Source organism: Providencia sp. PROV024, assembly GCF_032709665.1.
GTDB classification, from domain to species: Bacteria; Pseudomonadota; Gammaproteobacteria; order Enterobacterales; family Enterobacteriaceae; genus Providencia; species Providencia huashanensis.
The window spans coordinates 1,614,801-2,076,173 of record NZ_CP120545.1; the positions used below are offsets into that span (position 1 = coordinate 1,614,801).

Sequence of the window (461,373 nt, forward strand, 5' to 3'; positions counted from 1 at the left end):
AGCTAAAGGGCTGAAATTAACTGACGGACGCAGTGATATTAACCGTTGGGGTTATGGCGTAATGACGCAACTCACACCTTACCAATTTAATAGTGTAGGGATTGACCCAACAACGCTTCCAGAAGGCGTGGATATTGTTAAGACCAACGAGAGTATTTACCCGACCCAAGGGGCGGTCGTCAAGGTCAAGTTTGCCACCCGCGTTGGTTATCAATTATTGGTTTCACTGCAAAAAGGCGATGGCTATGTGCCATTCGGGGGGGTTGCCTCCTATCAAGGGCAAAATGATTTAGAGTCAATTAGTGGAATAGTTGGTGATGACGGGCAGGTATATTTATCAGGCCTACCTGAAAGTGGCGTCATTGAAGCCAAATGGGGCAGTGCTCCAGACCAGCAATGTTCAGCACCATTTACGGTTTCGTCACAGCCAGAGAACGCACTCACCGATATTCGTCAAATTAGCGTTAAATGTGAATAACCCGTTGGGTTCGATGGGAAAAATAAATTTTACCAATAATTGGGTATGAGCACCTAAATTAAAGGTTAAGTCATTAAGGTAGAAATGTATGATGAGTCAATATGACGATAAAAATAAACAAGTGAAAGCATATCATAAACAGTGGCTAATATGGGCTATGGCCTTGGTTGGGGGGAATGCGTTGGCCGCAGATTATGAAGTAAACGTGGGATCCAATACCCAGCTACCGGCTGTCAGCGTCACAAAAATTTCATCGACTGATCTTACATACCAGATCGTCACCCGGGACTACAAGCCGTATAACACAAATTCCTTCCCGAGTGATTTGAAACTCGTACGACCGGATCCGGCCAACAACTCACTTAGCCACACTCTTCCCGCTGGCTCGGCCAGCGTAATATTAATGAGGGATCCGACTCATTCCAATGCGCAGTTATGTGTTGGGCCAGGGGAAGGAGCTTCCAACTGTGCGGGGATTAGTGTTGGTACTTCTGGGGCTTTTAGGCATGTACAGGCTGGGGAGAACGTGTATAGTGGGGCCCCCGCTGTAGCAGCGCCCTTTCAGGGCACTGTGGTGACCCTGAAGAGTAACGGTGTCCTGGATCCAGCGGGGCCGCGTGTGCTGATACCAGATGGTAATTATCGAGTAATGATAGCGAAGCATTGGAAACCGATAGCATGCGCAGAGTATAGTGTCGCACAATTAGCGTCAAATCTTCGCCAAACGCAACCGGTCGGATGGGGTGTCGGTGCGCAGGGGAATGCAGCATGGTATGTGACCGAATGTTATGGTAATGCGGGCTGCTCACACTTCCCAAGGCAATCGTTCCCCGAAGGGGAGGCGGCAACGCAATACTGGTTTATGCAAGGGATCCCAAATTCCCTCTTAACAGTAGGAAACATACTGTCAGGGCAGTACGCTCATCCGGCCTTCTATCCAAGTACAACCACAAGTTTTCAAATAGACCACACTTGTCCCAGTATCTTAAACGGCCAAAAAACGATGGGTAAACAAAGCAGTAAAGTATCCGCAACGGGAGTGGGTAAGGTTGGGCCAAATAAGGTAGGGGCATTGGCATCGGCGAAGGATTACAAAGCCCCTGAATTGATGGATATCAAAGGACGACCGACCATCATAGTGGGGCCCAACGTTAAGCCGGGGGTATATGAAATGCCAGGATTTCAAATTGTAGATGAAATTACTGGCTGGCGCGTGAACATCGCCCCTGCTGGTCGCGTGATCGTAAAACCCAAACCGCGTACCTGCCAAGTACAGAACCATGTCTCTACGATCACCGGGACTGGGCACTTAGGGGATGACGCCATTCCATTTATAGGACCGAATAATTTAAACATCAGCTGCGATGTCGTACCTGAAGCCGAAAAAGATGAGTACCGTCCGAAAGTTTATGCTAACGCCACTTGGGCCGCGCGCCCTGGGAATGCGTATTTAGGGCCTGACCTGAGGATTACTGCAGCCAATATCGTGATTGGAAATGTCATCGCTATCAACAATAACTCTGGTGCCGTCACGTGCAGTATGACAGGAAAAGCTGGACAGGTACGGTGGGGAACGATGGGGTCCACCGAATACGAAGTGCCAGGTGGGACCCGAGACACTGTGGGCAACAAAGATAATTATAACTATAAGCTCTCGTTCTTCGCGTGCATGAAGCCGAATGCACGAGCTGGTGAGGCGTCTGGGACAGGAGAACTCCGAGTCATCTGGCCTTAACATGTAGGGAGTGAAACAAAGTTAAATGCAATCGCCCCCATATTGGGGGCGATTGCATTTGTAATACCTACCACCTTGCTGTGCTGTTTTCTGCGCAAAAATAGTAACCACTATTCGTTTCCCCAAGCTACAGACAAGCAAATTACGCTGTCTAAACCCTCGTCACCTTTAGCGTATCGCCATTTATGACCAGATAAGATTAATAACAAATATCGGGGGCTTCTAATTCTCTCCTCAAGTCATAAACGAGCTCGTCACTGTATCATCTCAAGGGGAATTTGCTGTGGATAGAAAGTGGCATCGAGACGGGATTAGGAGCTCTGGTACGAGTCTCTAATGTGTAAAAGTATAGGTCATAATCCGACTTACGGCATAACGTAACGCTAAAAAACAGAACCAATATAACGTATGATACCGATAGGCAGATGAATATATTATTGAGATGAGCAAAGCGTTTTTTATTATTTTTGGGGTTCATGGTTATTATTTTATTACATTATTAATGATGTGTGATTATATTTTTAATATTATTTTATGTGTTAACGCAAATGGAAAAATTAGGTGTTAAGGATATTAAGAATAGGGGTGATTTATTTTTATTAAGGGAGAGTGTTTTTTATATTTACTTTTATTAATCTTAATTGCTTTTTTATAACATTTTTTTTGATGTTATTTAATTAAATTGATATGAATAAGTTATTTTTTATTGTATGTGCGGGGGGGTGAAAATCTATTTTTGCAAACGAAATTATCTTATAATTTGGCTTTATGCAGTAGTTTTATTGGTTTTCTTTCTTTTTTGTTATTTGTTTTTTATTTCATAATTAGGTGGTTGGATTTTAATGTTTAATTATATATTCATTTATTGATTGACCGAGTTATATTAAATAAAAATTCAAATAAAACGTAGATGTGTAAATTATCGGATTACGTGTTTTGTTTTTTTTGTTGCATATAACTTATCAAATAGCTTGATACACGTAATACGCGATAACCACTTGTAAGGTAATGGATTTATTGTTTTTCATTTAATATCTTTTTACGTGTTTTAATTGGTTGTAGCGATTGTTGTTTTTTTATCAATAGTTTTTATCTATCGGATTGGCTAATTTAAATGGTATAAACATTTTTACAATTATTTAGGGTGTGTTTATATTAAGTATGAAAGAAAATAGCGATACTTACTAAGTTTTAAAATGGGGTTATCTGGTGACTCATATTGTGATTGCTTTTGTATAAATGTATTGATACATACGAGTTATATCAAATAATGAGTCTGTTTTTAAAATAGAATTAACTCAACGTATTAAGGTTGTGAATTGGGCTGACTGATGGCAATTAATCCATAACAATAAGAAAAAACCGAACATAACTTTATTTTTTAATTTCACTTAATTTCAATTGGAACTCTGTTTTATTCCAGGTAACTCGTGATAACTTTTATTTTGAAATACCTAGGAAAGGATTAAGAGTTAAGAAGGTAGGTGTTTAGTAATGGGGGACTCTTGTAGTTTAGTTGCTAAAAAAACAAACCTGAATTTTTAATTTTTATCGGTAATTAGATTAAAAATAACAGAGGCGTCAAAAATTCATTTTTTTGATAATAAAATAGGAAGGGAAAACCCCGAGAATATCCTTTTCTATTTCTATCTTATTGTACGGTTTTAATTAAAAGTAAAAAAATATCACCACCACTGAGGCGCCATTATGGTGTCTTAGTTGTGTATTCAATCAGGGCGTTAAATACACACAGCAACACTAAATTCACATAGCAACGCATCTCAGCGAATAATGGTTGATAGGCTCGACGGCATAACAGCATAACGCTTAAAGGGAAGGGAACATGTTAACGACTTACCGTTTTTTAATGCTAACAGGGGGATTATTACTGCCCACAGTTGTGTTGGCTGAAACCACGACACGTATCACCGCCACTGTTGTGGCCTCCAGTTGTCAAGGTTCTATCGTGGCAAATGGGCAGCGTGGCATAACGGGGATGATTGATTTTGGGGTGATAAACCCCAGGTTGCGTGAGACGCCTGTTGAAACCTTTTCTTTAATGTTAAGTGAATATGATGGGGGGGACATTGGGTGCAGCGCTTTCGAGGTGTATGCGCGAACGAATGTCTTTGCCACCATCACGTTTGGTGATTTAAGTAACCATCAGCTGGATGAACAGGGGGTGGTTACTCGGTACGATGACGGCAGCGTCTCGCCACTTCGCGTTCGTGTCACACCTACCAATCCTGAGGCGCGTTTTACGGCAGTGGATGGGCCTGGTTTTATTACGCAAAGTCACCGAGAAGTACAGTATCCGGTGGAATTTGCAGCGCGTGGGCAGTTTGATTTTCTAGCCAGTCTCGTTAATGCAGATGAGGCAAAGCCAGGTAAGTTTACTGGCACACTCACATTAACCCTTGTTTATCAATAATGGGGTAATAATGAACATTCAAACGAACGTGCTATTGCCTTTCTCTTGTGGGGAAATTTCTTTAATCCCCACGCGTTTGCCCTGTCAGCGTTTTTCTTCTTTGGGGATGGCGTTGGCTGTGGCATTTTTTTTGCCGCATGCGGGGTGGGCGAATGATGAGCTTAATTGGAGTTTTTTGCAAGGCGGAGACACCGCGCAATCCGCTGATTTCTTAGACCCGAATGCGCAATATTATCCAGGGCGCTATTTCGTCGATGTGAGTATTAATGGGTTCGGGAAGGGGAAGAGGCTGTTAACCGTGACCCCTGAGGAGAAACACCAATTATGCTTTACACCTGCGTGGTTGGCGAGTGTTGAGGTGTATTTGCGGCCGGGTTTTTTTATCCAAACGTTTCGGACGGGTTCCGAGGAAAACTCGGGTTGTTATGCTCTTGGTGAACAAGCTAATACCGAAGTCAGTTTTGATGCAGCATCACAAACTTTGACACTAACAATCCCGCAAGCAGGGTTGACTAAGGAAGATACCTCACTGGATTGGGGCTTTGGCAATAATGCATTACGACTTAATTACAACCTCAATGCGAATAAGTACCGTGATGGGGTGAATTATTACGGCTCAACCTCCTTGCTGGCCAATATCGATGAGTGGGTGGCGCGGGGTAGTGCTTCATTAAGCCAAGATGACTCATCCGTAGCGATGTTTACCGTCTCCAAGGCGTTATTAGAGCTTCAGTCAGATATCGTGATAGGCAAAACATCCGTGAGTAGTGGTGATTTAGGTGGCTTATCGACCTATGGCATGACGCTGAGTAGTAATAATACTATGCGTCGGCAGATGTCAGGGTATACGCCAGTATTTAGTGGGGTTGCCACTAGTACCGCGCGGGTAACCTTGCGACAAGGCAATACCACGTTGTACAGCGAGTTGGTGCCACCAGGGCCGTTTGAAATTAATGATGTAACGGTACTCACCGGAGGCGATGTGGTTATGACCGTTACGGAAAATGATGGTTCACAAACGCAGCAAATTTTCCCCATTACGTTGATTAATGGTCAGCTTTCTCCTGGGGAGCATGAGTACTCTGTATCATTCGGGGTGACTGATAACAATAACGCTAAAGGAACCCCTTCCGGTGGCATTGCCGCATTTAATTATGGGTACGGTTTTGGTGATCTTTCGTTGCGGACAGGGGCGTTGGTTGCCAATAAGTTTACTGGAGTAACGGGCAGCATTACGACTCCGCTATGGGGAATTGGCTCTGTTTCAGCTGGTTTATCGGGTACTCAATCACGCTACAGTGGGGGGAACCGTCAAGGCCAAAAGAGTACGTTAACTTACGCTAAAACCTTTGATATGGGAACGTCGATTCGATTGACGACCAATCAAATGAGCCAGTCGTACGATACGTTGGGTGAATATAACGATTTAGAGTATGACCGTTTGTCTGAGCGTCAACGATTAAAAAGAGATCTTAACATTGGTATTAGCCAGCCTCTTTGGCAAGGCAGTAGTTTTTCAGTGGGGGGATGGGAACGTTGGTATTGGAACCAAGATGGGTCACAAAGAGGGCTAAATAGCAGTTTTTCAACCCGCTTGAGCGCGGTCAACTTATCGGTCTCCGCTTCTTATTACAAAACTGCTCGTGATGATCAATACAGTATTTCAACGTCAGTATCTATTCCATTCTCGGTGTTTGGGAATAACGTCAATACGTTTGCATCGATGTCGACGGGGAAAAATACAGGGAACAGCTATTCTGCGGGGGCTTCAACTAATCTAACTGACCGTTGGTCTGTCTCAGCCAGCGAAAGTTGGGGCAGTGACAGCTCGATGAGTCGCCAAACGAACTTATGGAGCGCCTATAGCGGTTCATTAGCCCAATTGAATGGCCAAATGAGCCGAACTGACTATGGCACGACGGGGTCAGGTTCACTGTCGGGGTCGATGATGTATTTACCCGCCAATAACAGTGTTATTTTCGGTAAAAATATCTCTGACACAGTGGCTGTCGTGAATGTGAAAGACGCTTCTGGCGTCAGTTTAATGGGGCGCCTAGATGAAACTGACCGCAATGGTAATTTGATCGTACCAATGAACAGCTATCGCACCAATACGTTAACGTTGGATGCAAGTACGTTACCTGCAAATACCGAACTGAGCATCACCAGCCAAAAAATCAAACCAACCGGAACATCAGTGACATACGTCCCCTTTGAGTCGGTGACAATTAAACGTTATCTACTGCAAGTGCGGCGTGTCGATGGTGAATTGATGTCACCAGGGCTTTGGGCAACGTCAGAAAGTGGCGTACCACTGGGGTTTGTCGGTGCGCATGGCGTACTGCTGATTAACAGTGTAGATGCGCTAGGGACCATTGTGTTCCCTGATTGTCAGGTACCAGAAGAGGCTTTAAGTGAATCTGCCGTTTTACAGGAAGTGACGTGCGAGGCGTTGTAACGTGAAGGGGCGTTCGATAGCTCTCAATCGGTCAGCCGATCGTATGCGTTGATATTTACACAAAGAACATTCTAAAAGTAAGGGTAACCACATTATGAAATTGACACCTCTCTTTACGGGTTTATTAGCAGTGCTTTCATTGACGATGTCTGCCTCCTCGATGGCCGCTTTGTCTATGGACAAGACGCGTTACATTTTTGAGGGTAATAAAGACGCTATCTCCATCGTGGTGAAAAATGCAGAGAAGAAAACCTATGGCGGGCAGACTTGGATTGAGAATATCAAAGAAACGGATACTCGCCCAACATTCGTGGTGACGCCCCCATTTTTTAAAATCACAGGTGATGGTAAACAAGTGCTGCGTGTGATTAAAGCGCTGGATGAGATGCCAGAAGATAAAGAATCGATTTACTGGGTGAATTTACAAGAAATTCCACCTGTTAATAAAGAAGGCGGATTATCGGTAGCCCTACGGACTAAAGTCAAACTATTGTATCGACCAGCCAATCTGGTAGAGGGACGTAAAAATGCAGAAACAGGTTTGTCGCTCATAAGCAAAGGCGGTAAGCCGGTATTAATGAATACCACTCCGTACATTTTTGCGATTGCAGATGTGTTAGATGCGAAAGAAGTGCCAGTGGCGTTGGATGACATGACCCATAAACAACTAGCAATGTTTGCACCGGGTGAAACCGTGACATTGCCTGTAGGTAGTATGGCGAAAAGTGTGGTGGCACTGGATGACTTAGGGTATGCGGGCACTCATGAGATAAAAGGCACTGGGCCAGTCACCAATTCGACTACCCCGTAACGCTCACAGAAGAACAAAAGGAGCGCTATATGGACTATTTTCGAAAGCTAGACCTATTTTGTCGATGCGGATGGATGGGGGCGTTGTTGTCTCTCATGTTCAGTTCGGTGGTTATGAGTGCAGTGGAGGAAAACATCGAAACGCTGGGGGTGATTAATGGCAGTGTGATGCAGCGTGGTGTGTTGACTGAGCTGAATCCTACTTTATCGGGACGCCCCTTGTTTCGCTATGACGTTGAGGAAACGCAGCCGAGCATTACACAGGTGCTAATTGAGCGCGCCGATTTAGTCTCTGGCTCAAGCCGGGGGGAGAATGACATTGTTTGGGTGCAACACCCCGCTGAGCTGGTGAATGATCCGCGTACCTTGGGGCAATGGCAGTTACCGTTACAGGTGAGCATTGATGGGAAAGTCGTACCCGTAACCGCGCACGCGGATAACCGTGGTGTTACGTTAACTTGGGGGAAACCGGCTCGTGACGTCAAGGTTAACACTGGGGGCCTACCCCGTCTGATGGTACCAACAGTATATCGTGGAGATATTCGGACGGATATCCGAATAGTTGAAGTATTACCGACACCGGGTGAGACGGATCGGCTTCCTGGTAGCGCTAATGAGAAGTAAGTCAACAGGCTGTTTGCTTTCGGGTAGGAGCCAAGCAATAAATTGATTTTTTAACCTATAGGAAGAAAATTATGAAATTATATCGTTTAGGGCTACTTAGTGTAGCACTGACCACGACATTGTTCGGGGGGGCCGCGAATGCGGACGAGATGAGCTCAGGCTCGATTAATCATGACATTAAATTTGGTGGCGTAATTATTGGTGCATTGCCGGAGTGGCACTGGGTTTTACCAACATTAATTACCCGTATTGACTTAGAGCAAGGCGCTGCAACAAATGCGTCTGGCGTGAATACGTGGGACATATTGGAAAATCACAAAAACCCTCTTCATTTACTGGAGGGGTACATGGATGCGACCACACCAGGCATCCCTTTCAATAACCTAAGCCCACTCATTAGTTATGTGCAAGGTGGTGCAACAGTGACCACAACGACGACGGGCGGTTTGGTCACACTTCCTCTGGAAGCAGAGGCAAATGACGGTACTAAAGGCACGTTGAAGCTGACCATCACTCCAGTATTGTTGGCATCCAATGGCGCACCTGCGGGAGGCACTCTGACAGTCCAACCGATGCCGAACCAAATCGCATCACCAGATACAGCAGTGCCGATAATTTATAATGCTGCGTTAACGAAATTAGAAACGAAATTGGGCGATGTTACGGGGGCGACTGGTACGACCTATGTTAACACAGAGCTCAATGGCTCATATTTAGATAATGGACAAGACTCAGCTAACCCTGTTATCGCGGGTTATGCTTCAGGTATCACAGCAGGCGAATTAAGTTTCACAGACGCTATCACGCCGACGATGTGGAAGAGTGTATTCACCGTGCAAGTTGCCTATAACTAAGTCATTTTGGAGAAACAAAAGATGAGAATGTTGATTAAATTATCGACCATAGCGATTGCGATGGGAATGGTAGGCACTGCGGTGGCAGCGACCGCACCGGCAGATGTAGGTGAGGTAACATTATTCGGGGCTTTTACGCAAAATAATCCGAACTGGGTATTTTCCGTGTATGACTACCCCCGTGGGGAAAATCTCAATTTAAACCCAACTGATGCGGATACAACAGCATCTTCGGGTAATGATGTGTATGATTTATCTGCGAATGTATGGGCGCGCGCAGCCATGGCTTATTTACCGATGTCAGTTGAACTTCCAGTAGCGCAATCAGGTGTCCTTCAATCAGGTTTACACGTACCAGTGGAAGTCGCCCTGCTAACTGGCGGCAATGTTATCGTTCCGACGGTAGATCCTACGACGGGGTTTGCAACCATCGAACTGCCAGCAACGGTAGATTCAGGTACAGGAACGTTGACCTTATCAGCTGACCACGCACGTGTAGTTGTGTACAATACGCATAATACGACAACTGGCACGGATACCCTTTCGATTTCTACAGCAGCAGCCCCACTCCCTTTGAGCGAATATATTCCTGGTCAGTCATCCTGCTTCTTGCCTAATGACATTTTGCAGATGGACAGTCCTCTAGGTACCACTGGCATCCCCACCATCAACATAACGGGGAGGCAAAGTGCACCTGTTTTAAGCACGATGATAAATGACGGTTTACAAAGTGCTTTAGCTGATTCACCACAGCCTTGGACGACAATGCAGGCATCGACATGGGCTGGACGATATATTTCATCTAGGTGTACAACAGGACTGGGGATTGGGACTAGTACGAGAGAGACTATTTCCTATGCCCTTATTTACGGAATGGCCCTTAAGCCAGATAGCCTAGTCGTACCCGCGGGGAGCCAGGGTGCATGGAGCGCCAGTATCACCATTTCGATGGCGCAGTTATAAAATTAATTTGGGTGAGCAGGCAATCCTTTAAATTTCATCGTATGAAATAAGGTGCTCACCCACTACTGCTGGGCGGGCTCCTCCCCGTTTTTCATAATTACCTCTTGTCGCGCAGGATTTGGAATGTGAGCTTTGTTTTAATCAATAATTCAGTAAATTTATTGAATTATTGATTAAAACAACAGCAACTTGATTGTACTTTATTTACTGGGTAATCCGTAATCAATTGGCCAAGAGGGCAGAACCCGCTAAGCATGTGTCGGTAGGTTCTTAGCCGAAAGGTGGAATCCCTTTTAAATTGGAACGCTTGAAATGTTAGGATCTGATAATTTGGTCATACAGCTGAACAATTGAATAATTGTCTATTAAAGTGAGCTTGATTTATCTCAGCAGTATATTCTTACAATATGAATGTTTAGCTTAAGGATAACAATGTTTATACTGAGCTAAATTATACACATTGAAGAGATAAGGGATGATATGAAAAGAGTAGGAATTTTGCTCACGGCTTTAGTTGTGTTATCAGGCTGTCAGACTTCTAATTCAACGTTAGTTTACGAATGTAATATTGACCAATCGATTAATCAGATTTCTAGAGATAGAAATGGTTTTTTTGCTTTTCCGACTGCGGCTCCGACAGTTAAAGTGTTTTCTTACAATGGCGCATTCAATATTCGTGATTTTGAAGCCGGTGAATATGCAGGCTATAAACTGGAAAAAAGCCAACAACAACAGCAAATAAAGACCGTTAAAGATTTTAAAGTCATTGTTAATAAAGGTGATTATTACCACGATAGCGGGAAAATTATTGAGATCTTCTCCCCAAAACAAAAAACAATTAGTTTATTTTTAATTGACCAGAAAACAGGGAAAACGGATTCGCTGCAATTTTTAACCGATTGTGAAAAAAAATATATAGAAATAAAAAATCGACCTCAGCATGATGACCATGATTCCTCCCCTGAATATGATAAAAATGACCCTGTTGTTAATGGTTAAGTGTGATTAAGGCATGAACATGATTGTTTAATTTGTATTAACATACAGATTGAATAGAGTATAAAGCAGCCATTTCATAGGGGATATATAATGACTATTTCGGCAAGAAACCAACTTTCAGGTGTTGTTGCATCCATTGGTGTTGGTGCTGTCAATGATGAAATTATTTTGGATTTAGCGAGTGGGGAAAGCATTACTGCGGTTATTACTAAAAATAGTACTGCACAGCTAGGTCTAGAAAAAGGGAAACCTGTAATTGCGGTTATTAAAGCGCCTTGGGTAGTCCTTGTTTCTGATGAGAATGAATATAATTTCTCTGCTCGTAACCAATTTAATGGCATTGTCGAGTCTATTGAAAAGGGCAGTGTGAATTCAGTGGTCAATTTAAGAACAAAAGCAGGTACTTTGTTATCTGCGGTGGTGACAAACAATAGTACCTCTGAGATGGGGTTAATGGTTAATAGCCCTGTGACTGCTATTATTAAAGCATCAAGTATTATTCTTGCAACGAAAAAATAAGTGTTTGATAAACTATTTATCAAAAGATGATTAAGGGGGGTAAATAGAAATGATATTTACCGCCTTTTTTATTTAAGGTAAATGCCATCTAATTCCCAGTGATGTGTCAGTTCCCTTATAATGATTAAAAAAGCAGTAAACGAGGTGTCTGTTGGTAAAGTTGTTGAGTTAATAGGGCTACCATTGATGACATTAACCAACTCGTTAAATGCACTTTCAATCTGCTGGGTAGTTAAAAAATATTCTGTATTACCAGTGTGTTGCCAAATGGCCTTTAGTTTATTATCTCTATTAATCAGAACAGGGTTATTTATAGAGAGTTGCTTTCTAGCAGGAATGACCGTGTTTTCAATTAATTCAATGGCTATTTCTGCTTCATAAGGTGTTATTGGTGAGTGTTGAAATTTAAACCCATTAATACTGTCGCTACCAATAGGTAAGGTAATTTTATTGGATAGAAAAGAGAGATTGGTTTCTTGAGGCGTAATTTCTAATTGAATCGCATTCATTATGAAACCCCCAGTGAATACTGTATGTCTAGTTATGCTACACCGATTATTTTCAACTGTAAAAACATTTAAATATTCTAGATAATATATTTGAGCTTAGTCATTTTAGCCAATTAACAGTAAGTTATAATAAAAAATTAGATATTGATATTTTAATAAAAGGATAGATTTTATGGTGACAATTATATATGCACACCCTTGGAAAGGGAGCTTCTGCCAGTTTTTACTTGATAATATAACCAAAGGGTTAACCGAAAAAAAGAAAGATTATCAGGTAATTGACCTGCATAGAGATAAGTTTAACCCTGTGTTAGCAGAAGAAGAGCTCGCACTTTATTCCACCGGTAACTATATTGATCCTTTAGTTGGAAAATACCAAGAAATGTTGAAAGATAGCTCACAAGTTATTGTCATATTTCCTGTTTGGTGGATGGGAATGCCTGCAATTTTAAAAGGTTTTTTTGATAAAGTAATGCTTAACGGTTTTGCTTGGTATTATAACGAACAGCAGAAAAAATTATTACCTTTGCTAGACATCCCCAAAACTACTGTTGTCACGACATCAGAAGAAGCCACAAAATTTATTATTAAAGAGGGAGACCCTGTTAGTGATGCTATTTTTCATTGTATGACAGCGGTAGGTTTAAAAAATAGTAAATGGATGAATTGTGACTATGTAACCCAGGGAGGAAATGAACACCGCATGGCGTTTATAAATACAGTATTGAACGAAGTTTAATTATTTTAATATTAAATTTATTTATACTTTGATTCTATATAACGTGATTAAGTCTATTATCACGTTATGTTTTAAGGTTACGCCAATTCCGTAATAAAATAAAATATAATTTTGTTTTATTTGTAATTGTTTATCTTTAAGAATAAATAATGAAATTATGTGATAAATTAATTACTTTATCATTCATGATAGGGTGGTTTTATGTCTGAAGTTAGGATCATTGCAACGGTAATAGCAAAAGAAAACGAAGTTGCTTATGTTAGAGCCGCGGCAGAGTCAATTGTTAAGTCGAGCCATCAGGAAGAAGGTTGCCTTCAATATGAATTGCATCAGCTTCATGACAACTCTAATACATTTGTTTTCTTTGAGGTATGGCAGAGTCAAAAAGCCGTTGATAAGCATAATAATACACCGCACTTTAACGAGTTCATTAGTCAGGTAAAAGATAGGGTCGAACTGTTAGATGTGAAATTGATGAGTAAAATTGCCTAGGAGCACTATTATTTGCTATTTATCTTGAAAAGTAACATTTTAATAGTCTCACTGTAACTAAGTTCAGCAGTGTGGATGGCTTCAGGTGTGAATGAGGGAGCTTGATTTTTAGGGGATACTGATAGCGCTTCTCCATGAGTATAATCTATTAGGATATGCCCCCATTTCGTTGCTTCTATTTGAGATAAACCAAGTTTCATTAATTGTTGGGTGAGTATTTCGGTGATCCTTTTGGCTTGTTCTGGAAAAGCATTTGGGGAACTGAAAATAGCTAAGGTGATTTGCGGATAAAGGGTCACTTTTTGCCTGTAATGCAGTAATAGCGACTCGATTTGTTGGTAAAGGTCAGGCAAGTCAGGCAATTGAATATCTTGATAAAGCCTATTGGCAATAGCTTGTATTAAGGCATCTTTATCTGAAAAGTAATGATAGAGCGCCATCGGGTTGACGTTTATCTTTTTGGCCAGCATGCGCATAGATAGGTTATCAACCTTATTATCATCTAACATTTCAATAGCTTTAGTCACTATCAACTCTAAAGAGATAGTTTGCTGGTTAGCTGGCGGGCGGCCAGGCTTTTTATCTTTCACTTTAAAACCTCATATTTAGATTGCACAAAGCCGGAAGGGAAACTGCGTGTATGCAGGTGGTTGAGTAAAATATCGTGATTGAGGTCTCCAAATAATGGGCGCCCGCTCCCAAGTAGAATGGGGAGTTTAGTTATAATTAGGTCGCTAATCATACCCCTTTTTAAAAATGATTGAACCACTTGCCCTCCATCGATATAGACGTGTTGGCATCCTTCTAATTCCAGCATTTTCATCACATTTTCAGGGGATTGATCACTAAAACGAACTTTCCCCACTAAATGTTCAGGCACGGCTTGGTTGGTTAATGTAGAAGAAAGTACGACAACCGGAAGATTGTACACCCAAGGTGTGATATGACTTAGTGTTTCGAAGGTGCCGCTTCCCATCACAATCGCATCTATTTGATTGATAAATTGGTCATAGCCATGATCCTCATTAGAAGTATCAATGCACCCAAGCCAATCTATTTGCCCATCTTTACGTGCGATGTAGCCATCTAAACTAGTGGCAATAAATACATGCCCCGTAATCATATTTGTTCCCCATTGATTAATTATACGGTGTATAATAATTGGTTATATGGTGCAAGTCTAGTGGGTAAAATGCTTTTTAGGGGATGGGCTTAATTGACAAAATTTTTGCTGCTTATAAAATAGCGGAGATTGGTCATTAGACTCGTAAGCGTTTACGTTAACCAACGCATATAACTTTTGGTCACACGAATAGTTATATGCTTATGTGTGCCAGTAACCTTGGAGTTTTTTATGCCAAATCAAAGTCGTAATTATGTATTAGGTATTCCCAAATTACCTGCTCGTGCGATGATCTTTCTAGTTCCTTTCTTTTTATCCCTTGTAATGAGTGGGATCGTTTCCCTTATTAGTACTGTTAGAGCGCTAGGTTTTACTTCGGAAGTTTTCCCATCTTGGGTTAGCTCTTGGGGGATTTCTTGGATGATTGCCTTTCCAACGGTGTTCTTTGTATTACCTATCGCGAGACGAATCTCATTAATGTTAGTTAAATCCTCATAAAAGCATGTGTTTTTTTCATACAGTCAGTTGCTATTATAGAAGGGAAATCAGTAGCGCTAATTTTGAATGGGGTCTTATGTCGATAAAAATTATTGGTTTGTTTTTTATCACTGCACTAGCTGAAATTGCAGGCTGTTATTTCCCTTATCTCTGGATGAAAAAACAGGGAGGGCCTTGGCTATTAATCCCTACAGCCTTAAGTTTGATGCTATTTGTCTGGTTATTGACATTACATCCAGAAGCCAGTGGCCGAATTTATGCATCTTACGGTGGGATATATATTGTCACAGCGTTAGTATGGCTAAAAGTTGTCGATGGGGTCGCACTTTTGGTAACTGACTGGGTTGGGGCTTTCGTTGTGCTTGTTGGCGCCGGTATCATTATTAGTGGCTGGGAGTAAAAAACAGATTATTATTTAGATAAAGTAATATCCCAAAAGAACGTCATTATTATTTCGCAAGTGAGTTCTCAATGAATTCACTTTTTCCATATTTAAACTATAAGCCTGCAAGAACCATAGATAGCCTAGTGCTGTTACCTCAAAAATACAGATAAGGTTGTCGTAAAACTGAGTTTTATTTTTATCTGGTGGCTTATTTATAAGACGGTTATTTTTTTGTTTATTATTATTTAAGTATCTGTGGTGATGTTCGGTATTTTTTATCATTATTGTTTCATATTAGAACAATTAAATATTAGTTTTGTAAAAAGCTAGACTAAGCTTGAGGGTTTTTGTAATTAATTGATTTTAAAGCATGTTAAATGATTCATGCTTATTTTTGTCAATGTTTTTTCCACCAGTTTTATATGGTGATATTTTATTTTTCATGAAATTAAATAAATTTGATTTTTGGTCAGCTGTGATGTAGTTCCTGAATTAATTTTCTTCTATTTTTATTTGTATTTTTTAAAATGCCAATGAAATGTATTTAACTAAAATATTTCAAAAAGTAACATTTGATCTAAGTCAATTTAACAATAATTACTCTATTGGTAGTATTTGTAATTGATGTTTAACTACTCAGTTAATATTAATTAAACTTTTATTTTCACTTTCATTGATTTTAGGCAATATCTAATCATATTAGGCTGCTATTCTCTCACCGATTTATACAAAAAATATAAAGAGGTTAGCAATGAACGTTAGTCGCAGAAAGTTTTTTAAAATCTGCGCTGGCGGGATGGCAGGTACAACTGTAGCTGCGTTAGGTTTTATGCCTGGAATGGCAATAGCTAATGTACGTGAATATAAATTACTACGCTCTAAAGAGACGCGTAACACTTGTACTTACTGTTCTGTCGGTTGTGGATTACTAATATATAGCATGGGCGATGGTGCCATGAATGCTAAGTCCGCGATATTCCATGTGGAAGGTGACTCCGACCACCCTGTAAACCGTGGTGCTTTATGCCCTAAAGGGGCTGGCCTGCTTGACTATATCCAGAGCGAAAATCGTTTACGTTATCCTGAATATAGAGCACCAGGCTCTGATAAATGGCAACGCATTAGCTGGGATGATGCTTTCACACGTATTGCCCGTTTAATGAAAGATGACCGCGATGCAAATTTCATGGAGAAAAACGCTGAGGGAACAACCGTAAACCGTTGGTTATCAACAGGGATGCTTTGTGCATCTGCTGCAAGTAACGAAACAGGAATGTTGACCCAAAAATTCGCGAGATCGCTAGGTATGCTGGCGGTTGATAACCAAGCACGTGTCTGACACGGACCAACGGTAGCAAGTCTTGCTCCAACATTTGGTCGCGGTGCGATGACCAACCACTGGGTTGATATCAAAAATGCCGATGTTGTCGTCGTAATGGGCGGTAACGCTGCGGAAGCACACCCTGTTGGGTTCCGCTGGGCAATTGAAGCGAAAAATAATAACAATGCAACACTGATTGTGATCGACCCGCGTTTTACGCGTACGGCATCAGTGGCAGACCATTATGTTCCGATTCGTTCGGGTACCGATATTACATTCTTATCGGGCGTCTTGTTGTACCTGATTGAAAATAACAAAATAAACGCTGAATACGTTCAAAACTATACTAATGCGTCATTAATTGTTCGAGATGATTTTGACTTTGATGATGGCCTCTTTAGTGGCTATAACGCAGATACACGTAGTTATGATAAAACCAGCTGGAACTACAAATTTGATGAAAATGGTCATGCGTTACGCGATGACACATTACAAGACCCTCGTTGTGTGTGGAATCTGCTTCACAAGCACGTGTCACGCTATACACCTGAAATTGTTGAGCAAATTTGTGGTACATCAAAGGCTGATTTCTTAAAAGTCTGTGAAATCTTAGCAACCACGAGTGCTTCAGATAAAGCAGGGACTTTCTTATACGCCTTAGGTTGGACACAGCATACGGTTGGTGCGCAAAATATTCGTACCATGGCAATGATCCAGTTACTACTTGGTAACATGGGGGTTGCTGGCGGTGGTGTTAATGCCTTACGTGGCCACTCAAATATTCAAGGTTTAACTGATCTAGGGTTATTATCGACCAGTCTGCCCGGCTATTTGACGTTGCCTTCAGAAAAACACCTGAATATTGATAGCTATCTGTCTGCTAATACACCAAAAGCAACCTTACCAAATCAAGTTAACTTTTGGAGTAACTACCCGAAATTCTTCGTCAGTTTAATGAAGTCTTTCTATGGTGATTCTGCACAAGCTGACAACCAATGGGGCTATGATTGGTTACCTAAATGGGACCAAGCTTATGATGTAATGAAGTATTTTGACATGATGAGCCGTAATGAGGTCACGGGTTATATTTGTCAAGGATTTAACCCTGTAGCGTCATTCCCAGATAAAAACAAAGTTGTTAGCTGCCTCAGTAAGTTGAAATATTTGATTGTTGTCGACCCGTTAGTCACTGAAACTGCTAATTTCTGGCAAAACCACGGTGAAATGAATGATGTCGATACAGCTTCGATTCAAACTGAAGTTTTCCGTCTACCATCAACGTGTTTTGCAGAAGAAGATGGCTCTATCGCGAACTCTGGTCGTTGGTTGCAATGGCACTGGCAGGCAGCGGATGCTCCAGGTGAAGCGCGTAATGATGGCCAAATCTTGACAGGAATTTTATACAAAATTCGTGAGTTGTATGAAAAAGAAGGCGGTCAAGGCCAAGATCCTCTGATGCAGATGAAATGGAATTATAAACAGCAATTCCACCCTGAATCAGAAGAAGTGGCAAAAGAAAATAACGGAGTTGCACTGGCTGATCTGTACGATGCCGACGGCAATTTACAAGCGAAAAAAGGTGAACTTCTTAGCTCATTTGCCTTATTACGTGCTGACGGTACAACAGCATCTTCTTGCTGGATATACACGGGCAGTTGGACTGAAAAAGGCAACCAGATGGCGAATCGCGACAATAGTGACCCGTCTGGCATTGGTAACACATTAGGTTGGGCATGGGCGTGGCCGTTGAATCGTCGCGTTATTTATAACCGAGCATCTTGTGATACTAAAGGTAAGCCGTGGAATAAAGACCGTGTGCTAATTGAATGGAATGGCAAAAAATGGGTCGGTAATGATATTCCTGACTTTAATGCATCTGCACCAGAAGTCGGAACAGGTCCATTCATTATGCAACCAGAAGGGTTAGGGCGTTTATTTGCTATCGATAAGATGGCAGAAGGGCCATTCCCTGAGCACTATGAGCCTTTTGAAACGCCTCTTGGTACTAACCCATTACACCCGAATGTGGTTTCTAACCCTGCGGCACGGATCTTTGATGAGGACAAAAAACGTCTTGGCGACCACAAAGACTTCCCTTATGTCGGCACCACTTATCGTTTAACAGAGCACTTCCACACATGGACTAAGCATGCTCGTTTGAATGCGATTGCTCAGCCAGAGCAATTTGTTGAAATCAGCGAAACATTAGCGAAAGCCAAAGGAATTGCGTTAGGCGATAAGGTCAAAGTCAGTAGTAAACGTGGTTTTATCAAAGCCGTTGCGGTGGTAACGCCGAGATTACAAACCCTGATGGTGGACGGTAAACCAATTGAAACCGTTGGGTTACCTATTCACTGGGGTTTTGAAGGGGCTACGCAAAAAGGTTTTATCACCAATACGTTGACGCCATCTGTGGGGGACGCTAACTCTCAAACACCTGAGTATAAAGCGTTTTTAGTTAACATTGAGAAGGCGTAAGGGAGGGAACTATGTCCATGCAATCTCAAGACATTATTAAGCGTTCCGCGACCAATAGTATTACGCCTCCACCACAGGCGCGTGACGATAAATTTGAAGTTTGTAAGCTCATTGATGTGTCATCCTGTATAGGCTGTAAAGCTTGTCAGGTGGCATGTTCTGAATGGAATGATATTCGCGATGAAGTCGGGCATTGCGTTGGGGTTTATGATAACCCAACCGATCTTAGTGCAAAATCGTGGACGGTGATGCGTTTTAGTGAAACAAGCGAAAACGGTAAGCTGGAATGGCTAATCCGTAAAGATGGTTGTATGCACTGTGCAGACCCGGGTTGCCTAAAATCGTGCCCATCTGCGGGAGCGATCATTCAGTATTCAAATGGGATTGTTGATTTCCAATCGGAGCACTGTATTGGTTGTGGCTATTGTATTGCGGGTTGTCCTTTTAATGTACCACGCTTAAATCCTAAAGATAATCGTGTGTATAAATGTACTTTATGTGTTGATAGAGTTTCTGTCGGTCAAGAACCCGCTTGTGTGAAAACTTGCCCAACAGGTGCTATTCGCTTTGGTACGAAGAGGGAAATGCTGGAATACGGCGAAGAGCGTGTCACGAAATTAAAAAATCGAGGATATGCGCAAGCGGGGATTTACGATCCTGAAGGCGTGGGGGGAACTCACGTTGTTTATGTTCTTCATCATGCTGATAAACCGCAACTTTATCATGACTTACCGAAAGACCCACAAATTGATACTCCAATCAATCTGTGGCAGAGCGTCTTGAAACCACTTTCTGTTGCGGGCTTTATAGCCACCTTTGCAGGGTTAATTTTCCACTATGTGGGAATTGGACCGAACAAAGAAGTGAGTGATGATGAGGAGAAAGATGACCATGAGTAAAAAAAGCAAAATGATTGTGCGGACAAAGTTTATTGACCGCGCCTGTCACTGGACTGTTGTCATCAGCTTCTTTTTGGTTGCTTTGTCTGGTATCGCCTTATTTTTCCCAACACTGAAATGGTTGACGGAAACCTTTGGTACTCCACAAATGGGAAGAATTTTACACCCATTCTTTGGTGTACTGATATTCGTCGTATTGATGTTCATGTTTGTTCGTTTTGTGAAATACAATATTCCGGATAAGAAAGACCTTCCATGGATTAAAAATATTGTTGAAGTTCTCAAAGGTAATGAACATGAGGTGGCGGATGTAGGTAAGTATAATGCGGGGCAAAAAATGATGTTCTGGAGTATCATGAGTATGATTTTCGTACTACTGATCACTGGGATTATCATGTGGCGTCCTTATTTTGCTCATCTATTTCCTATGTGGATGGTTCGTTGGAGTATTTTGATCCACGCACTTTCCGCTATTATTCTAATCCACGCGATTCTAATCCATATGTATATGGCATTTTGGGTGAAAGGCTCAATTAATGGCATGATAGAAGGTAAGGTTAGCCGTCGCTGGGCGAGAAAACACCACCCTCGCTGGTATCGTGATGTTGAGGCGAAAGAAGCCAAAGCTGAAGCTGAAGGCAAAAAGTAATTTATTGTTAGATTAAGTCACATCAAGCCATCACTTTGTTTATACATTGTGGTGGCTTTTTTATTGGTTTTACCATGTTATTTATAGTTAAAATTAAATTCATGTAAAACCATTAGGTTGCAAGATGGCGAAATTTTAGTAAGGTAAAAATCGTCATATGACAAAGTGACTTGCCACCAATGATAACGAGAAAATATATGAGTATACAATCTGTTAGGGCATTTTTAGCGCAACATGCCCCCGATATTGACATTATAGAAACTGACACCCCAACAGCAACAGTGCAACAAGCGGCAATAGTACATAATGTTGAAGCAAACCAAATCGCAAAAACACTGTCACTTAAACTTAAAAATGAGGTCGTTTTAGTCGTGTGTGCAGGGGAAGCGCGGCTTGATAACCAAAAAGTAAAACAAGTATTGGGGGCAAAAGCGAGAATGTTACGAGCGGATGAGGTTGTAGACTCCACAAGCCATCCGGTTGGCGGTGTTTGCCCGTTTGGCTTGCCCCGAGACCTAGTTATTTACTGTGATATTTCACTACAACAATATAGCGAAGTGCTACCCGCTGCAGGGTCAGTGAATAGTGCTATACGTATTTCACCAACTCGTCTGTTAGAACTTGTCAAAGCATCATGGGTTGATATTTGCCAGTAATCAATCGTGAGCTGTTATGCGGTAAAGTACATGTTCTTGTAGCCAATGGCCATCAGGTAAGGCTGGGTGATAAAAATTATTTGGTTGTTTTATCATGCCTAGTCTTTTCATTACCAATTCTGATGGTGTATTAGGTACCGCAGTAAATGCAACTAGCTCGGCAATCTGTAATTGTTCGAAAGCTAATTGGATCACCGCTTTTGCCCCTTCAGTTGCCAAGCCTTGATGCCAGAATTCAGGTAATAAACGCCAGCCTATCTCAATGCAGGGAGAAAAAGGCAATGTTTTAGCCGGGGTGTTTAAACCAATAAACCCAATGAATTCATTGGTAGACTTCAATTCAACAGCCCATAACCCCCAGCCGCCTTGTTGGGAAAACTTATCGATGATTGTGGCCAGCATTTCGGTACTTTGCTGCTCGCTTAGCACTGAAGGGAGATAACGCATCACCTCTGGGTGGCTGTTCATCAGTGTAAATGGCAGTTTATCTTTTTCTTGCCACATTCTTAGGAGTAAGCGAGGGGTTTCTAACTCAATAATTTTCATGGTTATTGTGCCACAGGGTTAAGGCGCATATGTAGAATAGGATATGGGTTTCCTTCTCCATCTAATTCAGAACGAGCATATTGTGTAAAACCCATATGCTGATAAAAACCAATGGCTTGAGGGTTTTGTTCGTTAACGTCTAGCTCTGTAATACCCAGAGTGTCAATTGCATATTGCAGTAGCTTTTTCCCCGTACCTTGGCCTCTGTTTTCTGGCGAAATAAACAGCATTTCGAGACGATGCTCATCACAGCCCAGAAAACCAATCATATTGCCTAGGTCATCAAATGTGACAAATACAGCTAAATTAGGTAAGTAAATGTCTTTAATTGCCACTTTTAATTCAGCAATTTTTTCTTCGGGTAAAAAGTGATGTGTGGCTCTAACAGATGACTCCCAAACACGAATAATTTCATTATCGTGTGCACGTGTGGCGGTTTGGACTATCATTATATTTACTCCTTATATTTATGGGGTGATCTTAATTATCCAATATGGTATGTCAATGACCTTTTTAATTTTGGTTAAGGTTGTTTTTGAGATATTTATCGCAGAAAAAAAAGCTAACTAATTCATTATTAGATGAGTCGTAATATTGGGCGTGAAGTCTGGGCGTCTGACTTTTTTATAGGGTACTTTTTCATTTTTTTGATTGGATCTTAGGGGTATATTTAATGAAATATAAATTGCTAACATTCTGTTTATCTGCCGCATTATTCACACCTATCGCGCCAGCGCTAGCCAATACAGACAACCAAACTGATATGGTTTTAGACCAAGTTTTAGTGCTTAGTCGCCATAACTTACGAACACCGATTGTTAACACAGGCGTTCTTACTGAGATTACCGATAAAAAATGGCCTGCTTGGGATGCACATAGCGGTTATCTCACCACCAAAGGTGGGGCTTTAGAAGTGTATATGGGGCATTATTTTCGGGAATGGATAGACCAAAACAAATTATTAGCGGATGAGCTATGCCCAACCAGCAGTGAGGATATTTACCTTTATACTAACAGCCTACAAAGAACCATAGCGACAGCCCAATTTTTCGCTGCGGGTGCTTTCCCCGGTTGTAAAGTGAATATCCACCACCAACCTGAAATTGGTAAAATGGACCCCGTATTTAACCCTATTATTACCAACGGAAGCCCAGAGTTCAAACAAAAAGCACTCTCAGCAATGGATGATTATTTGAATGGTTTATCGCTGAAAGCCGGCTATGAAGAGCTTGATACCGTTTTGAACATTAAAGATTCCCAGAAATGTAAAACGGATAAATTATGTAATTTAAATAGCCAGAAAAATAGTTTTATTATTGAAGAAAATAAAGAGCCAGGGGTTAGCGGTCCATTAAAAATGGCCAATTCAGCTGTAGATGCTATCGACCTGCAATATTATGAAGGTTTCCCTGCTGATGAAGTCGCTTGGGGCATGGTCAATTCGCCAGAAAAATGGCAAAAATTAAACACATTAAAAAATGCTTATCAAGAGACGCTGTTTACACCAAAATTGATTGCTAAGAATGTTGCACACCCAATATTAAATTACATTGATAAAGGTTTTGTGTCAGTTGATAAGGGCGAAACTGCAAAATTTATTTTCTTAGTCGGACACGATTCAAATATTGCGTCGTTGATGTCAGCGATGGATTTTAAACCTTATCAATTACCTCAGCAGTATGAACATACGCCGATTGGTGGGAAATTAGTCTTTCAGCGTTGGACTGATAAACAGGCTAATAAAGATTTTATGAAAGTAGAATATGTTTATCAAACGGCTGACCAACTGAGAGATAATGCTTACTTGTCTCTGCAAACACCACCACAACATGTCACGTTGGAGCTAAAAGGTTGCCCTATTGATAAAAATGGATATTGCTCATGGGAAGACTTCCAAAAAGTCATGGCAATGGCACTAGAGCAATAATGGGTTAATTGCTATGCTAATAGCCCATTCTATTGAGTGGGCTATTGTTTTAATATGATATTTAAATTATGTTCAAAACCGCTAATCAATTTTTCGCTGACTGTATAATATGAGTAATAACTAGGTAACTATGTTGATAGAGTTTCGTAAGTTAAGTCAAATCTGCACCGCAGATATCATTGCATTGAATACCCATCCATTAGTTTTAAAACATATGCCACTGGGTAATAACCAATTTGATGAGGCATTTTGTCGCGATTGGGTTGCTGGCAAAGAGCAACATTGGGGTCAACATGGCTATGGTGTGTGGGCAATCATGATTGATGAGCAATTTGCAGGGTGGGGTGGTTTACAAAATGAAGCCGGTGATGCGGATTTGGCTTTAGTGTTACATCCTGATTTCTGGGGAGCAGGGAAATGCTTGGTGGAGCGCATGATAAATAAAGCATTTACGTCACTTAATGTTGACTCTGTAACGATCCACTTACCTTTAACTCGCTTGAAATTATCAGCAATTTTGCGCTATGGTTTTGTTGAAGAGGCACTCGTAGATTTTGATGGGGTACCCTTCAAGCGTTTTCGCTTAAATAAAAGCTAAGTAAATGACATAAAAAAATCCCTGCTATAAAAGCAGGGAGTGAAAAAAATCACGAAAATGTTTATGAGCCTTTAATGTACCCTAAATAGGTCTTAAATAGTCTGATAAAGTGTATGCCTTTATTGTTTTTTGTAACAATCATTAAAGCTAAACTTTTCATTTGTAAAATGAGCTGACCTAGCTATATATATATTATTAGTCTTTATTATCGGACGACTAATACGCTTGTCTTAGCATAACGCACTACAGATGCGGCATTAGAGCCTAATAAGTAGGTTGACATGCTCGGACGACGTGAACCGAGTAAAATAATATCAGCGTTGATATCTTCAGCAACGGCAATAATTTCATCTTTAACAGAGCCAATAGTCGCTTTTGCATGCACTTTATCTGCAGGAACCGAGAACAATTTAATTTTTTCTTTCAATTCAGCAAGGATAAGCTCAGCTTGTTTTGCATCATCTGGAAAATCACCTGGTAAAATGGTGCCACCATAACGTAAATAGTTAGAGATTGGTGCAGTTACAGCAAGAAAGTGTACCGTCGCATTATTTAATTTCTGTAGCGAATTAACATGGGGTACTAATAGGTTGGTGAGTGCGTCTTCGGTTACATCGATCGGAACTAAAATTGTATTGTACATATATTCTCCTTTTTTCTTTTATATTATAAGTTTAGAACATTATCATATATTTTGATATTGATTATCCATAAATTAATAATAACGAATTTTAAAGTTAAAGGTTGTGAGCAAGTAGTCGCAATACATTTTTTATGGGGAAAAGAAAAAGGAAAAGGCTCGGCACCCTCATTTTGAGTATTGAGTTTGCCAAGCCAGAGGGAGTTCGTGAACAGTATAAATTATTTCTTGTTACAGGCTTCTTTCAACCCTGCTTTACAAGCTTGTGCTAGATAATCCGCGGCGGCTTTTTCATCTATCTCAGTGCCTTCACCATTGTTTAGCATTTTACCAATTTGGTATTGGGCAGGTGGGAACTTTTTATCAGCCGATTTTTTAAACCATTCAAAGGCGGTAATATAGTTTTGCTTTACACCAATACCTTGGTAGTAAAATTGCCCCATATAATTTTGAGCTTCAACGTTACCTTTATTAGCTGATTTTTCAAATAAATCCATCGCTGTTTCAAGGTTTTCCTCAACGCCGTTTCCATTTAAATACATATCGCCCAAAAATAGTTGTGCGTCAGAGTTACCTTTATTTGATGCCATAGTTAGCCATTTTTTGGCTTTTCCATAATCTTGTTTGAGTTCATTACCAAGGTAATAGCCGATGCCAAGCATAACTTGTGCTTTAATATCGCCTTTTTGAGCTTCTTGCTCAATTCTTTTAATTGTCTCTTTAGGGACCGCAGCGACGCTATGGTTTATGGAGAAGGTAAATAAAAGAATAAGTGAGAGAATTCTAAGCATAATTTTATATCTTATATGTGTAATGTTCATTTTTATTATCAAAAAGCGATGGTAATCTGTATCTTTTATTGCTGAAAGTTAACAATGCGAAACATCTTTTTAAAGAAAAACCTAGGCTACTACCAATAATACAATAAAGTTAAACTCAATGGATATACGCATTTTTTAGGTAATGAATATCTCTGGATACTCTACGACTATAACTAAAAAATATCAATATCTAATGGTAATTACAACTTATTGGAGTATAAAAACAAGGTCTTTTAGTAACGTGATGTGTTTATTGTAACAAGATACTAATAGTAATTAAATTGTCTTAATAAGTATGTTTTGACTTAGATGCTAGTAATATATTGTATATATTAGAAGTGGGGAAAGAGGTTAAGTTTATTAAACATATTTAGATTATTATGCCAGAAAGCTGTTATTTTTAACTTAAAAATAGACACTGACAATAATTAAAAGTATTCGAAAGTAATTAACACATAATGAGTGACATATGCGGTATTAAAAAGGCGTAAATAAAAGTAGGTACATCTACGCCTTTTAGCGAAAGAAAAACAAGCCTTTCTTCACGAGGTTAAAAGGTTATTCCCCAAATAGTGGGGTAGGCTTACCGTTGTCATCAATAGCGACGAAATTAAACTGGCCATGGATCACTTCTTCACGACCTTCAGAATACATATCTTCTAAAAAGATAGAGACATTGACTGTTAGACTGGTTCTACCAACTCGAATGACTTTGCCAACGAGTTCTACAATGGTTCCCGAAGGAATTGGATGGGTAAAGTTGATTTTTTCTGTTGAAACGGTGACAAGGCGTTTACGACTAAAACGCGTAGCAGTAATAAAGGAAACTTCATCCATCCAAGCGAGTGCAGTACCGCCAAACAAAGTACTATGGTGGTTAGTGGTGGTTGGGAACACGACTTTAGAGACGCGGGAAATTGATTGTTCAATTTTTTGTGCGATGACATCATCAGCAATGGAACTCATGGTTCAGCCTTACAGTTGTTACTTAGTGTATAAATAATGTTAAAAGGTAAGTGTAATACTCATTACAAATAAATTCATCTGTAAATGTGAGGTGAATCGTTCCAGTGACGGTTTTTTTGTTAATGAGAAAAATAATAAGGAAATCTTAAAGACCTATTATTTTATTAATATGTCTTTAAGATTATTGTGAGGTGGGTAACCTCTAATTATCTGAATATTCGGCACTCATACGAATAGCCTTTGCTTTATCCCCGCTTTTGACACAGGAAACAAGAAAAGCTTTCGATTCAGACCAAATGGTGGCTGAAAATTCGCCATCAATATCTTTTTCGATGGTAACTGGGTATGTTTTTACACCGTCGAGCCACTCTATCAGCCCTGATTTGCAGGTAGGAAAGTCATCTTTTGCGATTGAACCATCTAAAGAAGGTACCAATATAGACGGTTTATTATTTGCAGCAATCAGACTTTCTAGCTGTTCAACCGTATAATTTTTTTCACTAAATGCGACAGTACTGACCAGTGCAATAGCTATCCCTAATATTAACTTATTCATAATCACTCCATTTGAATTAAGTCTAGAATGTTAGTGAATAGAATTAGAATAGGCAACAAGAAAACCCTTAAAAAATATAAGGGTTTTCTTGGGGGATAATTAAATATTAGCTAAATCTGTACAGGCTAAATGGCTTAACATCTAACATAGGTTCTTTGCCGAGTAACAGGTCGGCTGTGATTTCTGACGAAACTGGGCTTTCTGTCATACCCCAGCCTGTTGCCGTATTAATTACCAGACCTGGGTACTCTTTGACTTGAGAAATGATAGGGTGCTCATCCGGCGCGATAGCCATTGCACCACTCCATTGGTCAATAAGTTTAGAATCTTTAAAGGCTGGGAATTCAGTTTTTAGTTTCTCAAATGAAGCATTTAATTCTGGTAAGTCTGGTAATGCAGTCATATTTCTGTGTTTTTCGAATGGTGAAACTTCATCCAATCTCCAGCTTGTTGGCTCTGTGAATGAATTAATCAATTGTTCATTCAAGGAAATATGAACAGGGAAATCAGGCATAGATAACAGAGGGATATATTTATAACCGTACACGAAAGAATCTTTAACAACAGGGGCAACGATCACTCGAGGTGACGTTGCGTAGGTGCCATCGGCTTGTTCACGGAAGAAAATATTACCCGGTAAAGCGACGTTACCACCAGGAGCTGTTGCGGAGCCAGAGATCAACTGCTGTGATTGATATGCAGGTAGGGTTGGGACATCAACACCTAGATTTTGCATAAATAGTCTAGACCAAACTCCGCCAGCAACAACAACACGGGAAGTTTTGATTGCCCCTTTTTCAGTCACAACATCAGAAATGACCCCAGCTTGTGTTTCTAAGCCACGCGCTGCACAGTTGGTGTAAATTTTAACCCCAATCTTTTTCGCATAATCAGCCATAACAAAAGCGGCTATTTCTGCATCTAGGCTACCAGAGTCTTCTTCAAAGCCAGCTATTTTCCAGTCTGATTGTGCGCCTTTCAAACGTTGATTTAACTCAGCGCCTTCAATGATACGTGTTTTGAAAGGAATATCTGAACCAACGTTTTTATTTCTACTGTCGATCCACTCTCTGACGTTAACTAAGTCTTCTTCATCGAGGGGAACTTCAACGCGACCTTGTGTGCGATAGCTGGTATCTGCGCCGACTTTAGCATTCATTTCTCTCCAACGTTGTTTAGCAATGTGATGGAGTAAGAATGTTTCATCAGGCATTTTATAGGTAATCACTTGGCCGTAGAAGCGTGAAGACTGCTCCCCAGCGATATTCCCTTTTTCAACTACCACAACATTTAAACCGCGCTCAACAAGGTTTATGGCGGTCATAATTCCTAGAATTCCAGCACCAATAACAACTACGTCAGCCTGCTGCGGTAACGCGCCTTCTGTTCCTTCTACAAAACCATATCTTGGTTTACCGGGAACAAACCTACCCTCACGAGTTAACATTGGAGTTAAAATTCCAGCACCAGCAGCAACGGTAACAACTGCACCACCGATAAGAAATTTTCTTCTAGTAATAGCCATCTTATTGAGTTCCTTGTATTGAATGAGTTTTAACAATTAATCAATGCTTCAATTAGTAATACTTATAATTGTAATTATATTTTTAATAATAATTATAAGTGTAAACTAATTTAATGAATAATTAAAACTATTAATTAAATGTTAAAAAATATTTAATTGTTTATTGCAAGGAGGTGGGGAGCCGATACTTTGTACATCCATTGAGGATGTTATCGGCGAGTTGACTGGATAAAAGGAAAAATAAAATGATTTTTAATTTGTTGATTTATAGGTTAAATATGGATTTTTCCTGTTAGGAATAAAGTGGCTTTACCTGTTAATCTCACGCGATTAGCCGTGAGTTCACAAAGCATAACACCACCTCGCGCTGAAAGTTGTTTACCAACTAACTGCAATTTATTTAACCGATTAGCCCACAATGGTGCTATTGCACAATGTGAGGTACCCGTTACTGGGTCCTCATTGACCCCTTTTGCAGGAGCAAAATAACGAGAAACGAAGTCATAACCCTGTTCAGCACTTTTAGCTGTAATAACTAATCCAGGTAGTGGAAGCTGCGATAATTTGAACAAATTAGGTTGGCAGGATTGGACTTGTTCCTCGTTTTCAAGGAAACATAAGTAACGGTCTTTTGCTATCCAAAGCTCTTGAAGTTCCACACCAAGGATCTCCTCTAATTGTGGATATTGCGTAGGTTCACTTTGTATAGAACTTAGGGCTGGGAAATCGAGGGTAAATCCTCGAGAGCTTGGTGTGATAGTTAATTCCCCTGAAAGAGACGTCAATGTGAGAGGGTTATTATTTTGTTTTAATACCTCGTTAAGTACAAAAGCGGCGGCCAATGTTGCATGACCACATAATTTAACTTCAACTTTTGGTGTAAACCAGCGGATATGGTGCCCGACTAAAAAAGCGGTTTCTGATAAATTAATTTCGGCTGCAATTGCAATTAACTTTTCATCCGGTAACCAGTCATCAAGTAAAACAATAGCGGCGGGGTTACCGTGAAAAAGCGTATCAGTAAAGGCATCAACATAATAAATTGGCAATGAAAGGCTCATTTTAGGCTTCCCTAATGGGCGAAAAGAGGATGAAAGAAAGGCAGTATAGCGTCTATTTTATTAAAAAATAATAAGCTAATTATGGTGAATGGTATTATAACGTGAGAAACCCGTTAGCTCTGTTAGCTAACGGGATTTGGTGATTAATACTTGTGATTAAGCATTAGCTTCGTTTTTATCGGCATTTTTCAACATTTTTCTGACAGGGATAATCAGTGCAGCTAAAACAATGGCACAGATCACCAGCGCAATAGAAACATGAGAGAATAACTCAGGCATAGAATCTAATTGGTCTTTGCGGATATTACCGCCCATGATACCAGCAGCAAGGTTACCTAATGCACTAGCACAGAACCATAAGCCCATGACTTGCCCACGCATTTTTTGTGGCGCTAATAGTGTCATTGTCGCAAGCCCAATAGGGCTTAAGCATAATTCACCCAATGTAAGCAGTAAAATGCTCGCTACTAACCAAAATGGGGATACACCGCTTTGAGTGGCGAGAACTTGGTTTGCGGCTACCATCATGATAGCAAAGCCAGCAGCAGCAAATAAAATACCAATCACAAATTTAGTCATGCTGCTTGGGTTCATGTTGCGTTTAGCTAACGAAGGCCAAAACCAACTAAATACCGGTGCTAACAGAATGATAAATAACGCGTTAATTGATTGGAACCAAATAGTAGGGATTTCGAAACTGCCCATTTGGCGGTCAGTATAGTCACGAGCAAAAATATTAAAAGAGGTTGGTTTTTGCTCAAATGCTGACCAGAAGAAGGCCGCTGCGACCAGTAAAATTAAACAGGCAATTAGGCGAGAACGTTCGCTGCTGTTTAAGCCCCCAAAGAAAAACATAAATAAGAAATAGAGACCCACACAAGCGGAAATTACATAAGCCGAGCTTTTGGCTATCATTGAAGCATTAAATGGGATCGTTCCGTTGTTGATTAATACGACAAGAATAGCCAACAGCACCATCGATAATGTAACCCACTTACCGACATTTTTGCGTTGAACAGTAGGGCGGTTCCATGTGGAATCGAGGCCGACTTCTTTATCATAACGGCGCATTTGTGGAATAGCGTAGAAGCGGAAGATAAGCAAAGCAATTAACATACCTACGCCACCAAGGCCAAAACCTATGTGCCAGCCATACTTTTCATGTAATGGGCCTATGATTAATGGGGCTATGAATGAACCCATGTTAATCCCCATATAAAATAGAGAGAAACCGCCATCACGGCGTGTATCTTCTTTCTTATATAAGGTACCGACCATAACGGTAATGCAGGTTTTAAATAACCCGGTTCCCAAGACAATCAGTAATAAGCCTACGAAAAAGAAAGTATTGGTTAAAAAGGCGGACATTGCGATGGATAAGTGCCCAAATGCAATAATTAATGAGCCATACCATACCGCACGACGTTGCCCTAGCCAGTTATCAGCTAACCAGCCACCGGGTAATGACGTGATGTATACACCGCCAGCAAAAATCCCGACGATAGCGGAAGCTTGTTCAATGGGTAATTCCATTCCGCCTTGTAATAATGCCGCACTCATAAACAGGATAAGTAACGGACGAACACCATAAAAAGAAAAACGTTCCCACATTTCTGTGAGGAAAAGCGAACTCAATGGGTATGGATGCCCAAAAAAAGTTTTTGTTTTAGTCGCAGAATTATTCATCTGTGAACTCCCATAAATTATCTCTTGAGAGGTTGTGCATGATTTAAAACACCAAGCCGAGCGCTTGAGTGTCAATTATTATTGATATGTTAACTTTCAGTTCGGAAACATATTTTTAACATACATTATTATAGAATCGCCTATATACAGAATGAATTTATAGTAAAAGGCCATATTTTAAGGTGAAAATTCGATATAACTCTCATTTTTCACGATAAGGTAGGGGAAGATACAGGATTTTTGTTGACAATAAAAGAAAGATTTTTGAATCGATTAAGTTGTTTAAAAACAATTGGTTATATTATTTCTGGTTAGATTTTCACTCGGTAAGTCAGTAAAGCTTAGAAATCATCGGGTTTTTGTGCAATAAATAGCTTATTAGTTATGGGTCTGAAGGTGATGCGCGTAAGTCATCGGACTGGCGCCTGATGACTAACCATGAATAGATTAAGTTGACGAGAACCAAAGCGGATGTGAAGAAAAATACCGCCCTAAAACCATAACTTGCTGCAACAAATGACCCCATTAAAGGCCCTGTCACATTGCCGACATCGCGCAGTGCTTGGTTATAGCTGAAAATTCGCCCGGTAACTTGGTGAGAAATGTTATAAATAATCAAGGTTTGCACTGCGGGTAAGAGCGCCGCATTTAAGGCTCCGAGCATAAATCGCAGAAAGCCTAATTCCCAATAACTCCCAACAAGGCCCATAGGAAATAGAATGAAGATAGAGGTACCTAGTGCCGCAAGTAAAACTTTTTCAGGGCCTATTCGGTCACTAAGCTTACCTAGCATCGGAGCGCTAATTAAAGCTGCTACGCCAGGTATAGAGGCAATAACCCCACTGACAAACGCGAGGTTTTCTAAAGAATGGGATAGGTCACGGACATAGAGGGTGATAACAGGGTTTATTGACCCCATAGCGGCTTGGATAATCATGGTGGTGAAAAACAAGCTAATCACTAGGTTTTTATTACGTAATGAAGCAAAAACTTGTTTACCTGACAGTGCGTCTTTACGTGAAACAGGGGTGAAACGTTCCCGTACATAGAAAAGAGTGACAAAAAAGCAAATGAATAAGACGGTGGCGGTGATAAAAAATACTGGGCGTAGGCCATATTGGTCAGCAAGTAAGCCACCAATCAGTGGGCCAATCAGAGCCCCACTGACCGCACCTGTCGCGAGAACCCCCATTGCCCAACCACTTTTTTTCACTGGGACTTGAGTGGCGATCAGTGCGTTGGCATTGGGGACAAACCCACCTAGCAGGCCCAGTAATGCCCTTAAAGCCAGTAGTTGCCAGATATTTTGCGCAAAGCCAATTAATACCATCACGATAGCCATACCTAAGGCAGAACGTAATAACATTAATTTACGCCCTTTACGGTCGGACAAGCGCCCCCAAAATGGTGCCGCAATGGCTGAAAATAAGAAGGTAATACTGAAAACTGCGCCGGTCCATAAGTTCAACGAAGCATGGTCTTTGACACCGAGTTGCTCGATGTAAAGGGGGAGAAAAGGCATAATCAAGCTAAAGGCGGCACCGGTTAAAAAACACCCGAACCACACAACGTAGAGATTTCGTTTCCAATAGCCTGTTTTTCCTGTCATACATTGTCCTTCAGTATTGCTGGCTTCACTTAGTTGCCCCTTATACGACGAAATTTTAAAGGGGCTTCAAAGTGTCACCTAGCTGTAGGTCAAATTATTCAGGAGAAAGAATGAATTAAGGTAATGAACTACAGCTAAAAGTTAATGGTGTATTTTATCTAAATCCCCATACAAAGAAGATTCTCCTTCGGGACGCGTCTTGAAACGGCGGTGTAGCCACATATATTGCTCAGGCGCTCTAAGGATTTCTTTTTCAATGATTTGATTCATTTTTGTTGCCGTCGCAAGGTTATCTTCAATAGGGAAGTTATCTATAGCTGGCTGGATGATTAATTCGTAGCCTTTTGCATTCGGTAAACGCTTTGGCGTAAAAGGCACCACTAAAGGTGATGCAAGACGCAAAATAATTTGTGAACCATTGGTGGTCGCGGCATTTTTTACGGCAAATAATGGTGCAAAAGTACTGTTACGTGGGCCATAATCGTGATCAGGGGCATACCAGAGAATTTCCCCATTTTTTAAGTCACGCACCATTCCTTTCATATCTTTGCGGTCAAGCATGTATTTGTTAGAACGCAAGCGGCCACGAGTTTGCAGCCAATCGAGTAAATCATTGTCATTAGCCCGATACACACCGATCCCTGGGTTTAACATTCCAAAAGCCCGGGCACCAATCTCAAGAGTTAGGAAGTGCACACCAAGGGCGATAATCCCTCGGCCTGTTTCTCGTGCTGCGGCTGCATTTTCAGCCCCAATAACTTTAACCCAACGCTGGACTCGCCAATCAGGCCAAAACCATGCCATACCGGTTTCAAAAAGCCCCATACCGACTGATTCAAAATTTTTGTCGATACAGAGCTGCCTTTCTTTTAAGCTCATATCTGGAAAGCATAGCTCAAGATTGCGATCAGCAACTTGAACCCGTTTCTTTAAAAAGCGCATCGACAGTAGACCTAAACGAGTTCCCAGCCAATAAATAACGGGATAAGGCAATAAAACAAGCAGATATAAGATGCCAATACCCACCCATGTTAACCAGTAACGAGGGTGAAGAAAACGTTTTTGAAATTTTGGGGCTAATATCATGAGTATCCGAATATTTTAGTTAGTCATGGTTAATGAATAAAAAGACTAGGTTAAATTATATCAAATTATTCGTTTAAAGCGTTAACCGCCTGCATGGTACTCATTAACTCAGCTAAGTTACGTACCGCCATTTTTTCCATTACTCGCGAACGATGAACCTCAACGGTTCGTACAGAAACGCAGGCTGCCTCGGCAATTTCACGGTTAATCAAACCTTGCAAAACGTAGTGGCAAATGTCTTTCTCGCGGGGAGTGAGCGTCTCATAACGTTGTTTTAATAAATAACGTTCAGTTGCCTTTGTTGTTTGCGCCCGCGCTTGGTCAAGGGTTTTCGCCAGTAGTTGGCTATCTATCGGTTTTTGCAGGAAATCGACAGCCCCTAATTTAACTTGTTCCACTGCCATTGGAATATCGCCATGACCCGACAGAAATATGACCGCTAGCGTGCTTTGTTGCTCCCTAAGATACCGATGAACTTGCCGACCATCCAGTTTAGGCATACGCATATCCAACAAAACCACTCCTTCTTGATGAAGGGCTGCATTCTGAATAAATGTTTCGCTGTCATTCCACACGGTGACACTATAGCCAAGGGTTTCTAGTAAAAATTGGCAAGCATCGGTCACATCGGTGTCATCATCCACTAGATGAATAACTGGCATCAATTTATACCTCGTAGTTTAGAGGGGGACAAAATAAAGTATTAGCTGATGAGCGTTGATTGTCTTAATAAAGCTATTGTCACATAGACTTAAAGTTAATGTTATCAATTGTGTGGCAAAACATGCTTAATTTATTGAATTATTATAGTAGTTGAAAATTAAGGTCACTCGTAGGCCATTTAACCCTTCATCAGTGATATTATTTTCAATGCGAATATCGCCGCCTTGGCTTTGGATCAAACGCTGGCAGATCACCAACCCTAGCCCCAAACCTTCTTTTTTAGTGGTATGAAATGGGATGATCCCTTGTTCTAGTTGTTCGGTCGGCATTCCTCCTGCGTTATCTTGTAAAACCAGAAGAAAGCGGTCTTGTGCAAAGTGAAAACCAAAGCTCAGGGTTGTGGCTCCGGCTTGTAAACTGTTGCTCACTAAATTAGAAAGGAGTTGTTCAAGCAGTGTATCGGGCAAAGTCAGGGTGACATCAGGTGTCTCTGGTAATAGTAATTTTGCATCTGGATAGTGCTGATCTACACGTAAAAGTTGCCAGATATGATTAATGGCTTGCCTCACTGATTGCTGGTTTAATGTTACCGCTGGGTCTTGACCCGGTTTCCCTGCCCAAAGACGTAAGTTGCGAATAATGTCTGCACCACGTTGCGCTTGGTCATCGATTTTAGTTAACGCACTAATGAGTGGGTGGTTATTTGACTCCTTGCTAAGGCGTAAGATACACCCTTGCGCATAATGACGAATGGCAGATAAAGGTTGGTTCAGTTCATGGGCAAAGCCCGATGCCATTTCGCCTAAAATATTTAATCGCTGAGCTTTTTGTAAATTGGCTTCTTGTTCTCGTAAGCGGTTGTGCGCCACTTCGAGTTGCCGGCTTCGGCGCCTAACTAAGAAGGCAATCCAAATGTGATTTACGCCTAGTAAAACAAAGAACAACGCAACAAGGCTAATAGTAATTTGGTTTTGAATGGTCCAACTGACGATATCTTGCCATATTTGCCGCTGTTGTGGATGTTGATTCACATCGCGGAGCAAAGTTTCGACTTGAGTGACGGAGGCAGGAGCCCCCCAACGCATAGTGGTATTATCCGTTGAAAGTAACGTTTTAGTGACTTTATCGACCAAATTGTCTGGAACATCGCTTAATGCGGCGAAAGACCAGTTTGGGTATAGCTCGGTACTAGTTAAACAAGATAATGAACTTGGATGCTGAATTAACGGACGAAACTGGGTTTTATCTATTAGCCCTTCACTGTGCATATTTTCTAATAAACAGACAGGGACAATGGCAGCAGACAATGAGTCATCCCGTAGTGCATATAATAGGGCATCCGCAGGGAACCCTAAAAACTGCATTTGAAAGTCTTTAGCCGCGTCATACCCCATATCTCTTAATACCTTATAGCCTAATAAGTAACCACCAAAGGCATCAGGTGAAATGGCACCGACTTTTTTACCAATCAAATGCTTTACGTCAGAAATATCACTTTCTTTTCGTACCAGTATCAAACTGCCAATCACATTACGGGTGGTGCTATTTGGTTCGACATCAGAACGTAATGATAATAGCCAGCGCAAGTGATAGCGATTATCTAATTGAATAAACTGCGCGGGGTTGGTCAGTAAAAAATCAATTTTGCGGTTAGAAATAGCTTCTTTCATTTCATCAAGGTTTAACGGCAATAAAGTAAACCGTTCCCCCTGAATAGAATCATTGAGTGTGTCAATTAATGGTTGCCAATGGGATTGTGTGGTACTGGGCCCACGCAAAGCCAGTACCCCGATAGTCCATTGTGCAGAAATGGCCGGTAAGGACCACATAAGCAGCGTAATTAATAGTATGTGATACAACGGTATAGATGTTTTTTTTAACATATTTGGCTTATTCGTTGCGTTAGATCAATTTAGCTACGGGTATGTGGTAAACCACAATAGGGCGGTGGTGCCTCTCTTCTTACAATGGCATTACAAGTTTTATCAAGATAATACAGTAGTTTTAAAGAGAAATAACAATTTCAGTGGTTATCTTAACGAGACTGTATTCATTGTCAATAACACATGCAATACAAATAACATATTGATTAATAACTTTTATTTTCGCATTAGCAATGTCAGTACTGGAGCCTATTATGGATCTGAGTAAACGAAAATTTCTACAACAAATTGGGGCTGTGACTGCGGGAGCATCATTAATTCCCATTGCAGAAGCTGGCCTAAATTTTTCTCCTACGCGTAGAGAAGGCAATCCAGAAAAACGATATGGAATGTTGATTGATTTACGTCGTTGTATTGGTTGCCAATCTTGCACAGTCAGCTGCTCTGTTGAAAACCAAACCCCTCAAGGGCAATTTAGAACCACAGTTAACCAATATCAAGTTGCGGTTAAGGGCGAAGAAGGGTTTACCAATGTACTTCTACCTCGCTTATGTAACCACTGCGATAATCCTCCTTGCGTACCCGTATGCCCTGTTCAAGCAACTTTCCAACGGGAAGACGGCATAGTAGTCGTTGATAATGAACGTTGCGTAGGGTGTGCTTACTGTGTACAAGCCTGCCCATATGATGCGCGTTTTATCAACCATTCAACCCAAACTGCAGATAAATGTACGTTTTGCGCTCATCGTTTAGAAGTTGGTTTATTACCTGCTTGTGTTGAATCTTGTGTAGGTGGGGCTCGCATTATCGGTGATTTAAAAGACCCTAACAGTACTATTCGTAAAATGCTGACTGAGCATGAAGCAGAAATTAAAGTACTCAAGCCAGAAAGTGGCACCTTACCGCAAGTATTCTATCTCGGTTTAGATGATGCGTTTGTTCAGCCGCTGCAAGGTAAAGGGCAGCCCGCGTTATGGCAGGAGGTATTCTGATGAATGGCCAAGTGACTTATATTTCTGAAATGATGGCTCAGCCACAAGAATTTTTTTGGCTTCCTTGGGCGGTACAATACTTTTTCTTTATTGGAATCGCCTCTTGCGCGGTGCTGTATGCCTGTTATTTACATTGGCAAAACAAAAGTGAAAACAGCCGCTTAGAAATGATTTCCGTATTTATTGCTATCACAATGGGGATCACTGCACCGCTTGCACTAACGGCAGATTTACACCAAACCGCAAGAGTGTGGCATTTTTATGCACACCCAACGTTATGGTCTTGGATGTGGTGGGGCTCTGTATTATTACCCTTATTTACCACATTTATCGGCTTATACTTTGTTGCTTTAATCGTCAAAATGATTTGGAAAAAACACTTTAAAGCGACGCGCTGGGTGGCATTGCTTGCCGCATTATCGGCAATTGGCCTGCTACTTTATACCGGTCGTGAGGCATCTGTATTAACGGCTCGCCCAATCTGGAACAGCTGGTGGATGCCAGTACTTATGTTCTTGAGTGCATTACAGGTTCTGCCTGCATTGATTGGACTCGGTGCTCGTCGTGAGCCCCAATATCAAAACCGTTTAGCACGCTTCCAAGTGATTACGTTGTTACTATTTGCTGTCTGTTTTGCGCTATGGCTTTCAGGGGATACCACATCGGGTATTGCTGTACGCCAACAAATAGACATGGCGAGCCCAGGTTGGTGGATGCTAATGGGGGTATGTGCACTGTGGTTAGTGGCTTTCGGAATGTCTGCGAGTAATGTAAAAGCCGTTCGCTCTGTCCCTTACATTACCGTTTTAGCATTAGTATCGATGGCTTTTGCTTGGACATTACGTTGGATTTTCCTAATGGAAGTTCAAGCTGTACCAAAATATAACATTATCGCTAACCCATATCATTTCCCACTGGGAACCGATGGACTATTGGCTATCGTAGGAACATTTGGTTTATGGATTGCGTTAACAATTATTGTTCGTGAAGGTGTTCGCTGGTTTGCGGGGAGAGTGCAACATGGCTAAATTCTCAAGACGTCAATGGCTTAAAGGTGGTTTGGTAGTTGGTGGTATCGCATTATTTGGTGCAAGCTACCGAGATGTGGCCAAACGCGCAGTCGATGGGCTAGTTAACGGCACTTCTGGTAAAGTCACTCTTGACCGCATTAATGGCAACTCTTTGCGACCAGAAGGTCAGGCGACTAAAGGCTGGCAAGAAAACCCGGAACAAGTAGTCGCAATGACCCAATGCTTTGGTTGTTGGACACAATGTGGTATTCGTGCCCGTGTCGATACCGCTAAAAATGAAGTATTACGTATCGCAGGTAACCCTTATCACCCATTATCACACGAAGAGCATTTTCCTTATGGAATGCCGCTGAAAACTGCATTTAATAAAATGAGCGGGGAATCAGGGCTAGAACATCGGTCAACCGCTTGTGCGCGTGGGGCAACCTTAATGGAAGGTTTAACTAGCCCACTGCGTATTTTAGAACCAATGAAACGTGTTGGTAAACGTGGAGAGGGCAAGTGGCAACGCATCAGTTTTGAGCAATTAATTAAAGAAGTTGTTGAAGGCGGTGATTTATTTGGTGAAGGCCATGTTGATGGTTTAAGAGCTATTCGTGACCTTGAAACGCCACTTGACCCAGCACAGCCAAAATTGGGCCCCAAAGCGAACCAGTTGCTGGTAACTAACGCAGGGGATGACGGGCGTGATGGGTTTATTCGTCGCTTTGCTCAAAACGCGTTTGGCAGTAAAAATTTCGGTGCCCACGGTTCCTATTGCGGTCTTGCTTATCGCGCCGGTTCGGGTGCTTTAATGGATGACTTAAACAAAAATGCGCACGTAAAACCAGATTGGGATAACGTTCGTTTTGCATTATTCCTTGGAACCTCACCTGCTCAGTCAGGTAACCCATTTAAACGCCAAGGTCGCCAGTTAGCGACAGCACGTCTGCGTGACTCGTTTAACTATGTGGTGGTTTCTCCTGCGCTACCACTGACAACCACATTGGCTAATGACCATGGTCACTGGGTGCCAGTACAACCCGGAACTGATGCAGCGTTAGTCATGGGAATGATCCGCTGGATCATTGAAAATGAGCGTTATAATGCCAAGTACCTTAGCGTGCCTAGTGAGAAATCAATGGAAGCGATGGGGGAGAAAAGTTGGACAAACTCAACGCATTTAGTCATTACTGATGATGCTCACCCATTAGCAGGCAAATTATTAATTTCATCTTATCTTACTGGCGAAGGCGAAGATGAAAAAGCTTATGTCGTCCAAGATACGTCTGGTGAGTTGAAACTTGCCAGTGAAGTCCCAGCCGCAGAGTTGTTTGTCACTCGCCAAGTGACATTGCATGATGGCAGTGAAGTTACCGTAAAATCGAGCTTCCAATGCTTAAAAGAAGCGGCCAATCGTATGACACTCCAAGAATATAGCGATCGCTGCCATGTTCCAGTGAAAACCATTGAATCATTAGGTAGAGCATTAACGTCATATGATAGAAAAGCTGCCGTTATTTCTCATGGCGGCATGATGGGCGGTAATGGCTTTTACACTGCATGGTCAGTCGTTATGCTTAACGCATTGATTGGTAACTTGAACTTGAAAGGTGGCGTGTCCGTTGGGGGCGGTAAATTCAACGGTGAAATGGATGGTCCACGTTACAAAATTGCCAGCTACAAAGGCAAAGTAAAACCAAAAGGCGTTGTTTTATCGCGTAGTAATGAAGTGTATGAAAAATCAGATGAGTTCAAAGCGCGCCTTGCGGCAGGGGAAAATCCGTATCCTGCAAAAGCACCTTGGTATCCGTTTGCTAAAGGGCAACTCACTGAGCAACTGGCATCAGCATTAATGGGTTATCCTTATGCATTAAAAGCTTGGATCACCAATATGACCAACCCGGTGTATGGAATCGCGGGTATCCGCCAAGTGATGGAAGAAAAACTGAAAGATCCAAAACACCTTCCGTTGATTATCGGTATTGATGCCTTTATGAATGAAACCACTGCGCTGGCAGATTATATCGTACCGGATACCCATAATTTTGAAAGTTGGGGTTTTAGCGCTCCTTGGTCAGGGGTTCAAGTTAAAGCGAGTACAGCGCGTTGGCCGATTGTTGAGTCACGCACCGCCAAAACGGCAGATGGTCAGCCCGTATCGATGGAAAGCTTCTGTATTGCAGTTGCCAAAGAATTGGGGTTACCTGGTTTTGGCGACAACGTGATTGAAGATATGGATGGCAACCTGCATTCACTAAATACAGCGGAAGATTATTATTTACGTGTTGCTGCGAATATGGCGTGGCTAGGTGAAAAACCAGTACCAGAAGCCGCTTCGGAAGATATCCAAATTAGTGGGGTAGAACGTATTTTACCTGCGATCACCAATACGCTAAAACCTGAAGAAGTTCGCCGTGTTGCTTATATCTTTACGCGAGGTGGCCGTTTCGCACCATATGAAAAAGCATGGGATGGCGATGCAACTGGTCCGCAATGGAAAAAAGGCTTACAAATTTGGAACCCAACTGTGGCCGTTAATCGCCACGCGATCACCGGTGAACGTTACAGTGGTTGCCCTACATATTACCCACCGCGTATGGCAAATGGTGACGATGTGAATGTGGTGTTCCCAGAAAAAGAATGGCCATTGAAACTAATGTCATTCAAATCCCATGTGATGAGTAGTTCGACAACAGTAATTGAACGCTTACGTCATGTTAAACCTACGAATCTTGTTGCTATTCACCCTGATGATGCCGCAAAAGTGGGGGTTAAACACGGAGATTGGATTCGTATTACCACACCGGGTGGCCAAGCAGAGGCTCAAGTGAGTGTGCTTGATGGCGTGATGCCGGGAGTACTTGCAATTGAACATGGCTATGGTCATACCGAAATGGGCGCGAAACAGCATTATTTAGATGACCAACCGATGCCAATGAATGCTGCAAATGGTTCAGGGATCAATCTAAACGATTTAGGTTTTGCAGACCCAACAAGGGAAGTCGCCAATACATGGTTAGATTGGGTATCGGGTGCTTCTGTACGTCAAGGTTTACCTGCTCGAATTGAGCTCATTGGTTAAAAGAAGTAGTAAGGGTTGCTAGTGTGTGAGGGGCTGCATAGTCTCATCATTAGCAATCTGTTTTAAGCAGTTGACATTGCGCATAACACAGTGAGATTACCACACTGTAACTTCGGCAAATGCCTGGGAGGGGGAGCCCTCCCTTTTTTATTGGGTTAACGCAGAAGTGGCGAAATAGATTGCTCCAGCCCGACACTTTGTAGCATCAAAGCCCCCATCAGTATAAAGAAAACACCGGCAAAAATTTTTACTGCTATTCCCCAATATGGGGACAGTTGTTTTCCTGTTAACCGCGATAAACGAATAGCCTTATCACGCATAAAATGAACAAAGATAGCAATTAAACAAATGGTTAATGCTGTACCAACCGCCATTGCTAGCGCCGCGATAACTCCCCATGCGTATACTTCAATCACATAAGAAAACAATAATACGAGAATGGCACCAGAGCAAGGGCGTGCCCCCATTGATAGAATAATCAACACTTTACTTTTAAAACTAGATTGAATTTGGTGAGATTGGATGACGTGCTGATGACCACAGTGACAAACGGGGTGTGGTGTCAATGTGTTGGGCTGGATCATTCGCTTGGTTGATTGTGTTAATGGCTTAAGGTTTTTTATCACTAGTGGTGATAATGCCCTAGAAAGGCGTGTTTGCCAGTAACGGCGTAAAGCAGTAATACATAAAAAACAGCCAAGTATTATGACAAATAAATAGCTTAATTGTTCTGCATATAAGCTGACCTGATTCAAATGTTTGGTGGATAGCTGAAATAACACTAACACGACAGAAACTAACGTAATAGCAACGACCCCTTGTAAGAGCGATGCTAATAAACTAATGATAACACTCTGTTTTAAATGAGTTCCTTGGGTCGCTATATAGGTTGTGATAATGAGCTTTCCATGGCCAGGTCCCAGAGCATGTAAAAAACCGTATAAAAAGCTAACGGCAATTAGCAAACTTCCAGCATACAGTGGGTGTGAGCTGGTTTCTTGTAGTAAATCCGATAAACCTTGGTTTAACTGTTTTTGCCAGCCAATACTCAGTTGTAACCATGTTCCCCAATAGCGATACGCTAGCCAAATGGCGAAAGCTAATAAACTAAACGAGACAATGATTAGCAAAGTTTTTGTTGCTTTGTATACAGAGGATAAGGGGGTTAAGGACATCGAATATCAACTCGCTGTGCAAACTGTTTCCCAAGCGCTAAATCTTCTTCTGGGGTATCACTTTTATCTAAAGAAAATGCGTAAGCCCGCATCGAATCAGTGATATTGGCTTCTTGTAAGTCAATATCACAATTGGCTGCTAATTCAATTGGCAGAGTAATTTGTTGTTTATTTTGATACGTCATACTGACATAAAAGCTAGGGTCATAAGTTTGTATTTTGATATGTGAATCTGCAATAGGTAGTGGCTGCATAAATGAAGCTGTAAAGAAAAATACTAATGAAAACCCCTCTTTTTCTAAATGGTAGCTGTCAGGGATACGCTTAAAGTTAACCTTTTTGTCTTGATAATAAAAATCAGTGAAATAATTTTGCATTAAAATATTAGCCATAATAATGGCTTCTTGTTGTTTCCAGCGTGGGTCATCGGGTTTAACCCCTTTCAATTCATAGGCAATATCTGCCGATGTCATCGGGTCCATCTTCCAAACATAGCTTATACCTGAGTATTTGTTTTGTTTGGTTTCAAGGGACATTTGCATCTCAATAAAACTATGAGGATGCGCTGCAACGTGTGGCGCAAAGATAGCCAGTATTAATAGATATAAAGGAAAAAAACGTCTCATAAAGATAATCTAATTAGCCAAATATAAATATGTTATAACATAACGAATAATGGTCGGGCATTAAAAACTTTCTGTTGATGTTTTATTTACAATACCCCTGCAAATAAAGGGTTTTTTATTAACATAATAACAGCGATAATATCCACCAAGATTAAAAAGCCTCAATCAATGAGCTGAAATCTGAATAAATAGAAAATTATCAACGAGTTAAATAGGATTAAGAACACCATGCCAGTGTTACATAACCAAATTTCAAATAAAATATTAAAAGAACGCATGTTGGCGGAAACAGAGCCACGTACCACAATTTCTTTTTATAAATATTTTAATATTCAAGACCCAGTGGCGTTTCGCAATGAATGGTATCAACAGTTTACAGCGCTGAGTGTTTTTGGGCGTGTCTACATTGCGAAAGAAGGGGTGAATGCACAAATCAGTGTGCCTGAATCTAATGTTGATGCTTTGCGCGAACTGATATATTCCACTGATACCGCACTAAATAACCTGCGTTTAAATATTGCGATTGACGATGACGGTAAGTCTTTCTGGGTGTTACGCATGAAAGTACGTGATCGCGTGGTGGCAGATGGCATCGAAGATGAAACCTTTAACCCAGCGAATACAGGGCAATATCTGAAAGCTCACGAAGTGAATGAAATGATTGACGATCCAAACACGGTATTCGTTGATATGCGTAATCATTACGAATATGAAGTGGGTCGTTTTGATAATGCAATTGAAATTCCATCAGATACTTTTAGGGAACAACTGCCGATGGCAGTGGAAATGCTGCAAGAGCAAAAAGATAAAAATGTTGTCATGTATTGCACTGGGGGGATTCGCTGTGAAAAAGCCAGTGCATATATGCTGCATAATGGCTTTAAAAATGTATACCATGTTGAAGGTGGCGTTATTGAGTATGCACGTAAAGCAAAGGAACAAGGTTTACCATTACGTTTTAAAGGGAAAAACTTTGTGTTCGACAACCGTATGGGAGAGCGCATTACGGATGATACTTTAGCCCAATGTCACCAGTGTGGTGCACCATGTGATACTCATACTAATTGCAATAATGATGGCTGCCACTTGTTGTTTATCCAATGCCCTAGCTGTGCAGAAAAATACGAGGGTTGCTGTAGTGTTTCTTGTACTGAGGAAATGAAACTCCCAGAGCAAGAACAACGTGCTCGCCGTGCAGGCCGTGAAGTCAGCAATAAGATTTTTAATAAATCGCGTCATCGTTTATCAGATGGCTTATTAAATAAAGAATAACGATAATAAGAAAGCCCTTTAATTAGGGCTCTCTCTTAATATAAATATTTAAATACATTATAGATAAAAAATAATTCAATTCTGTTTTTTACAAATACTTTCGAAGTGATATGTCTTTTCTGTGAATAAACCGTGCTATTACTAATCCCTAGTTTCCTTGAGATAATATGATTAGGTGTTTCATTCATCCAGTTATTAATAATTTTTTGTTCTTTTGCAGTGAAGATGGATGAATCTATATTATTAGCGAGCTTCGTGATATGTTCTATTTGTTCGTGTTCTCGAATCACTTTATCAAGGGTTTGGGTAATAATATTTTTGGATAGAATGAAATAGTTATCCTTTAATAACAATGGGTTGGCTGTTTGTGGGTAAGGGGCATTTATATAAATATAAAACCTAATATTATTTTTTCTATTTAATAGATCTTGTAATACTGGACAGTAATTAGAGTAATGACAATAATAAGTTAAATTAGCCAATACAATACTTGGCGTGAATTCATTTATAAACCTGATAGCTTCCTCAATACAACCTGTACTAATAAATTCTAATTTTTCATTTTTAGATAAATATTCAGTAATGCCAAGTCTAGTGTAATAACATTCATCAATAACTAATATTCGCATCGGGAACATCCTTGTTCGAAAAGAGTCTTACAATAAATGGGAATTGCTAGTGAAGTCAACCGAGGATTAATAAAAATAGTAAATAGTGTTTTTATTTACAATTGTTATTTAGTTAAAAAGGTACAAGTAGTTATATATAAATATATAACTACTTGTTTGGTGAATATTATATAAAATAAAATGGATATTAAATTCTTAAATATCCATTCATTTCCCTAGTGTGTTTTAAGATTAAGTTCGATATATTCGCCTGACTCTATCTTATCTACGCCAGCTTGAAGTATATTAATCAATTGCTTAGCAACATCAGTCGTTAGCCACATAGTTTTATCCACAATGGCATCTCCTGAGTTTTTATCTTGTTCAGGGAGGTAGTGCAAACGCAACATCATCGCATCGTAGGAATCTACTGTGCTGATGTCCCAGCCAACAACTGGGTGAGTTTGAATAACATCATCTTTTCTATTCATGAAACCTCCTAATCAAACAGCGTGATAAATAGTAAATATCTATAACTGACTAAGAGCAATGTTCTCGAAATGAAGCCACTTTTAGTATAAGGAGATTTCGCTAATAAGGAAGCAATTAAAAATTTTTTTTGTATAAATGGCAGGAAATGCACAAAAATGGTGAGTATGACTATAAAAAGTAATATAGGAAGCCCAAATAGCTTCCTATAAGTGCTAATTATTTAGAAAGTGCGATTGTCCACTGAGAGTCCTCACCTGCTAAGAAAGGGATCAGCTTGTCATTACAACAATCAATTGATTCACAAGTAATATTGGGCTCTTTAGTTAATGTAATAAACCCGTCGTTAACAGGTAAATTATAAAACTTAGGGCCATTGAGTGAACAGAATGCTTCGAAGTGTGCTAGAGCACCAAGCTCTTCAAAAACAGTGGCATAAGCGGCTAATGCAGTTGGCGCATTAAACACGCCAGCACACCCACAAGATGATTCTTTACGTGATTGCACATGTGGAGCCGTATCGGTACCTAGGAAAAAACGGTCACAGCCTGATGCTACCGCTGAGCGTAGTGCTTCTTGGTGAACGTTACGTTTTAAAATAGGTAAGCAGAATAAATGTGGCCTGACACCACCGACTAACATGTGATTACGGTTAAACATTAAATGCTGTGGTGTCAATGTGGCTGCGGTATATTCATTTGCTTCTTGGACGTATTGGGCCGCTTCTTTGGTCGTGATATGCTCAAACACAACCTTTAATTGTGGAAACTGCGCGCGCAAAGGTAGCATAACGTGTTCTATAAACAGCGCTTCACGGTCAAAAATATCAATATGGCTAGCGGTTACTTCCCCATGAATTAGCAAGGGCATACCTGCTTGTTCCATAGCCGCTAGTACGGGATAAATCTTTTTGATATCTGAGACACCATGGCTGGAATTAGTTGTCGCATTGGCAGGATACAATTTACAAGCCGTAAATACCCCTTCATGGAAGCCTTTAATCAGCTCAACAGGGTCAGTGCTATCAGTGAGGTAACATGTCATCAAGGGGGTAAATTGGTGACCTTCTGGAACGGCTTGAATAATACGTTCACGATAAGCTTTTGCCGCTTCAATTGTCGTCACTGGGGGGACAAGATTAGGCATGACAATGGCACGGCCAAAAAATTCACTCGTATAGGGAACGACCGCTTTTAACATATCATCATCGCGAAAATGAACATGCCAATCATCAGGGCGGCGGATTGTTAGGGTAGTTACAGTTGTCATTAAACCGGCTCCATAAGGGTAGAGAGGGGTGATGAGCGGGTGCTCAAGCCGGGATAGAATGATAAAGGGAAAGTCAAAAAATAGCTATGAGAAATCACAATTAAGGTTAATGTCATAGATAGATGAGGGGGAGATTAATGTACCAAAAGCAAAAAGCCTGCTTAATGATTAAGCAGGCTTTTCTAAATGATTGGCTCCTCCAGCTGGACTTGAACCAGCGACATACGGATTAACAGTCCGCCGTTCTACCGACTGAACTATGGAGGAACTCCTTGGTACGCAGAGGATATTAGCTTTCTCTTACTGGATTGTCAAAGGAGAATATCGAAAAAAAAGTTCGTTTGGCTGTTATCTGTGCGAACTGAGGGAAGTTTGATCGAAAATGATTTGGTGACAGTGAATTGAGGTTCATGCTGATAGGTAAATGAGTTAAAAGGTAAACCTCTATCATCTGTTCGTGGCTAAATTTTAGGTTGTTATTTCAGTGACTAACTTGTGGCTGTAAACACGATTTGGTCGTCAAAAGACCTAGAAGCGTTAAAGAGGGATAACTAACACGGGTTGTCGAACGCCATTTAGCAAACCGCGGGTAACAGAAGTATTAAGCCAGCTAATACGCTTTTGGCTTTGAGAGCGCTATTTATTGTCCAAGTTTGGCATCTGCGTTTAGATAGAGACCCTGCACATCAATGGTTACGACAAGCGATAAAACAAATTTTCCTTGAAAAAGAGTGAGTGAAAATATACGGGGGAATTTATAATGGGGGCTTTACGGTATATAACCAGTTTGTGTGTGGTGGGTACTCAGTAGGAATAGATAGCAAAAAGCCCGCACTAGGCGGGCTTCTTAAATTTGGCTCCTCCAGCTGGACTTGAACCAGCGACATACGGATTAACAGTCCGCCGTTCTACCGACTGAACTATGGAGGAATTGCTTTGTTCCTGAGAACGAGGCGCATATTACCCATCCTATACTCAGTTGTAAAGCATAAAAATAAAAAAAATGATTAACTGCGTGTTAAGTAAGCAATTTGATGGTTATCTACCCCAATATGTATCAAAATTCAGGAAGTTAAGATAGTCATAGATAACAGAAAGGAATAAAAAGGCGAACCATTTTTTTGCCGATAGTGCTGATAAGCTATAAGTACAACGAAAGTGAAGTTATTCGTTGAACCAATAATTTGCATCAACAATGATATGAAATAAAAAAGAGAGGATAGGTATGGATAACAAAAAGCCCGCACTAGGCGGGCTTCTTAAATTTGGCTCCTCCAGCTGGACTTGAACCAGCGACATACGGATTAACAGTCCGCCGTTCTACCGACTGAACTATGGAGGAATTGCTTGTTCCTGAGAACGAGGCGAATATTAACGAGATCGACTCAGGCTGTCAACGGTAAAAGCACAAAAAAAATCTAATTGCTCACTCACTGTTCATTATGGCTAACTTTTACGCTAGCTAATTGATAATGCATTAATTTTGTGTTGCTAATTTACCTTGTAATGGCGTAGAAACTTCAGGGAAAACGACATGATAAATATCATAAAATGAAATTTCCCCTTTCAAGGCAATTAAACGTGATATTTCTTGCTTAATAGCTTGGCTAACCTCTTTCGAATCAAGTATTTTACGCACTGCGTTATCTGAAACTGGCTCAGTGACAAACCACTCACCGTTATAGCAAACACGTAAATCTAATACGCCGATATCTTCAAAGTGATAAACGGGTTTAATATCAAAAAGTAAAACACTGGCTAAAACTAAAAATAAGACAGTAATACCGAGTGTCCAATAAGGGCCAAAATATGGCGCGTACCAAAGAATAATAGCAAGAGGGATATAAGCGGCGACCATACCGATACATAAGTAAGGGTGATTACCAAGGAACTGGCTATTAAAGTAAGGCTTACCATCACGTTTTTCGCGTTTATTGATGGCATCTAAATCTTCAATGAGTATTTGTTTGATAATATCCATGTGATAACTCTCTGTCAGATATCTATACTAGGAGAGTATCACGAGCAGATTCGATTGTTATATATCAGTTAAGAAAAATATTTACTGGGATTGTCATTGTGGTGGGCATTTCTTGATTGTCTTTTTATAAAACGGGGCTCTTTTTATTAAATTTTTTTTGTAAACTATCAACCAAATGCAGTGTTTTTATTAACATTATAGCCTGTAAAAGTGACGAACTCGAAAAAAATGCACAATTTTAGCGTTTGAACATATAAAATAGTTGCTATTATCTTTAAGTCATGAGTTAATGAGTATCGGCCTGTTTAGCAGTCCTATTTGATGTATGATTACTAAGTTAGTGTGTTCTAAAGAAGAAAGTTATCACAGATAGCCTTTGACCGTGACGCTTCATCTTGGTGTTTTCCTGATTAAATAGTTGACTCTGGCCCGTATATGCCAAAAAGGCAAGTTTTTTTGATGTTATATAGGAAAAGTCAAATGTCCGACAAAATGAAAGGTCAAGTTAAGTGGTTCAACGAGTCTAAAGGCTTCGGTTTCATCACTCCTGCTGATGGTAGCAAAGACGTTTTCGTCCACTTCTCTGCCATTCAGGGCGCTGGTTTCAAAACTCTGGCTGAAGGCCAGCAAGTTGAATTCACCATTGAAAACGGTGCAAAAGGCCCAGCAGCTGCTAACGTAACTGCAATCTAAGCTTATTGCTTAACTGATTTTCTAAAGCCCGTCATTTCTAATGACGGGCTTTTTCGTTTTTATTACATTTATGATTAACATCATTTCATTGGAAACTAAGTGTTATGAATATTAATGACCGTGTTTATGTAAAAACCGATGGGCAAGAGCGCCGAGAAGGTAAAATTTTACTCATTGAACCTTTCAATGAAGGCGTCATGTATTTAGTTTCATTGCCGGACTACCCAGAAGGTATTTGGTTTTTTAATGAAAAAGATGGTGATGAAGGGATTTTTGTTGTCCCAATTGAAGGGTAGAGTTTTACTTTATTTAAAATAAATTAACACTTTGTTCTTTACATCATAAATTTCCCCACCTATACTCCACCCATCTTTTACTTAGGAGATTATTACTTGGACAGTCAGAGTTGGAATAAAAACTTAATTTAACGGCAAGCCAGTAATCGTCTTTTCTTTTCGCTGCTTGCCACTAAGGCGGGCGGTGTCTGATATTTTTCTTCACACACACCCTTATATTATAAATAAAGTACTCTCTGCTATTTAGTTTAGTCAGTGTATTACTGCTATGTTGAGTGTGTATCATGTTGGTATATATTTACTCTCTATTCCCTCCAGGCAATAGCCAATAATTTTTAGGGTAATTTATTTACTCAAAATATGGCTATGTGCTTTTTATTAAGCATGTAAGTCTCATTATCCAAGCTGTTTTTGGAGGAGCTATTATGCTTTTTTCTCCTGATATTTTAAATCTGCTTTCTGCAATGTGCTTTGGCGCATTAATCGGTGCTGAACGCCAATGGCGTCAACGAATGGCTGGCCTTAGAACCAATGCTTTAGTGGCTACAGGTGCTGCGGTATTTATTTTAAGTTCGGTGACAACATCACCAGATAGCCCGGGCCGTATCGCGGCGCAAGTTGTCTCAGGAATTGGTTTTCTGGGCGCAGGCGTCATTATGCGTGAAGGTATGAATATTCGTGGCTTAAATACCGCGGCAACTCTTTGGTGCTCAGCAGGGATCGGCGTGTTGTGTGGATTAGGCCAGTACTCACTCGCCTTGATGGCCACATTGTTAATTTTATGTGCCAATATTTTACTAAGGGAAGCGGCTTCGCGGATCAATAAGCAACCACAGCAGCAAGCTCTTGATGTAGAGCAGCGCTATAAAATTCGCGTTATGTGTCATCAAACCGATGAAATCCTAGTAAGAACACTTATCTTGCAAGCCATTAATGGCTTACATATTCGTTTACGGTCTTTGAGTAGCGCGGACACTTTAAAGCCTGAACAACTGGAAGTGTGTGCTGAATTTTTAGCAACACCTGCCGAGCAGAAAGAAATCGAAGCATTGGTATGCCGAATAAGCCTTGAGCAAAGTGTCAGTGCTATCAATTGGAAAGTGGCATCAGAGCTACCCGCCTGATGTTAGAAATTAACTCACTATAGGAGCCGAAATGGACGATCACCCTCCGTCATGGAGTAGAAAATGGAGCTATCTAACGGATAATTAAAAGGTTTTTATTTTGGTTAGGTAGCGTAAAAATAGGCAATTGTTGTATTAGAGACAACGCTATGACTGAAATAAGACATCAACGCAAAAGCGTTAAAGCTGCTCCTGTTCGCCAAAAATTTATTGTTGGCGAACAGGCCAGTAAAAATATTGAGCAAGTACTTAATGAATATCAAACGAATTTATTAGGTCTGACAGAAAATGAGGCGATGGACCGCCTTGTTACTGAAGGGGAAAATGAAGTTGCTCATGAAAAAGCGCCTCCTGCTTGGAAGCAATTACTCATTTCTTTTAAAAATCCATTCATATTCGTACTCATTATATTGGCAATAGTGAGTTTTTTTACTGACTATCTTATACCTGAGCGACAAGGTGATGAGACTGATTTAACTGGTGTAATAATCATTATTACAATGGTTTTGCTGAGTGGGTTACTTCGTTTTTGGCAGGAGTATCGAACTAATAAAGCTGCTGAAGCCTTGAAATCATTAGTACGTACCACTGCTACCGTATTTCGACGTGATAATAAAACAGGTCGTTCTACTCGAAAAGAAGTGCCGATCAAATGCTTAGTACCCGGTGATATTGTTTTATTATCTGCCGGTGACATGGTTCCTGCAGATTTAAAATTGGTTGAATCGAGAGACTTATTTATAAGCCAAGCTATCTTAACCGGAGAATCTATACCGGTAGAAAAATATGACACTCTAGGTGATATTTCTGCTAAAAGTTTAGAACCTGTTTCACCAACAGAAAACGAGTTATTAGAAATATCCAATATTTGTTTGATGGGGACCAATGTAACCAGTGGAACAGCGCGTGGAATTGTTGTTGCTACAGGGTCAAACACATATTTAGGGTCATTAGCTAAATCCATTGTTGGTAGTCGGGCGCAAACGTCATTCGACCGTGGTGTTAATAGTGTAAGTTGGTTACTGATCCGTTTTATGTTAGTCATGGTACCTATCGTGCTACTGATTAATGGCTTCACAAAAGGAGATTGGTTTGAAGCTACGCTGTTTTCACTAGCAGTTGCCGTTGGGTTAACGCCAGAAATGTTACCGATGATCGTTAGCTCGAATCTAGCTAAAGGCGCAATAGCAATGTCAAAGCACAAAGTTATTGTCAAAAGGTTAAATGCTATTCAAAACTTTGGTGCCATGGACGTACTTTGTACTGATAAAACAGGGACGTTAACGCAAGATAAAATTATTTTAGAGCACTATTTAGACAATAATGGGCAGAAAAATAGTCAAATTTTGCAATTGGGGTGGCTCAATAGTTTCCATCAAAGCGGCACTAAAAACATGATGGATCAGGCGATAATTCGCCGAGGAAGAGGGAATAGTGAAGTTGAAAAACTAAAAGCATTTCAGAAAATTGATGAATTACCGTTTGATTTTATCAGACGTAAATTATCAGTGACGGTTAGAACCCCTTCAGGAGAGGCCTTGTTAATATGCAAGGGGGCAGCCGAAGAAATGCTGGCAGTATGTCAACATTATCAGCAGGATGGACAGTCTTATTTACTTGATGAGCAGGCGAGGGCGAAAATAACTGAGCTAGTAAGTGACTATAACAGGCAAGGTTTTCGTGTGTTGTTACTTGCGACTCGTCAGTTAAATGATGCGGAAGCTAGTTTGCCCTTATCTGCACAAGCGGAGCAACAGTTGGAGTTACAAGGTATTTTAACATTCCTTGACCCAGCAAAGGAAAGCGCTATTTCTGCAATTGCTGCACTGCGTGAAAATGGGGTTACTGTTAAAGTTCTGACGGGTGATAATGCCATTATTACCGAAAAAATTTGTCATGATGTAGGGCTAAATATTAGTGAAATCATGTCAGGTTTAGAAGTTGAAGCATTATCTGATGAAGAATTAAGTCAAAAAGTAGAGCAAGTTTCTGTTTTTTGTAAATTAACGCCATTACAAAAATCGCGTATTTTAAAAAGGTTACAAGCGAACGGTCATACTGTCGGTTTCTTGGGTGATGGGATCAATGACGCGCCTGCTTTACGAGATGCCGATGTGGGGATTTCTGTTGATACTGGAACAGATATCGCCAAGGAATCAGCAGATATTATTTTGCTAGAAAAAGATTTAATGGTGTTAGAGCAGGGGGTTATTAAAGGAAGAGAGACTTTTGGTAATATTATTAAATATTTAAATATGACTGCAAGTTCAAACTTTGGTAATGTATTTTCGGTATTAATTGCCAGTGCATTTATTCCATTCCTTCCTATGCTAGCCATTCACTTGCTCGTTCAAAATTTACTGTACGATATTTCCCAACTAGCATTACCTTGGGATAAAATGGATAAAGAGTTTTTAAAACGACCTCGTAAATGGGATGCGAAAAATATCGGGCGTTTTATGATTTGGATTGGGCCAACCTCTTCAATTTTTGATATCACAACTTTCGCCTTGATGTGGTATGTGTTCCAAGCAAATAGTGTTGCCCATGAAGCGCTTTTCCAGTCAGGTTGGTTTGTTGAGGGGTTGCTCTCGCAAACATTAGTTGTCCATATGCTAAGAACACAAAAAATTCCGTTTATTCAAAGTACAGCGGCATTACCTGTGTTATTAACAACAGGGCTAATTATGGCATTAGGTTTATATATTCCATTCTCTTCATTTGGTGAAATGATCGGGTTACAACCATTACCAATAGAGTATTTCCCATGGTTAGTATTAACATTGGTGAGCTATTGTGTTGTTGCTCAATTGATGAAGCAGTTTTATATTAAACGTTTTGGGACCTGGCTATAATAGGTTGTTAAATAAGAAAAAGGGAGGGCAAGGACTGCTCTCCCTATCTCCAACTAAATCATCGTTTTTTTTCGATTGAAAAGTATAAAGTAACAATCTCATTATTTGCTTGGTTGAGTTTATTTTCTAGTAATTCCTTAGTTTCAGATTCTGCGCAATCTTTGATTTTCTTAAAATTAATATCCGGGAAAAAAATTTCCTGAACTCTGGCATTGAGTGTACCAATTACATATTTTGTTACAGCCGCGTTATCTCCATTCGGCTGTTCTTTGTTAAGGAATAAATCATGTGTAATTACTTTTTGTATCTGTTTTTGCTGAGAAAGAAGGTGCTTAATAAATTGCTGAGATGCATTTGTATCAATATCAGACTCAGAAATGCCACATTTTTTCGCAACACGATGAAAAATTTCTTTTTTATCGCTAGAGGTAAGAGAGACTTTTGTTTTATTTAGTTTATCCGATAATTCTTCCCTTGTTTCATCAATAGCTCTATTGATAGTGCTGCCGATTTGAATTTTCTTTTCGCTTATTTTAAATTTTTCTAATTTATCAGCCGTTTCAATTTGAGATTTCAGTTTTCTCACTATTTTACTTTCATTTAACGTAATCGTATTACCCTCAAATTTAAGTTCTATTTTTTTACTATTGATATTTAAAGCTTCTTTGATTTTATGGCTAAATTTACTACAACCTTTTGTTATAGTGATAAATGGCTTGGGTGACTTGATAACTTGGTTTAAATGCACGCTCATTATTTTTCCTTAATGTATTAAATCAATTTAATTCTATAAAGTTAAGGGGGGATAAGCTTGCAAAAAACTATGGGAAAAGTGAATGTATAGGAAGGCATGATTTTCTAGGGAGTTAAGGAAATAAAAAAGAGCCGCAATAGGGCTCTTTTTGGAAAACTGACTAATCTAAATAATTCTTTATTATAGACCTAAAGCCGTTTTCATTTGTTTCATCGCATCAATACCTTGTTGGCAAGCTTTGTCTTGCTGGTCTTTAGGTAGTGCTGCAACTTGCTTTTTACCTTCTTCCAGTTGACCTTTCATTGCATCCAACTGTGCTTTTGCTTGAGGGTTTTCTGAAGCTTTAGCAATTAAGCTATCAACTTCAGCGAAGTAAGTATTACAAGTTTCAGTTGCACCAGCAACTTCACCTTTTTTCTCTTCCTCTGAACAAGCAGTGATCGTCAGTGCCAATAAACCCATACCACAAGCTAAAATTAACTTTTTCATAATCAACCTTATTAAATTTATTTATTTATATAGCAAAACGAAGTATATAAGAGATGTTTTTAATATCAAACGTAACAAATCCTAAAATAATACTTCAACAATATAGTGGTATATGCGAAAGGTTGGATAATAATATCGGGATATTTTTTATTTTAGATTGCTATTATTCTTATAGCGATAAAATCATTGTTTATCAGTGTATTGAGTTGTTGTCATGAGACATGCATTCGAAGTAAGTACTGGGTACTAAGATAAAACATTTCAAAATTTAGCGAAGAAAATGACGTTGCTTACATATTATTGGGGTAAACATATTTTGAATTGAAAAATATGCTTACCCCAATGTTACGCATATTTACTTAACTTTATGGGGTCATATAACATTTTTATATTTATTATAATACTTTGTTATATGCGGTATCTATTGATTAAAACAAGGGTCAATTGTAACTAAATGTTTACATGTGAGTGATGAATTGGCTTTATTAAATATTTTTAGAATTAATATCTGTACATTTAAGATGCAACTATAGATACGAAAAGTGAGCTACTTCACAAATTTACGAATAAAACCTTTGTATATGTATAAGTTTGATTTTTAAATCAAATTTTCTTTGTACGAAGATGAAATTATAAGGTAAAGTCTTTGCCTTTAGGCAGTCTGAACAGCTCATGTCGCTATTTGGTAGGTTAACAATAAGTGTACAGAGTTAACGGTATTTAGGTTAATTAGGTTGACGCTAAATCAAATTCATACCAAAATTGACTCACTGTTGAAATTCGCCAAAGAGCGAAATACAAGTTAGAATGCTTCAAATAAAGGGTATTAAATTTTCTTACACTACATTCTCAGGAGGATCATTCTCCTAAAGAGAAAGTAAGAGGGCGAGATGCGGGGTTACTCGTATCACTATGCAACATAGCAGATATTCTATTAATGCTATGGGCATGTAATGTATGTAGCTTGATTTATCTAGTTACAATTTTATATTTAGACTTACACACAGGGCTTTACCATTATGTCTGCTTCTATTGTAAAGAAACGGCCTCTGAGTCGTTACATTAAAGATTTTAAACATAGTCAAACTCATTGTGCACATTGTCACAAAACTTTGGATCGTATCTCTTTGGTTTTCAACGATGACATCTTAAATAAAGAAGCTATCGCTGATATGACTGAATTGGTCGATGAAAGTACTTGGGGGGAACTACAAGGTAAATTTACTGCACTTTGCCGCTTTTGTAGTGAGATTTATTGCAATAGTAATACTGATTATTTTGATATCATGTCATTTAAACAGTATTTATTCTTACAGACTGAGATGAGCCATAGTACTGTTCGCGAATATGTTGTTCGCTTACGCCGCTTAGATGAGCTGTTATCTTCATCTAACTTTTCTATGAAAGAATTTACTGCAAGTAAGGTTCAAGAACAGTTAAGTGAAAAAATGACAGACTCTGCATTTAGTAACTATAATATTGCCTTGCGCAAGTATGAGCAGTATTTATTCTGGGAATCAGAAAAAACTCAATAACATATTGAAAATACATAAATAATAGCTATTTTCATTGTTATAATTTAATGAATTGGTGTCCGTAGGGCATCTTTTGCGTTTTTATAGTATTAACCTATTGTTATAAAATGAATTATTATTCGAAATAATGCCCCAAAATTCATTATTCTCATTTGATAAAAAATATGGAAGGCTGAATATTCAAGGGATAAGTAAATAATGAATAGCACTATAAAGTAAAGACCTAGTCTCATGTACGGTGAAACTAGGTCTTTTGTTTTTTAGCCGATGGTCATTAAGCTTGCGTTACCGCCCGCGGCTGCGGTATTGACACTTAAGGAGCGTTCATGAACAAGGCGTTCGATAAGCAAGTTTGTTTCACCTCGTTCAAATCCTTGTACTGAAATAATTGGCCCTTTACGTTGTGCAATAGCTGCGCAAACGTCTTTTAACTGATCACTATCGCCGTGATAAATCACCCCTTCAATTGGCTCCTTCGTTTCTTGCCAGTTTTTAGTCAATGAGATTGATTTTCTCACTTTTTCAGGAAGTGATTTAAACAGTTTTTGATGGAGTTCGCTTTGTGGCCATAAGGACTGACAACCGGAGGAAAGAACCGCGGCTAACTGAATCAAACAATCTTTTTCGTTGTCACTAATACACAGAATTAAACCACGTGGGCGTAAGGTATATGTATTTCTTTCGCCTGTTGGGCCTGGCAACACTCTGGTGGTTCCAGCTTGTGTATAGCGAGTAAATAATTCAATTACCGAAGGTTCAATAATGTTATTTTGTTTTTCTACCCATTGGGCAAAGGACTCAAAAGATGACAGTAAATCTGCTCGAGCACTTGCATCCATAGGTAAATGATTATCTTGTCTTTCTAATGTATTTGAAACTGCGTTATCCGGTCGTTCACTTAATAAACGATAAAGGTATAATGGACCGCCAGCTTTAGGCCCTGTGCCTGATAAGCCTTCTCCACCAAACGGTTGAACGCCAACAACCGCTCCGACCATATTGCGGTTAACATATAAATTTCCGACTTTAGCCTTAGAGACAACTTGGTTAATTGTTTCGTCAATGCGAGTGTGTACACCTAGAGTTAACCCATAACCGGCTGCATTAATTTGGTCTACTAAGGCATCTAATTCATTACGGTTAAAGCGAACAACATGCAGAACAGGGCCAAAAATTTCTTTTTTCAGCTCGTTGACATTATCTAGTTCAATTAATGTCGGTTTAACATAAGTTCCTTCTGTTTGTTCTTGTTGATCGTCAGGGTTTTCGAAAGCGGCTTGGAATACGGCTTTCCCTTTACTGCGCATTTGCTGAATATGTTGTTCAATATTTTCTTTTGCTTCGCGGTCGATAACTGGGCCAATATCAGTAGAAAGGTGCTCAGGGTTAGCCATCCGGCATTCTTCCATTGCGCCTTTTAACATGCGGATTGTTCTATCGGCAACATCTTCTTGTACGCATAAAATGCGTAATGCGGAGCAGCGTTGACCCGCACTATCAAATGCAGAAGCAACTACATCAGCAATAACTTGCTCTGTTAGTGCAGAAGAATCGACAATCATAGCATTCAAGCCCCCGGTCTCTGCAATGAGCGGAGTAGGGCGACCTTGTGCATCTAAACGCCCAGCAATATTACGTTGTAGTAGCCCTGCAACCTCAGTTGAACCTGTAAACATGACACCACGAACACGCTTATCACCAACCAACTGTGCACCGATAGTTTCCCCTTTACCGGGTAAAAACTGTAATACATCTCTCGGTATTCCCGCTTGATGAAGTATTGATACAGCAATGGCACCAATTAGCGGAGTTTGTTCAGCAGGTTTGGCGAGGACAGTATTACCTGCAGCAAGGGCTGCCGCAATTTGCCCTGAAAATATCGCCAATGGGAAGTTCCAAGGACTGATACAGACAATCGGACCTAACGGTCGATGGGTATTATTATCAAAGTCATTTTTGACTTGGGTCGCATAATAATTGAGGAAATCTACCGCCTCTCTGACTTCAGCGATTGCATTATTGTAGGTTTTACCCGCTTCACGTACTAAGACATCCAATAATGGTTGCAATTGCTGTTCCATCAGATCGGCTGCGCGTAATAAGATAGCTGCACGTTCAGAAGGGGGCGTTGCGAACCAAATGGTTCCTGCTTCATCGGCAATATTTAAGGCATGTTCCGCCTCTTGCTCAGTAGTTTCACGAACTTGCCCGACAATATCTTTATTACATGCAGGGTTAATGATTGGTGTCGATTCAGGTATTGCTTGGGATGGTTGGAAATCCCCACCGAGTAGCGGCTGGGCAATTTTTTGCTGCATTGCTGCACTGAGTAGAGCGCTAGATAAAGACGCCAAGCGATGTTCATTAGAAAGGTCAAGGCCCATAGAGTTTACACGATCTTGACCATATAAATCGCGAGGTAATGGGATTTTGGGGTGCGGTAGCCCAATTTGGCCTTCTGTTTTTGATAATTCAAGGATGTCTTTTACTGGGTCTGCGACTAGCTCATCCAGTGGAATAGTTGCGTCAGCAATACGGTTGACAAATGAAGTGTTCGCGCCATTTTCCAGTAATCGGCGAACTAAATAGGCAAGTAAGGTTTCATGGGTGCCAACAGGCGCATAAATTCGGCAAGGGCGATTAAGTTTACCATCAGCAACTTTGCCTACGACTTGTTCATATAAAGGTTCACCCATACCGTGGAGGCATTGGAATTCATATTGCCCTGGGTAATAGTTTTTACCTGCAATTTGGTAGATAGCCGCAAGAGTATGTGCATTGTGTGTCGCAAATTGAGGGTAAATTAAATTTGGTACAGACAATAATTTACGAGCGCAAGCCAGATAAGAGACGTCAGTATATACCTTACGAGTATAAACAGGGTAACCCTCTAAACCGTCAATTTGAGCACGTTTAATTTCACTATCCCAATAAGCCCCTTTAACCAGACGGATCATCAAACGGCGTTGGCTACGCTCAGCTAAATTGATAATAGAGTCAATGACAAAAGGGCAACGCTTTTGGTAGGCCTGAATAACAAAGCCGATACCATTCCAGCCCGCCAATTGTGGTTCAAAACAGAGTTTTTCTAATAAATCTAAAGAAATTTCTAAACGGTCAGCTTCTTCTGCATCAATATTAATACCAATATCATATTGGTGTGCTTGTAATACTAAAGACAGGAGGCGTGGGTATAATTCATCTATGACGCGTGAGTATTGGGCACGGCTATAACGCGGGTGTAGCGCCGATAATTTAATCGAAATACCTGGACCTTCATAGATACCGCGTCCATTTGATGCTTTACCAATCGCGTGGATCGCTTGCTGGTAAGATACCATATAATCTTGGGCATCTTTTTCTGTTAACGCAGCTTCTCCGAGCATATCGTAAGAGTAACGGAAGCCTTTATCTTCAAGCTTGCGTGCATTCGCTAGCGCTTGAGATATTGTTTCTCCTGTTACGAATTGCTCCCCCATTAGGCGCATTGCCATATCAACACCTTTGCGGACTAAAGGCTCACCACTTTTACTAATGATCCGATTCAAAGAGGTCGATAGTTTTGCTTCGTTGTGGGTAGAAACCAACTTACCTGTAAATAAAAGGCCCCATGTTGCTGCATTAACGAACATTGAACTACTTTGGCCTAGGTGTGATTGCCAGTTACCATTACTAATTTTATCGCGGATCAGGGCGTCACGGGTTGCTTTATCTGGAATACGAAGTAGGGCTTCTGCTAGGCACATTAATGCCACACCTTCTTGAGAGGACAGGGAAAATTCCTGTAGCAAACCTTGAACTAAGCCAGAACGACCGACACCATTTTTTTGGTTACGTAATTTTTCGGCAATCGAATAGGCTAATTTATGAGCAGCTTCGGCTTGTTCTACGGGCAATTGTGCTTGCTGTAATAACATCGGTACTGCTTGTGTTTCAGGAACCCGATAGGCAGAAGTAATTGCGGAGCGTTTTACAGATTGTGGTAAAATGTGCTCTGCAAAATCTAAGAATGGCTGATAGCTAGAGTCAACCGTTGTGTCTTCATCTGTTGATTGGTTTTCTTTTGCGTCGACATCGGCTGATAGCTCAGGAAGAAATTGGCCATTATCGAATTGTTCTAGGTAATTATAAATAGCTTGTTTGATAAGCCAATGTGATGTGCGGTCAAGACGTTGAGCGGCATTTTTAATGCGTTCACGAGTTGCTTCATCAAGTCTCACACCCATAGTTGTTGTGCTACTCATCTTAATTCCTCTAGTTCACGAGTCGGTTAAATCGAAAAGTTACATCAGAGTATCCTAATGTTGCAACTTTGTGCAACATTGTTAATCGTGGTTTCTGAGGGAAATGTGAAACACATCTGGTTTTTATATGGTGAATATTATTTGCTCAATTTATGGTTATTTATTTTGTATATATTTCATATAGTTATAACCTTTGGATTGTTGTGGTATTAGTTAGTCATTCATTTGTAAATCCGACTTTAAATTTTAACATTTGTGATATGGATTCTATTTATGGAATAAAAAATAGTTAATTTCTTGTTAATTTAATAGGAGTCTGTCTAGGATGGAGTCGCTAAGAAATTAAAATTAGTGCAACGCAAACAATCACAGCCTATTTGGTGTTCATAGAGATAAATGAAAAAGTGCAATAAAGTGCAACACCATGAAGTGACAAGTTATCAAAGGCAATTATATAAAGATAACTAACAATTTTTAAAAATACTCAATGGAGAAAACGGATGACTGTAAGCACTCCGATGATCATTATGTTCATCGTATACATTACTGGCATGTTATTAATCGGCTACTTGGCCTATCGCTCGACCAAAAACTTTGATGATTATATTCTTGGTGGCCGAAGCTTAGGGAGTGTTGTCACCGCATTATCTGCAGGTGCTTCCGATATGAGTGGTTGGTTGCTGATGGGGTTACCTGGTGCTATTTTCTTGGCGGGTATCTCTGAAAGCTGGATAGCAATTGGTTTAAGCCTAGGGGCTTACCTTAATTGGCTATTTGTTGCTGGGCGTTTACGCGTACAAACAGAAAAGAATAACAATGCCTTAACTTTACCCGATTATTTCACTAGCCGCTTTGAGGATAATAGTAAAATTTTACGTATTATCTCCGCTGTGGTTATTTTAGTTTTCTTTACTATCTACTGTGCATCAGGCGTTGTTGCTGGCGGTTTACTGTTTGAGAGCACATTCAATATGAGCTACGAAAAAGCCATGTGGTTAGGTGCATTAGCGACAATCGCTTATACCTTTTTAGGGGGTTTTTTGGCGGTTAGTTGGACAGATACCGTTCAAGCGTCATTAATGATTTTTGCTTTGATTCTGACGCCTATCGTGGTGATCCTTTCATTAGGTGGAATTGATACTTCAATTGAAGTTATAAAAGCGAAAAACCCTGAATACCTAGATATGTTTAAAGGAATGAACTTTGTTGCCATCCTATCGTTATTAGGCTGGGGGTTAGGCTATTTTGGCCAGCCTCACATTTTAGCGCGTTTTATGGCTGCAGATTCCCATCGCACTATTCGTTCTGCACGTCGTATTAGTATGACATGGATGGTTTTATGTTTAGTGGGAACTATTGCAGTAGGTTTCTTTGGTATTGCTTATTTTGAAAACAATCCAAGCTTAGCGGGTTCAGTGTCGAATAATAGTGAACGTATTTTCATGGAGTTAACCGGAATACTGTTTAACCCATGGATAGCGGGTATCTTGTTATCTGCAATATTAGCGGCAGTAATGAGCACATTAAGTTGCCAATTGTTGGTATGTGCAAGTGCGTTAACGGAAGATTTATATAAACCATTTTTCCGGAAGAAAGCGAGCCAAAAAGAGTTGGTTTGGGTCGGGCGTGGTATGGTGTTAGTTGTTGCAGCCATCGCTATTTATATTGCTCGTGACCCAAATAATAAAGTTTTAGCGCTAGTAAGTAATGCATGGGCAGGATTTGGTGCAGCATTTGGGCCAGTAGTATTAATCTCTGTGATGTGGAAGCGGATGACTCGTACAGGCGCATTGGCAGGTATGTTGGTGGGTGCTGTAACCGTATTAGTTTGGATGAAATATAAATGGTTCGATTTATATGAAATCATCCCAGGCTTTGTGTTTGCAACAATAGCAATTATTGTTGTCAGTATGGTAACTAAAGGGCCTAGTGCGGCAGCACAAGCACGGTTTGATGAAGCGGAAGCGGAATATAAATCTCATTAATTGAGGTGTACCGATAAGATAAAAAGCCGAGCAATTTCAATTGCTCGGCTTTTTTGTTTATCAAATCAACAGCCTAGTAATTAATGGGCAAAGGTTAATTAACTTTCCTACGTTTAGCTATTTGGTAACCAATAGCCAAAACGATAAACCAGACTGGTGTTGCAATTAAAGCCTGTCTTGTATCGTGTTGGAATGCCAGTAACACCACCATAAAGGCGAAAAAGGCTAAGCTTAACCATGACATAACAATACCCGCAGGCATTTTATAACGTGAAGATTTATGCATCTCTGGTCGTTTCTTACGGAAATTCAAATAGCTATATAAGATCATACTCCAAATAAACATAAATAGGATAGCAGACACAGTGGTAACCAATGTAAATGCATGCATGATATCAGGAATAAAATAGATCAGAATGATGCCGAAGCTCAGACAGATGCAAGTAAATATTAGGCCTGTTGCAGGTACAGCTTTTTTTGATAATTGGCTGAATTGTTTTGGGGCATCCCCTTCTTTAGACAGCCCAAATAACATTCGACTGGTGGAAAATACACCACTGTTGGCTGATGAAGCCGCAGAAGTTAACACCACAAAATTGACAATGCTTGCAGCAGCAGGGAGGCTGATAAGGACAAACATTTCTACAAATGGGCTTTTATCAGCCAAGATAGTTCTCCATGGCGTTACTGCCATAATAACAATCAAGGACAAAACATAAAATGCAATAATTCGGATTGGGATTGCATTAATGGCTTTTGGTAATGATTTTTCGGGATCTCGAGTTTCTGCTGCTGCCGTTCCTACTAATTCAATCCCAACGAAAGCAAAAATAGCAATTTGGAAGCCAGCAAAAAAACCGCTTATTCCCATCGGGAACATACCGCCATCATTCCAAATATTATTTAAGGATGCGATATGTCCAGTTGGTGACTGGAAGTTCATGGCGATCAACGTCCCACCTACGGCAATTAAGGCAACAATGGCAACAATTTTTATCATTGCAAACCAAAACTCTAATTCACCAAATAGCCTGACTGAAACAAGGTTTAAGGTGAGTAGGCTGATCACACAGATAAACGAGGTTACCCATTCTGGAAATTCCGGAGCCCAAAAACTAACATAGGAGGTTATGGCAATAATATCCGCTATTCCTGTGATAACCCAGCAGAACCAGTAGGTCCAACCTACAAAAAAGCCAGCCCATGGGCCAATTAAGTCAGTTGAAAAATCACTAAAAGATTTATAATCAAGGTTGGATAGCAGCAGCTCTCCCATCGCTCGCATAACGAAAAACAGCACAAAACCAATTATCATATATACGAATATGATTGACGGGCCAGCAAGTGAGATAGTTTTACCTGACCCCATAAATAGGCCGGTTCCAATTGCGCCGCCAATTGCAATAAGTTGTATATGGCGGTTACTAAGGCTACGTTTTAATTGATTACGGTCAGCATTATGCTGCTTCGGTGTTGATGTTGGATTTTCTTCCATACTGTAAAGTGTCCGTAGTGGTTTGTTATTGTTAGCCACAGTCTTTTTTTATTTTGTGGTTATGTTTGCATGAAATATTGTGACATAAATCTCAATTAGAGTAAGGAAAAGTTACCTTACTGGAACCGGAGTGATGTTTATTCGAACTATAATTATCCTAAATTTAACATTCGCAACTAAAATTTAACTTAGGAAATAAAAATAGCAGAATAGTATTGACTGTATCAATTGATGGGCGTTAAATATTTCGTATTGGGTTGTTAGCTCAGTTGGTAGAGTAGGTGACTCTTAATCATTAGGTCGGGGGTTCGAGCCCCCCACAACCCACCAATATTTTCAATGAGTTATGAGCGTGCCGCAGAACTTATACTGACTACATGGGACGTATTTGGGACGCAGCCATTGAAAACAGCATCAATTTGTTTGGCGTGTTCAGCTAAATGGTCGGGTGCCAAATGAGCATAGCGAAGAACCATTTCTATACTTTCCCAGCCGCCCATTTCTTGCAATGCTGATAACGGTACACCGGCTTGAATTAGCCAGCTTGCCCAAGTATGACGCAAATCATGAAAATGAAACCCTTCAATACCAGCTTTTTTCATGGCAGAATTAAATGCCTTGTTTGCGTTAACCGTCATTGGCACTAAATCAATAACGCCATTTTGCTTACTTTCTCTGACAAAAACATATTTAGTATGTCTGCCTATCTGATCCCGAATAATCTGACAGGCAGTGTCATTGAGCGAAACACCTATAGCACGATAGTTTTTGGATTGCTCAGGGTTAATCCAAGCTACTTTTCTCACTAAATCAACCTGACTCCATTCAAGGCCAAGTATATTCCCCCTTCGCAGACCAGTAGCTAATGCAAAGGTAATAACTGGCTTTAGGTAATCGACGGCATTATCAATTAACGCTGTAGCCTGTTCTCGAGTCAGCCACTTAACCCTAATTTGCCTTGGTGGTATAGCCTTAATATATGGAGCGCTTTTTAGCCATCCCCACTCATTAGCAGCGATTCTCAGCAGTGAGCGAATAAATGCCAAGTGTGAATACTTTGATGACTGTGATGGAAATCCTTTTTGTGACCCCCTGTTTTTCATCTTAGCTATCAAGTCTTGGCATTCATTATTAGTGATAGAGCTTAGTTTTCTACCTTTAAAGTGAATAAGCCAGAATCGCATTTTGCACTTATCATTTCTGAGTGTTCGCTTATGCTGTTTATCTTTAAGCCAGCGCAAGCAAGCCTCATCAAATGTATATTCAGGGTCTTCCCCAAGCCTATCAACCTTCCAAGCATCTGCTTTAAGTTTGTCGTGCAGTTCTAAAGCTAGCTTCTTGTCTGGTGTGCAGTTCACTTCGGTGTTTTTTTTACTTTCAAAGTCTAACGATTGGATTTTGTTAAATACAAGTAAAACGATTATGGTTTTTTTGAGCGCTAAAAGTGTCTTTTGGAGTAATATTTAATACCGATGATAACTTATAGTGACTATATGAAAGCAATAATAGCATTACCTTACTTATTTTTACTTGGATGCTCCACCCCCTCAATAGAAGTAAAAAATGCCCCCAAAAAAATCAAAGAGTCTTCCAGTAAAGCCATAAGTACCTACTCAATGGGGCACAGCAAAACAAAATTTGAGATTGAATTAGAGCAACAACAAAACAGGTCCGCTGCGAGAAGTGAAAGTGATGGTTTATATGCCTCTTCATTGGGTTATCTTAGATATGAAAGAGATAAGCAAGAGAATGACAGGCGAAAGAAGGAAAAAGAGCAATCTGAAGCATCTAAACGAAAAATCCAATCTTTAGATAGTGAGTATAGCTCGCTTGAGGGTATGTATATTTATAGCGATCTATCTAGCGATGAAAAGAAAAATATCGAGAGTAGAATGAAGCAGATAAATATCGACCGAAATAGGGAAAGATTTCAGGGTTTAGGCTCCATAGGTGTAGATAGTAAGTCTTGGGAATGGCAGTGGGAACGATGAACTTAATCATCATCTGATTTTTATTATTAATTCCTCTATTTGGTTATTCCGAACAACTGATTTCAAGGCTGCGCATTGCGGGGTTTTTTGTTATATAGAAATAGGACTTGTCGTTTCTTGCTGAGAGAGAATTTTAAAAAATTAACTAATTAAGAATAATTTAGGGCTAGAATAAAACCAACGTATATAAGTTTTGCTGCTATAACCAAATATAGCTAACTTCCGTTAGCTATATTTTAGACAATACCAATGAGATAGTTCTATAAAAGGATTAGAATAAATACCTTACACCAAATACAAGCTCTTGGGATTTAAGGTGTGCTTTCATTTGCTCGTCTTGTAAGCCTCGAGCATTAGTAAAACGGTTCATTCCACTTTCAATTTTACCAAGGTCCACATAACGGTAGCCTAAGTCGAAATTAAGTTTGTTGATAGGTTCGTAGCTGACTCCAGCGCCGAGTGAATATGCTATGTTTGTATCTGTATTACTCGCATATTGACGTGTAACATTCCCTTGCCACCCAGATGATTTTACTTTTGCGATACCAACACCAACGGTTCCATAAATGGAAATGCCCTGATAAATTTCATAATCACGATAAGCATTTAACATTAATCGTTGGGACTCTGTTTTATGGTGATTAAAGCTGGTCGAAAATATCGTTGATCCACTTGTATATTCTGCTTTTTTGTTAAAAGTATATTCACCTTCAGTACGCCAGCCATTACCAAATTGATAACCCGCAGCTAAAGAACCATTATAAAAATCATCTTTATCATCACCCGTGACGAATTGACCAATGCCCGGTCTACTACTGGTATCCATATTATCTGCTTTTTGCCATACTTTAGAAAGTCGTGCGGCACCGTAGTAGCCTTCGTCATTCGTAGAGGCTAAAGCATTTCCAGCTGAACTTCCAAGTACAGCAATTACTAACAATGAGAGTAATTTTTCCATGTGATAATTTCAAATGTTTACTATGTGGGGGTGGGATTATTGCAGGTTGTGGATATTAGTAAAGAAGGGTTATTTGAATGATATGTTCAACTTATTTAAACAAGATAGTATGGGTGTTATTTTGATTATTTACTTTAAATAAAGATAGATTATTATTTTCTAATAGTGAACATTCTATACCTAGTCGCTTTAAACCAATTCAAGACCTCGCATTGCGGTTTTTTATTGTAAAAAACAACTGTAGTCACCTTGTAAAGTACAATTTATTAACTACATTTAAATCGTGTACAGTTTTAGCAGTAAAAGTATTAACTTTATCAACCCGTCAGTAATGGCGGGTTTTTTGTTGCTATCTAGGCAATGACAACTCTATTTGCCAGCTCCTCCTATCTTGCACGTAATGGCATTTAAGCGAGTAGGGTTTTCATTGTTATATATGAGCAATCAAGGCAATTCTGGTTTGTGTTACGTTATGGGGACCACCATAGCGACAATGCAACCTGTAAGTAATCCTTACCAGTTTACATTCAAAAGGTCGCCTAGTGCGGCCGTGCGGCCTTTTTTCGTATACGCCGCCACAGAATCAATTACCCTCGTTATCAATTAACACAAGAGCTGTGTACGGCTATCTATTAACTAAAAGTACAGGTGTTTAATTCTCTGCTCTAACTCTATATGTACATCAAATAAATTTGGCTATACAGATGTTGAAGAGGCAGAGTAAGCATGGAACATGAGAGTCAACAGTAAGTGATGATATTCGAAATTATAAAATAAAGTAGCTCAGTAACAACTAGAATTAACGCCGAAACCCTCCAAAATGTCATTCTTACTTTTATCATCAAAAAAATACGAAAGATTACAGACATACAAAAAGCAAACCTAACAATAGAAAGGCATAACGAGAGTATGAAAATGAATGGAACCGTTAGGTATTCTGACGCATGGCTATTGATTAAGGCAAGAATTAGTAAGTCAGGAACAATAATAGCCGGAAGCCATGTGCTAAAAAGCAGCATAGCGAGTGATTCTGTTTTTGGCATGAGTAGATTTATTACTTTCATAGGGAGAGATTATATTGCAAATTGTCAAATAAATTAAGAAATATAGTAGGTTAAAAACCATTAAAGACATACAACCTTTGGAGAGAACACATCATACAAAATGTTATCGAAGCCATACAGAACCTACCAATCTATTATAAACAGATACTCTCCACCTAAAGGATACTATGAGCAGCACGCATGGGTTATGTTGCCAACAGGAGTAGTTAGAACAGACTGCAATGGATATGGTGGAAATAACCGCCAATTACATTACTAACCAGTTAATCTACTCCGTCTTTTGGCTGATTTCATTGCATTACCCTGCGCTCATTGACCCAATTTTCTAAAGCCAATTTCGTTGAGCCTTCTAAAATAACCCCTAAGAAGGTTCTTCATGAAAATTTCGAGTTTCAGCTTCATCCTTGTATGGGAATAACTGATTTAACTTGAACTGTATCTCAAAAAGTTGGGCATATTGTTCAACATACAGGATGGGCTTTGTCGTTTTAATGCTTTTAGATGCAGAAAGTGGTTTGCTTTCAGTTTGTTTATATATGTAATTTATTGTGTATGTGTAATCCAATTATTGAGATAGAAAGTATGGATTGTTGATTACATTCACTCCTGTATTTGAAATGTCAAAAAATACAGTAATATTAAAAAAGTATTATTAATTAATAGGATAAGTTTCGATGTGAAGTGAATGGTCGCATGAATATTTCTGAATTATCATATTTACTCTATTAGGTTGTGATTTGGTAATTAGTAACAAAATAGTGCCTCTGTTTTCTTTGTTTGTATCGTGATTACACTTATATTGAGTTAATTAATTAAAATGTAGCATTTCATATAATGCATTAACTAGAAGAAATAATGATATGACAAAAAGAATACTCTCTATTGCAGTATTATTTGCTGTTGCTATGCAAAGTTATGCCTTAGAGCTTAAGGTCCCGATTGGAGCGAGAGGTTACATAGATGAGGTTATGCCGCCTGTTGCAACTTCAACAGCATACCTGTATACGGGAACAGAGCTTCGTGGGAATGATCACACTATTCGATATCTCTGACCAGATGGGGACAGATGAAATCCTTGGATTATTTTCCTGAAATAGGGACAACAGGAATTGAGTTTGTTAACACAACTAACCCTGATAGTGGCTCGATAGTATTAACAATGAATGGTTCTTTAAACAGTTCATCTTTACGCATTTTTCTTGTATTGAATATCAGTTTTTTATGTTTGTGTTGTAACAACGTAGATAGGAACCTAGTTAGCTTAACTTGAAATGCGAGCAATAAGCTAACCTACGGAGTAAAAATGGCAAAGGTAATCACTATTTTTGTATTACTGTACAGTATGAGTTTACCTACTTATGCGATGAAAACCTATCAACTGGATTGCCCTGATCGTGGAATAATGACAGTGCTACATACGAATTATTTAATTACCACTTTGAAATGGGGAAGCGAGTTTTTTGTATCGCGACCGACTATCCGGTATCGCAAGGAAGATGCAAGATATAATATCTACGATTTTTTAAACGGTGATTCTTTGATTAAAACCCTAGGTGACAATAAGCGTTATTATTTTATATATAAAGATGGGGATAGGGTGGAGTGCCATAAGCAAAGTGAAACCCAACTAGTTATTACCCAACTACCTATAGTGCCTTAATAACAGGCTACACCTACCTTTCAAGCTTGTTGTGATATTCTAATTCTGATAAGTTTTGCTTCTTCTAATACGCGCTTAGGTAAATAGACTTAATGAAACTTATTTCTTCACTTTTTTGTTCTTTTTTGATTGCTGGGTGTACATTTAATCCTAGTTTTGAAGCGAATAAATCAACATGGCCAAAGCCACATAAAGATCAGCGCACATCTGAACAAAAAAGAATAGATAGAGAAGCTGTACATGAACAACAAAGAGCAGTGATGAGAGGTGAAAAACCAGATTATGGTGTTTTTGATAGGTACTAACTTTTTGTTAAGTGTTTTTTAAAACTGTATGTTATAAACCTTTCTTTTATCACTAAAATAAGTGATTTTCTGGTGGTGAAAACCACCAGTTAAACCATAAAATTATATTTCAATACGCCAATATGAATGGTCTCAATACTACCTTGGGGTGACGGTGACTGAGGCTTCATAACCTAATAAATACAAAGCTTGCTCTAAAATATCGAGCTTAGAAGCATAATGGATATCGAGTAAGCGTTCTATCTGCTGCGCATTGATATTTAACCTACGGGCGATATCGAGTCGTTGAATTTTTGAATCTAGCATCGCATTATGTAAGGCAATTTTTAGGCAGCAAGTTATTGGTAGGTAGACAGTGAATGCATTCTCAGTTGGTTGAGTTGGCGTAGGTATTCGTTTTTTCCCTTCAATATACTCTGCAAAAGTGGCTAATAATATTTCTTGGGCTTCTAATTCAACATCTTCTCTACAATAGCTCACACCTTGAAGATCAGGAAAATCAGCAAAACTGATTTCATATGCTCCTTCTTCCTCGACAAACTCGACTGTTGCTTGATAAGTAAACATACCTTTCCTTTTGCTTTTTTAATGAGGGAGGAAGTGTTGCATTTGCTTGAGGGTAAAACAAGCGATAACACATGACTTCCGAGTTTGTATGCTTATCTCTAACCATTATAAGGTAGGCCAAGGAAAAACAGACTAGCTAAAAACCTGATGGGAAGGCCGATAATTTTTTATATGGTCGCCTTAACACAAATGCATCAATAGCGGAATAGTTTTATTCGGAAACTATTAAGAAAGACAAGAAATATATGTGAATTAAGTCACAAACTTAACAATATTTTTAAGCTTAAAATGCAGCAAAATTTGTATCTTTTATAAGCATTATTTTAACTGAATTATTTTAAATAAAATTAATTTATTTTTATTGTTGTTGTTATTGAATTACGGGGTTTACTTAGATTTGGTTTTTAGTCAGCACCATTTGTTAAAATAAAAGTATATAGTAATCTTTGTAAATAATAACATATAGTTATTAGGTGGGCAGTGTACAGTTGGGGGCCATTTAAAAAAATAAGTATTGTTACCAGTAAAAATGTGTTTATCGGCAATTATTTTGATCATATTTTGAGTATATTAAAATGATACAAAAAACATATCCTGAACAGAATGTTCTTAATTGAAACCTCTATTTTTTCTCAAGATGATAAAAGAGATTAGTTATCGTAGGTTGATCATTTTATTAAAAAAAATAAATATTCGACTATTTAAATAGAAAAATAAAATTGAATTAATACAAAAATAGACTTTAATGAAGTAATAACAAGATGATTACTGAAAATATAAAATAAGCAAAAATATATAACAATGAATTTTAAGTTAAATGAATGATTAATTATATGCAATACTCACAAAGTTAATTAATTTTATTAATATTATGATGTGACTATATAATAGACAATGTTTAATGATTCTAATGAAATTTGTGTGAGGTGACGATAATATGTATGACAATATAATTATTTTTTATCTATATACGATTGAATAATTTTGAATGATGGTTCGTTTTTCAATTAAACGTATTGAAAATTAATGACTAAATTTTATTCCTCTTATACCGATATTGACTTAAATGTAATTTCAACAATTCAGTTTCTCAATACCAAACTTTGATTTGGATCAATATGTTGGTTTTGATGTTGTGATTGGTTTTTATTGCTTAGTTATCGCATAAGGAGAGTGAACAGATTGATTAAAATCCTGTCATTTACCTTAGATTAATTCAAAATGTTGTAGATATTTGGGATAAGATGAAAGAAGATAAAGAAATAATAAAGATTATTTAATGAATTAATGGGTAATCGCCCCAATGGTACAAAAAGAAACATAAGTACCTTGAATAGTTAATTTAGTGGTGCATAATAATTGACGACTAATAATGACATCGGCAAATTCTGACTTTTACCGAAAATGCTAACTTTCTAGTCATTCTTTATTGTTGTAGGTATTCAGGAAATGTATTTAATTTAAGTTTGAAACTTTGTGTTTTTATACTCCAAACTGGGTATTCACCAATGGACAACATGGGAAAGTAATGGAATACATATACCCAATTTAATTACTTTTTATATTTAATAATTTGGCTACACACAATACTTTCAAATTCATATTTGTTCTTTTTGCACACAGATGTTGATAAATATTCGTAAAGGAAAAAAAATGAGCTCGACGACAGATTTTCTGAAGCATATATACGATATTAACCTCTCATATTTGCTATTAGCCCAAAAACTCATCTCTCAAGAGAAAGCCTCTGCGATGTTCCGTTTAGGTATCTCTGATGCAATGGCAACTACTTTAGCAGAACTCACGCTTCCTCAATTAGTCAAATTAGCAGAAACAAACCAGCTAATCTGTCAGTTTAGATTTGAGAATAGCGATACGATAGAAAAGCTAACCCGTGATTCAAGGGTGGATGAATTGCAACAAATTCATACAGGTATCTTACTTTCGACCCGATTATTGCAAACGCATAATGAAGGCGACAATGAAATAGCGAGAAAAAGATGAGTACCGCAGCTGAGAAAAGTATTGTTAAAGAAGCGAATGATATTCGCTTAGCAATGGAGTTAATCTCTTTAGGGGCTCGTCTTCAAATGTTAGAAAGCGAAACTCAAATCAGTCGTGGCCGATTAGTTCGTTTGTACAAAGAGCTAAGAGGCTGCCCTCCACCAAAAGGAATGCTACCTTTTTCTACAGATTGGTTTATGACATGGGAGCAAAATATTCATTCATCCATGTTTTATAATGCTTATCAATTTTTACTCAAAAGTGGCCAATGCAAAGGGGTTGATGCCATATTAAAAGCGTATCGGTTATACCTTGAGCAATGTATTCCAGAGCCTGATCAGGAACCTTTGTTAGCTTTAACGCGTGCTTGGACGCTTGTCCGTTTTGTTGAAAGTGGCATGTTGCAAAGTTCACAATGCAGTTGTTGCCATGGGTCATTTATTACTTATGCACATATCCCTGAAAACAGTTTCACTTGCAGTTTATGCCAGCCGCCATCAAGAGCAATAAAAAAACGTAAACTTTCCGAGCATCTAGCCGATATTACGGTATATCGACAGGATGGCATTACTAAAGCGGTAATGTAATTGGATTGATTGGTCAACAGGCAAAGCTTTTTGCCTGTCATTTCCAAAATTCCCTTTGACTGCCATCTGTTAACCAACGGAGTGAAAGGGAATATTGTGTTAATACTCATCGGGTATCTCATTGTTACAGTAGCGGTTATTGGCGGATATATAATGGTCGGTGGCCATTTAGGTGCGTTATATCAACCAGCTGAATTTGTCATTATTTTAGGCGCAGGTTTAGGTGCGTTTGTTGTTGGTAACAGTGGCAAATCTATCATCGCTTTGTGCAAAGTATTACCAAAACTCTTTCGCCGTTCTTCTTATAACAAAACCATGTCGATGGATTTAATGGCGTTGTTATTTCAATTACTCAATAAATCACGTCAACAAGGGTTACTTGCCCTTGAGAAAGATATTGAGAACCCGCAAGAAAGTGAAATTTTTTCCCAATACCCTCGTATTTTAAAAGATGAAACAACCATGATGTTTGTGGTGGATTATTTGCGTCTGATGGTAAGTAGTAACTTACAAAGCCATGAAATTGAGGCGTTAATGGATGAAGAATTAGAAACCTTTCGTCAAGAAAATGAAGTCCCAGCTTCAGGTTTAAACATGGTTGGAGACTCGATGCCTGCATTCGGGATTGTTGCTGCAGTTTTAGGCGTGGTGAATGCGCTTGGCTCGGCCGACCGTCCTGCGGGAGAGTTAGGCGCTTTAATTGCCCATGCAATGGTTGGGACATTTTTAGGTATTTTAGTCGCTTACGGATTTATTCTGCCATTAGCAGCACTGATTAGGCAGCGTAGTAGCGAACAACTGAAAATGATGGAGTGCATTAAGGTGACCTTTCTTTCAGCATTACAAGGTTATGCGCCCCAAATCGCCGTTGAGTTTGGTCGTAAAGTACTCTTTAGCGTAGATAGACCTTCCTTTGTTGAACTTGAGGATAGAGTTCGTGAGGTGAAAGTAGGCGCTCGCACACAAGAAACGACTGAGGAGTAGCATTAGGATGGCAGCCAATACTCCTCATATTATCCGAGTTAAAAAGCGTAATTCACATCGGCAAAGTGGTCATGGCGGTTCATGGAAAATTGCTTATGCCGATTTTATGACTGCAATGATGGCGTTCTTTCTCGTGATGTGGCTGATCTCAATTTCAAGTCCTCAGGAACTGACTCAGATTGCTGAGTATTTTCGCACCCCATTAAGTACCGCAATTAACCCAGGTAAAAAAAGTGGGGATGCTACAAACCCAATTCCCGGTGGTGGTAAAGACCCTATTTTCCGCGAAGGGGATGTGATGCCAGAACCAAACAATATTATTGACGGTGACGCAAATTATCGCTTTGAAAAATTAAAAAAGTCACTTGAACAAGCCATTTTAAAAGACCCTCGTTTGAACGAATTAAAACCACATTTGCTCATTGATATGATTAATGATGGTTTACGTATCCAAATTGTTGATAGTGAAAATCGACCCATGTTTAAAGTGGGGTCTGCCACTGTTGAGCCTTATATGCGCGATATCCTACGTGCGATTGCACCGCTTCTGAATGATGTCCCAAACCGTATCAGCATTTCCGGTCATACGGATGATTTACCTTATGCTAATGGGGCAAATTATAGTAACTGGGAGCTGTCATCTGACCGAGCAAACGCTTCTCGTCGTGAGTTAATTCGTGGAGGGATGGATGAAAACAAGGTACTACGAGTTGTAGGAATGGCATCTGCAATCCATTTAGATACCGAAGATGGACTTGCACCTATTAACCGCCGGATAAGCATTATCGTGTTAAATGATGAAGATGCAAAACAAATATTACGTGAATACAGTGGGGCAAAACCCATCAACGATGTGCTGAATAAACCGCAAAAAATATCGTCTGACCCCATTGTGGATGAAATATCTGCGGTAAAAATACCGTGATAAATCATAGTAATTTGAATTTATTACATGACTTGTTTAGTTGTCTGCCGGTCATTCCGGCAGACAGCGTTAAGTGAAACCTAAGCGAAACTGGATAAAAACCATGGATATTACCGAGTTTTATCAAACATTTTTCGATGAAGCCGATGAGTTGCTCAGGGATATGGAACAACATTTACTTGAGCTTGATCCTTTTGACCCGGACAGCGAACAGCTAAATGCCATTTTCCGCAGTGCCCATTCAATAAAAGGAGGAGCTGCAACCTTTGGTTTCACTCAGTTGCAAAACACCACTCATACATTGGAAAACTTGCTGGATAAAGCGCGTCATGATGAGTTAACGCTCACACCTGACATCATTGACGTATTTCTTGATGCAAAAGATGTAATGGCGTCACAGTTAGATGCGTATAAAAATGATTCTTTACCTGATGAGGAAACATTTAAGCGGATTTGCGAGGTCCTTAGCCGGGTTGAAAACCATGCTGAGGAGGTCACTGAGCCAGCACAACCGCAAACGGAACAATTAGTTGAAACTGAGATTGCTGAAACGGCCACGTCACAAGGCGAGTTTTCACACTATTTTATGATCACATTAAATCAACTAAAAGAAAGTGAAGTTGATTTACTTGCCGATGAATTAAGTTTATTTGGCAATCTGTACCACACTGAAAAAACCGCTGATAGCCTACAGGCTTGGCTTGGAACTAATACAGATATTGATGATATTTGTGGCGTATTATGTTTTGTGGTTGACGAGTCACAAATTACTCATCAAACGGTCTCTTTTAGCGACTGCCAGGCTGTTGCTCCTGAAAAAATCACTGCTAGTGAACCTGACAACCAAGCCAACGCCAACGTTGTTGAGCCGAAGGAAGAAACTAAGCCAGTAGCCACATCACCGGCTACTGCTGTAACAACGAATACATCGAAAAAACCTGCTGTAGCTAAACCCAAAGGGGACTCTAGCAGTATTCGTGTTGCAGTCGAAAAAGTTGACCAACTGATTAACTTAGTTGGCGAGCTAGTCATTATCCAATCTATGTTGACGCAACATAGCCAGCAAGTAGACCAAAACGAATACAGCGATTTATTAAGTTCGATTGTGCAATTAGAGCGGAATTCACGGGCATTACAAGAATCTGTTATGTCTATTCGCATGATGCCAATGGATTATGTCTTTAGCCGTTTTCCTCGCATGGTACGCGATATTGCATCGAAATTAGGCAAAAAAATCGAACTCAAAGTGGAAGGTAGCTCCACGGAGCTAGATAAAAGCTTAATAGAGCGGATTGTTGACCCGCTAAATCATTTGGTACGCAATAGTCTTGATCACGGAATTGAAAAACCAGAAGTTCGGTTAGCCAATGGTAAACCAGAAGCTGGCACATTGACGTTGGCTGCGGCACATCAGAGCGGCAATATTTGCATTGAAGTTCGTGATGATGGTGCGGGGTTAAACCGTGAACGCATTTTGGCAAAAGCCAAGTCTCAAGGCATGAATGTGCATGACGGGATGAGCAATGATGAAGTAGCCATGCTGATTATGGCACCCGGTTTTTCAACTGCTGAGGTCGTGACGGATGTCTCTGGTCGGGGTGTTGGAATGGATGTTGTTAAGCGGAACATTCAAGACATGGGAGGGCGTATTCAGATAGGTTTCACCGAAGGTAAAGGGACAATCATCCGTATTTTACTCCCCTTAACTTTGGCTATTCTCGATGGTATGTCCGTAAAAGTTGCGGAAGACGTATTTATCGTGCCGTTAAGCGCCATCATCAGCACATTACAACCACGTCAGGAAGATATTTACCGTTTAGCGGGTGAAGAAAAAATGTTGCTTGTGCGTGGAGAATACTTACCACTCGTTGAATTACATAATGTTTTTTCAATTGACGGGGCTGAACGCCATTTAGATAACAGCATTGTGTTGATTATCCAAAATGCAGGTCATCGCTTTGCCTTATTAGTTGACAAGCTAGTAGGACAACAACAAGTGGTGGTGAAAAATATTGAAAGTAATTATCGCAAGATCCCAGGTATTTCTGCAGCAACAATTATGGGCGATGGCTCTGTTGCATTGATTTTAGATGTGGCCGAGCTGCAAAGAATGAATAACAGCATTTTGATTAAAAAGAAACAACAGGTTTCTCAACCTGTCGTGCACTAAATAGAGGCCATACACCATGTCTATGTTAGATGATGATTTAAATAAACACGAAGAAGAAAAGAACGGCGAAGGCTATCTTATTTTCACTTTAGGTGAAGAAGAGTACGGCATTGAAATTTTAAAAGTGCAGGAAATTCGTGGCTATGAGCAGGTTACTCGTATCGCGAATACACCAGATTTTATTAAGGGCGTGACCAATTTACGTGGTGTGATTATCCCTATTATTGATTTACGCGTGAAATTCTCCCATGAAAACGTGGTGTATAACGATAATACCGTTGTCATTGTGGTGAATTTAAAAGACCGAGTCGTTGGAATTGTTGTGGATGGTGTTTCTGATGTGCTGGTATTAAATGAAGAACAAATCGCACCGCCACCTGATTTTGCTGTGACCTTATCGACACAATATTTAACAGGTCTTGGGACAGTTAATGACCGTATGTTGATATTAGTCGATATTGAAAAGTTACTAACAAGCGATGAAATGGCACTAATTGACAGCATGGCTGAGTAATTCTCAGCCTAACTATTTGTGCAAATAATAATAAGTCATTGGCTAAAGTTTTTGGCTTGATGACCGATATCCAAAATACAACAAAATTATGTTAGTAAAACGTCATGTACAGTCGAATTAAAATCGTATCAGGACTTTTGTCCGTCATTTTTATCTTTATTTTACTGCAGCTGGTATCCAGTGGTTTGATGTTTACCAAACTGGGCGATAACAGCGACAGTATAAATTACTTGAATTCATTACAACGCCAAAGGCAAGTCTTAACAGAAAGTTGGGTTAATTTATTACAAGCTCGAGCTAATTTAAATCGGTCAATTAACGCTTATTTATTAGAAGGGCGCAAAATTCAAGACGATGCCACCAATGAAGAGCTGATTAAGGCTGCGAAAAATAACTTCAAAGCGGCGGATGGTGCTTATGACCGTTATAAGAAGCTAATGCAAAGTTCGGATTATGATAAAGCCAAATTTGAACAGCTTTTTAGCACTTATGAAACCTATCGAAATGCACTAATTAAGCTAGGTGAATATGCTGAAAAAGGTGATTTAGAAGGCTTTTATGCCCATAGAACCTCAGGGCATCAAGTGAAATTTGAAGAGCAATTTAACGCATATTTTGCTGATATCTCCTCTGACTTTCAAGCCGAAGTCGTAAATGCAGACAATAATTATCGCCAGTCATTATATATGTTGATGACGTTATCGATTGCGTTAGCCTTTATTGGATTCTTCAGTTATCGCTATGTTCGTAAGGGAATTATTGAACCTCTCAGTTTATTAAATCAACGAATTCAAGTCTTTGCTTCAGGGGATTTGACGCCAAATATAACCACAACGGCGAACAATGAAATTGGTGAGTTGGCGAATGGTGTCCAGCACATGCAGCAGGAGTTGATTAATACGGTGCGTGGCGTATTGGATGGTAGCGAAACTATTTACCAAGGTACTACTGAGATTGCTGCGGGTAATAATGATTTATCTGCACGAACAGAGCAACAAGTAGCTTGCTTGGAAGAGACTTCTGCCAGTATGAGTGAGCTGACGGCAACGGTGAAACAAAACACTGAGTATGCACATCAAGCCAGTGAATTTGCTAGCCAAGCATCGGTTATTGCGAAAGAGGGCGGTAAGGTTGTTTCCAATGTGGTGAGTACCATGTTGAACATTGCGGATAGCTCGCAAAAAATTTCTGATATTACCGCCGTCATTGACAGCATTGCCTTCCAAACCAATATCTTAGCATTGAATGCAGCAGTAGAAGCTGCACGAGCGGGTGAGCATGGGCGCGGGTTTGCAGTCGTTGCCGATGAAGTGCGTAACTTAGCTCAGCGTAGTGCGGATGCGGCAAAAGAAATTAAAACGCTTATTGAAGATTCAGTATCAAGAACGGATACCGGGGCACGCCAAGCCGAAGACGCAGGTGAGACAATGACTAAAATTGTCGAATCGGTTACCCGTGTGACAGACATTATGACTCATATTGCAACGGCTTCCGATGAGCAAAGCAAAGGGATTGCCCAAGTCAGCATCGCCGTAGCCGAAATGGATAAAGTCACACAGCAAAACGCGTCTTTAGTTGAGCAATCGGCAGTTGCTGCCAATGTATTGGAAGAACAAGTCGCGAAACTGTCGCAATTGATTTCTATCTTCCGCTTACCACCATTAAAACAAAGTGAAATACGTAATATTAAACCGGCAGAAAGAACGGTTTCGAATATCGTTAAGACGCCGGATTTAACAAAAATATCATCGAAGGAACATAAAGATGATGACAATTGGGAAACTTTCTAACGATTAAGCTCAGTTTTACGCTGCAAAGCTTCGGTTTTGCAGCGTTTCTGTGCATTAGAAAACAAGGCAATGTATTAGGCGATCAGTTCTCTTAGCTGGCACAAGTGGGGATTTCAATGTTTGGTAAAAATATCCGGATTTCAGTGAGTTTATATCTACTTCTCATTTTATTTTGTGGGATGCAGATCGTGTCTAGCGGGGTTTCTGTTGGAATAGTTGTTAGTGAATTAAATTCATTGGAACGCATCGATTTAGGGTCAAATAAGCGTGCACTATTAGAAGAAACGAATAAACACTTAATGCAGGCACGTAACAGCCTGACGCAAATTGCATTACTGAATAAAGTTGGGGGGCATGAGCCTCTGATAGAAGAAACACAGGTGACATTCGATAATTTACTAGCGGAAGCGGCTAAAGATTACACCGAATTTAAAAACCAGCCAATCCTTAGTGAAGAAGAGAACCTCGCGGCGCTGGATGAAAGGTACCAAGCTTTTGTTATCACATTAAAAGCGTTAAAAGCGCATTTAGATAATAAAGATGTTCCAGCTTACATTGCCTTACCCGCTCAAGAAAACCAAGAACAACTTGAAGCAGGGATTCGCGATTACCTCGATTTACTGAAAATCGAGAATGAAGAGTCTTTATCTGCGGCAAGGATGTACAACACCTTCGCTTGGAGCTCATTTATCTCTGTTATCGTGATCATCATAGTAGTCATCGCATTTGCCCACTATTGGATGAAACGCAAGGTAATCACTCCTCTTAAAAGTATGGGAGAACACTTTGCATTAGTCGCAGATGGGAAATTAAACCAAACTATCGAAGTGAAAACGGGTGATGAAATTGGCGAGGTTTTTGGCAAGTTAAAGCAAATGCAAGAGTCTTTAGTCACATCAGTGACAGCGCTGCGTTCAAATACCGACCAAATGTATACGGGTATCCACGAAATTGCTTTAGGCAATAATAACTTATCCTCACGTACTGAGCAGCAAGCCGCATCTTTGGAAGAAACGGCGGCTAGTATGGAAGAGCTGACAGCAACGGTTAAGCAAAACGCAGACAACGCGCGTCAGGCGAGTGAATTGGCGGTGAGTGCTTCTAAGACGGCAACGAAAGGGGGCGAAATTACAGAAGATGTCATCGATACCATGACGTCGATTGCAAACAGCTCTCAAAAAATCAGTGCCATTATTAGTGTGATTGATGGTATTGCCTTCCAAACTAACATCTTAGCGCTAAATGCTGCTGTTGAAGCTGCGCGAGCGGGTGAACAAGGGCGAGGTTTCTCTGTTGTTGCAGGGGAGGTTAGGGCCTTAGCCCAGCGCAGTGCCGAAGCCGCCAAAGAAATTAAAACTCTTATTGATGAGTCCGTGGGCCGTGTAAGCCAAGGCTCTCAATTAGTGAATGAAGCGGGTACCACAATGAGTGAGTTGGTTGCAGCTGTTAACCAAGTTACTGAATTGATGGGAAATATTGCTTCAGCCTCAAATGAACAAAGTCGGGGTATTGAGCAAGTAGCTACCGCTGTAAGCCAAATGGATCTTGTCACCCAGCAAAACGCAGCTTTAGTGGAACAATCTACTAGTGCTACTGCCGCCTTAGAAGATCAGGCTAACAACTTAGTTGATACCGTTGCGTTCTTTGAACTCCCCGAAAATGGGACTCAGCGAATTCGACGTTGAGTAGATGAGTTTTAATTTACAGTTTTAAGTGAATCAATTTATTGGTTTTCGGCTGAGGAAGTGAAACACAATTTTCATTTCCTCCGCCATCAAGAGCAGCCTGAATATCCGGCTGCTTCTGGGTTTTTATTGAATAGGACGACAAGTACGATGCTTTTTGTACCACAGGTGGAACCACTGACTGATGACGAGTTTAGTCGGGTTTGTCGATTTATTCATAAAAAATCAGGCATTGTCCTTACCATGAATAAAAAAAATATGGTCTATAACCGGCTATTAAAGAGGTTAAGGGATTGTAATATCGGCAATTTTTCGGATTATTTGCGGATGTTAGAGCGTGAACCTCAGCATCCAGAGTGGCAAGCTTTTGTAAATGCTTTAACCACCAATTTAACGGCCTTTTTCCGCGAACCGCATCATTTTGTGACGCTGGCGGAGTTTATCCGTACACGGAAAAACAGCCCTATTAATGTTTGGTGTGCAGCTTCTTCGACTGGTGAGGAACCCTACTCTATCGCCATGACACTGAGTGATGTTCTGGGGCCTAATGCTGTTAATGCCAAAGTGATTGCTAGTGATATTGACACTGAAGTCTTGGAAAGAGCTAAGCAGGGTGTATACCGCATTGAAGAGTTGAAGAACCTAAGTGCATTACAGCGACAGCGCTATTTTATGAAAGGTGTTGGTGAGTTTGATGGCTATGCCCGAGTGAAACCCGCATTACGGCAAATGATTGAATTTCGTTACTTAAATCTTAGCGACCATGACTGGCAATTACAGCATCGTTTTGACGCTATTTTTTGCCGTAATGTCATGATTTATTTTGATAAAGAAATGCAAATGAAAATGCTAGAGCGTTTTGTTCCATTGCTTAAGCCAGATGGTTTGTTATTTATTGGACATTCAGAAAATTTATCTCAGTTATCGCAAAGTTTTGTGATTAAAGGGCAAACCGTCTACAGCTTGCAAGCTGCGAGGAGGGGGTAATGAAAAAAATTAAAGTGCTATGTGTGGATGACTCAGCACTGATGCGTCAATTAATGCGCGAAATTATTAATAGTCATGAAGACATGGTAGTGGTGGATACCGCACCAGATCCTTATGTTGCACGTGACTTAATTAAACAACATGAGCCTGATGTCATTACGTTAGACGTTGAAATGCCACGTATGGATGGTATTGATTTCTTAGAAAAATTAATGCGTTTACACCCAATGCCCGTCGTCATGGTTTCGACATTAACCTCTAAAGGTTCCGAAGTGACGTTAAAAGCACTGGAATTAGGCGCGGTAGATTTTGTCACCAAACCGCAAATTGGTATCCGTGAAACGATGATCAGTTATCGCGATGTGATTGGTGAAAAAATTCGTGCAGCGGCGATGTCAAAAATTACACAGCGCAGTCGTTTTACGCGTGCAGAGAAAAAAGTTACAGAGCCGATTTCACAGGCTAAAGCTTTGTCTCCATATGTTTGTAATAGCCGAGTCATTGCGGTTGGTGCATCGACTGGGGGGACAGAGGCGATACGTCAATTTCTTGAAATGCTCCCTAAAGAGTGCCCGCCCGTAGTGATCACCCAGCATATGCCCGCAGGGTTTACTCGCTCGTTTGCTGAAAGACTAAATAAACTTTGCGTGTTGACAGTCAAAGAAGCGGAGCACAACGAATTGCTGCAAAAAGGCCATGCGTACATTGCTCCTGGCGACTCACATATGCTAATTGCAGATAAAGGCAAAGGTTTTCAAGTCATTTTGCAACAGAGTGAGCCGGTTAACCGCCATCGCCCATCTGTTGATGTGTTATTTGATTCTGTTGCCCAGTGTGTTGGCCGAAAATGTATTGGCATTTTGCTGACAGGAATGGGAATGGATGGGGCAAAAGGGCTACTTAATTTACGCCAGCAGGGGGCTATCACTTATGCGCAAAACGAAAGTAGTTGCGTTGTATTTGGTATGCCGCGTGCTGCGATAGAAATGGATGCGGCGGATGAGGTGCAAGATATTCTTAAAATTGCCCCTAGCGTTTTAGCAAGACTTTCTTCTGTGTCGGTTTAACGATGCAGAAATTCACAATTGTTTTTTGAAGGAGTGGTTATGGCCGCTAAAGATCTCAGTTTTTTGGTTGTCGATGATTTTTCTACAATGCGTCGTATCGTCCGTAACTTATTAAAAGAGCTCGGGTTTAATAAAATAGAAGAAGCAGAAGACGGCGTTGATGCATTAGAGAAGATCCGCACAGGCAATATCGATTTTGTTGTTGCAGATTGGAATATGCCAAATATGGATGGTTTAGAACTGCTTAAAACTATCCGTGGTGATGATGCCCTGAAACATATTCCAGTTCTAATGGTCACCGCAGAAGCCAAAAAGGAAAATATTATTGCAGCCGCACAAGCAGGAGCAAGTGGTTATGTGGTTAAGCCGTTTACCGCAGCTATCTTGGAAGAAAAATTAAATAAAGTTTTTGAAAAAATGGGTCTGCAATAAACGCGTATACCAAAGGAGATTGTCATGACAGAACAGTGTGGTATCGGGAGCAATCGCAATGGTAATGATGATTTAAAACAAGTCATTACGCGGATTGGTACCTTAATGAGAACGCTAAGAGAGAGCATGCGAGAGCTTGGTCTTGAAAAAAGTGTTCAACAGGCGGTTGCCAGCATTCCTGATGGTAAAGATAGGTTACGTTATATTGCCCAAATGACTGCGCAAGCAGCAGAAAAAACGTTAAATGGCATTGATGTTATCAAGCCATTACAAGTTGATATGAATAAAAACGCACAAGCGTTACAACAGCAATGGCAAGAAGCGGAAAATGATGCTGTCCCGGCTCAATTGCGACAATCAACAGAGGCATTTTTAAGCCAAGTGATCCAAGACAGCGAAACGACTAAAGCTGAACTACTTGAAATTATGATGGCGCAAGATTTCCAAGATTTAACAGGGCAAGTCATCAAAAAAATGATGGAAGTTGTTGAAGAAGCGGAAAAACAATTACTGGCTTTGTTGATGGAGAATACGCCACCAGAAATGCGCGTCAAAACGCAAAATGAAGGTTTGCTCAATGGGCCTCAAATTAATAAAGAAGGTGTGAACGTAATGGCATCACAGTCACAGGTTGATGATCTTCTTGATGAACTCGGTTTCTAACCGAACATTTTAAGCCTTTGTTTATGGAGCTACCCTAATAGTCATCCTGCTAGAGTAGCTTCAATTTAGTTGAATTATATCTTCATCAGGCTGCAAGCGGCTGCGCTGTTGACTACATTCATTCACCTTAGTCACTTTGTTGATAGAGGCTTTATCGACGAGTTCATTTATTGGCTAGCGCTAACTTGAGTTATTTAGAGTATAGGGGGTATTGTAATGATAAATAACGATTTAATCTCTACTATAGTCAGGGACACTGAAACAGAACAACATAATGAGACTGATATTGAATCACCTTATATAGAATTAGAAATACGCAAAGAGATGATTAACCAGCTTAAATTAGCCCGCATTGCCAATAATTTAACCCAAGTCCAAATCGCTGAAAAAATGAAAACGCAAAAGCAAAATATTTCACGTTTAGAAAAAGGGCAGTTTGACCCTAAGCTTGGCACATTACTAAAGTATGCAGATGCATTAGGCATGCGCCTTTCACTGAGCGTCACGGTCAAATAAGTTGAAAGGTACAGCGAATATTAATCATGCTGATATACCGTGATGATTTTGCTGCCGAGCACCTGTTCTAGTTGGTCGATAAAGCAGTCTTGTATGTCCCAATTATGGAAGCTAAAACCTAAATTTCCAAAAGCCCATTGTGGGTCAAAATTCCAACCGGAAAGTGGGGCATTGAAGTTGCAATTAAAACACCCAAGAATTTCAGGTCTCCCTTCGTACCAATCGGAAACGGTATCGCCCCATGCGTTACTATGTTCACTTTGTTCTTTGGCGCATTGTGGGCAATAAATACCAAGACCATTTCCCCCTGCGTGGAATACGGTGCGTTCGGTGACGATGGTTAAATAGTTTTTTAATGTCTCTTCAGGTAATTGAGTCGGTACTATCTCATCATTGACAACATAGAGAATCGGCTCTTTATAGGCGGGCGTTGGGCGATAAATGACTTCACCATATTCAATATGTTGAAAATGTGGGTCAATAATGCCTTGTTGCTTTAGCCAATTAAGTATGTGCTGCGCATGCTTAGGGGCATCTTCTAAGGGAACATCAGGGGCAACAAGATGACAAATATCCATAATAACCTTTTATTGTTAAAAGCCATCAATAAGTAAGTCAATTGCGTGTTTAATCGTGTTTTGTTGGCAGTTCAAGTCAACGATTTCTTTCCCTAATAATGAATGAGGGACGCAAGCCATTTGGTGTGTCATTAAAACAAACACCTGCCCGTTGCTAAATAACTGGGGGTTAAGGCAAGTAGGTAATGGTTTTTTAACTAGCCTGCTATCGAATAACGGGATGACTAAAAGAGTATTCAATATATCAATAATATTACTTTGAATGTCCAGTAAATATGGGTGTTTGACTGTATCTTCTCGATTTTGATAGAGGCAATATTGCATTAAAAAACCTTGTATTTATCTGAGAGTAATCCGTATTCTTCATTGTTCCTATTTAATTGATTAAAACCTTCGATATTTTCATTTTTCCACTTTTGTGCTTCTAGGCGTTTTAATTCAGCTTGTAAGGCACAAGTTAGTATTGCAGATAAGTTGAGTTTAGCCCGCCTTGCTTGTTCGCAGAGCTCAGGCGCTACAGTGATACTGATGTTTTTTTATTCTTTATTAATACGAAATATAGGATTATCTTCAGTGAGCGCTCATGTTTGCGAAGCTATTCGCAAGATTGCTGGCTTATTGCTCAATGGGCAAATAACCCCCTCGAAGTGTGTCTATTTTCCACCATTGATTTTCTTACACTCTGTCATGCTATGCGATAACTCGTATTTTAAAATGATGGAACAGATGTGTCCGACGAGAGTGATGTAGAAAAAACAGAAGAACCCACTCCCCATAAAAAGCAGAAAGCCAAAGATGATGGGCAAATAGTTCGTTCAAAGGAATTGAGCTCGTTAATGATGATGTTAGCGGGTATTAGCTTACTGTGGCTAAGTGGTGGGCATCTGGCAACTCAACTAAGACAAATAGCTCGTCAAGGGTTTATTTTTGATGGGCATTATTTACAAAATACGGGCTTAATGATCAGCTACTTAGCTAGGGTCGTTAGTGAGGCATTATTTGCTTTACTTCCGGTGATTGGTGGGTTGGCGCTCGTTGGGATTTCGGCTTCGTCACTGGTGGGCGGGCTAGTATTTAATAGCAAATTGATTAAGTTTGATTTGAAAAAACTTAACCCGTTGAAAGGGTTAAAACGTATTTTTTCAATGAATGCATTATCTGAGCTATTTAAAGCAATTTTGAAATCGTTATTTGTTGGGTTAGGGGCTTTTATATTTTTATGGGAAAGTTGGCCATCATTGCTGCATTTAGTGATGGAATCACCGATTACCGCCCTTAGTAATGCACTACAAAAAGTAATTTTTGCTGGCTACTTAATTGTCTTTTTACTGATCCCAATGGTGGCGTTTGATGTATTTTACCAATTTCGCTCTCATTTGAAAAAATTAAGAATGAGCCGCCAAGAAATCAAAGATGAATTTAAACAGCAAGAGGGTGACCCCCAGATAAAAGCCAAAATTCGCCAGCAGCAACGTGCTATCGCGCGTAATAGGATGATGGCGGATGTCCCCAATGCGGATGTGATAGTCACCAACCCAACCCATTATGCGGTGGCGCTAAAATATGATGATAAAAGAATGGGAGCGCCAAAAGTATTAGCAAAAGGTGCCGGGGTTTTTGCTCAACGTATTAAAGAAATCGGTGAAGAACACCGAATATTGCAGTTAGAAGCACCGCCCTTAGCACGTGCATTATATCGCCATGCAGAGATAGGACAAAGTATCCCTGTTGCCTTATATGCTGCGGTAGCAGAAGTTTTAGCATGGGTTTACCAATTACGTCGCTGGCGTCGTGAAGGTGGGCTCAGACCGAAAAAACCGAAAAATTTACCAGTGCCACCAACACTGGACTTTGCTGGAGATAACAATCGAGATGGCTAATTTGGCTTCACTTTTAAAATTGCCGAAAAACTTACAAGGAACGCAGTGGCAAATACTTGCGGGTCCGGTTCTTATCTTATTGATTTTGTCGATGATGGTACTGCCATTGCCGGCATTTTTATTGGATTTATTGTTTACTTTTAATATCGCACTTTCCATCATGGTATTGCTAGTGGCGATGTTCACTAAACGGACCCTCGATTTTGCCGCGTTTCCAACCATCTTGTTATTCGCCACATTGTTACGTCTTTCCCTTAACATTGCTTCCACGCGGATTATTTTACTTGATGGTCATACAGGGCCAGACGCAGCAGGGCGAGTCGTTGAAGCATTTGGCCACTTTTTAGTCGGCGGTAATTTTGCTATCGGTATTGTGGTATTTATCATCCTAGTATTGATTAACTTTATGGTTATCACTAAAGGTGCGGGGCGCATTGCGGAAGTGGGCGCACGCTTCGTACTTGATGGTATGCCGGGTAAGCAAATGGCTATCGACGCAGACCTCAATGCTGGCATCATTAGTGATGACGAAGCGAAAAAACGCCGTGCCGAAGTAACCCAAGAAGCTGATTTTTACGGTTCAATGGACGGGGCGAGTAAGTTCGTCCGTGGCGATGCTATCGCGGGGATCATGATTATGGTGATTAACGTGATTGGAGGCTTAATTGTTGGGGTCGGTCAACATAATATGTCTCTGGGGGATGCGACCAGTGCCTATACCTTGTTAACCATCGGTGATGGTTTAGTCGCCCAAATTCCGGCATTAATTATTTCGACCGCGGCAGGGGTTATCGTCACTCGTGTTGCAACGGATGAAGATGTGGGTGAACAGATGGTCAACCAACTCTTCAATAACCCGCGAGTGATGTGGCTCAGTGCAGGGGTCCTTGGGCTAATAGGTTTAATACCTGGAATGCCTAACTTTGTTTTCCTGTTGTTTACTGCAGCGTTAGCGGCATTGGGTTGGTATCTAGTTCGTAAAGCTCAGCAACCGGAAAATGCCGCGGGGGACAACAACCAAGCACAACATTTTCAAGAAGCGAACAAAGTTGTTGAAGCAACGTGGGATGATGTGCAATTAGAAGACTTGTTAGCGATGGAGGTCGGGTATCGATTGATACCGCTCGTTGACAGTGAGCAGCAAGGTGAATTGCTGGGTCGCCTTCGTGGTTTACGTAAGAAATTCGCTCAAGAAGTAGGCTATTTGCCCCCTGTTGTCCATATTTGTGACAACCTAGCACTTTCCCCATGTGAATACCGTATTTTAATTAAAGGCGCTGAAGTTGGGCGTGGTGAAGCACAACCGGGGCGTAGTCTTGCTATCGACCCTGGTAATGCGGCGGGGTCATTGCAAGGTGATGAGACTAAAGAACCTGCATTTGGTTTACCTGCCGTTTGGATTGATGATGATTTACGTGAGCAAGCGCAAATTCAAGGCTATACGGTAGTGTCTGCGAGTACCGCGGTAGCAACGCATTTCAATCAAATTTTATTGCAAAACTCAAGCACGTTATTTGGTCGCCAAGAAGCACAAATGTTATATGACCGAGTGAAAAAAGAGATGCCAAAACTGGCTGATGACCTGATCCCCGATACCATCTCATTAACAATTTTGCACCGTGTTCTACAGAATTTATTAATGGAAGACGTAGTGATCCGCGATATGCGTACCATTATTGAAACACTAGCAGAAATGGCGGGGGAAAATGGCGAGCAAAAAGACACGGACTATTTAACTTCGCAAGTGAGAATTGCATTAGGCCGCGCTATTACTCAACAGTGGTTTGGTAATGCAGAAGAAATTCAAGTTATTGGTTTAGATGCGGGGCTTGAACAAATTTTATTGCAAGCGGCCAAAAATGGTGGGGGCTTAGAGCCTAACCTTGCGCAGTTTATTCAAACTCAAGCAGAACAAGCAATTTCTCACCAAGAAGCGATGGGGGCTCCTACAGTGTTATTAGTTAACCATGCTTTACGCCTAATTTTATCGCGTTTCTTACGCCGAAGTTTGCCGCAGTTAGTGGTGATGTCTAATTTAGAAATGACTGACCACCGTAAGATTAGAATGACTTCGATGATTAGTGGTAGCTAACCCTGTTGCGCCAACCTATATGGCCAGTAGGATAGGTATGTTATTGTTTTAAGGCATATACCGAAGGCGTGTATTTGAACCCACGTTAAAGCGTAAAGAAAGTATGCAAGGTCACTCTTATTCGAGTGGCCTTTTCGCATTTGATAGCTGATTAAAATGAACCAATTTGTTTATGAGGGGAAACTGAATTAGGCCTTTATCAGAGGCTTCTTAGATGGGCTGCATATCAGGGGATAGCCAGCAGGTCGGTTAAATGGCGGTAGGTTTCCTTTAGTCGACTTAATGTTGAAGCTATATCAGGTCATTGAGTAAGCTGTCTGATAGGCTTTGAGATGATAAAAAAGGATTTTTGAACTAGGAAGAACACAGTTTAAATCGAAATTTTTTTACCTAAAACAGGGCGTTTTGATTCTAAACCATCAGCACCATAAGTGGATTGGTTGTTGTGTTTCTTTACAAAGTTTAGGCGTTGAGCATTGAGTTCTATATGTAATTGCAGCATTTGGTGGTTGCGATAGTTTAATTCTTTTAAGCTGGTTGTTAATACTTTAATCGCTTCCCATACACTGGCTAATTCAGTATTACCTTCATAAGGCGCGGTAATTTCTGCTTGTGATTCGAGTTGTAGCCGCTGGGTCTCCCCATGGCCTATCGCCGCAACAAGGAAACGTTTTTGTTCAGTCGTTTCCTGAAAAGGCGAAGGCGGAACACGCTGGTAACCTAATAGTAGTTCCTCATTTTTCATCACGATTTGCAATGATTGTAAATGAGCATGTTGCTGTTCTAGCAAGATTAATAGTTCATCAGTCATGGTAGTTATTTATTTCATTGATAACATGCACTCATGTGCATCACGTAAAATGCCATCAGCAATCTTTTCTGCATCCATTTTCAGGGTACCATCTTTGATAGCTTGTTTAATTTGTTCAACTTTAGCGCTGTTAATATCGCTAGCTTGGGGCTGTAATAATTTTTTTTGCAGCTCACTCGGGACAAATGTACTTTCTTTAATGATTTCATTTGTCGAAATTTTTTTATCGCGCATCGGGGTAGCCGTATCTTGTGGGTCACGGTTTGTTACCTGAGTTAGCGCAGAAATTGCAGGTGTTTGCTCAATAGCCATAATGTGTTTTCCTGTTCCCGATTTTTATCATATGAGAGTTATCGGCGTATTTTGTGGGATCTTTAGTCTTTATAGTGTTACAAAATATTGCCTTTATTCGTCATATTTCAAGCCGCCTCTGCGTTAACTTACGCTCATTCGCACTAGTCACTTACTTATGTAAGCTCCTAGCGACTCATTCACTTGTCGCCTTGATGCGACTTGAACTATTTAGAATAAAGGTTCATTTTGAGTGAGTTGACATTAAGTACAGACTCGTCATATTCGGTCTTGATGGCATTTATTTTAATGCGATATTAACACTGCCATTCTCTTGTGCTAACCCATTGACTACTTGACCATTGAGTAATCTTACACGAATATTTTGCCCAATGGTGGCATTATTAATGGCTCTTCCTTCGTATTTCACTGAAAAATTTTCCCCATTAGCAAAGACAAATACGGTTTGACCTGCTTTTATTGCCCAAGGGAGTCGGATCATCGATTTGGTAAATGTTTGCCCCGCAGGGATATTACGAAGTGCTATTGCGCCGCGTAGTGCCATTTTATCAGTACTCGCTCCAGCGGGAAGCTTATGTAATAAGCCTTTTTTACTGCCAATATCCACAAACTCAATAGATTCACCACGATTTATATTACGTGTTGCAACGAAATATTGCCCCGTCACATTCACAATTAGCTGAATAAATTGTTTTTTCTTACCACACTGCACTGGAATAGATACATTTCCCATATTTCTGCCCCCAATAGGTGGACTGATTTGGGGGTTCTCACAGCTTGGCCAACGTTCAATCGGCGTTTTGATCTCAATAGAAACTTGGTTTTTTTTACCGTGAATTTGGCGGAAATAGTGATTGATATCTTGAGGTAATGAAGCTTGAGCAAGGCTAATGGTTAACCCTAATACACTAATTACAATGCTAAATGGCAGCTTTTGACGATAACGCATGTAGGGATAGCCTCCTTGGTAAGCAAACTTTTTCACGATTGCAGTTTACGCAGGTCTTTAATAATGAATGAGCCAAATAGGTCAATTATTTTGCCTTTATCTTGCCATTAGATTTTTTAGTAGACGGCTAAGATATGCAGGTCGAATTTTAAATTATATGAGCGAATGTTCAGATTCAGGAGTCGCTTTATTTCCATTGAGGGCCATCATGATTGATAAATTAAATGCCACGTTTGCTTTTCAGCAGCAGGCGTTATCAATACGCGAAGCAAGGCAGACTGTTTTGGCTTCAAACATCGCAAATGCGGATACTCCGGGCTATCAAGCACGTGATATTGACTTTAATCGTCAACTTCAACAAGCAATGGACAAAGGTGTCGTTGGTTCAAAGGGCGTCACCCTTGCCGTGACAGCTAAAGGCCATATCGAAGGACGAGGCATTAAAGCGCCAAATTTAGACTTGAAATACCGTGTTCCTTATCAGACATCGATGGATGGTAATACGGTAGATATGGATATTGAACGTAGTCAATTCGCTGATAATACCCTGAAATATCAGGCTGATCTCACATTTATTAATAGCCGCGTTAAAAGTATGTTGGCTGTTCTACAGCAAGGGTAATAAGCATGGCGTTACTGAGTATTTTTGATATTTCTGCTTCTGCATTAACAGCGCAGTCTCAGCGTTTGAATGTCAGTGCAAGCAACATGGCAAACGCTGAAAGCGTCGCAGGACCGGACGGGCAGCCGTATCGTGCAAAGCAAGTGGTCTTTCAAATGGTACCACAAGGGCGCAATGAAGTGGGTGGTGTGCGTGTGAGTGAACTCATTGAAGACCCTGCACCGCCGCGTATGGAATACAAGCCTGGCCATCCACTGGCTGATGAAAAAGGTTATGTGCAAATGCCAAATGTCGACATGGTCGGGGAGATGATCAACACCATTTCGGCTTCTCGGAGTTATCAAGCCAACCTTGAAGTGATGAATACGGCAAAAACGTTATTGCAAAAGACATTAACAATAGGCCAGTAAGGGAGGTTTGTAATGGGAATTGCCGCCACAATGTACGACTCTTTGGATAATACTACAGCCGGTCCAGAGCCGGCTGCCAGTAATGTGCCAAAGAAAAGTCAAAGTGATGATATGCGTGACACATTTTTAAAGATGATTGTCACACAGATGCAAAACCAAGACCCTACTAACCCTATGGAAAATACCGACTTGACCAGTCAATTGGCACAAATCGCAACGCTTGAGAGTATGAATAAGCTAAGTGATAGCGTTAGTGGTATTTCCCAACAAATCGGTTCAGGGCAATCATTACAAGCCACTCAGCTTGTTGGCAAAGGTGTTCTTATTCCTCGCAACGAAATTATTTTAGCGCCACTTAAAAAAGAGAGCACTGGCGAAGATAGTTCAATCATTAAACCTTCAAATCCATTACCGGATGAGGGGATTAGCCCTGATAGTCCTTCAAACTTTGCACTGAGTGATAAAAGTGTGATGGGTGATGAAGGCGGCAGCGAAGAACCACAGTCCGAATTTATCTCATCTCCGTTTGGTTTCTTTTTGCCGAAATTGGCAGATAACGTTGAAATTACTATTCGCGATAAAAACAGAATGGTGGTACGCACCATTACTTATGATACCGAAGTCAAACCCGATATTTATGATATGGCTTGGGATGGTCGCGACAACAAAGGAAACCTAGTGGCAGATACAAAAGGGAAATATTACTTTGATGTGAAAGCCGTCAGAGCCGGAGCCGAAGTTGAAGTCACAAAACTAGGTTATACCCGCGTCAACGGCGTGACCCCAGGTTCTGACGCACCATTATTAGATGTTGGTATTGGACAAAGTGTCCCCCTGAGCAGCATCTTCAAAGTTTATCCTTCATCTTAATTTATCCCCAATACTCATGGAGAAAATATGTCTTTTTCACAAGCAGTCAGTGGCTTAAATGCAGCATCAGCGGGGCTGGATTCAATTGGTAATAATATTTCCAACTCCGCGACCAATGGTTTTAAAGGGGCGACAACCTCTTTTGCCGATATGTTCGCAGGATCAGGCGTTGGTCTGGGTGTTAATGTTGCAGCAGTAACACAAAATTTTAAAGATGGCCCTATCACACGTACGGATAGACCAACGGATGTCGCTATTTCTGGCAATGGTTTTTTCCGTGTGCAAGACAAAAATGGCGATATTTACTATAGCCGTGATGGCCAGTTTTTACGTGATAAAAGCGGTAACTTAGTGAACAACCAAGGCATGATCGTCACAGGTTATCCGGCAGGTGTTGATGAGGACGGTAATGTCACTATTCAAAGTGGTGGTGTTCCTGCGGGAATTAACATTCCAACCGATATGATGGATGCTAAAAAATCAGACTTAGCCAAACTGACAGTTAACCTTAATTCAGAAGATAAAGTTAAAGATAAAAAGTTTGATATAACAAAACCTGATGATTCAGCAACTTATAATTTCAGTACCACAATGACTGCATTTGATAGTCAAGGTAATACTCACGAAATTTCAGTGTATTTTGTCAAAGAGTCTGACAATAACTGGACGGCTTATGCAAAAGATACTAACGACACAGAAGCTAAAAAATTAGGTGAATTAGAGTTTGACGGCAACGGCAAGCTAAAAGACGCTGATAAAGCCACATTTGCCTTTGCTTATAACGGGTTAAATGGGGCGGATAATGGAACGTTAAATGTCGATCTGAGTAAAACTCGCCAACAGAAAGTCAGTGAATCCTCGGTCAGTGCTATTGATGTAGATGGCTTTCCTGCCGGTGAATACACCACGTTTAAAATTGAAGATAACGGTTTAATTACTGCGAATTATTCTAACCAACAAAAACGTGTGGTAGGGCAAGTTGCGCTGTCTGCTTTTGCTAACCCGAATGGTTTAGTTTCTCAAGGTGGTAACGTTTGGGCTTCTTCAAATGCTTCAGGTAACCCAATGGATGGTGTCCCGGGTGTAGGGCAATACGGCAAATTAACCAGTGGTGCGCTGGAGTCTTCTAACGTGGATATGAGCCAAGAGTTGATCAGTATGATTGTGATGCAGCGAAATTATCAATCCAATGCGCAGACCATCAAAACGCAAGATCAAATGTTACAAACATTGGTTAACTTACGATAAACCGAGAGGGTGGGCATGGATCACGTCATTTATACTGCCATGGGTGGGGCGCGTCATGCGCTTGAAAACCAAGCGGTTGTTTCAAATAACATTGCTAATGTGTCAACGGCGGGCTTTAAAGCACAACTATCGGCAATGCGTGCTGTGCCCATTAACGGGGACAGCGAACCAACAAGGACACTGGTCGTTGCCTCAACACCCGGTGCAGATATGAGCCAAGGGCCACTGAACTATACAGGCAAGTCAACAGATGTGGCGTTAAATGACAAGCACTTTTTGGCTGTTGAACTTGCCGATGGCAGCGAAGCCTACACGCGTAACGGTAATATTCAGGTTTCGAGTGAAGGTGAGTTAATGATTGGCGAGCGTCGTTTACAAGGGGATGGTGGTCCTATTAATGTTCCGCCGAATGCAGAATTAACTATCGGCACAGACGGCACAGTGACAGCGCTATTGGCGACCGACCCCCCAACGATGCTAGGGCAGATTGGCCGTTTAAAAGTGGTTGAAGCACAGCCACAAGACCTACTTCGTGGGGAAGATGGGTTATTTCATTTATCACCTCAAGGCCAAGCGGCTAATGGCAATGTGCTTCCACAAAGTGAGCGCGCTATCGTTACCGCTGGTGTGATTGAGGGAAGTAACGTTAATGCTGCTGAAGCCATGGTTTCCATGATTGCCAATGCAAGGCATTTTGAAATGCAAATGAAAGTAGTCCGTAGTGCTGATGAAAATGCACAGCGGGCAAACCAATTGCTTGCCGTCAGCTAAATTCAGTAAGGAATTATTATGATCCGTTCATTATGGATTGCAAAAACAGGGCTTGATGCTCAACAAACCAACCTTGATGTTATTTCTAATAACTTGGCAAACGTCAGTACTAATGGTTTTAAACGCCAACGTGCCGTATTTGAAGATTTAATGTATCAAAATATTCGCCAACCTGGCGCGATGAGCTCTGAGCAAACATCGTTACCGTCAGGGTTACAAATGGGGACGGGGGCTCGTCCCGTTGCCACAATGCGAGTTCACGCACAAGGTGCGTTAAACAAAACGGGTAATACCAACGATATCGCTATTCGAGGCCAAGGTTTCTTGCATGTACAAATGCCAGATGGTACCGACGCCTATACCCGCGATGGGGCATTGCAGCCCAACCAAGATGGCCAGCTTGTAACCTCAAGCGGTTACCAAATTGTCCCTGCGATTATGATCCCTGATAACGCAAACAGCATGTCAATTGCCCGTGATGGTACGGTTTCTATCACCGTTTATGGTGATAATCAGCCGCAACAGATTGGTCAAATCACCTTAACTACTTTCATCAATGATGCAGGTTTAGAAAGTATGGGTGAAAACCTGTATATGGAAACGGCAAGTTCAGGTGCCCCTAATGAAAGTGCTCCGGGAACGAATGGTGCAGGGTTGATTTATCAAAATATGCTAGAGACATCTAACGTCAATGTTGCCGAAGAGTTAGTGAATATGATCCAAACTCAACGTGCTTATGAAATTAATAGTAAGGCAGTATCCGCATCTGACCAGATGCTACAGCGTTTAACTCAGCTGTAATTGGTTTATTGAGCGGGAAAGACACAGAAAGGTAACTTGCAATCACGATGGTGAGTTACCTATGAGAGGGATCTCTTCGTGATGGTAGAACGTACACTGCAGCAAAAGAGTAGCATGATGATTGAAAGCAGCACGATTTCTCAACAGCAAAAAATAGCGTTGCAAACGCCTTTAATCGCAACCAAACAGGTGGGATTAGTCATTGCTTTGGTTTTGATTACCAGTGGCTGCGCACACATAAAATCACGTCCGTTAGTGGACACACAGACAACGGCAATTCCAAGTGCACCGACGGCACCTGCACCGAATGGCTCAATATTTCAAAGTGCTCAGCCGGCGTATTATGGCTATCAGCCCCTATTTGAAGATAGGCGCCCTCGTAATGTTGGCGATATTTTGACTATCAATCTACAAGAAAATGTCAGTGCTAGCAAAAACTCGTCTGCAAATGCGAATCGCACTGGGAAAACTGGTTTCTTGGCTGCGATACTGCCCGGCTTTATGCAAGGCTGGATTGGCGGTAAGAATACCGAACTCGATATTAAAGGTAATAGTGACTTTAGTGGTAAGGGCGGAGCGAATGCCAATAACACCTTTAAAGGGACGATTACCGTGACGGTAGACCAATTACTGGCGAACGGTAACTTACATGTCGTCGGTGAGAAGCGTATTGCCATTAACCAAGGGACGGAGTCGATCCGCTTCTCTGGCGTGGTTAACCCACGGACCATTGGGTCAGATAACCATGTAAGCTCCACACAGGTGGCGGATGCACGTATTGAATATGTGGGTGATGGTTACATCAATGAATCGCAAAACATGGGCTGGCTGCAACGCTTTTTCTTAAATGTTTCGCCTTATTAATTGAACATAAGAGAGAATAGCCGAGAGAACTCAATGAAAAACAAAGTATTAATTTTGCTATCGCTATTTTGCTGTTTTGTATTTGCAGCGCACAGTGAACGTATTAAAGATTTAACCACGGTTCAAGGGGTACGTGATAACGCATTAATCGGTTATGGACTTGTTGTCGGGCTCGATGGCACGGGTGACCAAACCATGCAAACCCCATTTACAACCCAAAGTTTAAATAACATGTTGTCGCAAATGGGGATTACGGTCCCCCCCGGTACTAACATGCAATTGAAAAATGTGGCAGCGGTGATGGTAACCGCAAAATTACCACCTTTTGCGCGTACTGGTCAGTCTGTGGATATCGTTGTTTCTTCAATGGGGAATGCAAAAAGCTTGCGGGGTGGAACATTATTGATGACGCCACTGAAAGGTGTTGATGGGCAAGTCTATGCCATGGCGCAAGGAAATATTCTGGTTGGTGGAGCTGGCGCAAGCGGTGGTGGTAGCAGCATTAAAGTGAATCAACTTAATGGTGGACGCATTACTGGCGGGGCAACGATTGAGCGTGAACTACCAAGTAACTTTGGGCAAAGTGGCGCAATTAACCTGCAATTAAACGAAGATAGCTTCACATTAGCGCAAGATATTGCAGATGCAATAAACCGTATGGGGGGAGTCGGTTCAGCTTCCGCGTTGGACTCGCGTACGGTTCAATTATTAGTTCCGGCTAACAACCGTGACCAAGTACGCTTTTTGTCTCGGGTACAGGAACTTAACGTGCGGACACCAATGGCAGAAGCAAAAGTGATCCTCAATTCACGGACCGGTTCAGTTGTCATTAACCGCAGTGTGACACTCGAAAGCTGTGCGGTGGCTCATGGTAGTTTAGCGGTTACCGTTGAAAGACAAACACAAGTCAGCCAACCTGATACCCCATTTGCAGGTGGGCAAACGGTCGTAACCCGTAACACCAATGTCGGTATACGCGACCAAGGTGGTTCATTGCAAAAAGTGAATGCGAGTGTGCAATTAAACCAAGTTATTCAGGCTTTAAATACTTTAGGTGCGACGCCAAACGATTTGATGTCAATATTGCAAGCTATGGAAAGTGCAGGTTGCTTGCGTGCAAAATTGGAGATCATCTAATGAGTGATATGCAGCTATTGCAAGGTGCCGCGTTTGATTTACAGTCGCTAGGCCAGCTAAAAGGCGAACTGAATAAAAACCCAGAGCAAGGGCTGCGCCAAGTCACGCAGCAACTTGAGGCAACATTTGTCCAAATGATGCTAAAAAGTATGCGTGACGCATTACCCCAAGATGGTTTATTTTCCAGCGACCAAACACGTATGCTCACCAGCATGTATGACCAGCAAATCGCCCAAGATCTTTCACAAAAAGGCTTAGGTTTTGGTGAGATGATGTACCAACAGTTAACGCGCGAGCAAATAGAGCCTAATGTAGCGCTCAGCAATAGCATGTTACCGCTCGATGAAAAAGCCATCCAAACATTGCCACCATTTAATATGCAGCAGATGATGCGCCATTTTTCACCTATGGGGGATACGCTTTCAGCACCATTCCAAAAAATCAAAGCGTTATCGCTTAACAGCAGTAATTTTATTCGTCGCTTAATTGAACCAGCAAAGGCTGCAAGTCAAAACAGTGGTATTTCACACTTTCTCGTCTTAGCGCAGGCGGCATTAGAAAGTGGTTGGGGACAGCGGGAAATTTTGAAAAGTGACGGTAAAACCAGCCATAACTTATTTGGTATTAAAGCTGGGAAAAACTGGCAGGGACCCGTCACTAATATCATGACAACCGAAGTCATTAATGGCAAAACAATAAAAATGCGCGATGACTTCCGAGTCTATGGTTCATACGAAGAAGCGATTGCTGATTATATCAGTCTATTAACCGAAAACCCGCGCTATAAAGATGTGAAAAAAGCGCCGACGCCTGAAATTGCTGCGCGTCGCTTACATCAAGCCGGTTACGCCACTGACCCAAGTTATTCAGACAAACTGATCACCTTGATTAACCAAATTCGCGGTCATCAACCGACAGCAAATACCTCGGCATCAAGGGCAGTGCAAGCCTATACCATAGACTTAAACGATATTTTTTAAAAACACGGAATTAATGCGAGTTTGGCCTAAACAATTACGCTGAATTTCCGATAACCAAATATGCTGTAAATAATTTGAGTTGCTTATCACTTTGATTGTGTCAGCCAATTAAAGGGGTCAGCATCTAGAACAGGAAAAGCTTATGCTGAACAATGTAATGAATAATGCGCTCAGTGGTGTGAACGCTGCACAAGGCGGGTTAAGTGTGATTTCTAACAACTTAGCGAACGCAGGTGTAGGTTACTATCACCGCCAAAGTGCTGTTTTCGGGGAGAATCCCGGTACGATGACACCTAATGGCTATTTTGGTAACGGCACTTATTTCAGCCATGTTCGCCGTGAGTTTGATGAATTTATCAATGCACAGTACAGCCAATCACGCGCTCGCAGCGGTGATTATGAGGCGTACGTTAAAAACTGTAATAAAGTCGATGATTTGCTTACTAATGATATTGAAGATATCTCCAGTAATATTGGTAGTTTTTTCACTTCATTAGATGCAGCAACCAGTGACGCCAGTGATAAAACATTGATTGACGTTTTCTTGGGCAATTCAAATGCGTTGGTAAGTCAATTTAAAGACGCTGATCGCCGTTTACAAGAAATGGAGCGGGATATTAATCACCAAATCGAAAATAAGGTGAAAGATATCAATACATATGCGGAAAAAATTGCCGGTCTAAACCAGCAGATCTCCCGTGTACGTTCAGTCAGCGGTTCTGAACCTAATGATTTATTGGATGTGCGTGATCGCTTAGTAAATGAAGTTAACTCGTTAGTTGGGGTTAAGGTCATTGAACAAAACGGCAACTATAATGTGACGTTTGCCAATGGTTTACCGCTGGTGACTGGCGAAAAAGCTAACCGTTTAGAAGCAGTCCCTTCATCAAAAGACGATAGCCGTTTTAGTATTGGTTTTGTGGGCGCAAATGGCCAAGCGCGTGAAATCCCAGATGGGTCATTTCGTGGGGGAGAGCTAAGCGGTATTTTGCGTTCTCGTCAGGAAGTGATTGACCCGGCTTATCAAAAACTCAATAAATTAGCATTAGTTTTTGCAACGAAATTCAATGAAGTTCATAGCAAAGGCTATGATGCCAATGGTAATACGGGTAAAGACTTTTTTGAGATTGGTAAAGGCAGCGTTGTTAGCAATACCCATAATAGCGGTAAAGCGGATTTCGATTTGAGCTATAGCGATGTCTCTAAGGTGACAGGCAATAACTATGAAATGCGTTTTGATGGTAGCGAATGGAATGTCACTCGTTTACCTGAAGGCATTAAAGTTTCGGTAGATGATTCAACCGCAGGCACACTGAAATTTGATGGTATAGAAGTCAAAATAAGCAATAGCCAAGGCATGACAAAAGGTGATTCTTTCCTTGTTAAGCCTGTGAGCGGTGTTATCAACGGTATGCAAACATTGATTAGTGATGCATCGGGCTTTGCTGCCGCGGGGAGTAAAGATAGTGGCCCAGGTGATAATGAAAATATTAAAGAGCTGGTTAAATTACAAGACCAAAAACTGATTGATGGCGGCTCGACCTTCTCTGATTTCTACGCAACCTTAGTCAATGATGTCGGTAGTAAAACTAAACAAGCCCAAATTGATTCGGAAACACAAAATAAAATGACTGAGAGCTTTTATGCCCAAGAGCAGGCTATCTCAGGCGTGAATATGAATGAAGAAAGTATTCAAATGCAGAAGATCCAGCAGTTTTTTAATGCGAATGCGCAAGTATTAAAAACGGTGGATGATTTGTTTAATGCGTTGATGCGTGCATTCTAAGTTTTAGCAATATAATAAGGGTTTAGCGATGCGTTTAAGTACAAATATGATTTATCACCAACGCCTGCAAGACATGAATAATGCTCAGGCGCGTTGGATGGATGCAGGTAGCCAATTAGCCTCGGGTAAGCGCGTGAGTAAACCGTCTGATGACCCTCAAGCCTCATCACAAGCGGTGCGAATTAGCCAATCAGAAAACCGTAACCAGCAATATGTGGCAAGCCGTGGGTTTGCAAAAACGGGCATGACATTGCAGATGAGTATTTTGACTCAAATGACGGATGTGACCACACAAATTGATACCACTATCATTCAAGCTTCTAACCAAGGAGCTTTAAGTGATAAAGACCGTCATTCACTGGCAGAACAGTTAACAGGTTTAAAAGAACAACTGGTGGGATTAGGTAATACAACGGATGGTAATGGCCGTTATATTTTTGCTGGTTTTAAATCGGATAAGCCCCCGTTTGAAATTGACGCTGATGGTAATGTGTTGTACCACGGCGGTGATAAACCGATTATGCAAAATGTCGCTAGTGACCGAGAAATGACCACCTATTTTACGGGTGCGCAAGTTTTTGAGACGGGCAGCGATAATGTTGTTAATGTTTTCAAAGCGTTGAATGCAGGTATTGACGCGCTGAAAATTCCACAACAAGATGCGCCTCAAGCTGATTTAGACCGCGCTCAAGCAGGGATGGATGAAGCTAACCGTGGAATTAAAGCAGCGCTTGACCAAATTTCTAATATTGAAGCGAAACAAGGCTTACAACTGCAAGAAATTGATAAATTAGATTTCTTGGCAGATACCCGTTCGATTCAAAATGCAGCTCGTAAAAGTGAGCTGCTTGAGACCAACTGGACGGGGACTACGACGGATTACTATAAAGAAAAGGCGATGTTTGATGCATCCCAAAGTATTTTTAAAGATTTAAACAGTATGTCACTTTTTGGTAACCGTTAATAAATTAAAGGTTTAATTTTACTCACCGCGCTTTGGAGTGATTCGAGCGCGGTTTTTTTTATTTTGAGGTACCTTTATTTACGCACTATTTTCGTTTAGTGCATATTGCATAAATCCCGATTTGTTTTACCCTAGTTTGACCTTTATTTTTTGCTATTTAAAAAATTAATTATTAAACAATAAGTTAGAACACCCTCCCAAAACAAAGGTATTTTGGTGTTTATAAAGCTAGTACATTGTTTTCCTTTGTTTTATCTTATTTAACTAATAGTTCACTGCCATGCAGGCAGCTTAGAAATGATTCTGAGCTAGTGAAACAACCGGCGTTTGAGTTCACTGCCATGCAGGCAGCTTAGAAAATAGCAGCGCAATTTATGTAAAACGTAATATTGTTCACTGCCATGCAGGCAGCTTAGAAAACTTGGTAAAATGTAGACCCAATCTCACCAGTGTTCACTGCCATGCAGGCAGCTTAGAAACCTCAGTGTTTGCCATCGTTTGTTCGATATGAGTTCACTGCCATGCAGGCAGCTTAGAAATAGCATGAACACTGAATATCAGTGGCCTTATGGTTCACTGCCATGCAGGCAGCTTAGAAAATAATCCCTTGCTGCATTCCAGACGGTCTATTGTTCACTGCCATGCAGGCAGCTTAGAAATGAGTAAGCAAATCATCACGATAATCATAGAAGTTCACTGCCATGCAGGCAGCTTAGAAATTGTTCAGATAGCGGAAGCAATCGGCATGAATGTTCACTGCCATGCAGGCAGCTTAGAAAGTAGGCATGTAAGCCGACATACATTTGCTTAAGTTCACTGCCATGCAGGCAGCTTAGAAAAGATGAAATGTCATTCACCTATAATAGTCCTTGTTCACTGCCATGCAGGCAGCTTAGAAAAGTTCCGTCACATATTAAAGAAGGCAAATATAGTTCACTGCCATGCAGGCAGCTTAGAAAACTTGGCTGCTTCTAAATCTTCCAGTGTTCCCCGTTCACTGCCATGCAGGCAGCTTAGAAAATATTGAGCAAATCCACCTCAAACGTTTCTTTGTTCACTGCCATGCAGGCAGCTTAGAAACGCAGAAGTTGAAGTAATAACGCAAGTATATTGTTCACTGCCATGCAGGCAGCTTAGAAAGCAGGAAGGCAAGCCTAGCAATAACGCAATACGTTCACTGCCATGCAGGCAGCTTAGAAAATATACCTCTCGAGCCATCGACAGCCATACTTGTTCACTGCCATGCAGGCAGCTTAGAAAGAGAGGGGCAATCATTACCTGAATCGCTTTGTGTTCACTGCCATGCAGGCAGCTTAGAAAGTTAACGATAATCATAACGTCACTATGTATCTGTTCACTGCCATGCAGGCAGCTTAGAAAATTTATCGACAAAGTGAATGATTATATTAATGGTTCACTGCCATGCAGGCAGCTTAGAAACATCAACGGGGTTCATATCTTCAAAAGCACGCGTTCACTGCCATGCAGGCAGCTTAGAAAACAAGGTGTTTATGAGGCAGTCGCAACAAACTGTTCACTGCCATACAGGCAGCTAAAAAACAGCCAAGGAGTTATTTTTACTGGATATTCTGTGAAACCCCTCGCAAATTTGGCTTTAGTGATAATTTAAGGCTTGTTTCATTGGTTAAAGCTTATTCTAATAAGATTGATTCAAAAAACTTATTATTTAAGGAAGAATTCAACTGCTTATGGATGACTTTTCACCTAGTGACTTAAAAACCATCTTACATTCCAAGCGCGCTAACATGTATTACTTAGAGCATTGTCGAGTGATGCAAAAAGATGGTCGAGTGTTGTATTTCACAGAGGCAAAAAATGAAAACCTCTATTTCAATATCCCTATTGCAAATACAACAGTTTTGTTACTTGGTACAGGAACATCAATTACCCAAGCCGCAATGAGAATGTTATCTCAAGCGGGGGTACTAGTTGGGTTTTGTGGGGGTGGTGGTACACCTCTGTATATGTCTACAGAAGTAGAATGGATGACACCACAAGGCGAATATCGGCCAACGGAATATTTACAAAGCTGGTTATCGTTTTGGTTTAATGATGAAAAAAGGTTAGCCGCGGCTAAGGTATTACAACAGTCGCGTATCACATACCTACAGAAAGTTTGGCAAAGCTCTCGTGAATTACAGAATGAAGGGTTTGTATACCAAGACAGCACGATTCAATCCGCATTAAAGGCCTTCCATAATCGCACTATCGCTGCTCAAGATACACAAGAACTACTGCTTACAGAAGCTCAGTTAACTAAAACCTTGTATAAATACGCAGCTAATAATACAGGGCAAAAAAATTTCACTCGTCAACACCAAGCTGTTGATAAAGCGAATTCTTTTTTAAACCATGGTAATTATCTGGCTTATGGGTTAGCCGCAAGTTGCCTATGGGTACTGGGTATTCCCCATGGTTTTGCAGTAATGCATGGTAAAACTCGTCGTGGCGCTTTAGTCTTTGATATCGCAGATTTAATTAAAGATGCGGTTGTTTTACCGTGGGCATTTATTTGCGGTAAAGAGGGGGCAACAGAGCAAGAGTTTCGCCAGCAAATATTGCAATCATTTGTTGACCATCAATCCCTTGATTTTATGTTCGATGTAGTTAAATCTTTGGCATTACAACAAAACGAGGCACAACAACAGGTTACTCAGCTATGATGGTAACCTTTATTTCTCAGTGTGAAAAGCACGCGTTAAAGCGGACTCGGCGGGTACTAGATGCATTTGCTAACCGAATTGGTGATAACACATGGCAAACCTTGATCACCCAAGAAGGGTTGCATACAGTACAAAAATTACTGCGCCGCAGCGCCAGTCGCAATACAGCTGTAAGCTGCCATTGGATACGTTCTCGCTCTCGCAGCCAATTATTATGGGTAGTGGGAAGAAAAAACAAATTCAATGAACAAGGTTATGTTCCAGTGAACCGAACAGAAAAATCCTTACTGGGTAGTGAGCAAGGAAATGATTGGAAGTATTTGCCGTTAATTAATGGATTTGTTCGTTTAGCCGCTTTGTTACATGACTGGGGAAAAGCCTCACAATTGTTTCAAGATAAATTAAACCCCGTGTCAAACATGCGTTTTAAAGGCGACCCGCTGCGCCACGAATGGGTATCGTCACTGCTATTTAGTGCATTGGTAAAAAGCCAGAAAGAACCGAATAGTGACGAAAATTGGTTGGATGCATTAATCACTTCATCATGGCATGAGCAACAATTACAGTCGTGGATGAAGGAAAAAAATCAACTGGAAAAACCACTAAACCAGCTACCTGATGCAGCTTCATTGCTGGTTTGGTTGATTGTTTCCCATCACAGGTTACCCTTTTTGGCTAATAAAACAGAGCGTCTACAATATGCAGATCAACCCTGTAACTCATTAGCTCAATTATTAGATATTGTTGATAAACAATGGGGATACCAAAATCTCTATGATGCTTCAGAATATGCGCAACGCATTCAGCAATGCTTTGAATTCCCTCATGGCTTATTAAGTGAGTCAAAAGTTTGGCGTCAAGCCCTAAGTCAAGCGGCAGAACACCTTAAACACCAACTTCCGTTATTTGATGAAGCGCTAAGCAATGGTTGCTGGCGATTAGTTGCTGAACAAGCACGCTTGTGCTTGATGCTGGGAGATCACAATTACTCCTCAAAGGAGGCAGACCCAACATGGCAATCAAATATGGCGTTATATGCCAATACCCAGCGCGTGAATGGGCAAACTGCATACAAGCAACGGCTTGATGAACACTTGGTTAATGTGGCTAATATTGCGGCAAATATTACGGAGTACTTGCCATTCTTTGTCATAGAACCCCCTGTAGCGAGTGATATTAACTTACTGAAACAGCATAAAAATGCCTCAGGGCAATTTAGTTGGCAGGAAGATGTGGTTAATACCATTGAGCAATATCGAGAACAGCAACAAGATAAAACGGAAGGGTATTTTGTTGTCAATATGGCAAGTACGGGCTGCGGTAAGACGGTTGCCAACGCTAAAATTATGCAAGCGTTATCGGAGGATAAACAAAGCTTGCGGTTTATTCTTGCGTTGGGCCTCAGAGCTCTCACATTGCAAACAGGGGATGAGTATCGTACTCGCTTAGGCATAAAAGATGACAACCTTGCAGTATTAATTGGCTCTAAAGCCGTTTTAGACCTTCATCAAGAAGATAAACAAAAAACAATTCAACAAGAGCTCCAATTAGCAGAATTTGGTTCTGAGTCCCAAGACCGCCTTTTTGATGATGAAGGGCTTGAATTAAATTGGTCAGAAGAAAAATGGCAAGGTAGTTTACCAGAAGAAGAGTTGGCTACTGTATTGACGCGGCCTAAAGATAGAGCTTTGCTTTATGCCCCTATTTTAGCTTGTACCATTGACCATATTATGGGGGCGACGGAAACCCTGCGAGGTGGTCGCTATATTCTTCCCTATCTTCGATTAATGTCATCTGACTTAGTTATTGATGAAATTGATGATTTTACAGGGAATGACCCCGTAGCTATTGGGCGGCTTGTTTATCTCGCAGGGGCCTTGGGGCGTAAAGTTATGATTTCATCAGCCACTATCCCCCCAACACTTGCTGTTTTTTATTTTAATGCTTACCAACAAGGTTGGCATATTCATGCGCTCAGCCATCAAAAATCCTTAAAAGTCGGTTGTGTTTGGGTGGATGAGGGGCAGTATGATGAGAAAAAAGATAAATGCATACATGCATGCCAAATCGCAACCATTACCACAGCCGATGATGAATTAACGGTCAGTCATTATCGCCAGTACCATAACAATTTTATAGAAAAACGTGTAAAGGCATTGCGGGCGCTGGTTGCTCGCCGAAAAGCCTTTATCTTGCCGATACAAAAAGAACAAGGTAAAGACTTACAAACTCAGTATTTTGCTCACATTCAGCAAGCTATTCTTAGATTGCATCAGGCTCACGCCTATTCTGAGAGGGAAACCCAGTTGCAAGTTTCCTTTGGGGTTGTGCGTGTTGCTAATATTCCAGTTTGTGTTGCATTGACTCACTATTTACTGGCGGCACAATGGCCTGAAGAGGTGGAAATTCGTACTATGGCCTACCATAGCCAACAGGTACTACTTTTACGTCATGAGCAAGAAAAACACCTTGATGGCGTATTGAAACGTAAGGAAAAAGAAGGAGAGCAGCCTGAAGCATTCCAAAACCCTATTGTTAGGCAGCATTTAGACCAAGCCCACCGAAATGGGAAAGCTAAACATCTTATTTTTATTTTAGTGGCAACACCGGTGGAGGAAGTCGGGCGTGATCATGACTTTGATTGGGCCGTTATTGAACCTTCATCTTACCGCTCAATCGTACAGATGGCGGGGCGGGTTCGTCGGCACCGTGCGGGTGAAGTGGCGAGCCCTAACATCGCTTTACTGCAATATAACTGGGTCGCTTTTCAAGGGAATAATCAACGAGATGCATTTTCCAAACCAGGTTATGAAAATCGCAATCTAAACCTTAGCTTATCAACTTATAACCTATCTGAGCTGGTGGATGAATCACAGCTACTTAAATCTGTTGATGCCATTCCTAGAATACAGCCCATTACAGGTTGGAAAACTCAGCAAACAACTAATTTAGCCTGTTTAGAACATGCATCAATCGAACGGCTGATGGGCGATGTATCCACCGCTAAGCCTGCTAAGGCAGCCGTAAGAACACGCTCTACATTTTTATCAAGCGCAGTACTTCCTAAAAACCGCCCGACCACGCTATGGGGGTATACCAGTGGGGGGTGGTGGATGACGGCACTTCCTCAGCAGTTTGCGTCATTTAGGGAAAGTGAACCGACCAAACGGGTATCCTTAATCTTATCAGCAAAAAATAGACTTCACTTTTGTGAGTACGACAAAGACAGTGGTTGGGTTACGAAGGAGGATGAGTATGGAATTGGTTTTCAACCACTTGCCGAACCATTAAAACAGCGCTTATGGCTCATCCGAGACTATCAGCAATCATTGGCGAGCCGAGAAAATGAATATCAGCAAGCAGAGCAGCTTTCAAAACGGTATGGCGAAATTAGTTTCTTACCGCGTAAAAGTAGCGGAGTTTTTTACCACTATAACGACCAAATGGGGCTCAGCACATTTAAGGTTTTTGAATAGAAACTTAAGTCACAAGGACCATTTACTATGTTAGATCCAGCAATAGAGGCTTTCTTTACAGAGCGTAAAGAAAGTTGGCTTAAAAAAAATGTAAAAGCGTCGATGAGTGAAGGGGAAATACAGCAACTGCAGCAGAAATGTGATGCTATTTTATCATTGGCTCAGTGGTTGCCGAGTGCTGCGAAGCGGGCGGGGCAAATTTCATTATCCACGCATCCTTGTACCTTTAGTCATCCAAGCTCTAGAAAAAACAAAAACGGGTATGTCACCCCAATATTAGCGAGGGCAGAGCACACAAATGATGGCTTGCTCCGAACAGGGAATGTCATGGTTGAGACGGATGCATTGGGTAATGCGGCAGCGCTTGATGTATATAAATTTCTCACACTTGAATTGCAAGATAACCGAACGTTGTTGGCCCATATTAAGGATGAAACACCGTTAGCTAAAGACATACTTAATCAAGGGGATGAAGAGTATCATTTACTCAGGGATGGTTTTCTTGCCATGGCGGCGGCAGATAAAACCGTGATCACTAGCTCAAAAATAAAACAAGTTTACTTTCCTGTGTGGTTGGAGGATAACGAATACCATTTATTATCTCCACTGACCCCATCCGGTTTGGTTTTTGAACTACGCAAACGTATTGATACAATTCGATTTTCTGAGCAAACTAAGGCACTGCGTGATTTAAAACGCAAGGGGGAATTTAGCCAGGTTGGCTATAAAGAAATTTATGGGTTAACCACTATTGGCTATGGGGGAACTAAGCCCCAAAATATTTCCGTGCTTAATAATCAAAATGCAGGGAAAGCCCATTTATTGCCGTCATTACCCCCCCAAATAGCTCAGCGTAAGCGGCGTTTACCTACTTATGACTTCTTTACCAATACTGTAAACCCTTGGCAAGTTAAAGAAACGTTAGAAGCATTTCATGGTTTGATCTCCCTACCGAAAGCGCAGCGTGGTAGCCGTTTTATTGAATATCGTGATAGGCGTATCCAAGAATATGTAGACTACATTATGTTGACCATGTGGGAGGTCAGGCGTGGGTTTGAACAGAATAACATTCAATTACCCACTCAATTAGCAAAAGTACAGCAAATTTGGCTGTTTCCAGACCAACAACAGCGTAATAACTCGGATGAATGGCTAGAGGGAATTATTACTCTTATTGCTCAGCAATTTATGCGTCATTACAAAAAAGTGTTAGGGAAAAAAGCCATTGCTTTAGGTAACGATGAGCTAGCGGCTATCGCGCAGGTTATCGCCATTAATAAGGAGCTGTTACGATGAGCTCAACCTACATACTCAAGCTTCCTCATATCAAAATCCAAAATGCCAATGCGTTATCTAGCCCTTATACCATTGGCTTTCCAGCCATGACGGCTTGGCTCGGTTTTATGCATGCCCTAGAGCGTAAATTGCGGGCTGATGGCCACTTGGATATTGTGTTTGATTCTATTGCTGTTATTAGTCACGCGTGTGATTTACAAACCTATCGCGGGCCGAATGATTATGTTAACTCCATTGTAGGTACTGCAAACCCATTGAATAGTGACGGTACGCGTTCCGCATTTATTGAAGAGGCCCGTTGTCATTTAGACGTGTCATTACTTATCAGATATGGCGTGAATGACGGTGGTAAGACTAAAGCACTCCCTACACAATCGCCTATTTTAGAGGTCATTTACGACTTAATACAGACGATGAAGCTCGCTGGTGGCGACATTCTTTCATTAGGTAAACCAACAGCACATATTCTGCAATCAGATGAGGTAGACGGGGAATCAAGGCAGGGGCTGCTAAATAGCGTAATGCCCGGTTATGCGCTAATAGAACGCAGGGATTTAATGATTCGAGCGATGGAAGATGGGCAAGATGCTATGGATGCTTTGTTGGACTATGTGGTGGTAGAGAATAATTGCGTCGAATGGGGCAACGAAAATGAGGGGAAATCGCAATTTGAATGGCGTGCTCAACGTAAAGTGGCAGGTTGGGTTGTACCTATTGCTACCGGATATCAAGGGGTTTCGCCACTTGCCCAGGCAAAAAATCAGCGAGATTTAGACGTACCTCACCGGTTCGCAGAAAGTGTTGTGACGCTCGGTGAGTTTATTTTGGCAAACCGCGCTAACAATATTAATGAAATATTGTGGCAATACGGTTATGACGAACCTAATAACCTTTATTTATGCCAACAAGTGGCATCTAAATTTATTTCGAGTGGAGAATAAGTAATGGCGAAGAATAATGATGTTGCATCTGTTTTAGCATTTGAAAAAAAATTGGTTCCATCTGATGGTTATTTTTATGGTACTTGTTGGGAAAATAAATCGCATTTTACCCCTTTATCATTACAAGAAAAATCGGTACGGGGTACTATTTCCAATCGCTTAAAAGGTGCGGTAAAAAATGATCCTTTAAAGCTAAACTCTGAGGTGGAAAAAGCCAACTTACAAACAGTCGATGCCTGTGCGTTAGGAACTGAGCAAGATACTTTAGTTCATCAATTCACCTTAAAAATACTTGGTGGAGTTGAGACACCTTCTGCGTGTAATAACGTGTTATTTAAAAAAGGTTATGTGAAAGCAGCAAAAGGTTATATTGAAAAAGAAGGCTTTCGTGAATTAGGTTATCGTTATGCGCAGAATGTCGCTAATGGGCGCTTTTTATGGCGTAACCGAGTAGGTGCCGAACATATCGAAGTGGTTGTCAAAGTACTTAATAAAGGGCAATCAATGGAATGGGTTTTTGACGCCACACAATATAGTATTCACCAATTTGATACTCAAGATGAAAAAGTGGCTCAGTTAGGTGAGAAAATTGCTACCGCTTTAGCTCACCCTCAAGGTGCATTATTATTAGAAATTACCACTTACTCTCAACTAGGCAAAGCACAAGAAGTTTACCCAAGTGAAGAGCTGGTGATGGATAAAGGCAAAGGGGATAAAAGCAAAATTTTATATCATGTGAATGGGCATGCTGCGATGCATTCACAAAAAATTGGTAATGCTTTGCGCTCCATTGACACGTGGTACCCCGCGTATGGAACTGAAAGTGGTGCAGGGGCTATCGCAATTGAGCCTTATGGCGCAGTGACGAATTTAGGTACCGCTTTTCGAACGCCAAAAGATAACCAAGACTTCTATACCCTATTCGATAAATGGGCTCGCGGTGAAAAATTATCACGTATTGAAGATGAGCATTATGTGATGGCAGTTTTAGTGCGTGGCGGTGTGTTTGGTGAAAGTGATAAATAAGGTGAAATATGAATTATTATCAGGAGGTCACTTTATTACCTGACTCAACCGTTTCAGTGGATTTTTTGTGGCAGAAAGTTTACCAGCAAATTCATATTGCGCTGGCAGATAACCAAACGGCTGAAGGCCAAAGCGCTATTGCTGTTGCATTTCCTGAATATGGTAGCGTTGGTTTTCGCTTAGGTAGAAAAATCCGTTTGCATGCTAAAACACCAGAGGAACTTGAGCAGCTAAATTTACCGAAGTGGTTAGCAAGGTTAATGGATTACGCTCATATTAAATCTATTCAAACCGTGCCAGAGCAAAGTGTTCCTGTCAGTTATATTCGACGACATGTAAAAGGCCAAAACCGGATAGAGGCCGATATGCAGCAAAAGGCACGTTTATGGTCTGAAAAATCAGGTCAGTCAGTGGCGCAGTGCTTGGAAGTGTTATCTAAAAGTCGGCCGAAAGCCAATAATCGTTTACCGTTTATTTGGGTTACAAGTTTACATGCAAAGAATGAGAAAACAGGAAGCCGGCCTTTTCCACTCTTTATTGAAAAAGTGATAGCAACACAAATGCAAGCTGGGATGTTTAATTGCTATGGTTTAAGCCAGCTTTCAAATGACCAAACGTTGGTTGCAACGGTTCCTCATTTTTAACCATTATTTTTTGTTCTTTAAAAAATAACTTTTAAATCAGTATGTTATAATTATTCATAAATTAAAGGGTATTTTATAATAAATACCCTTAACTAATTGTTATAGCATGATTATTATATTAAATTGCATAGTTCACTGCCGTATAGGCAGCTTAGAAAAATACCGAGGCGTTAGCTGCCGATGTGATTATGTTCACTGCCGTATAGGCAGCTTAGAAAATATACTCAGTAACCGAAGTAGGGTGGTTTCTGTTCACTGCCGTATAGGCAGCTTAGAAAATTTAGCTGCACGAATATTTAACGGCACACCGGTTCACTGCCGTATAGGCAGCTTAGAAAAGCTCGAGAGTTGGCCGTTATATAGATCGTTGTGTTCACTGCCGTATAGGCAGCTTAGAAAATCCGATAAGAGAATAAAGTACACACCCAATAGTTCACTGCCGTATAGGCAGCTTAGAAATGGTAATCGCTGAGGAGGAACAACCCCTTCGGGTTCACTGCCGTATAGGCAGCTTAGAAAGCACACTCTAAAGAGATAAAAACAATAAAGCCGTTCACTGCCGTATAGGCAGCTTAGAAATCCGGCAATACTGTGTGATACCTATCGCAACCGTTCACTGCCGTATAGGCAGCTTAGAAAATACCCTGTAAATATTGCATATTGGATAAACGGTTCACTGCCGTATAGGCAGCTTAGAAAATATCAAAATCCAGTGGTGGGATGATGATATCGTTCACTGCCGTATAGGCAGCTTAGAAAGAAGATTTAATTTCCCTTGGCAATATCAATCAGTTCACTGCCGTATAGGCAGCTTAGAAAACTTTCGGATTAAGCTGTCGTGCTTTTTCCATGTTCACTGCCGTATAGGCAGCTTAGAAAACTAAATGCCAGTAGGCAGGAGTTTTAAAATGGTTCACTGCCGTATAGGCAGCTCAGAAAAGTGGATTAAAGAGCTTAATTTATCAACTTAAGTTTACTGCCATATAGGCAGTTTAGAGAAGAATATTAAAGAATAGATATCTAGATTCTCTAATTGGTGAAAAAAATAAATGTGAGTTAAAGCTAGTTTTTTGTGAAATAAGTAGTTATACCATCTTTATCTTAAGTTAAATTTAATATCAAATATAATACGTATCTATCATTCGATAGCTTAGAAATGAAATATAGAACGGGTATTATATTACTGCCACAAAGGCAGATTTTGATTAGAGATAAATACCTGAAAAATAGACCGGGTAACCAGATAATAATAGGGATAACTAGGAGGGGTTATGAGCTTTGAGTTTGAAATAAATTGTTATTGGTTTTCAATCATCATTCGATTTTATAAATGATTTTATAAACCTGCATTTAATTAAAAAAATACAAACATCACGACTCAAATAAACAAATTAAACATCAATGACAATTGCTCAAAAGCTTGGTGGATAAGGCGTTCAGTATATCGGGGAAGGATGGAGATAATTACCCCTAGCATACTGATACCTATAGTTAAGGTGAGGGGGAAACCCACCACAAATACGGACAGTTGTGGGGTCATACGGTTTAGGATACCGAGCGCAAGGTTGAGAATTAAAAACAATGTAATAAAAGGCAGCGCTAACATTAACCCATTAATAAATAAGGTATTGGCAAATTGAACAAATACCCAAAAACCGTCTCTATTCAGTGGGGCTGTTTGAATGGGGATCAATTCAAATGAATTGACGATAATATAAATTAACCATAAATGGCCATCGAAGGCGAGAAACAATAAAATAGTAATCACATTGAAGATGCGCCCTAAAATAGGCATATTGGGCCCACCAGTTGGGTCAAAAAAGGTCGCGAAAGATAACCCCATTTGCAAACCAATGACTTCTCCTGCATGGCGAACCGCGGCAAAGGCGATTTGCATGGTTAAACCCATCGCCACACCAATCACAATCTGTTGCACAATGACCCATAACCCCATTGCAGAAAATAGGGGAATATTTACCACGGGAAGTTGCGGGGAAACAATCAACACGACAAAAAAAGCAAGGGCAACTCGAACCTTGGTAATGGCTTGTTTTTCATTAAAAAAGGGCGCTGTTCCGAGCAGCGCCAAAAGGCGTATGAAAGGGTAAAAACCTTGGCTCAACCAGAGCGTGAGCGTTTCACTGGTAATGGTTAACATTGTTAGCCAATAATAAAGGGTAAATTACTAAGCAACGTTCGCATATAGTCGGTTAGTAGGTTGAGCATCCAAGGCCCCGCAATGATGATCACTGAAATGACTGACAAAATTTTAGGGATAAAAGATAAGGTCATTTCGTTAACCTGTGTTGCGGCTTGCAGTAAGCTAATAATCAACCCTGCGGCTAGTGCCGCCAGTAATAATGGAGCCGCTAGCATTAAGGCAATTTTCATTGCTTCAGTGCCCATTGCCATGACAGATTCAGGTGTCATCGTTACTCCTAATTAAAAAAGCTTTGCGATAATGAACCAAGTAATAATTGCCAGCCATCGACTAATACAAACAGCATTAATTTAAAGGGAAGTGAAACGGTTGCCGGTGGAACCATCATCATCCCTAAGGCCATTAACACGCTAGCAACAACCAAGTCTATGATTAAAAATGGAATAAAAATGGTAAAGCCGATTTGGAATGCCGTTTTTAATTCACTGGTGATAAATGCGGGAACGAGGATCCGTAAAGGAACATCCTTCGCCTCTTGAATCTCCCCCACTTTGGCAATACGAGCAAAAAGCGCTAAATCGGATTCGCGAGTTTGCCCTAACATAAAGGTCCTTAACGGGGCAGTCCCTTTTTCTAATGCGACTTCAAGGCTGATTTTATCTTCGCTAAAGGGTTGGTATGCTTCACGATAAACTTGGTCGGCAACGGGGGACATAACGAAAAAGGTCAAAAACAACGCTAAACCTAATAATACTTGGTTTGGTGGTGCAGAGGGTGTCCCTAAGGCATTTCGTAATAAACCGAGAACAATAATGATGCGTGTAAAACTGGTCATCATTAAGAGTAAGGCGGGTATAAAGCCTAACAGGGTTAAAAATAGTAAGGTTTGAACGGGTAATGACCAAGTTTGGCCTCCATCGGCTAAACTATGGCTGATAACGGCAGGGAGTGCTGCTGATGCAGAACTTGGCAATGCAAATAGAAGCACAGCAATCATCAGTAGGGATTTACGTGGTAACATGTGTGCTTCCAATTACTTATACAAAGGTGTTACTGATGCCGCATGATCCGCCGCATCTTGTTTTTTCTTTAATACGGATTGGAACGTAAGGGGCTCAATAACTGAAGATACAGTGGTTTTATTTTGTGCAGGGTATTGATGTAACAGGCTAATATTTTGAGCTGTCACACCTAATACTAAACACTCATTATTGACTTCAACCACGACAACCCGTTCTTTATTGCCTAATGAGCAACTGCTTGTCACTTTCACAATTTGCTCTTTCCCCATTTTCTTCGGGGCAAAACCCAATTTTTTAACCAACCAAGCGCCAATCAGAATCAATAAAATAATGACCCCCAATGAGCCTGAAATTTGCGTTAAGCTATTACTATGGTCGATAGCTGGCGCATTCAATTCACTGGAAGGAACGCTAGTTGACAAAAAAGGCACGGATGCTGGTGCCTGTTCAGCTTGGTTGGTTATTGCCATTTTCAGTGACTCATATTGTCTATTAACGGCTTAAGCGGCGCATACGTTCGGATGGCGTAATGATATCTGTAATGCGAATACCATAATTATCTGAAACGACGACGACTTCCCCTTGAGCGATTAAATAACCGTTAATTAAAATGTCTAATGGCTCGCCAGCTAAACCATCGAGAGAAACGACAGAGCCTTGAGACAAACTGAGTAATTTTTTGATGGTCATTTTAGTACGCCCTAGCTCAACGGATAGGCGAACTGGGATATCCATAATCATATCGATGTCGGACAACTGATTTAATGGATTCTGCCCATCAAGGTTATCAAAAGCCTGTGCACCAGCTGAGGCGGATTCCGCTTTTTTTTGCTGTTCCAGCGCTTCAGCCCATAGGTCTTCACTAGCGTGATTGGTTGATGCATCAGGAGAGTTCTTCGCCTCACTCATTGGTACTTTCCTCATCTAGAGTGTTTAAAACAGGGTTAATCAAATGTTCTACACGCAACGCATATTGGCCATTTTGAGTTCCGTATTGACTGGTTAGTACAGGAACGCCATCAACATTGACAATGAGGCGGTCAGGCTTCTCAATAGGGAGCACATCCCCTTTTTGCAGTTGCAGTAAGCGAGAAATTCGCATTGGAATGTCAACAAAATTGGCAACCAATTCAAGTTCAGAACGTTTTACTTGTGTGACGAGATTTGTCACCCAAGTTTCATTTTCTTGGTGCCCTTGTTCCATTGGTGGGTTAATTAAACGCTCACGCAATGGTTCAATCATGGCAATGGGAATACAAATACTAAATTCACCAACCGTATTGCCTATCTCAACTAAAAATGGCGTGGTTACCACAATGTCATTTGGTGATGTGGTGATATTAGTAAATTTAACTTGGATTTCGGAGCGTACATACTCCACTTCTATATCCGCTATTGGTCTCCAAGCATCGCGATAAGCCCCTAATGCTAACTTCAACATTCGGTTAATAATCCGTTGCTCAGTATTGGTAAATTCTTTACCTTCCTGACGAACAGGAAAACGACCGTCTCCCCCAAATAGATTATCAACCGCGATATAAACGAGAGCAGGCTCAAAGGTAAAGAGCGCAGTGCCCCGCAATGGTGGCATGTGAATTAAATTTAGGTTGGTTGGTACTGGTAAGTTACGAGCAAACTCATGATAAGGTTCAATTTTAATTCCGCCCACCGTGATATCCGGACTACGGCGTAACATATTGAATAACCCCATACGGAATTGGCGCGCAAAACGTTCGTTAATGATTTCAAGAGACTGCATTCGCTCCCTGATGACCCGACGTTGCGTATTTGGGTCGTAAGGGCGAATATTATCTTTTCCTTGATTCTCTGGCACCGGCGTATCGTTTGAAGGCGCATCATCATTAAGAAGCGCATCAATTTCAGCCTGAGATAAAATATTATCGCTCATGAATATTACCGCAGAATAAAAGTAGTAAATAACACATCAGAAATATCCTGATCGGTATCCCCCGGGATCAGGGTAGGGGTGAGTGTTTGCTTAATGTCTTTCATTAGCTGCAACTTGCCTTCATGAACTTCAATATTTTTTGATTTTTGTTCTGATAGTAATAGTAGTAAGCGACTACGTACTTCAGGGAGATATTCATGAAGTTGTTTACGAGATTTTTCATTTGCAAGTCGCAAGGTTATATGAATATAGAGCACACGATCAGGGCCATTATCAGCACCGGCTAAATTCACGGTAAATGGCTCTAACTCCATAAAAATGGGTTGTGGCATGTTCGGACGTTTTTCTTCTTCACTAGCCGTTTGAGTGTTTTGCTGTGTCGTCCACCAGGTGTAACCACCAAAACCAGCCCCTGCTAAGGCAATAAGGGCAAGCAGAATGATCAACCCTTTATGAGAACTTTTTGATTCTTTGCGTGACGACATGTTAGCTGAATTCCTGTTTCTTGGATGCTAAACCCAAATGGGTTTTTTACTTTATGATCTCTAGCATTATCGCTTGATTGCTAAGAGTTAAAGGAGTGAAAAACGAAACAAAAAGGCGGTAACTCGGCGCTTTAGTTAGGAAATTACCGCATTTCGTTTACTTATTATGCAAAAGTGTTAATCCCACCTTGCCTAGATACCGACTTTTGAGCGGCAACAGAAGCATTCGCTTCACTGATACCAACGGCACTGGCCGTTGCATGAGTAGCTTGAATATGGCCATCATGTTGATGCGTGTTGTGCTGTTGATTATCTGATGAGTTACCCAAGTTATCTTGCCCCACAGAGCCTTGAGCTAAGTGAATGCCACTTTCTTGTAGCGCATTACGTAATACAGGCATCATGGACTCCATCGCGGCGCGAACATGGCTGTGAGGCGAAACAAAGTGCATGACGGCTTGGTTATCTTCAATGCGTAAATGCACATTGAGTGAGCCTAACTCTTCAGGATGTAAGCGAATTTGCGCCTGAGAAACACCTTGTCGGGAGAAAAATAACATGTGTTGGCTTAACTGTTGTTGCCAAGCTTCGCTGCCTAATTGGCTAGTGAGATGCAAGGTTGGCGCTGCGGTCGGAGCGTTCATTGCAGCGGTTTGTGCGACAGAGGTTGTTGGCATCATGCTAATTGGTTGAGTTGATGTCTGGTGTGTTGTAGCCGTGGTAAAGGCACTCGTTTCGCTTTGTGTGACAAAAGCACCTTTCCCGTTTGAACCAAGCATATCAGCCGAAAAAGTGGGTAGGCCAGACTGCGGCTCTTTATCGCTCACTTTTTTATTTAATGGCATAAAATCCGCTGTCAGGTTTTTACTACGAACGTCACGTTGATTATCTAAAGGTAAAAGGGGCTGATCGCGACGCTCATCCTTTTCGTTTTTAATAAACGCCGTTATTGCCGGTTTATCTTCTTGTTCATCAAGCACTAATTGGCTCTTATCTAGCAGTTTGTCACTAGTTAGTGTGATATCTTCAAGGTCACCATTTAGTTGCTGCATCTTTTGGTTAAACGCGCCTAACTTAGGGAGCGACTCAGCGGCAAGTTGCCCATTAGCTGATGGATGTATTTGACTAGAAAGCGATAACTTTAAATTATTGAGCCAAGGTTGTTCGCTTGAATTCTCCCCGACTAACAGCTCAGATTGTAGAGCGGTTTGTACGCCGTCACCTCTAAGATTGCGGGTGAAATTAAGCTGCTCAAGGGTGTTCTCACCATGAGTGGGTGTTTTGCTTGCCGGGGACGCGCTTGTTTTATCTGAAACCGCTAACTTATCGGCGACAATTTCTTTATTCAGCGCTTGTTCATCAACGGCCGTGTTTACAGCCGTATTTTTGGGCGCGGGTTGTTGGTTATCAAGTAGCGCTTGAAATGGTAATGCGGGAGCTTGGTTTTCGTCATCCTTGGGGCCATTTTGCTGTTCATTAGCACTTTTTATGGTCTTTGCTGGCGGTGCAACAGGTACGATAGTCGCGTTGATGTCCATTTATTGTGGTCTCCGTAAAGTCGCTCGTTGGGCAAATTCATCCATTTGTTTTTGCTCTATACGATTTTGACGTTGATGTTCGGTGTGTTCAGCGCGTTGTATCAAAGTATCAAACGCATTGACTCGTTGTTGTTTTTCTTGCCAATGACGATTAGCCTCATCCACTTTTTGTTCCCACAAATTAAGTTGTTGCTGCTGTTGTTCAATGGTTAGCTCTAACGTGACGAGAAATTGCTGGTAATTTTGCCATTTATCGGAGGCCATTCCGCTGTGCAATGTCTGGTTTAATGTTTGCCGATATTCGGTTTGATAATTCTCCAGCATGGTTAATTGTTGCGCCATTTGTGTATGAGTTTGGCGTACTTGCGCTAACACCTTTGCTGCCTCTTCGGAGGCTTCTACGGCTAAACTGAGTAATGTCGTTAAGGCATTGTTATTGGCCATTTATCCCCTCGTTACTCGCTAGGTACCACTTGCTGTAATTGCTCGCAAGCAGTTTGGTAATCACAACGTTCATCAATATCTTGCTGTAAAAACTTAGACATACGTGGGTAATATTGAATTGCAGTATCCAGCATTGGGTCACTTCCCATTGCATAAGCCCCCACGTTGATTAAATCGCGGTTGCGTTGATAGCTAGAGGTGAGTTGTTTAAAACGCTGAATTTTTCGGTAATGTTCTTTTGGGATCAGTTCAGTCATTGCACGGCTAATGGACGCTTCAATGTCAATAGCTGGGTAGTGCCCTGACTCTGCTAAAGAACGAGAAAGCACAATGTGACCATCAAGGATGGCGCGAGCAGAATCTGCGATCGGGTCTTGCTGGTCATCGCCTTCTGTTAATACGGTATAAAAAGCGGTGATCGAGCCGCCATTCTTGCCATTACCTGCGCGCTCAACGAGTGCGGGTAGCTTGGCAAAAACAGAAGGGGGGTAGCCTTTCGTTGCTGGTGGTTCACCGACGGCTAAGGCGATTTCGCGTTGAGCCATACTGTAGCGAGTAAGGGAATCCATGATCAGCAACACGCTGAGGCCTTGATCGCGGAAATATTCGGCGATACGCGTGGCATAAGATGCACCTTGCATACGTAAGAGGGGGGAAACATCAGCAGGTGCAGCAACCACCACTGCACGTTTTAAACCGTCAGTGCCTAAAATATTTTCAATAAAATCTTTAACTTCACGGCCACGTTCCCCAATCAGCCCAACGACGATGATATCGGCTTGGGTAAAGCGTGCCATCATGCCAAGTAATACACTTTTCCCTACGCCTGAGCCAGCAAACAGGCCCATGCGTTGCCCTCTACCCACAGTCAATAACGCGTTGATTGCTCGTACACCGACATCGAGCACACTACTGATTGGTGTGCGTTCAAGAGGATTAATGGGGGGTGTGATTAATGGGGCTCGCGTTTTAACTTCGAGTGGGCCTTTGCCATCTAATGGGGTGCCTTGTGCATCAAGCACTCGCCCTAATAGTTCATTACCAATAGGGAGTAAGCGGCTGGTTTGCCCGTCATCCCCCGTTGATTGAGCATAGACACGAGCACCTGGGGAGATACCTTCGAGGTCGGCTAATGGCATCAACAACATTCTAGGCCCACTAAAACCGACGACTTCACACACAACTTCGTCTGTACCGCCATTAATGGAGCGTTCAATAAAGCAGGTTGCCCCTAAGGGCATTTTAATCCCCTCGGCTTCCATGACTAAGCCCGTAATTTTTGTTAGGCGGCCATAACGGCGTACCATCGGAATGCCTTTCATCCGCGATTCAAAATCGTCAAGCGAGGCAATCCAGCGTCCCAAACGTGCGGTCATGTAAAGCTCTCCGGTGCATATAAACGGCACAATTCTTGCCAACGTGTTGCGACGGTCATATCGATTTCGCCATCTTCAGCGACCACACGACAACCCCCAATATGCAGCTTAGGGTCTGCGACTAACCGCCAACCATTCAGATTTAAGAGTGAACCAAGGTGCTGTTCAATCAACTCAAAATGATTGGGGTTAACATGTAATTCTGGTTGACCCGCAAAAATAGGTTTTTGCTGTAATAAGTTACTGATTTCCTCAAGTAATGCAGTACCATCACATACAGTAGATTGACCCAACACTTGTTTTGCAGCGGTTAATGCAATTTGTAGCAGCTTTGTGGTAACAACCGTATCAAAGGTATCAAGAGAATAATTGAACTCAGATAACAATTTTTGCCATGTCTCAATGACGGGTTGTTGCAAAGCAAGTGCTTGCTCACGCCCTTGCTCTTCGCCAGCACGTAAACCTTGTTCAAACCCGGCTTGATAACCCTCTTTTTGGCCTTGTTCATAGCCTTGCTGATAACCTGTACGCTGCGCATCTTCTTTTATGTTATCGAGCAAGTTGATTTGCTCTAAGACTTCTTTCGGCTCTAAGCATGGCACTTTTGGTGCGTCTGGCTCAGGAGCTTCATTTAAAGTTGAATTAAGATCCCATTGGTTAAGCTCACGCAGTTGCCAAGGCTGCCATTGGTCGTTAGGCGTTGTTGAATTAGACATACACATCGTCTCCACCACCGATGGCGATTTCGCCTTTTTCTACTAAACGACGAACGATAAGCAGGATCGCTTTTTGCTCGTTTTCCACTTGGGACATGCGAACCGGTGAACGCGATTCCAAGTCGTCGCGAACAATTTCGGCAGCGCGAACCGCCATATTGTTGAGGAAGTGGTCGCGCAGGGCTTGATTGCTGCCTTTGAGAGCAATGACCAGTGAGTCGGTTGACACTTCTTGCAAAATACGTTGGATACTGCGGTTGTCCACTTCGATAAGGTTTTCGAACAGGAACATTTCATCAATAATGCGTTGAGCCAATTCGCCATCGTAATCCCGCATTGCATCGATAACGCTTTCTTCTTGTTGGCTTTTCATTAAGTTGATAATTTCTGCTGCTGTTCTTACGCCACCCATTTTGCTGCGTTTGAGGTTTTGGCCGTCCAATAAGTTGTTTAAGACTTCGGTCAGTTCCGCTAGGGCTGCAGGTTGCACTCCACCAAAAGTAGCGATACGTAGCATAATGTCATTGCGTTGGCGCTCTTCAAATAATTCAAGTACGTCCGCAGCGAGGTTACGTTTCAAGTGAACTAAAATTGTGGCGATAATCTGTGGATGTTCATCACGAATAATATCGGCAACGGTTTGTGGCTCCATGTAGTTGAGGCTTTCGATACCTGAGGTGGTTTCTTGTTTTTCAAAGATATCTTCAAGTAAGCTAGCTGCGCGTTCCTCACCCAACGCTTTGACCAGTACCGAACGCAGGTAATCATTTGTGTTGATATTTAAGGCCGCGAATTGAATTGCTGACTCTTCAAATTCAGTTAGCACTTCCGCAAGTTCGTTATTGGAGATTTGGCGCATGTTAGACACCGCCATACTCAATTGTTGAACTTCTTTAGGGTTTAGATGCTTAAATACTTCCGCAGCCTGATCTTCACCGAGTGTCATTAACATTACGGCACTTTTTTCTGTTCCACTTAAACTCATAGGGATTTTCCTAACCACTGACGGATAACCATTGCCACGACTTGTGGGTCTTTCTCTGCCATTTCACGTATACGTTGGCTTTGGATCTCTGCACTAACACGCTGGCGAGTAAGACGGCGGCGTGTTTGCTCATCCATGTCTTCGTTTATTTCTTCATCTACCACGAACGGTGCTTTTGCCTGAGTTGCGACAAAAATTTCAGCATCAACTTGGGCTTGTTGTGTTTTACGATATTTAACCCATTGAGGTTTGATACCGAAGCGCCACATAAACCAAGCAATGAGGGTGATGAGCAATATTTTTCCGTAATCCAAAAGTTGTGTAATCAACTGTGGATTGGACAGTAATGATGGCTCTACTTCAACAGGCGTATCATCAGTAAATAAGGAGTTAGTGATGTTGATTGAGTCTCCTCGTGCTGAAGAAAAGCCCATCGCTTCTCGTGTTAACGCTTCAATTTGCTGTAGCATCTCTGGCGGCAATGGTTTCATTTCTGGCCCATTTTCGCCTTCTTGTGAATGGTAATTAACAATAACTGCGACCGAGAGCCTATCAACGACGCCAATTTGCCGTTGAGTATGGCTAATTTTGCGATCTACTTCGTAATTTGTGGTTTCATCGCTTTGCGAGTTAGTCGTGTTATTACGGTTATTGGTGGTTTGCTGTGCGTCTTTATTGTCTTTGTTAGTTTCAATTGGCGCATTCGGTGCGCTAACCGGTTGATTCGACAATGCCCCCGGGACACCGCCCGTGCCGCCATTATTGTTTTGCATACTTTGGCTGTTCTGGCGGGAACGAATAGCGGCGCTATCCGGTGTTTGGTTCGGCTTATATTCTTCGGAGGTTTGCTCAACCTTGGAGAAATCCATTTGCGCGGTGACTTGTGCATGAATATTGGCACGCCCAACTAATGGTGACAAAATATCTTCAATGCGTTGTTTGAGATGAGATTCCATCTCTTTGGTCATCTTAATTTGTGCGCTATTAGCTGATTGCTGGCTGTTATCATTATTTGTGAGCAAGCGTCCCGCTTGGTCGACTATAATTACATTACTTGCAGTTAATCCTGTTACGCTACTTGAGACCATATGCACAATGGCGCTAATTTGCCCTTCGTCGAGCATTCTTCCAGGTAATAAACCTACCGTGACAGAAGCTGTAGGCAACTTTTGCTCACGGACAAATAGTGTCGGTTTTGGGATTGCTAAATGTACACGCGCACTTTGCACGGGGCTCAACGATTCGATAGTGCGAGATAATTCACCCTCTAAAGCACGCTGGTAGTTAATTTGTTCACTAAATTGGCTAATACCAAACTGTTCTTTATCTAATAATTCAAAGCCAGTATTCCCCCCTTTAGGTAAACCAGATTGGGCGAGCTTCAAACGTAATTCATGCACTTTATCTGCAGGAACTAAAATGGCGCTACCATTATCAGCGATTTGATATGGCACATTCATCTGAGTTAATTGGCTGACAATATCGCCACCATCTTTAGCACTAAGATTACTAAGAAGTACGCGATAGTCAGGACTGCGTAACCAGAGAAGTAGGGCAACAATAATTGAAACAGCTGCAGCCGCCGCAATCATTAACGGTATTTTAGGATCAGCTTTAATACGATCAACTATTGAGGCAAAACCCTTTTTGGCCTCCCCCGTGTCTTTAGATGCGGCACTCATAAATATTCCCTGCTTGGCAGACTACTAGACGGATGAAAATACTTTTGGTGAAACAATGTTATTTCCCTCTTCGTAACGTCACTTTTTCACTTTGCTATTATTTATTGTTTTGTAGGGTTCTAATGACGGAATCAGCCTATAATTTAGGTGTTATTTATCGGCTTCAAGTTAAAAAGGGTGTGGTAGGGTAAGCTTGCTAAATAAATTTGTGACAAAAATTCACACTATATAAGAAGAGAATAAAATGACAGTTCAAGCGATTGAAGGAGTTGTATCACAATTAAATGTTGTGGCAACTCAGGCAACGAACCCAACAAAACCTATAATAGAACCCGTCGGTTTTGCTGATCATCTGGTCGCCTCTGTGAATCAAATAAATAAAACACGTAATGATTCTGCTAAGCAAGTTGAAAACTTTACGTTGGGAAAACAAGATATTTCTTTGAATGATGTGATGGTTGATATGCAAAAAGCGAGTTTAAGCCTCCAAATGGGCATACAAGTCAGAAATAAGCTGGTGGCTGCATACCAAGAAATTATGTCAATGCCAGTGTGATTTAATTACCTGCTTTAATATTATGAATTTATTGCCTTGTCATTGCTTCCTTGGGGCAGTGATGGGGCATTTCTATTCAAAATATCAATTTAGCTGGCATCATTTTCAGTTATCCACACTATATATATTATTAACCATTCAAGCTCTCCTTTAGGTTGAAGAGTTGATTTTATTGTTATGGCTAGGCAATTAAAATATGGGGTTCATGGTGTACTTACGTTTAGGGTTACACGTAATTTGTATTTATCAATATTCATGCTTACCTCTGGATGTGGGAAACCATTACTTATCGATTGATAACAATTATTTATTCTGTTTAAATGATTGCATTCTGATTTGTATAGGTGTTATTTATGGAAGCTTCATTTGTTGCTATTCAATTTTTCGGGCAATTATTCCCTACGCATCCTTTCACGTTAGCTGAAAGTGTTGGGAAAGCGGTTTCCATTATTATGTTTATACATTAGTGTTGGTGCGGTGGGTTACTTGTGCTTGATAGCGTTTTGATTTTTGGCTGTCATCACAACCATTCTAGTGAGCTTATCGAGGGCATTTTTACGGCTCCCAGCGTTAACAGCCTGAGTGATTTGTCGGTTTATATCTTTATTAATGCCTTTTAATTTTTCCTGAATGGGCCTCTTTCACGTGCTTGTCCGTTAGCCATGTGATTAGTCTCGCTCCATTTCCATAACCTTCATTAAAGTTTCCATTATCACTGACTTTCTTTTCCAAAAGATTTGCGTTCTATTATCCATCTACCAAAACCTCATGAAGAAATAGATAGGGCGTTTAGTGATATGCCACAAGTATGACAAGTGACCATAATAAATATATATTGTCAGGCTAATAAAGAATATAGAGAGATTGATAATGAATACTTTGGATAAATTAAAAACTAAATACCCAAATGCATCGGTATGGTCATTCGGTGATAGCCCCGAACTTGCTGATGAGTTAGTTGCTCTTGTAGTTAATGGGCGTAAAACCGCGTCATGTAGTTCATTGAAATCCTATTTATCTGAAGATTTAATTAAAATTGGTGGCATCAATATTATCCTTAATGGGGCTAAAGAGCCTAAGTGTGTGATACGGACAACAGCATTAAAACTAATTAAGTTTAATGAAGTTACTGAAGAGTTTGCGAGGAAAGAAGGTGAGGGTGATTTAAGCTTAGATTTTTGGAGAGCGGGTCATAAGGGCTTTTTTACTCGAGAAGGCTGTTTTTCTGATGATATGGAGCTAGTTGCTGAAGAGTTTGAGCTAATTGAAGTCATTTAAAAAACTTACAAGGCCCGCTTACAGTGGGTTTTTATTGGATGGAATATAAAATAAACATATTTATCCTATGCGCCGTAAACCCTGGTCATTAAACTTCTCTTATAAAGTTAGTTATTTAATGGTTAGTATAATAAAGTTTGCTATCTCTAAATATTTGTGGTCTAATTCGTTCACTGGTTTGGAAGTACAGGCCTATTTATGCTAGTCAGTTTTAAGATGTTCACCATTAAGCGCTATCTCAGATACCTCTTCATTGCGAATTCCTTCTAATTAATTCCCATAAGTAAAAATACCAAACAAACCGCACATATGCCTTATGGCAAAATTAAAAAATTAAAGGAAATTCTATGTCTAATACAATGACTGGTTCAGTAAAATGGTTTAACGATGATAAAGGTTTTGGTTTTATTACTCCTGCTGATGGCAGTAAAGATGTGTTTGTTCACTTCTCTGCAATCCAGAGCGATAACTTCAAATCTTTAGCTGAAGGCCAACAAGTTTCATTTACCATTGAAAATGGTATGAAAGGTCCAGCTGCTGCAAATGTAGTTGCGCTTTAAGGGCACAATAAAAATTTATTTTTATTTTAAATGTCCTTGCTGTAGCGGCTCACAATATCGGACTTCACAGTTTGATATTTCAATAAGTAATCCACATGGTGCAAAATGTATTTTTTGCAAAAGTGCGATGAAAGCTCAAGCTAATTAGCTGCTAGTTAGGTCAATATTTAAAACCTCGCCAAGTGCGGGGTTTTTTGACATTAACAGGTTAGGTTTTTACGATAACTTATTATATGGCGATTAAATCCCAATAATATATATGCATGATCTTCAGATAATTAATAAAATAATAACCCTATTCATATTATAAAGGCTACATTAAGTAGCCTTTAGTGACGCTAATTCAGCCTGCCTTGGGTCACTATTGAGCCGCTCTTTGTATCGCTTCGCCTCCAGCCTCGACATCTTCACCGACGCCTTTGGTGGTATTACAGGCTGTTAAAGAGAATATAACCGCGATTGAGCATACGAATAAACTGATCTTTTTTAACATATCTTCTTCCTCTCGTTGTAAAAAAACACAAGTCATCAGATAGTGCTTGTTTAATTATAGCAGAATATCAACAGTGTCATTTTTCGCTTATTTTGCCGATGTAAATAAATGAGTATTTCAGGAAATAAAAAGAACCCTGCAATTGGGTTAAGGGATCGCAGGGTATCAAGGTTTAAATACACTAGACTGTCTTATTAGTATGCTATCGAGAGTAATTTATTGCTTGGTTCTATGTACTCAGTGTTTTTAACATTCTTCAGCTGAGAATATTAATGTATAGTTATGGTTAAAAAATGACCAGAATAATTTTGTAAAGGTTTGAGCTAACGTTGCTTGGTCATTTATCCTTTACGCGAGTTTTATCCATGTCACCTAATCACTCAATTAATGTAATTGCCTGATGAATACGCGTTTTTATTGCTCTGGATGGTTATAAAGAGTACATTTTGAGCCTGTATTTCATTCATGGTTATTTGCTGTGCTAACTAAGATTTTGCGTTTCTTATGTGTTCTATTATTGGTATTGCTTGCATTTATATTTGGCGTTTCTCTGAATGTGAGTAAAAACCCGAGCGTTATTGACGGCGCAAAAGCGATGGTTGCTGATTTTATGTATCAACCTCAAGCGGCTAGTTTTAAAAATGTCACGTTTTATTCAAACGGCACTAGCATGAAAAATAAAGTGATTGGTCATGTCTGCGGCGAAGTTTTTACTTTTAAGGATGGGAGCCCTTATAAATATAAACGGTTTATCGTCCAAGTGGCCGCAAGTAAGCAGGGCTCATGCGTGTATTCTTTTCCATTATTTGATTTTGAAGGTGAAATAATGTCAGAGAATGACTTTCAAAAGATATGGGGTGATAGTTGTGAATAAGATTACGGCTAAAAAATTAATTTTGTCCTATGTGAAGTGTTCTATCGGGTTTGCTTAGGTTAACGATTATATCAAGAAAAAAATGGCTCCGAGTAGGAGCCGAAAGGAATGTATTAAATGAGATTAACATTGGTGTTCACTATACCGCTTCTTTAGTTAGCTTATGAATACATAGTTAAAAATATGTTTCTTTTTGTAAGTTTTTAACAGCAAGAGTAACGTTATCAAAGTTAACTAGACTATATTCTTAAAAATAATTAATAAAATTCAATAAGTAATCTAGAAAGTGAGAGCTGTATTTATCTGTAGATTAGGCACTTATCGGCATTCTAGTTGTATAACCCTATTTCCAAAGCATCAAGGTATTTATTGGTTTTAATTTGCATTTTTACTGATCTAACATGGTTGCAGTGAGTTGATGAGGGCAAAACATGAAGAGAGACGAGGTCATTGATTATATACAGAGCTATTATGGTGTAGCTCCTGAGCACCCATGGGCTAAGCTACCTAAATACCTTGTTTTTCGGCATACAAACAACTCAAAGTGGTTTGCTGTTATGATGAGTATTCCAGCAAATAAATTATATGAAGGTGGAGGGGGTAAGATAATTGACATTATAAACCTGAAAGCTGCCCCTGAATTAGTTGGTTCTTTAAGGCTAAATAAAGGTGTTTACCCTGCATACCATATGAACAAGGAGCACTGGGTGACGGTACACCTGAATAGTGATTTTAATAAGCACGAGCTTACCTTGTTGATCGATGAAAGTTATAAATTAACCTATAAATAGCGGGTTGGTTTGTAAACTTGTTACTGTATTTTTTCTTTAGCGTTATGGTATCCAGTTGTTAGTATCATTTACTACCTTCAAACGATAGATCACTAAAAAGGCATGATGATGAAAAAAATTTTAGTCGCAATGGCTTTTACAGCTTTATTAGTTGGCTGTGATAGCAAGCCTGATGCTCCATTTGGCTTAACTTGGGGGCAGTCAATGGAAAGTATCAACTTTGTTAAAGATGGTAACTGTGAAACGAAAGAAAATATCACAACTTGTAAGTTTGAAAATCAGAAGCCTTTTAATCAATGGTCCTATTCAAATGAACTCACCTTTGATAAAGGAGCGCTGGTCAAAGTTATTTCTACATTCGCGGGGATTGATGGGCGTAATCCCAGTTTCCAGAATTTTAATGAAAAGCTGAATATTGAAGCTGATTTTCTGCAAAAAAATGGTTTCAATGCAGACCTCATCACTAAGATAAAGCAAAATTGCCAAAACAGTGAGGCTTGCGATAAAACAAGTGAGAGGTTCACAACACCTATAGGTAACATTAGTATTTGGCTGACAACTAAATCAACACACAACCCCATTGGGGTTGTAACATTCACACCTTAATACTTTGGGTTATATTAAAAATAACTTGATTGGTCGTTATTTATAATAAATTTAATTTAAATATAAGCGGCATATGGTTATTAAATTAGTAAACTAATGTTATTAATTGGCAGTTAAAGCATTAATGGTTATTAATTAAGGCAGATTAATCTTAATTATGAAATATTGAAAAATGAGCCCAATGGATATTGGGTTGTTTTTTCTCAAAGTCATAATCTTTTTTAGTCAAAAAAAGAGTCTTAGTCTGATTTTTAATTGCTTCATTAATAATATTTAGTTTATTTAATATTTTAATTTAAGTAGGGTTACTTAGTGGGAATTGTTGGTAATTCCTAATTAAATCATTATGTTAAGTATTGCTGTTATACCTGTTTAATGTAATATTGAATTTGTTTGAAATTCCCTTGGTTATATTTATGTTTAAACCGCCTGAGTGGCGGTTTTTTTTTACCATTTATCCGATATCCAAAGCCCACTCTTTTTCATCGCAAAACCAAAAAGTATGCCAACAAGTAATGATTGAATGGTAATTAACCATGCGCCTTGTGTTGCAAAAATAGTGCATGTCCCCACAAAGGTACCGGGTATATAAGCTAGCCACTGTTTTTTGGCTTGAATACACATAAAAAAAGCAACTAAGCCTGTAATAAAATAACCCACATAACTGGGTAGATGTTGAATATAATGGCCACTATTGAGGATCACTAACCCCCAAATAACGCCACTACTAACCGTTAAAGCAGTAATACCAAGCCCTTTAACGCCATCTTTTGGATAAGCAAAATAAGCTGTACAGCCAAGAAAACCAGCCCAGCTAATTAACCCTAAAGAGTCTGCGACCCAAGCCCAAATACCAGAGAGAATGGCGGTGGTTAACGAAAGACAAAATAGTAATTTCACAATATGCACTTTAAGTTATGTAGAGTATATCTCTAGGTTGTATGACTTTAAGTTGATTCGATTCAGCTTTGTGTTCTTTTTAATAGCCTGATGCTGTTAATGGGTATAGCACCAAGTTAACTTATTAATAATAAGGTGATTATTGCTTGAATGAGGAGGATGCCCCCTTGTAAAGGCGAGCATTGTATAGAGATAAATAAAGCGTTGCAATTTGTATCCGCGATTATTTACGCTTAGATCAATTGCAATCGATTACATCGCACAATGGTGTAAAATATCAGCTTAGCTTAAAGGGGATAGCGCTGCGATAAGTGAACCAATATTGATAGAGTGTAAACAGGACGATGTATAGAATGACACTTTTTGCCAATTTTTGATGCAGTTTGTTAAATAACATGGTATTTTTCTGTCAAATTTCACTATACTTTGTTTTTTCAGGGAATTTTAACTCAATTTGTTCACTTTCTTTATCATTAATAGGGTGTTGAATAAATTGCGTTCAATCTAGATGTCATTTTTTGCATATTGTTAGTAAATAAAAAAGCCGATAATGTTTTTTATACTTATTCTTTTAAAAATAGCTAAATAACCTAATGTGTCAGCCTATTTAACTCTTAATATCTATTTTTACTATATTTATTAAGTGGTTGTGGCCGCCATTGTGGTGATATAGCAACTTTAGCTGAGCAATAGATTTAATTATTGAGAATAAAGACTGAATTAATAGGATTTAAACCATGGCAGTAAGAGAAATTATTGAAATCCCTGATGAGAGACTGCGTATTAAATGTAGCCCTGTGACGGATTTCGCCGCAGTTCAAACCTTAATTGACGATTTAATCGATACCATGTACAGCACTGATAATGGGATTGGCCTTGCTGCAACCCAAATTGCTGAAACCAAGTCGATTATGGTGATAGATATTTCAGAAAACCGCGATCAACCAATGGTGTTTGTGAACCCTGAAATCGTGGAAAGTGAAGGGGAAACTAGCTACCAAGAAGGGTGTTTGTCAGTCCCTGAAATTTATGCGGATGTAGCGCGTTTTCTGCGTGTTAAAGTTAAAGCATTCGATAGGCATGGCAAAGCGTTTGAAGTCGATACTGATGAGTTCTTGGCGATTGTGATGCAGCATGAAATTGACCACTTACATGGCAAAGTGTTCCTCGACCATCTATCACCACTAAAACGTAATATGCTATTGAAAAAGCTGAAAAAACAACAGCGTTTAAAACAGCAACAATAGTCGTTTTTGGTATTTATATCCGAAATGGCGTGTCAGGTCTAATGGCCTGACACACGGACTGGTTTTTATTCCATGGGGCGAATGACAATCGGGGTATCTGGCTCATCAAATTGGCCGTAGCTATTATTGAGTACCCGTTTTTGGTCTAATTGTTTCATTTCTTTGCTTAAGAAATTTAAATGCTGCTGTAAATATTCTTTAGTAATACGTTCATTTTCAATAATTTTATGCAATAACTGAATAAATTCTTCAGTGATTGGTTGTTGTTGTTCGAACGCTTGGGTCAACTGGGTGAGGTTTTCCACCGCAAGGACATATTCTGTCTCGCGGGAGACTAATGTCTCCCATTCCCCGGATTGCGCTAAGGCAACTAACTCTTCACTCAATACTAAGACATTACGGTATATTTCATGTAAATCGATAGGATTTTTATTGTCCACCTGATTATCTTTCATCCACATTTGCACCGATTTGCTGCCATGCAGAAGCGATATCGGAGAGTAATTGGTAAACTTCTTGGACATAAGCCACGTTGTTTTCGAGGTTGGCGCGAAGTAACTGCATTGTCATATACTCATACAAGCTTGCTAAATTTTCAGCAAGCTCGCCGCCAGCCTCATAATTTAACGACTGCTTTAACCCTGTGTCAATGATGTCGATAGCTTTTGAGATTTCTTTACCTTTTTCCGCCACCTTACCCTGCTGCATAAAAATCTCACCGCGTTTCAGGGCACTAAGCGCCCCTTTAAACAGAATCTGGATCAACTGGTATGGTGTCGCATTGGTAATTTCACTTTCCAAATCAACCTGCTGATAGGCTTGCTGTGCGTGTCTTTGATACATAATGTTTAACCTAAAAGTCGACCTAAAGAGTTAGTGGTACTATTGAGTGAGCTCATCATTTTGTCGAGGTTTTGGAACTGTCGACGGTGCATGTCCATGGTATTTTCGATTTGTTTATTAGTTTGCTCAATACGTTTGTCTAAGCTTTTCTTTTTCTTTTGAATACCATCGGTAGCATTGTGTAACGTGCCTTCTTTGCTGTCTAAAGTGTCTTTTAAGAAGTTAAAGTTTTCGGTAGCAAAACCAGTTTCTTTGCCGTCACCAGCAAAAAATACCTTAACGCTTGACGGGTTTTCTTTAAGCGCTTTATCTAATATTTTATTGTCAATTTCTAGCGTGCCGTCTACCTTTTGTTTAACTCCCATTTTATTCAGTAGATCTATCTCACCACTATTTTGTGATGAACGTACTTGAGTACGCATAGTACTTTGAATAACACGTAAAGTTGAATCGCCAATGAGTGGCCCATTGGTTTTATTTGGTGCTGTACCGCTTTCATTTGGTGTGTATTTAGTGAGTTCTTTCGCTAAAGTTTGAAATTCATTATAAGCATCCACCCACGCTTTAATTTTCGCTTTTGCGGGTTCAATGTCTTCGGATACCATTAAATGATCTGCTTTGTTGTCTTCACTTTCTTTTTTTAGCGTTAAGGTTAAACCAGGAAATAAATCTTTGGCTTCATTAGTTTGAGACTCAAGTTCGAATCCATCAATCGTCAAATGAGCATTCTGCGGGGCAACTTTTTGCTCCATACCAATGCCAGCCGGGTTTTTAAGTATTACATTTTTATCAGCGTCTAATTCTGACTCAACGTTTAAAATTGCAGCAAGCTCATCATCGCCTTCGACATTGATGCTAATACGGTTATCCGTACCTTCTTTTTTCGATGTGACAACGAGGTGATATTGCTCATTTTTATCTTTAATGACGGAGGCGGTAACACCTTTATCAGTTTTATTAATTGCATCGGCAAGCTCAATCAACGACGTACTTTGGTTATCAAGTTTGATAACAATTTTATCTTTTTCTTCTTTTTGTGATGGTTGAGTGATGGTAATGGTACGTTCTTTAGCATTACTGCCTAATAATTGTTTATTGTCAGAATGGCCTTTAGTCGCAATAGTTTGTGCTTTAGCTAGTTGTGTGACCAGTACATCATGGACACCTGCCACGGCTTTACCGTCAGTTTTCACATCAAAAGCTTTATATTCTCCGGTGACTTTAGTGGTGCTGATATCGCCGTATTTTTTTAAGTCTTCCGCCGCTTTTTTCAGTTTTTCTAATGATGACTGCATTTTGCCATAGGCACTAATTTGTGCGTCATAACTGGCTTTTTGGGTGGTTAATGGATCAAGTCGACGGCGTTCCATCGCTTCAATTTGGTCCATTTGCACATTTAAATCTAAGTTTGCTCCGATACCGAGTGTAGATATTCCTGCCATGTTTTCTCCTACGCTATGTCTGTGACATAAACCTTGAACATAAAATCTATTTAGACTGTTATCGGCGAAATGGAGCAAAATTTTAGACTATTCTGAAAAAGAGTGATGGCAAGAACTGAGAAGATAAAAGTAGGTAATTATTACTATTGGAATTAAATAATAAGAAAATTAATAAAAACAAATTTGTTTGCTAAAAAATTAAGGGCTAAAAAGCGGGTTATAAAGCCATTTCTGCCCGTGAAAAGAAAAATTTTCACTAAAAAGCCTAAAGGGGACTTTTTTGTAGCCGATAACCTAGTTGCTGACGAAATTCATCAAGTTAAGCATTTGGGCTTAACGCATTAATTTGAATAATAAGGATCACATCATGGCACAAGTTATCAACACTAACATTTTGTCTCTGACCACTCAGAACAATTTAAACCGTTCACAAGGCGTACTAGGTTCTGCAATTGAGCGTTTATCTTCTGGTTCACGCATCAATAGCGCAAAAGACGATGCAGCAGGCCAAGCAATTGCTAACCGTTTTACTGCTAACGTTAAAGGTTTAACTCAAGCATCTCGTAATGCCAATGATGGTATTTCTATCGCACAAACTACTGAAGGTGCTTTAAACGAAATCAATGATAACTTACAACGTATCCGTGAGTTAACAGTTCAAGCGAAAAACGGTACTAACTCTAATTCTGACTTAACTTCAATCCAAAATGAAGTGACCGAACGTTTGGCTGAAATTGACCGTATTTCCAAAGAAACTCAGTTTAACGGTGTAAAAGTACTGAGCGGCGAAAAAACAGATATGAGTATCCAAGTGGGTACTAATGATGGTGAAGTTATCAACTTTAAATTAGATAAAGTTGATACAACTGAATTAGGTGTAGCAAGCGATAAATTATTTACTGAAACTACAACTAAGAAAGGTGTAACTGCGGCGGGCACAACAGATATCGATGCAAAAGATGTTGGTGTTGCTGGTGGTACTACTTATAAAACTGGCTTGACAGTGAAAGAGTACACTGAAGATGGTAAAGCAGTCCCAGGTAAATATGTTGCAACTGAGGGCGGTAAAAGCTATTTGGTAACTGATGCAGACTTTGAGGCTGATGGTACAACTGCAACTCAAGTAAACTTAAAGACTGGTGTAGCAGTTACTGCTCGTGAATTTACAGCAAGTGCTGGTAAAGATGTAAAATCTTTAGATGTTAAAGATGATGCACTGGCAACTTTAGACAATGCAATCAACCAAGTTGACGAAAGCCGTTCTAGATTAGGTGCGATCCAAAACCGTTTCCAATCTACTATCAACAACCTGAACAACTCAGTTAACAACTTAAGTGCTGCTCGTAGCCGTATTCAAGACGCTGACTTCGCGACAGAAGTTTCTAACATGAGCCGTGGTCAAATCCTGCAACAAGCAGGTACTGCTGTGTTAGCACAAGCTAACCAAGTTCCACAAGGTGTTCTGAGCCTGTTACGTTAATTTAGACTTGTATTTTTGATTAAAGGCCAGCGATGCTGGCCTTTTCTTTGCCCGTCATATTTTGCACTACAGGGGTATTGCTTTCATTCGCTCACCCTCATCACGTACCTATGTACGCTCACCGGGATATCTTCACTACAACTTAAATTATTTAAGGGATTCAATTTGTTTTTTTAAAGCTAAATGGAAAATACAATCAAACCCCAAAGATAACCTCCTTTAAATCAAAAATTGCTTCTCAACAAAACCACCACTCTCACTTGTATTGCCAGTAAAATTCCCTAAAAATTGTGTTAAAACAATAATTAACATTGTAATCATTCAAATTTTACCTATTTAGGATAAGGCAAATAAAGCCCTATTTATTGCCTTACTCTACGGATTGAATTCAAATCCAACACTGATAATGAGTACCTTTTATAAAGCTTGAAGGGTGATTCAGGTTGTGAGTGATTTGTATACTGCCGAAGGTGTGATCAATAAAAATAGCCTATGGGAGCGTTATTACCCTCTAATACGCCATGAAGCCCTGAAACTGCAAGTCAGACTACCTGCCAGTGTTGATATTGACGACTTAATTCAAGCGGGGGGCATTGGTTTATTGCATGCATTGGAACGTTTCGATGTTACCCAAGGGGCGTCGTTTGCCACCTATGCGGTGCAACGTATTCGAGGTTCGATGCTCGATGAGCTGCGTAGCCGTGATTGGGTGCCGCGCAGTGTGCGCCGCCAAGCGCGTGAAATGACCAAAGCTATTGGTGCGTTGGAGCAATCGTTAGGGCGCAGTGCTACCGAGCCGGAAATCGCCAAAGCACTGAATATCGACCTTGCGGAGTATCGTCAAGCATTATTAGATACGAATAATAGCCAGTTGTTTTCTTATGATGAGTGGCATGAGGTTCACGGGGAAAGCTGTGAGCCGCAAATGGATGAAGATGATGGCGGCAACCCATTGAGTTTGTTATTGGATTCCAGTTTACGCGACCAAATTGCAGCGGCTATTGAGCAATTGCCTGAGCGTGAGAAAATGGTGCTAACGCTGTATTACCAAGAAGAACTGAATTTGAAAGAGATTGGTGCGGTGTTGGATGTGGGGGAGTCTAGGGTGAGTCAACTTCATAGTCAGGCCGTGAAACGACTTCGTGGCCGCCTTAAGTGATGCTCCTCGATGCTCGTCATACTTCGCATTGTGGGGGTGTCGACTGCGCTCGGCTACTCGGGTCACATACTTGTGTATGCTCCCCGAGATATCCTCACTGGTCTTCTACCCACAACGCGAATTATTTAGAGCATCCGCATAGGGTGAATTTTTAATAAACCCTAAATTGAAACTGTTTTTTTAGATATTCCCTGAGTTTTCGATACTTGTGTATGCTCCCCGAGATATCCTCACTGGTCTTCTACCCACAACACGAATTATTTAGAGCATCCGCATAGGGTGAATTTTTAATAAAACCTAAATTGAAACTGTTTTTTTAGATATTCCCTGAGTTTTCGATACTTGTGTATGCTCCCCGAGATATCCTCACTGGTCTTCTACCCACAACACGAATTATTTAGAGCATCTGCATAGGGTGAATTTTTAATAAACCCTAAATGAAAACTGACTTTTTTAGTGTTTTCTGTATTAGCTAATGAATTAGCTAATACATTGGAGTTAAATAAATCTATTTTTTAAAACACCTTGGTGACTTGCGGCTTATTTTTGTGTTATCTCGCAGCTAAACGCGAATAATGCCATTCTCTTTTTTGATATATTCGATGCACACTTTTAAAAGTGACTCACAATAAAAAGCCATCGAATCCAGCTCTTCATCTAACCATTGGTTTAATTGTGCTTCGGTCACGGTATACACATCATTATCGTAAATTGCGGGTTTAGTGTAGTCCTCATCAAAATAACAGCCTATTTTTTCATCATATAATATCGTTCCCATTAACGTATGATGTACTTCAAGGGCACTTTCGAGGGTATTGATGGCGTCAATTTCTTCATTGGTCATGACAGAAGCATCAAGCAGGTAATCCCAAATATTTTGGGGGCAATGGGCTCGTGTTTGAGTCAAATAAAAGCGCGCTAAGGCAGTTTCTTCAACGGGTTCAGGGTAGGGGATAATAAAAGAAGAATACGTAAATGTGAATTTTTGAGTCAGTAGTCCTTCAAGGGCGGTGACCATATTCTCTTCATGTTCGTAATCGGAATATAAAGCGTAGGATAAAACGCGCAGGTCAAAATAACATTTCATTTTATCCATGACTGTGTGGCATTTCGATATGGCATAAACAGCATGTTTTACCGCTTTTTCATAATCATCAATGCCTTCATATTCTCTAAAGGTTTTAAAAGGAATAACTTGGCTTTTATTTGCTGCTTTAACGGCGCGTATTCTTAAAAGGATAATACTAAAGATAAGGAGTAAGACAGCTAAAAAATAATACATATTGCATCCTGACTAAAAGGTGTACGCGCTATCGCAAACTCACTACGCCACACAGGCGGCTAGGTGACATAAGTGAAATATTATACGCTATTTACTGATCTCGACGCAAAAGAAAGGCTATGTAGATAGTCTATTTATCATTCCCCTTCTATTAATTTAGCCAAAAAATTCTCTGCCGTGGTGTGCCACGCTCTTGGGGATTGAGTAAACCCCAGTCTTAGGTACTCGGTGAGGTTACTGTCGGTCGAAAAAAATAAAAGGTTGCATTCAGAAGGCAGTTCTTCAGCGGCAAGGCGCATTAAATGACGGTCGATACCGTGCTTTTGATAATTGGTATCTATGGCAAGCTCACAGATATAGCAGCAAGAACTAAAATCGGTGACCGCTCTTACAAAACCCACAACTTGCTCTTCATCCCATGCACTAATTAATAAGTCCGCATTATTTAGCATTGCATCTAATTTGGTTAGGTTATCGGTAGGTACGGTTTCTTTAAATGATGACTGATGGATTAAGCGAATAAAATCCTCAATGTTAATGGCAAAATTCATTTTATAGGTCAATCGGTTGGCGATGGCATCCATAAATTCCCCTTGCAAGACGTGAGCTCTCTTATAGGTTTAGCTCTAAATAGCGAAAATTTCCTGTTTTTGTGGGATGTTATCGATTTGCATCTTCATTATTTGCCAATATATTTAATATTTATCATTGTTCTACTATTCCAATTGCCATATAAATGTCTTAAGTTAAATTCAAGGTAAGTCGTTATGTTTAGCCCATTTAAGCAGTAAAGCTAAACACCATATGAATTCTATTCAACAGATAAGTGAACGAGATATGACTATGGAACTAAAGGATTATTACAGCATCATGGGTGTAAAACGCACCGATGATTTAAAAACCATTAAGACCGCGTATCGCCGTTTAGCGCGAAAATATCACCCCGACGTCAGTAAAGAATCGGATGCCGAAGCCCGCTTTAAGGAGATAGCAGAAGCGTGGGCGGTATTAAGTGACAAAGAAAAACGCGCCGAATACGATGAAATGTGGGAACATCGAAATGACCCTTATTTTAATCAAAGGCACCAAGGTCAACAAAGCCAAGGCTATTCCCAACAAGGGTTTGATGCGGGGGGCTTTGATGATATTTTTTCATCGATGTTTTCCCAACGCGCACGCGGCGGCAGTACAAGGCAAGCACGCAGCCATCGTGGCCATGACTTAGAGGTTGAATTAGCCGTTTTCCTTGAAGAAAGCCAAGAGTCACATAAACGCACTATCAGTTATAACTTACCGGTCTACAACGCTTTTGGTTTTATCGAAAATGAAATCCCTAAAACACTCAATGTGACCATCCCTGCGGGGGTAATTGATGGGCAACGCATTCGCTTAAAAGGGCAAGGGACCGCGGGAGAAAATGGCGGTGAAAACGGTGACTTATGGATAACCATCCGTATTGCGCCACACCCCTTATTCGATATTAAAGGCTATGACCTAGAAGTGGTTGTGCCATTAGCCCCTTGGGAGGCGGCGCTCGGAACTAAAGTTACTATACCAACCTTAAAGGACCCGATTGTTATTACGGTTCCCGCCAATAGCCAAGCGGGGCAAAAATTGCGACTTAAAGGTAAAGGGCTGAAACATAAAGATAGTGCAGGGGATTTATACGCCATTATAAAAATTGTAATGCCCGATAGTAATGATGCGGAATCGAAAGCATTGTGGCAGAAGTTGGCGGAGGCTCAAACGCATTTTGACCCACGTAAAAATTGGGGAGGTAAATAATGGAACAGTTAACTACATTAACCGTTATTGATTTCTGCTTTCATACGGGGATTGCTGAAGATGAATTACAGGAAATCGTCGGGCTTGGGATTGTACAACCTATTGAAATCAGAGATGAATGGTTATTTGACGACCAAGCCGTGGTGGTCGTGAGAAGGGCGGTACGCCTTTATCATGAATTAGAGATTGACTGGCCGGGCATCGCAATGGCAATGAGCCTGATGGACCAAAATGAAAGGCTACGGCGCGAAAATGAGATGTTGCGTTTACAGTTGCAGCGTTTTATTGGTTAGCTTAGTTAGTGTTGTCAATGAGTTAGTCACTAACCACCATAAGCCTTGTTCAGTGAAATTAGGCTTGTGGTGGTTATTTATGTGAGTATTTTAGCTCTTGATTAAACGCTGTTTATTGATTCATCATGATAATGAGCCGCCCCATTTTATGGGGTGCTAATATTTTGTTTATCTAACAAGTCTTGAACTCGGGTATGCCATGCAAGAGTAAAGGGGTTAAACCCTTGTTTGAGATAATAGTCTTGAGTCTCTTCAGTAGAAAGGAAAATAATACTGCATTTCGTTGGAAGCTCAGTTGCTATCATTTGAATTAACTGTGTCCCAATCCCGTTATTTTGGTAGTCATTGTGGATTATCATTTCAGATATATAACAGCAGAAACTAAAATCAGTTATGGCCCGAATATAAGCAATAAATCGTTGGTCTAACCAAACGCTAATTAACAAATTGGCATTTTCTATCATGCTTCTAAGTTGTTTTGTATCATCAGTAGGGACAATTGAATTTAGTGGAGATTGCTTAATCAGCGAACGAAAATCATCAACGGAAATTGCCGCATTAACTTTATAAGTCAGGTTATTAGCGATAGTACTCATCTTTATTCCCTATAATAAAATGTATTCTTATAGGTTTAGCTTTAAATAGCTAAACTTTCCTGTTTTTATGGGAAATAAATGGGTATTAAATAAAGGTAATGACTTGGTTTAATGGCTTTTATATGTAATAGCCAAAAAAATACCCTTACCATTAGGCAAGGGCAACATAACGACAACGAGATTTTATTTTTTAATTAGAGACTTGCTGCTTCAGCAACTAATTTTGCAAGTTCATCCCAGTTTTCACTGTCAATTAATGCATTTGGTACCATCCACGAACCGCCGCACACTAATACAGACGGTAATGCGGTGTATTCTTTAATATTTTTCATGCCGATACCACCTGTTGGCATAAATTTAACAGGGTAAACGGCGCCGAGTGCTTTGAGCATCGCAACCCCACCAGAGGCTTCTGCAGGGAAGAATTTTAAGGTGGTGAGGTTAAACTCAAGGGCTTGCTCTACCAAGCTTGGGTTATTGACGCCCGGAATGATAATCACATTTTTTTGTTGGCAGTAGGCAACAATTTTCGGGTTAAAGCCTGGGCTGACAATAAAGTCCACGCCTGCTTCAATGGCTTGGTCAACTTGCTGTGTGGTTAATACGGTACCTGCTGCGATCAGCAACTCAGGGTAGGCAGCGCGCATGTTTTTGATAGCTTGTACCGCGGCTGGGGTGCGGAAAGTGACTTCTGCGCACGGTAGGCCATTTTCCACCAACACTTTAGCTAGTGGCGCCCCATGTTCTGCGTGGTTAATGGTGATCACAGGGACAACTTTCAGCTGCTTAATTTTTTCAATTAATTGATTCATGATTAAACCTTTTCAATGGGGGCTAAAGTAATGGTTGGCATGGCCTCGGATGGAATAATCGCTCCCCGGTGTTGGATGACGCTTCCAGCCAGTAAATGACCTGTTTTTGCCGAATCGCAAGGGCTGCCACCTAAAATGCGGCAAGCTAGGTAGCCGGCACTAAAGGAATCCCCTGCGGCAGTTGTATCAACAACATGGCTAATTTTATTTGCAGGAATTTCAAAGCGTTGGTTATCAATAACCACAAAACAAGCATCAGCCCCGCGTTTTATCACGATTTCATTAACGCCATATTGTTGAGTGCGAAGAATTGCATCGGTTTCGTGATTATCACCGTATAGCAATTGTTCGTCATCAAAGGTCAAAAAAGCGATATCGGTTAGGCTTAAAATTTGCTGGTAAGCTTGCTGTGCCGCTTGTTTTGAAGGCCAAAGAGCTGGGCGGTAGTTATTATCAAATACAATTTTTGCGCCATGCTGTTTGGCTTGCTGTAAAATTTCTAATAACAATTGGCGTGTGGCGTCAGGTAAAATAGCTAAACTAATGCCACTTAAATAGATGAATTGTTGTGCATTAAGCTGTTGCTGTGTGTGTGCTTTGCTATTTTCATCTAACCAAAATTTTGCTGCTGCGTTATCACGCCAGTAGAAAAAACGGCGTTCACCATTGGGGGCGGTTTCAATTAAATACATACCCGGTAACCGTGTATCAGAAATAAACACATCATCGGTATTGATCCCTTCTTGCTGCCAGCGGGTAAGCATTTGTTGGCTAAATGGGTCTTTCCCTAAACCAGTAATATATCGGGTTGTCACTCCGTGTTTCTGAGTTAAACGTGAGAGGTATAACGCGGTATTTAGCGTGTCCCCACCAAAAGTTTGGCTGTAAAGCTCACCCGATTTTTGTAATTCAACCATGCATTCGCCAATGACGGCAACTTGCGGATGTGTACTCATATTTACCACCTGCGCGATTACGACTTAGTAAACTAATACTGACCTGATAGAGCTATTAAAACTCATTTTATTCATAACTTCAAATAAAAATGAAACGCTGTTTTAAAAATATTGAATCACTGTTCTTGTTTTTCTGTGACCTGCCTATTATGCTATTTAGCCTAGAGTGGTATTGGCTGGTTTCGCTATAATATCGCTATCAATTGAATTGGATGATGGAAAAGAAATGGATAAGACGACTCAAACGGACGCCGTTTCAGCTGTAGTCAAAGTATTTAGCATACTTAGCGCTCTTGGTGAACAAAAGGAAATCGGTGTATCGGAGCTTTCCCAGCGTTTGCTGATGTCAAAAGCGACAACATTTCGTTTCTTACAAACCATGAAACAGCTGGGGTATGTGGAGCAAGAAGGTGAGGCAGATAAATACTCACTGACATTGAAGCTTTTCGAATTAGGGGCGAAATCCCTCGAGTACGTTGACCTGATTGAAATTGCAGATAAAGAAATGCGCCAGATTGGCCGACTCACCAATGAGGCCGTGCATTTAGGCGCATTAGATGAAGACGCTATCATTTATATTCACAAAATAGATTCTAGTTATAATTTACGTATGTATTCACGGGTCGGTCGCCGTAACCCGTTGTATTGTACCGCGATAGGTAAAATTTTATTGGCTTGGCAAAGTGAAGACGCTATTCGCTGTGCATTAAAAGATGAATTATTTACCAAAAAAACCAATACCACGATTTTAACGTTGGATGATTTGCTGGCGGAATTAGCCACTGTTCGCGAATGTCATTATGCGCAGGATAGGGAAGAACAAGAGCTTGGTTTACGTTGTATCGCTGTCCCAGTATATGACCGGTTAGGGCATGTGATTGCAGGGCTATCCATTTCATTTCCAACGATCCGCTTTGATGAACAATGTATTGATGATTATGTTGAATTACTAAAAACGGCGGGGCGCAATATTTCAGAAAAAATGGGTTATCACCAATACCTATAATATTGGTGATAACGGGTTATCTATGAGTTAAGTTTTTGAGTAAATAGTTCTGTATATTGAAAATCATAGGTTTGTTCTGGGTTACCTGAGCTTGTTGCTTCTGGGTAGGGTTTATTACCAGGACGGTCACGGGTTAAGCTCCACATCGACACGAGGTTCAAACCTATTTTTTTTGCGAATTCGCTTAGAATGTCGGCATCATGGAAACTGAACATAGCATGGTCATCATTTAGGCCAATCATCGGGGTAATTTGAACGTAATTATACATTTCCTTATCTTCTACCGATGGGTAGAAAGGTTTTAATTGGTTTTTAATACTGATGGCAGCCTTGATAGCGGCATCGCCCAAGCTAATGATGTTTGGGTCATAATAATCCATTGCCATTCCATTAACTTTCATGACCAAACCTGCTTCTACAGATTTTTTCACTAATGCTAATCCAGTATTTGTTAACCCTGTCGGTAGGGTGGGTAGGGTTAGGCTCAAGGTGATTTTTGGGTTATTGTCGACAATCACTTTTAAAGCAGAAAATGCATTATCAGCATCATAGAGGCCATTTTCGAAGTCTAAATCTATATGCGATGCGTTTAGTTTATCGATAGCTTCTTGATAGGTTTTGATCAGTTCTTCTTGTGTCTGTACCAATGAGACATCTTGATTAGCGGCTCCTCCGAATGACACTGCAACTTTTACCCCGCCAGCAATAAGTTCGTCACACAAGGGTTTAGCCCAGTTTATTGGCATTGTGGGTTGGGCGGACCATGCCGCTTGTCTATTTCGGTCCGCAGTTAAAAAACCAAGGTAAAGTATATCAACCCCATATTGGATTGCAGCTTGGCTGTATTTAGCATTTGGCCTGCCATCAGGGTAGTTTTGCCAATCGTTCCAAGTGGCATCGACACTGACATCGATATAAGGACCAAAATAGGTTTTATTCATTGTATATTCCTAGTCTAATGAGTTAGATAAAGTGAAATTGGTGCCCAATACTAACTAATAGGGCAAAGTCACTTTTATAGAAAATAGGCTTAGGAACAAGACTAAAAATTATTAGTAATCTGATAAGTTACAGTTCTATTATGATCATGATAATGGAGGTAATTCGATACAAATTATTTGGCTAATTTGAATGACGGTAGTTAGCCTTTTTTGCATATTGGCTTATTTAATATCATCACGCCATTGGTCTTTCATGTGAGTGTTAATTATTTAAAAACAAATGGTTATGATTAAGATGAACTGTATTTATATTTCTGATGCATGATTAATGTCATGCTAATAGTTCATTACTAATAGTATCTATATCAATCAATTGATTTGATGTTTTATTATAATTAACATATTGAATAATAAGATTATATTATATTTTATTTTAATCATTTTTGGATGTGATAATTCTGCGTTATATAATACTGACTTACAGGCACAGTAGGATATTCATATGTTTAAAAAGATTATTTTTGTTATTTTTCTTAGTTTCACTACTTACGGCTTTGCCAGCGATTTTACCTTTAAAGAAAAATCACCCGCTGATCGCGAGTTTAATCAAGACTACCAAGGTGCTAAAAAATTACAGGCACAACAAAAGTTTGTCTTTGATCCCAAGAAGAAACTTCCAGCAGAGGAACAAAGTTATCAAGCTTTATTAGACCAACGTAATGCGGATGAAAATTCAATACTACATCAGTTTAATGCTTGTGATGCCAACCCTACGGGAGCAGGGTGCCCAAACTCTAGGCCTTGGGTGAATGACCGACAACAAATGAAGAAAATGTTGGAGCAAGCGGGGCGCTACTGATAAGCAGGTTTACTGAGAAATAAGGGAGCAATAGGCTCCCTTATTGATTTTAAGTTAACTTGATTCAGGGAAAGTCAATGTTGCTCCTGGAGCTTCACGGCTTAAGTGAATGAAATTCATATGTTTTTCATATTGGTCGAGAATATCGCTAATTACCTGCTCTTTGGTATAATCCATTAAATCATTCCCTTGGGAACCCTCCCATAAGAAGGTTTCTAAACGGTAATAATGGGATTTCCCCGAGCGGGCGCGATAAGTAAAGCCAGGAACAGAATAGCGTTGCGGCCAGACTTGATAGATAAAGCTTTGTTCATCATCAAGGTCAACGGTCAGCTCTAAATGTTCTAACCGTTCATCTGCAATTGGTGGCATCGTATTAAACTCCACTTTTGCTCCCCTTAAAGATAACTCTTTCGCCACTTCTTGCATCGCAGGGATACAAACTAAATCAAGCATCCGTTGCGTATAAGTCGTACCGGGGAAGTTCATCACACGGCCTAAACGTTGTTTCCAATTGAGGGTACCATTGCCATACAGTGGTGCGGGTGCATTGGTGTTTAATGAGCTAACGCGCCTAAAATCTTCGACTTTTAATGACTTATATAACCCTGCCATAATGAAGAAAATGACGAAGCTAAAAGGTAGCCCCATGATCACCGTGGTATTTTGTAAGGCAGCAACTCCATCAGTCATTAGCATTCCTAGAGTTAGTAAGCCAATCGCGACGGACCAAAATATACGCAACCAATTAGGTGCATCATTATTGATATCACTGAGTTTCGAGGTGAAATTCCCTAATACTAATGAGCCGGAATCCGCAGAAGTAACATAAAAAAGTAACCCTGTGATGGTGGCGATTGAGGCGGTTAAACCAAAGCCAGGATAGAGCTCAAGTAGGGAATAAAACCCTTTTTCAGGGGCTTCGAGTACAGTTTGTGCTAACTCACTATTGCCATGAATGATTTCATATAAAGCACTATTTCCGAAAATGGATAGCCACAATAAAGTGAAAACAAAAGGAATAATTAAAGTACCAATCACAAATTGACGGATCGTTCGGCCACGAGAGATGCGGGCGAGGAATAACCCAACGAATGGCGACCATGCCACCCACCAAGCCCAGAAGAACAATGTCCAGCTATTCATCCAATCAGTTGGGCGGTCAAATGCGAAGCTATTGAGTGTCATCCCCATAAAGCGGTTGACGTAATCCCCTACATTGAGCACTAACGCATTGAGCAAGAACTCAGTATCACCGACAAATAATATGAATAAAATCAAGCCTAAAGCTAGAAGCACATTGAGCTCGGAGAGTATACGGATACCCTTATTAACCCCAGAGGTCGCTGAAATCACCGCCATGACAACGGATAGAAAGATCAAGCCAGTTTGTACCGTTAAGCCTTGCGGTAAGTCAAACAACACTTTTAGCCCATAATTGAGTTGTACTACCCCAATACCAAGTGTCGTTGCGATACCAAAGATAGTCCCCAGTACTGCAGCAATATCAACGGTATGGCCGATAGGCCCCTCAATGCGTTTACCAAAAATAGGGTAAAGTGCAGACCGAATGGTCAGAGGTAAATTATAACGATAGCTAAAGTACCCTAAAGCTATACCCATTAATGCATACATAGACCAGCCCGTTAGGCCATAGTGGAATAGTGTCCACACCATCGACTGACGGGCTGCTTCTAAGGTTTCTCCATCGCCTGTTGGCGGAAGCATATATTGAGTGACGGGTTCAGCTACAGAGAAAAACATTAAATCAATACCAATCCCCGCAGCGAATAGCATTGCAGACCAGCTAAGAACGCTAAATTCAGGTTTGGATTGCTCAGGACCGAGTTTGATATTCCCAAAGCGTGATGTTGCAATAAAAATAACAAAAACAATGTACAAGGTTGCCGCTAATAGGTAATACCAACCAAAGGTTTTTGATACCCAACCTAAGGTGGCGACGATCCACTGATTTGCTGTTTCGGTCATCAGAATTGTAAAAAAAGAAAACGCTAGAATAAGACCAGCGGAAGTGAAAAAAACCACAGAATTTAATTTGTCTTTCTGCTGATTTTTCGAACTATGTTGAGTTGTCATCGGCAGTTCCACATTTTTATTTATTTAACAGGTTAAAATTACTTTTCACTCTAACTAATTGATTAATTAGTGTGAATTTGGTTTTCCTCCATATCCCTCCTGCATATATTGTGAATTAATTGTAAAATACAATAGAGAATATTGATTGAACATTCAATTAAAAAAACGTTTAATAAAAGGGAACAGTGTATTTTTTAGGTTTAAATACTATGCCGAAGGTAGGAATTAAGTCGATACGTAAACAGCAGTTAATTCAGGCCACTTTGGCTGTGATTAACGAAGTTGGAATGCAAGAAGCCAGCTTTGTGTTAATCGCCCGTAAAGCTGGGGTGTCTACAGGTATTATTAGCCATTATTTTCGAGATAAAAACGGGTTACTTGAAGCGGCTATGCGCCATATTCAATACCAACTTGGGCTTGCAGTTGCGATGCGCTTAAGAATGCTACCGGATGCAGAGCCAAAATTGCGAATACAGGCGATTGTTGAAGGTAACTTTGACCCAACACAGACTAGCGAAGCCGCGATGAAAACGTGGTTAGCATTTTGGGCTAGTAGTATGCACCAGCCTAACTTAAACCGACTACAACAGGTGAATGATAGGCGGCTTTATTCGAATTTAAGTTATGAATTTGGGCGGGTATTAAGCAAATCCGATGCGCGGATGGCTGCAAAAGGGCTTGCGGCGCTAATTGATGGTTTATGGTTACGGAGTGCTTTAAGTAATGAAGTATTCCCAGTCCTAGAGGCACTGAAAATCACTAATGAATATATCGATATGCAACTTCATCGGGCAGAGGTAACAAAAACCTAAATATCAATTCAAAGGAGATAATATGCAACATCCACCAATTCATAAGCTTTATATTCATGGTGGTTACGTCGATAGCTCACAACCAGAATGCAGTCAATTTTCGGCAATCAACCCCGCAAATGGGGAGGTCATTGCCAAGTTACAATCTGCTAGCCTCGAAGATATTCAATGGGCAGTAGAAAGCGCCAAACAAGGCCAAAAGGTGTGGGCGGCAATGACAGCGATGGAGCGTTCACGAATTTTACGCCGCGCTGTTGATATTTTACGCGAACGTAATGATGAGCTGGCTTATCTTGAAACCTTGGATACCGGTAAACCGTTATCTGAAACTCGTTATGTCGATATTGTGACAGGGGCTGATGTCCTTGAATATTATGCTGGGCTAGCACCGATGCTGGAAGGGCAACAAATTCCGTTACGTGATAGCGCATTGGTTTATACCCGTCGTGAGCCATTAGGTGTTGTTGCTGGTATTGGTGCATGGAATTACCCAATTCAAATCGCTTTATGGAAGTCGGCGCCAGCGCTTGCAGCTGGAAACGCGATGGTGTTCAAACCGAGTGAAGTGACTTCGTTAACGGCTTTAAAACTGGCTGAAATATATACCGAAGCAGGTTTACCAGCTGGGGTGTTCAATGTGGTCACTGGAGCAGGCGGGGAAGTCGGCCAATGGCTAACAGAGCATCCAGATATTGCTAAAATCTCATTTACGGGTGGGATAGCTACGGGTAAAAAAGTCATGGCCAATGCATCTGCTTCATCATTGAAAGAAGTCACCATGGAGCTTGGTGGTAAGTCACCATTAATTATTTGTGATGATGCAGATTTAGATAAAGCTGCTGATATCGCTATGATGGCTAATTTTTATAGCTCAGGCCAAGTCTGTACGAACGGTACACGGGTATTTGTGCCTAATTCTCTTAAATCACAATTTGAACATAAAATTGTTGAGCGTGTTGCGCGGATTAAAATCGGTTCTCCTGTTGAAGAGGGCACGAATTTTGGGCCATTAGTCAGTTTTGCGCATATGGAAAATGTACTGCGTTATATCGAATTAGGGAAGCAGCAAGGGGCTCGTTTGTTATGTGGTGGGCAGCGTTTAGTGGATGGTCACTTTGCTGATGGCGCTTATGTTGCTCCTACGGTATTTACAGATTGTGATGATGAAATGCAAATTACTCAGGAAGAAATTTTTGGTCCAGTAATGAGTATTTTAGGTTATCAATCGGAAGAGGAAGTCATTGCTCGTGCCAACAACAGTGTGTATGGGTTGGCTGCGGGGGTTATCACTCAAGATTTAACGCGAGCGCATAGTGTAATTAATCAATTAGAAGCAGGTATTTGCTGGGTTAATACATGGGGCGAATCTCCTGCACAAATGCCCGTTGGTGGCTATAAACATTCAGGTGTTGGTCGTGAAAATGGCGTGATAACGCTGCAAAATTATACACAAATCAAATCTATTCAAGTTGAACTTGGGGAGTTTTCATCGGTTTTTTAATCACATCATTTTAATTTGACTGAAACAGAGGAGATAACAATGGTCTATGACTATATTATTATCGGTGCTGGTTCAGCCGGTAACGTTCTTGCTACCCGCCTGACAGAAGATCCTGAAGTTACTGTGCTGCTCCTTGAAGCAGGAGGACCGGATTATCGGTTCGACTTTCGCACACAAATGCCAGCGGCATTAGCGTATCCATTACAAGGTCGACGTTATAATTGGGCCTATGAGACTGACCCCGAGCCACATATGAATAACCGCCGTATGGAGTGTGGTCGAGGAAAAGGGCTTGGCGGCTCATCACTGATTAATGGGATGTGTTATATCCGTGGAAATGCGATGGACTTTGATGGCTGGGCTGAAGCTCCTGGTCTAGAAGATTGGCGCTATTTAGATTGCTTACCGTATTTTAGAAAAGCGGAGACGCGGGATATTGGTCCAAATGATTACCATGGTGGTGATGGGCCCGTAAGTGTAGCTACGCCTAAAAATGGCAATAATGTGCTATTTCATGCAATGGTTGAGGCTGGGGTTCAAGCAGGCTACCCGCAAACTGATGATTTAAATGGCTATCAACAGGAGGGGTTTGGTCCTATGGATCGCACAGTAACCCCTCAAGGACGTCGAGCAAGTACGGGGCGTGGTTATTTAGACCAAGCGAAAGGGCGAAAAAATTTAACGATTGTGACTCATGCAACCACTGATACTATTGAGTTCGAAGGAAAAAAAGCGGTTGGTGTGAAGTATTACCCAGGTAACAGTACAACTGCAACGGTGATAAAAGCGCGTAAAGAGGTGTTATTATGTGCAGGGGCGATTGCATCGCCACAAATATTACAACGCTCAGGGGTTGGTCCTGAAGATGTATTGGCGGAGTTTAATATCCCTAAAGTACATGTTTTGCCCGGTGTTGGGCAAAACTTACAAGATCATCTTGAGATGTATTTGCAGTATGAATGCAAACAGCCAGTTTCATTATACCCAGCATTAAAGTGGTATAATCAACCGATGATTGGTGCTCAGTGGCTGTTCAAAGGGACGGGAATTGGTGCCAGTAATCAGTTTGAAGCGGGCGGTTTTATTCGTACTAGTGATAAGTTTGCGTGGCCGAATATTCAGTTTCATTTCTTACCAGTTGCAATTAATTATAATGGTAGTAATGCAGTTAATATGCACGGTTTCCAAGCTCATGTCGGCTCAATGCGTTCTCCTAGCCGTGGGCGAGTACGTTTAAAATCATTAGACCCTAGGCAACACCCGAGTATTTTATTCAACTACATGTCATCGGAACAGGACTGGGAAGAGTTTCGTGCAGCTATCCGTATTACCCGTGAAATTATGGCTCAGCCAGCGCTCGACCCATATCGTGGTACTGAGATAAGCCCCGGTAAACAGGTGAATACCGATGAAGAACTGGATGCTTTTGTCCGAGAGCGCGCTGAAACCGCATTTCACCCCTGTGGTACTTGTAAAATGGGTAATGATGAAATGGCAGTTGTTAATGGTGCAGGGCAGGTACACGGTATTGAAGGGTTAAGGGTGATTGATGCATCAATAATGCCATTAATTATTACCGGTAATTTGAATGCAACGACGATTATGATTGCTGAAAAAATAGCAGATAAAATACGTAATCGGGCACCACTACCTGTCAGTCAAGCGGATTATTTTGTGGCGGGGAATACGCCGGTTAGAAAAACGCCTTTAAGGGGGTAATAAGGCACTAGCATATTATTAAACCCGGTTTTTGGTTATTCAACAGCGGTTGATAGTTATATCAGCCGCTTTTTTTATGGGGTGAAATCATAAAGGAATTAATAAACAATAGTTATATTAATAAGAATGCAAATGATATTCATTATGATCTTGATCATTGTTATTATTGGTGTATATTTCAGGATAATTGATTAATACGAGGAAAAAATCGCCCTTAACCATTCAATAAATAAGGTTTTTGGTGTTAGCTGTATTTATCTAATTGCACTTACATCTCACTTTTAATTGACGAATTAAAGTATAGCAGGGGATATTTTCAAGCTGCTCGTACGATATTTCTTCATTTGTATTAAATATTCATTAATTAATGAAGGCATTACTTAAATGATATTTCAAAATAAAAATATAATTAGCTTACTTGTTATATGTTCTTCAGGGACGGTTTTAGCGGATGAAGCCAATACAGCACAGCAGAAAGATAAACTTCTCGTTACTGCGAGTAAAATAAAGTCAAATAGTAAGCGAATAGAGACTAAAGATATTTCGGTAGTAAGAGGCACAACTAATTCGGATATATTTGCTAATGAGACCTCTCTTCAAATAAATAATGCCAGAAATGAAGCAGGTGCTTTAGATATTGGTATTCGAGGTCTACAAGGTAATGGCCGAGTGCCTATTATTATCGATGGTAGTTTGCAATCGACGAATACATGGCGAGGTTATCAAGGTAGCACCGATAGAACCTATATTGATATGGATTTGGTTAATACCATAGAGATCGAAAAAGGAGCATCGATGAGTAAATTCTCCGGCGGTGCTATCGGTGGAACAGTTAAATTAAAAACGTTATCTGCTAATAGTATTATCCCCCAAGGAGAGCAGTTCGGGTTTTTATTTAAAGGAAATATTTATAACAATAACCGACGGCCTTCTATAGCATCAGAGGAAGGGCGGGAGTCAGAGTATCGGTTATCTAATGGGGTTAAAAATAGTCATTTTAATAATGGTTCCATAACCACTGGTATTGCCTATAGAAATGATAAGTTTGACGTGTTAATTGCGCATAGTGACAGAAAACAAGGCAATTTTTTTGCAGGGAAAAATGGTTATCATAAATATTCATCCACAGATGCACCGATAAAACCCGGGCAAGAAGTGGTTAATACGAGTTATGAAAGTCAGTCAACATTATTAAAGACGAATATTTATCTTAACCCATATTCTAGTATTGAATTAAATTATCGTCGCCACGAACAGCAAGCTGGTGAAGTTTTAGCTGCTTATTGGTATCAGTATGATAATAAAATGCCACAGTGGTCGTTAGGAACCGCAAATATAGATACCACGTCATTAAACTACTCGTATAAACCTGATTCTTTATGGGTTGATATGAATTTAGGAGTATGGTGGACGAAAGGTAAGTTTAAGCAACGTAATGGTACATCGGATAATGTAAATGCTCATTATGGTGATCAATATAAACACCGTTATACCGATGAGCGGCTTGGATTTAATTTAGAAAATACTTCCGAGCTTGCCGCGTATCCCATCGGGATTACATATGGTGTGGAATATATGCAGCAGAAATCAAAGCCACTTAGTAAGACTTATCAGCCGATATGGACACCCGATGGAACACTAGAGGGGGACGAACTGACGCCGGTAACACGTAATGCGAAAGGTATTAATACATCCGCATTTACTAACGTTGAGTACCAAGGTGATTGGGTCACGGTGCTGGCGGGTTGGCGCATCCACTCGTTTGATGTTGATGACCATGTTCAAGGAAAAAGCCTTCATTACGGGCCAAAGAATGATTTATTTGGTGAATTGAGTTTTCATGTGACGAATGAATTGGATATTTATACTAAATATTCAGATAGTTATAGAGAACCTAGTTTATTTGAAACAACGGCATCCGGTCAGACTTACTCTTATAGCCCTAACTCCCCACTTAAACCTGAGCATGCCAAGTCGTTTGAGGTTGGCATGAACCTTGAAAAAATAACTTGATTGCCGATGAAGATGTTGCCGAGTTGCGGGTGGCGTATTTTAATAATGATATCAAAGATTATCTTTCACAAGGTGTGAATCCTAAATTGGAGGATTGGTCATCACCTTACGTCATAACCAAAAACTATGACAGGTTTAAGCTTTCAGGTTATGAGGTTGAATTAAAATACAATTCAAATTATGCATTTGGTTCCGTTGATGCCACTTTTTATAACAATGCAGAACTTTGCTCTCGGGATGAAATGGCGCTAGGGAGTTTACCATCTGCTTGTAATTCGGTTGGTTTTGCATGGGGGTTATCACCTTCACGTATTCCACCCAAGAAAGTTGTCACCGGAATTGTTGGGGTAAAAATGTTCGATCAAAAATTACAAACAGGTTTACGTGTACGTTATAACTCAGGGAAAGATTACCCACAAGAATGGCTTGCTGGAACAGCTGCAGCACCTGTTACCAAGCTGTATTCCACGACAACATTTGATTTGTTAGGTAAATACTCTATTCAGAAAAATATCCATGTGAATTTTAATATTGATAACTTGACGAATCGTTATGCATTTGACCCAGGAACCGTTATTTATATGCCGATTCCAGGAAGAACCTTCAGGCTTGGGTTAGAAGCGACTTTTTAAATTGCAATCAATTTAGTTGTCTCTGAGCCAGTAGGTTCAGAGACAACATTAATATATTTATTTACTTGTAAATTGCTTGTATGCACTCATGGTCTCTGCTGCGTACATTGCAGAAGGCCCACCCCCCATAAAAATGGCCACACCGAGTGCTTCTGCTAACTCTTGTTCGGTAACACCTAAATCAACCAGTATTTTGGTGTGAAAACCAATACAGCCATCACAACGATTTGCCACAGCAATACCGATAGCAATCAATTCCTTTGTTTTTTTATCTAATGCACCATCTTGGCTACCTGAACTAACTAGGTTAGAAAAATTTTTCATCACATCAGGAATATGCTTAGCGAGTTCAGGCAAATTTTGGCTGATATGAGTTGTTATTTGTTTGAAGTCTGACATTTTTTCCTCACTATATTTATGTTATTTATATTATATAATTTAATATAATGTAATCATGTAAATGATCAACCGGTATTTGCGTGAAATATAAACAATGAATTAAAATATGTTAAATTTAGCTTATGTTGGGTTTTTGGGTTTAGTGGTGAGTTTAAGGCGTATAGAAAAGTGTTCTGGAATTTTAGGTAAAAAAAACCCTCCAAACATTAAGGAGGGAAAATAAATATAAAGCGAGCCTATTGGTATACCACTAATTATGTATAAACCATACCCGACCAGTAAAATAATTTTGTAAAAAAATAAATAAGCCGCTGAGCTGTAAAATAATGTTTATTAATTCATGTAGATAGCTATTTTTTAACGGAATTAATTAACCATTGTAAATAATTATCTTCGACTTGGCTTGGGTCAAGACGAATAAGTTCTGGTGTTTCGTATGGGTGAATTTCTTTTATTGCATTAAATAAACTGAGCTGATTATCGTGTGTTGTCTTAATCAAAAGCAAAATTTCTTTATCTTGTGTAATGTTACCTTGCCAAAGATATATAGATACCACTTCTGGTAATAGTGAAACACAGGCTGCAAGGCGATTCGCTAAAATATGTTGTGCAATTTTAATTGCACTTTCATGGCTATTCGTTGTACATAGCACAATGCAAGGTTGATGATTACTAGTGGTATAAGTGTTCATGGTAGACATTTAATTTCCTTATCAGTCATATTTAGAAATGAAACTACTATTAATGTTAGATTAAATATTCACACTGTGTATGGAAACAAGGCATAATATTTATAGTTATTTCTAATTGGAACTATTAGGTTAGGTAACAATACTTTTAATAAAGAGAGTCATATTGGTTTAATTCGGTTATCTGGTTTGTTTTTAAGCTGTGTAAGTATTATTACTGTTCATTTTGGTTTTTTTTTAATCAATTGTGCGTGGTGTGGTATTTTTATCCACTCAAAAAAAATAACACTATTTACTATTTTTATTTTATTAATTCGATTCAGCCTGCAAAAATAGAGGAAAAAACATAAATAAAATTGAAATTTTAGTATATTAGGTAATATCGAAATAATTTACTGATTACAATGAATAGTTAACTGTATTGACATCATCAAATGTGAGAATTATTAATTCGCTGTATAGGTTCACTCTTTAAAATAAGAGTGTGGTCCTCTATTTTTTTTAAAAATGAGTCAATATAACCTTATAATTATATATTACTTATTGTTACAAAATAGTCTGGCTATTTTTAATAAAACCAAGCTACTCACTGATAATGATCAAAGTTTTTGAGCTGTATTGTTAACATAATGATAAAAATCAGAATATATAACTGAAATTAATCTGTATTTCCATTTTTATACGTACATGGATAACCTTATGAATAAGTTAACACCTTTAAAGCCTGTACCGACCTTAATCGCAGTTGCCATTACGCTAATAATTTGGTTCTTGATCCCTGTACCTGAAGGGGTTAATCCAAATGCTTGGCACCTTTTAGCATTATTTGTTGGCACAATTGCCGCCATTATAGGTAAAGCATTACCTATTGGTGGTGTTTCTATTGTGGCTATTTCTTTAGTTGCTGTAACCGGAGTCACTAATCCAGAATCAACCAAAGGCGCTATTGCTGACGCATTAAGTGGTTTTTCCAATGACTTAATTTGGTTGATTGGTATTTCTATTATGGTTTCCATGAGCCTAAATAAGACAGGTCTTGGGGCTCGGATAGGTTATTATGTGATTTCCCTATTCGGTAAAAAAACACTCGGTATAGCTTATTCATTAGCAATTGCAGAAACCATTCTTGCACCAGTAACGCCAAGTAATACCGCTCGGGGCGGGGGGATTATTCACCCCATTATGCGTTCTATTTCGGATAGCTTTGGGTCAAAAGCTGAAGATGGGACCTCAAGTAAAATAGGGCGTTATTTATCGCTGGTTAATTACAATATTAACCCCATTACCTCTGCGATGTTTATTACTGCCACTGCACCAAACCCATTGATAGTAAGTTTGATCATTAGTGAAACTAGTCAAAGTAATGAATTGACTTGGGGTATGTGGGCAATAGCTGCATTTGTACCTGCCATTGTGTCATTAATCTTAATGCCTTTGGTGATCTATTTTATGTATAAACCAGAAATTACCTCAACACCTGATGCCCCGAATTTTGCTAAAGAGCGTTTGAAACAGTTGGGTGCGGTTTCATTACCCGAAAAAATAACCCTTGCTGTTTTCGGGCTGCTATTATTGATGTGGGCTGGTGTGCCCGCCATGGTTTTTGGTCCAGCCTATAGTGTTAATGCTACCACTGCTGCTTTTATTGGTTTGAGTATTTTATTAGCAACAGGGGTTATTAATTGGGATGATGTGCTGAAAAATAAAGGGGCTTGGGATACGGTAGTATGGTTCTCTGCTTTGGTTATGATGGCGACCTTCTTAGGCAAACTAGGCTTAATTAAATGGATGTCAGTGACTGTTGGTAGCACGATTGACAGTATGGGAATAAGCTGGGTGTGGGGGATGCTAATCCTTGTTTTAATTTATGTTTATTCACATTACTTCTTTGCAAGTACCACAGCGCACATTACAGCAATGTATGCGGCATTTTTCTCCGCAGGTTTAGCGCTTGGTGCCCCGCCAATGTTATTAGCTTTAACGTTAGCTTTCTCATCTTCACTAATGATGTCATTAACGCATTATGGTACAGGGACAGCGCCGATTATTTTTGGTTCGGGTTATGCGACGTTAGGCGAATGGTGGAAAACGGGTTTTGTCATGAGTGTTGTAAATTTAGCCGTTTGGTTCTTTATCGGTAGCATTTGGTGGAAATTCTTAGGTTACTGGTAATAGTGAAAAATTTATCTAGTTAGAATAAAAAATCGGGCGAACAGCCCGATTTTTTATTGGTGTTTTTAACTTAAAAAAATAATGTGCTAATCACAGTAATGATAGCCGCGACGATTAGCGCAATTAACATCACATGCCCCCAACTGATCATATAGGGGGATTTCATTGCATGTTGCCATAATAAGCTTATTTCATCAGCATGTGCATATTTGCGAGTATTAATGGCATTTTTAACGTTATTAACTATATCGGTGGTAGTGTCGGCATTTTTTTGCATCATCATGATTACTTGCCTTTTATTAAGGTAATGATATGTGGCTTATTTTGTCTGCTGTGATTATTTCAGATATGTAAAGTCAGAAAAATTGATGGGGTTTTATACAAACTTCCTCCTTTTTTACGATAAAACTCGGTTTCAGTTAAATAAATAAGGGAAAAGGAAGTTTAAGCGCTAAATTAGCTTCATTAAGAGGAAATGGTTACTCATCTAAGGTCATATTTATGCTTTTTGGATAAGTATTTTTTTATTTGGAAAATGAATTAACAAAGCGAATAAATATGATTGGTTTGCCTACAAAAGCCAGTATGATGTAAGTGCTTGAGGGTGAATTTATTTAGAGGAACACATGTATTCGCAAAGAAAGGCAGAATTTTTCTTAGTGCTGACCACGATAATTGCAGCTTGGGGGTGGGTTTTTTCTCGCGAAGCTGTACAGGGAATGCCTATATTCGCCTTTCTCGGCAGCCGCTTCTTATTAGCCGCCATAATTTTACTGCCATTTTGTCGCGGAAAGAAAAATAAAGTAACTCTTCAACAACTGCCAAAAATATTAATGACAGGCGGTTGGATGGCATTGAATATGGTGTTATGGATCTACGCAGTGGCAACAACGGATTCGATAGGGGAAGGGGCATTCATTATGAGCCTAGCCATGCTATTTGTTCCTTTAGTTGCGTGGGTCATTTTAAAAAATAAGCCAGTGCGTTATTTTTGGCAAGCCCTTCCTGTTGCTGTAGTGGGTTTGGCGTGCTTAACTTTATTTAAGGCACAACTTGAATTTAAGGCGAGCCAACTATGGTTTCTTTGTGCTGCTATCGTCCAAGCTATTTATTTTTGTTATACCAGCTTATATACCAGAACCGTGCCGCTTTTACCTTTAACGACAATACAATTAGCTTGCACAGGTACTGTAGGATTGGTGCTATCCATCTTTTTGGAAGAGTGGCCTGCCAGTATTACTGCACCGACGATGATGTGGTTTATTGCAAGTGTGGTGATAGCGACGAGTTTACGGTTTATTTTACAGCTTATTGGCCAGAAAAACACAACAGCTGCAAATGCTGCAATTATTATGATCCTAGAGCCTGTTATGACAGTATTTGTTGCGGCTATTTGGTATCACGAACGGATGCCTTTGATTCAAATCGTGGGTTGTATATTGATTTTATGTGCTTTATTTTATTATCGTTGGCGTTGTTCAAATTCGCTACCTAAGTGAAATTAAATTATAAAAATAACTTAATGATTGCAGATCTTTTATAGGAAAACGTCTATGATTAATAGTAACAATCATAGATAGGAATATTTATCTAAATTAGAAGTTCTTATTTTGTATATTAAGATTAATGGTGTTGTAAATATAAATTATCTATCCAAAATAGCGAAGTACTAAGACGATAATTTGTTTATTGTTGTCTTCTTGGGTCAAGCGCTTAATGAGAAAATGGGCATAAGATGAAAAAATTAGCATTAATATTGGGTATGGTTGGGGCAGTAGCTGTGTTATCTGCATGTTCTGATGAAAAGGCAGAAATTGCTGAATATAAAACTAACTTTGTGAATACTTGTGTTGCAGGGTCAGGGAATCCACAGGGCGAAACAGCAAATGCTGTTTCAGCGATATGCGGATGTGCCTATGACAAAACAATTGAGAAATATGGCTTAGCTGAATTTAAACGTATTGATGGTGAATTGGCTAAGTCAGGTGATGCAGAACCTGAATTCCAAAAATCCATGATCGAATTTGTTCAGCAGTGTTCGCAAAACGCACGTTAGTCGCTTTAAACCCGCAGTTTGATGGCTATTCATCGTATAAGTGCTGCGGGTTTTTTATTTCTATTTAAATAAATTTTTAAACTGATGTGGTGCACAACGTAAATATTGTGGCGCAACATTAACTTGCTGATTTAATTCACAAGCAGCTCTCCATGGCCAGCGTGGCTCAAATAAAATCCCCCGCCCAATAGCGACAAAATCCGCTTGATGAGTCGCCAGAATAGCCTCTGCTTGTAATGGCTCTGTAATAAGGCCAACAGCAATAACAGGCATCATAGTATGTTCATTAATTGCTTGAGCCAATGGAACTTGGTAATTAGGGCTTAAAGGAATTTGTTGTTCCGCAGATAGGCCACCTGAGGAGACATGGATATAGTCACAGCCTAAATCTTCTAATATTTCAGTAAGCTCGATAGATTCGGGAACGCTCCATCCGTGTTCAAGCCAGTCAGTTGCGGAAATCCGTACGCCAACTGCAATATTTGGGCTAATTGTTTCTCTAATTTCATGAAAAATATTCACTAATAAGCGACTTCGGTTCTCGAAGCTCCCCCCATATTCATCTTGGCGTTGATTTGAAACTGGGGATAGGAATTCATGCAATAAATACCCATGAGCTGCGTGAATTTCAATGACGTCAAATCCAGCTTGTTCTGCTCGTTTTGCTGCATCAATAAATTGTTTTTTGATTTCAATAATTTGTTCAATAGTTAACTCACGTGGTAGGTAGTTATCACCAAAAGCAAGCGCGGATGGTGCAACGGTTTGCCACCCATGAGGGTCAGTTGCTTGAAGGCTTTTTCCACCAAACCAAGGTAAATCAGTAGAGGCTTTTCTACCTGCATGGGCTATTTGCACTCCTAAACGTGCATTCGAATATTGCCTAATATCTATCAGCATTTGCTGCATGGCGGCCATTTGTTCATCATTCCACAGCCCTAAATCCTTGTGTGTAATACGTCCTTCGGGCGTAACTGCACTAGCTTCCATAATGACTAATGAAGCACCAGACAAAGCGAGGTTCATATAATGCGCCTTGTGCCACGGCGTTGGCATCCCATTGTCTGCTGAATATTGACACATAGGTGGAACGATAATTCTATTTTCTAGTGAAACTTGGCCTATTGATGCGGATGAAAAAAGATGACTCATAGGAACATTCCTTTTTAGATAACTTTAGTTATTCTTATATTATACCTAGTTTATTTTGGTCTTTTTGTGAGATGGTGTGATATTGCAAATCAACCTTACCTTTACATAAAGTTGAAACTAAAAAGCAAGTAGTTTTTTGGATCTTTGAAAAACATAAAAAAAAGTATAAATCCCTGTGTTGGTGGCTAAAAAATAGCTGAAATACTTAAAAAAATAGCATAAAAAATAAAATAGTAGAGTAAATATATTATCTTGGTATTTATAATTCTGTCACTTATAAATTAAATAAATAATCACCAATATATAATGGTTTTAATTTCATCTTATGGTTTTAATGGTTGTAATAGAAAAATACACTGGTTTTTTATTTTAAATAGTGATTTTAATTAGTGTGAACAAGTTGTTATCGCAGCAAAAATATAAAAATAGCCTTGCACTTGTTTCTAATGGTTTATATAAGCAACATACTGATATTGAATCAAATAGACAATTTAATTACGCAATTTGCATAGTCGTAAAATAGCATTAAATAATTAGGCTAGTTAATTAAAGCTTATTTCACCTGAAAAATATAATTCTAAGAAGGAAGTCGATGTGTTAACAATTATTGGTATTTTAATCATTGTATCTATCGTGACATTGCTCATGATGGGAAAAGTGAGCCCTATTATCGCAATGTCCTGTATACCATTTATTGGTGCATTATTTGCAGGATATTCTGTAGCGGAAATTTCAGTTTTCTTCGAGAGTGGGATTAATAAAGTCTCGAAAGTCGCTGCAATGTTTTTATTTGCCATCTTGTTTTTTAGCTTGATGAAAGATCTCCATATTTTTGACCCATTAATTCGGATAATGGTCAAAATGACTCGTGGAAATATTGTTGTTGTTTGTATTATGACTACCCTAATCGCGGGTATTGTCCATTTAGATGGCTCAGGAGCAGCAACATTTTTAATTATTATCCCTGCATTATTACCTTTATATCGACAGCTAGGTATGAGCCCATATTTAATGTTATTACTGATGTGTGCAAGCATGGGGGTGATGAATATGGTGCCTTGGGGAGGGCCTTTAGGGCGCGCCTCTGCAGTCACTGGAATTGACGCATCAACTTTATGGCAGCAACTTATACCTGTTCAATTAATTGGTATGGGTGGCGCTGTGGTATTCGCTATTATTATGGGTTTGCGCGAGAAACGCCGCATAGCTTCCGCACGGTTGAAAGGGACGACGCCGTATGAGATGGATTCATTATTACCTGCGAGTGAAGAAATTGGCGAAATCAATGAAACTATCCAAAAGCCTAAAAAGCCATTAATTAATGGTGGTTTAATTGTTGCATCGGTGGTGTGTCTGGCATTTGGTTTATTATCAGCTCCATATGTATTTATGATAGCACTATCAATCGCACTGATGGTGAACTTCCCTAACCCTAGAGACCAAATGAAGGTCTTATCTGCTCATGCGCCACAAGCACTCGGTATGGTCGCGATTATACTTGCAGCTGGAGCATTTTTGGGGATTTTATCTGAAGGGGGAATGCTTGAGTCGATAGCAAAAGATTTAACTGCTATTTTACCAATGGAATGGGTATCAAAAGTGCATATCTTTGTTGGTATTTTGGGTGTGCCGATGGATATATTCACCAGTACAGATGCTTATTATTTTGCTTTATTACCGATAATTCAACAAATTGCAGCCACTGTAGGGGTAGACCCATCTGCTGTTGTTTACTCTATGGCTATTGGTAATAATGCAGGGACTTTTGTTAGCCCATTTTCACCGGCAGCTTGGTTAGCTATGGGGCTAGCGGGGATTGATATGGGGCGTCACCTGCGTTATTCATTTGGGTGGATTTGGCTATTTAGTCTATTTTTACTTGGCGCTGGTGCGGTACTCGGTCTCTACTAATTGGCTTTCGCGCCGCAGTGTTGTTGGCTTTAAAAGTAACCCCTAGTCATACATTGGTATGTTCTAGGGGTTACTTTTTGTCGCCTAGTTGCAATAGCATCAGATTAGAATACATCCAGTTTATTTTTTGGTTTGTAATCTGTAGTCGGTACAGGTACCAAGGTGATTGAATAGCTATATTGCGAATTATCAGATAGTTACTATGTCGTAAAATTTACGGTTATGACATGATTTATTGGTTAATTATTATCAATAAGGTTTTGTTATGCGTCGGCCACTTTCTTCTTATCATCCTATCCTCTATTGGCTGCGTGTGACTCAAAAACGTCTAGCTCGAAGACTGCATTGGGCATTTTCCTCTCAATATTATGCGAAAGCGAAATCTTCTGAACGTCTTGAATATCGCTACAATAAGCACACATCCAAATTAATCCGCAAATTAGGTGAGTCGGATTTACGTTTGCAGTACAACAAAGTGACTAACTTGCGCATAGCCATTAAAGCCATGAATGGTATTACGATATACCCTGGGGAGTATTTTTCCTTTTGTCGATTAGTGGGAAAGCCCACAGCGCGTAGGGGGTTTCTTGAGGGGATGGAATTATCATTTGGCGAAGCTCGTAGTGGTATTGGTGGTGGAATTTGCCAGCTCAGCAACCTAATACACTGGATGATTTTGCACTCACCATTACAGGTGGTTGAGCGTGCTAATCATAGTTTTGACCCTTTTCCTGATGAGGGCAGAGTATTGCCGTTTGGCTCAGGCGCTGCCATTTTTTATAATTACATCGACCTTGTCTTTTACAACCCAACTCAAAGTGCATTTCAATTGGTTTTTAATATTGCTGAGCACCAACTTGAAGGGGAGTTGTTATGCAGTGATCCGCGAGAGGCGAAATACCATATTTATGAGAAAAACCATAAATTTACCCGTGAAAAAGGGGTGATTTATCGCCACAATGAAATTTGGCAAAAAGTGACGACTAAAGGGCAAGAACCAGTCACTTTGCAAGATAATTGTTTGTACTGCAATAAAGTCGTAGTGAAATACCCTATTGATGAAAGCCGAATTGTTATCGAATAACTGCGTTTTTCATGAGTTTAGGAATAAATTGATAGTTTTTTCCTTGACAGTTAAGTTAGGATCTCACTGAATATAACACAAACAGGCCTAGAGAAAACGCTAGGCAGTATCAATATGAGGCCGACACTCGGACTAGATATGTAATACCAACACTTGATTTCTCAACAATAAAAGAAGCAAATCTTGCAAAAGATTTGTTGTGATTTCTATTTTTTAGAGAAAGCATGATGAATATGCAATCAAGAAAGTATGGTAGAACGTATCATTATCCGTTCTCACCCGGTACGACTAGTGACGATCGCATCAATAGCGATTGGTGGTCGCACATCCAAAATATTGGGCAATTAATTCACACAGAAAAACTCGATGGCGAAAACAATTGTTTAAATCGCTATGGTGTGTTTGCACGCTCTCATGGCGCGCCAACACAATCTGCATGGAGCCAACAGATACGTCAGCGTTGGCAGTTAATTAAAGATGATTTAGGTGATATCGAACTATTCGGTGAAAATCTTTATGCTGTGCATTCCATTGAGTATCAGCATATTGAAGACTATTTTTATCTGTTTGCCGTTAGGCAAGGGGGTTATTGGCTTAGTTGGGAAGAAGTGCAATTTTATGCAGCATTATTTGATTTCCCTACGGTGCCTCAGTTGGATTTATCATTGAATAAGAATATGTCTGAGCAAGAATATACCCGTGGATTAATAGAAGCCGCATCCCAAGATAGCCAATTTATTGCCTATGATACACATACAGGCAAAGCATGTAGCATGGAAGGTATTGTTAGCCGTGATAGCCAAGCCTTCCCAGTAGATGATTTTATGTCGCATGTATTTAAATATGTGCGTAAAAATCATGTCAAAACAGATATCCACTGGAAGCGTAATTGGCAAAGAGCCAAACTGGCTTTTGAATATCAAGGAGGGCAATGATGAGCTGGCAATTGACAAAAAACCGCGATTGGTCGCAGCTTGAAGCTCAATTTGATTTTATCCGCGACATGCAAAATGTACCACAAGATAGCTTGCACCATGCAGAGGGTAATGTGGCTATTCATACCCAAATGGTGTTAGCCGCGCTTGAAAGTTTGCCTGAATATCAGCAACTATCACCGTTTAAGCAGCAGGTGGTTTGGACTGCGGCATTATTGCATGACGTAGAAAAGCGCAGTACCACACGTGAAGATGAAGAGGGGCGAATTCATTCACCGGGGCACGCTAAAAAAGGTGAGTTATCTGTACGGAATATATTATTTCGTCAAATAGAAACACCTTTTGCCATTCGTGAACATATTGCTGCATTAGTGCGTTTTCACGGCTTACCGTTATGGATAATGGAAAAACCAGACCCTGAGCGTACTTTATTTGCCGCCTCTTTACGTGTCGAAATGCCGTTGTTGTGTATGTTGGCGAAAGCGGATGCAATAGGCCGAACTTGTGAAGATAAAGCTGATTTACTCGCTAGAATTGAGCTGTTTGAATTATTTTGTCGTGAGCAAGATTGTTGGGATAAGCCTAAATCATTTGCCTCTTTAGCGGGCCGTTTCCAATATTTTCACTACCAGAAGGGCACGGCAGATTACCTCCCTTTTGAGGAGTTTGGTAGCGAAGTGGTTATGTTATGCGGTTTACCCGGTATGGGGAAGGATCACTTTGTAAAACAGTTTTATCCACAAACTCAAATAATTTGCCTCGATGATATTCGCCGAGAACATAAAATTAACCCTGCAGATAAAAATGCACAAGGGTGGGTGGCTCAACAAGCGAAAGAGCAAGCTAAAGGTTTACTGCGCACTAAAACGGATTTTATTTGGAATGCGACTTCGTTAAGCGCTTCTTTGCGAGCCAGTATGATCAGCCTATTTGAACGTTATCAAGCAAAAGTTCATTTAGTTTACTTGGAAGTGCCATTCAAGCAATGGCGGCAACAAAATCAACAACGGCAATATGCTGTTCCAGATAATATTATGGAAAGAATGGCAGGCAAGTTGGAATTACCCACTCCCGATGAAGCGCACCAAGTTTCTTATTATATTAATAGTGAGTTTGTTGAGTTGTTCGGGGAGATATAGCATGGTTTACCTGCCTCTAGGTAAGAGGCAGGTTCTCATTTTGTATTATGGAATAAACGCATCACCTTCAAATAACTTCCTTGCTGTACGGATAATTGATGCCTGTAGCCCCTCAGGAAAGTCACTTTTTGGAGTTAATGAGACTTCAAACATTCCACTGAGATGCTCAATAGCGATATTTTTCATATCCACAGAATCAATATATTGTTTCACGATACTGTCAGGTAAAAGGGTACTGGTGGCAATAGCAATAGCGCCGGTTACAGCAAGGGCACCATGACATTTATGAGGCATAAAATAGCGTACGTTGATGGTACCACCATGGATAGCAGGAGAGACCAAAATAGGTTTGGGGATCACTTTTTTGCTCACATCACCTAAACCCATTGCTGCCCCCGCTTTAATGCGAATAGCTTCCAATTTCTGCATAAATTCGCTATCTGTTTCTAATTGTTCAGCCGTCTCATAACCGGTTTTATTCATCTGAGGGGCATCAATGAGTACCACAGGCGTTGCCATATCGATGCAACTCACCTCAACACCGTCAAAGGTATCAATTGAGTGCCCAGTTGGCAGAAGTTTCCCAGTTTTAGTACCGCAGGCATTTAAAAATGTTAGCGCAACAGGTGCTGCATACCCAGGTACACCAGCAATTGAGGTTTCACCAAGGTAATTCACTTCGCCATTAGGTGTTTGTACTGTTGAATTAATAAAGGTATTGGTATTCACATTACGAATTCTTACCGTGGTCGTGTCATGATGAATAGGGACTAAGCCTTTTTCAATGGCAAAAGGGCCAACCGCACACAGGATATTACCGCAGTTCGGCGCAGTATCGACAATCGCTTCCATCATAGAAACTTGTGCAAATAAATAGTCTATATCAGCGTCAGGGTGAGAAGAGGGGCCAATAATGGCGACTTTACTGGTTTGTGGGCTACCACCTCCAATGCCATCAATTTGTAAAGCATGACCAGAACCCATCAATGCAAGAATGAGTTTATCGCGCTGTTGAATATCGTTGGGAAGAGAATCTGCGAGTAGGAATACACCTTTCGAGGTGCCGCCACGCATTAATGTGCAAGGGATCTTTTTCATCTGTTTACCCGTTATATTTCCCGCTGTGGCGGTGTTGGCTACACTCAGTTACCCAAGTCACATACCTTTGTATGCTCCTTGGGATGCCTTCATTTGCCGCCTAGCCACAACGAGAACTATTTAGGGTAAACCCGTTGATGTTTCCCGCTGTGGCGGTGTTGGCTACACTCAGTTACCCAAGTCACATACCTTTGTATGCTCCTTGGGATGCCTTCATTTGCCGCCTAGCCACAACGAGAACTATTTAGGGTAAACCCGTTGATGTTTCCCGCTGTGGCGGTGTTGGCTACACTCAGTTACCCAAGTCACATACCTTTGTATGCGCCTTGGGATGCCTGCATTTGCCGCCTAGCCACAACGAGAACTATTTAGGGTAAACCCGTTGATGTTTCCCGCTGTGACGGTGTTGGCTACACTCAGTTACCCAAGTCACATACCTTTGTATGCTCCTTGGGATGCCTTCATTTGCCGCCTAGCCACAACGAGAACTATTTAGGGTAAACCCGTTGATGTTTCCCGCTGTGGCGGTGTTGGCTATACTCAGTTACCCAAGTCACATACCTTTGTATGCGCCTTGGGATGCCTTCATTTGCCGCCTAGCCACAACGAGAACTATTTAGGGTAAACCCGTTGATGTTTCCCGCTGTGGCGGTGTTGGCTACACTCAGTTACCCAAGTCACATACCTTTGTATGCTCCTTGGGATGCCTTCATTTGCCGCCTAGCCACAACGAGAACTATTTAGGGTAAACCCGTTGTGTTTCCCGCTGTGACGGTATTGGCTACACTCAGTTACCCAAGTCACATACCTTTGTATGCTCCTTGGGATGCCTTCATTTGCCGCCTAGCCACAACGAGAACTATTTAGGGGAAGCCGATAAATATTTACGCGATAGCTTAAAGGCTGCAAATAACCATAGAAGCGTGAGAAATAATGTTTAGTTAAATTGGGCACAATAATCATTGTGCCCATACCGTTATATAAAGGAGTGAGGATTAAATTAACCCAGTGTTAATTAAAATTTCCCACCAACCTAAACCGATAGTCATATGAACAAGTAAGCTAATGAATGCGACAAGGCCACCAATAATCCACCAAGAGCGAATATCGTTATAACCCGCACCGAATACGATAGGCGCAGCCGCACCACCATAGTGAGTTACACTACCACCGTAGGCATTAGAGAAAAGTAAGCCTAGAGCCAGTAGCATTGGAGGTGCACCAGCTACCATACCGACTGTCGCGAATACTGGAACCATCGCGGCGACATATGCACCACCAGAGGCAAATAAGTAACGTATTGCGACACTGATAAACATGATGACGAAGAAGGCAAGCATGGCTTGGTCGCCGAAAGAAAGGTATTGGCTCATGGTATCAGCTAACCATTTAAAGAAACCCGCTTTAGTCAGTACGCCAGACATACTGATGATCCCACCGTACCAAATCAGCGTGTTCCAGCCGCCTTTGTTTTTTAAGACATCATCCCAAGTAACAACACCAAGGATCAGGGTTAATGCCATGACGGCAATAGCAACACTGGATGCGCTTACGCCGATTAAGTCGGAAAAAATCCAGCCACAAAGCGCAATAATAAATACAATGCTGAGTAATTTTTCACGCATAGTCATCGGGCCTAATTCTTCAAGGCCTTTTGCCGCGATCTCTTTGTTATTTACTTTTTTTAATTCTGGTGGGTAAAGCTTATAAATCATTAAGGGAGTTAAAATCAGCATGATTAAGCCGGGAACTGAAGCGGCGAGTGCCCATCCACCCCAACTTAAATGGATCCCCATGATGTCGGTCATCATCGCTAATGCTAAAGCATTCGGTGCCATGGCAGTTAAAAACATATAGCTGGTGGTTTTAGTCACCATATATACGTTAACCAGTAAATAGTGACCTGCTTTACGAGGGCTTTTTTCTGGATCTGACCCTAAAGCAACCGCGACACTATTGATGATAGGAAAAACAATTCCCCCAGCTCGTGCAGTATTCGATGGGGTAGCAGGGGCAATAATTAAATCCAGAATAGCAGTGACATATCCTAACCCAAGCGTTGTTCCGCCTAGCTTACCTATTAATATATACGAGAGACGTTTCCCGAGACCGGTAATTACAAATGCGGCACTCAGTGTAAATGCAGCAAATACTAACCATGTGGTCCCAGACGCATAACCGCTGAGCACTTCACTTGCTTTGACATCTTTAGTACCTGTAATACCAATAATGACAGCACTTGCTGCAATAGTGGCTAATAAGATAACGGGTTCTGAATAGGGTTTTAATACTAACCCTACAATGGCGGCAAGATAAAGACCAAATAATAACCAAGCAATATGTGGGAGCCCAGTTGGTGTTGGTATTAAAGCAATGATAATTGGAATCGCTATTAATATAAATAGCTTCCATATTTTTTCTTTTTGCATAAGCCAATTTCCTTGATTAAATCAATATTAAATTTATTTAATATTAAATTGAATGAACTTTAATATTAGGAATTTGTTAAAATAACAATTTTTAATATGGCTGCATCTTGAATGAAAATAATAAATTGGTTTTATTAGTAATTCATTCTAAAGCGGATGTTTTTTATTAATAAATATTTAATTGGTTTTTATTTGCTTAATTAATTTAATTTTTCTTATTTCTTCCTATATTAATAATGTTGAATTTTTGTAATGTTAAACCGTGATGTTGATTTGCTAATCGGGCAAAAAACCAAGTCAATATTAATAAGTCTGCGCTGCCACCGGGGCTGACATTCTGCTGAATACATTCATTATCGAAATTTTTTACAAAAATTAAATCATTGTGGGTATTAATCCCTTGATGTAATAATTGTGTAGCGCGTTGTTTTACCCACTCTAACCCTTGAATACCTCCACGATTAACAATATTAGTGTCATCATTCAGGCTCATTAATAAAATTAAGGTATCAAGTAGGGCAATATCGTCTGCTTTATCTTTTGCGAGTTGTTGTAAATAGTAAGGGAGTGCATGTTGAGTGACTAACGCGTAACCATTTTGCGCTTCACCTCGAGCACCTGTTAGCCCGTATTGCTGATATAGGCGGTGCCCTGCCGTTGGGGTATCAGTTGGTTTTTTTAATTCATCGGTAATTCCAACACACATTCCTGCCACTAACTGACTAATATATTGAGGCAGCACGGGTTGCTGTAAGGCAATTAAACGGCCGATTGCAGTTAACACCAACCCTAGGGAAAAAATACTGCCTTTATGCGTATTAACACCTTGAGTTGCACGGAACATGGCCGTTTCACAATTAATACCAATACTACGGATATTGATTAAAACGTTTTCTATCGGTAAATCTTTATGCTGAGCCCCTGCGAGTAGAAAATAAGGGAAATATTTTGCAATTGCATTGGCACTTAAGTGAAAATCGGTCAGTGCCATATCTTTATGGGCACCTGTGTTATGTTTATCGACTAACCCCGGTTTAGGGGTTAAATTCACTTCAGCGAGCAAAGCTTGCCAAGCTAATTGGCTGTAATGCTGAACTTGTTCTTCAGTGATAGAGTTTAACTGTTTAGCGTGTTGCATTAGCTAACTCCTCAATACGGTTAAGGATCTCACCAAGTGGGTGTGTTCGATGTCGAGTACACACCTTAGCTTCATTCTCACAAACCAAACAACGCCTTGAAGAGAGGTTTAATTGTGAGCGAGAATACTGCTGTCCGTTCGCATCAAAAACGTCAAAATCCCATAGCCGTCCCACTGGCGATAACTCTTCAATTTCAATTAACGCTTTTTTAATTTCAATTGCATCGACATCAACAGCAGCCAAACATTCCGGTCCTGTTTTTAATGCCCATGATTGTTGTGATAAAAACACCCACTGCCTGCGTGAAGCAATTTGTTTAAGCGCATTTAGTCCTTGATTAAAAACATGTCTAACAAGGGAGTTATCTTTAACCGCTCCCGGGAAAACGACAGTAAATGAAATCAAGGTTACCTGATGGAGACCAATCCATTGTTGCTGACGAGCCTGACGGGCATCACGGCTATCTAGCAGTTCAGGTAAGGAAATTTCAAATTGCTCTTGAGTATCAGGCAGTGGGTAAAACATAGTTACTCCTTCACTTGATGAACAATATCAATGACCGAACCATCGCGGTAGCGAACAACGGCCACGACCTTATCGGTAAATTCAATTGGATTAGGAGTACCAGTTAAGAGTTGTGCTCGTTCTCTTAACCAGTCCATTGAAACAGTTTTAATCCCTTGGCTTTCAAGTTGTTGTTTTAATTCAGGACGAGCTGGGTTTACTGTAATACCATGGTCCGTCACGAGAATATCAACGCTTGAGCCTGGAGTAACACAAGTTAATACTTCATTAACTAAGGTTGGGATGCGCCCGCGAACTAATGGTGCCACAATGATGGAGAGTTTTGAGGCCACCGCTGTATCACTATGACCACCTGAAGCTCCACGAATGACACCGTCAGAGCCGGTTAATACATTGACATTAAAGCGAGTATCGATTTCTAGCGCACTGAGTACCACCACATCAAGCATATCAACGGAGGCCCCTTTAGAATCAAAGCAAGCATATTGATTCGCACTGATTTCAATATGATTAGGGTTGCGGCCTAATGATTCTGCGGCGGCTTTATCAAAACTTTGTACATCTAATAATTTGCGAATTAAGCCTTTCTCATGTAAATCAACAATGGTTGACGTGATCCCGCCCAATGCAAAGCCTGCGGTAATATTGTGACGTCTCATTTTATCTTCAAGAAAACGAGTTACTGCCAGAGATGCACCGCCAGTCCCTGTTTGCAATGAAAAACCATCTTTAAAATAACCGGATTTTTCGATCACATCCGCGGCGGTACGGGCAATGAGAAGTTCCCGAGGGTTAGATGTCATACGGGTCGCATCGGCGCCAATTTTATCTGCGTCGCCTACGCGTTTTACTTTCACAATGTAGTCAACTTCATCTTGTTTAATACTGGATGGGTTATGTGGGTAATCCAATAATTCTTCTGTCAGCATGACCACTTTTTTAGCTGTTTCTGCGTCAATTTTGGCATAACCTAAAGAACCACAGCTTGCAGTTCCTGTATAGCCATTGGCATTACCGTACTCATCACAAGAAGGAACACCAATAAAGGCTACATCGATTGATAGCTCACCGCTATGTATTAAGTTTGCTCGTCCGCCATGTGAATGGATTTGTACTGGCTCATCCAATTCTCCACGTGAAATAGCCTCAGCTAATGGCCCCCGAATACCTGAGGTATAAATTTTACGAATAACGCCGTGGCGAATATGTTCAACTAAGGGGGAGTGACATGCACTTAATGAACTAGAAGCAAGGGTAAGGTTACGAAAACCCATTTCGGCAATCACTTGCATCACCATATTAACGGTAAGGTCGCCACCACGAAATGCGTGATGGAATGAAATCGTCATACCGTCTTTGAGGCCAGAACGACGGATAGCAACTTGTAAATCATCGCACAGTTTGCGATTTCTCGGTTTTTGTACCTGCTGTTGTATTTTGCCAATATCTTGGAATTCTTGTTGAGTTTCATCCGTATTTGGTTGTAGGTAGGCTGATACGCGAGCCTGACGCTGAGTACTATTTGTCATTTTATTTGCCTCACTCTTCCCGAATGCCTGATAATGCTGCGCGTGATAATACAAGACGGGCTCTATCAATCACTGGGCCATCGACCATTTTTCCGTTTAAAGACACAACACCTTTACCTTCAAGGGCAGCTGAATCAGCTGCTTCAACAACACGTTGAGCATGGTCGACTTCTTTTTGAGTAGGTGCATACAGGTTATGAAGTAACTCAATTTGTCTTGGATTTATCAATGACTTGCCATCAAAGCCGAGTTGTTTAATGTGAGCGGCTTCGCGTAGAAAGCCTTCTTCATTATTAGCGTCAGAATAAACGGTATCGAAAGCTTGGATACCTGCTGAGCGTGCGGCTTGTAAAATGGCGCACCGAGCATAGAGGAGTTCAACGCCGTCAGGAGACCGCTCGGTGCGCAAATTGCGGACATAGTCCTCGGCACCTAGTGCGATGCCAATAAGTCGTTGTGATGAATGTGCAATATTAACAGCTTGGGTGATCCCCATAGGGGATTCAATGGCGGCCAGTAATCCAGTACTGCCTTCCTCACGACCACAACTTTTTTCAATACGTAGAATTTCATTTTCAATATCAATAACGTCTTGCGCAGTATCGGTTTTTGGCAAGCGAACAATATCGGCGCCACCGCGAACGACGGCCTCAAGATCGGCGACACCAAATGCGGAATCCAATGCATTGACACGAACAATAGTTTCAATATCTTGATAAAGCGGGTGTTGTAATGCGTGGTAAACTAAACGTCGAGCCGTGTCTTTTTCACGCAGTGTAACGGAGTCTTCAAGGTCAAACATCAGCGCATCTGCTTTATAAATAAAGGAGTTGCTTAGCATCGCTGCGTTTGAGCCAGGAACAAAAAGCATGCTTCTGCGTGTCCGTGATTTTTGTTGTGGAGTCATTATTTTTCCTCCCAAGGTAGGTAGTCGATATCACAAGCGCGAGCGAATAATGCTTCAAGACGTGCTCTGAGTACGCATTCCAATGCACCTTTATCATCAACGATGATTTGTGCACCTTGGATTTCATGCCGCTGTATCATTTCTTGTACGATCTGCGTGATGGCATCACCGAATTGTTTTTCGACACTGCTGGTTACTTGCACTGAAACTTCTTGAGTATCTTCTAAAGGTTCTATGCGAACCATGACATCACTTGATTCAAGCGTGCCAGCTATTGCTGCGTGTTTAATCTTCATATTTCACCTATGGCTAATTCAGAACTTTCGGTGCGGTTTATTGTGGTTGTTACTTGGTTAGCGAGCATTTCTTGTAAATATTGATATGTCGCTTCAGGCACAATCGCTTTAATTGCCGCAAGATCTTTTTTAGCGAGCAGTCTTCTAACTTGCGAGGCGGAAACCGCCGTGCCATTGATGACTATTCGCGGAAATTCAATGAGTTCTATAGGTGGATAATTCATAGCGTCCGTTTCCAGCCAGAAGCGCATGTCTTGGTTATATTGATTAGTGACTTGGCAAAAAGGCTCAGAACCTACAAATCGATGGGTGATCCCAAGAGCTGGGGCGATATATTGACGAAAAATCTTAATATCGATCTCGGTATAACAGTTATTGGCAACCGTTTTATCTTTTATAAAGTAGCAAGGGAAAGTCGCTCGAGAAATAATATATTCAGAGCCTTTATGGATAGTGAGATTGTCTATCCCTTTTGTGCCCGCCTCAATCAAATTAAGCCTAACTTTATAAGAAAAGCGCGAGGTATCTTCTTTGACGACAAATAAATGTAGCCAATCGCACGCTTTTGCCGCTTGTTCTATCAAATAACGGTGTCCAAGGGTAAATGGATTGGCATTCATCACAATGGCGCCAATTTTTTTCCCATCTTTACGCTGTGCTTTTAAGCTTTCAATATAGCGTTTTAGATAACAGCAACTGTTTTCCATCAGCACCATGACATCAGGGACAGTTGCAATAGTATGAAAACCACATTGTTGGAATAGGCTTTCGTTCTGAAATTTGGTATAAATAAATAAATGTGTTGTGTTATTTTCATAAGCGAGATTAACAAGTTCTGTTGCTAACTTTAATGCGAGGCCTTCGCCACGAACATCATCGCTAATTGCAACGCATTTAATCACGTTTTTAGCTAATCCCCCGCATGCAATTAATTTTTCATTACGGGTTATAGTAATAAAAACGTCGATACTTGAATCAAGCTCTAAATCGTTTTCCTTTAAAAACTGAGTAATTTCAGCAAGTTTCCTGTTCTCATGACGTTTTACCTGATTAAACGTTATGTTTTCGAACATAATAGTATCCTGCATCTCATTTAGAGATGTTTTTAAAATGTTGCTAATGTTAAAGTTAATTAAATAATTATTTTTAGAATTTTTTAGTGCGCTTAATATAAGTAATTATTTAATTTCCCTTTTCAATATTAATATTAAAGAAGCTGTATTTAATATACTTGACCTATTTCATGTTTCTTAAATGAGTTTGTATTTGTTTAATGGTTTTAAAGTTTTTAATTATTGGATATGTTTTTTATTGCTTGGTTTTTATGTGTTTAATTATTAATATGTGTATTATACCTTTGGCTTTAACCTGAGTTATCCGTTATATTGTTATCTTTGTATTTAACAAATTTTTTACTTTTCATAGTGTAACGAGATTTAACATGAAAAAAGAATATGCATTCTCCTCACTGAAAAAAGTAAGCTCGATTTCGTTTTCAGTACGAGTATTCTTTCTTCTATTACTTGTCTCTGTCTTTTTGACGTTTGGGTTGGGTAAATATTTTACAGATACTGCGGAAAGCCGGTTGATTGCGAATATTAGGTCTCTAGCGATGAGCCAAGCGAAGCTAATCGCTTCAATTGAAGGGGTGGTGCAATCTGTAAAAAATAAAGATATCCCAAGACTGAAAATTATTGCAGATAAACTCAATCAAGATTCGAATTATGATTATGTGGTGATTGGTGATGAAAACTCGATTCGCCTATATCACCCAAACAGCCAGAAAATTGGCTACAAAATGCAATGGAACAAACCAGGTGCATTGGAGCGGGGCGAAAGTTACTTCATCAATGGTGAAGGTTCGATGGGAAATGCGGTACGAGCAAAAACGCCCATTTTTGATGAGCAGGGTAAAGTTATCGGGGTGGTTTCTATTGGTTATTTAACCAATAAAATTGACACCTCCCGCAGTGAACTATTTGTACAAACTGGCGCTACGTTTCTCGGTATATTGATTATTTTATTGTTTTTATCTTGGGCATTCTCACGCCTAATACAGAAACAAATGTTAGGCATGGAGCCAGAGGAAATTACACAATTAGTGTTAGTACAAAAAGGGATATTTGATGCCGTTTTTGAAGGGGTCATCGCTGTTAATACCCAAGGGCAGATTATCAATATCAATTCGAATGCTAGAAAAATGCTCATGTTGAGTGAGCCATTAGGGCAACTAACGGGTATGCGCGTTTCAGAAAGAATATCGCCCGCTGATTTTTTTATGACCGATATTGCGACAACTCGGCATGATGTGATTTGTGAATTTAATGGGCTAAATGTGATTGCAAATCGAGTAGCTATTCGTGATAGTGAGCAACTTGTGGGGGCTGTAATCAGCTTTCGTAGTCAAAATGATATTGAATCCTTAAATTCTCAGTTAACACAAGTGCGTCAGTATGTTGAAAATTTACGCACACTACGCCATGAACACCTTAATTGGATGTCAACATTAAGTGGTTTATTGCAGATGAAAGAGTATGACCAAGCTTTGGCTCTAATTAAAGGTGAATCAGAGTCCCAACAACAATTGATTGATACGTTACGCAGGCAATTTTTTGATAAGCAAGTTGCTGGCTTATTATTTGGTAAGTATCATCGAGCCAAAGAGCTAGGGTTACAATTAAAGTTTACGGCGGGTAGCCAACTGCGCGACTTACCTGATTCATTAAACAGTACTGAATTTTGTGCTGTCTTGGGTAATTTATTGGATAATGCTTTTGAAGCAAGTTTGAAAAGCAACCAAGGGAATAAGCAGGTCGAGTTATACCTTTCTGATGAAGGAAAGGAAATAGTTATTGAAGTTGTGGATCAAGGTTGTGGTTTCCCCGAAGAGCTTCAAAATAAATGGTTTGAACGTGGAGTGACAACCAAGACAGATGCAACAGATGGCCATGGTATTGGGCTCTATTTAGTTGCATCTTATGTTAAGCGCTGTAATGGCGCGGTGATTATTGAAGAAAATCAACCGCATGGTACAGTATTCTCAATTTTTATTCCGAAAGTGAAGATATAAAATGATTAAGATAAAAATCCTCATAGTGGAAGATGAGTTACTTCTGGCAGAAATGCATGGCGAGTATATAAAAACGTACCCTGCATGTGACAAAGTGTGGCTTGCGGGGAACCTAGCTGAAGCTAGGAAAATGATTGAATATATGAAACCCGATCTAATTTTATTAGATAACTATTTACCTGATGGTAAAGGTATTGATTTGGTTCATGAATTAATACAAGAAAGAAACAACGCAGATATTGTTTTCACAACCGCAGCAAGCGACATGGAAACGGTCTCTGAGGCAATTCGCTTAGGGGTTTTTGACTACTTAGTGAAACCTATCGCTTATGAGCGTTTAGGGCAAACATTAGATAGGTATATTCAACGTAAATCTGTTCTGCAAGCGAATAGTAAAACTAACCAAAGTAAAATTGATGATATGTTTAATACTTATGCGCGTGGTGAATCGAAAGAAGAGCTACCGACGGGGATTGACATCATTACATTAGAAAAAATATTAGCGCTATTTGCTGATTCAGAAGCAGAATATACAGCTGAAAGTATCGCTGAAACAATAAAATTGAGCCGCACAACAGCAAGGCGTTATTTGGAATATTGTTTGGCAAAAAATAAAATTGAGGCTGAAATTGAATACGGGAAAGTGGGGCGACCACAGCGAGTCTACCGTAGAAAAATGTGAATGTTTATATTAATCTGCGCATATCGATAAAAGTTCTGCATGGGGTATATATTCAATGCAGAACTTCTTGTATATAGCACCACTTTGGCTCAATGGGTAACGATAACGTCATGATATAAAAGGGAGTTAAATGGGGGGCATGTAGATTAAATTGCATTATGAGAGTAAAGCGAAATGCCTATAAAAACGTTTGTTCGCCCCATCCAATTATCGCTGCACATAAATTGCATCCTCATTAAGTTATTTGCGCTGGTTTTCCAAAATTAATACTTTTTTTGCAGCTCGTTCATCACCTTTAGCGGCGGCAAGCTTATACCAACGTAGCGCTTTTTTATCATCGGCTTCAACCCCCATCCCATACTGGTAGCATGCCCCTGCTGCATATTGGGCATCAGCACTATTTTGCTGCGCCGCTTTGATAAACCAGTGACAGGCTTTAGTCTGGTCAGTTTTAATGCCATCACCGCGAGCATAGATAAGCGCAATATTAAATTGTGCGGAAACCTCACCTTGCTCGGCCGCCAAAGTTAGCCATTTTATTGCCGCTTGGGGATCTTTTTCGGTGCCTTGCCCGGTTAGGTACAGCATACCTAAACTATTTTGAGCAGGGGAAAAGCCTTGCTCCGCTGCGCGAGTAAAATATTGGAAAGCTTGTGGGTAATTGACTTTGTCATACATACCTGTTGCGGATTGATAGCCAAGCAAGTAGAGGGCTTGTGGATGGTTTTTCTCAGCAAGTTCAAGGTATATTTTTTGTGCTTTCTGCGGGTCTTTAGTTACTGCTTTACCTTCTTCATACCAGTAAGCAAGGGTTAACATAGCCGTTGGAAATTGCTGTTCGGCCGCTTTTTTTAACCATTTTTCTGCTTCTGCTGGGTTTTTCTCAAGAGCCTTATCGATACCATATAAGGTGTATTCTGCCATATTCATCTGGCCAATAGGGTCGCCGTTTTCAGCGGCTATCTTCATCCAGTGCAGCATTTGTTTTTCATCTTTTGGGATGCCAGTACCTTGTTGGTACATGAGCGCAAGGTTAATTTGCGCTTTTGTAAACCCCTGTTGGGCTGATAAGAGGTACCAATTTATTGCATTTTCAAATTGCTTATTGGATTGATAAAACATGGCCAAATTGAATTGGGCTTCGGCTTGCCCTTCATTTGCTAACCCTAATAATGTTTTTTCATCTAGAGGGGTTGGCGTAGGCTCAGCAAAAGCTAAGTGTGCAAAGAGGCTGCCGATGATAATTAAAGGAAGAAGTTTTTTTTTCACAAGGCGACCTCAATGTTGGTTTTGTCACAGTTTAGCGGGTAACTTATTTGGTTTTGTTCAGACCTGCAAGGGTTAAAGCAAATTGTACATTATGATTATCAAATCAAATGGTTAAATATTGCTAAAAAGTGAAAAAATAAAAAAAGTGAAAAAATAAAAAAAGTGAAAAAATAAAAAAAGAGAAAAAATATGAACTTTTTCTGAAATTAGCATGTCTTACTAGTATCTATATACTGTTTGCTTGCGTAAACATTCATATATTTACCCTCATCATTCATTTCTTTACACGAAGTAATGTAATAATGCACCTACGTAGTGATAGTTTGATTTAGTAAAAAGATCCTTGAGTAGAATGCATTGTGCCCAGTTTGTTACTGGGCTTTTTTTTGTCAAAATTTTACGTATTTTCCCCACTCATTAAACCCTCGAACCATTTTCTTGCACTCAATATATTCTTGGTTTTTATTTATTTGAATTATGCTTTTCGTTCATATCACTAATGTTAATAATCGGTGGTGTGATAGTTTCATGGTAGAATAATATTCTTAACATTAAGTATACAAGTGATTAAATAGTGGGCGTTGATAGTTTCGCTATTTTGTTAAAAATTGAAGTAAATCACGATAAGATTTTATCCATGCAGTAATTAATACTAGCTAATTCTTTAATTTTGGTGCATAAATAGCGTATATGGCTTAATTGATTATTGCGTTCTTGGCGGGTTATCTACCAGTCAACGTTGAATAAATAATCAAATGTGCTTTAACTCATTGAATTTATGCTTGAGATCCAGAAACAAGTTTGCACACAGTTTTGTTTGTTTTGAGATCAAGGAATGATGCTCCTCCTACCAAAAGTGAATCTTTCCGACGTTGAATTCTTGGGGTAATAACAATGCGAGAGCGCATAGAGCGTTCCGTGGTTTTTTTTGCATATCTACAGGTTGTACTAGAGGTAACTTGTGTCCACAACAAATAACAAAGAGGAAGTCAGTCTTAACGCGTTTAAGCAACCTCGCTCATTCTATCTCATCTTTTCCATCGAACTCTGGGAACGTTTTGGTTACTACGGTTTACAAGGTATTCTACCTATATATCTTAGCCAAGTTCTTGGTATGTCAGAAACTGAATCCATCACTTTATTCTCTGCATTTGCGGCATTAGTTTACGGCTTTGTTGCAATTGGTGGTTGGTTAGGCGATAAAATACTTGGTACAAAACGGGTTATTGTTCTTGGAACATTAACGTTGATTGCGGGGTATGCGTTTGTTGCCTTCTCAGGGCATGATGTCTCAATGGTGTATGTAGGTTTAGCGACTATTGCCGTTGGTAACGGCCTCTTTAAAGCGAACCCTTCATCACTGTTATCAACCTGTTATGATAAAGATGATCCGCGGTTAGATGGTGCATTTACCATGTACTATATGTCCGTGAATATTGGTTCATTCTTTTCTATGCTTGCAACACCGTGGTTAGCAAAACACTATGGTTGGGATGTTGCATTCTCACTCAGTGTTGTTGGCCTTATTATTACGCTGATTAACTTCTATATGTGTAAGAAGTGGGTTTCCCAACATGGGTCAAAACCTGACTTTGCTCCGGTCATTATTTCACGGTTAGTTGCAACAGTCGCGGGTGTTATTGCCTTGATTGCAATTTCGACTTGGTTATTGCATAACCTAGGGGTAGCGCGTACAGCATTAGCGGTTATTTCTTTAGGTATTTTGGTTATCTTTATTAAAGAAACGCTAGCTCTTCAGGGGATTGCACGTCGGCGCATGGTGGTGGCTCTGATCTTGATGCTCGAAGCAATTGTCTTTTTTGTTTTGTATAGCCAAATGCCAACCTCACTCAACTTCTTTGCATTACATAACGTAGAGCATGAAGTGTTTGGTTTTTCTATCGAACCTGCACAGTATCAAGCACTAAACCCATTATGGATTATGATTGGTAGCCCAATATTAGCCGCAATTTATAATAAAATGGGTGATAACTTACCCATGCCGCATAAATTCGCGATTGGTATGGTGTTATGCTCTGCGGCATTCTTAGTACTACCGCTTGGCGCCAAATTTGCAAACGAAGCGGGGATTGTTTCTGTTGAATGGTTGATTATCTGTTATGGTTTTCAAAGCATTGGTGAACTGATGATCTCTGGTCTTGGGCTGGCAATGGTAGCTCAGTTAGTTCCACAGCGTTTAATGGGCTTTATTATGGGCGCGTGGTTCTTAACTAACTCAGCGGCTGCATTTATTGCGGGTTATGTCGCTTCTATGGCAGCAGCGCCAGAAGGGGAGCTGACCAGTAAGCTTGAGTCATTAGCGGTGTACAGTGATGTATTCTTGAAGATTGGTTTAGTGACAGGGGCTATTGCGATAGTCATGGTGTTAACTGCACCATTGTTAAATCGTATGACGCTGGAACGCGCAGAATAATGATTCAAAAAAGGGCCGAAAGGCCCTTTTTTAATATCATGGAAAGGCTAATTAAATAAGCGGTTATTAATGATTTTTAATGAGCGGTCACGGCCGTTAACTAAAAGGGTATTTGAAAAACGGCTATAAGCATCTGTTGAAATTCCGCCCATTAACACTGTTGGCGTAATTGCCGTTGCGGCAAAAATCACATCATCTGTATTTACCATTTGCTCTAATGATAAAATTTCCCCAATCTCAATGCCCATTTGCTGGCATCGAATGGCTTCTTGAGCGGCGAGTAGTTTATTTTCTTCGCTATCCCCCTTTGCTTTGTCACGAGGGACCAATCTTGCTTGCATATCACCGCCTAATGCACGAGCGATGGCCGCACTAATAATGCCTTCAGGTGCGCCACCAGTGCCATACATCATATCAATTGAATGCTCGGGTAGTATTGCCAGCAATGATGCCAATACATCACCATCAGGAATGGCAATCACGTTAGCACCAAAATTACGAATGGTTTTGATGATATGCTGATGGCGTGGTTTATCTAATACTGCGACTGATAAGTTTGAAATGGGTTTATTCAATGCAGCGGAAAGGAATTCTAAATTTTTTTCGAGGGGATTAGCGAGATGAACAGCCCCTTTTGCAGCGGCACCAACGACGAGTTTTTCCATGTACATGTCTGGTGCTTGGAGTAATGAACCTGTTGGAGCAGCAGCCAGTACGGCTATGGCATTGTGTTCATTACACGCAACCATACGAGTGCCATCAATGGGGTCAACCGCAATATCGAGCCCTTGGGTGCCTGATTTTTTACCTACTTGCTCGCCGATATAAAGCATCGGAGCATCATCAATTTCACCTTCACCAATCACAATTTTACCATGAAAATCAATTTCATTAAGACGATTTCTCATGGCTTCTACAGCGGCTTTATCGGCTGCATTTTTATCTTGTTTACCAACCCAATCGAAGGCAGCAACAGCGGCAACTTCGGTGACGGAAGCAATAGCAACAGCTAACTCATCACTAATTTTCATTTTTATAAATATCCCAGGTGCATAAAAGAAAAGTACTTAGGGATATGATACGTTTTTTGTGATCTATCTGGCAAATAATTGGTGATTAAATCAACGGGGAAAAGTTGAGGGGCGGCGGGTGAATATAAACCCGCCGCTCAATTTAAAGCATTTCAACAATAGCGATTCCACCGATAATGGAGATTAAAGCGGCAAGTGTACTTAATAACACGGTGCCTGCGGAGGTTTCAGTATAAGCTTGATTACTGATTGCTAAGGCGGGAACCGCAGTGGCGGTGGGTAATACGCCAATGATAAAGGCGGCTTTTAGGAGGTCATCTTGTAAACCTACTGCAAGACCTGTTGCCAAAATCAACGCGGCTTGAACAAAATTTTTAATAAAAACGTTAAATATAATTTCTTTGCTAATAGTTAACTTAATACCGGATAGCAATAAACCAAGGAAAAATAAAGCAACACCTCCTGCCGTTTTACCAAGCTCATTGACTGAATTCTGTAAGATTTCAGGTAACTTAACACCAAAAATAGCGAGCAAGGCGCCTAAAATAGGAAGGAATACTAAAGGTTGGGCAATAGCTTTACCGATTGATTTAATCACGCTATGCCCTTGTTGCGAGCCACTGATCATCAGCAAAGTAAATGGAATAATAATCACCGTATAAATAAGGTTTCCTAGCACCATAGCAATTAAACCTGATGAACCGACAGTAGCTAGTAAGACTGGTGGTCCACAATAAGCCATATCCGGAAAAGAAACAGATAGCGCTTGCATTGCTGCATCTTTTTTATTGTGTCGGAAGATAAACTTACCGAAAATGAAACCAATAATGTATGTAGCGATTAAACCGACGGCCAATGCTAACAAATAATCAATATTTAAGAGTACAGAGGGTGGTGCTTGTGCGGCGGCTAAAAATAATGCAAATGGTAAGGCTATTTTGACAACAAAGTCAGCGAATGCTTGTGAATATTCTCTTTTAATAAAACCGTATTTACCTGATAACCAACCAACAGCTAACCCTAAAACGATAGGACCAAGGGCGGCTAGAATAATGTGGAGTAGCATTATATTTTCCTTAAACTATTCGTCAGATTTTGATGTGTCAATAATTAGTTATGAGCCTGTTCATACTAAAGCGGTATCGAATATCTCTCATATTACTGTGGTTTAAATAAACTCATTTCACGTTGGAAGTGGTAGATATTTAACCTCCATCAATAGATAAACTTATAATTGATGGAAATCATAATTGATAAAATAATAAATAACTACCATAGTTTAAAGATGGTGTTTTTCTGTATGAATATTTGAAGCATGGAAGCATGATATAAATATCATAATTAGACTAATTTTGTTATTTAGAGCAACTCTAATTATAATTAGAGGAACTAAAAATAAATAGGTAAGTGTTAATTTAATATGTCAAATCATCATTAAATGATGATTAAGGATTTTCTTAGTTACTAAAACTTTCAATGGGGGTATTAGTAACTGAGATTGAAAGGGTAGGAAGCGTATTTTTTCAACTAAATACGTAGTATAAGGGTTATTTTGTAACAGTTTATTACATTGAGTTGGCAAGATAATCAATGCTATCTACACTAGCGGTAATCACAAAACCCTATTCTAGCTGTATTTTAGATTGTGAAATTTATTTTGAGGAAACCTATTTGTGGATACTTGGATACTAGTAGGAGTCGTATTAGTATGTTTGCTTGTGTTAGCACCAATATTGGCTATCATAGCAATCAGCCGAACGGGCCGTATGCAGTACCAAATTTCTGAATTAAACCAGAAAGTTTTCTCTCTAGAAACTCGTTTAGGCCAATATCAGCAATCGAATGTTACGCCTTCGAAAAATGTTGCCAGTTCGTCTGATGACCAACAAGGCATTTTTGGGGTAACAGATGAGCTAGAACAGGCAGTTACAAACGTACCAATCCAATCTAGTCCAGTAAGTGAGCCTGAACCATCATTTAAACCCTTATCCGGCGATACTGCATATCAGCAATCTGAAAAAGCAGCTGATTCTACAAACCAAACCATTCCAGTGCCGGCATATACGCAATCAGCAATTGTAGGCTCTCAAGCACGTAGCGGGGTGGACCCAAATCGGTTTAATAAAGCGACTAAACCAAATCGTTTTAATGATCAGGAAGTAGATACATCTACTCAGGGTCAATTTAATCAAAAAACGACGGGAAATAATGAGTCTATATTTGGGCATTTCTTTAGTTGGTTACTAAAAGGGAACCCAGTTGCCAAAATAGGGATACTATTATTATTCCTAGGGGTCGCGTATTTATTAAATTACAGTGTGCAAAATGAGATTATTTCCCCCCAAATACGCTTAATTTTTAGCGCGGTAGGTTGTTTAGTTTTATTAGGAATTGGCTGGCGATTACGTAATAAGAAACCATTATTTGGGCTTATCCTTCAAGGTGGAGGGGTAGGCTGTTTATATATCACCATTTTTGCTGCCTTTAAGTTATATACCATGTTGCCTTATAGCATGGCATTTGTGTTTATGTTGTTGATTTGTGCAGCGAGTATTGCCTTAGCATTATTACAACGTACGATTAGCTTGGCTATTCTTGCTTCTCTTGGTGGTTATTTGGCTCCTGTTTTACTTTCGACGGGAGGGGGTAGCCATGTAATTTTGTTTTCTTATTACCTAATGTTGTCGATTGGGATTTTAATTATTAGTGTATGGCAAGCTTGGCGCCCTCTGAATTTAGTTGGTATGGTGATGACCTATGGTGTCGCTATTTTATGGGGTTTGAGCAATTACCAATCTGATTATTACATCTCCTGTCAATTATTTATCATTGCTAATTTAGTAGTATTTAATGCGTTAACACAATTATTTTCACTCCGCTTTGAGCACGATAAGCAATTAATTGTTGATAATACATTGTTGTTTGTACCGCCATTAATCAGTATTGCCCTTCAATTCTTTATTGCGGATGATGTAGGTTTATTGCCTGCATTTATTTCTCTGTTAATTGGTTTATTGTACTTGGTTGCTGGGTTGCAGGTACATAAGCGCTATAAAGAGGTCGGTAAGAATATGGTTTTAGCAAATATTCTTATTGGTGCAGGTTTTGTAACACTGGCTATCCCATTGGCATTGACACTTGAATGGACATCAATTGTTTGGTCATTAGAAGGGTTATTACTACTCTGGCTTGGTTTACAACAGGGGCAGAAAAAAATGGCTACGGTTGGTTCATTATTAATTGTAATCAGTGCGATTACGTTACTAATGGACTACCCTTACGTATATTGGAGCCGAAGCAGTACTTATATGGTGCCATTATTATTGGTAGCTTGTTTTGGTGCTGGTGGGTTATTTCATATTCGCCGCAAAGAAAACAGTAACTTTGCCCTATTTAGTTATGGTTTTTTATTTTTAGGTTTGCTTACATGGCTCTGCTGGTTACCACTATTTACTGATATTTTATCGTGGAGTCGGGAGTCTGAAGGCTTTATAATATTAGTGTTAGTGGTGATCTCCGTCTGGTTATGGCGTCTATATGCTATTCGAATTAACTGGATACCTTTGTTATTTTGCCAATCAATTTTATGGGTTGCTGGTTACTATTACCTTGGTTTAGATTTCTTATATGATAAAAACCCAATGGGGCGCGGGGAAAACTCATTAATATGGGCGGTGATACTCGGTAGCTCAATTTTGTTTGTTATTCATGCGTATAAACTTCGTAATCAATGGATGCAATGGACCCTCCATGGCGCTAACTTGTGGTTAATCCTTGTATTTATTTTGACCCAAGTAAATTGGTTTGTCTCTATTTTACCTTGGGGTATGCATGAGATGGGCTATTTTATTTATGTGATGGCGATAACCTTAACTATCTTAGCCCTGTATTGGTTACAGCAAAATAAAATGCCACCAATGAAACGTAATGGGTTAATGTATTGGTATTGGATGCTTCCTGTTGCTATCGGGTTAATTATATTATCTGCTTACGCTAATTTAGAAGATGGCAAATTAACATTCTGGAATTATATTCCATTAATTAATCCATTAGATGAGGCGGGCTTATTCAGTATTGCTGCCCTTATTCTGATGCAAAAAGGTTTTGTGCAAAAAATACGTAAGGCTACAGAGGTAGATTATTGGATAATCCGAGGTTTATTGGTCTCAATTATTCTATTATCAGCATTTTGGTTTAACGGTATTTTAATTCGCGCAGTAGCTGATTTTGCTGGGCTAAGTTGGAATTATGCGGTGCTTTATGATTCTCGTTTGATTCAAACTGTTTTATCCATTAGCTGGGCGCTTGCTGCATTGCTTTGCATTGTTATTGCAGCGATGAAAAAAAGTCGTATCTGGTGGTTTATGGGGGCCAGTATTTTCGCATGTGTTATCGCTAAATTATTCTTAGTGGATATTCATGGACAAGGGGGGATATCTCGCGCTATCTCCTTTATCGGTGTTGCATTATTGATATTAATTGTTGGGTATTTTTCACCATTACCGCCAAAGGATATAAAAGAGAAAGTCGAACAGGAGACGCAATCATGAGACAAATAAAAAGTAAAAGGCTAGGAGGGCTATTTGCTGTCTTCTTGTTGTCATCATTGTTTTCTAGCTACCTTAATGCAGGAACACCGAAAGAAAATACGCCTTATAGTTTTTACCAAGGGATGGAAATTGATATTCCAGATACATCAGAGCCATTTTATTGGTTAGAAGTTCCTACAAGTGCTTATATAAATTCAGCATATCCAAATACATTGCAAGATGTTCGGGTATTTAATGGTACGGGGGATGAAATACCTTCTGTACTTTTTTATGATGCTGAAAAGTCTATTTCTAGCAATAAAGTTTCATTTGTTCCTCAGCGCTTAGTGACTCAACTGGATAATGTAAATTCTCGTGAGGACATCCGTAGAGAAAAGCAGCATCTGCTTGTTGAGACGGTACCAGGTAAAGTCGATCGTATTGAATTACCAAATATACAACTAAAAGATAATGCTGCTTATCATGCTTATTTATTAACACGAGATCAAAGCCAAGCCCAAAATACGCCAGTTCAAAAATTAACATTGGAGTGGGCAAAAACGGAGGAAGAGTGGCAAGGAAAAGTCTTTGTTTTTGCAAGTGATGATAAAGAAAAATGGTTAAATATCGCAACTAATCAACCTATCATGAATTTGAAATTAAATTCAGAAACAATTGCGAGTAATAATATTGAGTTGTTAAATGGCAATTCTAAAGCGCTAAGCGCGCCATATCTAATGGCCGTTATTGTCAGTGCGCCAGATGTAACGCTGCCTGAGTTAGTGAAGGTCAAGGCGCTATCTAACACACTGAACTCAACTCGCCGACAAGAAATATTCAATTTTGAAATGACAAATGATGGGGTTTCAAAAGACCATATTATATATCAATTACCCACGACCCAACCATTAGGTGAATTGCAAATTCATTTACAGCAATCAAATCGAGTTATTCCATTAAAGGTTGAATATTCATCAGATAAAGGGGATGTTTGGAAACCATTAGCTAATCTTGTTGCTTATAACCAAACAATAGATGGGGAACTAGTCAGTAACCCAAGCATCAATCTTTATGGGGAAATGGTTAATAAAGTTAGAGTATCTGCACTTAAAGGTAGTTGGGAAGATCAGCCGCCGCGGCTTATCGGTAAGCGTGATGGGTATAATCTTATCGTTAATTTACAAGGCGCTGCACCTTACTTGCTAGTGTGGGGGAATAAGCAAGCAGAGTTTGATAAATTAACATATAACCAACTAGTTGGGCAGGCTTATAGTGTTGACGAGTTAATGTCGCATTATCCCCAGTTATATCCTAATAATGAAGTGATTGAGCTCGGTGGTGCTGAAAGGTTAACCGTAGCCAAACAAGTCGATGATACCTCTAATTGGATAACAGTTTCGTTATGGGTCTTATTATTTTTAGGGATACTCGCGTTATTGTACTTCTGCTGGTACCTTTTAAAAGAAGTGAATTCGACAAATAAAACCAATAATGATGAACTCTAAATAGTTTTTTGTTCACTAACTTAAAGGGGGAGCTTTTGCTCCCTTTTTGCTAATAAAATTTAAATAAAATAAACCTGACATCCCTTTACCTTATCATGAGAACAATTACTTAAAATCTGTATTCGTTGACAAGCATTTGCGCTAAAACTGTGGTTAAAGGGAGGATGAATTATGAAAAAATCATTACTAACACGTCTATTTGTTGCAATCATTTTTTTTACGGGGACTTCAATATTCGCTCAGGCAGCAGATAACACAGTATTAACGGAGTTAGCATTACATAAGACAACGGCTTATGAATACAGTGTGTTAAATATCACTCCAAACGAAGCTGATATTGAGTCAGAACGTGAAACTAAAGAGTTAGATAGTGCCCAGTTGCGTAGCATCACGAATGATAAACGATTTACTGGACGGCAGTTTGAAATATAAGTTAAATAAGTATCTATGATGTTTTTAAAGATAACTAATCACTAAAATCCGTATTGATAACGAAAAAAAACAATCTCAATCAGTATGAGGATAAAACATGTACAAGGGTTTATGTTTATGTGGTGCTGTAACAATCAGCGTGTCTAAGTCTGTTGATCAAATTAGTGTTTGTCATTGTGGTATGTGTCAAAAATGGAACGGGGGCCCGGGTTTCAGCATTGATGGGGGAAGTAATTTAACTATCGAAGGAAAGGAGGCAATAACGGTATTCGCTTCATCGTCTTGGGGAGAAAGAGCATTTTGTAAACATTGCGGTACCCATCTTTTTTATCACTTAATTTCCCCATCCACTTATTATGTGTCCGCAGCTTTATTCGAAGAAAGTAAAAATGCGCAAATGAGTATGCAGATTTATATTGAAAGTAAGCCAAAGTATTATAATTTCGTTGAAAAAACCCCTATGCTTACAGAGCAAGACATCATAAAACTAATGGGAGGGGTATCGGATTAAGTTGCACAGCTTATGGATTAAACTATATGCTATAAACAACAGGGCAAAAAGCCTCATTTCGTATTTTGTTTTCTATTTCTTTTGTTAAATTTAATTTGTATGTTATGCGTGTGCATTAAATTTGATTTATAATTAAGGGCATGGGCTCGCCTCGGCAAGTTAGTTTAAATATTGCTCATTAGTCGTCGGGCATTGCATTATTGAAATCATCCGCAGGTTGTTTTGAGGGAAAATAAATGAACAGTATGAAAGGAATGCGTCACGCTAGCAATATCGCGTGGGTACTGCAGTGGATATTAAACCTTGGTTTGATAGCATTAGCCGCGGTGCTTGTTTTCTTTTTAGCAAAAGAAACCGTTACGATGGCTTCATTGATGTTTGGAAGTACCAATGGGGCAACAGCGTATGAATTATTAGAAGGCATTGTCATATATTTTCTGTATTTTGAGTTTATTGCCTTAATAATCAAGTATTTTATGTCAGGTTATCACTTCCCACTAAGGTATTTTATCTATATCGGTATAACGGCAATCATTCGCCTTATCATTGTCGATCATAGTGACCCAATGACAACTTTATTGCATGCTGGTGCAATTCTGGTTCTTGTCATTGCCCTTTTTATTGCAAACACTGAAAAACTAAAACGAGAGTAATATTAATTAAGCTAATTTATCCATAGGCAAAAAAGAGTAGATTCGATTTCTTTTTTGTCTATAGATGATTCTGGTGGATACTTAAGCAATATATATTGGATGTCATACTATAAATTAATAAAATTTAAGATACGGTAAATTAGCTAAAAACTAATAAACTTAAATGTTATTAATGAAATTGAATTTATCTGGTTTATCCTATAAAAACTAATAACGAAAGTGTTTTACTTTTGAATATAGGTTATTTACTGTTATAAAGTCCCAATTCTAATAACATAAGTAACTTGTAAATATGACAACTAATACACTCTCTAAGAAAAAAGGGTTTTTAAACCGTGTCGAACGGATCGGTAATGTTATGCCAGATGTTACCATGCTGTTCGTTTATGCCCTTATTATATGTTGGTTTTTATCTTATCTACTTTCATTTGTAGATTTCAATTATTACCACCCAATATCAAAAGATAAAATCTCTATTGTTAATATGTTTCAGTATGAGGAAATAATACTATTTATTACAGCGGCAGTTAAAAACTTCATTAATTTCCCTCCGCTTGGTATAACAATTGTTGCCACACTAGGTATTGGCATTGCAGAAAGTAGTGGGTTTATTAATACGGCATTGAAAAAAATGCTATCGTTTATTTCCCCAAGAATGTTGACTCCAACCGTGGTCTTTGTGGGTATTGTTTCTCACATTGCCTCTGATTCTGCTTATGTCATTCTAATGCCAGTTGCTGCTATGATGTTCTATGCCAGTGGACGTCATCCATTAGCTGGTATTGCAGCAGCCTTTGCGGGGTTAGCTGGTGGATTTACTGCAAGTTATACGCCTTCTATTATTGACCCAATTATGCAGAGTTTTACGCAGGATGCCGCACAAATGTTGGCCCCCGGTTATAGCGTTAATGTGCTATGTAACTATTTTTTTAGTTTGGGTGGAACATTTGGTGTTATTTTCACCTGTTGGTTTATTACTGAAAAAATTGTTGAGCCTTGGTTAAATAAAAATTGCCCGATTACTTCAAGCGATGTTGATACTGACTCTGAGAAAAAATTAGGGATGATTACCGCAGTTGAACATCGTGCTTTTCGTATTTCAGGGTTAGTTCTGATTGCTTTAGGTATTGGCTTATTTGCGTTGTTATGGCCAGATTCTTCTCCATTACGTGGCCCTGATGGCAGTTTAACCAGCCCGAAAGCCCCGATTATGCAAATCGTTGTGCCATTGTTATTCATTTTCTTTGCGTTACCAGGGATTGTTTATGGGTATATGACGAAATCTTTTACATCAACAAGAGATGTCGTTAAGGCAATGGAAAACATTACTAAATCATTGATCCCATTTATTGTTTTTGCTTTTTTTGCCGCTCAATTCCTATATTCATTTCAGCATTCTAATTTAGGTACATTATTAGCACTATCAGGTGCTGAATTATTGCGGACATTAGATATGCCTTCTGGCATGACTGTTTTTGGTGTTATTTTGTTGACCGCGATATTAAATATCATGATCACATCAGCGACATCTAAATGGGCAATTATGGCGCCAGTATTAGTACCAATGCTTATGGCAGTAGGAATTTCGCCAGAATTAACTCAAGCTGCGTTCCGTGTGAGTGATTCAGCGATGAACGTAAGCACACCGATGTTCCCTTTCTATCCTTTGATACTGATGTATTGCCAGAAATACTATAAAAATGCAGGGATAGGGACGTTGTGCTCTATGATGATCCCATTTACCATCGGGTTATTAATTATTCTGACGAGTACGTTATATCTTTTCTGGGCATTCGATATCCCAATCGGTTTTGACAGTGGTTATACATGGCACCCTGCACAATAAGCGGGCTTAATACCCGACATACTTGATATGTCGGGTAGATATAAAAAAGTTAAGGAATATAAAATGAATGAGTTAGGTAAACAATTAGAGCAGCGTTTTTATCGCTACCTCGCAATTGAAAGCCAAAGTGATGCAGCAAGTACTATTGTACCAAGTACAGAAGGGCAGCGTGAATTAGCTAAACTGTTAGCGGAAGAACTTGAAAGTTACGGCTTAAAAGATATTTATATTGATGAGCACGCCATATTATATGCGATGCGACCAGGCAATAAGCCTACTGCGCCAAAAATCGGCTTCGTCACCCATTTAGATACCGTTGATGTTGGCTTATCACCCGTGATTAAACCACAGACATTAAAATATGAGGGGAAAGACTTATGTTTAAATGCCAATGAAAATATCTGGTTCAAAACGGCAGAGCATCCTGAAGCGGCACCTTATGTAGGTGAAAATATTATTTTCAGTGATGGAACCAGTGTACTTGGTGCAGATAACAAAGCAGCGATTACCGTTGTGATGGAATTAATGAATAAACTGCAACATGCTGATTTTGATTGCGGGGATATTTATGTCGCGTTTGTACCTGATGAAGAAATCGGTTTACGTGGTTCGAAAATCATGGATTTATCCCGTTTTCAGGTAGATTTTGCTTACACTATTGATTGTTGTGCATTAGGTGAAGTTGTTTTTGAAACCTTTAATGCGGCCTCTATTGAGGTATCAATTAAAGGTATTACTGCGCATCCTATGTCAGCTAAGAATGTATTATTAAACCCTATTCGTGTTGCGCATGATTTTATTGGCTGTTTTGATCGTTTTGATACACCGGAACATACGGAACAGCGCGAAGGGTATTTCTATGTGACAGATTTAGTAGCAAACCCCGATAACGCAAAAATCAAAATGGCTATTCGTGATTTTGATCGCAATAGCTACGAAGCGCGTAAGCGTTTTATTGAACAAAGTATTGAGTTGATCCGAGCCCGTCACCCTAAAGCTAAAATTGAATTTAGAATTGATGATGTTTATAGCAATATAAGTGATTCTCTAGGGGATGACCGTACTGCTATCGATTTGATTTTTGATGCACTGAAAATTCAAGGTGTTGAAGCAAATGTAATCCCTATGCGTGGAGGGACTGATGGCTCTGCTTTATCGGCTCGAGGCATCTTAACACCAAACTATTTCACAGGGGCACTCAATTTCCACTCCTGTTTTGAATTTTTACCTGTGAGTTCTTTTGAGAAGAGTTATTTGGTATCAGAGACTATTTGCCGTTTAGTTGGGCAAAAATAGTTTAGTATTGATATTATGCGTAAAAGGCCATGTTATAAAGTGGCCTTTTTTATTGAATAGTTAATATTATTTACTTGGTGAATACTTTGTAGTTATAGTTTTTTTAACTTTAAAATAAGATAAATGAAAAAGAATATATGACTTTGTAACTATTTAATTTATTATTCTAACTGTTATCTCTAAATAAACACAGGGGGAGTAATTGATTAATATTATAATCATTGATGATAATAATATTACTATTCGCGGTTTTGAAGCTATATTTTCTCGGCATTCACGTTACAAAACTATCGCTTCATTTCCATCTATTCAGCAAGTGATTACATGGAATCGAAACCAAAAAGCGAATATTATTTTAATCAGTAGTGTTAAATTACAATATGATTCATTGAAAACATTACAAACACTTCGACGAACTCAACCAGATGTTGGGATAATTATTTATAATGTAAGAAATAATTATGCCTTTTTTTTAAAAGCATTAGATATAGGTATTTTTGGTTTGTTGAGTGTTCATGTCACAGAAGAAGACCTGATAGAGGCGATACGGGTGGTTAATGTAAAGCGCCGAATTATTTCTCCAGATATAGCCCAAGACCTTGCTCTGCACCGGTTAGATTATAGTCACCAGAAAGATTTATGTGATTTATTATCGGGACGTGAACTCGAAATCATGTTGATGATCACCAAAGGTATGCCGATTAAGGTCGTGGCGGAGGCTCTATCTCTAAGCCCAAAAACAGTAAATACTTATCGATATAGAATGTTTAGTAAACTTAATATCGGTAGTGATGTAGAATTAACACATATAGCTATTGGTTATGGTTTAATTACAGCAAAACAGGGTTTATCCGAGTGGCAGAACAGTTCGAGTCAAAAGCGTTCTTAAAAACAGTAACGAATCAACCGGGTGTTTATCGAATGTATGACACTGGGGGCACTGTTATCTATGTTGGTAAAGCGAAAGATCTTAAAAAACGCTTATCAAGCTACTTCCGTGAAAATGTGGGCAGCCGTAAAACAGAGCAGCTCGTTAAGCATATTGCTTCTATTGATGTCACTGTGACCCATACTGAAACGGAAGCATTACTCCTTGAACATAACTATATTAAATTATACCAACCTCGTTATAACGTATTGTTACGAGACGATAAATCATATCCTTATCTTTTTTTAAGCAAAGAAGCCCACCCGCGTATTTCAATGCATCGAGGCGCTAAACATGCGAAAGGGGAGTATTTTGGCCCCTTCCCAAGTTCTTACGCGGTTAGGGAAACATTAGCCTTAATGCAGAAACTGTTCCCTATTCGCCAATGTGAGGACAGTGTTTATAAAAACCGCTCAAGGCCGTGTTTGCAATATCAAATTGGTCGCTGCTTAGGCCCTTGTGTAAAAGGGTTAGTGTCTGATGAAGATTATCAGCAACAAGTTGATTATGTACGCCTATTTTTAACGGGTAAAGATAAACAAGTTCTAGCTGGGTTAGTTGAACGAATGGAACAAGCCAGCCAAGCATTGCGTTTTGAAGAGGCTGCTCGTTTTCGAGATCAAATTCAAGCGGTGCGCGCAGTGACGGAAGAGCAATATGTTTCTGGTGATAGTGATGACCTCGATGTCATCGGCGTTTCTTTTGAATCGGGTTTGGCTTGTGTCCATGTTCTTTTTATCCGCCAAGGTAAAGTGCTTGGCAGCCGAAGCTATTTTCCTAAAGTGCCAACAGATACTCAACTTGAAGAGGTCGTCCAAACATTTTTAGGGCAATTTTATCTACAAGGCAGCGAAAATCGAACCTTGCCAGGTGAAATTCTGCTTGATTTCGCATTAACAGAAAAAGACCTATTAGCACAATCATTGTCTGAACTAGCAGGGCGAAAAATTAATATTCAAAGCCAACCACGTGGAGCAAGAGCGCGTTATTTGAAATTAGCACGTACGAATGCATCAATAGCGCTTTCTACACGGTTAGCTCAACACTCAACAATACAGCAACGTCTGGATTCACTTGGGAAAGTTGTTAACTTAACGTCGATCAACCGAATGGAATGTTTTGATATCTCTCATACCATGGGGGAGCAAACGGTCGCTTCTTGCGTTGTGTTTGATAAAACAGGGCCAGTGAAATCAGAATATCGGCGTTATAATATTACTGGGATCACGCCTGGGGATGATTATGCCGCAATGCATCAAGTGTTGACCCGTCGGTATGGTAAACATATTGATGAAAGTAAAGTACCGGATATCATTTTTATTGATGGCGGAAAGGGGCAACTTGGGCAAGCCAAAGATGTTTTTGCTTCACTTGAGGTGGATTGGGATAAAAACCACCCGTTATTAATCGGGGTGGCTAAAGGTACCGACCGTAAAGCAGGGCTGGAAACATTATTTTTAAAACCGGAAGGGGAAGGGTTTGTATTACCTCCGGATTCGCCAGCATTACATGTGATCCAACATATTCGTGATGAGTCACATAATCATGCAATTACAGGGCATCGCCAGCGACGGGCAAAAGTAAAGAATACCAGTGCACTAGAATCGATTGAAGGTGTTGGGCCGAAACGCCGACAGATGTTATTAAAATATATGGGTGGCTTGCAGCCATTACGTAATGCAAGTATAGAAGAAATCGCAAAAGTGCCCTCGATCTCATACGCACTAGCAGAAAAGATCTATAATGCATTGAAACAGTGAGTGTCTTAGGGCAACATATTCATAATATCCAACTTGGTCAAAAAGTTAGTGAGCGTGATGAAATTAAACATACCAACGTGGCTGACATTATTTCGCGTCATCCTAATACCATTCTTTGTATTAGCTTTTTATCTCCCTGTCAGTTGGGGGCCTTTCGCATGCGCGCTTATTTTTGTCATCGCGGCGGTTACTGACTGGTTTGATGGCTTTTTAGCAAGGCTATGGAAGCAAACCACCAAGTTTGGTGCGTTTTTAGACCCTGTCGCTGATAAGGTTATGGTTGCTACGGCATTAGTATTAGTCACGGAAAGCTATGATGTCTGGTATGTGACTTTACCTGCAGCAACGATGATAGCTCGTGAAATTATCATCTCTTCTTTACGCGAATGGATGGCTGAAATTGGTAAACGTAGCAGTGTGGCTGTTTCTTGGATTGGTAAATTTAAGACGACAGCACAAATGATGTCACTAGTGGGGCTATTGTGGCGTCCAACGCCATTAATTGAAAACCTTTCAATTGCATTAATGTACATCGCGGCTATCTTAACATTTTGGTCAATGTTCCAATATTTAAAGGCTGCTTGGGCTGATTTGAGCGAAGCGTGATCGAAATGATTGAAAAAACAGCGAACGATCCAATTATTTCAATAATTGTATTGACTCGAAAGGTGAAATCAGTAGAATGCATCGCATCGAACGGCAACATGGTTTACCAAAATAAATAAGTAAATCAGCCAGTTTGAAAAGCATAAGCTGAAAAGTAAAGCTTTAAGCGGGAATAGCTCAGTTGGTAGAGCACGACCTTGCCAAGGTCGGGGTCGCGAGTTCGAGTCTCGTTTCCCGCTCCAAATTTCGCAAGAAATTAGGATAAGGCGCGTTAGCAAAGCGGTTATGCACCGGATTGCAAATCCGTGTAGCTCGGTTCGACTCCGGGACGCGCCTCCAAATTTAGCCCAGGTGGTGAAATCGGTAGACACAAGGGATTTAAAATCCCTCGGCCTTTAGGCTGTGCGGGTTCAAGTCCCGCCCTGGGCACCATCTTGAAGTAAGCAAGCCTCAATGGTGTGTTTTATTTTAAGTTATAACTGGTCAATATATATTGTCTACCACAGTATATTGATTAATGGGTAAATGAGTAATTTACCTAGATGTTGTAAGAAAGACAATTTGGCCCAGGTGGTGAAATCGGTAGACACAAGGGATTTAAAATCCCTCGGCCTTTAGGCTGTGCGGGTTCAAGTCCCGCCCTGGGCACCATCTAAACTTAATTGAGGTTACTCTTTAAGTTTAACATTTAACCACCTTGAGGTGGTTTTTTTGTATCTAAATTTTGGCTTAACAAAGTTAGTGTTACGTGATGCTTTAACTGCCCAGCCATTTTTCGCTTCCCACTCATATATCACCCACCAAAAGAAAGCACATGGGTATGCCATGTAAATTAACACTAAATTGGTGTAAAAAACCGTAAGTCAGACCGTTCCGCCAGTGTTTTATGTCAGTATTCTAACTTTAAAAGAGGACCTGACTATGTCTAACATGAAAACAGAAGTTGTCGTTGTACGGTTAACTAAACACGAACGAGCGCTATTAGATACGGTGAAAACAAAGCCGCTATTAGCTGACTGGTTGAAAGAAATTGCAATGGCTGAGGCAAAACAACGAAAAAACAAAGAAGCATAAAGTTGTAAATTACCTTTATTATGCGAGGTTATTTTATTTGATAAAAGGAAGGTTACCTTTTGATTAATCGACTACTTTTGTTAGTATCCAATGAGATAATTTAATTAGGATGCTACAAGCAATGATAAAGGGAATTTTGATTTCTATTTTGGTTGTATTAACCTCTGGTTGCATGAAAAATAAACAGAGTGCCCCTTATGGTTTTCAGTGGGGGCTACAACCAAGTGATTTAAAAAAATTGCGGTTAAAAGAAACCCAGTGCACTGGGTTTCAAGAAGGCGGGGCGCTATGCTCTGTTGTAGGTTCTCCTGAATTTCATAATAAACCCTTTCTATTAATATTTTCACGGGAAAATAATACATTGATGTTAATTTCAGCACAGGGAAATGCTAGTCGTGACCAGATGGTGATCCTTAATGAATATGATGAAATTAACCAGAGAATGTTTGAATCATATGGCTTGCCAAAACAAACCATTGAACGTTATAAGCGAGACGTGTTTTTCTTAGATAAAATCTCAGATGATGAAACGACACCATTTAAGCGAGTATATGAACAAGGTGATATGCGAATTATGGTCGGGATTGTGAGTAACTCCCATTTCAGAAAGATACAAGACAAAAAGGACATTATTTATTCAGTTATGGTTATTCATAGTTTAATTCCAAATAAGCCGCAATAGGCGGCTTCTAAGCAAGTACGCAATTTCTTAGATTTATTTGCTTTTGCGTTTTTTAATCAGCTCGCTCATATCTTTCTGCCTTTGAATAAGTGACTCAATCTCCGCGTGGTAGATATCAGTGAAATGACATTCTAAAGAAATTGCTTCCCCATCGAAGACTTCAACATAGCTACCATCTTGTTTAATTCCCCAGTAATGGTTGCCGTCCCCAATGATTTTTAATAATGGTAAGACATCAGTAACCTCATAAATTTCCCTTAGACTGTTATAAGCAGTTTTAATACTTGCCCACTCAGGTAGTTCTTCAGTTTCGATGCCTAAAATGACTAAACCACGATGAAATGTCCACGCAGGGCCAACATCAAACAGCTTTGCTTCTGGCCAAGCGTCTTCTTGAGCTAAGACACATAGCCCATTAGTACGTTGCGAAAAGCGCAAAAAATCTTCGGGTAGCGTAATGCCTGTTACATTCTCTAAATCACGAATTGCTTCCTCAGTCGGTGAATGTGCCGCAACGACGTGAAAATCTTTTTTATTTATTTGCTGCAGAGTTTCCCAAATCAGTTCATGAAATTGTTCTGGGGGCATAGTGAAATACTCCTTAATCTGATGGGTATATAAAGTGCGTTATTTTCCGGATTTTTTACATAAATTGCGATCGTTTTCCAACTAAGAAAAGTCTTGTAGATGAAAATATCATTAGGTGATGGACTAATGATAAATATTTTATTAAGTAGACTGAGAAAATATAATGAAAAAAGCCGTATTACTTACATTATTTGTCATGTTGATACCCTTATCGTCACAAGCGGGTTCTAGTTATTATGGTTGTGAGAAAAAACTGATAAAATTAGAGAAAGAGTTTCGTAGTGCTGTATCTCATGGTAATAAACATAAAATTTATAAAATAAAGAAAAAAATCCATAAGCTGGGTGATAAATGTTATGACAGTTATTCAGGAGCAACAAGGGGATATGATTATTATCCTAGAGGAAAAGCCAGTGAGCTTGAGAGAGAACTGGATTCACTGAGGCGTGTTCTTGAAGCTTTGAACGACTTAAAATAGACACATTATTGGCAAAATGAGAAATAAACTGGTCTGTTCACTATGTTTATGCTCACTCTGTCTTAAGTAAATGGATAATATCAGGTATATTAGAACCTGATTGTTAGCTACCAAGAAAAAATTATTATGATTATCAAACCTAAAATTCGTGGTTTTATCTGTACTACAGCTCATCCAGCAGGCTGTGAAGCCAATGTACGTGAGCAAATAGCCTACGTGAAATCACGCGGCGAGCTGAAAAATGGCCCTAAAAAAGTTCTAGTTATTGGGGCATCCACCGGTTATGGTCTAGCATCTCGTATCAATGCTGCATTTGGCAGCGGTGCGGCTACTATCGGCGTTTTTTTTGAAAAACCAGGCAGTGAAAGTAAGACAGGCTCTGCAGGTTGGTATAACTCAGCCGGTTTTGATAAAGCAGCAAAAGAAGAGGGGCTATATGCAAAAAGCATCAATGGTGATGCCTTCTCGAATGAATGCCGTCAAACCGTCATTGATTTAATCAAACAAGATTTAGGCCAAATTGACCTTGTTGTTTATTCACTTGCATCACCCGTTCGTAAAATGCCAGAGACAGGTGAAGTGGTACGTTCTGCGTTAAAACCTATCGGTGAACCGTATAAATCAGTTGCGTTGGATACCAACAAAGATGTGCTGATTGAAGCCGTTGTTGAACCTGCAAATGAACAAGAAATTGCTGATACCGTTAAGGTGATGGGCGGGCAAGACTGGGAACTGTGGATGAACGCATTAGATGAAGCCGGTGTTCTGGCAGACAATGCACAGTCTGTGGCTTATTCTTATATCGGTACAGATTTGACTTGGCCAATATACTGGCATGGGACGTTAGGTAAAGCTAAAGAAGATTTAGACCGCGCTGCGTATGCAATCAACCAAAAATTGCAAGCGAAGGGTGGGGCTGCGTACGTCGCAGTATTAAAATCTGTCGTTACTCAAGCGTCTTCAGCTATTCCTGTGATGCCTCTTTATATCTCAATTGTATTTAAGATCATGAAAGAGCAGGGGATACATGAAGGCTGCATCGAACAAATCCAACGTTTATTTGCAACTAAATTGTTTACAGGCACGTCACCTGAAACAGATGAAAAGCACCGTTTGCGCTTAGATGATTGGGAGCTGCGTGATGATGTACAAAGTACATGTCGCGAAATTTGGCAGCAGCTTAATGATAATAACATCAATGAATTAACAGATTACCAAGGGTATAAAGCTGAATTTTTACGCTTATTTGGTTTCGGCTTAGATGGTGTTGATTATGATGCTGATTTAAGCGGTGAAGTTAACTTTGAAGTAAAAGAACTCATTTAATTGCTTTAATATCATAAAAGCTGTGATTAAAACCCGCATTTATCAATGCGGGTTTTATATTATCTATTAATCTATTTTACTTTTCACATATTGGATGAATTGTTGGCTGGCTTGTTCTGATGCGAAACTACGAGCGGGGATAATAATTGCGTAGATTCTATCCAAGTACAGATATAATAAATCACCATCGGTTCTAATAAATTGTACAGCGCTCCATTTTATTAAAGAAGTTCCATGGATACTTTTCTCATGTATACCTTCTTCATCAATACAATATTCTCGTTCAGTAAATAAAAAACCATTATCATCAGGAATTGCTTTATTTAGGACCTGAACAAGACGTAATGCAAAAGTGATAAACAGCAGTACTGCTAGTAAAAATGAAGTGAATATAATTGGTAAGGTCGCATTAAAATACCGAAAAGTGAAAACACAGGCAACGACAAAAATCATGACTAAAACTAAAAAAGGTAAATTATTGGTTTTATCTTTAGTGAAATAATGGTTTTTATGGCTGTAACGACTGAATTTCATATAATCTGCACGATTAAGTATTACAGAAATTGGATCTATCATAATCAGGTTTTTAGGTTGTTTTATAGAGTGGTTATAGTGAGGATAGTAACGATAATTGTGGGTGGTGTAAATCTGATCGCTTATATAAAATAAACAATCAGATTAGTTTCTTCAAAAAATAAGCTAAGTGATTATTGTTCTATAAAAACTTCGCCATTTCGAATGACGGCTCTGCCAGTGACTGTACCGTTTTCATCAAATTCTGTTACCGTACCTACGAGTACACCATTATTAAATGTACCTGTAATATTAGGTTTATTGCTTGCGGTATCATGGAAAATTGTAAATGGACCTGATAATTTACCTTTGTTTACCGTCATCTCAAGATCAATACGCCCATTCTTATGATAATTACGTACAGTTCCGTTGACTAAACAATCTTTAAGTTGAATGTCAGATTCTGGATTCCCATTTTCATAATAGGTTTTGATGTATTTGTCGAAACATCCTTTTTTTATCCATGTTTTGAATTCTGGTTTACCATTATCATATTCCATTCCAAATGGCCCATCCGAAATACCTTTTGGTGCTTTTGTGGACGGAAATTCAATATTTTTAAGTTCATCTAAGGATGAAAATTTGGATTCTGATTTTGAGGAAGTAGCGAGTTGGCACCCTGAGATAAATAAAACTAGAGAACATAATACAACTGATTTAAAACGATTTAGCATTAACATATAAACCCTATTATTTGCTGTGAAAAAATAATTGATTCAAATAACTATATGACTATAGCCTTTTTATAACGGCGTGTTGTGAGAATTATCTTAATTTATTCATTTTTAGTTATAAGCCCAGCATTTGTTTTTATCGTTTATTTGAACATTTTTAAATAACTGATTTTAGTCAGGACGATTATAAGGTAATTTAATGAAGTTAAGTGATTTTGTAAAAAAGGGAGTCATGGATGTTAGTTGTTGAAATGTTAAGTACCGGCGATGAAGTTTTACATGGGCAAATAATCGATACAAATGCGGCTTGGTTGGCGGATTATTTCTTTCAGCAAGGGCTTCCTTTATCTAGCAGAACGACAGTTGGGGATGATTTAGAGAGTTTAATCTCTACTTTTCTTGAACGCAGCTTACATGCAGACATTCTGATTGTTAATGGAGGGCTCGGCCCAACAAGCGATGATTTAAGTGCATTAGCAGCGGCTAAAGCTGTGGGAGTTCCTCTGGTAGAACACTCACAGTGGGTTACGGTTATGGAAAACTATTTTATTGCGAGAGGGCGAGTCATGCCTGAAACGAATCGCAAGCAGGCATTATTACCTGAAAATGCAGAATTAATTGATAACCCCGTTGGAACTGCTTGTGGTTTTTCATTAAAACTAAATGATTGTGTGCTTTTTTTCACGCCTGGGGTTCCTTCAGAATTTAAGGTCATGATTACTGAACAAATCTTACCTCAAATACGTGAGAAATTTACATTACCGGAACCGCCAGTTTGTTTGCGTTTAACTAGTTTTGGGCGTAGCGAAAGTAGTTTGGCAAAACAGTTTGATAGTATCTCTTTACCGGATGATTGTGTGCTTGGATATCGTTCTTCAATGCCAATTATTGAATTAAAACTGACAGGGCCTGCATCACGACGCCAACAAATGGAGAAATGCTGGCATACGATTAAACAAGGTGTTGGCGATAATATGATTTTTGAGGGGACGGAAGGTTTTGCTCAGAAAATTGCTAAACAATTACAAGATAGGGGGCTCCAAATAGCGCTGAGTGAACAATTTAGCGCAGGTTTATTAAATTGGACATTAAATGCGGCTAATATCTTAGTGCATCATGGTCAAGTTATTGTTCCGCAGTCGGAACAAAGCTTAATAAGCCTATTGCAACAAGCCAAAGATAATGCAGCTCAACAATCCGTACAGATTGGGCTCGCAATTGGTGATTATCATGACCAATACTTAAATGTAGCGCTATCAACACCAACAGGAAGCTATGCACAGCGGATACACTACTTACCTAATAATCATAGCCAAAAAGAAAAACAAGAAGTGAGCGTCATGTTAATGTTAGATATGCTGTCGCGCTGGTTAAATGCTCGAGAAGTTATTGGTTATTATGAGTGGTTAGTTCAAGTTGAGACTTTGGTTCTGGATAATGAGCTAAATGATGACGTTAAATCTTAATGGTTATATTCCAATGCTAGAAGAGGTTCCAATCCAATCGGAATTTCAGGAAATAATTACTGAAACAGTGGAGCAACTCGCTTGGCTATTCAAAACGAAATTACATAGTGTTTATGTATATGGAAGCGTTGCGAGGGGAAGCGCAACGCCTCAGCAATCGGATCTCGACCTTTGTGTCATTTTATTGCAACCAGCGACTGTACAAGAGAATGCTGGGCTAACTGAAATGCAACTACAATTAGTCACTCAGTACAGCAACGTTAGTAAAATAGATTTTGATATAGGTTTATACTCTGAAGTTATTGATAAAGATAATTTATATAGCTGGGGGTATTGGATAAAGCACCAATGCCGTTGTATTTGCGGGGCGGATTTGTCTACCCAATTTAATCCTTTTATGCCTTCACGGCAGATTGCTGAAGCGGTGAATGGTGATTTTGTTGAGGTGCTAAATGGCTATATACAGAAAATAAAAAATTGCAATAATTTCGATGAATTAAAGTTATTACAAAGAGCGGCTGCAAGGAAATTAATACGTTCAACAGATGTATTAAGGTTAGATACTGATCGGGATTGGCCAAGTAGTTTAAAGGATTATATGCAAAAATTTACGGGTAGATACCCTGAGCAAAAAAGTCGATTAGATTATTTTTTTACTCAGAGTTTACATCCTTCAGCTGATGCTAACCAATTTATAGATAATTTAATAGCCTTTATTAATTGGTTAGATCATGAAAGAAATATAGCGGGTTAAGCTTATTATTTTTCTGATTGTATTGATTCAATTATGTAATTGAAGCTTGAAATGCCTTTTCTACAGGCTTTCTCTTTTAAAACTGATGGTGTTTTATCGATTGCACCTTTTAGGCTTGTTAGCTGGCTTGCATAAGTTTCAGCGCCAATTATGTCAGGGTTGTTGTTTAAATATTCTACTGTACTGTCAACTTTTTGGTAGAAATACCCACATGGGTTGTCAGTGATTTCTATGGTGCTCAGTTCTTTTAGTGAATCAGGTAAGAGTTGTTGTGAGTTTTGCTTAACCAGCTCAATATATTCCCCTGATTTTATCTGTTCAACCATGGTATTAATTTTACTTTTTATGTTGAAAAACATCATAATAGTAGTAATTAAAGCAATAGCTAAAATAACATTTATAGTAATACTGACCCCGAGTAGATACTTTTTCATTAAATCCCTTAAGTAAAAAGATAAAGTTTTATTTGTATTGATTATAAGTTAACTAGGTTTATTTTAAATATATTTAGGATAAATGATTAAACGTAAGCTAACTTGGCTGGAGCCGCATTTTATTATTTTTGATAAGGGTTTTATCGTACTGTGAGAACAGAAACTTTAGAGTTTTGAATAACCATTGAGGCGGTCGACCCCAAGAAATAAGTGGACATACTTGGTCGACGTGAGCCGATAACAATTAAATCTGCATTAATTTCTTCTGCAACTCGTAAGATTTCATCCCTTGGGGTACCCATCAGAACTTGTGCACTATATTTATCAGCGGGAATTTTAAATTCTTTAATAATCTCTGCTAGTTTTTTGGTTACGCTCTCTTGTTCGCTATCGGCTTTTTCTGCAAAACCAAAACCCATTGTTGTATAAAAGGGAATGGTAGGGATAACCGCTAAAAAATGAACTTGCGATTTTTCATACTCAGATAGGTGCTGAATATGAGGCATGACTAAATGAGCTAAGCTTTTTTCTGTAATATCAATGGGGACTAAGATTTTAGTGTACATTTTTTCTCCAGCTATCATCTTGTGAACATGCAACCATTAAGCTTTATTTTTACAAAAATAGGGCGGTAAACCGATAAAATAGACATAGCTAATTATAGAATAAAATATGCCTCTAAAACTAAGGTTAGCATGTTAATTAGGCAAATACTTTGATGAAGTATTCAATCTCAATAACTTACTCAATACGCAATCAAAAATTTTAATGCGGTTTGTGCTATTGACCGTTATCGCTCTTTTATCGGTTAATTCAATGTTATATGATCCGTATATGGTTTGTATCTATTTTGTATTGTGAGGGTATTTTGGGGATTGTTAAAATTTCAGATGAATTACATGATTATTTACGTCATGCAAGCCAAGTAATGTCTCGTTCAATTAACTCACAGGCAGAGTTTTGGATCAAAGTTGGTATGCAAGCTGAATTAAATCCGCATAAAACATTTACTATGCTAATCAGCGAAATGCTAGAAAAAGAGTCTATTGAATCAAAAGGAAAAGTTCATGAATAACATTAAAATTAAAACAGCAGATGAAATTGAACTCATGCGTGAGTCAGGAAGGCTCTTAGCTAGCGTATTTAAGATGCTCGATTCTATTATGGTTCCGGGTATTTCGACGATGGAAATTAACGACAAAGTTGAGAGTTACATTGTTAATGAATTGCAGGCACGTCCTGCAAGTAAAGGGCAATATGGTTACCAGTATGTTTTGAATACTTCATTGAATGAAGTTGTTTGCCACGGCGTTCCTAAAACAGATGAAATAGTAAAAGCAAAAGATATTATTAATGTTGATATCACATTAGAAAAAAATGGCTTTATTGCTGATTCTAGCAAAATGTATGTTATGCCAGAAGCCTCCCCTTTAGCACGTAAGCTAGTTAAAGATACTTATGCTGCGATGTGGGAAGGAATTAAACAAGTTAAACCAGGTGCCACATTGGGTGATATTGGTTCAGCAATCCAACATTATGCGGAGTCTCATGGGTATAGTGTCGTTAGGGAATATTGCGGACATGGGATTGGGCGTGAAATGCATGAAGATCCACAAGTGCTGCATTATGGTGTACGCGGTAAAGGAATTGAATTAAAAGAAGGCATGACATTTACGATAGAACCGATGATTAACCAAGGTGGAATGAAAATTAAAACCAAAAAAGATGGTTGGACGGTAGTGACTCGAGACAAAAAATTATCAGCGCAATCAGAGCATACAGTATTAGTGACTAAAGACGGTTATGAAGTGCTGACATTACGAGATGAAGAAAAATAGTCCCTTATAAATTATTAGATAAAACTAAAATACCAGTTTGTGATCAGTAATCGATGGCAAACTGGCTGATTGTTATTAATTATTGCCTTAGTGCGATTGCTATGCGATTAAATGCACTCATTAACCCAATGGCTATAGTAAGGTCTGAAATTTGTACATCGGTAAAATGGGTTTTTAGTGTTTCAAATAGCTCATCCGATGTACCACTTGTGGCGATATTCACAACCGCTTCAGTCCAAGCTAATGCGGCTCGTTCTTTCGGGTCGAAATGATGGCTAACTTGCCAACCTGCTAGCGTGTCAATTTTTTTATTGCTAACCCCCGAAGAGCGTAAGGAATTGGCATGCATATCTAGGCAAAAAGCGCAGCCATTGATTTGAGAAACCCTTAAGTAAACAAGTTCAACAAGTTCTTTGCCTAATCCACTTTTATTGAGTGCATTTTTACAATCAATAAGCCCTTTATAGGCATCAGGGGATAATGTCGGATAAGCCAGTCTTAGTGCACTCATGGATAATTCCTCGTAAGTTCCGTTATTAGATAAATACAATATTAAAAATATTTTTATGAATCTTTTATTAGTCGGGCTTTTAGTCATATTTTTATACTAATTTTAAGTGAGTATATACTTATTCGCCGACGAAGAGGAGTGATGGTTGTATAGGCTGCTTAACAGATTAATTACTGGGGACCAGTAATAGTTTAGCGCTACAAGAGTGACTAAATTGCTGTTGAACATCGGGAGGAAGGTGATTGTCTGTAATAATATGAGTCAGTTCATCCATTTGGGCAACGCGAAATAATGACCATTTCCCGTACTTGCTGCTATCCGCTAACATAACAGATTGTGTTGCATTTTTAATAAGATCACGTTTTAGACCTGCTTTTTCTTCAGTTGGTGTCGTGATCCCTTTACTCAAGCTCCAAGAGTTGCAACTAATAAATGCAATGTCAGGGTAGATACTACGAAGAAGGCTTCGTCCATGCTCACCGATGCAGGATTGGCTGCTATCATCAATACGCCCACCAATAATGGTTACTTCTATCTGTTTAAACTCGCAAAGGAAAAGGGCAATGTGAAGGTCGGCGGTCACAACGCGCAGCGGCATATGCGTTAGCTCGCGAGCTAGCTCAAGCATAGTAGTCCCAGCATCAAGAAGGACAGTGTTTCCCGGTTCAATTAAACGGGCTGCTGCTTTTGCAATAGCCCGCTTTTCTCTTAGGTTACGTTGGTTTTTTTCGACAGTCGTGGGTTGCACTGGAATAAAACGATTTAGCGTTACCCCACCATGAGTGCGAGATATAACCCCAGTTTCATCTAGTTTAATTAAATCACGCCGGATAGTGGCCGCAGAAACAGATAATGCTTGTACAAGCTCATCAACAGTCACAAGGTTATGCTGTTTAAGGTACTCAAGTATTAAATCCAATCTATCCATTGTGCTCATTGATTACACTACATTCATTGCAAGTTTAAGGGAAATAGCCATGCTTTCAGGGTTTGCTTTGCCTGTCCAAGCAATATCAAATGCGGTTCCATGATCCGCAGATGTGCGTAAGAATGGAAGGCCAGCAGTGATATTAACACCATCATAAAAACCTAATAATTTTAATGGGATATGGCCTTGGTCATGGTACATTGCAACAACCATATCGTACTGCCCTTGATAAGCTTGTAAAAATACAGTGTCTGGGGGACAAGGACCATACGCATCGATGCCTTCAGACCTTACCTGTTCTATAGCAGGTTGTAAATATACGATTTCTTCGTCACCAAATAAACCGTTTTCTCCAGCATGGGGATTAACCCCTGCAATAGCAATACGTGGTTTTTCAATGCCAACTCGTTTTAAAAAATCCGATGCAATGCGAGTCACAGTAACAACACGTTCGCTGTTTAATGTGTCTAAAAATTTTCGTAATGCGATATGGGTTGTGACATGAATGACTTTTAATTTTTCAGTGTAAAGCACCATGGCATAATCTTTAGTATTCGTTAGCTGGGCAAGGAGTTCGGTATGCCCAGGATAATTATGCCCTGCAAGGTGCAAAGCTTCTTTATTTAATGGCGCAGTAGCAATTGCTTTAACGTCACCAGCCAGCGCAAGCTCAGTTGCTCGTTTGATACAGCGAAATGCTAAGTCACCGGCTTGTGCTTGAACTTTGCCCGCGACAAGTTCATCAGGGGCAGCTAAAGGTTCATCAATGATATTGATAGTATCGGCCGAAAACTGGGCTTCATTGATATTGTTTATGATATTAAGTTTTACTTGAGGAACCAAACCCGATGTAATTAAACGTTGCATTGTTGCTGCACAACCAATAACAACAGCGGGAGCTCCTGCTAATTCACCTTCGGCAAGGGATTTAACGATAATCTCAGGGCCAATTCCCGCAGGGTCACCCATAGTAATAGCAACGACATTATTTTTCACAATAAATTTCCTCAATATATTTGATGGCTTCGCATAAAGTGGTTATTTGGCCAAACCCTCCCGCTTTTGTTATGACGGGCAAGTCATCGATTTCACTATCAATAAAGGTGCCACAAGGTATACATGGCATAACCTCAGATTGGATTCGATAACCTTTTGCTCCCAAAGTATTGGCAACCGCAATAGCGATATCACCACCAGTTAAAAAAAGTCCCCCGATGCTGGCAACAGACAGCGTGTTTAATGTCAGCAAACTAATAAAGTCGCTGATTGTTTTTCCCAATTCATTACGCGTCATGCCATAGGTTATGCATAGCTCATCAATATGATGCCTATCTTGCACATCTCGACTACTACGTATGATGGTGTGTTTTTGTTGGTTTAATATATGACTAACTTCTTTAATGAGTGCAGCCATGTAGTCATTTTGTGTATTGGATGCAAGGATCTGTGTTACATCAATATCAATGACGCTGGCATTACAGTGTGTTTGTGCATAATTTACTTGCTCAATGGTCGCGCTACTCATGGAGCCTGCAACGATAAATAGCGGTAATCCTCGCCTTTTACTCATAAAATTATCTTCAGGTAAGGCATTTGCAAACCCAGCGGCTCCGACTAATAGGCAAGGTTCAACTAATGAGGAAACGGCCTCAGCGATTAAGGTTAAATCACGCTCATTTTCGGCATCGGTAACAATAATAGTTGCTTGTGTAGGCGCTTGTGTTTGTAGCCATGTTGCGAACTGCCCTGAACGTATTTGTTCTAAAGAGATCTCGATCACGGGAAGAGCAGTTTGCTGATGAATTATCGTTTGTATACGTGATGAAACTACGGGTGTTTTTGGGTCAGATGCGAACTCAGTTTCTATCAGTGGTTTTCCATTAACTAAGCACTCACCGTTTAAGGTTACTCGTCCAGCAGCAGGAATAGCTGCGGCAACAATAGCGAGTTTAAGATTGGCTTCAGACATAACCGTTTCAATTTCTATGCCGATATTACCGCGGAATGTTGAATCAATTTTCTTATAAATTAAAGGCTTTTCAGTTTGTGATAAAAAGGGTTTTAAGCTACCTCGGAGATTATCCGAGGCAGTTTCTGCATTTAGTGCACGGCTTTCGGTGTTGAGCACCACGACATCAGCAAACCACGAATGTTTTTGTGTGCTATCGAGTAATATCTCAGTTCGAGCCTGTTTTTTTGCAAACTGGACGCCAGTATCATTGGCGCCTGTAAAATCGTCCGCAATAACGAGTAGTTTCATGACTAATTCCTCACTCTTCGGCAGCTTGAGGCTGTTTAGCTTGTTGACGTTTAGCGACCCAAGACGTCAGAACTGGGGTTAAAATGGCCGTTGTGATCACCGAGGCTGCAATCAATGGGGCTGCAGATAGCGCAATTGCTTCAAGGGATGGGTCTGCTTGGGCGATTGCCAGTGGCGTTGCAACGGCATTGCCAGCGGTACTTGATGCGGCTGCGCCAGCAATACCTGAGCCGCCAACTAAACGGTCAGCTCTGATATTGAACCAACCTCCAACAAATGTGGTGAGGGCACCTAATAAAATTCCCACTAAGCCCCCTTGTAATAGCATTTCTAAGTTGATCCCTGCACCTAATGCGAAAGCAAAGAAAGGGATTAATATTGGCCCGCCTTTTGTCAGGAAGTCACGCATATGCGGATCTAAGTTACCTAAAATCATACCAACAATCAGTGGGACGAGAACTGCAACTAAGGCCATTAAAGGAATATTTGCCATCCCTGCGGCACCTAATGCGATCATGGTAAAGAAAGGGCCATCATTGAGAGATAAAATTGAGATAGCACCGACATCCCGTTTGTTACCAAATTCCCCCACTAACGCAGCGTATAAGCCACCATTTGAATTACTCATAGCAGCAATAATTGCAACGCCAGTTAAACCAAAGATGCCGTCCATACCAAACAGGTAATCGACACCGAGCCCGAGAGCGATAGCGACAATTAATTTTGTTAATGTGATTGTACCGCCTTGTAATAGGGCTTGAGGGGCTGCTTTGAAGCTAATGCCTGCCCCCATGCACAGTAAAAACGCCCCTATCAGTGCGGGAGCGCCATTTTTAAATAGTGAAGTGGTAAAGCCTCCTATTTCGAGAGACTGGGGTGCAAAGGTATTGATCAGAGCACCGATGACTAATGGCACAACCATCATGCCGCCAGGTATACGTTCTATCGATTTTTTTATTTGCATGGTTTTCTCCGCCATGATTTATTTTAGTCATAATGATTATATTCAATCAAAATAAAACAGCCGTGACCTAGATCTCATTAATGATTTTTAGTGGAGAAGTATCATTTTCACTCATAAATAGTCTTTTTATCGTTAAATATAGTGAGATAACTTCAGAAATAGGGCGTATGGAGTGCACCGATACTTTGATTGAAATCGATCATGTTGACTATTTAATGACTGCAATCATGCCCATAAGCTTATTGATGGCATATTAGCTAACATTTCTTGGTTCAAATTTAGCGGGATAAAAGTCGTATTTTAAAGGAGGAGTTGAATAGGTGAGATAATAAGCGTTGCTAAATTTAACTGTTCAATGACTATAATAATTAGCATTACCACTTCTATTTTATGGCTAATTTCCAGATGAATAAATGCAGTAGAAGAAAGGACCACAAGAAAGGATCAGAAGTATCAAACATTATATAAGTCATACTTGCTTTAGTTAAGTAGATAGCGGTCTTTAAACTTATTTTTATTCAAACAGTATTTAATCTAATACAGAATTATTTTTATCAACATTGAAAAAAATAAATTTTTTAAATAAAAAGGATAATTTTTAAAATATAATGTTAGGTTTATTGTAAGGTCTATTCTATTTAAAGCCTTATATCTCAGTGTGTTAAATTAAATTGTTGCCTTATGCATTTTTTGCATGGTATTTCGCCCATTTGCATTTCTCTTTAAGTTAAAAAAATGTAACTATCGATTTCAGGCTCAAGAGTCGCATCCAATAAAAGGTTATAGGTGATAACTATGACTTTAAATAAATAAAATAGGGGTACGAATGAACAGACACAAACTCATGAAACAAATTATGATAGCTATTATTCTAGGTATTATATTAGGATGGGGGTTTCATAATTATGCCGCATCAGTAGAAGAAGCAAAAAATATCGCATCTTATATGAATATTATTACTGATGTTTTTTTACGTTTAATAAAAATGATTATTGCACCACTTGTATTTGCAACAATCGTGTCAGGGATTGTATCAATGGGAGGCTCTTCTTCTGTTGGTAGTATTACAATTAAAGCGATGGTATGGTTTATTTCAGCAGCTGTAATTTCATTATTAATTGGAATGGTTTTTGTCAATGTATTCCAATTAGGTGTAGGTTTAAACTTAACAGTTCCAGCGGCTGCGGTAGATAGTGGTTTAAATACATCAGGGTTTACTCTGAAAGCTTTCATCACACATATTTTCCCTAAAAGCTTTGCGGAAGCAATGGCGAACAATGAAATTTTACAGATATTAGTTTTCTCAATCTTTTTTGGCTCTGGTCTTGCATTTATTTGTAAAGACAAAAAAAGCCCCATAGTGACTTTAATTGAAGACTTATCTCGCATCATGTTCCGTATTACCGATTATGTGATGAGCTTTGCACCGATTGCGGTATTTGCTGCAATTGCTTCAGCCGTGACGGTTGAAGGTTTAGGTTTACTTTATGACTATGGGAAATTAATTGGGCTTTTCTATATTGCTTTAGCGGTATTGTGGGCAGTACTTTTCTTTGCTGGCTATGTTTTCTTAGGAAAATCTGTCTTTAGTTTGGGGAAATTAATTCGTGAGCCTGTCGCTCTCGCTTTCGCAACTGCAAGTAGTGAATCAGCTTATCCAAAAACAATGGAAGCTTTAAATCAGTATGGTGTCCCTAAAAAAGTGACAAGTTTTGTATTGCCTCTTGGTTATTCCTTCAACCTTGATGGTTCAATGATGTACCAGTCTTTTGCCGTATTGTTTATTGCGAATGCCTATGGGATTGACTTGAGTATCACAGAGCAAATACTTATTTTGTTAACCTTAATGGTAACAAGTAAAGGTATGGCTGGTGTAGCAAGGGCATCTATTGTGGTTGTTGCCGCGACATTACCTATGTTTAGTTTACCTGAAGCTGGGATTTTACTATTACTTGCCATCGATCAATTTCTTGATATGGGAAGAACGGCAACAAATGTTGTTGGTAACAGTATCTCTACCGCGGTTATATCTCGTTTAGAAGAGAGAAAAGGGCGTGTAAATGAGGAGTCTGAAATAGTGATGAGCGAAAAAACACCCACAACTTTATAGTGATGGTCACTATTATCTAGTTAACGCCCTTCTTATCAGAAGGGCTATTTCTTTAAGCATTGGTAGTTATTGCGCGGTTTGGTTTCTCATAAACTGCCAAAAGCGTTCTGATGAGATATTTAACCTAGCTTCGGTTCGATAGATATAAACCCCCATAGTGACTGATAATTTTGGGTCTAAAATAGCTAATTCATTTTTTTCAAGTTCATTTTTAATTGAGTAATCAGGTAACCAACCAACGCCGCTACCTGTTAGTATCATGCGTTTTAATACATCGCTCATAGATGAAACAAAAGAAAGTTCAAAGGGAAGGTTATCTGATTTATTGATTAATTGATTGACTTGCCTCCCCATATAGCTTTCATCTGTATACTTCATTAAAGGCAATGTTGAGCTATCAATATTGAAAATAGGGCGTTTTTTTTCGTCGCAGGGAGAGACAAGATGTAGCCGGCTTTCTAGTATTTTCGTGTGTAAGAATGGTGATGACATTAACTCTTCGTTATAAAATGATAATATAAAATCACTTTGCCCTTCTTTGAGTTTATGTACTGCTTCATCAACATTTATTGACTCTACAAAAAAAATCTTATCTACATTTTTTGAAAATTGTGAAATAAAGTCAGGAAGTAAAAATACTGAAAGTGAATGCGCAGCCGAAATATTAATTTTTTGCTTGTCATTATCTATACCTTTAATTCGGTTTATTTGAAAATAAATGTCATCAAGTAAATTTCTGGCATAAACAATAAAGCTTTTTCCTTGTGTGGTAAGTTGTAATGGGTTGGTATTTCTATCAAATATTTCAAAGCCAACCGATGATTCAATTGATTGAATTCTTCGGCTGAAAGAAGACTGTGATATATTTCTTTTTTCTGCAGCTAACGTAAAACTTCTACATTCTTCTAGTACAACAATATCGTGCAACCATTTAATTTCAAGATTACTGATCATTGTGTCCTCTAATGGTTTTTAGTTATTAATCTACTATGCAAATTTAGCATGACTTATAGAAACTCTGCAATTACCTAATGCTAACAATATGTCATGATATCATTAATTTGATGGAGGGCTTATGAAAAAAATATTAGGTATGTTAGGGGGAATGGGACCCGGAGCAACCGCGGATGCTTTTATTAAATTAATCAATAATACACATGCAAGTAAGGACCAAGAACATATTCCTATTATTATTGTGTCATTGCCTGATATTCCAGATAGAACAGAAAATATTATTTATAATGGGCCATCACCATTACCAGCAATGATACACTCACTTAAAATACTTGAAAGTGCAGGTGTATCTTGCATTATTATGCCATGTAATACGGCGCATTATTGGTATGAGGACTTAAAGAAAGAAATTAATATTAATTTTATCAGCATTATTGATGCAGCATGTAAAAAAATAATTGAGGATAATGTTAAAAAGGTAGCACTATTGGCGACGACAGCAACCATTCATACTAAATTATATCAAGAAAAACTAAATGTGAACAATATTGAATGTATTGTTCCCGATGAGGTTAATCAATATAAAATAATGCAGAGTATTATTTTATATAAATCGGGTGATTTAGCTAAAGCAAGAGAGTTGCTCTATCCTTATATTAGCCAACTAAAATCACGTGGTATTGATAAGTTTGTAATGGGTTGCACTGAAATTCCTTTAATATTAGAAGAGCTTTCAAAAAATAACCCTGAGGATTTTATTGATGCAACAGAAGCATTAATAAAAGAAGCTATTAATTGGTATACTATCGATGAGAAAAGAGAGGTAGATGAAGAAAAAACAAATAAATTAATTGAATTTCATTGAAAATTATCATTCGCCATCACTGGGGTAATCTGATAAACATAAAAACTATTAAATAATAAATATATAATAATGCATTGTATAACATGTAATTGTGATTTTTTTGCATTCAATTTTTAATTGACTGTAATTTGAGCTGTTTTATCTTGTTGGATAGATGGGTTAGCCTTTAACTTTAGGAATATTAGACTTGTAGTTGTCCGATAAGTAGTGACAATAGTCGGTTTATTATAATGACTAATATTGTTAGATAGGGATTAACTCATGCAATTTAAATCAATGGTTAAATTGGTTGTTGGTGCAGTATTGCTATTTGTAATCGGTATTATTGGTATTAATTCATATACAATTGTGCAAGACGGTTCTGTTAAAGTGGGAACATTTCTAGGTAAAGTAGACCCTGTCGCTTATGATGCAGGTTTGCATTTCCCTATTAACCCATTTACTACTTTCGATACATATTCGACGAAAGACATTCGTGTTTCATTAAAGGAATTAAGAGTGCCTTCACAGGATAAGCTAAAATCGATTGTCGATATTACTGTAATGCTACAGTTTGATGGTGCTAAAGCACCAGTATTGCGTATTAACGGTGGTACTGAAAGTGAGGCATTGGATAAATATGTACGCCAAAAGCTTATCTCAACCATTCTCGAATTTGGTAAAGACGTCGCTAATGCACAAGACCTGTATACGGCTGATACACAAAGGAAGCTTCAAGAGTCTATCCGTGATGCAATTCAAGGGTATGCATCCCCATATGGGTATACAATAAAAGAAATCATGATCCAAGATATTACTCTACCAGAAGTTGTTCAGGAACAAGTGGTCAACACTAAAATGCGCCAAGAGCAGATCAACCAAGCGAAAGCAGAAGCCGAAAAAGAGCGTGAGTTAGCACAGAAAAAAGTGGTGATTGCTGAAGCTGAAAGGGAATCAGCGGAACAGCAAGCGATAGCGAGGGAACGTAATGCGCAAGCAAGTTCTTTTGCGATGCGTCAAGAGGCTGATGCAAAATTATATGCGGCTCAGAAGGAAGCAGAGGCTAATGCGATATTACAACGCACAATCACCCGTGAAATGATTAACTGGAAACAGTTAGAAATTGAACAAATTAAAGCACATAAATATAAAGGTGAAGTGCCTAACATTGTTGTTGGCGCAGATTATGACGGTAAAATGATTATGGATATGCGAAATAGCCAATAATCAGCACTGATTAACAAAAATTATATTATTGAAACCAGCTCTATTCATTTAGGGCTGGTTTTTTATTTTACTGAGCACAATTGACGCGAAATCGACCAACGACTTGTTGTCTAATAAGCTTCCCCGATTATTTAACAACAGAAATTAACCGGTATTTAGCGGTATTAAAAATTAGGTAAAATATCTATGGTTCATATTGAAGAAATAACAAAACTCAATTTTTGGGATGTATGTGAACTTACATCAAATAAAAATGGTATTGCTACCGTATTAGAAGAGCACGTATGTTGCAATGCATACTCAATAGCGGAGTCTCACTATTATCCGGAATATATCCCCAAAGCACTTTATTGGGATGATAAATTAATTGGCTTTTTTATGTACAAAATAGTTGATGAACAGCCAACTCATGCTTTTATTTGTCGTTTTATGTTGGATTATAAATACCTTGGTAAAGGTTTAGGAAAACAGTCTTTTTCTGCAATTTTGGTGTATTTAAATAGCTTAGAAATACGAAAAATCTCTCTTGGGTTAGATGAGGAAAATATGATTGCTAAAAAAATATATTGCAGTCATGGGTTCAGCTTTACTGGTGAGATTATTGATGGTGAGCATATATATGCTTTGAACCTATAGGCATTAAAGTCAGGCTTTATCGCTAAGGTGGTAGCTCTAATTTGTATTTTTGTGATAGTTATTTGATAGTTGTGCTATATCGTAATCAAGTAAACAAGGAGTTGCTGTGATGCTTAATGTTTCTGGATTAATCAATGACTCCCCAATAGTATAACAATATTGGGGAGTTTATGTGTTTTAACGAACGATAATACCTAATAAAATTCCGATTGCACCAAAGTCAGCATCACTGAATGTAGTGTTAGCAATACCAATATCACCCAGAACAGGTAATAGGAATACAGGTAAGAAAGTAATCAACAAGCCTTGAGCAAACGCACCTAAAATAGCCCCGCGACGGCCGCCTGTTGCGTTACCGAATACCCCAGCGGCTGCACCGACGAAGAAATGTGGGACAACACCAGGAATAATGACGGTCATGTTTAATGCATACAATACAAACATGCCTAAAACACCTGCTGCAAAACTACTTAAAAAGCCTACTAATACAGCATTTGGGGCATATGGGAATACTACTGGGCAGTCTAAAGCGGGTTTTGCATTTGGTACTAATTTGTCAGAAATCCCTTTAAATGCAGGAACTATCTCGGCAATAACCATACGCACACCTTGCAGAATAATATAGACGCCCGCAGCGAATGTAATAGATTGCATCAATGAGAACATGAACCAATTTTTACCGCCACTGACTTCACGTACAAAATCACCACCTGCAAATAAGCAAGTAATAATGAAGATAATGAACATGGTAAATGAAATGGCGACTGGAGTATCACGTAGGAATAATAAGCTTTTTGGTACATTCATATCTTCGGTAGAGTGTTCTTTATTACCGAATTTGCTACCAATAAAGCCGGCCAATACATAAGAAATTGTCGAGAAATGGCCGATTGCAACATCATCTGAGCCCGTGACTTTTTTCATGTAGGGGTGAGCGATTGCTGGGAAAAAGACCATACAGAAACCAACAATCAGTGAGCCTACAGTAACCAGTAAGGTTCCTTCCATTCCTGCTGTAGCTAAGATCACTGCAATCATCATTGACATGAATAGGGTATGATGACCGGTTAAGAAAATGAATTTCCAAGGCGTCAAACGAGCAATCAAAATATTGATTAACATCGCAAAGAACATAATCATTGCCATTTCACGGCCGAAGCTTTTTTGTGCAATGGAAACAATTGCTTCGTTATTCGGTACAACACCATTTATACCAAATGCATGTTGGAAAATAGCTGAAAAATCACCTAATGAGCTTACGACTAGACCAGCACCTGCACCTAAAATGACAAAACCCATGATGGTTTTAATGGTGCCTTTAATACATTCAGTCACCGGTTTTTTCTGCGCTATTAAACCGATAAGGGCGATTAAACCGACTAAAATAGCAGGTTCAGATAAAACATCCTGCATCAGAAAACGAAAAAATGACATAGTGCCTCCGCTTACATTGCACCAAGTTTTTGTAAAGCAACAGACAGGCGTTCTTTCATCGCGACTTTGTCAATCATGTTATCGAGCGCTACGATTTCGCCACCGACTTGTTGGGCAACCAATTGCTCTGCAATGTCAGTTGTTCCTACAAAAATATCGCTTACAGTTCCTTTTGCTGAGCCTAAATCGACGTGATCTACATCAGCACTTACTTGTAAGTCTTTCAAAATATTTTTGATGCTCATTTCCATCATCAAACTTGTGCCTAAACCATTTCCACAAACAACAGTGATTTTCATAATATTTACCTTAATATTTAATTATTCATATTTAGCGATGATGCTAAGAATGTCATCTACGTTTTCTGATTGCATGATGCTGTCTATATCTTCTTGATTATCAAAAAGCTCCGCCAACTTTGCGATAGCGCCAATGTGGCTGTTGCTATCTGTTGCTGCGAGAACAATTAATAACTTAACTGGGTCGTTGCCTTCAGAGCCAAATTCAACACCTTGTTTAATAACAGTTAAACCTAGTGATAATTGATTTACGCCATCTTCTGGGCGTGCGTGTGGCATCGCAATGCCAGGTCCTAATACATAATAAGGGCCAATTTTCTCATGTGATTTAATAATGGCATCAATATATCTTGGTTCGATGAATTTATTATTAACCAAAGGGCTACAGGCGATTTTTATCGCATCTTGCCAATCAGTGGCGCTTTCGACGACCTGAATGACGTTAGGGGTCAGTAATGTCGTTAGCATAGAGTTACTCCTGGTATGCTGAATTTTTATCTTTTTTAATGGTTGAATGAATAGTAGTGATCTATGGTAGCGCTATCTAGCTTAAACTTTCATTTTCGTGATAGCGCTATCATTTTGAATAAAAATAGCGAACAAATACTAATTCAGGACACTTGTTGGCTGATTAACAAATTCAACCTATGGTAAGTTACTCGGGTTAATAATAAGTTTAGGCTAATTAAAAGTATTTTATGGAAAAAACACGAAAAAGAAAAAATACAGGGCGAGTCACGCTGCAAGATGTTGCAAAATATGCAGGTGTTGGGTCAATGACAGTATCCCGAGCGCTTCGTACGCCTGAATTGGTTTCAGACAAATTACGTGAAAAAATCAACGAGGCAGTTGAAGAACTGGGTTATATTCCAAATTCAGCTGCGGGTATTTTGGCGTCAGGCCAAAGCCGAACAGTCGCCGTTTTAATTCCGTCGTTACGTGATAATGCTAGTTCGGTATTTCTACAATCATTACAAGAGGTTTTGAATAAAAATAATTATCAAGTTGTCATTGGTAGTCATGACTATCAGCAGAAAAAAGAATCTGAAGTTTTATCTACATTATTACAGAGTAACCCTGCGGCCTTGATCATTTTTGGTGCGATTAATTCAGAGGGGGTATACACCTACCTTAAAAATGTAGATATACCTGTTATCAGTGTTGCTGGGGGAGGGAGTCATCCATTTACATTGAATATTAAAAGTAATATAGGGGAAGCGGTTAATTTTTTAACACATTATATGTTACAAAAAGGGTATAAGAAGATAGGCTATATTGGGGCTCAAATGGATAATAAAATGCAAAGCCAGCAACTAAGTGGCTGGAATAAGGCCATGCTCGAATATAACCAAAGTGCAGATCAAAGCATTACGACTCCTTATGTTGCTACCATGGATTTTGGACGTCAGGCGATTAGCGAAATGCTAACTCGTCAGCCTGAACTTGAGGCTGTGATTTGTAGCCATGAAATGATTGCGTTAGGGGTTATTTTTGAATGTCAAAGGCGCTTGATTAAAGTGCCGAAAATGTTGGCTGTTGCTTGTGTTGAAGGGTCCGCAAATTGCGACCATATTCACCCATCCTTGACTTCGGTACGCATTGATTATAGCAAAATGGCGAGAGAAGCTGCCAAGAAGTTGCAAAGATGGTTAGCGGATACTGACGGTGATCTTTCACAGAGACAAGAAGAAGTCATTTTCCCTTATAAGTTCGAAGCTAGGCAAAGTGCATAGGGGGGTATCGATTTAGTCACACTATTTTGTTATTTAACTGTCTCTTAAACAAGAAATTCTATAAGAAGTCACTTTTTTGTTCTAAAAAAGATTGTTTTTTTGCCTCTCAAAATAAGATTGTCGACTTGGTCACTGCATCATTCTTATTCCTTGCTACAGTATATTAGTAGGTCATATTTCACCTGTACTTAAGTTTAGACTTTTGACGGGTATTGACCTCTTTATAGCTTTAGACAATAGCAGGGGAAATATAATGAAATTATTAAAAACAGTTATTTCTACCGCAATTTTAGTTTCTTGCGGTGCATTAGCAACAACCACGGGGTCTGAAGTACTTAAGGTGCAAGACGGAGGTACGCCGAATAAGGTCTATACCGCGAATAAGCCTACGATTAAAGTTGCAACTTATAATATCGGAAAGAACGAGTTGGCATCAGATGTGAAAAATTTCGATGCTTTAAATAAAGCAATTGCGAGAATTGATGCAGATGTCATTGTTTTAACCGAAATTGATAACAAAACGGCGCGCAGTAAACATGTTAATCAACTGGAGGAAATCGCTAAGGCTAACAAGATGCACTTTGCATTTGGTAAAGCATTAGATTTTGATGGTGGTGAATATGGCGTAGGAATTTTATCAAAATATAAAATTGAAAAATCAAAAGTCATTAACTTGCCTTCAGGCGATGCGGAGCAACGTGTTGTATTATTATCTCAGATAACAAAACCGGGTTTTGATGCGCCAATTATTATAATGGGGACTCATCTTGATTGGCAAAAAGACCCAACAGTGCGTATTGGGCAGGTTCGTCATATTTTAGATGCGAGCATTGGGGATACAGACACTGGTTTTGATAATATAGCTGCATCAATAAAAATATTAGCTGGTGACTTTAACTCAACGGCTAATGAACAACCTATTCAAGAAATCCGTTATATGTGGCAGCCCGTTGAGAAAAAAGGGACGGATTATCGTAGTTGGCCAGCAGTTAATCCAGCGATTGACATAGACCACATTTTTACATTTAAAGGGCAAGTGTGGAATGTAAATGAAATGCAAATACCAACGGATAGCGAAGAGTTTCAATGGTCAAGTGTCAGTGACCATCTGCCAGTGATAGCGGAATTGGAGTTACAAGAGCAGTAGATAGGTAGGTAAACGGAGTTGTATCGGTAAAGGCCTCATTTGCAGGCCTTTTTTACATCTGTACTTTCATTGTTTCTGAAGCAATTTCTGTCTCTGAATATAACGTTTTTCAGCTATTTCCAAATAACGTTCAACGGTTGAATATATTTGTTGACGTTGTTCCGATAACTGTGGGTCATTATCTAAGGCGGAAGAGGTTTGTTTAATAAACTCAGCAATATAGCTTTTAATACAACCAAACTGATTAGCCACATTAGCATAATAGTATTGGTAAACATAAGATTCTTGAGAATGGCTTAGGTCTGTATTGTTTTTTATATTGTTGGTTGCAAGCAAAAGTAATTGAATTTGTGTCATGGCATACCCTTTTTCTTTGGAAGGCAATGCTACCTGAATTTGAAATTTAAATTTGTCATTTTTAGTCGGAAAATTTTATGTATTAGTTTAATAGGGGGTTTTTATAGGAATATTCTGTAATTTGGGTTAGTTTAACTAGACGAATTGGGAGATGTTTGAGGTACATACAAGATTTAAATCATAATGATATCGTTAAATATTCTTATGGTTTATTTGTTAAATAATTGTATTAATCTGTTTTTTATCACTTTCAAAATGCTCATTGTAATCTCATTATCTATAATTTTTAATTATTAATCAATCTATTACGATATTTTTTGTTTTGGTTTTTTGGGCTGTGGGCAATATGGGATGTAAAATAATATTGATAATGGAAAGGTAATGACGCTACTTATGAAACTAGTAGAAGAAGATAACCTAACTTTCCTTTTGATTATAATCTATTGATTTATATTTATTTTTATTTTTTTTGTGTTTTTCTTGGAAGAGATAATCTTATTTATAAAATTACTCAATAATAAAATAAATAAATAATTTACTCATATACTGAGTCTATATACGCATTATATGAGTTTATTAACAATTAGACACACTAATTCTTAATTCGAATTGTTTAATAATATATTTGAAGTGATTATTATTAAATGATAATTAACAATTAAGTCCAATTATTGTTTCTGTCATATAAAAGAGAAACGCTTTTTGTGAAAAAAATACAAATTGAAACAGTTAATCTTTCGGGTACTATTTATATTTTTAGCTTAATGCTGGTATACTTACCCATGTGATGGGTAAAATAAAGTATAAATACGAATAACCTATATGAAACTAGTTGTGTCTATTTACGTAGATTATCACTATTACAAAAAATAGTGATTAGGACAAATGTGGCTATCTAATAAGGTATTCTTAAGTAGGTGGCGCCATTTATTATTAAATTAATTCTTATTTACTTACAATTAGCTAAAAATAACTACTCAGGTATTTTTGAGAGAAGTACTGTTGTGTCATTTTGGTCAATTGGCTGTGTCATTGCGTTTATGAGAGCTTAAAAACATGAATATCATAAAGTTGCTCACAATCTTATTGTTAACTGGGTGCTCTTTTATTTTAGGAGTAACGATGAATTATGCTCCAACACCTGATTTGGTAAAAATGGCAAAAAGTAGTGTGGAAGATTACTTGTCTTATCCTGAATCTGCGTCATTTAAAGGCGTGAAATATAATTTTATTCGGCAAACAGCAGACAAGGGAGACTTAGGCTATGTTTGTGGCGAAGTTTTTCGCGTAAAAAATGCTAAGTTAGAAGGGTACAAAAAATTTATTGTGAAAGCGTATACCTATAATGATGGTAGAGTCACAATGTCTATTCCAATGGTTGAAGGGGACTATGACTTATTACCGATGGAGATGGTAAATGCATTATGGCAAAAATATTGCTTTTGAGATTAGTCGGTAAGGGCTTTTTATCCGTTCAACATACAAATAAACAGGAACAGAGAGAAGAAAGCCATAAAGCGGCTTTCTTCATTATAAGGCTAGCTAATAGTTATTTAACCTTTTAACTCTCTAGCGCATTTCTGTAAGTGTAAAAAAGACGCAAACCGTATATCGTGATGCGCTTTATAGGCCTTATTCGGGTGGTAAGTTAAATCAATCGCACTAAACTTATTCATAGCCTGTGCGACATCATTACAGACTTTTCCTGCAACAGCACCTAGGATAGCGGAACCCAGCAATACAGGTTCACTTGCTCGGGTTGAAATAACTGGCACGCCACATGCGTCTGCAAGTAATTGGCGGATTAGTGGGTGTTGACCCGCTCCACCACTAACAACGATATTTTCGATTGAAGCACCTGATTTAGCTTGTGCTTCAATTATTTGCCTCAAACCATACCCAATACCACAAACACCGGCAACATAGAAAGACAGTAAATTTTCCATGCTGTTATCCATTGTTAAACCTGCAATCACAGCTCTTGCATGTGGATCGGCAAAAGGCGCTCGGTTACCTAGAAATTCTGGGACAACATGTATTTTTTGTGCTAGTTCAACGGATTGAGAAGGAGAATCAGCTTTTTCTAGAACTAAATCTGCTAGCATGACAGGTAATGATTTCCCTTGTCCTTTGGCTGCTATTTGAGCTTGCGCTGAGGCTGGGTGTAATGAAAGCAGTTGGTCTATTGCAGCACCAGCGGCACTTTGCCCCCCTTCGTTTAACCACATACCAGGAACCATAGCGCTATAATAAGGCCCCCAGACCCCAGGTATAAAAACAGGTTCTTTGGTGGTTGTCATGGTACATGAAGAGGTACCAAATACATAGGCCATATTTGCAGTTGCATCACCGTTCACACCTACAGTCCCAATCCCTCCTGCATGAGCATCAATCATACCGGCAGCAACAGGAGTGCCTGCGAGTAAGCCCATTTGCTGTGCGGCCTGTTCTGTTAACCCTGAACCACAAGGCGTGCCCGGCTCAACGATTTGTTGCCCAATGCGGGAGAAATTTTCTTCGACCAGTTCAGATAAACCAGCTTGTTGAAAATAATCAGCATCCCAACGTTTTTCATGGGCAAGGTAGGTCCATTTGCAGGTGACGGTGCAGGTTGAGCGGGCCAGTGAACCCGTTGATTTCCATGTCAAAAAATCAGCTAAATCAAAAAACTGCCATGCGTTATCATAGGTTTGGCGTAAATTTTCTTTTAACCACAATATCTTTGGTGTTTCCATTTCTGGAGAAATTTTGCCGCCCACATAATTTAAAACGGGGTGTTTTAACTGGTTAATACGCTCTGCTTGTTCAGTCGCTCGATGATCCATCCACACAATGATGTTACGTTCAGGGTCATTCGACGGGCTAACAGTGATCGGGTGCTTATCGTGTCCAATGACGACGAGTGAGCAGGTTGCATCAAAACCGACTCCAACCACTTGTTGTGGTTTTACATTAGAAGAGGTGATCGCTTGTTTGACACAGTAACAAACTGCTTTCCATATTTCATTACTCGACTGTTCCGCAAAATTAGCGCTATCGCGAAAAAGTGAAATATCATGTTTGGCTGAGGCTAGCATATTACCAGCCATATCAAAAACACCGGCACGCGCGCTACCGGTGCCAACATCAATACCAATAACGACATTGTCATTATTATTTAATGAGGTCGTTGGATTACTCATTTTTTCCTCCAAGATGTGTGCTGTAATCTATGACAAGTTGGTAGGTTAGAGGTCGACGCTATTTGGAACGATAACTAAATCACGGATAGTGACATTTTTGGGGCGCGTCAACATGAATAAAACGGCTTCAGCCACTTCAATCGGTTGCATTAAACTGCCATTAGCTAATGCCTCATCCATTTTTTCCTGCGGCCAATCGTCGAGTAGTGCGGTGACAACAGGGCCTGGTAATACTGCACCAACACGCACACCATGCTCAGAGACTTGGCGGCGCGTAGAATGGACAAACGCTTGAACGGCAAATTTTGATGCAGTGTAAATTGGTTCCCAGATCACAGGAACGACCCCAGCGATTGAACTGGTGAATAATACATCGCCAGACTTTTGAGCAATAAAATGTGGTAATACGGCACGAACACTACGAAAAGCTGCATTAATATTTAAATTTAATACCTTATCCCATACATCGGGGTCGCCTTCAGCAACGGGCCCACCAATATAGGCACCCGCATTGGCATGGAAGATATCTAAACGACCTGCTTTTTTTAGGATTTCATCTAACATCCCATCAACTTGTTTGGGGTTCATCAAATCGATGACTAATGGAATAGCGTTTTCGCCAAGTTCAGCCACGAGTTGATTCAATCTTTCTTCAGCACGGTCTATCAAAACGACTTTAGCGCCTGCTTTGATCAGTGTACGAGCACACTCAAGACCGATACCAGAAGCGGCACCTGTGATTGCTGCGACTTTGTTTTCAATGGAAATAGCCATAATTTTTACTCCAATTGGGTATTTTAGCGGAAATATAAGAATAAAAAGCATTGTGAAATCAATGAAATGACAATGAGTCACAGGAACGGATAGGTGGCTACATATGAAAGACTGATAATATTTTTTTGTTTTATATCAGCTCAGAATTCATCAATTTCAGTTCTGCTCAATCGATGTAGCAGTATTGCGACTTTTCTACTTTGGTGTCAAGCTAGTAAAAAATGGAGATATGAATCTGTGACAAAGATCAGACAAAATAAGAAAACAACGATCTACGACCTTGCAGAATTAGCGGGGGTTTCAGCCAGTGCGGTGAGTGCTGTACTCAATGGAAATTGGCAAAAAAGGCGGATTAGCGCACAGCTTGCACAGAAAGTAATGCGTATCGCGGAAGAACAAAATTATTCTGTAAATAAGCAGGCCAGCTTATTACGCAGCAATAAGTCTAAAATTATCGGCATGTTAGTACCCAAATATGACAACCGTTATTTCGGTTCAATTGTTGAGCATTTTGAGGAAATGGCACGTGAAAGAGGGCTATTTCCTATTATCACCTGTACGCGACGTGATCCTAAACTCGAAATTGAAGCGGCACGCGCTATGCTTTCATATCAGGTGGATTGGTTGATTTCGACAGGGGCAACCAACCCCGATAAAATTACGGAAATCTGCCAAGTCTCCGGCGTGCCTACTTTGAATTTAGACTTGCCGGGCACATTGGCGCCTTCGGTCATTTCAGACAATTATCTCGGGGCGAAAACGCTAACCCAACGTATTTTGCGCAAACAAAAAACGCCACTTATACAGGGCGCCGCTCTAATTTTTATTGGTGGACGTGAGCATGATCATAATACTCGCGAGCGTATTCGCGGGTTTATTGATGCCCATCGCGAGCTAAGCATAGATGTCCCCAGTGAAAATATTTTGGCTTGTGGCTATGCGCCTGAAAAAGCAGAAAAAGCGCTCTCTGTTTTCTTTAAGCAGCATAATAATGACCCGCAAAAGATAGCGGAATGTGGCTTATTTATTAACTCAACAATTTCATTAGAAGGAGTGATGCGTTGGTTAGGGCATAAAGGGTATACTGGGTTACAGCAACCTAATTTAGGTTGTTTCGACTGGGACCCATTCGTTGCATTGCTAGGTAATGATATTGAAATGGTTAAACAAGATGTGCCTACTATGCTTAATCATATTTTTAATTTAATTGATAACGAAAATAGCCAAGCTCAACTGATTGAAGTCTTGCCAGTAGGAATAAGCTAATCCACGCTAATAATGATGATTGAAACCGCCTGCACAAAATTAACTTACAGGCGGGCTATGGCGAATTACTTATTGAGTGTTGTGACTAAGAGTTGATGTCGTTGATTATAAAACTTCGTATAAGTCATATAACCGGCCAAGATAGTTGAAAGGCTGGCGGTTCCCAGTAGCATAAATGTCACCATAATTTGGTATTTGACCGCTTGCAGTGGGTCAACGCCTGCAAAAATTAACCCCGACATCATGCCGGGAAGGCTAACAATTCCAACTGTTTTAGCTGAATCAACCGTGGGGATTAATGATGCGCGAATACTATCGCGGATTATGGAAGCAGAAGCCACTTTCGGTGTTGCTCCCAAGCTCAGCATTTCTTGGATTTGTTGCTGTTGGCTGGCAAAACGTTGACCAAGGTTATTAAAGCATAATCCTACGGCTATCATCGCATTCCCGGCTATCATGCCCGTTATAGGGATGACTTGCATAGGCGTAAATTCTATTGCGTTGGATAATATTAGGATAAGCAGCGTTAGGAATGTACCAGATGTAATCGCTATTAATGCCGTAACATAAACTTTATCAATATACTTACTTCTTTTTTTGGCATTCCACGCAGCATTAACGCAAATAAACATGACTAAGGCGATGGTGAGCAGTTTATGATCAACATTGAAGATGTATTTTAAGATATAACCCGCTATTAGTAGCTGGATGATAGCTCGACAGGTACTCCAAATTATATCTTTTTCTAGGGAAAGTTTTTCTTTATGGCTAATAAAAATAGCCACTAAAACTAACATGACCGAAAATGTTAGTGATTCATTGGAGATGGCTGGTTGGTGCACAGTAATATCCTATTATTCTTCATGATGAATGGGAAGGGTAATAACCTCATTGGTATGAGATATTTCATCTTGGTCATGGGTTACCCACAACACCCCGATTTTTTTATCAGTGGTAAGGTGGTGAATAAATTCATTTACTTTGATTTTATTTTCTTCATCAAGGGCACTGGTTATTTCATCTAATAGCAAAATTTGCGGTAAAAATTGTAAGTTACGGATAAGAGAAATACGTTGTTTTTCCCCACCAGAAAGCTCATTGATACCTTTTTCTAAAATAGTTTCATGCAGTGAGAAATAGTTTAAGTCACTTATTATCTTATCTTTATTGAAAGGTAACTTTCTTATTTGGTATGGAAATGCCAAATTATCATATACTGTTGTGCCAAATAAAGCAGGCGTTTGCGTACAGTATGAAACTTGTTGGCGATAGGTTTCTGGTAAAATAGTACTGATATCTTTTCCCTTGAAGGTGATCGAACCTTGAGTGGGGGAAATTAAAGATGCCACTATTTTTAATAAGGTGCTTTTTCCACAACCGGAAGGCCCTGTGATTAATTTGAAATCACCTGCTTGTAGGTTAATCTGCACATTATCGAGAATTGTTTTCCCATCAATGGTATAACCAATATCCTTCAATTGTAGCAGTAAATGGTTTTGTTCCATATTATCAATGACCTATTTAACTAAAATACGCAGTTTAACGCGAATGATACCCATTCCATTATTTTATCTGATGACAGTACATTTACGTTGTTCAATATCAATTTAGATATAACTAATATTATGCGCCAGTTATTGCTAAATTTATACTGTATTATGCAGATAGTGGTTAAAGGACTATCAATAGGGGACTATGATTGTTTTATAATCTGTCATTGTGCTATCGAAAAAATGGATTAAATACTCATGTTAATATAAACAAATAATCAGTTTGAATTTAATTATGAACAAATGTTCTTAATCTTATTTTTCATTTCTAATAATATGAGAAGTAGCTCATTTTTATAAATTATAAATATAGATTTAAACCTGTAACACTATTATATTAGTAAAACTAAATATTAATTAACTCTCATCGAATATCATGGTGTTTCAGTTTCACCATCGTATTCATATTATATTTTTATTAAATATCACATCATGATGTTAAGGAATTATAATGAAAAAATTTAGTGGATATAACACCAACTTTTCTCTTGATGGTAAAGTGGCCGTGATCACAGGGGGAGCCGCAGGTATTGGGCTCGCCATTGCTCAGTTATATGCCGAGAAAGGGGCTAAAGTTGCCTTAGTTGATAAATCAGAAAAGGTTACTGAGGTAGCTAAAACGCTAGGAAATAGCTTAGGTATTCAATGTGATATCACAAATTCTGAGTCAGTTTCACAAATGGTTCAACAGGTTTTACAGCATTATGGCTCATTGGATATTGCTGTAAATAGTGCGGGGATTGTGGCATTAGCTCCTGCGGAAGATTTAGCAGAGTCTGATTGGGACTTAACCATGAATGTGAACTTAAAAGGTACCTTTCTTGTTTGTCAGGCAGTTGGTAATATCATGATTAAACAAGGAAAAGGGAAGATAATTAATATGGCTTCCCAAGCAGGGGTCATTGCTTTAGATCAGCATGCCGCATATTGTGCCAGTAAAGCAGCGATCATTGGCTTAACTCAAGTATTAGCGCTGGAGTGGAGCCCTAAAGGGATACAAACTAATGCAATTTCTCCAACTATTGTGATGACGGAATTAGGTAAAAAAGCATGGGAAGGGGAGAAAGGTGATGAAATGAAAGAAAAAATTCCTGCTAGACGTTTTGCTGAACCGTCAGAAATTGCGGCATGTGCGTTATTTTTAGCCAGTGATGCATCTGATATGATCACTGGACATAATTTAGTTATTGATGGTGGATATAGTATTCAATAATTATTTAATTAAAAATAAGCCAAATAATAATGTTATTATTTGGCTTGTAATAATAATTACAAAGTAGGATAACGAATTTTAATAAAACTTAGCTTTAATTATTTATCGGCCTGTAATAATGAAAGTGACATACTAATTAGCTTTTCAACAGTGAAACCAAAATAGTCAAATAACTGCTTAGCAGGTGCAGATTCGCCAAAGCTATTCATTCCCATTATTAACCCATCCAAGCCAACATATTTACGCCAGTAATCATCAATGCTAGCTTCAATGGCAATACGTTGACGAACATGATTAGGTAAAACCTGTTGTTTATATTCATCAGGTTGTTTATCAAAAGTATCAGTGGATGGCATTGATATAACATTGACGTTAAAACCCTGTGCGGTTAAAACCTGCCAGGCTTCAACCGCCAAGGTGACCTCAGAGCCCGTCGCAATTAACAATAACTCAGGTGATTGGCTATTACTTCGTAAAATATACCCCCCACGCTGGATACAGGTAAGTTGCTCAGAGGTACGTGAGTGCTGATGGAGATTTTGCCTTGAAAGGACTAAGGCCGTCGGCTTATTTTGTTGCAGTATGGCTTGTTGCCAAGCAACTGCGGTTTCTACTTGGCAACAGGGCCGCCATACGGAAAGGTTGGGAGTAGCCCGCAATGCGGCTAATTGTTCGACCGGTTGATGAGTCGGTCCATCTTCACCTAAGCCAATCGAATCATGGGTGTAAATCAGAATTTGCGGTAATTTCATTAAGGCGGCCATGCGTACCGCATTTTGAGCATATTCATAGAACATCAAAAAGGTTGCGGTGTAAGGGCGAAACCCTCCGTGTAATGCAATACCATTGGCAATGGCAGTCATGCCAAATTCCCGTACACCATAATGAATATAATTACCCGCAGGATATTCATTGATAGGTTTTGAGCCTGACCAGTAAGTCAGGTTACTCGGCGCTAAATCTGCCGAGCCACCCATTAGCTCAGGTAAAACAGGGCCGATAATATTGAGAACATTTTGTGAAGCCTGACGAGTGGCAATTTCTGCTGGGTTATTATTCAGGTGCTGAATGTACTCATTGATAACTGAACTAAATGATCCGGTGGGTTGGTTTGATAAGCGCTGGTTTAATTGAAGGGCTAATTCGGGATATTGCTTGGCATATTCCCGTAGAGCCTGTTCCCAACGTAATTGCTGTTCAGCACCACGCTCTATTGCATTCCATGGTTGGTAAATCTCTTCAGGGATTTCAAAAGGTGGGTACTCCCAGCCTAATTGTTGACGCGTTAATGCAATTTCATCGTTCCCAAGGGGAGCACCATGTGAACTCGCTGTTCCCGCTTTATTGGGGGAGCCATATCCGATAGTGGTGCGACAAATAATCAATGTTGGTTTAGAGGTTTGTTGATGGGCTTGCTCAATCGCGGCTTTAATTGCAGGACGCGAATGCCCATCAATGGCTCTAATAACATGCCAACCATAGGCTTCAAAGCGTTGTGCGGTATCATCGGTGAACCAGCCTTGTACATCACCATCGATAGAGATCTGGTTATCGTCATAAAAAGCAATCAGCTTATTGAGCTTAAGAGTCCCTGCTAAAGAGCAAACCTCATGGGAAATCCCTTCCATCAAGCAGCCATCACCGAGGAAAGTATAAGTAAAATGATCGACAACAGGGAAACCTGAGCGGTTAAAGGTAGCCGCTAGTGTTTTTTCCGCGATAGCCATTCCTACAGCATTAGCAATACCTTGTCCCAGAGGGCCTGTGGTGGTTTCAACTCCCGGTGTGTAGCCTAATTCAGGATGACCAGGTGTTTTTGAATGTAATTGTCTAAACTGCTTTAAGTCCTCGATAGAAACATCATAGCCCGTTAAATGAAGCAAACTGTATAGCAACATTGAGGCGTGGCCATTTGATAACACAAAACGGTCGCGATTAGGCCAGCAGGGGTCGGCTGGGTTATGTTGTAAGTAGTCTCTCCATAATACTTCAGCAATGTCTGCCATCCCCATAGGGGCACCTGGGTGACCCGAATTTGCCTGTTGTACAGCATCGATTGAAAGAAAGCGGATTGCATTTGCTAATTTATTTTGTGTTTGTGTGCACATAACAAAACTCCCAAATTAAAACTAACGTTCCCCATTTTCATATTCACTAATACGGGCTACTTTGGGTGCTGAACGTCCCCCTTCATAATGGGAAGCTAGCCATGTGTCGACGATTATTTTGGCTAATTCGGGGCCTATTACCCGTGCTCCGAAAGTGATAATTTGCGCGTCATTGCTTTTTTGTGCCCGCTCTGCTGAGTAAGTATCATGGCAAAGCGCTGCACGTATCCCCGCAACTTTATTGGCTACGATAGACATCCCAATACCCGTGCCACAAATTAAAATTCCGCGTTGGTGTTTACCTTGTGTGATGGCGGTGGCGACGGCATGAGCAACGTCGGGGTACATTTCATCTTCAACCCCAGTCTTTAAGCAGTAATCTGTCACTTCAATATTTAGCTCTTTTAAATGAGCTTTAATTAAATCTTTCATTTCAAATGCAGCGTCATCAGCACCAATGGCAATAGATAGCATGATAGAGATCCTTATGGTTGAACAAATGTTCATTAACTATTCAATTGTACTTAATAGAAAATAGGATCTTATGAACAAATAATCAATAGGTGAACATATGTTTTTATTTTTGGTATGCTTGATTCTGTGATCTAGGGCTTTAAATTACATTTTTTTTCGATAAATAGCGAAAAGTAGTCGTTTAAAAGCTATTTTATAAGAATATTTGCTCTAAATCACACTTTGACAATCTGGTTATGGGCAAGGATAAAGAAAAGAAGGTATGGTTAATTTGTATCTTCATTGAACTTATGTTCATTTTATAAACCGCCGAGGATAGAACTATGTGTGAACACTGTGATTCAAAAGCAACGATGAGCGCAGGCATCCCAGAAAAAATGCAAGCCGTGGTTGCTTATGCACCGAAAGATTACCGTTTAGAAACGGTGGATGTGCCAAAAATTAGTGAAGAAGAAATTCTAGTGCGTGTAGAAGCTTGCGGTATTTGTGCAGGTGATGTGAAAGCCTTCGAAGGTGCCCCAAGTTTTTGGGGGGATGATGAACAACCTGCGTATATTAAAGCGCCGATGATCCCAGGGCATGAGTTTATTGGTCATGTTGTTGGTTTTGGTTCAAAGGTAGAAGGTTTTGCATTGGGCGACCGTGTTATTTCCGAACAAATCGTCCCATGTTGGGAGTGCCGTTTTTGTAAACGTGGTGAATATTGGATGTGTGAAAAACATGACCTGTATGGCTTCCAAAAAAATGTGAATGGCGGTATGGCTCAATACATGAAATTCACTAAAGAAGCGATTAACTACCATGTTCCTGTTGATATGCCAATTGAAGATGCCATTTTGATTGAGCCTTATGCTTGCTCCTTACATGCAGTGCAGCGCGCCAATGTCAAATTGGGGGATGTGGTAGTACTTTCAGGCGCAGGAACATTAGGCTTAGGAATGATTGGTGCGATTAAAAAGTCTGGTGCTGGAAAACTGGTTGTTTTAGACCTCTTTGATAAACGCCTTGAACTAGCAAAAGAATTTGGCGCGGATATCGTATTGAATCCGAAACGTGATGATGTGGATAAAATCGTTAAAGACATGACGGAAGGCTACGGTTGCGATATCTACATTGAAGCGACAGGCGCACCAAAATCTGTAGAACAGGGGCTGAAAATGATCCGTAAACTTGGAACATTTGTCGAGTTCTCTGTATTTAAAGACCCAGTGACCGTTGATTGGAGCATTATTAGCGACCGTAAGGAACTGGACTTATTAGGTTCTCACCTAGGCCCATATTGCTACCCGTTAGTCATTGAAGGTATCGGTAATGGTGATTTCCCAACAAAAGGTGTCGTCACTGATATCTTACCATTAGAAAAATTCGCAGAAGGCTTTTCTATGATGGCGAAAGGTGACCCGCATATTAAAGTGGTCTTAGACCCGAACCTATAATGCTGTAGCCGGTTCAAATTAAACGCGAAATAAAAAATAACGATAAAAATTGGACCTGAATAAATGTCACCCTACCAAGGCTTGTTATTCAGGTCCTAACCCAGCGAACAAGCACTGAGGTTAACGATATGATAATCAATAAATTGTCTAAAGTAACGGGTTTTTCACCAAAGTTACTACTTGGCTATTTTGGCGTCCTTATCTTTATGATGGGGGAAGGGCTAGAACAAGGTTGGCTATCGCCTTTTATTATTAGCCGTGGAATGAGTATTGAAGAATCTTCATTACTTTTTAGTGTATATGGTTTTTTTGCAGCGGTTGCCGCATGGTTATCAGGGGTGCTTGCTGAGATTTATACGGCGCGTCGAGTGATGATTTTTGGCTTTGTGATGTTTGTGATTGGCTCGGTTATTTTCTTATCCGTCGGGCTGCCAAGCAATAGTTTATCTATCATGGTCCCAACTTATGCCTTACGCGGGTTTGGTTATCCAATGTTTGCTTATGGTTTTTTAGTTTGGGTAGCGTATGAAGCACCTATTAAAAAATTAGGTTCAGCCGTCGGAATTTTCTGGTTCGTTTATAGTGGCGGGCTAGGTGTATTAGGCGTGATGTATTCAAGTTATGCATTACCTATTCTCGGTGAAATGGCGACGTTATGGAGTGGGCTGATATTTGTCACTATTGGGGCATTTATAGCGATAGCGCTCAATCGCAATAAAGCGGGCGATGTACAAGACAAACCAAAAGAAAAAGTTTCGCTCAGCTATTTATTTAAAGGAATTACCATCGCATTTGAAAACCCTAAAATCGGTTTAGGGGGCATTGTAAGAACCATTAACACATCAGCGGCATATGGTTTTGTGATCTTCATGCCAATGTTTCTCGCTGACTTTGGTTTTTCTCGAACAGAATGGTTACATATCTATGCCGCACTTTGGACTGTCAATATTGCCTTTAACCTTATTTTTGGTGTTGTGAGTGACCGAATTGGTTGGCGCAATATTGTGATTTGGTTCGGTTGTGTCGGTTGTATGATTTGTACCCTAATGTTTTATTACGTACCGTACTATTTCGGTCACAGTTATACCCTGATGATGATTGCCGCCGGTTTGTTTGGCGCATGCTTGGCAGGATATGTGCCACTTTCAGCTATCATGCCAACGCTAGCTCCTGAAAACAAAGGTGCCGCAATGTCAGTACTTAACTTAGGTGCTGGGTTAAGTACCTTTGTTGGTCCAGCATTAGTAGGGATATTCATTAGTAGTGTTGGGGCATTGGGCGTGATTTGGATCTTCTCAGGGCTTTATTTATTTAGTGCGATACTGATGAAATTTATCACTGTACCGCAAGAACTGCTTGAACAGTCAGCAAAGATGCAGCTAACACCAGAAAATAAGTAAATTGAGGGAATTATGAATAGAATCATTAATGAACCTGATCTTGTTGTTGAAGATGCGATTCAAGGCTATTTGAAAGCGCACCCTGAATATTTTGCGCAAACGGAGAACGCTCGGGTTTTAAAATATCCACAAGCGCCAGTACCAGGAAAAGTAGGGATTGTCACCGGCGGGGGTTCTGGTCATGAACCTGCATTTTTAGGTTATGTTGGCGAAAATATGCTAGATGCGGTGGCGATTGGCGAAATTTTTTCCTCACCAACCGCAGGCGCATTCTTAGATGCCTTTAAAGCGGCTGACAGTGGCGCTGGTGTTGCTTGCTTATATGGCAACTATGCAGGCGATAACATGAACGTCAAAATGGCGATGAAAAAAGCTGAAAAAGCGGGCATTAAAATTAAAACGGTGGTGGCAACCGATGATGTTGCCTCAGCACCCGCCAGCGAAAAAGAAAAGCGTCGTGGTGTAGCCGGTGAAATTTTAATGTGGAAAGTTGGTGCCGCCGCCGCCAGTAAAGGTTATGACCTAGATGGCGTGATTGGCGCAGCGCAAAAAGCTATTAATAACTGCCATTCTATTGGTGTCGGTCTAACGTCTTGCACCATTCCAGCGGTAGGGCATCCTAATTTTCATATTGAAGATGGCATGATGGAATTAGGCATTGGGCACCATGGTGAGCCGGGTATTGAAATCATGCCAATTCAATCTGCTGCACAAATGGCTCAAACCATGTTAACGCCAATCTTAGATGATATGCAGGCAAAACAAGGGGATGAAGTCGTGGTGCTAGTTTCTGGATTGGGCGCGACTCCCGTAATGGAACTGTATATTTACTACGCAGAAGTTGAAAAACAATTGAGTGAGAAAGGTGTGCGCATTGTTCGCAATTACGTAGGTAATTACTTTACTTCATTAGAAATGATGGGGGTTACTCTAACCTTAATGAAGGTAGATGATGAATTAAAAACACTGATGGATGTACCTGCGTATTCATTAGGTTTAACTCAGGTTAAGTAAAGGAGCCAGTTATGCAAGTTATATCAACGGATTGTGGCAGTGAAGTAACCCTTGATTTAGTGAATATTATTGTGACAAACCGTGAATACCTGAGCGAAATTGATGGTGCTATTGGTGATGGTGACCATGGGATCAATATGGCAAAAGGTTTCAATTTATGTGCCAAGGCAATTGAAGGTCGTCAACTATCATTGAGTGAAGGGTTTGAAGAAATTTCAGATGCGTTGATGGAAGGTATTGGCGGGTCAATGGGGCCGTTGTATGGTAGCTTCTTTATGGGCATGTCTGACAGCATTTCAGGTAAAACAGAGCTAACGCAACAAGATTTTCTCGCCATGCTGCAAAATGGGTTATCTGAATTACAAGATATCAGCAGTGCCACTGTTGGTGATAAGTGTTTAATGGACACGTTGATCCCCGCGACCCAAGCATTCGAAGAAGCGACAACATCAGGTAAAAGCTTTAAACAAGCGCTTGACGCAATGCAAGAAGCTGCGATTGCAGGGCGTGATTCCACATTGGATTTAGTGGCAAAAATTGGTCGTGCAAGCCGTTTAGGTGAGCGTTCAAGAGGCGTGTTAGATGCGGGAGCAACCTCTTGCTGTCTCTTGTTATGTCAATTGGCTCAAAGTGTCGAAAAACAAGCTGCTCTAGCTAATGCCTGATTACCTAACCTAGTCATTATATGGATATATACGTCACCGTTGTTTAGGCGTATATATCCACTCTATTTTACAACTTACTTATTAATTGCCACTAGAAACGCTATACTAAAACCTTATTATCCTTGTTGCGATTAACACCAATAAAGAGGAAACCACTATCTTATGGATAGATCACAAACATCTTCCGATATCGAGCTACTCACTGAAATTGCGATAGCGTATTATCGTGATGAAATTACTCAGGAAGAGATCGCCAATAAGTTTGGTATATCGCGGATTAAGGTGGGGCGCCTATTAAAGCGTGCCAAAGAGGAAGGCATTGTTGAGATCAACGTACGCTATCATCCTATTTTTAGTACTCAGTTAGAGCAACAATTACTCTCCCGTTTTCCAATATCCCGTGCATTAATCGCATTAGACCATCCAGATGAAGAAGAGCAACGCTATCAAGTTGGAACGTTGGTTGCCAATTATTTATCAACCACATTACGCGACAATATGATTGTTACTGTAGGGCAAGGGCGCAATGTGGCGGTTGTGGCAGACAGCGGAGGAGCTGTACCTGAAAAAGATTGCCGTTTTATCTGTGGGATAGGCGGGACTCATCGCCCTGGTGATTCGATTAATGCAGACCATATCAGCCGCCGATTAGCGAAAAAATTTGGTGGAACCAGTGAAACCTTATATGCACCAGCCTATGTTGAAAATAACGAATTAAAACAGTCATTCATGAAAAACGGCACCATCAAGGAAACCTTAGATCGCGCCCGTAAAGCGGATATAGCGTTGATTGGTATTGGTGACATGAATGAAGACAGCTATATGGTTAAGCTAGGTTGGTTTACGCCTCGTGAAATTGTTGATGCCAGCTTAAATCAAGGGGTTATTGGGGATATTGCGGGTTATGATTTTTTTAATGCACAAGGGCAACATGTAGACACTGTCATGAATGACCGGGTGATTGGTTTAAGTATTGATGAGCTGAGAAAAATCCCCTGTGTAATTGCGATTGCATCTGAGTCATCAAAAGCGATGGCGATCATGGGGGCCTTACGTACTGGGGCGATTGATATTATCGCCACTAGTGCCAGCAATGTGCGGACGATTTTAAAAATGTCTCAATAATGGACGACACCTATCTTAAATAAGCAATAACCCTGTTGGTGAGCCTATGGCACATGACAATCCTCCTAAGGGTGATTGATTTTGTCTTTTTTAAGCGGCATGGTGATGCTGTAAAAGCAAACCACCATGCCGAGAGCTACGTTGATAGCGAAACCGTGCTGCAAGCTATTTTTTATACAGCAAGGTCAACCGCCCAGTGATCATCAATAACAAAACAGCGGCACAGATTGCCATCAATACATTAAACCCTAGCCCCCAACTGATGGCCCATTTTAATTGTTCAAATGGTAATTGTTTTGGCATAGCCGCCAATGCATATTGCATAATGACCGAAACACTTGTCGCCCCCATCGCCGCGCCAATTTGTTGTAGTGTTGCGGTAAAACCTGATGCTTGGCCGACAAGCTCAGGGGTGACTTTTGCTAACACGAGATTTAACATTGGCGTCATAATCATGCCTTGTGTAAAGCCGATGAAGAATAATATTGGAGATAGCCATTCCACTGGGCTGTTTAATGAAAAAGCATACAATGCTATCAGGAGTAGCACATAACTTATTGCGTAGAATATGGCCCCCCAAAATATGACTCGGTCACCATAACGACGGGTCCAATATGGCGTTATAATTGATGAGATAACAAAACCAATACTTGAAGGAACAAATATTAAACCGGATAAAAACGGGGTTAAGCCCATGCCTTTTTGCAGTAGCAACGATAGCATCAAAGGGAAAGCAGATGATGTTGCGTACACGCTCATGACAACCAAAAGCCCAATGACAAAGTCACGATGGGTTAAAATGGATAGGGTAAATAACGGTGCTTTTCCTTGCTTTTCTAATCGTTTTTCTTGATAGACGAATAAGGTAAGAAGCATAATCCCACTAATGAGTAATACTGTGCCTATCGTTGACCATCCCCAGACGGGTAGCATGAGTAATGGAAATAATGCGCAACAAATACCGCTACTGGACAGGAATACACCATACCAATCTAAATTCACTTTCATTCGATGGCCTTCAAGTAGAAAACCCGATAAAAAAACAGCTACCGCACCAATGGGGAGGTTGACTAGAAAAATTGTCCGCCAGCCTAAGCCAAACAGGTCGAGTGTAATTAACCAACCCCCTAAAGCTTGCCCAGCAATAGCGGCCAATCCTAAACTCATTCCCAGATAGCCAAAGGCTTTTTTAGCTGTCTGCTCATTAAAATTAATGCGGATACTGGAATAGACTTGAGGGAACAATAAGGCAGCAGATAACCCTTGTAGAAACCGAGAAGTGACTAATAAAGATGCCGTTGGTGCTAAAGCGCAAAGTAGAGAGGTGATTGTAAACAGCGTCATTCCGACACGATATAAGCTTTTTTTGCCATAAATATCGCCCAATCGTCCCCCCGTGATCAGCAGCAGCCCAAATGCTAATTCATAGCCGACAATGATGAGTGTGATTTGTGTCAGATTGGCATTCAATGATTGCTGGATACTTACAATGGCTACATTGACAACAAACAAATCAAAAATTGTCACAAAACCTGCCAGTAATAAAACAAATAGCGCAATACTTTGGTGTCGGTTCATATTTTTCCCATTTAGACAGACAAATAAATGGGGACTATAATGAATGCATTATCCTGATACAATTTAACTAGTTATACTATTACTAAAAGCAATAGGCTATGAAAAATAGAGAACGTAACCGCCCTGAGTTGGCTGATTTTTTAAAGCAAAAACGTGAAAGTGTCTCTCCTGAATCAGTCGGTTTACCACGCACAACTCGCCGTCGAACGCCAGGATTGCGCCGAGAAGAAGTTGCCGCACTCGCTGGTGTTGGTTTGACATGGTACACATGGCTTGAACAGGGCCGAGAGATAGGGGTTTCAACGCAATTTCTTGATAACCTGTCAAATGCACTTAATTTAAATACGGCTGAACGCCAGCATCTTTATCTACTTACGCATAACAGAGAACCTATAGCGACTGGAAATACAGAACACTGTGTGCCTTCGGCAATTTCAAAAATGATCACTGATTTTCCAGATAACTATTTATGTTATGTGCTTAATTTGCATTGGGATGTACTGGCTTATAATTCACGTGCTGATGATTATTTTCATTTTTCCGAAGCTGAACCGTATTTATGTAATTTTCTTTATTTATTATTCACCGACCTTCGCTATCAAGAACGGTTTGCGGATTGGCAGTTAGTCGCTAAACAGTTACTCGCAAGTTTTCGTCGTGATTATGCTTTGACTAAAAATGACCCTAATATCAAAACATTAGTAAAAACGCTGGTGGGGCAATCTGCGCTATTTAATCAATTATGGAATAAGCATGAGATTTATCAGCCTTGTACTGGTGTCCGTGAATTGGTTTATCAAGGAAATTTAGAACATTATGACTACACATCACTGACGTTTGATATTGAAAAAGGGAATCGACTATTAGTTTATATTCCTAAATAAATCATATGCTTACTTCTTTTTAATCTCTCGCCTTGACGAGTTGCAACTTGAATTATTTAGGAGTATGTTTTTAAAAAGAGTTCACATAATATAATAAATAACATTATGATTTTATGTAGAACTATGGGAGATGGCATTCCTCCTGTTACAAAACCGCCCATGTAGGGCTGATGATGCCTACGTTAACCTTTTCAAAAGATAGGGTACGTAGGTATTATGTGCCCTGAATTTAGGGCATGAATGATCTAATAGGAAACTTTCCTTTCATTTATCCCGCCAGACATTAAAGGAAGTTTCTATGTATGCCTCTTTATTTGCAATAGCGCTGGGTTCTGTTCTCGGTGGGTGGTTAAGGTGGTTTGTTAGCCTGAAACTTAATCACTTTTATCCCAATATTCCCCTTGGTACTGTTGTTGTCAACTTAGTGGGTGGCTTTGTTATTGGTTTTGCTATTTCTTATTTTGCCAACGCCAATATTAGCCCCGCCTATAAGTTATTTATTGTGACGGGCTTTTGTGGTGCATTCACCACTTTCTCCACATTTTCACTTGAAGTGGTCGTTTTAATTCAAGAGGGAAAATTTGGCTTTGCCATCAGCACCATTGCCATCCATGTTATTGGCGCGTTGGTCTTTACTTTGCTCGGTATGCTGTGTCATCACTGGTTAGCACAGGGGTAATATTAACCTTATAAACTGAACAAACCATTTTTTAATGGAATGATTCGTTATAAAAAAGAAGAAACTCAAGCGATGCATTATCGCCTGAGTTTCTGTTTTAATTATTTTCTAATAAATGATGAGCTGTGGCTTCATCGGTTACTAACCCTGTGACCCAACCGCCATTTAATACCGCTTGTATCGCGTGAGTTTTATGGGAACCCCCAGCAAAAGCAATAACAGGTTTATTCGGTGGTGCAAATAGAGGGACGCTGGTGTGTGTGTCATCTAACGCTGTCGATAGCCTTTCCCCATTGGCTTGAATAAAATGGCCTAATAGCTCAGCGGCTACGCCTTTCTCAAGTAACATTTCCAGTTGTTCATCGGTGACAAAGCCTTCCGAATTCAGCGGGCAGCCTTTTCCCACCTCACCAATACCAATAAAAGTTATGTCTGCATTTAAGGCTTTTTCTGTTACTTCCTTATACACACGGTGTTGGCACCACATAGCCTTATCTTCTGGGCTATCTGCATATAGCGGGGCAGGTAAGATATAATGGCGACATTGCAGCTTTTCTGCAAAACGCAGTGGAATATCATAACGTGTTGCCGAACTGTCCCGAGCGATAGCGCCAATCAATGAAACACATTGATGTTGCGGGGTTTCTAGGTAAGGAAGGGCATCAATAATACTTCGTAATGTTCGGCCTGAACCAATACCGATCACTTGGGGGTTGTCTTGTTCGATTAATTGTTCCATTAATTCAGCGCCAGCCACTGAAATCATATCGAGGGTTGAGCCAGTATCAAGCTGGCCTGATGGAACCACACAACAATGTGTTAGTTGGTATTTCTGTTGAATTTCATTGGCGAGCTTAAGGCACTCAGTAATTGGGTGAGTGATCTGAACATGGACCATGCCTTGTTCTTTGGCTAGTGAAATAAGGCGTTGTGCTACTTGTCGTGATAAACCAAGTTCATGAGCAATTTCTTGTTGAGTTTTGCCTGCCACAAAATATAACCATGCTGCACGCGCTGCTTGCTCCATTTTTTTTAATTCTTTCTGCATGGACTGTCTCCTGCTTTTTTACGATATTGTAATTCTGGGCAATTGCTTATTAAAAGGGCAAAAGTCAATATTGTGAGCATTATCGCAGTAATTGTGATCAAGTTGAAACTAAAATATAACAAACGGGCATATGCCCAAACTTGTAGCAAATATTTATTCTAAGTTAAGGGGTCACAATGTTAAAGCAAAAATCAGTGTGGATGCACATCGGTGCTGGGTCATTTCATCGTGCTCATCAAGCTTGGTACTTACACCGCTTAATTCAACAAGGTGATGATAGTTGGTCAATCGCATTAGGGAATATCCGCAATGATGCTAATACATTGCTTGATAACTTAGCTAAACAAAATGGAGAATACACACTCGAAACGGTTTCCCCTGAAGGGGAACGTCAGTACGAAAAAATTACCTCGGTGCGTAAAATACTTCATTGGGACTCTAATTTAAGCCAACTCGTTGAACAAGGTTGTGATAAAGCGACTCGAGTGATCGCATTTACCGTAACAGAAGCAGGTTATTATTTGACTCCACAGCATGAGCTGGATGCTGAGCAACCAGATATCAAGGCTGATTTGGCAGGCGCAATGTGTACTATTTATGGTGCATTGACCCATATTTTACGGGCACGCTTAGCCGCACATGGTGAGCCGGTAACCTTATTAAACTGTGATAATTTACGTCATAACGGTGAGCGTTTCAGGCATGGTTTTTTATCTTTTTTACAATTAAAAGGTGAAACAGAATTATATCAGTGGGTAAAAGAAAGCACTCGCTCACCAAATACCATGGTAGATAGGATCACACCTCGGCCAACACCAGATGTGGCTGAACGTGTAAAACAACATACAGGCTGGGATGACAAAGCTCCGGTAATGGGGGAAGCATTCATTCAGTGGGTAATTGAAGATGACTTTATTAATGGGCGTCCAGCACTAGAAAATGTCGATGTTGAAATGGTGGATTCAGTATTACCGTGGGAAGAAGCCAAAATCCGTATTTTGAATGCAAGCCATAGCTGTATTGCTTGGGCGGGAACACTCATTGGTTTGAATTTTATTGATGATAGCACCCGTGAAGCGGCTATTAAACAGATGGCTTGGAACTATGTAACGCAAGATGTCATCCCTTCGTTATCACCAAGCCCGTTAGATCTTGAGCAATACCGCGATGTCGTTTTAGCTCGTTTTAGTAATCCTTACATAAAAGATACTAATCAGCGAGTTGCCGCTGATGGTTTATCAAAAATTCCAGGCTTTATCACTCCAACACTACAAGAATGCTATCAACGAGGCCAAGTTCCTGCAGCAACAGCAGTACTTCCCGCACTATTTTTTGTCTTTTTACAGCGTTGGGCACAAGGCAAATTACCGTATGAATACCAAGATGGCGTGCTTGATGCTGCATATTATCTACCCTTGATGAATGCCAGTGATGCATTGGAAAAATTCGTTTCCAGTGAAATGCTATTTAGCACATTAGCGCATTCAACGCAGTTTCATGAATTAATGAAAAATACAGTGGCAGATGTTGAACGCTGGTTGAAATCACCACATCAACCTCTGTAAGGAGAAAGTCGATGTACCTTGGAATAGACCTCGGCACTTCAGAATTGAAGGCAGTTTTAATTAATGGGCAGGGAGAAATTGTCTCCTCTAGCCATATGGCATTAACCGTGCAAAGGCCCCACCCTCAGTGGGCGGAACAATCGCCAGATAGCTGGTGGGAAGCGACTAATTCGGTGGTAGCCACACTTCGTCAAAAAGCACCAGAAGCATGGGCAGCAGTAAAAGCGATAGGTTTATCTGGGCAAATGCATGGTGCGGTATTACTTGATAATCATCATCAAGTGCTACGGGATTGTATTTTATGGAATGACACCCGAAGCGCGAATGAATGTGAATGGCTGATGGAAAACCACCCCGAGTTTTTGACAATAGGTGCCAACCTTGTCATGCCCGGTTTCACTGCGCCCAAATTATTATGGGTAGCACGTAATGAACCTGAGGTATTTAATCAAGTTGCTAAGGTATTGCTACCAAAGGACTATTTGCGCTGGAAAATGACTGAACAGTTTATCAGTGATATGTCAGATGCTTCAGGAACCCTATGGCTCGATGTCGCAAAGCGTGATTGGTCTGATGAATTATTGGCTGCAACAAATTTAACTCGCGAACATATGCCTACTTTAGTGGAAGGTGCAGAGAAAAGCAGTGTACTTCGTGCAGATTTAGCTTCCCAATGGGGGCTCAGTGCAGATGTTATTGTGGCGGGAGGCGGTGGGGATAACGCCGCCTCCGCTGTGGGGGTTGGTGCCGTTAATGAAGGGGATGCATTAATCTCTCTTGGTACGTCAGGTGTCATTTTTGTCGTGAACAATCAATTGCAGGCGGCACCACATCAAGGCGTGCATGCATTTGCTCATGCTTTACCAGACCGTTGGCATCAAATGAGTGTGATGCTAAGCGCCGCCAACTGTTTACGTTGGCTTTGCCAGTTGTTGTCTACAACGGAAAACCAATTGATGGATGAAGTAGGCCAATTGACTGAACAGCAAAAAAAACAATCTCCCGTGTTTTTACCTTACCTTTCTGGAGAACGAACTCCGCATAATGATCCTTACGCAATGGGGTCTTTTTTCGCCTTAAGGAATGAAACAACACGTGCTCAACTTGGTTATGCGGTGATAGAAGGAGTGACGTTTGCCCTTGCAGATGGCATGAAAGTTCTAACTGAAACGGGCACACAAATTAGCCGTTGTAGTTTAACTGGCGGGGGAGCTCGTAGCCCTATCTGGGCACAATTAATTGCCGATGTGATTGATATACCGATTGTTACACACCCTGCAAGTTCATCCGGTGCGTTAGGTGCAGCACGCCTAGCGTGGCTGGCGGATGGCGGAGATACCGAAACAGTATGCCAAAAACCTGATGTGTTAGACACTTATTCACCGCAAGAACAATACCAAACTTGGTTACATCAACGGCTTGATGTATTCCGTTTATTGTACCAACAGCAAAAACAAGCAAGGGAATTACTGCCACAGTAAGTCAGTATGGCGGTGTTCCCTACACACCGCCATTACTGTTAACTCTTCGCGATTGATTAAAATAACAAAATGACAATGAGGAAACTGCAATGGAACAGAAGCAGTATTGGCTTGGTTTACCTAAGCATTTGTTCTGGGGGTTCATCGCTATCGCTATTTTTATGAGTGGTGATGGTTTTGAAATGGCTTTTTTATCCAAACATATTACTGACTTAGGTTTTACACCGACGCAATCCGCTATGGTATTTACGGTATATGGCTTAATGGCAGCGGTTGCCGCATGGGCATCGGGTGTGGTGGCTGAAATTATTACTCCACTTAAAGCGATGATGATTGGGTTTATTCTGTGGATAGTGATGCATGCCTTATTTATGGCTTTTGGTTTAGGCCTGAAAAGCTATACTCTGATGTTATTATTTTACGGTATTCGTGGGTTGGCTTACCCGCTATTTATTTACTCATTTATGATGATGTTAGTACAGGTGATCCCCCGAGCTCACCTTGCTGCCGCAACTGGGTGGTTTTGGGCGATGTATTCTGTTGGGATAGGTGTAATTGGTAGCTATTTACCTAGTTTTTCTATTCCAATGATAGGGGAAACTGGCACATTATGGATGGCAATCGGCTGGGTCGCAGTTGGTGGTGCGATTGCTTATTTTAGCTTACGCCATGTTCCAGTAGACCGTTCAAAAGTAAACTTACCCATGAAGGATAAAATGGCGGAATTGTCGCGTGCTGCGACCATTTTATTCACCAATAAAGATATCTTTATGGCCAGTTTGATTCGCATCATTAACACGATTTCTCTGTTTGGTTTTGCGATCATCATGCCATTGCTATTTGTTGACCGCTTAGGGTTTACCATCTCAGAATGGTTACAAATTTGGGCCGTGTTCTTCTTTGTGACTATTTTTACTAATATTTTCTGGGGGATTGTTGGGGAGCATATAGGTTGGATACGCCAAGTCAGGTGGTTTGGCTGTTTAGGCATGGCTATCTCAAGCCTGATGTTTTACTACTTACCGGTCTATTTTGGGCATAACTTTGCGATTGCTTTAATACCTGCCATTTTATTAGGGATTTTTGTCGCTGCCTTTGTACCTATGACTGCGGTTTTCCCAAGTATTGAGCCTAACCATAAAGGCGCAGCGGTTTCTATTTATAATCTTTCGGCTGGGTTAAGTAACTTTGCTGCGCCTGCGATCGCCAGTTTGGTCTTACCTTTCTTTGATATTGTTGGCGTGGTTTGGGCGTATACAGGGTTGTATATTTTTGCAGGTGTTCTGACATTCTTTATTAAAGTCCCACAACCGGGTTTTGAAAATAATCGTAAGGTAAAAACCACTAAGTCTGTAGTAGAGCAGCAAACGAGTAATTAACTTATTTTATTAAACTCAAATCGAGCCCTATGGCCATATTATGGTTATAGGGCTTTTCTCATTTAGAGAGTAAATAAGGTATTAGAAAAGGCAAAAAAAGCGAAAGGTATATCCTCCTTTACAGTGGCAATATAAAGAGAAACAGATTAACGGTTAAATAAAGTATAATATTCCACGCAAATGGAAATATTAGTCATATTTGTAAGGCTGTTTCTGCTGTTATCGCGAGATTTATTGAAAATACATCCTGAAGCAATAGAATATAATTTCATAGATTAAAATTTAGTCTATAGTCGATCTTGTTATAAATAAGCTAATAAGTGAGATTAAATATTAATATCTGAACTATCATTAAGATGATATTAAGGAGACGATGCTTTCTGTTGTTATATCTGACTATTGAACAAGATTATTACCTTTATTCTAACCTACTTAATTCCTGTTTTGTTATCTATACATCTGTATTTTCGGTGTTATTATGATTTTTGTTGCAATTTTGTATTTTTGCAGCGAATTGCTCTTAATACTGATGTTTTATCAAACAAAATAAATTTTTTAATAAAGTTAAATGATAAATTAAAAGCTTATAACACCAAAAAATAATCTAATAAAAAAAGATAAATGCGGGGAAAAAGTTATGTCACAGATGTTAGCTCTGTTTCTGATTGTGGGGATATTATATATCGGGGATGCTATTGCGGTTAGAACGAAAGCGTGGGTTCCTTCTGTTTTCGTGTGTGCGGTATTATTTTTAATCGGTTATTGGACTATTTTCCCAAAAGATATTGTCAGTATTGCGGGTATTCCTCAAGTGGTGGCAATTGCCTTAATGTATTTGCTAATTACCAATATGGGAACACTGTTATCTTTAAAAGAATTATTGCGTCAGTGGAAAACTATTTTAGTTTCATTAGCGGGTATTTTAGGGATTATCATTTTTACCTTAATTATTGGCGTAATGCTATTCGATTTAAATACAGTATTGGTTGCTGTACCTCCATTAGTTGGTGGTATTGTCTCTTCACTAATTATGTCAAAAGGTGCAGCGGAAGCTGGTTTGGTTGATTTATCGGTTTTCGCTATTTTAATTTATGTTATGCAAGGTTTTGCGGGTTATCCGTTAACCGCAATAATGTTAAAAAAAGAAGGGCGCCGAGTTCTGGAAAAATACCGTAATGGTCAATGGAAAGAAACATTAGCTACTGGAGAAACAAAAGAGGTTGAAGTCAAAACACTCGTTTCTGAAGACGAAATGCCTCGTATGTTTAAAAAAATTCCTAGCCACTATAATACAAGCTATTTCAAATTCTTACGTCTAGCTTTCGTAGGGTATTTAGCATATTTAGCGTCCAGTTTTGCCGCACCTTTTGTTAGTATTAGCCCTTTTGTACTGTGCTTATTATTCGGTGTAATTGCATCTTCATTAGGCTTTTTAGAAAGGCAGCCATTGCAAAAGGCTAATGGCTTTGGCTTTGCTATTATGGCGTTAATGTTGTTTATTTTTGATACATTAAACCATGCCACCCCAGATATGTTATTACGCCTAGTTTATCCGATGGTGGTATTAATTTGTGCTGCAGTGATTGGAATGTTTATCGCATCATGGATTGTTGGCAAAATTCTAGGCGTGACTAAAGAAATGGCTTTTGCTGTTGCGCTCACTGCATTGTATGGTTTCCCTGCAGATTACATCATTACCAATGAAGCGATTAATGCATTAACAAAAGATGAAAAAGAGCGCCAAGTATTAACTAGCCATATGTTAGGGCCAATGTTAGTGGGTGGTTTTATTTCTGTCACTATGGTTTCTGTGGTATTAGCGGGCATTATGGTTGCGTATATTGTTCCAGTAGCGGGGTAAATAAAACAATGGAAACAAGTACTTCAAGAATTCAGCGCCATTTAGAACAATTGGCAGAATATACTGCGACACCAGGTCAAGGTACAACGCGGATGAGCTATAGCGAGCAAGATAAACAAGCTCGTGATTATTTAAAGCAGGAAATGACCGCATTAGGTTTACACGTTCGCGAAGATGCGATCGGGAATATTTATGGGCGTTTGGAAGGTCAACAGCCTGATTTACCGGCAGTTATTATTGGTTCTCACTTTGATTCAGTTCCTCACGGTGGTGCATTTGATGGACCAGCGGGGATAGTCACGGGGTTAGATGTTGTTGCTCGGATACGCGAACAAAACTTAACACCAAAGTACCCATTAGAGGTGATTGCGCTGGTGGAAGAAGAAGGAACCAGTTTTGGCCGTGGTTTGATGGCTTCAAGTGTGATCACGGGGCTAATTGGCACCAAAGAATTGCACCAATTAAAAGATAGGCAAGGGGTAAGTGCCGCTGAGCGAATGGCTGCTGCGGGTTTTAATGCCGACAAAGCGTCAGAAGCTGTGCTTGACCCTAAAAAAGTGAAAGCCTTTTTAGAATTACATATTGAGCAAGGCCCCGTATTAGAACAGGCGAATGAAGATGTTGGCATCGTCGAAACAATTGTTGGTATTAGCCAGTTAGAAATAAAACTCACAGGTAAAGCAGGGCATGCTGGCACAACACCGATGAATATGCGCGCAGATGCCCTTGTTTGCGCTAGCCGAATTATCAGCCAAATCCCTAAGCTTGCAGAAGCTGCGGGGGATAATACTGTCGCGACAGTGGGACGGTTGGCGGTTTTACCAAATGGGGCTAACGTGATCCCAAGTGAAGTCACCTTCAGTGTTGATATTCGTTCTAAAAACGATGAAGCCCTTAGAAAAGTCATCGCTCAAATTATGGCTTTAACAGAGCAAGAAAGTACTGAAGCGGGAATAAGCAGTGACATTATTCAGCCATTATATGTTCAACCGACTGAGCTAAATAGCGAGATTCATACTCTAATGCAAGAACATGCCAGCGCTCAAAAGCTACGTTTTCGTAGCATGGTCAGTGGTGCAGGGCATGATACGATGATTTTTGCACAGATCACCCAAACGGGACTGATATTTGTCCCAAGTCGCAATGGGCTTAGTCATCATCCGGATGAATGGACTGATTATGCACAAATTGCACGCGGTGTTGATGTGATGTTTGAAACCGTTAAGTCACTCATAGAATGTTAATTATTAATTATATAAGCCATGCAAAACGTTATTTTGTGATGGGGTAAAAGGTAGAAAAATGATCAGCAAAACTATTACAGCCGCAATCAAAAAACATACTCAAGAAATGATTGCATTTCGACGTGATTTACATGCTCATCCTGAATTGCCATTTGAAGAAGTACGTACAACAAAACGTATTGCCGAAGAATTAGACAAAATAGGCATAGAATATCGCTTAACTGAGCCAACAGGGGTTATCGCTGAAATCAAGGGGGCGAAGCCAGGCAAAACCGTTGCATTACGTGCTGATATTGATGCGTTACCCGTATTGGAATTAAACGATTCGTTAGAATATAAATCCACTACAGCAGGGAAAATGCATGCCTGCGGTCATGATGCACACACAGCCATGTTGTTAACCGCGGCCAAAGCGCTATACGAGGTACGTGAAGAGTTAGCCGGCAATGTGCGTTTGATTTTTCAACCTGCGGAAGAGATTGCTCAGGGTGCATTAGCGATGATCAAACAAGGGGCTATCGAAAATGTGGATAACGTGTTTGGTATGCACATTTGGACAACGACGCCATCAGGCAAAGTTTCTTGTAATGTTGGCGGTTCATTTGCGTCTGCGGATTTATTAAAAGTCACCTTTAAAGGGCGAGGTGGGCACGGTTCTATGCCAGAGGCGACAATAGACGCTGCGGTTGTTGCTTCGGCTTTTGTGATGAATTTACAAGCTATTGTTTCTCGTGAAACCTCATCATTAGATTCAGCAGTGGTAACGATTGGTAAAATGGAAGTGGGAACTCGCTTTAATGTTATCGCTGAAAATGCGGTATTGGACGGAACGGTACGGTGTTTCGATATTGAAACGCGTAATCGTATTGAAGCCGCTATCCGCCGTTATGCAGAACATACTGCAGCGATTTATGGTGCAACAGCACAAGTCGATTATATTTATGGGACTTTACCTGTGATCAATGAAGAGCGCAGCGCACTGCTTGCTCAGTCAGTTATTTCGCAAGCCTTTGGTGAGCAAGCGTTGATCAACGAAAGGCCAACCCCAGGGGGCGAGGACTTCAGCTTCTACATTGAAGATATTCCGGGGTGTTTTGCGTTGCTAGGTACCGGGAATGCTGAGAAGGATACGCAATGGGCACATCACCACGGCTGTTTTAATATCGATGAAGATACGATGGCGACGGGGGCTGAGTTACATGCACAATATGCATGGGCCTATTTACAGCAGCAGGCATTTTAATTGAGTATGTTAATGCTCTTAGGGCTCGTTATTCTACCTATACCGGGCCTCCCTTTGACTTTGTTGCCTATTTATTTTGTTTATTAACACTCAGTATAGCGGCTAAGTATTTGGTCGCTATACATTATGATGGGCAAATATAGCCTCCCTTAGACGCTGTTGTTGTGTAAAACGTTGGTCTTCATTGAGTTGTGGGTCATGGGATAACTGCATTAGCATTTCATTCATATGGTGAACAGAGTTTTCACCAATGAGCCGGTCAACTTTTTCGATAATTTCATCATAGTAGGGCATGTTTTAAGCTCCAATTAATATAGTCTATGGCTATTAGAGTGTTATAGGTATTTATGATGTCAATTTTGTTTCTCTATGACCATAACGGCCATCGTATTGGGTTCTAAGGCTCGCATGATATGCGGCTCATCTCCTGGATAATGAATATAATCCCCAACTTTTAACTCGACAGGGTTATCTAATGGGCCAACCAAAGCCCTACCGGCCATAATAATGATATGTTCACTTACACCATGCATATGTGGTTCTGAAATACGGTCACGACCCGGTTGGGCAATAACAGTATAAATATCACGTCGTGAATCATTAGGTGCAGATGATAATAAAAATGCTAAATAATTAGCATGTTCCGCACTGACGGGAAGGGCTTCCCCGTGGCGTATCACAGTGACAGCATCTTGTTTTTCTTCAATTAAACGAGCAAAAGGGATATCTAACGCAACACAAAGCGCCCATAAGGTTTCGATACTTGGGTTACCACTACCAGATTCCAATTGCGATAAGGTCGACTTCGCAATACCTGCTTTACGAGATAACTCGGACAACGATAACCCATTTTTTTGCCTTTCACGAGCCAGTGCTTTGGAGATCAACTCAATGGGGGGCGAAGGTAAGTTCAATTTTTTATCCTATTTATAATACTCGCTACAGATGATGAGGCTTACGCATTTGTCACCTACCTGCAACTTGAATTTTTCTGAGTATTGATTGCACTTTATAGTAAAGATCGACATAATGAACAAATGTATTTTATATCGAACGATTGGAAAATGCTAACTTCAACACTTAATAATAGCACAGTGAAAAATATCGCTCTCGTTTGTATTGCGGACTTAATTGTCGGTATTTCATATGGTGCACTTGCCCTTTCTCAAGGTTTTGATTGGTGGGTCCCTCTGACGTTATCTATTTTAGTACTTGCTGGAGCCTCTGAATTTTTATTTATTGGGGTTATTTTTTCAGGGGGAAGCCCCATTTCAGCTGCCTTAGCGGGTCTACTGGTTAACTCAAGGCATATTCCTTTTAGTTTTGCGGTTAGTGACCTAACAGGCAAGGGGGCAAAAGCGCTATTGGGTTACCACATCATGAACGATGAAAGCGTTGTATTTGGCTTAGCACAAGAAACAAATACAGAAAAACGCGCCGCATTTTGGCTGTGTGGGGTCGGGATTTTACTTTGTTGGCCTATAGGTGTACTGATTGGGGAAGTATTAGGCAGTTTAATCAGTGACACACATGTCTATGGCATGGATGCTATGTTTCCTGCGATTATTTTAGCGCTTTCATTGCCTGCGCTCACGGATAAACGCTTACGGATTACGGCCATTGTGGGCGCCGTTATTGCTGTTTTGGTAACCCCCGTCTTACCTGCTGGGATACCTGTTTTACTCGCATTATTGAGCCTAGTTATTTATATAAGGAAATAGTCATGACAAACAGCCCATGGTTAATATTTTGCGGGGTTTTACTACTAGCGGTCGGTACTTATTTAATGCGCGCATCTGGTGCATTACTTAGAGGCCGGGTGATTTTATCGGAAAATAGCAAAGCCCTTTTTTCAGCGGCAGCAATTATTATTTTGTTTTCTGTGGCCGTAACCTCTACATTATTTTCAGGAGAACAGTTGTCGGATTGGCAAAAAATAGTAGGGGTGTTAGTTGCAGGCGTACTTACATGGTATAAAAAACCATTTATTGTCATAGTTTTGTCTGCGGCAATTGTCACTGCGCTACTTCGGTTAATTTAGAATACAACTAATTGTAATTAGAGCGATAAAGCCCCTACCTAAAGAAAGTAGGGGCTATCAATTAAGCGGTTAAGTCTTTAATCGTCTCAGAAGGGCCATTGGTTTGTACTGACGCAATACCTTTTAATGCAGATTGTTTAGATGCATACATTTCACTTGTCGCAATGATCTCATGGTTAGCTGCTTTTAAAACGAAATAATAAGGCTGAGCAACATCTTTGGTAGATTTTTTTAATTCATAATACCCCATGGTAGGCTCCTGACTTTTGTGGTTAAAAATATGAAAACCGAGGAATAAATCATAAGCAGCAAATAAATATCTGCTTAAATAAGGTTAGTCGCTATTAGGTATTATTACTAGAAGAGGGGATAAAATTCAGAAAAAGTTCAAAAAAAAGCCCCTGATAAACAGAGGCAATCGTAGGATATATAGAACTCTTTATTATGTGGCTAAGATATCGGCTTCTATCTTATAAGGCTAGTCGATTATAGTTATCGATAAAAAAGGTTTTGCCGATAACGCCATGTAAGTTAACTGATATAGCTTACTACTGGGTTACTGGTGTATTGTTAGCTTTAGGCATCGGCATTGGAGTTATGTTCTTAAATTCAGGGACTTCCATCACGGTTACTTTAACCATGTAGCGTTTGCCATCTTCAATTTTAGGTGTATTATCCGCCAGCTTTTTTATTGTTTCATTTGGGGTAGTTGTCTGTTCCGCCACGCTATAAACCATATTATGGTGATTGCCATTTCCCATATGTTGACGTGGCATGTGGTTATTCCCTCCATTGCCGATGTTTGCTGCTGTCGCAGCAAAGCCGATAGACATTAACGTTAGGGCGAATAAACTGGTAGTTATTTTTTTCATTGCGATTTCCTTTATATTGGTGATGAACCAATAGTTAACCAATTGATTTCCACCCGCAATCGCTTTTACCTCCGCTGACTGAAGCTCCTTAATTACTGCACTTTTTGTTCAATCTTAATTCATATTCATGAGAAAACAGTGGGTTAGTAGACTTTTTTTTACATTTTTAGACCTCTTGTGCTAATGGGAACTTAAGCACTGGAGACATCAAATCGGATAGTCTACGATGGTAAGTTAGGTTCTATATCAATAAAACCCTAACAAAGTGAGCGTATATGTCTGATAAAAAAACACCCCTTTCTTTGCTTGATTTAGCACCAATTATTCAAGGTTCCACAGCCAAGGAGGCTTTCGCTCATTCCCTTGATATCGCAAAATTAGCGGAAAAATTGGGTTATCACCGTTATTGGTTGGCAGAGCACCATAATATGACAGGGATAGCTAGTGCTGCGACTTCAGTGTTAATTGGCTACCTTGCCGCGAATACTCACACTTTGAGACTTGGTTCTGGGGGCGTCATGTTACCGAACCATTCACCATTGGTGATAGCCGAGCAATTTGGCACACTTAATACGTTGTATCCTGAGCGAATTGATTTAGGTATTGGGCGAGCTCCTGGAAGTGACCAAAGGACAATGCAAGCATTACGTCGTCATATGAATACGGATATTGATAATTTCCCGCAAGATGTAGCACAAATCGTGAGTTGGTTTGATGCAACTAACCCAGAGCCTGCGGTACGCCCGGTTCCTGGGTATGGTGAGAAAATCCCCGTATGGCTACTTGGCTCAAGCTTATACAGTGCGAGGTTAGCGGCTCAAATGGGGTTACCATTTGCGTTTGCTTCACATTTTGCACCGGACTTGCTGCTGCAAGCACTTGAGGTTTATCGTGCTAACTTTAAGCCATCATCACGGTTGTCAAAACCTTATGCCATGGTCTGCATTAATATTATTGCGGCAGACACTCAGCGCGAGGCCGAGTTTTTATTTACGTCGATGCAACAAGCTTTCGTTATGTTACGCCGAGGTCAGCCATCGCAGCTTCCCGCCCCTGTTGAAAGTATGGAAAACATTTGGTCGCCAGCAGAGGAATTTGGTGTGCAACAAGCATTGGGGATGTCATTAGTGGGGGATAAAACTAAGGTGGGTTACGGTTTACAAACCATTTTACGCCAAACTCAAGCCGATGAAATCATGGTAAATGGTCAAATTTTCGATCATCAAGCACGTTTATATTCCTTCGAGTTAGCTATGCAAGTCATGAATGAAATTGTTTAAATTAGCTTCATAGCATTTGTTTGCAAGAGCGCGGGCAATCAACTTTTATTCATAACCAGAAAAGATAACCCAGAGAACTCTGGGTCATTGACGGTTAGCAAGCGATTTGCGGGTGGTGAGGCTCTAAAGGCGGTAAACCATGCGCTGCTCGCGCTCTGTCACAGGCTTCATTATATATTCCATCCTGCCAAGATTGCTCAAATTCACGACACGGCGTAGGCCTTTGAGCATAAATGGAACAAGATACACATTTGCCTATTGTACCTTCTAGGGCGGTACAACGGGTGTTTTGTTTTTGGTTAGTACCCTGCATACAGCTCATAAACGGCGTAATCTGCTCAGTTAAATGTTGGGGAACAACACCACCGCCGCTTTCGGCTTCAGCCCAATAAAATGAGACACGAAAATAGGCGCAACAAGCACCGCAGCTTATACAGGGGTTATCTGAAGGATCAGTTTTTAGTATATGGACATTAGTCATATAAAGATAAAACTCCAAATATTTAAAACGATTAGAAATGTTAATGTTAATCGAAATATAGATATTGAATTAAACTTGGTAATTCATTGTATTGAAGTAATATGTATTGATGGTAGACATATGCAATGTTGAAATCACATAAGAAATGGTACTGCATTTGGGGTTGTTTTTAGTGCTTTAAAAAACTTCCCCAAAACCCCACCAAAATTTATCCCCAAAATAGTATGGAAACCGAGTCGATTAAATTACAACAATTTGCCATTCTTTTCCACGATCATCATTATATTTATCTGTCATTATTTGGGTTCGATGACCAAGTAATTTTTGTGTATCTATCCCTTGTTCTCTGTACAATCTTTCAGATAATGATCTAAGTTCATGGAAAGATGGTGCAGCGCCATCTTCCCATTCCAGCCCACATTTGTTTCGTGCATTCTTAAATGATGTAGTTAATGATGCATTTGATACCTGCCCTCCAATTTTTGCATTACCTGATGTGTGTTTGTAATGTAGTAGGTATGGGTTAACAACGAGATCTCGACAGATAGAAATAACATCACCTAGCGTTAGGTTTAATGCATCACACTTCAATGACAGCGGTATTGCTAGCTTGGTCCCTGTTTTTTTTCTTGTTGTACATGTAACATTCCATCCCAAATATCTGAGAATTTCATCTTTGTAATGTCGCCAAGCCGTAGTCCTGTTATAACCGCTAATAGCATCCCGCAACGTAAATAATGTTGGTGGTTTGCGGATTGCTTATAAATTTCTTCCCATTCTTCAAATGATAAACGCTCACGCTTGACCTTGTTTCTTGGTTTTTTGGTGGCCTGAGCAGGATTATAACCAGGAGGAACATGGCCCATGTGCTGTGCTTCTTTAAAACATCGATAAGAACAAAACGCACAACTTGTGCCATTCTGTTGTGCCCTAGTGCTTTTACTTCATCAATGATCCTAGCTATTTCTAAAAAGACATATTGATATCCATAGAGGTAAATAATAATTGAACTAAAAAAATAATATTACTGATTATATGGAAGAGAGGATAAACCTTAACAGTACGCTGATTAAGCATCCTGACAGTACGTATATGCTGCGCGTCGAGGGTAATTTGATGATTGATGCAAACATTAATGATGGTGATGTTATTATTGTCGATAGCGCACTGGTGGCAAGGGATGATGACATAGTGATTGCTAGCGTTCTATGTTAATGCCTATGAATCCTGAGTATTCGCCTATTTTGATTGGTGACATGCAAGACCTTCAAATATTTGGGGTTGTAACTTACATTATTCACAAAGCTATGTGAGTGTTGTTACCTAAGTACAGTGCTAATTTTTATGGGTTTCCCATGGCTAATATGTAGTGAAAAAGTGATAAGTGTCGATTACGTAGAGTATTGCAAGAGTCTAGCTATGTCTCTTTTGATAGTTTGAGCGATAGTATTCGAAGTGTTATGGGTAGTCTATCTTCACAACTGGGGTTGTTAAGTTAGCTTAAACACTTTAATATGGTCATAGTTATTTTAAGCATATTGCTTAATTACCAGTCAAAATGTCATTAATTTAAACTAACAAGGGGGCTATATGAGAACTGAACATACCAGATCTACAAAAACAATTAGCCATGGAACAGAACTTGTTAACACATTTTTTGATGATTCCTCAGAAAAAAGATTCTCTGTTCGCCGTTTAAGTGAAAGGACAGATCCAAATCGTCAGTTATTTATTGTTATCATAGATGATGAATTTAATAGTAGTGACTTCAAAGTAGCACCGTATGCAGAGGTCATGGTTATTAAAGATCAAATGAAATTTATAGTGAATCCTTCAAAACAGTATCCATCATTGAAGGATATGTTTAACAACATAAATAGCGCTATAGAAAAATCAGTCTTTGGTTTCATAAATAAATTTCAGTAATTTAGTATGGAAGCATAGTTAATGGCGCCTGACTTAGTCGACTCTTATTCAAAAAATCTCAAGGTTAAGCCAGTAAGCATATCAGAAACAGAAATTGATAGATTCTATCATTTATCATCAGCAGGTGATTTATTAGAGGTAGTTGAGTATCTACTCAATGGTGGAGATCACGACTTTTACATAGAAATAATAAAAGTTAATTGCACTGACAATGATTTCTTTAGATTGACAGCTATTGATATGTTATCTGATGGCGACACTGAAGACTACATAACTAATTACTTGGTAAGTTTAGAGATGATAGTAGATGGTGAAGCTGAGTTGGTAGGGAGGATAGCCTACGATGAGTTTACATTCAATAAAGGTGTTGGTGTTAAAAGTGGAAAGCAAATAAAGGGTGCTTATATAGTTAAAAACTATAGGTCAGGCGGTCTAGGTCGCTCTATTTATAAGAGACTTGTACATAAGCATTCTCATGTTATTTGCGACAACATTCAAAGCGTAGCGGGTGGAACTCTTTGGGCTAGTGGTATAGTAACCTTAGCTAATGTAGAGGTTTATGATACTAGAAAGGGAGAGATAATAGGTGTTCTTGGTGATAATTTTGTTGCAACTAATGGGGTTAAGCCATGGAGCGCAATAAATATAAAATCACTCAATTCTCTTGATAGGTGGGATGCAAATTCATTATCTGAAGATAGTTGCCACCACATAGTTAATATCATTAGCAAAGAAAGCTTATATGACCACAGTTGAATAAAAACCACCTAAGCTAACCCACTCCAGTGGGTTTTTTATTGTCTGAAATCTGCATCTATCCTAGTATTTACGTACTTAACTAAGATATGGTGATGTATGAAAAAGGGATTGGTGGTTTTGCTCTTAGGCTTAGCTTCGTTTGGCTCGTTTTCCAGCACTGCAAATGTTGGTGCTAGTGAGCGACCTGAAATTACAGAAGATGATGTAGTGCCAGACATGGCGGCAAGTATTAATCGACAGAAAGCACTTCTATGTGGTGAGTTTGAAAAACAGAGTAACAGTCGTACTTGCAAACGTTTAGTTGATAACATGGTATCTATGGCGTATTTCCAAGGGCAGATTAGCGTGAAGTGTGAGCAAAAAGCTAATGACCCTGAATTTAAAAATGTGCCTAAAATGGATGAGTTTTGTGATAATGCTAAGAATTTAATAGGTAACTTGAGTCCCAATGAATAACCTGCTTCGGCAGGTTTTTTGTTTATGAGCATCGATTAAGGATATGCCCAAGACTCTGGTTGCTTATAAATGCCACATTCATCATCCATGATTTTAGCATTTAGTTTTTTGGCAATTTCTAGCATTTTTATATAGAGGGCAGTATCAGGCCATTTGGTATAAATCCTACCTTCGTACCAGTCAAGCCAAGATTCTTCGTAGGTACTATTTCCGAGCCATATTGCATTAAACTCACCATTAATAGCTTTTATTTTTAGCTCTGGGTCTTGTTCAACAAGAGCTAGCCACTCATCGCTACTGATTGGATTACTTTCACTATCAAACCAGCATTCAGCGCGAGTAATATGAAATTCTACGCCTATAAAGTCATCCTTATTAAATTAGTGAAAATAAAATATCACTTAAATGCATAATCTGAAAGTGTACTTTGCTTCAATTTGCACTCCCGCTAAGCTAACATAACCTAAATTAAATAGTGGAGTAGTGAGAAGGAAAATAAAACTGAAAAGGCAATAGAATGCTTTATTGTGCTTGTCTGCATTGGAGCTTTCGTTATGACTATAGTCGCTCTGTCGTTAACACTAGACTATAAATAACACAGTTATGTTCAATGGATAATCTAGCCCGTCCTTGTGCTTGTAATCTAGATCACACATTACGCCTCTTGATTGAGGTTTTTTGCTTTGCTGTAAATAAAATCAGTAACGCCTTCCCTAAAACAAATGGTTAAATATGCTTAACTAATATATTGAGGATTCGGTAATGGATTTAGTATCAATAGGTATTGCAGGTTTTTTATTTATTGTGCTTATTATTCTTTTAGTAATTAAGCAAAAAGAAAAGAAAAATTATGAAGCTCAATTAATACGATACAAACCAATCATTGACGCCGAAAAAGAAGCGAAAAAAATTCTAGAGGCGACCTCAAAGGAGGAAAAAGACAGATTAAAAAATTTAGAAAAAGAAGAACAAAAATTGAGAAGAGCCGTCGATGCTGAAGTTTTAAAAAAAAGAAAAGCAATAGACGAGGAGGTTAAAGAAAAAACTAATGAAATCGAAAGTAAAGAGTACCAATCACAAAGAGCTATTGAAGAGCAAAAAGAGGCGTTAGTTCTTTTAAAAGAGGATTATAACGAAAAACGCAAACAACTGGTTGCTCTGACCGAAAAACTGACATTAGTGAATGATAGCGTTGAAATGTTAGATTATGGGATATATAAGCCTCGTTTTGACTACCATGACTCTAAGGCATATCAAGAAGCAATCGTAAAAAACAAAGAGAAACAAAAAAAATTAATACGGAATGACCAAGCTTGTTATACCCAGTCTGGTTGGACTGTGAATGGCAGTGAAACTGAAGGTCGACGTATGACTAAGCAGTATGTAAAGCTTTTGGTGAGGGCGTTTAATAGTGAGTGTGATGCTGCTTTAGCAAAAGTTAAAGCCAGTAATGTTGAGCAATTAATTAAGCGTGTAGAAAATGCATTTGAGGCTTTAAATAAATTTGGGCAAACAGTCGGAATCAAAATTACAGGTGAATATCTCGCAATTAGACTGGATGAAATTTTATTAGCACATGAAAAAGAACAAAAAATTCAGGATGAAAAAGATATCTTACGTGAAGAAAGAGAATTACAGCGTGAAGAGGAAAAAGCTCAGCGAGAATATGAAAAAGCAATAAAAGAAGAACAGAAAGCAGAAAAAGATTTTCAAAAAGCAATGGATAAGGCAAGAAAAGAACTAGAAAAGGCAAATGCAGAAGAAAAGGAAAAAATCGAGGCTAGAATAGCAGAATTGGAAAATAAATTAGCAGAGGCTCAAGCGCTATCGGAAAGAGCAAAATCACAAGCCCAATTAACTAGAAGTGGACATGTTTATGTCATCTCTAATATTGGTGCATTTGGTGAGGATGTTTATAAAATTGGTTTAACGCGTAGATTAGAGCCAGAAGAGAGGGTGAACGAATTAGGATCAGCATCGGTGCCATTTAAATTCGATATTCACGCCCTAATTTATTCCGATGATGCACCTGCATTAGAGACAAGCTTACATCAAGAATTTGTTAGCCATCGTGTCAATATGATGAATAATAGGAAAGAGTTTTTTAATATCCCACTATCCTCAATAGAGGAAAAAGTTAGAGCTCTAGGGTATGACGCTAGTTTTGATGAATATGCAGTGGCAAAGGAATATAGAGAAACTCAAAAGTTATTATCAATTGCGAAGCATGGACAAAATAAAGAAGAAACTCTAGCGGAGAAGGTAGAAGACGAATATCCGTTAATGGTATAGAATTTTACTCTAAGTCGAAATAAATATTACAAGCCTGCCTATGCAGGTTTTTTTACACCTAATGTTTGCTAGGAATTGTGCCAACCTCAAGCTACTATTGAGGTAAATTAATCTAATATAGGTGCAGAGGGATGAAAATCAGTAAATTTTATCTATATTTACTCTTTCCATTTGTTGGTGTTTTTTCAGCTAATACTTTAGGGAATAATACAAAGGGAAGCACAACCACAGATAAAATCAAAGAATTTAAACAAAAGCAAAGTAATGATTTTAGGGAATTAAAAGAGAAGATTATTGAAAATGAAAATAAAGGATTACCACTTTTAGTTGATAGTCATACGATGGTTACAAAAGTATCTCAAGATGACGATTATATTGTTATGACATATGAGATTAAAGGCATTCCAATTGAGGTGTTTAAGAGTGATATTGCCGTAGATAATGCAAAGAAGATTCTTACAGCAAATTATTGCCAAGATGAATCCAATATGAATTTATGGAGAGTGGTATTTTCATCGGGGATAAGACACCTATATTATATTGATAGCAACGAGGCTATGAAGGTTGAAATTAAACCAAGTGAGTGCAATCAAAGTGTTAAAAAGGTTATAGCCAGTTAATTTTCTCCCAATTTCGGCACTAAGAAACTAGACTGATAAAAAACTGAATGTGAGGGTGAGATGAGAAGAATTCTTCAATTATTTTTATTGTCACTGACTGTTTTGGCTATTGGGATTTGCCCAGTGCTTGCCAGCGAATACGTAGCAAATAGATATAGCTAAATATAAAAAAGTGACCTCTATGAGCTTTGGTATACTAGTAGTAATGAAAAGGATACTTCAGGGGTGATCTTTATTTATGTGAATAAAGATGGAACGGCGATAGATGCTATGATTGGTAAAAATGATAGTGAAGCAATAAAAGTAAAACAAAGCTCATTATGGACATATGATGAAGATAAAAATATTTTTAAGCAGGATATAAAAGAAATTTCAATTCAGGTAGGTAATGAAGAGTCTGAAATATCACACCCTAATGAAATAATGACATCGTCTATATTCGAGTATTTGCTGACCATATCGACCCAAACAAAGACGCAGATGGTGTAATACTCAAAAAACTGCATACAGGTATTTACCAGTTACACGGTGTTCTTGGCCTACACTCTGATACGAGTTGGAGGGGCATTAACGCTGGTATTACGATCCCATGCGGCATTAACCAACTTCCACTTGTGTATGCGCTTTATGATGTGCTTGAGAAAGGCAAACCACATCCATTTGACGGCCGTATTGTCGAGCCCGATGAGGATGGTGATATTGTTCTTTATACATCCTATCGTCAGCATGATTTACCACAAAACATACAGTATGAGTGATTCAAGCTTTATCTTGAGTTTTTGCGTGATGCAACAGAAGATGAAGAATCAATACCAGGCTTTGATGGAAAAGTTGAATTAACACCAGGAGAGCCTTATGACATTCCGAATGGTCACTGGATCGATGTTCGTGTAAACATGCCATCTAACTCTATCTACAATCAAAAGCAAGCTGAAGTAGAGAGACTCGCTAAGCTAGAAGCAGAGCAATTAGAGCAAGAAGAAGCTAAACGTGTTGCTGAAAAAGCAAAATGTAAAAATATTATTGCAATATATTGCCATCTGTTTCGTAAATATGTAAATATTATGTTAAGGCATTTGCAGTAAGATGTTAATTACACCAAGGGGAATAACATGAATAGTACTAACTCAATTTCCAGCCAAGTGGGGCTTAATCTTAAGAAGTTAAGATGTGACGCTGGTTTCACCGCTTTTCAATTTGCTAAATTGGTAGGTATAAAAAGCGAACAGCAACTATATCGTTATGAACGAGGAGTTAACAAAATAGGTATAGATGAGTTAGTAGCCGCTTTGAAGGCTCTGGACATTAGTATTGGTGACTTTTTCGAACAGATAGATAAGGAAAGCTTAGCTACTGATGAGTTTGTGGATATTGATAAAGAAAAGCATTATATCGAGACTCAGATGATAATTGACCCTTCTTCCAATACTTATTAGTAATTAGAGGTTAGGGGGATAATACTAACGGATAGATAACCTACCATAATTAAGATGCGCCAGCTCGAGTAGTTGGCGCACTTAGATCACTTGTCAAAATATTCCATTTCGGCTTCTTGGGTTTCCGGAAGCCAATCACCATAGTTAAATATCTCTTCCAGTGTTTCTTCAATATAAGTTTTCTTTTTGCTGGGTTTATATGCAGTAATATGGGATGTAAATCAAGAAATTTTATTAATCAGACTCAACAAGAGGTTAAAAGCAGTTCCCCAAAACTATTTAAATAATCTTGATCTATCATGTGGTTAAATGAATCACTTGAAAGCGTTAATTTGGACGTATTTTGATTATTTATTTCTTTAATATTAATCGGTTGCATTACTTTTCATGCTGTGAACATTAGTCATATTAAAAACCACAAATAAATGTTGATAGAATTCCCATAGAACATGGGATGACGCAACACAAGCAGGAAGCTCAAGAAAACGTTGCTCAGATTTTATTATCTAATGTTATGTTAGTTGATGGCAATGATTTTCAGTATAAAAGCCCGTGTTTTATTACTAAATGCAGGGTTAATGTGATTAATCATAAATTTACAGCAATAAAAAACCTGCTAATAAGCAGGTTTTTGTATCGATGAGTGTTTAAAAACTAGACATGTTTTAATTCGCCATCATCGTCTTGATTAAATACGGTTTTATCCGTTTCTCCCATAAGTTGGCTCGTCACCGTACCGGCGGTCATTGAACCACTGACGTTTAATGCGGTACGACCCATATCAATTAATGGTTCAACAGAGATTAATAGTGCGACTAAAGTGACGGGTAGCCCCATTGCTGGCAACACAATTAATGCTGCGAATGTTGCGCCACCACCGACACCAGCAACCCCCGCTGAACTGATTGTGACAATACCAACTAACGTTGCGATCCAGAGGGGATCAAATGGGTTAATCCCCATTGTTGGTGCCACCATGACGGCTAACATAGCAGGGTAAATACCGGCACAACCATTTTGACCAATGGTTGCCCCAAAAGAGGCCGAGAAACTGGCAATAGATTCAGGAATACCGAAACGACGAGTTTGTGTTTCAATATTTAATGGAATACTTGCTGCGCTCGAACGGCTCGTAAATGCAAATGTTAATACAGGGCCTGCCTTCTTAAAGAATTTAATTGGGTTTAAGCCGGTAGAGGTAACCAATATACCGTGTACAACAAACATGATGGCTAGTGCCACATAGGATGCGACAACGAAAGTACCCAAGTTAATAATGTCGTGAAGATTCGAACTCGCAACCACTTTAATCATTAGCGCCATAACACCATAAGGGGTTAAACGCATCACTAAGCGAACTAATTTCATCGCCCATGCTTGTAATACATCAATTGCTGCTAATGCTTTTTCACCGCGCTCTTTGTCATCTTTAAACAGTTGTAAAGCGGCTACCCCTAAAAAGGCAGCAAAGATAACGACACTGATTATCGATGTTGGATTAGCACCGGTTAAATCTGCGAATGGGTTTTTAGGAATAAAGGATAAGATTAACTGAGGTACAGTTAAGTCAGAGACTTTACCAATGTAGTTACTTTCAATAGCGGATAGGCGAGCTGTTTCTGACTGACCTTGGACTAGGCCTTCAGCAGTCAAACCAAATACGTTAGCAATTAAAATACCCACTAATGCGGCAATAGCCGTGGTAAACAACAATGTACCAATGGTTAAAAAACTAATTTTACCCAGTGATGACGCTTTATGTAGCCTTGCTACTGCGCTTAAAATTGAAGCAAACACTAATGGCATAATTACCATTTGTAATAGCTGAACATAACCATTACCAACAATATTAAACCATAGAATGGAGTCTTTTACCGTTTGATGACCACTGCCATAAACTAGGTGCAGTATAACGCCATAGGCGACACCAAAAACCAGACCTACTAACACTTTTTTAGATAGGCTCCAGCCTTTAGCTCCCAGTTTTGCCAACAGTATTAGCAGTGCTACAAAGCCGAGCACATTAATAATTAGAGGAATATTCATTCCGAACTCCAAATCATATTTTTATAAGGTATGTTACTTGCCCTTTAATCCTTAATGGTTATAAGGATTTAGTTGCTTCAAACAACTGGTTATATGTTATCAATAGAAAAAGCACTTTTCTTATATCAAATGGTAATAAGATAGTATTATTCATACTTACAGTATATGACAAAACTTTAATTTAGATAGCAAAGTGAGTATCTAACTGATAATGAATGTATTTTATCACATTCTCAATTTGGCTATAAAAATCCAGTTGGTATCCAATAGGCAAAAAACAGGCACAAACCGTCAAAATAACAGCAATAAAACGCTCTGTTCGTTTGCTATTTTTCCCTCGAATAATGGGAAAACAAAAACGTTGAGGTAATGGCCATAAAAACGGTACACCAGAAGGTGTAAGCATATCGGCGATTAGGTGGCTGAGGTAACCTAATAAAAAGGCTTGAATAAGGTCATTTGGCACTTGCCATTCTATTGGTATCCATTGATAACAAGCTGCCATTACTAGTAACCATGCAACTAAGCTATGAGTAAAACCCCGGTGACCGCAGAGTTTAGAAATTGGTAATGAAAAAATGCGTAGCAACCTGCCGGGAAGAGATGAAGGGTGGTCAATATCGGGTAATAACGCGCCTAATAATGCACCCGGAACCATGTGTAGCCAATCACCTTGAGCAAGCTCAGGGGTGAGTTGAAGTTTATGGGCCATAATTAAAGAGGCGACGGAAAAAAGCAGATGCCCTTCAGCAGTCATGGTGGATAAAATACCATCTGTTTATCTATACAGTTAATTGGCAGTATAAAGTGTTTGAAAAGAATATGATAGAGGCAGAAAGGTAAAAAAACTCTTATTTATTAGCAAATAAGGAAAGGATTTTATATTTTTAAGCAAATCCCCTACCTAAGTAGGCAGGGGTGAGTGATAATTAATCAACATACTGATTCTTAACGTAAATGCTCAGCCTTTAACTCATTCAAAGAGGTGAGCTTGATATCGGCTAAGCCAAAGCGAGGGTCATTAAAATGCTGGCTATCAGGCACAACAATAGAGCGCATTCTTGCGGCCTTCGCGGAAATCATACCGTTAAAAGAGTCTTCCAATGAAACACAATTAATTGGTTTAGTTGATAATTCAGAGGCTGCTTTAAGGTAAACTTCTGGGTGTGGTTTACTCATCGGTAAATCCGCTGCGGAAACGACGGCAGAAAAGTAGTCACGAATATCCAGTAAGTTTAACACTTTTTCTAACATGTACAGGGGGGAAGCCGAAGCGAGGGCTATTTTTAGATCCATCGAGCGGCAAAGTTCCATCGCATGTTGTACGCCTGGCAAAATGGGGCGAGTTTCTTCAACTAAGCCAACAACTCGGTCAATAATTCGTTGTTTGGCTTCTTCTTGGCTACATCCTTGCCAAGGGGAAGCGTGGTACCAAAGTTCAACCACATGGTCAATACGTAAACCCAGTGTATCAGGCAGGGTATCTGCAATTGAAACGTCGACACCAAGTTGTGAAAAAACTTCAAGTTCAGCCTGTGCCCAGAAAGGTTCCGAGTCGATCAATAAACCATCCATATCAAAAATAACCGATTGGATGGGAAGGTTATGGTACATATCAAAACTCCATTCAGGTCGTATTAATTAACGAGCCAACTATAGTACCAGCAAAGGGCTAATATTCGTATTAATTGACATCAGTATTATCAGCTTTATGGCAAGATAATTAGGCATTCTGCGCGATAAATCGCCTTGAACCCAGGATGTTAGTATGTTGAACATTCTGAAAGTCGAATTATTACTATCAATAATGAATTGAAATTTGGAGGCATTTCATTATTTCAGCTATTATTAGCCATGAAAGTTTATCAAGAATAATAACTCTGAGGAAAAGCAGTAATGAATTACCACAATGCCAATTATGTCGCGATCGGCAAACGTATTTTTGGGTGGGTTGTTTTTCTGGTAGCATTAATTTCGACGTTAGCGTCTTTAATTAAACTTGCTGGCATGAAAGGGCTTGCAGGTGAAGGCATTAATGCGGTTGCCAATGACTTTATTAAATTAATGGCTGAAATGGTACGTCAAACGACACCGTTTTTAAATTTCTTTTGGAATAACTCACCAGTGCCTCAAGTCGCGAATGGCTTTTCAGGTAGCAATATTGGTTTTATCATTATTTTTATCTTTATTTTTGTTGGGCTAGCGCTTAGTGCTTCAGGTTTACGTATGTACCGGCAAATTAAATTTATCCGCGAAAGCTTAGAAGACCACGTGATTATAGAAAAAGCGAAGGGGTTAGAAATTTCCAAAGAAGAACTCGAAGCAAAAGTGACTATTCCACGGCACACTATTTTTACACAATTTTTTATTCTTTATTTTTGGCCTATTGTTTTAGGAATTGCCTTGTATTTTCTATTACGTTTCTTGAACTGGTGATTTTCAAATTTTACGTTATGAGAGTGTTGGCTGTGTTTAGCGACTCGGGGCACATACTTAGGTATGCTCCCCGAGATATCAGTATTTACCGCTAATTCATAACGCAACTTATTTGGCTGGTTGATACTTTGTGATTAGAGTTGCTAAAAAGTTATTTTTCGTTGAGTAGGTTATCTACAATAGTACGTGCTAATTGATAACTTTGTTCATTACCAAAAATATGGGCTTGATTGATTAAATAATACAACTGGTAAATGGGTTGCCTATCTAAAAAACCATTTGGAAGTGGCCAAACGCTTTGGTAGCCATCAATAATTTGTATTGGTAATTCTTTATATAGTGGGAGCATAGCAATATCACATTCTCTATCTCCCCAGTAACATGCTGGGTCATAAAGTACGCCATCAATTTGATGGGTGATAGAGCAGTTAGCAGGCCATAAATCGCCGTGTAAAAGAGAGGGTTGGGGTTGGTGACCTGCTAGCTTGTGTTTAACAATATCGACAATTTGCTGAATATCGGCAAAAACCATCCCTTTTTCTGAGGCAAGTTGTAATTGTAAGCCAATCCGCTTTTCTGCAAAGAATGAATTCCAGCGCTTTTCCCAACCATTGGGCTGAACCACAGTGCTTAGCATGGTATCAAAATCAAACCCATAGCTGGGCTGCTCTTCCCATTGATGTAACCTTGCTAATTGTTGACCAAAGTGCCAAGCGTTGGTGCTATCAAAGGGTTTAAGAGGAAAATATTCGAGAAGAAGAAAGCTGTGGTGTTTGTTACTACCTACACCATAAACCTTTGGTACAGTTATGGTTTGGCTTTTAGCGAGCATTTCAAGTTGTTCGGCTTCTTGCTTGAACAAAGGTAAAAATTCACGCCGATTTTGCTTAATGAACACGGTATGGTCGCCGTAGTCAATTCGTAGCGTATGGTGAATATCACCACCAGAGAGAATGACTTTGTTACGTAGCTCTGCCTCACCTAAGTGTTCACTTAATAAACGACACATTGCTTGCCACATGACTCACCTCGCCTCTGCTTTGGTATTCATTAATACAATACTATAGTGATAATTTAGGAATTAACAGTGATAATTGTTTAAAAATAAGAGGGTATCACGAAAAAACTGAATAATTATCAGGTATAAAACCTAAATCTAGGTTATTGCAGAGGCGGTTAGGTTTACTTGTTTTTTATTAATTAACCCCGAGGTCTGCTGGAGAAAATAATTAACCATTTTAATGGTGTTGTTAGTTAATAATTTTATCAATAAAAGAGGAGGGATATCAGTATGCCAAAGTGTTTGTATGTTATCTTTATTCAGAAAGGAAAAAGCTGAACTTATCATACAGCGGTTCAGCTTTTATTTTTTCTCTCAATGCATTATGCGGTATGCATACTTTGAGGGTTAGTTTGGTTTCTTTTTCGAGCTAACACTAATTTGCTATATAACAGAGCAATTACAAAATAAACTGCTTGAGTCACTACAATTGTTGGCCCAGTGGTAGCGTTGATATGGAAGCTTAGAATAGTTCCTATCACACTTGATGTTACCGAAGCGATAATCGCGACAACGAGCATTTTCCCGAAGCTCCGACACAGAACAAACGCAATAATTCCCGGTGAGATCAGCATGGCAATAACCAGAATGATCCCAACAGCTTGCAGTGAAGCGACAATGGTTAATGCAAGTAAAGACAGTAAACCATAATGAATCAGCTTGACGGGTAGGCCAATCACACGGGCTTGGTTTGGATCAAAACAATAAAGCATAAAGTCTTTACGCTTCAGTAAAATAATTGCGATGGTGATTCCGGCAAACAGTAAAATCTGTTTAAACTCACTATTGGTTATCCCTAAAATATCACCAAAAAGAATATGTGTGAGGTGCTGCTCAGTATCGATTTTGGCAAACATAACCAAACCAATGGCAAACATACCTGAGAAAACGATCCCCATAACCGTATCTTCTTTTATTCGGCTATTTTCTTTTAAATAACCTGTTGCAACAGCACAGAATAAACCCGAAGCAAATGCCCCAATAGCGAGAGGGATACCTAATACTGAAGCGATAATAATACCCGGCAAAACAGCATGGGAAATAGCATCCCCCATTAGTGACCAGCCCTTTAACACCAAAAAACACGAGAGAATAGCACAGACGGTCCCAGTGACTATTGCGGTAACGAGTGCTTTTTGCATAAATGGAAATGCAAACGGAGCCATCAATACGTCAATAAAATCACTCATGAGATGCTCCTTGTTGGTGTGATTGGTGGAGCTGGGCGACTTCTTTCCTTGCCTTACGGCGTGAAGCAAAAATACCGTGTTTAGGTGCAAAGAAGAATGCCAGCAGGAAAATAATGGTTTGTAATGTGACGATAAGACCACCAGTAGCACCATTAAGGAAATAGCTGATATAAGCACCAACTGCGCTCGTGACTGTGCCAATGGTAACTGAAATTATAAGTAAGCGCTTAAACTGCTCAGTTAATAAATATGCGGTTGCTCCTGGGGTAACTACCATGGCAATAACTAATATAGCGCCAACAGTTTGTAATGCTGCGACCGTACAAGCACTTAATAACGTGAAGAAAATAATTTTCAGACGTAACGGGTTTAACCCAATAGAACGAGCATGGCTTTCATCGAAGAAGACGGCTAATAAATCTTTCCATAGACATAGTAAAACGATGAATGAAACACCGATAATAATTTCTACTTGTAAGACATCAGCATCAGCAATGCCTAAAATATTACCGAAAATAATACTTTGCACATTTACTGAAGTCGGGTTTAAAGAAACAATCAATAAACCTGCAGCGAAAAATGTGGAAAAAATAAAGCCTATGACAGCATCTTCACGTAACCGCGTTAAATGTTTTATTAATGTCATGGCAAGTGCCGCAAGGATACCAGTAAAGAAAGCCCCCGCAGCATAAGGTAAACCTAACGCATAAGCACCAGCCACGCCTGGAACAACGGAGTGGGAAAGTGCGTCTCCCATTAATGACCAGCCCTTTAACATCAAATATGCAGATAAAAAAGCACAGACTGCACCGACAATGGCGCTTACCCAAATGGCTTTTACCATAAAGTCATATTGAAAGGGCTGTAATAACATTTCAATCATTCGGAACCCTTAGTTTGATTTTTTCGAACTGGCGCATCATGGTCATGACCATAGAAGACAGCAGCTCTTTCATCATCGGTAATAACAGTAACAGAACGCGGGTCATCGTCGTCATGAAGTTCTTGACCTGACAAGTTGATATGGCGCAAGACCCCACCAAAGGCTTGTTGTAAATTTCGTTGTGTAAATGTGGTTTCGGTCGGACCACTCGCCAATACAGTGCGATTAATTAAAATCACATGATCACAAAATTCAGGAACACTCCCTAAATTATGGGTTGAAACTAAAATCAGGTGCCCTTCATCCCGCAAACTGCGTAATAGGTCGATAATGGCATTTTCTGTTTTAACATCAACACCGGTAAACGGTTCATCAAGTAATAGAACTTTACCTTCTTGTGCGAGAGCCCGAGCGAGAAAAACCCGTTTCTTTTGACCACCGGAGAGTTCGCCTATCTGACGATGCTCAAGCCCTGTAAGGTCAACTCTATCTAGCGCCATTTTTACGGCATCTTTATCTGCTTGTTTGGGAATACGGAAAAAACCCATTTTTCCGTAACGCCCCATCATCACAACATCTGAAACTAAAACGGGAAAATTCCAGTCAACTTCTTCTGTTTGTGGAACATAAGCAATGACGTTTTCTTTTAAGGCAGCTTTGATGGGTTGTTCGTTTAACATTACACTGCCAGAAGATGGGGTGACTAGCCCCATAATCGTTTTAAACAGCGTCGATTTACCACTCCCATTTACGCCAACGAGAGCACAAATAGAGCCACCTGAGATATTGAAGCTTGCGTCATAGATAGCTGTATGGCCATTGTTATAGGTTACAGTTGCATCATCGACGATAAGATTCGGGTGTTCGAATTGATTAGAGTGATTCATATTACTGTGAAAATCCTTTCGCTATCGTGTCTACAGTCGTATTTAACAGGTCAATATAAGTGGGTACAGGACCATCAGCAGTGGATAATGAGTCTACATATAATACACCGCCATATTTTGCCCCTGTTTCTTTACTGACCTGACGAGCTGGCTTATCAGAAATCGTACTTTCGCTAAATACGACAGGGATCTTATATTTGCGTACAGTATCAATGACTTTTTTAACTTGCTGTGGAGAACCTTGCTCTTCAGCATTAATCGGCCACAAATAAACCTCTTTAAAGCCATAATCTTTAGTTAAATAGCTAAATGCCCCTTCACTTGACACCAACCAACGTTCGTTTTCTGGGATACGGTTTAAACGTTCGCGAAGCGGAGCGTCAAGTGCTGCAATTTGCGCCGCATATTTTTTGGCATTTGCATTATATACTTCAGCATTTTCAGGATCATATTTCACTAAGGCTTCACGGATATTTTCTATATATATTTTAGCGTTAGCGGGTGACATCCATGCATGAGGGTTCGGGTTATCTTTATATTCACCCTCACGGATTGGCATGGGTTCAATCCCTTCGGTTACCACGACAGCAGGGACATTTTTGAAGTTTTCAAAGAAACGTTGGAACCAAACTTCTAAATTCATACCATTCCATAGGATTAAATCCGCATCGTAGGCTTTCATTATGTCTTTAGGGGTTGGCTGATATCCGTGAATTTCAGCACCCGGTTTGGTTATTGACTCGACAATTGCGGCATCACCAGCTACATTTTGTGCTATGTCTTGAATAATTGTAAAAGTAGTAACAACTTTAAACTTTTTCGCAAAGGCGGGTTGGCTAGCAAATATAATTGCTGTTAGCACAAATAAGGTTGTTATTAGAGGTGCAGATAAACGAGATAAATTCTTCTTCATAAAAATTGACCCTGACATTATTGGTTTAGCGTTTTCTAGCATATAGTTGTTAAGGTTTATAACAATTACATTTTATAACTCAACTGATAATGATAATCAATATCGTTTGAGTAAATAAACACAAATATTGTGGAATAACATACATACCCATTATGAAATGCTGGTTTTTATTGTTATTTTGTATGACTAAAACACGTCCTGAAGTAAAAGTTAAGTAAAAATAATTTTATTTTTCCTAGGATTAGTTATTCTTCCATCGGCTTAAGTAGCAGAGGATTATAATAGTGAAGAAAATGATTAGCGGGGCTATTCTGTTACTGCTACTTGCTGGTTGTTCTAGTGAACCAGATAGACCAGTGGCGAAGCAACGAATGTTGGATAACCCTAACACCTTGCCAGCGACGACACAAAATGGTGTATTCCCTCGCACTCCTTTTGATGAATTTATTCGGGACTCAGCAGCCCGCTACAGTATTGATGAAACTTTAATTAGGGCCATCATTGAGGTAGAGTCGAATTTCAGGCCGGAAGTTGTAAGCAAATCAAATGCGATTGGTTTGATGCAAATTAAAGCATCAACTGCGGGGAGAGACGCTTATCGTTATCAAGGAAAGTCCGGTGAACCTAGTTCTAGCGATTTAAAAGACCCTCGAAAAAATATTGATATAGGCACTGCATATATTCGAATTTTGAGGGAGCAGCAGCTTGCAGGTATTAGCCACCCGCAAACGTTATATTACGCAACAGTTGTGGCTTATGTGAATGGCGCAGGGGCACTATTAAGAACGTTTGATAATGATAAAAGTAGGGCAATAGCTATGATTAATAGTTTATCACCTGAAGAGTTTTATCAACACGTTCAAACTAAGCATCCCGCACCACAAGCTCCGCGCTATTTGTGGAAAGTTAAAAATGCATACAATGCATTAGCGATGTCTTACTGATATTCCTTCAATAAGTGTGGGAGTTGCGCGACAATCTCAACAATACCGTTGATAACAAATTGCACTCCCATACAGATTAATAAGAAACCCATTACACGGGCTATTGCATCAATACCGCTATTTCCTAACCATCGCATAATTGATGTCGCACCTCTCAAACCAATCCACACGATTAGACTCGCAATTAAAAAGGTGAGTACTGGCGCTACTTTTAATACCCAAGGAGCAAAGCTGACATTCCCTTGCAATGAGGCCGTTGAGCTGATGATCATCGCAATAGTACCTGGCCCCGCAGTACTTGGCATTGCTAATGGAACAAAGGCAATACTGGGTGACTCTTGGCGTTTTTTAGGGACATTAGGGTCATCAAGAGCTGCTGCTGTTTGGTCTTCTCCTGAATCATTACTGGGAAATAACATACCAAAACCAATAAATGCAACAATTAACCCACCTGCAATACGAAGCCCAGGTATTGATATACCAAATGTATTCATCACTAATTGGCCTGCATAAAAGGCTATAGTCATAATTGCGAATACATAAATAGAAGCGAGTAACGATTGGTGATCACGTTGCTCTTTGGTCATATTTGCGGAAATACTGAGCATGACCGCAATCGCTGTTAAAGGGTTAGCGAGTGGAAGCAATAAAACAAGGCCAATACCAACAGCTTGAAATAGCTCGAGGAAATTTGTCATAGTGATTAAATACAAGCTCCCAGTTTAGATAGATGAGTACCCTTATCTTAGATGATAACAAAATTTGTTATAGATCTGTACCTTAGCATATCTACCTAGATTAATGTTTTAATATTAAAACAAAATACGATTAAGAATTTATGTAAACTACAAATGAGTACTGGGACGAAAAAGTTGTTCACATTAACTGTGGATAACCCTCAGTTTCCTTTGTGAATAACTCAATTAACTTTATCAATAACATGGACATATGTGGATGAGCTAAAAGTATTCAATTATAATAGGCAAAAAAAAACCTTTTTATGGGGGTCATAAAAAGGTTAAGGGCATCTATTAACAGGTTGTCTTAATGTTGATGTGTTATAGATTGTAACGGTTACAATGTTATTTACTGGTAGTTTATGTAAATTCATTAAAAGAAATCGTTTAGCGTTCATATAGGATGAAAAATAGTATGTTAGTTGGAATTAACCATTTAACCATTGCAGTGACTGATGTTGAGAAAAGCATCTTCTTTTATCAATCATTACTTGGTATGAAGCTACATGCAAGTTGGAAAAATGGAGCGTATATCTCCTGTGGGGATTTATGGTTATGTTTATCGTTAGATAAAACACGCTTATCTTTTTCACATACCGAAACAGATTACACTCATTATGCTTTTACAGTTAGTGAGGCAGATTTTCCTATCTGTGTTGCCAAACTAAAACAGGCTAATGTCATTGTTTGGAAAGAAAATAAGAGTGAGGGGAAATCATTTTATTTTCTTGACCCTGATGGGCACAAATTAGAACTGCATGTGGGTGGTTTATTGCAACGTTTAAAAAGCTGCCAAGAAGCCCCTTATGAGGGTATGAAATTTTATTAAATAAGTCTGAGAATTTCTTTACAAATGATTTTTAATTTTAAAAATAGCTTTACGTAGAGTGATATATCCTATTTTTAATGAATTATTAAAGAAATAGGAATAGGTATGAAAAAACTCATAGCGACATTCGCAGGGGCGTCAATGTTGTTGGTTTTGGCTACCGCAATGATTTTGATTGTTTTCCCTCAGCAGTGGAAACAAAATATTTATCCAACTATATCTCAACTATTGCCAACATCGCTTAGTACAATTTTACCTAAAAGTTTAGTGAGCAATAATGTCTGTGATAGCTTAGAGGATAATCTGCAAAACTTTGCAAGCTACCTTAAAGTTAACCAAGACATTGTAGATATTAAGGGTATGAATAGCTTAGATGAGCAACTGACGAATATCCAAGCAAGGATTGATGCAATGCCGTCAGATGTTCGTGACCTTGTATGCCAGCAGGAGTATAGCAAATTAGAAGGGTTAAAAAGTGTATTCTCTTTAGGGCCTAATAATTAATTTTTTGGGTTAGTTATTTTGCTTGGTAATATCCCATACAAAGCCTTTCTATTGTTTTATAATATGCTGATTACCTTATTTTTGAGTTTAAGGCAGCATAATGAAAATTCTAAAATTTCCATTGTTGAATTGGCTAATTGCGAATGGCGTTGCAGTTTATTTTCTTTTTAAACAAGGTGCGTTAGATTGGTATTTTTCTGGCTGGCTGGGGGTTTTAGGGATTTTAGTTGCTCTAGAAAGTGTCAGTTGGGTGGCAACAAGTTTATTTTATTTTTATAAACATAAAACATCGCCTAATCCGAGTGTGCGGGCAACGCACCTCATCACAAATGGCCCATATCGATTATCCCGCAACCCCATGTATCTGGCTTTTACTTCCATGAGTTTGGCACTGGCTCTATTAACACATTCCCCATATTTCTTAGTTTCTGGCTTAGTATTCTGGCTAGTAACCGATTTATATACAATTCCGCAAGAAGAAAACTTTTTAGCTAAATCCTTTAAAGCAGAATGGGATAGTTATCACAAACAAACGAGGCGTTGGTTATAAAATCATATTAATGAGACTTATTCTCATCTATGATTGAGTCTATTTTTCTATAACGCACAGGCTAAGGTAATTAATGAATTATCAAGTGGCTCCATTTTGGATTAATTCAGGTAAGTTAGCGTGTTTGATTGTTATTAGTTTGTTCCTTGCATTTTTTTCTGTAAGTACTTTTATCGCATATTTACTGGTTATTGGTGTGGGATGGGCAGTATTGGTATCGTTCAAAATACATGCAATGAAAGAAAAGGGAGTAATACTAAAAAACAGTGATACATCAGATTGGATGGTTTATATCCAAGGTATTCCTGTTGAAGAGAAAAGGCAGACATTAGCTAACCCCTGTTTTGCAACATTACAGCACGCCCAGTCATTTTTCAGCAATGCATTTATGATTAGGGTTTTAATTCAAGTTATATTTTGTAGCTATATTCTTTGGCAAATATGGGGATTAGATAATATCAATGCACAAATACTTACCTTGATTGGAGTGGTATATCTTGGGTATACGTTATGGGTATCAATTCAGCGATATATTACTCTTAAACAAGGTAACTTAATCATTGAAGAATTAACGGCGCCTAGTGGATCTCTTTGGTATAGGGTGTATTTCAAAGAAAAAGAAAAACTATTTCCTGCTTTGGATGGATTATTCGCCATTTAATCGGGAAGGTATTGATTTTTCTTATGAAGAAGAACAATAAACGGCTTTGCGCTATCGCCATAAATTATGTCTGTGTTATCATTGATAGTTGAGTTACTCGCGATGTATCAATTTATGTTATCTTAATTTAACTAGAATTGTGTACATATCTCGCATAGTGAAGTGAGAAATCGTTAGTAACGTATTGATTTATAATTTTGGAATAATCAAGCAAGTGATCTGGCGTGTGGGTCACCACTGCTGATAAGGATTTTTTAATGCCTGTTATTACTCTTCCTGATGGAAGTCAGCGTCAGTTTGACCATCCTGTTTCTGTGATGGACGTGGCTCGCGATATTGGCGCGGGTCTAGCAAAAGCGTGTATCGCCGGTCGCATTAATGGCGAACGTGTTGATGCGTGTGAAATGATTGAACATGATGCTAATGTGTCAATTATTACGAGTAAAGATGACGACGGACTCGAAATTATTCGTCACTCTTGTGCTCACTTGTTAGGTCATGCCATCAAGCAATTATGGCCAAACACCAAAATGGCAATCGGTCCAACTATCGACAACGGTTTTTATTATGATGTCGATTTAGACCATACGCTGACGCAGGAAGATTTGGAAAAGCTAGAGAAGCGTATGCTTGAGCTTGCCAAAACAGATTATGATGTGGTGAAAAAACGTGTTTCTTGGAGCGAAGCTCGTGAGACATTTGTTGCCCGCGGCGAAGACTATAAAGTTGAAATCTTGGATCAAAATATTAGCCAAGATGATCGCCCTGGTTTATATCACCATGAAGAATATGTTGATATGTGTCGTGGTCCACATGTACCTAATATGCGTTTTTGTCACCACTTCAAATTGCAAAAAGTGGCTGGCGCGTATTGGCGTGGTAACAGCGACAATAAAATGTTGCAGCGCATCTACGGTACCGCATGGGCTGATAAGAAACAATTGGCAGCCTATTTATTGCGTTTAGAAGAAGCTGCTAAGCGTGACCACCGTAAAATCGGTAAACAATTAGATTTATATCATATGCAAGAAGAAGCGCCAGGTATGGCGTTCTGGCATAATGATGGTTGGACAATTTTCCGTGAACTGGAAACTTTTGTACGTACGAAACTGAAAGCTTATAACTATCAAGAAGTTAAAGGTCCATTCATGATGGATCGCGTACTGTGGGAAAAAACAGGTCACTGGGATAACTATAAAGATGCAATGTTCACGACTTCATCAGAAAACCGTGAGTATTGTGTAAAACCAATGAACTGCCCTGGTCACGTACAAATCTTTAACCAAGGTTTGAAATCTTATCGTGACTTACCATTACGTATGGCAGAATTTGGTAGCTGTCATCGTAATGAGCCATCAGGTGCTTTACATGGTTTGATGCGTGTGCGTGGCTTTACTCAAGATGATGCACATATCTTCTGTACAGAAGAACAAATTTTAAGTGAAGTAACCAGCTGTATTGAAATGATTTATGATGTTTACGCAACTTTTGGTTTTGAAAAGATTGTTGTGAAACTATCAACTCGCCCTGAAAAACGTATCGGTACTGACGAGATGTGGGACAGAGCGGAAGAAGACTTAGCTAACGCTCTGAAATCAAAAGGTATTGAATTCGAATACCAACCAGGCGAAGGCGCATTCTATGGTCCTAAAATTGAATTTACACTGTATGACTGCCTTGACCGTGCATGGCAATGCGGTACCGTCCAGTTAGACTTCTTCTTGCCGGGCCGTTTAACCGCTTCCTATGTAGGCGAAAATAACGAACGTATCGTTCCTGTTATGATCCACCGTGCTGTATTGGGTTCACTTGAGCGCTTTATTGGTATTTTAACAGAGGAATATGCAGGCTTTTTCCCAACATGGTTAGCACCACAACAAGTGGTTGTAATGAACATAACGGATAGCCAAGCTGATTATGTTCAAGAATTAGTTAGCAAGCTGCAAAGTGTTGGCATTCGCGCGAAAGCAGATTTACGTAATGAGAAAATTGGCTTTAAAATCCGCGAACACACGCTGCGTCGAGTCCCTTACATGCTAGTATGTGGTGATAAAGAAGTTGAATCAGGCAAAGTTGCTGTACGTACCCGTCGTGGTAAAGATTTAGGTAGCCTTGATGTCAACGAATTCATGACTAAACTGCTTGAAGAGATCCGCAGTCGTCAACTCAATCAGATGGAGGAATAAGGTATTAAAGGCGGAAAAAAACTCCCAACAGCACGTCCTAATCGTATTAACGAAGAGATCCGTGCTACAGAAATCCGTGTCACAGGTCTAGACGGTGAGCAACTCGGTGTTATGAGTGTGCGTGAAGCACTCTTTAAGGCTGAAGAAGCAGGTGTCGACTTAGTCGAAATCAGCCCAAATGCTGAGCCACCCGTTTGTCGTATTATGGACTACGGTAAGTATCTTTATGAGAAGAGTAAGTCTCAGAAAGAACAGAAAAAGAAACAAAAAGTTGTTCAAGTGAAGGAAATTAAATTCCGTCCAGGAACAGACGAAGGCGACTACCAAGTTAAATTACGTAGTTTAATTCGCTTTTTGGAAGAAGGTGACAAGGCTAAAGTCACACTACGTTTTCGTGGTCGTGAAATGGCTCACCAACAGATTGGTCTGGAAGTGCTTAATCGCATCAAAGCTGATCTGGATGAACTGGCGTCAGTGGAATCATTTCCTTCAAGAATTGAAGGGCGCCAGATGATCATGGTATTGGCACCAAAGAAAAAATAATTAAGCCAGTATTGGTATAGCTAAGCAGTGCTCGTTATGGGCACTGCTTATCTTGTATTGTCAGTAATGTGAGCAAATGTCGTGCTTATTCAGTAATAAGCTAAATTAATAACTAATTAAAATAGACTGACTGATAGAAATAAACACGGTAAAACTAAATTTTTAAATAAGTTAACGTGATTTATTTCAAGATTTACTTGAGTAATCGGGCAATAAGCATTAAAATCCGCGGTCGAATCGCTTTGTCAGTTTTTAAATAATAAGCAGACAAGCCAAAGAATCTTGTACGCAGATGTTGTATTAAGCAATAATAGTTCTGCGTATTGCTTTAGAGAGTATGCAAATCTCTTTATCCAGTTGGAGGAATGAAGTATTAAAGGCGGAAAAAGAATCCCAACAACACGTCCAAATCGTATTAACGATGAAATCCGTGTTCCTGAAGTCCGTTTAACAGGTTTAGACGGTGAACAGTTAGGCATTATGAGCGCACGCGAAGCGCTTGAAAAAGCTGAAGAAGCAGGTGTAGATCTTGTGGAAATCAGCCCAAATGCTGAACCGCCAGTTTGTCGTATCATGGATTACGGCAAATTCCTTTATGAGAAGAGCAAATCTCAAAAAGAACAGAAAAAGAAACAAAAAGTTGTTCAGGTGAAGGAAATTAAATTCCGCCCTGGTACAGATGAAGGTGATTATCAGGTCAAACTACGCAACCTGGTTCGCTTTCTAGAAGATGGTGACAAAGCTAAAGTTACGCTGCGTTTTCGTGGTCGTGAAATGGCTCACCAACAGATTGGTCTGGAAGTGCTTAATCGCATCAAAGCTGATCTGGAAGAACTGGCGTCAGTGGAGTCATTCCCTTCAAGAATTGAAGGACGTCAGATGATTATGGTGTTGGCACCGAAGAAGAAATAATTAGGCCTTGCAAGTAATAGCGAAAGTTATTCGCCTAATTAATTCGTAGTTTATCACAATGCGAAGTTGGAAATAAAAGAAATGCCAAAGATTAAAACTGTACGTGGCGCAGCAAAGCGCTTTAAAAAAACTGCAGGCGGTGGCTTTAAGCGCAAGCATGCAAACCTTCGTCATATCCTGACTAAAAAGTCAACTAAGCGTAAACGCCATTTACGTCCGAAAGGAATGGTATCTAAGGGCGATCTGGGTCTGGTAGTAGCCTGCCTGCCTTACGCATAAGTAAACAATTTAGTTAATTAAGATAAAAGACGATAGGAGATAGCTATGGCTCGCGCAAAACGTGGTGTAATCGCCCGTGCACGTCACAAAAAAATTCTGAAGCAGGCGAAAGGTTACTATGGTGCACGTTCACGTGTTTACCGCGTAGCGTTTCAGGCGGTAATCAAAGCTGGTCAATACGCTTACCGTGACCGCCGTCAACGTAAACGTCAGTTCCGTCAACTGTGGATCGCGCGTATTAACGCAGCGGCTCGTCAGAACGGTCTGTCTTATAGCCGTTTCATCAATGGCTTGAAAAAAGCTTCGATTGAAATCGACCGTAAGATCTTAGCAGACATCGCAGTTTTCGATAAAGCAGCATTCACTGCTTTAGTTGAAAAAGCAAAAAGCGCTTTAGCTTAATTGTTTGCTTGAAGAGAGGAAGGTAACTTCCTCTTTTCATTTATAACTATTTGTGTTAATACTTTAATAGCCCATTTTTTGAGAAATCATTGCATGTGTTTTGTTATTTTTCGTTTCTTTTTTTACTTTAGCACCTGATTCTCGGGGGCTTTTGCGCGTAAAGATAGAAAGAATAAACGAAAAGTTACGCTAAAGCCTCCTTAGGGAGGCTTTTTTGTTTCTGGTTTAGGATTAAATACAGTAAAATCAGTTAACTACCCCGCCATCTTAAATGGAATGTGGGTTTAATAATTTAGTGAATAACTAGCAAAAAGACCGAGTGGTCATAAAGGGGAAACAATGCCACATCTCGCTGAGTTGGTTGCACAGGCAAAAGCAGCCATTGAACAGGCCCAAGATGTTGCTACGTTGGAGTCAGTGCGTGTTGAATTTTTAGGCAAAAGCGGCCACTTCACACTACAGATGAAAACGTTGCGTGATCTGCCTGCCGATGAACGTCCAGCAGCAGGGGCCGTAATAAATGAAGCCAAAGTACAGGTTCAAGATGCACTAAACGCCCGTAAAGATGCCATGCAAGCTGAGATCCTCAATGCGCGTCTCGCTTCAGAAAAAGTGGATGTATCATTACCTGGGCGTCGTATGGAAAACGGTGGACTACATCCAGTGACCCGCACGATCCAGCGAATTGAAGAATTTTTTGGTGAATTAGGTTTCTCTGTTGAGACTGGCCCTGAAATTGAAGATGACTATCATAACTTTGATGCGCTAAACATTCCTGCTCACCACCCAGCACGTGCAGATCATGATACTTTTTGGTTTGATGCTAAGCGTTTGTTACGTACCCAAACCTCTGGGGTACAAATTCGTACTATGAATGGTCAACAACCTCCAATTCGTATCATTGCACCAGGTCGTGTATATCGTAACGACTATGACCAAACGCATACTCCAATGTTCCACCAAACAGAAGGTCTGATTGTTGATAAAGACATCAGCTTTACTAATTTAAAAGGCACATTGCATGACTTCCTGAATAACTTTTTTGAAGAAGAAGTACAGGTACGTTTTCGCCCATCATATTTCCCATTCACAGAACCTTCAGCTGAAGTTGATGTCATGGGGAAAAATGGTAAATGGCTAGAAGTGTTAGGTTGTGGCATGGTACACCCGAATGTACTTCGCAATGTTGGGATTGACCCAGAGGTCTACTCAGGTTTTGCATTTGGTATGGGAATGGAACGCTTAACAATGTTGCGTTATGGCGTTTCTGACCTACGTGCATTCTTCGAAAATGATCTTCGTTTCCTCAAACAGTTTAAATAAGGCGGGTTTATCTCATGAAATTCAGTGAACTATGGTTACGTGAATGGGTGAACCCGGCGATCAATAGTGACGCACTATCAGACCAAATCACTATGGCTGGTCTTGAAGTTGATGGGGTTGAAGCTGTTGCTGGTCAATTTCACGGTGTTGTTGTTGGTGAAGTGGTTGAATGTGGTCAACATCCCAATGCAGACAAATTACGTGTTACCAAAGTGAATGTTGGTGGCGATCGCTTATTAGATATTGTCTGTGGTGCTCCAAATTGTCGTCAAGGGTTGAAAGTTGCAGTTGCAACGGTAGGCGCAGAACTGCCGGGTGATTTCAAAATCAAAGCGGCAAAATTACGCGGTGAGCCATCAGAAGGCATGCTGTGTTCTTATTCGGAACTGGGTATTTCTGATGACCATAGCGGGATTATAGAATTACCGTTAGACGCCGTTGTTGGAACCGACATCCGCGAATATTTAAAACTTAATGATAACGCAATTGAAATCAGCATTACGCCAAACCGTGCAGATTGCTTAAGTATTCTTGGTGTGGCTCGTGATGTTGCTGTTATTAATAAATTAGCGCTAACTGAGCCTGCTATCAATGTGGCCCCTGTTACGACTAAAGACACATTTCCTATCCGTGTTGAAGCTCCTAAGGCCTGTCCGCGCTTTTTAGGCCGTGTAATCAAAAATATCGATGTGTCTGCACCGACACCGATGTGGATGAAAGAAAAGCTGCGTCGTGGTGGTGTGCGTTCTATCGATGCTGTTGTTGATATTACCAACTATGTATTACTAGAACTAGGGCAACCTCAGCATGCGTACGACTTAGACCGTTTAGATGGCGCTATTGTTGTACGTATGGCAAAAGAAGAGGAAAAACTGGTTCTTCTTGATGGTAGTGAAGCCACATTGAAACCAGATACACTTGTTATTGCTGATGAATCTAAAGCATTGGGAATTGCGGGTATTTTTGGTGGTGAACATTCAGGTGTTAATGCTGAGACGAAAAATATCCTGCTAGAGTGTGCATTTTTCGACCCTCTATCAATCACAGGTCGCGCACGTAATTACGGCTTGCATACTGATGCCTCTCACCGCTTTGAGCGTGGTGTTGACCCACAACTACAATTTAAAGCTATTGAACGTGCGACAGCGTTAATCGTTGAAATTTGTGGTGGTGAAGTCGGCGAAATTATTGATGCTACGAGTGAGCAACACTTACCAAAAGCAGCCAATATTAAGCTGACGCGCAATAAATTAGACCGTTTGATTGGCCATGTTATTGAAGATGAATTAGTTACCGACATTTTAACGCGTTTAGGTTGCCAAGTCGTGGTTTCAGCAGGGTGTTGGGATGTAGTGGCACCAAGCTGGCGTTTCGATATGCAAATCGAAGAGGACTTAGTAGAAGAGGTCGCACGTGTTTATGGCTACAACAATATTCCTGATGTGCCGTTACGCGCCGATCTGGTTATGACTAATCATAAAGAAGCTAACTTACCATTAAAACGTCTTAAAGCGATGTTAGTTGACCGTGGATATCAAGAAGCGATTACGTATAGCTTTGTGGACCCGAAAGTTCAGGCATTATTGCACCCACAACAAGATGCATTAATGTTGCCGAACCCAATTTCTGCGGATATGTCGGCGATGCGTTTGTCTCTATGGACTGGTTTATTGACAACGGTTGTCTATAATCAAAATCGTCAACAAAATAGAATTCGTTTATTTGAAACAGGTCTACGCTTTATTCCTGATAATCAAGCAGAATATGGAATTCGCCAAGAACCTATGTTGGCGGGGGTCATTACAGGTAACAGATTTGAAGAACATTGGTCATTAGATAAACAAGTTGTTGACTTCTTTGACTTAAAAGGTGATCTTGAAGCTGTTTTTGAATTGACTGGGAAACTAAATCAAATTACATTTAAATCTGAGGCACATCCTGCATTGCATCCAGGTCAAAGTGCTGGGATTTATCTGGAAAATGAACACATTGGCTTTATTGGTGTGGTTCATCCAGAATTAGAACGTAAACTCGATTTAAATGGTCGTACGGTGGTGTTTGAGGTTCGTAGTGATGCGATAGCACAACGTGTCATCCCTGAAGCTAAGGCGATTTCACGCTATCCGTCGAACCGCCGTGACATCGCTGTGGTCGTGCCAGAACATGTAGCTGCTGCAGAAGTTTTAGCAGAGTGTAAAAAAGTTGGCATAAATCATATAGTTGGCATAAACTTATTTGATGTGTATTGTGGTGAGGGAATAGCAGAGGGTTATAAGAGCCTAGCTATCAGTCTTATCTTCCAAGATACTCAACGTACGATGGAAGAAGAAGAGATTACCGCGACCGTTTATCTGTGTGTTGCTGCGTTAAAACAGCGATTCCAAGCCTCCTTGAGGGACTAAACCTATGGCGCTTACTAAAGCTGAAATGTCAGAAAATTTGTTTGAAAAACTGGGTGTTAGCAAACGTGATGCTAAAGACCTTGTCGAAACTTTCTTTGAAGAGGTTCGCCTTTCCTTAGAAAATGGTGAGCAAGTAAAATTATCTGGATTCGGTAACTTTGATTTACGTGATAAAAATCAACGTCCCGGACGTAACCCAAAAACTGGGGAAGATATTCCAATTACTGCACGCCGTGTTGTTACTTTCCGTCCAGGCCAAAAATTAAAAAGCCGCGTGGAAAAAGCAACACCTAAAGAGTAATCATATCAATTGATATAGAAAAGACCGCCTAGGCGGTCTTTTGTTTTTGGAAACTGTGATAGTAGTTGAGAGTTGATTAGACATCATAGGATTGCAATTTTAAATCGTGATTAATTAGAGCTTCTATGTAAATTTGTGCGTCACTATTTAATTTAAACTGAGAATCAGGAGGTAGATCTGATCTAGTGACCAAACTAGGTGCAAAACAAGTTGCTAAGTTATAAGCACCCATTTTATTTATTTCCTTATTTTTTGTGATTTCAGCGAATAGAGGAATGACTAATTGTAGTGTTAACGGTGTTTTTTCAAGAGATAAAAATGCATGTTGAGCATTTTTATCTAGTTCTTTCTGTAGCTCTCTTTTGTCCTGATTGGTTGAGTTTTGAGTGGAAATTTCCTTTAATAACGCAGATTTTTGTTGTATTGCATCGGCTAATTTATGAATGGATTCTGGAGGGGTTTCTAATGAATGAATATTTTTTTCTATTAGATTAGCAGCAATCCTTTTGTAAGCTGAAGTATAAATTTTAATATCAACAATATCTTTGTTTAAAAGATATTCTTTAAGTGGTTTGCCTGCGAGCAGGTGTGAGACTAACTTATCACGTTCAAGCGCATTTGCTGATGTGCGAAAAATACCAATTGTTTCACTGTAGTTTGGGTGAGTTAAAATGGCGCTACCCAGTTTATTAAGCTGAAGATAATTCATTTTTTCATCGCTAGTGAGCTCTTTACAGTAACCGATAGCCTTTATGTTTTCTTGCTCTATCTTTTTCGCAGCTAATTTGTTTTTTTCACAAATTGGTGAGGTTGGGGGCATTTCAGTAGAGAAGGTGGGATAGTGTTTGACCGTATTTGATTGAAACTTGTGTAAGATATAGTTTTTTATACTAGACAGAACATTGATTTTTCTGATTGAATTTATAAACCCTTTCTTCTTCTCACTAGAGGGACGCATATTTTCGTGAGGATTTGTTATCAGTGATGATTTGAGTGCATTGTTTCTAACTTTCATAGGTTTCCATAGAGATTATGTTAAAATTAAAAATTAATTTAAATCTATGGTGATAATATATCTTGCATAAAAAACGGTAATTTTCTAACTCAATAATAAATAAGTAAATATATATATGACTTATTCTTTGCTTGGATTACAAAAACAACAAAATAAATCAGACATACGTTTAATCGTGTTTTTGTTTTTCTCCCTTTTTATCATTGCAATATTATCGCTTAGTGCAGGGGAGATTTGGTATTGGCCTAGCCAATGGATGAATGACACAGCACAACTTTTTGTTTGGCAAATTCGTTTTCCTCGCACACTTACGGTCATTGTGATTGGTGCAGCTCTTGCTGTCACAGGGGCAATAATGCAAGCCTTATTTGAAAACCCATTAGCAGAACCTGGCTTATTAGGTGTGAGTAATGGCGCAGGTGTTGCTGTAGTATTGACTGTATTACTATCGTCAGGCATGACACATTACTGGCTATTAAGTGTTAGCGCGATTATAGGTGCTTTACTGTTTACCTCTATATTGCTTTACTTTGCTCGTCGTAAGGACATGAATAATTCCAGTTTATTGCTTGTTGGGGTTGCACTTGGTGTGATTAGTGGGGCTTGTATGACATGGATGGTGTATATGAGCAGTAATTTGGATTTACGCCAATTACTCTATTGGATGATGGGGAGTTTTAGTGGGGTTGATTGGCGCCAAATGGGCTTAGTGGCTGCATGTTTACCCTTTTTATTTTGGGCTCTTTTTCAAGGGAATGTGTTGAATTATATTTCATTGGGGGCCGTTCAAGCTTATCAGTTAGGTATCTCAATACATAAATGGCGAATTATTTTAATTGTTATTAGTGGAGTCTTGATTGGGCTTAGCGTTGCCATTGCCGGTGCTATTAGTTTCATTGGTTTAGTTGTTCCACATATATTGCGGTTAAGTGGTATCACGGATAATCGTTTATTATTACTGGGTTGTGCGGTTGCCGGCGGGTTGGGCTTATTGGTTGCAGACTTACTTTCTCGCTTATTAATCGCGAATGCAGAAATACCAATTGGTGTGGTCACTGCCACATTGGGTGCACCAATATTTATCGTATTATTAATTCGTCATCAACAATGGCGGTAAATACGATGAATGATCAACCAATAATTGATATTAAAAATATTAACGTTAATAAACGGTTAATTAATATTTCAGCTCAGGCTTTTCCCGGTGAGCAAATTCATTTATTAGGCGCAAATGGCTCAGGGAAAAGTTCGTTATTAGGTGCGATAAGTGGTTATTTGCCTGTAGCGGGGGATATCCACATTAATGGTATTAATCTACAACAGTATCGTGTTTCTCAATTAGCTAACCAACGTGCGTATTTTCCTCAGTTCGTCAATACCATGCCTATCTTGAAAGTTTTTCAATATCTTGAGTTATTTTCACCTAAAAACTCGCGACTAATAGGTATTTTTGAACGTTTATGTACTGATTTTCAATTAATGCCCTTACTTCGAAAACGGATTACACAACTTTCTGGAGGTGAGTGGCAACGAGTTAGACTTACCGCAGCATTTTTACATGTTTGGGATGAACAGTCATTGGCGGGAAAATTCATATTATTTGATGAACCAATGAGCAATTTAGACATTATCCAACAGGCAACGTTAGATAAATGGATTAAATATTTTTGTGATTGCTTAGGAACCGTTATAATGAGTGGACACGACCTCAACCATTCTTATAAAAATGCGTCTGGTATTTGGCTGATGAAACAAGGAAGGCTAATGGCGATAGGAAAACCTGATGAGGTGATGACCGAAAAAAATTTATCTGACATTTTTATGTCTGAAATTAAGCTAAGTCAAAACACATCGAATAGAATGTGGCAAATTATAAAATTAGCGGATTAATCGAAAAGTTGATTTAATCACTTATTTTTATGCGGGATAATACAGCAAGATTCGCAAGTGTTGAGGTTCGGTTAAAGTATAATTAACTAGAATATTCTATTCACAATGAAAACTAGGCTATAAACAATATGAGCAATTTCTTACCATTTTCAAAACCAGCAATTGGTGATGAAGAGGTCAAGGCAGTTGAAAAAGTTCTGCGTTCAGGCTGGATTACAACAGGCCCACAGAATCACCAGTTAGAAGAGGATTTCTGTAAACGCTATGGTTGTAAGCATGCGATAGCACTTTCATCTGCTACTGCGGGTATGCATGTTGTCTTAATGGCATTAGGTATCGGCCCAGGTGATGAGGTGATTACACCATCACAAACATGGGTTTCAACCATTAATATGATTGAATTACTGGGTGCTACACCTGTAATGATTGATGTTGACCGCGATACATTGATGATCCAACCCGAAGCGGTAGAAAAAGCGCTAACAACAAAAACTAAAGCAATTATTCCTGTACATTACGCAGGAGCTCCTTGTGATTTAGACGCGTTGCGTTTAATTGCGCAAAAAGCGGGCGTTGTATTGATTGAAGATGCTGCACATGCTGTTGGTACGCGTTATAAAAATGAGTGGATTGGCGAGAAAGGTACGTCTATTTTCTCATTCCATGCTATTAAAAATGTTACTTGTGCAGAAGGGGGGTTAGTCGCAACAGATGACGACGAACTTGCTCAGCGCGTACGCACACTTAAATTTCATGGTCTAGGGGTTGATGCGTTTGATAGGCAAATGCAAGGCCGCAAGCCACAAGCTGAAGTTGTAGAACCCGGTTTTAAATACAATTTATCGGATATCCATGCCGCAATAGCGGTAGTGCAGTTATCTCGTGTTGAGCAATTAAATCAACGTCGAGCCGAACTGACAGCACAGTATCGTGAATTGCTAAAAGACTCTCCATTACAGATGCTTAGTGTTCCTAATTACCCACATTTGCATGCTAATCATTTATTTATGGTTCGTGTTGATAAAAACGAATGTGGTATTGACCGTGACACTTTCATGGAAAAATTGAAAGAGCACGATATTGGAACGGGGCTACATTTTCGCGCAGCCCATACACAAAAATATTACCGTGAAAAATATCCTGAATTAACGTTACCTGAATCGACATGGAATAGTGCGACATTATGTTCGTTACCGCTGTTTCCAGATATGACGGATGATGATGTTAAACGGGTTGTAAAAGCAGTAGAAGCAGTTCTTTTGGAGTCTAAATAGTGTCATACGCAGATGAATTTGATGAGATAAAAAAAGTCTCAGTGGTAATCCCTGTCTATAATGAAGAACAGAGCTTGCCACAATTATTAGAACGTACTATCAAATCATGTAAACAACTGACTCAATCTTATGAGTTAATTTTGGTCGATGATGGTAGTAGTGACCGCTCAGCACAAATGTTAACGGATGCAGCAGAAAACCCTGATAACCATGTGATTGCTATTATCCTTAATCGTAACTATGGCCAGCACTCTGCTATTATGGCGGGCTTTAATCAAGCAGATGGGGATTTAGTTATTACCTTGGATGCGGATTTACAAAATCCACCTGAGGAAATCCCACGTTTAGTGCAAACAGCGTCGCAAGGTTATGATGTAGTAGGCACGCGTCGTGCTAATCGCCAAGATTCTTGGTTCCGTAAAACGGCATCTAAGATGATTAATGCGATGATCACTCAAGCAACAGGGCGTTCAATGGGGGATTACGGTTGCATGTTACGTGCTTACCGCCGCCATATCATTCAAGCTATGTTGCAATGTCATGAAAGAAGTACATTTATTCCTATTCTTGCGAATACGTTTGCGCGTAGAACGATTGAAATTGATGTTGCGCATGCGGAACGTGAGTTTGGTGATTCTAAATACAGCTTTATGAAGCTGATTAACTTAATGTATGACTTGTTGACTTGCCTAACTACTGCGCCACTGCGTTTATTAAGCGTTGTGGGTAGTGTTATTGCTGTCGGTGGTTTCCTGCTGGCGGTTTTATTGATTGCACTACGTTTAATTTTTGGCGCAGAGTGGGCAGCAGATGGCGTATTTACCCTGTTTGCAGTACTCTTTATGTTTATTGGTGCGCAGTTTGTTGCTATGGGTTTATTAGGTGAATACATCGGTAGAATTTACAATGATGTGCGCGCGAGACCTCGTTATTTTATTCAAAAAGTCGTCGGAGCAGACCTTAAATCCGACAAAAATCAGGAAGAAGACTAATGAAAGCTATTGTTTTTGCCTATCATGATATTGGCTGCGTAGGGCTAAAAGCGCTTGAAAAAGCGGGTTTTGATATTCAAGCAGTGTTTACTCACACTGATGACCCAAATGAAAACCACTTTTACTCTTCAGTTGCACGCTTAAGCGCTGACATGGAGCTTCCTGTTTTCGCACCTGAAAACGTTAATCATCCACTGTGGATTGAACGTATTCGCGAAATGAAACCTGATGTGATTTTCTCTTTTTACTACCGTGATATGCTAAGTGAAGAACTGCTGTCAATTGCACCTAAAGGGGCTTTTAACTTACATGGTTCATTACTGCCTAAATATCGTGGTCGTGCGCCTATCAATTGGGCACTATTAAAAGGTGAAAATGAAACGGGTGTAACCTTGCACAAGATGGTGGCTAAAGCTGATGCTGGCGATATCATTGCGCAAGAAAAAGTGGTAATCACTGAAACTGATACGGGTTTAACCTTACATGCAAAAGTTCGTGAGGCGGCAGAAGTTTTATTAGATAAAACACTACCACTAATCGAAGCGGGTACCTATAAAGCGGTTGCTCAAGACGAAAGTCAAGCAACGTATTTTGGGCGTCGTACAGCGGAAGATGGTCAAATTGACTGGAACCGTAGCGCAAAAGAAATTGATTGTCTTATCCGTGCGGTGACTGAGCCATATCCAGGCGCGTTTACTTATTTAGGCGCACGCAAAATGGTTATTTGGCGTGCACGTGTTCTAGATGACAATCAAGGTAAAGCTGCGGGGACTGTACTTTCTAATGACCCTCTGCGTATTGCTTGTGGTCAAGGTGCGATTGAAGTTGTTAGTGGGCAAAGTGAAGCAGGTTTATATATGCAAGGTAACCGCCTTGCTACCGAAATGGGTATCGTGACTGATGTTCGTGTAGGTGCGAAACCAACTGCACAAGTTAAACGTCGTACTCGTGTTCTTATTTTGGGTGTAAATGGCTTTATTGGTAACCATTTAACGGAACGTTTATTAAAAGATGGAAATTACGATATCTATGGTATGGATATCGGTTCATCAGCAATTGAGCGTTTTATTGGTAACCCTCGTTTCCACTTTATTGAAGGTGATGTAAGCATCCATACTGAGTGGATTGAATATCACATTAAAAAATGTGACGTTATTCTGCCATTGGTTGCGATTGCAACACCAATCGAATACACCCGTAATCCGCTGCGTGTTTTCGAATTAGACTTTGAAGAAAACTTAAAAGTTGTTCGCTATTGCGTGAAATACAACAAGCGCATCATCTTCCCATCAACTTCTGAAGTTTATGGTATGTGTGATGATAAAGAGTTTGATGAAGACGAATCACGCTTGATCGTCGGTCCTATCAATAAGCAGCGTTGGATTTACTCTGTCTCTAAACAGTTACTTGACCGAGTAATTTGGGCATATGGTGCAAAAGAAGGTCTGAAATTTACCTTATTCCGTCCATTTAACTGGATGGGACCTCGTTTAGATAGCCTAAACTCTGCACGTATTGGTAGTTCACGCGCGATTACTCAGCTAATTTTAAACTTAGTTGAAGGTTCGCCAATCAAACTTGTTGATGGTGGTGCGCAGAAACGTTGCTTTACTGATATAAAAGATGGTATCGAAGCGTTATTCCGCATTATTGAAAACAAAGACGGTAAATGTGATGGCCAAATCATCAACATTGGTAACCCTACGAACGAAGCAAGTATTCGTGAACTGGCTGAAATGTTGTTAGAAAGCTTTGAAAATCACCCACAACGCGATAAGTTCCCTCCGTTTGCTGGCTTCCGTGAAATTGAAAGCAGTAGCTACTATGGTCAAGGCTATCAAGATGTCGAGCATCGTAAGCCAAGTGTTGAAAACGCACGCCGCTTATTAGATTGGGTTCCAACTATCGACATGAAAGATACTATTGAAGAAACATTAGATTTCTTCTTGCAAGGTGCAGTTGAAGAACTAGGTAATAAAGACTAATGAAAAAAGTTGGCTTGAGAATTGATGTGGATACCTACCAAGGTACATTAAAAGGGGTTCCACAATTACTCAAAGTGCTTAAACAGCACAACATTCAGGCCAGCTTTTTCTTCAGTGTAGGACCAGATAACATGGGGCGCCATTTATGGCGCCTTTTGCGTCCTAAATTTCTGTGGAAAATGCTCAGGTCGAATGCAGCGTCTCTTTATGGGTTAGATATTTTACTCGCAGGCACCGCTTGGCCGGGTAAAAAGATTGCTAAAGATTTAGGCTACTTGATGAAACAAACGTTGGATGAAGGCCATGAAGTTGGTCTACATGCATGGGATCATCAAGGTTGGCAAGCTAAAGTTGCAAAATGGAGTAAGTCACAACTTACCGAACAAGTGAAGTTAGGTGTTGATGCATTAGAATGTGCCATTGGTCAACGTGTAACATGCTCGGCTGTTGCTGGCTGGCGAGGTGATGAGCGAGTATTAGAAGTTAAACAAACGTTTAATTTTGACTACAATAGTGATTGTCGTGGCAAATATCCATTTCGACCGATTATGGCGGATGGTTCTCTTGGGACAGTTCAAATTCCTGTAACATTACCAACTTACGATGAAGTCGTAGGGACTGTCGTGAGTGATGAAGCATTTAATGATTTTATTCTTCAAGCAATTAAAGAAGATCAAGGCGTTCCAGTTTATACTATCCACACAGAAGTGGAAGGAATGTCAAAATCGGAACAATTTTTACAATTATTGGAACGAATCACACAAGAAGAAATCCAATTCTGTACATTGAGTGAATTACTGCCAGAGGATTTAAATTCATTGCCAAAAGGGCGTGTGGTCAGAGCACCATTCCCTGGGCGTGAAGGCTGGCTAGGCTGCCAAGAAGAGGTATAAGCAATCTATGTTGAATAACCGAGCGAGCAAAGTAGGAGCCTCTCTGCTGGCTCTTTTTTTTATCCTGACGTATTTATTGCCGTTGAACAGCCGTTTACTTTGGCAACCCGATGAAACACGCTATGCAGAAATCAGCCGCGAGATGCTACAGCGGGGGGACTGGATTGTCCCTTATATGTTGGATGTGCGTTATTTTGAAAAACCAGTTGCAGGTTATTGGATAAACAATATCAGCCAAATGATTTTTGGTGATACTAACTTTGCAGTTCGTTTCGGTTCTGTTTTTTGTATTCTTCTTAGTGCATTACTGGTTTATCGCATGGCAAAAATGATGTGGCGTAATAGCCACGTTGCTTATGTTGCAAGCCTGATTTACATCTCGATGTTTTTAGTTTTTTCCATCGGGACATACAGTGTACTTGACCCAATGTTATCTTTATGGATAGCGGCGAGTATGTTTTGTTGTTTATGGGCGATGAAAGCCAGAGAAGTCAAATCTAAACTTGGGGCATGGGTTTGCCTTGGGTTAGCTTGTGGTATGGCATTTATGACTAAGGGTTTTTTAGCCCTTGCTATACCCGTGATCGTCATGCTTCCAGTCACACTGTATCAAAGGCGTTTTCTTGAATTAGTAAAGTATGGGCCACTTGCGATAATTTCAGCGGTCATTATTAGCCTTCCATGGGCATTGGCGATTGCTAAACAAGAACCTGATTATTGGAATTATTTTTTCTGGATAGAGCATATTAAACGTTTTACTGCGGATGATGCTCAGCATATTGCACCTTTTTGGTATTATATCCCCATTATATTGCTCGGTGCCATCCCTTGGGCAGGTTTACTACCCGGCGCAATAATCAAAGGGTGGAAAGAACGTAAATCTAGCCCTGATATGTTCTTTTTACTGTGTTGGTTTATAGTGCCAGTTATCTTTTTTAGTATTTCTCGCGGTAAGTTACCAACCTATATGTTGCCGTTTATGGCGCCTTTAGCTCTCTTAATGGCAAAGTATGGGGTTGATTGCGTGCGTAATGGCACGATGAGAGCGCTAAAAGTTAATGGTATTATTAATATTGTATTGGGCATTGCTGCAGTGATTGCTGTGATTGTGATAAGCACAGTGATAAAGAAACCGTTATATGAACCAGATGAATGGTCAAAAATGGTTTTAGGTGTCGTTGCTTTCTCTATCTGGGCGATCATCGGTTACCTTTGCACCGTGCTTAATGCCAAATATTGGCTTTGGGCTGCGTCATGTTCATTGGCGGTTAGCTTATGTATTGGTAGTGCCTTACCAAACAACACCATTGATTCGAAATTGCCGCAAAACTTTATTCATCAAAACCATGACTTGTTGATGAATAGCCGTTATTTAATGGCGAGTAATGTTGGTGTTGCGGCTGGTCTTGCTTGGGAAACTAAAAACTCAAATATTTATTTATATAATAGTAGTGGTGAGTTGACCTACGGTTTGAAATACCCTGACAGCCAACATCGGTTAGTTAAACCAGACCAATTTGCACAATGGTTAGCAAAAGCACGTCAAGAAGGGCAGGTAACGGTGGTCTTTTTATTAGGTCGTAAAGAAGGGTTACCGGATATACCTAAACCAGATGAAGTCATTAAAAATTCGCGTATGGCGATTGTGGTTTATCATCAACAATGATAGCTCAACTATTACTATTATTACTTGTTAGTGTATTAACTTGCATGGGGCAAGTGGCTCAAAAACAAGCAGTGGTAAATTGGCAGAGTGAAAAAACCAATAAAACAGCATCAGCACTTCGGTGGCTGGTGCTGGCGGTTTTCATGTTGGGTCTTGGCATGTTGTTTTGGCTGAAGTTATTGGAAACCATGCCTCTCAGTATTGCTTACCCAATGCTAAGTATTAACTTTGTATTAATTACTTTGATTGGCCAGTTTATCTATAAAGAACAAACAGGGCTTAGTCATTGGCTAGGGGTCGCAGCGATCATGTTGGGTATTTTGCTAATGAGTATCAGTGTATGAATAAAGGATATTTATGGGTACTTGGCAGTGCACTACTAGTGACTGTGGCCCAACTGAGCTTGAAAGCCGGTGTGGTTGAGTTACCCTCATTTACACTTGGCTGGCACTGGTTACAAGCAGATTGGTTATTGGCAAATTTTGTTAGCCTAAGTATTATTTTTATAGGGTTAGTTTGCTACGCATTATCGATGCTATGTTGGTTATTTGCATTAAAATATATCGCATTAAATAAAGCCTACCCCCTTATCAGCCTTAGTTACGTATTCGTCTATATTCTCGCTGTTTTGTTACCTTGGTTTAATGAACCTGCGACATGGTTAAAAGCAGCGGGAATTGCCTTTATTTTATTAGGCGTTTGGTTGATTAGCCGACCAACAAAACAAATGAAAAATAATAATAAGGGGGGTAAAATCTAAGTTGCTTATTTTTTATTCTTCACGCACTATAATCTCAGTTAAATATTGTAATAAGAACGATGAATAAGGTGCTTTATGCTTATAAAAATACAACACCTACCATTACTTTTGTGTCTAGTTTTAATCGGCTGTTCATCAACGACAGTTAAAAGGACACCGCCGCCGCCGCTAAAAACACAGTTGTCCGACCCAATAATGACAATAGCACAGTTAAAAGACCAATTAGAACAATGGTATGGGACGCCTTATCACTATGGTGGAATGAACCAAAGTGGTGTGGATTGTTCAGGTTTTGTTTATCGCACCTTTAACGATCGTTTTGCTATCCAGCTGCCCCGAACGACGGTGGACCAAACTCAGTTAGGGACGCGAATTGATAAATCGGATTTGATGCCAGGGGATTTGGTTTTCTTTAAGACTGGTTCAGGGGAAAATGGGTTACATGTGGGTATTTATGATACCGATAATACTTTTATTCATGCTTCAACCAGTAAAGGGGTGATCCGTTCCTCAATGGATAACGTTTATTGGCGAAAAGTGTTCTGGCAAGCAAGGCGCATCTAAACTCGCTATTTTTTTCAGTGATTATGCTATCTTAGAAGCAATTTTTGTTTTAAGGGTAGTTTTTAATGTCTAGGTTACGTTTACTTATCTCCGAATCTTTTGATCCTTGGTTTAACCTTGCGGTTGAAGAAACTATTTTTCGACAAATGTCAGCAGATCAACGTGTTATGTTTTTATGGCGTAATGCGGACACGGTGGTTATTGGTCGAGCTCAAAATCCTTGGAAAGAATGTAATACCAGAAGGATGGATGAGGACAATGTTCGCTTAGCACGTCGTAGTAGTGGCGGTGGCGCAGTATTCCATGATCTGGGAAATACATGTTTTACGTTTATGGCGGGGAAACCTGAATACGATAAAACAGTTTCTACACAAATTATCGTTGATGGTTTAGCTCAAGTGGGTATCGTTGCACAAATTTCTGGGCGTAATGATTTGGTTTTAGACACTGAAAATGGCCTAAGAAAAATCTCTGGCTCTGCATATCGTGAAACAAAAGACAGGGGTTTTCATCATGGAACCTTGTTAATAAATGCAGATTTAAGTCGTCTAGCAAACTATTTGAACCCAGACCCTAAAAAGTTGCAAGCAAAGGGGATCACCTCGGTACGCTCTCGGGTCGCAAATTTATCTGAATTAGTCCCTAATATTTCCCACGAAAAAGTATGCGAAGGCATTATTAAAAGCTTTTTCGAGCATTTCGGTGAGACGGTTGACCCCGAATATATTTCCCCTGAGAAGTTACCTGATCTACCCAATTTCAAGGAAACTTTTGCTAAACAAAGTAGCTGGGAATGGAATTTTGGGCAGGCGCCTGCCTTTTCACATTACTCTGATACTCGATTCCCGTGGGGGGGAATTGAATTTCATTTTGATATTGAAAAAGGTGTGATTAACCGCTGTCAATTTTTTACTGATAGCTTAGACCCTTCGCCATTAGAGTGGCTCAGTGAACAGCTAGTTGGTAAGGTCTATCAAACAGAGACTATTCGTTTATTAAGTAAACAAATGATGCAGAAATGGCCTCAATTACAGGAACAATTGGCTGATTTAGAAAACTGGTTGGTTTTAGAGTTAAGTTAAAAAAAGAGCCGACAGTTGTCGGCTCAGACATAGACATTAAAATAACGAATAGGAAAAGGGACTTATTGAATAAAATAATTAACTATGACAGTTACAAGTCATAAAGCTTTTACATTCCGGCATTTCACCAGTTTGGCGGAATTTTGCCGGCGTTGTATCAAAATGTTTTTTAAATATACGAGTAAATGTAGCTTGTGAACTGAAGCCATATTGCAACGCAATATCAAGAATAGGTAAGTTGCCTTCACGTAATGATTTAGCGGCTTCTAACAAGCGGCGTTTACGCACATACTCGCCAAGCGTGCATCCTTTCATTTCTTTGAAAACACGCTGTAAATGCCATTTCGAATAACCACTTTTATCGGCTATTGTGTCGATTTTGATGCCTTCATTGCGTTGCAACTGGCTTTCTAGCCACTTAACAATATCATTGACTACACTTTCTGACATATTTACCTCCTACTCAAGTAGGCTATTGTTCATTAATAACTAATAATAACTCACGAAATTAGGATCTATTCTTCCTGTTTTTCCGATATATCGATAGGCTAAACGTGCGGTTTTTTAATGAGAATACCTATCACTACGATAGATGTTGATAAATTTAACATTTTAAACATACATCATTGTATGTTTAAATATATAAAAAATCAATGGGTTGTGTTTTAACTTTGATTTTTATGATAGGTTGTTCTGGTGGATTTACTATATATTCAAATTAATTGTTCAAGCTGTTCGATTTTATTAACCAAGTAAATAATTGAAAAATTATCGCACTACATTTAAAGACAGTTCTATAACGATAAACAGGAAATTCCGAGTTGATTTTTTTAGAGAAAAACACTAAATGATTGGCAGTTATAGGGAGAATTATGGTGATTGGTTTTATTATCAACATAATACTCCGTTAATGAATTTTACCTCTTTTTTGCCAAAACGCTGTAGATGCTGGGTCTGTGACATAGCTTTTGGCGTATTTAACTAAACCTACTCCCACTGAGTTTTATGTTTTCATGAGGCTGTCACATCAAGGAAAATGGCGATTAGAAGCCAATGTTTCATGTTATTTACCCCTATTAAATATGGGGTAAAGCTAAAACTTGCTTACACCATTCATCTTGCTCAGGTGTGCCTTCAGTACGCTGACCATACATTTGTATAATCTGATTGCCTTGGGTATCAAAAACCTCCAAGCTTGTTACAAAGCCATCTTTAGTCGGTTTTCTTGTCACCCAACATTCAGCGATACCATTTTCAATAATGTGCAGTTTGCAATTAGGACCAATAATGTTTAACCAGTGAGTTTGGGTATTTTCTACGGTTAATGATGTTATTTCACTGATTTTACCAGTGAAAATTTGTACACAGCCACGATTACCAACGAAAAGCATAATTTCATTTTGTGCTTGGTGGGCGAGTGACAGTAAACCTGATAATGCACTGCGAGGGACTTGCCATGCTAGTTTACGGCTAACAACGCGGAAGACTTGCTGTCTGCTTAGATTATTATTTTTTAAGATGGTGAAAAATTGGTGGACATCTGTCATATTGCGCCATTCTTGTTCTAGTTTTTGTGCAAGTTCACGATCAATCGACCGTTCAGAAAACGGTTTGACTTCATGGATGGTGAGAGGGCGGTTTTCTGATGTAATATATTGTTTAATCAATGTTTGCCATGCATCGAGATTCGTCGACTTTGTGGTAAAAACTTTGTGTAAGGCATCACCATGTTTGTCAAAAAACTGAATGCTATGACATAGGCCTTCAGTTGTTTCTTCTACTAATGAGAATGCTGAACGCCATTGAGCAAAGAACATTCTAAGGTCAAGAGCTCGAGGATTGAGAAATAAACCCGCATGTGAGCTGAGCCTTGCATTATCATATTGACCAATTTGAATATTAACGGCGTACTCATTACGGGTAACCCCTTTTGCCACCCCGATGGATGCTAAACTTTGCAAGATATCAGGCATTTTTCCAGATAACCTTTGCACGTTATCTTGACCAACGCGGCAATGAAGAAGCTGTGCTTCTGAAATATTTAGTTGTGCTGCTATTTCGCGCGCATATATACCCTTATGCTCTTTTCGTATTTTTTGGTAATCACTATAGCTATTTGAATTCAAAATAATTTCCTTAAGATTAAGTAGAGTAAAGTGTTATCAACTAATTTCGTATAAGGACATAGTAATTTGCGCTATGAAATTAGCTGATAACATAACTTATTGGTTGTTAACTATTATTTGTTACTAAATTACCAGTTATAATTTACGTTAAAGTAAAAATTCCTACCTTCCTGTGGGACCCCCATGGAAGAGATATACTGTTTATCAAAGGCATTTTTCATAGTAAGCGTGGAACTTAGCCCTTTAATGAATTCATCAGCTTGATAATTCACATAAAAATCATGAACTCCATATCCTGCGTATTGAATGACTTCTTTATGATAGCGATCTAAGCCTTTATCAGATTTGTGATGGGGACGTTGATATTTAGCGTTGCCTTGGAACTTGGTTTTGGCTGAAAACTCACCAATCCAGCCAATTTGAATTCCTGTTGTTGCAACTGGAGCATTAATTCTGGCTGTCAACGTTTGGGGGCGAATAGATGATAAAGAATAATTTGTACCATCTTCTCTTCCCATCGTGTGATTATGGTTAACAGCGATATCAAACCAATGTGTTTTATAGTGAACAAAACTGTCAAATCCATGAATAGTTGCGGATGGAATATTTATAAAAAATATTTTCTTCGGGAAGTGTTCCATTCGACCAACTTTATTACCATCTCGAGCTCTTGGATTGAAGGATAAGGGGTACTCGCCATCGACAGTTATGTAATTTTTTGCTTTAGTGTGAAAATAAGTCGAACCAAATTGAAGGGAGTCATTTTTAAAATAAAGCTCGTCAAAACTGAGTTTCAAACCTGTCTCCCATGTTTTATTGGTTTCAGGCTGTAAATCTGGTGATGGACGGAAATCAGATTTAATAGAGGCGCCAAAAAAAAGTGGAATAGTGAAATGGTTTGAATTGTTATAAAGCTCCGACATTCTTGGAGTACGGTATGCTTCAGCGTATGATGAATGAAGATTTAACCAGCTAGTAGGGGTTGCACTTACAGCAAAGCGAGATGACCAGTTAGTATGCTTGTTTTCAGGGAAATTCTCTCTAGAAGTTTGGTACTGGGTGAAACGTGTCCCTGCGGAGAAAGTGATGGGTAAATGGTGCAAAGTCATATCATTTACCAGCCAGCCAGACATGTTAGACAATTCTGATGGCGGATAGCTGATTGCATATTGATTTGATGTTTGTTTCTGTTGGTAATATTCAAAACCACTTTGAATATAGTGGTTTACCCAGTTATACATCGGTAAAGAGACGCTATTAGAAAATTTAGTCCCATAGGTGTATTGGTTGCGTTCCTCAGGGCCATATTCATCAGGCTTTTTGATAATTTTGATGGTATCAGTTTGGTCTAAATACAAGTCGGTATAATAAACGCTCCATTCAGCTTGCCAATTTAAGCTGTTTTGCGGCTTAAAATACTGATTAATTGCAATATCCCGCTGGTGGCTTTGCCTTTCATGGGGGGCGTTCGGATACTTAGTTTTTTCCGTGGGTTTTGCCGGTTGTTTTAAGCTCAGGCTATCGTTTCGATATTCTTTTAACTGTAATGTTAGGTTGTAAGATGGGTGTGGTAGCCAAGTAGTTTTGAGCATCCAGTTATGGATTTTTTCAACATTATGTGCCAGCTCAAATTCGGGAGAACCCATAATATGCTTTTTACGCTGACTGTAACTGAGCAATGTGTCAAATGACTCAGAACGACCTAATAAAGTTGCGCCTGCATAGTAACTATGGTCATTACGGTTAATGCCGCTAAACGCTCGCCCACCTAATTTTTGCCCCGGTTTTAAAATATCGGCGGCATTTAATGTTTTGAATGCGACCACCCCAGCGAGAGCACCTCCACCATGATGAACTGATGCGGAGCCTTTGTGGATATACACTTTGTTAATCAAAGTCGGGTCGATAAAAGTGGCATCATATAACCCTGAGTTAAAATCTTGAGTGATGTTATCGATTGTGACTTTTACCCCCCGAGAGTCATACCCTCGCATTTGAATGCCTTGGCCATAAGTGCTATTAGACCCAGAGACAAATACGCCGGGTTGGCCTTTTAGTAAATCCAAGGCAGAAGTTGCAGATTGTTGTTCAGGCGCTTGGGCGTCAATCACATCAACTTGCTCAGCCACGGCAATTTCTTCAAAACCGAAGGGGGAGGCTGAAACTTGGATAACATCTTGAGCTAATACGGAATGGCTCAACCCGGCTAAAGTAATAGCGATGGTGAGTGTTGAAATAGGGAATTTTTTTTCTTGGAATATAGATGCAGGCATCGGTTTAAACTGCATAGGAAGTCCTTTCCTTATATTTTAGGTTACGCTGGCTGCCTGGATAGATTATCTGGGTGGCATGCTAAAAGTATTTTATATAACGTTTTTATTTATTAGCGTTTATTATCAACCCCGCCTTTTGGTTGATAAATTTGATAGCGATATAAAACAATCCATTGTTATATTTGCTATTTATTGCCAATAAGCAAAGAGCTCCATTTCAATTTAGTAAGCACCTTAGATGAATACATACCCGAATTTTTATGGGGACTTAACCTATTGTTTATCGTCTTTTATAGTCATTAATAGAAATAATGGCGTTGTTTTACAGTGAGCTAATAGATAAAACGAGCTGTAGTGAGAATTATTATCGTTAAGGTTTGGGTGGTCAAGAGTTTTTTGATTTAATCTGTGCTTTTAATTTAAATAAACAGTTATTAATATAAATAAATTATATTTAATTGAGTATTATTGTTATTTTATATTAAAAAGCCCTTTAATTAGAATATAACTAAAGGGCGTGATGGAAATGTTTGATACTAAGCTAGGCTATTTGAAGCGAGAATCAACCGCTTGAGAAAGGATTTCAATGAGTTGTTCAGTATCTTCCCAGCCAAGGCATGGGTCAGTAATCGATTGACCATAAACTAAAGCTTGGTCAGCGATGACTTTCTGTGTGCCTTCAATTAAAAAGCTTTCAGCCATTACACCGCTTATCGCGGTAGAGCCATCCTTTATTTGCTCTGCAATATCCCGAGCGACTTCTAATTGACGGCGGTGAATTTTTTGGCAATTACCATGACTAAAGTCGACGACTAAATGCTCTGGCAGTTCAAATTTGCGAAGCTTATCGCAGGCTGCGGCTAAGTCCCCAGCAGAATAATTCGGTTGTTTCCCCCCGCGCATAATAATATGGCCATGTGGGTTACCGCTGGTTTGGTAGATGGTCATTTGACCGTTTTTATCTGGGGACAAAAACATATGTTGTGCTTTTGCGGCTCTAATTGCATCAATAGCAATATTAATATTGCCATCTGTACCATTTTTAAAACCAACAGGGCAGGAGAGCGCAGAAGCCATTTCGCGGTGAATTTGGCTTTCTGTCGTTCGCGCACCAATAGCCCCCCAACTAATAAGGTCAGCAATATATTGGCCCGTAACCATGTCGAGAAACTCAGTTGCTGTTGCTAAACCAAGCTGGTTAACTTCTATTAGTAATTTTCGCGCGAGGCGTATTCCTGTATTGACTTGGCAGGAGTTATCTAAATTTGGGTCAGAAATTAGTCCTTTCCAGCCAACAACGGTGCGCGGTTTTTCAAAATAAGTCCGCATAACAATTTCTAAGCGGTTTTGATGACGTTCCCTTAATACATTCAGCTTTGTCGCGTATTCAATTGCCGCGTCAATATCATGAATTGAGCAAGGACCGACGATAACAAGTAAACGCGGGTCTTCCCCCGATAAGATCTGTTCTATGCGCTTACGTGACGCTGTCACGTTATTGGCAACCTTTTGGGAAATAGGAAATTCATCAGCGAGAGTTTGTGGTGTAATTAAACTGTCCACTCTTGCAGTGCGTAATTCATCAGTTTTTTGCATTTTGGTTCTCAAAACTTTAATAGGCAGAAGCCGTATCAGTGATAAAGATCACAATAAACGAAAATGGCTTAATTTCAACCTACAAAGTAATTTGTATCAATTATATTTTATATTTTTTATCAAAATATACGTCTCTGTAAACCCATTGTATCAATCACTTTTGCTGAAATTTCTTCCACTGAGTAGTTAGTTGTATTTAAGTAGTTGATTTTATTCTGCCTAAATAATGCTTCGACTTCAGCAATTTCAATACGGCACTGCCTTATCGATGCATAACGGCTATTTTCACGGCGTTCTTCACGGATAGCAGCTAAACGTTCAGGGCTAATCGTTAAGCCAAATAATTTGTGGGTATAAGGGCGAAGAGCCACGGGGAGCTTTAGATTGTCCATATCATCAGCAGTAAATGGATAATTGGCGGCTTGAATGCCAAATTGCATAGCTAAATATAAGCTGGTAGGGGTTTTGCCACAGCGAGAAACACCGATAAGAATGACTTGAGCTTGGTCTAAATTACGCAGAGAAATACCATCATCATGTGCGAGTGTATATTCAATGGCTGCAATACGAGCATCGTATTGGATCATATTTTGCATTGACAAGCCGTGCGTACGATTGAGCTTAGGTTCTGGTTCAAGGCCAACTTCTTTTTGGATTGGAGCAACTAAACTTTGGACAATATCTTGGCAAAAACCAGAACTTTGCGTGATGATTTGCCTAACTTCAGGGGAAATAATCGAATAGAACACTAATGGGCGAAGTTGTGTTTCTTCAAATATGGTATCAATTTTTTGTTTTATTTCTTGTGCGCGGGCCGGCGTGGTAACGAAAGGCAGGGTATAAGAAATAAAAGCTAGTGGAAATTGTGAAAGGACAGCATGCCCCAGAGTTTCAGCTGTGATAGCTGTACCATCTGAAATAAAGAAAACAGTTCTTTGTATTGGGTTGTTCATCGAATCTAATTTATTCATTGTTATTTATCTTTTATTGTATTTATCACTAGTTTTATAGAGATATTATCTTTGTTTAAAGTTTAAAAATTAGTTTATAAGGGAAAGTATAGCCATTATTTGAGCGATTTTTAGAACAAAACATTTTTCTTATTTGATGGAACGATTCACCAGTCCATCTTCTATTAATGTCTGTGCTAGTCTATTTCACGAGGCGAATTTTCGCCAATGAGATTTTTTACGATTTGTACTCTGTCACTAAATTGCTATAAAAGGATCACTTTCAATGTCCACAAATGGCCTTACTCCGTGTAATGTACTTTGGTATAACCAATTAGGGATGAATGATGTTGACCGGGTTGGCGGTAAAAATGCCTCCTTAGGTGAAATGATCACAAACTTATCTGATCTGGGTGTATCCGTACCTAACGGTTTCGCGACAACCGCACAGGCGTTTAATGATTTTCTGGAGCAGAGCGGTGTAAATCAACGCATTTATAACCTGCTAGATGAAACGGATATTGATGATGTGAACCAACTGGCTGTTGCAGGTGCTCAGATCCGTCAATGGGTGATTGATACGCCATTGACGAAGGAGTTGGAACAAGATATTCGTGACGCGTTCGCTCAACTTTCAGAAGGGGAAGCAGAAGCATCATTTGCTGTTCGCTCATCAGCAACCGCAGAGGATATGCCTGATGCTTCATTTGCGGGGCAACAGGAGACATTCCTTAATGTTCAAGGGATTGATGCTGTATTAGTGGCGATTAAACATGTTTTTGCTTCGTTGTTTAATGACCGCGCTATTTCGTATCGTGTTCACCAAGGTTACGATCACCGTGGAGTAGCTCTGTCGGCGGGTGTGCAAAGAATGGTACGTTCTGATTTAGCATCTTCGGGCGTGATGTTTACTATTGATACCGAATCCGGTTTTGATCAGGTAGTTTTCATTACCTCAGCTTATGGTCTAGGTGAAATGGTGGTACAAGGGGCGGTAAATCCGGATGAGTTTTATGTCCATAAACCAACCTTGAAAAATAACCGCCCTGCGATTGTACGCCGTACTCTAGGCTCTAAAAAACTACAAATGGTGTATGCCGATAGTAAAGAGCACGGTAAACAAGTTCAGATTGAAGATGTGCCAGAAACCCTACGCAATCGTTTCTCTCTGGCTGACCATGAAGTTGAAGAGCTCGCTCGTCAAGCTTTACAGATTGAAAAGCATTATGGTCGTCCAATGGATATTGAGTGGGCTAAAGATGGCCACAATGGGCGTTTATATATTGTCCAAGCAAGACCAGAAACAGTGCGTTCAAATCAACAAGTCATGGAACGCTATCAACTCAAAGAGCAAGGACAGGTTTTAGTTGAAGGGCGTGCTATTGGTCACCGCATTGGTTCCGGTGTAGTAAAAGTGATTCATAATTTAAGTGAGATGGATCGCATTCAGGCTGGTGATGTCTTAGTTACAGACATGACAGACCCTGACTGGGAGCCAATCATGAAAAAAGCTGCTGCGATTGTCACTAATCGTGGTGGGCGTACTTGCCATGCCGCTATCATCGCTCGTGAGCTAGGGATACCTGCTGTCGTTGGTTGTGGTGATGCAACTGACCGTTTACAAGAAGGTCAAGAAGTCACTGTTTCCTGCTCGGAAGGTGATACTGGCTTTGTTTACCAAGGCAAGTTGGAATTTGAAATTCACAGTTCTGAAGTGAGTGAAATGCCAAGCCTTGGTGTCAAAATCATGATGAATGTGGGTAATCCTGACCGTGCATTTGATTTTGCTTGTTTGCCAAATGAAGGTGTTGGTTTAGCGAGACTGGAGTTTATCATCAATCGCATGATTGGTGTTCACCCAAGAGCATTGTTAGAATTTGATGAACAGTCTCCTGAATTACAAACTGAAATCCGCGAAATGATGGCCGGTTATGACGACCCAATCGAGTTCTATGTGGGCAAATTAACCGAGGGTATTTCAACGTTAGCAGCAGCCTTCTGGCCAAAACGCGTTATTGTGCGTTTATCAGACTTCAAATCAAATGAATATGCCAATTTAGTCGGTGGGGATATTTATGAGCCTGAAGAAGAAAACCCTATGCTTGGTTTCCGTGGTGCAGGGCGTTATGTTTCTGATAGCTTCCGTGCATGTTTTGCGTTGGAATGCGAAGCCGTTAAGCGCGTGCGTAATACTATGGGGCTCACGAACGTTGAGGTAATGATCCCGTTTGTGCGTACTGTCGCACAAGCTGAGGCTGTCATTGCGGAGATGGCAAAACATGACCTTAAGCGCGGAGAGAACGGCTTAAAAGTGATTATGATGTGTGAAATACCATCGAATGCTTTGCTGGCTGACCAATTCCTTGAGCACTTTGATGGGTTCTCTATTGGTTCAAACGATATGACTCAATTAACATTAGGCCTTGATAGGGATTCAGGTGTTGTTTCTGAGCTATTCGATGAGCGAAACGACGCGGTTAAGGCAATGCTATCGATGGCAATACAAGCAGCTAAACGCCAAAATAAATATGTTGGTATTTGTGGGCAAGGTCCTTCAGATCACCAAGACTTCGCTCAGTGGTTAGTTGATGAAGGTATTGATAGTTTATCTTTAAACCCAGACACTGTCGTGCAAACTTGGTTAACGATCGCTGAAAATCAGTAATCATTACTGAGCTAATAATGAAAGTCGAGAGGTGAAAACCTTTCGGCTTTTTTTATTAATTTAAATTATCTATTATTACAATAGTTAATAGCTATTATTGAGTTATTTCATACTAAATAACTCGATTGAATGATTATGCAATTCTTTTTGCGTACATAAACATAATTATTCCAAATCAATCACGCGTATAATGAGTAATTAAATGTACTTTAATTATAAAGCTCATGAAAGTAATAATAGTGCGGGTTATATATAACGCTAAAGGAGTATGTTTACTTATGTTTGGTACCAGAAGTTGATTCTTATCAATACTTATAAAACAGATGATTTAATTTTGATGTGAATAATTTTCATATTGAGGAACTAGATAAAAAAAAAGCCTATCATGGGCTGACAGGCAAAGACTACACACAGCAATTTGGTTAATAAAACCGTGCTTTAAGGGGTTAGCATGGCTTTTCATGTTTGTTTGATTCAATGGCTAGATAATAAAGTATTCATATTATACAAGCATTAAGAACACTCTCAATAATAAACTTACTTGTTGTTACTTAAGAGAATTATTCCAATAGAATTATGTTAACATAAATTAGGCTAAATACTAACATTAGAATGTTAAATATTGTTTCTAAATATTAATGAGAAATGAAATCATTAATGAAACAGACATGTATATCGACAACATGCCTGTTTCAATTAATTGCAACTATTTCTTAATCATGAACACATCTTCAAGAAATTTCTCTGTTTCAGCTAAGTTCTCATTAGGCATAGCTACCTCATTCATCCATGCTTTTAATAAACTATATGAAACAGCTAATACAACGGGACCGATAAATAGGCCTATCATCCCGAATGATAAGATACCCCCGATAACCCCAACTAAGATTAGTACCATCGGCAAATCGGCACCCATTTTAATCAACCAAGGACGAAGAACACCGTCCATTGTTGCCACAACCGCAGCCCAAATGGCGAGAATAATTCCCCAAGTGGTATCACCAGTCCAAAATAACCATATAACAGATGGCACCATAATCAACAGCGGCCCTATTTGAGCAACACAGCAGATAAACAGTAAAACAGTGAGGATTGCAGCATAACCAATGCCAGAAAGTGCAAGGCCAATCCCACCGACAATAGCTTGGATTAACGCTGTCACGACGACGCCCAATGCCACCGCTCTTATTGATTGAGCTGCTAATAAAACAGCTGCATCACCACGCATGCCTGCAAGGCGCACAGCAAAGTGACGTATGCCTAACATGACAGATTCACCTTTAAGGTAAAGTAAGCCGCTAAACAGTAACATTAAGATTAGATGAAACACAAAGCGCCCTGCGCTGATCGCTTGTGTGGCGAACCACCCCGCGGCTTGACCAAAGTAAGGTTGGATTTTTGCGAGTAGGGCGTTACCACCACTCGCTACAAGGCTATGCCATGCGTAATAAATTTTTTCGCCTACCATCGGTATGGTATTTAGCCATTCTAGCTCTGGTAATGTCAGGCTTGAAGGGGACTTGGCTAAATCAATCAATGGAGTGCTATTATCAATAATACTTCCAATCAAAACCCCTAATGGGATAACAAACAACAGTAATATAAGAAGAACCATCACTAATGCAGCTAGCCAACGCTTACGCCATAAGCGCGCTTCTAGCCGTAATAATAGTGGCCATGTTGCAATAACCATCATCCCTGCCCATACAAAGCCAAGAATAAAGGGATTAAGTACCCAAAAACAGGCGGCTATCATTAAGATGATGGACAATAGGCCGAAAATAAGTTTGGGGAGATCCAAACGTTTTTGCGATTTTTCCATTAATGATTGATCCTTAATAAATGAAAATTCTGCTTATACGGCAAATTTTTAGGTGAAAATAACGAAATTATTTTTCACGATTAAAAAAAACAATATTGTGATATGGTTCATTATGACAATGTCATCAGCGGCTGTACCGTTTTTACTAGCTGTGAAGGTAATAAGTCATAAACCTGAGACGCTATTGTGCAACTTAAAGTAAAGATAGTACATAACGAGTAATGCGAACACTAAACAACAAGAGTCATCGTTAATAATGATCCCGCGTATATCAGAAGCTCCTCATCTTAGTCAATTAGTCATTGAGTTCTTGCATGAGCTACAAGAACAAGGTTTTACTGGTGATAACGGTACCAGCTACGCTGAACGGTTATCCATGGCGACAGACAACAGTATTTATCAACTATTGCCTCAAGCGGTTGTTTTCCCGCGTTCTAGTGCAGATGTACAAATTATTACACGCGTAGCCGGGCAATCCAAATATCGTGAACTTAGCTTTACGCCAAGAGGTGGTGGTACAGGGACTAACGGGCAATCCTTAACAGAAGGGATTGTCGTGGATATGTCCCGCTATATGAATCGTATTTTAGAAATAAACCCCGAGCAAGGTTGGGTCAAAGTTGAAGCTGGCGTAATCAAAGATCAGTTAAACCAATTTTTAAAACCTTATGGTTATTTCTTCTCTCCTGAGCTATCGACCAGTAACCGTGCAACCTTGGGGGGAATGATCAACACCGATGCATCAGGGCAAGGTTCATTAGTCTACGGTAAAACATCCGACCACGTTTTAGGTGTTAAAGCCATGGTATTAGGGGGGGAGTGCATTGATACTCGTGCTATGCCTATCGAACTCGCCCAATCGATTGCGTCCGAGGATTCTATTGTCGGGCGTATTTATAAAACGGTACTAGAACGCTGCTTAGAACAGCGGCCATTAATTGAAGAAAAATTCCCAAAGTTAAATCGTTTTCTGACAGGCTACGACTTACGTCATGTTTTTAATGATGAATTAACTGAATTTGACCTTACCCGCATTTTGACGGGTTCAGAGGGGTCTTTAGCGTTTATTACTGAAGCCACCCTTGATATCACGCCATTGCCAAAAGTACGCAGGCTGGTTAACGTAAAATATGACTCTTTTGAGTCAGCACTGCGTAATGCCCCTTTTATGGTTGATGCTAAAGCATTATCTGTTGAAACCGTCGATTCTAAAGTGCTGAATCTAGCCCGTGAAGATATCGTTTGGCACTCTGTAAAAGCATTAATTACTGATATTCCTAATAAAGAAATGTTAGGTCTTAATATCGTTGAATTTAGTGGCGATGATGAAAGTGAAATTAACCAGCTGACAGACAGTTTGTGCCAACGACTTGATGAGTTAATGGCAAATAATCAAGCGGGTGTGATTGGCTATCAAACTTGTCATGACCTTGATGATATAACTCGCATTTATAATATGCGTAAAAAGGCAGTTGGCTTGTTAGGTAATAGTAAAGGTGCGGCAAAACCAATTCCATTTGTAGAAGATACTTGTGTACCACCAGAGCATCTAGCTGATTATATTGTTGAGTTCCGAGCGCTACTCGATGGCCATAATCTGAATTATGGCATGTTTGGTCATGTCGATGCGGGGGTATTACATGTTCGGCCAGCTCTAGATATGTGTGATCCACAACAAGAAATATTGATGAAACAAATTTCTGATGAAATTGTTGCATTAACAGCTAAATATGGTGGGTTGCTGTGGGGAGAGCATGGTAAAGGTTTTCGCGCACAATATAGCCCTGAGTTTTTTGGGGACGTACTGTATAGCGAATTACGTAACATCAAAGCGGCATTTGACCCAGACAACCGTTTGAACCCTGGGAAGATTTGCCCTCCAGCAGGGCTTGATGCTCCAATGAAACAGGTCGATGATATCAAACGAGGCACTTATGATAGGCAAATCCCTGTTCAGGTTCGCGAGCAATTTCGGGGAGCCATGGAGTGTAATGGGAATGGGCTATGTTTTAATTTTGATGTTAAAAGCCCTATGTGCCCGTCGATGAAAGTGAGTGGTCAGCGCATTCATTCACCTAAAGGTCGTGCAACACTTGTTCGAGAATGGTTAAGGCTATTAGCAGATCAAGGAGTGACTCCGGACTACCTCGAAAAGGGCATTAAGCAAGACTCACCTTCCTTACGCGGTTTAATTGAGAAAACGCGTAATACTTGGCGGGCAAAGCAAGGAGATTACGATTTTTCTCACGAAGTAAAAGCATCAATGGCCGGGTGCCTTGCTTGCAAAGCCTGCTCAACACAGTGCCCAATCAAAATTGATGTACCTTCATTTAGAGCGAAATTTTTAGCCTTATATCACGGTCGCTACTTACGCCCTGTGCGTGATCATATTGTTGCTAACGTAGAGAGCAGTGCACCATTATTCTCTAAGGTACCAGGTGTATTTAATTTCTTTTTACGTCAGCCAATAGTGCAAAAGCTTAGCCAACACACGATAGGTATGGTTGATTTACCCTTATTTTCTCAGCCTACATTGAAACAAGAGCTTTTGGGGCATACTGCGGTGTCAGTAACACTCGAGCAACTAGAAGGTATGGGGGCTGCTCAGCGCGAAAAATACGTGTTGGTAGTACAAGACCCTTTCACCAGCTATTACGATGCGAAAGTGGTCGCAGATTTTGTGCGATTAATTGAAAAATTGGGCTATAAACCTGTTTTATTACCATTTTCACCGAATGGTAAGGCGCAGCATATTAAGGGTTTTTTGGCAAAGTTTGCGAAAACAGCACGTAGAACCGCAGACTTTTTAAATCGCGTAGCAAAATTAAAGTTACCCATGGTTGGCGTCGACCCTGCATTAGTTTTATGTTATCGCGATGAATACCATGAAATTTTAGGAAAAGAACAGTGCCAGTTTACTGTAATGTTGGCTCATGAATGGTTAGTGAGTTTACCTGCACCACAAAATGCCAAAGTAAATGCAGCTGAGCCTTGGTACTTTTTTGGGCATTGTACGGAATCAACGGCTTTACCAAATAGTGCGAGCCAATGGGCAAGCTTATTTGCACGTTTTGGCCACAAACTGAATAATGTCAGTGTGGGTTGCTGTGGAATGGCGGGAACTTACGGTCATGAAGTGGCAAACCTTGAAAATTCCAAAGGAATTTATAACTTATCTTGGAAAGGAGCGATGGCCTCTTTACCAAAAGAGCGTTGCTTAAGCCCCGGTTATTCTTGCCGTAGCCAAGTGAAGCGTATGGAAAATACAGTTATAAAACACCCGATTCAAGCACTGTTGGAGATAGTTTAATGATTTGGAAACGTCAATTTAATTTGCAACAATTAGCTGAAATGTCAAAAACGTGCATGTTAGGGCATATTGGTATTGAGATCACAGCATTTGGTGATGATTATTTAGAGGGAACAATGCCTGTTGATGAGCGAACTAAACAACCGTTTGGTTTACTTCATGGTGGCGCTTCCGTGGTGCTTGCTGAGTCTTTAGGGTCAATAGCGGGTTATTTATGTACGGAAGGTGAGCAAAGAGTGGTTGGTCTAGAAATTAATGCAAACCATGTCCGTGCAGCGCGTTCGGGGGTTGTTAAAGGCATTTGCAAACCTATTCACTTAGGGCGTCGCCAGCAAGTTTGGAATATTGAAATATTCAATGAACAAGGAAAACTGTGTTGTACTTCCCGTCTAACGACTGCGGTATTATTTGAATAATCACAGCTATGCTTAGGTGGCTTGTAGGCTTTGAGTAGCTAAAAGCCACCAATAACCTTCCTATTAGTAGTGTTTTTATCTGCTGTTTTATCCGTAAATTCGTTTTTTATCGCATTAATAAAGTTGTATAATAAATACATCTTTATTAATTTGTGTCATTTAATTGTATTATTCAGTACAAAATCAAATAAAAAAATAGTTCTATTTTATTTTTCTTATTTCAATAAGTTAAGTGATAAGAAAGACATTATTGGTGATTCGATAAGCTCATAATGAATAAAAAAAGAACTAAAATAGCTATAACCTCTTAAAACAAATGGTTGAAGTAGAATAGCTAATCATTACCATAGGGTAGACAGAGTTAATCTCCTGATAACAGGCTGAAAAGCCATAAGAAATGTGGGGTCAATATGACTGACGGTGTAGAGACATTTTCATTTGATGAAAACAGTTGGCAGGGAGTTAGCCTGACACAAAGCGCTGCAAAACAAATCAAAAAATTGATGGTGCAAAACCCAAATACGAAAGGGCTTTCACTGGGCGTAAAACAGTCTGGCTGCGCAGGTTTCGGTTATGTATTTGAAATGATCGAAAACCCAACAGACCAACACCTGTTATTTGAACTCGATGGCGCACGTCTTTATGTGCCAAAAGAAGCAATGCCATTTATTGATGGTACAGTCGTTGATTTTGTCCAAGAAGGGCTGAATCAAATTTTCAAATTCAATAACCCGAAAGCACAACATGCCTGTGGGTGTGGTGAAAGCTTCGGCGTTTAACATGTGAAGTCAGATTATGTCACAGAGCAATGTAGAAGTTGGCGATGATGTTCAAAGCTGGCTTGATGACCAGCGTTATAAAGAAGGCTTCTTTACTGAAGTCGCAACGGATGAAATGGAAAAAGGGATCAACGAAGATGTGATCCGCGCCATTTCAGCAAAACGTAATGAACCAGAGTGGATGCTACAATTCCGCCTCGATGCTTTTAATCATTGGAAAGGCATGGAGGAGCCACATTGGCTTAAGGCGAATTATCCAAGCTTAGATTATCAAGATTATAGCTATTACTCTGCACCATCATGTGGTGCGTGTGATGATACGTGCGGTTCTCAATCAGGTGCAACTCAAGGTACTGGTGTTGCTGAAACCAATAGTTATTTAACGGCAGAAGTTGAAGAAGCGTTTAATCAACTAGGTGTTCCGGTTCGTGAAGGGAAAGCCGTCGCGGTTGATGCTATTTTTGACTCGGTTTCCGTTTCGACGACATATCGTGATGACCTTGCCAAACATGGCGTTATTTTTTGTTCGTTTAGTGAAGCGATCCAAGAATATCCAGAACTGGTACAAAAATACCTAGGTACTGTTGTATCAAGTCATGACAACTTTTTTGCGGCACTCAATGCTGCGGTTGCATCAGATGGTACGTTTGTTTATGTCCCGAAAGGGGTGCATTGTCCTATGGAGCTTTCAACCTATTTTAGGATTAATGCGGCGAAAACAGGCCAATTTGAACGTACTATCCTCATCGCTGATGAAGGGAGCTACGTGAGTTATATCGAAGGGTGTTCAGCGCCTGTCCGTGATAGCTACCAGCTCCATGCTGCTGTGGTTGAAGTGATTATTCACAAAGATGCAGAAGTGAAGTATTCAACGGTGCAAAATTGGTTTTCTGGTGGTGATAGCGAAACGGGTGGGATTTTAAACTTCGTGACTAAACGTGCATTATGCGAAGGTGAAAATTCTAAAATGTCATGGACACAGTCTGAGACCGGTTCTGCTATTACATGGAAATACCCAAGTGTTATTCTCAAAGGTGATAACTCAGTAGGTGAATTTTTCTCCGTTGCATTAACCAATGGTAATCAACAAGCTGATACTGGAACGAAAATGATCCATATTGGGAAAAATACGCGTTCTACAATTATTTCCAAGGGGATTTCAGCAGGTAAAAGTCAGAACAGTTATCGCGGATTAGTGAAAATTTTACCGAGTGCTCATAACGCGCGTAACTTTACCCAGTGTGACTCTATGTTAATAGGGACACAATGCGGAGCACATACTTTTCCCTATGTGGAAGTAAAAAATAATACGGCACAATTAGAACATGAAGCAACAACCTCACGTATAGGGGAAGACCAGCTGTTTTACTGTTTACAACGTGGCATTAGCGAAGATGATGCCATTTCAATGATTGTAAATGGTTTCTGTAAGGATGTGTTCTCGGAGCTTCCGTTGGAATTTGCCGTAGAAGCACAAAAATTGCTGGCGATCAGCTTAGAACACAGCGTTGGCTGATCCTAATATGAGTTTATTTGCGCTTAAGCGCTAAAGGCATGTGAATATGTTAAGTGTTAAAAACTTACACGTGAGTGTAGAAGGGAATGAGATTTTAAAAGGGTTATCTCTGGAAGTAAAACCAGGGGAAGTCCACGCCATCATGGGGCCGAATGGTTCTGGTAAAAGTACATTGTCAGCCACTCTCGCAGGACGTGAAGAATATGAAGTTGACAGTGGTGAAGTGACATTTAAAGGTAAAGACCTGTTTGAGCTAGACCCTGAAGAGCGTGCAGGTGAGGGCGTCTTTTTAGCCTTTCAATATCCCGTTGAAATTCCTGGTGTAAGTAATCAGTTTTTCCTACAAACGGCGGTGAATGCGGTAAGAGAATATCGTCAGCAAGAAGCTTTAGATCGCTTTGATTTCCAAGACTTTATCGAAGATAAAATCAAACTATTGGAAATGCCCGAAGACTTACTGGCGCGTTCAGTGAATGTAGGCTTCTCTGGTGGTGAGAAAAAACGTAATGATATCTTGCAAATGGCAGCACTTGAGCCGCAACTGTGTATCTTAGATGAAACGGATTCAGGCTTGGATATCGATGCGTTGAAAATTGTGGCAAATGGGGTTAACTCTCTGCGTTCGCCTGATCGCTCATTCATAATTGTGACTCACTATCAGCGTATTTTGGATTATGTGAAGCCAGATTTTGTCCATGTGCTTTATCAAGGGAAAATCATCAAATCGGGTGATTTCAGTTTAGCGAAAAAACTTGAGGAGCAAGGTTATGGCTGGCTTATTGACCAACAGTGAGAAAGCAGAGAAACGTGCTCAAGTTGCTGCGCTCAATGAGCGCGCAATGTCACGTTTTGCGACATTATATGAACAGCGTCATGGGGCGAACTCACAACATGCTAAAACCCATTGGGAAATGGCAAAGCATGTCGGTTTACCTACATTTCGTCATGAAGACTGGCATTACACGCCATTAAATAGTGTATTAGAAACGGAGTATCGTTTTAGTGAAGCAGATGTTGCTGCAGCGGAATGCGAAGCCTTAGCTCTACACATTGATGCATACCGCATTGTGTTAGTTGATGGTCGTTATAGTTCTGCGTTAAGTTCTATCGATATGGGGCCATTCCAAGTCGCTTTACTCGATAACCAAGATTTGCTGCCATCTCCAGTTAATAGTGAAATTTTTTTACATTTAACCGAAAGTTTAGCGGTGCAACCGTTGGTAATTTCTTTATCGGCGAATAAAATTGCTGAAAAACCACTTTATTTATTGAATATCTCTAGTGGTAATCAAGGTACACAAGCAACAAATCTTAGCCAATATCGTTACCACTTAAGTTTAGAAGCCAATAGTAAAGCACAGGTAATTGAACATTTTGTAAGCTTAAATGGTCAAGCTCACATGACGGGAAGTCGTTTAACCGTTGAAGTGGGTGATAATGCTGATTTTAGCCATTTCAAATTGAATGTAGAAAATGAACAAGCCCAGCATTTTGCGCACAATGATATTATTGTTGGGCGCGATAGCAGAGTAAAAAGCAGTAGTTTTTTACTCGGTGCCTCATTAACCCGTAACCATACTAGCGCACGTCTTGATGGGGAAAATAGCGATTTCGAACTTAATAGTTTGCTATTACCGAAGGGCAGTGAAATTGCAGATACTCGAACCTATCTTGAGCATAACAAAGGCTACTGTAACAGCCAGCAGTGGCATAAAGTCATTGCTATGGACAATAGCAAGGCCGTGTTTAATGGTATGATTAAAGTTGCGCCAAATGCGTTGAAAACAGACGGTCAAATGACTAACAATACATTATTGTTAGGGGAAAAAGCAGAAATTGATACTAAGCCACAACTTGAAATTTATGCTGATGATGTAAAATGCGGTCACGGTGCAACAGTTGGTCGAATCGATGATGAGCAATTATTTTATCTGCGTTCAAGGGGAATCGATGGCAAAGCAGCAAAACATATGATTATTATCGCATTTGCTGCTGAATTAACAGAATCTATTGAATCGGAAGAATTAAAACACGCTGTGATGGCAAACATCCGCCAGCGCTTAGCGGAGGTTTAATACCTATGCTGTTCAATGTAGCTTCAGTAAGGCAGGACTTTCCTGCCTTATCTCAACTAATCAATAATCATCCTTTGGTGTATTTAGATACTGCCGCTAGTGCACAGAAACCGCTGCAAGTTATTGAGAAAGAAAGTGAGTTCACGTTGCATCACTATGCTGCGGTACACCGTGGAATTCATACTCTCAGTGCTAATGCAACCACGATGATGGAAGAAGTGCGCCAAAAAGCGGCTAATTTTATCCATGCTGCATCAAATGAAGAAATTGTCTTTGTAAAAGGCACCACGGAAGGCATTAATCTTGTTGCAAATAGCTTTGGCCGCAAGTATTTCCATGAAGGGGATAATATAGTTATCACGGAAATGGAACATCATGCGAATATTGTTCCTTGGTATATGTTGGCTGAAGAAATCGGTTTCGAGATCCGTGTTATTCCGATTTCTGATGATGGAAGGTTGCAGCTAGATTCACTCAATGAATTTATTGATGCTCGCACTCGTTTATTGAGTTTTGCGCATATTTCCAATGTATTAGGAACGGTTAATCCTGTACAAGATATCATCAAACAAGCAAGGGCTATTGCGGCTTCGAAAGGGAGTGAGATTGCCATTCTTGTTGATGGTGCGCAGGGAGCTATGCATCAGCAAGTTGATGTACAAGCCTTAGACTGTGATTTTTACGTTTTTTCCGGCCATAAATTATATGGGCCGACAGGGATTGGGGTACTTTACGGTAAAAAAGCGGTCCTTGATAATATGCCACCCTGGGAAGGCGGTGGGGCGATGATCCGCCAAGTCAGCTTGACCAAAGGTATCACATTTGCTGATGCCCCATGGCGTTTTGAAGCAGGTACCCCGAATGTTAGTGCCATTATAGGTTTAGGGGCGGCATTTGATTATTTGAATGCACTAAACTTGGCGGATGTATTTGCTCATGAAGCTCAAGTGATGGCATACGCATCGGAAAAACTGCAAGAAATACCGTCAGTCACATTATATGGTAATGATAAACGGGAAGGTGTACTGGCATTTAATTTAGGGCAACACCATGCTTATGATGTTGGGTCTTTTCTTGATAGATATGGAATAGCGATACGTACAGGGCACCATTGTGCTTTACCATTAATGGAACACTATCATGTTCCTGCTATGTGCCGAGCTTCTGTGGGGATTTACACGACCAAAGAAGAAATCGATTCTTTATTCAGTGCGTTACAGCGAATTAAAAAATTGTTAGGCTAGCACATAAAACAGATTGTTTTGGTAAAGGAAATCAGTATGCCCGCATTACCCGATGAACATAAGTTATTACGTAACTTTTCCCGTTGTCAGGATTGGGAAGAACGCTATTTATATATGATTGAACTTGGTGGACGTTTACCTGACTTAACTGAAGCACAAAGAAGTGATAATAATTTGATTGCAGGTTGCCAAAGTCAGGTTTGGATTGACATGCAAAAGCAATCGGACGGGGCTATTATGTTTGCTGGTGACAGCGATGCAGCAATAGTTAAAGGGCTAGTGGCAATTGTCATTATTCTTTTTCAAGGCAAAACCGCGCAACAAATATTAGGGCTCGATGTTAAGTCTTTTTTTGAGCAATTAGCATTGGAGCAGCATTTAACCCCTTCACGTACACAAGGCTTAAATGCCATGATCCGCTCAATTTTAGCTCGTGCAGGTCAATTAGCATAATAATATCAGGGGAGTACAGTTTGCTCCCTTTCTCCTCGCCAATCTTTTTTCTTTTCTATGCTACTCTAAACTCATGTATTTAATTAAGTTATTATTATTAGACTAATTATTATGGATTAGCTCAGTGCTAATTATTAACTAAAATATTTATTTAGTATTAAAGATATGCAAGATAGTTGCTATTATGAGCAATAATCATTGCATTATTGTAAGAACACCATTTTCCTTGGAGTAGGTATGAAAAGAGTTTTGACGGCGGCAAGTTTGTTTGTCATGAGTGCCTTGTTGGCTCCGGCTCAGGCAAAAGAGTATCCATTACCTGACAGTAATACACGCCTAATCGGGGAAAACCTGACGTATGTTGTACCAAATGATGGGCGCCCGTTAGAAGCTATCGCCAGTGATTACCAAATAGGCTTATTGGGTATGTTAGAAGCAAACCCTGGGACAGACCCTTACCTTCCTGAAGCGGGCAAGGAACTGATCATCCCCGCACAAATGCTATTACCCGCTACACCAAGAACGGGGATTGTCATTAATCTCGCTGAGCTTCGTTTATATTATTACCCTGCGAATAGTGAAAATGTTATTGTTTACCCAATAGGTATTGGTCAATTGGGGCGTGACACGCCTGAAATGGTGACATCTGTCAGCCAATCAATTAAAGACCCTACATGGACACCAACAGCAAACATTCGTAAAAATTATGCCAAAGAGGGGATAACTTTGCCTGCGGTAGTTCCTGCGGGACCAGAAAATCCGATGGGGCTATATGCGTTACGGTTATCTTATGGTCGAGGTGAATATTTAATTCATGGTACTAATGCAGACTTTGGTATTGGCATGAGAGTTAGTTCGGGATGTATTCGCTTACGGCCTGATGATATTGAAGCATTATTCAAAACGGTACCAAAAGGAACACGGGTCCAAGTTATTGACCAACCGGTGAAATATTCTAAAGAAGCGGATGGAAGCTATTATATTGAAGTACATCAACCGTTATCTCGGACAAGCAGTGATGACCCACAAACGATGCCAATCAAATTGTCTGACGATTTCAAGCGTTTTTTAGAAAATGAAGGGGTTGACAAGGGCTTAGTAGAAAAAGAACTGGCAAGGCGTTCTGGTATGCCTGTGAGGGTCAATAATGATCAAGGTAATAGTATTCCTGATACTGAAAGCCAAACACAGCAAGGTTTAGTTCCTATTGAACCCTTTAGTATCTCACAACCTGAACCTATCTATGATGGTAAAGTTGGTGCATTGCTACCGGCTAAGTACCGCTCTTCTGCAATAACGCAATAATTTCAATAAAATAAGGGCCTATTTTCATAGGCCCTCATAAATGCTACTAGCTTCAAAGAAGCGTCTTTTCGACTAAATAACGACCAAATCGAACTTATTTTTTGTAAGTGCGAACTTGGTTGTCCAAGCGCTGGTTAGCGCGAGCTGCTTCTTCTTGAGCTGTCTGTACGTCAGAACGCAGAGACTGAACGTCGTTGCTCAGTTGATCAACTTTACCATTCAGAGTTTGTACGTCTGAAGAGAGTTTTTGCACTTCAGTGCTGTTAGAACAACCCGCTAGTAATGCTGAAGCTAATACGATAGAGCCCAGTACAATTTTAGTACGAATCATTATTTTACCCTCTAGATTGATTTATCTTGAAAATATAAAAAAGCAAGTCACCAAACAATAGAGCCAAGACTGTTATCTTAAAGCTTGCTATATCCCTTTAAAACAACCTAATGAAAATTAGGGTATGGCACTTACTTAGTCTTATGCTAGTACTAAATATAAAGTTTTGCTAGAAATACTTTAATATTAGTACTAGGAAAAAGAAGAAAAATTTAAATCAAGAACAATGATGGCGGTTATTTGACCAATTTAAGGGCTTTTTTTGATTTTACACTAATAATGATAAGAGAATATTTACTTGGGGGTACAAAATAAGTAAATAGTTACTTCAGGACAGCACAAAATGTTAACTTTAAATAAGAAGGCCGATGGTTAAATTAATTACCATCGGCCTTTTTGCATACAACTTATGAGAGTTTATTTAGAGCACATGAACAGATGAAGTATTGGTCGTACCGCTTTGTACTAATGCGCCGGATACCATAACAACAGCATCACCTGAAACCGCTAAACCACTTTCTAACGCTGCACGTTTACCTTCACGATAGAAGTCGTCAGTAGAAGTAAACCCACCAACAATCATCGGGATCACGCCTTTGACTAATAATAACTGACGAGCAGTTTCTTCGTTAGTTGTTAATGCAAGAATAGGTGCGGTTGGGAAATATTTACGAACCGATTTTGCTGATTTACCGCCGTATGTTGCAACAACAATCAGAGGAACATCTAATTTTTCAGACATTTCTACTGCGCCACGGCATACCGCTTCAGTAACACGTAAACGCTGGCTTGGTTTTTGGTTATCGATGCGAGTTTGCATCACACTATCAGTGCGCTCACAAATCGTTGCCATAATAGTGACAGCTTCTACAGGATATTTACCTTTTGCACTTTCACCTGATAGCATCACTGCATCGGTACCATCTAAAATCGCGTTTGCAACATCCCCTGCTTCTGCACGAGTCGGGCGCGGGTTTTTGATCATTGAGTCTAACATTTGGGTCGCAGTAATAACCACTTTACGTGCTGCAACACATTTCTCAATCATCATTTTTTGCGCGAAAATAACTTCTTCAACAGGGATCTCTACCCCTAAATCACCACGTGCAACCATGATGCCATCAGATGCTTCTAAAATTTCATCAAAATTATTTAGACCTTCTTGATTTTCAATTTTAGAGATAATTTGAATGTTTTCGCCGCCGTGTTTTTTCAGGTGAGCACGAATTTCTTCTACATCAGAACGTTTACGGATAAAAGAGGCAGCTACAAAATCCACACCTTGTTGGCAACCAAAAACTAAGTCTTCTTTATCTTTTTCGGCTAATGCGGGTAAGCCAATTGAAACGCCGGGTAGATTAACCCCTTTTTTCTCACCGAGGTCACCGTTATTTAAGACTTCGCAAATAACTTCAGTAGCAGTGATGCTAGTGACTTTCATGCCAATTAAGCCATCATCGACTAATACAGTATTGCCTACTTCTAAATCAGAAGTTAACCCTGCATAAGTGACAGCAACTTTATCTTTATTGCCGATAACGGAAGTATCTGTCGTAAAAGTAAAGGTTTGACCGGCAACAAGAGAGACGTCGTTACCACCTTCTAATTTCATGGTACGAATTTCAGGACCTTTTGTGTCCAGCAGGATAGCTGCTTGTTTACCAGTTTTTGCGCACACAGAGCGAAGATTGTTGATACGTTGACCATGTTCTTCATAGTCACCGTGAGAGAAGTTGAGGCGCATAACGTTCATGCCAGCATCAAGGAGTTGGGTCAGTTTTTCTTCTGATTCGGTTTTTGGACCGATAGTACAAACAATTTTGGTTTTTTTCATGGCAGTCTATCTAAGGTTATAAAGGAAATCGGTATTGTCGCCGATGCTTAGTGCGCATGATAAAATGTGTTGCGCAACTCATTTATAAGAATAGGCGACAGTCTGGTGGTTAATTCATTTTACGCTAAAATTTATCTCATTTTGATTCTTATTATAGTGTAGATGACAAATTCAATTAAAGCTAACACACTGATTTATTGCTGTTGAAACCTTTCAGCCAGCATGAGTATTATAGACAACAAAAAACTGTGAGACAAATCAAATTTTCTTAAATTGAAAGAAGTCGTCACTCAGATCAAATACTCAGTAAATAGTTTGCGATTTATTTTGTTGCGCAACAAAGTAAGGGAAGATCGACAGACAATCAAGGAAAATATTAGAATCAATAGGAGGAGGTTAGCAAAATGGTGCGTCCGAGTAGACTCGAACTACCGACCCCCACCATGTCAAGGTGGTGCTCTAACCAACTGAGCTACGGACGCACTGAAAGAGTATGCTTTGAGTTAACTTGAAATGGTGCGTCCGAGTAGACTCGAACTACCGACCCCCACCATGTCAAGGTGGTGCTCTAACCAACTGAGCTACGGACGCATTGAAAATTAACAAGCGTTGTTCACTAGAAATGGTGCGTCCGAGTAGACTCGAACTACCGACCCCCACCATGTCAAGGTGGTGCTCTAACCAACTGAGCTACGGACGCATTAAAAAATTATCTAGCTGACAACGGGAACGAATATTAACGTTATGATGCGCATCTGGCAAGGGGAAAATGTATTTTTGCGATAGTTTGCTCGTATTTAAAACTATCTGATGCGAAATACATCTTCCCGTACAGTTAAAAGCTTAAAAAACCGTCAATTAGCGAGTCGAACGAACTAAAATAAACTCTTCAGATTGTTTATGAAGCCACATAATCCGTGTTGCCATACCAATGGCTGCTGCGCTTAAGCCAATTATAAAACCAATCCAAAACCCTTTAGGCCCCATGGCTGGAGCAACAATATCGGTTAAGGCTAAGATATAGCCTGCAGGTAATCCTAGTAGCCAGTAAGCTGTAAAAGTAATAAAGAAAATAGAACGTGTATCTTTATAACCCCGTAGGATACCAGCACCAATAACTTGTACGGAATCTGATAATTGATAAATTGCGGCATATAGCATCAAACTAGACGCTAAAGCCACAACTTCCGGGTTTTTGTTATACATCATCGCAATTGGCTCACGGAATACGATAGTTAAAATAGCAGTAATACAAGCCACCATTAAGCCAACCGCTAAGCTAGTGTAAGATGAAACTTTAGCGGCCTCGGTAGATTTTTGCCCTAAATTATAACCAACCCGGATTGTTGCAGCGATCCCTAATGATAATGGGAACATAAACATCACTGAGCTAAAATTAAGAGCAACTTGGTGACCGGCAACGGCTATGATACCTAACGGTGCAACTAATAGTGCAACAACAGCAAATAATGTGACTTCAAAGAACAGAGCTAAACCAATAGGAGTACCCAATACAATGATGCGCTTTAAAATTAATGGATTTGGCGATGTAAAAACTAGAGTAGGGCGAATATCACGCTGAGAATGCGCTCGTTTCACATACCATCTCATCATTATGCACATAGCCCAATACACTGTAGCTGTCGCAACACCACAACCGACACCACCTAGTGCAGGTGCTCCAAAGTGCCCATAAATAAAGATATAATTGATAGGAATATTCACCATCAAACCAAGAAAACCAATAACCATCCCCGGTTTCGTTTTCGATAAACCTTCACATTGGCTACGATAGACTTGATAAAATAGGTATCCTGGCGCTCCCCACATGATTGCATGTAAGAATCGCACTGATTTATCGGCTAATTCAGCATCAATGTGCGGCATGTTATGAATGATTAACTGGCTATTATAGAGCAAACACATAATGCCCAACGCTAAGAACAATGCAAGCCATAGACCTTGCTGAACCTGATCGCCAATTAAATTTCGGCGACCTGACCCATTCATTTGAGCGACAATAGGCGTCAATGCCATCAATAGCCCTTGCCCAAAAAGAATAGCGGGCAGCCAGATTGAAACCCCAACTGCAACTGCGGACATCTCTATTTCACTAACGCTTCCAGCCATAATAGTATCCACAAACCCCATTGCAGTTTGTGAAAATTGAGCTAAAACAATAGGAATACCGAGTGCCAGCAAGCTACGCGCTTCTGTAAAATATTTCTGCACGCATACACCTTCATAATAAAACGAGTAATAGGAAAAAAACTAGAAAAATAAATGATTTACTTAAAGTATAAGCTTTAATAAAAACCGCTCATTCTATCCCTTTTCTAGAGAGAATCCAATAATGATATAATTGAATGTAATAAAAAAGCATTTTTAAACCTAGGTGCTGGTTATATCGCTAGTTTGCCAGTGAATTGGTCTGTCGCTTATCACTCAAATAAGATAGATCTCTAAGAATTCTTATGTAAACTGAAGTCATTAATTCACTACACTGAGATTTATTATGTTTACAGGCATTGTCCAAGCTACAGCTCCTATTATAGAAATCACTGAAAGAGCTAATTTTCGTACTCATGTAATGAAATTTACCCCTGAATTATTAGTCGGCTTAGAAACAGGGGCATCTGTTGCACATAACGGCTGTTGCCTTACAGTGACAAAAATTGATGGTGAAAAGGTTAGCTTTGATCTCATTAAAGAAACATTACGTTTAACCAACCTTGGCGCACTAAAAGAAGGGGATGTGGTTAATATTGAACGTGCTGCTAAATACGGTGATGAAATTGGGGGGCATGTTGTTTCTGGTCATATTATGACAACTGCAGAAATCAGTAAAATTTTCACCTCAGAAGATAACCATCAAATTTGGTTGGCGATTCACGATAAATCATTGATGAAATATATTTTACATAAAGGGTTTGTTGCCATAGATGGTATCAGCTTAACTGTAGGTGATGTCATCAATAATCGTTTTTGTGTGCATTTGATCCCAGAGACTTTGGAGCGAACTACATTAGGTCAAAAACGTTTAGGGGACAAAGTGAATATTGAAATCGATCCTCAGACTCAGGCAATCGTTGATACGGTTGAACGTGTTTTGAACCAAAAAGAACAAGAAAAGTTTTTACAACAAACTAATGAAATAATAGAAGCTAATGAGCCTTAGTAAATATTACCTTTAAGGGGTCTTAAGCTGTTAGTTAGGTTTGATTACTTTATCTAATTAGGCTATAGCAGCGGTTTATGGTGCTATAGCCAAGGTCAATTACGAAGGGGGAATTAATTTATCGGGCGTGTTTAATAATCTAATTCTACAATTCCGCTAATTACAATAAGTTAAAATTAATAAAAGAGGGTGAAATTTTTATTAATGGCTAACCTTAAACGTCAACTAGTTATTTTTCACTGAAGTTGACTGAAAAACTAGCGTTATCACGTTCAATTGCATCGACTAGACGTTTGAAATGTGGACTATTTTTATGCATCTCTAGCGCTTGAGTATTTTCCCACTCTTCGAAAACAATGTAACCATTTTCTTTAGCCATAAGATCATATTGAATGCATCCTTTCTCTCGGCGACTTAATTTTGCTAAGTCACGAACGATTTCTCGCGTCAAATACCCATCTGATTTTTCCGTCGTAATTTGGGCATACACAACAATACTCATTCCTTTCTCCTTATGTATTAAGAACTATCTTAATGGGTACTTAGTTTTTGTATTGTAAAAAAGCGAATACTCTGATTTTAAAAATGCCGACGGGGTCATAGTAAAGTATCTTTTAAAATCGCGATAAAAGTGGGACTGATCATAATAGCCTGTTTCAAACCATCGGTATGTATCTTGTTCTACTACCATACTCTTCAAAACATGCTCTAAGCGGCAATTGATCTGATAACGTTTTGGGGTAATGCCATACTCTTTTAAAAACTCTTTTTGAATAACCCGTACATGTAATCCTGTTTCTTCAGCAAGTTCTGTTATTTTTTTTGTAGGGTTGCGATACAGCAATTCTAAAATGTCATCGATAAAATGAGGCTTTTTATTGGCTTTAGTTCGATTGAAGCAATCTAAAAGTTCTTTAAATGATGAGTTGGCTAAGGACTCAAACCAGCGATCTTGCCATATTTCACTCAGAGCCATAGGCCTATCAGTGTAATTAAACGTACTAAGGGGAAGTAAAAAGCGCAGTGCATCATGGCGTATACGCAACACCATTACTTTTGAATGGTTAGGATTAGCCGTGAATGTATTGACTCTAGGAATAATTAATTGGAAAGAGTCTGTTGTTGAATGTTTTTCTGTTGACATGCAAAAAGAATCTGATGAAACCCAAATTTCAGCACCAGTTCCTGGAAAAATTTTAATTGTTCCTGAAAATTCTTTAATGATCAAAATTGAACTAACAAAGGATTTTAATTCATCTGGTGGATAATACTGTTTCAACATCATTCTTGAGCACTCATTATTTGATATGGCAATGATAACGCTTTCTAACAAGAAAATTAACTATAGAAAATCTATATCTTAGTAGATAAAAAAATAAAATCCCTCTATTTTAGTGAAATACGCTTTAAATATTAGAAATATATGAAGTAGATACAGTTTTTAGTCTTTGAGTATCTAAATAACAGATAAGATTATTTGTCATGAATAACTGAATATTCGCGGTGAGAAGTTGGGAGTATTTTTATTGGTTAATAAACGAAAACCATGCCGCTAAGCTTGCGGCATGGTTTAAAGTGAATCATATGTTGTTATCAATCGGCTTGGCAATCGGCATGTTTTAGCGCTTTTTCACTATTGCTGGAACAACGTTGCATAAAATAACCAATCGTCATTGGAATGATGGTTGCAGCCATTACCCCCGTTGTTGCCAGAAGTGGGTCGAAAGTAAGAGCAGAAACGAGCAAGCTGGCTAAAAAACATAACCCTAATTGCAAGGCATTTTGTAATGCCGCCGCTTTACCACTTGCACTCGGGAATGCATTTAATGCTTTCGAAACAGCGATTGGATAGGAAGCCCCATTCATCGCCGCCATAAAGCAAAATGGGATCAAAATCATAGTTAGTGACGGAGTACTGTAGATAGCTATAATGAATAAGATTGCCATGCTTACTGCATAACCCGTCAATAATAGAGGGAATAAAGTTTCAGCGCGAACTTTTGCTAATACAATACGACAGCCATAGCCACCAACAATGAAAGCTAAGGTTTGAGGGATATAACTTAAGCCTATATCTGCTGGGTTAAACCCCATATTCCGCAAAATAAATGGCGAGCCCGTTAACCAAGCGAAAAAGCCAGCACTACAAGAGGCATAAACAAGTACATTACCACTAAAAATAGGTGAACTTAACAAGTTAGCAAAAGAGACTTTAGTTTTGGGTTGTTTTTCATCCGTGATGTTTTTGACAGAAACATTCTTCAAAAATAACGTTGGTAATAAAAGTAATATACCTACGGCCATGAGGATCAGAAAAATGGCTTCCCAAGTTTGGTGTTCTAAAACCCAAGCACCTAATAAAGGCGCCAAAGCAGGGGATAAAGCGACTAATGGCATAATAGAAGCAAAAACTTTTTGCGTGCTTGCTTCATCATAGCGGTCAATAACGAGAGCTTGCCATAAAACGGCCGCAGAACAGACACCGACAGCTTGTAGAAAACGCAAAGTTAAGAGTTGTGTCGCAGTTTCAACCCAAAAAATAGCTAGGCTGCTTAAAATGAAAATAGCCAACCCAACGATAAGCACAGGTTTACGACCAAGTTTGTCTGATAATGGTCCCCATAGAAGCTGAGCAAAAGCAAAACCAGCTAAAAATATACTGAGAGAAGCGCTGATAGCCCCTTCTGTGGTATGCAGTGAGTTTTGCATTGCCCCAAAAGCAGGTAGATACATATCAATCGCTAAAAACCCCAGCATGCTTAACCCTGCAAGGTAAATCATAAACCCAGGGGAATTTTTTTTCACAGTATTCGTCATAATTATTACTTATTTGATATTTAAAAAAATGTTAACAGTAGTTCTATTGTATAGGCTATTTTTTTATGTTGTGAAACGGTAATATTTGGATCTTGCTATCAAAATTTTTGAAAGGAGATGTTATGTGGTCAGCTCATGCGCTCGAAGTCATTGATGCAGTGGCTCGTACGGGAAGTTTTAGTGGTGCTGCCGATGAGTTGCACCGTGTTCCATCTGCGATTAGCTATACGGTAAAACAAATTGAGGAATGGCTTGCTGTCCCTTTATTTGAACGTCGCCATCGTGATGTAGTTCTTACCGAGGCTGGGGCAATATTTATTAAACAAAGTCGTTCTGTTATCAAAAAAATGACAGATACCAGACATCAATGCCAACAAGTCGCAAATGGTTGGCGTGGTCAATTTAGTATCGCAGTTGACTGCATTGTCAAACCGCAGCGCACAGAACAACTCATTCTAGATTTCTATCGTCATTTTCCTGATATTGAACTGTATATTCACCCTGAAGTGTTTAATGGTGTTTGGGATGCTTTAGCTGATGGTCGTGTTGATGTGGCGATTGGCGCAACACGTGCTTCCCCCATCGGTGAAAGATACAGTTTTCGTGATATGGGTTTCATGTCTTGGATGTGTGTTGCGAGCCCTGAGCACCCATTAGCCAAAATAGAAGGTAAGTTGGTGGATGAACAAATGCGTGAATACCCCAGTTTATGCTTAGAAGATACCTCCCGTAATTTACCCAAAAGAGACACATGGGCCCTTGATAACCAGCGGCGTCTTGTTGTGCCTTATTGGGAAAATGGTTTGGCATGTTTAGTCAATGGGCTATGTGTGGGCATGGTGCCCGAACACCGCGCAACCCCTTTATGCGAGGAAGGGAAGTTAGTGGAATTGGCATTAGTACAACCATTTCCACCAAGCCCTTGCTGCCTAACTTGGGTTGAAAAAAACACATCTCCAGCGTTAAGTTGGTTATTAGATTACCTCGGTGATACTGAAACACTTAACGCGGAATGGCTTTCAACTTAGGTTGCTAAGTTATCGGCGGTAATCAATAAATGGCCCATCAGCAACAGAGCGGCGTTCAACCAGCCGTGGATGTACCTCGATAGTTTGCGCATCTTCGCGCTTATTCACAATTCTATCGAGTAACATTGTAAAGGCCATTTGCCCTAAACGCTCTTTTGGCTGGTGGATAGTCGTTAGAGCAGGGGTAAAATAGCGCGCATTACGCACATTATCATAGCCAATCACTGAAATATCTTGCGGTACACGCAGGCCCATCTCATCTGCGGCGCAAATCGCTCCCATTGCCATAATATCACCACCACAGAAGACCGCGGTAGGGCGCTGTTTATGGCTAAGGATTTGCATCATTGCTTTGTAGCCTGATTCAGGCTCAAAATCCCCTTGGACGATCCACTCATCTTTTAACGTAATTTTGGCCTCTTCCATCGCTTTTTGGAAACCAGTTAAACGACCAATGCCTGTATTTCTTTCGAGTGAACCAGGAATGACACCGATATCACGGTGGCCACGGTCAATCAAATAACGCCCTGCAAGGTAGCCGCCATGGAATGAGTTGTCGATAATACTGTCAGTAAAATCACCTCGTGACGTACCCCAATCCATAACGACCATTGGAATATTACGATAATCTTCTAACATACTGATTAAAGTATCTGGGTATTCAGAGCACATAACGAGTAAACCATCCACGCGTTTTTGCGCAAGCATTTGTAGATAGGCTTTTTGTTTACCCAAATTATTATGGGAATTACAGAGGATTAGTGTATAGCCTTTTTCATAGCAGCTATTTTCAACTGATTCTATTACCTCAGCAAAATAGGGTGCTTCACTGGAGGTTGCCAGCAAACCAATCGACTTAGTGTGATTAACTTTTAGACTACGGGCAACCGCACTTGGTGAATAATTGAGCTCTTTAATTGCAGCCCAGACCGCAGCCTTAGTATCATCAGCCACAAAGCGCGTTTTATTAATAACATGGGATACGGTTGTGGTAGATACGCCAGCGCGTTTCGCCACATCTTTAATCGTTGCCATGGGGGAAAAAAACTCCTGACCAACAATAGGTCTCTATAAGCATTCTTGTTAAAAAATTACCAGCATATTGATGCATTGATCCTTTGCTGGCAATAATTTAGCGATTTGTTGTCGATTTTGTCTGATCTAGCGCAAAAACGAAAGAAATAATTGATGTTATAACATGTGATATAGGCACGAGTTTTGTTTTTTTGGATATATATACTTAATAACCTTTGTGTTAATATGGTTATTCGCTAATTCAATTACGTTTAGATGAGAGGAACTCATGGATACAGATGTTAAATATGGATTACTGGCTGCGTTGGGTTCATTAGCAATGATTATTTTTATTGCTGCACATATTTTTTGATTTTATTTTTACTCATAGCAATGTGCGTAAAAAATAAGGGCGAGATATCTCGCCCTTAGCTATTTAGAAATCAACAGATATCACTATGCTAAATTTTCTTCAACAAACTTCCAATTGACTAGCGCCCAGAAGTTTTCTAAGTATTTAGGACGCGCGTTACGGTAATCGATATAGTAAGCATGCTCCCAAATATCAACTGTTAATACAGGCTTATCTTCACCAGAAATTGGCGTTGCAGCATTAGATGTATTAACGATAGCTAAGCTACCATCGGTTTTTTTCACTAGCCATGTCCAACCTGCGCCAAAGTTTTTGGTCGCAGCGTCAGTAAATTGCGCTTTAAACTCAGCGAAAGAACCGAATGCTTTATTAATCGCATCAGCAACTTTGCCTGTTGGTTCTCCACCTGCATTTGGCGCTAAACAATGCCAATAGAATGTGTGGTTCCAAACTTGAGCAGCATTGTTAAAAACCCCAGCGTCAGAAGTTTTGATGATCTCTTCTAGAGATTTACCTTCGAAGTTAGTGCCTTTGATGAGGTTGTTTAAGTTAACAACATAAGTGTTGTGGTGCTTGCCATAGTGATATTCTAAGGTTTCAGCAGAGATATATGGTTCTAAAGCATCTTTAGCATACGGTAGAGCGGGTAGTTCAAAAGACATTGCGTACTCCTTGATTGCTTTTGTATAAAATACTTCGGGTGTTTGCTCTTAAAATGAGCTAATTAAAAGATGGCAATTTGTTATCAACATTTCGCTCATTGGCGAGATGGTATTTAATATATTAATGATAACACGATAAACCTTACAAAGGGTAACGGTAATCATGTTACTTATATGTTAGCAAAAAACAAAATCATTAACTATTTATATTGTATGGGTATTTGTGAGGAAGAACGCCAGTTTTTCGAATTTAAACAATAGCGAGTTATTTGTTTGACTTAGGTGAGCAGAAGATAGAAAAGGTGCCTTTTTGGTTTTTTGGATGTTATAGTAATGCCCCTGTAAAACTGGCATATTGTATGAAACAATTAAGTTTCACATTATAATGGTCAATGCATTCTATTAAGTCGCAGTAAATCATGCTTGTCGGCTGACTGCAAAACCAGTATCTTTGTTCTAAGGAAGTAAAAATGACGACAATTGAAAGAATCGAGCGCCAAATCAAAGAAAACCCAATTTTATTATACATGAAAGGCTCTCCAAAACTTCCGAGCTGTGGTTTTTCTGCTCAAGCAGTCCAAGCTCTGTCTTCTTGTGGTGAACGCTTTGCTTATGTTGATATCCTACAAAACCCAGATATTCGTGCAGAACTGCCAAAATATGCAAATTGGCCAACTTTTCCTCAACTGTGGGTTGATGGGGAGCTGGTTGGGGGCTGTGATATTATCATGGAAATGTTCCAGCGCGGTGAACTTCAATCATTGATTAAAGAAACTGCGGATAAATATCGCCCAACAGACGAAACTAGCGCAGAATAATATTGCGATAGATAACAAAAAACCGTATTTAGCTAACGTAGTGGTATTTTAGCAAATACGGTTTTTTTATATGTAATTCAATTACTCTTCGTTCTCAACGATAGGCCAGCCACCAAGCTTTTTCCATTTGTTGACAATCTCACAAAACAATAGGGCAGTACGGTTAGTATCATACAGAGCACCGTGGGCTTGTTTCCCATCAAATGGAATACCTGCAGCGACACATGCTTTTGCTAAAATAGTTTGGCCATACACTAAACCACTTAATGCTGCAGTATCGAAGGTTGCAAATGGGTGGAATGGGTTACGTTTTAAACTCGCGCGTTCTGCGGCATTCATAACAAAGCTGTGATCAAAATTTGCATTATGAGCAACAATAATTGCGCGGTTACAATCCGTGTTCTTCATTCCTTTGCGGATCACTTTAAATATTGCGTGTAATGCTTCGTATTCACTTACGGCCCCACGTAATGGATTAGTAGGGTCAATGCCAGTAAAGGCGAGCGCAGATGGCTCAAGGTTTGCACCCTCAAATGGCTCTATATGAAAATGCAATGTTTCATCCATAGACAGCCAGCCGTCTTTATCCATTTTTAAGGTAATCGCGGCGATTTCTAACAGCCCGTCAGTTTTGGCATTAAACCCACCGGTTTCAACATCAATAACAACAGGGTAATAACCCCTGAAACGGTTAACCAGGGCATTAGGATTATTTTTTTCAGACATTAGGACTTTCGATTATAAGTTTCTGATTGGCTCGTATTATGCCAAAACCAGTAAAAATTTGTAGGTAAACATAGAAGAAAATTAAGGCAGCCAATTGGCAGCCTTAATTTTGTAATTGAAAGGTCAATTAGTGACCTAAGCCTTTACTTGCACTTTTGTTTTCAATTAATTCAATTTTATAGCCATCAGGGTCTTCAACAAATGCGATAACAGTTGTTCCCCCTTTTACAGGGCCGGCTTCACGAGTAACATTACCACCTGCATTGCGGATATCATCACAAGTTTTTGCAACGTCATCGACACCTAGTGCAATATGACCATAAGCATTCCCCATATCGTATTGATCAACACCCCAATTATAGGTTAGCTCAATGACTGCGCCTTCGCTTTCATCACTATAACCAACAAAAGCAAGAGAATATTTATACTCAGTATTTTCACTGGTTCTTAACAGGCGCATGCCCAGTACTTTGGTGTAAAAATCGATTGAACGCTGCATATCTGTAACACGCAACATAGTATGAAGTAAGCGCATATTATAAACCTCTTAAAATTTCCAGAAAAAACCTGAATCGTTGTATTTATTAATATAACGTGTCTATATTGATAAATACAATGGTTGTAGTATATTTTTTAATCGAACGGCAGTGATGCTTATTTTCATAGTATATCATACATTTATTGTGTTTTTTCTTTTAAGGGGATACCTATATGGCTGAGCAACTCGAGTTCTTTGATATTCCAAGCCCTTGCCGTGGTATTTGCCAAGTAAATGAACAAGGTTACTGCCGAGGTTGTTATCGTACACGAGATGAGCGTTTTAACTGGTTAAAATTTTCTGATCCTGAAAAACGAAATATTATTCGATTATGCCGTCAACGGTACTTAAGGTCACTGAGTAAACAGGCGACTGCAAAAGATTTACCCGATCCCCAACAACAGCTTTTTTAAAGTGTTATACAAATGAATCTATTTTTATAATTCAATCAATTGTTTTGTTAATTAAAGTAACTAGTTCTTTTTTAATTATTTTATTTTAATTAATTCCGTTGTTTATCTTTCAATAAAATTTTATTTATTCAAAATAGCTATGGATTCTATAAAAACAACCATAAATAACATATTTTTAAGATTAACTATATACTTTTGTTTTTAAACCATTTATTTGGTATTGCTTTTTTTATTGTTAGTTGTAATTACTATAAGGGTTAAAATAGATAGATCCGAAAGGAGAGTAAGGCTATTCTTATTAATAAGATAATTGATAGGTTGCTTTATTAAGCCTACTAATTTGAAAAGGCATGAGTCGCAAGGTATTAGTTAGAGGTACATCGTCTCATGAAGAGTTTGTCATCACTATAAATAGGTATTTGTTGTCCTATGCATCAATAAAAAGTTGTAAATATAAAAGGAAATTAATATATAATTTAAAAATAATATGAGTCTGGTATATTTTTTAGACATTATAATTATATAAAGGAGGGTAAATTGGAATCACAAATTGGAACAGAATTATCACGTGTAGTCCGTATGTGGAGAGCATTAATCGATCATCGTTTAAAACCCCTTAAACTTACGCAAACACATTGGGTTACATTACATAATATTAGCCAGTTACCACCGGAACAATCGCAAATACAACTGGCTAAGGCAATAGGAATAGAACAACCATCACTAGTGAGAACCCTTGACCAATTAGAGGAAAAAAAACTCATTTCTAGGCATATATGTGCAAATGATAGGAGAGCTAAAAGAATAAAATTGACAGAAGAGTCTGAACCATTTATTAAGACAGTAGACCAAGTAATTAATAATACACGGCTAGAAATATTGAATAATATTAGTGAAGAAGAGCTTGAGCAACTGTCTCAGTTACTTCTTAAACTTGAAAGAAACATTATACAGTTACAGAATGACTCTTGAATTTGGTATAATTTAGCATGTGAATAAATATAACACCAACTATTATTATGGTGATTATTATAAAGACAATAATTATTCAAATTGATTTTAAATAAAATGATCTTTATAGATGGTAAATTATTTCTGTGAAATATATATTGTATTGCAGTTATTTTTGTAGTGTATGGTTTGAGTTAAAATAATTTCTTTAACATTATTCTGCAATCATTAGTTAGTGATGATACACGGCTTGTAGAATACTCAGCAATAAAACCTTCACTAAAAAATGATAACTTAAATAACTATTTCACATTGAATAATGAAATATCTATATGTATAACTAGAGGGATGACTAACTAGAATACTACACATGATATTAAAGATAAAAATATAGGGAAATAATTAATTAATAGAGGTTATTAATAACTAAATATTAGTTAATTAACACTAAGTATGTTCACCGACCAAGAGCCGGTGAACATATTTTAATTTAGAATAGTAAAGTTAGCGAGGAGATACAGTGACTGTATTGCCGCTATTTGCAATCATAACGCGTTGACCGTTACGGAAAGTGCTTGGGTCTTGTTTTTGAACAACCACGATATTTTTGCCGCTATCTAAGCGAATTTCTAACTGAACCCCTTGGCTTTTATTCAATGCGCCTTGTGCTTGCTGACCTGCTAAGCCACCTGCTATTGCGCCTGCTGCAGTTGCTAGTGTATTACCAGTACCACCACCAATAGTGTTACCTAATAAACCACCGAGCACAGCACCACCAATTGCGCCAATAACGTTACCATCTTCACCAGCTTGAATTGTCACAGGGCGGGCATTCAAAACGGTACCATAGGTTACAGTCTGTACCTGTTTCGCATCCTTGGCTGAAATAGTATCACCAGAAAGCGTACTGGTATTGACACAGCCTGATAACGCTGCAACTGCAACAACACCTACAAAAACTTTCTTAAGCATAATAACTCCTATGAGATTTGCTGTCTGTGGCACTAACATAGCATCGTATATTTGTTTTCACCATAAACACAACAATTATCAAAATAATGGTATTAAAAAGCGAAGGTTAGATTACTTATTTTGGTTTAAATAGAGTGTAAACACTAGGTAAAATATCTCAAATTCAGGATTATTTCACTGACAAAGGCACTGTTTGTTAAAGGGATGTCAAGTTATGAGTATGATTTCGCATCTATAGCTAAATAGAACGCCTTATCATCTTAGTCAAGACCCTGTAACTAGTGCTTGGTTTATAATTTTATTATGAACCATTGTAAACAAAAAGAGAAATCGTGATATTAAAAAGTGTCTTTTTTATTTAGTTTGTCTAGTTATTTTTAACTTAAAGGTGATTATTTATTATTCCTGCGAAGCTGCCCGAGAAATTGCATCGAATTGTTGACAAAAATCTTCATCAAAGCACAATCTTTTATAGTGATATTTAGTCAAGTTAATGTGCACACTGAAGGAACAAGCATAATGATTAAGTCCGGTCGTTACATAGGTGTCATGTCGGGAACGAGTTTAGACGGTGTTGATGTGGTGCTTGCAGCAATCAGTGATAAGTTTGTTGCTGAACAATCTAGTTTGAGTGTCACATTCCCAATTGAATTAAAGAAAAAAATTTTAAATATTTGCCAAGGGCAAACAACAACATTGTCAGAGGTTGGCAAAATTGATCGGCAGTTAGGGTCATTGTATGCAGATGCTATTAATCAGCTGTTGGTACAAACCAGTTTAACGTCTGAAGATATCATCGCTATTGGCTGCCATGGTCAAACTGTTTGGCATGAACCTGATGGCGAACAGCCTTTTACCATGCAATTAGGTGATAACAACAGAGTTGCCGCTTTAACGGGGATTACCACTGTTGGGGATTTTCGTCGTAGGGACATGGCATATGGCGGGCAAGGTGCACCATTGGTGCCTGCATTTCACCTTGCTGTATTAGGGCATCCTACTGAGAAACGCATTGTATTAAATATTGGTGGAATTGCGAATGTGACAGCTTTATTACCTGGTGCTTATGTTAAAGGCTACGATACAGGTCCTGGGAATATGTTAATGGATACATGGACTTGGCGTAATAAACAGAAAGCATATGATAAAGATGGTCAATGGGCGAGTAGTGGCAAGGTCGATAACACATTATTAAAATCCATGCTAAGCGACCCATATTTTAGACGCTCATCCCCTAAAAGCACAGGGCGTGAATATTTTAATATGCAATGGTTAGAGAAACACTTAGATAAGTTTCCATTAATTTCTGCTGAGGATGTTCAAGCAACGCTTTGTGAGCTGACGGCAACATCGATTACTGACCAAGTTTTATTATGTGGCGGCTGTGAGCGCTTAATTGTTTGTGGTGGTGGCGCAAAGAATCACTTTCTAATGCAGCGTTTAGCGGCTTTGTTACCGGGGATTGAGGTCGCTCCCAGTGATAAATTTGGGTTAAGTGGTGACGATATGGAAGCGTTAGCTTTTGCGTGGTTAGCGGCTCGAACTGTAGCCGGTTTATCAGGAAATCTTGCTTCTGTAACAGGGGCAAGTGAAGAAACTGTTCTCGGTGCGATATACCCTAAAAATATTGCTAAAAAATAACCGTATTAAGGATATAAAAATGAACGAGCTAGATGAAATAGACCTCGCATCGGTACGTCGTGAATACACAAAAGGTGGTTTAAGACGTAATGATTTAACACCAAACCCATTAACACTGTTTGAATTGTGGATGAAGCAAGCGTGCGAGGCTCGTTTAAGTGACCCAACAGCAATGTCGGTTGCTACAGTTGATGAAACAGGGCAGCCTTATCAACGTATTGTATTGTTAAAGCATTTTGATGATAACGGTTTAATTTTTTATACCAATTTAGGTAGTAGAAAGGCGCAACATTTAGAAAAAAATAACAAAATAAGTTTGCACTTTCCATGGTACCCGCTAGAGCGCCAAGTCAATTTTACGGGTGTCGCTGAGCGATTAAATCCAATTGAAGTTGTTAAGTATTTTCATAGTAGGCCTAAAGACAGCCAAATTGCTGCGTGGGCCTCTGCGCAATCATCTAAAATCTCTGCTCGAGGGATTTTAGAAGGCAAGTTTTTAGAGCTAAAACAAAAATTCAAAAATGGCGAGGTCCCATTACCCAGTTTTTGGGGTGGGTTCCGAGTGGTTTTTAATAGCGTTGAGTTTTGGCAAGGGGGCGCTCACCGCCTTCATGACCGCTTTTTATATCAACGCGAAGGGGATGGCTGGAAAATTGACAGATTAGCCCCTTAATTATAGTTTTTTAACTGGCACTTAATTGATATGCGCTTTATGCTATAGACTCATTTAATAAAATTGACAAATTAAACTGACGAGCTTTTGATATGAGTCTCAAAATCGTTGGTTTTTTAACCCTAAATAGATAGACAAAATTCAACCGATGGAGTCATTGATGTCTAGCAATAACCTGATTAAACAATTGCAAGAGCGGGGCCTCGTTGCCCAGGTAACGGATGAGGATGCGTTAGCAGAGAGACTGGCGCAAGGGCCTATCTCCCTCTATTGCGGCTTCGACCCTACCGCTGACAGCTTGCACTTGGGACATCTGGTTCCTTTGCTGTGTTTAAAACGATTCCAACTAGCCGGGCACAAGCCTGTGGCGTTGGTGGGTGGCGCAACGGGCCTAATTGGCGATCCGAGCTTTAAAGCTACTGAACGTAAATTAAACACCACAGAAACCGTTCAAGAGTGGGTAGAAAAAATACGCAACCAAGTATCACCATTTTTAAGTTTTGATTGTGGTGATAACAGCGCACGCCTTGCTAACAATTATGATTGGTTTGGTAAAATGGATGTGCTGACATTCTTACGTGATATTGGTAAACATTTCTCTGTTAACCAAATGATCAACCGTGAATCTGTTAAGCAACGTTTAAACCGTGATGATGTAGGGATCTCGTTCACCGAGTTTGCTTATAACCTGCTACAGGGTTATGACTTTGCCAATATGAATAAAGAGATGGGTGTTGAACTGCAAATTGGGGGTTCAGACCAATGGGGTAACATTACCTCCGGTATCGACTTAACTCGTCGCTTACATCAAAATCAAGTGTTTGGTATGACAGTTCCTCTAATTACAAAAGCGGACGGTACTAAATTTGGTAAAACCGAGGGTGGTGCAGTATGGTTAGATTCTAAGAAAACTAGCCAATATAAATTCTATCAATTCTGGATTAACACCGCTGATGCTGACGTTTATCGTTTCTTAAAATTCTTCACTTTTATGGAATTAGAAGAAATTCAAGCATTGGAAGAAGAAGATAAAAATAGCGGTAAAGCACCTCGTGCTCAATATGTTTTAGCTGAGTTAGTGACTAAACTGGTGCATGGTGAAAGCGGGTTAGCCGCAGCAAAACGTATTACTGATAGTTTGTTCTCAGGTGCGGTATCTGATTTAACAGAAGCTGATTTTGAGCAATTAGCACAAGACGGCATGCCTTGTATTACACTAGATGCGGGAGCTGACTTACAACAAGCTCTAGTTGATTCAGAATTAACGCCATCTCGTGGACAAGCAAGAACTGCAATCAGTTCTAATGCAGTATCCATTAACGGTCAAAAACAAACAGACCCTATGTATGTATTTAGTGATGCAGACCGTTTATTTGGTCGTTATACTTTAATCCGTCGTGGTAAGAAAAACGACTGTTTAATTAATTGGAAATAGCTCTGACTAACCTTTGTAATATTAGCCTGGGGTTCCCCAGGCTATACTCGTCATATTTCAATTTGCATAGGTGTTGATTGTGTCCAGTTAGCCGAGTATAGAGTCAAGTATACTCATAGGGCTTTCTTCTCTTGTCGCCTCCATGCAACTCGAATTATTTGGAGTATATTCATATTAGCAATGGCGAATCACTGATTTCTCTTCATTCGACATAACAATTCTTTGGGTTCTTAATGAAAAGCGTATTATCAATTCAATCCCATGTTGTTTTCGGCCATGCAGGAAACAGTGCCGCTGCATTTCCTATGTGCCGAATGGGCGTAGATGTGTGGCCACTTAATACCGTACAATTTTCGAATCACACGCAATATCCACAGTGGACAGGGAATGTTTTTTCAGCTCAGCACTTAACCGATATCGTTGAAGGCTTAGCAAAAATCCATAAATTAGAAGTTTGTGATGCGGTTTTAAGTGGTTATATCGGTTCCGCAGAGCAAGGGGATGATATCCTTGCGATTGTACAAAAAGTTAAAGCGGCAAATCCACAAGCACTTTATTTTTGTGACCCTGTCATGGGGCATCCTGAAAAAGGCTGTATCGTTGCACCAGGTGTTGCGGAGTTTCTTTGTCACCGTGCATTAGCAGTAAGCGATGTCATCGCCCCAAATCTACTTGAGTTAGAAACTTTAGTTGGTAGAAGTATTAAAACAGTAGATGAAGCAGCACAAGCCGCTCGTGAATTATGTCACAAAGGGCCGAAAATTGTGCTGGTGAAGCATTTAAGCCGAGCAGGCTATCGGGCTGATCGTTTTGAAATGATCTTAGTGACGGCAGAGCATAGCTGGCATGTGAGTCGTCCACTTGTAGATTTTGGTGAAAAACAACCAGTAGGCGTCGGTGACTTAACGAGTGGTTTAATGTTAGTCAATTTATTGAAAGGGGAGCCTCTTGATAAAGGGCTTGAGCATGTTGCAGCCGCAGTATACGAAGTGATGATAAAAACCAAAGAAATGGGTGAATACGAATTACAACTGGTTGCAGCCCAAGACAAAATGGTCAATCCTGAACATAAATTCTGTGCGACGCAGTTAGATTAAATTTAATGAGTTAATAAAATAGATAGCGCCCGTTGGTTGAGCGCTATCTTACGGATTAAATCAGTCCTTCAGCTTTTAATGCATCTTGGACATTAGGGCGTTTGGCAATTTTAGCCATGTAATCTTGTAGGTGGGTTAGGCTAGCTAAATCCAGCCCGACATGTTTCGCCCAACCACTAACGGTAAATAAATAAGCATCGGCAACACTAAAGCTATCACCAGCAAAGAAAGCCTGTTTTGATAGTACGTTGTCGACATATTTAAACTTATTAAATAATATGCCACGAGCGGTGTCTTTATATTCTTCTGGTGTACCGGGGGTAAATAACGGCGAGAAATTTTTATGTAATTCTGTCGAAATAAAATTAAGGGCTTCGAGTTGGTGATAACGTTTCATCGACCCTGGTAGTGCGATTAGGTTACGATCAGGTTTTTGATCAGCAATATATTGAACAATAACAGCACCTTCTGTTAACTGCTCACCATTATCTAGCACTAAAGTTGGAACTTGTCCTTTAGGGTTTATTGCTAAATAATCCTCGCCTTTCTCTGTTTTTTTCTCTTTGATATTAACTCGTTCAATACTGAAGTCTAATCCAGTCTCACGCAGAATAATATGAGGGGACAGCGAGCAAGCACCGGGAGCGTAATACAATTTCATGATAAAACTCCTAAGTTATTAAATGGGCATTCATATAGCAAATAAACACATATCACTTAAGTATATCATTACTTTCTGTTAACGAATTGCCATCAGGTGCGAGATACATACAAAAATTAAAATTTAAACAAAAATAGGGCCCAAGAGTAAAAATGAGAATGTTAAGGTAAAAGAAAAAAAGCCATAAAATTAAGATAGTTGCCTTAGGTGTATTCGCTATGCTTTGCTAAAATCTACAGCTTACTTTGTATATAAAAATACAGTCGCACAATTGAAATTAGCGAGTAAATAAATGACCAACGGGTGTCAAAAATTAAATATCTTAGGGAAGCTAGATAAAATTTTGATGGCGCACACGCCAAATAATAGCCAAGGGATTAAACGTTTTATTTTAGAGTTCTGGTTCTTTGGTCTCATCAATGCACGTTCTTGTTTATTTGCTGGTTTTTTCTTTTTGGCCTTATTTTTAGTGCCAGCGAAAGGGGTAATGGGGCTTCCTCGCTATGATGCCCTATTAATTTTTGCCGTCACATTTCAAGCTTTATTGGTATGGTCAAAACTAGAAACATGGGATGAATTAAAAGCAATCTGTGTTTTTCATTTAGTCGGTTTTATGATGGAGTTATTTAAAACCTCTGCAACTATTGGTTCATGGCAATACCCCGATGAGGCTTATTCCAAGCTTTGGGGCGTTCCTTTGTTTACTGGTTTTATGTATGCGGCGGTAGGGAGCTATATCATTCAGTCTTGGCGGTTTTTTAACGTTAGAATTGAACATTACCCACCTTATTGGATGGCGACACTTGTTGCTCTTGCCATTTATGTGAATTTTTTTAGCCACCATTATATTGATGATTACCGTTGGTATTTGACAGCTTTTATTTTTGGCTTGTATGCACGTAGTGTCGTTTTTTATACCCCATTAGATAAAGAACGCAGAATGCCTTTATTACTAGCTTTTATGTTGATTGGTTTTTTTATTTGGTTAGCTGAAAACTTTGGGACATTTTTTGGTGTTTGGCAATACCCAAACCAAATTGGTGCTTGGTCAATGGTGCATGCGGGCAAATGGGGAGCATGGTCACTGTTAGTGATTGTTACCTTCACAATTGTTGTACATCTCAAACATATTAAGGCAAATGTGACAATCTCACGCTAATAGCATAAATAGCGGCATTAATTATGATAAATCTTGCCGCCATGCATCGATAGATAAAGGCTCACCAAAATGGCTTTCAATTAGGCGGCGAGTGACATCATGCAGAGGGGCGGCTAAAACTTCAGCAGTATTGCCTCGCTCGACAACTTCTCCTTTATCCATCACTAGCATTTTATCGCTAATATGTTTCATCATGCCTAAATGTTGGGTGACATAAATAAAAGCAATATCTTGCTTTGCTTGTAAATCCAACATTAAATTAATGATTTGCGAACGCATCGACATATCTAAAGAAGCCAATGCTTCATCCGCAACAATAATTTCCGGCTGTAGGATAAGTGCTCTAGCCAATGCGATGCGTTGTTTCTGCCCTGATGCTAACATATGAGGGTAATATTCTGCATGGTCAGCAAGTAAACCCACTTGGCGAAGTGTTTGAATTATACGCCTTTCACGCTCAATTCCTGTTAAATCAGTGTTTAGCTTTAAAGGAAGCTCAAGGGTCTGGCCAATACGCTGCCTTGGGTTTAATGAGGTGCTGGGGTCTTGGAATATCATGCGAACCCGTTGACAACGGTAACTGTAATCACCAAATTTGAGGTGCTGCCCACGGATAAAAATATCGCCACTAGTGGGCTCGACAACACCTGATAACATACGTGCAAGTGTCGACTTCCCTGAACCGTTGGCGCCAATAATGGCTAAGGTTTGGCCCGCTTGTAAGTTAAAACTGACAGGTTTTACGGCTTGTAACTCATGGCGATGAAATAGCCCTTCACGGAAACGGAAAGTCTTAGTGAGGTTACGTACTTCAAGTAAGGTTTCCATTATGGCTGTTCCTCGGTGTTTAACGGATAGTGACAAGCAACGAGATGGCCTTTAATACTACGTAATTGAGGCGCAATGATACAAGTACGCTGCGCATAAGGGCAACGTGGACCAAGGCGGCAACCAATAGGCAAATGTTCCAGTGAAGGAATTGCACCGGGTAAGGTATTCAACCGCCCTTTGTGAGGAATTGGGCTTTCAAAATCAGGAATTGAACGAATTAGGGCTTGTGTATATGGGTGCCGTGGGCGCTGTAACATATCTTCAGGAGTCGCACTTTCAACGGTTTGACCACAATAAAGTACATTAATACGGTCAACTAATTTTGACATCATTTCCAAATCATGGCTAATCAGTAGAATACCCATGTTATTGTTTTGATTTAACTTATCAAGTAAACGAAATATTTGAGCTTGCGTGGTGGACTCCATTGCGTTGGTCGGCTCATCCGCAATCAATAAACGGGGTTGGTTAGCAATGGCGATAGCTATCATCACTTTTTGGCATTCACCGTCAGTGAGTTCATAGGGATAGCTACGCATAATATCTTTATGGTCTTTAATACCAACCCGGTGTAATAACTCTATCGCTCGGCGTTTTCGCCAATTAAAGCGTTGCCACCAACGGCCCTTATAGGTCCAACTGGGAATAGATTGAATTAGCTGTTTACCAATATCTGCCGCAGGGTCGAGACAAGACTGGGGCTCTTGAAATATCATTGAAATATTATGGCCAATTAACCGGCGGCGTTTACGAGGACTGAGTTTTAATAAGTCGATATCTTGAAAACGAAAGCGGTCGGCTGTTACCCTAATATTATCTTTAGTTACCCCACAAATTGCTTTGGCGATTAGGCTCTTACCTGAACCTGATTCGCCGACTAAACCGCGTATTTCACCTTCAGATAGAGTCATGGATACACGGTCAACCGCTTTAACAGGGCCATTCGCCGTCATAAATTCGATGGTTAAATTGCGGATGTCTAATAGTGGCATTATTCAACTCCCGCATTAATCGCTCGGTGTAACCCATCGCCTAAAAGGTTAACAAAGAGCACGCTTATCATGATAGCAATACCAGGAAGGATCACGGTCCAAGGTGCAACATAGATAAGTTCTAAAGTATCACCAAGCATTGCCCCCCATTCAGAGGAAGGGAGTTGTGCACCTAAATCAAGAAAGCCTAAAGCGGCAATGTCTAATATGGCAATTGATAGCGCGCGAGTCAGCTCAGTAACCAAAATTGGTGTGATGTTAGGAAGTACGGTATACCATAAAATAAAAATATTTGACGCCCCATCAAGGCGTGCGGCGACAATATATTCTTTATCTAATTCATCATGCACTGCAACATAAATAGTTCTCACCATTCGAGGAATCAATGCAAGACAAATAGCTAGCATAGCATTTTGCAAACTAGCCCCCATAAATGCCACAACAATAATGGCTAATAATAATGAGGGAATAGACAATAGGGTATCAAGTATATGGTTAAACACTGCGGATTTTAATCCACGAGTCATTCCGGCTAAACAACCTAAAACCAACCCGATAATTGTCGCAATGAAGGTCACTAAAATAGCAGAGCCAAAAGTTGATTTAGTACCGATTAATAGCCGGCTAAGAATATCGCGACCAAGATCGTCAGTCCCGAAGAAGAATGCGACCTCACCGTAGTGCGACCAAGAGGGTGGTGTTAATTGATAACCTAAAAACTGTTGATCTAATGCGTAAGGAGCAAGATAAGAACCTGTAAAGCATAGAGCCAACAAAATTAGGACGCCAATAAACCCCACCATTGAAATAACATCTGATGAAAATAAATTCCATACCACACGTGTTGGGGATGGCATTTTTTGTTCACGATAAAAATTATCTGAGGACATACCAATCCTTATGCTTTAATGGGTCCATCATAGCGCCTAAAATATCAGAAAGTACATTTACTGTAATGACTAATGCACCGATTAGCATTACCCCGGCTGAAATCGCCGAATAGTCTTCTTGACGGATCGCAGTGACTAACCAACGGCCAAGCCCCGGCCAGTTAAAGACTAGCTCGGTTACCATTGTGAGAGTTAGCATTGTTGAGAACTGTAACCCAAGTTTAGGGATGATAGGTGGAATAGCATTGTGAAAAATATGGCGCTGAATAATTTTAATTCTTGAGAGGCCGCGGATAGCTGCGGCTTTTATATAGTTTTCACTAGCAATTTCTTCGGTACTGTTCCTCACCAAACGTATAACTTCTGTCGTGGGAGCGAGTGCTAGGGTTAGCACTGGCAGCATCATATGCTCAAGTACGTTAATTATCATATCCTTACGATAGGGCGAATCTGAAAGCCATGCATCAATTAAAGCAAACCCTGTCACCGGTTTAAGATTATATAAAAGGTCAATACGACCAGAGACGGGGAGCCACCCAAGATGTAATGAGAAGAATAAAGTTAAAACAAGCGCTAGTACAAAGACAGGCACAGAAAAGCCCAATAAAGCAAAAATACTGATAACAATATCGGCAGGTTTGTTACGCCAAAAAGCCGCTATAATTCCAAGCGGGATCCCTGTGGTTAATGCAAAGATAAAGGCTAAAATACACAGCTCCATTGTTGCAGGGAAGGTATCTTTTAGCTGTTCGGTTATGGGCTCACCATTGATACTAGAAACACCAAAATCAAAATGAAGTAAACCATCGAAATAGAAAATATAAGCATCAATGAGTGACGCACCACTTAACGGCGCGTTAGGTGTAAAATAACTTAAGCTAAAGCTCACTAATGATAAAAAGAATACGGTAACTAGTAGCAATAAAAAACGACGCAGAGAATAAATTATCATGGTTGCGAACTCGGCTTTTTAGGTGCAACTTTAATTTTTTGCTCCATTTCACGATACACCCCAGCAAAGGATGTGTTACCAAAGGCACTGATCATTAAGCCCTTAATATCATAACGATATGCTTGTAAACGTAAAGAATAGGCTAGGGGTAAAACGGGAAGTTCTTCCCCTAAAATTTGCTGCGCTTGATGGTAATAATCGATACGAGCAGCGAGTTGTTGTGTCAGCAATGCTTTATGCAAAATCTCATCAAATGAAGGGTTGCACCAGTGGCTCAAGTTGGTCTGTGAACCTATTGCTGCACAGCTAAGCAAAGGACGAAAGAAACTGTCAGGGTCATTACTGTCTGTTGTCCATCCTGCGAGTGTCATATCATGAGACCTATCCATTAATTGGTTTTCTTGAAAGCGGCCTTCAACAGAACGGATATTCATAATAACTCCGACTTGTGCTAAATCAGCTTGGATAAGCTCAGCCATTTTCAATGGGCTGGGGTTGTATGATTGTGAAGCAATTGGCACCCATAAGTCTAACTTGAGGTTTTCTAACCCCATTTCTTGTAGCATTTGCTTTGAGAGTTCTGGATTGTAATCTGTTATTTTGGCTTGGTTATCATATGCCCACGAAGCCCTAGGTAGGATTGATGCCGCTGTTTCAGCGGTACCATAATAAATAGACTGCATTAGCCTTTCATTATTGATCGCATAAGCAATAGCTTGGCGTACTTTTAGCTTATCTAATGGCGGTTTACTGGTATTAAATGATAAATAAGCGATATTCATACCCGAGCGCATGGAAATCCGTAAGCGTGGGTCATCACGTAACACTTTTAGTTGGCTTGCCGCGGGGTAAGCTAAAACGTCGCATTCCCCTGTGAGTAATTTTGAAATACGCCCAGTTCCACCGGCACCCATATCGACGACGACTTCTTCCATACGAGGTTGACCTTTCCAATATTGGTCATTTCTAAGTAAACGAACAAATTGCCCAGCTTGGTAGTCATCTAAATTAAATGGCCCTGTGCCAACAGGACGCCAGTCAATCAACTCTTGGCGGTTAATACTCGAAAGGTAGTCTGCATATTCAGCCGACAGGATAGGGGCATAGTGAGTCGCTAAGTGCCATAAGAAGGAGGCATCCGGTGAGTTCAAACGGAACTCAACCGTATAGTTATTAATTTTTTGTATACTTTGTACGCTACTCGCAAATTGCAAACTATCAAAATAAGGGTAACGGCCACCATTAATATAATGGTAAGGATGATTTACCTCAAACATACGGGCGAAGCTAAACACAACGTCATTTGCATTCATGTTGCGGGTCGGTGAAAACCAAGGCGTATTTTGGAATTTTACGTCTTTACGTAGGTGTAAACGGTAAGTTGCGCCGTTATCAAGAACCTCCCAACGTGATGCCAGTTCGGGAATTAAACGATAGGTAAAAGGGTCGACATCTAATAGGCGGTCATAAATTTGTGCGCCAAGAGGGTCGACAATGAGCCCACTGCTGACCAACTGAGGGTTAAATGTTGTGACGATGCCATTTACACAATAAATAAAACCTTTTTGGCGTATATCAGCTGGGACCTCGTTTGCCACGATGTCTGGGTAATGCCCTTGGTTAGCAAGTGCACGGGCAGATAAAGAAATGATAAGTAAAAACCAAAAAGTTAGTTGGCGCATAACACTGATATCGTTAACCTGAATGAGCCTATTGTAGCGTAAAAATAGGGGCTCTGGGTATAAGCAAAATTTTAATCAAAAAAATAGGAATGAATAGGCGTAATTAATGGAGTAAACCTAATAATCTAACTTTAAATTATTAGGTTTATCATTGAACTATGTCTTAATGAGAAAAAATCTCATTAAAAAGCTTTACAAACGACATTGATAACGATTATCATTCGTTTTGTCGATTAAGCAAACGCTTATGTAGACAAGGCATGACATTGCTCACATTGCTTCCAGTGTTTTATTTGATAGCCAGCATGGGTGCTGGCTTTTTTTTATCCAAACATAAGCAGTCAATTGGCACAGACGGCAGTAATAAAAAGCGAATTTATTCTAAACCAACATATTTTAAATCATCTTTTGTCACTTTGCCTTGAAGGGTACACAAAAAGCGAACGACACCTCTTTGCTCATCCTTTTCAATAATCAGCATTTTTTCAGCGGCATTCTTGTCAAGGTTGTAACGTTGAGCTGCATTTTCGTTAAATACCCAGTGATCTTGTAAATTATGCCTAATCATGGGGGAATATATATAACTATTACCAATCTTGATAATGCTAATCCTTGATGTAGTATGGCGGATCACTTCTTCAAGGCTTTGTGTTGTTTCGAACCCCCAAAAATAATACTGTCCACGCATTCCCATATAAGAAAAGTCATCATATTTGTCAAAATCACTATGACTAGCAATAAAACGGTTAAAAGTGACTTTATTTGTCGGGGAAAAATTGATATTGACAGAAATTTGCTTACCATCACTAAGCTGTGATTTATTTAAAATGTCAGAGACATCTTGTAAGGCAGGGCTTTCTTTAATTTTCTCAAAAAAGGATGAGTCACAATAAGAAAAAGTTCTCATTAATGACTCAGCATTGGTGATAGGAGATAAAGCTAGAATAAAAAATGTTACAGCTAAAATGTTTATATTTTTCATAATAGTCTCCTTTTAGTAAATAAAGTTATGGTCTAGAGATATCACATAAATACATTTCGCACAGTAGATAAATATGACAATTTGTAAAATAAAGAAATAATTTAATTTATTAAAGAGTGTTCTGAGAATAGTAAAAAATTATAATGATAAGAATGCAGGGTATAACATTGGCATAATCATTATGTTAATAATTAACTTATTGTGCGAGAAGATTTACCCAATAAAATTGTATAAAATACTTAGTTAAGATAACCTTAATTTTTTATCTCATTGAAAATAATTGCAGATTAATTAATTTAAGGCAAGTTGATAAATATTGAACCTTATCTAATTGATATGCTTAAATTTAAACTCGGGGTTTGGTTTTTTGCTTTTATTTAGAAAAAATAATATATATGTATTTAAAATTTAAATATTATTAGGTGTTATCGCGTATTAGGTAATAAAGGTTGAGGCCAATTTTTTGAAATATTTGGCAATAAAAATACAGTTAATAAGGAAGATAATAATGTCTAAATTTAAAGCCGTGTTCAAATAACCATAATGTCACTTGAACACTATTTATTATTAGGGCTCTAATTTAATCTGATGTTTTTTAATCAAACCACGTAGTTGGTCATAACTTAATGAAAGTAATTTTGCAGCTTTACGTTGGTTAAAATGGCTTATTTCAAGTGCTTGCTCTAACAACCTTTTCTCAGATGTTTGTTGCCATTGGCGCAAGTCACAAGGTAACGAGGGCAATGTTGAGGAAGAAGGAGACACAGATTGTTGAGCAGGTAATGACTCATGTAATTCTGTGAGTCGCTCTCCAAAGGGGTTAAAAATAATATTGTTGACAGGCTCTGCACGGTCACCATGACGGTATACGGAGCGCTCTATGACATTTTTCAATTCACGTACATTACCAGGCCAAGGGTATTGTTGTAGTGTTTGTTGGGCATCATGAGTAAAACCAGTAAAATGTGAACGTTTTAGTTCTCCACACATTAAAATGGCGAAATGCTCTGCTAGTAGTAAAATATCTGGTTGGCGTTCACGCAAAGGTGGTATGCGGATTACATCAAAAGCAAGTCTGTCTAAGAGGTCTGCTCGAAATCGACCTTGTTTCGCCAGTTCTGGTAAATTCGCATTAGTAGCACAAATTAAACGAACATCAACATGTAATGATTGGCTTCCTCCCACTCGTTCTAATTCACCATATTCAATTACTCGTAATAATTTTTCTTGTACTGACATTGGGGCTGTGGCTAATTCGTCCAGAAAAAGTGACCCTTTATCAGCGCGTTCAAAGCGGCCTTGATGGCGTTTTTGTGCGCCTGTAAAAGACCCTGCCTCATGTCCGAATAATTCAGAATCCAGTAAATTCTCATTGAGTCCACTGCAATTGAGAGAGATAAAAGCTTCTTGCCATCGAGGGGATAAGTAATGAAGCCTATCGGCGATAAGCTCTTTACCTGTACCTCGTTCACCAATAACCAGTATAGGTTTACTCAGTTGAGCGAGGTCGGAGGTTTGTTCTAGTACGTCTAAAAAATTACTTGAAATACCAAGGATCGGGTCATTAGTCTCTTTCATGGTTATTTTTACCAATAGTTGGTTTAAAATGCCTATTTTTTACTATAGGCTAAAATGAAATAAAAGGGAAAGCATATAATTATTTACTTAAAAATCATTTGGATATAAATAAATTTTAAAGTTGGCACGCTAGTTGCAATATTTTCTTCGCAAATAGTTTGGTATAACGAATTAATTGTATGACTTACGGAGCGTCAGGTATTGGTTGGAAGCCAAATCAGGTCGAGGCGCTACAGAATGATAAAATCCATCAAGAGGAAATAAATAATGGGTATTTTTTCACGTTTTGCCGATATCATTAATGCAAACATCGCTTCTTTGTTAGACAAAGCTGAAGATCCGCAAAAAATGATCCGCCTGATGATTCAGGAAATGGAAGATATGTTGGTTGAAATTCGCTCAACATCTGCACGTACTCTAGCAGAAAAAAAAGGGCTAGAACGCCGTATTGAAATGGGTGAAAAGCAAGTTGCTGATTGGCAAGAAAAAGCAGAATTAGCACTCGTTAAAGATAAAGAAGATTTAGCGCGTGCTGCATTGATTGAAAAACAAAAAGTTAGTGACATGGTAGATACATTAAAACATGAGCTAATTATTGTTGGTGAAACATTAGCCCGTTTGAAAGGCGAAATTACTGAATTGGAAAATAAACTGCAGGAAACGCGTGCTAAGCAGCAGTCCATGGTAGTTCGTATGGAAGCTGCGCAATCAAGCCGTAATGTTCGCCGTCAGTTGGATAGCGGCAAGCTTGATGAAGCTATGGCGCGTTTCGAACAGTTTGAACGCCGTATCGACCATATGGAAGGCGAAGCCCAAAGTTATGGTATTGGCAAACAAAAATCACTGGACCAACAGTTTGCTGAATTGAAAGCAGACGATGAAATTAGTGCGCAATTAGCTGCACTTAAAGCTAAAATAAACAAAGAGCAATAACAGTATTTTTGATGCACTGATGCGTTGGTAACATCGTATCAGTGCTGTAGACAAGCAAACCATATGTATAAGGAAATGTGATGGGCTACGTTTTTCTGTCTCTCGGATTAATAATTTTTCTCATTTTTATTTTGCCTATTTGGCTGTGGTTACACTACAGCAAAAAGAATAATGGGCAAGGGAGTCAGCTAACCGAAAATGAAATACAGCGTTTAATGCAATTGGCTGAACAGGCATCACATATGCAGCAACGTATTAAAACGCTTGAAGACATTTTGGATGCAGAGCACCCAAATTGGAGGCAAAAATAATGACTCAATTTCGCGGCCGTAAGCTGTACCGTTTAACGGATAGACGTGTGTTCGGTGGTGTATGTTCGGGTATTGCAGAATACTTGGAACTTCCGGTTGCTTTGGTTAGGGCATTGGCTGTACTGGCTTTATTTGTCAGTTTCGGAATTACATTAATTTTGTATATTGTTATGTGCTTTGTTGTTGAAACCGCGCCAAGTGGTTATCGCTCAGAGCAAGATATTGGGCCTGAAGTGAGTAGCCTAATAAACCAAATAGATACACAGTTAAAATCAGGTGAAATGAAGCTACGCCAGATTGAAAGATATGTAACTTCAGATACTTATACTGTTAATAGTAAATTTCGTGATCTATAACATTTCGCATTGTCATCACACGATAAGGGGTTAGGTATTGATGCCGAATCCCTTTTGTTTTCAACGTGTCAGTGAGCGCAGTATGTCAAATCAAACCAATCCTCGATTAAAAAAATTCGCTAAACAACTAATATTGAAGAGAGGAGTTAAATTTATTTTATTGTTATTGATGACTTATGGCCCTGCGGGTGTCATCGGGAAAATAATTAAGCTGTTGAGCAGTAAGTGGCTAATAAATGCGTTAATTAAGAGGTTAACCTAATTCAATTTGTTGTTTTATGCTAAATTAATAAGGGTATTATCTATCTAACCACCAGTGTTGTTGGTGAAATTGATTTATATTTAAAGGATAAGTCTTCGGAGGAGCATGAAACGGCTGCAAAATGAATTAACTGATTTGATGAACCGGAGTGTTGACCGTCATGTCAGGCTAGCAGTAACCGGGCTTAGCCGTAGTGGTAAGACGGCATTTATCACCTCGTTAGTTAATCAATTATTGAATGTTAATACTGGTGCCCGGTTACCATTATTTTCCGCTGCAAGGGACAAACGATTATTGGGTGTTAAACGCGTTCCTCACCGTGATTTATCGGTACCACGTTTTGCGTACGATGAAGGGATCGCTTCACTCTATGGTCAACCTCCACAATGGCCAACGCCGACTCGAGGCGTGAGTGAAATCCGCTTAAAATTACATTATCGTTCAGAAGATTCTTTCCTTCGCCATTTTGTTGATAATTCTTCGCTATATTTGGAAATAGTTGATTACCCAGGTGAATGGCTATTGGATCTTCCTATGCTGGATTTGCATTATTTGGCTTGGTCAGAGCAAATGCATACTTTAGTCAAAGGGGAACGAGCTCATTTAGCGCAATCATGGCTGACTTTGTGTGAGAAATGTGACCCATTAGCGCCTGTCGATGAGAATTTATTGGCTGAAATTTCAGAAGCGTATACACAATATTTATTAGAATGTAAGGCCCAAGGGCAACATTTTATTCAGCCTGGTCGTTTTGTATTACCTGCGGAATTGGCTGAGGCTCCAGCGTTGCAATTTTTCCCTTGGCCAAATGTTGCAAAATATGGGGAGAAAAAGCTCGCCCAAGCAGGTAAGAATACGAATATTGGCGCGTTACAACAGCGTTATCAATATTATTGTGAGCACGTAGTAAAAGGGTTTTATCGGGAGCATTTTCAACGCTTTGATCGGCAAATTGTTTTAGTTGATTGCTTGCAACCGTTAAACAGTGGGGCTGATGCATTTAATGATATGAGAATGGCGCTGACCCAATTGATGCGCAGCTTTCAATATGGGAAACGGACATTATTAAGACGCTTATTTTCTCCTTGTATTGATAAATTACTGTTTGCTGCCAGTAAGTCCGATCATGTTACCCCTGATCAACATGCAAATTTAGTGGCGCTTTTACAACAATTAGTTCAAGAAGCTTGGCAACACGCCGCATTTGAAGGGATAAGCATGGATTGTGTTGGGTTAGCGTCGATACAGGCCACAGAAAGCGGTCTTGTGGATTATAAAGGCGAGAAACTACCCGCTTTAAAAGGCGAGCGCTTAAGTGATGGTTTGCCGTTGACTTTTTATCCAGGGGAAGTGCCAAAACGGCTGCCAAATGAGCAATTCTGGCAACGGCAAGGTTTCCAGTTTGAAAACTTTAGGCCACGATTTACACCTATTGACCAACCATTGCCCCATATCCGTATGGATAGCGCGCTAGAATTTCTGTTGGGAGATAAACTAAAATGAATGAACCTCTAAAACAACGTCTTGATTTTGCTGATAGCCTTGAAAAAGAAAATGAAGAAAAGCTGAAAAAGGCACATTTTTTTGATGAGCAAGAGCTTGAAAAATTTACGCCTATCTCTTTGGAATTAGAACAAGATAACCAAGAAGGTGAGGTAGAAAGCCTAATTAACGAAGCATTAAAACCTAAAAGAAGTTTTTGGCGTAAGTTAGTCGGAACCGCAGTGGGGGTTTTTGCTGTCAGTGTGGTCGCTCAATTAGGTATTTGGATACACCAGTCATGGGTTACTCAGGATTGGACGGCCCTAGGTACTGCGGCAGCAGGGGGCTTGATTATTATTGCCGGTGTAGGGTCAATTGCGGGAGAATGGCGGCGCTTGTACCGCTTAAGAGAGCGGGCGCAAGAACGGGATTTTGCGCGAGAACTTTTACACAGCCATGGCATGGGGCAAGGGAAGCCTTTTTGTGAAAAACTGGCCAAACAATCGGCATTATCGGCACAACACCCCGCACTGCAACGTTGGCAGGCAACTATCCATGATTCTCATAATGACCGAGAAATCGTAGAATTATACAGCAGAATGGTTCAACCTATTTTGGATGAACAAGCACGCAAAGAAATTAGTCGTTGCTCGGCAGAGTCGGCAATCATGATCGCGGTTAGCCCATTAGCGATTGTCGATATGGCTTTCATTGCATGGCGTAACATTCGTTTAATCAACCGAATCGCTGCAATTTATGGCATAGAATTGGGCTATTATAGCCGTATTAGGTTGTTTCGTATGGTGTTAATCAATATTGCATTCGCTGGAGCATCTGAATTGATCCGTGAGGTCGGTATGGATTGGCTGTCACAGGATATCACCGCGCGTTTATCGACACGTGCCGCACAAGGTATCGGTGCAGGCTTGCTAACCGCTCGCCTTGGTATCAAAGCGATGGAGCTATGCCGGCCATTGCCTTGGATTGAAGACAAACCAAGGTTAGCTGATTTTCGTCATCAACTTATTGGTCAATTAAAGAATGTTATTCCCAGTAAGAAAAATAAATCATAAATAGAGAATAATTGGCAGGGGGAGTTGACAGTTTTGACTCACCCTGCAGCATTATTTGTCAATTAATAGTTTTATTGCTATTCCAACACACAAAAAAAAGCCTAAAATAGTGATATTGTCTGAGTATTCACGTTAACATTACAGGCTGTCAACAATATGTGACACAAACACTGTATTCCCCTAGTATTTAACGCTAAAATACCTTTATTCAATCGACTTTTCTGATAAAGGTTTCTATCCATGCGCCTCGAAGTGACCTGCCAAGACCGAATCGGTTTAACACGTGAATTACTTGATCTTTTAGTCCTGCAAAATATTGACTTGAAAGGGATTGAGATTTCACCACAACGTAAAATTTACCTTAACTTCACACCTGTAGATTTTCAGGTATTTAGTACATTGATGGCAGAGATTCGCCGTATTAATGGTGTCATTGATGTACGTCGAATTTACTTTATGCCTTCAGAACGAGAGCATAAAGCTGTTTGGGCGTTATTAAATTCATTTCCAGAGCCCGTTTTGTCTATTGATAATAAATTAAATATCGAATTGGTTAACCCAATGACATTACAATTATTTGGCTACGATGAAACCAAAATTCGTGAGAAAACATTTTCTCAACTCGTTGGTAGCCAAGGTTTATTGCGTTGGTTTGAACGTGAATCACCAGAGCCTTATACAGAAAAAGTCGTTATTAAAGGCCGAGACTATTTAATGCAAGTCACGCCAATTATCTTGGCTGATGAAAATGGTAAATCCCATTGTACAGGTGCAGTGTTATTGCTGAAATCGGCTGAAATTTTAGACCAACAGCGTAAACAAGTGGTTGAAATTGATAAAAGCGGCTTTGAACAAATTATTGCTGTTAGCCCTGTGATGGTAAATGTGGTTGAACGGGCAAAACGTATAGCGATGCTTGATGAACCCTTGTTACTTGTGGGTGAAACAGGAACAGGGAAAGATATTTTAGCGAAAGCTTGCCATTTACATAGCGCGAGGGGGAAAGAACCTTTCTTAGGGTTAAATTGTGCTTCGATGCCTGATGATGTGGTGGAAAGTGAATTATTTGGTTATGCCGCAGGGGCGTATCCAAATGCAGTTGAAGGTAAAAAAGGTTTTTTTGAACAAGCAAATGGTGGCACTGTTTTACTTGATGAAATTGCAGAAATGTCGCCTCAAATGCAAATTAAATTATTACGTTTTCTAAATGATGGGACATTCAGGCGTGTTGGCGAAGAGCGGGAAGTGAAAGTGAATGTTCGCGTGATTTGCGCTACGCAGAAAAATTTACCTCAGCTAGTCGCAGAGAAGAAATTTAGGGAAGACCTTTACTACCGTTTAAATGTGTTAACACTAGCTATACCGCCATTACGTGAACGCAAAGAAGATATTTTACCGTTGACTAAAGCATTTGTTGCGAGTTTCTCGAAAGAATTACATATGGCTGAACCTAAATTAACGCCTTCATTAATTGAGTATTTGGGAAGTTATGACTGGCCGGGCAATGTAAGGCAGTTAAGAAATGCACTTTATCAAAGTTTAACGCAATTAGATGGCCATATTTTAGATGCAGATAACGTCCAACTGCCAACTGTTGCGAACACACCTGCTCTGGCGTTAGATTCACTTAATGGTTCTCTAGATGAAATAACGAAGCGTTATGAAGCTTCTGTGTTGTCACGTTTATACCGTGATTATCCAAGTACGCGCAAATTAGCAAAACGTTTGGATATTTCTCATACAGCAATTGCCAATAAGCTGAGAGAATATGGCCTCAATACCAAAAAAGAGCAAGATTAAATACAATGAGTAAAAGATTAACATTCATATTAGCTGCAATATTGGTTGGAGTGAGTACACCAATGATGGCGGAAACATCGATACCAAATAATGAGCTAAACCAATATTGCCAAGATACTGTGCAAACTATGGATGAAATCTATGAAAATGGTGCGTTGACTAAATGCTATTTTACGGGTGATTCAATCCTAGAAGCCTATCAACACTACCGAGTAGGGTTGGTTGATGGGCAACAATTCTTAACTAAAAAGCTAATGATAAAAACAGATATGGATATGCCATGTCCATCTGAAGGGTGTGTTGCTATTCGCTACCGTTGGAATGGTGGTCAGAACTTAAAAATTGAACAGGAATTCGAAGGTGGGGAAACTCACCTACAATTTAGGCAAAATAGTGATGGGACATCACTAGAAATTACTAAACACCTTGATTAATTCATTTCTTTATTAACCATTCGGCGGGGAGGCGATAAAACGCGCTTGTCTTGCTGAATGCTTATTTTTCTGTTTAACCACTCATATTTAGATTTCAAACGGGCAAAACCCGACTAATACTATTGCTAATTGGTGATTTTTCCTGCTATATAATAAATATAGCAGCTGTTTATGGGTACCTAATCTCATTCAATAGGTTAAAGCCTACAAGGAGTCGCCATGGATCAATTCACCATTAATTTTGTTGTAAACCTTAAGTTGCGTGAATACATGAGTCAGTCTCATTATAAAAATGATATGTTTGAGTCTGCGGCATCGGCTGCTGAATTGTATTTAATGAATAAAGCGGCTGTGAAATATTTAACCAAAAAAAACCGTTTTACGTGGGAAGCCTTAGTAAAAAATGGTTATAAACCCCGCGATTTAATTATCGATATTTTGACATCGTGTTGCCCTGTGACACAGGAGCAAGCATTAAAAGTATTAAGCACGTTATCGCACACATTGATTTCACTCATGAGCGGTAATAAATTGTTTGCGAATGTCGTTAATGCGAAGAACCATCACCCACTCTATTGGGCACATGTTGATTGACTTGATATTTTGTTGCAGCAAGGTGAAAGCGGGAAATAAACCTTCCCGCTTGGTGGTGACCTAAATAATATTAAATCACTTATTTTAAACTGTTTAAAGCATCGTCATAGTCAGGTTCTTCAGTGATTTCTGGTACTAATTGACTATAAATAACATTGTCATTTTCATCTAAAACGACAACAGAGCGAGCGGTGAGGCCTTTTAAAGGGCCACTTGCGAGAGCAACACCATAATCATCAGCGAAAGAATCACTACGAAAAGCGGATAGCATAACAACATTGTCTATACCTTCTGCACCACAAAAACGAGCTTGTGCAAATGGTAAATCGGCTGAAATGCATAGAACCACTGTGTTATCTAAAGCACTAGCCAGTTGATTGAACTTGCGAACTGATGCCGCACAAACACCGGTATCAACACTTGGAAAAATATTTAAGATTTTACGTTTGCCTGCATACGTTTCTAAAGTTGCTTCACTGAGATCTTTCGTAACAAGGGTAAAAGGCTTTGCTTTTGTTCCTGCTTGTAAAAATACGCCATTAACTGCAACATCATTGCCTTTTAGTTTAACTGTTTGCGACATGAATATTCTCCCGTTTATAAATTGAGTCACTGGTTACTTAATCTGTTTTTTAAAGAAAAGTCTTCGCGATTAAAGGCTTTCATAGATAAAGTGACACAGTGTTGAGTTTTATACTCTATTAATGACCAAAATTTATACTGCTGCCTACATTGACTTACTGTATACCTTAAGTTGTGTGTGGGGCAAGTGACTCATTAACACGGCGACATAACGATAAATTAAGTTTCTTATTAAGGTATCACGTCGGATGATTATATAACTGTTAAGCCTTGTTAATGCCCACATTTTTTATCATACCTTTTTCAAAGTACTCTGTTGAGTGTAACAAAAGCTCGTTAGCCTGTATCCATTTCTTTAGCAACCTATAATTTATAGGATAAAATATCATGATCTTTAATGTTATTTTATTGGACGCAGCGACTCATAAAATTTTGGGATAGCGACGCGCTCCAAGGCTCAGATCTATTTAAGCTTACAATACGCTAAAGAAAACCTAGGATATGGATTTTTTAAAGCTCAAAGCATATGCTGCATAAAGGAAAAATTGTGAATAAAGAGGGGGCTCAACAGATTAATATTGTTCATACTCTGTCTCTATTCAAATCACTTAGCTAAATCTGATTTTTAGTTAAATTTACATATTAACCAGATAGAAAATAAAATGCATAAACGTCCATTCACACCTTTAACTATTTTATTTGCTTCAGTTTTTTTTACTACACCTGCTATTAGTGCAGTTATTCCTGCGGGGACTGTTTTAGCTGAAAATCAGGAAGTGACTCGCCACCTTAAAGATGAACCAGCTTCTTTGGACCCAGTGAAATCCGTAGGGTTAACAGAAGCACAAGTCATGCGAGATCTTTTTGAAGGTCTAGTTAACCAAGATAAGCATGGCAAACCTATTCCTGGAACTGCGCTTAATTGGAGTACATCGGATAACCGAGTTTGGATATTTAATCTTCGTCCTGATGCACGCTGGTCTAATGGTGAACCGGTGACAGCACAAGATTTTGTTTATAGCTGGCAACGGCTTGTTTCGCCTAATACGACGTCCCCTTTTGCTTGGTTTGCTGCATTAGCTGGTATCAACAATGCACAAGATATTATTGATGGGGAATTGCCTGTCGAGCAACTTGGTGTGGAGGCAGTTGATCAACACACGTTAAAAATTGTGTTAAATAAACCAGTCCCGTATTTTCCATCTCTTACTGCTAATTTTAGTTTATTTCCAGTACATCGCGAAACCGTTGAGAAATTTGGTGCTAATTGGATAAAAGTAGGAAATCTCGTTGGTAATGGTGCATTTGTATTATCTGACCGTGTTGTAAATGAAAAAATTGTTTTAACGCCAAATACAAATTATTGGGATCATAAAAATACGGTGGTTACTAAGGTGACTTTTGTACCTATTAATCAAGAATCTCATGCAACAAACCGTTATCTAGCTGGGGATTTAGACATTACAGAATCATTCCCCAAGCAACGCTATCAAAAATTGTTAAGGGATATTCCTAATGAGGTTTTTACACCAGATCAATTAGGGACTTATTATTACGCTTTTAATACACAACGTGCGCCAACGAGTGATGTTAGGGTCAGAAAAGCGTTGTCTATGGCGATTGACCGCCAATTAATTGCGAGCAAGGTATTAGGGACAGGAGAAAAGCCGGCTTATTATTTTACTCCAGATGTTACTGACGGGTTTAAACCAGAGAAAGGCTTATATAACAGCTACTCGCAAAAAGAATTAGACCAGCAAGCGAAAGTTTTGTTGCAAGAAGCTGGGTTTGGTACAAATCGCCCGTTGAAATTAACATTATTGTATAATAGTTCAGAAAACCATCAAAAAATAGCCATTGCTATTGCTTCTATGTGGAAGAAAAAATTAGGTGCTGAAGTTAAGTTAGTTAATCAGGAGTGGAAAACATATATTGATAGCCGTAATACTGGGAACTTTGATGTTATCAGGGCATCATGGATTGGGGATTTTAATGAGCCGTCGACATTTTTGTCTTTATTAACATCACAACATAGTGGCAATATTCCAAAATTTAATAGCCAGCAATATGATGACGTTATGGGGTCCGCCAGTATTGAGACCAATGAGCGATTACGTAACCAATATTATAATAACGCGGAAAAAATTATTGCTAAAGAGGCACCTATTGCTCCTATCTATCAATATACTAATGCACGTTTAATTAAGCCTTGGTTAAAGGGGTATCCGATTGAAAACCCAGAGGATGTGGCCTATAGCCATAGTTTTTATATCATAAAACACTAACGTAACATATTAAATATTTACTTAGCCTGTACTAGGTATAGGCTAATTTTTTAAGTTAGTATCTAAAAAAACTCCTTCCTCTGGAGAAAGGGAAGGAGGACCAAAAAGGAATAAACACTACCTTTTTATAATAAAAAATTTATAAGTTATTTTATTGCTCGTTTGTGTCAACGATGTGTCTTTTTTTAGCAAAAATGGCGATATTTTACTATTTATCATGGTCTATTTGTCTTCTATGGGTTTTTATTGTTCTGCGCTTTTGATTTCAAACATCGCCTTGAAATAATTGCAATACTTCATTTATTCGATTAAAAATAATATATTGTTAATAAAAGGGAGAAATTGCATGGGGCTGATTTATGGTTCATTATTTCAAAACTCAAATCCTGTACATGCGTTTCAGTTAAATGGGGACGGTGGGCTGCTGCCACTTGATGTTAATGCGAGTGCCAGTCAGCAATCGCCATTTTGGCTTCATTACGATTATAAAGACCCACAAAGTTTTAATTGGATCCAACAATCGGGTTTATTTAATGACCAAGTAAAATCAGCGCTATCAGGTCATTCTGGTCGTTGGCGGTTGATCCGGGTTGGTGATGGTATTTTATTAACACTGCAAACCTTAAATACTAATGTCGGTCAGCGTCCTGAGCAGTTAATTGCTTTTCGTGTATTCATTAACAACCGGATGATAATTTCAAGTCGCCACCGAAAAGTTAATTCACTTGACCCTGTTATCGATGATTTAAAACAAAGCGTGGGCGCACAAAGTACGGGAGATTGGTTAGTTGAGGTTGCTGATTCGATTACGGATGAAATAAGTGATTTTACTGACTCTCTGCATGAACGCCTAATTGATATGGAAGATTTTATATTAAATAGCCAAATTCCGGAAAGAGGGGAGCTTGCTTTACTTCGCAAGCAGATCATTGTAGTTCGCCGTTACATGGCTCCTCAGCGGGATATGTTTTCACGTTTAACGACTGAAAAATTACTGTGGTTAGATGATACCGACCGTCGTCGAATTCAAGAAATATCAGATAGATTAGGGCGCTGTATTGAAGATCTCGATGGTTTTATCGCTCGTACCGCGATTATTTCTGATGAGATAACTAATATGATGACAGAGATGATGAATCGTCGTATCTATACAATGTCATTAATGGCGATGATATTTTTACCCACTACTTTTTTGACAGGGTTGTTTGGTGTTAATTTAGGCGGGATACCAGGAAATGAGTTCCGTTTTGCTTTTAGCGCCTTTTGTGTTTTATTGGCGATCTTAATTGGAACGGTCTTATGGTGGTTGAGAAAAAGCCGTTGGCTCTAAAATTGATGACTTATTATTTATAACCCAACCTAGTTTGAGATAAATCAATAAAACCAATGGGGTTTTAGGGCAGTATAAGTCCTGCAGGTGAATGCAACGTTGAGCGATGAACGTTGTGCTCCATAATTGTAGTTTTTCTCATATTGAGTTCTTATACAGAATAATTGACCACTGTAATGCCGATGTTGATTACATCGGCTTTTTTTTTTGCTTAAAATCCGACAAAAAATAACCTCCGTTATGGAGGCTATAGGTTAATTATTTCACTTCTACGATATCAAGACGTTGTGTAATAAAATCTGGGGTATCATCTTCATCAGTAAAAGCTTGCAGTGGGATTTCTTCTCGATCAAATGCTAAATCTCCACCATCGATGATGTCATCGCCGTGAGAAATATTTTTGAAATCAAAAAGCTCGGTATCACATAAATGAGATGGAACAACATTTTGGGTGGCACGGAACATGGTTTCAATTCTACCAGGGTAGCGTTTATCCCAATCACGTAACATTTCTTTGATCACTTGCCGTTGCAGGTTTGGCTGTGAACCGCAAAGGTTACAAGGAATGATGGGAAATTGTTTAGCTTGTGCGAAACGCTCAATGTCTTTTTCACGGCAATAAGCCAGAGGGCGAATAACGATATGTTTTCCGTCATCGCTCATTAGTTTAGGTGGCATACCCTTTAATTTACCACCGTAAAACATATTTAAGAACATGGTTTGCAAAATATCATCACGATGATGACCAAGCGCTATTTTTGTCGCGCCTAATTCTGTGGCTGTGCGGTATAAGATCCCACGACGTAAACGGGAGCATAGGGAGCAGGTTGTTTTGCCTTCCGGAATTTTTTCTTTAACAATGCCATAGGTATTTTCTTCAACAATTTTGTATTCAACGCCAAGGTTGTCAAGATAGGCGGGTAAAATATGTTCAGGAAAACCCGGTTGCTTTTGGTCTAAGTTTACAGCCACCAATGAAAATTGGATTGGTGCACTTTTTTGCAAGCTTTGTAGAATGGAAAGTAAGGTATAACTGTCCTTGCCACCGGATAAACAAACCATTATCCGGTCACCATCCTCAATCATATTGAAATCAGCGATCGCTTGGCCGACATCACGGCGGATCCTTTTTTGCAGCTTGTTTAAGTTGTATTGTTCTTTATTGTTTGTCATTCTAAATTATTCTTCATTGTTGCTGGTTGTTACGCAATTAGCTGTAAATTAATTGTTTTTTAGCTTTGTGATGTTCATGGTTGGGTGTCACTTTTCGGTTATTTTTGCCTGAAAAAATCAAAAAAACCAAGTCCCAAGATTAGAAATAAATAGCTAACAGACACAAAACTAAAAAACATTCCTAGCATAGAAATTTCTTAGCCTGTAATGATAGCAGATGGTTGGGGGCTTTCGATACTAATTAGTAAAAAAGCTTTATTATGTGTCTTGCTTCTTGACTAGTGTGATAGTTTGGCAAGCAACTTGAGGAGGTACATTAACTTGAAAAATAATGGGTAAGCTCTAATTGATGAGTCGAAGTCCAATCTAAAATGGTAGAGCTAAAAATGTAGGGTTAATACTATCGTACAGCTAGTTAACTTTGTTTAATTTTTTGAGTTCATTATATTAAATGAGCGATTTTTTCTAAAAATATTTGAGTTACGTAAACAGAGTCAAAATTAGCTTATATTAGATTTGAGTTATTAAATATACCGCTATTAATATTTCTATTTTTATAGAGGGGTGACAAAAAATGCCCTGTAGTGTTAATTAATAACGCGTGATTAATATTATGATTTTAATTTGGTGATTAATTTTGTTTTTTATAAAGTTACCGTTATATTTGTAAATATAATGAGTAATAGTGTAAGTTGATGATTGTTTTTGATTTTGTTTTTTTGTTAATTATCAATAAGTTATGGTATTTTTCTGGTAAATAAAAAGTTAATAAACCTAATTTTAATATTGATGCTTTAATCTATTTACTTGAAAGTTTCGACTTATATATTATATTTAATATATGTAGGCGTTGTTATTAACTGAATTAGGAGATAGATATGAGAATTAAAAAGTTATTTGCCATTTTTATATTCGCCTCTATATCAGTGATGGGTATCGCAGGGTGTTCATCAAATCAAAAAATAGAGACTGTTGACGGCCGGGCTATTATTTCAGATGGAAAACCTGAAGTGGATAGCGAAACAGGACTGGTTTCCTATAAAAATGCTGAAACGGGTGAGATTGAGCAGATAAACAGAGACCAAATAAAAAATATGAATGAGTTACAAAATTAATTAAGTTCATATATTGTTTTGGTGTTAATTTAATCGCATTCATCGATGTACTTTAGCTAGGTCATTGATGTGATAAAAAACCTCTTTATGTAGAGGTTTTTTATTTGTTCGGATAGGTAATTGAAACCTCCAAAGTACAATACTGTCGCTAGAAGGGATATGATGGTACAACTAAGATAGAAGTTGGTGTGGTTAAGTAAAAATGGAATAGAAAAATTTATAGTTTTTATCTGATTGAATACTAATAAACAAGTGATTAACCTAGATAAAAATGGAGGAAACATGCCTACAATAAACCCGATGGAGTTGATTTCATATACTATAGCAAATACCATAAAAATGGTGGTCACCCCAGTAGAATATATCGTTCAAAGTGGGGCTATAGGTGATGTGGTATTTATCAGTTGGCTATTTATAGGGTAAAAATTCTGCACTATATTAATAGTTATCGCTTGTGTTTATCTGGAAAGAAGGAGGGTTTAACTTCCTTCTGACTGGTTAAATAGAACTAAATAGTGAATTCATCACACAGTTTTTGTAATCTCATGAGAAACCTACCAACATGAAAACCATCACAGACAGCATGATGTACTTGTACTGCTAGTGGAAGTAATAATGTATCGTTCTCACTGTAAAATTTCCCTATAGTAAAAATTGGGGCGAAATTTTTTGTTATATCAGAGATATTCAAATTAAAGCTATCAAATTCTACCCATGGCAAAGATGATATATAAAAGAGATTGTCAGCTTGTATTGGCTGAGGAGATAATTTGGGGTTATCTTTGTACAATATCAACTGTTGATGATAATTCTCCATAAATTGGCAAATATCATCAGAATACTCGCACCATAAAGCAGAAAATGTTTCAGTTTCTTGGTGGAAAATTGTAAAGCTTGGGTTAATTTTATCCCATAAAATAAGCTCACCATTTTTTTTGGCTAATTTAAACTCATCGTAGGTATTTGCCACTTGTGATAGCAAATAAATAATAACTGGGTAAAAACTATAATTTGTTGAATCTATTTGCTTTTTTAAATTGGTGATATTTATCTTCGTTGTTAAACTAAAACCACAGTTTATAAGTTGGTCGTATACATGGAAGTGCTCTTTACGTTGCCATGTATCAACGTTAAATTTTATGTAATTCACTTTTAAACCCTTCTAATAATAAATGGAAATTTTTTATTAGAAGGGGAGTTTTTCTGCTTTTAGTAACATTATGATAGCCCCTTGTATAATGGTTATAATAGATTAATATTTTACTGAATAGTTATATCTTGTCGAGTTAAATGTGACATAATCTAAATAAGAGCGTCCTTAGTGTACAATCATAAAGGTAATACTATAATTTAGAAGATGGTTCTGCATCAATATAAATATCAAACAGCACCTTAAGATCAACCTTGAATACCTTAGAAAGTAATACAAGGTGGTCTATAAATATAGATAGGGAGCCATCCTCATATTTTATATAGACGCGTTCAGAAACAGAAATCAGTTCTGCTACTTGCTTTGTCGTTAATTGACTTTCTAGACGTTTTTCCTTAATAAAATTACCTAATACGATGTTACCAACTTTGTTTTTCTTCATAATAGCCATTTTTTCAGTGAGTTTTTTAGTGATTATCGTAGATGAAAATTAATATTCAATGGGTAATAATCTGTAAAATGAAAGATTAAAGTTATTAATAAGCAATGTTAATTTAAACTAATTTAATTTGAATAGTTTAGCTATCAAAATTTAATGATATTTTATATGTGCTATATGTTTGAAATTAGTAGGATGTATCATGATGAATGATAAATTATGATTATTACACTAATAAGTATGCTGAATAGATTAGATTTAATTAGTAGATACTACCTTCTAATGCTATTGAAGGCAGTATCTATTGTTAGCCTGATAATCAAATAGATAATGCGATTTCCACCGCTTTTTGAGCATGGATAGCTGTCGTATCAAATACTTTGGCTGTGGTATCTTTTTCATTAACTAATAATGTAATTTCAGTACATCCGAAAATAATCCCTTCGGCTCCTTGTTGTACTAATGATGACATAACCCGTTGGTATTCTTTTTTTGATGCTTGGTTTATTTTCCCTAAACAAAGCTCATTATAAATAATCTCATGAATAATTTTTCTATCATTAAGATTAGGTGTTAATACGTCTAAATTAAATTTATTTGTTAGCCTATCTTTATAGAAAGGTTGCTCCATAGTAAACGAAGTTCCCAGTAACCCTATTTTTTTTAAACCATATTGTACTATCCGCTCACCTGTTGCATCAGCAATATGTAGTAGAGGGAGGTTAGTTTCCATTTCAATTGCCGTGGCAACTTTATGCATTGTATTCGTACATAGAACAAGGAAATCAGCGCCTGCAAGCTTTAAACGATTCCCTGCCTCAGCTAAGCATTGAGCTGCCAAATCCCATTGACCATTGGCTTGGTAGTGTTCTATCTCGGCGAAATCTACACTATATAAAATAATTTTTGCAGAATGTAAGCCACCTAAATGTTGTTTAATGCCTTCATTAAGTTGTTGATAATAAAGCAGAGTAGATTCCCAGCTCATACCACCAATAAGTCCAATTGTTTTCATTGTGGGGCTCCGTATAACTGACAGTTTTAGTTTTAACTATACTAATATTTTATCAATAATCACAATGCGATAGCATTATAAAGATGACTGTTTTTTACTTATATAAAAATATGCATGGTCTTAAACCTAAGTTTAATCTGTTTTTATATTTGGCTTATGTATGGTATTAATTTCATTTAAACATTACTTATTGCATGGTCTTTGGCTGTTGATGTAATAAAAATCAAATAAAATGAGCTAAGTTAACAATATTTACGTTTTAAAGATGGATTTTAAATGATATACAGTTATTATCATAAATGAAATCACATGCATAATATTGGTAAGGTAATGGCGACCATCAAATGAATTTTTTTAAAATAATCATTGCGATACTTATTTTTGGTGCTGCTTTTCTATTAGGGGCACTATATATGAAGCCAACCCAATTAAGTTTAGTTGAGCAAGTCAAAAAGAATGTTAATGATGTTTTGGCATACCCGCAAGCCGCTGAGTTTAGAAATATAGAATATCACTTCGCTCGTTATACTGCCGATAAAGGTAAGGTTGGTTATGTATGTGGGGAAGTTTATCGGTATAAAAATGATAAGCCTGACGGATTTAAACGTTTTATCGTTAAAGCGTATACGAATGATGAAGGTCGAATGGATATTTCCATTCCATTTGTTGATGGCGGTCATGAAATACTGTTGCCAGAACAGGTCAACCAAATTTGGCATGACAAATGTTCTAGCCCAGCATCTCCGTTAGAGTCGTTACCGTAGCTATTTGTATTTATTGCTGTCAGTAGCTTGTTATAAGGCAATGCTAGGCGGTGTTTGGGTCGATACATTTTAATGCTGCTGGGCGGTTTATCATTCTATGATAATAATCGATTAAAAATGGAGTGTTCGGTCGATTTAAAGGTGTTAGTAGCCAACGCTGAATAGACAGTGTTACAACAATATCTGCCAGGGTAAAATACTCCCCGCATAGGTAGTCGTAGTGGTTTTTTGTGGTCTTATTTTGTGCTAAAACAGAATCCAGTATTAGCATCTTTTCGTTCCATAAAACAATACTGGATTCTACTAGCTCATAGTGTTGTAAATAGAAGGGGTCTCTTCTAATTAGGGCCATGAAAGCGGCTCGCCAAGCAGGGTTTAGTTCAGCGCTTTGCCAATCCATCCATTTTTCAACTTCGGCTCTAGCAAGAGGGTCTGTTGGTAATATATTCCCATGTTGGGTTGTTGCTGCTAAATAGCGACATATTGTATTGCTTTCCCATAATGCTCCTTGGTCATGAATTAATACTGGAATGAGTGCATTAGGGTTTAGTTTTAAGTAGTTTAGTTGTTTTAGAGATTCTGTATTTCCCCATTGGTCTTCATGAATAAATTCAAGGTTCAGTTCGTGTGCTGTCCATAACACTTTACGAACATTAATTGAGGATGTTCGACCTAATATCTTTAACATTTTATCTAGCCCCTTAAAAATAATAATATTCAACTAACATAGATAGTTATGTTATGCAATTGTATTTTTATAGTTATTGCGGTAACCCCGCCTACGGTGATTGAAATAAAACCCAGCTGTAGTTACGGGAGTGAACTAATAAGAATAACTGGATTATATATATTTATATTAATGGTATACTAATTGAGTTGTAGTTGGTTTTGTTATTGATACAAAACAAAAAAAACCTTTGTGGTCAACGATGACTATATTTGTTGATATTCATTTTTTTAATGAATTTTAATTTAGTAGTTTAAGGAGTCGATAATGGTTAGTAATAATAGCGCACGTCGTTTATTAGGTATGCCTTACAAATTGAGCCGTTCTAAGAAGAATATTCGAGTGTCTATTGGTTCTAAAGATAATATTGCTGTAGCAGTCCAAAAAAACAAAGCAACAGAAAAGAAAACATATCATTCAATTACCGTTTTTTACCCTGAATATGTAGTCGGTTAATTATTATTTTTAACCCTCTAGTACCCTCTAGGGGGTTAAAATAACACTCTTCACTTAGTTTTTAATAAAAAACTCATTTCTTATCCTATTTTTAATACGAAATAAATTAATCATATTTAGCTGAATATAATTTTTTATAACAATAATTGTAGTCAGAAATATAATTAAACATTAAGATTCCATCCATTGTATAAAATGAAAAATAATGATTACGATTAGGCGCTTTTGGATGAAATCTTACTGTTGGTTGTTGTTTTTGTGTTATATGTTTTTAACAGGGTGTTCTACTCAATTTAAATCAGATGAAAAAACAAATCGTTTAAAATTCAGTATCCAACATGCCAATACTATTCCTATTAAAGATTCCGTTGAACCACTTGCTGTTTCCGACATGTTGCCTGGCGATATTCTTTTGTCTTCAGCGACAGGGTTAAACTCGTGGGGAATTAGGCTATTTAGTATTAGTGGTGTAAGTCATGCATCTATTTATTTGGGACTTGGTGAGGTTGCTGAATCTGTTGGCAGTGGTGTGAGAGTTATTTCATTGAACCAAGCCGTAAGGGATTCGAATAATATGGTGGTATTGCGACAGTCGGGTCTTACATCACTACACGCAGATAAATTACGTGAATTTTCGATGCGTAATGATGGGCGTAAATATAATTATAAAGGTATTGTGATGATAGCCCCTTGGATGGTGACAAAAAGAATATGTGAACTACCATTAATTGGTGAAACAATACGCAATTTTTGTCTACAGACGTTAGCTAAAGTCCAGTTAGGTGATGACGTAGACCAAGCAAATGGTTTCTTTTGTTCTCAGTTCGTTATTGATGCATACAAATATGCAGGTATTCCTTTATTTGAAGGAAATTCATCATGGATAACCCCAGCAGATATATTACATATGCGTACAGGGGATGTGCCAACGTTTATGCCAACTCAGCGCTTAGTTTATGTTGGCCATTTGAAATCGTGGAGCTTCAGTAACGCTATCTTTAAAAAATAGCGCATTGTTTTACAAGCAAAAAAAAGGCCAACGTATTAAGTTGGCCTGCTAAACTGGAAGCAATGTGAGCAATGTCGTTTGTGATAAACTTGAGTAATTTACTCAAGTATTCACGAGGTAAAAGATAACCATTCTCATTTAATAAATCAACCCCTTTTTTTGTATTGCTACTCATTCTTTATTTCTACTGATTTATTTTATTTATGCATGAAAAACAACTAGTTAATGTTAATTAAGCTGTTTTTTTTGTGTTTTTACTAATAATTTTATTTAAAAAAAATCGTTTAATGCGATTATTTCAGCCTAGATAATCGACTATAGAGTGTATTCAGTATGAGAAAACTAAAAATTGGTGTCGTAGGTTTAGGCTCAATTGCGCAAAAGGCGTACTTACCCATCTTAACCAAGGAAGATAATTGGGAATTAATAGGCGCATTTTCGCCGAATCAATCGAAAGCCAGATTAGTTTGTGACAGATATCGAATAGAGCTATTTAGTCGTCTTGATTCTCTCGCTCAGCAGTGTGATGCGGTTTTTGTACATAGTGCTACTGCAAGCCACTATGAGGTCATAAAAAGGTTATTAGATTTAAATGTGCATGTTTATGTCGATAAACCATTAACTGAGCAGATTGAACAGTCTGAGCAATTAATTGAATTAGCAGACCTTCGACAGAAAGGGTTAATGGTTGGTTTTAATCGCCGGTTTTCACCTTTCTACATGGCTTTAAAATATGACTTACAAAATATTTCTTCACTTCGTATGGAAAAACATCGTACGAACAGTGTTGGACCAAAAGATGTTAGGTTCACATTATTAGATGATTACTTGCATGTGGTCGACACCGTAATTTGGATGGCGGGGGCTGACTCAGAGGCGAAATTAATCAGTGGAAATATTCAAGCAACATCACAAGGTGAACTTTTTTACGCGGAACACCATATACAAGCAGGGCTATGTTGGCTAACGACATCTATGCATCGAAAAGCTGGGAGCCAACAAGAGAAACTGATTGCTGTGGCAGAAGATAGCATACACCAAATAACCAATATGAATCATTGGCGAAGTGAAGACGGCACTGGTATTCATGAGGCAAATCCCGGAAGTTGGGATTCAACCTTACTACAACGTGGTTTCGATGGGGCAATTCGTCACTTTATTGACTCGGTTTCAAACCAGTCTCAACCATTGATCAGTGGTGAGCAGGCGATTATGGCTCAAAGGCTGGTTGAAAAAATGATTTTAGAATCAAAGCAAATGGCGAATACTTAATTAAATAGTTAGAGTTAAATATAAAGTCGATTATCATTTTTTTATTTCAGCAGCCATGATAGTGAGATCCCCATATGCTAAACTTAACAAATAGTTCAGAGGTGTTATTTATTGCGGGTTTTGGCCCCATTGTTGTTGATCACTCAATGAGTCAGCATTTTTATTTGGATGTACTAAAACTGCCCTTAAAACCAATAGAAGAGGGGAGTCAGTATTTGACTTGTGAGCAAGATGCTCTCAATGGAACTAAACATTTTGCACTTTGGCCGATTGAGCAAGCAGCATTGTCTTGTTTTAAAGAACGACAATGGCCAGTTGAAATTCCTATCCCCCAAAGTTGGATGGAATTTGAAGTTTCAGATATTGATAAAATCACTCAAACTTGCCTCGAACATGGCTATAAATTATTAGTCTCTAATCAAATTGAGCCTTGGGGACAAACGGTAACTCGTTTGTTAAGTCCTGAAGGTATTCTTATTGGATTAACAGTTACACCTTGGTTAAGAGAATAGCTTTAAATTATCGCTAGAGATCTCATTTATCTTTGTGAATGAGAGACATTCTTAGCTAATTGTTTATAATTTTATGGTAAATCTTAATTTTAACTATTTTGTGGAGGGGTTATGTATAAAACGATTCTGGTCCCTATTGATTTAACTGAAGATGAATTAACCAGTAAAGCGGTTCGTCATGCTGTCAATCTTGCAAAACAATCGGGTGCTAACATTCATCTTATTCACGTTTTGCCTATATCATCTGCAATTATTAATGCCTATGCTTTGGGTTACATGGAAATAAAAGACCGTGCAACAGTTAAAGCAGAAGAGGATATGAAAATGCTAATGGATTCTATAGATCTACCTCATGATCATGTTAGCTACACCATTACATTTGGTTCCCCTCGTGATGAAGTGATTAATACTGCAAAGGATATCAATGCTGATATTATTGTCATTGGTTCACGCCGCCCGAATATCACGACTCATCTTTTAGGCTCTACAGCTGCGGGTATTGTTCGTTACGCAGAAACTTCAGTGCTTGTTGTTCGTTAATTTACAGATAAGAACCTACCTATAAATGTAGGTTCTTTCTAAATAGGATTTCTTTAGTTATAAATTTAGTGGGTAAAGTATAGAATCTATTTTATTTATAGTAAGGAATTTTTGAATCCCTATGGAAAAATTTTCAAAAGAATTATTACGTATTGAGTATTTCTTGCTTCGAGTTTTGCGTTTTTATTTGTTATCGCTTTTGGTGTTTTTCCTCGGGTTATTGCCCGGTATTATCGGTTTCTATTGTATAGAAGGTCACTCACTGATTGAGTCAATGCTAAATGCATTATCAATGCTAAGTGGGCAACCAATAGAGCCTGCACCGATTACGCGTGCTGGTCGCTTTTTTATTGCTATTTATGGTTTATTTCTACAAAGTGTTTTTATTATCAGTATTGGCTTGATTGTAACACCCTTTATTCATCGTATTTTGCATAAATGGCATTTAGAAGAATAGGTCTATTTTTTGTCGTAATGTTAGGGAAGTTCACAGCTTTTTTACAATAGAAATACTATACTTTTATCGATGAAATAGTAAATATTCACCCGCACTTCCTAACGATTAAATCGTAAAAATTAACTAAAATACGGTTTAAAAGAGGATAAACACAATTAAAGAGGGCATCATATGTATAAGACAATTTTGGTTCCCGTGGATATATCTGAAGATGTACTAACAGATAACGCATTAAAACATGCTGTTTACTTGGCTAAAATGACTAATGCGACAATTCACTTATTCCACTCAGTACCTGATGTTTCAAGGTTCTCTATGAGCTATAGCTATCATTATGATTTACTGTCTTCTTTCGCTAAAAAAGCAGTAGAACGTTCTGAAGAGCAATTAAAAGAAATTATTGAAAAAATTGATTACCCTTCAGACAAAATCACTTATAAGGTTGAATTTGGTTCACCAAGAGATAAAGTGTTATCAGAAGCTGAAAGTATTAATGCTGATTTAATTGTAATCGGTTCTCGTAATCCGAGTATTTCAACCCATTTATTAGGTTCTAATGCTTCAGGTATTGTTTCTTACGCTAAAATATCAGTACTTGTTGTTCGCTAGAAAGAATTGCAAGTAAGAATAAAAATACAGCCTAATTTTAGGCTGTATTTTTTTAGGTGATATACATGAACGAAACTACTTCGTTTTGACCGCTTCTTTCGCTTGTTCAATAGCTTTAAGGGCTTGGCTACAGGCTTGCTCTTGGGCATCATCGGGGTAGCTTGCTAATGCCTTTTTCGCCTCTTCTAATTGGGATTTCATTAAGGCAATTTGCTCTCCCGCATTAGCTTCGTCTTTGTATTGTTCTTCTGCTTGTTTAACCAGATCATTCATTTCTTTAAAATAGGTATCACATGTTGGCCCTGCACTTGCATTAAAAGCGGTTAGAGCCACAAATAGACCACAGATTAACGGAAGAGTTCTTTTCATCATAATTTCGCTTTTAAAAGTCATAATATAATCAGGATAACATTCCATATAAAAAAACGCACCACTCAAAGGTTGCTAATGTTTTTAAGATATAAAAATTACATACATATTAAGACTATTCCTTTCCATAACTTGGCGTTATAGCATATTTTGCAAAATAGAAATGATAATCATTCTTGACTTAGTGCAGCGAAAAAGTGTACATTCAAGTACACTTTATTGGTATGAGAGAATAACTATGGCAAATAAAATTATAGTCAGCACAGAGAACTGGCCTGTCTGTGTAATGAATACCTTTCCTACATCAATGGATGAAACACGCTTATGGGTAGAGGAAATGGATTTACTATTAGCGAGAAGAGAGCAATTTGTGTTGGTTTATCCGCCAATTGCCGTGCAAGAAAAACCATCGAGGGAAGATATGGAAGGGATGAAATATGTACGCCGTTGGCTAAAATATGCAAAAGAACCTATGGAACAACATTGCCGTGCCATGGTTGTGACGTTGCAACCAGATGGCAGCGATAAAGAAGAAAAAGAACGTATGGCACCTATGTTATCAGAATTGTATGGTCCTGAAGTTTTGTTAGCCGTTGATGTTAAAACAGCCAAAGAGCAAGCTGAGTTAGCTTTAATTTAGTTATATTGCAGTGGAACTTATTTTGCGTATATAGCTGGCAATGATATCAACAGAAAGGGTGATTTGTTGTTCAATAAATTCATCGCTAGGTTTGAAATCAGCGACACAAAAAGTTGTAATGAATACATCCGCTTTTAACATTTCTAGGAAACGGGAAGAAATACTTAGGAGTGTTGTTTCATCCACTTTAACATCAGGTAATTGACTGAGTTTTTGTGTGAGTGAACGGTAGCTTTTTACAGGGCCTTGTTCAAAAAAGGCCTGACTGATTTCGGGGAATCGGTTATATTCGCCAAGAATTAGCCGATATAAACCAATGGATTGTGGCTTAAGGACATTCAAGAGAAAGCGGGAACCGTAAAATGATAAAACCATTTCAATTGTATCGAGTTTTGGAGCTTTTTCATTTGGCTCAATAAAGATGTCATCTATCATAGCGGCAACCACGGCTGCAAATAACCCTTCTTTATCACCAAAGTTTTTGTACAGGGTAGAACGAGAACCACCCGCTCGCTCAATAATCATATCCAAAGTCGCCCCTTCAAAACCATACTGAAGAAAAATATCAGCAGCGGCAGTGATTAATGCTTGATTACGGCGTTTCCCTTTTGGGGTTTTAGCCACTAATGGGTTATTCATAAATGATTAATCTTCCCCTTTTTACTCAACAACAAAATAATGTTATCAATTTTACCAAAATAGTTTGAATCAAGTCACCTTATTCGCGCTTTTACCTGAAAGAGATCATAAATTCAACGTATGTTTAGCTCTATGATATTTTAGAGGTTAACATGTTTAAGTCGATATCTGAATGGATGTCATTAGGGGGGACGAGATGGTAGGGTGTGCAACAGAGCAAAACGTCAGCGAGAATGAATCAATTAATAAGCAGAGAGAAATAACCAGGCTGTGTATCGAGTGTGGTTTACTTCTCTTACAGCATGGTGCCGAAAGTATGTTAGTTGAACAACTTACGACACGTGTTGGTATTGCTCTTGGGGCAAGTCAAGTTGATAGTGCAATTTCATCGAATTCACTGGTATTGACCACAATTATTGATGGGCGTTGTTTAACATCCACTCGTCGTATTATTGATCGTGGGATTAACATGCATGTTGTTACTGAGGTTCAACATGCGGTGATCCTTGTAGAGCATCATTTATTAGACAGTAAACAATTGCAGAAAAAACTGTCGTTAATTAAACCGTTACGTTACCCCCGATGGTTAATGGTATTCATGGTGGCATTATCTTGTGCTTGTTTTAGTACCTTAAATGGCGGGGGCTGGGAAAGTGCATTGATTACATTTATAGCCAGTGGATGTGCGATGTATATTCGCCAAGTCTTAACGTCTCACCAAATGAACCCGTTGATTAATTTCTGTATGACTGCGTTTGTTGCCACCTCCGTTTCAGGCCTATTGTTGAAGATCCCATATTTGGCGGTTACAGAAACCATCTCGATGGCAGCAAGCGTATTGCTGTTAGTGCCTGGTTTTCCGTTGATCAATGCGGTTGCTGATATGTTCAAAGGGCATGTCAATACAGGGGTTGCACGTTGGACCATGGCAAGTTTGCTGACATTAGCGACATGTATTGGTGTGGTAGTTGCTATGACAATATGGGATTTAAGAGAATGGGCATAAGTTTTCTACTTGAATTAGCTGAAAAGATGGCGTTAGCTGCAATCCCTGCGGTAGGTTTTGCTATGGTATTTAATGTTCCTGCTAGAGCATTAAAATATTGTGCATTATTAGGCGCGATTGGTTATGGCTCTAGAATTGTATTAATTGAATTTGGTTTACAAATAGAATGGGCCAGTTTTGTATCCGCTATACTCGTTGGGGTGATTGGTATTCAGTGGTCTCGCTGGTGGTTAGCACACCCTAAGGTTTTTACTGTCGCTGCGGTGATACCGATGTTTCCGGGAATTAGTGCTTATATTGCGATGATTTCGGTCGTGAAAATCTCTCAATTTGGTTATAACCCTGAGTTAATTGAGGTTTTAGTTACTAATTTTCTCAAAGCATCTTTTATCGTTGGGGCATTATCTATTGGTATCTCGTTACCTGGTTTATGGCTTTACCGCAAAAGGCCGAGTGTTTAATGATAAATTAAAAGTAACAGTTTCTACTAACTTTGCATAAATTCTCATCATGGTTTTAATAGATAAAATTGAGTGACTCCTGATACCATTTGTGTTTTTATTTGATTAGAATAGATGTATATTTTCTTATATACTTTAAGGTGTTAGCGTTAATCCTATCACCTTATTCTTATTTTTTGCTGTTATTCTAGTCATCGGTGCTATTTTGAAACAATCCAGTGTATTTAAATACGTTAAACGTTTTATTCCTTTTATAATTATTCTTTTTTCCATTCCTGCATTTTCATCACCAAATTCGTTTACAGAAGCTAAAGTTCTCAGTAAAAATCAGGTGTATAAAGACCAAAATAAACAGGGCGAAGGGACCCTATATTGTGGTTGTCAGTGGGAATGGTCAGGCAAAAGCGGTGGACAAGTTGATTTAGCCTCCTGCGGCTACCAAGTGCGTAAACAGCAAACACGTGCTCAACGAATTGAATGGGAGCATATTGTTCCGGCGTGGGTCTTTGGGCATCAACGACAATGTTGGCAAAAAGGCGGCAGAAAAAATTGTGTTTCAACTGACCCAGTATTTGGGATGATGGAGGCTGATTTGCATAATTTGGCTCCATCCATAGGGGAAGTTAATGGTGACCGAAGCAATTACCGTTTTGGGCAATTGGGCAATGATGTAGCTTATCCGTATGGAATGTGCCAGAGCCGTGTAGACTTTGCACAGAGGGTATTTGAGCCCCGTAATGAAGTCAAAGGCCAAGTTGCTCGTGTCTATTTTTATATGCATGACCGTTATAATTTATCGATGTCACGCCAACAGCAACAATTATTAATGGCTTGGGATGAAAAATATCCGCCTAGTCAGTGGGAAATGCAACGAGATGAGCGAATAGCAAAAGTCATGGGGCATCATAATCCATTTGTGACAGGGGAAAAAAAATGGCGTTTAAATCATAAAAATACAGGGGAAGGGTTGCGTGTTTCACAACCGTCATCATCCACTTATAGTCACAATCAGCAACGAGTGACAAATAGACCTGAATCCTATGAAATCAAAGGCAACATTAACTCAAAAAAATACCATTTTTCACACTGTTCAGGCTTTAAAACCACCGCAGATAAAAATGCTAAAATGTTTGCAACAGAGGCCGAGGCTAAAGCAGCTGGTTTTATATTAGCGGGAAATTGTAAACCACGTTGACGATATGTTTATTTCACCTAACTAGGTAATTATTTGATTAGCTTATTTTATTTTTTAGCTATGACACCAAATGTTTTTTATCACAAAACCATTAAAAAATGTTAGAAAAATGTTGCTTTTCGAAAAAAAATAACGCTATATTTAATGTAAATAAAAAACTGTAGCAAAAACATGAGCTCATCGGGTTTCAAAAAATGTTGCAGTTTGTCATATTAATGTCATACAGATTCATTAGTTTAAAGGTATCGCTGTCACAGGAGAAACTAATGGGAAATAATTGTTTATTTAGGTGTATGAAAAACCGGTTACCACTCCATCATGGAACTGTCATGGTGAGATTGGTAACCGGTTTTTTATTGGTGACTTTTCTGAAATGAAATTATATCGCCAAGCACAAGTTCCACCATTAACTATGAGCTTGAAGGGAGCTCCTCTCTGTTTTGAATAGTCCGTCATTTGAATTGACATCACTGATACCTGGAAGGGTTAATACTATGAGTAGACAGAAAGCTGCAACAAAGGCACGTCGTGAAATGAAACGTTCATCACGTAAAGACCGTTCTGGTCGGTTTGATATGAATAATGTTGCGTCTTTTGCTGAATTTACAGGCATTGAGCCTATTGGTATGGCAAAAGAACGTCGTGATGAATCTCCTATCTTGCCAAGAAATGACGCTCAAAAGCTCTATATTAATTCCATTAAGCATAAGCAATTAATTTTTGCTAATGGTGAAGCGGGGTGTGGGAAAACCTACATAAGTACTGCACTTGCTGCGGATGCGTTAATTCATAAAGATATCAATAAGATTATTGTGACAAGACCTGTTCTTCAAGCGGAGGAAGATCTCGGTTTCTTACCGGGGGATATGTCGGAAAAATTTGCACCTTACTTTCGTCCTGTCTATGACGTTTTGCTGAAAAGGTTAGGAGCCTCTTTTTTACAATATTGTTTACGTCCTGAAATTGCTAAGGTGGAAATAGCGCCATTTGCCTATATGCGTGGTAGAACCTTTGAAAATGCGATTGTAATTTTAGACGAAGCGCAGAATGTCACAGTCACACAAATGAAGATGTTTTTAACCCGATTAGGTGAGAATGTGACGGTAATTGTTAATGGTGACGTCACACAATGTGATTTACCTGAGAATGTGCCATCAGGGTTGGCAGATGCATTACAACGTTTTAGTAGTGATGAAATGGTCTCAATGGTGAATTTCACGATTGAAGATTGTGTTCGGTCACAATTGTGTCATAAGGCATTGTTGGCTTATAACCATTAATATCGTCATTATTGCTGATGCCCCGTGGTTAGTTACGGGGCATCTTGTTTAATCTGAAAGCGGTTGATTAGTGATATAACATTTCGTGCACAATTTGTTCATCGGTTAAAGTATAAGGGTAGTAGGTTGGCCAATTTTCTAGTTGCCCTAATAATTTTTCTTGCGAATCATTACCCATATATAAATGGAAGTGGCCCGAGGTTTGCGGCTCAATGATATGGTCGCTAAATTGAATATATTTTGGTGCTTTCGAGTTTGCGTCTTGGCACTCAAATAAATAGCGAACACCTTTTTTCCCCGAAACGTAATTCAGTATTTTATAACCAGAATATGTGTAGTGGCAGCTATTTACGACACCATTTTGGGTAAATTCGATAATGTCATTTTCAATACCGATGCTATCAACATCCGTTGCATAGCCTTTTTTATAATACTCTCGGTACTCTTCAACGGTTTTATCTTTATTTTTTTTCGCTTTATTTTCGAGCACTTCATCAAGTTTTCCATTTAATAATAATGGGTTGACGGATACCCAAATACCTTGCCAATCACTCAGTGACCTATTTTTGACATCAGCATCATCAAAAACCCCTTTGGAAGCTTGAAGTGCTTTTTCTGATTGGGGATGAGCGTGACTGTGTGAACCATGAGAAGTTGCAGTAAAGCTGGTTACAGCAAGAACAGTGCATAAGCTCGCTTTTAGAATTGCCATTTTGTACACAATAATTTTCCCTATTTTATCGAGTGGATAAGAAAATGATGGGTATGTTATAACATAACATTAATGGCAATGAAAAGTGTTTTAACGTCATTTTTAAGCGATGCAATAAAATGGTGGCGTTTGTGAATGACAGTTTGGTGGGGTAGATAAACTCGCTTATTAGGGCTAATAAGCGAGTAGAGGGGGTTTTAATCGTCTGGGTTATCCATTACGGCGTGGCGTTCATGATGGTAACCTTCTTCATCATAGCCATGACGCCAGTATGGGATAGCATAAATATCGTCACGGCCAAAACCCTTTTCACGACGAATAAAACGGCGTAAATCACGAATTATTTGGTCTTCTCCGGCAATCCAAAAAGCAGTATCACTGGTTGGAATGTCCCATGATTTAAAAGTAGAGATTAACGCATCCGTTTTAGTGATATCACCACAAATCCAAATAATTTCAACATGTTGTGGTTTTTCTAATTCACGAATATCTTCTTGGCTATCTAACCGTAAAACAACTTTACCTTGTGCATCTTTAGGCATTTTTTCTAGTAATGCGGCAATGGCTGGTAATGAGCTAGAATCCCCAGCCATAAAATAGTGTTTTCTAATAGGTAAGAGTGGGTCTGGACCACCAGGATTGGTGATCCCCATCCAATTACCCGGCTTTGCATCCCGAGCGAAAAGATAAGCGGGGCCTGTCACGCCATCATGCATTGCAAATTCAATATCAATTTCTTTTATTTCAGGACGAATAGCACGCACACTATAGGTTCTCACAAATGGGCGGGGCTCATTTTCTGGCCAACTACGACCTTTTTCTGTTAATACAGGTAATGCTGGCTGGCTTTTTAAATCAGGAGCGAGAAAAATTTTCAGATGCCCACCTTCACAACCTGTAGGATAAGCACTGAGTTTTTCTCCGGTGAAGGTAATGCAACGGATAGAAGGGCTGACATCCCTAATCGATTTAACTTGGATAAGCTGTGGTGGAGCCGGGCGGTAGATATTTTTTTCAACGGGTTGTTCGGTAGCCACGGACAATCTCCTATGTTAATGATAATTTTATTATATGGTAATTATTATCATTATCATGAATATGCCGAAAAGTTGCAATACATAGTCTATGATTGTGGGGAGGATTTTTGTGTTTTATTAACCGGTAGTCAATTGAGTGATTGATCTGTACTGATAGCCGCCACTTAAGGAATAGCGATGGGATGAGTATTCAGCAGGGGTTAATCGATAAATCAGTAAAATAAAGCGGTATAGTATGGTCGTAAGAATACATTTGAAGGCATGAAAAATTGACTGAATATGTAAAAAGGTACTTTGTTACGTTGTAACGTTTAGGCAATGAACTCTTTTGACTCACTGAATGCACTCAGCGTATTTATAAAATATGCCGTATATAAACTATACGGCATTCAATAGGTTAACTACTTCACTTTCATTCCGGCGGCGGTCATCATTAACTTAAATAGATAAGAGAATGCGAATAACGCGAATACACTCCCTAGCCAAATGACCGCCATCCAACCAAGTTTTTTCCACCAAGGTGAGGCTATCACGTTATCAGTGGTAGCCTTGGTCTGGGGTAATTTTTCCTCTGAAGACATAGTAACTCCAATAGGTATAAACCAAAATAACGGGAATAATGAATAATGCACCAACGAGCATAAAGCCCAAGCTTTCCGGTGGACCAGCGGCTTCACGGAAGCTAATTACTGGCGGAATGAGCGTTGGCCAAATACTGATCCCTAGGCCAGTAAAACCAAGGAAAATCAGTAAAAGTGCCGCCAAGAATGGCACGCTATCATGTTGCTGGCGTTTAGCACTCTTTAAGATCAACCAAGTGCAGCCTAATACTAGTAATGGAACAGGTAAAAAGAAGAATAGGTTAGGGAGTGAGAACCAACGGTCAAACACAGCTTCATTTAACATTGGCGTCCATAAGCTAATGATTGCAATAACAGCTAACATCAGTAAGGTTAATGGGCGCAGGATACGATACATGGTACGGCGTAGGTGGCCTTCAGTTTTCATGATTAACCAGCCACAAGCGAGCAACGCATATGCCACGACTAAGCCAAAACCACAAAATAGTGGGAACGGCGCAAACCAATCAAAATAGCCCCCCATGTAAACGCGGTTTTCAACATGGAAGCCTTGAATAAATGCCCCGACAACCACACCCTGTACAAATGTGGCGAAAATAGACCCCCAAATAAAGGCATGATCCCAATGTCGACGGTGCGATTCGTCTGCTCTAAAGCGGAACTCAAAAGCAACACCTCGGAAAATCAACGCTAATAACATGAAGGTTAAAGGGATAGAAAGAGCATCTAATACAATTGCATAGGCGAGTGGGAATGCACCAAATAAGGCGGCACCACCTAAAACCAGCCAAGTTTCATTGCCATCCCATACGGGGGCAACGCTATTCATCATCAAATCGCGGTCTTGGCTATCTTTCAGGGCTGGATACAAGATCCCTATACCTAAATCGAAGCCATCCATTACGATATACATCAACATACTAAATACAATGATGACAAACCAAATGAGAGGTAAATCAATGCCCATGAGTTGCGTCCTCCGCGATACCTTTACGAATTAATTTCATCATGTACATGTAACCGATACCGAATACACTGCCATAGACGATAAAGAAAGCGATTAGGCTAATACTCATGTGCATTTCACCGTGTGCACTAACAGCATCAGCGGTTCGCTGTAACCCATAGACAACCCATGGTTGGCGGCCTATTTCTGTGGTAAACCACCCTGCAAGAATAGCGATTAAACCAGAAGGTGCCATGAAGAAAATAAAACGTAAAAATGCTTTTGACTCGTAAAGGTTTTTACGATAACGCAGCCATAGCCCCCACACGCCAGCAACTATCATTAACAAGCCTAGCCCGACCATGACGCGGAATGACCAAAACACCATAAACACATTTGGCCTATCTTCTGGTGCATATTCTTTTAACGCTGGCACTTGTTTATCAATGCTGTGTGTTAAAATTAAACTTGCCAGATAAGGGATTTCGATAGCGTATTCCGTTTTTTCTTTTTCTTGGTTGGGGATACCAAATAAAATAAGCGGCGTCGCTTCACCGGGTTTGTTTTCCCAATGGCCCTCCATTGCAGCAACTTTAACTGGTTGATGTTTCAATGTATTTAAGCCGTGTGCATCACCAATCAAAGCTTGAACGGGGGCTAATACCAAAATTAGCCACAGTGACATGGAAAACATCTTTTTCATGGCACTGGACTTGTTACCTTTTAGTAGGTGCCATGCAGCAGAAGCACCGACAAAGAAAGCTGCCGCAAGGAATGCTGCGGTTGTCATGTGCAGTAGGCGATAAGGGAAGGATGGATTGAAAATAACGGCCAACCAGTCAACGGGTACAATACGACCATCAATGATTTCAAAGCCTTGTGGCGTTTGCATGAAGCTGTTAGATGCTAAGATCCAGAATGTTGAGATAATGGTTCCGAGTGCGACCATGCAAGTCGCAAAAAAGTGAAGTTTTTCACCCACACGGTTCATACCAAACAGCATTACACCAAGGAAACCCGCTTCTAAGAAAAATGCAGTGAGGACTTCATAAGTTAGTAATGGCCCAGTAATACCGCCTGCAAAATCAGAGAAGAAGCTCCAGTTAGTCCCAAATTGATAAGCCATTACCAACCCAGAAACGACACCCATTCCGAAATTAACCGCAAAAACTTTTGACCAAAAATGGAACAGCTTTATATAGTCTTCATCACGAGTTTTAAGCCATAAACCTTGAAGCACAGCGAGGTAACTCGCTAGCCCAATCGTAATGGCGGGAAAAATAATATGGAACGAGACCGTAAACGCAAATTGAATACGGGCGAGTTCCAACGCACTTAGTCCAAACATATTGACCCCTGAATGGAAATGTTAATGGCACGCCCATTTAAAGCTTTGGTGATAACAATCGAAGCGCTTATCCCTAGCAAAAAATCGTTAACGCCGGAATACAGCTAAAAATGTTTTGTGCTTATAGTTAAAAAAAGTCAGGTGAATGTGTGGATAAGTAGAACATGAGACGATAAACTATAATAGTAACAATTATTGAGAAATTAACTATAACAGTTGAGGCGGCTATGACGAGATATGAACAGTTAGCAGCGCAAATTCGTCAACAAATTGAAGACCATATCTGGCAAGTTGGTGACAGATTACCTTCACTTAGGGAAAGCGTTAAGCAATCAGGTCTGAGTTTAATGACCGTGGTACAAGCCTACCAATTACTCGAAAGCCAAGGTTGGGTCGTTGCTCGCCCGCAATCAGGCTACTATGTGGCTAACCGTAATAATTCATTTGCTGCGGCAAAGGGAGGAAAAGGGCTACATTTAAATGAGAATGTAGAGATTAACGCCTCTATTTTTGGTGTGCTACAAGCTTGTAAGGACCCTGATATTATCCCATTTGGCTCCGCATTTCCAGACCCCGCCCTGTTAGATGAACCAAAGCTTGCTAAATCGCTAGCTTCAGTGGCAAGGCGCTTATCAAAATTTAATACACCAGCGAACCTTCCACCGGGGAATGAGCAATTACGGCGTAATATTGCCCAACGTTATGCCACTCAAGGGATCCACGTTGCACCCGATGAAATTGTCATTACAGCTGGGGCGATGGAGTCCTTAGTTCTTAGCTTACAATCAGTTACGCAACCAGGGGACTGGGTTGTTATCGAGTCTCCAGCATTTTATGGTTCTTTACAGGCGATAGAACGTTTAAAACTCAAAGCAATAGCTATCAAAACTGACCCTATCTTTGGTATCGACCTAGATGCACTTGAAGAGATAGCGAATAAATACCCAATTAAAGCCTGTTGGTTAATGACTCACTATCAAAACCCCCTTGGCGGTACGATGCCACAGGCTAACAAAAAGCGCTTAGTTGATATTCTCAATAAACACCAAATTGCGTTAATTGAAGATGATGTTTACGGTGAACTCTATTTTGGCAATAAACAACCCATCCCTGCTAAGGCTTTAGATACCAAAGGTAATTTCTTCCATTGCTCTTCATTTTCCAAATGTTTAGCGCCGGGTTATCGGGTTGGCTGGGTTGCGGCTGGTCACCACGCGACAAAAATTCAACATTTACAAATGATGAGCACAGTTTCTGCCAGTGTACCGACTCAATTGGCGATTGCTGAGTATCTTTCTCTGGGCGGTTATGACAATCATTTGCGTAAACTGCGGCAAACTATGGAGCAACGTCAACATCAGATGCTCGGGGCCATAGCAAAATATATGCCGGCTTCAGTAAAAGTTAATATGCCTAAAGGCGGGTATTTTTTGTGGTTAGAATTTGAAGCACCTTTTAATGCTATTCGTCTTTATCAATTGGCTCTTAAAGAAGGGATCAGTATTGCGCCTGGTAGTATGTTTTCAACGAGCGAGCAGTTCAATCATGCATTTCGTCTGAATGCTTCATTTACATGGAACGAGCAAGTAGAAGAGGCCATGAAAACTTTAGGTCGTTTATGTCACTATTTAATTAATGAGAGGCGCGAATAGTCACATTATTGTTGTTAATTCATTGCCTTGAGAGACTAACTTTGCCAATCTAAGCTAAAACCACAAGTACCAATGGCAGCATAGGGGGTAATGTGAAAATAAAATGTTTTGATATGACGGAGTTACCTATCCTTGATTGGAATGATGGCGGGGGGTTTAGCCAAGAGGTTTTTTGCTGGCCTGTCGCATCGGATTACTCTTTACGTGCAAGTATTGCAACGATTAATAAAGATAGCTACTTAAAACGCTATGCCGAAGGCGAAAGGCTAGCTATCTTGCTTAATAAACAGCCGCTTTCATTAACCGATAACAAGGGTGTTGAATATCCACTAGGGCAAGTGGGTGACAGTATTCAGTTTTCTGCTCAGCAGTATTGTGCAGTTAATATAAAGCAACCCTCAACTCAATTATTGAATTTTATTTTTCGACAAGATAGGTGGAGCGTTAAAAATTATTTAGTGACTGAAAAACGTAGGTTACCGGCAAACCAAGCAGGTCTTGTTTATGTACTTGAGGGCCAGTGGGAGGTTTTTGGTGGAAATTGTAACATAATGGCAAAGGGGCAAGGGGGCTGGTGGCTTCCTGATATCGGTGAAGGGGAGGTTAAGCCACTTAGCACCGATAGCAAATTAATTTGGATTGAGTTGTTGCCTCACTAGCTGGTTGCTAAGCCAATTGCAGCAAAAGTCAGCATTCCCCCTGCAACACCTTCGGTTATGCGGCGTTTTTTATCATTATAAGTTTGCTTGTTATGCATGGACGCAAATAATGCTCCGATCACACCGTAAATAACAATACAAGAAAAAATAAAAGTGGCAGACAAGATCAACGATTGAATAGCAACACTTTCATTTAATTGGATAAAATTAGGTAAGATGGCGAAGTAAACTAAGAGACCTTTAGGGTTGAGAAAGCTGGTCAAAAAGGCTTTGCCGATGATTGATTTTGTCGAGGCTGTTTTAATGCATATTTCACGTGTTCTGATGGCTGATAGCAGCATACAAACCGCGAGATAAGCCACATACGCGACACCTACCCATTTAATTGTATGGAAAATGGCTGGTGAGGCAGCAACAATCGCTGATAACCCTAATGCGGCAAGTATAGCATGGGTCATATAGCCCATAATAATTCCTAAATTAGCTTTCCAAGCAGCAATGGCTCCGCCGGAAAGGCCTTGAGCAGAAATAAACAGCAGATCAGGTCCTGGTGTACATACCAGAGGGATCACAGTTGCGCTAAATAACAGCAAAGTTTGTAACTCCATTTGAATACCTCATGTTGATTATTTTTATTTAACACAACTGGCCAGTCGCAATAAAATTATAACTATGTATCGATAGTGTTGGGTTTTTTTATTGCTTGTAAAGCGTTAATTTTTGATATTAAATATCAAAAATTAACTTAAAAATAGCACTCAGATTCAATAGGTGAAAATATGGTAAAACTTGATGCCATAGATAAACATATTTTACGGGTTTTACAACGAGACGGTAAAATTCAAAATATTGAATTAGCTAAAGAAGTTGGGCTTTCCCCTTCTCCTTGTTTACGCAGAGTTAAATTATTGGAAGAAGCTGGGGTGATAAAACGTTACGTTGCGGTGCTTGATGGCGCTAAGATTGGGGCGGGGTTATCTTTATTTGCGCGTATTTGGTTTAAAACGCAGGATGCTCACACCATCAATCAATTTGTCCAAGAGATAAAGCAAATGCCAGAGGTTGTTGAATGCCACTTAATGGCAGGGGAATGTGATGCGCTTGTCCGTATTGTGACACATGATCTTGCATCATATCGCCGTTTCCATGCCGACCATCTGACACAAATTAATAGTATTCAAAGTATTAAGACTGAAGTGCCAATGGAAACAGTTAAAGTGACTTATGCATTACCATTATGACAGTATCGCTAATCGTTTATTGTTGTTTTATCAATTTTGTTGGGGCACATTCAGTTAGCTCTACAGTGTTATCAGGTAAGTAAAAATAGCCTGATTTCCCCATTTTTTTGATTTAACAATTAAAATAGTGGGCATAATATGCCTTGTATCAGGCATTATGGCGGTTGTGACGAATCAATAATAGTAACCGATATATTATTTAGTATTTTAAGAAAAGACAATAAGTAAAATATAAAATAAAATTTTTATTTATTAAATATTGTTTAACTATGGGTAGGTGATATTTAATTATATTTTGAAAATTAATTTTACAAATTGAAATATAATTATTGATTTTAATATATAGAGAGAAAAGTTATGGTGAAATAGTAGCGTTGTTGTTTAGTGTGAGAATGTGAAATGTACTTATTTATATATCGGTTCGTTTTTTGATTAGGTATTTGGCTCAATAATAGTAACTGTTGGGTTTATAAATCAATACTACTGATAGCGTAATCTAATTGCTTGATATGTCAGTAATGAAATGGTTTTTTTTTGATCCTGCGCAACATCATTTTATATCCCTTCCTTATACTAGTATTAATCAAAAAAATATAATGCGAATATTTCTTATTTAATGAAGTTAGTAATTCTCAGTTTATTTCAATAACACGAATGTAATTATTGGCACGGCTTTGTTCTGTTATCAGTTTGCCAGTGAATTAGATGGTTATTATATTTCTTTATTCGAATTATGAAGCTCAAATTTTAAAGAAACTATTCGTCAGTAAATTGAAGGAAAACTATGATTTATCCGATTACTGATAGGCTGTTGCCTACCATCAATAACGCTGAGTTTAAGCGTTATGCTATGCGTTATTTGGATATTGAGAGACAAACACAGCAAGCTATTACTCAATATGGGCTTAGTTTTGAACCTGCTTTTTCACAGCAAAGTGAGATAAACCAGCTTAAACAGGATATTAAAGCACTAGGTGCATGTTTTGCGAATAATGGAAAGAGTATACATAGTCATTGGCTATCGAGTGCTTGTGTGCAGTGCCGCACAGGGGAAGGGAGTTACACCACATTTTTATCATTAAAATGCCACCGCGACTGCTATTTTTGTTTCAATCCTAACCAAGAGAACTACCAAGGTTTTCAACATGAGATGAGGGACGCTGTTGGCGAAGTTGCTGCAATTGCAGAGCAAGAATACCCGCTAACACATATTGCTTTAACGGGAGGTGAACCATTACTTTTCCGCCAAGAGAGCATTGCGTTTTTCGCAGCAGTTCAACAGAAATTACCTCAGGTTCATAGCCGCTTATATACAGCTGGTGACCCATTAGACCGTAGCACAGCGGTAGCCTTAGCAAACGCAGGCCTTAAAGAAATTCGCTTTAGCATCAAAATTGATGATGCAGAAGAACGGATTGAGAAAGTTTTACACCGCATTGAATTAGCAAGAGAAATTTTCCCGACGGTGATGGTGGAGATGCCGGTTATCCCAGGCACTGAGCCGCAAATGTACAAGTTACTCATGCGGTTAGATGATATTGGTATAGATGGGATTAACTTATTGGAATTTTGTTTTCCTTTAACAAATAGTGACGCTTACCAATCACGGGGCTTTCAACTTAAAAACCCCCCTTATGAAGTGTATTACAATTATTGGTATGCAGGTGGGCTTGCTGTCTCCCAAAGTGAATTAGCTTGTTTGCGTGTGGTTAAATTTGCATTAGAACAACAGCTATCACTTGGTGTGCATTATTGTTCCTTGGAGAATAAACACACAGGTCAAGTATACCAAAGTAACGCATTTTTTCGGCAACATGCTCAGCTTATTGGGCAACATTATCTATTTTCATCTCGCGATTATTTTTATAAAAGCGCCAAAGTATTTGGTGATGACCGCCCACAAGTAGCAAGACTATTAAAACAAGCGGGAATTTCTTATCACGAAGAGTTGTTGCACGGCTTTTTGCAGTTTAATCCCGAATCTATTTTGTATTTAACTTCCCTCGTTGATTTACCCATCGCACTCACCTCACACATCATTGAGCCTGATGAGCAGGGCAACCCTTTAATTAAAGAAGTGAAGGTTGAATTAACGACACCAACTCAATTTTTATTGGCCGATTTGCATGAAGGTTCCTGTAATGAATAACATCCCAACATTTGATTATCTCTATGCGCGTCAATTTGCTTATGACGTATTAAGACGCTTATTAATAGAAGAACCTACCCCTGAGTTATTAAATTATTTGGATAATACGGGGTTGGCATTATTCCCTTGTGATGAAGCATTACCCGCGATGAAAAATGCAATTGAGGAAATGGGAAAAGATTTACAGTCACGGACGTTACAAGCAAACGCGGATAGTTTTGAAGATTTACATTGGGATTTTACCCGCTTATTTATTGGCCCAGAAGCGCCTCCGGCGGCACCATGGGAGTCTACTTATGTCTCCCGTGACAAATTGTTGTTTCAAGAAAACACATTAGCTGTAAAAACCTTTTATCAAAAATATGGGTTCCAATTACCTGAGGGTGACATGGAGGCAGCAGATCATATTGGGTTTGAGTTAGATTTTATGTGGAATTTAAGTCAACGCATTGTTGCGATTGCCGATGTTGGAAATGAGCTAGGCGAAGACGCAAAAAAATTATTGCTAGGGTCATCTGCATTCTTAGATACGCATCTTTTAGCATTTATTACCCCGTTTTGCCGTGCAATGCATAACCATGCAGAAACCTTATTTTATCGCCAATTAAGCTCACTTTTAGAGCTTTTTTTGCGCAACGACCTTAAAAGAATCAATGAATTAGTTAATTAATAATAATAAAGCAAAGTGAAGAGGTAAGAGCAATGTCAGAAAGACAGAAAGTAGCCTTAAGTCGTCGTTCATTTTTAGCATGGACATCGGCGGCATCAGTGATGGCTACGTTGCCGCTAAGTAAACGACTTTATGCTGCAACACCAGAAGAGGAAAAAGCCGTTGCCCAAGCAACCGACGCTGTCACTCAAGGAACATGGAAGCCCGTGGCATGTTGGCATAACTGCGGTGGTCGTTGTGTCAATAAAGCCCTCGTCGTTGAAGGTGTCGTTGTTAGGCAAAAAACAGATGATGTGGTAGCGGACTCACCTGACTTTCCACAACAACGAGGCTGTTTACGTGGGCGTTCTCAACGTAAACAGGTATTCGGCGCCGATCGATTAAAATACCCAATGAAACGTAAAGGTTGGGCTCCCGGAGGGGGAGATAAAAGCTTGCGTGGGCGTGACCAGTGGGTACGTATTAGCTGGGATGAAGCACTTGATATTGTTGCGTCAGAAAGCAAACGCATCAAAGAAAAATATGGTAATGAATCCATTTGGATCACAGGCGGCAATGGTGTTGATATCCAAAATGTTTATGCGAAAGCGGGTGGATTTGTTGGCGACTGGGGAACAACATCATGGGGAGCATGGTTTGAAACACCAGCCCATTTAGGGTTGTTAGAAGGTTTTTATACCTTTGGTACCAATGATCGCTTTGATATGCGTAATTCACAATTGATTGTTATGTGGGGGGCAAACCCTGCGTGGAGTAGCCCTGGTAGCCCAACCTATAACTACTATCAAGCAAAAAAAGCAGGAGCTCGGTTTATTTGTATCGACCCAAGCTATACTGCGACAGCGGAATTAATGGATGCTGATTGGTACCCTATTAACCCGGGTACTGACCACGCTTTAGCGTTGGGCATCATGTATGCTCTATTGGAAATGGACAGCCAAGATAACCCATTAATTGATTGGGATTTCTTGCGCCGTTGTACGGTTGGTTTTGATGAAACTAATATGCCAGCAGGGGCTGATCCAAAAGGTAATTTTAAAGATTATTTATTAGGTACGTATACAGGGGAGCCGAAAACACCTGAATGGGCATCTAACATTTGTGGGCTATCCGCTACAGATATCCGTAAATTGGCCCGTGAAATTGGTGGGACAAACCGAGTGGCACTACTTACTGGCTGGGCTCCAGCTCGTGTTCATAATGGAGAAGGTTGGGTACAAGCATTCTCAACCTTAGGTTTTATGACAGGGCATATGGGTAAACCGGGGCGTATGACAGGAGTAAGCTGCCATTTTGCGGCAGGGAATAACGGTACTCGCTTAGTGATGGCTGGCGACAGTGGTTTACCGGCGGTGCCAAACCCAATTAGCCTGAAAATTAACCATAATGAACTCAACCGTGCATTATTAGAGAAAAAATTCCGTCAACGCGGTGTGGGTGATGTAAACGCTAACATTCAAATGATTATCCACCCATTTAATGCCACACTGCAAACACGCGCCAATATTTCGCAGAGTATTGAAGCCTACCGTAAAGATGTGGAATTAGTGGTAACAGCAGCTTATGTTCCACACACTTGCGCTAAATACTCCGATATTGTACTGCCAGTAACTACCGAATGGGAGCGCGAAGGGACCATATTAAATCCAAGCAACCGCGAAGTTATTATTGCCGCGGTTAATGTGACCCCACCTCTTTATGAAGCGAAAAGTGACCAATGGATTGCCAAAGAAATCGGAAAACGCCTTGGCATTAATGTCGATGAAGTATTCCCTGTTTCTGAGAAACAGCAGTTCTTCAATAAGCTTAATGGTGCAACAATTATTGGTGAAGATGGTAAAACCACTGAGCCATTGCTGACAATTACCCAAGCAGACATTGATGAATGGCAAGTGACAGGCAAACCTCAGCAAGGTCGCATTACATTGAATGAGTTTCTTACCGTTGGGAAATATCAAGTTAAACGAACTAAAGGTGATAACTATGGTTATATCGCCTATGAAGACTTTATTCGAGACCCTGAAGGGAATCCGCGCCCAACGCCAAGTGGTAAATTTGAAATTTATTGCCAAACATTGGTAGAAAAAGCGGATGAATGTGGTTGGACAAAATTACCTCCGATCCCTGAGTACATTCCTTCAGCAAATGGCTATGAAGCTAGCTTTAAGGATTTCTCTAAAAAAGAAAAAGGGGATTATCCATTCCAAATCTATAACCCTCATTATTTACGCCGTTCACACAGTACCCTTGATAATGTGCCTTGGTTACGCGAGCAGTGGCCTAGCCCAATTTACATCAATGCGTCGGATGCAAAGCGCCTAGGAATTAAGCATGGTGAAACGGTGTTAGTTACAAGCCCACAAGGGAAAATTGTACGTCCAGCATTGGTTACCCAAACGATGAAACCAGGAGTGGTTGCATTACCTCATGGTAGTTGGACGAATGTGGATGAAAAAACAGGGATAGATATGGCAGGGGCTGATAATACGCTAACGATCCAAGTACCAACGGGTCTTGGCACATCAGGTTGGAACACCATGCTGTGTAATATCGAGAAATGGCATGGTGATCAATTAGTTCCAGATGCTGCTATTCCACAGCGTATTATTTTTTAGGGGGCAATAAGAAATGGATAAACAAGTCGGATTTTATATAAACGTTGCTGCCTGTATTGGGTGTAAAACCTGTGTAGTAGCTTGTAAAGACAAGAACGACCTTGAGGTTGGGCGTAATTTTCGCCGAGTATATGACGTTGAAGTTGGGGAATACCCGCGGCCTCGTCTCTGGCATTTATCAATAGCTTGTAATCACTGTGATGACCCTCAGTGCGTCAGTCATTGCCCAACAACGGCAATGCATAAACGTGAAGAAGATGGGGTTGTGTTGGTCGATCACAATAAATGTGTTGGATGCCGCTATTGTACTTGGGCTTGCCCATATGAAGCACCACAATTTGATGCGAGTATTGGCATGATGACCAAATGTGATACCTGCATCGACCTGCGTGAGAAAGGGGGAAACCCTATGTGTGTGGATTCTTGCCCAATGCGTGCCATTGAATTTGGCTTAATCAGTGAATTGCGCAAAAAATATGGCACAAATGCGGATATTGATGGGTTACCAAGCTCATCAATCACGAAGCCGAACCTTGTTGTCGGCACGAAAGGATAAGGAAAACTATCATGCATGAATTTCCATTGGTGATTTTCACCTTATTTATGCAGGCCTCAGTGGGCTGCTTGGTTGTTGCATTAATCTGTTATTTCCGGGTACTTGGCGGGGGAAATGATATTCAGAATGTTCAGTTTATCAAACGACCTGTTTTAGCCAGTTTTGTTTTAGGCTGCGTTGGGTTACTCGGTTCGTTATTTCACATGGGGAACCCTCTGCACATGTTTTACACTATGCTGCACGTGTCGACCTCATGGATGAGCCGTGAAGTTTGGGCGACTGCAATTTACATGGGGTTACTATTTTTTAGTGTCGCTTTACTTTTACTGAAACAAAAAGCGAATGCTGCATTACTGGTACTGAGTGCGATTGCTGGCTTGATGTATATGTATGCGATGTCAGCGTTATATGCCAATACATTATTTAACTTATGGAATGGTTTATTCACTTACGCGAGTTTCTTCGGCGCGGTATTACTGGTAGGCGGTGTTGTTGCTGCACTTTTGCTGGTGGGGTCTTTGCGCCGAAGTGCGAAAGAAGAGCAGGTACAACGAGTGGTTAAAATTACCTTAGGGCTAGGTATTATGGGGATACTACTTATGTTATTAGGGGCTTTATCGCTGCTTGGTAATATAGGTGAGCCGATTTACCTCGGTATGACCCAGCGTGAAATGCCAGAAGGGCTACTGAGTTTAAGCCTTGTTCGTGTAGTGCTAATCGCATTAGGCATACTATTTGTTGGCCGCTTGCTGTGCCAAAAGACGGGGCAAAATACCAACGCTACGGTTGTGATGTCTTTGGCCACGCTGTGTATTTTTGCCGGTGAGGGTGTTGGACGAGTGGTATTTTTCTCACTTGGTGGTTAATTTATCATCATATTAATCTAAAATCCGAAGGTGAGCTCCTTCGGATTTTTTTTTATATGCTTATGTGCATTTTAGTACAGCAAAAACTAAATTATGATTGTAAAAGTGGGTTATTGACAAATTAATTACCAAAAGTGAGTAAATTATGTTGATTGTTATTAATGATTATAATTATCATTATCGCTCTTAATTCTCTTTTAGCTCATCGGTTATGAAATTAAAAACTCGCAAATTACTTACCCCCCTCGCAATTTCTACTGCTCTGATATCTCATTACGCTGTTGCGGCTGATAATACAAAGAGTGACCAAATCACAGTTACGGGCAATTGGCTCGAAAATACACAAGACAGTGAAGTGGTATTTAATCATCCCGGCGCTAGAACGGTAAAAACACAATAACAAATAAAAGAAACTGGCAGTGAAACAATCGCAGATGCATTAAAAGGGATCCCAGGTGTACAAGTTCGTGAAAGTAATGGAACCGGTGGCAGTGATGTTTCTTTGAATGTGGGAGTCCGTGGGTTAACTTCGCGTCTTTCACCACGCTCAACTATTTTGCTTGATGGGATGCCATTAGCCGCAGCACCTTATGGCCAGCCGCAGCTTTCTATGTCCCCATTATCTTTGGGAAGTATTGAATCTATTGATGTCATACGCGGAGGGGCTTCGGTACGTTATGGGCCACAAAATGTAGGGGGAGTGATTAATTTTGTGACTAAGCCTATCCCTAAAGATTTTGGTGGCGGTGTATCAGTACAGACGCAGGGTGCCAAAACAGGCGGGTTAAAAACATTAGTGGATGCCTCGCTAGGGGGCTCTAAAGCGGATGATTCTGCTGGGGCAATTTTGCTTTATTCGGGTTTACACGGGCAAGGTTACCGTAAAAGCAATGATAACACGGATATTGATGACCTCATGCTGAAAACGCGTTATGCCTTAACAGATAACGATGAATTATTAGCTAATTTTCATTATTACCGTGCAATGTCGGGTATGCCCGGAGGCTTGACCCAAGCTGAATATAATGCTGACCCATTCCAATCAACACGGCCTTATGACCGTTTTGAAGGTAATCGGCAGGATCTGTCATTGAAATACAAGCACGAAGTAGATGACAAACAATTTGAATTGATGACTTGGTTTAGCAAAAGTTACCGGGGGAGTTATATAGAAAGTGACCATAAAGAAAAAGCGAATGAAAGGCGCTTAGTGTCTTACCCTCGTCATTATACTGCTTATGCGATTGAACCAAGTTACTCGCAATTATTCCGTTTTAATGATATTTCCCATGAGGTTACCATTGGTTATCGTTATTTAAATGAAACGGCAGATGAAAAAGCGTACCGCTCAAATTGGTATCAAGCGGGGAGCCAAAGCACTCGCCCTGATACCAATAATTATTATCAGCACACGTCTGGGGGAACAGAAGCCCATGCGATTTATTTGGATGACACTATCGATGTTGGTAATTGGACGCTTATTCCCGGAATTAGATACGAAAATATTAACATTCATTTAGACGATAGCTTTAAAGAACAACATCGCAGTAAACGTTATAGTGAACCACTTCCTGCACTAGCTGTGATCTACCATATTGATGATGAATGGAAGTTATTTGCCAATGCCAGCACATCATTTGGGAGTTTGCAATATTTCCAATTGAATACTAAAGGGGTCGGTAACTCGCCTGCGAATGGGTTAAGTGCAGAAAAAGCGCATAATTATGAAGTAGGTACTAAATACGACAATACCGCCTTGTCCCTTGAAGCAACATTATTTTATATCGATTTTGATGACCAATTATTATACGTTGAAAATACAACGGGTTGGACGAACCTAGGTGCAACAACACACCAAGGTGTCGAGTTAGCCGCGAGGTACAACTTATCTGACCTTACTGATGTACTTGAAGGCGCGAGTGTTTACAGTACCTATACCTACACTAAGGCGGTGAGTAAGAAAGGGAACTTTGCTCATAAAGATTTACCTTTTTATTCACGCCAAGTATTCACCGCAGGTGGCCGTTACGAAACGGGGAATTGGGTTTGGAACTTGAATACTTATGCGCAATCAACCCAAGAGTCACCAGGCACAACAGACCAATATGTTACTAAACCAAGCGTGGATGGCCGTTATGGGACTATCCCAGGTTATATGGTATGGGACGCTCGCGGTGAATACCATTTTGGGAGAAGTTTGTCTGATTTAACGCTATCCGCTGGTATTAAAAATTTATTTGATCAAACCTATTTCACACGCTCTACGGATAACAATTATGGCATTTATGTTGGGCAGCCGAGAACTTACTACGTTCAAGCGTCTGTGAAATTTTAATGAATATAAGGCAAAACAATGACTGGTAGACAAACTATCAAAAAATTGGGTGTAATTCTTAGCGTCGTTAGCCTATTTTTTGCGGCTACAAGCATGGCTGCACCTACTGTGGTCACGGATATTGCAGGTCGGGAAGTCACGGTGAATGTGCCAGTATCCCGTGTAATGTTAGCGGATAGCCGTGTCTTGGTAGCACTGAATATACTACACCCCAAAACGCCATTAAAAGGGGTTATTGCTTGGGATGACGCGTTAATAAAAAAAGCACCTGACCTAAGTGTTGCATATAGCAAAAAATTCCCAGAACTCAAAAAGATCCCTGTGTTTCCTAACCCATACACTACTGATTTCAGCGTAGAAAAAGCGCTAGTTGCTCAACCCGATTTATTGATTTTTGATATTGGCTTGAAAAGCAAGCTAACAGAAAGCGGGACGTTATCATTATTGGAAAAAAGCGGTTTACCTGTCATTTTTATCGATTTTAGACAATACCCACTTAAAAATACTATGCCGAGTATGACGATACTCGGGCAAGTATTTGGTGAGGAGCAGCAGGCGAAGGAATTTAACCAGTTTTATCAACAAAAATTGGGGTTAATTCGTTCAAGGGTCTCCTCGATTGATAAAGATAAACGTCCAAGTGTATTTATTGAAAGGGCCGCTGGTATTTCAGGGGTTGATTACTGTTGTAAAACCTTTGGTAATGGTAATTTTGGTGAGTTTGTTGAAACAGCAGGGGGAAATAACCTCGGTTCACAATGGTTTAGCATTGGCATGGGTGGGGAAATTAGTGAGGAGCAATTAATCCACAGCAACCCAGATTACTATTTGATGACAGCCGCTGATTGGGATAGTACCCGTAAAGGCAGCGCTTCAGTACCATTGGGTTATACAGGGGATAAACAAAAGTCTCTAGCGCGACTGAACAAGCTGATGGAACGCCCTAAGTTTCGTTCGTTAGCGGCATTTCAAAACAAACAAGTATTAGCACTATATCAACAATATTATGATACTCCATTTAATATTATTGCAGTGGAGGCGATTGCGAAGTTTATCCATCCGGAGCTATTTGCGGATCTTGATCCCCAAGCCGATAGCGACTATTTACACCAAACTTTTACCGTGCTAGATGGTGACGGTGTATTTTGGGTACAAGCACAATAGGCGATGACCATGTTTTACCTGCTTTAGTGTTATCAAATAACTAAAGCAGGTAACGGAATACATTAACTATTATTGAAAACGATTAACGTGGTTTAATAACAGGTAATACAATTTTTGATGGGTGTTCGCTCGAAATATGTATGCTATTGCGGGCTACTTGTAATTTCCTATCACCTGCAATCATTTCCCCCGTATTGGTATTGAAATCATATTTGGGGAAATTACTGCTTGAGATATCTAACCGGATACGGTGGCCCTTGGTAAAGCGGTTAGCACAAGCAAATGGTTTTATCTTCACTTCAACAATTTGCTCCGGTATGAGTAACTGTTTTTGTTCATAGCCATTACGAAAGCGGCAACGTATGATGCCATCGGTGATATTCATTGCATACCCTTGTGGGTAATCATCACTTGGTGGGTAAACATCGATCAGCTTTGCTGTAAAGTCGGTATCCAGGGCATCACTACTGATCCATAATGAGACTTCAATATCCCCAGCTAAGCATACCTCTTCTTGTAATTCTTCCGTTTCAAATACCAGTACATCAGAACGAGATGCAAGGGGGAGGTTATTTCCTTTGCTACCAAAAAACTGCGGTAATTCACGCTGATCAAATGCACCGCCCCAAAATATGGGTTGCCCAGATGTTAAAGCCCCTCCAATTGTCGGGACGGGGTGTTTAGGGTCATAACAATAGGATAAAGACACTGTTTCAGAGTGTTTTTCATGGCGTAATGAATTGTCGGGCCATAAATAAAAAGCTGTAGGCTTAATATTGGGCAGCGGCCATTGGTGATGGGTTAGCCACTGGCCACCATGCTCTAAACGCCCGTTAGTATTACGTTTACCCGAACCTCCCCCCATCATAAAAATAGTTACATCCTCATGGGGGCAGTCAGTTGTATTACCTTGTAAGTGTTCTTGGAACCAAGATAAACGGCAAGATAACCAATCTTCGCTTACATTGCGGTCAAATGTTGCGATATCACCAAACTCGACATCACCACTGTGGGTGATATTACGATCCCCATGTAACCAAGGCCCCATGATTAATTTTTGCGGGGATTGTTTCTTGGTGACAAATGCACGGTAATTATCTAATGTGGAACTGACATAGGCATCATACCAGCTGGACATGAATAGTACTGGGATATCAGGTATTTGGTCATAATATCCTTCCGCATAAATACCTATTTTCTGCCAATAATCTGTAAAACACTCTTCTTCCCACTGCTCAAACAAGTAGGATTCATATTCAGGGACATGTTTTAGTAAGGTATGTCCTTGATGCCATGGCATTGCAGCAAACCAATCATGAATATTTTCTTGCTCAAGTGCTGCTGATATTTTAGCCGATTGTTGCGCTAATGGACTTAATTTTGCTTGCTTAAATGCCCAAGTAGCTTGTTTAAGTTCAAATGCGCCTCCTTGGCGGATCCCACACTGAAAGGCATTGGCAAAACCGCCGGAATCTAACACCATAGTTAGCAAACCTGGAGGGTTCAAACAAGCCATTGCCAATTGCGTGTGTGCGGCATATGAGAGGCCCATTGAACCTATTTTCTTATTGCTCCAAGGTTGTTCCATGATCCATTGTAATGTGTCGAAACCATCCTCGGCTTCATTAATGTATTTAGTGAATACTCCTTCAGAGTCATAGCGCCCACGGCAATCTTGAAATATCACAATAAACCCGTGGTTAACGAAATACTGGGCCATCTCTTGGCGTGTAATTTGATGTCCAGAAGCCGTTTTTTCTGAGCGTGAAGGTGCAGTTTTATCGTAAGGTGTACGCTCAATAATAACAGGGTAAGCTGCTGATAATTTTCCCTGAGGAAAATAAACATCAGTAGAAAGCGTGATCCCATCGCGCATTGTTACGCGGTAATTCTTCATATCCATCCTGCTAATACCCTATGGTTACTGCTATGGTTAATAAGCCAATTCCGACTGCCATAAAAATTAAAAATAGAGGAAAAATGTATTTTGCCCATGTCGTCCAACTTACCCCTGCGGTAGCTAAGAAGATGAGTAGCCCACTGGATGTTGGTGTGATCATATTGGTTAATCCATTGCCCATTAAAAACGCAAAGACGGTTGTTTGTGGCGAAACGCCTGAAATTTCCCCTACTGGACCTAAAATTGGCATAGTAACGGCGGCTTGACCTGATGTGGAAGGGATGGCGACATCCAGTAATAACTGCGAAAGGAACATGCTATATGACGAGATATAAGCACCATGGTCGCCAACTAAACCAACTAGTTGATGAATAATGGTATCGAGAATTTTCCCTTGTGAAAGAATAATTTCAACGGCGGTAGCTAGGCCAATTAAGACACCCGCAATCAGCACTTTTTTCATCCCGCTGACAAAGGCATCCGCCGCTGCACTGGCGGTTAAGCCGCTACAAAAAGTGAGAATGACACTTAAAAATAAATAATAAGCAGATAAATCATTATTTTTCCAATGCCAGCGATTAGACGCATAAACTAAAAATGCCACGCCAATCGCTAAAACAATGAGCATGAGTTTATGGCGGCGGGTTAACTGACTTGATTGGACATGTTCTTCGACAACATAAGAAGTTAATGTTGTCTTACGAATGCTATAGAAAACAAATAAGATCCCTAAAGTAATAAACACAAAGTAGGCTGCAACCCGCATACTGAGGCCGCTAAACACAGGTAAGCCAACGAGCGGTTGTGCAATAGATAAGGCATATGGGTTAGTAATTGATGCCAAATAACCCACTTTGACAGCGATAGCGATAATAGCAAGACCGATGAGCTCATTAAGCCCGACACGCTTCATTAAGGCAATAACCATCGGGATCACTAAAAGATACTCTTTAGCTAACCCCATAAAGGTACTACCCATAGAAAAAACAATCATTAAAAAAGGGATTAAGAGGTAAATATTGCCACGAGTGACATGCAGCAACCTTTCTAAACCTGACTCAATCGCGCCTGTTTTATTGAGAATACCAAACATACCACCAATAAATAGCACCATATAAATAAGTGGGGATTGTTTAATAATTCCTTCAGGAATGGCTTTGAATAGCTGAAGTAGGCTGACAGGAGCCGCTTCATTTTCAGCCGGTTTTTCTATTCCCAATACTTGGTCAACAGTTACTTGTTTTGTGATGGTTTGGTAGGAACCTGGAATGACCTTTTTACCCTCGCGTTCATACTGCCCTGAATTAACAAAGTAAGTCATTAAAAAGCAATAACAACAATGGTTAACATCACTAAAACGGGGTTCATTTGCCAGCCAGGAGATGGTGATGGGCTGTGTATTGTGGTTTGTGTTGGTTGCATGGGTGTTATCTCTTTTATTGTATTAATTATAAGTGGTAACCGAGTTGCCTCGAAATACGTTGAGTCGCTTGGAGTAATTGCTCCGTCATATTGTGTTCTTTTTCATCAGAAAAGCGGCTAAGAGGAAGGCTGATACTGAGTGCTGCAATGCATTCGCCCTGTTGAGAAAAAATAGGGGCGGCAATAGCACCTATTCCCGCCGTTAATTCCCCGCGTGTAATGGCGAAACCCCGTGCCCGTATTTCGTCAAGGGATTTGGTCAGGGAGGCATTTTTTTCAACAAAGGGCGCCTGCACAGTGGTAGGAGCATAGGCGAGTAATACTCTTCCTGAGGCACCTGAACCGAGTGGGCGGCGGTTACCAGCTTCACTGCGAACTTGTAGTGACTGCCCTGAAGCTTTATGAAGAACTTGCAAAATTTCATGGTGATCACGTATACGCAGTTGAATGTTTTCATCAAAAAGTTGGCGTAGATGTTCAGCTTCAATATCAGCTACTTGGATATAGTTGATTTGCTGGCGAGCACAATTTCCTAAGCTTAATAATTGATGACCCAAATGATAGGTAACAGGGTTATCATTTTTTTGTACAAAATCACGATGCTCCAATGTGCATAATAGCCTGTATACTTTAGATTTATTCATTCCAGATAAGCGAGCTAGCTCACTTAATCCAAGGTTATTTTTCTCACCTAATAACATCATCAGTAATAAAGCATCATCAACAGCCGTCACAATATTGTCTTTCATGATTGCCTCACTTGGTTTGTACAGTAAACCACTGGTTTATATAATAAAATTAGCATGGGGAATAACTAAAAATGATTCAAGAGAGTTGTTAATAAATTGTGAGGTGGATTAGGTTTTTGAAAATGAATTTAGCGTGTTAGAAAGCGTATTTAATAATTGATTTTTTATATAAAACAATTGGTTAATTTCTATTTGGCAAATAAAGAAAGCGGATGGCTATTCAAGTAAAAAACAAAATAAACAGAGATAAAAAACCTTAAAAAGTAATTTAATTGGTTCGCCTGATAAAATGAATGGATACACCACCAATAATTAATACAACGCCTATTAATTGTAAGTAGACATTTTGACTATGTGCGCCATTTACAAGGTCAATCACTAAGCTTGAAATCATTTGGCCGCAAATAGCCAGTATTGAGGTGAGCATGACACCAAGCAATGGTAGAACATAGCTATTAATGATAACAAAAAACGCACCAATGATACCGCCAATGAATGCAACTAACGGGATCTCATTGAAATTAAACAGGTATGTTTTAAAAATGAGCACCATGATAGTGAGAAACAAAAAACCAACAAAGTGGTTGATTAGTGAACTGTAGAACGCATTATGTTGTTGAGCTAATTTGCCATTTAATGTGCGGCTAATAACAATACAAATACCATTTAGTAATGCGATAAAAGTATATATACTCATTTTATTATTTTCCTATAATTAACAAGCTACAGCCTGTTATTAATAATGTACACATCAGAAAGTCACTAACTGTAATTTTACGTTTTATCACACCAAACCAGCCCATAGTGTCTACTAACAAACCGAATATAATTTGGCCGGTGATCATTAAAATAATGCTTCCCGCAAGTGATAGTGGGCTATTAACGGTTATTGCTGCCAATAAAACGGTAAAGCCCCCAGGAATACCACCTAAATACCAAATCATTTTCCCTTTTTTTATGACTTGTGACTGAACTTGTTGTTTTCTTACTTGTTGTTTCCTTTTTTGTAAGTAAAAAAAATAAATAACGAGTGAAAATAATGTTCCGATGCCATGAGTAAGCCATGATGCTGTCAATGGTGTTGTAAAGCGGGCTAGGTAACTATTTGCCATGATCATCAATGACAGTAAAACCCCAGAGGCTAAGGCAAGAAAAGATAGAATATATTTATTTTTCATAATGATATGTCTTATCGCGTAAACATTGTATTTCTGTAGCGATAAGGTATGCTGTTTTTTCTTTGGTATCAAGAAAACACACTGTTTCCTTTTGGTTGACAATGGGGTATCTATGGATATGAATGCATTTCCAGTTTTGATTGCAGTGGCTGATAGTTTAAGTCTGACTAAAGCGGCAAATTCATTAAATATGACTAAATCGGCGGTAAGTAAAACAATTCAAATCGTCGAAGACAAACTGGGAATAAAACTTTTCCATCGTACTACTCGAACGGTAAGTTTGACGGAAGCGGGGGCTGTATATATTCGTTATATTCGACAATCTTATCAATTCGCGGTTATGGCAGATGATATTGCCGCTAAATTTAGTGATAAAATAACAGGAACTCTGAGGGTTTCAGCTCCAATGTCTTTTGGCACTTTACACTTAGCTAAAGTTCTCCCCCAGTTTATGCAAAGATACCCTGAGCTTAATGTTGAGTTATCTTTTAATGATAAAGTAGTAGATTTAATTAGTGAGGGATATGACCTAGCTATTCGTATTGGTGCGTTGCCTGATTCGTCCTTAATTGCGCGTAAATTATCCCCTTGCCATAGTCGGCTGTATGCATCGAAATCTTATCTGGCGAAATATGGTTCTCCCCAAAAAGTCGCCGATCTTAAAGGGTATAATTGTTTGTGCTATTCATTTTACCAAGCAGGGCAAGAGTGGGTATTTTACCAAAAAGGGAAAAAATATAGCCATATACCAAAAGGGTCTTTTCGTGCCAATAATAGTCAGGCACTAATCCAAGCCGTATTAGCGGATATAGGTATCGCATTGTTACCTTATTTCATTACGGCTATAGGTGACAATAACCATCAATTAGTTCCTTTATTGGGGAATTATCAATTACCTGAGCACAATATCTATGCGGTATATCCTGCAAAAGAATACTTACCACGAAAAGTCTCAGCATTTACCGAGTTTTTAATTGAACAGTTTGGAAAGGGGAGTCAGTATCAAAAATTAATCGAAGGGATTTCTTAATTGTGATGCTCTGTGGCAGAATAAAATTTACTCTTCTTATATAGGTAACGTAGATGAAAATAGCGCTGATTGGTTCAGGTAAAATAATCATGATGGCTCTTGATGCGCTAACGCAGGTGCAAGGGGTAGAATTGGCCGCATTATGTGTTAGGGCTGAAAGTATTGAAAAGGGGGAGTCAATCTGTCAACAATTTGATATAGCTAGCTTGTATACGGATTACGAAAAACTCTTACAACAGCCGGATATTGATGTTGTATATATTGGGCTTCCAAATCATCTGCATTACAAATATACCTATGATGCGTTGATGGCAAATAAGCATGTTATTTGTGAGAAACCTTTCACGCCAGATTGGGAACAGTTGCAGGAGTTAATTTCTTTATCACGTCAAAAAGGTTTATATCTATTCGAAGCTATTACATCAATACACACACCTGAATTTCATTTTATTAAGCAATATATTGATAAAATAGGCGAAATAAAAATAATTCAAGGTAATTATTCACAATATTCAAGCCGATATAATGATTATTTACAAGGCCATATTCATGCTGCATTTGACCCCAAACAAGCAGGTGGAGCACTGTATGATATCAACCTTTATAATATTTATCTGTTATCCGCATTATTGGGGGCTCCAGAGAAAAGCCAATATATTTGCAACAAAGGGTATAATGGGATTGATACTTCAGGTGTATTAACGGCCTATTTTTCTACTGCGGTAGCTACTTGTGTTGGCGCTAAAGATTCAGCAAGTCCAGGTTATTTTATTATTCAAGGGACGAAAGGCTATATTCGTGTTATTGGCGCACCAAGTCTTTGTGAATCAGTTGAGGTGTGTATTGATGGGGACATCACAACGGTTTCTCGGGATAGGGCAATTAATCATATGGTTTACGAATTTGCGTTCTTTCGTGATCAGATTGCCTCCAATAAATTAACGACTTGCCAAGAACTGCTAGAATTGGCATTAACCGTCTCGAAGATACTGAGTCAATCAAAACATGATGTAGGCTTAGTATTTGAGTAACCTACTTTTAGGTTGCTTTTTATACCTCGGTGTATGAAAACACCGAGGGTACCGAACACTCTGGTTTAAAACGAATATAATGAAGCAATAGAATCACCGAGTTTTTGTGCGAGTTCAGATGCGGCATACCTATCCATAACGATCTCTATATAAGCAGCATTATCTGATAACTCTGCTGCTTTTATTGCGGCATCTAGCTCGTTACAATCAGTGACTCTCTGGCAATACCAATTTGTACACCCTAGTGCTGCGGATAATTGTGCATAATTCCATTGAGCTATATCATTGTAATAAGCTTCAGGGTTTTTACAGAGTAAGCGCTCAATTAGGTAACCATCATTATTGAGTACAAAAATAATGGGTTTTAAACCAAAACGGGCAAACTGACTAATTTCTTGTACTGTCAATTGGTGTGAACCTTCCCCTGTGACTAGAATAACACGTCGCTGTGGTGCAGCGATGGCCGCGCCAAAGGCAGCGGGGGTCGCCCAGCCAATCGAACCCCATAGAGTCTGGTTATAGACCTGAGCATTTTCAGGTAATAAGGCGAAACCTAAGCCCATGGAAGCGGTGCCTGTTTCCGTAATAATAATATCATCCTTTTTAAACATTTTTTCTAGGCGTGGATAGAGGTAGGCGGCGGTAATTTTCCCTTGTTGATTTTGAATTGGTTCTCCGAGCCCTTGTGCTGTGATGCCTCGATGGTTTAATGATGGGGCTAGCCTTTTCAGTTCGCTAAGCACGTCTTTCATATAAACTTGTGGATAAACGGCAGAGCCTATTTTGACATGGTCTGCTAGAATATTAATCCAGTTTTCCACTTTAACAGTTGCGGTAAAACTCCCTGAATTAAAATCAGTTAATACAGCCCCTATACCTAAAATACAGTCACAATTTTCAACAAATTCAGCGACAGCATGGTTCATTAATTGGCCATTATAAATCCCCATATAGCTCGGATTAGACTCACTTAAAATAGCTTTATCCATAAACATGGTTGCATAAGGAAGCCCTGTTTTATTGATAATAGTTTGAACATCGTCAGCTAAGCCGAGTCGAGCCGTTAAAATACCGGGAATAACGCAGGCTTGTGAGCTTGAATTGAGTTTTTCTATGATAGCGGTTACTGCAGCTGATAGTGACTCGTCATTACTTTTATGTATAGTGATTGTTTCAGTGTTTTCATCTGCGATGACAGGCATGACTGCGTAGTCAGAGGGAAAACCTAGGTAAACAGGGCGCCGCTCATGTAAGGCTGTCGTGATTAAACGTTCGGTTTCTGCTATGCAGTTTTCAGGTGTTAAAATGGCATGAGCACAGCTTAAATGTTGGCTCATTTGATAAAAAACATCAAAATCACCATTACCAAGAGAATGGTGAACTAAGCGATGTTTTTTCTGCACGCCGCTTGCTGGCATCCCTACAAGGTGGAAAATAGCAAGGTTTTCAGCATAAGAACCGGCAATACCATTTAATGCGCTCAGTTCGCCCACACCAAAGGTTGTAGACAGTGCGGCGGCACCCTTTGTCCGCGCATAGCCGTCTGCTGCATATGAGGCGTTTAATTCGTTACAATTGCCTATCCAACGCATATTTTTACTTTCACAAACTGCATCTTCAATTGGGAAGGCATAGTCACCAGCAACACCAAAAATGTCACAAATTCCAATTTCGTTTAAGCGGCTCAGAACATGTTCAATGACTGTCTTACTCATTATATTGCTCCTAGTAATTATATTAGACAAATCTTCTGCTTTATATTATTTCTAGTGCATAATTCTCTTATTTGGAAATCACATATAATCATCGTAGCTATAACTAAAAGTAATAGGTGAAGAAATGGACGTACGCGCAATACGATATTTTGTAGAGGTTGTACAACTTAATGGGTTCAGCCGAGCGGCGAAAAGCTTATTTATTACACAACCGGCAATCAGTCGAAGTATTCAAAAGTTGGAGCAGGAGCTTGGTTATATTTTATTAGTGAGGGCACCTGATGGGGTTAAGCTGACCGATGAAGGCGAAATTCTGTACCGTTACGGGGTGCAATTACTTGAACTTTTTAATAATATGAAAAAATCACTAAAAGAGAGGTCAGGACCATTAGCAGGTATCTTACATGTGGGTTTACCCCCAGTTATTGCTTCTACATATTTTGCTGACATAATCATGAAATTTAGCCAGAGTTACCCTGATATTGAGTTGAAAATTCATGAGTTAGGCACACGTAAAATGATGGATGCACTATTAAATGGAGAAGTGGAAACTGCCGCCGTTATGCTGCCATTTGACAATGAGGACTATGATTTACATATTTTTGCAACTGACCGCTTGGTACTCTTAGTGAATGAACAGCATGCATTGTTTGAGAAAGAAACGGTCAAGTTTAGTGAATTAGTGAATGAGCCTTTCATTTTCTTTTCAGATGATTTTTTAATTAATGAATTAGTTATTAGTGCATGTGGTATTTATGGGAAGCAACCAATAATTGCAGGACGTAGTCACCACCTAGATTTGGTTACTGCAATGGTTAAAGCTGGGGTTGGGGTGACATTGCTTCCTGATAGCATGTGGAATAAAAGCAATTCGAAAGGGTTATCAGCCATTTCGGTGATTGAGCCTGTACTGTCTTATGACTTAGCCTTAGCAACATTAAAAAGCAGTCACCAAAACCGCCGTGTAAAACTATGGCATGATTTGGCGGTAGAGATGCTTAAAGACCAAAGTCACTAGATTCCTGGTGTTTATTACTAAAAAATACGATGCAGGACGAAGCAAGTAGGGGCGGGTTTAAATGCATTGAGGCATTTGGTTTTATAGAAATATTGATGTTCAAGTGAAATAAAAAGTGTAAAGCCCATAGGTTTTATGCGCTTTACACTATTAGATAATAAAATGCATTAGTGTGAGAACTTAAGTGGTAGTTTACACATTAAACAGGAAGTTAAGTACATCGCCGTCTTTAACGATATAATCTTTACCTTCAGCGCGCATTTTACCTGCTTCTTTAGCACCTTGTTCGCCGCGATATTGAATAAAATCATCAAAAGCGATAGTTTGTGCGCGGATAAAGCCTTTTTCGAAGTCAGTATGAATTTTACCTGCTGCTTGTGGGGCTGTTGCTCCGACAGGAATAGTCCATGCACGTACTTCTTTGACACCCGCCGTGAAATAAGTTTGCAAGTTTAACAATTCATATCCTGCGCGAATAACGCGGTTAAGACCGGGTTCTTCGATGCCTAAATCTGCCATAAACTCATCACGTTCTTCATCTTCCAGTTCGGCAATATCAGACTCAATCGCCGCACAAACTGGAACAACGACAGAACCTTCCGCTTCAGCAATTTTATAAACGACATCTAAGAAAGGGTTATTCTCAAAGCCATCTTCATTGACGTTAGCAATGTACATGGTTGGTTTTAATGTTAAAAAGCTTAAATAACGGATTGCAGCTTTATCTTCCGCTGATAAGTCTAAAGTGCGTAACATGCCGGCTTGCTCAAGATGTGGCAAGCATTTTTCTAAAGCTTCTAATTCTGCTTTTGCGTCTTTATCGCCACCTTTAGCCCGTTTTTGTACACGGTGAATAGCACGCTCGCAGGTATCGAGATCGGCTAATGCTAGCTCTGTATTAATGACTTCAATATCTTCTGCTGGGTTAACTTGACCTGCAACGTGAATAATATTGTCATTTTCAAAACAACGGACGACATGACCGATAGCTTCAGTTTCACGAATATTAGTTAAAAACTGGTTACCTAGGCCTTCACCTTTGGATGCGCCTTTCACTAAGCCCGCAATATCCACAAATTCCATAGTGGTTGGTAAAATACGTTGTGGCTTTACAATCTCAGCTAATTGCTCAAGACGTGGGTCTGGCATTGGTACAACACCCGTATTGGGTTCAATTGTACAGAAAGGAAAGTTGGCTGCTTCGATGCCGGCTTTGGTCAATGCATTGAATAGGGTGGATTTACCCACGTTAGGTAGACCAACGATACCGCATTTAAAACCCATATGTTTCTCACCTTAATAGCAAGGGGCAGACGTATGCTGCACCTAATGTTTAGAAATTGGCGCTGATTATACACAAAAAGTTGATTTTGATGAAATGAACTCTTATGCGGAGGCTTTAAAGCTATGGAGCCTATTTATTGCTTTATCCATTCCATCTGTAAGTAGAATATCAGTGCATCTTGTTGCTTCATCAATAGCGTCATCAATGAGCTTTTGTTCAGAAAGCGGGGGCTTACCGAGCACAAAGCCAACAACTTTGTTTTTATCACCGGGGTGCCCAATACCAATACGTAAACGGTAAAAGTTAGGGTTATTGGCAAATTTACTTTGAATATCCTTTAAACCGTTATGGCCGCCATTACTGCCGCCTAATTTCATTTTCGCTACGCCGGGTGGCAAGTCGAGTTCATCATGGGCGACTAAAATTTCATCAAGGTTAATACGATAAAAATTAGCGATGGCCGCAACGGATTTACCGCTAAGATTCATAAATGTGGTTGGAACTAATAAGCGAATATCATTGCCAGCCATGTTTATACGTGCGGTATAACCGAAAAACTTAGCTTCTTCTTTTAACGGTTGATTATGGCGCTCGGCCAGTAAATCGACATACCATGCCCCTGCGTTGTGACGTGTTTGTGCATATTCCGCACCTGGATTTGCAAGTCCAACAATTAATTTAATTTTGCTCACGGCGACTATTTCACTGTCAGTTTATGGAAGTAATACGCTAGTTTACCTTGAGAAATGGGAGATGTACAAAATTGTCATGGGTAAAATTACCCTAAGTATAGTTACGCTATAAATTATTCGGATTTTCTATTTTTTTGATAAAGAGCATTTTTTGTGTAGAAATCCTAGCTAACTTCCTTCCTTGTGATGCTCATCGCAAAAAATTTTACTTAATGCACTATAATCATTACATAAATATAAAGTATTACCGAATTTTTTTACACATGCTTACTTATCAGTTTACTGGTACTGGAGGTATATATGAAACGGAAAAGCGCTCATCTTCTTGGTAATGTTCTTATGGGAATAGGGATGGTTTTAATGATAGGGAGCATAGGCATCAACTTATTCTCTCATATTGTTAATCTCAATCTTTCTGAGCTTGTTACTAATGGTTCCCTGTTTGGTATTTTCATCGGTGCTATTGTTTGGCTTACGGGTGCGAGAGTCGGTGGCCGAGAAAAAGTTGCAGACCGTTATTGGTTGTTAAAACGCCATTATCATTCACGTAGGGATAATCACCGTTATCCATAAATAGTGACTAGTTTATAGGGCGTGTTGATGTTATTAACGGCTAGGTGAGAGTGGAAGTCAGGTGAGTTTCACTCTTGCAAGTGTAATGTCACAAAAACTTTTTGTTTTTTGAGTAAGTTGGTTATTTTTATGGCTTAAGGCGTCATAGAAATAGGTATCTATAGTTTATTTTCTTTCTAAAATCATAAAGCCCCTACAGTTATTTCTGTAGGGGCTTGTATTTTTGTGGTGACATTTAATCGTTGTCAGAACGCTAAAAACCAGCTAACGGGAATTAGTGCTCAAACATCGCTGAAATTGATTCTTCGTTGCTAATACGACGAATTGCTTCAGCCAACATACCTGAAAGTGTTAAAGTACGAACATTGCTCAGCGCTTTAATTTCAGGTGAAAGAGGGATAGTGTCACAAACAATGACTTCATCAATGACTGAATTTTTGATGTTGTCTACAGCATTACCTGAGAAAATTGGGTGAGTAGCGTATGCGAACACACGTTTTGCACCACGTTCTTTCAGTGCTTCAGCTGCTTTACACAGAGTTCCACCGGTATCAATCATATCGTCAACTAAGATGCAGTCACGACCTGAAACATCACCAATGATATGCATAACTTGAGAAACGTTTGCACGAGGACGACGTTTGTCAATAATTGCCATATCAGTGTCATTCAGGAGTTTTGCGATAGCCCTAGCACGTACCACGCCGCCGATGTCTGGGGATACAACGATTGGGTTTTCCAAATCTTTCTGTAGCATATCTTCCAGAAGGATAGGACTACCAAATACGTTATCAACAGGAACATCAAAGAAGCCCTGGATCTGCTCTGCGTGTAAATCGACAGTGAGAACACGGTCTACACCTACACTTGACAGAAAATCGGCAACAACTTTAGCGGTGATTGGTACACGGGCAGAACGTACGCGACGATCCTGTCTTGCATAACCGAAGTAAGGGATAACAGCGGTAATACGACCAGCAGAAGCACGGCGTAGGGCATCGACCATAACAACCAGTTCCATCAGGTTATCATTGGTTGGTGCACAAGTTGACTGGATGATAAAAATATCACCACCGCGAACATTTTCATTAATTTGAACACTGACTTCGCCGTCGCTAAAACGACCAACAGCCGCGTCTCCAAGATTAGTGTAAAGGCGGTTAGCAACACGTTGTGCTAGTTCCGGTGTAGCGTTACCAGCAAAAAGCTTCATATCGGGCACGAGAAAAACCTCAGGCTTGCGTCCAGAGAGATATTGTTGACCAATAGCGACAGTGCTTATTGGTGCAATACACGGGTTATCCCAGCGCGGAATTTGTGCAGAGGGGAAACATTAACTCCTTGAGCTACGAACCCTTGCACCCACGATGGGGCTTGATTTAACACCTGTAGGGCATCCGCTTGTGTTTCAAATTCAGAAAAAACACATGCGCCTGTTCCTGTCAGGCGAGACGGAGCATATTCTAACAGCCAAGAAACAAGCTGTTCAACCTCACGAAAACGTTTTCTTGCGATTGGTTCGCAGTCATTAGCGTACGGAGCCAGTAATAATGCGGCTAGGGAGCGTTTTGGAGAATTTCGATTTAATTGCGGATCTGTGAAGATCATCGGGGTTGATATTTCAATTCCGGGGTGGGCGACTAAATACCATTTCTCTTTGGGGGAAGCTTTGGTTAAAATTTCACCTATGCCTTCAGCGAAAGCAGCATGACCACGAACAAATACAGGGACATCTGCACCCAATGTTGCCCCAAGTTCAGCCAGAGTTTCATCAGTAACTTGAGTCCCCCAGTGCTCATTAAGTGCAATTAAGGTGGTAGCAGCGTTAGATGAGCCGCCACCAATACCACCGCCCATTGGTAATATTTTATGGATAGAAAGGTCTGCGCCTAACGGGCCAGAATACTGTAATACTTGTCGACAGTATGTTTGTAGCAGTTTTGCCGCACGTAAAATTAAATTTTTATCGGCAGGGACGCCCGCCATCTCTGTCAATAAATTTAGCTGGTCATCTTGACGAGTTGTGACGGTGATTTCATCGCCGTAATCCACAAATTGAAATAAAGTTTGCAACTCATGGTAGCCATCAGAGCGCTGGCCAGTAATATATAAAAAAAGATTCAATTTTGCAGGAGAGGGCCATGTTAATGTCATTTTTTCAGTGTCCAGCTATCCATTTTCAATTTAATTAATCTATCACCTTGGCGTAGTTCAAGGTAATTTGGCAGCATCGGGGATGTTTTGCTGTCATAAGAGATATAATTAAGTTGCCATTTTTCACCATTATTTTCAAAAGTGACACTTTTTAAGAGGTGGTTTTCATCTAAGGTAAAATCTGTGGCACGGCCTGGAGAGCCGGTCAGCCAAGCTGTTAAGTCATCGATGGGGATTTCCATCCCAGTCAACTGATAAATTAACTCGTTAGGGACATCGCTCATATGTGTTTGCCCGTCTTTGGTCGTTAAACGTGCTAAATCAGGTTCAACAGTTAGCTCAAGTTCACGACTCCCCAATGGGTTAGTGAGTAAAAGACGGTACTTTTCAGGGGTATATTGTTGCCAGAAAAACTTAGCGTAAGTTTTGGTTTCGCCACCATTATAAGCGAATGACCCGCGTGTTTGGTAATCACGTAATTGGCTTAATTCTTGTTGATGGGCTTTCCACTGGCTATCTGTAGCAGAGCTAGTCCCTTTAGTGGTGTTTTGTGACGTTGTCACGCAAGCAGTAAGGAGCAGGCAAGACAGCGGGAGCAAGCGTAGCAAACGGACATTGGGACGAATAAAGGGTAACATTTGGGTTAATTGCATATCAAATCTCAAAGTTGTATTCGGTGCCGATAGCGGCATCCATTGAGTTACTGGCATTGAGCTAGTTTAGCGGTTTTGTGTTGTCGGAGTCACTTAATGGTCTAGATGATAAATAGGATAGCGAGCTAATATCAATAGAACATTCCCCATTACATGCAGATAACATAGTGTAATAATAAGAAAAATAGTGCGCTAAAATTGCTAACCAATCAATCAGATTCCTATTATTTAATTTACTATGCAGGAAAAGTAACGGCAAACAGCCAGCGTTTGCTTTCTGTGCGAAATAATTGCATTCTTTATGCATCTTATTGTAGTTAATAATGATGTGGCTGATAATTGGTAACGATATATTAATAAATTATAAAACCGATATCTGCTTTAACCTGTAAAAACAGCCATTGAAAGCCATTTTTTTGGTTTATTTTTTGGTGTTGGTCATCTTTCTGAGGGTTAGCGCTTTGCAAACCGTAGAAAGAGGGGCGCGGATCATTTACAATAGAAAAATATAAATAACAGTACTGCCAATGGTTAACTTAATTGATAGGCGCTACTGAAAATAATTAGCAATGTAAGCAATGTGAGTAAGTCGTAAAGCACAATGACCTTATTAGCCTTAGGCATCAACCATAAAACAGCACCTGTTGCCCTGCGTGAGCGGGTAACGTTTGGTCCTGAAAAAATAGACTACGCACTTGAGGACCTACTTAAGCAGCCCCAAGTGAGTGGTGGCGTTGTGCTGTCTACCTGTAATAGAACAGAGCTATACCTGAGCCTTGAATCGCAAGATCGGGCTCAAGAACAGCTAGTGAAATGGTTGTGTGATTTTCACGGTATTACCCCAAAAGATTTACAACCCAGTTTGTATTGGCATCAAGATGATAGAGCAGTTAGTCACCTAATGCGTGTAGCAAGTGGTTTGGATTCCTTGGTACTAGGGGAACCACAAATCTTAGGGCAAGTGAAAAAAGCGTTTGCACTTTCACAAGGCAACCATTCGTTATCAAGTGAGCTGGAGCGTCTTTTTCAAAAATCTTTTTCGGTTGCTAAGCGTGTACGTACAGAAACCGAAATTGGGGCGAATGCCGTTTCAGTCGCATTTGCAGCTTGTACACTTGCTCGGCAAATTTTTGAATCACTCAAGCACTTAAATATTTTGTTAGTCGGCGCAGGTGAAACTATCGAGCTTGTTGCTCGCCATTTACGTGAACATGGTGTGCAAAAAATGATGATAGCGAACCGGACTCGTGAACGGGCAGAACTATTAGCCAATGAAGTGAATGCTCAGGTGATTTCGTTATCAGATATTGATAACCGCTTAGCGGAAGCAGATATTGTCATTAGTTCTACAGCAAGCCCACTACCTATTATCGGTAAAGGGATGGTTGAACGCGCAATGAAAGTGCGCCGCAGTAAACCAATGTTGTTGATTGACATTGCAGTTCCCCGTGATATAGAACAAGATGTTGAAAAATTAAGGGATGTGTATCTCTATACTGTGGATGATCTTGAATCTATCATTGCACAGAACCTTGCTCAGAGAAAAGCAGCCGCCGTTGAAGCTGAATTTATTGTTGAGCAAGAAAGTAGTCACTTTATGGATTGGTTACGCTCACAAGCGGCAGTGTCTACAATTCGCGATTATAGAGCACAAGCTGAGGTCATTCGGGCTAATATGGCTGAAAAAGCGTTAATGGCAATTCGCCAAGGCGCAGACCCTGAGCAAGTGATCACGCAATTATCGCAACAATTAACCAATCGTCTTATTCACGCCCCAACCAAATCCTTGCAACAAGCAGCAGGAAATGGTGATATTGAGCGTCTAAATCTACTTAGGGACAGCTTAGGGCTGGACCATCAATAACCACTTTTTAATCATAGGTCTGATATAACGAATGAAGCCTTCTATTGTCGCAAAACTAGAAGCATTACAAGAACGCTACGAAGAAATTGAAGCGCACCTTGCCGATGCGGGTGTGATTGCCGATCAAGACCGTTTTCGTGCTTTATCTAAAGAATATTCTCAATTATCTGATGTGGCTAAATGCTTCACCGCATGGCGTACAGTACAGGATGATATTGAAACAGCAGAATTACTGCTGGATGATCCTGAAATGAAAGAGATGGCTCAAGAAGAGCTAAAAGAAGCGAAAGCGCGCAATGAAGAGCTAGAACAGCAGTTACAATTATTGTTACTTCCAAAAGATCCTGATGATGAATATAACTGTTTTGTTGAAATCCGTGCTGGAGCTGGGGGCGATGAAGCCGCTATTTTCGCAGGTGACTTATTCCGTATGTATAGTCGTTATGCAGAAAATAATCGTTGGCGAGTGGAATTAATGAGCACCAGTGATGGTGAGCATGGTGGTTTTAAAGAAGTCATTGCCAAAATTTCAGGGGACAGCGTATACGGGCGTTTGAAGTTCGAATCAGGAGGTCACCGAGTTCAGCGTGTCCCTGAAACTGAATCACAAGGCCGTATTCACACATCAGCGTGTACCGTCGCTATTTTGCCAGAACTCCCTGAAGCGGAATTGCCTGAAATCAGCCCAGCAGACCTGCGTATCGATACATTCCGTTCATCGGGAGCGGGTGGTCAGCACGTAAACACAACTGACTCAGCGATTCGTATTACGCACATCCCAACAGGGATCGTGGTTGAATGCCAAGATGAGCGTTCTCAGCATAAAAATAAAGCGAAAGCAATGTCTGTGCTAGGTGCTCGTATTCGCCAAGCTGAAATGGATAAACGCCATGCAGCAGAGGCTTCTGAGCGCCGAAATCTATTAGGAACAGGTGACCGTTCTGACCGCATTCGCACATATAATTTCCCTCAAGGGCGTGTGACAGATCACCGCATCAACCTAACTTTGTATCGTTTAGATGAAGTAATGGAAGGGAAATTAGATTCGTTAATCCAACCAATTATTAACGAATACCAAGCAGACCAACTTTCAGCGTTGTCTGAGCAGGAATAATGCAGTACACAGAATGGCTAAAGCAGGCAGCTAACCGGCTGTCTGCAAGTGACAGTGCAAAGCGTGACGCAGAGATTTTGCTGGAACATGTGACAGGCCGTAGTCGTACCTATCTATTTGCTTTTGGTGAAACAACATTAAAAGCAGAAGAGTTTCAACATGCAGAATCACTTTTGCAACGAAGAGAAAAAGGTGAGCCGATTGCCTATATCGTTGGCGAACGTGAGTTCTGGTCACTTCCGCTGTATGTTTCTCCCGCCACATTAATTCCTAGGCCTGATACAGAATGTATCGTCGAGCAGGCTTTATCTCGTTTAACAGAACAATCCAGCCAATTATTGGATTTAGGTACTGGAACTGGGGCAATTGCACTAGCTTTGGCATCTGAGATGCCTAAAAGCAAGGTTATCGGTGTAGATTTTAACCCTGATGCGGTTAAACTTGCTCAACGAAATCAACAGCGATTAAATATTTCAAATGTGCAATTTATACAAAGTGATTGGTTCGCTTCACTATCTCTTCAACAATTTGATATGATTATTAGTAATCCGCCTTACATTGACGAAAATGATAATCACCTAAGTGAAGGGGATGTGCGTTTTGAACCTTTAACGGCTTTAGTCGCTGAAAATGAAGGGTTAGCCGATTTAGCACATATTATTCAAGAGTCTAAAAAATATATTAAGAATCAAGGGTGGTTACTACTTGAACACGGTTGGACACAAGGTCCCGCGGTGCGTGGTTTATTTAAAGAACATGGGTACACCAAAATTGAGACATGTCTTGATTATGGTGGACGAGAAAGAATTTCACTTGGTCAATGGAATGGTTAAGTGGGCACAGCAGTGGAAATGTAATGAAAACCATAGCGAATATAGAATTTAACCAACTCCCCTTAAGTGAAGGGATCATGGCCGTTTCACAATGTATCCGCCATGATTTTCCACTAATGAAAGTGCAAGCTCAGTTAGATAGTTTAGTTTCAGCGGCACAAACAGCTATTGATTTACAAGCTGATAATGAGTCAAAAATTGAACAACTTATTACTTTGTTCTATCGGGATTGGTCATTTGGCCCGGCAGAAGGGATTTATTCACTGTCTGATATGTTGTGGCTTGATAAAGTATTATCTTCCAAGCAAGGGACGCCCGTATCCCTAGGTTCGCTTTTTTTATATATTGCAGAGCGTTTAGGTATAGAGATAGCGCCAGCGATTTTCCCGACACAATTATTGTTCATTGCAGAAAAAAATGATGGTTCACAGTGGGTTATTAACCCTGTAAATGGCGATTCATTATCATTGCATACTCTTAATATGTGGTTAAAGGGCACCGTTGACCCTTTTTCTGAGTTTTTTTATGACCAACTTGAGACCGCAGAAAATAGTGTTGTTATTCGTAAAATCTTTGACACATTAAAAGCAGCGCTAATGGAAGAGAAAAAGATGGAGTTAGCGCTTAAAGTTTGCGAAACGCTACTGACACTCGACCCAGAAGACCCTTATGAAATTCGTGATCGTGGGCTAATACTTGCACATTTAGATTGCAACCATGTGGCATTAAGTGATCTCAATTACTTTATTGAACATTGCCCAGAAGACCCCGTATCTGAAATGATTAAAATACAAATTTACTCATTGGATAACCATCCAGTCATATTACATTAATTAACGTACAGACAGATAGCCTGTCTAAATATTAAAGGTAAGAGTATGCAACAGAAAGTAGTCAATATTGGTGATATCAATGTCGCGAACGACTTGCCGTTTGTGTTATTTGGCGGAATGAATGTGCTTGAATCTCGTGATATGGCGATGAAAGTGTGTGAGCATTATGTCACTGTGACGCAAAAACTGGGGGTCCCTTACGTATTTAAAGCCTCATTTGACAAGGCTAATCGTTCATCAATACATTCATATCGTGGACCAGGTCTTGAAGAAGGGATGAAAATCTTCCAAGAACTGAAACAAACCTTTGGCGTTAAAATCATTACGGATGTCCATGAACCGGCACAGGCTGCACCTGTAGCTGAAGTGGTCGATGTTATCCAATTACCTGCTTTTTTGGCGCGTCAGACCGACCTTGTCGCTGCTATGGCAAAAACGGATGCAGTCATTAATATTAAGAAACCACAATTTATTAGCCCAGGGCAAATGGGTAATATCGTTGAGAAATTTATTGAAGGCGGTAACGATAAAATTATTCTTTGCGATCGTGGTGCAAACTTTGGTTATGATAACTTAGTCGTTGATATGCTAGGTTTTAACGTGATGGTTCAATCTTCTAAAGGTTGCCCTGTCATTTTCGATGTGACGCATGCCTTACAGTGTCGTGACCCATTTGGAGCGGCATCGGGTGGTCGTCGTGGGCAAGTTGCAGAGTTAGCTAGAGCGGGTATGGCGGTGGGGATCGCCGGGTTATTCCTTGAAGCGCATCCAGACCCAGACAATGCACGTTGTGATGGCCCATCAGCACTGCCTTTAGATAAATTAGAACCATTCCTGAAGCAAATGAAAGCAATTGATGAAGTTGTTAAAAGCTTCCCTGAGTTAGATACAAGTCGCTAAATCAGACGTGACATGCAACTAACTGAAGTTGTTTCCATGTTCGGCGCTGATTTACAGCGTCGATATGGTGAAAAAATTTATAAAATCACGTTACATGGTGGTTTTAGTTGCCCAAACCGTGATGGTACTCTCGGTCGAGGCGGTTGTACGTTTTGTAATGTCGCTTCCTTTTCAGATGAAAGCCAATCTTCGCAAACAATTAGCGAGCAAATTAATCATCAAGTCTCCCGCATTTCTCGAGCAAAGCGCTATCTTGCTTATTTTCAAGCTTATACAAGTACTTATGCAGAAGTGAGCCTACTCAAGAAGTTATATGAAGAGGCATTACAGCAAGCGGATATTATTGGCCTGTGTGTTGGTACTCGTCCAGACTGCGTTCCCGACTCTGTATTATCTTTATTGAGCGAATATAAAGAACAAGGCTATGAAATTTGGCTCGAACTAGGACTACAAAGCGGCCATGATAAAACATTGCATCGCATTAACCGTGGTCATGGGTTTGCTGCTTATCAGCAGACTACACAAAAAGCCCGCCGATTAGGGCTAAAAGTCTGCACCCATTTAATTTGTGGTTTACCGGGTGAGAATATGCAAATGAACATGCAGACACTCGAAAAAGTACTCAATTGTGGTACTGATGGAATTAAACTTCATCCATTACATATCGTCGAAGGCAGTGTGATGGCTAAAGGCTGGAGAGCAGGGCGCTTAGCAACACTTTCTCTTGATGAATATACTCAAATTGCAGGGGAAATGATCCGTTATACACCACCTGAAATTGTTTATCACCGCATTAGTGCTAGCGCAAGGAAACCTACCTTATTGGCACCTTTGTGGTGTGAAAATCATTGGGTTGGAATGAATAATTTATATCAGTATTTTTTAAAAAATGGCGGGCAAGGTTCTGCACTTTAATTTATTTTAATGAGAGTATTTTATGTTACGGATAAATCACACAGCTATTATAGTATCCTCTGTTTTTTTTATTTCTTTTCATTCTGTTGCTCAACTAGATATTACACCCGAAGATAAGCAGGTTTTTACCCAGACACAGCAAAAAGCAATTAATAATGATGCATTAGCACAATATCAATTAGCCGAGATGTATTTTTCTGGTTTAGGTGTTTTACAAAACCTCAATAGTGCTCGCTTGTGGGCCAATGAAGCAGCTAAGAATGGTAATGCGGATGGATATGCATTATTGGCTGATATTAGCTTATTAAATGATAGTTATTTTAAAGATGAGTTTATTGAAGCAAGGAAAAATGCAAAAAAAGCGGTTGAGTTGGGCAGTATTAGAGGGAAAATTAGCCTAGCAGAGTCTTTAATTAACCCAACTGCTGGTAAAACAGACTACGCACAGTCAGTGAATTTACTTAATGAAGTGGTTGCTCTTAATAATCCTGATTATTTTACTGCTCCAATTTGGTTAGGGGTTATCTATTTAGATGGTCAAGGTGTCCCTAAAGATGAAAAACAAGCGCAGCAATGGTTTGATAAGGCTGATGATATGACGTATCCCGGCTATGCGGAATGGATGGCTGCATTTAAATTTTCTGAAGATAATACAGGCACGGTAAGAATTGATCCGAAAAAAGCTAAAAAACTTAGGGAACTTGCTTGTGAGAAAGGTAAAAAAGCAGGAAACGAAATGTTTTGTTTAGAATATTAATGTGAAAACCGCCACGTGATTTAACGTGGCGGTTTCGAGAGTAAAGAATTAAATTGTTACAGGGTCACTTTTGGGTAGGCGCCTTACTCTGCTCTATTTCTTTAACTGCTTCCAATGCATTATCCATTGAGTTATGGAAACTCAATACACCTTCAATAGGTATAACTTTAGCGCGAGCTAATGTTTTTAATGGTTGGAACGGGATATCACAGACTAAAATATGTGTATCTTTTTGTACCGCTTCTATGAATTTCTCAAAGGCTTCTAAACCACCCGCATCAAGAACTGGTACAGCATCCCACTGCATGATAATGCTTTCATAGCCTTCACTTTTTACCCGTAGCTCATCGAAAATGCGTTCGGCTGCGGCAAAGAACAATGGGCCATTAATACGAACGACTAAGCGGCTTTTTTCTTCATCGGTTTCAGCAAGTTGTGTTGAGCGAGTCATGTTGGCGATACGACGCATAAACAGCAATGAAGCAAGAACGATACCAACGGTAATAGCAATAACCATATCAAATAGCACGGTTAAAGACATACAAAGAACTAATACAATAATGTCATCTTTTGGAGCGCGCTTAATTAGGTACATCACTTTACCAGCCGCACTCATGTTCCATGCAACGATTAATAGTAAAGCCGACATTGCTGCGAGTGGTAGGTAAGAAAGCATTGGAGCCAATACGAGCAAGGTGAGTATGACTAATATTGAGTGGATCACGGCAGATATTGGCGATGTCGCTCCAGCACGTACGTTAGCCGCAGAGCGTGCAATGGCTGCTGTTGCTGTGATACCGCCAAAAAATGGCGCTGCAATATTCCCGATACCTTGGCCAATGAGTTCACTATTTGAATGGTGCTTTTTACCTGTCATATTGTCTAATACAACAGCACAAAGTAGGGACTCAATTGCACCTAAAATAGCCATAGAAAAGGCGGCTGGCATTAATGCGGTGATCATCCCCCAGCTAATTGGTGAGCTTCCTGGGAGTTCCCACGGTAAAATAAATTGTGGAAGAATAGGCGGAATACCATTACCTTCGGTGCCATCCGGAAGTAAATAGCTAAATTCAGAACCTATAGTCGCCACTTCTTGACCAAATAATGAAAGTACCCACATCACGATAGTACCAACAACCAGAGCGGGTAAATGCCCCGGAAAGGCTAATTTTAATTTTGGCCAAAAAATAAGAACTAATAAGGTTGATAAACCAATGAGTGTGTCACTGTATTGGAGCGTTGGAAATGTGTTCCCAATCGCAATTAGCTTATCAACATAGTTTTCAGGCACATGTTCCATTTGCAAGCCAAAGAAATCTTTTATTTGCATGGTTGCTATGGTAATTGCGATACCTGAGGTAAACCCTAAAGTAACGGAAACAGGGATATACTCAATAAATTTACCAAAACGAGCAAAGCCCATGGCAAGGAGTATGATACCTGACATCAGTGTTGCCACGAGTAGCCCACTTAGCCCAAACTGTTGCGATACTGGGTATAAAATTACAACAAAAGCAGCCGTTGGCCCTGAAACGCTGTAGCGCGACCCACCAGTTATGGCAATAATAACCCCAGCAATTGCTGCAGTATATAACCCATACTGCGGTGGAACGCCACTTGCAATCGCTAGTGCCATAGCTAAAGGGATTGCGATAATCCCAACGGTAATCCCCGCGATTAAGTCTTTAACTAAGCGGGCAACGGTATATTTTTCTTTCCAACAAGAATCTATCAGCGCACTAAAAGGGCGCAAACTATTAATTTTTTTTGTACTCATTATACCCTACCAAATAACAGGGTGAAAAATAAACGAAAATGTATCTATAATGATACGCTTAGCAACCTGAAAAAAACTGTTATGTATCAATGAATCTGCAATTATCATAACGTTTTCAGTGGTGAAAGTAAAAAAAGCCATTATATTATAATGTTAAATAGCCAATTTTATTTTATTCGCCTATTTAATTTTGCCGGTTTAAATTATATTTAATTAGTGTTTTTTAGTGGGGATTAATAGTAAATAATATATTAATCACTACTAATTAATTTACTTATAATGTAACTACAGTAATTAATAACCATAACCAAAGTAATAGTACTGACAGTAATGCCCGGGTAAATAGCTGTTTGGTGCCGTACCAGCGTTGCTCCATACTTCTGTCTTTGGTTTTCCTAGGAAATAGAAAAGTTAAAGTATTATCAAAGGCTTTGGTGTTTTCTTGGTGATAGATAATTTTAAAGAAATGGTTATCTAACCAAAGTCGATAAATATAATAATGACTAATAATAAATATAATTATGGCAATAAATAAATAGTATTTATTATAATTTAAACAGAGGAATAGGCTAAACTGACAAATAAAGGATAAAAAGGAGCCCGTTGCTAAATAGCGCCAGCTATTAGTGAAAGCAATAATTATATCGCCATGATTTTTATCCATCAAAGTATTCATTATGCCACTCTATTTAAATGATATTGTGTATACCAATAGTTTAGTTGTTCTTTCGTTGCCGCATTCAAAATAACTTGTGGCCGTGCTTGTTCAACTAACGCGATTGCTTCTTCTATGTTTGTTGCATCACCATGGTGGACTAACCATGCAACAGCAACCGTAGCACTACGTGAATAGCCTAGCTTACAGTGAATGTAAACAGTACCAAATTTTGCTAGCTGGTCCATGCTATGTACTGATTTTTCGATATCTTCTGCGCTTAGTGGTAACAAATCAATTTGTGGTTGGCTACAGTAAGCTTGCCCTTCGCTATAAGTATTGCGAGGCCATTCGCAAGTCATATCTAAAACGGCTTGTGTTTGCAAAGGATAAAGCGGGCGCCCTCCCAAAACAATATACGCATTGATAATACTCGGTTGTGCACAATGTTTAGCAAAGTAATGATAGGTTCCCCAAGCAATGAGCCGATAAGGCAGTAAGAGGATAGCGGCTGAAAGGGAAATTTTGCCGTCGGGGGTTTTTTGGAAGACACTAGCGCCGGTTCCCAAATAGCCTACAGTGATAAAAAATAATGCTATTGCAGGCCAGAGTAATAACCATGCTGTACCTTGAATAAAAAAAGCTAAAGCAAAACAAAATATTGACCCTAAACCATAATTTTTACTCATTTTGAAGCTACGAGGAGAACCCGTGTAATGCCATTGCCAGCGGGTATGCATAGGTAACAAATAACTAATTATGATGCCAACAGCAAAGCCAGTTATTACATCAATAAAATGGTGCTGCCAAGTAGTGAGAACTGAAATTAAAATTAATGCAGACCAACTATGGAGCAACCAACGCCATTTGTTAGGTGTATGAGCACGAAATCGTAACCATAAGATCCATAATAAAATAATATGCAATGATGGGGCTTGGTTAAAGGGTAGGTCAAATAACTCTAAGCTATCAAACATCCAGCCAAAAAGGCCATCTGTCGTTGGGCGAGAGAAACTAAATTTAAGGGGAAATAATAAAAAACCAATACAAGCGACAACCGAAGCCATGGCGAGTCGTAACCCGTGTATCGTTTGTTCCTTACGAGTTGTGCAAATAAATAGCGATAGCCCATATAGAAGGTCGATGCTCCAATAAGGAATGATCGTCCAAGGGATAAAAGGGATCTCTGGCTCCCAAGAAAAAACAACGGAAGGGACATGGTTTAATGTTGCGGTATAAGCATTAACTTGGCCATAAGTTAGAAAGAAAAAAGGGGCTAAGAACGCGAGCCATAACAAGCCATATAATATAATTTGACGTCGTGATGGTGCTTGTTTAGGAATAGAAATTACAGTCATAGTCCTTTGCTATCTTCCTTAAAGTACGAATAGGTTAATGATAAACAATAGCCATATAAATAGGTATATATGTTGTATAAGGTCGGTTCAAATCAGCTTTCATGACATAACAGCGTTGATGTTAACCAATAATGACGGCCGCTAAAGGTAAGTGATTGATGGCGAAATTAATCATACTATCAATCACTTACTATGAAAGTAAATTAGCGGCGTCTAGCTATAGATACACTGAATATACCCCAGTTATCGATAGATTGGTTTAATTTTTCAAAACCTGCCTCTTCAACTAATGTATCCATTTCGCCTTGGCTTCGGCAACGCATTACCCATGCTTGGCCGCCTTGGTGGCTTGGTAGTACGCGCGCGATCATTTCGACTTGGGGGTGCCAAGGCTGGCAAGTATAAATAAGTAAACCGCCTGAAGGTATGGCACGAGAAAGCCCATTTAATGATTGCTTAATTAACTCATTACTGGGGAAAAGCTCATATAAACCACTGACTACACCTATCGTTGGTGATGGTGTTACCGCAGCTAAGGAGTCAGCATCAAATGCATTACCTTCTATAAACTGGATCTTATCCTCAAGGTAACGTTGCTTAATATGTAAACGGCCTTGTTCAACATTGACTGAGCTATAATCGCGTAACAAAACAGATTCGACTTTGCCATAATCATTAATAGCGTCAAAGATATAACGGCCTTGGCCAGCAGCAATATCCATGATCCGAACAGGTATGCCATTTTCGCTTAGCTCACGAATAGCTTGGCGTAAAATGTTTTCAATGTTTACTTTTCGTTGGCGTATTCCTTGCCAGCCAATGCTATTGAGATATTGTCTATCAATAATACGGCCAAATAAGCCTTTTCCTTGGGCTTTATCACGATATACATAATCCAGTGTTGAACCAGAATCAAAGCCTTTGTCATAACCAATACGTATCCCTTCAGAGGCTTTTCCAAGCGTACTCATGGATTTGCTCATGGTTTTATACATAAGGTTTTTAGGGCACCATTTAGGGAGCGGGGTCATTAGAGTGCGGTATTTTTCTGCGCTAACACTCCAGGTGTCTTCATATTGGTAATTATGTTGATAAAGGGGAAAACTAAACAGTTTTTCGACAAAATCCCGAATTTTTTCAATAGGAATATGGCGCTCTTTTTCGCCTAACGTATCGTGATAAAAACCGGGTAACACATGTTTTTCTTTAATTGGTGTATTCAGTTTTTCAAAGAATTGGTGTTGAGGGCGATGGTGAACCACGTGATCACTACCTGAAATAAATAATTGGGTTGGTAATGTAATCGCACCTGCATCTGCGACGATTCTATCGGCCGTTTTGTACAGTTCGAGTAAAATATTAACAGCGATAGGGCGAGTGATTAAAGGGTCACGATTAAACGAATCAATTCTTTGTTGGTCATGGGTGAGAAATTTTGCCTTTACATACGAATTAACATAAAACAAACCACGAGCTTTTTGCATTAAAGCTAAGCCAGTACGTGCAAATGGGACATATAATTTAACTTTAAATGCGGGGGAAGCTAATACCATTGCGCGGATTTTGGGGGCGTAATCATGTACCCAAGAGGAGACGAGCACTGCGCCAACGCTTTGGCCGATAACAATGATATTTTCTAATGGTATCTGATACTGCCTAGATATATAGCGAATAAATTCATCTACATCACTAATAGATGTACTTAATGAGGGGCTATAACCTCTCGGGCCGTCATTTCGACCATGCCCACGAGCATCCCATGCGAACATTGCAAAGTCAGGTAAATTTAATTCATCAACTAAATGAGCCACTCTCCCTGAATGCTCGTGACCGCGATGGAATAAGACAATAGCTTTCTGAGTGGGGGTTTCAGTTGGCCAATAGCGATAAAAAATAGAGGTATGGTCGCTAGTTGTAAAGTGTGATTCGGTAACGGAGCGTTGCGTCAGATAATCTGTCTGAACGTTCATAATTATTCCTTAATTATTTATTATCCAGTGGTGTATTTAACTGAGCAAGTGCTCGCTGGATACGGTTATAGCAGGTATAAAACAGCAACAATGACATAATAACCAACAGGTAAATAACCCAGTTTGATAAGGCTATTTGTGGGAATATGCTCACCAATAACCCTAGAGCCCCAAAAATAAACGCACGGTCACTTTTACCAATAGGGCCGTCATAGCGTCGTGATGCACCAATGGCTTGGGCAATGACACCGATGAACTCGGTTAATACTGACAGTACTAAAATCAATAATATCAACCAGAAGGACGAGTGAAAAATAACAATAAATGGTAGGTATAAAGCGATATCAGAAATGACATCACAGAGCTCATTTAAAAATGCACCAAGGTTGCTTTTTTGCTGATGTTCTCTGGCTAGCATGCCATCAATCGCATTCAATGCCATCCGAATAAACAAAATAAAAGGTAATAAAGCAAACAAGTGAGGGTTGGGGAAGAAAAATAAAACAGCACCGACCATTACGGATAAAAGTAACGCGGCTATAGTCACTTGGTTTGCTGTCACACCGGCTTTAAATAAGTAACGTACTAGCGGGCGGAGTAGATCTTGAAATTTAGGTTTCAGATCATAAATTGTCATTGGTTTATCCTTTCCTATCACTGCGAATAGTATGCAGGTTTGTGACATATCAATACGCGATCCATCTTAAGCCACAATAAGAGCTATCTTAAGTTAATATTATAGAAAAGGGAGAATAGAGTAGAAATTGAGATTGAGTGTTAACTAACTCATTGAATTAAAATATAAAATAAACATTATCAATGAATGTTAAATAACTTTCATTATCTAATCTTTACTGAGTAGTTCAGTATTAATTAGGCAATTATTTTTTGTCTGTCTATGGCTGCTCGCATCCGTTTAAATTGGCTAGGCGTCATGGTTGTCATTTCTTTGAATTTACGGCAAAACGCACTGTGATCAGCATAGGCACATTTACTGGAAATCTCAGTGATTGAATAATTATCCTCTAATAATTCAATAGCATGTTCAAGACGCTTTTTTTGAATATATTGCTGAGGAGTGATCAAGAAAATAGCTTTAAATTGGCGATTCAATTGGGATAGAGATAAGCCGGAAATTTCCGCAAGCGTTGTCATTTTAATCGCAGTATCAAAGTTATCGCTAATGTAGCGTTCAACTCGACTAAGTTGGTTGTTTAGTTTTGGACTCACTGATTTCGCGTCTTGAAGGTCAACTGAAATACCAGCAACCCCAATGACTTGGTTATTCGTATTAAAAATAGGAACTTTAGTGGTTAAACACCAACCCAGTAAACCTACTTTATAGAGATGAAGTTCAAGTTTATTGATGACACTAATTTTCTTTTCCATAACTAAATAATCTTGTGAACTATAACTTTGGCCTAACTCAGAATGGAAAATATCTTCAGCGCTTTTACCTACTACATGGTTAACATGCTCAATTTTACAGCGAGTGGCTAAATTATCATTCGCAAGTAAATACTTTGCATTATGGTCTTTCACAAAGAAAGTCACATTAGGCAATGTATTTATAAGAGGCATCACTAAACCTAGGTGATTTAGCAAAGTATCAATATTATCAACGGGAAAAAGCATATTTTCCTGACTAATCAATAATAATTTATTTAAATTGATCATGCTGTTCTCCGGTTCTTAAATTAATTTAACTAATTTTCTTAAATATTTTGAGATTGTGCAGAAAAACGCATAAGTTGATTGGAAAGATATCAAGAGTTGTTAACAAAAATCAAGCATTCTATTAACAATTAAAGTGGATAGGGTGCTAACAAATGCAATCTCATTATAAAAAAATTGAAGTTATAGATTCTCATACCGCCGGAGAACCAACGCGTTTAGTGATCGGCGGTTTCCCTGAGTTGGGAAATGAAAGTATAGCTGCACGATTAGAGTTACTGCGTGAGCATCATGATGATTGGCGTCGTACAACCATTTTAGAGCCTCGAGGTAACGATATTCTTGTCGGCGCACTCCTATGTAAGCCGCAAAACCCAGCTGCCGCAGCTGGTGTTATTTTCTTCAACAATGAAGGTTACTTAGGCATGTGCGGTCACGGCACAATTGGCTTAGTCGCGTCATTGCATTTTTTAGGGCAGATTTCATATGGAAAACACTTAATTGAAACCCCCGTAGGCGAAGTCACCGCCGAGTTACATCAGGATGGCAGTGTGAGTATTCAAAATGTTTATTCATATCGTTATCGTAAAGGTGTACAGATTGATGTCCCTGAAGTTGGCACCATCACTGGAGATATCGCTTGGGGAGGGAATTGGTTTTTCTTAGTTGAAAATTCGCCTGTTGCAGTCAATTTTCAACAAGTAAACCTACTGACAGAAATCTGTTTAAAAATAAAACAAGCCTTATTAGACCAAAAAGTTTTTGGTAAAGATAACCAAGAAATTGACCATATTGAGTTATTTAGTTCACACCCAACAGCGAACAGTCAAAGTTTTGTTCTTTGCCCTGGGGGCGCTTATGACCGTTCACCTTGTGGTACGGGAACAAGTGCAAAACTAGCTTGCCTTGCTGCGGATAAAAAATTAGTGGCTGGTGAAGTGTGGCATCAAGCCAGTGTTATCGGAAGCCAATTTCAAGCTAGTTTTCAGCATGCTGATGCGAATGGGATTATCCCTACGATTAGAGGCAACGCTTACATTAGTGGTCAAAATACCTTGCTTATTGATGAGCAAGACCCATTCCGTTTTGGCATTTCGGTTTCGTAGGGGAATGGTATGGCTTATCAATATCCTGTAGTCGTGATCGGTGGTGGTATTATTGGCTTAAGTATTGCACTAAGTGTGCAAGCTAATGGTACGGATGTGTTGCTCATTGATAAACATGAAATTGGCTCTGGAGCTTCGTTTGGTAATGCAGGGCATATTGCAACTGAACAGGTATTTCCTATTGCCGACCCTGCAGTGTTAAAATCCATTCCGAAAATGCTTCTCGACCCGCTTGGGCCCTTACGTTTAGATTGGCGCTACTTATTACCGTTAACACCATGGTTATGTAAGCTGGTGGGTAATATGCGTCACAAGCCTTTTACACACATCCACCGTACATTGACCACGTTGAATCGTGCTGCTTTTGATTCGTGGCAAACTTTTATTCAAAAATGGCAACTTAGTGACCTTGTTAAAATGGAAGGGTCGTTATTGGTTGCAGAAAAAAATGAAACCCTTGATAAGCTGGGTGAACATAGTGAATACCTTACAAAAATTGGTGTTAAAAACCAATTAATTCAACAAGCTGAACTATTGCAGCGTGAGCCAGCTCTATCAACAAGCCAGTTGGGAGGGATTTTCTACCCTGATACTGGGCATGTTATTGATTTAGCAGAATTGCACTCAAGGCTCACTCAGTCGTTTATCAATTTGGGTGGCCGAGTGTTAACCCACTGTGAAGTAACGCAAATTACTTCAACTTCAAATTTGGAAGCGACAGTAACAACAACGCAAGGCGTATTTTCAGGACGAAAAGTCGTGATCGCAGGCGGCGCATTTTCTAAATCATTAGTCAGAATGGTCAGTCGCATTAATGTGCCGCTAGAAACTGAGCGGGGTTATCATTTAATGTTGCCGCAGGAGGGGCGGCGGCTGAATATTCCTGTTTCAAGTATGGATAGGCGTTTTATTATGACCCCAATGGCTGGGGGATTACGCCTTGCGGGTACTGTTGAATATGCAGGGTTAAAACGACCGCCGAATATGCAACGTGCTCATCATTTTCTTCCCTTAGCAGAGCCGATGCTAACCACCCCGCTTAATAGCCAAGAATCAACGCCGTGGATGGGGTTTCGCCCTTCCACATCAGATTCTTTACCCGTAATTGACCACAAAGGCCCGTATATCTTTGCCTTTGGGCACCAACACCTAGGGTTAACCCAAGCGGCTATCACCGCAGATATAGTTAATTGTTTTATTCATGAACAGCCGACAGCCGTCGATTGTAGTCCGTTTTCTATTGAGCGTTTTCTTTAAATTTTGAGGATAATTCAAATGAACTTTCATGGCATTCTTGTACCATTAGTCACTCCATTTCACGATGATTTATCATTAAATATTAGTGGATTAGCAGAACTAACGGAGCAGTTAATTGCAAAGGGCGTCACTGGTTTAGTCGTGTGCGGAACAACGGGTGAATATTACGCATTAAATGAAGATGAACGCCAAACCGTATTATCAACGGTCAGCAAAATCGCCAAAGGGCGTGTGACACTAATTGCTGGCATTAACGATTTGTCAACCGAGGGAGCAATCGCACGTGCTGAACAAGCGAAAAACCTCGGTTATGAAGGTTTAATGTTATCACCGCCTCCGTATAGTCTACCCGATCAACAAGGGGTATATGCCCACTATGAAAAAGTAGCAAAATCAACCCCATTACCCATTATTATGTACAATTTCCCTGCTCGTATTGGTATAGAAATTGAAATTGATACGGTGATGAAGTTGGCAGAAATTGACAACATTGTCGCTATCAAAGAGAGCAGCGGTAGTTTTAGCCGCGCACTTCATTTACTCCAAACGTCATTTAAAAACTTTGAAGTGATCTGCGGTTGTGATGACCAGCCTGTGGACTTTTTCTTCTGGGGCTCTAAAAGTTGGATTGCTGGAGCAGGTAATGTATTCCCATCTGAACAGGTGGCAATTTATGAGGCTGCTCAATTAGGGGATTGGGATAAAGCCAAGCAAATTATGAAGACCATATACCCAGCAATTTATTCTATGGAATCAGGTGATTATAACCAAAAAGCTAAAGCTGGCTGCTTAAATGGCTCATTTAATGCGGGGCCTGTTCGCTTGCCATTATCAAATTTAGCAACTGCAGCACGTAATGAATTTATCAAATTAGTCAAATCGTAGCTGGGGGATCTCAGAATGAAAATCACTCAAGAACAGGTATTCGAACGCGCTAATCAAGGGAAATTATGGGCGGGCAATTTGATTGAAGGGTATGCAAATCATAATAATAAGTTAGAAAACCGTACGCCGATTGATAATAGCCTCATTGGGTATATCGCAGATGGGGATGCCCAAGATATTGAAGCTGCGGTAAGAGTGGCTCGCAACACGTTTGAAAAGGGAATTTGGCGTGACCTATCCCCTCAAGAACGTAAAGCTGTAATGCTTAAATGGGCTGATCTTATTAGCCTGCACAGCGAGGAGTTAGCTGCGTTGGATTGTGTTGATGCAGGTAAACCAATAACTGAATGTTTAAATACGGATTTACCCGCCACCATTGAAACTTTCTATTGGTATGCTGAAACTCTCGACAAGCTGTTTGGTAAAATTGCACCAACTAGTCAGCAAGAGCTAGGGCTGATTGTTAATGAGCCTATTGGCGTGGTTGGGGCAGTACTTCCGTGGAATTTCCCAGCACAAATGTTTGCATGGAAGGTTGCGCCAGCTCTTGCTGTGGGTAATTCTGTGGTGGTCAAACCGGCGGAGCTAACATCGTTAAGTGCTTATCGTTTGGTCGAGCTTGCCTATGAAGCGGGTGTTCCTAAAGGGGCACTAAGCCTTGTATGCGGCTTAGGGGAAAAAGTCGGTGAGGCACTTGGGCGGCACAATGATGTTGATGTTGTTTCCTTTACTGGTTCAACTGAGGTAGGGCGCCTGTTTCTAAAGTATTCGGCTGAAAGTAACTTAAAAGAAATTATTCTTGAGTGTGGTGGTAAAAGCCCGCAACTTGTGTTCGAAGATGCAGATATAGAGGCTGCAATTCCGCATATCTTGGCCGCTGCATTTTGGAATATGAGTGAAAACTGTAGCTGTGGTTCTCGTCTGATAGTACATGAAAGTATTAAGCAGCCACTATTAGCAAAGCTAACGATGGCACTGAAAGAATGGAAATTGGGTGATCCACGACAGGCTGAGGTGTCAATAGGGCCTATGATTGAACAAGCGCATTTTGAGAAGGTTCAATCGTTTTTAGACATAACAATAAAAGAAGGAGGTCAACTCGTTACAGGTGGAAAAGTCCATCATGAGATAGGTTCAGGCTGGTATCTTGAGCCGACAATTTTTGATGAAGTTACTCCCCAAATGTCACTGTTTAAACATGAGGTGTTCGGGCCCATTTTAGCAGTCACTTCATTTAAAAATGATGATGAAGCAATTGCTTTAGCGAATGATACGCACTACGGCTTAGCGGCCTCGTTTTATAGTCAGAATATTCATCGAGTTATGCATGTTGCCCGTCGTATTAATGCAGGAACGGTTTCGGTAAACGGATTCAGTGAGGGTAGTATCGCTACGCCGTTTGGAGGTTTCCGGCAATCAGGCTTTGGCGGTAAAGATAATGGGTTAGAGGCTTTCGAACAATATACACAAAAGAAAGTTATCTGGTTTATTCACCAATAAATAACGTTGACCTGAGCTCTAAGGGCTCAGGTTTTTTTTCCCCTGCAAACACACAATAAACAATTACAATAACGAAGGAGTACAAAATGGAAGCCATCGTTAATACAATCGTTGGTTACATCTGGGGTAATGCATTAGTCATATTATCGCTAGGTGTGGGGCTTTACTTTACTTTAGCGACACGTGGAGTACAGTTTCGCTATATCATCAAAATGGTTTGTTTATTAAAGGAAAATAAAGCATCAAAGGATGGGATTTCTTCATTCCAAGCATTTTGCTTAGCTTTATCTGGTCGCGTTGGTGTTGGTAATATTGCTGGGGTCGCAACCGCCGTTGCCGCGGGTGGTCCCGGTGCTATTTTTTGGATGGTAGTCATGGGGCTATTAGGAGGGGCTAGTGCTTTTATTGAGTCAACATTAGCTCAGATTTATAAGCAACGTTCTGATGGCCAATATCGAGGCGGCTCCCCTTACTACATTGAAAAAGGTTTAAAGTTAAAACCGTTTGCAATCGTGGTGGCTGCTGTCATTTGTTTATCTTATGGGATATTAGTTCCTGGTATTCAAGCCAATACCATCGCAGATGCTTTCCAAACATCTTTCAATCTCCCTCCGATTGTGACAGGTGTAATCGTCACTGTGCTAATGGCGTGGTTAATCTTTGGTGGCGTCAAGCGTATTGCGAGTGCTGCGGATAAAATTGTGCCGATTATGGCTCTTGCTTATATCGTGATGATGGTGATTATTTTAGGTAGCCATTATGAGAAAGTCCCAGCAATGTTTAGCTTGATATTCCGTAGTGCAATGGGGATGGATGCTGTTTTTGGTGGAATTATCGGTACTGCGGTTTCATGGGGGGTACGCCGAGCTGTTTTTTCTAATGTTGCTGGTGCAGGTGAGGCAACATTCAGTTCTGCGGCGGCTGAAGTGAGCCATCCGGTTAAACAAGGTTTGATCCAAGCCTTTTCAATCTATATTGATACAGTTGTGGTATGCACGGCTTCAGGGTTGATGATCCTCGTGACCAATATGTACAATGTGTTCCCTGACGGTTCTGCAACAGCATTAGTTGAATATGTCCCAGGAGTGGCCGCAGGAACGGCGTGGACACAAATGGCGGTATCCACAGTATTTACTTCAGCCGGGTCAGGGTTTGTTTCAATTGCCGTATTCCTTTTCGCTTTCACAACACTGATGGCTTACTATTATATTGCAGAAACAACCATCGTTTACCTTGATAGGAAGCTGTCTTATCCAGTACTCAAATTGATCCTTAAGTTTGTATTTTTAATTATCGTCTTTATGGGAAGTGTGGAGTCAGTTAGCCTAATGTGGAGTTTAGGCGATATTGGCTTTGGTAGTATGAGTTATCTCAATTTAATCGCGATAGTCTTTCTTTCGAAACCTGCATTGCGTGCTTTACGGGATTATGAACGACAAGAAAAACTGGGAATTGACCCTGTTTTCGACCCAAAAGTAGCAGGGGTGGAAAATGCTGAACTTTGGGAAGACATTAGCCGCGAGTACCATGAAAGAGGTATCGGTATTGGCCCTAAAAATGGGCAAGAAAAGGAAGTTTTGTATAAAGAAGAAAGGGAAAACTAGAAGAAAAATGGCGGTGAGGGAGGGATTCGAACCCTCGATACGTTGCCGTATACACACTTTCCAGGCGTGCTCCTTCAGCCTCTCGGACACCTCACCGTTTTTCTAAATCTGTACTGCTATATCCGTTGTGGAGTAGGTAATAAAAACCTGCTCTGCAACGGGGCGCTACTATAGGGAAAATAGCGTCTTGCGTCAACTATCTATTTATTCTTTTTCCCACATTTATGGTTGTTTAGCTAAATAAAAATCAATTTGATTATTATCTAATCTTAATTGTTATATTTTAGGGTGACTGATATTTGTTATGTTAATTTTGAACTGCAAGAAGGGAGAGTGAAAACCGTTAGCTAGTTAACAAAATTCTTATAGAGTGAGCTGTATAAGGTTGATTAACTTGAAAAGAAAAGCCATTCGGCACACTCTGTTAGAAACCGAAGAGGAGTCGCCATGAATATTTTATTTTACCATCCATTTTTTGATTCAAAACAGTGGATTGAAGGCATGCGTGCTAGATTACCACAAGCTAATATTCGTCAATGGGAAAAAGGGGATAATCAAGCAGCTGATTATGCCATGGTTTGGTTACCCCCTTATGAGTGTTTAGCTGGGCGCAGTGATTTAAAAGGGATTTTTGCATTAGGTGCAGGTGTCGACGCTATTTTAAAACAGGAGCACGATAACCCTGGGACATTACCGGCTGGGGTGCCTGTTATGCGGTTAGAAGATACGGGGATGGCGATTCAAATGGAAGAATATGCCTGTGCGAAAGTCTTATCTTACTTCCGTCGTATGGATGAATACCGGCAGTTACAATCACAGCGCCAATGGAAACAATTGCCAGCGTATCAACATGACGAATTTGTTATTGGTGTGATGGGGGCTGGTGCTCTAGGGCAAGCGGTGGCTAAGCGCCTAGTTAGCTTTGGTTTCCACGTCAAAACATGGAGCCGCTCTGAAAAACACCTTGATAAAGTGAAGAGTTATTATGGCCATGAGCAGCTTGCAAGCTTCCTTGCAGGAACTCGTGTGGTGATCAACCTATTACCAAGTACTCCTGAAACGGTTGGTATTCTCAACCAGCAATTATTTAGCCAGCTACAAAAAGGCGCATATGTGATTAACTTAGCACGTGGCGCACATTTAATTGAACAAGATTTACTCTCAGCGCTTGATTCAGGGCAAATTGCTGGTGCGGCGCTAGATGTGTTTGCTAGCGAGCCATTATCGCAAATGCACCCATTTTGGACACATCCACGCATTGCCATTACGCCACATGTCGCGGCGTTTACGCTACCTAATGAAGCGATGGATATGATTACCAGTAATATTCAGCGTATCGAAGCGGGTGAAGCCCCAGTCGGTGTTGTTGATATGCAGCGCGGTTATTAATTACTGTTCTGTTATTGCGAGTGGGGCGGTGTATACCAAGAGCCACTCGCTATTATCTTGTTTCTATTTATTCACCTGTCGAGGTTATTCCTCTTTTTCTTACCTAATATATTTCCTATTTTTTCGATATACTAAAAGATCATTGCGTTGGTCACGACGATGTGGCTATTGATTTGTAAAATAGGAAAATGTATATGAACGAATTTTCAATCGTTTGCCGTATTTTAGGCACACTATTTCAACGTAGCCCTGATGACAGCCTAGTTAAACCGCTGATTGACCTGATCGCACAAGATAAACTGAAAGCATCATGGCCATTAGAGCAAGATGAACTTTGGTCTCGTATGTCAACAGGGTTAGATGTCAAAGCCATTAGTGCGGATTATCATGCGTTATTTACGGGTGAAGTGCCGGCAGTATCAATGCTAGCGAATGATTACGACTCCGAAATCACTGAGGCAGAGGTCCGTGAGTTTTTAACGGTGAGAGGCATGTCTTTAACCGATGCACCAACAGACGCATTTGGGGCTTTATTACTGGCAGCATCGTGGTTGGAAGACCAAGCAGCGGAAGATGAAATAGCCGCTCAAGAAGAGTTATTCGATAGTTATATCCTAAGTTGGTATGGTACTTTTTTAGGTAAAGTTGAAGCTCACGCCAAAACGGCATTTTATCGTACGCTGGCACAAATTACTCGTGACGCTGTTATTGCTTTACGTGATGAGTTGGATTCAGAAATAGAGTGATTGTGACAGGGTCACATCAGGAGAGGCCGGTTTTAGCCTATTATTCTCATGCATTGATTAATATTTTTGATTGAACTAGAAAGGCAACAGATTTCTCTGTTGCCTTAAATGCGTTTCTCAATCGAAATAATTTATGGTGATAACTAATCAACTAATGGAATGACCAGTTTACCGGGTTTTATTTCTAAGCCTTTCGCTAATTTTTTAGCGGTTGCCTCAGCTGCACCGTTATCTGGGTTTAATACATAAACAGGCTGAGTTTCGAAAAATGTTTCAAGGGAGCTATTCAAATAAGGGATAACGGCTGACATTGCGGTGTCCATTTTTTCTGGCATCACCGTATATTGGCTAATATTTAATTCTTTTAGGTAAATAGAGCCTGTTTGTGCGTCAAAGTATGGGCGGGCGGTCAGCGTGAGGTTAATTTGCGCTTCCGCTTTACCAATCAGGGAGTCTAATTTAACGGTTGCATCCCCAGTTAGTGCTATCTTCCCCGGTTCACTGCGGCCAATTTCTGATTTTAAATTCGCCAGTTGAATATCCGCATCTGCAAAGCCGGTTACCCCAACCTTGTGGTCGTATTTTACTTTGTTCGCCAGATAGTTATTAATTTGTGATTCACTAATACTGAATTCAGATAATTGACTACAGCCAGTCAACAAAGTGAGAAAGCCAATCATTGTCGCCAATAAAAATTTTTTCATAATGACTCCTTTTACAATAATACTGCTAGTTTAGCGTATTACTGCCCACTCAACATGACTGTTTCTATTTTTTTACGATTAAATTGCTTGTGGAGTGCCCATAAAGTAATAAAGCCGATAATGCCTAATAAAAACCACGGTAGTTGCGGCATATTCCATTGATGGCCAATATCATACATCCAGCCGCCTCCGGTATAACCGACGGCTCCTCCTAATGCTAAGCCTAAGCGGCTAAACCCCATATAACTGCCACGAGCACGAGGATCTGCGAGAGAAGCACTGAGAGTTTCTCTAGCGGGGTCAGCGGTAACGGTTCCAAGATAAAACAGGCAAATAAGTGCAAATAATGTATTGAGCGAAGTTGTCATTCCAATTGGGAACATGCTGATGCTCATCAAAAATAAGCCGGCCATCAGGCGTTGTTCAAGGCGGAAATGTTTTTCACTCCAGCGCGCAATCGGGTAGAGCAATGTTAAAGATATCGCGGCTTCGATAGCGTACATCCATTTGACCGCGGTTGGTGTCCCTGCCAATTCATTAACAACAATAGGAAACATTAACATAACTTGCACAGATAACATGAAGTAACCCGCTAGAGTTACAACATAAGTGACAAAACGTTTATCTTTTAATACCCGAGCCATACCTTCTTTTATTGGGGTTCTAACGGTTGAAATGCGGTAAGCAGGTAATAACCAAGCGTTACAAATAGCCGCAATAACAAAGACAGCGGCTCCTACCCAGCAAACATAGTGGAAGTCGTATTGTAAAAGCCAGCTCCCAATTAAGGCACCAATTACTGCCCCAGCGCTGTCTTGCATTAACAGCAAAGAATAGAAGCGCCCACGTTCGTAAGGACGAGTTAATTTGATCACAAGCGCAGTTCTGGGTGGGTCAAACAGGGTGCCGCCAAGAGCTGAAAGTACACAGGATAGCCATAAAACCCACGGGTCATGGGCAACTGCCATGACGGCGAACCCGCTAGCACGCAACAGCATTCCAATTACAATCATGGGCTTGGCGCCAAAACGGTCAGCGATAGCTCCCCCAAAAATACCTAAACCTTGCTGTACAAATTGCCTAAGGCCTAAGGCAAAACCAACGATTACGGCTGCCCAACCTAGCTGGTCAACAAATCGAATTGAAATAAGGGGAAAAACGACAAAAAACCCGAGAACAACTAACATGTTGTCGAATAAAAGGAAATACTTACCAAGGCTTCTTGCCCGTGACACCTGCGCCATGACACACCATTAGAAAAATAGCCAAGAGGGATGGAACCTTAATGTTACTTGTCAATAATATCAGTATAATATGAGGCAATAGATGATATTTTTTTATCGTGGGTAAAGGTGGTTATTGATGATTTATTTTTATCGATAAATAGCCGCCATATTTTGCATCGCAGTGTTATTGGTTGCGTTAAACAAGTCTAGTCACATATTTATGTATGCTCCTAGGTCTTTAAATTACAATCTAGAACAGTTGTCAGGGTTTATTATTAATTAAGGGTTAACGATGTTTGGTTATCGTTCAAATGTACCTAAAGTACGTCTTATTACTGATAGAATGATTATTCGTTTGACTTATGAACGTGATAATTATCGACTTGCTGATTATTATAGTTTGAATAAAGATTTTTTGATGCCGTGGGAACCAACGCGGGATAATTCACATTATCAACCCGCAGGTTGGCAAAACCGGTTACAAGTGATGAATGAAATGCACCGTGAAGGAAGTGCTTATCATTTTCTTTTACTAGATAAAGAAGAAAATGAAGTGATGGGGGTTGCTAACTTTAGTAATGTCCTACGAGGTTCATTTCATGCATGTTATTTAGGGTATTCCTTAGGTGAGAAATGGCAAGGTCATGGCTTGATGTATGAGGCATTAACGCAAGTGACGCGTTATATGCAAAAGCATCAAAAAATGCACCGTATTATGGCTAATTATATGCCTCATAATATGCGTAGTGGTAACCTTCTGGCGAGGTTGGGCTTTGAACGTGAAGGTTATGCAAGGCAGTACTTACAAATCAATGGTGAATGGCGAGATCATGTCTTGACGGCATTAACCGATGATGCGTGGGGACGCCATAAAGTTTAAATACCTAAACTCCTAATTTACCTTTCAATCGTAGTCAGTAGCAGCGGGCGCTGTTAAACTGATACGATTGTATTCTTTTAGTTTATCAATCATGAATTTATTAAAATCGCTAGCAGCTGTAAGCTCAATGACCATGATGTCCCGTGTGCTTGGGTTTATTCGTGATGCTATCATTGCTCGGGTTTTTGGCGCTGGGGCTGCAGCTGATGCCTTTTTTGTCGCGTTTAAATTACCAAATTTATTGCGTCGGATTTTTGCAGAAGGCGCGTTTTCTCAAGCTTTCGTTCCTATATTAGCTGAATATAAAAATCAGCAAGGCGAAGAGGCAACTCGTACATTTGTTGCTTATATTGCAGGGATGCTAACACTGGCACTGGCAATTGTGACGGTGGCTGGTATGGTGGCGGCACCTTGGATTATTTATGTAACTGCCCCAGGGTTTACCGATGATGCGGGTAAATTTGCCCTAACAACGGATTTACTTCGTGTCACTTTTCCGTATATCTTTTTGATTTCACTCGCCTCATTAGCGGGAGCAATCCTGAATACTTGGAACCGTTTTTCTGTTCCAGCCTTTGCCCCAACCTTGCTCAATGTCAGCATGATCATTTTTGCTGCTTTTGCTGCCCCTTATTTTGATCCACCGATTATGTCTCTTGCATGGGCAGTACTTGTGGGTGGGGTTTTACAGTTAGTCTATCAGCTACCTTATTTAAAAAAGGTTGGTATGTTAGTTCTGCCACGTCTTTCATTTCGAGATAGCGGCGTTTGGCGTGTAATGAAAATGATGGGACCCGCTATTATTGGGGTATCTGTCGCGCAAATCTCATTAATTATTAATACTATTTTTGCTTCATTTTTGCAGTCAGGCTCGGTTTCTTGGATGTACTATGCAGACCGCCTGATGGAGTTACCGTCTGGTGTACTCGGGGTCGCCTTAGGGACTATTCTGCTGCCGTCGTTGGCGAAAAGTTTCACAAGCGGTAACCAGAATGAATATCGTCAGTTAATGGATTGGGGGTTGCGTCTTTGTCTACTATTGGCGCTACCTTGTGCTCTTGGGTTAGCAATATTATCTGAAGCGTTAACGGTTTCTCTTTTCCAATATGGCAATTTTACAGCTCATGATTCTTTGATGACACAATATGCTTTAGTGGCTTACTGTGTGGGTTTGACAGGGATGATTTTAGTGAAAATTTTAGCGCCGGGGTTTTATTCACGCCAAGATATTCGCACACCAGTTAAAATTGCTATCGTGACTTTAATATTAACTCAATTGATGAACTTGGCTTTTATTGGGCCACTCCAGCATGCTGGCTTAGCCTTGTCTATTGGCTTAGCAGCGTGCTTCAATGCCGGTGTTCTGTATTGGCAATTACGTAAACAAGATATTTTCCAACCTCTAGCTGGCTGGAAAGGTTTTCTATTTAAATTATTAGTTGCTTTAGTGGTAATGGGGTTTGTGTTATTTGGTGTATTGCACTTTATGCCATCATGGCAAGAAGGGAATATGCTAATGCGCATGCTACGTTTAATTATGGTGGTGGTTATTGGTGCGGCTAGTTATTTTATTGCCTTGTTCGCCCTCGGTTTTCGGCCACGTGATTTTATGAAACGCAGTATCGCTTAAGCTGTAAATCGGACTAATGTTGAAAGGCCCAATCAATGTATTGGGCTTTTTTGTTGCTTTTTTCGCGAGCCTTATCATTTGTTTTTATGATGAGGTTGGTAATTCCATCAATGAAATCTAGAAAAGTGACAAAGAGTTTAGTCTCTAAGCATAAAAAAACAGCCCACATAGTGGGCTGTTTTTTGGGCTTGATAGCCACAATTACATTCTTTCAACGGTTTCTATACCAAGTGTATCTAAACCAGTTTTCAGTGTTTTTTGTGTTAATGCTGCAAGTTTCAGGCGGCTTTGACGTTGATTTTCGTTTTCCGCTGACAGAATAGGGCAATGCTCGTAGAAACTTGAGAATAACCCAGCCAATTCGTATAAATAGGCACACATAACATGAGGAGTTCCTTCCCTTGCTACTGTCAGGATGGTTTCTTCAAACTGTAATAACCGTGTTGCTAGTGCAATTTCACGTGGATCTTGTAATGAAATCGGTAAAGTGAGGTCAGTGTGGCTTAAGTTAGCCTTTTTGAAGATAGAGGCCACACGCGTATAAGCATATTGCATGTAAGGAGCTGTATTTCCTTCGAAGGCTAGCATGTTATCCCAATCAAAAATGTAATCTGTGGTTCTATTTTTTGACAGGTCAGCATACTTAACCGCACCAATGCCCACAACATTTGCAACATTGACCAGCTCGTCCTCTGGCATTTCAGGGTTTTTCTCGCGGATCAGGTTTTGTGCGCGTTCAATAGCCTCATCAAGTAAGTCAGATAAACGTACCGTTCCGCCTGTGCGAGTCTTAAATGGTTTACCATCTTTACCCAACATCATACCAAACATATGGTGTTCCAAAGACATGGATTCAGGGATGTAACCGGCTTTGCGCACGATAGTCCATGCTTGCATTAAATGTTGATGTTGGCGTGAGTCAATATAATACAGCGAACGGTCAGCATGTAGGGTTTCATAGCGGTATTTGGCACAAGCAATATCTGTGGTGGTGTATAAGAAGCCGCCGTCTTTCTTCTGAACTATTACCCCCATAGGCTCGCCTTCCTTGTTTTTAAACTCATCAAGAAAGACAACCGTCGCCCCTTCGCTTTCAACCGCAAGGCCTTTTGCTTTTAAGTCCGCGACAATATTAGGTAACATGCTGTTATATAAGCTTTCACCCATCACGTCATCTTCAGTTAATGTGACGTTTAAACGACGGTAAGTTTGTTGATTTTGTTGCATGGTGATATCAACCAATTTACGCCACATTTGGCGGCAGTATTCATCACCTGACTGAAGTTTTACTACGTAGCCACGGGCACGCACGGCAAACTCTTCATCTTCGTCGTAATGCTTTTTCGCTTCACGGTAAAACGCTTCGAGGTCAGCAAGGGCCATATCACTTGCATCTTCGTTTTGTACTTTTTCAAGGTAGGCAATTAACATACCAAATTGCGTACCCCAATCACCTACGTGGTTGGCACGGATCACTTTATGACCAAGATATTCTTGAGTACGCGCGGCAGCGTCACCAATGATAGTTGAACGTAAATGACCAACGTGCATTTGTTTTGCAACATTTGGTGCGGAGTAGTCAATAACAATCGTTTCAGGTTTAACGGGTGCGATGCCTAACCGTTGTGAAGTTAAAGCGTCTTCGATATGTTTCTCTATCCAAGTCGGTTCAAGGAAAATATTAATAAACCCAGGACCTGCAATTTCGATTTTGCTTGCAACCCCGTCCAAATCAAGGTGATTAACAACCTGCTCAGCAAGTTGTCTCGGAGCCATCCCCATTTTTTTAGCAGCGCCCATTACCCCGTTGGCTTGATAATCGCCAAACTGAGCCTTCGCGGACTGACGTACCAGCGCGTCACTGCCTTCTGGAGCACCTGCTGCTAGCATTGCAGCACCAATTTTATCTGAAAGAATCGCCTGAATATTCACCGAAATACCTTAAATTACGAACATAGTTACCGCATTGTGCCATCACATGCGCAGAACTAAAAGGTGGAAGAGAAAAATCGGCAGGTTTTATACCACATTTTAGGGCTCTCATGCTACAGTCTGCGCCATTGTTTAGGGGATTAGTTTTATTGAAAGGGGCTTTTGGCGTCATGAAATTGAGTGAAGTTTCACAATTACAAGATTTATGGGACGATTTACCTGTATTTAGGAATAAATTACAGCAGATGGCTGAGGAATTAAATTTATCCTTGTCATCATATCTTATTGACCATATCTCAGTACGTTGCCATCAGATTAACACCGCAGAACGTTGGCACCAAGGTTTAATACAGTGCGCGCAACTGGTGTCAGATAACCTTATCAATGGCCGCCCAATACGTTTATATGAGCTAGCAGAGCCGATTAGTATTGCACAGCAGGATGTTTATATTATTGAGCTTCCATTCCCTAAAGATAAAATCTACCCAAAAGAAAGTTGGGAACATATTGAGATGGTCATTGATGTTGAGCCTTCACAATTAGAAATGGCAGCACGTGCTCTACTGCCAGACCCTCTACCTTATGGCTACAGGACCAAAGTAAGTCAACCCAAAGGCCAGCAAGAAAGGTTGCCTAATCCAACATTAGCAGTGTCAAATGGCGAGATAACGGTTAAATACCATCCATTTTCGCTAAAAAAGATAATTGAAAGTGAAAAATAAGTGATACAAGTAACGTTATTGATCAATAGTCCCCGTTAACTTTTCGGGGTGTGATATCCATCCGATAACATTCACTGATTAATGGCATTATTAATTCAAGTGTTAACGTTTAACATTATAACCCTACTGTTATTGTAGGGTATTTAAAGCATTAGCTTTATTGCCACTTTTTGGAGGTCATCATGGCAAAACTGGAAATTTGCTGTTTCGGGATCGAATGTGCCCAAGTGGCGCAAGAATATGGTGCGGATCGTATCGAATTGTGCTCTGGCGCCGCAGATGGTGGGCTGACACCAAGTTATGGTTATCTGAAATTAGCAAGGGAAAAACTTTATATTCCAGTTCATCCTATTATTCGTCCTCGGGGTGGTGATTTTTGTTATAACGTTAGTGAGTTTGATGTTATTTGTGAAGATTTAGTCATGATTAAAGAAATGGGGTTTCCTGGGGCAGTCGTGGGAGTCCTTGATACAGAGGGACGTATTGACATTAACCGAATGCAGGTACTAATGGAAATAGCACAGGGAATGAATATCACATTCCACCGCGCATTTGATATGTGTATCAACCCAATGCTTGGACTAGAACAGTTAAAAGAGCTAGGTGTTGCACGGATATTAACTTCTGGCCAACAACAAGGTGCAGAATTGGGCTTACCTCTCCTGAAAGAACTGCATGAAAAAAGCCGTCAGATGGATGGGCCGAAAATCATGGCCGGGGCTGGCGTTCGTTTAGCTAATTTAAGTAAGTTTATCGAAATAGGTTTGACCGAAGTCCATAGCTCAGCGGGTAAAACCGTCCCTTCAACGATGAATTATCGTAAAGTCGGTGTCACAATGGCATCAAATAGTGAAAGTGACGAATTTACTCATTATTGTGTCGATGGGCCAACGGTAGAAGCGATGAAAGACTTTATTTCTATTACAGAAAAAGCCTCTGCGTAGCTGATAATTTAAGGCATTCAACAATACGGTATTTAGGTGTTGTTTATAAGATAAGGAAAATCAATGAATTGGTTTTCCTTATTGCTTTTGCGCTTTTTAGCAGTTAATTCATTAATAAATACCGCTTAATACCGTAAATAATATGATTTATTTGCTATTAATGGTGTGATTATCGGTTGTGTTGATGCATATCAATTAACCATGTTTTTTATATGGCTACTATTTAATTACTATAAAAATACGATGTAATTCAATTTATAATAATAAAAGGTAGCAATGTAATGATTAACAATATCAGAAAAAAAGCGCTGAGTAGGCGGCAATTTATTCAAGCCTCTGCATCAGTCGCGACCACAACGGCCATTGTCAGTTCCATTACTTTACCTTTCTCTGCTCAAGCAACACCACCAGTTACCATTCAACCTGATGAAATCAATGAAACGATTAAATACAGCGCATGTTTAGTGAACTGTGGGAGCAGGTGCCCGTTAAAAGTGCATGTGAAGGATGATGTAATTACCCGAATCTCCAATGAGACTATGTATGATGACTCGCAATTTGGTTTACATCAAATACGCCCATGCTTAAGAGGGCGCTCTGTTCGTTGGAAAACCTACAACCCAGATAGACTGAAGTACCCGCTATTACGTACAGGAAAGCGCGGAGAAGGGAAATTTAAACGTATCACTTGGGATGAAGCAACAACAATAGTGGCACAAAAACTACGTTCTACTATTGATACTTATGGTAATGAAGCTATTTATTACCAATATGGTTCAGGCTCGACAGGAGCAAATTTACAAGGGCGTAATGCTTGTAAGCGCCTATTAAGCCAACTGGGTGGGTTCCTTGACCAACATGGTACCTATTCAACCGCACAAATAAACGGTGTTATTCCCTATGTTTATGGGAAATTAGACGACTCACTGTTGTCTGAAATTGCGAATAGCGATTTAGTGGTGATGTTCGGTCATAATATTGCAGAAACACGCATGTCAGGTGGTGGGCAATTTTATGAAACCCTCCATGCATTAGAAAAAAGCAAAGCTAAAGTGATTATTATTGACCCACGCCGGACAGATAGTGTGACAACACTTGGCGCTGAGTGGATACCTATTTACCCCGGGACAGATGGGGCTTTGGTTGCTGCAATCATCCATACTTTAATTAAAGAACAGCTAACTGATGAGGCATTCTTAGCCCAATACTGTGTTGGTTGGGATAGCCAAACATTGCCTGAGTCTGCGCCAAAAAATGGCTCTTATAAAGATTATATTTTAGGCAAAGGTGATGATGGCATAGAAAAGACCCCTGAATGGGCGAGCCGAATTACTGGCGTTTCAGCTACCCGTATTGTTCAACTAGCTCGTGAATTAGGGAATGCTAAAGCAGCGTGGATCTCTCAAGGTTGGGGGCTGCAAAGAACAGCGTCAGGCGAGCAGGCTTCTCGCGCAGTGATGATGCTGCCCATTGTTACGGGCCATATTGGCCGTCCTGGTACCAACGCCGGAGGATGGGGCGGTAATGTTGCTTATTCAGTGCCAGGGTTTGCTATTCCTAACCCAGTCAAGACTAAAATCCCTTGTTTTATGTGGACGGATGCCATTGCCCGTGGAACGGAGATGACAGCAACAAATTCGACGCTTATCGGTAAAGAGCGCCTCGAAACAAATGTAAAATTCTTATGGCATTACGCAAGCAATGTTACTGGCAATCAACACTCTGATTTAAATAAAACTCACAACATTTTGACGGATGAGTCTTTGTGTGAATTTATCCTTGTTTGGGACACACATATGACGCCATCGACAAAATATGCAGATTTGATCTTACCTGATGTCACGAGCGTAGAGTCTAATGACCTGATCAATAATTCCTATGCAAGTGGTGCATATCATTATGCAATTCGCCTGCAAAACGCGATTACGCCATTATGGGAGTGCCGCCAATCTTATGATGTACTGGCTGATATTGCGCAAAAACTAGGTATTAAAGAGCAATTTACCGAAGGGCGTACCCATGAGCAGTGGATTGAGTACTGCTACAATCAAATGCGCGAGAAAAACCCGCATTTACCGACATTTGAAGAAACAAATGATATGGGAATTGTCGATAGAAAACTGGCGAATAGTGCGGACTATATTGCATTAAAATCATTCCGTGACTCACCAGAAACGGCTCCTCTACCGACACCATCAGGGAAAATTGAGATCTATTCAGAACGGTTAGCGAAGATAGCGAAAGAGTGGGAATACCCGTCAGACCAACGCATTCCAGCAGTACCTGAATATTGCGTAAATACAGAAGGTGTTGAAAACAAACAAGCTAAACAAAAATATCCGCTACAAATGACCGGCTACCATGATAAGGGCCATGCGCATTCGTCTTATTTTAATATTGCAATATTGCGAGAAGCGGTACCCCATCAATATTGGATTAACCCAATCGATGCTTCTGCTAGAGGGATCAAGGATGGTGATAATACCGAAATATTTAATGACCGCGGGCGAATGTATATCAAAGCTAAAGTCACTGAGCGTGTTTTACCGGGGGTTATTGCTGTTCCACAAGGTGCTTGGCGTGAAGTGAATGATGAGGGTGTTGATATTGGTGGATGTATTAATACATTAACCACCCAACAGCCATCGGCCTTAGTGAAGGGTAACCCTCAACATACTAACTTAGTTGACGTAAAACGTGCATAAGGAGTGATTGATGAAACAGTATGGTTTTTATTTTGACTCAACGAAATGCACGGGATGTAAAACTTGTCAGGTCAGTTGTAAAGATGAAAAAGATCTCGATTTAGGGCCTAAATTTCGTCGAGTCTATGAGTTCGGTGGTGGAAGTTGGCAGCAGCAAGATGGTATTTGGCAACAAAATGTCTATAGCTATTACTTATCCATTTCGTGTAACCATTGTTCTAACCCGACTTGTGTTGAAGGGTGCCCAACGGGAGCCATGCATAAGCGAGAACAGGATGGCTTAGTAGTCGTCGACCAAAGTGTTTGTGTTGGCTGTCGCTACTGCGAATTACGTTGTCCTTATGGTGCGCCACAGTACGATGAAAAGAAACATCTGATGAGCAAATGCGATGGTTGCTACGAACGAGTTGAAAAGGGGATGAAACCTGTGTGTGTGGAGTCTTGCCCTCAGCGAGCATTAGATTTTGACGATATCAATATACTTCGTGAACGTCACGGTAATATAAGTGGTATTGCACCTATGCCAAATCCTAATCTAACCAACCCTAATATTGTGATTAAACCGCATAAAGACGCGAAGCCTTATGGTGATACGAGCGGTAAATTACAAAACCCGGCGGAGGTATAACATGCACGAACTTCCTCTTGTATTTTTTACCGTATTGGGTCAGTCAGCAGCGGGTCTATATTTACTTGCTTATTTGAGTAAAAAGATAGGGATGGTTGATGAGTACCAATTGCGTAACGCCAATATAGTGGCTTTTATTACGATGATAATTGCGTTAGCTTTGGGGGCACTGCATGTGGGGCAACCTTTGCGCTTCTTTAATATGCTATTAGGTGTTGGCCGCTCACCAATGAGTAATGAAGCTTTATTGAGTGGTATTTTTGTCGCTTTTGGGGCTGCAACTTTACTGTTTACTTTATTTATTAAAAATAAAGTATTAAGTGAACTATGTAACATCGGCACGGTGATTTTTGGTTTGGCATTTGTATGGTCAATTCCACAAGTTTATAACATTGCCACAGTTGCTAATTGGTTTACTGTCTTCACAACCTTACAAATGTGGATGACGTTGCTAGTCGGTGGAGGGGCATTAGCCATTCTATTGGGTGCTCAGCGGTTAGGGGCTTTGGCCTTCCTTATTGGGGCAGTTATTATTTTTGCTACAAGAGCCGCTTATGTGTCATTTTTGGGTGAAACAGGGCCTGAAATTAGTGCAGAACAAGCGGGTTTTTGGAGCTTCCAACTGGTTGTTCTCGCATTGATGCTGTTTGTTTTCCCAGCACTTTTATACCGGGGACGGAATTCGACGGCGCTACTGGGTATTTGTGCAATAGCCGTGATCTTAGCAGAGTTGTCGGGTCGAATTGCTTTTTATAATTTATGGCAAATAACAATGTAACTTTCTGATAAATAATCATTAAAATAAACGCCTATGGGAAACTTCCCCTAGGCGTTTTAGTTTTAAGGTTTGCGAGCAACTAAGATAGCGCGTAACGGTGCAGGATAACCTTCAATGGTTTTAGTTTGGTCATTAGGGTCTAAAAACTCCGCTAATGAATCTGTTCTCATCCATTGTGTGCGGCGCTGTTCTTCCAAAGATGTCACCGCTTGGTCAACAATACGTACATCCACAAAACCACATTTCTCTAACCAAACTTTGAGCATTTTAGCTGAAGGAATAAAGTACACATTGCGCATTTGAGCATAGCGATCACCCGGGATTAGACATTGGAACTCATCACCTTCAATGACAAGGCTTTCAAGGACCAATTCACCTTCGTTAACTAACTGATTTTTCAGTTGCCATAAGTGATCAAGTGGTGAACGACGGTGATATAGTACACCCATTGAAAATACGGTATCAAACGCGTTAAGTGCAGGGAGTTGCTCTATCCCTAGAGGTAATAAATGGGCACGTTGGTCATCCCCTAATAGTTTTCTGACTGCTTCGAACTGGCATAAAAACAGCTCTGTTGGGTCAATGCCGACGACAAATTTAGCTTGTTGTCCTAACATGCGCCACATGTGATAACCGCTTCCACAACCGACATCTAACACATAGCGGTCTTTTAACGACGAAATATGAGGCAAAACGCGATCCCATTTCCAATCAGAACGCCATTCGGTATCAATATTGACGCCATACAGTGAAAATGGCCCCTTTCGCCAAGGCATTAATTGCTCAAGGATATTATTTAAACGTCGAGTCTCACCGGATGTCAGTTCGGGCTCACGTGTGGCAGTGACACTGTTGAGTAAATCTAAATGTGTTGGTGTCATGACAGGTAAGTTATCTAACATTTTTTCCCATGAGGAAAAACCGCCATGTAAACCTTGCTTTTTCCATTCAGTAATTTGCGCTGGAAGGGTTTCAAGCCAATGACTTAAAGGGCCAACAGCGATCTGTTGGTAAAAACGACCAAAATCAATCATACTCAAGCCTCTTTAAGTGCTAGAAGTGAACCGAAATTAAAGCACTGGAACCAAACCTCACAGTGAGTAAAACCTGCATTTTTTAGGCGTTCTTTATGAGCTTCAACAGAATCTGTCAGCATCACATTTTCTAGCATGCTGCGTTTTTGGCTAATTTCTAGCTCACTGTAGCCATTTGCACGTTTAAAATCGTGGTGCATATTGAACAATAATTCACCGATTTTTTGATCCTCAAAATTAAATTTTTCAGAAAGTACTAAGATACCACCAGGTTGTAACCCCTGATAAATTTTATTCAGTAATAACTGGCGGTCATTCGGATTGAGGAATTGTAAGGTAAAATTGAGCACAACCATTGAGGCATTTTCGATATTGATATCTCGAATATCGCCTTCAATAACCTCAACCGGTGTATCTGCACGGTAAGCATCAATATGACGACGGCATCGCTCGACCATTGCAGGTGAATTATCGACTGCGATGATTTGGCTATTTTCGACGGTAATGTTGCGTCTTATAGATAAAGTGGCAGCACCTAGCGAACACCCTAAGTCATAGACTCGGCTGTGTGGCTTAACAAAACGACCAGCAAGCATGCCAATCATGGTAATAATATTTGAATACCCCGGTACTGAACGCTGGATCATATCGGGAAAAACTTCGGCAACTTTTTCATCGAATTGCCAATCACCAAGGTTAGCAATAGGTGCAGAAAAAAGGCTGTCTTTTTGGGTTGGGTCCTGACTTGACATAAGTTCTGTATTAATCAAAAACAAAAGTAGTGGGGGATTGTATCAGAAAGGCTGCTTTCTGAAAATCTATCCATATACCATGGAATAATGCGGCGGCACGTGAGTAAGTGCCGTATAGACGATAAAAATTAAAGATTAAACGAAACGATTTGTATCCATGGCAAATAATAAGTGTTTGCTATGACCATCAATGCCATAGCAAGGTAGGTTGCTACCATACCTGAACGGCGATATGTATAGTCATGGTTTTTTAAGCCATAGGAATGAAGTAAGCGACCCGCAATTAAGATAAGACCACAAACGTGGATCATCCAAACTTGTGCGCCGTTCATCTCCATAAAAAGTAACAAAATAAGGGAGATAGGGATATATTCGATGGCATTGCCATGAACACGGATTGCAGTTTGTAATTCATAAAAACCGCCATCACCATAAGCTATACGATATTGATTACGCAGCTTCACAACATTTAAAGATAATCTAAGCAGCAGTAAGGCACCTAGTACAGCGTACAAAGAGCTGACCATTTTTTACTCCACCATAAAACGAATCAAACTATGAAAACACCTAAAAATATAAGTTATAGTAATGTGTATTAACGATATTTTGTAAATTGTAATTCTTAAAAAGCCATAGGACAAATAAAATCACAACTTTTTTGGGTAATCATTCAATCTTATTTGATTAAACCATCTTGTTTTAATCGTTGTAAAATATGTACTGCTGTTGTGGAACAGCGTGATAAATCATGGCTATCAAACCAAGCGAGTTCAGCAATTTCAGCTGCAGGCTGCGGTTTGCCGTTATATTCGGCAAAATAACAACGAATACGGACTTGAGTGCCATCTTGCTTGCCATCCGCTAACCCAATGAATTCACCGTAAAAACGAATAGAGCTAGTGTCCAGTTTTAGTGTGAGTTCTTCATCAATTTCACGGCATAATGCTTGTTCATCCGTTTCACCAAGCTCTCTTTTGCCGCCAGGGATATAAAACAGCTGTTTGTTATGGGAGCGAACCATGGCAATTTTGCTTTGTGATAAGGCGATTAACCCCAGCTTATCAATAATTTTATCAGTCACAATGTCGTCACTCTTTTATTTTTTGATAATAAAAATTTGAAGTTTACACTGAGTAAAATCATTAAGCAGGGTAGAAACCCTAGCTTAATGATTAAACATTATTTTTTTTCAATGATTTTGACAAGTTCATAGCGAATGCTTGGGGCATCTGCTGGTGGGTTTGGCACATCAAACTGTTTCACTTGTAGGGTATAAGTGAAACCGGGTTGGTATTCAAACCCTTGAATTGAATTATAAAATAATTGCCAGTCATCATTAGGGTTTTCTTTTACTTTCATACATTTCATTGGGGCAACGCCGACACAGTCAGCGAGTGAAGAATCGACATAAAATGTTTTGGTATTATCAGTATCTGCGGGTTTCACAGTTTGGCATCCTACAAGTAGCATAATTATGGATGAGGCAAGTAACATTTTTTTCATATGCAATCCTTAAACAGCAGATGATGATTAATTGAGCATTTATACAGTTTTCGATTATAGCAAACTGAAAAAGGTAACGATTCCTAAATAGAAAATTTTGTCACTAAAAATGGTGTTGCTGAATAACGATAGGTAATGAAATCAACAAAAGGTTGTTTTTTTATTCAATATTCCCTTGAACAGATAAAATAAACCTTTGTAGTAATATGTACATGGTGCTCATAGTCACTTAAAATCGAACAGATCATCGTGTGCTGTCTGCATGCCTAGTGATTTAATTTTAATGTTATTTATTGGTGGCATTAAAATTGATGAAAATATGATTAAAAACAAAATGGTTTACGCGATAAGTTAGATCCGTAACTATTTGTCTGACAGAATTTCCTGTATAATGTCTGCCTTTTTGACATTCTGAATTTTCAGCTCAATGTTCAGCAAAATGCCAAATTCCCGCAGCAAGCAAATGCACAACAAGCTGAGTAAAAGGATATTGTATGCGTACTAATTATTGTGGGCAGTTAAACATTGCTCATGAAGGCCAAAAGGTCACCCTTTGTGGATGGGTAAACCGCCGTCGTGACTTAGGTGGTTTGATTTTTATCGATATGCGTGACCGTGAAGGTATCGTACAAGTTTTTTTCGATCCGGATCGCAAAGACATATTTGAAAAAGCGTCAGAGCTGCGTAATGAGTTCTGTATCCAAATCACAGGGACAGTACGCGCGCGCCCAGATAGCCAAAAAAATAAAGATATGGCAACTGGGGAAATTGAAATCTTTGCTGAAGAGCTTGATGTTTTTAACCGCTCTGAGCCGCTACCATTAGATAGCAATCAAACGAATACAGAAGAGCGTCGTTTAAAATACCGTTATTTGGATTTACGCCGCCCTGAAATGTCTGAGCGTTTGCGTACCCGTGCAAAAATTACCAGTTTTGTGCGTAATTTTATGGATAAAGAAGGGTTTTTAGATGTAGAAACCCCAATGTTAACCAAAGCGACCCCTGAAGGCGCTCGTGACTATTTAGTCCCAAGCCGTGTACATAAAGGTAAATTCTACGCGCTGCCACAATCACCTCAACTGTTCAAACAGTTACTGATGATGTCTGGCTTTGACCGTTATTATCAAATCGTAAAATGTTTCCGTGATGAAGACTTACGTGCAGATCGTCAACCTGAATTTACCCAAATCGACGTCGAAACCTCATTTATGACCGCTGAGCAAGTGCGTGAAATCATGGAACGCATGATCCGTAACTTATGGTTAGAGGTAAAAGGGGTTGATTTAGGCAACTTCCCAATCATGACTTTTGCGGAAGCAATGCGCCGTTATGGTTCTGATAAGCCAGACCTGCGAAACCCAATGGAGCTGGTGGATGTTGCTGACATCGTTAAAGATGTTGAGTTTGCGGTATTTTCAGGTCCAGCAAACGACCCTAAAGGCCGAGTGGCTGCATTAAAAGTCCCTGGTGGTGCCGCAATGACACGTAAACAGATTGACGAATATGGTCAATTTGTAGGTATCTACGGCGCGAAAGGTTTGGCGTGGATGAAAGTCAATGAGCGTGCAAAAGGCCTTGAAGGTATTCAAAGCCCAGTGGCTAAATTCCTGAGCGAAGAGGTTATTAACCAATTGCTTGAGCGCACAGGTGCTGCTGATGGTGATATCATTCTATTTGGTGCTGGCGCGAAAAATATTGTCACAGATTCAATGGGCGCGTTGCGTTTGAAAGTTGGTCGCGACTTTGAAATCACCAACTTAAATAGCTGGCAACCGCTGTGGGTGATTGACTTCCCAATGTTTGAAGAAGATGGTGAAGGTGGTTTAACTGCTATGCACCACCCATTCACGTCACCGAAAGACTTCACTCCAGAAGATCTCGCTAACAAGCCAGAAGAAGCAGTTGCCAATGCTTATGATATGGTAATTAATGGTTATGAAGTGGGTGGCGGTTCTGTTCGTATTCACCGTAATGAGATGCAACAAACTGTATTTAGTATTTTAGGTATTAATGAAGAAGATCAGCGAGAGAAGTTTGGTTTCTTATTAGATGCATTAAAATATGGTACACCACCACATGCAGGTCTTGCATTTGGTCTTGACCGTTTAGTGATGTTGCTAACTGGGACTGATAACATCCGTGATGTTATTGCGTTTCCAAAAACAACGGCGGCAGCATGTTTAATGACAAATGCACCAAGCTATGCGAACCCAGAGGCTTTAACTGAGTTAGCCATTGCCGTCGTTGCAAAAGACCTAGAAGTAAAAAATGAAGAGTGATAACGCCGAATGAAAATCTATAAGCGCCCAGAATCGGTATTAGTCATTATCGTGGCTAAAAATAGTGGTCGGGTGCTTATGTTAAGGCGTAACGATGATCCAGACTTTTGGCAGTCAGTAACGGGAAGTCTGGAATCTAACGAAACGCCGTTTGAAACGGCGTGTCGTGAAATTAAAGAAGAAACAGGTTTTGACGTCGAACAAAATCCGCCACAAGACTTATTTCATAGTATCATTTTTGAAATTTTCGCGCATTTCAGGCATCGTTATGCACCAGATGTATCACATTGCAAAGAGCACTGGTTTAAACTAGTTCTCGATGAAGAACAAATGCCATTACTGACTGAACATACTGATTTTCGTTGGTTGACGCCGCAAGAAGCCGCCAAATTAACCAAATCATGGAGTAACAGTCAGGCTATTTTAGAATTTGCTATTTAATTTATTGTATTGACGTTTTTGGAGATATTTCATGGCAGGTCATAGTAAATGGGCCAATACCAAGCACCGTAAAGCAGCCCAGGATGCGAAACGCGGTAAGATTTTTACAAAAATTATCCGTGAATTAGTTACAGCAGCCCGTTTAGGTGGGGGTGATCCCGCAACTAACCCACGTTTACGTGCAGCTGTAGATAAAGCGTTATCAAATAACATGACTCGTGACACCTTAAACCGTGCAATTGCACGTGGTGTGGGTAATGATGATAACGATAATATGGAAACAATCATTTATGAAGGTTATGGCCCTGGTGGAACAGCGGTTATGGTTGAATGTTTAAGCGATAACCGTAATCGTACCGTTTCTGAAGTGCGTCATGCTTTCACTAAAACCGGTGGTAACTTAGGGACGGATGGCTCTGTAGCCTATCTGTTTACTAAACGTGGTGTGATCACTTATGCACCAGGTGTTGATGAAGACGCCTTGATGGAAGCGGCATTAGAAGCGGGTGCTGATGACGTAGAAACTTACGATGATGGTGCGATAGATGTGTATACGACGCCAGAAACTTTCGGTGAAGTAAAAGACGCACTTGATGCCGCGGGTTTTACTAGCGAAGCCGCTGAAGTTTCAATGATCCCATCAACAAAAGCGGAGTTGGATGCAGAAACAGCGCCAAAACTGTTACGACTCATTGATATGTTAGAAGATTCTGACGATGTTCAGGAAGTTTATCACAACGGTGATATTTCTGACGAAGTTGCAGCGACACTGTAAAAAGTGAGGTGTTTTATTACACTCGCTACAATTTAAGACATATCCGCGTAGAGAAAGCGGGCTGTTGCAGCCTGTTTTCTCTAACGCCTTCCATGATATCCCTTCTTTTATTCGCTATACTTTTCAATACTGATAACTTAATTTATTTTTACATATATGCTTGGCTAATATTATGATGTTCAAATAGCTATTTAATTGAAATTGATAGTATTATGCAGCTAACCAGAACAATAAATTATGATGTAATTAATATAAAGAGGCATAAATAGATTTTATATGGCGATTATATTAGGGATTGATCCCGGTTCAAGAGTCACCGGTTACGGTGTTATTCGCCAACAAGGCAGGCAACTGCTGTATTTGGGTAGTGGTTGTATTCGGACTCAAGTTGATGATTTACCAAGTCGTCTGCAACGAATTTACGCGGGTGTCTCGGAAATTATCACCCAATACCAACCTGATATATTATCAATTGAACAAGTTTTTATGGCAAAAAATGCGGATTCAGCTTTAAAACTTGGTCAGGCGAGGGGAGTTGCTATTGTTGCTGCAGCCAATGCAAATATCCCTGTGTTCGAATATGCGGCACGGCAAGTAAAGCAGACCGTTGTCGGTACAGGTGCTGCTGAAAAAAGCCAAGTACAGCATATGGTTAAGTCTATACTCAAGTTGTCAGCGAACCCTCAGTCTGATGCGGCTGATGCTTTGGCAATTGCGATCACCCATTGCCATTTTAATCAAAATTTACTGAAAGTTGGAGACCCACGACTGGTGTTAACGCGCGGGCGATTGAGGTAGTTTACTGCTCTTCAAGTAACTTTTTAATAATAAATAGCTTCTCAGCTGGATATGCATCCAGCATTTTTTATGGTATAAACAGCAGTATTAATAATAGCAGGCTAAATTGGTCGAATTTTAGACGATAACAGAGGGGCTCAATGTGATTGGTCGTTTACGTGGCATTGTATTAGAAAAACAACCACCAATAGTATTATTAGAGTTGCAAGGGGTTGGCTATGAAGTCCATATGCCAATGACGTGCTTCTATGAACTACCAGATATTGGCCAAGAAGCTATTGTTTTTACTCACTTTGTAGTTCGTGAAGATGCCCAATTATTGTACGGTTTTAATGATAAGCAAGAAAGAGCGCTATTTAAGGAATTAATTAAAGTCAATGGTGTTGGTCCAAAATTGGCTCTGGCGATTTTATCGGGTATGTCCGCCCAACAATTTGTTTCAGCAATAGAACAAGAAGCAATTGCATCACTAGTGAAACTTCCCGGTATTGGTAAAAAAACCGCAGAACGCTTAGTGGTTGAAATGAAAGACCGCTTTAAAGGCCTTAATGGGGATCTGTTTAATCAAACAAGTGATATCAATCTTCCTAATGTTAACAGTAAACAGCCAAGCACTGCGGATATTGAAGCTGAGGCAGCGGCAGCCTTGATTGCTTTAGGTTATAAACCGCAAGAGGCCAGCCGGATGGTCAGCAAAGTAGCTAAACCTGGTAGTGATTCAGAAACATTGATCCGTGATGCCTTACGTGCAGCACTCTGATTGAGAGACTATTAATATGATTGAAGCTGATCGCCTAATTACCGCTGAAGTGTTGCAGTCAGATGAAGAAGCTATTGACCGTGCGATCAGGCCTAAGCTGTTGAATGAATACATTGGTCAGCCACAAGTTAAAAACCAAATGGAAATTTTTATTCAAGCAGCCAAAATGCGGGGGGACGCACTCGATCATTTATTAATATTTGGGCCACCAGGGCTGGGTAAAACAACGCTTGCAGGGATTGTCGCAAATGAATTAGGCGTGAATTTACGTACCACATCAGGGCCGGTCTTAGAAAAAGCAGGCGATCTTGCTGCTATGTTGACTAATCTTGAACCCCATGATGTGTTATTTATTGATGAAATTCATCGGCTTTCGCCTGTTGTTGAGGAAATTCTCTATCCTGCCATGGAAGATTACCAATTAGATATCATGATTGGTGAAGGCCCAGCTGCACGTTCAATCAAAATTGATTTACCACCTTTCACTCTAATTGGGGCAACTACACGTGCTGGGTCATTAACTTCTCCGTTAAGGGATCGCTTCGGTATTGTGCAACGCTTAGAGTTTTATCAAGTGGACGACTTACAGCATATTGTTAAAAGAAGTGCACAATACATGGGGTTAGATATCACCGAAGGTGGTGCTCATCAGGTAGCTATGCGCTCAAGGGGGACTCCACGCATAACAAACCGTTTGTTACGTCGTGTACGGGATTTCGCACAGGTTAAAGGTGATGGGTCTATTGATGAACAGATTGCTAACCAAGCACTAGACATGCTAAATGTTGATGCCGCAGGGTTTGATTATTTGGACCGTAAATTATTAGTCGCAATTATTGATAAATTTATGGGGGGGCCGGTTGGCGTGGATAACCTTGCCGCAGCTATTGGTGAAGAACGCGAAACAATAGAAGATGTACTGGAACCTTATTTGATCCAACAAGGCTTTATCCAGCGTACACCTCGAGGTCGCATGGCAACAACACATGCCTACAATCACTTTGGTTTGTCTCCGAAAGAGGTTTAATTACTTTTTTCACGGTTGGGGAAAGCTAAATAACAGGTAGTTTGCAAGCTTGATATACGGTTGTAAATAACGACAAAGGCATAAACGGGCATGTTCACAGAGTATCAATATTCTGTTTAAACTTAAATTATTCGTTATATTATTAATAATTTATGCCTTATTCAATTCTACGACCTTGGCAAGTAGCAAGGTCTTAGTAGTCACTTTTTTATTACTATAATATTGTATCGTATTATATAACCTTGCTGTCTTATGTCTGAAGTTAATATAGGCTAAACTTAATTATTATTAAATAATAATTGCCCTATAAAAATACGACTCTTTATTCTTTTTGATGAATGCTGAAAGTAAGCCCACTAGGGTAGAGGTAGCTTTTATTTAATCTTACTCAAATTAGTTAGCCACTCTATACAAAAAAACAAAAGAAAAGTAATAAATAAAGGAAAAGTAATAAATAAAGGAAAGGTAATAAATAAGAGGGTAAACTCATAACAAAGTGCCCTAGTTAAAAAAGACTAGGGCATATGCATATTTTGATAATGAATTAATTCTTTGCTTTAACTAATAAGCTAAATATAAATAAGACCGCTGAAATTAACACCACAGACGGGCCTGCTGGCGTGTCGTAAAAAGCGGAAAAGGTTAGCCCCCCAGTAACTGAAAGCATACCAATGATAATTGCTATAAATGCCATTTGCTCAGGGGTGTGGGCAAATCGACGGGCTGTAGCTGCGGGTATAATTAATAAGGAGGTAATAATTAGCGCACCAACAAATTTCATTGCGATACCAATAGTTAATGCAGTAACTAACATAAGCAATAAACGTAAGCGTTGGATATTAATACCATCCACAAATGCTAATTCAGGGCTGACAGTAATAGATAAAAGTGCCCGCCAACGATAAAAAAGCAACCCACAAACGACAATAACACCAACCAGTATTATGGTAATATCTTCGTAACTTACAGAGAGTAGGTCGCCGAATAAATAGGCCATTAGGTCTACACGGACATTTGCCATTAAACTAACAACGACTAAACCTAATGACAGTGAGCTATGAGCCATAATACCAAGCAAGGTATCAACAGCAAGTTGAGGGCGTTTTTCTAACCATACCAGTATTAAAGCTAATAACAAAGTTACGGCAATAATCGCATAAAATGGGTTTATGTTTAAAAGCAACCCAAAGGCGACACCTAATAAAGAGGCATGGGCCAACGTATCGCCAAAATAAGACATTCGGCGCCATACAACAAAAGAACCAAGAGGGCCAGCCGCAATAGCAAGTAGCATGCCTGCAATCCAACCAGGTAATAACAATTCAATCATGTTTACAGTCCTTGTTATGCTGATGCCCTGAAATAATATTACCTTCTAAATCGTGTTGGTGATTATGTTGATGACGGTATACCCCTAATTGTTGTGCGCCTCGGTAGCCGAACATGGCAACAAATTCAGGGTGATTTGAAACTACATCCGGAGCGCCTGAACAACAAATATGCCCATTGATACATAGCACTTTATCCGTTTTAGCCATAACCAAATGCAAATCATGGGAAACCATTAATACCGCGCAACCGAGCTCAGTTCTTAATTGGTTAATTAAGTCATATAGCGCAACTTGCCCTGTAATATCGACACCTTGCGCAGGTTCATCAAGAACCAGTAGGTCAGGTTTATTCAGTAATGCGCGAGCGAGCAAAACTCGTTGGGTTTCACCACCTGATAATTTTTGCATTGGTTGGTCAAGTAAATGTGCTGCTTTAACCCGTTCCAGTGCAGGCAGTAAATGTTCTTTGCGTGCACCGAGTTTTAATAACATAAAGCGCTTAACAGTAAGAGGAAGGGTTGTGTCCAAATGAAGTTTTTGTGGAACATAGCCAATGGCAAGGGAAGAGTCGCGTGTTACGGTACCCGATGTCGGGGCCAGTAACCCTAACACGACACGTACAATTGTCGATTTCCCCGCCCCATTAGGGCCTAAAAGCGTGACGATATCCCCTTTATTTAGCTCAAAGGAGACGTTTTCGAGAACTTGTCTTTCGCCAAATGAAACAGAAATCTTATTTAAAGTGAGTAATGGTTGCATATGAAAAACATCTTGCAGAATTCATGTTGTGTTATATTATAACATTTCAAAATTAAAATCACGGAAAAAGACTGCTATGATACATAAATCGAAACATATTGCCCGTAAATTTCTTTTCGGGGCGGTGGCAACATCCGTATTGAGTGCAACTATGGTGTCTGCATCCTATGCGGATGTTGTCACTTCAATTCGTCCATTAGCTTTTATCGCAGCGGGAATTGCTGACGGTGTAACCGGTACCCAAGTTCTCCTTCCCGATGGCGCATCCCCCCATGATTATGCGCTTAAACCTTCTGATTTGAAAAAAATTAAACAGGCTGACTTATTCGTTTGGGTTGGACCGGATATGGAAATGTTTTTACAAAAGCCAATCAATACGTTACCACAGAATAAAAGACTAGCATTGGCCGAGCAGGAAAATATCAAATCATTACTTTTAGCAGAGCCTCACGAAGATGAGCACACCCATGAACATGGTGATGAGGCTAACTATGACAAGGATCACGAACATCATCACCATGGTGAGTATAATATGCACATCTGGTTATCCCCAGACATTGCAAATTCTGCTGCACAGGACATTTATGAACATTTAGTAGAGCTTTATCCGGAACAAAAAAATAAGCTAGACGTAAACCTTCGTAAATTCAAAGAAAATATGGCGCAAAATGATGAAAAAATTGCTAAGATTTTGCAGCCAGCTAGAAACAAGGGTTATTTCGTTTTTCACGACGCTTATGGCTACTTTGAAAAACACTATCAATTAGCTCCATTGGGGCATTTTACGATAAATCCGGAAATACAGCCTGGTGCGCAGAAATTACATCAAATACGAACTCAATTGGTTGAGCATAAAGCGCAATGTGTTTTTGCTGAGCCACAATTCAGGCCTGCTGTGATTGAAAGTGTAGCACGTAATACGGGAGTAAAAATGGGAACTCTCGACCCACTTGGAATTGGGCTGGCTATAGGGCCAGATAGCTACATGCAGTTTTTGACACAATTGTCGGAACAATACGCCAGCTGCCTGAATTAAAAAATAGAAGGAATTGTTTAAGTGCAGCAAATGGCCAAAAGTCTGGCTCAGGTATATGGTAGCCTGTCTAGAACTCACAAAATTGTATTAAGTACGCTCACAGTAGCTACCATGGCCGTCGCAATTTGGCGGCCAGTCCATATACCAGCCACTTCTGAAAATGATGGTACGCCTGATACTATTATTCCACTCTCTTTACTTTCTCCTCGTGACGCCACTGACGATATAATTCAAGATAGTAGCGATCAACTTCCTGATGAAGGGTTAGCTGACACTGAGGCTGAAGCTGCTGAGACCGGTGGAGAGGTTGCGCCATTACCCCATGAGTATGTTGTGGCAAGTGGTGATAATTTAACAACCATTTTAACCCAATTCGGTATAGAAGCAGGTGATGTTGCGACGCTATCAAATCAACATAAATCACTAAGAAATCTTAAAATAGGTCAATCGTTAAATTGGTCTTTGACAGATCAAGGCGAGTTAGAGTCTTTAACATGGGAGGTTTCTCGCCGTGAAACTCGTGTGTTTACCCGCGTTGGAGCAACGAATAAATTTGAAGAAGCTAAACAAATTCGCACTGGCGAATGGACAAATAGCGTCTTAAAAGGGACAGTCGACGGTACATTTGCACAAAGCACGAGTAAAGCAGGTTTAACGCGTAGTGAAGGTCGTGACGTGATTAAAGCTTTACAATGGCAAGTTGATTTTCGTAAATTGAAAAAAGGCGACAAATTTAGTGTTCTAATGAGCCGCGAAATGCTTAATGGTCGTAGTGAGCAAAGCCAGTTAATAGGTGTTCGGTTGCAAACTAATGGGAAAAGCTATTATGCATTTCGTGCGGAAGATGGCCGTTATTATGA

Annotated in this window: 437 protein-coding genes, 12 tRNA genes, 3 pseudogenes, 2 CRISPR repeat arrays, 1 riboswitch and 1 other annotated feature (2 of these 456 running past the window's edge); of the genes and pseudogenes, 264 read left to right on the top strand and 188 right to left on the bottom strand. The window is 39.8% G+C overall.

Annotated features, from left to right (window positions below):
• The 10 genes from P3L56_RS07365 to P3L56_RS07410 form a co-directional block, all read left to right on the top strand.
• A protein-coding gene (locus P3L56_RS07365; RefSeq protein WP_198861276.1) for a fimbria/pilus outer membrane usher protein crosses the window boundary here: on the top strand, window positions 1-478 show its 3' portion. 2,090 nt of this gene lie to the left of the window's left edge; 478 of the gene's 2,568 nt are visible here — the last part of the coding sequence; its start codon lies beyond the left edge, outside the window; its stop codon occupies window positions 476-478.
• A 403-nt stretch (window positions 479-881) separates the two neighbouring features.
• Window positions 882-2,213 (top strand): hypothetical protein, encoded by a 1,332-nt coding sequence (locus P3L56_RS07370; protein WP_210831772.1) that lies wholly within the window; start codon window positions 882-884, stop codon window positions 2,211-2,213.
• 1,843 nt (window positions 2,214-4,056) lie between these two features.
• Window positions 4,057-4,644 (top strand): hypothetical protein, encoded by a 588-nt coding sequence (locus P3L56_RS07375; protein ID WP_198861278.1) that lies wholly within the window; start codon window positions 4,057-4,059, stop codon window positions 4,642-4,644.
• A gap of 10 nt (window positions 4,645-4,654) precedes the next feature.
• The gene (locus tag P3L56_RS07380; RefSeq protein ID WP_198861279.1) at window positions 4,655-7,102 is read left to right on the top strand and encodes a fimbria/pilus outer membrane usher protein; all 2,448 of its coding nucleotides are present in this window, start codon (window positions 4,655-4,657) and stop codon (window positions 7,100-7,102) included.
• 94 nt (window positions 7,103-7,196) lie between these two features.
• The gene (locus tag P3L56_RS07385; protein ID WP_198861280.1) at window positions 7,197-7,913 is read left to right on the top strand and encodes a fimbria/pilus periplasmic chaperone; all 717 of its coding nucleotides are present in this window, start codon (window positions 7,197-7,199) and stop codon (window positions 7,911-7,913) included.
• A 29-nt stretch (window positions 7,914-7,942) separates the two neighbouring features.
• A complete protein-coding gene (locus P3L56_RS07390; RefSeq protein WP_210855649.1) occupies window positions 7,943-8,536 on the top strand; it encodes a DUF5462 family protein in 594 nt (197 codons plus the stop codon).
• Window positions 8,537-8,607: 71 nt separating this feature from the next.
• Window positions 8,608-9,390 (top strand): hypothetical protein, encoded by a 783-nt coding sequence (locus P3L56_RS07395; RefSeq protein WP_210831776.1) that lies wholly within the window; start codon window positions 8,608-8,610, stop codon window positions 9,388-9,390.
• Window positions 9,391-9,411: 21 nt separating this feature from the next.
• Window positions 9,412-10,353 (top strand): hypothetical protein, encoded by a 942-nt coding sequence (locus P3L56_RS07400; protein ID WP_198861283.1) that lies wholly within the window; start codon window positions 9,412-9,414, stop codon window positions 10,351-10,353.
• 480 nt (window positions 10,354-10,833) lie between these two features.
• Window positions 10,834-11,352, top strand: a complete 519-nt coding sequence (locus tag P3L56_RS07405; RefSeq protein WP_048606642.1) for a hypothetical protein — start codon at window positions 10,834-10,836, stop codon at window positions 11,350-11,352.
• Window positions 11,353-11,442: 90 nt separating this feature from the next.
• A complete protein-coding gene (locus P3L56_RS07410; RefSeq protein ID WP_131680695.1) occupies window positions 11,443-11,871 on the top strand; it encodes a molybdopterin-binding protein in 429 nt (142 codons plus the stop codon).
• Between the two features lie 68 nt (window positions 11,872-11,939).
• Here P3L56_RS07410 and P3L56_RS07415 read toward each other — a convergent pair whose 3' ends face one another.
• The gene (locus P3L56_RS07415) at window positions 11,940-12,380 is read right to left on the bottom strand and encodes a hypothetical protein (RefSeq protein WP_208325144.1); all 441 of its coding nucleotides are present in this window, start codon (window positions 12,378-12,380) and stop codon (window positions 11,940-11,942) included.
• Between the two features lie 172 nt (window positions 12,381-12,552).
• Here P3L56_RS07415 and P3L56_RS07420 point away from each other — a divergent pair, with 172 nt between their 5' ends.
• Together P3L56_RS07420 and P3L56_RS07425 are read left to right on the top strand one after the other, a co-directional pair.
• Entirely contained in the window at window positions 12,553-13,119 is a 567-nt protein-coding gene (locus tag P3L56_RS07420) for an NAD(P)H-dependent oxidoreductase (RefSeq protein ID WP_210831777.1), read from the top strand.
• Window positions 13,120-13,320: 201 nt separating this feature from the next.
• Complete coding sequence (locus P3L56_RS07425; protein WP_042848009.1) at window positions 13,321-13,611, top strand: putative quinol monooxygenase; 291 nt, start codon at window positions 13,321-13,323, stop codon at window positions 13,609-13,611.
• A gap of 8 nt (window positions 13,612-13,619) precedes the next feature.
• Here the strand turns inward: P3L56_RS07425 and P3L56_RS07430 are convergent, their stop codons facing one another.
• A complete protein-coding gene (locus tag P3L56_RS07430) occupies window positions 13,620-14,201 on the bottom strand; it encodes a TetR/AcrR family transcriptional regulator (RefSeq protein WP_052219432.1) in 582 nt (193 codons plus the stop codon).
• A complete protein-coding gene (locus tag P3L56_RS07435; protein ID WP_042848007.1) occupies window positions 14,198-14,734 on the bottom strand; it encodes a dihydrofolate reductase family protein in 537 nt (178 codons plus the stop codon). The genes P3L56_RS07430 and P3L56_RS07435 overlap by 4 nt, the downstream gene beginning before the upstream one ends.
• 231 nt (window positions 14,735-14,965) lie before the next feature.
• On the opposite strand from P3L56_RS07435, the gene P3L56_RS07440 reads away from it, so the two are divergent.
• The 6 genes from P3L56_RS07440 to P3L56_RS07465 all read left to right on the top strand — a co-directional run bounded on the left by P3L56_RS07440 (window position 14,966) and on the right by P3L56_RS07465 (window position 21,620).
• The gene (locus P3L56_RS07440; RefSeq protein WP_042848005.1) at window positions 14,966-15,232 is read left to right on the top strand and encodes a DUF2798 domain-containing protein; all 267 of its coding nucleotides are present in this window, start codon (window positions 14,966-14,968) and stop codon (window positions 15,230-15,232) included.
• Window positions 15,233-15,308: 76 nt separating this feature from the next.
• Window positions 15,309-15,632, top strand: a complete 324-nt coding sequence (locus P3L56_RS07445) for a YnfA family protein (RefSeq protein ID WP_131680692.1) — start codon at window positions 15,309-15,311, stop codon at window positions 15,630-15,632.
• Between the two features lie 736 nt (window positions 15,633-16,368).
• Window positions 16,369-19,416, top strand: a complete 3,048-nt coding sequence (fdnG, locus tag P3L56_RS07450) for a formate dehydrogenase-N subunit alpha (protein ID WP_198861285.1) — start codon at window positions 16,369-16,371, stop codon at window positions 19,414-19,416.
• 11 nt (window positions 19,417-19,427) lie between these two features.
• The gene (gene fdxH, locus P3L56_RS07455) at window positions 19,428-20,315 is read left to right on the top strand and encodes a formate dehydrogenase subunit beta (protein ID WP_164975524.1); all 888 of its coding nucleotides are present in this window, start codon (window positions 19,428-19,430) and stop codon (window positions 20,313-20,315) included.
• On the top strand, window positions 20,308-20,964 hold the full coding sequence (gene fdnI, locus P3L56_RS07460; RefSeq protein WP_198861286.1) for a formate dehydrogenase-N subunit gamma: 657 nt from the start codon (window positions 20,308-20,310) through the stop codon (window positions 20,962-20,964). Before fdxH ends, fdnI begins: the two co-directional genes overlap by 8 nt.
• Window positions 20,965-21,161: 197 nt before the next feature.
• On the top strand, window positions 21,162-21,620 hold the full coding sequence (locus P3L56_RS07465) for a YbaK/EbsC family protein (protein ID WP_042847995.1): 459 nt from the start codon (window positions 21,162-21,164) through the stop codon (window positions 21,618-21,620).
• On the opposite strand, the gene P3L56_RS07470 is transcribed toward P3L56_RS07465, so the two are convergent.
• Window positions 21,621-22,166 carry a GNAT family N-acetyltransferase gene (locus P3L56_RS07470; RefSeq protein WP_198861287.1) on the bottom strand — a complete coding sequence of 182 codons (546 nt, stop codon included), beginning with the start codon at window positions 22,164-22,166 and terminating at the stop codon, window positions 21,621-21,623.
• Between the two features lie 2 nt (window positions 22,167-22,168).
• Window positions 22,169-22,615 carry a GNAT family N-acetyltransferase gene (locus P3L56_RS07475; RefSeq protein WP_042847992.1) on the bottom strand — a complete coding sequence of 149 codons (447 nt, stop codon included), beginning with the start codon at window positions 22,613-22,615 and terminating at the stop codon, window positions 22,169-22,171.
• Between the two features lie 224 nt (window positions 22,616-22,839).
• Between P3L56_RS07475 and agp the strand changes: the two genes are divergently transcribed.
• Together agp and P3L56_RS07485 are read left to right on the top strand one after the other, a co-directional pair.
• Window positions 22,840-24,093, top strand: a complete 1,254-nt coding sequence (agp, locus tag P3L56_RS07480) for a bifunctional glucose-1-phosphatase/inositol phosphatase (RefSeq protein ID WP_042847990.1) — start codon at window positions 22,840-22,842, stop codon at window positions 24,091-24,093.
• A gap of 130 nt (window positions 24,094-24,223) precedes the next feature.
• Window positions 24,224-24,691 carry a GNAT family N-acetyltransferase gene (locus P3L56_RS07485; protein WP_042847989.1) on the top strand — a complete coding sequence of 156 codons (468 nt, stop codon included), beginning with the start codon at window positions 24,224-24,226 and terminating at the stop codon, window positions 24,689-24,691.
• Window positions 24,692-24,896: 205 nt separating this feature from the next.
• Here the strand turns inward: P3L56_RS07485 and P3L56_RS07490 are convergent, their stop codons facing one another.
• From P3L56_RS07490 to ttrS, 11 genes are all read right to left on the bottom strand, one after another.
• Window positions 24,897-25,334 carry a universal stress protein gene (locus P3L56_RS07490; protein ID WP_042847987.1) on the bottom strand — a complete coding sequence of 146 codons (438 nt, stop codon included), beginning with the start codon at window positions 25,332-25,334 and terminating at the stop codon, window positions 24,897-24,899.
• A gap of 218 nt (window positions 25,335-25,552) precedes the next feature.
• On the bottom strand, window positions 25,553-26,122 hold the full coding sequence (locus P3L56_RS07495) for a tetratricopeptide repeat protein (protein ID WP_042847984.1): 570 nt from the start codon (window positions 26,120-26,122) through the stop codon (window positions 25,553-25,555).
• A 588-nt stretch (window positions 26,123-26,710) separates the two neighbouring features.
• On the bottom strand, window positions 26,711-27,118 hold the full coding sequence (locus P3L56_RS07500; protein ID WP_042847983.1) for an acyl-CoA thioesterase: 408 nt from the start codon (window positions 27,116-27,118) through the stop codon (window positions 26,711-26,713).
• A gap of 202 nt (window positions 27,119-27,320) precedes the next feature.
• Window positions 27,321-27,674 (bottom strand): hypothetical protein, encoded by a 354-nt coding sequence (locus tag P3L56_RS07505; RefSeq protein ID WP_042847982.1) that lies wholly within the window; start codon window positions 27,672-27,674, stop codon window positions 27,321-27,323.
• Window positions 27,675-27,780: 106 nt separating this feature from the next.
• Window positions 27,781-29,199, bottom strand: coding sequence for an NAD(P)/FAD-dependent oxidoreductase (locus P3L56_RS07510; protein ID WP_042847981.1), 1,419 nt, complete (start codon window positions 29,197-29,199; stop codon window positions 27,781-27,783).
• A gap of 272 nt (window positions 29,200-29,471) precedes the next feature.
• Window positions 29,472-30,260 carry a PhzF family phenazine biosynthesis protein gene (locus P3L56_RS07515; protein WP_129466689.1) on the bottom strand — a complete coding sequence of 263 codons (789 nt, stop codon included), beginning with the start codon at window positions 30,258-30,260 and terminating at the stop codon, window positions 29,472-29,474.
• Between the two features lie 156 nt (window positions 30,261-30,416).
• Window positions 30,417-31,946 carry a peptide MFS transporter gene (locus tag P3L56_RS07520; protein WP_198861288.1) on the bottom strand — a complete coding sequence of 510 codons (1,530 nt, stop codon included), beginning with the start codon at window positions 31,944-31,946 and terminating at the stop codon, window positions 30,417-30,419.
• 382 nt (window positions 31,947-32,328) lie between these two features.
• Entirely contained in the window at window positions 32,329-33,555 is a 1,227-nt protein-coding gene (gene mdtG / locus P3L56_RS07525) for a multidrug efflux MFS transporter MdtG (protein ID WP_042847978.1), read from the bottom strand.
• Between the two features lie 141 nt (window positions 33,556-33,696).
• On the bottom strand, window positions 33,697-34,641 hold the full coding sequence (locus P3L56_RS07530) for a Kdo(2)-lipid IV(A) acyltransferase (RefSeq protein WP_042847977.1): 945 nt from the start codon (window positions 34,639-34,641) through the stop codon (window positions 33,697-33,699).
• A 65-nt stretch (window positions 34,642-34,706) separates the two neighbouring features.
• Window positions 34,707-35,303, bottom strand: a complete 597-nt coding sequence (ttrR, locus tag P3L56_RS07535) for a tetrathionate respiration response regulator TtrR (protein ID WP_048606760.1) — start codon at window positions 35,301-35,303, stop codon at window positions 34,707-34,709.
• A 126-nt stretch (window positions 35,304-35,429) separates the two neighbouring features.
• On the bottom strand, window positions 35,430-37,187 hold the full coding sequence (gene ttrS, locus P3L56_RS07540) for a tetrathionate respiration histidine kinase TtrS (protein ID WP_071547921.1): 1,758 nt from the start codon (window positions 37,185-37,187) through the stop codon (window positions 35,430-35,432).
• Window positions 37,188-37,441: 254 nt separating this feature from the next.
• Between ttrS and ttrB the strand changes: the two genes are divergently transcribed.
• From ttrB to ttrA, 3 genes are read left to right on the top strand one after another with little or no spacing between them, the layout of a single operon-like run.
• Window positions 37,442-38,179 carry a tetrathionate reductase subunit TtrB gene (gene ttrB, locus P3L56_RS07545; RefSeq protein ID WP_042847974.1) on the top strand — a complete coding sequence of 246 codons (738 nt, stop codon included), beginning with the start codon at window positions 37,442-37,444 and terminating at the stop codon, window positions 38,177-38,179.
• A complete protein-coding gene (ttrC, locus tag P3L56_RS07550) occupies window positions 38,161-39,207 on the top strand; it encodes a tetrathionate reductase subunit TtrC (RefSeq protein ID WP_131680688.1) in 1,047 nt (348 codons plus the stop codon). Before ttrB ends, ttrC begins: the two co-directional genes overlap by 19 nt.
• Complete coding sequence (gene ttrA, locus P3L56_RS07555; RefSeq protein WP_198861289.1) at window positions 39,200-42,274, top strand: tetrathionate reductase subunit TtrA; 3,075 nt, start codon at window positions 39,200-39,202, stop codon at window positions 42,272-42,274. Before ttrC ends, ttrA begins: the two co-directional genes overlap by 8 nt.
• Window positions 42,275-42,429: 155 nt before the next feature.
• On the opposite strand, the gene P3L56_RS07560 is transcribed toward ttrA, so the two are convergent.
• Complete coding sequence (locus tag P3L56_RS07560) at window positions 42,430-43,449, bottom strand: nickel/cobalt transporter (RefSeq protein ID WP_210831732.1); 1,020 nt, start codon at window positions 43,447-43,449, stop codon at window positions 42,430-42,432.
• The gene (locus P3L56_RS07565) at window positions 43,440-44,075 is read right to left on the bottom strand and encodes a DUF1007 family protein (protein ID WP_042847966.1); all 636 of its coding nucleotides are present in this window, start codon (window positions 44,073-44,075) and stop codon (window positions 43,440-43,442) included. The genes P3L56_RS07560 and P3L56_RS07565 overlap by 10 nt, the downstream gene beginning before the upstream one ends.
• A 228-nt stretch (window positions 44,076-44,303) precedes the next feature.
• On the opposite strand from P3L56_RS07565, the gene P3L56_RS07570 reads away from it, so the two are divergent.
• Window positions 44,304-45,347, top strand: a complete 1,044-nt coding sequence (locus tag P3L56_RS07570) for a rhodanese-related sulfurtransferase (RefSeq protein WP_166686754.1) — start codon at window positions 44,304-44,306, stop codon at window positions 45,345-45,347.
• Between the two features lie 35 nt (window positions 45,348-45,382).
• On the opposite strand, the gene P3L56_RS07575 is transcribed toward P3L56_RS07570, so the two are convergent.
• The 7 genes from P3L56_RS07575 to P3L56_RS07605 form a co-directional block, all read right to left on the bottom strand.
• Complete coding sequence (locus P3L56_RS07575; RefSeq protein WP_272686109.1) at window positions 45,383-45,976, bottom strand: LuxR C-terminal-related transcriptional regulator; 594 nt, start codon at window positions 45,974-45,976, stop codon at window positions 45,383-45,385.
• A gap of 215 nt (window positions 45,977-46,191) precedes the next feature.
• The gene (gene bssS / locus P3L56_RS07580) at window positions 46,192-46,446 is read right to left on the bottom strand and encodes a biofilm formation regulator BssS (protein ID WP_042847959.1); all 255 of its coding nucleotides are present in this window, start codon (window positions 46,444-46,446) and stop codon (window positions 46,192-46,194) included.
• Window positions 46,447-46,663: 217 nt separating this feature from the next.
• Entirely contained in the window at window positions 46,664-47,713 is a 1,050-nt protein-coding gene (gene pyrC / locus P3L56_RS07585) for a dihydroorotase (protein WP_210815548.1), read from the bottom strand.
• Window positions 47,714-47,904: 191 nt separating this feature from the next.
• Window positions 47,905-47,980, bottom strand: a tRNA-Asn gene (locus tag P3L56_RS07590).
• 587 nt (window positions 47,981-48,567) lie between these two features.
• Window positions 48,568-48,643, bottom strand: a tRNA-Asn gene (locus P3L56_RS07595).
• 336 nt (window positions 48,644-48,979) lie between these two features.
• Window positions 48,980-49,055: transfer RNA gene (locus P3L56_RS07600), tRNA-Asn, on the bottom strand.
• A 135-nt stretch (window positions 49,056-49,190) separates the two neighbouring features.
• Window positions 49,191-49,694, bottom strand: coding sequence for a YlaC family protein (locus P3L56_RS07605; protein ID WP_042847955.1), 504 nt, complete (start codon window positions 49,692-49,694; stop codon window positions 49,191-49,193).
• Window positions 49,695-50,174: 480 nt separating this feature from the next.
• On the opposite strand from P3L56_RS07605, the gene cspE reads away from it, so the two are divergent.
• The 4 genes from cspE to mgtA all read left to right on the top strand — a co-directional run bounded on the left by cspE (window position 50,175) and on the right by mgtA (window position 54,662).
• Window positions 50,175-50,387 (top strand): transcription antiterminator/RNA stability regulator CspE, encoded by a 213-nt coding sequence (gene cspE, locus P3L56_RS07610; RefSeq protein WP_008911725.1) that lies wholly within the window; start codon window positions 50,175-50,177, stop codon window positions 50,385-50,387.
• Between the two features lie 104 nt (window positions 50,388-50,491).
• The gene (gene dsrB, locus P3L56_RS07615; RefSeq protein ID WP_166686753.1) at window positions 50,492-50,683 is read left to right on the top strand and encodes a protein DsrB; all 192 of its coding nucleotides are present in this window, start codon (window positions 50,492-50,494) and stop codon (window positions 50,681-50,683) included.
• Window positions 50,684-51,108: 425 nt separating this feature from the next.
• On the top strand, window positions 51,109-51,807 hold the full coding sequence (locus P3L56_RS07620; RefSeq protein WP_042847948.1) for an MgtC family protein: 699 nt from the start codon (window positions 51,109-51,111) through the stop codon (window positions 51,805-51,807).
• A gap of 149 nt (window positions 51,808-51,956) precedes the next feature.
• Window positions 51,957-54,662, top strand: a complete 2,706-nt coding sequence (mgtA, locus tag P3L56_RS07625) for a magnesium-translocating P-type ATPase (RefSeq protein ID WP_071547924.1) — start codon at window positions 51,957-51,959, stop codon at window positions 54,660-54,662.
• Between the two features lie 58 nt (window positions 54,663-54,720).
• On the opposite strand, the gene P3L56_RS07630 is transcribed toward mgtA, so the two are convergent.
• Together P3L56_RS07630 and P3L56_RS07635 are read right to left on the bottom strand one after the other, a co-directional pair.
• Complete coding sequence (locus tag P3L56_RS07630) at window positions 54,721-55,416, bottom strand: hypothetical protein (protein ID WP_131680685.1); 696 nt, start codon at window positions 55,414-55,416, stop codon at window positions 54,721-54,723.
• A 180-nt stretch (window positions 55,417-55,596) separates the two neighbouring features.
• Window positions 55,597-55,905: a DUF5339 domain-containing protein gene (locus P3L56_RS07635; RefSeq protein ID WP_042847942.1), complete on the bottom strand. Its 309-nt coding sequence runs from the start codon at window positions 55,903-55,905 to the stop codon at window positions 55,597-55,599.
• 1,019 nt (window positions 55,906-56,924) lie between these two features.
• On the opposite strand from P3L56_RS07635, the gene fliZ reads away from it, so the two are divergent.
• Window positions 56,925-57,440 (top strand): flagella biosynthesis regulatory protein FliZ, encoded by a 516-nt coding sequence (gene fliZ, locus P3L56_RS07640; protein WP_042847941.1) that lies wholly within the window; start codon window positions 56,925-56,927, stop codon window positions 57,438-57,440.
• 260 nt (window positions 57,441-57,700) lie between these two features.
• Here fliZ and putA read toward each other — a convergent pair whose 3' ends face one another.
• Window positions 57,701-61,684 carry a trifunctional transcriptional regulator/proline dehydrogenase/L-glutamate gamma-semialdehyde dehydrogenase gene (gene putA, locus P3L56_RS07645; RefSeq protein ID WP_042847940.1) on the bottom strand — a complete coding sequence of 1,328 codons (3,984 nt, stop codon included), beginning with the start codon at window positions 61,682-61,684 and terminating at the stop codon, window positions 57,701-57,703.
• Window positions 61,685-62,184: 500 nt separating this feature from the next.
• Here putA and putP point away from each other — a divergent pair, with 500 nt between their 5' ends.
• Window positions 62,185-63,669: a sodium/proline symporter PutP gene (gene putP, locus P3L56_RS07650; RefSeq protein ID WP_042847939.1), complete on the top strand. Its 1,485-nt coding sequence runs from the start codon at window positions 62,185-62,187 to the stop codon at window positions 63,667-63,669.
• A 94-nt stretch (window positions 63,670-63,763) separates the two neighbouring features.
• On the opposite strand, the gene cycA is transcribed toward putP, so the two are convergent.
• The gene (cycA, locus tag P3L56_RS07655) at window positions 63,764-65,164 is read right to left on the bottom strand and encodes a D-serine/D-alanine/glycine transporter (RefSeq protein ID WP_042847937.1); all 1,401 of its coding nucleotides are present in this window, start codon (window positions 65,162-65,164) and stop codon (window positions 63,764-63,766) included.
• Between the two features lie 254 nt (window positions 65,165-65,418).
• On the opposite strand from cycA, the gene P3L56_RS07660 reads away from it, so the two are divergent.
• Window positions 65,419-65,494: transfer RNA gene (locus P3L56_RS07660), tRNA-Lys, on the top strand.
• 14 nt (window positions 65,495-65,508) lie between these two features.
• On the opposite strand, the gene P3L56_RS07665 is transcribed toward P3L56_RS07660, so the two are convergent.
• The gene (locus P3L56_RS07665; protein ID WP_272686209.1) at window positions 65,509-66,522 is read right to left on the bottom strand and encodes a tyrosine-type recombinase/integrase; all 1,014 of its coding nucleotides are present in this window, start codon (window positions 66,520-66,522) and stop codon (window positions 65,509-65,511) included.
• 135 nt (window positions 66,523-66,657) lie between these two features.
• Here P3L56_RS07665 and P3L56_RS07670 point away from each other — a divergent pair, with 135 nt between their 5' ends.
• A complete protein-coding gene (locus P3L56_RS07670) occupies window positions 66,658-67,155 on the top strand; it encodes a hypothetical protein (protein WP_166685248.1) in 498 nt (165 codons plus the stop codon).
• A gap of 271 nt (window positions 67,156-67,426) precedes the next feature.
• On the opposite strand, the gene P3L56_RS07675 is transcribed toward P3L56_RS07670, so the two are convergent.
• A complete protein-coding gene (locus P3L56_RS07675; RefSeq protein WP_166685249.1) occupies window positions 67,427-68,113 on the bottom strand; it encodes an outer membrane protein in 687 nt (228 codons plus the stop codon).
• 2,367 nt (window positions 68,114-70,480) lie between these two features.
• Here P3L56_RS07675 and P3L56_RS07680 point away from each other — a divergent pair.
• On the top strand, window positions 70,481-70,837 hold the full coding sequence (locus P3L56_RS07680) for a hypothetical protein (protein WP_042844291.1): 357 nt from the start codon (window positions 70,481-70,483) through the stop codon (window positions 70,835-70,837).
• A gap of 92 nt (window positions 70,838-70,929) precedes the next feature.
• Complete coding sequence (locus P3L56_RS07685; RefSeq protein WP_129465768.1) at window positions 70,930-71,142, top strand: AAA family ATPase; 213 nt, start codon at window positions 70,930-70,932, stop codon at window positions 71,140-71,142.
• Between the two features lie 138 nt (window positions 71,143-71,280).
• On the opposite strand, the gene P3L56_RS07690 is transcribed toward P3L56_RS07685, so the two are convergent.
• Window positions 71,281-71,709 carry an antitoxin HicB gene (locus P3L56_RS07690; protein ID WP_042844289.1) on the bottom strand — a complete coding sequence of 143 codons (429 nt, stop codon included), beginning with the start codon at window positions 71,707-71,709 and terminating at the stop codon, window positions 71,281-71,283.
• Between the two features lie 1,653 nt (window positions 71,710-73,362).
• Between P3L56_RS07690 and flhD the strand changes: the two genes are divergently transcribed.
• The 13 genes from flhD to P3L56_RS07755 all read left to right on the top strand — a co-directional run bounded on the left by flhD (window position 73,363) and on the right by P3L56_RS07755 (window position 86,033).
• Window positions 73,363-73,713, top strand: coding sequence for a flagellar transcriptional regulator FlhD (flhD, locus tag P3L56_RS07695; RefSeq protein ID WP_042844288.1), 351 nt, complete (start codon window positions 73,363-73,365; stop codon window positions 73,711-73,713).
• Entirely contained in the window at window positions 73,710-74,300 is a 591-nt protein-coding gene (gene flhC / locus P3L56_RS07700; protein WP_042844287.1) for a flagellar transcriptional regulator FlhC, read from the top strand. Before flhD ends, flhC begins: the two co-directional genes overlap by 4 nt.
• A 96-nt stretch (window positions 74,301-74,396) precedes the next feature.
• Window positions 74,397-75,284, top strand: a complete 888-nt coding sequence (gene motA / locus P3L56_RS07705) for a flagellar motor stator protein MotA (protein WP_042844286.1) — start codon at window positions 74,397-74,399, stop codon at window positions 75,282-75,284.
• A 7-nt stretch (window positions 75,285-75,291) separates the two neighbouring features.
• Window positions 75,292-76,209, top strand: coding sequence for a flagellar motor protein MotB (motB, locus tag P3L56_RS07710; protein WP_042844285.1), 918 nt, complete (start codon window positions 75,292-75,294; stop codon window positions 76,207-76,209).
• Window positions 76,210-76,312: 103 nt separating this feature from the next.
• The gene (gene cheA / locus P3L56_RS07715) at window positions 76,313-78,379 is read left to right on the top strand and encodes a chemotaxis protein CheA (protein WP_210831755.1); all 2,067 of its coding nucleotides are present in this window, start codon (window positions 76,313-76,315) and stop codon (window positions 78,377-78,379) included.
• Window positions 78,380-78,395: 16 nt separating this feature from the next.
• The gene (gene cheW, locus P3L56_RS07720) at window positions 78,396-78,893 is read left to right on the top strand and encodes a chemotaxis protein CheW (protein WP_042844283.1); all 498 of its coding nucleotides are present in this window, start codon (window positions 78,396-78,398) and stop codon (window positions 78,891-78,893) included.
• A gap of 104 nt (window positions 78,894-78,997) precedes the next feature.
• The gene (locus tag P3L56_RS07725; RefSeq protein WP_131679911.1) at window positions 78,998-80,683 is read left to right on the top strand and encodes a methyl-accepting chemotaxis protein; all 1,686 of its coding nucleotides are present in this window, start codon (window positions 78,998-79,000) and stop codon (window positions 80,681-80,683) included.
• A 116-nt stretch (window positions 80,684-80,799) separates the two neighbouring features.
• Window positions 80,800-82,368 (top strand): methyl-accepting chemotaxis protein, encoded by a 1,569-nt coding sequence (locus P3L56_RS07730; RefSeq protein ID WP_272686208.1) that lies wholly within the window; start codon window positions 80,800-80,802, stop codon window positions 82,366-82,368.
• 150 nt (window positions 82,369-82,518) lie between these two features.
• On the top strand, window positions 82,519-83,355 hold the full coding sequence (locus tag P3L56_RS07735; RefSeq protein WP_042844279.1) for a CheR family methyltransferase: 837 nt from the start codon (window positions 82,519-82,521) through the stop codon (window positions 83,353-83,355).
• Window positions 83,355-84,422 carry a chemotaxis response regulator protein-glutamate methylesterase gene (locus P3L56_RS07740; RefSeq protein WP_042844278.1) on the top strand — a complete coding sequence of 356 codons (1,068 nt, stop codon included), beginning with the start codon at window positions 83,355-83,357 and terminating at the stop codon, window positions 84,420-84,422. Before P3L56_RS07735 ends, P3L56_RS07740 begins: the two co-directional genes overlap by 1 nt.
• Window positions 84,423-84,461: 39 nt before the next feature.
• Window positions 84,462-84,854: a chemotaxis response regulator CheY gene (gene cheY, locus P3L56_RS07745; RefSeq protein WP_034782834.1), complete on the top strand. Its 393-nt coding sequence runs from the start codon at window positions 84,462-84,464 to the stop codon at window positions 84,852-84,854.
• A gap of 24 nt (window positions 84,855-84,878) precedes the next feature.
• Window positions 84,879-85,517, top strand: a complete 639-nt coding sequence (locus P3L56_RS07750) for a protein phosphatase CheZ (protein WP_042844277.1) — start codon at window positions 84,879-84,881, stop codon at window positions 85,515-85,517.
• Window positions 85,518-85,733: 216 nt separating this feature from the next.
• A complete protein-coding gene (locus tag P3L56_RS07755; RefSeq protein ID WP_042844276.1) occupies window positions 85,734-86,033 on the top strand; it encodes a helix-turn-helix transcriptional regulator in 300 nt (99 codons plus the stop codon).
• Between the two features lie 20 nt (window positions 86,034-86,053).
• Here P3L56_RS07755 and P3L56_RS07760 read toward each other — a convergent pair whose 3' ends face one another.
• Genes P3L56_RS07760 through P3L56_RS07770 form a run of 3 tightly spaced genes read right to left on the bottom strand, consistent with a single transcriptional unit; the run spans window position 86,054 to window position 87,141 of the window.
• The gene (locus P3L56_RS07760) at window positions 86,054-86,611 is read right to left on the bottom strand and encodes a hypothetical protein (RefSeq protein WP_071547928.1); all 558 of its coding nucleotides are present in this window, start codon (window positions 86,609-86,611) and stop codon (window positions 86,054-86,056) included.
• A gap of 15 nt (window positions 86,612-86,626) precedes the next feature.
• On the bottom strand, window positions 86,627-86,935 hold the full coding sequence (locus P3L56_RS07765; RefSeq protein ID WP_048606785.1) for a CcdB family protein: 309 nt from the start codon (window positions 86,933-86,935) through the stop codon (window positions 86,627-86,629).
• A complete protein-coding gene (locus tag P3L56_RS07770) occupies window positions 86,935-87,141 on the bottom strand; it encodes a type II toxin-antitoxin system CcdA family antitoxin (RefSeq protein WP_316927704.1) in 207 nt (68 codons plus the stop codon). Before P3L56_RS07770 ends, P3L56_RS07765 begins: the two co-directional genes overlap by 1 nt.
• 198 nt (window positions 87,142-87,339) lie before the next feature.
• Here P3L56_RS07770 and flhB point away from each other — a divergent pair, with 198 nt between their 5' ends.
• Window positions 87,340-88,491: a flagellar biosynthesis protein FlhB gene (flhB, locus tag P3L56_RS07775; RefSeq protein WP_042844273.1), complete on the top strand. Its 1,152-nt coding sequence runs from the start codon at window positions 87,340-87,342 to the stop codon at window positions 88,489-88,491.
• Window positions 88,484-90,583 (top strand): flagellar biosynthesis protein FlhA, encoded by a 2,100-nt coding sequence (gene flhA, locus P3L56_RS07780; RefSeq protein ID WP_042844272.1) that lies wholly within the window; start codon window positions 88,484-88,486, stop codon window positions 90,581-90,583. The genes flhB and flhA overlap by 8 nt, the downstream gene beginning before the upstream one ends.
• 370 nt (window positions 90,584-90,953) lie before the next feature.
• On the opposite strand, the gene P3L56_RS07785 is transcribed toward flhA, so the two are convergent.
• The 3 genes from P3L56_RS07785 to flgA form a co-directional block, all read right to left on the bottom strand.
• Window positions 90,954-91,394, bottom strand: a complete 441-nt coding sequence (locus P3L56_RS07785) for a flagella synthesis protein FlgN (protein ID WP_042844271.1) — start codon at window positions 91,392-91,394, stop codon at window positions 90,954-90,956.
• A 9-nt stretch (window positions 91,395-91,403) separates the two neighbouring features.
• Window positions 91,404-91,706 (bottom strand): flagellar biosynthesis anti-sigma factor FlgM, encoded by a 303-nt coding sequence (gene flgM, locus P3L56_RS07790; protein ID WP_042844270.1) that lies wholly within the window; start codon window positions 91,704-91,706, stop codon window positions 91,404-91,406.
• 280 nt (window positions 91,707-91,986) lie between these two features.
• Window positions 91,987-92,655, bottom strand: a complete 669-nt coding sequence (gene flgA / locus P3L56_RS07795; protein ID WP_210831509.1) for a flagellar basal body P-ring formation chaperone FlgA — start codon at window positions 92,653-92,655, stop codon at window positions 91,987-91,989.
• A 208-nt stretch (window positions 92,656-92,863) separates the two neighbouring features.
• Here flgA and flgB point away from each other — a divergent pair, with 208 nt between their 5' ends.
• The 17 genes from flgB to cas6f all read left to right on the top strand — a co-directional run bounded on the left by flgB (window position 92,864) and on the right by cas6f (window position 113,175).
• Window positions 92,864-93,277 carry a flagellar basal body rod protein FlgB gene (flgB, locus tag P3L56_RS07800; RefSeq protein ID WP_042844268.1) on the top strand — a complete coding sequence of 138 codons (414 nt, stop codon included), beginning with the start codon at window positions 92,864-92,866 and terminating at the stop codon, window positions 93,275-93,277.
• A gap of 5 nt (window positions 93,278-93,282) precedes the next feature.
• A complete protein-coding gene (gene flgC / locus P3L56_RS07805) occupies window positions 93,283-93,687 on the top strand; it encodes a flagellar basal body rod protein FlgC (protein ID WP_210831508.1) in 405 nt (134 codons plus the stop codon).
• 12 nt (window positions 93,688-93,699) lie between these two features.
• Window positions 93,700-94,557, top strand: a complete 858-nt coding sequence (locus P3L56_RS07810) for a flagellar hook assembly protein FlgD (protein ID WP_048606788.1) — start codon at window positions 93,700-93,702, stop codon at window positions 94,555-94,557.
• Window positions 94,558-94,584: 27 nt separating this feature from the next.
• The gene (gene flgE / locus P3L56_RS07815; protein ID WP_048606790.1) at window positions 94,585-95,805 is read left to right on the top strand and encodes a flagellar hook protein FlgE; all 1,221 of its coding nucleotides are present in this window, start codon (window positions 94,585-94,587) and stop codon (window positions 95,803-95,805) included.
• A 15-nt stretch (window positions 95,806-95,820) separates the two neighbouring features.
• Entirely contained in the window at window positions 95,821-96,576 is a 756-nt protein-coding gene (locus P3L56_RS07820; protein ID WP_042844263.1) for a flagellar basal body rod protein FlgF, read from the top strand.
• Between the two features lie 18 nt (window positions 96,577-96,594).
• Window positions 96,595-97,377 carry a flagellar basal-body rod protein FlgG gene (gene flgG / locus P3L56_RS07825; RefSeq protein WP_042844262.1) on the top strand — a complete coding sequence of 261 codons (783 nt, stop codon included), beginning with the start codon at window positions 96,595-96,597 and terminating at the stop codon, window positions 97,375-97,377.
• 81 nt (window positions 97,378-97,458) lie between these two features.
• Window positions 97,459-98,241, top strand: coding sequence for a flagellar basal body L-ring protein FlgH (locus tag P3L56_RS07830; RefSeq protein ID WP_173424802.1), 783 nt, complete (start codon window positions 97,459-97,461; stop codon window positions 98,239-98,241).
• 33 nt (window positions 98,242-98,274) lie between these two features.
• Window positions 98,275-99,378 (top strand): flagellar basal body P-ring protein FlgI, encoded by a 1,104-nt coding sequence (locus P3L56_RS07835; protein WP_042844261.1) that lies wholly within the window; start codon window positions 98,275-98,277, stop codon window positions 99,376-99,378.
• Window positions 99,378-100,358: a flagellar assembly peptidoglycan hydrolase FlgJ gene (flgJ, locus tag P3L56_RS07840; protein ID WP_042844260.1), complete on the top strand. Its 981-nt coding sequence runs from the start codon at window positions 99,378-99,380 to the stop codon at window positions 100,356-100,358. The genes P3L56_RS07835 and flgJ overlap by 1 nt, the downstream gene beginning before the upstream one ends.
• 142 nt (window positions 100,359-100,500) lie before the next feature.
• A complete protein-coding gene (gene flgK / locus P3L56_RS07845) occupies window positions 100,501-102,144 on the top strand; it encodes a flagellar hook-associated protein FlgK (RefSeq protein ID WP_042844259.1) in 1,644 nt (547 codons plus the stop codon).
• A gap of 28 nt (window positions 102,145-102,172) precedes the next feature.
• Entirely contained in the window at window positions 102,173-103,108 is a 936-nt protein-coding gene (gene flgL / locus P3L56_RS07850; protein WP_042844258.1) for a flagellar hook-associated protein FlgL, read from the top strand.
• Window positions 103,109-103,378: 270 nt separating this feature from the next.
• Window positions 103,379-104,668: direct repeats of the CRISPR family, unit length 28 nt; unit sequence GTTCACTGCCATGCAGGCAGCTTAGAAA.
• Between the two features lie 149 nt (window positions 104,669-104,817).
• Window positions 104,818-105,792, top strand: coding sequence for a type I-F CRISPR-associated endonuclease Cas1f (gene cas1f, locus P3L56_RS07855; protein ID WP_042844257.1), 975 nt, complete (start codon window positions 104,818-104,820; stop codon window positions 105,790-105,792).
• On the top strand, window positions 105,789-109,268 hold the full coding sequence (gene cas3f / locus P3L56_RS07860; RefSeq protein ID WP_272686207.1) for a type I-F CRISPR-associated helicase Cas3f: 3,480 nt from the start codon (window positions 105,789-105,791) through the stop codon (window positions 109,266-109,268). Before cas1f ends, cas3f begins: the two co-directional genes overlap by 4 nt.
• A 27-nt stretch (window positions 109,269-109,295) precedes the next feature.
• Window positions 109,296-110,564, top strand: a complete 1,269-nt coding sequence (gene csy1 / locus P3L56_RS07865; protein ID WP_210831506.1) for a type I-F CRISPR-associated protein Csy1 — start codon at window positions 109,296-109,298, stop codon at window positions 110,562-110,564.
• Window positions 110,561-111,505: a type I-F CRISPR-associated protein Csy2 gene (gene csy2, locus P3L56_RS07870; RefSeq protein ID WP_166685257.1), complete on the top strand. Its 945-nt coding sequence runs from the start codon at window positions 110,561-110,563 to the stop codon at window positions 111,503-111,505. The genes csy1 and csy2 overlap by 4 nt, the downstream gene beginning before the upstream one ends.
• A 3-nt stretch (window positions 111,506-111,508) precedes the next feature.
• Window positions 111,509-112,531: a type I-F CRISPR-associated protein Csy3 gene (csy3, locus tag P3L56_RS07875; RefSeq protein ID WP_210831505.1), complete on the top strand. Its 1,023-nt coding sequence runs from the start codon at window positions 111,509-111,511 to the stop codon at window positions 112,529-112,531.
• A gap of 8 nt (window positions 112,532-112,539) precedes the next feature.
• Window positions 112,540-113,175: a type I-F CRISPR-associated endoribonuclease Cas6/Csy4 gene (gene cas6f, locus P3L56_RS07880; RefSeq protein WP_166685259.1), complete on the top strand. Its 636-nt coding sequence runs from the start codon at window positions 112,540-112,542 to the stop codon at window positions 113,173-113,175.
• A gap of 130 nt (window positions 113,176-113,305) precedes the next feature.
• A CRISPR array of direct repeats spans window positions 113,306-114,174; the repeat unit is 28 nt; unit sequence GTTCACTGCCGTATAGGCAGCTTAGAAA.
• A gap of 379 nt (window positions 114,175-114,553) precedes the next feature.
• On the opposite strand, the gene fliR is transcribed toward cas6f, so the two are convergent.
• From fliR to fliF, 13 genes are all read right to left on the bottom strand, one after another.
• Window positions 114,554-115,333, bottom strand: coding sequence for a flagellar biosynthetic protein FliR (fliR, locus tag P3L56_RS07885; protein ID WP_042844251.1), 780 nt, complete (start codon window positions 115,331-115,333; stop codon window positions 114,554-114,556).
• Window positions 115,334-115,335: 2 nt separating this feature from the next.
• On the bottom strand, window positions 115,336-115,605 hold the full coding sequence (fliQ, locus tag P3L56_RS07890) for a flagellar biosynthesis protein FliQ (RefSeq protein ID WP_042844250.1): 270 nt from the start codon (window positions 115,603-115,605) through the stop codon (window positions 115,336-115,338).
• An 8-nt stretch (window positions 115,606-115,613) separates the two neighbouring features.
• Window positions 115,614-116,333, bottom strand: coding sequence for a flagellar type III secretion system pore protein FliP (gene fliP / locus P3L56_RS07895; RefSeq protein ID WP_173424801.1), 720 nt, complete (start codon window positions 116,331-116,333; stop codon window positions 115,614-115,616).
• A gap of 36 nt (window positions 116,334-116,369) precedes the next feature.
• Window positions 116,370-116,828: a flagellar biosynthetic protein FliO gene (gene fliO, locus P3L56_RS07900; RefSeq protein WP_129465773.1), complete on the bottom strand. Its 459-nt coding sequence runs from the start codon at window positions 116,826-116,828 to the stop codon at window positions 116,370-116,372.
• Between the two features lie 22 nt (window positions 116,829-116,850).
• Window positions 116,851-117,267 carry a flagellar motor switch protein FliN gene (gene fliN, locus P3L56_RS07905; RefSeq protein WP_042844248.1) on the bottom strand — a complete coding sequence of 139 codons (417 nt, stop codon included), beginning with the start codon at window positions 117,265-117,267 and terminating at the stop codon, window positions 116,851-116,853.
• Window positions 117,260-118,267 (bottom strand): flagellar motor switch protein FliM, encoded by a 1,008-nt coding sequence (gene fliM / locus P3L56_RS07910; RefSeq protein WP_042844246.1) that lies wholly within the window; start codon window positions 118,265-118,267, stop codon window positions 117,260-117,262. The genes fliN and fliM overlap by 8 nt, the downstream gene beginning before the upstream one ends.
• Window positions 118,268-118,272: 5 nt before the next feature.
• On the bottom strand, window positions 118,273-118,752 hold the full coding sequence (gene fliL, locus P3L56_RS07915) for a flagellar basal body-associated protein FliL (protein WP_042844245.1): 480 nt from the start codon (window positions 118,750-118,752) through the stop codon (window positions 118,273-118,275).
• Window positions 118,753-118,916: 164 nt separating this feature from the next.
• A complete protein-coding gene (locus tag P3L56_RS07920) occupies window positions 118,917-120,290 on the bottom strand; it encodes a flagellar hook-length control protein FliK (protein ID WP_210831492.1) in 1,374 nt (457 codons plus the stop codon).
• A complete protein-coding gene (fliJ, locus tag P3L56_RS07925) occupies window positions 120,291-120,734 on the bottom strand; it encodes a flagellar export protein FliJ (protein ID WP_042844242.1) in 444 nt (147 codons plus the stop codon).
• 11 nt (window positions 120,735-120,745) lie between these two features.
• Window positions 120,746-122,110 (bottom strand): flagellar protein export ATPase FliI, encoded by a 1,365-nt coding sequence (fliI, locus tag P3L56_RS07930; RefSeq protein WP_048606797.1) that lies wholly within the window; start codon window positions 122,108-122,110, stop codon window positions 120,746-120,748.
• Window positions 122,107-122,826, bottom strand: a complete 720-nt coding sequence (fliH, locus tag P3L56_RS07935) for a flagellar assembly protein FliH (protein WP_042844240.1) — start codon at window positions 122,824-122,826, stop codon at window positions 122,107-122,109. The genes fliI and fliH overlap by 4 nt, the downstream gene beginning before the upstream one ends.
• Window positions 122,819-123,811 carry a flagellar motor switch protein FliG gene (fliG, locus tag P3L56_RS07940; protein WP_042844239.1) on the bottom strand — a complete coding sequence of 331 codons (993 nt, stop codon included), beginning with the start codon at window positions 123,809-123,811 and terminating at the stop codon, window positions 122,819-122,821. Before fliG ends, fliH begins: the two co-directional genes overlap by 8 nt.
• Window positions 123,808-125,493: a flagellar basal-body MS-ring/collar protein FliF gene (gene fliF, locus P3L56_RS07945; RefSeq protein ID WP_131679923.1), complete on the bottom strand. Its 1,686-nt coding sequence runs from the start codon at window positions 125,491-125,493 to the stop codon at window positions 123,808-123,810. Before fliF ends, fliG begins: the two co-directional genes overlap by 4 nt.
• A gap of 244 nt (window positions 125,494-125,737) precedes the next feature.
• On the opposite strand from fliF, the gene fliE reads away from it, so the two are divergent.
• The 4 genes and pseudogenes from fliE to P3L56_RS07965 all read left to right on the top strand — a co-directional run.
• Window positions 125,738-126,049 (top strand): flagellar hook-basal body complex protein FliE, encoded by a 312-nt coding sequence (gene fliE / locus P3L56_RS07950; RefSeq protein ID WP_042844236.1) that lies wholly within the window; start codon window positions 125,738-125,740, stop codon window positions 126,047-126,049.
• Window positions 126,050-126,919: 870 nt separating this feature from the next.
• Window positions 126,920-127,327: an ASCH domain-containing protein gene (locus tag P3L56_RS07955; protein ID WP_131679924.1), complete on the top strand. Its 408-nt coding sequence runs from the start codon at window positions 126,920-126,922 to the stop codon at window positions 127,325-127,327.
• Window positions 127,328-127,674: 347 nt separating this feature from the next.
• Window positions 127,675-127,887 (top strand): RNA chaperone/antiterminator CspA, encoded by a 213-nt coding sequence (gene cspA / locus P3L56_RS07960; protein ID WP_042844225.1) that lies wholly within the window; start codon window positions 127,675-127,677, stop codon window positions 127,885-127,887.
• 7 nt (window positions 127,888-127,894) lie between these two features.
• Window positions 127,895-128,017: pseudogene (locus P3L56_RS07965) on the top strand (cold-shock protein); the annotation flags it as partial.
• A gap of 231 nt (window positions 128,018-128,248) precedes the next feature.
• Here P3L56_RS07965 and P3L56_RS07970 read toward each other — a convergent pair.
• Window positions 128,249-128,380 (bottom strand): entericidin A/B family lipoprotein, encoded by a 132-nt coding sequence (locus P3L56_RS07970; protein WP_048606810.1) that lies wholly within the window; start codon window positions 128,378-128,380, stop codon window positions 128,249-128,251.
• Window positions 128,381-128,936: 556 nt separating this feature from the next.
• Between P3L56_RS07970 and P3L56_RS07975 the strand changes: the two genes are divergently transcribed.
• From P3L56_RS07975 to P3L56_RS07985, 3 genes are all read left to right on the top strand, one after another.
• The gene (locus P3L56_RS07975; RefSeq protein WP_210831493.1) at window positions 128,937-129,254 is read left to right on the top strand and encodes a hypothetical protein; all 318 of its coding nucleotides are present in this window, start codon (window positions 128,937-128,939) and stop codon (window positions 129,252-129,254) included.
• A 431-nt stretch (window positions 129,255-129,685) separates the two neighbouring features.
• Entirely contained in the window at window positions 129,686-130,045 is a 360-nt protein-coding gene (locus P3L56_RS07980; protein ID WP_198861299.1) for an MmcQ/YjbR family DNA-binding protein, read from the top strand.
• 108 nt (window positions 130,046-130,153) lie between these two features.
• Complete coding sequence (locus tag P3L56_RS07985; RefSeq protein ID WP_048606812.1) at window positions 130,154-130,651, top strand: hypothetical protein; 498 nt, start codon at window positions 130,154-130,156, stop codon at window positions 130,649-130,651.
• Between the two features lie 447 nt (window positions 130,652-131,098).
• Here P3L56_RS07985 and P3L56_RS07990 read toward each other — a convergent pair whose 3' ends face one another.
• Window positions 131,099-131,551, bottom strand: coding sequence for a DUF1097 domain-containing protein (locus P3L56_RS07990; RefSeq protein WP_042844220.1), 453 nt, complete (start codon window positions 131,549-131,551; stop codon window positions 131,099-131,101).
• Between the two features lie 737 nt (window positions 131,552-132,288).
• Here P3L56_RS07990 and def point away from each other — a divergent pair.
• Entirely contained in the window at window positions 132,289-132,798 is a 510-nt protein-coding gene (gene def, locus P3L56_RS07995) for a peptide deformylase (RefSeq protein ID WP_042844218.1), read from the top strand.
• Between the two features lie 65 nt (window positions 132,799-132,863).
• Here the strand turns inward: def and fliT are convergent, their stop codons facing one another.
• Genes fliT through fliD form a run of 3 tightly spaced genes read right to left on the bottom strand, consistent with a single transcriptional unit; the run spans window position 132,864 to window position 135,083 of the window.
• Complete coding sequence (gene fliT / locus P3L56_RS08000) at window positions 132,864-133,253, bottom strand: flagellar protein FliT (RefSeq protein ID WP_042844217.1); 390 nt, start codon at window positions 133,251-133,253, stop codon at window positions 132,864-132,866.
• On the bottom strand, window positions 133,243-133,641 hold the full coding sequence (gene fliS, locus P3L56_RS08005; protein ID WP_004909969.1) for a flagellar export chaperone FliS: 399 nt from the start codon (window positions 133,639-133,641) through the stop codon (window positions 133,243-133,245). The genes fliT and fliS overlap by 11 nt, the downstream gene beginning before the upstream one ends.
• A gap of 5 nt (window positions 133,642-133,646) precedes the next feature.
• On the bottom strand, window positions 133,647-135,083 hold the full coding sequence (gene fliD, locus P3L56_RS08010; protein WP_129465790.1) for a flagellar filament capping protein FliD: 1,437 nt from the start codon (window positions 135,081-135,083) through the stop codon (window positions 133,647-133,649).
• 367 nt (window positions 135,084-135,450) lie between these two features.
• On the opposite strand from fliD, the gene P3L56_RS08015 reads away from it, so the two are divergent.
• Both P3L56_RS08015 and P3L56_RS08020 read left to right on the top strand, forming a co-directional pair.
• On the top strand, window positions 135,451-136,563 hold the full coding sequence (locus P3L56_RS08015; protein ID WP_210815602.1) for a FliC/FljB family flagellin: 1,113 nt from the start codon (window positions 135,451-135,453) through the stop codon (window positions 136,561-136,563).
• A 445-nt stretch (window positions 136,564-137,008) separates the two neighbouring features.
• On the top strand, window positions 137,009-137,722 hold the full coding sequence (locus P3L56_RS08020; RefSeq protein ID WP_042844212.1) for an RNA polymerase sigma factor FliA: 714 nt from the start codon (window positions 137,009-137,011) through the stop codon (window positions 137,720-137,722).
• A gap of 562 nt (window positions 137,723-138,284) precedes the next feature.
• Here P3L56_RS08020 and P3L56_RS08025 read toward each other — a convergent pair.
• Both P3L56_RS08025 and P3L56_RS08030 read right to left on the bottom strand, forming a co-directional pair.
• On the bottom strand, window positions 138,285-139,004 hold the full coding sequence (locus tag P3L56_RS08025) for a DNA-binding protein (protein ID WP_210831494.1): 720 nt from the start codon (window positions 139,002-139,004) through the stop codon (window positions 138,285-138,287).
• Window positions 139,005-139,141: 137 nt separating this feature from the next.
• Complete coding sequence (locus P3L56_RS08030; protein ID WP_166686877.1) at window positions 139,142-139,588, bottom strand: GNAT family N-acetyltransferase; 447 nt, start codon at window positions 139,586-139,588, stop codon at window positions 139,142-139,144.
• A 259-nt stretch (window positions 139,589-139,847) separates the two neighbouring features.
• On the opposite strand from P3L56_RS08030, the gene cbpA reads away from it, so the two are divergent.
• Window positions 139,848-140,789: a curved DNA-binding protein gene (cbpA, locus tag P3L56_RS08035; RefSeq protein WP_071548837.1), complete on the top strand. Its 942-nt coding sequence runs from the start codon at window positions 139,848-139,850 to the stop codon at window positions 140,787-140,789.
• Window positions 140,789-141,082 carry a chaperone modulator CbpM gene (locus P3L56_RS08040; RefSeq protein WP_042844210.1) on the top strand — a complete coding sequence of 98 codons (294 nt, stop codon included), beginning with the start codon at window positions 140,789-140,791 and terminating at the stop codon, window positions 141,080-141,082. Before cbpA ends, P3L56_RS08040 begins: the two co-directional genes overlap by 1 nt.
• Before the next feature lie 146 nt (window positions 141,083-141,228).
• Here the strand turns inward: P3L56_RS08040 and P3L56_RS08045 are convergent, their stop codons facing one another.
• The 3 genes from P3L56_RS08045 to P3L56_RS08055 form a co-directional block, all read right to left on the bottom strand.
• Window positions 141,229-141,678: a GNAT family N-acetyltransferase gene (locus P3L56_RS08045; protein ID WP_131679928.1), complete on the bottom strand. Its 450-nt coding sequence runs from the start codon at window positions 141,676-141,678 to the stop codon at window positions 141,229-141,231.
• Window positions 141,679-141,872: 194 nt separating this feature from the next.
• On the bottom strand, window positions 141,873-142,490 hold the full coding sequence (locus P3L56_RS08050) for a bifunctional 4-hydroxy-2-oxoglutarate aldolase/2-dehydro-3-deoxy-phosphogluconate aldolase (RefSeq protein WP_131679929.1): 618 nt from the start codon (window positions 142,488-142,490) through the stop codon (window positions 141,873-141,875).
• A gap of 2 nt (window positions 142,491-142,492) precedes the next feature.
• Window positions 142,493-143,446 (bottom strand): sugar kinase, encoded by a 954-nt coding sequence (locus P3L56_RS08055; RefSeq protein WP_210831495.1) that lies wholly within the window; start codon window positions 143,444-143,446, stop codon window positions 142,493-142,495.
• 226 nt (window positions 143,447-143,672) lie between these two features.
• Here P3L56_RS08055 and kdgR point away from each other — a divergent pair, with 226 nt between their 5' ends.
• Window positions 143,673-144,452, top strand: coding sequence for a DNA-binding transcriptional regulator KdgR (gene kdgR / locus P3L56_RS08060; protein ID WP_198861303.1), 780 nt, complete (start codon window positions 143,673-143,675; stop codon window positions 144,450-144,452).
• A 20-nt stretch (window positions 144,453-144,472) separates the two neighbouring features.
• Here the strand turns inward: kdgR and P3L56_RS08065 are convergent, their stop codons facing one another.
• Window positions 144,473-145,393, bottom strand: coding sequence for a chitinase (locus tag P3L56_RS08065; RefSeq protein WP_210831496.1), 921 nt, complete (start codon window positions 145,391-145,393; stop codon window positions 144,473-144,475).
• Between the two features lie 502 nt (window positions 145,394-145,895).
• On the opposite strand from P3L56_RS08065, the gene P3L56_RS08070 reads away from it, so the two are divergent.
• Window positions 145,896-146,252 carry a hypothetical protein gene (locus tag P3L56_RS08070; protein WP_166686064.1) on the top strand — a complete coding sequence of 119 codons (357 nt, stop codon included), beginning with the start codon at window positions 145,896-145,898 and terminating at the stop codon, window positions 146,250-146,252.
• Window positions 146,253-146,306: 54 nt separating this feature from the next.
• Here the strand turns inward: P3L56_RS08070 and P3L56_RS08075 are convergent, their stop codons facing one another.
• Entirely contained in the window at window positions 146,307-148,349 is a 2,043-nt protein-coding gene (locus tag P3L56_RS08075) for a choline transporter (RefSeq protein WP_042844202.1), read from the bottom strand.
• A gap of 209 nt (window positions 148,350-148,558) precedes the next feature.
• On the opposite strand from P3L56_RS08075, the gene betI reads away from it, so the two are divergent.
• From betI to P3L56_RS08100, 5 genes are all read left to right on the top strand, one after another.
• Window positions 148,559-149,161, top strand: a complete 603-nt coding sequence (gene betI, locus P3L56_RS08080; protein WP_042844367.1) for a transcriptional regulator BetI — start codon at window positions 148,559-148,561, stop codon at window positions 149,159-149,161.
• 22 nt (window positions 149,162-149,183) lie between these two features.
• On the top strand, window positions 149,184-150,662 hold the full coding sequence (betB, locus tag P3L56_RS08085; protein ID WP_042844200.1) for a betaine-aldehyde dehydrogenase: 1,479 nt from the start codon (window positions 149,184-149,186) through the stop codon (window positions 150,660-150,662).
• A 39-nt stretch (window positions 150,663-150,701) separates the two neighbouring features.
• Window positions 150,702-152,381 (top strand): choline dehydrogenase, encoded by a 1,680-nt coding sequence (gene betA, locus P3L56_RS08090; protein ID WP_210831816.1) that lies wholly within the window; start codon window positions 150,702-150,704, stop codon window positions 152,379-152,381.
• 384 nt (window positions 152,382-152,765) lie between these two features.
• Complete coding sequence (locus tag P3L56_RS08095) at window positions 152,766-154,394, top strand: TonB-dependent receptor domain-containing protein (RefSeq protein ID WP_272686272.1); 1,629 nt, start codon at window positions 152,766-152,768, stop codon at window positions 154,392-154,394.
• Entirely contained in the window at window positions 154,391-155,026 is a 636-nt protein-coding gene (locus P3L56_RS08100; protein WP_272686271.1) for a TonB-dependent receptor domain-containing protein, read from the top strand. The genes P3L56_RS08095 and P3L56_RS08100 overlap by 4 nt, the downstream gene beginning before the upstream one ends.
• Window positions 155,027-155,083: 57 nt before the next feature.
• Here the strand turns inward: P3L56_RS08100 and P3L56_RS08105 are convergent, their stop codons facing one another.
• Both P3L56_RS08105 and cutA read right to left on the bottom strand, forming a co-directional pair.
• Window positions 155,084-155,425 (bottom strand): carboxymuconolactone decarboxylase family protein, encoded by a 342-nt coding sequence (locus tag P3L56_RS08105; protein WP_042844196.1) that lies wholly within the window; start codon window positions 155,423-155,425, stop codon window positions 155,084-155,086.
• 350 nt (window positions 155,426-155,775) lie between these two features.
• Window positions 155,776-156,126, bottom strand: a complete 351-nt coding sequence (gene cutA, locus P3L56_RS08110) for a divalent-cation tolerance protein CutA (RefSeq protein ID WP_042844194.1) — start codon at window positions 156,124-156,126, stop codon at window positions 155,776-155,778.
• A gap of 687 nt (window positions 156,127-156,813) precedes the next feature.
• Between cutA and P3L56_RS08115 the strand changes: the two genes are divergently transcribed.
• A complete protein-coding gene (locus P3L56_RS08115; protein ID WP_042844193.1) occupies window positions 156,814-158,286 on the top strand; it encodes an anion permease in 1,473 nt (490 codons plus the stop codon).
• Between the two features lie 70 nt (window positions 158,287-158,356).
• Here the strand turns inward: P3L56_RS08115 and P3L56_RS08120 are convergent, their stop codons facing one another.
• Window positions 158,357-158,569 (bottom strand): hypothetical protein, encoded by a 213-nt coding sequence (locus P3L56_RS08120; protein WP_042844192.1) that lies wholly within the window; start codon window positions 158,567-158,569, stop codon window positions 158,357-158,359.
• Window positions 158,570-158,912: 343 nt separating this feature from the next.
• Between P3L56_RS08120 and P3L56_RS08125 the strand changes: the two genes are divergently transcribed.
• Window positions 158,913-159,785, top strand: coding sequence for a DMT family transporter (locus tag P3L56_RS08125; RefSeq protein ID WP_048606911.1), 873 nt, complete (start codon window positions 158,913-158,915; stop codon window positions 159,783-159,785).
• A 236-nt stretch (window positions 159,786-160,021) separates the two neighbouring features.
• Complete coding sequence (locus P3L56_RS08130; RefSeq protein WP_042844190.1) at window positions 160,022-160,342, top strand: hypothetical protein; 321 nt, start codon at window positions 160,022-160,024, stop codon at window positions 160,340-160,342.
• Window positions 160,343-160,402: 60 nt separating this feature from the next.
• Here P3L56_RS08130 and P3L56_RS08135 read toward each other — a convergent pair whose 3' ends face one another.
• Window positions 160,403-161,494, bottom strand: coding sequence for an NADH:flavin oxidoreductase/NADH oxidase (locus tag P3L56_RS08135; protein WP_129465800.1), 1,092 nt, complete (start codon window positions 161,492-161,494; stop codon window positions 160,403-160,405).
• Between the two features lie 594 nt (window positions 161,495-162,088).
• Between P3L56_RS08135 and P3L56_RS08140 the strand changes: the two genes are divergently transcribed.
• The 4 genes from P3L56_RS08140 to P3L56_RS08155 all read left to right on the top strand — a co-directional run bounded on the left by P3L56_RS08140 (window position 162,089) and on the right by P3L56_RS08155 (window position 166,563).
• The gene (locus P3L56_RS08140; RefSeq protein WP_042844188.1) at window positions 162,089-163,405 is read left to right on the top strand and encodes a CitMHS family transporter; all 1,317 of its coding nucleotides are present in this window, start codon (window positions 162,089-162,091) and stop codon (window positions 163,403-163,405) included.
• Between the two features lie 265 nt (window positions 163,406-163,670).
• Window positions 163,671-164,489, top strand: a complete 819-nt coding sequence (locus P3L56_RS08145) for a VanW family protein (protein WP_042844187.1) — start codon at window positions 163,671-163,673, stop codon at window positions 164,487-164,489.
• Between the two features lie 227 nt (window positions 164,490-164,716).
• The gene (locus tag P3L56_RS08150; protein WP_042844366.1) at window positions 164,717-165,424 is read left to right on the top strand and encodes an RNA ligase family protein; all 708 of its coding nucleotides are present in this window, start codon (window positions 164,717-164,719) and stop codon (window positions 165,422-165,424) included.
• The gene (locus tag P3L56_RS08155; RefSeq protein WP_129465801.1) at window positions 165,424-166,563 is read left to right on the top strand and encodes an AAA family ATPase; all 1,140 of its coding nucleotides are present in this window, start codon (window positions 165,424-165,426) and stop codon (window positions 166,561-166,563) included. Before P3L56_RS08150 ends, P3L56_RS08155 begins: the two co-directional genes overlap by 1 nt.
• A gap of 45 nt (window positions 166,564-166,608) precedes the next feature.
• On the opposite strand, the gene P3L56_RS08160 is transcribed toward P3L56_RS08155, so the two are convergent.
• The 8 genes from P3L56_RS08160 to citC all read right to left on the bottom strand — a co-directional run bounded on the left by P3L56_RS08160 (window position 166,609) and on the right by citC (window position 175,559).
• Window positions 166,609-167,661, bottom strand: coding sequence for a 4-oxalomesaconate tautomerase (locus tag P3L56_RS08160; RefSeq protein WP_166686068.1), 1,053 nt, complete (start codon window positions 167,659-167,661; stop codon window positions 166,609-166,611).
• A 995-nt stretch (window positions 167,662-168,656) separates the two neighbouring features.
• On the bottom strand, window positions 168,657-170,090 hold the full coding sequence (locus P3L56_RS08165; RefSeq protein ID WP_048606916.1) for an anion permease: 1,434 nt from the start codon (window positions 170,088-170,090) through the stop codon (window positions 168,657-168,659).
• Window positions 170,091-170,295: 205 nt separating this feature from the next.
• Window positions 170,296-171,228, bottom strand: a complete 933-nt coding sequence (gene citG, locus P3L56_RS08170; protein ID WP_129465808.1) for a triphosphoribosyl-dephospho-CoA synthase CitG — start codon at window positions 171,226-171,228, stop codon at window positions 170,296-170,298.
• Window positions 171,215-171,754 (bottom strand): citrate lyase holo-[acyl-carrier protein] synthase, encoded by a 540-nt coding sequence (citX, locus tag P3L56_RS08175; RefSeq protein ID WP_166686069.1) that lies wholly within the window; start codon window positions 171,752-171,754, stop codon window positions 171,215-171,217. Before citX ends, citG begins: the two co-directional genes overlap by 14 nt.
• Window positions 171,755-171,756: 2 nt before the next feature.
• Window positions 171,757-173,283 carry a citrate lyase subunit alpha gene (citF, locus tag P3L56_RS08180; protein ID WP_166686070.1) on the bottom strand — a complete coding sequence of 509 codons (1,527 nt, stop codon included), beginning with the start codon at window positions 173,281-173,283 and terminating at the stop codon, window positions 171,757-171,759.
• Window positions 173,284-173,293: 10 nt separating this feature from the next.
• Window positions 173,294-174,190: a citrate (pro-3S)-lyase subunit beta gene (gene citE / locus P3L56_RS08185; protein WP_048606922.1), complete on the bottom strand. Its 897-nt coding sequence runs from the start codon at window positions 174,188-174,190 to the stop codon at window positions 173,294-173,296.
• Window positions 174,190-174,486: a citrate lyase acyl carrier protein gene (gene citD, locus P3L56_RS08190; RefSeq protein ID WP_042844180.1), complete on the bottom strand. Its 297-nt coding sequence runs from the start codon at window positions 174,484-174,486 to the stop codon at window positions 174,190-174,192. Before citD ends, citE begins: the two co-directional genes overlap by 1 nt.
• On the bottom strand, window positions 174,483-175,559 hold the full coding sequence (citC, locus tag P3L56_RS08195; RefSeq protein WP_240133354.1) for a [citrate (pro-3S)-lyase] ligase: 1,077 nt from the start codon (window positions 175,557-175,559) through the stop codon (window positions 174,483-174,485). The genes citD and citC overlap by 4 nt, the downstream gene beginning before the upstream one ends.
• Window positions 175,560-175,927: 368 nt before the next feature.
• Between citC and dpiB the strand changes: the two genes are divergently transcribed.
• Complete coding sequence (gene dpiB / locus P3L56_RS08200; protein ID WP_048606926.1) at window positions 175,928-177,556, top strand: sensor histidine kinase DpiB; 1,629 nt, start codon at window positions 175,928-175,930, stop codon at window positions 177,554-177,556.
• Between the two features lies 1 nt (window position 177,557).
• Window positions 177,558-178,238 carry a two-component response regulator DpiA gene (gene dpiA / locus P3L56_RS08205; protein WP_042844177.1) on the top strand — a complete coding sequence of 227 codons (681 nt, stop codon included), beginning with the start codon at window positions 177,558-177,560 and terminating at the stop codon, window positions 178,236-178,238.
• A 240-nt stretch (window positions 178,239-178,478) separates the two neighbouring features.
• Here the strand turns inward: dpiA and P3L56_RS08210 are convergent, their stop codons facing one another.
• On the bottom strand, window positions 178,479-179,507 hold the full coding sequence (locus P3L56_RS08210) for an SEL1-like repeat protein (RefSeq protein ID WP_210831978.1): 1,029 nt from the start codon (window positions 179,505-179,507) through the stop codon (window positions 178,479-178,481).
• Between the two features lie 961 nt (window positions 179,508-180,468).
• Between P3L56_RS08210 and dtpA the strand changes: the two genes are divergently transcribed.
• Complete coding sequence (gene dtpA / locus P3L56_RS08215; RefSeq protein WP_042844175.1) at window positions 180,469-181,941, top strand: dipeptide/tripeptide permease DtpA; 1,473 nt, start codon at window positions 180,469-180,471, stop codon at window positions 181,939-181,941.
• Window positions 181,942-181,988: 47 nt separating this feature from the next.
• Here dtpA and glpX read toward each other — a convergent pair whose 3' ends face one another.
• Window positions 181,989-182,966: a class II fructose-bisphosphatase gene (gene glpX, locus P3L56_RS08220; RefSeq protein WP_395346575.1), complete on the bottom strand. Its 978-nt coding sequence runs from the start codon at window positions 182,964-182,966 to the stop codon at window positions 181,989-181,991.
• Window positions 182,967-183,114: 148 nt separating this feature from the next.
• Window positions 183,115-184,038, bottom strand: a complete 924-nt coding sequence (locus P3L56_RS08225) for an AEC family transporter (RefSeq protein WP_042844172.1) — start codon at window positions 184,036-184,038, stop codon at window positions 183,115-183,117.
• A 607-nt stretch (window positions 184,039-184,645) separates the two neighbouring features.
• On the opposite strand from P3L56_RS08225, the gene P3L56_RS08230 reads away from it, so the two are divergent.
• From P3L56_RS08230 to P3L56_RS08305, 16 genes are all read left to right on the top strand, one after another.
• On the top strand, window positions 184,646-187,522 hold the full coding sequence (locus tag P3L56_RS08230) for a DUF2339 domain-containing protein (protein WP_210831906.1): 2,877 nt from the start codon (window positions 184,646-184,648) through the stop codon (window positions 187,520-187,522).
• Window positions 187,519-189,006 carry a DUF3999 family protein gene (locus P3L56_RS08235; protein ID WP_210831907.1) on the top strand — a complete coding sequence of 496 codons (1,488 nt, stop codon included), beginning with the start codon at window positions 187,519-187,521 and terminating at the stop codon, window positions 189,004-189,006. The genes P3L56_RS08230 and P3L56_RS08235 overlap by 4 nt, the downstream gene beginning before the upstream one ends.
• 171 nt (window positions 189,007-189,177) lie before the next feature.
• Complete coding sequence (locus tag P3L56_RS08240; RefSeq protein WP_272686012.1) at window positions 189,178-189,438, top strand: hypothetical protein; 261 nt, start codon at window positions 189,178-189,180, stop codon at window positions 189,436-189,438.
• Window positions 189,439-189,535: 97 nt separating this feature from the next.
• Window positions 189,536-189,949: a GFA family protein gene (locus tag P3L56_RS08245; RefSeq protein WP_042844168.1), complete on the top strand. Its 414-nt coding sequence runs from the start codon at window positions 189,536-189,538 to the stop codon at window positions 189,947-189,949.
• Between the two features lie 245 nt (window positions 189,950-190,194).
• Entirely contained in the window at window positions 190,195-190,602 is a 408-nt protein-coding gene (psiE, locus tag P3L56_RS08250) for a phosphate-starvation-inducible protein PsiE (RefSeq protein ID WP_370661220.1), read from the top strand.
• A gap of 292 nt (window positions 190,603-190,894) precedes the next feature.
• A complete protein-coding gene (locus tag P3L56_RS08255; protein WP_042844166.1) occupies window positions 190,895-192,448 on the top strand; it encodes an AbgT family transporter in 1,554 nt (517 codons plus the stop codon).
• Window positions 192,449-192,511: 63 nt separating this feature from the next.
• Window positions 192,512-193,744: a peptidase T gene (pepT, locus tag P3L56_RS08260; RefSeq protein ID WP_042844165.1), complete on the top strand. Its 1,233-nt coding sequence runs from the start codon at window positions 192,512-192,514 to the stop codon at window positions 193,742-193,744.
• Window positions 193,745-193,946: 202 nt separating this feature from the next.
• Window positions 193,947-194,633 carry a LuxR C-terminal-related transcriptional regulator gene (locus P3L56_RS08265; protein WP_042844164.1) on the top strand — a complete coding sequence of 229 codons (687 nt, stop codon included), beginning with the start codon at window positions 193,947-193,949 and terminating at the stop codon, window positions 194,631-194,633.
• Window positions 194,600-196,432 carry an excinuclease ABC subunit UvrC gene (gene uvrC / locus P3L56_RS08270; protein WP_042844163.1) on the top strand — a complete coding sequence of 611 codons (1,833 nt, stop codon included), beginning with the start codon at window positions 194,600-194,602 and terminating at the stop codon, window positions 196,430-196,432. Before P3L56_RS08265 ends, uvrC begins: the two co-directional genes overlap by 34 nt.
• A gap of 57 nt (window positions 196,433-196,489) precedes the next feature.
• Window positions 196,490-197,038: a CDP-diacylglycerol--glycerol-3-phosphate 3-phosphatidyltransferase gene (gene pgsA / locus P3L56_RS08275; protein ID WP_042844162.1), complete on the top strand. Its 549-nt coding sequence runs from the start codon at window positions 196,490-196,492 to the stop codon at window positions 197,036-197,038.
• A 166-nt stretch (window positions 197,039-197,204) separates the two neighbouring features.
• Window positions 197,205-197,280, top strand: a tRNA-Gly gene (locus P3L56_RS08280).
• A gap of 23 nt (window positions 197,281-197,303) precedes the next feature.
• A tRNA-Cys gene (locus tag P3L56_RS08285) sits at window positions 197,304-197,377 on the top strand.
• A gap of 6 nt (window positions 197,378-197,383) precedes the next feature.
• Window positions 197,384-197,470, top strand: a tRNA-Leu gene (locus P3L56_RS08290).
• 132 nt (window positions 197,471-197,602) lie between these two features.
• Window positions 197,603-197,689: transfer RNA gene (locus P3L56_RS08295), tRNA-Leu, on the top strand.
• Between the two features lie 270 nt (window positions 197,690-197,959).
• Entirely contained in the window at window positions 197,960-198,112 is a 153-nt protein-coding gene (locus P3L56_RS08300; RefSeq protein ID WP_042844161.1) for a hypothetical protein, read from the top strand.
• Window positions 198,113-198,233: 121 nt separating this feature from the next.
• Window positions 198,234-198,794, top strand: a complete 561-nt coding sequence (locus tag P3L56_RS08305) for a hypothetical protein (RefSeq protein WP_210831933.1) — start codon at window positions 198,234-198,236, stop codon at window positions 198,792-198,794.
• A gap of 33 nt (window positions 198,795-198,827) precedes the next feature.
• Here P3L56_RS08305 and P3L56_RS08310 read toward each other — a convergent pair whose 3' ends face one another.
• Window positions 198,828-199,382 (bottom strand): SMI1/KNR4 family protein, encoded by a 555-nt coding sequence (locus P3L56_RS08310; RefSeq protein WP_210831934.1) that lies wholly within the window; start codon window positions 199,380-199,382, stop codon window positions 198,828-198,830.
• 163 nt (window positions 199,383-199,545) lie between these two features.
• On the opposite strand from P3L56_RS08310, the gene P3L56_RS08315 reads away from it, so the two are divergent.
• On the top strand, window positions 199,546-199,860 hold the full coding sequence (locus tag P3L56_RS08315) for a DUF1090 family protein (RefSeq protein WP_210855741.1): 315 nt from the start codon (window positions 199,546-199,548) through the stop codon (window positions 199,858-199,860).
• A 126-nt stretch (window positions 199,861-199,986) separates the two neighbouring features.
• Window positions 199,987-201,186 carry an enoyl-ACP reductase FabV gene (gene fabV / locus P3L56_RS08320; RefSeq protein ID WP_042844155.1) on the top strand — a complete coding sequence of 400 codons (1,200 nt, stop codon included), beginning with the start codon at window positions 199,987-199,989 and terminating at the stop codon, window positions 201,184-201,186.
• Between the two features lie 66 nt (window positions 201,187-201,252).
• Here the strand turns inward: fabV and P3L56_RS08325 are convergent, their stop codons facing one another.
• Entirely contained in the window at window positions 201,253-201,720 is a 468-nt protein-coding gene (locus tag P3L56_RS08325; RefSeq protein WP_164975490.1) for a YcxB family protein, read from the bottom strand.
• Between the two features lie 173 nt (window positions 201,721-201,893).
• Window positions 201,894-202,433, bottom strand: coding sequence for a toxin-antitoxin system YwqK family antitoxin (locus tag P3L56_RS08330; protein WP_247605662.1), 540 nt, complete (start codon window positions 202,431-202,433; stop codon window positions 201,894-201,896).
• 236 nt (window positions 202,434-202,669) lie between these two features.
• On the opposite strand from P3L56_RS08330, the gene P3L56_RS08335 reads away from it, so the two are divergent.
• Complete coding sequence (locus P3L56_RS08335; RefSeq protein ID WP_166685375.1) at window positions 202,670-203,899, top strand: nicotinamide mononucleotide deamidase-related protein YfaY; 1,230 nt, start codon at window positions 202,670-202,672, stop codon at window positions 203,897-203,899.
• Window positions 203,880-204,653: a nucleotidyltransferase domain-containing protein gene (locus tag P3L56_RS08340; protein WP_071548001.1), complete on the top strand. Its 774-nt coding sequence runs from the start codon at window positions 203,880-203,882 to the stop codon at window positions 204,651-204,653. The genes P3L56_RS08335 and P3L56_RS08340 overlap by 20 nt, the downstream gene beginning before the upstream one ends.
• Window positions 204,654-204,658: 5 nt before the next feature.
• Here the strand turns inward: P3L56_RS08340 and P3L56_RS08345 are convergent, their stop codons facing one another.
• Both P3L56_RS08345 and P3L56_RS08350 read right to left on the bottom strand, forming a co-directional pair.
• Complete coding sequence (locus P3L56_RS08345) at window positions 204,659-205,087, bottom strand: hypothetical protein (RefSeq protein WP_048606946.1); 429 nt, start codon at window positions 205,085-205,087, stop codon at window positions 204,659-204,661.
• A gap of 140 nt (window positions 205,088-205,227) precedes the next feature.
• Window positions 205,228-205,653 carry a universal stress protein gene (locus tag P3L56_RS08350; protein ID WP_042844149.1) on the bottom strand — a complete coding sequence of 142 codons (426 nt, stop codon included), beginning with the start codon at window positions 205,651-205,653 and terminating at the stop codon, window positions 205,228-205,230.
• A gap of 302 nt (window positions 205,654-205,955) precedes the next feature.
• Between P3L56_RS08350 and P3L56_RS08355 the strand changes: the two genes are divergently transcribed.
• Both P3L56_RS08355 and map read left to right on the top strand, forming a co-directional pair.
• The gene (locus P3L56_RS08355) at window positions 205,956-206,162 is read left to right on the top strand and encodes a ParD-like family protein (RefSeq protein WP_048606948.1); all 207 of its coding nucleotides are present in this window, start codon (window positions 205,956-205,958) and stop codon (window positions 206,160-206,162) included.
• Window positions 206,155-206,925: a type I methionyl aminopeptidase gene (gene map, locus P3L56_RS08360; protein ID WP_042844148.1), complete on the top strand. Its 771-nt coding sequence runs from the start codon at window positions 206,155-206,157 to the stop codon at window positions 206,923-206,925. Before P3L56_RS08355 ends, map begins: the two co-directional genes overlap by 8 nt.
• 79 nt (window positions 206,926-207,004) lie before the next feature.
• Here the strand turns inward: map and P3L56_RS08365 are convergent, their stop codons facing one another.
• From P3L56_RS08365 to P3L56_RS08385, 5 genes are all read right to left on the bottom strand, one after another.
• Window positions 207,005-207,436 (bottom strand): carboxymuconolactone decarboxylase family protein, encoded by a 432-nt coding sequence (locus P3L56_RS08365; RefSeq protein WP_048606953.1) that lies wholly within the window; start codon window positions 207,434-207,436, stop codon window positions 207,005-207,007.
• 166 nt (window positions 207,437-207,602) lie between these two features.
• Window positions 207,603-208,373 carry a DeoR/GlpR family DNA-binding transcription regulator gene (locus tag P3L56_RS08370; protein ID WP_042844145.1) on the bottom strand — a complete coding sequence of 257 codons (771 nt, stop codon included), beginning with the start codon at window positions 208,371-208,373 and terminating at the stop codon, window positions 207,603-207,605.
• A 3-nt stretch (window positions 208,374-208,376) separates the two neighbouring features.
• Window positions 208,377-209,333: a D-threonate 4-phosphate dehydrogenase gene (locus P3L56_RS08375; protein ID WP_042844362.1), complete on the bottom strand. Its 957-nt coding sequence runs from the start codon at window positions 209,331-209,333 to the stop codon at window positions 208,377-208,379.
• 16 nt (window positions 209,334-209,349) lie between these two features.
• Complete coding sequence (gene dtnK, locus P3L56_RS08380; protein ID WP_210831860.1) at window positions 209,350-210,624, bottom strand: D-threonate kinase; 1,275 nt, start codon at window positions 210,622-210,624, stop codon at window positions 209,350-209,352.
• Window positions 210,625-210,634: 10 nt separating this feature from the next.
• A complete protein-coding gene (locus P3L56_RS08385) occupies window positions 210,635-211,588 on the bottom strand; it encodes a 2-keto-3-deoxygluconate permease 1 (protein WP_210831859.1) in 954 nt (317 codons plus the stop codon).
• 826 nt (window positions 211,589-212,414) lie between these two features.
• On the opposite strand from P3L56_RS08385, the gene P3L56_RS08390 reads away from it, so the two are divergent.
• Window positions 212,415-213,698: a dicarboxylate/amino acid:cation symporter gene (locus P3L56_RS08390; RefSeq protein WP_042844141.1), complete on the top strand. Its 1,284-nt coding sequence runs from the start codon at window positions 212,415-212,417 to the stop codon at window positions 213,696-213,698.
• Between the two features lie 66 nt (window positions 213,699-213,764).
• Here P3L56_RS08390 and P3L56_RS08395 read toward each other — a convergent pair whose 3' ends face one another.
• Window positions 213,765-214,652, bottom strand: coding sequence for a LysR substrate-binding domain-containing protein (locus P3L56_RS08395; RefSeq protein WP_042844140.1), 888 nt, complete (start codon window positions 214,650-214,652; stop codon window positions 213,765-213,767).
• Window positions 214,653-214,773: 121 nt separating this feature from the next.
• Between P3L56_RS08395 and P3L56_RS08400 the strand changes: the two genes are divergently transcribed.
• The 3 genes from P3L56_RS08400 (at window position 214,774) to P3L56_RS08410 (ending at window position 217,359) form a co-directional block, all read left to right on the top strand.
• A complete protein-coding gene (locus P3L56_RS08400; RefSeq protein WP_071548005.1) occupies window positions 214,774-215,517 on the top strand; it encodes an aspartate/glutamate racemase family protein in 744 nt (247 codons plus the stop codon).
• Between the two features lie 261 nt (window positions 215,518-215,778).
• Window positions 215,779-216,723: an SPFH domain-containing protein gene (locus tag P3L56_RS08405; protein ID WP_042844138.1), complete on the top strand. Its 945-nt coding sequence runs from the start codon at window positions 215,779-215,781 to the stop codon at window positions 216,721-216,723.
• Window positions 216,724-216,909: 186 nt separating this feature from the next.
• Window positions 216,910-217,359, top strand: a complete 450-nt coding sequence (locus P3L56_RS08410; protein WP_210831878.1) for a GNAT family N-acetyltransferase — start codon at window positions 216,910-216,912, stop codon at window positions 217,357-217,359.
• Between the two features lie 177 nt (window positions 217,360-217,536).
• On the opposite strand, the gene P3L56_RS08415 is transcribed toward P3L56_RS08410, so the two are convergent.
• Genes P3L56_RS08415 through P3L56_RS08425 form a run of 3 tightly spaced genes read right to left on the bottom strand, consistent with a single transcriptional unit; the run spans window position 217,537 to window position 219,560 of the window.
• The gene (locus tag P3L56_RS08415; protein WP_036958647.1) at window positions 217,537-218,793 is read right to left on the bottom strand and encodes a PTS ascorbate transporter subunit IIC; all 1,257 of its coding nucleotides are present in this window, start codon (window positions 218,791-218,793) and stop codon (window positions 217,537-217,539) included.
• Between the two features lie 11 nt (window positions 218,794-218,804).
• Window positions 218,805-219,092: a PTS sugar transporter subunit IIB gene (locus tag P3L56_RS08420; RefSeq protein ID WP_042844135.1), complete on the bottom strand. Its 288-nt coding sequence runs from the start codon at window positions 219,090-219,092 to the stop codon at window positions 218,805-218,807.
• Between the two features lie 21 nt (window positions 219,093-219,113).
• Window positions 219,114-219,560: a PTS sugar transporter subunit IIA gene (locus P3L56_RS08425; RefSeq protein ID WP_042844133.1), complete on the bottom strand. Its 447-nt coding sequence runs from the start codon at window positions 219,558-219,560 to the stop codon at window positions 219,114-219,116.
• Between the two features lie 230 nt (window positions 219,561-219,790).
• On the opposite strand from P3L56_RS08425, the gene P3L56_RS08430 reads away from it, so the two are divergent.
• A complete protein-coding gene (locus P3L56_RS08430; protein WP_042844132.1) occupies window positions 219,791-220,825 on the top strand; it encodes a LacI family DNA-binding transcriptional regulator in 1,035 nt (344 codons plus the stop codon).
• A gap of 253 nt (window positions 220,826-221,078) precedes the next feature.
• Window positions 221,079-221,972: an endonuclease/exonuclease/phosphatase family protein gene (locus P3L56_RS08435; protein ID WP_071548006.1), complete on the top strand. Its 894-nt coding sequence runs from the start codon at window positions 221,079-221,081 to the stop codon at window positions 221,970-221,972.
• A 66-nt stretch (window positions 221,973-222,038) separates the two neighbouring features.
• Here the strand turns inward: P3L56_RS08435 and P3L56_RS08440 are convergent, their stop codons facing one another.
• Window positions 222,039-222,329: a hypothetical protein gene (locus P3L56_RS08440; protein WP_048606965.1), complete on the bottom strand. Its 291-nt coding sequence runs from the start codon at window positions 222,327-222,329 to the stop codon at window positions 222,039-222,041.
• A gap of 1,122 nt (window positions 222,330-223,451) precedes the next feature.
• On the opposite strand from P3L56_RS08440, the gene P3L56_RS08445 reads away from it, so the two are divergent.
• On the top strand, window positions 223,452-223,775 hold the full coding sequence (locus tag P3L56_RS08445) for a hypothetical protein (RefSeq protein ID WP_225832900.1): 324 nt from the start codon (window positions 223,452-223,454) through the stop codon (window positions 223,773-223,775).
• A 107-nt stretch (window positions 223,776-223,882) separates the two neighbouring features.
• On the opposite strand, the gene P3L56_RS08450 is transcribed toward P3L56_RS08445, so the two are convergent.
• Together P3L56_RS08450 and P3L56_RS08455 are read right to left on the bottom strand one after the other, a co-directional pair.
• A complete protein-coding gene (locus tag P3L56_RS08450; RefSeq protein WP_210831914.1) occupies window positions 223,883-225,511 on the bottom strand; it encodes an FGGY-family carbohydrate kinase in 1,629 nt (542 codons plus the stop codon).
• Between the two features lie 45 nt (window positions 225,512-225,556).
• On the bottom strand, window positions 225,557-226,285 hold the full coding sequence (locus tag P3L56_RS08455) for an SDR family oxidoreductase (RefSeq protein ID WP_042844127.1): 729 nt from the start codon (window positions 226,283-226,285) through the stop codon (window positions 225,557-225,559).
• Between the two features lie 237 nt (window positions 226,286-226,522).
• Here P3L56_RS08455 and P3L56_RS08460 point away from each other — a divergent pair, with 237 nt between their 5' ends.
• Window positions 226,523-227,551 (top strand): LacI family DNA-binding transcriptional regulator, encoded by a 1,029-nt coding sequence (locus P3L56_RS08460; protein WP_042844126.1) that lies wholly within the window; start codon window positions 226,523-226,525, stop codon window positions 227,549-227,551.
• Between the two features lie 65 nt (window positions 227,552-227,616).
• On the opposite strand, the gene fetB is transcribed toward P3L56_RS08460, so the two are convergent.
• Both fetB and fetA read right to left on the bottom strand, forming a co-directional pair.
• Entirely contained in the window at window positions 227,617-228,393 is a 777-nt protein-coding gene (gene fetB / locus P3L56_RS08465) for an iron efflux ABC transporter permease subunit FetB (protein WP_042844124.1), read from the bottom strand.
• Between the two features lie 12 nt (window positions 228,394-228,405).
• Window positions 228,406-229,056 (bottom strand): iron efflux ABC transporter ATP-binding subunit FetA, encoded by a 651-nt coding sequence (fetA, locus tag P3L56_RS08470; RefSeq protein ID WP_198861315.1) that lies wholly within the window; start codon window positions 229,054-229,056, stop codon window positions 228,406-228,408.
• 493 nt (window positions 229,057-229,549) lie between these two features.
• Between fetA and P3L56_RS08475 the strand changes: the two genes are divergently transcribed.
• Window positions 229,550-230,314: an SDR family oxidoreductase gene (locus P3L56_RS08475; RefSeq protein WP_395346579.1), complete on the top strand. Its 765-nt coding sequence runs from the start codon at window positions 229,550-229,552 to the stop codon at window positions 230,312-230,314.
• Window positions 230,315-230,412: 98 nt separating this feature from the next.
• On the opposite strand, the gene tkt is transcribed toward P3L56_RS08475, so the two are convergent.
• Both tkt and rpiB read right to left on the bottom strand, forming a co-directional pair.
• A complete protein-coding gene (gene tkt / locus P3L56_RS08480; protein WP_210832035.1) occupies window positions 230,413-232,422 on the bottom strand; it encodes a transketolase in 2,010 nt (669 codons plus the stop codon).
• A 21-nt stretch (window positions 232,423-232,443) separates the two neighbouring features.
• Window positions 232,444-232,896 carry a ribose 5-phosphate isomerase B gene (gene rpiB / locus P3L56_RS08485; RefSeq protein ID WP_042844119.1) on the bottom strand — a complete coding sequence of 151 codons (453 nt, stop codon included), beginning with the start codon at window positions 232,894-232,896 and terminating at the stop codon, window positions 232,444-232,446.
• Between the two features lie 323 nt (window positions 232,897-233,219).
• Between rpiB and P3L56_RS08490 the strand changes: the two genes are divergently transcribed.
• The 5 genes from P3L56_RS08490 (at window position 233,220) to P3L56_RS08510 (ending at window position 238,536) form a co-directional block, all read left to right on the top strand.
• Window positions 233,220-234,332: an MDR/zinc-dependent alcohol dehydrogenase-like family protein gene (locus P3L56_RS08490; protein ID WP_042844118.1), complete on the top strand. Its 1,113-nt coding sequence runs from the start codon at window positions 233,220-233,222 to the stop codon at window positions 234,330-234,332.
• A gap of 128 nt (window positions 234,333-234,460) precedes the next feature.
• Window positions 234,461-235,732, top strand: a complete 1,272-nt coding sequence (locus P3L56_RS08495) for an MFS transporter (protein ID WP_042844117.1) — start codon at window positions 234,461-234,463, stop codon at window positions 235,730-235,732.
• A gap of 12 nt (window positions 235,733-235,744) precedes the next feature.
• Window positions 235,745-236,746, top strand: a complete 1,002-nt coding sequence (locus P3L56_RS08500) for a dihydroxyacetone kinase subunit DhaK (RefSeq protein WP_129465823.1) — start codon at window positions 235,745-235,747, stop codon at window positions 236,744-236,746.
• Between the two features lie 11 nt (window positions 236,747-236,757).
• Window positions 236,758-237,411, top strand: coding sequence for a dihydroxyacetone kinase subunit DhaL (gene dhaL, locus P3L56_RS08505; RefSeq protein ID WP_042844115.1), 654 nt, complete (start codon window positions 236,758-236,760; stop codon window positions 237,409-237,411).
• A 162-nt stretch (window positions 237,412-237,573) separates the two neighbouring features.
• The gene (locus P3L56_RS08510) at window positions 237,574-238,536 is read left to right on the top strand and encodes a sugar-binding transcriptional regulator (RefSeq protein ID WP_042844114.1); all 963 of its coding nucleotides are present in this window, start codon (window positions 237,574-237,576) and stop codon (window positions 238,534-238,536) included.
• Between the two features lie 165 nt (window positions 238,537-238,701).
• Here the strand turns inward: P3L56_RS08510 and P3L56_RS08515 are convergent, their stop codons facing one another.
• Window positions 238,702-240,114 (bottom strand): MFS transporter, encoded by a 1,413-nt coding sequence (locus tag P3L56_RS08515; RefSeq protein WP_071548013.1) that lies wholly within the window; start codon window positions 240,112-240,114, stop codon window positions 238,702-238,704.
• A 98-nt stretch (window positions 240,115-240,212) separates the two neighbouring features.
• Here P3L56_RS08515 and P3L56_RS08520 point away from each other — a divergent pair, with 98 nt between their 5' ends.
• Together P3L56_RS08520 and crcB are read left to right on the top strand one after the other, a co-directional pair.
• The gene (locus tag P3L56_RS08520) at window positions 240,213-240,998 is read left to right on the top strand and encodes a helix-turn-helix transcriptional regulator (RefSeq protein WP_198861317.1); all 786 of its coding nucleotides are present in this window, start codon (window positions 240,213-240,215) and stop codon (window positions 240,996-240,998) included.
• 117 nt (window positions 240,999-241,115) lie between these two features.
• Window positions 241,116-241,185: riboswitch (Fluoride riboswitch) on the top strand.
• A 111-nt stretch (window positions 241,186-241,296) separates the two neighbouring features.
• Window positions 241,297-241,677 carry a fluoride efflux transporter CrcB gene (crcB, locus tag P3L56_RS08525; RefSeq protein WP_042844110.1) on the top strand — a complete coding sequence of 127 codons (381 nt, stop codon included), beginning with the start codon at window positions 241,297-241,299 and terminating at the stop codon, window positions 241,675-241,677.
• A 97-nt stretch (window positions 241,678-241,774) separates the two neighbouring features.
• Here the strand turns inward: crcB and P3L56_RS08530 are convergent, their stop codons facing one another.
• Window positions 241,775-242,725, bottom strand: coding sequence for a sugar-binding transcriptional regulator (locus P3L56_RS08530; RefSeq protein WP_042844108.1), 951 nt, complete (start codon window positions 242,723-242,725; stop codon window positions 241,775-241,777).
• Window positions 242,726-242,901: 176 nt separating this feature from the next.
• On the opposite strand from P3L56_RS08530, the gene dalD reads away from it, so the two are divergent.
• The 6 genes from dalD to P3L56_RS08560 all read left to right on the top strand — a co-directional run bounded on the left by dalD (window position 242,902) and on the right by P3L56_RS08560 (window position 251,498).
• On the top strand, window positions 242,902-244,290 hold the full coding sequence (gene dalD / locus P3L56_RS08535; protein WP_048606977.1) for a D-arabinitol 4-dehydrogenase: 1,389 nt from the start codon (window positions 242,902-242,904) through the stop codon (window positions 244,288-244,290).
• An 11-nt stretch (window positions 244,291-244,301) separates the two neighbouring features.
• On the top strand, window positions 244,302-245,771 hold the full coding sequence (xylB, locus tag P3L56_RS08540) for a xylulokinase (RefSeq protein ID WP_198861318.1): 1,470 nt from the start codon (window positions 244,302-244,304) through the stop codon (window positions 245,769-245,771).
• 89 nt (window positions 245,772-245,860) lie between these two features.
• Entirely contained in the window at window positions 245,861-247,150 is a 1,290-nt protein-coding gene (locus P3L56_RS08545; RefSeq protein ID WP_042844105.1) for an MFS transporter, read from the top strand.
• Between the two features lie 637 nt (window positions 247,151-247,787).
• Window positions 247,788-249,011, top strand: coding sequence for a hypothetical protein (locus tag P3L56_RS08550; RefSeq protein ID WP_042844104.1), 1,224 nt, complete (start codon window positions 247,788-247,790; stop codon window positions 249,009-249,011).
• Window positions 249,012-249,019: 8 nt separating this feature from the next.
• Entirely contained in the window at window positions 249,020-250,255 is a 1,236-nt protein-coding gene (locus P3L56_RS08555; RefSeq protein WP_166687144.1) for a Zn-dependent hydrolase, read from the top strand.
• A gap of 58 nt (window positions 250,256-250,313) precedes the next feature.
• Window positions 250,314-251,498, top strand: a complete 1,185-nt coding sequence (locus P3L56_RS08560; protein WP_048606980.1) for an amidohydrolase — start codon at window positions 250,314-250,316, stop codon at window positions 251,496-251,498.
• 117 nt (window positions 251,499-251,615) lie between these two features.
• Here the strand turns inward: P3L56_RS08560 and P3L56_RS08565 are convergent, their stop codons facing one another.
• Window positions 251,616-251,792, bottom strand: a complete 177-nt coding sequence (locus tag P3L56_RS08565) for a DUF2526 family protein (RefSeq protein ID WP_071548014.1) — start codon at window positions 251,790-251,792, stop codon at window positions 251,616-251,618.
• A 59-nt stretch (window positions 251,793-251,851) separates the two neighbouring features.
• Complete coding sequence (locus P3L56_RS08570; RefSeq protein ID WP_042844101.1) at window positions 251,852-252,412, bottom strand: helix-turn-helix domain-containing protein; 561 nt, start codon at window positions 252,410-252,412, stop codon at window positions 251,852-251,854.
• A 150-nt stretch (window positions 252,413-252,562) separates the two neighbouring features.
• On the opposite strand from P3L56_RS08570, the gene P3L56_RS08575 reads away from it, so the two are divergent.
• Window positions 252,563-253,219 (top strand): AzlC family ABC transporter permease, encoded by a 657-nt coding sequence (locus tag P3L56_RS08575; protein ID WP_042844099.1) that lies wholly within the window; start codon window positions 252,563-252,565, stop codon window positions 253,217-253,219.
• 2 nt (window positions 253,220-253,221) lie between these two features.
• Window positions 253,222-253,539: an AzlD domain-containing protein gene (locus P3L56_RS08580; protein WP_042844097.1), complete on the top strand. Its 318-nt coding sequence runs from the start codon at window positions 253,222-253,224 to the stop codon at window positions 253,537-253,539.
• Between the two features lie 61 nt (window positions 253,540-253,600).
• On the opposite strand, the gene P3L56_RS08585 is transcribed toward P3L56_RS08580, so the two are convergent.
• Both P3L56_RS08585 and P3L56_RS08590 read right to left on the bottom strand, forming a co-directional pair.
• On the bottom strand, window positions 253,601-253,789 hold the full coding sequence (locus P3L56_RS08585; protein ID WP_042844096.1) for a YegP family protein: 189 nt from the start codon (window positions 253,787-253,789) through the stop codon (window positions 253,601-253,603).
• A gap of 298 nt (window positions 253,790-254,087) precedes the next feature.
• The gene (locus P3L56_RS08590) at window positions 254,088-254,411 is read right to left on the bottom strand and encodes a hypothetical protein (protein ID WP_166687146.1); all 324 of its coding nucleotides are present in this window, start codon (window positions 254,409-254,411) and stop codon (window positions 254,088-254,090) included.
• A gap of 275 nt (window positions 254,412-254,686) precedes the next feature.
• Between P3L56_RS08590 and P3L56_RS08595 the strand changes: the two genes are divergently transcribed.
• Window positions 254,687-255,691, top strand: coding sequence for a luciferase-like monooxygenase (locus P3L56_RS08595; protein WP_042844093.1), 1,005 nt, complete (start codon window positions 254,687-254,689; stop codon window positions 255,689-255,691).
• A gap of 94 nt (window positions 255,692-255,785) precedes the next feature.
• Here the strand turns inward: P3L56_RS08595 and P3L56_RS08600 are convergent, their stop codons facing one another.
• Window positions 255,786-256,172, bottom strand: coding sequence for a YkgJ family cysteine cluster protein (locus P3L56_RS08600; RefSeq protein ID WP_042844092.1), 387 nt, complete (start codon window positions 256,170-256,172; stop codon window positions 255,786-255,788).
• 240 nt (window positions 256,173-256,412) lie between these two features.
• Window positions 256,413-257,142: pseudogene (locus P3L56_RS08605) on the bottom strand (tyrosine-type recombinase/integrase); the annotation flags it as partial.
• A gap of 65 nt (window positions 257,143-257,207) precedes the next feature.
• On the opposite strand from P3L56_RS08605, the gene P3L56_RS08610 reads away from it, so the two are divergent.
• The 9 genes from P3L56_RS08610 (at window position 257,208) to P3L56_RS08650 (ending at window position 263,661) form a co-directional block, all read left to right on the top strand.
• Window positions 257,208-257,387, top strand: a complete 180-nt coding sequence (locus tag P3L56_RS08610; RefSeq protein ID WP_306804048.1) for a S24 family peptidase — start codon at window positions 257,208-257,210, stop codon at window positions 257,385-257,387.
• Window positions 257,388-257,762: 375 nt separating this feature from the next.
• A complete protein-coding gene (locus tag P3L56_RS08615) occupies window positions 257,763-258,098 on the top strand; it encodes a hypothetical protein (RefSeq protein ID WP_166685382.1) in 336 nt (111 codons plus the stop codon).
• Window positions 258,099-258,119: 21 nt separating this feature from the next.
• Window positions 258,120-258,854, top strand: coding sequence for a hypothetical protein (locus P3L56_RS08620; RefSeq protein WP_166685383.1), 735 nt, complete (start codon window positions 258,120-258,122; stop codon window positions 258,852-258,854).
• A gap of 99 nt (window positions 258,855-258,953) precedes the next feature.
• Window positions 258,954-259,313, top strand: coding sequence for a hypothetical protein (locus P3L56_RS08625; RefSeq protein WP_166685384.1), 360 nt, complete (start codon window positions 258,954-258,956; stop codon window positions 259,311-259,313).
• A 762-nt stretch (window positions 259,314-260,075) separates the two neighbouring features.
• Complete coding sequence (locus tag P3L56_RS08630) at window positions 260,076-261,605, top strand: DUF4041 domain-containing protein (RefSeq protein WP_166685385.1); 1,530 nt, start codon at window positions 260,076-260,078, stop codon at window positions 261,603-261,605.
• Window positions 261,606-261,736: 131 nt separating this feature from the next.
• Window positions 261,737-262,225 carry a hypothetical protein gene (locus P3L56_RS08635; protein ID WP_166685386.1) on the top strand — a complete coding sequence of 163 codons (489 nt, stop codon included), beginning with the start codon at window positions 261,737-261,739 and terminating at the stop codon, window positions 262,223-262,225.
• Window positions 262,226-262,465: 240 nt separating this feature from the next.
• On the top strand, window positions 262,466-262,714 hold the full coding sequence (locus P3L56_RS08640; RefSeq protein ID WP_166685387.1) for a hypothetical protein: 249 nt from the start codon (window positions 262,466-262,468) through the stop codon (window positions 262,712-262,714).
• 290 nt (window positions 262,715-263,004) lie between these two features.
• Complete coding sequence (locus tag P3L56_RS08645; RefSeq protein WP_166685388.1) at window positions 263,005-263,310, top strand: hypothetical protein; 306 nt, start codon at window positions 263,005-263,007, stop codon at window positions 263,308-263,310.
• Window positions 263,311-263,337: 27 nt separating this feature from the next.
• Complete coding sequence (locus P3L56_RS08650) at window positions 263,338-263,661, top strand: helix-turn-helix domain-containing protein (protein WP_166685389.1); 324 nt, start codon at window positions 263,338-263,340, stop codon at window positions 263,659-263,661.
• 654 nt (window positions 263,662-264,315) lie between these two features.
• Here the strand turns inward: P3L56_RS08650 and P3L56_RS08655 are convergent.
• The 3 genes from P3L56_RS08655 to hxpB all read right to left on the bottom strand — a co-directional run bounded on the left by P3L56_RS08655 (window position 264,316) and on the right by hxpB (window position 267,321).
• On the bottom strand, window positions 264,316-265,707 hold the full coding sequence (locus P3L56_RS08655) for an L-cystine transporter (RefSeq protein ID WP_042844090.1): 1,392 nt from the start codon (window positions 265,705-265,707) through the stop codon (window positions 264,316-264,318).
• A gap of 181 nt (window positions 265,708-265,888) precedes the next feature.
• Window positions 265,889-266,464, bottom strand: coding sequence for a metal-dependent hydrolase (locus P3L56_RS08660; RefSeq protein WP_166685390.1), 576 nt, complete (start codon window positions 266,462-266,464; stop codon window positions 265,889-265,891).
• 191 nt (window positions 266,465-266,655) lie between these two features.
• A complete protein-coding gene (gene hxpB / locus P3L56_RS08665; RefSeq protein ID WP_042844088.1) occupies window positions 266,656-267,321 on the bottom strand; it encodes a hexitol phosphatase HxpB in 666 nt (221 codons plus the stop codon).
• 282 nt (window positions 267,322-267,603) lie between these two features.
• Between hxpB and P3L56_RS08670 the strand changes: the two genes are divergently transcribed.
• Window positions 267,604-268,143 (top strand): YniB family protein, encoded by a 540-nt coding sequence (locus P3L56_RS08670; protein ID WP_042844087.1) that lies wholly within the window; start codon window positions 267,604-267,606, stop codon window positions 268,141-268,143.
• Window positions 268,144-268,294: 151 nt separating this feature from the next.
• Here the strand turns inward: P3L56_RS08670 and P3L56_RS08675 are convergent, their stop codons facing one another.
• From P3L56_RS08675 to P3L56_RS08695, 5 genes are all read right to left on the bottom strand, one after another.
• Window positions 268,295-269,164, bottom strand: a complete 870-nt coding sequence (locus P3L56_RS08675) for a fructosamine kinase family protein (protein ID WP_042844086.1) — start codon at window positions 269,162-269,164, stop codon at window positions 268,295-268,297.
• Window positions 269,165-269,526: 362 nt separating this feature from the next.
• Complete coding sequence (locus P3L56_RS08680; protein WP_042844084.1) at window positions 269,527-270,393, bottom strand: metal ABC transporter permease; 867 nt, start codon at window positions 270,391-270,393, stop codon at window positions 269,527-269,529.
• Window positions 270,386-271,276, bottom strand: coding sequence for a metal ABC transporter permease (locus P3L56_RS08685; RefSeq protein ID WP_272686011.1), 891 nt, complete (start codon window positions 271,274-271,276; stop codon window positions 270,386-270,388). Before P3L56_RS08685 ends, P3L56_RS08680 begins: the two co-directional genes overlap by 8 nt.
• Window positions 271,273-272,163, bottom strand: coding sequence for a manganese/iron ABC transporter ATP-binding protein (locus P3L56_RS08690; protein WP_042844082.1), 891 nt, complete (start codon window positions 272,161-272,163; stop codon window positions 271,273-271,275). The genes P3L56_RS08685 and P3L56_RS08690 overlap by 4 nt, the downstream gene beginning before the upstream one ends.
• Window position 272,164: 1 nt before the next feature.
• Window positions 272,165-273,076, bottom strand: a complete 912-nt coding sequence (locus P3L56_RS08695; protein ID WP_071548016.1) for a metal ABC transporter substrate-binding protein — start codon at window positions 273,074-273,076, stop codon at window positions 272,165-272,167.
• Between the two features lie 284 nt (window positions 273,077-273,360).
• On the opposite strand from P3L56_RS08695, the gene P3L56_RS08700 reads away from it, so the two are divergent.
• Window positions 273,361-274,020, top strand: coding sequence for a transglycosylase SLT domain-containing protein (locus tag P3L56_RS08700; protein WP_042844080.1), 660 nt, complete (start codon window positions 273,361-273,363; stop codon window positions 274,018-274,020).
• Here the strand turns inward: P3L56_RS08700 and P3L56_RS08705 are convergent.
• The gene (locus P3L56_RS08705; RefSeq protein ID WP_042844079.1) at window positions 274,014-274,718 is read right to left on the bottom strand and encodes a MarC family NAAT transporter; all 705 of its coding nucleotides are present in this window, start codon (window positions 274,716-274,718) and stop codon (window positions 274,014-274,016) included. The genes P3L56_RS08700 and P3L56_RS08705 overlap by 7 nt on opposite strands.
• A 454-nt stretch (window positions 274,719-275,172) precedes the next feature.
• On the opposite strand from P3L56_RS08705, the gene fos reads away from it, so the two are divergent.
• From fos to ihfA, 12 genes are all read left to right on the top strand, one after another.
• Window positions 275,173-275,586, top strand: coding sequence for a fosfomycin resistance glutathione transferase (fos, locus tag P3L56_RS08710; RefSeq protein WP_042844077.1), 414 nt, complete (start codon window positions 275,173-275,175; stop codon window positions 275,584-275,586).
• 105 nt (window positions 275,587-275,691) lie between these two features.
• Window positions 275,692-276,090: a hypothetical protein gene (locus tag P3L56_RS08715; protein ID WP_042844076.1), complete on the top strand. Its 399-nt coding sequence runs from the start codon at window positions 275,692-275,694 to the stop codon at window positions 276,088-276,090.
• A 100-nt stretch (window positions 276,091-276,190) separates the two neighbouring features.
• Complete coding sequence (locus P3L56_RS08720; RefSeq protein WP_042844075.1) at window positions 276,191-276,640, top strand: methyltransferase family protein; 450 nt, start codon at window positions 276,191-276,193, stop codon at window positions 276,638-276,640.
• Window positions 276,641-276,713: 73 nt separating this feature from the next.
• A complete protein-coding gene (locus P3L56_RS08725) occupies window positions 276,714-277,301 on the top strand; it encodes a hypothetical protein (RefSeq protein WP_210831663.1) in 588 nt (195 codons plus the stop codon).
• A gap of 257 nt (window positions 277,302-277,558) precedes the next feature.
• A complete protein-coding gene (gene thrS / locus P3L56_RS08730) occupies window positions 277,559-279,487 on the top strand; it encodes a threonine--tRNA ligase (RefSeq protein ID WP_042844073.1) in 1,929 nt (642 codons plus the stop codon).
• A 3-nt stretch (window positions 279,488-279,490) separates the two neighbouring features.
• Window positions 279,491-280,030 carry a translation initiation factor IF-3 gene (infC, locus tag P3L56_RS08735; protein WP_071548018.1) on the top strand — a complete coding sequence of 180 codons (540 nt, stop codon included), beginning with the start codon at window positions 279,491-279,493 and terminating at the stop codon, window positions 280,028-280,030.
• A gap of 372 nt (window positions 280,031-280,402) precedes the next feature.
• The gene (gene infC, locus P3L56_RS08740; RefSeq protein ID WP_071548019.1) at window positions 280,403-280,942 is read left to right on the top strand and encodes a translation initiation factor IF-3; all 540 of its coding nucleotides are present in this window, start codon (window positions 280,403-280,405) and stop codon (window positions 280,940-280,942) included.
• A gap of 81 nt (window positions 280,943-281,023) precedes the next feature.
• The gene (gene rpmI / locus P3L56_RS08745) at window positions 281,024-281,221 is read left to right on the top strand and encodes a 50S ribosomal protein L35 (RefSeq protein WP_004263702.1); all 198 of its coding nucleotides are present in this window, start codon (window positions 281,024-281,026) and stop codon (window positions 281,219-281,221) included.
• 45 nt (window positions 281,222-281,266) lie between these two features.
• Window positions 281,267-281,623, top strand: coding sequence for a 50S ribosomal protein L20 (gene rplT / locus P3L56_RS08750; RefSeq protein WP_042844069.1), 357 nt, complete (start codon window positions 281,267-281,269; stop codon window positions 281,621-281,623).
• A gap of 87 nt (window positions 281,624-281,710) precedes the next feature.
• Window positions 281,711-281,842 (top strand) — a sequence feature (Phe leader region).
• Between the two features lie 120 nt (window positions 281,843-281,962).
• Entirely contained in the window at window positions 281,963-282,946 is a 984-nt protein-coding gene (gene pheS, locus P3L56_RS08755) for a phenylalanine--tRNA ligase subunit alpha (protein ID WP_048606990.1), read from the top strand.
• A 14-nt stretch (window positions 282,947-282,960) separates the two neighbouring features.
• Window positions 282,961-285,348, top strand: a complete 2,388-nt coding sequence (gene pheT / locus P3L56_RS08760; protein WP_272686010.1) for a phenylalanine--tRNA ligase subunit beta — start codon at window positions 282,961-282,963, stop codon at window positions 285,346-285,348.
• Window positions 285,349-285,352: 4 nt separating this feature from the next.
• Entirely contained in the window at window positions 285,353-285,649 is a 297-nt protein-coding gene (ihfA, locus tag P3L56_RS08765; RefSeq protein ID WP_004263721.1) for an integration host factor subunit alpha, read from the top strand.
• A gap of 76 nt (window positions 285,650-285,725) precedes the next feature.
• On the opposite strand, the gene P3L56_RS08770 is transcribed toward ihfA, so the two are convergent.
• Window positions 285,726-286,664: a RhoGAP domain-containing protein gene (locus P3L56_RS08770; protein ID WP_198861323.1), complete on the bottom strand. Its 939-nt coding sequence runs from the start codon at window positions 286,662-286,664 to the stop codon at window positions 285,726-285,728.
• 115 nt (window positions 286,665-286,779) lie between these two features.
• Here P3L56_RS08770 and btuC point away from each other — a divergent pair, with 115 nt between their 5' ends.
• The 11 genes from btuC (at window position 286,780) to P3L56_RS08825 (ending at window position 297,770) form a co-directional block, all read left to right on the top strand.
• Window positions 286,780-287,781, top strand: a complete 1,002-nt coding sequence (btuC, locus tag P3L56_RS08775; RefSeq protein WP_048606996.1) for a vitamin B12 ABC transporter permease BtuC — start codon at window positions 286,780-286,782, stop codon at window positions 287,779-287,781.
• A 5-nt stretch (window positions 287,782-287,786) separates the two neighbouring features.
• Window positions 287,787-288,554: an ATP-binding cassette domain-containing protein gene (locus P3L56_RS08780; RefSeq protein WP_198861324.1), complete on the top strand. Its 768-nt coding sequence runs from the start codon at window positions 287,787-287,789 to the stop codon at window positions 288,552-288,554.
• 128 nt (window positions 288,555-288,682) lie between these two features.
• Window positions 288,683-289,828: a UDP-4-amino-4-deoxy-L-arabinose aminotransferase gene (gene arnB, locus P3L56_RS08785; protein ID WP_042844061.1), complete on the top strand. Its 1,146-nt coding sequence runs from the start codon at window positions 288,683-288,685 to the stop codon at window positions 289,826-289,828.
• The gene (gene arnC, locus P3L56_RS08790; RefSeq protein WP_042844059.1) at window positions 289,828-290,820 is read left to right on the top strand and encodes an undecaprenyl-phosphate 4-deoxy-4-formamido-L-arabinose transferase; all 993 of its coding nucleotides are present in this window, start codon (window positions 289,828-289,830) and stop codon (window positions 290,818-290,820) included. Before arnB ends, arnC begins: the two co-directional genes overlap by 1 nt.
• A complete protein-coding gene (arnA, locus tag P3L56_RS08795; protein ID WP_042844058.1) occupies window positions 290,820-292,805 on the top strand; it encodes a bifunctional UDP-4-amino-4-deoxy-L-arabinose formyltransferase/UDP-glucuronic acid oxidase ArnA in 1,986 nt (661 codons plus the stop codon). The genes arnC and arnA overlap by 1 nt, the downstream gene beginning before the upstream one ends.
• On the top strand, window positions 292,805-293,698 hold the full coding sequence (gene arnD / locus P3L56_RS08800) for a 4-deoxy-4-formamido-L-arabinose-phosphoundecaprenol deformylase (RefSeq protein WP_129465833.1): 894 nt from the start codon (window positions 292,805-292,807) through the stop codon (window positions 293,696-293,698). The genes arnA and arnD overlap by 1 nt, the downstream gene beginning before the upstream one ends.
• A 7-nt stretch (window positions 293,699-293,705) precedes the next feature.
• A complete protein-coding gene (arnT, locus tag P3L56_RS08805; RefSeq protein WP_042844056.1) occupies window positions 293,706-295,364 on the top strand; it encodes a lipid IV(A) 4-amino-4-deoxy-L-arabinosyltransferase in 1,659 nt (552 codons plus the stop codon).
• The gene (gene arnE, locus P3L56_RS08810) at window positions 295,361-295,708 is read left to right on the top strand and encodes a 4-amino-4-deoxy-L-arabinose-phosphoundecaprenol flippase subunit ArnE (protein ID WP_129465834.1); all 348 of its coding nucleotides are present in this window, start codon (window positions 295,361-295,363) and stop codon (window positions 295,706-295,708) included. The genes arnT and arnE overlap by 4 nt, the downstream gene beginning before the upstream one ends.
• Complete coding sequence (arnF, locus tag P3L56_RS08815) at window positions 295,705-296,124, top strand: 4-amino-4-deoxy-L-arabinose-phosphoundecaprenol flippase subunit ArnF (RefSeq protein ID WP_166685394.1); 420 nt, start codon at window positions 295,705-295,707, stop codon at window positions 296,122-296,124. Before arnE ends, arnF begins: the two co-directional genes overlap by 4 nt.
• A gap of 75 nt (window positions 296,125-296,199) precedes the next feature.
• On the top strand, window positions 296,200-296,688 hold the full coding sequence (locus P3L56_RS08820; protein ID WP_042844053.1) for a C40 family peptidase: 489 nt from the start codon (window positions 296,200-296,202) through the stop codon (window positions 296,686-296,688).
• A gap of 65 nt (window positions 296,689-296,753) precedes the next feature.
• A complete protein-coding gene (locus P3L56_RS08825) occupies window positions 296,754-297,770 on the top strand; it encodes a lipoate--protein ligase (protein WP_210831796.1) in 1,017 nt (338 codons plus the stop codon).
• A 78-nt stretch (window positions 297,771-297,848) separates the two neighbouring features.
• Here P3L56_RS08825 and P3L56_RS08830 read toward each other — a convergent pair whose 3' ends face one another.
• The 5 genes from P3L56_RS08830 to P3L56_RS08850 all read right to left on the bottom strand — a co-directional run bounded on the left by P3L56_RS08830 (window position 297,849) and on the right by P3L56_RS08850 (window position 304,706).
• A complete protein-coding gene (locus P3L56_RS08830) occupies window positions 297,849-298,220 on the bottom strand; it encodes a helix-turn-helix domain-containing protein (protein WP_042844051.1) in 372 nt (123 codons plus the stop codon).
• Between the two features lie 626 nt (window positions 298,221-298,846).
• Entirely contained in the window at window positions 298,847-299,896 is a 1,050-nt protein-coding gene (locus P3L56_RS08835) for a hemin-degrading factor (protein ID WP_210855417.1), read from the bottom strand.
• Between the two features lie 128 nt (window positions 299,897-300,024).
• Window positions 300,025-302,184, bottom strand: coding sequence for a TonB-dependent hemoglobin/transferrin/lactoferrin family receptor (locus tag P3L56_RS08840; protein ID WP_198861326.1), 2,160 nt, complete (start codon window positions 302,182-302,184; stop codon window positions 300,025-300,027).
• A 531-nt stretch (window positions 302,185-302,715) separates the two neighbouring features.
• Entirely contained in the window at window positions 302,716-303,765 is a 1,050-nt protein-coding gene (locus P3L56_RS08845) for a 3-deoxy-7-phosphoheptulonate synthase (protein WP_042844048.1), read from the bottom strand.
• 119 nt (window positions 303,766-303,884) lie between these two features.
• Window positions 303,885-304,706: a pyruvate, water dikinase regulatory protein gene (locus P3L56_RS08850; protein ID WP_269466240.1), complete on the bottom strand. Its 822-nt coding sequence runs from the start codon at window positions 304,704-304,706 to the stop codon at window positions 303,885-303,887.
• A 295-nt stretch (window positions 304,707-305,001) separates the two neighbouring features.
• On the opposite strand from P3L56_RS08850, the gene ppsA reads away from it, so the two are divergent.
• Complete coding sequence (gene ppsA / locus P3L56_RS08855) at window positions 305,002-307,380, top strand: phosphoenolpyruvate synthase (protein WP_042844046.1); 2,379 nt, start codon at window positions 305,002-305,004, stop codon at window positions 307,378-307,380.
• Between the two features lie 706 nt (window positions 307,381-308,086).
• Here ppsA and ydiK read toward each other — a convergent pair.
• On the bottom strand, window positions 308,087-309,202 hold the full coding sequence (ydiK, locus tag P3L56_RS08860) for an AI-2E family transporter YdiK (RefSeq protein WP_042844045.1): 1,116 nt from the start codon (window positions 309,200-309,202) through the stop codon (window positions 308,087-308,089).
• 256 nt (window positions 309,203-309,458) lie between these two features.
• On the opposite strand from ydiK, the gene P3L56_RS08865 reads away from it, so the two are divergent.
• The 9 genes from P3L56_RS08865 (at window position 309,459) to P3L56_RS08905 (ending at window position 320,300) form a co-directional block, all read left to right on the top strand.
• The gene (locus P3L56_RS08865; RefSeq protein WP_042844044.1) at window positions 309,459-312,512 is read left to right on the top strand and encodes an FAD-binding and (Fe-S)-binding domain-containing protein; all 3,054 of its coding nucleotides are present in this window, start codon (window positions 309,459-309,461) and stop codon (window positions 312,510-312,512) included.
• Window positions 312,512-312,928 carry a 1,4-dihydroxy-2-naphthoyl-CoA hydrolase gene (menI, locus tag P3L56_RS08870; protein ID WP_042844043.1) on the top strand — a complete coding sequence of 139 codons (417 nt, stop codon included), beginning with the start codon at window positions 312,512-312,514 and terminating at the stop codon, window positions 312,926-312,928. Before P3L56_RS08865 ends, menI begins: the two co-directional genes overlap by 1 nt.
• 410 nt (window positions 312,929-313,338) lie before the next feature.
• A complete protein-coding gene (sufA, locus tag P3L56_RS08875; RefSeq protein WP_042844042.1) occupies window positions 313,339-313,707 on the top strand; it encodes a Fe-S cluster assembly scaffold SufA in 369 nt (122 codons plus the stop codon).
• A gap of 16 nt (window positions 313,708-313,723) precedes the next feature.
• The gene (gene sufB, locus P3L56_RS08880; protein WP_042844041.1) at window positions 313,724-315,223 is read left to right on the top strand and encodes a Fe-S cluster assembly protein SufB; all 1,500 of its coding nucleotides are present in this window, start codon (window positions 313,724-313,726) and stop codon (window positions 315,221-315,223) included.
• Window positions 315,224-315,269: 46 nt separating this feature from the next.
• Window positions 315,270-316,016, top strand: a complete 747-nt coding sequence (sufC, locus tag P3L56_RS08885) for a Fe-S cluster assembly ATPase SufC (protein WP_042844040.1) — start codon at window positions 315,270-315,272, stop codon at window positions 316,014-316,016.
• Window positions 315,991-317,298 (top strand): Fe-S cluster assembly protein SufD, encoded by a 1,308-nt coding sequence (gene sufD, locus P3L56_RS08890; protein ID WP_042844039.1) that lies wholly within the window; start codon window positions 315,991-315,993, stop codon window positions 317,296-317,298. The genes sufC and sufD overlap by 26 nt, the downstream gene beginning before the upstream one ends.
• A gap of 5 nt (window positions 317,299-317,303) precedes the next feature.
• Window positions 317,304-318,542 (top strand): cysteine desulfurase SufS, encoded by a 1,239-nt coding sequence (gene sufS / locus P3L56_RS08895; RefSeq protein ID WP_042844038.1) that lies wholly within the window; start codon window positions 317,304-317,306, stop codon window positions 318,540-318,542.
• Window positions 318,543-318,578: 36 nt separating this feature from the next.
• The gene (gene sufE, locus P3L56_RS08900) at window positions 318,579-318,995 is read left to right on the top strand and encodes a cysteine desulfuration protein SufE (RefSeq protein WP_042844037.1); all 417 of its coding nucleotides are present in this window, start codon (window positions 318,579-318,581) and stop codon (window positions 318,993-318,995) included.
• Between the two features lie 237 nt (window positions 318,996-319,232).
• On the top strand, window positions 319,233-320,300 hold the full coding sequence (locus P3L56_RS08905) for a L,D-transpeptidase family protein (protein WP_048607013.1): 1,068 nt from the start codon (window positions 319,233-319,235) through the stop codon (window positions 320,298-320,300).
• Window positions 320,301-320,394: 94 nt separating this feature from the next.
• Here the strand turns inward: P3L56_RS08905 and P3L56_RS08910 are convergent, their stop codons facing one another.
• The 6 genes from P3L56_RS08910 to P3L56_RS08935 form a co-directional block, all read right to left on the bottom strand.
• A complete protein-coding gene (locus P3L56_RS08910; protein ID WP_004263789.1) occupies window positions 320,395-320,631 on the bottom strand; it encodes a major outer membrane lipoprotein in 237 nt (78 codons plus the stop codon).
• A gap of 421 nt (window positions 320,632-321,052) precedes the next feature.
• Window positions 321,053-322,465 (bottom strand): pyruvate kinase PykF, encoded by a 1,413-nt coding sequence (gene pykF, locus P3L56_RS08915; RefSeq protein WP_042844034.1) that lies wholly within the window; start codon window positions 322,463-322,465, stop codon window positions 321,053-321,055.
• Between the two features lie 405 nt (window positions 322,466-322,870).
• Window positions 322,871-322,947 (bottom strand) — tRNA-Val (locus P3L56_RS08920).
• Between the two features lie 32 nt (window positions 322,948-322,979).
• A tRNA-Val gene (locus P3L56_RS08925) sits at window positions 322,980-323,056 on the bottom strand.
• A 32-nt stretch (window positions 323,057-323,088) separates the two neighbouring features.
• Window positions 323,089-323,165 (bottom strand) — tRNA-Val (locus tag P3L56_RS08930).
• Window positions 323,166-323,323: 158 nt separating this feature from the next.
• On the bottom strand, window positions 323,324-324,697 hold the full coding sequence (locus tag P3L56_RS08935) for an MATE family efflux transporter (protein WP_210831653.1): 1,374 nt from the start codon (window positions 324,695-324,697) through the stop codon (window positions 323,324-323,326).
• Between the two features lie 283 nt (window positions 324,698-324,980).
• On the opposite strand from P3L56_RS08935, the gene P3L56_RS08940 reads away from it, so the two are divergent.
• Window positions 324,981-325,643 carry a riboflavin synthase subunit alpha gene (locus P3L56_RS08940; RefSeq protein WP_198861328.1) on the top strand — a complete coding sequence of 221 codons (663 nt, stop codon included), beginning with the start codon at window positions 324,981-324,983 and terminating at the stop codon, window positions 325,641-325,643.
• 229 nt (window positions 325,644-325,872) lie between these two features.
• On the opposite strand, the gene P3L56_RS08945 is transcribed toward P3L56_RS08940, so the two are convergent.
• From P3L56_RS08945 to punC, 3 genes are all read right to left on the bottom strand, one after another.
• Window positions 325,873-326,145 (bottom strand): putative quinol monooxygenase, encoded by a 273-nt coding sequence (locus P3L56_RS08945; protein WP_048607016.1) that lies wholly within the window; start codon window positions 326,143-326,145, stop codon window positions 325,873-325,875.
• A gap of 24 nt (window positions 326,146-326,169) precedes the next feature.
• On the bottom strand, window positions 326,170-326,928 hold the full coding sequence (locus P3L56_RS08950; protein ID WP_225832903.1) for a helix-turn-helix transcriptional regulator: 759 nt from the start codon (window positions 326,926-326,928) through the stop codon (window positions 326,170-326,172).
• 308 nt (window positions 326,929-327,236) lie between these two features.
• Window positions 327,237-328,460 carry a purine nucleoside transporter PunC gene (punC, locus tag P3L56_RS08955; protein WP_048607018.1) on the bottom strand — a complete coding sequence of 408 codons (1,224 nt, stop codon included), beginning with the start codon at window positions 328,458-328,460 and terminating at the stop codon, window positions 327,237-327,239.
• A gap of 122 nt (window positions 328,461-328,582) precedes the next feature.
• Here punC and punR point away from each other — a divergent pair, with 122 nt between their 5' ends.
• Window positions 328,583-329,488 carry a DNA-binding transcriptional activator PunR gene (punR, locus tag P3L56_RS08960; RefSeq protein ID WP_042844028.1) on the top strand — a complete coding sequence of 302 codons (906 nt, stop codon included), beginning with the start codon at window positions 328,583-328,585 and terminating at the stop codon, window positions 329,486-329,488.
• 9 nt (window positions 329,489-329,497) lie between these two features.
• Here the strand turns inward: punR and purR are convergent, their stop codons facing one another.
• Together purR and sodB are read right to left on the bottom strand one after the other, a co-directional pair.
• Entirely contained in the window at window positions 329,498-330,523 is a 1,026-nt protein-coding gene (purR, locus tag P3L56_RS08965) for an HTH-type transcriptional repressor PurR (RefSeq protein ID WP_042844027.1), read from the bottom strand.
• 435 nt (window positions 330,524-330,958) lie between these two features.
• Window positions 330,959-331,537: a superoxide dismutase [Fe] gene (sodB, locus tag P3L56_RS08970; RefSeq protein WP_042844026.1), complete on the bottom strand. Its 579-nt coding sequence runs from the start codon at window positions 331,535-331,537 to the stop codon at window positions 330,959-330,961.
• A 470-nt stretch (window positions 331,538-332,007) separates the two neighbouring features.
• Between sodB and P3L56_RS08975 the strand changes: the two genes are divergently transcribed.
• The gene (locus P3L56_RS08975) at window positions 332,008-332,355 is read left to right on the top strand and encodes a Grx4 family monothiol glutaredoxin (protein WP_042844025.1); all 348 of its coding nucleotides are present in this window, start codon (window positions 332,008-332,010) and stop codon (window positions 332,353-332,355) included.
• An 81-nt stretch (window positions 332,356-332,436) separates the two neighbouring features.
• Here the strand turns inward: P3L56_RS08975 and rnt are convergent, their stop codons facing one another.
• Both rnt and gloA read right to left on the bottom strand, forming a co-directional pair.
• Window positions 332,437-333,081: a ribonuclease T gene (gene rnt / locus P3L56_RS08980; protein WP_042844024.1), complete on the bottom strand. Its 645-nt coding sequence runs from the start codon at window positions 333,079-333,081 to the stop codon at window positions 332,437-332,439.
• A 127-nt stretch (window positions 333,082-333,208) separates the two neighbouring features.
• Complete coding sequence (gene gloA, locus P3L56_RS08985) at window positions 333,209-333,616, bottom strand: lactoylglutathione lyase (RefSeq protein ID WP_004910442.1); 408 nt, start codon at window positions 333,614-333,616, stop codon at window positions 333,209-333,211.
• A 176-nt stretch (window positions 333,617-333,792) separates the two neighbouring features.
• Between gloA and P3L56_RS08990 the strand changes: the two genes are divergently transcribed.
• Window positions 333,793-334,032 (top strand): DUF1289 domain-containing protein, encoded by a 240-nt coding sequence (locus P3L56_RS08990; protein ID WP_042844023.1) that lies wholly within the window; start codon window positions 333,793-333,795, stop codon window positions 334,030-334,032.
• Between the two features lie 537 nt (window positions 334,033-334,569).
• Window positions 334,570-335,004, top strand: coding sequence for a transcriptional regulator SlyA (gene slyA, locus P3L56_RS08995; protein WP_042844021.1), 435 nt, complete (start codon window positions 334,570-334,572; stop codon window positions 335,002-335,004).
• A gap of 483 nt (window positions 335,005-335,487) precedes the next feature.
• Here slyA and P3L56_RS09000 read toward each other — a convergent pair whose 3' ends face one another.
• Window positions 335,488-335,955 (bottom strand): glycine zipper 2TM domain-containing protein, encoded by a 468-nt coding sequence (locus tag P3L56_RS09000; protein WP_042844020.1) that lies wholly within the window; start codon window positions 335,953-335,955, stop codon window positions 335,488-335,490.
• A gap of 519 nt (window positions 335,956-336,474) precedes the next feature.
• On the opposite strand from P3L56_RS09000, the gene anmK reads away from it, so the two are divergent.
• From anmK to pdxY, 4 genes are all read left to right on the top strand, one after another.
• Window positions 336,475-337,596, top strand: a complete 1,122-nt coding sequence (anmK, locus tag P3L56_RS09005; RefSeq protein ID WP_042844019.1) for an anhydro-N-acetylmuramic acid kinase — start codon at window positions 336,475-336,477, stop codon at window positions 337,594-337,596.
• 19 nt (window positions 337,597-337,615) lie between these two features.
• Window positions 337,616-338,269 carry a pyridoxamine 5'-phosphate oxidase gene (gene pdxH, locus P3L56_RS09010; RefSeq protein WP_042844017.1) on the top strand — a complete coding sequence of 218 codons (654 nt, stop codon included), beginning with the start codon at window positions 337,616-337,618 and terminating at the stop codon, window positions 338,267-338,269.
• A gap of 160 nt (window positions 338,270-338,429) precedes the next feature.
• Complete coding sequence (gene tyrS / locus P3L56_RS09015; protein ID WP_042844016.1) at window positions 338,430-339,704, top strand: tyrosine--tRNA ligase; 1,275 nt, start codon at window positions 338,430-338,432, stop codon at window positions 339,702-339,704.
• A gap of 233 nt (window positions 339,705-339,937) precedes the next feature.
• Entirely contained in the window at window positions 339,938-340,801 is an 864-nt protein-coding gene (gene pdxY / locus P3L56_RS09020) for a pyridoxal kinase PdxY (RefSeq protein WP_129465839.1), read from the top strand.
• Window positions 340,802-340,856: 55 nt separating this feature from the next.
• On the opposite strand, the gene gstA is transcribed toward pdxY, so the two are convergent.
• A complete protein-coding gene (gene gstA, locus P3L56_RS09025) occupies window positions 340,857-341,462 on the bottom strand; it encodes a glutathione transferase GstA (RefSeq protein WP_042844014.1) in 606 nt (201 codons plus the stop codon).
• Window positions 341,463-341,754: 292 nt separating this feature from the next.
• On the opposite strand from gstA, the gene P3L56_RS09030 reads away from it, so the two are divergent.
• Window positions 341,755-342,621 (top strand): DUF817 domain-containing protein, encoded by an 867-nt coding sequence (locus P3L56_RS09030; protein ID WP_042844013.1) that lies wholly within the window; start codon window positions 341,755-341,757, stop codon window positions 342,619-342,621.
• 21 nt (window positions 342,622-342,642) lie between these two features.
• Here the strand turns inward: P3L56_RS09030 and sapF are convergent, their stop codons facing one another.
• From sapF to pspF, 7 genes are all read right to left on the bottom strand, one after another.
• Window positions 342,643-343,449 (bottom strand): putrescine export ABC transporter ATP-binding protein SapF, encoded by an 807-nt coding sequence (sapF, locus tag P3L56_RS09035; protein WP_042844012.1) that lies wholly within the window; start codon window positions 343,447-343,449, stop codon window positions 342,643-342,645.
• Window positions 343,449-344,444: a putrescine export ABC transporter ATP-binding protein SapD gene (sapD, locus tag P3L56_RS09040; protein ID WP_042844011.1), complete on the bottom strand. Its 996-nt coding sequence runs from the start codon at window positions 344,442-344,444 to the stop codon at window positions 343,449-343,451. The genes sapF and sapD overlap by 1 nt, the downstream gene beginning before the upstream one ends.
• Complete coding sequence (gene sapC, locus P3L56_RS09045; protein WP_042844010.1) at window positions 344,444-345,334, bottom strand: putrescine export ABC transporter permease SapC; 891 nt, start codon at window positions 345,332-345,334, stop codon at window positions 344,444-344,446. The genes sapD and sapC overlap by 1 nt, the downstream gene beginning before the upstream one ends.
• Window positions 345,321-346,286 carry a putrescine export ABC transporter permease SapB gene (gene sapB / locus P3L56_RS09050; RefSeq protein WP_042844008.1) on the bottom strand — a complete coding sequence of 322 codons (966 nt, stop codon included), beginning with the start codon at window positions 346,284-346,286 and terminating at the stop codon, window positions 345,321-345,323. The genes sapC and sapB overlap by 14 nt, the downstream gene beginning before the upstream one ends.
• On the bottom strand, window positions 346,283-347,968 hold the full coding sequence (gene sapA, locus P3L56_RS09055; RefSeq protein ID WP_048607026.1) for an ABC transporter substrate-binding protein SapA: 1,686 nt from the start codon (window positions 347,966-347,968) through the stop codon (window positions 346,283-346,285). The genes sapB and sapA overlap by 4 nt, the downstream gene beginning before the upstream one ends.
• A 376-nt stretch (window positions 347,969-348,344) precedes the next feature.
• Window positions 348,345-348,950, bottom strand: coding sequence for a hypothetical protein (locus P3L56_RS09060; protein WP_042844006.1), 606 nt, complete (start codon window positions 348,948-348,950; stop codon window positions 348,345-348,347).
• Between the two features lie 567 nt (window positions 348,951-349,517).
• Window positions 349,518-350,528 (bottom strand): phage shock protein operon transcriptional activator, encoded by a 1,011-nt coding sequence (pspF, locus tag P3L56_RS09065; protein WP_210831745.1) that lies wholly within the window; start codon window positions 350,526-350,528, stop codon window positions 349,518-349,520.
• A 267-nt stretch (window positions 350,529-350,795) separates the two neighbouring features.
• Between pspF and pspA the strand changes: the two genes are divergently transcribed.
• The 8 genes from pspA to P3L56_RS09105 all read left to right on the top strand — a co-directional run bounded on the left by pspA (window position 350,796) and on the right by P3L56_RS09105 (window position 357,773).
• Complete coding sequence (gene pspA, locus P3L56_RS09070) at window positions 350,796-351,461, top strand: phage shock protein PspA (RefSeq protein WP_042844004.1); 666 nt, start codon at window positions 350,796-350,798, stop codon at window positions 351,459-351,461.
• Window positions 351,462-351,541: 80 nt separating this feature from the next.
• A complete protein-coding gene (pspB, locus tag P3L56_RS09075; protein ID WP_042844003.1) occupies window positions 351,542-351,772 on the top strand; it encodes an envelope stress response membrane protein PspB in 231 nt (76 codons plus the stop codon).
• Window positions 351,772-352,128: an envelope stress response membrane protein PspC gene (pspC, locus tag P3L56_RS09080; RefSeq protein ID WP_042844002.1), complete on the top strand. Its 357-nt coding sequence runs from the start codon at window positions 351,772-351,774 to the stop codon at window positions 352,126-352,128. The genes pspB and pspC overlap by 1 nt, the downstream gene beginning before the upstream one ends.
• 367 nt (window positions 352,129-352,495) lie before the next feature.
• The gene (locus P3L56_RS09085; protein ID WP_198861330.1) at window positions 352,496-353,893 is read left to right on the top strand and encodes a YcjX family protein; all 1,398 of its coding nucleotides are present in this window, start codon (window positions 352,496-352,498) and stop codon (window positions 353,891-353,893) included.
• Window positions 353,890-354,945 carry a YcjF family protein gene (locus P3L56_RS09090; RefSeq protein ID WP_042843999.1) on the top strand — a complete coding sequence of 352 codons (1,056 nt, stop codon included), beginning with the start codon at window positions 353,890-353,892 and terminating at the stop codon, window positions 354,943-354,945. Before P3L56_RS09085 ends, P3L56_RS09090 begins: the two co-directional genes overlap by 4 nt.
• A gap of 240 nt (window positions 354,946-355,185) precedes the next feature.
• Window positions 355,186-356,745 (top strand): transcriptional regulator TyrR, encoded by a 1,560-nt coding sequence (gene tyrR, locus P3L56_RS09095; protein ID WP_042843998.1) that lies wholly within the window; start codon window positions 355,186-355,188, stop codon window positions 356,743-356,745.
• Between the two features lie 5 nt (window positions 356,746-356,750).
• Window positions 356,751-357,179, top strand: coding sequence for a hypothetical protein (locus P3L56_RS09100; RefSeq protein WP_042843997.1), 429 nt, complete (start codon window positions 356,751-356,753; stop codon window positions 357,177-357,179).
• Between the two features lie 219 nt (window positions 357,180-357,398).
• Window positions 357,399-357,773, top strand: coding sequence for a hypothetical protein (locus P3L56_RS09105; RefSeq protein WP_042843996.1), 375 nt, complete (start codon window positions 357,399-357,401; stop codon window positions 357,771-357,773).
• A gap of 79 nt (window positions 357,774-357,852) precedes the next feature.
• Here P3L56_RS09105 and tpx read toward each other — a convergent pair whose 3' ends face one another.
• Entirely contained in the window at window positions 357,853-358,356 is a 504-nt protein-coding gene (gene tpx, locus P3L56_RS09110) for a thiol peroxidase (protein ID WP_042843995.1), read from the bottom strand.
• Between the two features lie 661 nt (window positions 358,357-359,017).
• Between tpx and P3L56_RS09115 the strand changes: the two genes are divergently transcribed.
• The gene (locus tag P3L56_RS09115) at window positions 359,018-360,640 is read left to right on the top strand and encodes an ABC transporter substrate-binding protein (RefSeq protein ID WP_198861331.1); all 1,623 of its coding nucleotides are present in this window, start codon (window positions 359,018-359,020) and stop codon (window positions 360,638-360,640) included.
• 346 nt (window positions 360,641-360,986) lie between these two features.
• Window positions 360,987-361,970 carry a zinc transporter ZntB gene (zntB, locus tag P3L56_RS09120; protein ID WP_272686009.1) on the top strand — a complete coding sequence of 328 codons (984 nt, stop codon included), beginning with the start codon at window positions 360,987-360,989 and terminating at the stop codon, window positions 361,968-361,970.
• Between the two features lie 258 nt (window positions 361,971-362,228).
• Here zntB and ttcA read toward each other — a convergent pair whose 3' ends face one another.
• Window positions 362,229-363,143, bottom strand: a complete 915-nt coding sequence (gene ttcA / locus P3L56_RS09125; protein ID WP_042843992.1) for a tRNA 2-thiocytidine(32) synthetase TtcA — start codon at window positions 363,141-363,143, stop codon at window positions 362,229-362,231.
• 878 nt (window positions 363,144-364,021) lie between these two features.
• On the opposite strand from ttcA, the gene P3L56_RS09130 reads away from it, so the two are divergent.
• Together P3L56_RS09130 and P3L56_RS09135 are read left to right on the top strand one after the other, a co-directional pair.
• The gene (locus tag P3L56_RS09130) at window positions 364,022-364,258 is read left to right on the top strand and encodes a YgdI/YgdR family lipoprotein (protein WP_272686008.1); all 237 of its coding nucleotides are present in this window, start codon (window positions 364,022-364,024) and stop codon (window positions 364,256-364,258) included.
• A gap of 282 nt (window positions 364,259-364,540) precedes the next feature.
• A complete protein-coding gene (locus P3L56_RS09135; protein ID WP_164975491.1) occupies window positions 364,541-364,681 on the top strand; it encodes a hypothetical protein in 141 nt (46 codons plus the stop codon).
• Window positions 364,682-364,766: 85 nt separating this feature from the next.
• On the opposite strand, the gene catA is transcribed toward P3L56_RS09135, so the two are convergent.
• The 3 genes from catA to P3L56_RS09150 form a co-directional block, all read right to left on the bottom strand.
• Complete coding sequence (gene catA / locus P3L56_RS09140; RefSeq protein WP_129465843.1) at window positions 364,767-365,408, bottom strand: type A chloramphenicol O-acetyltransferase; 642 nt, start codon at window positions 365,406-365,408, stop codon at window positions 364,767-364,769.
• A 193-nt stretch (window positions 365,409-365,601) separates the two neighbouring features.
• Window positions 365,602-365,850, bottom strand: coding sequence for a helix-turn-helix transcriptional regulator (locus P3L56_RS09145; protein ID WP_166684877.1), 249 nt, complete (start codon window positions 365,848-365,850; stop codon window positions 365,602-365,604).
• 316 nt (window positions 365,851-366,166) lie between these two features.
• The gene (locus P3L56_RS09150) at window positions 366,167-366,862 is read right to left on the bottom strand and encodes an aspartate/glutamate racemase family protein (protein WP_042843987.1); all 696 of its coding nucleotides are present in this window, start codon (window positions 366,860-366,862) and stop codon (window positions 366,167-366,169) included.
• 413 nt (window positions 366,863-367,275) lie between these two features.
• Here P3L56_RS09150 and P3L56_RS09155 point away from each other — a divergent pair, with 413 nt between their 5' ends.
• Complete coding sequence (locus P3L56_RS09155) at window positions 367,276-367,626, top strand: hypothetical protein (protein WP_208292456.1); 351 nt, start codon at window positions 367,276-367,278, stop codon at window positions 367,624-367,626.
• A 43-nt stretch (window positions 367,627-367,669) separates the two neighbouring features.
• On the opposite strand, the gene P3L56_RS09160 is transcribed toward P3L56_RS09155, so the two are convergent.
• A complete protein-coding gene (locus P3L56_RS09160; RefSeq protein WP_210832067.1) occupies window positions 367,670-368,314 on the bottom strand; it encodes a glutathione S-transferase family protein in 645 nt (214 codons plus the stop codon).
• A gap of 306 nt (window positions 368,315-368,620) precedes the next feature.
• On the opposite strand from P3L56_RS09160, the gene sra reads away from it, so the two are divergent.
• Both sra and P3L56_RS09170 read left to right on the top strand, forming a co-directional pair.
• Entirely contained in the window at window positions 368,621-368,809 is a 189-nt protein-coding gene (gene sra, locus P3L56_RS09165; RefSeq protein ID WP_048607043.1) for a stationary-phase-induced ribosome-associated protein, read from the top strand.
• 229 nt (window positions 368,810-369,038) lie between these two features.
• Window positions 369,039-369,818 carry a YaeF family permuted papain-like enzyme gene (locus tag P3L56_RS09170; RefSeq protein ID WP_042843984.1) on the top strand — a complete coding sequence of 260 codons (780 nt, stop codon included), beginning with the start codon at window positions 369,039-369,041 and terminating at the stop codon, window positions 369,816-369,818.
• On the opposite strand, the gene P3L56_RS09175 is transcribed toward P3L56_RS09170, so the two are convergent.
• Window positions 369,808-369,993 carry a hypothetical protein gene (locus P3L56_RS09175; protein ID WP_042843982.1) on the bottom strand — a complete coding sequence of 62 codons (186 nt, stop codon included), beginning with the start codon at window positions 369,991-369,993 and terminating at the stop codon, window positions 369,808-369,810. The two genes, P3L56_RS09170 and P3L56_RS09175, sit on opposite strands and share 11 nt — an antisense overlap.
• A 158-nt stretch (window positions 369,994-370,151) precedes the next feature.
• On the opposite strand from P3L56_RS09175, the gene P3L56_RS09180 reads away from it, so the two are divergent.
• The 5 genes from P3L56_RS09180 (at window position 370,152) to P3L56_RS09200 (ending at window position 373,208) form a co-directional block, all read left to right on the top strand.
• The gene (locus tag P3L56_RS09180) at window positions 370,152-371,090 is read left to right on the top strand and encodes a Gfo/Idh/MocA family protein (protein WP_042843981.1); all 939 of its coding nucleotides are present in this window, start codon (window positions 370,152-370,154) and stop codon (window positions 371,088-371,090) included.
• A gap of 74 nt (window positions 371,091-371,164) precedes the next feature.
• Window positions 371,165-371,602, top strand: coding sequence for a glyoxalase (locus P3L56_RS09185; protein WP_131679967.1), 438 nt, complete (start codon window positions 371,165-371,167; stop codon window positions 371,600-371,602).
• 111 nt (window positions 371,603-371,713) lie between these two features.
• Window positions 371,714-372,142: a universal stress protein gene (locus P3L56_RS09190; RefSeq protein ID WP_042843978.1), complete on the top strand. Its 429-nt coding sequence runs from the start codon at window positions 371,714-371,716 to the stop codon at window positions 372,140-372,142.
• A 121-nt stretch (window positions 372,143-372,263) separates the two neighbouring features.
• Window positions 372,264-372,599: a hypothetical protein gene (locus P3L56_RS09195; protein ID WP_042843976.1), complete on the top strand. Its 336-nt coding sequence runs from the start codon at window positions 372,264-372,266 to the stop codon at window positions 372,597-372,599.
• A gap of 171 nt (window positions 372,600-372,770) precedes the next feature.
• Complete coding sequence (locus P3L56_RS09200) at window positions 372,771-373,208, top strand: universal stress protein (RefSeq protein WP_042843975.1); 438 nt, start codon at window positions 372,771-372,773, stop codon at window positions 373,206-373,208.
• 75 nt (window positions 373,209-373,283) lie between these two features.
• Here P3L56_RS09200 and P3L56_RS09205 read toward each other — a convergent pair whose 3' ends face one another.
• Window positions 373,284-373,577 (bottom strand): DUF5339 domain-containing protein, encoded by a 294-nt coding sequence (locus P3L56_RS09205; protein WP_042844358.1) that lies wholly within the window; start codon window positions 373,575-373,577, stop codon window positions 373,284-373,286.
• Window positions 373,578-373,815: 238 nt separating this feature from the next.
• Here P3L56_RS09205 and P3L56_RS09210 point away from each other — a divergent pair, with 238 nt between their 5' ends.
• Window positions 373,816-374,217 carry a hypothetical protein gene (locus P3L56_RS09210; RefSeq protein ID WP_129465846.1) on the top strand — a complete coding sequence of 134 codons (402 nt, stop codon included), beginning with the start codon at window positions 373,816-373,818 and terminating at the stop codon, window positions 374,215-374,217.
• Here the strand turns inward: P3L56_RS09210 and P3L56_RS09215 are convergent, their stop codons facing one another.
• Window positions 374,218-374,856 (bottom strand): TetR/AcrR family transcriptional regulator, encoded by a 639-nt coding sequence (locus P3L56_RS09215; protein ID WP_042843973.1) that lies wholly within the window; start codon window positions 374,854-374,856, stop codon window positions 374,218-374,220. It abuts the gene before it with no gap.
• Between the two features lie 196 nt (window positions 374,857-375,052).
• On the opposite strand from P3L56_RS09215, the gene P3L56_RS09220 reads away from it, so the two are divergent.
• The 4 genes from P3L56_RS09220 to phoH all read left to right on the top strand — a co-directional run bounded on the left by P3L56_RS09220 (window position 375,053) and on the right by phoH (window position 378,798).
• Window positions 375,053-375,862 (top strand): threonine/serine exporter ThrE family protein, encoded by an 810-nt coding sequence (locus P3L56_RS09220; protein WP_042843972.1) that lies wholly within the window; start codon window positions 375,053-375,055, stop codon window positions 375,860-375,862.
• Window positions 375,853-376,323 carry a threonine/serine exporter gene (locus tag P3L56_RS09225; RefSeq protein ID WP_042843971.1) on the top strand — a complete coding sequence of 157 codons (471 nt, stop codon included), beginning with the start codon at window positions 375,853-375,855 and terminating at the stop codon, window positions 376,321-376,323. The genes P3L56_RS09220 and P3L56_RS09225 overlap by 10 nt, the downstream gene beginning before the upstream one ends.
• A gap of 244 nt (window positions 376,324-376,567) precedes the next feature.
• On the top strand, window positions 376,568-377,518 hold the full coding sequence (locus P3L56_RS09230) for an endonuclease (RefSeq protein WP_164975511.1): 951 nt from the start codon (window positions 376,568-376,570) through the stop codon (window positions 377,516-377,518).
• Window positions 377,519-378,012: 494 nt separating this feature from the next.
• A complete protein-coding gene (gene phoH / locus P3L56_RS09235) occupies window positions 378,013-378,798 on the top strand; it encodes a phosphate starvation-inducible protein PhoH (protein WP_042843969.1) in 786 nt (261 codons plus the stop codon).
• Between the two features lie 67 nt (window positions 378,799-378,865).
• On the opposite strand, the gene zinT is transcribed toward phoH, so the two are convergent.
• The 5 genes from zinT to P3L56_RS09260 form a co-directional block, all read right to left on the bottom strand.
• Complete coding sequence (gene zinT, locus P3L56_RS09240) at window positions 378,866-379,510, bottom strand: metal-binding protein ZinT (RefSeq protein WP_042843968.1); 645 nt, start codon at window positions 379,508-379,510, stop codon at window positions 378,866-378,868.
• 197 nt (window positions 379,511-379,707) lie between these two features.
• Entirely contained in the window at window positions 379,708-380,547 is an 840-nt protein-coding gene (locus tag P3L56_RS09245) for a siderophore-interacting protein (protein ID WP_210831856.1), read from the bottom strand.
• Between the two features lie 401 nt (window positions 380,548-380,948).
• Window positions 380,949-381,128: a DUF2474 domain-containing protein gene (locus P3L56_RS09250; RefSeq protein WP_048607056.1), complete on the bottom strand. Its 180-nt coding sequence runs from the start codon at window positions 381,126-381,128 to the stop codon at window positions 380,949-380,951.
• Complete coding sequence (gene cydB / locus P3L56_RS09255) at window positions 381,085-382,095, bottom strand: cytochrome d ubiquinol oxidase subunit II (RefSeq protein WP_042843966.1); 1,011 nt, start codon at window positions 382,093-382,095, stop codon at window positions 381,085-381,087. Before cydB ends, P3L56_RS09250 begins: the two co-directional genes overlap by 44 nt.
• Window positions 382,085-383,422: a cytochrome ubiquinol oxidase subunit I gene (locus P3L56_RS09260; protein ID WP_210831857.1), complete on the bottom strand. Its 1,338-nt coding sequence runs from the start codon at window positions 383,420-383,422 to the stop codon at window positions 382,085-382,087. The genes cydB and P3L56_RS09260 overlap by 11 nt, the downstream gene beginning before the upstream one ends.
• A gap of 227 nt (window positions 383,423-383,649) precedes the next feature.
• Between P3L56_RS09260 and P3L56_RS09265 the strand changes: the two genes are divergently transcribed.
• Both P3L56_RS09265 and P3L56_RS09270 read left to right on the top strand, forming a co-directional pair.
• The gene (locus P3L56_RS09265) at window positions 383,650-385,074 is read left to right on the top strand and encodes a PLP-dependent aminotransferase family protein (protein ID WP_272686007.1); all 1,425 of its coding nucleotides are present in this window, start codon (window positions 383,650-383,652) and stop codon (window positions 385,072-385,074) included.
• A 92-nt stretch (window positions 385,075-385,166) separates the two neighbouring features.
• Window positions 385,167-385,733 carry a HutD family protein gene (locus P3L56_RS09270; RefSeq protein WP_042843962.1) on the top strand — a complete coding sequence of 189 codons (567 nt, stop codon included), beginning with the start codon at window positions 385,167-385,169 and terminating at the stop codon, window positions 385,731-385,733.
• On the opposite strand, the gene P3L56_RS09275 is transcribed toward P3L56_RS09270, so the two are convergent.
• Window positions 385,730-386,341: a LysE family translocator gene (locus tag P3L56_RS09275; RefSeq protein WP_048607063.1), complete on the bottom strand. Its 612-nt coding sequence runs from the start codon at window positions 386,339-386,341 to the stop codon at window positions 385,730-385,732. The genes P3L56_RS09270 and P3L56_RS09275 overlap by 4 nt on opposite strands.
• 171 nt (window positions 386,342-386,512) lie before the next feature.
• On the opposite strand from P3L56_RS09275, the gene P3L56_RS09280 reads away from it, so the two are divergent.
• From P3L56_RS09280 to P3L56_RS09315, 8 genes and pseudogenes are all read left to right on the top strand, one after another.
• Window positions 386,513-386,974 (top strand): Lrp/AsnC family transcriptional regulator, encoded by a 462-nt coding sequence (locus tag P3L56_RS09280; RefSeq protein ID WP_042843960.1) that lies wholly within the window; start codon window positions 386,513-386,515, stop codon window positions 386,972-386,974.
• Window positions 386,975-387,758: 784 nt separating this feature from the next.
• On the top strand, window positions 387,759-389,123 hold the full coding sequence (locus P3L56_RS09285; protein WP_166684881.1) for a radical SAM protein: 1,365 nt from the start codon (window positions 387,759-387,761) through the stop codon (window positions 389,121-389,123).
• On the top strand, window positions 389,116-389,793 hold the full coding sequence (locus P3L56_RS09290) for a molecular chaperone (RefSeq protein ID WP_131679970.1): 678 nt from the start codon (window positions 389,116-389,118) through the stop codon (window positions 389,791-389,793). The genes P3L56_RS09285 and P3L56_RS09290 overlap by 8 nt, the downstream gene beginning before the upstream one ends.
• 32 nt (window positions 389,794-389,825) lie before the next feature.
• Window positions 389,826-392,408 (top strand): molybdopterin-dependent oxidoreductase, encoded by a 2,583-nt coding sequence (locus tag P3L56_RS09295; protein ID WP_048607069.1) that lies wholly within the window; start codon window positions 389,826-389,828, stop codon window positions 392,406-392,408.
• Window positions 392,409-392,421: 13 nt separating this feature from the next.
• The gene (locus P3L56_RS09300; protein ID WP_042843955.1) at window positions 392,422-392,964 is read left to right on the top strand and encodes a DMSO/selenate family reductase complex B subunit; all 543 of its coding nucleotides are present in this window, start codon (window positions 392,422-392,424) and stop codon (window positions 392,962-392,964) included.
• 11 nt (window positions 392,965-392,975) lie between these two features.
• A complete protein-coding gene (locus P3L56_RS09305; protein WP_181469238.1) occupies window positions 392,976-393,830 on the top strand; it encodes a dimethyl sulfoxide reductase anchor subunit family protein in 855 nt (284 codons plus the stop codon).
• A gap of 211 nt (window positions 393,831-394,041) precedes the next feature.
• Window positions 394,042-396,165 (top strand): annotated as a pseudogene (locus P3L56_RS09310) (TonB-dependent receptor family protein).
• Between the two features lie 18 nt (window positions 396,166-396,183).
• Window positions 396,184-397,329, top strand: coding sequence for an ABC transporter substrate-binding protein (locus P3L56_RS09315; protein WP_210831753.1), 1,146 nt, complete (start codon window positions 396,184-396,186; stop codon window positions 397,327-397,329).
• An 82-nt stretch (window positions 397,330-397,411) separates the two neighbouring features.
• On the opposite strand, the gene P3L56_RS09320 is transcribed toward P3L56_RS09315, so the two are convergent.
• The 5 genes from P3L56_RS09320 to P3L56_RS09340 form a co-directional block, all read right to left on the bottom strand.
• Window positions 397,412-399,232, bottom strand: coding sequence for a CocE/NonD family hydrolase (locus P3L56_RS09320; RefSeq protein ID WP_210831754.1), 1,821 nt, complete (start codon window positions 399,230-399,232; stop codon window positions 397,412-397,414).
• Window positions 399,233-399,236: 4 nt separating this feature from the next.
• Entirely contained in the window at window positions 399,237-400,550 is a 1,314-nt protein-coding gene (locus P3L56_RS09325; protein WP_272686006.1) for a YfcC family protein, read from the bottom strand.
• Between the two features lie 127 nt (window positions 400,551-400,677).
• Entirely contained in the window at window positions 400,678-401,400 is a 723-nt protein-coding gene (locus P3L56_RS09330; RefSeq protein WP_042843951.1) for an IclR family transcriptional regulator, read from the bottom strand.
• Between the two features lie 268 nt (window positions 401,401-401,668).
• A complete protein-coding gene (locus P3L56_RS09335) occupies window positions 401,669-402,097 on the bottom strand; it encodes a DMT family transporter (RefSeq protein WP_166684884.1) in 429 nt (142 codons plus the stop codon).
• A gap of 4 nt (window positions 402,098-402,101) precedes the next feature.
• Window positions 402,102-402,578: a DMT family transporter gene (locus tag P3L56_RS09340; RefSeq protein WP_166684885.1), complete on the bottom strand. Its 477-nt coding sequence runs from the start codon at window positions 402,576-402,578 to the stop codon at window positions 402,102-402,104.
• A 112-nt stretch (window positions 402,579-402,690) separates the two neighbouring features.
• Between P3L56_RS09340 and P3L56_RS09345 the strand changes: the two genes are divergently transcribed.
• Together P3L56_RS09345 and P3L56_RS09350 are read left to right on the top strand one after the other, a co-directional pair.
• Window positions 402,691-403,608: a LysR family transcriptional regulator gene (locus tag P3L56_RS09345; protein WP_210831877.1), complete on the top strand. Its 918-nt coding sequence runs from the start codon at window positions 402,691-402,693 to the stop codon at window positions 403,606-403,608.
• 53 nt (window positions 403,609-403,661) lie between these two features.
• The gene (locus P3L56_RS09350) at window positions 403,662-404,639 is read left to right on the top strand and encodes a Gfo/Idh/MocA family protein (protein ID WP_042843946.1); all 978 of its coding nucleotides are present in this window, start codon (window positions 403,662-403,664) and stop codon (window positions 404,637-404,639) included.
• A gap of 65 nt (window positions 404,640-404,704) precedes the next feature.
• Here P3L56_RS09350 and P3L56_RS09355 read toward each other — a convergent pair whose 3' ends face one another.
• Window positions 404,705-406,354: an alpha-keto acid decarboxylase family protein gene (locus P3L56_RS09355; protein WP_272686005.1), complete on the bottom strand. Its 1,650-nt coding sequence runs from the start codon at window positions 406,352-406,354 to the stop codon at window positions 404,705-404,707.
• A gap of 124 nt (window positions 406,355-406,478) precedes the next feature.
• Between P3L56_RS09355 and P3L56_RS09360 the strand changes: the two genes are divergently transcribed.
• On the top strand, window positions 406,479-407,372 hold the full coding sequence (locus P3L56_RS09360) for a LysR family transcriptional regulator (protein WP_042843944.1): 894 nt from the start codon (window positions 406,479-406,481) through the stop codon (window positions 407,370-407,372).
• A gap of 192 nt (window positions 407,373-407,564) precedes the next feature.
• Here P3L56_RS09360 and ychF read toward each other — a convergent pair whose 3' ends face one another.
• Complete coding sequence (ychF, locus tag P3L56_RS09365; RefSeq protein WP_042843943.1) at window positions 407,565-408,656, bottom strand: redox-regulated ATPase YchF; 1,092 nt, start codon at window positions 408,654-408,656, stop codon at window positions 407,565-407,567.
• Window positions 408,657-408,758: 102 nt separating this feature from the next.
• Window positions 408,759-409,349, bottom strand: a complete 591-nt coding sequence (gene pth, locus P3L56_RS09370) for an aminoacyl-tRNA hydrolase (RefSeq protein WP_042843942.1) — start codon at window positions 409,347-409,349, stop codon at window positions 408,759-408,761.
• A 300-nt stretch (window positions 409,350-409,649) separates the two neighbouring features.
• Here pth and ychH point away from each other — a divergent pair, with 300 nt between their 5' ends.
• Window positions 409,650-409,922 carry a stress-induced protein YchH gene (gene ychH, locus P3L56_RS09375; protein ID WP_034783625.1) on the top strand — a complete coding sequence of 91 codons (273 nt, stop codon included), beginning with the start codon at window positions 409,650-409,652 and terminating at the stop codon, window positions 409,920-409,922.
• Between the two features lie 274 nt (window positions 409,923-410,196).
• Here the strand turns inward: ychH and prs are convergent, their stop codons facing one another.
• From prs to lolB, 3 genes are read right to left on the bottom strand one after another with little or no spacing between them, the layout of a single operon-like run.
• Entirely contained in the window at window positions 410,197-411,144 is a 948-nt protein-coding gene (gene prs / locus P3L56_RS09380; RefSeq protein WP_042843941.1) for a ribose-phosphate diphosphokinase, read from the bottom strand.
• 56 nt (window positions 411,145-411,200) lie between these two features.
• Window positions 411,201-412,076 carry a 4-(cytidine 5'-diphospho)-2-C-methyl-D-erythritol kinase gene (gene ispE, locus P3L56_RS09385; RefSeq protein ID WP_048607107.1) on the bottom strand — a complete coding sequence of 292 codons (876 nt, stop codon included), beginning with the start codon at window positions 412,074-412,076 and terminating at the stop codon, window positions 411,201-411,203.
• Window positions 412,073-412,702 (bottom strand): lipoprotein insertase outer membrane protein LolB, encoded by a 630-nt coding sequence (lolB, locus tag P3L56_RS09390; RefSeq protein ID WP_210831770.1) that lies wholly within the window; start codon window positions 412,700-412,702, stop codon window positions 412,073-412,075. The genes ispE and lolB overlap by 4 nt, the downstream gene beginning before the upstream one ends.
• A 628-nt stretch (window positions 412,703-413,330) precedes the next feature.
• On the opposite strand from lolB, the gene hemA reads away from it, so the two are divergent.
• The 7 genes from hemA to P3L56_RS09425 are packed head-to-tail and all read left to right on the top strand — an operon-like array spanning window position 413,331 to window position 419,945.
• Window positions 413,331-414,593, top strand: coding sequence for a glutamyl-tRNA reductase (gene hemA / locus P3L56_RS09395; RefSeq protein ID WP_042843938.1), 1,263 nt, complete (start codon window positions 413,331-413,333; stop codon window positions 414,591-414,593).
• A 31-nt stretch (window positions 414,594-414,624) separates the two neighbouring features.
• The gene (gene prfA, locus P3L56_RS09400; protein WP_042843937.1) at window positions 414,625-415,707 is read left to right on the top strand and encodes a peptide chain release factor 1; all 1,083 of its coding nucleotides are present in this window, start codon (window positions 414,625-414,627) and stop codon (window positions 415,705-415,707) included.
• Window positions 415,707-416,540, top strand: a complete 834-nt coding sequence (prmC, locus tag P3L56_RS09405) for a peptide chain release factor N(5)-glutamine methyltransferase (protein ID WP_042843936.1) — start codon at window positions 415,707-415,709, stop codon at window positions 416,538-416,540. The genes prfA and prmC overlap by 1 nt, the downstream gene beginning before the upstream one ends.
• 23 nt (window positions 416,541-416,563) lie before the next feature.
• Window positions 416,564-417,373 carry an invasion regulator SirB1 gene (sirB1, locus tag P3L56_RS09410; protein WP_042844351.1) on the top strand — a complete coding sequence of 270 codons (810 nt, stop codon included), beginning with the start codon at window positions 416,564-416,566 and terminating at the stop codon, window positions 417,371-417,373.
• Window positions 417,374-417,418: 45 nt separating this feature from the next.
• Window positions 417,419-418,273 (top strand): 3-deoxy-8-phosphooctulonate synthase, encoded by an 855-nt coding sequence (gene kdsA / locus P3L56_RS09415; protein WP_042843935.1) that lies wholly within the window; start codon window positions 417,419-417,421, stop codon window positions 418,271-418,273.
• A 12-nt stretch (window positions 418,274-418,285) separates the two neighbouring features.
• On the top strand, window positions 418,286-419,188 hold the full coding sequence (locus P3L56_RS09420; protein WP_048607109.1) for a TIGR01212 family radical SAM protein: 903 nt from the start codon (window positions 418,286-418,288) through the stop codon (window positions 419,186-419,188).
• 22 nt (window positions 419,189-419,210) lie between these two features.
• Complete coding sequence (locus P3L56_RS09425) at window positions 419,211-419,945, top strand: tetratricopeptide repeat protein (protein WP_129465860.1); 735 nt, start codon at window positions 419,211-419,213, stop codon at window positions 419,943-419,945.
• Window positions 419,946-420,009: 64 nt separating this feature from the next.
• Here the strand turns inward: P3L56_RS09425 and dauA are convergent, their stop codons facing one another.
• From dauA to P3L56_RS09455, 6 genes are all read right to left on the bottom strand, one after another.
• Window positions 420,010-421,725: a C4-dicarboxylic acid transporter DauA gene (gene dauA / locus P3L56_RS09430; RefSeq protein WP_129465861.1), complete on the bottom strand. Its 1,716-nt coding sequence runs from the start codon at window positions 421,723-421,725 to the stop codon at window positions 420,010-420,012.
• Between the two features lie 274 nt (window positions 421,726-421,999).
• Entirely contained in the window at window positions 422,000-422,401 is a 402-nt protein-coding gene (locus P3L56_RS09435; protein WP_198861353.1) for a hypothetical protein, read from the bottom strand.
• Window positions 422,401-423,738 carry a phosphatase PAP2/dual specificity phosphatase family protein gene (locus P3L56_RS09440; RefSeq protein ID WP_210831958.1) on the bottom strand — a complete coding sequence of 446 codons (1,338 nt, stop codon included), beginning with the start codon at window positions 423,736-423,738 and terminating at the stop codon, window positions 422,401-422,403. Before P3L56_RS09440 ends, P3L56_RS09435 begins: the two co-directional genes overlap by 1 nt.
• Window positions 423,739-423,941: 203 nt before the next feature.
• On the bottom strand, window positions 423,942-425,708 hold the full coding sequence (locus P3L56_RS09445) for a bifunctional alpha/beta hydrolase/class I SAM-dependent methyltransferase (protein WP_129465862.1): 1,767 nt from the start codon (window positions 425,706-425,708) through the stop codon (window positions 423,942-423,944).
• 13 nt (window positions 425,709-425,721) lie between these two features.
• Window positions 425,722-426,345, bottom strand: a complete 624-nt coding sequence (locus P3L56_RS09450) for a CDP-alcohol phosphatidyltransferase family protein (RefSeq protein WP_210831957.1) — start codon at window positions 426,343-426,345, stop codon at window positions 425,722-425,724.
• 236 nt (window positions 426,346-426,581) lie between these two features.
• Window positions 426,582-427,385 (bottom strand): helix-turn-helix domain-containing protein, encoded by an 804-nt coding sequence (locus P3L56_RS09455; protein ID WP_042843927.1) that lies wholly within the window; start codon window positions 427,383-427,385, stop codon window positions 426,582-426,584.
• Window positions 427,386-427,537: 152 nt separating this feature from the next.
• Here P3L56_RS09455 and P3L56_RS09460 point away from each other — a divergent pair, with 152 nt between their 5' ends.
• The 5 genes from P3L56_RS09460 (at window position 427,538) to P3L56_RS09480 (ending at window position 433,734) form a co-directional block, all read left to right on the top strand.
• On the top strand, window positions 427,538-428,488 hold the full coding sequence (locus tag P3L56_RS09460) for a 4-hydroxyproline epimerase (protein WP_129465864.1): 951 nt from the start codon (window positions 427,538-427,540) through the stop codon (window positions 428,486-428,488).
• Between the two features lie 9 nt (window positions 428,489-428,497).
• Window positions 428,498-429,745, top strand: a complete 1,248-nt coding sequence (locus tag P3L56_RS09465) for an NAD(P)/FAD-dependent oxidoreductase (protein ID WP_166684891.1) — start codon at window positions 428,498-428,500, stop codon at window positions 429,743-429,745.
• An 18-nt stretch (window positions 429,746-429,763) separates the two neighbouring features.
• Window positions 429,764-430,630: a 4-hydroxy-tetrahydrodipicolinate synthase gene (dapA, locus tag P3L56_RS09470; RefSeq protein ID WP_131679986.1), complete on the top strand. Its 867-nt coding sequence runs from the start codon at window positions 429,764-429,766 to the stop codon at window positions 430,628-430,630.
• Window positions 430,631-430,645: 15 nt separating this feature from the next.
• Window positions 430,646-432,130, top strand: coding sequence for an aldehyde dehydrogenase (locus P3L56_RS09475; protein ID WP_042843922.1), 1,485 nt, complete (start codon window positions 430,646-430,648; stop codon window positions 432,128-432,130).
• Between the two features lie 86 nt (window positions 432,131-432,216).
• On the top strand, window positions 432,217-433,734 hold the full coding sequence (locus P3L56_RS09480; RefSeq protein ID WP_042843921.1) for an alanine/glycine:cation symporter family protein: 1,518 nt from the start codon (window positions 432,217-432,219) through the stop codon (window positions 433,732-433,734).
• Window positions 433,735-433,742: 8 nt separating this feature from the next.
• Here the strand turns inward: P3L56_RS09480 and P3L56_RS09485 are convergent.
• Window positions 433,743-433,830 (bottom strand) — tRNA-Ser (locus tag P3L56_RS09485).
• A 351-nt stretch (window positions 433,831-434,181) separates the two neighbouring features.
• On the opposite strand from P3L56_RS09485, the gene ghrA reads away from it, so the two are divergent.
• Together ghrA and P3L56_RS09495 are read left to right on the top strand one after the other, a co-directional pair.
• Window positions 434,182-435,123, top strand: a complete 942-nt coding sequence (ghrA, locus tag P3L56_RS09490) for a glyoxylate/hydroxypyruvate reductase GhrA (protein WP_129465866.1) — start codon at window positions 434,182-434,184, stop codon at window positions 435,121-435,123.
• Between the two features lie 194 nt (window positions 435,124-435,317).
• Window positions 435,318-435,869 (top strand): molecular chaperone, encoded by a 552-nt coding sequence (locus P3L56_RS09495; protein WP_042843919.1) that lies wholly within the window; start codon window positions 435,318-435,320, stop codon window positions 435,867-435,869.
• Between the two features lie 143 nt (window positions 435,870-436,012).
• Here P3L56_RS09495 and P3L56_RS09500 read toward each other — a convergent pair whose 3' ends face one another.
• Together P3L56_RS09500 and mdtH are read right to left on the bottom strand one after the other, a co-directional pair.
• Window positions 436,013-436,573 carry a lipoprotein gene (locus P3L56_RS09500; protein WP_042843917.1) on the bottom strand — a complete coding sequence of 187 codons (561 nt, stop codon included), beginning with the start codon at window positions 436,571-436,573 and terminating at the stop codon, window positions 436,013-436,015.
• Window positions 436,574-436,611: 38 nt separating this feature from the next.
• Window positions 436,612-437,817: a multidrug efflux MFS transporter MdtH gene (gene mdtH / locus P3L56_RS09505; protein WP_042843916.1), complete on the bottom strand. Its 1,206-nt coding sequence runs from the start codon at window positions 437,815-437,817 to the stop codon at window positions 436,612-436,614.
• Window positions 437,818-438,091: 274 nt separating this feature from the next.
• Here mdtH and rimJ point away from each other — a divergent pair, with 274 nt between their 5' ends.
• Window positions 438,092-438,679 (top strand): ribosomal protein S5-alanine N-acetyltransferase, encoded by a 588-nt coding sequence (gene rimJ / locus P3L56_RS09510; protein ID WP_042843915.1) that lies wholly within the window; start codon window positions 438,092-438,094, stop codon window positions 438,677-438,679.
• Window positions 438,680-438,770: 91 nt separating this feature from the next.
• Window positions 438,771-440,309, top strand: a complete 1,539-nt coding sequence (gene murJ / locus P3L56_RS09515; RefSeq protein ID WP_166686503.1) for a murein biosynthesis integral membrane protein MurJ — start codon at window positions 438,771-438,773, stop codon at window positions 440,307-440,309.
• A 201-nt stretch (window positions 440,310-440,510) separates the two neighbouring features.
• Here the strand turns inward: murJ and argS are convergent, their stop codons facing one another.
• Window positions 440,511-442,241 (bottom strand): arginine--tRNA ligase, encoded by a 1,731-nt coding sequence (gene argS / locus P3L56_RS09520; RefSeq protein ID WP_042843913.1) that lies wholly within the window; start codon window positions 442,239-442,241, stop codon window positions 440,511-440,513.
• 170 nt (window positions 442,242-442,411) lie between these two features.
• On the opposite strand from argS, the gene P3L56_RS09525 reads away from it, so the two are divergent.
• The 5 genes from P3L56_RS09525 to P3L56_RS09545 all read left to right on the top strand — a co-directional run bounded on the left by P3L56_RS09525 (window position 442,412) and on the right by P3L56_RS09545 (window position 448,018).
• Complete coding sequence (locus tag P3L56_RS09525) at window positions 442,412-442,963, top strand: VOC family protein (RefSeq protein ID WP_410480080.1); 552 nt, start codon at window positions 442,412-442,414, stop codon at window positions 442,961-442,963.
• A gap of 182 nt (window positions 442,964-443,145) precedes the next feature.
• On the top strand, window positions 443,146-443,907 hold the full coding sequence (cutC, locus tag P3L56_RS09530; protein ID WP_042843912.1) for a copper homeostasis protein CutC: 762 nt from the start codon (window positions 443,146-443,148) through the stop codon (window positions 443,905-443,907).
• 281 nt (window positions 443,908-444,188) lie between these two features.
• Complete coding sequence (locus P3L56_RS09535; protein WP_042843911.1) at window positions 444,189-446,612, top strand: DMSO/selenate family reductase complex A subunit; 2,424 nt, start codon at window positions 444,189-444,191, stop codon at window positions 446,610-446,612.
• A 10-nt stretch (window positions 446,613-446,622) separates the two neighbouring features.
• A complete protein-coding gene (locus P3L56_RS09540) occupies window positions 446,623-447,240 on the top strand; it encodes a DMSO/selenate family reductase complex B subunit (RefSeq protein ID WP_042843910.1) in 618 nt (205 codons plus the stop codon).
• A gap of 1 nt (window position 447,241) precedes the next feature.
• Complete coding sequence (locus tag P3L56_RS09545) at window positions 447,242-448,018, top strand: dimethyl sulfoxide reductase anchor subunit family protein (protein ID WP_042843909.1); 777 nt, start codon at window positions 447,242-447,244, stop codon at window positions 448,016-448,018.
• Window positions 448,019-448,080: 62 nt separating this feature from the next.
• On the opposite strand, the gene cmoB is transcribed toward P3L56_RS09545, so the two are convergent.
• The 5 genes from cmoB to P3L56_RS09570 all read right to left on the bottom strand — a co-directional run bounded on the left by cmoB (window position 448,081) and on the right by P3L56_RS09570 (window position 451,307).
• On the bottom strand, window positions 448,081-449,052 hold the full coding sequence (gene cmoB / locus P3L56_RS09550) for a tRNA 5-methoxyuridine(34)/uridine 5-oxyacetic acid(34) synthase CmoB (protein ID WP_042843908.1): 972 nt from the start codon (window positions 449,050-449,052) through the stop codon (window positions 448,081-448,083).
• A 2-nt stretch (window positions 449,053-449,054) separates the two neighbouring features.
• Window positions 449,055-449,804, bottom strand: a complete 750-nt coding sequence (cmoA, locus tag P3L56_RS09555; RefSeq protein WP_042843907.1) for a carboxy-S-adenosyl-L-methionine synthase CmoA — start codon at window positions 449,802-449,804, stop codon at window positions 449,055-449,057.
• 128 nt (window positions 449,805-449,932) lie between these two features.
• Window positions 449,933-450,331 (bottom strand): MAPEG family protein, encoded by a 399-nt coding sequence (locus tag P3L56_RS09560; RefSeq protein ID WP_210831762.1) that lies wholly within the window; start codon window positions 450,329-450,331, stop codon window positions 449,933-449,935.
• 149 nt (window positions 450,332-450,480) lie between these two features.
• Window positions 450,481-450,885 (bottom strand): NUDIX hydrolase, encoded by a 405-nt coding sequence (locus P3L56_RS09565; RefSeq protein ID WP_042843905.1) that lies wholly within the window; start codon window positions 450,883-450,885, stop codon window positions 450,481-450,483.
• A gap of 98 nt (window positions 450,886-450,983) precedes the next feature.
• Window positions 450,984-451,307: a DUF4377 domain-containing protein gene (locus tag P3L56_RS09570; protein ID WP_042843903.1), complete on the bottom strand. Its 324-nt coding sequence runs from the start codon at window positions 451,305-451,307 to the stop codon at window positions 450,984-450,986.
• Between the two features lie 494 nt (window positions 451,308-451,801).
• Between P3L56_RS09570 and aspS the strand changes: the two genes are divergently transcribed.
• The 6 genes from aspS (at window position 451,802) to ruvB (ending at window position 457,387) form a co-directional block, all read left to right on the top strand.
• Window positions 451,802-453,586, top strand: a complete 1,785-nt coding sequence (gene aspS, locus P3L56_RS09575; protein ID WP_042843902.1) for an aspartate--tRNA ligase — start codon at window positions 451,802-451,804, stop codon at window positions 453,584-453,586.
• A 9-nt stretch (window positions 453,587-453,595) separates the two neighbouring features.
• Entirely contained in the window at window positions 453,596-454,027 is a 432-nt protein-coding gene (gene nudB, locus P3L56_RS09580) for a dihydroneopterin triphosphate diphosphatase (protein ID WP_042843901.1), read from the top strand.
• Between the two features lie 31 nt (window positions 454,028-454,058).
• The gene (locus tag P3L56_RS09585; protein ID WP_210831760.1) at window positions 454,059-454,802 is read left to right on the top strand and encodes a YebC/PmpR family DNA-binding transcriptional regulator; all 744 of its coding nucleotides are present in this window, start codon (window positions 454,059-454,061) and stop codon (window positions 454,800-454,802) included.
• 276 nt (window positions 454,803-455,078) lie between these two features.
• The gene (gene ruvC / locus P3L56_RS09590) at window positions 455,079-455,600 is read left to right on the top strand and encodes a crossover junction endodeoxyribonuclease RuvC (RefSeq protein ID WP_042843898.1); all 522 of its coding nucleotides are present in this window, start codon (window positions 455,079-455,081) and stop codon (window positions 455,598-455,600) included.
• A 142-nt stretch (window positions 455,601-455,742) separates the two neighbouring features.
• Window positions 455,743-456,360 carry a Holliday junction branch migration protein RuvA gene (ruvA, locus tag P3L56_RS09595; protein WP_042843897.1) on the top strand — a complete coding sequence of 206 codons (618 nt, stop codon included), beginning with the start codon at window positions 455,743-455,745 and terminating at the stop codon, window positions 456,358-456,360.
• Window positions 456,361-456,376: 16 nt separating this feature from the next.
• Window positions 456,377-457,387, top strand: coding sequence for a Holliday junction branch migration DNA helicase RuvB (gene ruvB / locus P3L56_RS09600; protein ID WP_042843896.1), 1,011 nt, complete (start codon window positions 456,377-456,379; stop codon window positions 457,385-457,387).
• A 544-nt stretch (window positions 457,388-457,931) separates the two neighbouring features.
• Here the strand turns inward: ruvB and znuB are convergent.
• Window positions 457,932-458,717 carry a zinc ABC transporter permease subunit ZnuB gene (gene znuB / locus P3L56_RS09605; protein WP_042843895.1) on the bottom strand — a complete coding sequence of 262 codons (786 nt, stop codon included), beginning with the start codon at window positions 458,715-458,717 and terminating at the stop codon, window positions 457,932-457,934.
• Window positions 458,710-459,477 (bottom strand): zinc ABC transporter ATP-binding protein ZnuC, encoded by a 768-nt coding sequence (znuC, locus tag P3L56_RS09610; RefSeq protein ID WP_042843893.1) that lies wholly within the window; start codon window positions 459,475-459,477, stop codon window positions 458,710-458,712. The genes znuB and znuC overlap by 8 nt, the downstream gene beginning before the upstream one ends.
• 76 nt (window positions 459,478-459,553) lie before the next feature.
• Between znuC and znuA the strand changes: the two genes are divergently transcribed.
• Both znuA and mepM read left to right on the top strand, forming a co-directional pair.
• A complete protein-coding gene (znuA, locus tag P3L56_RS09615; RefSeq protein WP_042843892.1) occupies window positions 459,554-460,513 on the top strand; it encodes a zinc ABC transporter substrate-binding protein ZnuA in 960 nt (319 codons plus the stop codon).
• A 21-nt stretch (window positions 460,514-460,534) separates the two neighbouring features.
• On the top strand, window positions 460,535-461,373 hold the 5' portion of the coding sequence (gene mepM / locus P3L56_RS09620; RefSeq protein ID WP_129465874.1) for a murein DD-endopeptidase MepM. 502 nt of this gene lie beyond the right edge of the window; the window shows 839 of its 1,341 coding nt (coding positions 1-839); its start codon is at window positions 460,535-460,537; its stop codon lies beyond the right edge, outside the window.

Bases quoted from the DNA above. Each gene is read 5' to 3' on its own strand.
- P3L56_RS09525 (WP_410480080.1), top strand. From the start codon at position 442,412: ATGAAATTGAGTGAAGTTTCACAATTACAAGATTTATGGGACGATTTA.
- P3L56_RS08490 (WP_042844118.1), top strand. From the start codon at position 233,220: ATGTGTGAACACTGTGATTCAAAAGCAACGATGAGCGCAGGCATCCCA.
- def (WP_042844218.1), top strand. From the start codon at position 132,289: ATGGCAGTAAGAGAAATTATTGAAATCCCTGATGAGAGACTGCGTATT.
- P3L56_RS09585 (WP_210831760.1), top strand. From the start codon at position 454,059: ATGGCAGGTCATAGTAAATGGGCCAATACCAAGCACCGTAAAGCAGCC.
- P3L56_RS07530 (WP_042847977.1), bottom strand. From the start codon at position 34,641: ATGATATTAGCCCCAAAATTTCAAAAACGTTTTCTTCACCCTCGTTAC.
- P3L56_RS09265 (WP_272686007.1), top strand. From the start codon at position 383,650: ATGACGAGATATGAACAGTTAGCAGCGCAAATTCGTCAACAAATTGAA.
- P3L56_RS08365 (WP_048606953.1), bottom strand. From the start codon at position 207,436: ATGAGTGCACTAAGACTGGCTTATCCGACATTATCCCCTGATGCCTAT.
- cspA (WP_042844225.1), top strand. From the start codon at position 127,675: ATGTCTAATACAATGACTGGTTCAGTAAAATGGTTTAACGATGATAAA.
- crcB (WP_042844110.1), top strand. From the start codon at position 241,297: ATGTATGCCTCTTTATTTGCAATAGCGCTGGGTTCTGTTCTCGGTGGG.
- arnE (WP_129465834.1), top strand. From the start codon at position 295,361: ATGATAGCTCAACTATTACTATTATTACTTGTTAGTGTATTAACTTGC.
- ghrA (WP_129465866.1), top strand. From the start codon at position 434,182: ATGAATATTTTATTTTACCATCCATTTTTTGATTCAAAACAGTGGATT.
- P3L56_RS08070 (WP_166686064.1), top strand. From the start codon at position 145,896: ATGTTTAAAAAGATTATTTTTGTTATTTTTCTTAGTTTCACTACTTAC.
- P3L56_RS08625 (WP_166685384.1), top strand. From the start codon at position 258,954: ATGAAAAAGGGATTGGTGGTTTTGCTCTTAGGCTTAGCTTCGTTTGGC.
- P3L56_RS09115 (WP_198861331.1), top strand. From the start codon at position 359,018: ATGCATAAACGTCCATTCACACCTTTAACTATTTTATTTGCTTCAGTT.
- P3L56_RS09220 (WP_042843972.1), top strand. From the start codon at position 375,053: ATGGTAGGGTGTGCAACAGAGCAAAACGTCAGCGAGAATGAATCAATT.
- rplT (WP_042844069.1), top strand. From the start codon at position 281,267: ATGGCTCGCGCAAAACGTGGTGTAATCGCCCGTGCACGTCACAAAAAA.
- P3L56_RS08675 (WP_042844086.1), bottom strand. From the start codon at position 269,164: ATGTGGCAAGCAATGTGTCGTTTATTAAGTGAACACTTAGGTGAGGCA.
- arnD (WP_129465833.1), top strand. From the start codon at position 292,805: ATGAAAAAAGTTGGCTTGAGAATTGATGTGGATACCTACCAAGGTACA.
- sapB (WP_042844008.1), bottom strand. From the start codon at position 346,286: ATGATAATTTATTCTCTGCGTCGTTTTTTATTGCTACTAGTTACCGTA.
- cheA (WP_210831755.1), top strand. From the start codon at position 76,313: ATGGATATTACCGAGTTTTATCAAACATTTTTCGATGAAGCCGATGAG.
- P3L56_RS08050 (WP_131679929.1), bottom strand. From the start codon at position 142,490: ATGAATCAATTAATTGAAAAAATTAAGCAGCTGAAAGTTGTCCCTGTG.
- P3L56_RS09290 (WP_131679970.1), top strand. From the start codon at position 389,116: ATGAATAACATCCCAACATTTGATTATCTCTATGCGCGTCAATTTGCT.
- cheW (WP_042844283.1), top strand. From the start codon at position 78,396: ATGTCTATGTTAGATGATGATTTAAATAAACACGAAGAAGAAAAGAAC.
- P3L56_RS07835 (WP_042844261.1), top strand. From the start codon at position 98,275: ATGAAAAACAAAGTATTAATTTTGCTATCGCTATTTTGCTGTTTTGTA.
- sra (WP_048607043.1), top strand. From the start codon at position 368,621: ATGGTTAGTAATAATAGCGCACGTCGTTTATTAGGTATGCCTTACAAA.
- P3L56_RS08015 (WP_210815602.1), top strand. From the start codon at position 135,451: ATGGCACAAGTTATCAACACTAACATTTTGTCTCTGACCACTCAGAAC.
- map (WP_042844148.1), top strand. From the start codon at position 206,155: ATGAATAACATTAAAATTAAAACAGCAGATGAAATTGAACTCATGCGT.
- P3L56_RS08430 (WP_042844132.1), top strand. From the start codon at position 219,791: ATGGAAAAAACACGAAAAAGAAAAAATACAGGGCGAGTCACGCTGCAA.
- cmoA (WP_042843907.1), bottom strand. From the start codon at position 449,804: ATGTCAAGTCAGGACCCAACCCAAAAAGACAGCCTTTTTTCTGCACCT.
- pepT (WP_042844165.1), top strand. From the start codon at position 192,512: ATGAATGAGTTAGGTAAACAATTAGAGCAGCGTTTTTATCGCTACCTC.
- citF (WP_166686070.1), bottom strand. From the start codon at position 173,283: ATGACAAATAGTACTCAGCGTCAGGCTCGCGTATCAGCCTACCTACAA.
- pspF (WP_210831745.1), bottom strand. From the start codon at position 350,528: ATGAAAGAGACTAATGACCCGATCCTTGGTATTTCAAGTAATTTTTTA.
- P3L56_RS09105 (WP_042843996.1), top strand. From the start codon at position 357,399: ATGGATCAATTCACCATTAATTTTGTTGTAAACCTTAAGTTGCGTGAA.
- pdxY (WP_129465839.1), top strand. From the start codon at position 339,938: ATGAAAAGCGTATTATCAATTCAATCCCATGTTGTTTTCGGCCATGCA.
- P3L56_RS09030 (WP_042844013.1), top strand. From the start codon at position 341,755: ATGACCAACGGGTGTCAAAAATTAAATATCTTAGGGAAGCTAGATAAA.
- P3L56_RS07440 (WP_042848005.1), top strand. From the start codon at position 14,966: ATGCCAAATCAAAGTCGTAATTATGTATTAGGTATTCCCAAATTACCT.
- kdgR (WP_198861303.1), top strand. From the start codon at position 143,673: ATGGATAAGACGACTCAAACGGACGCCGTTTCAGCTGTAGTCAAAGTA.
- P3L56_RS08685 (WP_272686011.1), bottom strand. From the start codon at position 271,276: ATGATTGAAATGTTATTACAGCCCTTTCAATATGACTTTATGGTAAAA.
- tyrS (WP_042844016.1), top strand. From the start codon at position 338,430: ATGTCTAGCAATAACCTGATTAAACAATTGCAAGAGCGGGGCCTCGTT.
- P3L56_RS08240 (WP_272686012.1), top strand. From the start codon at position 189,178: ATGAAAAAATCATTACTAACACGTCTATTTGTTGCAATCATTTTTTTT.
- P3L56_RS09285 (WP_166684881.1), top strand. From the start codon at position 387,759: ATGATTTATCCGATTACTGATAGGCTGTTGCCTACCATCAATAACGCT.
- P3L56_RS08620 (WP_166685383.1), top strand. From the start codon at position 258,120: ATGGCGCCTGACTTAGTCGACTCTTATTCAAAAAATCTCAAGGTTAAG.
- P3L56_RS08595 (WP_042844093.1), top strand. From the start codon at position 254,687: ATGTCTGATAAAAAAACACCCCTTTCTTTGCTTGATTTAGCACCAATT.
- P3L56_RS08585 (WP_042844096.1), bottom strand. From the start codon at position 253,789: ATGGGGTATTATGAATTAAAAAAATCTACCAAAGATGTTGCTCAGCCT.
- sufB (WP_042844041.1), top strand. From the start codon at position 313,724: ATGTCACAGAGCAATGTAGAAGTTGGCGATGATGTTCAAAGCTGGCTT.
- ttcA (WP_042843992.1), bottom strand. From the start codon at position 363,143: ATGACAAACAATAAAGAACAATACAACTTAAACAAGCTGCAAAAAAGG.
- P3L56_RS09130 (WP_272686008.1), top strand. From the start codon at position 364,022: ATGAGAATTAAAAAGTTATTTGCCATTTTTATATTCGCCTCTATATCA.
- P3L56_RS07405 (WP_048606642.1), top strand. From the start codon at position 10,834: ATGAAAAGAGTAGGAATTTTGCTCACGGCTTTAGTTGTGTTATCAGGC.
- P3L56_RS09195 (WP_042843976.1), top strand. From the start codon at position 372,264: ATGGAAAAATTTTCAAAAGAATTATTACGTATTGAGTATTTCTTGCTT.
- kdsA (WP_042843935.1), top strand. From the start codon at position 417,419: ATGCAACAGAAAGTAGTCAATATTGGTGATATCAATGTCGCGAACGAC.
- P3L56_RS08340 (WP_071548001.1), top strand. From the start codon at position 203,880: ATGATGACGTTAAATCTTAATGGTTATATTCCAATGCTAGAAGAGGTT.
- P3L56_RS08560 (WP_048606980.1), top strand. From the start codon at position 250,314: ATGATCAGCAAAACTATTACAGCCGCAATCAAAAAACATACTCAAGAA.
- P3L56_RS08255 (WP_042844166.1), top strand. From the start codon at position 190,895: ATGACAACTAATACACTCTCTAAGAAAAAAGGGTTTTTAAACCGTGTC.
- flgB (WP_042844268.1), top strand. From the start codon at position 92,864: ATGATTGATAAATTAAATGCCACGTTTGCTTTTCAGCAGCAGGCGTTA.
- ispE (WP_048607107.1), bottom strand. From the start codon at position 412,076: ATGACATTAACATGGCCCTCTCCTGCAAAATTGAATCTTTTTTTATAT.
- P3L56_RS08650 (WP_166685389.1), top strand. From the start codon at position 263,338: ATGAATAGTACTAACTCAATTTCCAGCCAAGTGGGGCTTAATCTTAAG.
- csy2 (WP_166685257.1), top strand. From the start codon at position 110,561: ATGAGCTCAACCTACATACTCAAGCTTCCTCATATCAAAATCCAAAAT.
- csy3 (WP_210831505.1), top strand. From the start codon at position 111,509: ATGGCGAAGAATAATGATGTTGCATCTGTTTTAGCATTTGAAAAAAAA.
- P3L56_RS09435 (WP_198861353.1), bottom strand. From the start codon at position 422,401: ATGAATACTTTGATGGATAAAAATCATGGCGATATAATTATTGCTTTC.
- P3L56_RS09355 (WP_272686005.1), bottom strand. From the start codon at position 406,354: ATGAGTAAGACAGTCATTGAACATGTTCTGAGCCGCTTAAACGAAATT.
- P3L56_RS08400 (WP_071548005.1), top strand. From the start codon at position 214,774: ATGAAAAAAATATTAGGTATGTTAGGGGGAATGGGACCCGGAGCAACC.
- ychH (WP_034783625.1), top strand. From the start codon at position 409,650: ATGAAACGGAAAAGCGCTCATCTTCTTGGTAATGTTCTTATGGGAATA.
- P3L56_RS08830 (WP_042844051.1), bottom strand. From the start codon at position 298,220: ATGTCAGAAAGTGTAGTCAATGATATTGTTAAGTGGCTAGAAAGCCAG.
- P3L56_RS09280 (WP_042843960.1), top strand. From the start codon at position 386,513: ATGGTAAAACTTGATGCCATAGATAAACATATTTTACGGGTTTTACAA.
- P3L56_RS07380 (WP_198861279.1), top strand. From the start codon at position 4,655: ATGAACATTCAAACGAACGTGCTATTGCCTTTCTCTTGTGGGGAAATT.
- xylB (WP_198861318.1), top strand. From the start codon at position 244,302: ATGTACCTTGGAATAGACCTCGGCACTTCAGAATTGAAGGCAGTTTTA.
- dpiA (WP_042844177.1), top strand. From the start codon at position 177,558: ATGATTAAGATAAAAATCCTCATAGTGGAAGATGAGTTACTTCTGGCA.
- P3L56_RS07500 (WP_042847983.1), bottom strand. From the start codon at position 27,118: ATGAGTTCCATTGCTGATGATGTCATCGCACAAAAAATTGAACAATCA.
- P3L56_RS09500 (WP_042843917.1), bottom strand. From the start codon at position 436,573: ATGAAAAAATTTTTATTGGCGACAATGATTGGCTTTCTCACTTTGTTG.
- P3L56_RS08580 (WP_042844097.1), top strand. From the start codon at position 253,222: ATGACAAACAGCCCATGGTTAATATTTTGCGGGGTTTTACTACTAGCG.
- arnT (WP_042844056.1), top strand. From the start codon at position 293,706: ATGTTGAATAACCGAGCGAGCAAAGTAGGAGCCTCTCTGCTGGCTCTT.
- P3L56_RS07730 (WP_272686208.1), top strand. From the start codon at position 80,800: ATGTTTGGTAAAAATATCCGGATTTCAGTGAGTTTATATCTACTTCTC.
- P3L56_RS07410 (WP_131680695.1), top strand. From the start codon at position 11,443: ATGACTATTTCGGCAAGAAACCAACTTTCAGGTGTTGTTGCATCCATT.
- P3L56_RS08245 (WP_042844168.1), top strand. From the start codon at position 189,536: ATGTACAAGGGTTTATGTTTATGTGGTGCTGTAACAATCAGCGTGTCT.
- P3L56_RS08495 (WP_042844117.1), top strand. From the start codon at position 234,461: ATGATAATCAATAAATTGTCTAAAGTAACGGGTTTTTCACCAAAGTTA.
- P3L56_RS08350 (WP_042844149.1), bottom strand. From the start codon at position 205,653: ATGTACACTAAAATCTTAGTCCCCATTGATATTACAGAAAAAAGCTTA.
- P3L56_RS08410 (WP_210831878.1), top strand. From the start codon at position 216,910: ATGGTTCATATTGAAGAAATAACAAAACTCAATTTTTGGGATGTATGT.
- P3L56_RS08130 (WP_042844190.1), top strand. From the start codon at position 160,022: ATGAAAAAATTAGCATTAATATTGGGTATGGTTGGGGCAGTAGCTGTG.
- cutC (WP_042843912.1), top strand. From the start codon at position 443,146: ATGGCAAAACTGGAAATTTGCTGTTTCGGGATCGAATGTGCCCAAGTG.
- P3L56_RS07985 (WP_048606812.1), top strand. From the start codon at position 130,154: ATGAAAAAAATTTTAGTCGCAATGGCTTTTACAGCTTTATTAGTTGGC.
- citE (WP_048606922.1), bottom strand. From the start codon at position 174,190: ATGACTCCACAACAAAAATCACGGACACGCAGAAGCATGCTTTTTGTT.
- P3L56_RS08450 (WP_210831914.1), bottom strand. From the start codon at position 225,511: ATGAGTAATCCAACGACCTCATTAAATAATAATGACAATGTCGTTATT.
- zntB (WP_272686009.1), top strand. From the start codon at position 360,987: ATGGGGCTGATTTATGGTTCATTATTTCAAAACTCAAATCCTGTACAT.
- P3L56_RS07515 (WP_129466689.1), bottom strand. From the start codon at position 30,260: ATGAGCCTTTCATTGCCAATTTATTATGTTGATGCCTTTACTGATACG.
- ychF (WP_042843943.1), bottom strand. From the start codon at position 408,656: ATGGGTTTTAAATGCGGTATCGTTGGTCTACCTAACGTGGGTAAATCC.
- fos (WP_042844077.1), top strand. From the start codon at position 275,173: ATGTTAGTTGGAATTAACCATTTAACCATTGCAGTGACTGATGTTGAG.
- P3L56_RS08375 (WP_042844362.1), bottom strand. From the start codon at position 209,333: ATGGGTGACCCTGCGGGAATTGGCCCTGAGATTATCGTTAAATCCCTT.
- P3L56_RS08330 (WP_247605662.1), bottom strand. From the start codon at position 202,433: ATGCTAAATCGTTTTAAATCAGTTGTATTATGTTCTCTAGTTTTATTT.
- P3L56_RS08530 (WP_042844108.1), bottom strand. From the start codon at position 242,725: ATGCAGAAAGAATTAAAAAAAATGGAGCAAGCAGCGCGTGCAGCATGG.
- P3L56_RS07560 (WP_210831732.1), bottom strand. From the start codon at position 43,449: ATGTCCTTAACCCCCTTATCCTCTGTATACAAAGCAACAAAAACTTTG.
- P3L56_RS07485 (WP_042847989.1), top strand. From the start codon at position 24,224: ATGTTGATAGAGTTTCGTAAGTTAAGTCAAATCTGCACCGCAGATATC.
- P3L56_RS09090 (WP_042843999.1), top strand. From the start codon at position 353,890: ATGAATGAACCTCTAAAACAACGTCTTGATTTTGCTGATAGCCTTGAA.
- P3L56_RS08690 (WP_042844082.1), bottom strand. From the start codon at position 272,163: ATGAATCACTCTAATCAATTCGAACACCCGAATCTTATCGTCGATGAT.
- pyrC (WP_210815548.1), bottom strand. From the start codon at position 47,713: ATGACAACTGTAACTACCCTAACAATCCGCCGCCCTGATGATTGGCAT.
- P3L56_RS08600 (WP_042844092.1), bottom strand. From the start codon at position 256,172: ATGACTAATGTCCATATACTAAAAACTGATCCTTCAGATAACCCCTGT.
- P3L56_RS09455 (WP_042843927.1), bottom strand. From the start codon at position 427,385: ATGATCAATTTAAATAAATTATTATTGATTAGTCAGGAAAATATGCTT.
- cbpA (WP_071548837.1), top strand. From the start codon at position 139,848: ATGGAACTAAAGGATTATTACAGCATCATGGGTGTAAAACGCACCGAT.
- P3L56_RS08550 (WP_042844104.1), top strand. From the start codon at position 247,788: ATGTCACAGATGTTAGCTCTGTTTCTGATTGTGGGGATATTATATATC.
- P3L56_RS08845 (WP_042844048.1), bottom strand. From the start codon at position 303,765: ATGCAAAAAACTGATGAATTACGCACTGCAAGAGTGGACAGTTTAATT.
- P3L56_RS08950 (WP_225832903.1), bottom strand. From the start codon at position 326,928: ATGATGTTGAAACAGTATTATCCACCAGATGAATTAAAATCCTTTGTT.
- P3L56_RS08780 (WP_198861324.1), top strand. From the start codon at position 287,787: ATGAATGATCAACCAATAATTGATATTAAAAATATTAACGTTAATAAA.
- P3L56_RS07680 (WP_042844291.1), top strand. From the start codon at position 70,481: ATGGCAAAGGTAATCACTATTTTTGTATTACTGTACAGTATGAGTTTA.
- P3L56_RS08385 (WP_210831859.1), bottom strand. From the start codon at position 211,588: ATGCAAATAAAAAAATCGATAGAACGTATACCTGGCGGCATGATGGTT.
- P3L56_RS08630 (WP_166685385.1), top strand. From the start codon at position 260,076: ATGGATTTAGTATCAATAGGTATTGCAGGTTTTTTATTTATTGTGCTT.
- fliJ (WP_042844242.1), bottom strand. From the start codon at position 120,734: ATGGCCAATAACAATGCCTTAACGACATTACTCAGTTTAGCCGTAGAA.
- fabV (WP_042844155.1), top strand. From the start codon at position 199,987: ATGATTATCAAACCTAAAATTCGTGGTTTTATCTGTACTACAGCTCAT.
- anmK (WP_042844019.1), top strand. From the start codon at position 336,475: ATGATTAAGTCCGGTCGTTACATAGGTGTCATGTCGGGAACGAGTTTA.
- betB (WP_042844200.1), top strand. From the start codon at position 149,184: ATGCAACATCCACCAATTCATAAGCTTTATATTCATGGTGGTTACGTC.
- P3L56_RS09560 (WP_210831762.1), bottom strand. From the start codon at position 450,331: ATGGTCAGCTCTTTGTACGCTGTACTAGGTGCCTTACTGCTGCTTAGA.
- P3L56_RS08105 (WP_042844196.1), bottom strand. From the start codon at position 155,425: ATGTCAGACTTCAAACAAATAACAACTCATATCAGCCAAAATTTGCCT.
- P3L56_RS08575 (WP_042844099.1), top strand. From the start codon at position 252,563: ATGCTAACTTCAACACTTAATAATAGCACAGTGAAAAATATCGCTCTC.
- sapC (WP_042844010.1), bottom strand. From the start codon at position 345,334: ATGTCCTCAGATAATTTTTATCGTGAACAAAAAATGCCATCCCCAACA.
- flhD (WP_042844288.1), top strand. From the start codon at position 73,363: ATGAGCTCGACGACAGATTTTCTGAAGCATATATACGATATTAACCTC.
- P3L56_RS09145 (WP_166684877.1), bottom strand. From the start codon at position 365,850: ATGAAGAAAAACAAAGTTGGTAACATCGTATTAGGTAATTTTATTAAG.
- P3L56_RS07675 (WP_166685249.1), bottom strand. From the start codon at position 68,113: ATGGAAAAATTACTCTCATTGTTAGTAATTGCTGTACTTGGAAGTTCA.
- P3L56_RS07490 (WP_042847987.1), bottom strand. From the start codon at position 25,334: ATGTACAATACAATTTTAGTTCCGATCGATGTAACCGAAGACGCACTC.
- P3L56_RS09225 (WP_042843971.1), top strand. From the start codon at position 375,853: ATGGGCATAAGTTTTCTACTTGAATTAGCTGAAAAGATGGCGTTAGCT.
- P3L56_RS09175 (WP_042843982.1), bottom strand. From the start codon at position 369,993: ATGAGTAGCAATACAAAAAAAGGGGTTGATTTATTAAATGAGAATGGT.
- P3L56_RS08300 (WP_042844161.1), top strand. From the start codon at position 197,960: ATGTCTAACATGAAAACAGAAGTTGTCGTTGTACGGTTAACTAAACAC.
- P3L56_RS09085 (WP_198861330.1), top strand. From the start codon at position 352,496: ATGAAACGGCTGCAAAATGAATTAACTGATTTGATGAACCGGAGTGTT.
- znuC (WP_042843893.1), bottom strand. From the start codon at position 459,477: ATGCAACCATTACTCACTTTAAATAAGATTTCTGTTTCATTTGGCGAA.
- ppsA (WP_042844046.1), top strand. From the start codon at position 305,002: ATGTCCACAAATGGCCTTACTCCGTGTAATGTACTTTGGTATAACCAA.
- P3L56_RS08145 (WP_042844187.1), top strand. From the start codon at position 163,671: ATGCGTCGGCCACTTTCTTCTTATCATCCTATCCTCTATTGGCTGCGT.
- P3L56_RS08395 (WP_042844140.1), bottom strand. From the start codon at position 214,652: ATGATCAGTAATCTTGAAATTAAATGGTTGCACGATATTGTTGTACTA.
- cutA (WP_042844194.1), bottom strand. From the start codon at position 156,126: ATGTCTACCATGAACACTTATACCACTAGTAATCATCAACCTTGCATT.
- P3L56_RS07980 (WP_198861299.1), top strand. From the start codon at position 129,686: ATGAAGAGAGACGAGGTCATTGATTATATACAGAGCTATTATGGTGTA.
- P3L56_RS08335 (WP_166685375.1), top strand. From the start codon at position 202,670: ATGTTAGTTGTTGAAATGTTAAGTACCGGCGATGAAGTTTTACATGGG.
- P3L56_RS09495 (WP_042843919.1), top strand. From the start codon at position 435,318: ATGAACGAATTTTCAATCGTTTGCCGTATTTTAGGCACACTATTTCAA.
- P3L56_RS07395 (WP_210831776.1), top strand. From the start codon at position 8,608: ATGAAATTATATCGTTTAGGGCTACTTAGTGTAGCACTGACCACGACA.
- dalD (WP_048606977.1), top strand. From the start codon at position 242,902: ATGTTAAAGCAAAAATCAGTGTGGATGCACATCGGTGCTGGGTCATTT.
- P3L56_RS08135 (WP_129465800.1), bottom strand. From the start codon at position 161,494: ATGAGTCATCTTTTTTCATCCGCATCAATAGGCCAAGTTTCACTAGAA.
- P3L56_RS08590 (WP_166687146.1), bottom strand. From the start codon at position 254,411: ATGAAAAAAATAACTACCAGTTTATTCGCCCTAACGTTAATGTCTATC.
- P3L56_RS08435 (WP_071548006.1), top strand. From the start codon at position 221,079: ATGAAATTATTAAAAACAGTTATTTCTACCGCAATTTTAGTTTCTTGC.
- P3L56_RS09215 (WP_042843973.1), bottom strand. From the start codon at position 374,856: ATGAATAACCCATTAGTGGCTAAAACCCCAAAAGGGAAACGCCGTAAT.
- punC (WP_048607018.1), bottom strand. From the start codon at position 328,460: ATGACGAATACTGTGAAAAAAAATTCCCCTGGGTTTATGATTTACCTT.
- dtnK (WP_210831860.1), bottom strand. From the start codon at position 210,624: ATGAAACTACTCGTTATTGCGGACGATTTTACAGGCGCCAATGATACT.
- P3L56_RS07830 (WP_173424802.1), top strand. From the start codon at position 97,459: ATGGTAGAACGTACACTGCAGCAAAAGAGTAGCATGATGATTGAAAGC.
- P3L56_RS09205 (WP_042844358.1), bottom strand. From the start codon at position 373,577: ATGAAAAGAACTCTTCCGTTAATCTGTGGTCTATTTGTGGCTCTAACC.
- P3L56_RS08315 (WP_210855741.1), top strand. From the start codon at position 199,546: ATGAAAAAAGCCGTATTACTTACATTATTTGTCATGTTGATACCCTTA.
- fliI (WP_048606797.1), bottom strand. From the start codon at position 122,110: ATGACCGCACGTTTGGGACGCTGGATTGCCTCGCTTGACGATTTTGAA.
- P3L56_RS09100 (WP_042843997.1), top strand. From the start codon at position 356,751: ATGAGTAAAAGATTAACATTCATATTAGCTGCAATATTGGTTGGAGTG.
- P3L56_RS07400 (WP_198861283.1), top strand. From the start codon at position 9,412: ATGAGAATGTTGATTAAATTATCGACCATAGCGATTGCGATGGGAATG.
- P3L56_RS07670 (WP_166685248.1), top strand. From the start codon at position 66,658: ATGAAAGCAATAATAGCATTACCTTACTTATTTTTACTTGGATGCTCC.
- dpiB (WP_048606926.1), top strand. From the start codon at position 175,928: ATGAAAAAAGAATATGCATTCTCCTCACTGAAAAAAGTAAGCTCGATT.
- P3L56_RS09190 (WP_042843978.1), top strand. From the start codon at position 371,714: ATGTATAAAACGATTCTGGTCCCTATTGATTTAACTGAAGATGAATTA.
- pheS (WP_048606990.1), top strand. From the start codon at position 281,963: ATGCCACATCTCGCTGAGTTGGTTGCACAGGCAAAAGCAGCCATTGAA.
- tpx (WP_042843995.1), bottom strand. From the start codon at position 358,356: ATGTCGCAAACAGTTAAACTAAAAGGCAATGATGTTGCAGTTAATGGC.
- P3L56_RS08565 (WP_071548014.1), bottom strand. From the start codon at position 251,792: ATGCCCTACTATGATGAAATTATCGAAAAAGTTGACCGGCTCATTGGT.
- P3L56_RS08635 (WP_166685386.1), top strand. From the start codon at position 261,737: ATGAAAATCAGTAAATTTTATCTATATTTACTCTTTCCATTTGTTGGT.
- P3L56_RS09000 (WP_042844020.1), bottom strand. From the start codon at position 335,955: ATGCTTAAGAAAGTTTTTGTAGGTGTTGTTGCAGTTGCAGCGTTATCA.
- P3L56_RS09450 (WP_210831957.1), bottom strand. From the start codon at position 426,345: ATGACAATTTATGATCTGAAACCTAAATTTCAAGATCTACTCCGCCCG.
- P3L56_RS08405 (WP_042844138.1), top strand. From the start codon at position 215,779: ATGCAATTTAAATCAATGGTTAAATTGGTTGTTGGTGCAGTATTGCTA.
- P3L56_RS07570 (WP_166686754.1), top strand. From the start codon at position 44,304: ATGCCAGTGTTACATAACCAAATTTCAAATAAAATATTAAAAGAACGC.
- P3L56_RS07765 (WP_048606785.1), bottom strand. From the start codon at position 86,935: ATGCAATATTGCCTCTATCAAAATCGAGAAGATACAGTCAAACACCCA.
- flgC (WP_210831508.1), top strand. From the start codon at position 93,283: ATGGCGTTACTGAGTATTTTTGATATTTCTGCTTCTGCATTAACAGCG.
- sodB (WP_042844026.1), bottom strand. From the start codon at position 331,537: ATGTCTTTTGAACTACCCGCTCTACCGTATGCTAAAGATGCTTTAGAA.
- P3L56_RS07755 (WP_042844276.1), top strand. From the start codon at position 85,734: ATGATAAATAACGATTTAATCTCTACTATAGTCAGGGACACTGAAACA.
- arnF (WP_166685394.1), top strand. From the start codon at position 295,705: ATGAATAAAGGATATTTATGGGTACTTGGCAGTGCACTACTAGTGACT.
- dhaL (WP_042844115.1), top strand. From the start codon at position 236,758: ATGCAAGTTATATCAACGGATTGTGGCAGTGAAGTAACCCTTGATTTA.
- P3L56_RS08455 (WP_042844127.1), bottom strand. From the start codon at position 226,285: ATGGCTATTTCCATTGAAAACAAAGTCGCAGCAATCACAGGTGCCGCT.
- fliZ (WP_042847941.1), top strand. From the start codon at position 56,925: ATGTCTGCTTCTATTGTAAAGAAACGGCCTCTGAGTCGTTACATTAAA.
- fliG (WP_042844239.1), bottom strand. From the start codon at position 123,811: ATGAGTTTAAGTGGAACAGAAAAAAGTGCCGTAATGTTAATGACACTC.
- gstA (WP_042844014.1), bottom strand. From the start codon at position 341,462: ATGAAATTGTATTACGCTCCCGGTGCTTGCTCGCTGTCCCCTCATATT.
- P3L56_RS09170 (WP_042843984.1), top strand. From the start codon at position 369,039: ATGAAATCTTACTGTTGGTTGTTGTTTTTGTGTTATATGTTTTTAACA.
- P3L56_RS08820 (WP_042844053.1), top strand. From the start codon at position 296,200: ATGCTTATAAAAATACAACACCTACCATTACTTTTGTGTCTAGTTTTA.
- ihfA (WP_004263721.1), top strand. From the start codon at position 285,353: ATGGCGCTTACTAAAGCTGAAATGTCAGAAAATTTGTTTGAAAAACTG.
- putP (WP_042847939.1), top strand. From the start codon at position 62,185: ATGACTGTAAGCACTCCGATGATCATTATGTTCATCGTATACATTACT.
- P3L56_RS07565 (WP_042847966.1), bottom strand. From the start codon at position 44,075: ATGAGACGTTTTTTTCCTTTATATCTATTAATACTGGCTATCTTTGCG.
- ttrB (WP_042847974.1), top strand. From the start codon at position 37,442: ATGGATCTGAGTAAACGAAAATTTCTACAACAAATTGGGGCTGTGACT.
- flhA (WP_042844272.1), top strand. From the start codon at position 88,484: ATGGCTAATTTGGCTTCACTTTTAAAATTGCCGAAAAACTTACAAGGA.
- mdtG (WP_042847978.1), bottom strand. From the start codon at position 33,555: ATGACAGGAAAAACAGGCTATTGGAAACGAAATCTCTACGTTGTGTGG.
- P3L56_RS07725 (WP_131679911.1), top strand. From the start codon at position 78,998: ATGTACAGTCGAATTAAAATCGTATCAGGACTTTTGTCCGTCATTTTT.
- punR (WP_042844028.1), top strand. From the start codon at position 328,583: ATGTGGTCAGCTCATGCGCTCGAAGTCATTGATGCAGTGGCTCGTACG.
- P3L56_RS07495 (WP_042847984.1), bottom strand. From the start codon at position 26,122: ATGCTTAGAATTCTCTCACTTATTCTTTTATTTACCTTCTCCATAAAC.
- P3L56_RS07420 (WP_210831777.1), top strand. From the start codon at position 12,553: ATGGTGACAATTATATATGCACACCCTTGGAAAGGGAGCTTCTGCCAG.
- P3L56_RS07630 (WP_131680685.1), bottom strand. From the start codon at position 55,416: ATGAGCGTGCATTTAAACCAAGTTATCAAGTCACCCAAGCCATTTATC.
- prmC (WP_042843936.1), top strand. From the start codon at position 415,707: ATGCAGTACACAGAATGGCTAAAGCAGGCAGCTAACCGGCTGTCTGCA.
- sufA (WP_042844042.1), top strand. From the start codon at position 313,339: ATGACTGACGGTGTAGAGACATTTTCATTTGATGAAAACAGTTGGCAG.
- ttrR (WP_048606760.1), bottom strand. From the start codon at position 35,303: ATGCCAGTTATTCATCTAGTGGATGATGACACCGATGTGACCGATGCT.
- citX (WP_166686069.1), bottom strand. From the start codon at position 171,754: ATGTTTTACCCACTGCCTGATACTCAAGAGCAATTTGAAATTTCCTTA.
- P3L56_RS09460 (WP_129465864.1), top strand. From the start codon at position 427,538: ATGCAATCTCATTATAAAAAAATTGAAGTTATAGATTCTCATACCGCC.
- pheT (WP_272686010.1), top strand. From the start codon at position 282,961: ATGAAATTCAGTGAACTATGGTTACGTGAATGGGTGAACCCGGCGATC.
- P3L56_RS08695 (WP_071548016.1), bottom strand. From the start codon at position 273,076: ATGAAGAAGAATTTATCTCGTTTATCTGCACCTCTAATAACAACCTTA.
- tkt (WP_210832035.1), bottom strand. From the start codon at position 232,422: ATGTGCACACAAACACAAAATAAATTAGCAAATGCAATCCGCTTTCTT.
- P3L56_RS09150 (WP_042843987.1), bottom strand. From the start codon at position 366,862: ATGAAAACAATTGGACTTATTGGTGGTATGAGCTGGGAATCTACTCTG.
- P3L56_RS07785 (WP_042844271.1), bottom strand. From the start codon at position 91,394: ATGACTGATGAACTATTAATCTTGCTAGAACAGCAACATGCTCATTTA.
- P3L56_RS08235 (WP_210831907.1), top strand. From the start codon at position 187,519: ATGAGACAAATAAAAAGTAAAAGGCTAGGAGGGCTATTTGCTGTCTTC.
- znuB (WP_042843895.1), bottom strand. From the start codon at position 458,717: ATGATTGAATTGTTATTACCTGGTTGGATTGCAGGCATGCTACTTGCT.
- sirB1 (WP_042844351.1), top strand. From the start codon at position 416,564: ATGAAAACCATAGCGAATATAGAATTTAACCAACTCCCCTTAAGTGAA.
- P3L56_RS08515 (WP_071548013.1), bottom strand. From the start codon at position 240,114: ATGAACCGACACCAAAGTATTGCGCTATTTGTTTTATTACTGGCAGGT.
- P3L56_RS09160 (WP_210832067.1), bottom strand. From the start codon at position 368,314: ATGTTAAAGATATTAGGTCGAACATCCTCAATTAATGTTCGTAAAGTG.
- cas6f (WP_166685259.1), top strand. From the start codon at position 112,540: ATGAATTATTATCAGGAGGTCACTTTATTACCTGACTCAACCGTTTCA.
- P3L56_RS08225 (WP_042844172.1), bottom strand. From the start codon at position 184,038: ATGCTACTCCACATTATTCTAGCCGCCCTTGGTCCTATCGTTTTAGGG.
- P3L56_RS08325 (WP_164975490.1), bottom strand. From the start codon at position 201,720: ATGAAATTCAGTCGTTACAGCCATAAAAACCATTATTTCACTAAAGAT.
- pykF (WP_042844034.1), bottom strand. From the start codon at position 322,465: ATGAAAAAAACCAAAATTGTTTGTACTATCGGTCCAAAAACCGAATCA.
- P3L56_RS08825 (WP_210831796.1), top strand. From the start codon at position 296,754: ATGTCTAGGTTACGTTTACTTATCTCCGAATCTTTTGATCCTTGGTTT.
- P3L56_RS09465 (WP_166684891.1), top strand. From the start codon at position 428,498: ATGGCTTATCAATATCCTGTAGTCGTGATCGGTGGTGGTATTATTGGC.
- nudB (WP_042843901.1), top strand. From the start codon at position 453,596: ATGAAAATCTATAAGCGCCCAGAATCGGTATTAGTCATTATCGTGGCT.
- P3L56_RS08840 (WP_198861326.1), bottom strand. From the start codon at position 302,184: ATGCAGTTTAAACCGATGCCTGCATCTATATTCCAAGAAAAAAAATTC.
- fdnI (WP_198861286.1), top strand. From the start codon at position 20,308: ATGAGTAAAAAAAGCAAAATGATTGTGCGGACAAAGTTTATTGACCGC.
- P3L56_RS08945 (WP_048607016.1), bottom strand. From the start codon at position 326,145: ATGAGTATTGTTGTGTATGCCCAAATTACGACGGAAAAATCAGATGGG.
- hemA (WP_042843938.1), top strand. From the start codon at position 413,331: ATGACCTTATTAGCCTTAGGCATCAACCATAAAACAGCACCTGTTGCC.
- flgA (WP_210831509.1), bottom strand. From the start codon at position 92,655: ATGCGTTATCGTCAAAAGCTGCCATTTAGCATTGTAATTAGTGTATTA.
- purR (WP_042844027.1), bottom strand. From the start codon at position 330,523: ATGGCAACGATTAAAGATGTGGCGAAACGCGCTGGCGTATCTACCACA.
- P3L56_RS08905 (WP_048607013.1), top strand. From the start codon at position 319,233: ATGAAAAGAGTTTTGACGGCGGCAAGTTTGTTTGTCATGAGTGCCTTG.
- P3L56_RS08345 (WP_048606946.1), bottom strand. From the start codon at position 205,087: ATGAAAAAGTATCTACTCGGGGTCAGTATTACTATAAATGTTATTTTA.
- P3L56_RS07390 (WP_210855649.1), top strand. From the start codon at position 7,943: ATGGACTATTTTCGAAAGCTAGACCTATTTTGTCGATGCGGATGGATG.
- P3L56_RS09540 (WP_042843910.1), top strand. From the start codon at position 446,623: ATGAAACAGTATGGTTTTTATTTTGACTCAACGAAATGCACGGGATGT.
- P3L56_RS07920 (WP_210831492.1), bottom strand. From the start codon at position 120,290: ATGGACATCAACGCGACTATCGTACCTGTTGCACCGCCAGCAAAGACC.
- P3L56_RS08680 (WP_042844084.1), bottom strand. From the start codon at position 270,393: ATGAGTGATTTTATTGACGTATTGATGGCTCCGTTTGCATTTCCATTT.
- P3L56_RS08075 (WP_042844202.1), bottom strand. From the start codon at position 148,349: ATGACAACTCAACATAGTTCGAAAAATCAGCAGAAAGACAAATTAAAT.
- P3L56_RS07435 (WP_042848007.1), bottom strand. From the start codon at position 14,734: ATGATTACGGGGCATGTATTTATTGCCACTAGTTTAGATGGCTACATC.
- P3L56_RS07735 (WP_042844279.1), top strand. From the start codon at position 82,519: ATGCTTTTTGTACCACAGGTGGAACCACTGACTGATGACGAGTTTAGT.
- P3L56_RS08150 (WP_042844366.1), top strand. From the start codon at position 164,717: ATGAATATGCAATCAAGAAAGTATGGTAGAACGTATCATTATCCGTTC.
- sapA (WP_048607026.1), bottom strand. From the start codon at position 347,968: ATGCGCCAACTAACTTTTTGGTTTTTACTTATCATTTCTTTATCTGCC.
- P3L56_RS08055 (WP_210831495.1), bottom strand. From the start codon at position 143,446: ATGAGTACACATCCGCAAGTTGCCGTCATTGGCGAATGCATGGTTGAA.
- P3L56_RS09335 (WP_166684884.1), bottom strand. From the start codon at position 402,097: ATGAGTATATATACTTTTATCGCATTACTAAATGGTATTTGTATTGTT.
- P3L56_RS08500 (WP_129465823.1), top strand. From the start codon at position 235,745: ATGAATAGAATCATTAATGAACCTGATCTTGTTGTTGAAGATGCGATT.
- rimJ (WP_042843915.1), top strand. From the start codon at position 438,092: ATGTTTGGTTATCGTTCAAATGTACCTAAAGTACGTCTTATTACTGAT.
- fliR (WP_042844251.1), bottom strand. From the start codon at position 115,333: ATGTTAACCATTACCAGTGAAACGCTCACGCTCTGGTTGAGCCAAGGT.
- ruvC (WP_042843898.1), top strand. From the start codon at position 455,079: ATGGCGATTATATTAGGGATTGATCCCGGTTCAAGAGTCACCGGTTAC.
- putA (WP_042847940.1), bottom strand. From the start codon at position 61,684: ATGAGTAGCACAACAACTATGGGTGTGAGACTTGATGAAGCAACTCGT.
- cycA (WP_042847937.1), bottom strand. From the start codon at position 65,164: ATGGAAGAAAATCCAACATCAACACCGAAGCAGCATAATGCTGACCGT.
- citD (WP_042844180.1), bottom strand. From the start codon at position 174,486: ATGAAGATTAAACACGCAGCAATAGCTGGCACGCTTGAATCAAGTGAT.
- pspB (WP_042844003.1), top strand. From the start codon at position 351,542: ATGGGCTACGTTTTTCTGTCTCTCGGATTAATAATTTTTCTCATTTTT.
- P3L56_RS08440 (WP_048606965.1), bottom strand. From the start codon at position 222,329: ATGACACAAATTCAATTACTTTTGCTTGCAACCAACAATATAAAAAAC.
- P3L56_RS09480 (WP_042843921.1), top strand. From the start codon at position 432,217: ATGGAAGCCATCGTTAATACAATCGTTGGTTACATCTGGGGTAATGCA.
- P3L56_RS07970 (WP_048606810.1), bottom strand. From the start codon at position 128,380: ATGTTAAAAAAGATCAGTTTATTCGTATGCTCAATCGCGGTTATATTC.
- sufC (WP_042844040.1), top strand. From the start codon at position 315,270: ATGTTAAGTGTTAAAAACTTACACGTGAGTGTAGAAGGGAATGAGATT.
- hxpB (WP_042844088.1), bottom strand. From the start codon at position 267,321: ATGTACCATAACCTTCCCATCCAATCGGTTATTTTTGATATGGATGGT.
- phoH (WP_042843969.1), top strand. From the start codon at position 378,013: ATGAGTAGACAGAAAGCTGCAACAAAGGCACGTCGTGAAATGAAACGT.
- P3L56_RS08445 (WP_225832900.1), top strand. From the start codon at position 223,452: ATGAATTATGCTCCAACACCTGATTTGGTAAAAATGGCAAAAAGTAGT.
- P3L56_RS08310 (WP_210831934.1), bottom strand. From the start codon at position 199,382: ATGCCCCCAGAACAATTTCATGAACTGATTTGGGAAACTCTGCAGCAA.
- arnA (WP_042844058.1), top strand. From the start codon at position 290,820: ATGAAAGCTATTGTTTTTGCCTATCATGATATTGGCTGCGTAGGGCTA.
- dsrB (WP_166686753.1), top strand. From the start codon at position 50,492: ATGAATATTAATGACCGTGTTTATGTAAAAACCGATGGGCAAGAGCGC.
- P3L56_RS07620 (WP_042847948.1), top strand. From the start codon at position 51,109: ATGCTTTTTTCTCCTGATATTTTAAATCTGCTTTCTGCAATGTGCTTT.
- agp (WP_042847990.1), top strand. From the start codon at position 22,840: ATGAAATATAAATTGCTAACATTCTGTTTATCTGCCGCATTATTCACA.
- P3L56_RS07685 (WP_129465768.1), top strand. From the start codon at position 70,930: ATGAAACTTATTTCTTCACTTTTTTGTTCTTTTTTGATTGCTGGGTGT.
- aspS (WP_042843902.1), top strand. From the start codon at position 451,802: ATGCGTACTAATTATTGTGGGCAGTTAAACATTGCTCATGAAGGCCAA.
- tyrR (WP_042843998.1), top strand. From the start codon at position 355,186: ATGCGCCTCGAAGTGACCTGCCAAGACCGAATCGGTTTAACACGTGAA.
- pdxH (WP_042844017.1), top strand. From the start codon at position 337,616: ATGAACGAGCTAGATGAAATAGACCTCGCATCGGTACGTCGTGAATAC.
- sufE (WP_042844037.1), top strand. From the start codon at position 318,579: ATGCCCGCATTACCCGATGAACATAAGTTATTACGTAACTTTTCCCGT.
- P3L56_RS07740 (WP_042844278.1), top strand. From the start codon at position 83,355: ATGAAAAAAATTAAAGTGCTATGTGTGGATGACTCAGCACTGATGCGT.
- P3L56_RS08370 (WP_042844145.1), bottom strand. From the start codon at position 208,373: ATGAGCACAATGGATAGATTGGATTTAATACTTGAGTACCTTAAACAG.
- betI (WP_042844367.1), top strand. From the start codon at position 148,559: ATGCCGAAGGTAGGAATTAAGTCGATACGTAAACAGCAGTTAATTCAG.
- P3L56_RS07635 (WP_042847942.1), bottom strand. From the start codon at position 55,905: ATGAAAAAGTTAATTTTAGCTTGTGGTATGGGTTTATTGGCACTGACG.
- P3L56_RS09155 (WP_208292456.1), top strand. From the start codon at position 367,276: ATGAAGCCAACCCAATTAAGTTTAGTTGAGCAAGTCAAAAAGAATGTT.
- P3L56_RS08715 (WP_042844076.1), top strand. From the start codon at position 275,692: ATGAAAAAACTCATAGCGACATTCGCAGGGGCGTCAATGTTGTTGGTT.
- P3L56_RS09330 (WP_042843951.1), bottom strand. From the start codon at position 401,400: ATGAAAGACAATATTGTGACGGCTGTTGATGATGCTTTATTACTGATG.
- P3L56_RS09545 (WP_042843909.1), top strand. From the start codon at position 447,242: ATGCACGAACTTCCTCTTGTATTTTTTACCGTATTGGGTCAGTCAGCA.
- P3L56_RS08025 (WP_210831494.1), bottom strand. From the start codon at position 139,004: ATGTATTATTTTTTAGCTGTCTTACTCCTTATCTTTAGTATTATCCTT.
- P3L56_RS08095 (WP_272686272.1), top strand. From the start codon at position 152,766: ATGATATTTCAAAATAAAAATATAATTAGCTTACTTGTTATATGTTCT.
- P3L56_RS08655 (WP_042844090.1), bottom strand. From the start codon at position 265,707: ATGAATATTCCTCTAATTATTAATGTGCTCGGCTTTGTAGCACTGCTA.
- P3L56_RS08510 (WP_042844114.1), top strand. From the start codon at position 237,574: ATGGATAGATCACAAACATCTTCCGATATCGAGCTACTCACTGAAATT.
- P3L56_RS09350 (WP_042843946.1), top strand. From the start codon at position 403,662: ATGAAAATAGCGCTGATTGGTTCAGGTAAAATAATCATGATGGCTCTT.
- sapD (WP_042844011.1), bottom strand. From the start codon at position 344,444: ATGCCACTATTAGACATCCGCAATTTAACCATCGAATTTATGACGGCG.
- fliM (WP_042844246.1), bottom strand. From the start codon at position 118,267: ATGAGCGATAATATTTTATCTCAGGCTGAAATTGATGCGCTTCTTAAT.
- P3L56_RS09360 (WP_042843944.1), top strand. From the start codon at position 406,479: ATGGACGTACGCGCAATACGATATTTTGTAGAGGTTGTACAACTTAAT.
- pspC (WP_042844002.1), top strand. From the start codon at position 351,772: ATGACTCAATTTCGCGGCCGTAAGCTGTACCGTTTAACGGATAGACGT.
- P3L56_RS09425 (WP_129465860.1), top strand. From the start codon at position 419,211: ATGTTACGGATAAATCACACAGCTATTATAGTATCCTCTGTTTTTTTT.
- cas1f (WP_042844257.1), top strand. From the start codon at position 104,818: ATGGATGACTTTTCACCTAGTGACTTAAAAACCATCTTACATTCCAAG.
- csy1 (WP_210831506.1), top strand. From the start codon at position 109,296: ATGTTAGATCCAGCAATAGAGGCTTTCTTTACAGAGCGTAAAGAAAGT.
- P3L56_RS08975 (WP_042844025.1), top strand. From the start codon at position 332,008: ATGACGACAATTGAAAGAATCGAGCGCCAAATCAAAGAAAACCCAATT.
- citC (WP_240133354.1), bottom strand. From the start codon at position 175,559: ATGTTCGAAAACATAACGTTTAATCAGGTAAAACGTCATGAGAACAGG.
- P3L56_RS08660 (WP_166685390.1), bottom strand. From the start codon at position 266,464: ATGACTGCTGAAGGGCATCTGCTTTTTTCCGTCGCCTCTTTAATTATG.
- P3L56_RS08390 (WP_042844141.1), top strand. From the start codon at position 212,415: ATGAACAGACACAAACTCATGAAACAAATTATGATAGCTATTATTCTA.
- P3L56_RS09340 (WP_166684885.1), bottom strand. From the start codon at position 402,578: ATGAAAAATAAATATATTCTATCTTTTCTTGCCTTAGCCTCTGGGGTT.
- P3L56_RS07375 (WP_198861278.1), top strand. From the start codon at position 4,057: ATGTTAACGACTTACCGTTTTTTAATGCTAACAGGGGGATTATTACTG.
- P3L56_RS07415 (WP_208325144.1), bottom strand. From the start codon at position 12,380: ATGAATGCGATTCAATTAGAAATTACGCCTCAAGAAACCAATCTCTCT.
- P3L56_RS07475 (WP_042847992.1), bottom strand. From the start codon at position 22,615: ATGATAGTCCAAACCGCCACACGTGCACACGATAATGAAATTATTCGT.
- P3L56_RS07510 (WP_042847981.1), bottom strand. From the start codon at position 29,199: ATGGCTATTACTAGAAGAAAATTTCTTATCGGTGGTGCAGTTGTTACC.
- P3L56_RS09440 (WP_210831958.1), bottom strand. From the start codon at position 423,738: ATGACTGTAATTTCTATTCCTAAACAAGCACCATCACGACGTCAAATT.
- P3L56_RS09325 (WP_272686006.1), bottom strand. From the start codon at position 400,550: ATGACTTACTTTGTTAATTCAGGGCAGTATGAACGCGAGGGTAAAAAG.
- P3L56_RS09320 (WP_210831754.1), bottom strand. From the start codon at position 399,232: ATGGATATGAAGAATTACCGCGTAACAATGCGCGATGGGATCACGCTT.
- P3L56_RS08545 (WP_042844105.1), top strand. From the start codon at position 245,861: ATGGAACAGAAGCAGTATTGGCTTGGTTTACCTAAGCATTTGTTCTGG.
- fliO (WP_129465773.1), bottom strand. From the start codon at position 116,828: ATGGCAATAACCAACCAAGCTGAACAGGCACCAGCATCCGTGCCTTTT.
- P3L56_RS09185 (WP_131679967.1), top strand. From the start codon at position 371,165: ATGCTAAACTTAACAAATAGTTCAGAGGTGTTATTTATTGCGGGTTTT.
- murJ (WP_166686503.1), top strand. From the start codon at position 438,771: ATGAATTTATTAAAATCGCTAGCAGCTGTAAGCTCAATGACCATGATG.
- P3L56_RS08865 (WP_042844044.1), top strand. From the start codon at position 309,459: ATGATCCCGCGTATATCAGAAGCTCCTCATCTTAGTCAATTAGTCATT.
- P3L56_RS08415 (WP_036958647.1), bottom strand. From the start codon at position 218,793: ATGTCATTTTTTCGTTTTCTGATGCAGGATGTTTTATCTGAACCTGCT.
- P3L56_RS08615 (WP_166685382.1), top strand. From the start codon at position 257,763: ATGAGAACTGAACATACCAGATCTACAAAAACAATTAGCCATGGAACA.
- gloA (WP_004910442.1), bottom strand. From the start codon at position 333,616: ATGCGCTTACTTCATACTATGTTGCGTGTTACAGATATGCAGCGTTCA.
- prfA (WP_042843937.1), top strand. From the start codon at position 414,625: ATGAAGCCTTCTATTGTCGCAAAACTAGAAGCATTACAAGAACGCTAC.
- ttrS (WP_071547921.1), bottom strand. From the start codon at position 37,187: ATGTTAAAAAAAACATCTATACCGTTGTATCACATACTATTAATTACG.
- flhC (WP_042844287.1), top strand. From the start codon at position 73,710: ATGAGTACCGCAGCTGAGAAAAGTATTGTTAAAGAAGCGAATGATATT.
- fliL (WP_042844245.1), bottom strand. From the start codon at position 118,752: ATGTCGTCACGCAAAGAATCAAAAAGTTCTCATAAAGGGTTGATCATT.
- P3L56_RS07505 (WP_042847982.1), bottom strand. From the start codon at position 27,674: ATGAATAAGTTAATATTAGGGATAGCTATTGCACTGGTCAGTACTGTC.
- cas3f (WP_272686207.1), top strand. From the start codon at position 105,789: ATGATGGTAACCTTTATTTCTCAGTGTGAAAAGCACGCGTTAAAGCGG.
- P3L56_RS08030 (WP_166686877.1), bottom strand. From the start codon at position 139,588: ATGGATGCCATCGCCAACCGATTGACCTATAAAATGAATTTTGCCATT.
- P3L56_RS07470 (WP_198861287.1), bottom strand. From the start codon at position 22,166: ATGAAAATTATTGAGTTAGAAACCCCTCGCTTACTCCTAAGAATGTGG.
- P3L56_RS08720 (WP_042844075.1), top strand. From the start codon at position 276,191: ATGAAAATTCTAAAATTTCCATTGTTGAATTGGCTAATTGCGAATGGC.
- motB (WP_042844285.1), top strand. From the start codon at position 75,292: ATGGCAGCCAATACTCCTCATATTATCCGAGTTAAAAAGCGTAATTCA.
- ttrA (WP_198861289.1), top strand. From the start codon at position 39,200: ATGGCTAAATTCTCAAGACGTCAATGGCTTAAAGGTGGTTTGGTAGTT.
- cheY (WP_034782834.1), top strand. From the start codon at position 84,462: ATGGCCGCTAAAGATCTCAGTTTTTTGGTTGTCGATGATTTTTCTACA.
- sufS (WP_042844038.1), top strand. From the start codon at position 317,304: ATGCTGTTCAATGTAGCTTCAGTAAGGCAGGACTTTCCTGCCTTATCT.
- flgG (WP_042844262.1), top strand. From the start codon at position 96,595: ATGATCCGTTCATTATGGATTGCAAAAACAGGGCTTGATGCTCAACAA.
- P3L56_RS09535 (WP_042843911.1), top strand. From the start codon at position 444,189: ATGATTAACAATATCAGAAAAAAAGCGCTGAGTAGGCGGCAATTTATT.
- rnt (WP_042844024.1), bottom strand. From the start codon at position 333,081: ATGTCTGAAAAAAATAATCCTAATGCCCTGGTTAACCGTTTCAGGGGT.
- P3L56_RS08040 (WP_042844210.1), top strand. From the start codon at position 140,789: ATGGAACAGTTAACTACATTAACCGTTATTGATTTCTGCTTTCATACG.
- P3L56_RS09250 (WP_048607056.1), bottom strand. From the start codon at position 381,128: ATGTCTTCAGAGGAAAAATTACCCCAGACCAAGGCTACCACTGATAAC.
- P3L56_RS08425 (WP_042844133.1), bottom strand. From the start codon at position 219,560: ATGCTAACGACATTACTGACCCCTAACGTCATTCAGGTCGTCGAAAGC.
- P3L56_RS07370 (WP_210831772.1), top strand. From the start codon at position 882: ATGAGGGATCCGACTCATTCCAATGCGCAGTTATGTGTTGGGCCAGGG.
- fliN (WP_042844248.1), bottom strand. From the start codon at position 117,267: ATGAGTGAGGCGAAGAACTCTCCTGATGCATCAACCAATCACGCTAGT.
- ydiK (WP_042844045.1), bottom strand. From the start codon at position 309,202: ATGGAAAAATCGCAAAAACGTTTGGATCTCCCCAAACTTATTTTCGGC.
- cydB (WP_042843966.1), bottom strand. From the start codon at position 382,095: ATGGGCATTGATTTACCTCTCATTTGGTTTGTCATCATTGTATTTAGT.
- P3L56_RS08555 (WP_166687144.1), top strand. From the start codon at position 249,020: ATGGAAACAAGTACTTCAAGAATTCAGCGCCATTTAGAACAATTGGCA.
- P3L56_RS09295 (WP_048607069.1), top strand. From the start codon at position 389,826: ATGTCAGAAAGACAGAAAGTAGCCTTAAGTCGTCGTTCATTTTTAGCA.
- P3L56_RS08940 (WP_198861328.1), top strand. From the start codon at position 324,981: ATGTTTACAGGCATTGTCCAAGCTACAGCTCCTATTATAGAAATCACT.
- P3L56_RS07810 (WP_048606788.1), top strand. From the start codon at position 93,700: ATGGGAATTGCCGCCACAATGTACGACTCTTTGGATAATACTACAGCC.
- P3L56_RS09445 (WP_129465862.1), bottom strand. From the start codon at position 425,708: ATGAACGTTCAGACAGATTATCTGACGCAACGCTCCGTTACCGAATCA.
- P3L56_RS07385 (WP_198861280.1), top strand. From the start codon at position 7,197: ATGAAATTGACACCTCTCTTTACGGGTTTATTAGCAGTGCTTTCATTG.
- psiE (WP_370661220.1), top strand. From the start codon at position 190,195: ATGAAAGGAATGCGTCACGCTAGCAATATCGCGTGGGTACTGCAGTGG.
- P3L56_RS08420 (WP_042844135.1), bottom strand. From the start codon at position 219,092: ATGAAAATCACTGTTGTTTGTGGAAATGGTTTAGGCACAAGTTTGATG.
- P3L56_RS08160 (WP_166686068.1), bottom strand. From the start codon at position 167,661: ATGAAAAAGATCCCTTGCACATTAATGCGTGGCGGCACCTCGAAAGGT.
- betA (WP_210831816.1), top strand. From the start codon at position 150,702: ATGGTCTATGACTATATTATTATCGGTGCTGGTTCAGCCGGTAACGTT.
- P3L56_RS07520 (WP_198861288.1), bottom strand. From the start codon at position 31,946: ATGAATAATTCTGCGACTAAAACAAAAACTTTTTTTGGGCATCCATAC.
- P3L56_RS09210 (WP_129465846.1), top strand. From the start codon at position 373,816: ATGGCAAATAAAATTATAGTCAGCACAGAGAACTGGCCTGTCTGTGTA.
- P3L56_RS08305 (WP_210831933.1), top strand. From the start codon at position 198,234: ATGATAAAGGGAATTTTGATTTCTATTTTGGTTGTATTAACCTCTGGT.
- flgL (WP_042844258.1), top strand. From the start codon at position 102,173: ATGCGTTTAAGTACAAATATGATTTATCACCAACGCCTGCAAGACATG.
- P3L56_RS08725 (WP_210831663.1), top strand. From the start codon at position 276,714: ATGAATTATCAAGTGGCTCCATTTTGGATTAATTCAGGTAAGTTAGCG.
- fliP (WP_173424801.1), bottom strand. From the start codon at position 116,333: ATGATTGCTGTGCTTCTATTTGCATTGCCAAGTTCTGCATCAGCAGCA.
- znuA (WP_042843892.1), top strand. From the start codon at position 459,554: ATGATACATAAATCGAAACATATTGCCCGTAAATTTCTTTTCGGGGCG.
- P3L56_RS09305 (WP_181469238.1), top strand. From the start codon at position 392,976: ATGCATGAATTTCCATTGGTGATTTTCACCTTATTTATGCAGGCCTCA.
- P3L56_RS08120 (WP_042844192.1), bottom strand. From the start codon at position 158,569: ATGATGATGCAAAAAAATGCCGACACTACCACCGATATAGTTAATAAC.
- P3L56_RS07575 (WP_272686109.1), bottom strand. From the start codon at position 45,976: ATGCGAATATTAGTTATTGATGAATGTTATTACACTAGACTTGGCATT.
- fliT (WP_042844217.1), bottom strand. From the start codon at position 133,253: ATGAAAGATAATCAGGTGGACAATAAAAATCCTATCGATTTACATGAA.
- P3L56_RS09315 (WP_210831753.1), top strand. From the start codon at position 396,184: ATGACTGGTAGACAAACTATCAAAAAATTGGGTGTAATTCTTAGCGTC.
- rpmI (WP_004263702.1), top strand. From the start codon at position 281,024: ATGCCAAAGATTAAAACTGTACGTGGCGCAGCAAAGCGCTTTAAAAAA.
- P3L56_RS09060 (WP_042844006.1), bottom strand. From the start codon at position 348,950: ATGAAAAATATAAACATTTTAGCTGTAACATTTTTTATTCTAGCTTTA.
- thrS (WP_042844073.1), top strand. From the start codon at position 277,559: ATGCCTGTTATTACTCTTCCTGATGGAAGTCAGCGTCAGTTTGACCAT.
- P3L56_RS07955 (WP_131679924.1), top strand. From the start codon at position 126,920: ATGAATACTTTGGATAAATTAAAAACTAAATACCCAAATGCATCGGTA.
- P3L56_RS08155 (WP_129465801.1), top strand. From the start codon at position 165,424: ATGAGCTGGCAATTGACAAAAAACCGCGATTGGTCGCAGCTTGAAGCT.
- menI (WP_042844043.1), top strand. From the start codon at position 312,512: ATGATTTGGAAACGTCAATTTAATTTGCAACAATTAGCTGAAATGTCA.
- P3L56_RS08910 (WP_004263789.1), bottom strand. From the start codon at position 320,631: ATGATTCGTACTAAAATTGTACTGGGCTCTATCGTATTAGCTTCAGCA.
- P3L56_RS07690 (WP_042844289.1), bottom strand. From the start codon at position 71,709: ATGTTTACTTATCAAGCAACAGTCGAGTTTGTCGAGGAAGAAGGAGCA.
- fliF (WP_131679923.1), bottom strand. From the start codon at position 125,493: ATGAGTGCCGCATCTAAAGACACGGGGGAGGCCAAAAAGGGTTTTGCC.
- P3L56_RS07425 (WP_042848009.1), top strand. From the start codon at position 13,321: ATGTCTGAAGTTAGGATCATTGCAACGGTAATAGCAAAAGAAAACGAA.
- zinT (WP_042843968.1), bottom strand. From the start codon at position 379,510: ATGGCAATTCTAAAAGCGAGCTTATGCACTGTTCTTGCTGTAACCAGC.
- btuC (WP_048606996.1), top strand. From the start codon at position 286,780: ATGACTTATTCTTTGCTTGGATTACAAAAACAACAAAATAAATCAGAC.
- P3L56_RS08670 (WP_042844087.1), top strand. From the start codon at position 267,604: ATGAATTACCACAATGCCAATTATGTCGCGATCGGCAAACGTATTTTT.
- P3L56_RS08045 (WP_131679928.1), bottom strand. From the start codon at position 141,678: ATGAGTACTATCGCTAATAACCTGACTTATAAAGTTAATGCGGCAATT.
- sufD (WP_042844039.1), top strand. From the start codon at position 315,991: ATGGCTGGCTTATTGACCAACAGTGAGAAAGCAGAGAAACGTGCTCAA.
- fliQ (WP_042844250.1), bottom strand. From the start codon at position 115,605: ATGACACCTGAATCTGTCATGGCAATGGGCACTGAAGCAATGAAAATT.
- P3L56_RS08065 (WP_210831496.1), bottom strand. From the start codon at position 145,393: ATGAATAAAACCTATTTTGGTCCTTATATCGATGTCAGTGTCGATGCC.
- P3L56_RS07605 (WP_042847955.1), bottom strand. From the start codon at position 49,694: ATGGATATTATCAAACAAATACTCATTGAAGATTTAGATGCCATCAAT.
- P3L56_RS09260 (WP_210831857.1), bottom strand. From the start codon at position 383,422: ATGTTTGGACTAAGTGCGTTGGAACTCGCCCGTATTCAATTTGCGTTT.
- P3L56_RS09180 (WP_042843981.1), top strand. From the start codon at position 370,152: ATGAGAAAACTAAAAATTGGTGTCGTAGGTTTAGGCTCAATTGCGCAA.
- fliH (WP_042844240.1), bottom strand. From the start codon at position 122,826: ATGTCTAATTCAACAACGCCTAACGACCAATGGCAGCCTTGGCAACTG.
- P3L56_RS07750 (WP_042844277.1), top strand. From the start codon at position 84,879: ATGACAGAACAGTGTGGTATCGGGAGCAATCGCAATGGTAATGATGAT.
- flgJ (WP_042844260.1), top strand. From the start codon at position 99,378: ATGAGTGATATGCAGCTATTGCAAGGTGCCGCGTTTGATTTACAGTCG.
- fliD (WP_129465790.1), bottom strand. From the start codon at position 135,083: ATGGCAGGAATATCTACACTCGGTATCGGAGCAAACTTAGATTTAAAT.
- P3L56_RS09135 (WP_164975491.1), top strand. From the start codon at position 364,541: ATGCCTACAATAAACCCGATGGAGTTGATTTCATATACTATAGCAAAT.
- bssS (WP_042847959.1), bottom strand. From the start codon at position 46,446: ATGAATAGAAAAGATGATGTTATTCAAACTCACCCAGTTGTTGGCTGG.
- fliE (WP_042844236.1), top strand. From the start codon at position 125,738: ATGACAGTTCAAGCGATTGAAGGAGTTGTATCACAATTAAATGTTGTG.
- P3L56_RS09275 (WP_048607063.1), bottom strand. From the start codon at position 386,341: ATGGAGTTACAAACTTTGCTGTTATTTAGCGCAACTGTGATCCCTCTG.
- citG (WP_129465808.1), bottom strand. From the start codon at position 171,228: ATGCAACACGCTAAACAGTTAAACTCTATCACTGAAGAACAAGTTCAG.
- fdxH (WP_164975524.1), top strand. From the start codon at position 19,428: ATGTCCATGCAATCTCAAGACATTATTAAGCGTTCCGCGACCAATAGT.
- P3L56_RS09300 (WP_042843955.1), top strand. From the start codon at position 392,422: ATGGATAAACAAGTCGGATTTTATATAAACGTTGCTGCCTGTATTGGG.
- P3L56_RS09345 (WP_210831877.1), top strand. From the start codon at position 402,691: ATGGATATGAATGCATTTCCAGTTTTGATTGCAGTGGCTGATAGTTTA.
- dapA (WP_131679986.1), top strand. From the start codon at position 429,764: ATGAACTTTCATGGCATTCTTGTACCATTAGTCACTCCATTTCACGAT.
- mdtH (WP_042843916.1), bottom strand. From the start codon at position 437,817: ATGGCGCAGGTGTCACGGGCAAGAAGCCTTGGTAAGTATTTCCTTTTA.
- pspA (WP_042844004.1), top strand. From the start codon at position 350,796: ATGGGTATTTTTTCACGTTTTGCCGATATCATTAATGCAAACATCGCT.
- P3L56_RS09420 (WP_048607109.1), top strand. From the start codon at position 418,286: ATGCAACTAACTGAAGTTGTTTCCATGTTCGGCGCTGATTTACAGCGT.
- P3L56_RS08520 (WP_198861317.1), top strand. From the start codon at position 240,213: ATGAAAAATAGAGAACGTAACCGCCCTGAGTTGGCTGATTTTTTAAAG.
- P3L56_RS07820 (WP_042844263.1), top strand. From the start codon at position 95,821: ATGGATCACGTCATTTATACTGCCATGGGTGGGGCGCGTCATGCGCTT.
- flgK (WP_042844259.1), top strand. From the start codon at position 100,501: ATGCTGAACAATGTAATGAATAATGCGCTCAGTGGTGTGAACGCTGCA.
- cmoB (WP_042843908.1), bottom strand. From the start codon at position 449,052: ATGATTGATTTTGGTCGTTTTTACCAACAGATCGCTGTTGGCCCTTTA.
- P3L56_RS08125 (WP_048606911.1), top strand. From the start codon at position 158,913: ATGTATTCGCAAAGAAAGGCAGAATTTTTCTTAGTGCTGACCACGATA.
- P3L56_RS08990 (WP_042844023.1), top strand. From the start codon at position 333,793: ATGGCTGAGCAACTCGAGTTCTTTGATATTCCAAGCCCTTGCCGTGGT.
- sapF (WP_042844012.1), bottom strand. From the start codon at position 343,449: ATGGAAACCTTACTTGAAGTACGTAACCTCACTAAGACTTTCCGTTTC.
- arnB (WP_042844061.1), top strand. From the start codon at position 288,683: ATGAGCAATTTCTTACCATTTTCAAAACCAGCAATTGGTGATGAAGAG.
- P3L56_RS08115 (WP_042844193.1), top strand. From the start codon at position 156,814: ATGAATAAGTTAACACCTTTAAAGCCTGTACCGACCTTAATCGCAGTT.
- flgE (WP_048606790.1), top strand. From the start codon at position 94,585: ATGTCTTTTTCACAAGCAGTCAGTGGCTTAAATGCAGCATCAGCGGGG.
- P3L56_RS08165 (WP_048606916.1), bottom strand. From the start codon at position 170,090: ATGCAAAAAGAAAAAATATGGAAGCTATTTATATTAATAGCGATTCCA.
- P3L56_RS08705 (WP_042844079.1), bottom strand. From the start codon at position 274,718: ATGACAAATTTCCTCGAGCTATTTCAAGCTGTTGGTATTGGCCTTGTT.
- rpiB (WP_042844119.1), bottom strand. From the start codon at position 232,896: ATGCTATCTATTGCCATTGGTGCTGATGACGCTGCATTTGAAATGAAA.
- P3L56_RS07445 (WP_131680692.1), top strand. From the start codon at position 15,309: ATGTCGATAAAAATTATTGGTTTGTTTTTTATCACTGCACTAGCTGAA.
- P3L56_RS09570 (WP_042843903.1), bottom strand. From the start codon at position 451,307: ATGAAAAAAATGTTACTTGCCTCATCCATAATTATGCTACTTGTAGGA.
- P3L56_RS08770 (WP_198861323.1), bottom strand. From the start codon at position 286,664: ATGAAAGTTAGAAACAATGCACTCAAATCATCACTGATAACAAATCCT.
- pgsA (WP_042844162.1), top strand. From the start codon at position 196,490: ATGAAATTAAACATACCAACGTGGCTGACATTATTTCGCGTCATCCTA.
- P3L56_RS07760 (WP_071547928.1), bottom strand. From the start codon at position 86,611: ATGGATATTTGTCATCTTGTTGCCCCTGATGTTCCCTTAGAAGATGCC.
- fetA (WP_198861315.1), bottom strand. From the start codon at position 229,056: ATGGAACAAAACCATTTACTGCTACAATTGAAGGATATTGGTTATACC.
- dauA (WP_129465861.1), bottom strand. From the start codon at position 421,725: ATGAGTACAAAAAAAATTAATAGTTTGCGCCCTTTTAGTGCGCTGATA.
- mgtA (WP_071547924.1), top strand. From the start codon at position 51,957: ATGACTGAAATAAGACATCAACGCAAAAGCGTTAAAGCTGCTCCTGTT.
- P3L56_RS07465 (WP_042847995.1), top strand. From the start codon at position 21,162: ATGAGTATACAATCTGTTAGGGCATTTTTAGCGCAACATGCCCCCGAT.
- ttrC (WP_131680688.1), top strand. From the start codon at position 38,161: ATGGCAGGAGGTATTCTGATGAATGGCCAAGTGACTTATATTTCTGAA.
- P3L56_RS09200 (WP_042843975.1), top strand. From the start codon at position 372,771: ATGTATAAGACAATTTTGGTTCCCGTGGATATATCTGAAGATGTACTA.
- ruvB (WP_042843896.1), top strand. From the start codon at position 456,377: ATGATTGAAGCTGATCGCCTAATTACCGCTGAAGTGTTGCAGTCAGAT.
- flgM (WP_042844270.1), bottom strand. From the start codon at position 91,706: ATGGCTATTGAGCAAACACCTGCAATTTCTGCGCTAACTCAGGTAACA.
- P3L56_RS08610 (WP_306804048.1), top strand. From the start codon at position 257,208: ATGGAAGAGAGGATAAACCTTAACAGTACGCTGATTAAGCATCCTGAC.
- fliS (WP_004909969.1), bottom strand. From the start codon at position 133,641: ATGTATCAAAGACACGCACAGCAAGCCTATCAGCAGGTTGATTTGGAA.
- cspE (WP_008911725.1), top strand. From the start codon at position 50,175: ATGTCCGACAAAATGAAAGGTCAAGTTAAGTGGTTCAACGAGTCTAAA.
- P3L56_RS09475 (WP_042843922.1), top strand. From the start codon at position 430,646: ATGAAAATCACTCAAGAACAGGTATTCGAACGCGCTAATCAAGGGAAA.